Here is a 461,373-nt window from a genome sequence, read left to right on the forward strand (position 1 = left end):
CGAAACCGAACGCAATCCTGAAATCGGCCTGGCCTTCCTGAATGCAGGCCCGCGGCGAATGAAGGCAACGATGGCATCCTTCCTGGCGGCCATCGCGCCAAGCGGGGCGCTCGTGATCCCCGATCCGACGCTCGCAGCCGAGCAGTTCGCGGCGATGTGCAAGGGCTTCGGCGACGTCGAGCACCGCTTTGGCGCTCCACCCAGCGATAAGGCAACGCGGCAAAGGGTAGAGGCAGCCGTCGAAGCATTTTTGAAAATTTATGGCGGCGCCGCGTAATGCGGCCGACCGCTCGGTTCAAAATTGATCCTTGAGCATTTCACCGATTGAATTGTCGAAATGGCTTTCCATCGCGGCGCGCGCGCGCAGAGGGTCGCGCGCGGCAACCGCCTCGGCAACCTCGCGGTGCAGCGCCAGTGTCTCGTCGCGCTCCTCGCGCGTCGTGCGCCCGGCCCAGGCGCGGGGGATGGCGACCGCCATCAGTTGTTCGAACGAACGGACAATCTGCAGAAACAGCTGATTGCCGCTGGCAGCGGCGATCGTCTGGTGAAATCGCGTGTCCGCCGCCGTGCGCGCCGCCTCGTCATGCTCGACCGACAGCCCATGGGCGGCAGTCAGGATCGCCTGCGCCTGTTCCTCGCTGCGATGGATCGCGGCCAGTTCGGCGGTCCGCAGCTCCAACGTCCGGCGTACTTCCCACACATCGGCGAGCGACACCTGCGCCGTGTTGACCGCGTGCCCCATCGACGCCGCCATCACCGAGCCATCGATCGCCGCGACGCGCGGCTTGCGGCCATTGCCAACATCGACGAGCCGCAGCGCGGTGAGCGCACCGAACGCCTCGCGCATCACCGGACGGCTGACGCCCAGTTGGGTCGCAAAGCTCCCCTCACCCGGCAGCGTGTCGCCGACCTTAAGGTCATGGGCGCGAATATAGTCGCGCACCGCATCCACCGCCCGGTCGACCAGCGAACCGCGGCCAAGGTCGATCATTCCGCTCATGCCGCGACCCCCATCCGCCGCATCGCGGTCGGCGCCATGCCGAAGCGCCGCGAGAAAGCGCGCGTGAAGCTGGCGTTATTCAGATAGCCGCAGCGATAACCGATGCTGGCCACCGGCAGGTCGCTCGCCGCGAGCAACGTCCGCGCCTGCCGCAACCGCCGCTCGCTCAGCGCCTCGCCGACGCTGCAATGATAAAGTTCGCGAAAGCCGCGGGTCAGCTTGTCGCGATTGATCCCGCAACTGCGCGCTATATTGTCGATCGTCAGCTTTTCGTCCCAACGGGTGTCGACGATCCGCCGCGCCGCGGCGATCCGCGCGATGTCGCTTTCGGTCAACCCCGGCTGCCCGTCGACCGCCACCAGATCGCCCGCGATTAACGCCGCGAACAGCTGGCACAGCATTTCGATGCTACGCGCCAGCCGCAGCGTATCCGCCGCCGCCGCATCGCATTCGGGCGCCACGATCGACTGCCCCAACGCGCGCAAATCGGATGGCAGATACCAACGCCCGCCCGCTTCGGGCAACACACCAAACAGGCGGCGGCATGCGCCGCGCGACACCGCAAACACCAGCAAATGGCCTTCACTCTCCAGCTCGCGAAACGCCAGGGTGCTTACCACCGGTTCGCCGCTGCCGCCGAAACCGATCAGCAACGCATCGGGTGGCAGCAACAGGCGATCACACGATCCCGGACCGACGAACGTCGTCATTTCGGTCGAGACGATGACGCTGTGTTTGGTCGGCATGGCGCAAAACTCCCTTGCCATCCGCTATAGACCTATCTTACAGCTTTGGCAATTGCTGTATGATAGGTTCCGGCGCGCGCCGCATCGCGAGCAGGAAAGCCAGGAACGACAACGCGCTGACGATCACCCCGACCAGCGCCAGCGCTTCGGCCAGCATCGCCTCGCCGCCCATCAATCCGCTTACCTGCGTCACGATCCACGGCGCCAGCCCAAAGCCGATCAGCCCGGCGATCGCGATGAAGGCGCCGATGCACAGGCCGCGCAGTTCGTTGGGCAGCAGCACGGTCAGCGCAACCGACACGACCAGCCCGGTCACCGCACCGCACATTGACATCACGCCCAGCGCGATGGCCAGCCCGGCGATGTTTGGCATCAGCGGAAACAGCGCGGCAGGCACCCCAATCCCCGCAGCGACGACCGCCCCCAGCAGCAATCCGCCGCGACGCTGGCTACGCTGCCCGATGTCGGCCGAAATTCCGCCCAGCACCGCACCCGCGACGCCGGTGCCGAACATCAGTGCGCCCACCCAACTGGCGAATTGTTGTGGCTGAAGCCCGAAATCGCGCGACAACACCGGCGCGACCCACACCGTCGCGGCAACGTCGGCCATCACGACGGCAACCTGCCCCGCGAACAACGGCCCCAGAAAGGCGCGCCGCGCCCAAAGTTCGGCGGCGACGACACGGAACGGCGCGTCGGGACTTACCTCGACCTCGCGGCGTTCGGGTTCGCGCAGCAACACCAATGGCAGCAGGCACAGCGCGCTGATCGCCGCGAGCAGCACATGCGTGCCGCGCCACGGCGCCAGCTCAGCCAGCCAGCCGACCGCCGAAAAATCGGTCAGCCATCCGAACAGCCAGCCGGTGAGCGCAAAGCCGAGCGCTACCCCCAGCGCCTTGCCGAGGTTGACGATCAGCATCGCGCGGCCGCGCTGGTCGGGCGCGCAGAAATCGGCACACAGCGACAGCGCCGCGGTGAGCGATCCCGTCGCGCCGATGCCAACGAGCATCCGCGCCGCGGTCAGCAGCGTCGCGCTCGGTGCAAAAGCGGTCAACAAGGTGCCGAGCGTCCAGAGCAGCGCCAGTCCGATCGTCAGCCGCACGCGGCTCCGCCGATCGACCAAGATGCCGATCGGGATCGAAAACAGCACCATCGGCACCGCAGCGCCAAGCCCCTGTATCAGCGCCAGTACATCGTCGCTCAGCCCCAGTTCGGCCTTGGCGCTTTCCTGGATCGTGCCAAAGCTGCCCAGCGCGGTGAAGCCCATCGTCGTCACCAGCGCGAGCAACAGCAGCGGGACGAGCGTTGCGGGCGCCATCAGCCGCGTGTGGGGTGAAGCCAGCGGTTCGGCCTGTGTCGCCATCACAGCGTGAAAATCTTGCCGGGGTTGAGCAGGTTCTGCGGGTCGAGCGCACGTTTGATCAGCCGCATCTGCTCGACCGCATCGCCGAGCTCGGCCACGAGCCATTCCTGCTTGCCGATGCCGATGCCGTGCTCTCCCGTGCAGGTGCCGTCCATCGCGAGCGCGCGTTCGACGATCCGCGCGTTGACCGCCTCGACCTCTGCCAATTCTTCCGGGGCGCCCGGATCGATAGAGAAGATGACGTGAAAATTGCCGTCGCCGACATGGCCAAGGATCGTCGCAGGAACGCTCGACTTGTCGAGATCGACATGCGTTTCGGCAATACATTCGGCAAGGCGGCTGATCGGTACACACACGTCAGTCGCCCACCCGATCGCGCCCGCGCGCATATTGACCGCGGCATAATAGGCCTCATGCCGGGCGCGCCACAGCTTCGTTCGCTCCTCGGGCAAGTTCGACCAGTCGAACGCGCTGCCGCCATTGGCTTCGGCGAGCGCTTTCACTGTCTCAATCTGTTCGGCCACGTTCGCAGCGCTGCCGTGAAACTCGAAAAACAAAGTCGGCGCCTCGGGATAATTTAGCTTGGACCAACGGTTCACCGCGATCATCTGTTTGGTGTCGAGGATCTCCACCCGCGCCAGCGGCACCGCGCACTGAATCGACTGCACCACCGTGTCGACCGCGCCGCCCAGCGTGTCAAAGCTGCACACCGCCGCCGATATGGTATCGGGCACCGGATGCAACCGCAGCGTCACTTCGGTGATGATGCCCAGCGTCCCCTCGGACCCGACATAGAGCCGGGTCAGATCATAGCCCGCCGCCGATTTGCGCGCCCGCCGCGCGGTGCGGATCACCTTGCCTTGCGGCGTCACGATTTCGAGGCTGAGCACGGCATCCTTCATCGTGCCATAACGCACCGCGTTGGTGCCCGATGCGCGGGTCGACGCCATGCCGCCGATCGTCGCATTGGCGCCCGGATCGATCGGAAAGAACAGCCCTTGATCGCGCAGATGGACATTGAGTTCTTCGCGCCGCACGCCCGGCTGGACGACACAGTCGAAATCTTCGGCGTTCACCGCGACGACCTGATCCATCTGGCTCATGTCGAGCGAAATGCCGCCTTGGACCGCAAGCGCATTGCCCTCGATCGACGTCCCGGCGCCGAACGGCACAATCGGAATATCCGCGGCGGCACACAGTTCGACCAACGCAACGACATCGTCGGTCGAATGGGCAAAGACGACGGCGTCGGGCAGCACGGGAGCGAAATGGGACTCGCTCGATCCATGCTGCCCGAGCACCGCTTCGCCCCGCTGGAAACGGTCCCCAAACCGCGCCTCCAACGCCCCCACCAGGCTGGCGGGGAGCGGCTTGCGCTCCCCCGAATGCCCCGTCGTCCCCGCCATGGTCAAAACTTCAGGCTAGCGCGTACGCCATAACGGCGGCGATCCCCCGTGATACCCAGGTCGGAAGCCGGCAGGCCCGCGAGCTGCAGTGTCGTTTTTTCGATATAGCTTTCGAAATATTCGGTGTTGAACAGGTTGTTCGCGAACAACGCGATCTCGACCGGACCGGTGCGATAGGCGATCGATGCGTTGGTCAGCCAATAGCTGTCGAGGAAGGTCGGCGTCGTCTGGTTCAGCGTCGCGGCCAACCGCTTGCCCTTGCCGAACAACCCGGCGCTCAGCACGACTTCGTCGTCGCCGCCCATCTCGATCCGATAGTCGGTCGAAATATTGGCGAGCCAGTCGGGCTGGAACGTCAGCCGGTCGGACGATAGCTGGCGCCCCGTGGTGCCCACATAGTCGCTGTCGTCGGTGATCCGCGCGTGCATGTAGGTAAAGCCGCCGCGCACCGTCCAGGCGGGCACCGGCCGCACCATCGCTTCGAGTTCGACGCCATAGCTTTCGACGTCGCCCGTATTGAGATCGACCGTGACCAGCCCGCCGCCCGCCGCGGGGGCGATCGAGTTCAGCCCGATATAGTCCTTATAGTCATTGTAGAAGACGGCGCCTGACAGCATCAGGCGCGGTGTGGCGTATTTCGCGCCCGCCTCATATGTCCACGCAGAATCCCCGTTGTAGGTCCGCGTCGGCGCCGTCGGCGCGTTGAAACCACCGCCACGATAGCCGCGCGCGACCGACACATAGGTCATCAGATCGGGGCTCCATTTGCGCGACACCGTCAGCTTGGGCTGCCACTCGCTCGCTTTTAGTTTCGCGATCGGGAGGTTGGCTCCCGAAATCGCACTGCGCGACACCCGGTCCTCGCGATCGTAGCGCAGCCCTAGTGCGACTTCCCAATCGGAATTGGGTTTCCAGAACATGGTGCCGAACGCCGCATAGGTGTCGGCGACATTCTTCGACACCGTGTTGCGCACGATGCTGACCGGGCCAAGGATCGGATGAACCAGCGAGATCGTGTCGGTGACGTTCGCGCGCGTCGCCTCGTTGCTATAGAAAACCCCGACGAGCGTCGAAATCTGATCGGTCCATTCGCTGTCGAGCCGCGTTTCCAACGTCATCGTACGCAAGCTGTCGCGGCCGACCGTCCGCACCGTATTGGTCGGGCCGAAATCGCCGTCGTTGTCGGGTATGAAGCTGTTGCGCATGTCATAGGCGCCGATGACGCTCAACTTCGACCCGCCGCCCAGGTCGGCTTCGGCGCGGGCGTTGATACCGCGATATTTGTAAGAAACCTCGTTCAGCGTATTGAACTGGACATCGCGCCGATAATCGGTCGGCCCGCTGACGCGCGAATAGGGCGTGTTCACCCCGTCGACCCAGTCATAATAGCCTTTGATGGTCAGCGAAAAGCCTTCCGACGGGGTGAGGCGCAGCGTCGCGTTGATCGAATCGGTGTTGAAGCGGTTGGCGTCCTTGTTCAGCAGCGTGTTGGTCAGGAAGCCGTCCTGCTGGCGATGCGAGGCCGCGAGCCGAAAGCCCAGCACGTCGCCAGCGAGCGGCCCGCTCACCGCGCCCGACACCAGCCAGCTGTTGTCGGGGCCGGCATAGCTGGCATTGGCGCGCGCCTCGAACACATCGCTCGGCTGCCGGGTGATGACGTTGATCGCGCCGCCCAGCGTATTCTTGCCATAGAGGGTCCCCTGGGGGCCGCGCAGCACTTCGATGCGTTCGACATCAAGCAGCGGGTTGTTCAGATAGGCGGTGTTCGGCTGGTAAATGCCATCAATGAACAGGCCGACACCGGGCTGCACCGACTGCACCAGCGTCACCCCGACGCCGCGGATCGCGACAAAGGCGCGGCCCGAACCGTCGCTGTTGATGTTGAGACCCGGCGACAGCACCGCGGCCTCGCGTACCGAATTGATCCCGCGCGCGGTCAACGTGTCGCCGTCGATCGCGGTCACCGCGATGGGCACGTCGGACAGCGTTTCGTCGCGCTTGCGGGCGGTGACGACGATGATTTCTTCATCGTCCGCTTCGGCGGCGGCGGGACCGGCGGCATCCTGCGCATGGGCGGGCGTCGCAGCGAGCATGGTCGCCAGCACGGCGGTGGAAACGGCGAAATTCAGCTTGGTCATCGGACATCCCCAAATACGGCGGTCTGAGCCGCCCGTCGGAACCTATCTGACAGCTTTTCAACCTATATGAAAGGTCGTCGATTGTGCCGATCGGCAGACGGAATTTGCAGGGTGTCGTAATTGACGTTGCCCCCCGAAGTCTCTTCATTGCGAGCGCAGCGAAGCAATCCAGAGCGGTTTACGCGCACTCTGGATTGCTTCGCTGCGCTCGCAATGACGATGTTATTGAGGAGACGTCACCAGCAACTATAGCCACCGTCAGCCAGCACAACGCTCCCGGTCATCAAACTCGCCATATCCGACGCCAGGAACAGGATCACCGCCGCGACCTCCTCGGGCTCGCCCAGCCGCGCCATCGGCGTGCCGTCGATCCAGCGGCGATACATCTCGCCTTCCTTGTCGGCAAAAGCGTTGAGCGGCGTCGCGATATAGGTCGGCGCCACCGCATTCACCCGCACGCCGCGCCCCGCCCATTCGGCGGCAAGGCTTTTGGTCAGCTGATGCACCGCGGCCTTTGACGCGTTATAATAGCTTTGCGGCTGCGGCCGGTTGACGATGATGCCCGACATCGACCCGACATTGACGATGCTCCCCCGCCCCGCCGCCAGCATATGCCGTCCAAAGGCGCGCGCGCACCAGAAGCTGCCGTTCAAGTTCACATCGAGCACGTTCAGCCAATGATTGTCGGCGACGTCCTCCGCCGCCGTCTCGCTGCGCGCGATCCCGGCATTGTTGATCAGGATGTCAATGTGGCCGTCGCGGGCCAGCATCGCGGCGGCGGCGGCGTCGACCGCTGCGCTGTCGGTGACGTCGAGTTGCGCGGCAAACACGGCATAGCCCTTGGCCGCCAGCCCGGCGATCGCGCGATCGAGCGCGGCAGCATCGCGGTCGGCAATCGTGACCCGGGCGCCCGCTTCGGCGAGCGCCTCGGCCGCGGCAAGCCCGATCCCCCGTGCGCCGCCCGTGACAAAGGCGGTGCGCCCATCGACGCGCAGTCTCTCCAGATACATCGGCTTACTCGGGGACGAAGGCGGCAGCGGGCATCGCCGGTTCGTGAACGGCTTCGCCGCGCGTCATCTGATACACCATCCGGTCGGGGCCGAACTCGGGCCAGGGCATCGCTCCGCCGCGCGCAAATCCCGCCCACAGATGGTGGACATGTTCAGCCAGCGCCTGCGGCGGGTCCATCCCCGCCAGCCCCCGCGGCCCGGTGACGCTCGGCAAGGTCTTGAACACGAAGGGTAGCTCGATCCCGTGGCACGCCCCCAGGTCGCCGTCGCAGGCGGGCGAACGCCAGTCGAACTCGTACATCCATGTCCTGCCCTGATGCGCCGCGGCATATTGGCGTGCGGGCCAGCGGAACACCAAATCGTCCATCGCGCGCGTCATCGCATCGCCCGGCCGCACACCCTGCTGTTTGTAACCATAAGCCGTCAGCACCGCCTTTGCTTGCGGGTGCGATCGCCCGAGCAGCCAGCGCGCCAGCAATCCCCCGATCTTGCGGCGCACACCCGTCGGCACGAAATAGAGGTTCATCTCCTCGGCGTTGGAACCGATCACAATGTCCACATCGCGGCCCGCACCTTTGCGCAGCGCATCGACAGGCTTTTCGGGCAATATGTCGTCGCCATAAACCGGAATGAAGCGGCTGATCCCATAGACCGGGTCGCGCCCATGACCATCGCGCAGGTCTATGGCCCAAGGCTTCGCAACCTTGTCGATCGCGTCCATCGCGGCGGCGTGCGACAGGCCGCGGAAGCCATCAGCGTCAGGCGTAACGCGCAGGATTTTGGCGAGTTTCCTGACGAGCCGCTGTGCAACGCCGATCTCGCGCACCATCGCACCATGCCCGCTCTGGATGATCGCGCGGTGGAACAGGCCTGTCGCCAGCGGCGAGGTCACCAGATCGGCTATCGCCATCGCCCCTGCGCTCTCGCCGAACACGGTCACATTTGCGGGATCGCCGCCGAAGGCCGCGATATTGCGCTGCACCCACGCCAGCGCGAAAAGCATGTCGCGCAGTCCGAGGTTGGTCGGCACGCCCGGCACCGGCAGGAAGCCATCGATGCCCATGCGATAGTTGATGGCGACGCACACGACGCCCGACGCAGCGAAGGCTGTGCCGTCATGAACCACCGCGTCCTTGCAACCGCCGACAAAACCGCCGCCGTGGATAAACACCATGACCGGCGCCGCCTTGGAATCTTGCGGCGCCCAGATGTTGAGGCGGAGATAGTCACCGTCGGTGCCGTCGCTGCCATGACCGATGAGCGGCGAAGGGTCGATCGCAGGAAAAGGCCTGATCCGGTGCGGTGCCGCCGGACCCGGCTCATCCATGTCGCGCACGCCGTCCCAGTCGGCAGGCGGCTGCGGCAATTCGAACCGCCGTGGGGGGGCGGCATATGGAATACCAAGAAAGCGCACGACCGAGCCGTCGATGCGGCCGCGGATCGTCCCGCTTTCGATGGTGGCTAATCTGCTGTCTGGATCGTCGGTCATGGCGCCAGCGTATCACTTCGTTTGGCCCCGCGCCTACCATTGTCGATTTGCCCAGCGGATGAAGAAATGTGCCCGACCGGGTCGACTCCATCGGCCGTCGGCCGGTTGACGCGACCCCAAGCAGCAGGGCGACGGCTTTCGGCACATGGGGGCTCTTCCAATAGCTGCGCCGAGCTCGGCGTAGCCTTATCCGCGGTCCGGACACTATATTCCGGCACAGCGGACGGAGGCGTCAGTCACATGACTTGCAGCGAACTACGACTAGCTTGACCCAAACCGCGGACCGAGAAACGCGAGATTGCCAGGCGTACGACGCAGGATTCAAACCGGCGGCCGAGCGCTGTTGGCCTTAGCCATCAGCCCTCGCGATGAACGGCATATCCCACCAATTTGCGACAAGCGCGAATAGAGATTGCCGGCTGGAGTCGGTAAAATTCCGCTCCTGCCAACACGCCCACTTGCAAACCGCTTGATTGGGGTAAGCGCTGAATACTCAACCAACAGGTCGTGAGACGGTCTGGGCGTTTCAGAGGCGAGCTTTTCGGCATGTATCCGACCGTCCGACGGTGGGACGTGTTCAAATCCCGTGGGACGCTATGGGACGGCCTGGCAGGGGCAGTAGGACTCGAACCTACGACCCTCGGTTTTGGAGACCGATGCTCTACCAACTGAGCTATACCCCTAGGCCGGAGTGGGCCACTAGCCCGATTGGCAAGGCGGGGCAAGAGGGATCGCGGCTTGCACGCACCGGCCGTGCTGATATGCGCAAATTCGCATGACATCTGTCGCCGCCCCCTCGGCCGCCGCGCCGCAAAACTATCTGGGCGGCATCGCGCTGCGGCTGCTGGCGATGGCCAGCCTGTCGCTGATGTTCGTGGTCGTCAAATATGTCGATCGGTCGGGCATCCACATCGTCGAAAGCCTGTTCTGGCGCCAGGCGCTGGTCCTGCCCTTCCTGCTCCTGTGGGTGATGGCGACCGGCGGCTTCGCCTCCCTGAAAACCAACCGCATAGGCGCCCACACCCGGCGGATGCTGATGGGGTTGACCGGCATGGCGTGCAATTTCGGCGGCATGATCCTGCTACCAATGGCCGAGGCGACGACGATCAGCCTGTCGGTGCCGATCTTTGCGGTGATCTTTGCCGCGCTGCTGCTCGGCGAGGCGACCGGATGGCAAAGGTGGAGCGCGGTGGTCATCGGCTTTGTCGGCGTGCTGGTCGTGCTCGATCCCTTCACGAGCTTTGCGGGCGGGTTCGGCGGCGCGCACGGCCTTGGCACGCTAGTCGCGCTGGCGGGGGCGATCATGACCGCGCTGATCACCATTGCCGTGCGCGACCTCGGCCGCACCGAAAACGCCGCGACGATTGTGTTCTGGTTCAGCCTGCTGTCGATGATCCCCCTCGGCATCGCCCTGCCCTTTGTTTTCACCCCGCACAGCGGCAGCGAATGGCTGCTGCTGCTCGCGCTCGGATTTCTCGGCGCGGTCGTCCAGATGTCGCTGACCGGCGCGCTGCGCCTCGCCCCGGTCGCGGTCGTGATCCCGATGGATTATTCCAGCCTGCTGTGGGCGATCGCTGCTGGCTGGTGGTTTTTCGGCACCCTGCCCGCCGATACGACCTGGGTCGGCGCGCCACTGATCATCGCGTCGGGCCTGTTCATCGCCTGGCGCGAGCATCGCCGCCATATCGCCCGCCCCAAGGAGGTTGCCGCATGACGTTACCGATCCTCTACCACTGCCCCGACGCCCGCTCGCTGCGCTGTCTGTGGGCGGTCGAGGAGGCCGGGATCGATGTCGACCTGCGCGTCCTGAAATTCCCGCCGCGCGCGTTCGAGCCCGATTATCGCGCCGTGAACCCGCTGATGACGATCCCCGGCTGGGTCGAGGATGGGCGGCTGATGACCGAATCGGCCGCGATCTGCGAACGCATTGCCGAAGGAACGCCGCTGGAGGTGCGCCGCGACGAGGGCGATTATTGGGATTATCGAAACTGGCTGCACCGCAGTGACGCGACGCTGACATTTCCGCTGGCGATCATGATCCGTTACACGCGGGTAGAGCCTGAGGAGCGGCGGCTGGCGCAGGCGGTCGAGGACTACAAAGCCTTCTTTGGCGGTCGCGCCAAGAGCATTGAGACGACGCTAAGCGACGGGCGCGAATGGCTGGTCGCGGGGCGGTTCACGATTGCCGATATCGCGATCGGCTATGCAGCGTTTCTGGCAACGACGCTGGGGGCGGACGATGTGCTGGGCGAAGCCACCAAGGCGTGGCTGGCGCGGTGCGTGGCGCGCGAGGGGTTTGTGCGGGCGCGAGAGAGACAGAGGGGTTAGCGGCTCAAGTCTGGCGCGGCGTTCTTCATCGCGATGCCTTCGACTGGCTCTGGGACGGGCCTGATCGGGAATTGGGCCGACGCGGACCACGAGATGGTCCAAAGTTCAGAAAAGTTCAGCCTTGTGCGTGCCGCGATTTGGACCTCTTTCTGCGCCAGATAAAGGCGCCAAATGAAGGCTGGCACAGCCGGGTAATGTAGGAAAGGCCTTTTTGGAGGCGATGTCTGCTTTGGGGTGGGGAGCGGACGTTCCCCACCCTCGTCATTCCCGCGAAAGCGGGAACCCAGGGTGGGATCAGCCGACGCACGCCCTGGGTTCCCGCTTTCGCGGGAATGACGAAGTAAAAAACAGCGAACGTCCGCTCCCGGTCGCCAACCGCCGCTCAATTCACCATCCGCGCATACCCTGCCCAATATGGCGCGCGCAGATCCTTGCGCAAAATCTTGCCGCTGGCATTTCTTGGCAATGCATCGATTACATCGACGCTGCGCGGGCATTTGAACGGGGCGATGCGTTCGCGTGCCCAAGCGATGATGTCGGCCTCGTCGACCGTCATCCCGGGCTTGGCGACGCATACCGCCTTCACGCTTTCGCCCCATTTGTCGTCGGGGATGCCAAACACCGCGACCTCCTGCACCGCGGGGTGGCCAAAGATCGCGCTTTCGACCTCGGCGGGGTAGATGTTCTCGCCGCCCGAAATGATCATGTCCTTCATCCGGTCGTGGATGAACAGATAGCCATCCTCGTCGAGATAGCCCGCGTCGCCGGTGCGGATCCAGCCATCGGCGCTGACCGTCTTGGCGGTCGCATCGGGCAGGTTCCAATACCCCAGCATATTGTTCGACGACCGGGTGACGACCTCGCCCACTTCACCCACCGGCACCGCTCCGCCATCGGGGCCAAGGATCTTGATCTCGACCCCCGGCAACGGCTTGCCCGCCGAGCGCATCCGCGCATTGCCCGCCGGGTCATGATCCTCGGGCGGCAGCATCGAGATGGTGCCGGTGGTTTCGGTCATGCCATAGGCCTGAATGAACTGCGCCCCGAACATCTGGATGCACTGGCGCAGCAATTCGAGCGGGATCGGCGCGGCGCCGTAGAGGATATATTTGAGGCGGCTGTAATCGACCGTGGCGCAGCGCGGGTGCATCAGCAGGAATTGCAGCGCCGCGGGGACCATGAAAAAGCGCGTCACGCCATGCTGCTCGACCGCGTCGAACACCCCATCGGGGTTGAATTCGGCCAGGATGATGCCAGGCAGCCCGGCGGCGAGCGCCATGATGCCAAGGCCGGTGCCGCCGATATGCGCGCACGGCATCGCGACCAGCACCGCCTCGTCATCGTCCCATTTGGTGTAGGGCAGGTCGAGGTCGTTCGAATGTTTGCGGAGCGCGAACAGGTTGCGGTTCGACAGCACCGCGCCCTTCGGATTGCCGGTAGTGCCCGAGGTGTAGAGCTGGAGCACCGCATCATCGGTGCCCGACGGGGCGAAGGCGGTCCGCGCGGCGCCGTCGATCATCACCCGCGCCTCAGCCGCTCCGACAATGGTGGGGGCATGGTCGAGTTTGCCCGCCAGCTGCTCGGCCAGATTTTCGAATCCCGGCCCCGCGAACACCATCTTCGCCTGCGTGTCGTTGACGATGAACGCCCACTCGGTCGGCGACAGCCGCCAGCCGATCGGCGCCATGACGATCCCGGCGCGTGCGGCGCCGTAGAAGAGGATGAAATAGAGATCGCTGTTCTTGCCGATCCACGCGATCCGATCGCCCTTTTGCAGCCCTGCGGCAAATAGCGCCGAGGCGACTTTCGCGGTCGCATCGTCGAGTTCGGCATAGGTGTAAACACGGTCTTCCTCACGCAGCGCGACGCGGTCGGCGCGCTCGCTGGCCCAATGGGTCAGGAATTCGTCGAATGTGAAAAGATCCGAAACGTCGCGCGGCATGAACTCTCTCTCCTCGAATCGCATCTTTTGCGTGCAATTGGAGAAAGGCTAGCGGCTGTGGGCGGCAGGTAAAGCGCCTATCGACAACCCTGTCAGCAACGTCAGGTGCGGCGGAAGAGGAGCATAAGATTGTTCGCAGGCATTGCGCGGCGTTCGGCGAAGATCAGGCCCGCGGCAGCGGCTGCCACCTTGACGTCATCGATGTTACGCAGCCCCCACGCCGGATCGCGTGCGCGAAGGCTGGCGTCGAAAGCAATGTTGCTGTCCGCGGTCGGCACGTCGGGCTCGATATAAGGGCCGTAGAGGATCATCGGCGCCCCGCCCGGTAGCAGCCGCGCCGCGCCCGCCAGCAACCCCAGCGTCGCCGCCCACGGACTGATATGCACCATGTTGATGCACAGGATCGCGTCGGCGTGATCGATCGGCCAGCCGTCAGCGGACGCATCGAGCGCCAGCGGCGGCGCGATGTTCGGCAGCCCCGCTTCACCGCACCAGGCGGCGATCGAGACCAGCCCGGCCGGATCGGGATCGCTCGGTTGCCATTGCAGCGCCGGGAAAGTTGCGGCGAAATGGACGACATGCTCGCCCGACCCGCTCGCGACTTCCAGCACCGTCCCGGTCGCAGGCAACCATTCGGCGAGTACCGCCGCGATGGCATCACGGTTCCGCAGCGTCGCTGGGGCGTGACGCCTGTCGTCGCTGCCGCCGTCGTCGGGCATCCACGGCGGCGAGGAGCCCATCAGCCCTTGGCCTGCGCCCGCGCGCGGCGCTCCCGCACGATCAGCCACGCGAGCAGCCCCACCGGGCCGACCATCAGGGTCAGGAACAGGAAGGGGAATTGCACGACGCGGCTGAAGCCCTTTTGATCGGCGTCACGCGCGATCCACAGGCCGGTGAACAGGTCGAACGCCAGATAATGGACCCACCCCAAGGTCGCGCCGCCCGGGCTGTCGAACAGCTTCATCACCCCCGCCAGCGTCGTGAAGTCACCGCCGCCGGGACCACCCGGATCGATGCCGCCGCTGAGAAAGCCGACGATCATCACCGTATAGGCGAGGCAGAGCAGGAACACCCCGGCATAGAGGATTGCGGCAAGAATTTTCGGACCGCGCGGCAGGAAGGCGAGCGCGATCCAGCTGGCAAACGCCCAATAATTGGCGAGCAGAAATATCGTATCCCAGGTCATTTACAGTCTCCCCCCACCCGGCGCGCAATGACGGCCTTGACGCAATGCTAGATCAGTCCGCCCAGCCCGAACAGCAATAGCCCGCCAAGCAACGCGATCAACCCGGTCACCACGATCAGCATGGTCACCCGCGCCGCCGGGAAGCGCCGCGCGGCGACGAACACCAATGCCGTGCCGCAGCCGATCGCGATCAGCGGCGCGTAAAGGAACACCCAGTCGTAGCTGAATTCGCGGCGAACGCGGACCAGTTCCCACTGCTCGACGATCAGGCCATAGAGCGTGATCGCGGCGAGCCAGACGACGGCGAAAACGACCGCGAACAGCGCGCTGGCAGCGAGGCAACCGACGTCACCCCGCGGCGTGGCGCGGTTGCGGTCGTGGTTCAACTGCCGCCGATCTCGCTCAGCGACGGCGCACCGGGCGCCGCAGCGGGTTCGTTCCACGCCAGGATCGGCTTGCGTGCTGCCGCAGTCTCGTCCAGCCGGGCGCGCGGCGCGAAATGGGGGGCGGTTTTCAGTGCCGGGTCACCGTTCTTGGCGCGCATCGCGACGCTGCGCAGTGCGCCGATGAACTGGTCGAGCGCCGCCTTGCTTTCGGTCTCGGTCGGCTCGACGAGCATCGCGCCATGGACGACGAGCGGGAAATAGACGGTCATCGGATGATAACCCTCATCGATCAGCCCCTTGGCGATGTCGAGGGTCGAGAAGCCCTCGGCGAGGCCTTTGTCGCTGAACAGCGCCTCGTGCATGCACGGCCCCGATGCGGCGAACGGCGCGTCGAGCACGCCCTCCAGGCTGCGCAAAACATAATTGGCGTTGAGCACCGCATCCTCGGCCACCCGCTTCAGCCCGTCGGCGCCGTGGCTGAGGATATAGGTCAGCGCGCGGGTGAACATGCCCATCTGGCCGTGGAAGGCGGTCATGCGGCCAAAGGTCTGCGGATGATCCTCGCCTGCGCTTTCCTCTTCGATCAGCCGAAAGCCGCCCTCGTGCGGAGTGACGAAGGGCAGCGGCGCGAACGGCGCAAGGGCTTCGGACAGAACGACCGGCCCCGAGCCGGGGCCGCCGCCGCCGTGCGGGGTCGAAAAGGTTTTGTGCAGGTTGATATGCATCGCATCGACGCCAAGGTCGCCGGGGCGCACCCGGCCGACGATCGCGTTGAAATTGGCGCCGTCGCAATAGACATAACCGCCCGCGGCGTGGACCGCGTCCGAAATCGCCTTCATGTCGCGCTCGAACAGCCCACAGGTGTTGGGGTTGGTGATCATCACCCCCGCGACGTCGGGGCCAAGGCGCGCCTTGAGCGCTTCGAGGTTGACGCGGCCCGCCTCGGTTGCCGGAATATCCTCGACGGTAAAGCCCGCAAAGGCCGCGGTCGCGGGGTTGGTGCCGTGCGCGCTTTCGGGGACCAGAATGACACGGCGATCTTCGCCGCGCGCTTCCAGCGCCGCCTTGATGCAGAGGATGCCGCACAATTCGCCATGCGCGCCGGCCTTGGGCGACATTGCGACGCTGTGCATGCCGGTCAGTGTGATCAGCCATTCGGCGAGTTCGTGGATGACCGCATAGGCGCCCTGCACCGTTTCCTGCGGTTGCAGCGGGTGCGCGTCGGCGAAGCCGGACATGCGCGCGACCTTTTCATTGAGGCGCGGGTTATGCTTCATCGTGCAGCTGCCGAGCGGGAACAGCCCGAGGTCGATCGCGTAATTCTGCCGCGACAGGCGCGTGTAGTGGCGCACGGTTTCGGCTTCGCTCAGCCCGGGCAGGCCGATCGGCGCGGTGCGCGCGAGGCCGCTGAGATCGGCGGCGGGCGCGGCTTCGTCGAAATCGACGCCGGTGGTGGCGGTCGAGCCGATTTCGAAGATCAGCGCTTCCTCCAGCATCAGCGCGCGGTTGCCGGTGAAGGTGGCGCGGTCGTCGGCGCCGCCCGCAGCAGTCATTTCGGGGCGCCAGCCGGCGGGGTTGAGCGCGGTCATGCCAGAACCTCCTTCAGCGCCGTGGCAAAGGCGGAAATGTCCGCCTCGGTCACGGTTTCGGTGACGGCGACGACGAGGCCGTTCCCTAGCGCTGCGTTGTCGGGATAGAGGCGGCCGAGCGATACACCGCCCAGGACGCCCTTTTCGGCCAGCTGGTGGACGACGGGGCGGGCCTCGGTCGGCAGCAGCAGGGTGAATTCGTTGAAATAGCCGTCGTTCATCACCGACACGCCGGGGATCTTTGCCAGTTCGGCCGCGGCCGCTTTGGCGCGGCCGTGATTGATTGCCGCCAATTGCCGCAGCCCCGCCTCTCCAAGCAAGGTCATGTGAATACTGAAGGCCAAAGCACAGAGCCCTGAATTTGTACAGATATTGCTCGTCGCCTTTTCGCGGCGGATATGCTGCTCGCGGGTCGAGAGGGTCAGCACGAAGCCACGCTTGCCATTGGCATCTACCGTTTCGCCGCACAGGCGCCCCGGCATCTGGCGGACATATTTGGTCTTGCAGGCGAACAGGCCGACATACGGCCCGCCGAATTGCAATCCGACACCGAGCGACTGACCCTCACCGACCACAATGTCGGCGCCCATTTCGCCCGGCGCCTTGATCAGGCCAAGCGCGACGGGTTCGGTGACCACCGCGATCAGCAGCGCGCCCGCCGCCTGACAAGCCGTTGCGAGCATGGTCATGTCGTCGATGCGGCCGAGGATGTCGGGATATTGGACGACGACGCAGCTGGTGTTCTTGTCGATTGCGTCGGCCAGTTCCGCCCAATCGGTCCCCGCCGCAAGGCTCGGATCGCCATCAACGAGCATATCGCCGGTATATTTCGCCATCGTCCGCGCCACGCTGCGATAATGCGGGTGAAGGCCGGTCGACAACAGCGCCTTGCCGCGCTTGGTGATCCGCCGCGCCATCACGATCGCCTCCCAGCACGCGGTCGATCCATCGTACATCGACGCATTGGCGACGTCGGTGCCGAGCAACCGCGCGACCTGCGACTGGAATTCGAACAGCATCTGGAGCGTGCCCTGCGCGATTTCGGGCTGATACGGGGTATAGGCGGTCAAAAACTCGCCGCGCTGGATCAGATGGTCAACGCTGGCGGGGACGTGGTGGCGGTAGGCGCCCGCACCAAGGAAGAAGGGACCGTCGCCCGCCGCGCGATTGCGCCGCGACAGCGCCGCCATATGGCGCTCGACCGACAGCTCGCTGGCGTGCAGCGGTAGGTCGGCGATCGGGCCGTCGAGCCGCGCGTTGACAGGGACATCGGCAAACAGATCGTCGATCGTCGCTGCACCGATCGTCGCCAGCATCGCGCTGCGGTCGTCGGCCGTAAGGGGGAGGTAACGCATGAACTACTCCGCAGAAGAAGCTGGATTTTGGGAAAAAAGCTGGACGGTGTCGGCAAGGGTGCCGGAAAAGATCGCTGGTCCCGCGTGGGTGGTGCGAACCCACGGCGCCAGCCAGATGCGGTAACCAGCATCGCAAACGCGGCGGCAAAAGGCGTAATCGTCGGACAGCAATGCCTGGCTTTCGGGTTCGATATAGGGGCAGAAAAAGGCCGGAACGACCTCGCCAACGCCATGCGCCTGTCGCTCGGCTGGATCGGGGCGGAACACCAACTCGGGCATCGCCGCCGCCATACCTTCAAGCACTTCGCGGCGGATCAACATCATCGCGGTGCCGAGCCGGGTCAGCTCAACCAGATCGGTCATCCGGAAATTCTGGTCGGGATGAAGGAAATGCAGCGCAAAATCGCCGGCATAGCGCGCGAGATCGCCGGGATTGTGCTTCGCCATTCCTAACTCGACCGCGCGCGCGACATTGGCCCAATTGGTCATCCGCCGCGGATAAGCACCGCCCAGCACCCCGCATTCGGGGTGCGCCGCCATCGCCTCGATCAACGAAAACACATCATCGGCCGAAAAGTCGATGTCGGCATCGATGAACAGCAGATGCGTGCATTCGCTGGCCAGGAACATCGCGGCCAGCATGTTGCGGGCGCGAGTGATCGACGGCTGGTACAGGATGAATTCGAAGCGCACCGACACGCCCGCCGCCTGCGCCCGCAGCGCCAGCGCCAGCGCCGCGCGGACATAGGTGCCCTGCGCGCCTTCGTAGATGGGCGTCGCCACCATCAGGCGGCAATTGGCGAGGGCGGCGGTCGTGGCGATCGCATTGTCTCCAAAAAAGCCCCTCCCCTGAAGAGAGGGGTGCGATCGCTAAAGCGCGTCGCAGAAGGCTTTGTAGGCCTTGGCGTCCATCAACCCGTCGAGCTGACTTTTGTCGCTCAGCGCCAGGCGGAAGAACCAGCCTTCGCCTTCGGGGTCCGAATTGACCAGCGCCGGGTCTTCCTCCAGCTGGCTGTTGCCTTCAGTCACGGTACCATCGACGGGGGCATAGACGTCGCTCGCCGCCTTCACCGATTCGACCACCGCGGCGTCGCCGCCCTGGCTGAGCTCGGCGCCGGTATCGGGAACCTCGACGAACACGATGTCGCCCAGCTGGCCCTGCGCGAAATCGGTGATGCCGACCGTCGCGACGTCGCCGTCGACATCGATCCACTCATGCTCTTCGGTGTAATAACGCGGCATCGATCAAGCTCCTGTTTTACGAACATAATTATGCGGGACAAAAGGCATGGCGACGACGGTGCAGGCCACCCGCTTGCCGCGCACTTCGGCGGCGATTGCGGTGCCCGGCTCGGCATGGTCGCGCGGCACATAGCCCATGGCGATCGGCGCGCCGACGCTAGGGGCGAAGCCGCCCGACGTCACGACGCCAATTTCGGTGTTGCCGTCGAACAGCTTGGCGCCCTCGCGCACTGGCATTTTGCCATCGATCAGCAAGCCGACGCGCTTGCGCGGGCTGCCGTCGGCGAGATGCCCAAGGATGCGCGCCGCGCCGGGAAAACCGCCTTCCCCGCGGCGCCGTTTCTGGATCGCAAAGGACAGGTCGCCCTCGACAGGGTCGATCGCTGGATCGAGATCATGGCCATAGAGCGGCAATCCCGCCTCCAACCGCAGACTATCACGTGCGCCCAATCCGATAGGCTTCACCTCCGGCTCGCCGCACAGCAGATCGGCCACCGTCGCCGCGGCTTCGGCAGGGACCGAAATCTCGAACCCGTCTTCGCCGGTGTAGCCCGACCGGCTGATCGTCGCTGATACGCCGCCGATCTGAAACGCGCCGAAGCGCATGAATACCAGCGCCGAAAGCGGCCATTGGCCGGTCACGTGGCGACTCAGCGCCGCCTCGGCGCCGGGGCCCTGCAGCGCCAGCAGCGCCTGATCGTCGAGATGATTGATCACGATGTCGTCGGGCAGATGCTCGCGCAGATACGCGATGTCGTCCCATTTGGTGGCGCCGTTGACGACCAGATAGAGATATTCGGGCCAACGCGAGACCATCAGATCGTCAAGGACGCCGCCATCCTCGGCAAGCAGCAGCGAATAGCGCTGCATACCCAACTGCAGCGTCGACAGGTCGATCGGCAGCAGCGCCTCGACCGCTGCGTCGAGCGCCGCCTTGTCGCCGCCTTCGTGCGAGAGCAGCAACTGCCCCATATGGCTGACGTCGAACAGACCGGCGTTTTCGCGCACCCACAAATGTTCGGCCATGATGCCTTCGTACTGGATCGGCATCCAGTAGCCCGCGAATTCGACCATCCGGCCGCCCTTGGCGCGATGCCAGGCGTCGAGCGGCAGAACCTCGGTCGCTGCCTCGATTGCGGCGTCTTCGTCGAGCTGTTCGGTTTCGGTCATGTCAGTCTCCCGCGGTTGCACGGCGGATGCGCGGCGGGCTGCCGCACCTTTCGCCATGCCCCCTCTGTCACGGGAACCTGAGAGTTTTCCTCCATCACATGACGGAGTTACCCCTTCGGTGGTTCCAGCCGCCCCTGTTTCGGGTCGCCGGAACGCTTTCCAGAGTGTCCGTTCCAGCCTGCGCGGTCCTGCTGACCTGAGAGTTTCCGGGGCGGTTGCTCCTTCGGTGGTGAGGCGCCGGTTGCCCTGCCCTCACGCTCTCCCGCGCGGCCGGTCGAATCTCTTTAGGGGAGGCCCGACAGACGCCCGAGCCTTGGCGCTGCCCCTGGGCGGAGTCAATCGGCCAGCGCGCGGATTGCGTCGTTTTCGTGGATATGCACGCCAGAACCGCCCTCGCCCGCGAGCTTGACGATCGCAGCGGCAACCGTGGCGCCCTGAATCGAGCGATAGCGGCGGAAAGACCCGTGCAGCAAAGCATCGGCCAGCGGCGCCGCGATCGTCGCCAGCCCCTCGCCCAGCCGCGGCGGCCCGGACCGATCGCCAAGCAGCAGCCCGGGCCGCATAAGATCGAGCCGATCGAACCCGAGCGCGCGCAGCCCATCCTCGGTCTCGCCTTTGGTCCGCAGATAGAAATTGGCCGCCTTCGCTGACGCACCGACGGAGCTGACAACGATCATCTGCCGGGTGCCGCCCAAGCGGGCGCCGCGCGCCGTCGCCAGGATCAGATCATGGTCGACGGCGCGAAACGCTGCTTGCGACCCCGCCTGGCGGATCGTGGTGCCAAGGCAGCAGATGAGCACCGCGGGTTTTTCCGCCGCGATGATGTCCGGCCAGGCTTCGGGCGACACGACGCGTTCGGCGTGGTGCGGCGCCAGTCCGTCAACCGGGCGGCGGGTAACCACGGTGATACTATTGTCCCCGAACCCTTCAATCACCGCGCGCCCGATCAGCCCGGTCGCGCCGACGAGCAGCGCCTCAGACATGCGCCAGCGCGTCCGGTACTGCGGCACGCCCGAAAATGTCGGCATAACGGTCGATGGCAAAACGATCGGTCATCCCGGCAATATAGTCGCCGATATGGCGGATTGTCGCGGTCGTTTCGCCGGGCAGTCGCGCAGACCAATCCTCGCCCATCAGCCGTGGATCATCGGCGTAGGCGGAAAACAGACGCCCGACGATCTGGTTCGCGGCCTCGGCGGCGGCGACCTGTTCGGGATGATGATAAAGATTGGCGTACATGAAGCGTTTGAGGTCGCGCTCCTGCGCCGCCAGATCGGCCGAAAAGCCGCCGAGCGGGCGGCGCGCGGCGCGGACCTCGGCGACGCTGGTGACGCCCGTCGCCGCGACATTGGCCTGGGTCGCCGCAATGACATCGTTGACCATCACCCCGATCTGGTCGCGCACCAGTTCGCGCAGCAGACGGTCGCGCGGCGCGCCCAGGAAGCGTTCCTCGACGGCCCGGAAATTGGCGGCGACAAACGGTTGTTCCATCAGTTGATCGAGGTCGAGCAACCCGGCGCGCAGACCATCGTCAATGTCGTGATTGTCATAAGCGATGTCATCGGCGACCGCCGCAATCTGCGCCTCAAGGCTCGCATGACTGCCAAGGTCGAGGCAGAAATCACCGTCGATCGCGGCCAATGCCCAGCCGGGGTTCGCGACCGGGCCATTATGCTTGGCCAGCCCTTCCAGCGTTTCCCAGGTCAGGTTCAACCCGTCGAACCGCGGATAGGGACATTCGAGTTGCACCAGGGTGCGCAGCGTATGACCATTGTGGTCAAAGCCGCCATGGTCTGCCATCGCAACCTTCAGCGCATCCTCCCCTGCATGGCCGAACGGCGGATGGCCGATGTCGTGCGCGAGGCACAAGGCCTCGGTCAGATCCTCGTTCAGCCCCAGTGCCCGGGCGATACCGCGGCCGATCTGCGCGACCTCGATACTGTGGGTCAGTCGGACGCGGTAATGATCGCCATCGGGCGCCACGAACACCTGCGTCTTGTGGCGGAGGCGACGAAAGGCGATCGAGTGGATGATGCGGTCGCGGTCGCGCTGGAAATCGTCGCGCGGGCCGCGGACGACACGGCCCAGTTCGGCATAGCGGCGCCCACGGCTTCGCGCGGGATCGCTGGCGCACGCGGCCACGCTCACTTGATCGGATCGACGGCCTGGCCCGCCTCGCTGTTGAACAGGAAACCGTCGCCGCCCGCCTTTTTATAGCCGGTCAGCCAGTCCTGCGCCGCCTTGCGGTCCTTGAATGGTCCAACCAGCAAGCGGCGGGTCTTGCCCCATTCGGCGGTCGCGCCCGCCTTGCCCTTGAACAGATCGGGGCTCTTCTTGGCAAACTTGCCATAGTCGGTCGCGAGCGCGCGGGCGTTGGCGCCGGTCGCAACCTGCACCCAGATGCGCGGCGGATTGGCCTTTTTCTCGGCCGCTTCGGCTTTCGCCTTGATGTCGGCTTCGGCCTTGGCCTTGCCCGCGACGGCGTCCTTCTCGCGCTTCGCATCTTCGGCCGCGTCGGCGCGGCGCTTGTCGTCGAGCAATTTGGCGAGCGTGTCGGCGCCGATGGCGTTGTCAGGCTGGGCCAGTTCCTCTGGCGGAATTTCAATCGAACCGACAATGTCGGCCAGCGAAGCAAGTGGCGGCACCGCCGCCGCCGATCGGTCGGGGGCCACGTCGCGCCCGACGTCAGCGAGCGAAAAGCCCGGCCCCACGGGCTCCGCCGACGTCGTGGGACTCGGCCCCATAGGTGCGGCGACGGAATTTGTCGCCACCGCGGCAGGCGCCGCTTTGGCATCGACGAACACCGGCGCCGGCCCCGCGGCGGCGGGGAACGGATTTTGCGGTGTGGGACCGACCCTGACGATCGCCGGCGGCGGGCTGTCGGCGGCCGGGAACGGATTTTCCCGTGTCGGTCGGGGGGTGTTGGAGGCGGCCGTCGTTACCGGAGCGGCCGACGCACTCGGCGCCGCGTCAGCGGGCACCGAACGCCGGGAGGTCGGCGCCGGCGTCGGCGTCGGAGCCGGGGTGGCCGCCACAGACGCCGCGGGCGGGCGAGCGGCGCTGCCCGATGGGCGCCTGGATGTTGCGGCCGACGATGGCGTCGGCGACGGTGTGGCAGCCGCGACCTGCACCGGCTTGCGCCTGGCCGCGAGCTGGCCGTTCGGGAAGCGACCGAAATGCGCCGCGGCGGCCTGCTGCGCCGGATTGAGCCGGTCCATCTGGGTCAGATAGGGCAGAATATTCTGCGCCATGGCGGGCGGCATCGTCGCGTTGACGATCTCGCTCGCCTCGCCATCGCGGCCGTTCATCGCCAGAATCATCGCGCGCAACCGCCACGCGCCGCGATCCTGCGCCCGCAGCTGCGGCGTCAGCATCGCCACCGCGCGATCGGTTTCGCCGCTGATCCCCAGCGACAGCGCATAGCGGCGCGTGAGTTCGTCATTGGGGGCAATCGCCAGCGCCAGCTGATAATCGCGCTGCGCCGCGTCCTGTTGGCCCAGCAGATCGCGCGCCAGGCCGCGATCAGACAGGAACACCCGTTCGGGCGCCCCAAGCAGCTGTGCTTCGCCGAAATAATCGAGCGCGCGGGTCGGGTTCTCCATATGAACCATCGCCGACCCGAGCGCCGCCTTGACCGCACCGTCGCGCGGACTCGCCTGTTCGGCGCGGACCAGAAAACCCAGCGCAGCGCGATGATCGTCGAGTTCGATCGACGCCCGGCCCGCATCGAGCAACGCGCGCGGATCGCTGTTGTTCGCGGCGATGCGGGCCAGCGCCGACGACAGCAGGGTGCGCGCCGCAGTGCGCTTTTCCATCGCCGCCTTCGTCGCGGCATCGGGCGGCGTCACCTGCGCGTGGACAGGCGACAGCGCCGCCGTCCCCAGCAACAACGCACCGAGCGCACCGACACCGCGCCGCGCGCGCGCCGGCTTGCCCGTCATTTTCGCTTGCCGCATGGGCAAATCATCCCGATTTCCGGCCCGCCGTGCCCGGTGGGCGGCCGTTCGCTAGCCCCGTTACTGGTTGTTCTGACGCCCCAAGAAGCGCGGAATATCGACCCCGTCCTCCTTGTCGCCAGCGTCGGCGTCGGGCGCAGGCGCCCCGCGCGACAGGCGCGACATGCGTTCGAACAAGGTGCCGCCGCCGATCGAGCGCGCCGCAGTTTCCTCGCTCGCCGCGCCCTCGCCAGCCGGCGCCGCCTGATATCCGGCAACCGCCGCTTCGGGGGCATCGAGCACGAGCTCCTCCGACGTATCATCATAGCTCGCCGCGACCTGCGACAATTCCATCGGTTCTTCTTCGGCCGCAGGTGTCTCGACATCGCTCAGCGAGAAGCCAGGGGTGGGCTCATTGTCATCCGCCGCCGGCACGTCGGCGACGGGTTCTTCCTGAGCGACCGGCTCAAACGTTTCTTCGGCGACCGGTGCAGGCGTTGCCGCACGGGCCGGAGCAAAGGAGAAGCTGCGCGTCGCGGGCGAGGCCTGCGCCGCCATTTCGCCGTTGCTGTCGATCCCGGTGGCGACAACCGAGACGCGGATCTTGCCGTCGAGGCTGTCGTTGAACGCGCTGCCCCAGATGATGTTTGCGTCGGGATCGACCAGTTCGCGGATATGGTTCGCGGCCTCGTCGACTTCCATCAGGCGCATGTCCTCGCCGCCGGTGATCGAAATAATGACGCCCTTCGCGCCCGCCATTGAAACACCGTCGAGCAGCGGATTGGCAATCGCCTTTTGCGCGGCTTCGAGGGCGCGGCCGTCGCCTTCGGCTTCGCCGGTGCCCATCATCGCCTTGCCCATTTCGCGCATCACGCTGCGCACGTCGGCAAAGTCGAGGTTGATCAGGCCGGGCATGACCATCAGGTCGGTGATGCCGCGCACGCCCTGTTGCAGCACTTCATCCGCCATGGTGAAGGCTTCTTTGAACGTCGTGTTCGGGTTGGCGACCAGGAACAGATTCTGGTTCGGAATGACGATCAGCGTGTCGACATGATCCTGCAGCTCGGCAATGCCCGAGTCCGCCGAGCGCATGCGGCGCTGACCTTCGAAGGTGAAGGGCTTGGTCACCACGCCGACGGTCAGGATACCGCGATCGCGCGCGGCCTTGGCAATGACCGGCGCCGCCCCGGTGCCGGTGCCGCCGCCCATGCCCGCCGCAACGAAGCACATATGCGCGCCGTTCAGCGCCTCTTCGACCTGCGCGATGCTTTCCTCGGCAGCCGCGCGGCCAACCTCGGGCCGCGAACCCGCGCCCAGCCCCTGGGTGATCTGCGTCCCCAGCTGGATACGCCGTTCGGCGGGCGACGCGTTCAGCGCCTGCGCGTCGGTGTTGGCAACGATGAAGTCGACCCCCTCGACCCGCGCTGCAATCATGTTCGCGATGGCATTGCCGCCCGCTCCGCCGACGCCGATCACCGCGATGCGCGGCTTCAGTTCATCGACCTGCGGCGGGCCAATATTGATGCTCATCAAATAGTCTCCCTGCAGCGGCGGACAGGTGCCGCTTCCCCAACCTTGCGACCCAAACGAGCGGGTGTCCCGCCGCCCGGTTTTCTGATCCCGCATTGCACTATTGTGACGTGGGAATCACCCAAAAAATTAACCTTTTTTCGCGTTTCACCGCTAAAAACTGCTTTTTAACGCTGCCATCAACCGGTGGAGGATCGAAGTGCCCGCCGGACGATAGACATCCTGCGACATCATGGGGAGATCGCGCAGGTCGACGGGGTCCGACGCCGCGTAGAGGACCAGACCGGCGAGCGTCGCGAAAGCGGGGCCGCTGTGCGCATCGGGCAGACCGTGCAGCCCGCGCGGCCGTCCGACGCGCGCGGCACGGCCCAGCGCGCTCTGGGTATAGTCGGCAATGCCTTTCAGGTCGGCGCCGCCACCAACCAGCACCACTTGCCGCCCGATCGGGCCGACAAAATGCAGATCTTTGAGCGTCCTGCCGATCTCTCCCATCATCGCGTCGAGCCGCTGGCGGATCACCGCCACCAATTGTGCGCGGGTGATGCGCGGGGAATCGCCGGTGGTCGGCGCGCCCGGTTCCAGTTCGATAATCTCGTTATTGTCGCGCGGGCTGGCTGACGCCGAGCCATAAAAGCTCTGCAACCGCTGCGCCTGACTGCGGCGGATGCCAAAGGCCGAGGCGATGTCATCGGTGATGTCGCTGGCGCCAAAGGGCAGCGACGCCATTTCGACGAGCATCCCCCCGGCATAGAGCGAGACGGTCGTCACCGCGGCGCCGAGTTCGACCAGCGCGACGCCAAGGTCGCGTTCCTCGTCCGACAGACACGCAAGGCCCGCCGCGATCGGCGATGCGACCACCGCGTTAACGTCGAGATGCGCCTGCCGCACCGCTGCCTCGAGATTCCGCACCGGGGCGCCGTCGGCCATGATGATATGAATGTCCACGCCCAGCCGATCGGCGTGAAGCCCGATCGGGTTCTTGACCCCGGTCAGCCCGTCGAGCGTGTAGAGCGCGGGCTGCGCGTGCAGGATCATCCGGCCTTCGGGATCGATCCCGGCGCGGCCCGCGGCGAGCAGGTCGTCGATGTCTTCTTTTTCGATCCGGTGGCCGCCGAGTTCGCTTTCGATCGGCGCCACATCGCTGAGCAAGCCGCCAGCCGAAAAGCTGACCCACACATCGTCGATGTTCAGCCCCGCGATGCGCTCCGCCTGTTCGATCGCCTCGCGCACAATATGTTCGGTTTGCTCCATATCGGCGACATAGCCGCGCTGTACGCCGCGGCTTTCGCGCTGACCGGTGCCCAGCACATGGAGCTGGCCGTCGGCGGTCTGCCCCGCGATCAGCGCGCACACCTTCCACGACCCGACATCGAGCGCGGTGATGATCTTTTCGATGCGCGGCGGGGCCATGGCTATCCCTTCTCGGCCGCAGCGACGTCGGCGACCGCATCGACCGCGGCGCGCGCCTCGTCGAGCTTCGCGGGCGCCACCTGTCCTTCGTGCGGCAGGCGGAGGACAAAACGCGCGGGGTCGCGCATGTCAAAGCGCAATATGCCGCGCCCGAGCAGACGGTTGGCGCCGTCCATATGGGCAAATTTGGCGAGCGCCGCCTTGGCCTGACTCTCGCCCTCGGGCAGCGACAGCGTCTCGCCGCTGCGGAAACGCAGATCCCAGCGGCGGTTGCCGACCCATGTCGCCCCGGCGAGCAGTTCCTTGAGGCTGCTCGCTTCGGCCAGCAGCCGGTCCAGATCCTGCGAACGCTGGTTCGCCTTTGGGCCGATGACCAGCGGCAAATCGGGCATCGTAGCCACCGTGACCGGTTCGAGCACCACGCCCTTGTCGTCGATCAGCGACAGGCGATTATTATGCTGCCAGATCGCCGCCGGAGTCCGTTCGACGATGTCGACGACCAGCGTATCGGGCAACCGCCGCGACACGCGGGCATCCTTGATCCAGCCGTATTTCATCAGGTCACTGCGCACCCCGTCCAGATCGACCGCCGCCATCGAGCGGTCCTTCTGCGCGAGCGCGATGTCGTAGACCTTCAGCCGGTCGATGCGGTCGGCACCGACGACCTCGACCTTTTTGACCTGGAACCCGGCGCGGCCGACGGCTTGGGCATATTCCTCGTGGACCTTTGCCGTCACGCCGGTCGCGTGCGCCGCGATTCCGGCGACGGCGAACAGGCTGAGGCCGATCGTCCAGTTGGCGACCTTTTGCAACCGCTGCGGGCTGATCGGCAGGGCGTTGATGACCGCGTTGAGCCGCGACGTCTGTACCTTGCGCCGCTTCTTTGGCGCCCGCGCCGGGCGCCGTGGCGGCGAACTGCCGCGCTTGATCCGCGTGTTACTCATAACGCTTCCCCCACGATGCGTTCGACCAGTTCGGCATAATCCAGACCTACCGCGCGTGCCTGCTCAGGCACCAGGCTGAGCGGCGTCATCCCTGGCTGGGTGTTGACTTCGAGCAGGAAAATCCCCGCGAGCCCATGTTCGTCATCCCAACGAAAATCCGAGCGCGATGCGCCCTTGCAGCCGAGCAGGCGGTGCGATTGCAACGCCAGGTCCATCATCCGCTGTGCGACGTCGGCGGGGACATCGGCGGGGCAGACATGCTCGGTAAGGCCATCGGTATATTTGGCATCATAATCGTAGAAACCGGATTTGACGCGCAGTTCGGTGACCGCGAGTGCCCGGTCGCCAAGCACCGCGACGGTCAGTTCGCGGCCCTTGATAAAGGGTTCGGCGAGCAGGCGATCGAATTCCTGCCAGGGGCCGACGGCGCCGCGCGCGATCGGGTTGCCGTAATTGCTGTCGTCCTTGACGATCGCGACGCCGACTGACGATCCTTCGTTGACGGGTTTCAGCACATAGGGGCGCGGCAAAGGGTCGATGGAATAAAGGCTTTCGCTGTCGACCATGGTCCCCGTCGGCATCGGAATACCATGCGGCACCAGCGCCTGCTTCGTCAATTCCTTGTCGATCGCGATGACCGAGGTGACAAGGCCGCTGTGGGTGTATTTGAGCCCCATCAGGTCGAGCATTCCCTGCACGGTGCCGTCTTCGCCGGGGACGCCGTGGAGCGCGTTGAACACAACGTCGGGCTTCGCCTCGGCGAGTTTCTGAGCGACGTTCCGGTCCATGTCGATGCGGGTGACCTTATGGCCGCGGCTTTCGAGCGCGTCGGCGACGCCATTGCCACTCATCAGCGACACGTCGCGCTCGGCCGACCAACCGCCCATAAGGACGGCGACATGCAACGGACCCCGGCTCACTTCGCCACCCCCACGCGCTGAATCTCCCATTGCAGTTCGACGCCGCTCTTGTCCTTCACCCGGCGCCGCACTTCTTCACCCAGCGCCTCGATATCGGCGCTGGAGGCGTCGCCGGTGTTGATCAGGAAATTGGTGTGCTTCTCGCTGACCTGCGCGCCGCCGACCGCGAAGCCGCGGCATCCGGCTTCATCGACCAATTGCCAAGCCTTGTAGCCATCGGGGTTCTTGAAGGTCGAGCCGCCGGTTTTCGAGCGCAACGGCTGCGATGCTTCGCGACTGGCCGAGATGCGGTCCATTTCGGCCTGAATGGCGGCGGGTTCGCCGGGGTGGCCGCGGAAGGTCGCGCCGACGACGACCGCCCCGTCGGGCAATGCGCTGTGGCGATAAGTATAGCCGAGGTCGGCGAGTAACAGCGTCCGGCGTTCGCCCGAGCGCAGGACGATGTCGGCGTCGATCAAGATGTCCTTGACCTCGCCGCCATAGGCACCGCCGTTCATCCGGACGAATCCGCCGACGGTGCCGGGGATCGAGCGCAGGAACTCCATCCCGGCGATGCCCGCATCGCGCGCGGTCGAGGAGACGAGGATGCCCGATGCGCCGCCGCCGCAGCGCAGCGTCGTCGCGTCGATCGCTTCGACCTTGGCGAACGCCTTGCCGAGCCGGACGACGACGCCAGGAAAGCCGCCGTCGCGGACGATCAGGTTCGAACCAAGGCCGAGCGCCATGACCGGCGTCGCCGGATCAAGATCGCGCAGGAAATCGGTGAGATCGTCGGCGTCCTTGGGTTCGAACAACCAGTCGGCGGGGCCGCCCGACTTGAACCAGACGAGCGGCGCGAGCGGTGCCTTCGCGGTCAGTTTGCCGCGGACGGATGGGAGGGTTTCGGTGGCGGTCACCGCACTACCCCTCCCCGTTCGTGTCGAGCGAAGTCGAGACACCCCGAAGGCGCGCGCCAGCGAGAGGCATCTCGGCTTCGCTCGATGCGAACGGAAAATGGATGAAGGCAGAGTAGCTCTTCATCCGGCCGACTCCACCGCGCTGGCCAGACCTGCCGCCATCTTGGTGATATCGCCAGCGCCAAGGCAGATGATCATGTCGCCCGCGCCGAGATCGCCCCCGGCAATGTTCGATGCGATCGCGGATGCGAGCGCGTCGGCATCAGCGACGACATTCGCCTGACGGTGCCCGCGGTCGCGAAGCCCCGCGACCAGCGCATCGGACGATACCCCGTCGATCGGCGCCTCGCCCGCGGCATAGACGGGCAGCGCCAGCACGATGTCGGCGTCGTTAAACGCCTGCTGAAAATCGTCCATATGATCGCGCAGACGGGTGAAGCGGTGCGGCTGGACGACGCCGACAACGCGTCCTGCCCCCACACCTTCGCGCGCGGCCGACAAGACGGCGCGGATTTCGACCGGGTGGTGCGCATAGTCGTCGATCACGGTCACGACGCCGTCACCCGCCGCGATCTCACCGACCTTGGTAAAGCGGCGCTTGACCCCGGCAAAGCCGTTGAAGCCCGACACGATCTTGTCGTCGCTGACCCCCATGTGCAGCGCGACTGCAATCGCGGCGAGCGAGTTCTGGACATTGTGGCGGCCCGACATCGGCAGGTGGATGCCCTCGATCGTCCGGCTGCCCCCGTCACGGTCGCGCACCACGACGTCGAAGCGGTTGCCGTCGGGACCGGGCGTCACATTGGTGCCGCGCACGTCGGCTTGGGCCGAAAAGCCATAGGTCACGATACGGCGGTCGCGGATGCGCGGGATGATCGCCTGCACTTCGGGATGGTCAAGGCACAGCATCGCGGCGCCATAGAAAGGGACGTTCTCGATGAACTCGACGAAGGCGTCCTTGATCGCATCGAAGCTGCCATAATGGTCGAGATGTTCGGGATCGATGTTGGTGACGACCGCGATCGTGCCGTCGAGGCGCAGGAAGCTGCCGTCGCTTTCGTCGGCCTCGACCACCATCCAGTCGGACGCACCGAGGCGGGCGTTCGAGCCATAATTGTTGATGATGCCGCCGTTGATCACCGTCGGGTCGATCCCGCCCGCGTCGAGCAGCGCCGCGACGAGGCTGGTCGTCGTCGTCTTGCCGTGCGTTCCGGCAATCGCCACCGTGGATTTCAGCCGCATCAGCTCGGCGAGCATTTCGGCGCGGCGGACGAGCGGGATGCGCTGCGCCAGCGCCGCCTCGACCTCGGGATTGCCGCGCTTGACCGCGGTCGAGGTAACGACGACCGCAACGCCGTCGACATTCGCCGCGTCATGCCCGATCGCCACCTTGATCCCGCGTTTGCGCAACCCTTCGATGACATAGCCGTCGGCAATGTCGCTGCCCTGCACCTGATAGCCCAGATTGTGCATCACCTCGGCAATCCCCGACATGCCAATGCCGCCGATGCCGATGAAATGGATGATGCCGATGTCGGTCGCAACGCCGCGCATCATTCGCCTCCCATGCGCGCCGAAGCCATGCCGGTCGCTGCGGCGCGCTGGCCCGATGGTGCGCCGACGCGAATGACGTCCATCATCGGCGGCGCGGCGAGCGATTCGACGAGGTCGGCGAGGTCGCGCGTCGCATCGGGCAGGCCGCAGCTCGCGGCGCGCGCGGCGGCATTTTCCAGCGCGCCGGGTTCGAGCGCCATGCGCTGGATCTGCTTGGCGAGTTCGCTGGCGGTGAATTGCGGCTGTGGGATCGACCGCGCCCCGCCGGCCTGCACCATATCGACGACATTATAGGTCTGGTGATTGTCCATCGCGTGCGGATAGGGGACAAAGATCGCGGGCCGTCCGGCGCAGGCGAGCTCGGCCACGGTCGACGCCCCGGCGCGCGCGATCACGAGATGCGCCCAGCGCAACCGGTCGGGGAAATCGGAAATGTAAGTGGCACATTCGGCGGCGACGCCCAGCGCGGCATATTTGCCGCGCACTTCGTCCAGATCGGCCTCGCGGCACTGTTGCACGACTTGCAACCGGTCGAGCAATGCGCGCGGCAGCATCGCAATCGCGGCCGGAACGACATCGCTGAGCACCGTTGCGCCCAGGCTGCCGCCGACCACGAGCAGGCGGAAAATGCCGTCTTCGGACAAGGGCGGAAAGCCTTCCTCGCGGATCGCGATGATTTCGTCGCGCACGGGATTGCCCGTGATGTGCTTCTTCAGCTCGTGCCCCGCCGGATAGCGCTGGATATTGTGATACGCGACCGCGACCGCATCGACGCGCGGCGCCATCATCCGGTTGACGCGGCCCAGCACGGCATTTTGTTCGTGCAGAACGCGCGGCCGTTTCGTCGCGCCTGCGGCAAGCAGGCTGGGCAGCGAGGGATAGCCGCCGAAACCGACGACGACCGCCGGATCGAAGTCGCGGATCAGGTCGATGGCCATGCGCCGTCCCTTGCGGATTGACAGTGCCGCCTTGACCCAGCCGATGGGTCCGCCCGCCACGCGACCGGCGGGCAGGACATGCGTTTCCATCTCGGCGGGGGGGCCAGGGATCTTCAGGCCGCGATCGTCGCTGACCAGCGCGACGCGGTGACCGCGCGCGATCAATTCGCCCGCGAGGGCATAGGCGGGCAGCATATGGCCCCCCGTCCCACCAGCGGCGAGAAGGAAGTGGCGCGTTGCGGTCATGGTCGGGCAGTCATTTCTTGTTCCAGTTGCGGGTCATCGACACCCGCGCCGCATAGGGGTTTCGCCGGGTCAGCGACAAGAGCAAACCCATGCCGATCGACAGCGCGATGAACGACGATCCGCCATAGCTGATAAATGGCAAGGTCATGCCCTTCGAAGGGAAGATCTGGGTGTTCACCGCCATGTTGATCACCGCCTGGCCGCCGAACTGCGCGATCAGCGCCGCGACCGCGAGGATCAGGAAGCTGTCCTCTTCATCGAGCAGGCGCACCAGCACCCGCACGATGATCGCCAGATAGAGGATCGCAATCGCGATGCATGCGATCATCCCGAATTCTTCGCCGATCACCGAGAAGATATAGTCGGTGTGCGCTTCAGGCAGCTGAAACTTCGCCAGACCCGCCCCCGGCCCGGTGCCGATCAGCCCGCCGGCGGTCAGCGTCGCATGCGCCTTGTCGACCTGGAAGCTGTCGCCTTCGGCGAACAGCCAGATGTTGATGCGCTGCTGCGCCACCGGATAGAAGAAATAGGCAAGGATGATACCCACAACCCCGGTCGCGGCAAGCATCCCCATGATCCGCATCGACAGCCCGGCGACGAGCACCAGCACCAGCCAGGTCGCGGCAAAGATGACGGTCTGACCAAGGTCAGGCTGGCCCATCAGCAGGACGGCAATCACCCCGGTCAGAACAAAGCTGAGCGGGACCACCGGCAGGCTTTGGTCATGCAGGCGCAGCGACAGGATCCAGGCCAGCGACACAGCAAAGAAGGGTTTCAGAAACTCCGACGGCTGCAACCGGAACACGCCGCCGCCGATCCAGCGCTGCGCGCCGTTGACCGTCGTGCCGAGCAGCGGCACCAGGAACAGCAGGATCAGGAAGGTGATCGTGCCATAAATGGCGAACCGCCGCGCCTGAGCCTTGGGCAGCATCGACACCGCCAGCATCACCGGCACCCCGACGATCACCCACATCAGCTGGCGATAGAAATAATAGAGCGGGTCGAGCGACGCGGCGCTGGTCGACAATTTCTGCGCCGCCACCGGCGACGCCGCAGCGACCGCGACCAGCCCGATTGCAACCAGCATCGATACCAGCAGGAGCAGAACGCGGTCGATTTCCCAGAACCACAGCCCCAGCGGAGTGCGGTCGGCGCGGCTGAGACGCGGGCCCCGACGCTTGACGGTGCGCGTCGCCGCGATCACCGGCCTCTCAGTCGCGCTCTCCATATTGTCCATCCCCCCGCTCATGCCCCAAGCGCCGCAACAAGTCCGCGAAAAACATCGCCGCGCTGCTCATAATCCTTGAACTGATCGAACGAGGCACAAGCGGGCGATAGCAGGACGATGTCGCCGGGCCGCGCCGTCGCCGCCGCCTGCGCGACCGCCGTCGCCATATCGCCCGACCGTTCGACCGGGATCGCATTGTCGATCTCGGCGGCGAAACCCTCCATCGCATCGCCGATCAGATAGGCCTGCCTCACGTGCCCGAACCACGGACGGCACGCCGCCAGCCCGTCGCCCTTCGCCTGTCCCCCGGCAATCCAGTGCAAACGCTGGTCCGGCGCCGGCGGGAAGGCCGCCAGCGCCGGTGCAGCGGAAGCCGCGTTGGTCGCCTTGCTGTCATTGAACCAGCGGACGCCTGCGACTTCGCCGACCAATTCCATCCGATGCGGCAGCGATTTGTAGGTCGCGAGGCCGCGTTCGATCGCTTCGTCGTTCAGCCCCAGCACCCGGCACACCGCGATCGCGCAGACGGCGTTCTGCGCATTGTGCGGGCCTTGCAGCGCGGGCCAGCGCGCCTGGTCGACCGGGTCGATGTCCTTGCCCGACACGCGGTGCAGGCGGTGGTTGATCCGGCCCGCGATGATTTTCGACGGATCATCGTCGACCGCCACGATTGCGACCTGATCGCGGTGCTGGAGCGAAAAGAGCCGCGCCTTTGACGCCGCATAGCCGGTGAAACCGTCGTAGCGGTCGAGATGGTCGGGGCTGAGGTTGGTCAGCACCGCAACGTCGCACGCCAGGCTATGCGACAGGTCGATCTGGTAACTCGACAATTCGAGCACATAGACGCCGCTTTCGGGCAGCGGATCGCGCGACAGGATCGGCAGGCCGATATTGCCGCCCATCAGCGACGGCACCCCGGCGCTTTCCAGCATATGGTGGATCAGCGCGGTGACGGTCGACTTGCCGTTGGTCCCGGTAATCCCGACAACCTTGTGCGGCGGCATATCGCCCTGCGCTTCGGCGAAGAGTTCGACGTCGCCGATCACCGGTACATGCGCCTCTTTGGCGTGCGCCGCGATCGGGTGGCGATTGAGCGGCACGCCGGGCGACACGACGACTCCGGCAAAACCGATCAGGTCGATGTCGAGCGGATTGCCGATGTCGGCGCCGAGCGCCATCGCATCGTCGCGCGCTTCCTCGCGGTCGTCCCAGGCGGTGACCCCGGCGCCGCTGGCGACCAGGGCCTCGACCGTCGCAAGGCCCGAGCGCGCCAGCCCCAGCACCGCATAGCGGCGACCGGCAAAGGCGCGCGAGGTGATCACCGCAGTTTCAAGGTCGCGAGCCCCGCGAGCGCAAGAACAATCGACACGATCCAGAACCGGATGACGACGGTCGATTCGGGCCAGCCCAATTGTTCGAAATGATGGTGGATCGGCGCCATGCGGAACACCCGCTTGCCGGTGCGCTTGTACCAGAACACCTGGATGATCACCGACAGCGCCTCGACCACGAACAGCCCGCCAACCAGCACCAGCACCAGTTCATGCTGCGCCGTCACCGCGATCGTCGCGAGCGCGCCGCCGAGCGCCAGGCTGCCGGTATCGCCCATGAAGACGGCCGCGGGCGGCGCGTTGAACCACAGGAAGGCGAGGCAGGCGCCGATGATCGCCGCCGCAAACACCGCCAGCTCACCCGCCCCCGAGACATGCGGAATGCCCAGATATTCCGCGAATTTCACATTGCCGGTCAGATAGACGATGACGAGGAAGGTCAGGCTCGCGATGATCACCGGGAAGGTCGCGAGCCCGTCGAGCCCGTCGGTCAGGTTCACCGCATTGCCAAAGCCGACGATCAGCACCATCGCAAAGACATAATAGAGCGGCCCGAGTTCGATCACGACCCCGCTGAAAAACGGCAGATACAGGTCGGTGCCGGTGCGCGAGACAATCAGGAACACCGCCACCCCGGCGATCAGAAACTCGATCAGCAAGCGCACCCGCCCCGGAATCCCGCGGTGACTGGCCTTGGTCACCTTGTCGAGATCGTCGAGGAAACCGACCGCTGCGAACCCGCCGGTGACAAAAATGCACGCCCAGACAAAGCGGTTCGACAGGTCCATCCACAAGAGGGCGGAGATCATCAGCGAGATCAGGATCATCAGCCCGCCCATCGTCGGCGTACCCTTTTTGGCGAGATGGCTCTGCGGCCCGTCTTCGCGGATCGGCTGGCCCTTGCCCTGCCGCATCCGCAGCATCAGGATGAAACGCGGCCCGATCCACAGCCCGATGATCAGCGCGGTCGCGACCGCCGCGCCTGAGCGGAAGCTCAAATAGCGAATGAGGTTCAGAACCCCCGGAAAGCCCAGCCATTCCGCCAGCCAATATAACATCAATAGTCCCCGTTGGTCAGCGCGGTCACAATATGTGACAGCCCGACGCTGTTCGACCCCTTGACCAATACGGTGTCGCCGGGACGGATCACGTCGCCCAGCCGAGCGCTGGCGTCTGAGTGGGCGGCGACATGCTCGAAATCGATCCGGCCCTCAAGCGCTTTGGCGAGCGGCGCCATTTCTTCGCCGACAAGCAGGGCGAATTGCACCCCGGCTGCGACGAGCGGAGCGGCAAGACCGGCGTGATAGGCTTCGCCGTCCGCCCCAAGCTCTTTCATCGCTCCCAGAATCGCAATGCGGCGGTCACCGGATTCGCTGCCGAGCTGTTCGATGGTTACCGTCATCGACGCCGGATTGGCATTATAGCTTTCGTCGATCAGCAGGACATGGCCGCCGCCAAACGATATACGGTGGCGCGCGCCGCGCCCGGCAAGCCCGGCCATTTCAGCAAAGGCGAGCCCCGCCGCGGGCAGATCGCCGCCGACCGCCTTGACCGCTGCCAGCACCGCGAGCGCATTGGACACCCAATGCACCCCGGCCTGCGCGATGGTGAAGCAGAGCAGCGCATCCTGCACCTGCGCGGTGACAAGCGAACCGCCCTTGCCGTCCGACAGCCAGTCGACCGCGCGAACATCGGCATTGGCGCCTAGGCCGAAGCTGATGACATGCGCGGCGTGCTGCTCGGCCTTGGCGCGCAGCCCCGCATAATGCGGGCTGTCGAAGGGGACGATCGCGGTGCCGCCGGGTTCGAGCCCCTCGAAAATCTCGCCCTTCGCATCGGCGATCGCCTCTTCGCTGCCGAAAAATTCCATATGCGCGGGGGCGATGGTGGTCACGATCGCCACATGCGGGCGGACCATGCGGGTCAATTCGGCGAGTTCGCCCGCGTGGTTCATCCCCATTTCGAACACGCCGAAATCGGCGGTCGAGGGCATGCGCGCTAGGCTCAATGGGACGCCGACATGATTGTTGTAGCTTTTGACCGAACGGTGCGCCTTGCCGGGGCGGAAGCGGTCGAGCGCTGCGAACAGCGCCTCCTTGGTTCCGGTCTTGCCTGCCGATCCGGTCACTCCGATGATGCGGCCGTGGCTGCGCGCGCGCGATGCGGTGCCGAGCGCATTCAGCGCCGCGGTGCTGTCGGCGACGCGAATATGCGGGTGATCGATCTCGGATTCGCAGATGACCCCAGCCGCCCCTGCGGCAATCGCCTTGTCGATGAACTTGTGTCCGTCGGTCGCCTCACCGCGCATCGCGACGAACAGATCGCCGGTGGTGACTTCGCGCGAATCGAAGGCGACGCCGTGGACGGTAAAGTCTGTGCTCGCCTCGCCGCCGGTCGCGGCCACGATGGCGCGGGCGGTCCATAGCGGGGTCATGCCGCGCACTCGCGCGCGACCGCGACGTCGTCGAAGGGAATGACGCGCATATCGGCGCCCGCGCCGACGACCTGCCCCTGCTCATGCCCCTTGCCCGCGATGCAGACGATGTCGTCGGCGCACGCTTCGGCGATGGCGGCGGCAATCGCGGCGCGGCGGTCGCCGATGACCTGCGCGCCGGGCGCGCCGTCAGCGATCGCGGCGCGAATGACGGCGGGGTCTTCGCCGCGCGGATTGTCGTCCGTGATGATCAGCACGTCGGCTTTGGCAGCAGCGACCTTGCCCATTTCGGGGCGCTTCGCCTGATCGCGGTCGCCGCCGGCGCCGAACACCAGGATCAACCGTCCGCTGGCGTGCGGGCGCAGCGCATCGAGCGCCGCGGCGATCGCGTCGGGCGTGTGCGCATAATCGACATAGACCGGCGCGCCCGCTTTCGTGATCGCGGCGCGCTCAAGCCGCCCGCGCACCGGCTGGAGCCGTGCCAGATTGGCCAGCGTCTGCGCCGTATCGCCGCCGGTCGCGATGACCAGCCCCGCCGACACGAGCGCATTCGCGACCTGATAGGCGCCGATCAGCGGCAAATCGATTTTGTGGGTGACATCGCCCGCCGCGATGACGAGCGACTGGCCAAGTTGCGTCGGTTCGCGCGAAATCAGGCGCAGCGTGTCGCCGTGGGTCCCGACAGTTAGCCGCCGGACGCCGCGCGCCCTCACCGCATCGATCACTCGCGGCGAATATTCGTCGTCGGCCCACACGACCGCGGCGCCGTCCTGATCGACCACTTCGGTGAACAGGCGCAGCTTGGCGGCGAGATAGGCGTCCATCGTGCCGTGATAGTCGAGATGATCGTGGCTGAGATTGGTGAACGCCGCCGCCTTTACCGGCAGGCCTTCGGTGCGATATTGGTCGAGGCCATGGCTCGACGCCTCGAACGCGGCATGACCGACGCCCTCGACCGCCAGCCCCGACATATTGCTGAGGAACGTCACGATGTCGGGGGTCGTCAGCCCGGTTGAAGCGCTGTCGGTCGAGGTGGTGATGCCCAGCGTGCCGATCGACGCCGCGTTGAACCCCGCCATCCGCCACAACTGGCGCGTCATTTCGACGGTCGAGGTTTTGCCGTTGGTCCCCGTCACCGCGACACAGGTTGCCGGAAAACGGTGGAAGAAGCGCGCTGCGATATGGGCAAAGGCGCGGCGCGGATTGGCTTCGGCGATATGCACCGCGCCGTCGACCTGCGCTTCGGGCCGCGCGACGATCGCGATCGCTCCGGCCTCGATCGCGGCCGGAATGAAGTCCTCGCCGTTGAATTTTTCGCCGACGAAGGCGCCGAACACGGTTCCCGGCGCGATCTTGCGATGGTCGATGGCAAGGCCGGTGACGACCGGGTCGGTGCCCGCACCCCCTTGATCGCCCATCAACGCGGACAGGCGCATTATTCGCCTTCCCCGTTTCTCCACAGCAGCGGGGTGAGTTCGGAGACGTCGACATCGCGGCTTTCGTCGGGGAACACACCGAGCATCGGTCCGGCGCGCATCACAACCTTGCTGACCACCGGCGCCGCGGTCCAGCCCGCGGTGCGCTGGCCCGAACTATAGGCATTGCCCTTTGGCTCGTCGATCATCACCAGGACGACATAGCGTGGATTGTCCATCGGAAAAGCGGCGGCAAAGGTCGCGACGACCGAGCTGCGGCGATAGCCACCGGCGCCCGGCTTTTCGGCGCTGCCGGTCTTGCCACCGACGCGGAAGCCCGGCGCTTCGGCCTTTTTGCCGGTGCCGTCGGATACGATCAGGCGCAGCAACTGGCGCATCCGGGCGCTGGTTGCGGCCTTGAACACGCGGCGGCCCTTCGGCGGCGCCTGGTCACCCAGCTTGGTGATCGTCGCGGGGCGATAGATGCCGCCGTTAACCAGCGCGGCATAGGCACTGGCAAGATGCAGCGGGGTGACAGCGATGCCGTGGCCGTAGCCGGTCGTCATCGTGGTCAGCCGACCCCAATCCTTGGGCCACAGGGGAAAAGCGCGTTCTTTCAGGTCAATTTTCGGCCGCGTGTTGAAATCGAGCTTGCGGAACATCGCTTCCATATTCTCGCGACCCAATTCGTCCGAAATGCGCGCGGTGGTGATGTTCGAGCTGTGGATCAGCGTTTCGGGGACATTCAGCCAGCGGTTCGAGGGATGGCTGTCGCGGATGCGAAAGCCCGCGATCGCGAGCGGCGCCGTGGCGTCATACCGGCGCGCCATGCTGGTGACCGTTCCCGCATCGATCGCCGCGGCCACCGTCAGCGGCTTGAAGGTCGAACCGAGCTCGTAAAGATTGTGCGTCACCGCGTTGCGCCGCGCCGCCATATTCTCGGGCACCAGCTTGTTGGGGTTATAGGTCGGCAGCGAGGTCATTGCCGCAATTTCGCCGGTGTGGACATCGAGGATGATCCCGGCGCCGCCGATCGCCTCCAGATTGGCGACCGCAGAGCCAAGTTCGCTTTCGAGCACCCCCTGCACCCGCGCGTCGATCGACAGAGCCAGCGGCTCGCCGCGCGTTGCCTTGTCGATCAGGCGGCTGTCGAACGCCCCCTCGGCGCCGGTGACACCGTGCCCCGCGGCGTCGGTGAACCCCAGCACATGCGCGGCGAGGCTGAGCTGCGGATACAGCCGTTCCTTTTCGCGCGGAAAATCGAACCCGACGTCGCCGATCGCGTTCACCGCCGCGACCTGATCGGGCAGCGCGCGGCGGCGGATATAGGTCGGCCGCGCCCCGCTGACCTTGGTCAACAGCTCGGCGCGGGTCATGTCAGGGAAAATCTTGTGCAACTCGTCGGCCAGATATTGGCGGTTGTTGAGCAGCTTCTCTGGAACGACGCGGATCGAATAGCCGTCGATCGTCCGCGCCAGCGGAATGCCGTTGCGGTCGACGATGTCGGCACGCGCCGGCAGGAAGGCGGTCGAGGCCGATCCGTTGCGCGATGCGGTGTCGAACATCGCGAAGTAAATCAGCCGCATCGACACCAGAAAAAATGCCGCCATGAACAGCAGCATCAGAATCATCAGCCGCTGCTGCGCGGTCAGCAGGATTTGCTGCCGCACCCCGGCGGTACGTACTCGGGTCGGACGGACGACCAGCGTATTCATCGGCCGGACTTTCCTCCTGCGGCTTCGGCAGCGGCGGCGCGCTTCAGATCGGCGAGCGTCGATTCGGCGAGCAACTGGTCCTCGATCATCTTGAGCTGCTCGCGGCGGCGCGTCGGCGCCATTCGCGGCGCCGCATCGCTGCGGATCCCCGTCTCGGCCTGCGCCAGCACGACCGGCTTGGCCGCGGCGGGCTTGCTGGCGACCGGGCTTTCCTTGGGCGTCTCGATGACTGCGACCGGCGACACCATCGCCATCAGCACCGGCGCAACCTCGTTGGCGCCGCGAGCGCGCGGCAGGCGATCGAGCGACGCCAATTGGCGTTCATTTTCCAGATACTGATCGGCGCCGGGCGCCGAATACCCGAACGTGTCGGCATTCCATTGTTCGAGCTGGCGCATCGAAGCGCGCACCGCGAGTTCGGATTCCAGATAGCGGATATTGTCGCGGCTGCGCTCGATCTCTTTTTCGATGCGCGTCAGTTCGCTGCGCGTCGCCGCGACCTTCAGCGACACGGGATAGAGCATCATGGCGAAGATGAGCACGAGCAGGACCAGCCCGATGCCCTGAAGTTTGCGCGCCGCCATCAGCATGAGATCGCCTCCTTCATCGTGGATTGTCCCGGCCACGGCGGCGCTGCGGTGCGCACTGCGCTGCGCAGCGTTGCCGATCGGGCGCGCGGGTTGCGGGCCTCTTCGGCCTTGCCCGGACGCACCTTGCGTGCCGGAGTCTGGAATGACGGGGCGTGCGCGGCAGCCGCGGCGGCGGGGCGATGACGCGACCCGCCGGCGTCGCCGCCGCTGCGTTCGCGCAGAAAATTCTTCACGATGCGGTCTTCGGTGCTGTGAAAGCTGACCACCGCCAAACGGCCGCCCGGGCGGAGCAACCGTTCGGCGGCGGCCAGCCCCGCGACCAACTCGTCGAGTTCGGAATTTATGTGGATGCGGATCGCCTGAAAGCTCTTGGTCGACGGATCCTTGGGCGCACCCGGCGGGTGACGCAGCGCCTTGCGGATCACTGTCGCCAGTTCGCCGGTGCGGCTGAGCGGCCGCGCGGCGACGATCGCGCGCGCGACGCGGCGCGACTGGCGCTCGTCGCCATAATGGAACAGCACATCGGCGATCTCGGTCTCGTCGGCGCGGTTCAGCCAATCAGCAGCGCTTTCGCCGTCCTGCGCCATGCGCATGTCGAGCGGGCCGTCCTTCTGGAACGAAAAGCCGCGCTCACCCTGATCGAGCTGCATCGACGACACGCCGATGTCGAAGGTGATGCCGTCGACCGCGTCGATACCGCGCTCGGCGAGCAGCCGGTCGATTTCACCAAAGCGGCCATGAATCAGCACCAGCTTGCCGTCGGCCTCGGCGACCAGCGCCTGGCCGCCAGCAATCGCGTCGGGATCGCGATCGCAGGCGACAACATCAGCGCCCGCGGCGAGCATCGCGCGGGTGTAGCCCCCCGCACCAAAGGTCGCATCGACATGCCGTTCGCCCGGGGTGATGGCGAGCGCCGCGATCACTTCGTCGCGCAGTACCGGGGCATGGCGGGGGTCGTGGGACAGTTCGGGGGACAGCTCGCTCATTTGCGCCCCTTCCCTTTGGTGGCATCCCACGCCGCGGCGAGCCGCTGCAACACCGGGTCGGCGTCGGCACATTCGGCGAGGGTCGGCAGCCACCAGATTTCAAAGCGGCGTCCCGATCCGACAAAAGCGGTCGCACCGGCGTCGCCGACGCGGTCACGGTGGGTGAAGCCGGGCAGGAAGCGTCCGCTGTCGTCGAGCGCATAGGCGTCGGTGTAGCTGAAGCGTTTTTTGAACTCGGCATCTTCTTCGAAATCGAGATTGCGCGACCGGGCGGTTTCACGATCGCGCTCGATCTCGCCGTTCAGCCGGTCATATTGATCGTGGCCATAGGCGACGAGGCAGGGCAGCTTTTCGTGAAAGCCGACCCAAAGCACGCGCTGGCCGTCCGCAGTAAGGGGCACATTGTTGCGGAATTGAGAGGGGACGGCGATGCGTCCCTTGCCATCGATCGCGGCGAAGCTGGTTCCCGCATACTGGCCGGGCGTTACAATCGCCATCGCTCTGCCCCCGTATGCGCCACCGGGCAATACTTCCCTGACCCCGGAATCGCCTGATTCCAGCTGGTTCGGTGTCGGTGGAGATTGCCCCTCTCCGATTCCTGACTATCAACTATAGATCGGGGTGAAAAGGGGTAATTTGGGGTGAAATAGGGAATCTACTCCCTATTTGCCGCAAAAAGCCGCAATTGGTCGCCGAAATACCGTCGCAACGGTTCAGCGCAACCGCGCCGCGCCGTCCAACTGGGTCAAAATGGGTCGAAAAGGGCGCCTCAATCGGCGCGGGCGCGAATCCACAGCGGTTGCAGCATCGCGACTCCAGCGCCGGGCCATAGCTGCGACGCCAGCCATTCGATCGTGTCGGCCCGCCGCAGGTGGTCGGCGCCCGGCACCGGGGGCGACCAGAGGGGCGCAAACAACAGGTCGGCATCGCCCACCAGCCATGCCTCCCCCGCCCCGATCGGACAGCGCGCGACATGGCGGTCGGCGAAGGCGCGGCAGCTCTGCGGCAGCCGCGCGAACGCGCCCGCGCTCGACAGGCGCAACCGCGCCCCGCCGACATCTGCGACAAGCACGCCATCGTCATCGACCGGGGCAGCCGCCAGCGTCACCCCCCAATGATCGAGCAACGGGGTCAGCAGGCTGGTCACCGGCGGATTGCGCGGGTCGCCGAGCGGATGGCGCATTGGCCAGCCCGACAAGGCGTCGGCCAGCACCACCGCCTTACCGCCGCCGCGGACAAAGGCGTCGATCGCCACCAATTCCCGCGGCGCCAGCGCCCGCGGATGCGCGATCAGCAGCGCGCCGCCAGGCGGCGGGACATGATCGACCAGACTGTCGACCAGCGCCACCGGCCCCATGGCCTCCAGCCGGGCGAGGGCCGGGTCGTCCGGTGCCCCCTCAGCGATCATCGCGGCGATACCGCCGCCGCCCGACCAGCGTAGCGGCAGACCCGTCAGCATCGTGGCCGCTGGCGCCGCCGTCAATGCTACGGCGGGTCGGTAAAGGCTGGCGAGCAGGACATGCCCGGCCCCGAACCAACCGAACGTCAACGCCAGTCCGACACCCCAGCCAAGCACGGTCTTTCGCGGCCGCCATTGCAGCACCGCATCGGCGGCGAAGCCCGCGATTGCCGCGGCCCCGCCGATAAGTATCAGTTGAAGCCATGCCACCGATCCTGCGAGCACGGCTGCCAGCAGTGTTTGGGCAAGCAGAAGAATGATGAGAGTCACAACGAGTGTCCGGCGGCGCGACGCCGTCGCGGCATCGCGATGCCAGCCGGCCAGGATAAGCATCGGTAGCGCCAGGATCGGCAGCGCCAGCGCCGGGTCAATGCGGCCAAGCAGCGCCTGGCCGCCACCGATCCACGCCAGCAGCAGGGTTAGCGCGGCTGTCACGACAGCCTGCACCGCCGCGCGGCGCGACACCTTGGTCACGGGACGGATTTGCGTGCGCGCTGCAATTCGGGGTCGGGTTCCAGATCGGGAACGGTTGCGGGCGACGGTGCCGCCTGCGGCACCTTTACCTCGGTCGGGGCGTTTTCATCCTTTGACGATGGCGACACCGGCTGGACGCCCAATTCTTCCAGGGGAGCGCCGCTGCCCTGTGCTTCGCCGGGCATCTTGACCTCGGCCGTGGCGGCAGCGTCGCTTTCGACATTTTCGCGCGCGCGGTCGCCGATCAGCCCCGCCATGCCAACGAGCAACAGCACCGTCAGCACCCCGGCAATGCCGATCTGCAACCGCCGCATGGTGTCGTTGACCGGCGCGGGAACCGGGGCTTTGGCCGGGGCATTGCTGTCGATCCGCAAATCCCTCACGCCCCCGCCTCCTCGTGCACCGCCGCCAGACCTTTGCTTGCCAGCCACTCGGGGTTGTAAAGCGTCGACAGATAGCGAAACCCGCTGTCGCACAGGATCGTTGCGATGCGCTTGCCCGGCCCCAATTGCCGCGCCAGCGCCATCGCCCCGGCGACGTTGATGCCCGACGACAGCCCCAGGCACAGCCCTTCCTCGTCGAGCAGGCGGCGGACCACGGCTAGCCCTTCGGCATCCGAGATGCGGAATTGCGTATCGATCGGCGCGCCGTCGAGGTTGGCGGTGATGCGGTTCTGACCGATGCCTTCGGCGACGCTGGCGCCTTCGGCTTTCAACTCGCCGCACTGATAATAATTGTACAGCCCGGCGCCGTGGGGATCGGTCAGTGCGATGATGATATCCGGGTCGTGCGCCTTCAGGCCGAGCCCGGTCCCGGCGATCGTGCCGCCGGTCCCCGCGGCGCAGGTGAAGCCATGGATGCGGCCGCCCATCTGCCCCCAGATTTCCTCGGCGGTGCCCATCACATGCGATTTGCGGTTGGCGATATTGTCGAACTGGTTCGCCCAGACCGCATTGTCGGTTTCCTCGGCAATGCGGCGCGAGGTGTGGACGAAATGGCCGGGGTTGGCAAAGGGCGCGGGCGGCACCAGCACCAGCTCAGCGCCCAGCGCGCGAATCGTCGCCATCTTCTCGGCGCTCTGGTTGTCGGGCATGACGATGATCGTCCGATAGCCCAGCGCGTTGCCGACCAGCGCCAGCCCGATGCCGGTGTTGCCCGCCGTGCCTTCGACGATCGTGCCGCCGGGTTTCAGGCTGCCGTTCGCCTCCGCATCGCGGACGATATAGAGCGCGGCGCGATCCTTTACCGATCCGCCGGGGTTGGCATATTCGCACTTGCCCCAGATTTCGCAGCCGGTGGCTTCGCTCGGCCCCTTCAGCAACACCAGCGGGGTGTTGCCGATCAGGTCGAGGCTGTTTGCAGCAATAGTCATGTCGCTGATTTAGGGCGCCGCCCCCGGCCTCGCAAGTCAGCTTCGCTTGGCGCGGCAAAGATCACCCTTTGTCGACCAACCGCCATGTTGGTCCGACAAACGACGCTTCGGACGGCATGCAGGGCTTGTCATTGTGACAGTATATCATTACTGGACCCCGCTCAGGTCGTCATAGAACAGGACTCTCCCCTCATGCGTTTGCTTTGCTCCGCCGGTTTTACCTTTGCCATGCTCCTCGCCGCCCCGGCTTTCGCGCAGGACCGCGCTGCCGCGGGCAGCGACGACGACATCCACACCGGCGATCCGATCATCGTCACCGCGCCCTATGTCCGCAGCCTGGACATTCTGGGCAATGTGTCGGTGGTCGAGGGGGACGAGCTGGCGCGCGACATCCGCGGTCAGATCGGCGACACGCTGACCCGGCAGGCGGGCGTATCCGCAACCAGCTTTGCCCCCGGCGCGTCACGCCCGGTGCTGCGCGGCTTTTCGGGCGAGCGCGTCCGCGTGCTGACCGACGGGATCGGGTCGATCGACGTGTCGAACACGTCGGCCGACCATGCGGTGACCATCGATCCGCTGACCGTCGAGCGCATCGAAATCCTGCGCGGCCCGGCCGTGCTGCTGTTCGGCAGCCAGGCAATCGGCGGCGCGGTCAACCTGTTCGACCGCCGAATTCCAAGAAAAGTTCCTACCGATCATGTCCATATCGACGCGATCGGCGGCTATGCGACCGCCGCCGACGACCGCAACATCGGCAGCTCGATCGACGTCGCACTAACCCCGCAGATCGTCGCGCATCTCGACGGCAGCTGGCGCAAGACCGGCGATGCGCGCGCGGGCGGTTTCGTCTATGCGCCCGGCATCCGCGGCGATTTGCTGCATCTGGCCGAACATGAAGTCGAAGAAGGTCATCTCGACGAGGCCGCCGAACTGACCGCCGACGCCAACCGCCGCGGCAAGATCCCGAATACCGCGAGCGAGACCTGGACAGCGGCGGGCGGTCTGTCGCTGATCAACGACGGCGGCCAGCTGGGTATTTCGGTCAGCTATTTCGACAGCAATTATGGCGTCCCCTCGCGCCCGAACACCGCGCACGACCATGGCGGCGAAGAAGGCGAGGAAGAAGGCGGGCATGACCATGGCGAAGCCCCGGTCACCATCGGACTGAAGCAATGGCGCGCCGATGTGCGCGGCGAGGTCGAGATGGGCGACGGCTTTTTCGACAAGCTGCGCATCCGCGCCGGGTTCGCCGATTATGAACATACCGAGTTCGAGGGCGACGAGGTCGGCACTGTCTTTACCAACCAGGGCGTCGAGGGTCGGCTGGAGCTGGCGCAAAACGACCGCGGCGGCTGGCGCGGCGCCAGCGGTGTCCAGTACAGCCACCGCGATTTCAACGCGATCGGCGCCGAAGCCTTTGTGCCGCGCAACCTGACCGACCAGTTCGCGCTGTTCACCTTGCAGGAATGGACGCTGGGTTCGCTCGGCGTCGAGGCCGCGGCCCGCTATGAAACGACCGACGTCCGCGCCCCGGCACTCGGCATCTCGCGCAGTTTCGACACCTTCTCAGGCGCGCTTGGCGCAAATTACGACATCAGTGACAGCGCCAAGATCGGCCTGTCGGTCGCCCGCGCCGTCCGCGCGCCGTCGGCCGAGGAGCTGTTCTCGAACGGGCCGCATATCGCGACCCAGTCGTTCGAGGTTGGCGACGTCAACCTCAAGCGCGAAGCCAGCTGGGGCGCCGAAGCGTCGTTCAAGCTCAAGACCGACGCCTTCAGCCTCAGCCTGACCGGCTATTCCAACTGGTTCGACAATTTCATCTATTCCGAAGCCACCGGCGAGGAAGATGACGAACTGCCCGTCTTCCAATATTTCCAGCGCGACGCCCGCGTGTGGGGTTTCGAGGCCGAGGCGAGCGCCCGGCTGGCGCAGGTCGGCAGCTTTAATATCGTCGGCGACGTCGTGGCCGACATGACGCGCGCCAAGATCAAGGGCGGCGACCATGTCCCGCGCATCCCCGCGATGCGCGTGCTGGGCGGGCTTGAGGCGCAGGGCGAGCGCATCGACGCGCGCGCCGAGGTCGAATGGACCGACAATCAGAACCGCATCGCCGCGTTCGAAACACCGACCAAGGGCTTCACGCTGGTCAACGCGTCGATCAGCTGGCGGCCGCTGCCCGACACCAAAAATCTGACGCTGTCGCTCGCCGCCAACAACATCTTCGATGTCGAGGCGCGGCGGCACGCCAGCTTTACCAAGGATTATGTCCCGCTGACCGGCCGCGACATCCGCATCACCGCGCGCGCGAGTTTTTAAGATTATCGTCGCCCCCGCGCAGGCGGGGGCCGCTGGCAGGGTTGGATCAGACTTATGGCGGCCCCCGCCTGCGCGGGGCGATGGGCCCTAAAACGGCAATTGCTTGCGCTTGTTCCAGTAGATCGAGGTCGCCGCGGCATAGGCGCCGACCTTTTCCCACGCCGTCGTATCGACCGTTTCGATGTCGACGCCGCTGTCGATATAGGCCTGCACGATCTTCATGATCTGGTCTTCCGACATATCGCTCGACAGGTCGGGGTTGGCGCCTGCGGGGCCGAAGTCGAGCGCCTTGTCGACGATCGCCGACGACAGGTTTAGCTTGGCGATGTCGCCGACCAGCCACTCGCGCGAAATACGCGCGAGACTGTAGTCGAAATAAGCGGCCTTTTGGGCTTCGGCGATGCCATGTTTGGCAACACAGCCCTCGGTGACCGTCGAGAGCTGCTTGAACAGCGCATCGCGCGACGCATCGTCACCTGCGCCCGCCATCGACGCGCCGATCGACGCCTTCGTGTCAGCGGCAACCGCCGATACGACGCAATCGAACTTCTCGCCTTCCTGCGCCGCGGCGGCCGTCGGCAGCGCTGCCAGCGTCAGCGCAGCGCCCGCCATCAAACTCTTCAGCATCCAGATATTCCCTTCAACGTCGCCTTGCGATCCCTCAGGACAGCATGGCCATCCCGCCGTTCACATGCAACGTCTGACCGGTCACATATCCAGCCTCTTTCGACGCCAGATAGACGACCGCCGCGGCAATATCGCTGCCCTCGCCCATCCGGCCCGCCGGGATGCGCTGGTTCAGCGCGTCTTTTTGCGCGTCGGGCAGGTCGTCGGTCATCGCGGTGGCGATAAAGCCCGGCGCGACGCAGTTCGCGGTCACCCCGCGGCTGGCCAGTTCCTGCGCCAACGCCTTGGTCATTCCGGTGACCCCGGCCTTCGAAGCCGCGTAATTGGCCTGCCCCGGATTGCCGGTAGCGCCGACGACGCTGGTGATCGAGATGATGCGGCCGAACCGCGCCTTCATCATCGGCTTCGCCGCCGCACGCGCGAGGCGGAAATTGGCCTCAAGATTGATACGGATAACGTCCATCCACTCCTCGTCCTTCATCCGCATGATCAGATTGTCGCGCGTCACCCCGGCGTTGTTGACGAGGATGTCGAGCTTGCCGCCCAGCGCGTCGACCGCGGACGGCACCAGCGCATCGACCGCGGCGGCATCGCCCAGATTGCAAGGCAGAGCGACATGATCGCCGCCAAGCGTGTAGCGAAAGGCGTTCAGCTTATCGGCGTTGGACCCCGACACCGCAAGCCGGGCGCCCTGCGCCGCCAGCGCCTGTGCGATAGCTGAACCGATGCCGCCCGACGCGCCGGTGACGAGGGCGGTCATGCCGGTGAGATCAAACATTCGAATTCTCCTGATTTTTGTGATTAGAGCGTCTTGAGCAGCGCTTCGATATCGTCCATCGAAATCACGCTGGCGGTCTCGACCTCGCCCGACGCGCTGCGCTTCACCATCGGCGACAGCACCTTGCCGCCGAATTCGACAAAATGCGTCACGCCGATGCCTTCCATCGCGCCGACGCTTTCGCGCCAGCGGACGCGGCCGGTGATCTGCTGGACGAGCAGGTCGCGGATCGTGTCGGCGTCGCTCACCGGGCTGGCGGTGACGTTGGCGACCACGGGCACCAACGGGGCGGCGGGCGAGTTGACGCCGAGCGCTTCGGCCATCGCATCCGCCGCCGCCTGCATCAGCGGGCAATGGAACGGCGCCGACACGGGGAGCAGCACCCCGCGCTTGATGTCATAATCCTTGACCAGCGCGACCGCGCGCTCGACCGCGCCCTTGTGGCCCGAGATCACGACCTGCGACGGGTCATTGTCGTTGGCGACGGTGCAGACCTCGCCTTCGGCAGCCGCGTCGGCGAGTTTCTGCGCGGTGTCGATATCGGCGCCGAGCAACGCTGCCATCGCGCCGATGCCGACCGGCACCGCCGCCTGCATCGCCTGACCGCGCGTCTTCAGCAGCCGCGCGGTGGTCGCGAGGTCGAAGGCACCCGCGGCGCAGAGCGCGCTATATTCGCCCAGACTGTGGCCCGCGACATAATCGGCCTTGGCCGACAAGGTCACGCCGCCTTCCTTTTCCAGCACGCGCAACGTCGCGATCGCATTGGCCATGATCGCGGGCTGGGCATTTTCGGTGAGGGTCAGCTGATCCTCCGGCCCTTCGCTCATCAGCAGGAACAGCTTTTGCCCCAGCGCGTCATCGACCTCCTGAAACACCTCGCGCGCGACCGGCGAGGCGTCAGCGAGCGCCTTGCCCATGCCGACTGCCTGGCTGCCCTGACCCGGAAAGATGAATGCGCGCATATTGCGTCCCCTAGCGTGATTATGAATTGGGCCGCGCCTATTCCTTCACCCGGCGCGATGCAAGCCGAAGGGGACGACCTTGTTTTCGGCATCATGGCCGATGTCGGCGCGGCCCAGATAGGGGATGGCGCACCGCGTGCACCACTGCTGCGCGATCTCCTCGGCTTCCAGCCCGAACGGCCGGTCGTTTTCGCGAATGTCGCCGACCCGGCCGAGCCGCAGACCGGCCAGGCCGCGCGGGCCCAGATAGCTGGCGACATGAAAAAAGGCGCGGTCAAAGGCATAAAGATATTCGCTGACCTCTTCGACCAGCAGCACATGCCCCGACAAATCGGGCTCTAGCGGCGTACCGAGCAGCATCGACAGCGTCATCAGGTTGAATGCGGCATGGCGCGCGCCATGCTGCAAGCCCGCCTCGCAGGCGCCCGGATCGCGCGCGACCAGCCAGTCGAGCGCGCGCAATATCGCAGCGTCGCCGCCCTCGCGGCGAATATCGGCGACCATCGGTCCGTGCGCGACGTGATCGAAGCCGTCGCGATAGAGCGCGCCGAGCAGATTGCCCTGATCCGAATAGCCAAGGAACGCCTTGCGCCGCGCGACATCGGTCATCGCCGCGACTGCATCCTCGGCAATCCGGCACGCGCCATAGCCGCCGCGCGCGAACCAGATCGCGTCGATGTCCGGACGGTTTGCCATTTCCACGAGCGCGGCAAAGCGATGCCCGTCCTCGCCAGCAAAATGGCCGTGGGTGGCGAAACATTGCGGGTCGAAGACCAGCTCGACGTCGGGGTAGCCGAGGCTGGCGAGCGCGCGGACAGCTTCCGCATCGTCGGGCAATATGGGGGTCGAGGGAGCGACTATTCCGATGCGCATGGAGCGACCTTCAAATCCGTTCGTGTCGAGCGAAGTCGAGACACCCATCGTCACAGCGCCGGGCCGAGGGGCATCTCGACGTCGCTCGATGCGAACGGGGAAAGAGAGTGCCGCTCTGGTTGCAAACCCTTCGCCAAGGCCATAACGCCGCGCCATGGCGGAAAACAAATCCTATTTCTTCTGTGGCATCGGCGGGTCGGGCATGTTGCCGCTCGCCATGATTGTCGCGGCGCGCGGTGCCAGCGTTGCGGGGTCGGACCGCAGCCGCGACCAAGGACGCTCGCCCGGAAAATTCGCGTGGCTCGAAAGCCAGGGCATCGCATTTCACCCGCAGGATGGCAGCGGGCCGAAAGCGGGTCAGATCCTGATCGCATCGGCGGCGATCGAGGACAGCGTGCCGGACATCGCCGCCGCGAAGGCGCTCGGCCTCGCCCGCATGACCCGCGCCGATCTCAACGCCGCGCTGTTCAACGACGCGGCCCAAGCGATCGGCGTCGGCGGCACCAGCGGCAAGTCGACCGTCACCGGGATGATCGGCTGGATCCTCGAAAGCGCGGGGAAAAAACCGACGGTGATGAACGGCGCGGTGATGCGCAATTTCGCGAGCGAAGACCGGCCCTTTGCCAGCGCGCTGGTCGGCGGCAATGCCGTTTACGTCAGTGAAGTCGATGAAAGCGACGGCTCGATCGCGCTCTATCAGCCAGACGTCGCGGTGGTCACCAACATCAGCCTCGACCACAAGAGCCTCGACGAACTCCATGCACTGTTCGGCGATTTTGTCGGCAAGGCGCGGATTGCGGTGATCAACGCCGACGATCCCGAATCGGCGGCGCTGTTCAATGCCGACAACAATCTGCGGTTCGGGTTCGGCGACGGCGCGGCGCTGCGTGGCAGCGATTTTACGGCGCTGCCCGACGGCTGCCGCTTCAAGGTCGCTTTCCAGGCGACCACGCACGACGTGCGGTTGCGGATGCCGGGCCGCCACAATGCGATGAACGCACTCGCGGCGATCGCGGCGGCGCGCGCGATCAATATATCGGTGGCGGACTCGGTGGCCGCCCTTGTCGATTTCACCGGGCTGGCGCGCCGTTACGAAGTGCTGGGCCAGGCGGGCGGCGTGACGGTGATCGACGATTTTGCGCACAACCCCGACAAGGTTGCCGCGACGCTCGCCGCGGTCGCCGAACTGCCCGGCCGCGCCCTGCTGTTCTTTCAGCCACACGGTTACGGCCCGCTGCGCCAGATGGGCCGGGAACTCGCGGCCAGCTTTGCCGCCGGGATGCGGCCCGATGACAAGCTCTATGTTTGTGACCCCGTCTATTTCGGCGGCACCGTCGATCGCAGTATCGGCAGCGAGGCGCTGGTCGCCGCGATCGTTGCGAGCGGCGGCGATGCGGTGCACCTGACGACCCGCACCAATTGCGGCTCCGCAATGCTCGACGAAGCAAAGGCCGGCGACCGCATCCTGATCCTCGGCGCGCGCGACGACACGCTGACCGAATTTGGGCACGAATTGCTGGCGAAGCTCGCATAGTCCCTTCTTCCCTTGCGGAAGAAGGACATGGAGGCTTGTGAGCGCAGCGAACTAGCCGCAGTTGGATGAGGGGTTGCGAGCCACCGGCTCGCGCGGTCGCAGATCGACCGCAGACCCCTCACCCAGCTCCGGCTAGCCAGCAAGCTGGCAAGTCTGCGCCCCCCTCTCCCGCAAGGGGAGAGGGGCGGAAGAACCCTTGCTTTCCGCCGCCGAATCTATATAGGCGCGCTCCATTGGGGCGAGGCTCTTGGCCGTCGCCCCATTTGCTTTGCACCAATTTCGCATCGCAAGACGACAGCCGGAGGGGCCTGCGATTGGCGCAGGTCAGCGATCGGCCAAATCGAAGGAAGCGCATCATGCCGTTCTACGAGCATGTTTTTATCGCGCGTCAGGACCTGAGCCAGGCTCAGGTCGACGCGCTGGCGGAAACCGTCACCAACGTCATCACCGAATATAAGGGCGAGGTCCACAAGACCGAAACCTGGGGCCTGAAGCAGCTCGCCTACAAGATCCAGAAGAACCGCAAGGGTCATTATGTGATGCTGTCGGCCGAAGTGTCGGGCGAAGCGATCGCCGAGATCGAGCGTCAGGCGGCGATCAGCGAAGACATCATCCGCTGGATGACGATCAAGGTCGACGAACTTGAAAAAGGTCCGTCGGTTATGATGCGCAAGCAAGAACGTCGGGGCGGCCGCGGCGAACGTGGCGGTCGTGACCGCGACGGCGAAGAATAAGGATAACGAACATGGCACGACCCTTTTTCCGCCGCCGCAAGACCTGCCCCTTCACGGCGAAGGACGCACCGGTCATCGATTACAAGGACGTTCGCCTGCTCCAGGGTTACCTGTCGGAGCGCGGCAAGATTGTCCCGTCGCGGATCACCGCGGTGTCCGCCAAAAAGCAGCGTGAGCTGGCGAAAGCGATCAAACGCTCGCGCCACATCGGCCTGCTGCCCTACATTGTGAAGTAAGGAGGGCTGGTCTGATGGAAATCATTCTGCTCGAACGCATCGAGAAACTCGGCGGCATCGGCGATGTCGTCAACGTCAAGAACGGCTTTGCCCGCAATTACCTGTTGCCCAACAACAAGGCGCTGCGCGCGAACGACGCCAACCGCAAGCTGTTCGAAGCGAACCGCGGCAAGATCGAGGCTGACAACGCCGAACGTCGCGGCGAAGCCGAAGGCCGCGCCAAGGATATTGACGGCAAGCAGATCGTGCTGATCCGCCAGGCGTCGAACACTGGCCAGCTGTATGGTTCGGTTTCGGTCCGCGACATCGTCGATGCGCTGGCCGAAGACGGCGTCACCGGCCTCGGCAAGTCGATGGTTGAACTCGAACGCCCGATCAAGTCGCTCGGCCTGGTCGACGTCAAGGTCAAGCTGCACCCCGAAGTCATCGTGACGGTCGCAGTCAACGTCGCGCGTTCGCCCGACGAAGCCGAGATGCAGAAGCAGGGCATCGACGTTATCCAGGCCATGTTCGAGGAAGAACAGGCCGAAGCGGTTGCGACGGCGCTGGAACCCGACAGCGAAGACGAATTCGACGACGCGACGCCGCCGTCGGAACGCGCTGCCGACGCCAGCGACGAAGCGGCTGACGACGCCAAGGAAGACTAAGCCTCTTTTGGCGAACGCCTTTTGAAAGGGCCGCGTTTCCGAAAGGAAGCGCGGCCCTTTTCTGTGGCGGAGCGGCTGGTGCGATTGGCCGGTTTCGACCGGAAGTAGACGTTCCGGACCTTACAACTTCGTCATTCCCGCGAAAGCGGGAACCCAGGGTGGGGTTAGCCTACGCACGCTCTGGGTCCCCGCTTTCGCGGGGATGACGAATTTGGGGAATTGCAGCTTCCCACCCCAGAGCCGACGCCGCCCGAGCATGATCGCGTCTGGCCAACCCGGCTCGCCTTTCCTATGGCGCGGGGATGGCCGACGATCCGTTCCTGCACCGCTTTGCCGCCGACGCTGGCCTGTTGCCGCATATGGCAGACCTCGCGAACGACCGGCTGCTCGTTGCCCTGCTGACTGAAGCCGATTACCGCGCCGCCAGCTTTCTCGATCAGCGGCTGCTGACCGACCGCATCGGCCGCGAATGGTTGGCGTGGGACGCGCTGCCCGATCTGGGCGCTGCCGCGCCGCGGCCGCATTTCATCTTTCACATCGGCCATGTCGGCTCGACGCTGGTGTCCCGCCTGCTCGCCGATGTCGGCCATGGGTTGCCGCTGCGCGAGCCCATGCTGCTGCGCACGCTGGCGCAGGTCGCCGAGCGCCTGAACCAGCCCGAATCGCTGTGGTCACCCGATCGGTATCGCCAGCGGCTGGCGCAGACTCTTGGCTGGCTCGGCCGCGGCTTCGCGCCGGACCAGCACGCGATGGTCAAAGCGTCGAGCGTGATCACCGCGATCGCTGGCGATCTGACGGGTGCCGATGGTCGCGCGCTGTTCCTTTACGTCCCCCTCGCGCGGTACATCGAGACGATCCTGGCGGGCGAAGCGTCGCTCGCGGAAACACTGGCTCAGGCGCCCGCTCGCATGGCGCGGTTGGTGGCACAGCTTCCCGATTTCCCCGCCGCGCTGTGGCAATTGCCCCCCGTCACTCGCATCGCGATGAGCTGGCTGGCCGAAATGGCGACGGCGCAGCGCACCCTGCCGCCATCCGATCCTCGCCATCTGTGGATGGATTTCGAACGCCTGTTGGCCGACCCGGCCACCGCACTTGCCGCGCAGTGCCGCCATTTCGGGCTTCCGGTCGACCCCGCACGAATCGACGGCGCACTCGCCGGCCCGATCATGGGCCAATATTCCAAAGCGCCCGAACATGGGTACAGCCCCGATCTTCGCCGCGACCTGCAGGCACAGGCCGCCGCGGAGCACGCGCCCGCCATCGCCGAAGCCATCGCATGGGTTGAAGCCCTCGCCGCACGCTATACAAGCCTTGGCACCCTGCCGATCCACGGCGACCAGGAAAGCCGATAAATGTTCAAGATCGTTCAGCTCCTCGACGACGACGCGGTGCGCACATTGCGCGACATCGCCGCGAGCGGCCAATTCGTCGATGGACGGATCAGCAACCCCCATTCGGCAGTAAAGAACAACCTGCAATTGCACGACGCCGGCGCCTATGAGCGCTCGTCGAAAATCCTGCTCGACGCGATGGTTCAGAACCCCGATTTCATGGCGTTTTCCTTTCCGGCGCGGATCGCCCCGCCGCTGCTGACCCGCTATTCGCCGGGCATGCATTACGGGCTGCACCCCGATGCCGCCTATATCCCCCTGCCCGACGGCCAGCTGCGCACCGACGTCAGCTGCACTGTTTTTCTGAACGATCCTGCCGACTATGACGGCGGCGCGCTGCATGTGCAGTTGGGCAATGCCGACCTGCGCTTCAAGGAAGCGGCGGGGGTGGCGGTCGTCTATCCGTCGCACACGTTGCACGAGGTCGAGCCGGTGACGCGCGGCGAACGGCTGGTCGCGATCACCTTCATCCAGAGCCTGATCCCCGACGTCGCTCAACGCGGCCTGATGTACGACCTCAACGAAATCGCGGCGATCGAGGGTGGCCAGATGGATCCGGCCAATTTCACCCGGCTACAGGCGGTGCAATATCAGTTGCTCAGGATGTGGCGGCGCTGACCGCCAGCATTTTTTCGGCGAGGATCCACACCCATACGGCCAGCGTCAGCGCCCCGCCGGCAATCGTCGCGCGCACCGCGACCGACAACAGCTGCGCCTGGGCGTCGATCGAATAGGTAAAGGCGGCGAACAGCCGCTGGCGCAGCCCGTCCGCCTTGTCGAGCCTGTCGCTGTCAAACTCTTCGCCGAGCAGCAGGGCCCGCAAACACAGGAAACTGGACAGGATGAGCGGCAGGATGCCGACAATGCTGGCGATGGTCAGCCACGGCTGCGTGGCGGCGTCGAGACTGAGCGGCGCGCCGGGGCTGGCCGAAATCGGATGCGTCCCGATCGTGATTGCCAGCGCGTTGAATGCCAGCAAGCCGCCAATCCGCACCGACAGATCAAGGTCGCGATTTTCCAGAAATTCGAGATCGGCGATAAAGCCCGCATCGGGCGTCTCGCCGCGCATCTCCTGAAAGGCGCGCAGCCGGGCGCGGAACGAACGGTTCCGCCGCGACCGCCACCCCATCGTCAATAGCCCATCAGGCTAAGCACTTCCTTGCGGCTGCGCTGATCGTCGAGGAAGCAGCCGAGCAGGCGGCTCGTCACCATCCCGACCCCCGGCGTCCGCACGCCGCGCCCGGTCATGCACCCGTGCTGCGCGTCGATGACGACCGCCACGCCGTGCGGATGCAGATTGTCCCAGATGCAGCGCGCGACCTCGGCGGTCAGCCGTTCCTGCACCTGCAACCGCCGCGCATAGCCGTTGAGCACGCGCGCGAGCTTGGAAATGCCGACGACGCGGTCGCGCGGCATATAGGCGATCGACGCCTTGCCGGTGATCGGCGCCATATGATGTTCGCAGTGCGACTGGAACGGAATGTCCTTCAGCAACACCAGCTCGTCATAGCCGCCGACTTCTTCGAAAGTCCGCGCCAGATGGATCGCCGGATCATCGGCATAGCCGCTGCAATATTCCTTCCACGCGCGCGCGACGCGCTTGGGTGTATCGAGCAAGCCTTCGCGGGCCGGGTCGTCGCCGGCCCATTCGATCAGCGTCCGCACCGCATCCGCGACATGGTCGGGAACGACCACCTTGCCGTCCGGCCCCGTTTCAACTTTGCTGTCGCTCATCGCCCCACTTTCACTGTTGCTTTCTTGCCGCACATTTCGGTGCCAATGCGCCGATAAGCAAGGGCTGGACAACAACAAATCTGCCCGGCGCGCAAGTTTACGTTGCGGAAACTTGGCTTTTTGCTTTTTTACAATCGTGCCGTTTCGCGTCACTTTCCGGATCGAACAAGTGACTTGACGCTTGCGTCAACTAAGCGCACCTTTGAGTTGCATTACAGAACCCGCTCAAGCGGGTCGTGATCCGGAGAGGCCGGCGTTTTCCCCGACGCCGGTGGGAGAGGACGATGACCAGCACAGCTGGCAAGTGGGATACACCAGGGCATCTGGCCGTTTCGGTCCGGCGCCCTTTGCCATGTCTGGTCTTATCCCCTCCCCTTACCACAATTTAAATTTGGGCGGCCCCGCACCTGCGGGATCGAAAAAGGGAGGCTATAGATGAAGTTCAAGGCACTGATCGGAACGTCGATCCTTGCGATGGCGGTGGCGACACCGGCGTGGGCGCAGGACGCGGCGGATGAAGTGGAACGCGATGCGTTTGGCGGCGAAATCGTCGTCACGGCGCAGCGCCAGTCGGAACGACTGCAGGACGTGCCAATCGCGGTCAGCGCCTTTTCCGCCGAAGCCTTGGAAGCGCAGCAGATCGAAAATGCCAGCGACCTTCAACTCACCCTTCCGAATGTCACCTTCTCAAAGGGCAATTTCACCGGTTCGAGCTTTACCATTCGGGGTATCGGCGATCTGTGCGTCGGCTTCAGCTGCGACAGCGCGACCGCTATCCATGTCAACGGCAGCCCGCTATTCGGCACCCGCCTATTCGAAACCGAATATTTCGATCTGGAACGGATCGAGGTGCTGCGCGGCCCGCAAGGGACGCTGTTCGGTCGCAACGCCACCTCCGGCGTGGTCAACTTCGTCACCGCCAAACCCAAGCCCAGCCAGTTCGAAGCCAGCGCCGACGGCGAATATGGCAATTTCAACGCGTGGAAAGTCAAGGGGATGGTCAATGTCCCGCTGGGTGACACGCTCGCCTTTCGCGCCGCTGGATTCTATCTGAAGCGTGACGGCTACACGACAAATCTTTTCGACGACAGCAGCATCGATGGGCGCGAAATGTACGCGGTTCGTGGTTCCTTGCGTTGGGAGCCGACCCCGGACACGACGCTGGATCTGATGGGCTATTATTTCCGTGAAAAGGACGATCGCCTCCGCATCCAGAAACAGCTTTGCCAGCGCGATCCGACGGGCGTGCTCGGCTGCCTCAACAACCGCCGCGATTACGGCAAAACCAACGGCAACTCGACCTTCCCCAGCGTGCTGGGGTCGCGCGAAGTTTTCGCGCTCAACGGCATCCCGCCTGCCCTCGGCCTGGGGACCGGCAGTCTGTACGGCCCCGACAATAATTTCGGCTCAGTCGAACCCACCGACGTCCGCACGGTCAACACCGATTTTACGCCGGAATATTTCACCGACGAAATCCAGGCGCAGGCGCATCTGGAACATAATTTCGGCAACGTCAGCGTCGGCCTTACCGGCATTTACCAGCGGACGCGGGTCGATTCACGGCAGGACTATAACCTCGACGTCGTCAACCGCGCGTCGATCCAGCCTGGGCTGAACTCGCTTGCCTTCCTTGCCGCCAATGGCATCCCGACCGGACTGCCTGCGCCGGCACCAGCTTTCGTTCCCGGATCGGCCGCCTATTTTGCGCCAATCGCCGCTGCGCTGATTCCCGACGGTCCGAGCGGCAGGGTCTGCACCTCAAACACCAATCCTAACGGCCTCGGCGCATTTGGTGGCGACAGCATCTGCGGCACCAGTCCGCTCGCGTTCGACCGTTCGGTTGCGAAAAACGAGAGCTGGGCATCGGAAGCGATCATTGCCAGCGACTTCGATAGTCCGTTCAATTTCCTGCTCGGTGGCATTTATTCGGAATCGGTGACGACCGATGGCGACTATTATGTCAATGCCTTCCCGATCGACTATTTCGCTGCCCTGTTCGGCACATTCTCGGCTTTGGGCGCCGGCGCCCCCCCATCCTTTCTCGGCTCACCCTATTTCAAGAACCATGACGAGCGCTTCAAACTGACCTCCTACGGCATCTTCGGGGAAGCATATTTCGAGGCTAGCGATCGGCTGAAGCTGACCGTCGGCCTGCGATACAACAACGACAAAAAGCACGACATCTCGAACTCCACACTCGCCAACTTCCTTGTTCCCTATGGAACGACCGGCGACATCTTCAATTCGCCTTTCGCGGGCGGGTACGACGCCGATACGGGCGCAACCGGCCTGCCCGGACCGCAAAAATTCCGTGACCGGACCGTCAAATTTGACGAATTCACTGGACGCGCGGTGATCGATTTCAAGCTGACCGACGACAATCTTCTCTACGCATCCTATTCGCGGGGCTATAAATCGGGCGGCATCAACCCCGCGCTTCAGGTGATCATTCCCGGCGTAACCGAATCCTTCGATTCCGAAATCGTCGATTCCTTCGAAATCGGATCGAAGAACACGTTCGGCAACGGAGCACTGCAGCTCAACCTCACGGGCTTCTATTATAAATACAAAGGCCTGCAGCTGAGCCGCATCGTCGCCCGCACGTCGCTCAACGATAACATTGATGCCGACATCTATGGTTTCGAGGCCGAAGGCATCATCCGACCTGATCCCGACTGGCTGATCAACCTTGGCTTCAGCTATCTGCACACAAAGGTTACCGACGACACGCTGTTCATCAACCAGCGCGATCCGTCGGGCGGGCTGCCCAATTCGGTGATCATCAAGGATATTTCGCAAGCCTTCAACTGCGCCGTTGTCGCCAATGTCGGCGGACAGGCTACCGCGGACGGCTTCGTGACCGCAGTGAATAACGGCATCAACGCAACGCGGGGACTGACCGCCGCGAATGGCCTGCGCGGCCCGACAGCGTTCCCGTCGGATGCCAATTTGGGCGCCGCGACGGGGGCGTTCAGCAGTTGCGCCGCGCTCGAGACGGCGGCGGCCGGAACCGGCGGCGCGATCACCGTCTACGGCGGCGGCGTTCCGATCAGCATCAAGGGCAACAAGCTGCCGCAGGCTCCGAACGTCAAATTCTCGGCCGGTGTCCAGCATACTGTCAATTTCTCTGGCGGCATGTCGCTCGTCCCGCGCCTCGACCTCACGTACACCGGTGACAGCTATGGCAATATCTTCAACGGCCGGGTGAACAAGGTGAAGGGCTATGCCCAGGCGAACGCGCAAATCCAGCTGAATGGTGCCGACGACCGCTGGTATGTCCGCGCCTTTGTCCAGAATATCTTCGACAGCAACGCCACGACGGGCCTGTATCTGACCGATCAGTCTTCGGGTCTGTTCACAAACATTTTCACTCTCGATCCGCGCCGTTATGGCCTCGGTGCGGGCGTGAAGTTCTAAAGCCAAGGCGGCAACGCCAACAAGAAACCCCGGCCTCTCCATCGAGAGGCCGGGGTTTCTTTTGTCCGCTGGTCGGGTGGGCCAAGGCGTCGCCGCCCCGGCCCGCCGCGATCAGAATTTGAAGCGAACGGTGCCGCCATAGGTGCGCGGCTGGCTGGGATAGCCCGACACGCTGCCCGCCTGTGCCACCGCCGGGAAGATCGTCGTGAGATACTGCGCGTTGGTCAGGTTGCGTCCCCACACGCCGACGTCCAGACCGTTGGTCAGGCGGATCGTGAACGATGCGTTGAGCGAGTTGACCTCGCGCTGCAAACCCTCGACGACGCCCGCCGGGAAGCCGCTCAGCCCCTCGACGATCTGGACCGGGCTTTCGTAGGCATAGTCGACGTGCGCAATCGCTTTGGTCCCGCCCGCAAATTCATGCGTGTAGGTGGCGCCCATCGACATCGACAAGGCCGGGATGCCCGCGGGCGTGGTGCCCGAGATGTCGCCGAACGCCGAATTGACGAAGCTGTCATATTTGGCGTCGAGATAGGTCGCCGCCAGCGTCAGGTTGAGCCCGTCGACCGGCCGCACCGAACCATCGAACTCGATCCCGAACGTCGACTGCTTGCCGGCGTTGGCCAGCGCGAAGCCGGTGCCGGTAAAGACGTTCGACTGGAAGCCCTTGATCGACTGTTTGAACACCGCGATGTTCACCGCCGCGACGTCCCACTGGCCCTTCAGACCGAACTCGTAAACGGTCGATTCTTCGGGAGCCGCGAAGCGCGAACCCGTTGCAAGGTTCGGGGTGCGGAGGCCCGCCGCCGTGATCGCGGCGAGATCCGACGCCAACGGGCGGCTGTCGCGCGACAGGTTGACCGAGCTTGCCTTGAAACCGGTCGCATAGGTCGCATAGACATTGACCGTGTCGGTCACTTCATAAGCGGCACGGACGCTGTAAGAGAAATCGCCATCGTCGGTCTTGCCGTCCTCGACCGAATTCGGGACGTTCAGGAACGGCGGCAGGAACTGGAACGCGCGCAGACCGCCCAGCGGGTTCGCCGCGGGGTTGTTCTGATTGGCGGCCGCGAAAGCCAGGAACTGCTGGAAAATCGGCGCGGTCGCAGGGTTGGTTGCGAAAGCAGCGACGGCGGCCGGATTGTTCGGATTGACTCCCGCCTGTTGCAAGGCACCACCCAGCAGCAACTGGTTGCGGAACGGCGCATATTGCGGCGCATCGAGGTTGATACCCGAGAACACGTCGGTGCTGATCACATTCGTCGAGAAATTCTTGCGATCCTTGGTGTAGTTACCGCCGAGCGACAGCGTCAGGCGGTCGTTTACTTCGAAATCGACGGTGCCAAAGATCGAGAAGGCCTCGTCCTTCAGGCGATACGCTTCATCGAGCCCGTCTCCCGCACGGAAGAAGGTGCCGACATAGCGGGCCGGTGCACCTTCAAGCGTGCCAAAGGTGCCTTCGAGCAGCGCGACGTTCAGCGCGTTGCCGCTGGCGGCGCGGATCAACGCGTCGCCATAGGGGCGGAACTGGGTCCCGAAGCGGATGTCGTTCTTCTGCTTGATCTTCTCGTTGAAATAATAGCCGCCGAGCAGGAAGTTGATCGGGCCGTCAAAGTCCGACGTGATGCGCAGTTCCTGGGTGAAGGTATCGATCCCCAGATCCTGGCTGTTCTCACCGATCAGGTCGGCGCCGGTGAAATCCGAATCCTGGTTGGTCAGCGCCTTGACCTTGCGGTAGGCGGTGATCGACGTCAGCGCGAGGTTGCCCAGATCATAGTCGATCTGCCCCGAACCGCCGTAGTTTTCGATCTCGTTCGTCGACAGGAAATTGTTGTAGACGTCGAACGAGAAGGGGTTGTTGGCATCGACGCTGGGGCCGCCAGCGAGGGCGTTGGTGATCGCAACGGTCGGACCGGCGATGACATTGCCGGCGATGCAGCAATTTTCGTCGATCTTGTCATAATCGCCGATCAGGCGGATCGACAGCGCGTCGGTCGGTTCGAACAGCAACTGGCCGCGCACGCCCCAACGGTTGCGGTCGTTGACGTCGGTGTCGAGCTTCAGATCCTGGGCATAGCCGTCGCGGCGGTTGTAGCTGCCGCCGATCGAGAAGGCGACGGTTTCGCTGAGCGGGCCGGTGACGTCGCCCTTGACGGTGATCGCGTTGAAATTGCCATAGGTCGCCTCGACCGAACCGCCGAAATCATATTGCGGCTTTTGCGTGACGATGCTGATGACGCCCGCCGATGCGTTTTTGCCGAACAGCGTCGACTGCGGGCCGCGCAGCACTTCGATACGCTCGACATTGGGCAAGTCGCCGATCTGGGCGGCCGAGCGCGAACGATAGACGCCGTCGATGAACACGCCGACCGACGGTTCGATCCCGGCATTGTTGGCGCCGTTGCCGAAGCCGCGGATGATGAAATTGGTGTTGGCGCTCGACTGGAGCTGCGACACCCGCAGGCTGGGAACCGCCGTCTGCAGGTCGATGAGGTCGCGGATCTGCGATTCCTCAAGCTGCGCCGCCGAGGTTACCGAAACGGCGACGGGCGTATCCTGCAACGTCTGCGACCGCTTTGACGCGGTGACGATGATGTCATTGCCATAATCGGTGTCGTCGACCGCGACCGCGCTGTCGTCGGCGGGGGCGGCGTCCTGGGCGAAAGCGATGGCGGGGGTGGCGCTGGCGCACAGCATCGTGGCGCCCAGCAAAAGGTTGCGCAAAGTCATGATGTCTCTCTCTCCAATCCGGTGCAAGCGCGGCCTTTTGCCAAAGAGGGAGATGCCCCACCGGAACCGCCCGCTGTAATAAAACCCGCCGCCGCGTCAACGCGGCGCCGCGGTTTCCAGCCGATTTTCTCGCGATTTGTGACCGAAAAGCAACAGTTTGCACTGCAACAAAAAACGCGCTTGATGGTCTGAAAAAGGGCTGCGACGGCCCTATTTGATCTCGCGCCACGCGCCGGGCGCGAGGTCGCCCAGATCCCATGCCCCTATCCGCAACCGCACAAGCCGTAGCGTCGGATAGCCGACCGCGGCGGTCATCCGCCGCACCTGACGGTTGCGCCCTTCGGTGATGACGATCTCCAGCCAGCTGTCGGCGACACTCTTGCGATATCGCACCGGCGGATCGCGCGCCCACAGCGGCGGCGGCGCAATGCGCCGGGCCTCGGCGGGCCGGGTCGGGCCATCGTTCAGATCAACCCCGGATCGCAGCCGGTCGAGGCTCGCCGCATCGGGCTCACCCTCGACCTGAACCAGATAGGTTTTGGGCGTTTTGTGCCGCGGCGACGCGATGCGCGCCTGCAACGCGCCATCGTCGGTCAGGATCAGCAAGCCTTCGCTGTCGCGGTCGAGCCGCCCGGCGGGATAGACGTGCGGCACATCGATATAGTCGGACAGTGTCGCGCGCGCCTCGGGCTGGCTGCGATCGGTAAACTGAGACAGTACGCCATAGGGTTTGTTGAACAGGATGATGCGACCCACGGTTTTTCTCCCCGCCACGCCGCACCACGGGCGCGACCAATCCTGCCGATGCCTATCAGGAAAATGGTGCCCGGGGACGGGTTCGAACCGCCGACACTGCGATTTTCAATCGCATGCTCTACCAACTGAGCTACCCGGGCTGGGCCGCTGCGACCCGATGGCCGCGCTGGCGAGCGGCGGCTATAGGCAGGGCTTTGTGTCCTGTCCAGTGGCTTTGTGATGCCGGTTTTTCGGCGTCAGTCGTCGTCGAAACGGTCGTTATCGGCGGTGCCGTCGGGCGCTTGGGCGGCGGGCACGCGATAGTCCTCGCCGAACCAGTTCAGCAGGTCGCGGTCGCGGCAACCGCGGCTGCAAAAGGGTTTGAATTCCGCCTCGCGCGGCTTGCCGCAGAGGGGACAGCGCGGCGATCTACTGGGCATGCCCAATTCCTTTGCTGGCGGCGTCGGGGGTCAGCTGAACAGGACGGCCGGTGCGGTTTTGCAGGGCGGCAATCCACGCCGGATGGGCTGCAACATGATCGATCACCGCGGGCCGCACGGTCAGGGTCAACAGCCCCGTTCCCACCGCGCGCTCGGCCTGACGCAGCAGCAGCGCCGCGTCGGTGGAGATGGGATCAAGCACGACCTGTTCGATCAGCGACGGACGATCGCGGCGGCGGATAATCTGCATCAGCCCGAAGCCGTTGACCGCGGTGCGTTCATAGGGCTGCGGTAGCGCCGCATCGACCGCGGCGTCGATCGCATGGCGCCCGGCACGATCAGGCACCGAAGGAAAATCGATGCCAATCGACCCGCCGATGTCGCAGCAGCGGATCACCCCCGCCGCGGCCTTGGCGCCCGCCTTGGCCAGCGCCAGCGCGTCGCCGTCGCCATCGATGTCGATCAGCACCATCGCGGGCGTCGCATCGACCCACAGCGCGCCGCCATCGAACGGCCAGTGGCCGGTGCGGACATGGTCGATCAATTCGGACCAGCCGGCCTGCTCCAGCCGGTCGGGATCGGTCGAGCGCAGGTCGGTTACCGGCAGGCCGCTCGCGGCAATGCGGGTGTGCAGATCGGGGCCATCGCCGATCGCTGCGCCGACCTCGGCCAGCCGCGCCCGCGCCGGCTTGTCGCGGCCGCGCTCGCGCAGGCTCATGCGGGTGACCTCAACCGTCAGCGCGGCGCCGATCGACGTCGCGGGCGGCAATCCGGTCAGCGAGGCCATTGGCGCGCCGGGCCAGTCGAGCGCCACCAGCGGCGCCTTCCCGGCCTCGACCAGCCGCGCCGCAACAATCGCGCCGACCCGCGGCCCGGCGCCCTCGCGCTCGATCCGCGCTTCCAGGATTTCGTCGCCGTCGATCAGCGCCGCGCGCGCCTCGCCGATCCCGGCCTCATAGAGCCACTCAGCCAAGCGCGATGCCAGCGCTGGTCAGCAGCGTGCGCGTTTCAAACAACGGCAGGCCGACGACATTCGAATGGCTGCCCGACAGGAAGCGGACAAAAGATTCGGCGCGGCCCTGAATCGCATAACCACCCGCCTTGCCCATGCCCTCACCGCTTTCGACATACCAGTCGATCTCGGCGGCGCTCAGCACCTTGAACGCGACGACGGTGTCGGCGACGCGCACCCGCGGCTTGCCGTCGGTGCCGACGACGCACAGCCCCGAATAGACATGGTGGCGCCGCCCCGACAACAACGCCAGCATCCGGCGCAGATCGGCTTCGTCGGTGGGCTTTTCCAAAATGCGCCGCCCGATCGCAACGGTCGTGTCGCCCGCCAGCACCACCTCATGCGGCGCGCGGTCGACCGCCAGCGCCTTGCCCTTGGCGAGCCGCGCGACATAGTCGCGCGGCAGCTCGGCCTTCAGCGGCGTTTCGTCGATGTCAGGGGACGCGATACGCGCCGGAACCACGCCAATCCGCGCCAGCAACTCACGCCGCCGCGGCGATGTCGACGCGAGGACCAAAACCGGCATGGGCGCGGGATAATCCACCGCGCCGCTCACTTGAAGCGATAGGTGATCCGACCCTTGGTCAGGTCATAGGGGGTGAGTTCGACGAGCACTTCGTCGCCGACCAGCACACGGATGCGGTTCTTGCGCATCTTCCCGGCCGTGTGGCCCAGAATTTCGTGGTTGTTTTCCAGTTTGACGCGAAACATCGCGTTGGGCAGCAGTTCGACCACTTGGCCGCGCATTTCCAGAAGTTCTTCTTTCGCCATCAGTCCTCAAAGGGTTTCGCTATCAAAGGATGCGCGCCCATAGCCGCAAATTGCGGCAATGGAAAGCGGTCTGTCATTCGACGAACCGCAGCTTTCGCGCGATCCGCCAGGCCACCGTCTTGGCCCAGGCATAGCTTGGCCAACGCGGCGGCATCGCGGGATCGAGCCCCATACGCCGCAGCGCCGCATTGGCCGCATGCGCCTCCGCTTCGCGATAGCTCCATTCGCTGCGCCAGGTGATCGACAGCGAGATCGACGGCGCATCGCCATTGGCGACGAAATGCGGCGCCATCACCGGCATCAGCACCGCGTCGCCGGGGCCAAGCGGCACTTGCTGCGCGCCGTCTCGATAGACTTCGGCCCATGGCAGGTTGCGATGACCGCCAGTGTGGTACCGCTCATGTTCGCGGCGATGCGCAAAACGTTCGTCGCCCGACGGCCAGACGTTCATCACCTTGGTCCCGCGCAGTTGCAGCAGGATATTATGCTCGGGATCGAAGTGGAACGGCGTGATCGAACCCGGCGACGAGATGAAGATGAACCCCTGCGGCGTCAGCATCGCGCCGGTGCGCGGGTTCACCACCGGCTCGAGTTCGCCGAGCAGGTCCAGCAGGAGCGTGCGATAGGCGGGAACATTCTCGATATTCTTGAGCACCGCCCAGCTGCCATTCGTATCGATGGTGCGGATCGTCTCGCCGATCGACAGGCCGTTCGACGGCACGTCTTCGGGGCGGATGCCGATCGGCACATTGCCCGGATTATATTCGACCTCGCTCGCCGGCAGGCCTTCGCCAAGCTCTGCCAGCGCCTCGATCGACAGCAACGGATGGTCGGGCAGATGATGGTGGAGCAGCCCCGCCTGCTGCGGATACAGCGCCGCCATCGCCGCCAGCGTGGCGGGCGGAAAGACGGGCGCGGCGATCGGCTGGTGGGCAGTCATGTCGGGCTTTCTATCGCATTATCGGACGCGGGGGCACCCTTGCGGCGCCGCCAGAACCGTTCCGCCCGCGTCAGCATCGCGAACCGCAGCCGGTCGGCAGGGGCGGACAGCGCGGCGTTGACCCAGACCAGTGCGCGGCGCTCGCGCCAGACGCTGTCGATCATCGGATGGTCGGGCGCGGCGCAGCTGTCGACCCACGCTATCGCCGGATCGTCGAGCAGATCAAGATTGGCTTGTTGCAACAGCACGCCGGGTGAAAAGCGGGCATAATCCTCGTCGAATGCGGTCTTGAACGAAAAGCCGCCCGGCGGCGCGAGGAAGTTGATCAGCATCGCGAGCGGGTGCTCGTCCAGATCGAGCGCGCGCATGTCGAGCCGTCCCGCGTCGGCGGCGCCTCCGATGGTCGCGCGGAACCACGCCTGGGTATCGCTATGGCTCGCGAGCGCCGACCCGGCACGACCTTTCCAGCCGCGCGCCTCAACGTCGAGAAACGCATCGATCCACGGCTCAATCGCCTCGCCCGCCTGCCAGCGGCGAAACGTCACGGCACCCTGTTCGGCGAGCCGGTTCGCTTGCCGCCGCAGTTCCTTGCGCTTCTTCGCGCGCACCGCGGCGTCCCAATAATCCTCGGGCGACAGGTCGCTGGCGAGCAGCGCGCGTTCCTCGCGGTGAACGACCTCGGCCTCGCCCCCGCGCACCCGTGCGACATCGACCAGCGCGCGATGCAGCGGGCCGTTCTCGGTCAGGCGCGGCACATGCAGCAGCGTGCGCGCCCACTGCGCTGCATCGCACCAGCCGAGCAGGATCGACCAGAACAGGCTTTCGAAGCCAGCGCGCACCAGTGGGGCGCCATGGAAATGATTGGGATGCGCCCAGCCACTGACATGGCGCAGCGGCAGGCGGCCATAACGCGTCGCCAGCGCGATCGGTATGATCCCGATCACCGGCCCGTCGCTGCCATCGCGAACCATCACCAGTCGCGCCCTGCGTTCGGGATCAAGCAGGTGCAGCGCCGATTGCAGGCACCAGCGTTCGGCAAAGGGATTGGGCTCGCTGGCCTCCGCCGCCAGCCGGTCCCACGCCGCCGCCAGCTCGTCCGACAACGCCAGCGGGTCGACGACCCGGACGGTCAACGGGGCGGCGGGCGCGGCCTGGGCGGGAAAGGCGGGGTGCACCGTCATCGGGTGGAGGTTAGCAGGGAAGCGTTAAAATGGGGTGGCTGAAATTGCCGTCGCCCCCGCGCAGGCGGGGGCCGCAATCGGCCTATTCCTGCTTCGCGGCGTAAACCTACAGCGGCCCCCGCCTTCGCGGGGGCGACGAATCATCCTCAAATTCCGAACAATTTCGCGAGTGACTTTTCCAGCATGAAAAACTGCCAGATCAATCGGCCATGATCGCGCCGCCCCGACTGGTGCGCCGCGACGATGCGCTCGATTTCGGCCATGTCGAACCAGCCCGACCGCGCCAGCGTCGACGAGGTCGCCAGCCCCTTCGCCTGCTCGACCAGCGGCCCGCGGAACCACTGCGACACCGGCGTCACAAACCCCATCTTGGGCCGATACAGGATGTCATGCGGCAGATAGCGTTCCATCGCCTGCTTCATAATCGCCTTGCCGGTCGATCCCTTGACCCGCATCGACGCGGGCAGGCTCGCGGCGAATTCGATCAGCCGGTAATCGAGCAGCGGTTCGCGCGCCTCCAGGCTGACCGCCATGCTCATCCGGTCGGTCTTGGTCAGAATGTCGCCGGGCAGCCAGATCATCAGATCGGCATATTGGGCGCGGTCGAGCGGCTCGCGCGCCGGCGCGTCGGCCATCGCCCTCCAGTAGCGCGCCTCGGCGACATGATCGCCCAGCGCATGATGCGCCGCGTCGTTGAAAAGGCGCGAGCGTTGGGCGATGCCCGTCACCCCGACCGCCTCGGCATAACCCTCCGCCCCGCTTTTCGACAGGCTGGCGAGCGTCGCACGGGCGCGCAGCGGGCGCGGCGCCCAGTCCATTTGCGGCCACAGCTTCGCCAGCGGGCCGAGCACCCCGCGGCGCATAAATCCAGGGATCAGCCCGCGCAGCTTTTCTTCCTGATGCTGGAACACCAGTCGGCGATAGCCCGCAAACGCCTCGTCGGCGCCGTCGCCCGACAGCGCCACCGTCACCTCTTCGCGCGCCAGTTCGCACACGCGGTACGTCGGCAGCGCGCTGGCGTCGGCAAAGGGCTCGTCGAAATGGTCGGCGATTGTGTCGACCAGTCCGAAATCACCCGGCGATACAGTGCGGGTTCGGTGATCGGTCGCGAACCGCTCGGCGATCTGCTGGGCGTATGCGGTCTCGTCGAGCGCCGCCTGGTCGAAACCGATGGTGCAGGTCTTGACCGCCTTTGCGCTCGCCTCGGCCATCAAGGCAACGACCGAGCTGCTATCGACCCCGCCCGACAGAAAGGCGCCGAGCGGCACATCCGCGACCATCCGGTCGGTCACCGCGGCGCGCATCAGATGGACGAGATGCTCCGCCGCCTCGCCTTCGCTCGCCCGGATGCGCTTGGAAAAATCGGGCGCCCACCAGCGCGTCGGCGGCGGCACCGGCTTGCCGCGTTCGAGCAGCAAATAATTCCCCGCGGCCAGCTTCTCGACGCCCGCGACGATGCAATTGTCATCGGGGACATAACCGAAAGCCAAGAAGTCCTCGATGGCGGTGAGGTTCGCTTCTTGTCGCAAGAGCGGATTGCGGAGCAGCCCCTTCAGTTCCGACGCGAACGCTACCGACCCGTCCGACAGCCGCGCAAAGTGCAGCGGCTTCACTCCCAGCCGGTCGCGCGCCAGGAACAGGCAGCCGCGCTGATGGTCGTGGATTGCAAAAGCGAACATGCCGTTCAGCCGCGACAGACAATCCGGCCCCCATTGCCGCCACGCCGCGATGATCACCTCGGTATCGCCGCTGGTGCGGAACCGGTGGCCGCGATCCTCAAGTTCGGAACGCAACTCGCGGAAATTGTAGATTTCGCCGTTGTAGGTGAGCGTCACCGCCTCGTCGTCGCTCGCCATCGGCTGCGGGCTGCCCTCGACGTCGATGATCGACAGGCGCAAATGGCCCAGCCCGACGCCCGGCGCAGTCCATTCGCCCGCCCCGTCGGGCCCGCGATGCTGCATCGGCGACAGCATCGCGCGCAGCCGTGCCGGATCGACCGGCTTGGCCGTTTCCAGATGATAGATGCCCGCGATCCCACACATGGTCTTGGCGTTTAGCGGGTTTTCAAGGCGCGGTCAGCCATGGCCTTGGCTCCACCCGACGCGGAAACAAAATCGATGATCGCATCGCGCCCGCCCTGCCCCGCTTCGCTCGACACGATCAGCGACAAGGCGCGCGGGTCGCCGCCGAGCAGCCGCGCCTTCAGCCCCGCGAGCTTCGCGCGGCGCGGATCGCCGGTCACACCGCCGCCCACGACATACCAGGTCGCCGCATCGCGCAGCACCGGGCCGGGGTGCAGCAACCGTTCGGTCTTGGCGCCGTCGATGGCGGGCAGCGACGCGCTCCACGCCCACTGGCTGTCGAGGTCGATCGCGCCCTGCCCGAAAGCGACGATCTCGCGTCCCTCGGCTTGGCGCTCGTAGCCACCGATCGCCACCGCAACGCTGCGCCCCTTGGCATCGACAAAGTGCCGCAACAGTCGCTGGTCGGCGCCGTCGAAACGCGGCGTCCATGCCACGCTTTCGGCGGCTACCGGTTGCCATCCTGCGGGCGCCTCGACGACCATGGTGTCGGGCAACGGCACGCTGCGCCCGCCGATCAGCATCGCCCATCCCGCAAAGACCAGCGGGATCGCCAGCGCCGCGGGCAACACAGTCTTGGCCGATCCGGCGAAGCGCGGCGCGCCGTCCAGCCCCGTCACATCGACCGCGACATCGTTCGCGGGGCGGTCGAACCAGCGTCGCGCCACCAGCATCACGATCGCAATCACCAGCCCGAAGAAAATCCACCCATAAAAGATATGATCGATGCCGCCCGCCGCCTCGATCCCCCAGATTTCGGCAGCGACCATCGTGCCATAGGCGCGCAGCGCATTGGCGAAGATCGTCGTTGCCAGCGCCGCGGCGACGAAAACGATTCGCCGCGTCCAACTGCGGAAACACAGATGCGCCGCAAACACCGCATAGGCGAGCATCGCGATCAGGAAATTGACCCCCGAACATTCCTCGGCAACCTCGAAGAAGCCCGCAGGCGTCGTGATGAACACCCCTTCCATCTCGGCCGAAATGCCCGACAGCTGGAGCAGGACAACGCTGATATGCGCGGTAAAGGTCTGGAGCAGCGGCACCAGTTCCTCCCCGAACGGCACCAGCAGCAGCGCATAGCCCAGCGGAAACAACAATCCGCGCACCAGCTTTTCGCCCAAGGTCGCGGCGACCGCGCCCTGCAGCAGCAGCACCAGCCCAAGCTGGCGGAACAGCCCGACCCCCGCGGCCTCGCCGACCAGCCACACCAGCCCCGCCCCCGCCATCCAGACGAGCGCGGGCCACCAAAAGGCGGGGGTCAGCGGGCGCAGCAGATCGATCCGCTGCGACACCAGCCAGCCGATCATCGGTACCATGAGCAGGCAATGGGTAAAGGTCGAGCTGTGCCACCAGATGCCCGCCATATCGGCGGCATCGCGCCAGAAGATCACGAGGATCGCGGCCGACAGCAGCGTCAGTGCGCCCAAATGGCGTTGCCACAACGTCATGCGGATTGTCCCAGCAGGTCAGCGAGCGGCGCCAACCGCGCGTCCCAGCCATAGCGCGCGATCATCTGGGTCCGGGCCGCCAGCCCCATTCTGGCGGCGGCGGCGCGATCGTCGAATAGCGAACCCACCGCCGCGGCCATGCCCGCGGCATCGTCGGCGACCAGCAGATGCTCGCCTGCCGCCGCGTCAATTCCTTCGGCAGCCGCCGCACTGGCGACCACCGGGCGCGCCATCGCCATCGCCTCGAGCAATTTATTCTGCACCCCGCGCGCCAGCAGCAGCGGCGCGACCACCGCATCGGCAGCGGCGAGCCAGGGCCGCACATCGGGCACCTCGCCGGTGACGATCACTCCAGGCAGGCTCGCCAGCGCGCGCACCTCGTCGCTCGGCGCTCGCCCGACGATCGCAAAACGCACGTTTGCGTGCTGCTGGCGGATCAGCGGCAAGACCTCGACGGCGAACCAACGCACCGCGTCGATATTGGGGCGATAGTCCATCTGACCAGTGAACACCGCGAGCGGCCCGGAACCCGCATCGACCGGGTCGAAGGTCAGCGCCGGGTCGAACCGTGCAGTGTTGATGCCGTTTTCGACCGCATGCACCTTGTCTGCACCCAGCCCGCTGCGGCTGCGAAACAACGCTGCTTCCGCCTCGCTGACGAACAGGCTGGCGTCGACGCGCGACGCAATCTTTGCCTCATAGGCGCCGAGCACCCGCGCCTCGCGTGCATGCACCCAGTTTAGCGGCTGGCGCTTGTCCTGCTCGGCATAGGTGGCGAACTTCGCCGAATCGACATCAACAAAATCCATCAACACCGGGCCGCCGAAATCGCTCGGCAGATATTGCGCCATCTGGCCCGAGAAACCGACGATATGGGTGATGCCACCCGCGCGAACCAGCGCCTCGACATGGCGGGCCAACGCGGCGTTTTTAAACAGTCGGCTCGACACCGGCTCTCCGCGCAGGATCGCTTGGCCCAATGCCACCGGACGCGAGGCATTCCGCACTTCGATCGCTAAGCTCTTGCAAAACGGTGCCATCTTGCCATGCGCGATTGCGGCGTCATCGGCATTGTCGGCCAGCGCCGCAACATGCACCGGCGCCAGCTTCGCCAACGCCTCGAACATATGCCAGCTGCGAATCCGGTCGCCGCGGTCGGGCGGCCAGGGCGCGCGGTGCACGAGGAACAGGATTTCGGGCTTCACCCGGATCACCCCAATCCGCGCGCGATCAGCGGCCCGATCCGGTTCGCCGCCCACAGCGGCAGCTTTTTCCACAAATCGACCTGCAGCCGATATTTGGCGCTGTTCGGATTGGTATCGCGCGGCGTCTCTCCTTGCGCGAGCCAGCGCGCATAGACCAGCAGCTGCGGCTCGAACCCCCAATTCTTCTTGTAGCTATAGGGTCCGGTGCCGATCTTTGACCGCCCGAAGTCGAAGCGCGTGCAGCCCTTTGCCCGCGCATGGCGCATCAGCGCGAAATACATCAGTTCGTTGGCGCGCAGCCGCCGCGCGTCGGCGGTCCCGCCGCCCCAATAGGGCATCACCGTGCCGCGCCAATACAGGCTGAGCACGCTGGCGACAGGTTTGCCGTTCCGGCGCACCGTCAAAATGTCGGCGCCGTCGCCGAACGCATCGAGCACCGCATCGAACAGCTTCTTCGGAAAAACCGGCGTGCCCAGATTGCGGACGCTGGTCGCATAGATGCGGTAATGGTCGCGCCGTTCCGAGGCATCGCGCCCGGTGGTCACGGTCAAGCCGCCGTCGAGCACCTTGCGCACTTCGGCGCGCTGCTTGCGCGGGATCGCGAGCAGTTCGGCGTCGTCGTCACCGCAAAGATCGCGCGCAAAGCCCGCGTAAACATCCGCTTCGCGGCGCCAGCCGTCGCCATCGGGCTGCGGTCCGCCGCGCAGTTCGACCGAGGGCACCCCCAGCGACTTGGCCATCCCCGCGGCGCCATAGGCCAGCGTCGCCGCCACCGCCGGATTATCGGCCAATATGCCGCCATCGACAGCAAAGCCGCTGCCGACCAATGCCTGCCCGAATAGCGGCGAGCGGATATGGTGCAGCGGCAGCAACCCGGTCAGCGCCCCGCCCGCATCGCGTGCGGTCACCAAGTGGCAGCGATGCCCGGTCGCCGCGGTGATCGCCTCACACCACGCACGGCTGTGAAATGGGGTCGCCTGCGGATGCGCTGCGACATAGGCATCCCACGCCGCCGCATCGGACAGCGGCGCCCCGGAAAAATCCTGCGTCATAGGACGCGTCGGCGCATTCACGCCGCGGCGCGCCACGGCTCGGCGCGCTGTTGCTGCGCGGGCAGCAAGGCGTCGGCGCGCGTCCATTCGAAATCGGCGAGCAGTTTTTTCAGCTTGCCAGCCATGGCCGACAAGCCGCTGTAATGGCGAATTTTCGATTTGATTGGTGCATCGGCGACGCGCGGCTGGCCGGGGTCGATCTCCCACGGATGGAAATAGAGGATCGCCGGATGCCCCTCGGCATTCATTCGCGCGATCGCCCAGCGCGTGAAGCTATAGGGCAGCATCCGCATAAAGCCGCCGCCGCCCGCGGCCAGGGTCCGCCCGGCAAAGCGCGCAGTCGTCACCGGCCATTCGACGAGCTCGCTATCGGCCAGCGGTCGCCACGCATGGCGCGGGCTCTGCGGCCAGCCATAATGGTCGTGGACCACCGGCGCGACGCTCGACGAATAGGCGTAGCCCTGTTCGGCAAGGACGGCGTGCGCCCATGGCGTGCGCGTATCGACCGAAAAGCTCGGCGCGCGGTAGCCGCGTACCCCAACCCCACCCAGATCTTCCAGGATCGCCTGCGTCCTTTTGAGGTCCGCCGCAAATTCGTCGGCGGTCATGTTGAACACGCGTTTGTGGTCATAGCCATGGCTGGCCAGTTCATGCCCCGCGCCGACGATCCGCTTGATCAGCGCCGGATAGCGTTCGGCGACCCAGCCCAGCGTGAAAAAGGTGCCCTTGACGCCCGCATCGGCGAAAATTTGCAGCACCGCGTCGCAATTCGCCTCGACCCGGCACTCGAGCGTCGGCCAGTCGGCGCGGTCGATCGTGCGCTCAAAGGCGCCGACCTGGAACCAGTCCTCGACATCGACCGACAGGCCGTTCTGCATCTTTTCTCACCTTCATCGGCAGACTAACCGATTTCGCGGCGGCTGTCAGGCCGCCCAGGTCCGCGACGTCGCCGGGTTCGGGGCATTTTCGGGATCGCGCTCGACCCACTCGATCAGTAGATCGAGCACGCGGCGCAGCGCCGCATCCTGTTCGACCAGCCGCGTTTCGAGCGACGTGATCTGCGCCTCCAGCGCCGCCAGCTGTTCGGGATCAATCGCCAACGAGGCCGAAGCCTCAGACTTTGCTGCCGCCATGCGCTCCAAAATCTCGTCCGCGCTGGGATCGGGCGGCGTCAGCATGACGGCGTCCGCGGGATCGGCGGGGACGGCAAAAGGGCCGCGACCGTCGGCGGCCGGCTCAGCGGCGCGCTGCGGCCATTCGAGCGCAGTTTCGTTGGCGGGCGTCGGCGCGGCAAAGGGTGCGGACGTCGGGGCGACCGCAACCGCGGCGGCGGCCACGACATCATCCACCGGCAGCGGCGCCAGCGTCGATGCATCGATGCCGCGATCGGCCTCGATCTCGCCGACAACCGAGCGAACATTCTGCGCCGTGATCCGCGTCATCTGCTCGACTGCACCATAGAGCAGCAGGCGGCTGACCAGCACGTTGAGTTTGCGCGGCACGCCCTCACTATAGTCAAAGATTTCCTCGAACGCGTCGGGGCTGAAGCTGGGGTTGCCCGTCCAGCCGACCTTGCTCAGGCGGTGGAGGATATAGGGTTCGACCTCTTCGGGTTCCATCGGGTCGAGGTGGTGCGTCGCGATCACCCGCTGGCGCAATTGTTCCAGCGTCGGCGAATGGAACAGGGTCTGACGAAACTCGGGCTGGCCAAGCAGGAAAATTTGCAGCAACGAGTGGCCGCCGAGCTGGAAGTTCGACAACATCCGCAGCTCTTCGAGCGCCGAAATGGCAAGGTTCTGCCCTTCATCGACGATCAGCAGGGTGCGCTTCCCGGCGCGCGCCTGTTCGCGCAGATATTGCTCCATCGAGCGCAGCAATTCGGCCTTGCTTTGCCCTTCCCACTCCAGGCCGAACTGTTCGGCGACCAGGCGCAGCAGATCATCACCCTCGACCTGCGTCGACACCAGCTTGACCGCGGTCAGGCGGTTGGGGTCGATCGTGTTCATCAGATGGCCGACCAGCGTCGTTTTGCCCGCGCCGACGTCGCCGGTGATGACGATGAAGCCCTCACCCTGCGCGAGGCCATAGCCAAGGTAGGACATGGCCTTACGGTGCGTGCCGCTTTCGAAGTAGAAATGCGGGTCTGGCGTCAGCTGAAACGGACGCCCGGTGAAACCATAGAACTGATCGTACATCGCTTGTATTCCTGTTGCCCAAAGGGTCCCACACGTCAGAAGTTGTAACGAAGTCCCACCAAAGCTGAACCAATAAGCTGGCTGTTGAAGCCGTCCTGATCAAAGGCGTTGAGGCTGGCCGCCGCGGTGCCGGTCAGCCCGCGCCAGAAGCGCCGCGAATAGGCCGCCGACAGCCCGGCCGACTGGACATCCCCCGCGCCGGGCGCGCCATTGTCGAAATAATTGACATAGCCCGACAGGCTCAGGTCCGAATCGACGTCGAGCTGGCGCCCCGCCGACAGGAACAGATAATAGCTTTCGTCCTTGATCCCGTTCAGGCTGGCGATCGGCGACAGCAGCGGCGCGAGCAGCTTGCGCTGATCATATCCGATGCCAACGCCATAGCTCCAGCCCGCAAAGCGCGAGCCAATCGTCGCCTGTATCCCGCGGCTACGATATTGCGCCGAGGTCGCGTTGCCGAGCTGGTTGTTGAGGCACCCGCCGCCTTCCTGCCCGAATACGCACGGATTGATTGCGCCGCCGATCGGATTGCGGGTCGGGTCGAACTGCGTCGGCAATGCCGCCAATCCGCCCGACAAGCCGCGGCCCAGGCTCGACAGCCCGTCATAAACGCCAACCTGGATCGTCGTCGCATGGTCGGCGCGATAGGAAAAGCTGCCGGTATAGATGGTGTCGCCATAGCGGCGGCCAACCCTGGCGGTCGCTGAGGTGCGTCGGCTCGGCTGCCACATCACCCCGGCGTCCCAGATCAGCCCGTCGGTGTCGAACGACAGCTGGCGCGGGGTCGATTTGTCGGTGATGAAGCGGCCGTTGGCGTCGCGGAGCGGCACGCCGTTCGCATCGACCACCGGATCGCGCTGACCGATCTCGATGTCCTCATAGCCGACGCCGCCAAGCAGCGCGACGGTCGGCCCGATCGGCATCGTCACGTCGGCGCGGGCATATTTACCTTCGAACCTTTGGTCGAGCTGGCTCGCATCTTCGCGCTCGTAACCGCCCGAAAGCTGCCAGCCGAAGGGCAGGTCGCCCGGGCGCGCGCCGACGCTGGCCCACGCAACATGATTGGTCGAACTGTCGAAAATGTCCTGCGGCTGCGACCCCGGCGACAGGATCGCCGGTTCGTCGACATCGACCTTGGTGTAACCAAAGCGATAGCCTGCGCCGACATCCAGCCCGCCGATACGGCGCGTAAAGGTCGGTCCGGCATAGACCGAATAGAGGTTGGCGACGTTGCTGGCGTCACCGATGAACAGGCCGCTGTCGGCGCCCTGGTTATCGGCACGGGTGCGGGTCGCAAGCGCGCCGCCCTCCAGATTCAGGCCACGCGCAACCTCGATCCTGCCGCGGGCCAGCCCGCTGATCGTGTCGGAATCGCCGCTGTCACTGCCCCAGCCAAAGCGATGTTCGTAACGCACCGTCGCCGCCAGTTCGGCGCGGTTGGTGACGATCGCCGCATCAACGCCGACCGCGACATTGGTATAGGTCAGGACGTCGCCGCCATTTTTCAGGTCGGCGGTCAGCACCTGGCCGACCTCCAGATAGGGGCTGACATCGACCTGGCGCTGGCTGCGGCGCGCTTCGGCGCGCTTGGCCGACCGGCCCGGTTCGGATGCGGGGGCGCTGGCCGATGACGGTTCACCGCTGCCCGATCCCGGATCGCCCGAAAATTGGGCGTGCGCGCCCGTCGCGGTTCCGGCGAGCAGCAACGCGGCGAGCGCGCCTGCTGAACGGGAAATTGTGGTGGTGCGCATCACGCGCCTCCCTGTCCGTAATAGGTGCCAAAGCGGCGACCGCCCGGCGAATATTTCACTCCGTTGAGGAGCAGCTGGATATGCGGACACGCGCCCATTAGGCCGATCGCGTCGCGCAGCGCGGATTCGAGCGTTTCGTCGGCGCGCACGACCATGATCGTCTGGCCGACATGTCCGGCGAGTACCGCGGCGGGCGACGCCGCCAGCACCGGCGGGGAATCGATGATCAGGATGCGGCCCGGCGCGCCCTGTTCGAGCTGGGCGAGCAGCGTTTCGGTCCGCGCCGAAGCGAGCAGTTCGGTGTCGTGCATATGGCCGGTGCCCGCCGGCATCACCTTCAGCCCCGGAATATCGGTCTGGATCAGGCAATCGCCGAGCGGCAGGTGCGGATCGGCGAGCGCATCCATCAGCCCCGGACCATCGTCCAGCCCCAAGGCGGCAAGCACGCTCGGCTTGGCGATGTCGGCATCGATCAGCAGCACGTCATGGTCGGCCTCGACCGCCAGGCTGAGCGCGAGATTGACCGCGGAGAAGGTCTTGCCCTCGCCCGGATTGGCCGACGCGATCAGCACGCGGTGGCCGCGCGGCAGGATCGGACGATTGCCGACGCCGCCAAAATTGCGGATCAGCTCGCGCTTAACGATGCGATATTCTTCCGAAATGCCGGTGACCGGGGTGCCGGGCACGATCATTCCGCGCGACGCAAGCCGCGCCCGGTCGATCGTTCCCTGCCGCGTCGGCACCACCGCAGGCGCTGCCTTGGCAACATCCTTGCGCGGCGACGGTTTTGGCGTTGGTGCCGTTTCGACCTTGGGCGCCGCCTCGGCAACGGATTCCAGGATTTCGGGCGGCAGCACTTCGGCGACAGGCTCTGCCGCCGCCTTCTTCGCCTTTTTGGGCGGTTCGGGCGGCAGGTTCGATACGTCGATCGTCGGCGCATTGGCGGCGGGATCGAGGCCGAACATATCGGCCGCGCGTTCGAGGAGCGAGGGCGGGCGCTTGACTTTGCGTTGGTCGTTCATGTCATCGTCCCCCGTCACGCAACCATGCCGCGCTGGATGAATTCGGCGACCAGCAGCAGGGCGTAGAGCCCGACCAGCGCGCCGCCGCCACTCGCTAGCCAGACGAGCCGCTTGCGCCGTTCGACATGGCGTTCGGGGGTCACCACTTCGGTGATCGATCCGATCACCGGCAAGCCGCTGGCGCGCTCCAGCTTGCCCGCAGTCGCATAGCTGGTGCGGACCTGGCCAAGGCCAAAGGCGACGCCGATGCCGCCACCGATCCCGGCGAGCAGGACAAGGGTCAGGAACAGCGGCCGGTTGGGCGCCGCGGGGCTGGTCGGTTTCGACGGCGGATCGAGCAGCTCGATCTTGATTGCGTCGGTTTCGGTCTGCACGTCGCCGCGCATCCGCACCTGCTCACGCTGGCCGAGGAGCTTGTCATATTGCGCCTTGAACGCGGTATATTCGCCGTTGATCCGGTCATATTCGGCGGCGATGCCGGGGTTTTGAATCTGTTGGCTGGTGATTCGCGCGATGTCGCCGCTCAGCTGTGCCTTGCGGGCATTCAGCGCGCTCACCGTCGCCTGGCGCTCGGCGCGCATCGCGGCGAGCGAGGCATAGGCCGGGTTCTGCGAATTGCCGCCGCCACCACCGCCGGTGCCTTCGCGGTCCGCCATGGCTTTCAGCGACGCAATCTGGCTTTTCAGCGCGATGACGTCGGGATGCGCGTCGGTCAGCCCGCGCGCGCGCATCGACGACAGTTCATTCTGCGCCCCGGCGAGTTGCTGGCGCGCGACGCCGCCGCCGACGCTGCCCATCCCGGGGACATTGATCGTCGCGGGGGTCGAGGCAAGCTGGCCGTTGGCAGCGGCAAGCTGCGCCTGCGCCGCCACCAGCTGCGAATCGATCTGGCCGAGTTCGGCGCGCGCCGCTTCGACGCGCTGCGCCGGCGATCCGGCGCCGCCGGGGATCAGGCCGATGTTCTGCGCCTCGAACGCCGCACGGCGGGCTTCGACTTCGCGCAACGCCTTTTCGCGGTCGGCGATCTGCGAATCGAGGAATTTCAATCCTTCGCGGGCGTTCATCCGGCCGCCCCGCAGCTGATCGTCGCGGAACACCGTGATCAGGCTGTCGAGCACCCCCGACGCCAGCTTGGCATTGTCGGCATCTGACAGGCTGCCGACCGCTATGGCGGACGTTATTTCAAAGATATTATCCTGTTGCGGAACGACCTTGATGCTTTTTTGCAGCATCGCGACAGCGCCCGCCTTTTCGCGCTCGCCCGCGCCTGCGGGGAGCAGGCCGGTGGTCGCCGCGACCTTTTCCAGATTGCGCGCGCTGGTCAGCGTTTCGCGGATCTGGTCGATCTGCTGGCGCCCGCCATAGGAACCGCCCTGCGCGTCGTCGGGCAGGATTTCGTTGACGTCGACGAGCAACCGGGCGCGCGAGTCATAGCGGTTGGGGATCGACGCGATCGCCAGCCAGCCGAGGATGCAGATGCCCCACGCCACCGCCAGCACGAGCCACCGGCGCGTCCAGACGCTGTGCAGCGCCACCCGGAATTCGTCGTAAAGGCTGTTCATCGGTTGCAATCAATCCTTGGGAGATGGGTTTGCGGGCGGCCGGTCTGGGTCAGAACATGCTTTCGGGGATGATGATGACATCGCCGGGCTGCAACCGCACATTGGCCTTGATATCGCCGCGCTTGATCAGGTCGTTCAGCCGCAGGCCGAACTCCTGCTGCTTGCCACTGCCCTTGTCGAAACGGACGAGTCGTGCCTTGTTTCCAGCGGCATATTCGCCCAGCCCGCCGACTGCAATCATTGCGTCAAGCACGGTCATGTTGGCACGGAATGGAATCGATGCCGGTTTTTCGGTCGCGCCGACGACGCGCACCTGCTGCGAAAAGGTGCTGTTGAACGTCGTCACGATCACGCTGACGATCGGGTCGGTGATATATTGGCTGAGCTGGAGCTTGATGTCCTGTTGCAGCATCGTCGGGGTTTTGCCGACCGCGGGCATGTCGGTGATCAGCGGGGTGGTTATCCGCCCGTCGGGGCGCACCTGGACCTTGCCGCCGAGTTCGGGGTTGCGCCAGACAAAGATTTGCAGCTCGTCGAGCGGGCCGATGATATATTCCTCGCCCGGTCCCTCTTGATTTTGCACGAAATTCGCGCTGGGCAGCTGCGGCGCGCTGCCGCCGGTGCTCGCGCAACCGGTCAGCGCGGTCGCCGCGATGCCACAGACGAGCGCGGCGCGCGCGATGCGAAGCGAGGGGAACGAAGCCATAATCCATCAACCTTTCGTGCCGCCGCCAATCGCCGCGGCCCAATTCGCCGCGACGACAGACATTGCGTCAGCTTCGTCCTTGCGCGAAAAGGGTGAACATAGGGTTAGTCTTGCGGTAAGTTTGACTAGCACATCGTCAAACCTGTCCCGTTAAGGAACAGCTTTGGCGCTATCAGACGAGCATTTCGCGCGCCGGCCCCTGGCCCAGAAACGCCGCCGGGCTTGCGCTCGCGCCATAGGCGCCCGCCTGGAAGATCGCGATCAGATCGCCGACATCGGCGCGTGGCAACGCGACCTGATCGCCCAGCCGGTCGAGCGGAGTGCAAAGGCAGCCGACCACCGAAACGGTTTCGGTCGGCGCGTCGCCAAAGGCATGGGCGACTGCAATCGGATAGTTGCGGCGGATCACCGTCCCGAAATTGCCGCTCGCCGCCAGCTGGTGATGCAGCCCGCCGTCGGTGACCAGAAATGTCTCGCCATGGCTGGTCTTGCGGTCGACGACGCGGGTCAGATAGACGCCTGCCTCGGCGACCAGCCAGCGTCCCAATTCCATTGCAAAGCGGCTGTCCGCGAGCGCCGCATCGCGCCCGGCGAGCGTCTCGCCCAGCGCCGCCCCGACCGCCGCGGCGTCGACCGCGGTGTCGCCAGGAAAATAGGGAACCCCCATCCCGCCGCCCAGATTGACCAGCGGCGGGGTGGCGCCAATGTCATCGGCCAATCGCGCCGCCAACGCCACCGTCTGCGCCTGCGCATGGGCGATCGCACCGGCATCAAGCGCCTGCGACCCTGCGAAAATATGGAAACCCTGCCAGTCGGCACCCGCCGCGATCAGGCGCCGCACCAGCGCCGGAACCTCGGCGGCGTCGACCCCGAACGGCTTGGCGCCGCCGCCCATCTTCATCCCCGACCCTTTCAGGTCGAAGTCGGGATTGACCCGCACCGCCAAGCTGGGCGTGAGGCCAAGGCGGCTGGCGATCGACAGCGCTCGGTCGGCCTCTCCCGCCGATTCCAGGTTGAGCGTCGCGCCTGCGGTGATCGTCGCTTCCAGTTCGCGGTCGCGCTTGCCGGGCCCGGCGAAACTGATGTCGCCCGCCGCCATCCCGCTCGCCAGCGCCGCCTTGAGTTCGCCGCCCGAGGCGACATCGAACCCATCGACCAGCCGCGCCATAAAGGCGAGCAGCGGCGCATAGGGGTTCGCCTTCATCGCAAAATGGAGTTGCACCTCGGCGGGCATCGCGGCACGCCATGCTGCGACCCTCGCCGCCAACATTGCGCTGTCATAGACAAACAACGGCGTGTCGCCCGCCATATCGGCCAGCGTATCGGCGCGGTCGCCGCCGATCAGCAACATCCCGTCGTCATCGGCCGCATAGCCGGGCGGGATCGGGCCGTGCGGCTTCATGTCGCTACCGCCTGCGCCCAATCGGCGGCGATTGCCACCCGATCGAGCTTACCATTCGGATTGCGCGGCAGTTCGTTTCGCCATTCAACCACTTGCGGCTGCATGAAATTAGGCAGGTTCTGGCGCAGATAGGCGGCCAGCCCCGCCTCGTCGGCGACCCCGCCCTTGCCGCGCACAATCAGGATGATCGCCGCGCCGAGCCGCGGGTCGGGAACCCCGAACGCAACCGCTTCGTAAATCAGCCCCGACGCGACCGCGACATCCTCGACCTCGGTCGGGCTGAGGCGATTGCCCGCGGTCTTGATCATGGCGTCGTCGCGCCCGACGAAATAGAGCAGGTGATTGGCGTCGCGGCGCACGGTGTCGCCCGACCACACCGCCATGCCGCCATATTCGGAGGCACGCGGCGCCGGTTTGAACCGCTCCACTGTGCGCTCGGCGTCCTGCCAATAACCCTGCGCGACCAGCGGCCCGCAATGCACCAGCTCGCCCGGCTCCTCGTCGGCGGTAATCGTGCCGTCGGGTCGGCACACCAAAATCTCGGCATGGGGGATCGCGCGGCCCATCGAGGTCGGATGATCGGCCACGAACTTTGGTTCAAGATAGGTCGAGCGGAACGCTTCGGTCAGTCCGTACATCGGATAGATGTCGGCGTTCGGAAAGGTCGCCCGCATCGCGTCGATCAGCGACGGCGTCAGCGCCCCGCCGCTGTTGGTCAGGCGCTTCAGATGCACCGCCGCATCGGCAGGCCAGTCGCTCTCGACCAGTTGCACCCACAAGGGCGGCACCCCCGCCAGCGTCGTCGCCCGGTGCCGCGCCACCGCCTTCACAACGTCGCGCGGGGTCAGATAATCGAGCGGCGCCACCGCGGCGCCCGTATACCAGCTCGAAAGCAGCTGGTTCTGCCCATAATCGAAGCTCAGCGGCAGCACCGCCAGCACCCGGTCATCCGGCGACAGCTTCAGATAGGAAGCGACGCTTTCCGCACCCAGCCACAGATTCGCGTGACTGAGCATGACGCCCTTGGGCCGCCCGGTTGATCCACTGGTATATAGGATCGCCGCCAGTTCGTCCGGATCGGCGGCCGACGGCGACAGCTCCGGTCCGTCCGAATCGATCACCTCTTCGGCGACCTTCAAATCCTGCACCGCGCAACCCGCAGGCAATTCCTCGCCCAGCATCTCCGTCCGTGCCGCATTGGTAATCAGCAGCCGCGCCCTGCTGTCGGTCAGGATATGCGCAACCTGCGGCCCCTTGAGCAACGGATTGACCGGCACATGGATCAGCCCCGCGCGCGCCGCCGCCAGCGGCATCAGGCACGCCGCCCGCGTCTTTGCGCTCCAGCTCGCCACCCGCTCACCCGGCGCGCCAGCTTGGTCAAGCAGCCACGCCGCCAGCCGACCGACGCTGGCGTCAAGTTCAGCAAAGGTCAGCACCGCGTCACCGGTCAGCAGGGCAGCCGCATCCGGCGCGCCGCAGCGGGCGAGATGGTCGATCGGTCGCGAAGATGGCTTTTCGGGCGTGGTCATCGGCTGTTAGGGGTCAAGTGATAGAGGGCGACACCATGCAAGGGAACGGTGAACATCACGCTAATGATGAGCGGTTGCCGGTCGCGGCGCGCGCGGCGGGCTTTGCCTCGCCCTTCGATCGCGCCGCGTGGTTCGACTTGCTCGAAGCGCATGGCTTTGCCGGACAGGGCCGGATTGACGCGCGTGGTCACGCCGAGGGAGCAACTGCGTGGTTGCCGCTGCGTATCGAAAGGCCGGGCGATGTTGCGGGCCTGACCAACTGGTACAGCTTCGCCATCCGCCCGCTCTATACCGGCGACGGCGACCGCGGCTCCGCCTTGCAGGCGCTGTGTACCGATCTTCGCCGCACGACCACGCGCCTGACGCTATATCCGATCATTTCCCCCGATGACATCACGGACGTCCTTCGCTCCGCGGGCTGGTGGGTCAAGGTGACGCGCGCTGGCGACCGTCACTGGCTCGACCTTGGCGACACGGATCACGACGCCTGGTGGGCCAGCCGCCCCGGCGCGCTGCGCAGCACCGTCCAGCGCAAGGCGAAAAAGGGCATTGTCGACATTCAACTGCTCACCGCGTTCGACGATGGCAGCTGGGCCGCCTACGAACAGATTTATGCCGCGAGCTGGAAACCCGAAGAAGGCCGCCCCGCATTGCTCCGGGCTTTTGCCGAGGCCGAAGGCGCCCGCGGCACCTTGCGGATGGGGATCGCGCGCATCGACAGCATCCCCGTCGCGGCGCAGTTCTGGACCGTCGAGGACGGCACCGCGTTCATCCACAAGCTCGCGCATGTCGAGGACAGCCTGAAAGCCTCCCCCGGGACGTTGCTGTCGGCAGCTTTGTTCCGCCATGTCATCGACATCGACAAGGTAAAGCGTATCGATTTCGGCACCGGCAACGACGGCTACAAACGCGACTGGATGAACCGCCACGACCCGCTGTGGCGGATCGAGGCTTTCAATCCGTCGCGCCCCGCGGCATGGGGACCGGCATTCAAGGCCTTCGCCCGTTCCCTGTTGAGGAAAGAAACGTGACCGAACCCGATACCGTCGACGCCACCCTCCGCGCCCTGCTCGCCGATGTGCTCGGCCTCGGCGAAGACCGCGCCGCCGCGCTGACCGACGACAGCGGCCTGTTCGGCGCGCTCCCCGAGTTCGACTCGATGGCGGTCGCCACGGTGCTGACCGAGATGGAGGATCGGCTCGGGATCGTGATCGATGATGACGAGGTCGATGGTGAAATCTTTGAAACCTATGGTAATTTGCTCGCCTTCTCGTTGCGCAAGGTTGGCGAGTGATCGAAAAGGTCATCCCCACTACCCTGTTCCCCCGCGAAGGCGGGGGTCCATCTCCGGTCGGCACAATTTCGAACCGGCAGGTGATGGGTCCCCGCCTTCGCGGGGACACACGGCCTGCTTAAGCTATGGCTGAGTATTGTTTCCACCTCGAACCCACCGGCACCCCGCGTGCCACTGTGCTGTTCGTTCCGCCGTTGTTCGAGGAAGCCAACCGCACCCGCCGCACGCTGGTGCTGGCGATGCGCGCGCTCTCCGCAGACGGTTTCGCGTCCATGCTCCCCGATCTCCCTGGCCAGAACGAAAGCCTCGTTCCACTGGAACAGGTTAACCTCGCCACCTGGCAAACCGCACTCGCCGATACTGCCGCAGCCATCGACGGCCCGCTTATCATCGCGTCGCTCCGCGGCGGCGCGCTGATCGACCACCACGCGAAGGCCGCGGTCTGGTGGCGGCTCGCCGCGGTCGGCGGCGCGTCGCTGCTCCGCACCCTGATGCGCGCCCGCGTCGCCGCCGATCGCGAAGCCGGGCTGATCTCGTCGCCGGGCAGTCTGCAAGCCGAAGCCGCCACCGCGCCGCTGCTGCTCGCGGGCAACCGCCTTTCGCCAGCGATGATCGCGCAGCTGGGCAGCGCCGAAGCCCAACCCGTCCTCCCCCTCCGCACCGTCACTGTCGGCAGCGCCGCCGACGCCATCGCCGGAACCCCGCTCTGGCTGCGCGCAGAACCGGGTGAGGATAGCGTCATGGCCGAAGCAATCGCCACCGACATTACCGCCTGGAGCACAACATGCGGCATCAGCTGAGTTTCGATTGCGGGGGCGCCACCCTCGCCGCGACGCTCGACGAAGCGCCGAGCACCACCGGTCTGCTCATCGTGTCGGGTGGCAACGAAATCCGCAGCGGCGCGCATCGCGGCATGGCGATGCTGGCGCAGAGCATCGCCGAAGCCGGTCACCCCGTGTTCCGCTTCGACCGCCGCGGCATTGGCGACAGCGAGGGCGGCAATGGTGGCTACACGAGCAGCGGCCCCGACATCACTGCCGCCATCACCACCTTTCGCGCCGCCGCGCCGCAACTCTCCCGCATCATTGCCTTCGGCAATTGTGACGCCGCCAGCGCACTGCTGCTCCACCAGCCGCTCGCACTCGACCGCCTGGTCCTCGCCAATCCCTGGACCTACGAACGTGATGAAGCGGAAGCCGCCGAACCCGCGCTGCCCCCCGCGTCGGCGATCCGCGCCCGCTATCTGGCGCGGCTGACCGATCCGAAAAGCCTGCTCCGGCTGCTGAAAGGCGAAATCGATCTCAGGAAACTGGCGCGCGGCCTGTCCGCCCTCCGCCGCAAACCCGCCCCCGCCGTGCCTGACAGCCTGCCCGCCCGCCTCGACGCCGCGCTCGCCAAACTACCCTGCCGGGCGACGATCCTGCTCGCCATCGGCGACCGGACGGCGCAGGCGTTTATGGAGAATTGTCATCCGGGCGCGGTGCCGGTCGAACGGCTGGACAGCGCATCGCACAGCTTTGCGGGCGACGATGCGGAATGGCTGGCCCAGACGATTCTGAAAGCATTGGGCCGGGAAAGCGCTGGCTAGTTTGCATCATCCCGATGCGCCAGGAAGATCGCCGGATCGAGATCGATCCGCGTGATCTGCCGATCCTGAACCCCAAAGCCGATCCGCGCGACCGGTTCTTCGGTTTCGCCGTCGCGGCAGAGGAAGCTGCCGACAACATAATAGAGATCGCCCATGCTCGCGATTTCGCGAACCCCGTCGACCAGCGCCGCCTCGGTCATCGACACCAACGCGCACTGGCTGAAATAGGTCACGAATTCGCCATGCTCATAGGGAGAGCCCACGCCGACCACACCGACGCTGGCGTATCGGGAAACCATGGCGCCGACGTCCTGCCCCTGCCGCGCGCGGTCGACATAATCGCGCACGACGCGCACCGAACGGGCAGCGCTGTCCTCGGCCATCGCGGATGTCGGCGAAGCAATCAGCGCGAGGGCGCACCACAGATGCGCCATTGCATATCGCTTTGATCGCCGTCGGCTCATCCCGGTCGCTCCCCCTACGCTTCGACCAACGCCTTATATTCCGCCTCGGCCAGAAACCGCTCGGCATCCAGCGCCGCCATGCAGCCCATGCCCGCCGCGGTGACCGCCTGGCGGTACACCTTGTCGGTCACGTCACCCGCCGCGAACACGCCGGGAATGGTTGTCAGCGAAGTGCCTGGGCTAACCGCCAGATACCCGTCGCTATCCAGCGGCAGTTTGCCCTTGAACAACTCGGTCGACGGGCTGTGGCCGATCGCGACGAAGCCGCCATCGGTCGGCTCGTGGCTCGCCTCGCCGGTCACCGTGTCGATCAGATCGACCCCGACCAGCCCCGAAACGCCCTCGCCCGCCACAAAGCGGTCGACGCGCTTGTTCCATAGCACCTTGATCTTGGGGTTAGCGTGCAGGCGGTCCTGCAAAATCTTCTCCGCGCGCAGATGGTCGCGGCGGTGGATCAAGGTGACGTCGTCGCTGTGGTTGGTCAGGTACAGCGCCTCCTCGACCGCGGTGTTGCCGCCGCCGATCACCACGACCTTCTTGCCGCGATAGAAGAAGCCGTCGCACGTCGCGCACGCTGAAACGCCCTTGCCCCCTAGTTCCTGCTCGCCCGGCACGCCCAGCCATTTCGCCTGCGCGCCCGTGGCGATCACCAGTGTTTCGGCCATATAGACATCGCCGCCGTCGCCGGTGATCCTGAACGGGCGCTGCGACAGATCGACGTCGACGATGGTGTCCCAGATCATGCTGGTGCCGACATGCGTCGCCTGCGCGGTCATCTGTTCCATCAGCCACGGCCCCTGCACCACCTCGGCAAAGCCGGGGTAGTTTTCGACGTCGGTGGTGATCGTGAGCTGGCCGCCGGGCTGCAGCCCCTGCACGACGATCGGCTGCATCCCGGCGCGCGCCGCATAGATCGCGGCCGACAGGCCCGCGGGGCCAGAACCTAGGATGAGCATCTTGGTGTGGTGGGTGGTCGGCATGACGGTCTTTCTGATCCTGTGCGGACACGCACAGATGGGTGTTGCCAACCGCGCTAGCAAGGGTCACCTTCTACGCCAAGGGAAGACTGGCCGCGCCAAGGGGGAGTAGGGCAAATGGCAAGTTGGTGGGAACGTCATGGAGTGCCGCGGCTGATCAAATGCGCCTGTTCGCAGGGGCAGATCATGAAGGTGCGGAGCAAGGTCGTGCCGAACGCCAGCGGCGATGTGCTCGAACTGGGATGCGGTGGCGGCATCAACATGGCGTTTTATGACCCCGCGCGGATCGCCAGCTTTACGGGGCTTGATCCCTCACCCGAATTGCTGGCGATGAGCCGCGCCGCGGCACAGGCGCGCGGGATGGTGGCAGATATTCAGGGCGGGGTCGGCGAAGCGATGCCGTTCGGTGACGCGCGGTTCGACACGGTGGTCACCACCTTCACCCTCTGCTCGGTCGCCGATCAGGCTGCGGTGCTGAGCGAAATCCGCCGCGTGCTGAAGCCTGGCGGTACCGCGCTGTTCCTCGAACATGGCGCCGCGCCCGACGCCGGGGTCGCAAAATGGCAGCGGCGGATCGAGCCGATATGGAAACGGATTGGCGGCAATTGCCATCTCACCCGTCCGATCAGCGACGCCTATCAGGCGGCGGGTTTTGCCGTCGATCGGCAGGCCGCCGCCTATATGCCCCAAACCCCGCGCCCGTTCGGCTGGGTCGAATATGGCGCGGCGCATGCCGCCTGACACAGAGAGGTTTGCGAGATGATACGATTCTGGTTGATCACCCTCACCGCGCTGGTCCTGTTCGCGCCGACCGGGGCCGAAGCGCGCAAGGTCGCGCTGGTGATCGGCAACAGCGACTATGCCAACACCAGCCGCCTCGCCAACCCGGTCAACGACATCCGCATCATCGCCGCCTCGGCGCGTCAGGCCGGGTTTGACGATGTCACCGTCGCCGCCGACCTGTCGGTCAATGATTTCCAGAAAGCGATGCGCGATTTTCGCGCCAAGGCCGACGGCGCCGAGGTCGCGATGGTCTATTTTGCCGGGCACGGGATCGAGGCGCAGGGTAAGAACTGGCTGATCCCGACCGACGCGCAGCTGAAATCGGACCTCGACCTGCCCTATGAGGCGATCAACCTCGACCGCCTGATGGAATCGGTGTCGGGGGCGCAGATTCGCATGGTCGTGCTCGATTCGTGCCGCAACAATCCCTTCGGCCGCTCGTGGCGGTCGGGCACGCGTGCGGTGGTCAACGGGCTGGCGGGGGTCGAGGCTGACGATGTGCTCGTCATCTTTGCCGCCGCGCCGGGGCAGACCGCCGCCGACGGCACTGCGGGCAATTCGCCGTTCGCGACCTCGCTCGCCAAACGCCTGCCTCAGCCCGACGTGCCGGTCCAGCTGCTCGGCGGGCTGATCCGCGACGATGTTCTCGCGGCAACCGGCGGCAGCCAGCGGCCGTTCGTCAGCGCCAGCATCACCGGCACCCCGGTCTATCTGGTCCCGCGCGCAGCCGCGCCGACCGCGGTGCCCGCGGCATCGGGGGACCGCAGCGGGCTGGAAGAACTGCTGTGGAAGGGCGCGATGGCCGAAAACAGCGTCCGCGGCTTCAGCGCCTATCTCGCCGAATTTCCGGCGGGGAAATATGCCGGGCAAGCGGGCGGCAATATCAGCCGGTTGCTAAAAGGTCCGGGGGTCGTCGCAGCACCGGTGACGATGACCGCGATGGCTGCGCCCGCCGCCACGCCTCGCCCGGCGGCCCGCAGATTCACCCTGAGCAACGTCCGCGTCGAATGCGTCAAACTGACTGGGCGTCTCGGCCTCGGCCTGCCTGACCAGCTGTTCCTGCGCTTCAACACCGGGCAACGCTTCCCCGAGGGAAAGAGCGAGATTTACTCGATCAAGAAGGGCGAAAGCTGGGTCGTCGATCAGAGCTTCGATTTCGACCAGCCGGTGAGTCTCCAGCTGCGCGAATTCGACGACATCGGCGGCAGCGACAATATTGGGACGATCGATCTGGGGGACGCGGCAGGGACGTTTACGAAGACGTTGGACGGCGATGCGAGTGAATATCGGGTGACCTATATGCTGACGGTCAGGTAGCGACCGAACGCCAACCACACTGTCGTCATCCCCGACTTGATCCGGGATCCATACGCCGTCTCAGTGTAGGGCGGTGCAAGACCTCATGGACCCCGGATCAAGTCCGGGGTGACGAAGATATGAAAGCATCTCCCCAGCCCGACGCGGCCATCAAGCCGCTAATCCTTCTCGCCCACCTCGACCAGCCCATGGCCGACGCTCACCCGTTCGTCGAAGACGAAACAGCTGCCGTGCCAGCGGCTCTCTTCGGCGGGCACCTGTTCCAGATACGCCAAAATGCCGCCCTTCAGATGCACCACATTGTCGACGCCCTCGTGCCGCAGAAACGCGGTCGATTTTTCGCAGCGGATACCCCCGGTACAGAACATCGCCACCCGTTTGCCCGCAAAGCGTGTCGCATTGGCGCGCCACCAGTCGGGGAACTCGCCAAAGCTGTGGGTCGCGGGGTCGATCGCGCCATTGAAGCTGCCATAACCGACCTCGAACCCGTTGCGCGTGTCGATCAGCACCGTATCGGGATCATCGACCAGCGCGTTCCAGTCGGCGGGATCGACATAGGGCGCCGCATCGCGCGCCGGATCGAGCCCCGCGACCTTCAGCGTCACGATTTCCTTTTTGAGTCGCACCTTCAGCCGCTGAAATGGCATTTCGACGGCGGTGGAATATTTGACGTCGAGGTCGGCGCAGTCTGGCAGCGCGCGGATATGGTCCAGCACCGCGGCAATGCCATCGGCACTGCCCGCGATCGTCCCGTTGATGCCTTCGGCAGCAAGAAGCAACGTGCCCTTGACGCCGCGTTGGGCGCACAGGTCTATCAGCGGCTGGCGCAGCGCAGCGGGGTCGTCGAACGGCGCGAATTTATAAAGGGCGGCGACGGTGAGAGTCATGGCGGCTGCCCATAACGATTCGCGCCGCGCTTGTCGAAGCCGTGTCAACTTTTCCAGTCGTCATCCCGGCGAAGGCCGGGATGACGACTGGAAAGGAGCAGGCGCTCACCCGAACGGATCGCCCCGACCCGTCGCATAGTGCGCCATCGCCATCGTCGTCCATTGCGCGTTGACGCGGATGCAGCTGGGGAACACGCTCGCGTCGGTGACCAGCACATTGGTCGTTCCATGCACCCGGCAATCGAGATCGACGATGCCGTGCGCCGGATCTTCGTTGATCGCGTTGCCGCCGTGCGGGTGGCTGCTCGACAACGTCACATCATCCTGTTCGCGGATTGCGCTGGCGAAAAACGCATCGACGTCCATGTCGGGGGTCACCGTCTGCCCCTTGGCCAGCGCCGGATAACATTCGATCGCCCCCGCCGCGAAATGCACCTTGGTCAATGTTGACATCGCGTCGCGCAGCACCGGCAAATCGTCGGTGGCATCAAGCTGGAACTGCAATTTGTCGTTCACAACCCGCCCGCGCCGGTCGGCGGGGAACAGTATTCCCGCCGAATGGACGCGCCCGAAATTCTTCATCCGGCTGGCATGGTCGGCGAACCAACCGGGCATCAATGACGCCATCGACATCGGCGGCTGGAAATGGCTTTCGAGCAGATAGTCGCCGACATCGACATAGCTCGACATCTGATCCTCGTCCCACGCATCGCCGCCGACGCCATCGGGCATCAATGCGACCACCGGCGAGGCGACGTTGAGCGACACCTGATAGCCGGTGCCGTCGATGTCGCTGCGGTCGAGCAGTTTCGACGACGCGATGGTGCCGCCCGCAACGACGACCCCCACCCGCGCCCGCACCATCACCCGCACATCGCCGGGCAGGATCAGCACCACGGCTTCGGCCTCGCGCCGCCCGTCATAGGCGGTCTGCCAGACGATCCGTTCGGCCTTCGTATTCGGCAGGATGCGCGCGCCGTGGTCGCGGCACGCGGCGGGCAGATAGGTCTGCGCCACCCCCATGCGGCGGCCATAGGGGCAACCCGAATTGCAATAGCCGCAATAGGCGCAGGCGTTCGGCGTGTTCGGCGGCCCGAAATTCTTCGCGAACCAGTCGGTGATCGCGCGGGCATCGCGCGGTTTGCCCGACGCGGCGGCGTAGGATCGCCAGCCCTCGATCAAGTGCGGGCCATTATGCCTTCCGCTGCGCGGTTCGATGCGCGCGATGCCCAGCTTTGCCTGCACCGCGTCATAGCTCTCATGAAACGCAGCGGCGTCGATCGGCGCGCCGATGCTTGCCCATTTCGCCAGCACATCCTGCGCGTCGGGGTGCGTCCGTCCCGCTTCATTGACGCGCAGACAGATGCCGTTGTTGATCGTCGACGAACCGCCGACGCAGCGGCCTTGGAACACCACGAAATCGCGGTTGGTCGATGTCTGGAGCGCGCCATGCTTGTAGAGGTTGGCGATCATGTCGAGTTCGTGATGATGGATCTTGTGCGAGGGGAAAAACGGCCCCGCCTCGACGATCAGCACCTTATAGCCCTGCGCCGCGATATTGTGCGCCGCGACCGCGCCGCCCGCACCCGACCCGATCACCACGACATCATATTCATCGCCCAGGGTGGTGGCATCCAGGATATGCGCCGGGTCGATCTCGCGTCCGACGACCGGCTTGATCTCCACCTCGCCACTGCCGCGAACACGGTGCTTGGGCAGCTTGAAGCCGATCTGACGGTGCACCGGATTGGCGACATTCGCGTCCTGATCGCCGGGTTCCAGCCCCGGCTGCCAATGGCCGTAATAGCAGGCGTAAACGATACCACGCAGCCGCGCCATGTCCTGGAACAGATCGATCTGGCTGTCCTGCAACCGGTCCTTCAGCTTGGCGGCGCGCCCGGCGACATCATCCTCGGTGAAAAACGGCCCGCCCAGCACCAGTTCGGTCGCGGTCAGCGACAGCCGGATTTCGTCCAGCTTGGTCCCGCCGACTTTTTCGAACAGTTCGCTGATATTGGCGACCACTTGATCGGCGGTGATCGCCATGTCGGCCTCGAAAAACAGCGCCTCAGTCAGCGCCTTCAGAAATTTGCGTTGCCCCGAACTAAATGGTGCCGTCATCGCCCTGCCCCCTGCTTGCCCCGCTTGGCAATTTGCCGGGTTATAGAGGGTGATGGCAAGCCGTATTGTATCGAAACGGCGGCAATCGCCCGGCCCCTGTGGGCCAAAGTCTGGCTGCGACGTCTCAATCGGATCGCAATCATTTCGCGATACCAGCGGCCAATGGCGGTGCATCGACTATCGGGACTGGATATGTTGCGCGGCATCGCCGCGATCGTTGTGGCGTTCAACCACGCGGCCGATCTGGCGGGCGTGACCAGTTTGGTCAGCCGCAGCTATCTTGCCGTCGACTTCTTTTTCCTGCTCTCCGGATTTGTCATCGCGGCGACCTTTGAAGCCCGCATGTCCGCCATGGGGGTCGTAAGGTTTCTGCAAGCACGCTGGTTCCGGCTCTTGCCCATGATAGCGATCGGCGTCGCAATTTCGGCCGCTATCTATCTGGCATCGGGCGCCAACCCTTATCTGACGTTCGCATGCGCGGCCGTCGCTATGGCCTTTCTGCCGATGCCAAACGGCATATTCTACATGAACAACCCGATGTGGTCGGTTCATTTCGAGGTGGTTGCGAACGCGGCCCACACCCTGATCCTGCGCCGAATATCCGCGGCGGGGCTCGCGCTGATAGCCATGGCCTGTTTGGCGACCCTGATCCTGATGCACGGCTGGCAAGATTTGGATGTCGGCCAGGGCGACAACTATCTCTTGGGCATCCCACGCGTCCTGCTGTCCTATTCGATGGGCATCCTGCTATGGCGGATCAATGCTGCCAAGGCGCGGGGTCCAGCATGGCTGGCTTTCGTTTTGTTGCCACTTGCGATTTTGATCGCGTCGCAGCTGGGTTGGGCGGACTATATCGTCGTCTTGCTGCTGAATCCGATTATCCTGCTGTGCGGGTTGGGGTTCGACGAAGACAGCAGCTATCGGCCCCTTGCGAGTTTTATCGGGGCGTGGTCCTTCCCGCTCTATGCGCTCCATTGGCCGGTCCAGGACGCCCTGTTGCGGAGCGGCCAAAGCTGGCTTGCCGCTTTCGCATGGTCGATTGGTGTCTCGCTCGCCATCGGGCTGCTGCTCGATCAACGCGTCCGCGCAGCATCCTTGGCGCCCTTCGGAACGAGACTGGCGCTGCTTCGACGACGATCCTGAGATCAGGAGTCAGTCTGACCGGGCAGCGCGGCCCGCGCCCTATACCGCCGCCTTCTTCGCCTGCCGGAACTTGTGCAGCAACGGCTCGGTATAACCCGACGGCTGGGTCACCCCGTCAAAGATCAGCGCCCGCGCCGCCTGATACGCGATCCCGTCGGGAGTCAGCTTTTCGTACAGCGGATCGCCCGCATTCTGCCCGTCGACCTTCGCCGCCATCCGCGCCAGCGCGGCATCGACCTGTTCCGCCGAACACACGCCATGCAGCAACCAGTTCGCCAGCGCCTGCGACGCGATCCGCAATGTTGCGCGGTCTTCCATCAGGCCGACGTCGTCGATGTCGGGCACCTTCGAACAGCCGACGCCCTGATCGATCCAGCGCACGACATAGCCCAAAATGCCCTGGCAATTATTGTCGAGCTCGCGAGTGATTTCGGCCTCGCTCCAGTTGCGCCCGGTGGCGACCGGAATGTTCAGCAACCGGTCGAGCGACGGCACCGTCTCGCCCGCGATCTCCTGCTGCCGCGCGAACACATCGATTTGATGATAATGCAGCGCGTGCAACGTCGCCGCGGTCGGCGACGGCACCCATGCGGTGTTGGCGCCCGATTTGGGATGGCCGATCTTCGCCTCCAGCATCGCGCGCATCAGGTCGGGCATCGCCCACATGCCCTTGCCGATCTGCGCCTTGCCCGACAGCCCGCAGGCCAGCCCTATGCGGACGTTGCGGTCTTCGTAGGACGCGATCCAGTCCGACGCTTTCATCTCGCCCTTCGGGATCATCGGCCCCGCGCGCATGCTGGTGTGGATTTCATCGCCGGTGCGGTCGAGAAAGCCGGTGTTGATGAACACGATGCGGTCCTTCACCGCATGAATGCACGCGGCGAGATTGGCACTGGTGCGGCGCTCCTCGTCCATCACCCCGACCTTCATCGTATGGCGCGCGAGCCCCAGCATATCCTCCACCGCGTCGAATAACCGGTCGGTGAAGCCACATTCCTCGGGGCCATGCTGCTTGGGCTTGACGATATAGATGCTGCCTGCCCGGCTGTTGGCGAGGGTGCCAAGGCCTTTGAGGTCGTGGAGCGCGCAGAGCGCGGTGATCACCGCGTCGCACAGCCCCTCGGGCGCATCATTGTCGCCGGGCAGCTTGATCATCGGCGTCGTCATCAGATGCCCGACGTTGCGCACGAACATCACGCTGCGCCCATGGAGGACGAACGGATCGCCCGCCGGCGAGGTCCATTCGCGGTCGGTCTCCATCGCGCGCGTCACGGTTGCGCCGCCTTTGGCGAAACTTTCGGTCAGGTCGCCGCGCATCAGGCCCAGCCAGTTCGTGTAGCCGAGCACCTTGTCCTCGCCATCGACCGCGGCGACGCTGTCTTCCAGGTCAATGATCGTCGTCAGCGCGGCTTCGAGCACGACGTCGGCGATGCCCGCCGGGTCGGTCTTGCCGATCGCGCTCGACGAATCGATCACCAGTTCGATGTGCAATCCGTTGTGGCGGAGCAGGATGCCGCTAGGTTTGCAGCCGACCAATTGCGACGGATCGGCGAGCGACAGGTCCTCACCCCTCCAGTCGGCCCAGCTGCCCGACGCCAGCGGCACCGCGTCGTCGAGAAACGCCTTGGCGCGCGCGATCACCGCCGAGCCGCGGTCGGCGTCATAGCCACCCGGCTTCGCAGGCGGCGCGTCGAGCGCGTCGGTGCCGTACAGCGCATCATACAGGCTGCCCCAGCGGGCGTTGGCGGCGTTAAGCGCGAAACGGGCATTGAGCGCGGGCACGACCAGCTGCGGCCCCGCCATCGTTGCGATTTCGGGGTCGACATTCTGGGTGCCGACCGCGAAGGACGCGGGCTCGGGGACGAGATAGCCGATCTCGCGCAGGAAAGCCTGATAGGCCGCGGCATCATGCGTCTGGCCAGCCCGTGCTTCGTGCCAGGCATCGATCTTGGCCTGCAAATCCTCCCGCTTGGCGAGCAGCGCGGCGTTTTCGGGCGCAAATTTGCCGAGTAGTGCTGCGAAATCGGCCCAGAATTTGTCGGCGTCGAGTCCCGTGTCCGGCAGCGCGCGCTGCTCGATGAAATCGGCCAGTCGCGAATCGACGGACAAGCCTGCGCGGTCGAGAAATTCGGTCATGTAAGCACCCTCTGGTCGGCGCGACTGCGCCCGTGGACCCGGGGAGGAAAGGGCCGCCGCCCTATGCCGCGATTGGCCCAATATGGCAATGGCGGCGATTTCACGCATAGGATTTCAACGATCAAATTGCCTTTCGGGTCTTGCCGGGAACGTTCGCATGTGCATTATGCTGCAATGCACAATAAAAATGACCTCTTTCTCCCCAAGGTAGGATCATGAGCGAGACCCGACTAACCCTGATGGAAGCTATCGCGCGCAAGCGCGTGGTGACCGCGCAGTATAACGGCCAGTTGATGAAGCTGGCACCGCACCAGATGTTCGAACGCCGCGGCGACCTGTTCGTCAGCGCGCTCAACCTGGACAAGAGCTGGCGGTCCGACGACGAACGGCGGCTCGGTCATTTCAAGCTCGATGGGCTGGTCGAGCCGGCGCTGATCGACGCGGAGTTCGACCCCCTCCCTTCGTTCCAGGCCGCCCCGCCGCAAAGCGACGACACGCTGCTGCTCGCGGTCTGACCGCCGCGCCATAGCCGCCGGTCATGGTCGGCCGATGATTCGTCCCCGCCGGGGGTGGCAAGCATCGCGCCGCTCGCTATAGCCGTGCGATGACTTCGCTCACGGCTTCCGAAACCGCGACCCTCGAACGCGCCGCCGACGCGCCAATGCTGGCGCGGGTCGAGCAATGGGCCGCGGTCAACAGCGGAACCGGCAATCTGGCGGGGCTCAAAAATGTCGCGGGATTGCTCGCCGACGCCTTTGCGGCGCTACCGGGCGAGGTACGGCTGGTCGCTGCCGATCCGGTCGAAAGTGTCGATGCCGCGGGCCGCGTGAACAGCATCCAGCGCGGCGATCATCTGCATCTGCGCGTGCGGCCCGAGGCGCCGGTGCAACTGCTGCTGACCGGCCATATGGACACGGTGTTCGCCGCCGATCATCCGTTCCAGACCCTGACATGGCGCGAACCCGGCGTCCTCAACGGCCCCGGCACCGCCGACATGAAGGCGGGCATTTCGGTGATCCTCGCCGCGCTGACCGCGCTCGAAGCCTCGCCGCTGGCGGACCGCGTCGGCTATGACGTGATGATCAACAGCGACGAGGAAACCGGCAGCCAAGCCTCGGCGCGGCTGATCGCAGAACTTGCGAAGGGCAAGACCGCCGCCCTAACCTACGAACCCGCCCTGCCCGACGGCACCTTGGCGGGAGCGCGGCCGGGCAGCGGCAATTTCTCGGTCGTTGTCCACGGCCTGTCGGCGCACGCCGGACGCAACCCCGATGACGGGCGCAACGCGTTGCTTGCCGCCGCCGACTTGGCGTTGCGGCTTGGCGCGCTGAAATCGGACGTGCTCAAGGTCAATCCGGCCAAGATCGACGGCGGAGGGCCGAACAATGTCGTGCCCGACAGCGCGATCCTGCGCGTCAACATGCGGCCTTCGACCCCCGACGCGATGGTGGCGGCCGAAATCGCGCTGCGCGACGCCATTGCCGCGGTATCGCGCGACCACGACGTCCACTGCCACCTCCACGGCGGCTTCAACCGCCCGCCCAAGCCGCTCGATCCCGCCGCGACGCGGCTGTTCGAACTGGTGCGCGATTGCGGCGCCGCGCTCGGGCTGCCACCCATCAGCTGGAACGCGACAGGCGGCGTGTGCGACGGCAACAATATCGCCGCCTGCGGCATCCCGGTGGTCGATACGATGGGACCGCGCGGCGGCGCGATCCACTCGGCAGACGAATTTCTGATCGTCGACAGCCTCGCCGAACGGGCGCAGCTGTCGGCGCTCACGATGATACGCATAGCGGAACGGGGGACAGTGTGAATTACGTGATCCGGGCGGCCAAGCCGGGCGACTTGCAAAGCATTTACGAGATGGCGAAGCTGACCGGCGGCGGCTTTACCAACCTGCCCCCCGACAAAAAGGCCTTGCGCGCGAAGCTCGAGCGCACCGAAGCCTCGTTCGCCAGCGACAAGGAATATCCGTCGGACGAGCTGTATCTCCTCGTGCTCGAAGACCTCGACAGCGGCGAGGTGCGCGGCACCTGCCAGATTTTCGGACAGGTCGGTCAACGCTGGCCTTTCTACTCCTATCGCATCGGCACCGACAGCAAGCATAGCGAGCAGCTGGGCCGCACCTTTCAGGCGCAGATCCTGATGCTCAGCAACGACCTCAACGGGTCGAGCGAGGTCGGCGGATTGTTCCTGCACCCCGCGGCGCGCGCCGGCGGGCTCGGGCTGTTGCTCGCCCGTTCGCGCTACCTGTTCATCGCCCGCCATCGCGCGCGTTTCGGCGATCGCATCCTCGCCGAGCTGCGCGGGGTGATCGACGAGGCGGGCGGCTCGCCTTTCTGGGACGGGGTCGCGGGCAAGTTCTTTGGCATGAGCTTTCAGGAAGCCGACCAGTTCAACGCGGTGAACGGCAATCAGTTCATCGCCGACCTGATGCCCAAGCACCCAGTTTATATCGCGATGCTCAGCGACCATGCGCGCAGCGTCATCGGCGTCCCGCACCCCAGCGGCCGCGCCGCGATGCGGATGCTGGAGAATGAGAATTTCGCGTTCGAAAATTATGTCGATATCTTCGACGGCGGCCCGACGATGACCGCGCGCACCGACCAGGTCGCGAGCGTCGCGGGGGCGAAGCATGTCGAGGTTTCCGCAATTGCCGAAACGGGCGACGACGCGCTGGTCGCCACCGGCCGCCTCGCCGATTTCCGCTGCTGTTTCGGCAAGGTCGGGGACGGATCGACGCTGGATGCAGAGGCAGCGAAGCTGCTCGGGGTCAAGGCGGGCGACGAGATCAGCTGGATCGGCCGCTGATGCTCACCGAAATCAATTTCGACGGGATCATCGGCCCCAGCCATAATTATGCGGGGCTCAGCCGCGGCAACATCGCGTCGGCATCGAACGCGGGCGACGTGTCACAGCCGCGCGCCGCGGCGCTGCAGGGCATCGACAAGATGCGCCACAATCTGGCGCTCGGCCTGCCGCAGGGCTTCTTCATGCCGCTCGACCGCCCCGACGCGCCGTGGCTGGCAACGCTCGGCACGACGTTGGCCGATGCCGAGGGGCATTTGCGCGCGCAGGCGTGGTCGGCGTCTTCGATGTGGGCCGCCAATGCCGCGACGGTGTCCCCCGCCCCCGACAGCGCCGACGGCAAATGCCATCTGACCGTCGCCAACCTGGTCACCATGCCGCACCGCAGTCACGAATGGCCGGGGACGCTGGCACAGCTTCGCCTCGCCTTTGCCGATCCCGCCTTTGCCGTGCACGCGCCGGTCCCGGCCCCCTTCGGCGACGAAGGCGCGGCGAACCATATGCGGCTGTGCAACGGGCACGATGGCCCAGGCGTAGAAATCTTTGTCTATGGAGTCGGTGGCGGGCGTTTTCCGGCCCGCCAGCATCTCGATGCGTCCAAGGCGATTGCCCGCCACCACCGGCTCGACCCGGCGCGCACGCTGTTCATCCGCCAGTCGGATACCGCGATCCAAGGCGGTGCGTTCCATAACGACGTCGTCGCGGTGGCGAATGAGCATGTCCTGTTCACCCACGAAACCGCGTTCGAAGATCGCGAATCTGCACACGCCGAAATCCGCGCGGCGTTTCCCATGGTCGAGATCGTCGAGGTGCCGGCGAGCGCGGTGACGCTGCCCGACGCGATCAAATCCTATCTGTTCAACGCCCAACTCGTCAGCCTGCCTGAGGGCGGCATGGGACTGGTGCTGCCGACCGAGGCGCAGGCGATCCCCGCGGTGTGGGACTGGCTGCAGGCGCATGTCGCGGGCAACGGCCCGATCCGCCGCCTGCTGCCGGTCAACGTCCGCCAGTCGATGGCGAACGGCGGCGGCCCCGCCTGCCTCCGCCTGCGCGTCGTTGCCGACCCGGTGACGGTCGATCCGCGGTTCATGGCGGACGAGGTGAAGCTCGACCGGATCGCCGCGGTGGTCGCCCAGCATTGGCCCGAAGCGATCGCGCCGGGCGATTTGGCATCGGCGACGCTGGCGGGTGAGGTGCGGACTGCGCGGGGGGCTTTGTTGGAGGCGATGGGGCTGAGCGAGTTGGGGTGATGGTCGGTAGCTATCGAGAGCAGACCTAATGATCCTCCCCATCGACTTGCGATGGGGAGGTGGCAGCGCGAAGCGCTGACGGAGGGGTAATAACGCAGCGTTGCGGCCCCTCCACCCCTCGCTTCGCGAGCGGTCCCCCTCCCCATCGCAAGTCGATGGGGAGGATAAGTGACGTCAACTTCCCACCCCAAAGCCGACCCGCTCCTACACCCCCCTTCCCTGATCTGTCGGATTAACTTACAGTTTACCATAAGCCCCGCGCCGCAAATCGCCGTTTTGCGTCAGTGGCACGGCTCTTGCTGAGTAAACTGCGATGTTGAAAAAAATCGGACGCCTGTTCGTTATCAAGACCCGCTTTGAAGCGTGCCTGATCATTTATGCGCTGGCGGTCGGCGCCATGGCGCGCGGCAGCGCCTATCTGCACGAATATCCGGGCGTCGGCGGTCAGTTGTTGCTCGCCGCGTGCAGCGGCGCGGTGTTCCTGGCGGGCGCGAAGATTTTCGACTGTCTGCGCTATGAACAGGCGGCGGCCGCGGCGGCAAAACAGCCCGATTGACGCCTGCGGTCTTTCGAATGTCACCCGGATATGCCAAGGCCGGTGGCATGAGCAGGATCAGCGGCCGTCCCGTCATCAGCACCGAGCATGTCTATGGGCTGACGCTGCGCGTCGCGCGCTGGCGCGTTGGCTCGGTGGGTACGCCGCTGCTGTTCCTGAACGGGATCGGCGCCGACATCGGGGCAGCCGCGCCGCTGCTGGCGCAAATTCACGGGCGCGAAGTCTGGACGCTCGACATGCCGGGGGTCGGCGCTTCGCCCGATGCGCTGATCCCTTATGGCGCGCCGACCATCGCGGCGGTGGTCATGGAGATTGCCGACCGTTTTGGCCACAAACTGATCGACCTGGCGGGTTTCAGCTGGGGCGGCGCGCTGGCGCAGCAGATCGCAATCCAGTTTCCGGGACGGGTTCGCCGTTTGGTGCTGATGGCGACGACGCCGGTCATGGGTGCGCCAGGGATCGGCTGGACCGCCCTGTTCGATGACGACATGCAGGCGAGCGGGCTGAAAATCCAGACCGCGACCCCGCTTGGGATTGCGTATCAGACCGCGGCGATGGCGGGATGGACCAGCGCCGCCTATCTGCCGGGGTTGAAGAACCTGCCGACGCTGGTGCTGACGGGCGAGCGCGATGGCGTCATGCCCGCCTGCTATGGCCAGATGCTCGCCAGCCTGATCGACGGCGCGGTGCTGGAGGTGGTACCCGGATCGCACCTCTTCCCCTTCACCAACGCTGCCGCAATGGCGGCGCGAATCAGCGCGTTTCTGGATCAGCCGACCGCGTCGCGACAAGCCGCCGCTTGAGGAAATCGGCGATCGCCGCCGCCGTCGCGTCGGGGGCTTCCTCCATCGGCAGGTGACCGATACCATCCAGCAGCACGACCTCCGAACCCGGCATCCGTTCGTGAAAACTTTGCGCGGCGCTGGCGTTGATGATCCGGTCCTGCTTGCCGAACAGGATCAGCGTCGGCGCCTTAATCTCGCCGATCCGCGCCCCCATCGCCGGTTCGCGGTTCATCCGTGCGCGCAGCACCGTCGCCTCGCGATTGCCGGGAAAGCGCAGCAGCTCCCAATAACGGTCGATCATCGCCTCATCGACGATCGCCTGTTTCTCGACCGACCCGCGCAGCGATTGTTCGACCAGCGCGCGCGGGGTGATCTGGGTCGCGAGCCAGCGCCCGAACGGATATTTCAGGATACGAAAACCGACATTGGATTTGGGTGCTTTCTCTCCCTTGCGGAGCGGCATCCCCGCCGCGTCGAGCAAGAGCAGCGCATCGACGCGGTCCGGCTGTGCCAGCGCATAGCGCCACGCGACCCAGCCGCCCATCGAATTGCCGCCAAGGATGAAATGATCGAGACCCAGCTTCGCCGCAACAACGTCGACTGCCGCCGCCATCCCGTCGGCGCCATAATCCTTGTCGGGGGTGCCGCCGGTCAACCCATGGCCCGGCAGGTCGAGCGTGACGACGCGATAGTCGTCGCCCAGCCGCTGAACCAGCGGTTCCCACGTATGCAGGCTGCTGTTCGACCCGTGGAGCAGGATGATCGCGGGGCCGCTACGCTGACCCTGATCGCGATAATGGATGCGCTGTCCCGCTGGCCCGGCGACAAAGGCGCCGGCAGGTCCGCTATATTTCGCGATCATCGCGTCGCGATCAGTGTCCGAGGTGCGGAGCGCGAGGAAGATGGCGATGATCGCGACGAGCAGGGCGAGCGGGATGAGCACCCGCTTGCGCCGGAGCAGCGGGCGCCGCGGCGGCGGCGGCGGGTAGAAATCATCGTCGTCGATCGTCATCACACGCCCCCTCAAGGCCGCGGCGAACCTAACGTCCCGCTGCCGCGCGTCAATGCACGCTATTCGTGAATCGGACGGCGAAAGGTTTCGGGCAGGAAGAGCAGCCCGATGACAACGGTCAGCGCCGCTACGACGACCGGATACCACAGGCCGTAATAGATGTTGCCGGTCGCCGCGACCATCGCGAACGCCGTCGTCGGCAGGAAGCCGCCGAACCACCCATTGCCGATATGATAGGGCAAAGACATTGCGGTGTAGCGGATGCGGCTGGGGAACAGCTCGACCAGCAGCGCCGCGATCGGGCCATAGACCATCGTGACGAGCAGCACGAGGTAGAAGAGGATCGCGACGACAAGCGGTTTGTTGATCGCCGCGGGGTCGGCCTTGGCCGGATAGCCCGCGGCCGCGGTCGCGGCAGCCAGTTCCTTGCGAAAGGTTTCGGCGGCGGCGGCGCGATCCTCCTCGGCCAAGCGCCACGGTTCGGGGGCGATCAGCACGCGGTCACCGATCCACACGTCGGCGGCTTCACCGGTACGGTTGGGTCGGGTCACGCTGGTATAGCTGACCCCCGCCTTTGCCAGCGCCGATTTGGCGATGTCGCAGCCGGTGCTTTCGAACTTTTCCTTGCCGACCGGATCGAACTGGAAGGCGCAGGCGCCGGGGTCGGCGTTGACCCGCACTGCGGCGCTTATCTGCGCCTTGGCCATCGCCGGATTGGCAGCGGCGGTGAGCATCTGGAACGCCGGGAAATAGGTCAGCGCCGCCAGCGCGCAGCCGGCGAGGATGATCGGCTTGCGCCCGATCTTGTCGCTGAGCCAGCCGAACAGGATGAAAAACGGCGTGCCGAGCGCGAGTGCGATGGCGATCAGGATGTTCGCGGTCGCACCATCGACCTTCAGCGTCTTTTCGAGGAAGAACAGCGCATAGAATTGCCCCGAATACCACACCACCGCCTGCCCCGCGACCGCACCGAACAGCGCGACGATTACCCATTTCAAATTGCCCCAGCGGCCAAAGGCTTCGGTCAGCGGCGCCTTTGACGTCGTGCCCTCTTCCTTCATCTGCTTGAACACCGGGCTTTCTTCGAGCTGCATGCGGATCCACAGCGACACGCCGAGCAGGATGATCGAGATCAGGAACGGGATGCGCCAGCCCCAGTCGGCGAAGGCGTCCTCGCCGATCAGCGTCCGGATCGTGATCACGACGCCGAGCGCGGCAAACAGGCCGAGCGTCGCGGTAGTCTGGATGAAGCTGGTGAACAGCCCGCGTTTTCCCTCGGGCGCATGTTCGGCCACGTAGGTCGCGGCACCGCCATATTCGCCGCCGAGCGCCAGCCCCTGAAGCAGGCGCAGCACGACGAGCAGGATCGGCGCGGCAACTCCGATCGACGCATAGTTGGGCAGGATACCAACGAGGAAGGTCGACGCGCCCATCAGGCCCATGGTGACGAGGAAGGTGTTCTTGCGCCCGACAAGGTCGCCGATGCGCCCGAACACCAGCGCCCCGAACGGCCGCACCGCGAAACCCGCCGCAAAGGCGGCGAGCGCGAAGATGAAGCCGGTGGTTTCGTTGACGCCGGAGAAAAACTGCGCCGAGATGACCGTCGCGAGCAAGCCGTAGAGGTAGAAATCATACCATTCGAACACGGTGCCGAGCGACGAGGCCAAGATGACCTTGCGTTCGCTCTGGCGGGTGTCAATGAGTGATGTTCCCCCTGCGTCCGTCATCCGCTGCCCCTTCGTTTCTCTGACGAGGCGAAGAGTAGTCGGCGACCGCTTGGCGTCAATGGTTTCGGCCCGTCATTGCGAGCGAAGCGAAGCAATCCAGAGCGGCTTGCGCCCACTCTGGATTGCTTCGTCGCTACGCTCCTCGCAATGACGAGGGTTTGACTTACCCGACGCGGGTCACCGCGCCCTTGTGCGCGCCGACGCTTTTGTTGCGCGGGCGGAAGCGGCGCTTGCGCTGGCCTTCCGCGCCTTCACCGGCCGCACCATCGCGGCGCGGGCCACGTTCACCCTGCGGTTTGCCATTGCCGCGGCCGCGATTAGCCTCCTGACGCTGGCGGTTCGGGTCGCGGCCCTGGCTGCCGGTGTCGCGCGGGCCCGCAACGGGCTTGGGCAGATTGCGCACCAACTCGTTGAAATTCTCGGGCAGCGGCATCGGTTCAGACTTACTGCGCGTCACGCGCTCGATGTCGCGCATGTACGGCCGCTCATCGGGCGCGATGAAGCTGATCGCCTTGCCCTCGGCACCCGCACGCGCGGTGCGGCCGATGCGGTGGACATATTGTTCGGGCACGTTCGGGATTTCAAAGTTGATCACATGGCTGACGCCCGACACGTCGATGCCGCGCGCGGCAATGTCGGTCGCGACGAGCAGCTTGATGTCGCCCGAGCGGAAAGCCTGCAATGCGTGGGTGCGTTGCGACTGGCTCTTGTTGCCATGGATCGCCATCGCCTTGATCCCGGCGCCCGCCAAATGGCGCACGACGCGGTCGGCGCCATGCTTGGTACGGGTGAAGATCAGTGCGCGGTCGATATCCTCGCTGGCGATCACCGCATGGAGCAGCGCCTGCTTTTCCTTTTGTTCGACGAAGGTCGCATATTGGCTGATCTTTTCGACCGTGGTCGCCGCCGGTGTCACCGATACGGTCACCGGATCTTCAAGGAACTGTTCGGCCAGATGCGCGATTTCCTTCGGCATCGTCGCCGAGAAGAAGAGATTCTGGCGGCGCGACGGCAGCAGCTTGGCGACGCGGCGCAGCGAGTGGATAAAGCCCATGTCCATCATCTGGTCGGCTTCATCGAGGACGAAAATTTCGACATCGTCGAGGCGCAGCGCGCGCTGGTCGATCAGGTCGAGCAGGCGGCCCGGCGTGGCGACCAGGATGTCGACACCGCCCGACAGGTCGCGGATTTGTTTGTTGATCGGCACGCCGCCAAACACGGTCGACACCGACAGCTTGGTAAAGCGGCCATAGTCGCGGCAGCTCTGCGCGATCTGCGCCGCGAGTTCGCGCGTCGGCGCGAGGACGAGCATCCGGCAGCCGCGCGGGGTCGGACGGTGCGGATAGGTCAGCAGGTGGTGGATCGACGGCAGCGAGAAACCGGCGGTCTTGCCGGTGCCGGTCTGCGCGATCCCGCACAGGTCCCGGCCTTTCATCAGCGGCGGGATCGCCTGCGTCTGGATCGGGGTCGGGGTGGTGTAATCCTTGGCGGCAAGCGCGCGATTGATGTCGGCGTGCAGGCCAAAGTCGTTAAAAGTCGTCATAAATACTCACTATGGGCGACGCGCAGGCGCATCCGTTCGGATCGAACGGACGGCGCACGGGCCGCGGGTTCGAAACGACCCGCGTGAAAGGGTGCCTCTGGGGACAAAGCGCTGGTCCGGCTCGTCCCGCGCCTGAAATCGGGCGGGAAAATCACGCTGCCGGGTGTTGCGGCGGGGAAGCCCGCCATGCTGCGCTGCACAAGATATGGCATGGGTTGCGCGATATTGCAAGATAATTGCGCCGCTACCTATTCGCGTCCGCCCGCCGCTTGTCGAAGGGCTGATCTTTCTTCATGGGTTGCTCAAGAAAGGAGCGGTGCATCGACACGCTCGGCAAAAACGGATGAGGGGATAGCGCGTTGGCCGAAAAGATTATCGTCATCGACGAGGGCACCACTTCGACCCGGACGATGTTGTTCGCCGCCGACGGCACCCCGCTGGGGAGCGCGCAGCGCGAGATCCAGCAGCATTATCCCGCCGCTGGCTTGGTCGAACATAACGCCGCCGAAATCTGGGAGGCCACGCTAGCCTGCACCCGCGAGATGGTTGCGCAAGCGGGGGGCGCAGACCGGATTGCCGCGATCGGGATCACCAACCAGCGCGAAACCATTGTGTTCTGGGACCGCGCCACGGGCGAACCGCTGGCGCCGGCGATCGTCTGGCAGGACCGGCGCACCGCCGCCGATTGCGCGGCGCTGAAGGATGCGGGCCATGAAGCCGCGGTGCAGGCGACGACCGGCCTGCTGCTCGATCCCTATTTTTCGGGAAGCAAGATCGGTTGGGCGCTGAAACACTGGCCGCAGCTGCGCGAAGCGCGTGAGCGGCTGGCGGTCGGAACGATCGAATCCTATCTGATTTTCCGGCTGACCGGCGGGGTGCATGTCAGCGACGCGACCAATGCGTCGCGCACCTTGCTGATGAACATCAACGGTGCGAGCGGCTGGGACGCGGGGCTTTGCGATCTGCTCGGAGTGCCGATGCGTCTGTTGCCCGAAATCACCGGCTGCACGACCACCGTCGGCAAAGCCGATCCCGCACTGTTCGGAGGCGCGATCCCTATCTGCGGCATGGCGGGCGACCAGCAGGCGGCGACGATCGGGCAGGCGTGCCTGGCGCCCGGGCAGACCAAGGCGACGTTCGGCACCGGCGCCTTCATCCTGTCGGCAAGCGGCACAACGCGCCCGCGATCGAACAACCGCCTGCTCGCGACGGTGCTGGTGCAAGAGGGCGATGAGCGCTCCTACGCGCTTGAGGGATCGGTGTTTGTCGCTGGCAGTCTGATCAAATGGCTGCGCGACGGGCTTGGCCTGCTCGCCAATGCTGCCGAGAGCGAAGGATTGGCGCGGTCGATCGAGGATAATGGCGGGGTATATCTCGTCCCCGCACTCACCGGGCTTGGCGCGCCGCATTGGCGCCCCGACGCGCTGGCGGCGCTGTCGGGGCTCAGCTTTGCCAGCACCAAGGCGCATGTCGCGCGCGCCGCGCTGGAGGCGCAGGCGTATCAGGCGCACGACCTGAAATCGGCCTTTGCGGCGGATGGCGTCGATTGGGCTGACCTGCGGATCGACGGCGGCATGGCAGCGAACGACTGGATGGCGCAGGATCTGGCCGACATGCTGAACCTGACGGTCGAGCGCCCGGATTTCGTCGAGAGCACAGCATTAGGCGCCGCGATGCTCGCCGCGACCGGCGCGGGCCTGTATCCCGATCTGGCGAGCGCCGCCAAGGCGATGCGCGGCACCGCGACGCGATTTACCCCGGCGTTGGATGCCGACAAACGCAAAACGCGCCTTGCCGGGTGGCAAAGCGCGCTTGCAAAGGTTCTGAGCTGATCGCCGAAGCGATTAACGCTTGAGGGTGAGGCCACCGAAGCGCTTGTTGAACTTGGCAACCTGGCCCGCCGCGTCGAGCATGCGGCCATTGCCACCGGTCCACGCCGGGTGCGCGGTGGGGTCGATTTCGAGCGTCATCGTGTCGCCCTCTTTGCCCCAGGTCGAGCGCGTCTGATATTCGGTACCATCGGTCATCTTGACGGTGATCATGTGGTACGCGGGGTGAATGTCTTGTTTCATGTCTTTGGCTCCTGTGCCGCTGGTTACCGACCAGCGGTCGCGAGTCTGTGCGTCCGGGAACGCGAAGGTGCGGCCTTTAGTGGGCTATCAAGCGAAAAGCAACACCCTGCCCTCGTCATGCCGGGCTTGATCCGGCATCCATTGCTGCGGCGCTGCCATGGACCCCGGATCAAGTCCAGGGTGACGAAGAAAGAGGTGTGAGGTTTTAATCGCCCGGCGGGTCGGCGATCATTGCGGTGAACTGGCACTCGGCGGCGAGGACGCCGTCGAGCATCGCCTTGCCCTCGAAACGGCAGACGCTGCGCTTGGCCTGGATGATCGTCGCATGCAGGTCGAGCAGGCAGCCGGGTTCGACCGGCTTGCGGAATTTCGCGCCGTCGATCGCCATGAAATAGACGAGCTTGCCGGTGCCGGCGAGGCCCATCGATTCGATCGCCAGGACGCCGGCGGCCTGCGCCAGCGCCTCGACGATCAACACGCCCGGCATGATCGGCCGACCTGGGAAATGCCCTTGGAAAAAGGGCTCGTTCATCGTCACCGCCTTGACCGCGTGGATCGACGTGTCGGGCACGATCGACACGACGCGGTCGACCAGCAGCATCGGATAACGGTGCGGCAGCAGCGCCAGGATGCGGCGGATGTCCGCCGGCCCCATCGCCCCTGCCGCATTTTCCCCGTCAGCCATGGCGCTTAACGGGTCGTCGGCGCGGTGCCGGTCGGCGCCGGTGCGGCGGTGGTCGCGCCCGGCTGCGCCGCGCGGGCGGCGTCCATAAGCTGCTGGTTGCGCTGCTGAACGAGCTGGCCCGGCTGGTATCCGGCCGGCACGGCAATCGACACATTCGGTAGCAGGCGGTTGAGTTCGGTCACGACCGCATCGGTCAGATCGACGTTGTTCTCGCGCGCCAGCACCGCATCGGGATTGAGCAGCAGGTCGATCTTTTTCGCCGTCATCGCGGCGCGGATCGCTTCGTTCATGCGAACGCTGATCTGGTCTTCGACATAAGCAATGGCCAGCTCGACCGGGCGGCCGATCTGGCCGAGTTCGGCCTGTGCCGCCTGACGCTTGTCCTGAACCGCCTTGCCGGCGGCCTGCAACGCGGCCTGGTTCTGCGGCGTCTTTTTCGCCTCTTCATTATATTTGGCAATCAGGACGTTGATTTCGGCCTGCAGCGTCTGGCCGCGCGACTGCTGCTGGTCGATCTGCGCCTTGTAGGTGGTCTCGATCTGCTGCGACGCGACCGAAAAGGCATTCGAGCGTGCGGCGGCGACGCGAACGTCGGCGACCGCAACGGCTTTGGCCTGGGCGATCGCGGGGACGGCCATGATCGGCGAAACCGACAGCGTGGCGAGGGCAAGCGCCGACGCGGTGAGAATTTTCTTCATCAGAATTGAGTTCCTACGTTGAATGAGAAGCGTTTGGTATCATCACCCTCTTCTTTGCGAAGGGCGTAAGCGAAGTCGATCCGGAAGGGACCGAAAGGCGAGTTCCAGTTGACCCCGGCGCCGATCGACACGCGCGGCATCCAGGTGTCGCCAAAGAAGCGTTCCTCGAACGGCGGCAGCGCACTGAACCCGTTTGCCGTGTCACACGTCGTGTATTGATTGGTCGTGCCCGTCGTCAGCGAGGCAAAGACATCTTCGCCGGTCGATGCCTTGCGGCAGCGATACTTAATCAACCCTTCGCCTGCAACGCCCGGACGCGTGTCACGGAAATCCTCCAACGTCGTCAGCGTCGGACGCTTCACGCTGAACACCGAGCCAACATCGAGGAAAATCGACGGCCGCAGCCCCAGCTCCTTGGCCCCGGTCCCGAGCGGAATGTCGAGCTCGACGCGGCCCTGATAATAAGCGCGGCCGCCGAGTGCGTCATCGATCTGGGCGTCGCTGCTGGTATCGAGCACCGGCGCGGCGGGATTGGTCAGATCGACCGACGCATAGCGCACAACGCGCGGACCGATACCGCGGATGTCAAAACCACGCATCTGCGGTTCGCCCAGGAAGAAGCGGTCGGTCAGGCGGACCTTGTCGCTGGTCGGAGTGGGCGCGCTGCCAAACGGATAGATATAACCGCCCTCGGCCGAAAAATTGAGCACGAAGCGGCTGCCGAGATTGAAGTGCTTCGAGGCATTGGCGCGGGTGCGGACATATTTCACGCTGCCGCCAAGCCCGGCGAAATCCTGGCTGAGCGACAGCGACTGGCCGCGCGTCGGACGGATGCGGTTGTCGCGGTCGTCATAGGCGAGGGTATAGCCGACCAGCGAGGTCGTGCGCTTGCCAATTGCGTCGCACAGATAGCGACCGGCAACCAGCGGGTCGCACTCGTCGCCAAAGAAATAGGTGCCGCGGTCAAGCGTCACGTCGTCATAATTCAGACTGTAACGCGCGAAAAAGGACATGAATTCGGTGAGCGGCACACCGGCGTTGAGCTGAAAACCGGTCGTCACCTGCTCGAACGTCGTTTCGCGGTTGTTGTTGATGAAGTTGAACGAGTTCAGATCGCGGCGATAAATGCTGCCGCCGACCGAAATGTTGCGGTCGAACAGATAGGGTTCGGTAAAGCCGAGTTCGATCGACTTCGAATAGCTCGAATAATTGACCGACGCCTGCAGTTGCTGACCCAAGCCGCGGAAGTTGCGTTGGCGGATCGACGCCTGGAGCAGGAAATTCTCGATCGACGAGAACCCGGCCGACAGCGACAATTCGCCGGTCGGCTTTTCTTCGACATTGGTTTCCAGGATGATACGGTCGGGGGCGCTACCCTCCTTGCGCTCGATCTCCAGATTTTCCTGGAAATAGCCGAGGCTGTTCAGGCGGTTTTCGGTGCGCTTGATGCCAAAGCTGTTGAACGCATCGCCTTCATTCAGACGGAATTCGCGGCGCACAACCTTGTCGTGCGTCAGCGTGTTGCCATTGACGTCGATGCGCTCGACATAAGTGCGCGGGCTTTCGGCGACGTTGAAGGTGATTGCCATCGTCCGGTCTTCGGCATTGCGGCGGAATTCGGGGTTGATGTCGGCAAAGGCATAACCGAACAGCCCGGCGGTCTCGCTCAGGCTTTCGACCGTATCCTCGACCAGCTTTGCGTCATACCAGTCGTCGGTCTTCATCGGCAGCAGCGTCTTGAGCATTTCGGGCTGGAAATCGCGCAGCTCGCTCTTCACATCGACGGCGCCGAATTTGTAACGTTCGCCTTCTTCGACGACATAGGTGATGATGAAGTCTTGCTTGTTGCTCGTCAGCTCGGCCACGGCCGAAATGACGCGAAAGTCGGCGTAACCGTTCGCCAGGTAAAACAGGCGCAGCTTCTGCTGGTCATAGGCCAGGCGATCGGGATCGTAGCTGGTGTTCGACGACAGGATTGTCAGCAGACCCGATTCCTTGGTCGCCATCTCGTCCTTCAGGTCGCCGTCGCTGAATTTTTCGTTGCCGATGATGCTGATCTGGCGAACCTTCGACTTCGGCCCTTCGTTGATTTCGAACACCACATCGACGCGGTTCTGGTCGAGCGACACCATCTTCGGCTCGACCGTCGCAGCGAAGCGCCCCTGGCGCTTATAGAGTTCGATAATGCGGGCGACGTCGGCGCGGACTTTCGACCGGGTAAAAATCTGGCGCGGCGCCAGCTTGATCTCGGGCCGGATCTTGTCTTCCTTCAGGCGCTTGTTGCCCTCCAGGATGACGCGGTTGATCACCGGATTTTCGGCGACCTGAATCGTCAGCGCACCATTGTTGTCGGTGATCTGGAAATCCTTGAACAGCTCAGTCGCGGCCAGGTCCTTCAAGGCCTGGTCAAGGATCGAACGGTCATAGCGCTGACCGACGCGCAGACGCAGATACGACAAGATCGTCTGCGCCTCGAGCCGCTGGTTGCCCACGACCGTAATCGACTGGACCGTCGTCGCGACGGGAACCGCCTCGGGCGCGGGGGCCGGGACGCCCGGCGCGGGGACTGGCGGCGGCGCGACTTCCTGCGCCATCACCGGCGCTCCGAGCATCGTTCCTGCCAAAAGGAGGGCCGACAGCTGTGTCCGCGCCGAGAATTTGTGTGAAGCCACGCTGTTCATCCCGAAAAAATAACTCAAAAGCGCCAAACCTGCCTGACCGCAGGTTCGCGCGCACTCCCTGCCCCAGACTCGCTAGCCAATCAAGCGCGCGATCCCGTCCCACAGGCCCAATGAGCCCAAATCGTTGAAAGTCACGACCAGCATCAGGGTGACGACCGCTGCAAAGCCGAATCGGAACGCCCATTCCTGCACCCGGGGCGGGGCTGGACGCCGCCGGACCGCTTCATAGGCGTAGAATAGCAAATGACCACCATCAAGCATGGGCAATGGCAAGAGATTGATGAACCCCAGATTGATGGAAATCAGGGCGATGAAGAATATCAGCGACGCCAGTCCCAACGTCGCCGCCTGCCCCGAAATTTCGGCAATCTTGACCGGGCCGTTCATATCCTTGATCGACCGCCGCCCGGTCAGAAACTGGCCCAGCACCTCGCCCGTCTGGCGGACGATCTGCCAGGTCTGGTGAAGCCCAACCATCGGCGCTTCGAGCAGCGTCACCGGCTGCAATTGCGGCGGCGGCGGCGCCAGGCCGATGATCGCCCGCTCATAATCCTTGCCGAAGGGGTCTTTTTCTTTGACCAGCTTCGGCGTCAGCTCAACCATCCGCTCGCTGCCGCCACTGACCACGCGGACCTGCATCGCCTCGCCGGGACGGTGGGCCACGGCCATCGAAATATCGCCAAAGACCGCAATCGGTCGCCCATCAATTTCGACAATGCGGTCGCCGGTCTGCAGCCCCGCCGCCGCCGCCGCCGATCCCGCCGAAATGCCGCCGGCGACCGGCGGGGTCACCGGTTTGCCGCCCGCCCAAGCGAAACCGGCAAGAATCAGGATGGCGAACAGGAAATTGGTCACCGGCCCCGCGGCCACGATCAACGATCGTTTCCACACCGGCTGAGCCGGGAAGGTGTGCGATTTCTGCTCGGCTGGCAAAGTCTGCCATTCGGCGTCAGGCTGGCTCACAGCATCGCGGTCGCCCGCAAACTGGACATAGCCGCCCAGCGGCAACCAGCCGATCTTCCATTCGGTGCCGCGCTTGTCGGTCCAGCCCAGGACCTTGCGCCCGAACCCGATCGAGAAGGTGTCGGCCTTTACCCCGCACCAGCGCCCGACAATATAATGGCCATATTCGTGAACGAACACGAGCGGCCCCAGCACCAGCAGGAATGCAAGTACTGTAAAGGCAAAACCGGGGGTCTCAAGCATGTTCATATAGGTCCACAAAGCGCTGGGCGGCCGCGCGCGATGCGGCATCGACGCTGAATATGTCGTGAAGCGAGGACGGCGCAGCGGGCGCGTCGGCCTCGATCACGCGGCGCACCGTATCGATGATCGCCGGAAAGGATATGCGTCCCGCCAGGAAAGCGGCGACAGCCACCTCGTTCGCCGCATTAAGCTGCGCCGGGCGAGCGCCGCCCGCGGCGATCGCGGCGCGGCACAGCGCGGTTGCGGGAAAGCGCACCTCGTCGGGTGCCTCGAAGTCGAGCCGCGCGATGGTCGCCAGGTCGAGCGGCGCGCACGGCGTCGCCATCCGCTGGGGCCAGGCGAGCGCACTGGCGATCGGGATCCGCATGTCGGGCGAGCCGAGCTGTGCCAGGGTCGAGCAGTCGATATATTCGACCAGACTGTGGATCACCGATTGCGGATGGACCAAAATTTCGATGCGATCGAGCCCGACCGGGAACAGGTGATGCGCCTCGATCAGTTCAAGCCCTTTGTTCATCATCGTTGCCGAATCGACGCTGATCTTCGCGCCCATCGACCAGTTCGGGTGGGCGACCGCCTGCGCCGGGGTGACCCGCGCCATGTCGGCGGCGCTCATCGTGCGGAACGGCCCGCCGCTGGCGGTCAGGATGATCCGCCGCACCTGATCGATCCGGCCGCCCGCGAGGCATTGGAAAATCGCATTATGCTCGCTGTCGACAGGCAGGATGGTGGCGCCCGACGCGCGCGCGGCAGCGGTCATCAGCGCCCCCGCGGATACCAGGGATTCCTTGTTGGCAAGCGCCACATCGGTGCCCGCCGCCAGCGCGGCCATCGTTGGGGCCAGCCCCGCGGTGCCGACGATCGCGGCCATCACCAAGTCGGTTGGCCGCTGTGCCGCGGTGACAAGCGCATCGGTGCCTGCGGCGATTTCGATGCCCGTGCCTGCCAACGCATCCTGCAATTCACCATAGCGCGCTTCATCGGCGATGACTGCGACGTCGGGGCGAAATTCGCGCGCCAGCTTGGCCAGTTCGGCGACGCCACTGTTCGCGGTCAGGACGCTGACTTGCCAGCCTTCGCCGTCGCGGCGGACGAGATCGAGGGTCGATTGCCCGACCGATCCCGTCGCACCGAATAGCGAGAGGCGGCGCGTGGTCATGTCACACCCCCGCCCGGATCGTAATCTGCCCCGCGAACGCGAGCGCGCCGAGCAGCAGCGCCACCGGCAGCACCCCATCGACGCGGTCGAACAATCCGCCATGGCCCGGGATCAGCTTGCCCGAATCCTTGACCCCGGCGCGGCGCTTCATCCAGCTTTGCGCGAGGTCGCCCAGCTGCGCGAGCAGCCCCATGAACAGGCCGATCCACAGCGGCACCCCGATGATGCCGGCGCGGTCGCCGATCGTCGCGCTGGCGATCAGCGCCGCGATCATGCCGCCGATCAGCCCCGACCAGGTTTTCGACGGGCTGATCGTCGGCGCCAGCCGCGCCCCGCCAAAGGCGCGCCCCGCGAAATAGGCGCCGATGTCGGTCGCCCACACCATGCCGAACACCCATAGCGCCGCGGTCACGCCCAGCTGGTCGCGAATGAACCACAGCCCTGCCATCGCGCCGAGGGTGAGCAACGGGCCGAGAATGGTGAGCGCCGCCTTGGCCCCACTGCCGATCGTCATCGCGCGCACCAGCGCAAACCATTCGACCAGCATCAACGCGCCGCCGACGAGCAGTAGCAGGCCGAACGCGAGGCCGCCGAACCACAAGGCGGTGCCCGCGATCGCGAACAGGATGATGGCTGACCCGATGCGGGTCCAGAAGTCCGATTTGCCCGCCGCCATGCCTTATAGCCCCCCGTAACGACGATTGCGGCGCGCGAAGTGATCGAGCGCGGCTTTCAGGTCCGCCGGTTTGAAATCCGGCCACAAAATATCGGTGAAATAGAGTTCGGCATAGGCCGACTGCCACAGCAGGAAGTTCGACAGCCGCACCTCGCCCGAGGTGCGGATGAGCAGGTCGAGCGGCGGCATGTCGGCGGTGTCGAGGTGCGCCGCGATCGCGTCCTCGGTAATCGCGCCTTCGGCCGCAGCGGCGGCGGCGGCGCGGACCAGCTCGTCCTGCGCGCCATAGTTCAGCGCGACCGCCAGCGTCGTGCGCTTGTTGCCCGATGTGCGCTCCAGCGCATTTTCGATCAATGCAACGACGTCGGGCGCGAGCGCGCGCCAGTTGCCGATCACCTTCAGCTTCACGTCATTGGCGGCGAATTCATCGAGGTCGGACAGGATGAAGCGCTTCATCAGCCCCATCAGGTCGCTGACCTCTTCCTCGGGCCGCTTCCAGTTTTCAGAGGAAAAGGCGTAGAGCGTCATCGCCTCGATCCCGAGGTCGCCCGCCGCGCGGACGATCGTCCGCACCGCCTCGACCCCCGCCTTGTGACCGGCAACGCGCGGCAGCAGGCGTTTCTTCGCCCAGCGTCCGTTGCCGTCCATGATGATGGCGACATGGCGCGCGCCGTGAGTGGGGGCTGTCACGAAAAGACCTCAGAACCCGTTCGTGTCGAGCGAAGTCGAGACACGGGAAGTCGGGCGCGAACGCGGCGTGTCTCGACTTCGCTCGACACGAACGGAAGAGAGGTAAGCGCCGGAAAGCACTAGCCCAGGATTTCCTTTTCCTTCGCGGCCGCGGCGGCATCGAGTTCGGCGATCGTCGCGTCGGTCAGCTTTTGCACCTCGGTCTCGTGGCGCTTGCGCTCGTCCTCGCTGATTTCCTTCTTGTTCTCGTCGGCCTTCAGATTGTCCATCCCGTCGCGGCGGACGTTGCGCACCGCGACGCGCGCCTTTTCGGCATATTGGCCGGCCAGCTTCGACAGCTCCTTGCGGCGCTCCTGCGTCATTTCGGGGATCGGCAGGCGCAGCATCTGGCCGTCGACGATCGGGTTGAGACCAAGGCCCGCCGAGCGGATCGCCTTGTCGACCGGGCCGACGTTCGATTTGTCCCACACTTGCACCGACAGCATCCGCGCCTCGGGGGCACTCACCGAAGCGACCTGATTGAGCGGCATGTGGCTGCCATAAACTTCGACGGTCACCGGATCGAGCAGCGCGGTGTGCGCGCGGCCGGTCCGCAGGCCCGAAAGGTCGCTCTTCAGCGATTCGACCGCACCATGCATGCGGCGTTCCAGGTCAGCCTTGTCATATTTCGCCATCAGTCTTTCCTCTCTTAATTCTGGTCCGCGTCGGCAACGACGGTGGAAACGCCCTCGCCCGCCAGCACCCGCGCCAGATTACCCGCTTCGCGAATGTTGAACACGACGATCGGGATATGATTGTCGCGGCACAGCGCCACCGCGCTGGCGTCCATCACCTTCAGATTGTCGGCGAGCACGCGGTCGTAGCTGAGCGTGTCGTAACGGACCGCCGACTTATCCTTTTTGGGGTCGGCATTATACACGCCATCGACACTGGTGCCTTTCAGCAGCGCGTCGCATTTCATTTCGGCAGCCCGCAGCGCGGCGCCGCTGTCGGTGGTGAAATATGGTGCGCCGACGCCCGCGGCGAAGATCACCACCCGGCCCTTTTCGAGATGGCGTTCGGCGCGGCGGCGGATCACCGGTTCGCATACCTTGTCCATCTCGATCGCCGACTGGACGCGCGTTTCGACGCCCAGCTGTTCCAGCGCATTCTGCATCGCTAGCGCGTTCATCACCGTCGCCAGCATGCCCATATAATCGGCCTGCGCGCGGTCCATGCCCTTGGCGGCGCCCGCCATGCCGCGAAAGATGTTGCCGCCGCCAATGACCAGGCAGATTTCCAGCCCGCTGTCCTTGGCTTGCTTGACCTCGGCGGCCATGCTGGCGACGGTTTCGGGGTCGATGCCAAAGGGGGTCGCGCCCATCAGCGCCTCGCCCGACAGTTTCAGCAAGATGCGTTTCATGCCGGGCAGTGCCATGATCGGGGAAACCTCTTTGGGGGATTAGATACGCGAATGGCGCGCACCCTAGTGAAGGCGCGCGCCATTGCCAAGCGGACTGCCGCGTCGTTCAGGTCGCAACCCCCAAGTCGTCAACCCGGACTTGATCCGGGGTCCATGCGGCGAGGCCGGAGTGGATGCCGGATCAAGTCCGGCATGACGAGCATCGGGAATTGGCGCCGATCGAAACCGCAGCCCAATTCTTCGATTAAACGCCAGCGACCGCCGCGACTTCCGCCGCGAAATCGCTTTCTTCCTTCTCGATGCCTTCGCCGAGTTGGAAGCGGGTGAAGCCCTTGAGCGTGATCGTCGCGCCGACGTCCTTGCCGGCGGCGGCAACGACTTCGGCGACCGGGGTCTTGCCGTCCATCACGAACAGCTGCGACAGGAGCGCGTTTTCCTTGCGGAACTTCGCGATCGAACCGTCGACCATCTTCGACACGATATCGGCGGGCTTGCCCGACTGGGCAGCCTTTTCCTCGGCAATCGCGCGTTCGCGGGCGACCAGGTCGGCGTCGAGGTCGTCACCGTTCAGCGCCAGCGGGTTGGCGGCGGCGACGTGCATCGCCAACTGCTTGCCCAGCGGCTCCAGAACGTCGGCACCGGCGGTCGATTCGAGCGCGACGAGCACGCCAATCTTGCCCATGCCGGGGGCGGCGGCGTTGTGGACATAAGCGGTCACGACGCCCGAGTTCACCGACATGATCGCCGAGCGGCGCAGCGACTGGTTTTCACCGATCGTCGCGATGTTCTGGGTCAGCGCTTCGGCGACGGTGGCGCCCGACGGATAGGCGGCAGCGCCCAGCGCGTCGATGTCGGTGATGTTACCGGCCAGCGCCACATTGGTGACGTCGCGGACGAAGCCCTGGAACTGCTCGTTCTTGGCGACGAAGTCGGTCTCGCTGTTGACCTCGACCATCGCGCCGCGGGTGCCGTCGGTGGCAACACCGACCAGGCCTTCGGCGGCAACGCGGCCAGCCTTTTTGGCGGCGGCGGCGAGACCCTTGGTGCGCAGCCAGTCGATCGACGCTTCGATGTCGCCGCCATTTTCGGCGAGCGCCTTTTTGCAGTCCATCATGCCTGCGCCCGTGCGGTCGCGCAGTTCCTTGACGAGAGCGGCCGTAATTTCAGCCATGGGATATTCCTTTCCAAAGGGGCAGGCGCGTTGCGGCCTGCGGGACGCCCGCGCGCATGGCGGGGCGATAAGTCAAAGGGATGACAGGGACGGCGCGAAAATGTCGCGCCGTCCCGTCATGCCGCGAGCGGACTAGGCGTCGCTCTGACGTTCGGTTTCGGCAGCAGCTTCGGCCGGGACCTGTTCGTCCTCGGTCACCGGAGCAGCTTCGACAGCCGGAGCTGCTTCGGCAACCGGAGCAGCCGCTTCTTCGAGCACGGGTTCGGCAGTCGGTTCGACCGCTGCGCCCAGATCTTCGCCGCGGTTGGCGCGGGCCTGCTGGCCGCCACGCGTCGCCGCCTGGGCGATCGCATCGCAGTACAGGCGGATCGCACGTGCCGCGTCGTCGTTCGCCGGAACCGGGAACGCGATGCCGTCAGGCGACACGTTCGAATCGAGGATCGCGACGACGGGGATGCCAAGGACGTTGGCTTCCTTGATCGCCAGCTCTTCCTTGTTCGCATCGACCACGAACATCACGTCGGGAATGCCGCCCATGTCGCGGATGCCGCCGAGCGACATTTCCAGCTTGTCGCGTTCGCGGGTGCGGTTGAGCACTTCCTTCTTGGTCAGGCCCGAGGTGTCGCCCGAAAGCTGTTCCTCAAGGGTCTTGAGCCGCTTGATCGAACCCGAGATCGTCTTCCAGTTGGTGAGCATGCCGCCCAGCCAGCGGTGGTTGACGAAGTGCTGACCCGAGGCGCGCGCCGCATCGGCAATCGGACCCTGCGCCTGGCGCTTGGTCCCGACGAACAGCACCTTGCCACCCGACGCCGCCGACGAGGCGACGAATTCGAGGGCGCGCGCGAAAAGCGGCACGGTCTGCGAAAGGTCGAGAATGTGGATGCCGTTGCGCGCACCGAAAATATACGGCTTCATGCGCGGGTTCCAGCGGTGGGTCTGGTGGCCGAAGTGGGCGCCAGCCTCGATAAGATTCTGCATCGTGACGACAGGGGCCGCCATGGTCTTTCTCCTTCCGGTTGGTCCTCTGGAAAGCAAGAACCGGGTTCCGCAAGCGGATGGTCCCGGCACCGGTTTATGTGCGCTTTCCATGTGGAATGGGCGGCCCGTTAGCGGCGTTGACTGGCAAATGCAAGCGCCGAGCGGCGCTTTGGGACGAACCGTGCACGCGTCACCTTATTCGATCCGGCGACAATCTGACTCGGTTCGTCGCAAAACTGTTGAGAACAAATAGAGAACATGGAACAAAAAGCCCAGCGAAACCGTCCTTTGGTGAAAAGGTTTCGTTAACGAAAACCCGGAAGGACAGATCATGGTTCAGGTCGCAGCTGCACTCCTCTTCGCTCTCGCCGCCGGGCTCGGCATCACGGTGATCCTTGCCATGCTGAAATCGAACGAGATGGCGATTCTGTCGGCGTTGCTGGGCGAAGGCGCGTTTCCGGCCGACGCCGCTCCGCAGCCTGGGCCGGCGACCGTCATCAAGCTGCGCCCATCGGCGCCGCGCCGCCACATTGCGCGCGCCATTGTCGATCGCCCGATCAGTGCCCGCCCACAGTTCAGCCGCGCCGCCTGACCTTGGCATAGCTCGCCAGACCGAACGGCAACGTCGCGGCATAAATCGCGCAGACCGCAAGCAGCGTCAGCCACGGCGCGGTGACCAGCGCCGCGCCCAGCAATCCCACCCCGGCCAGAGCGAACAGCCGCCACGACCGGCGTAGCCGGATCGAGGCCCAGCTGTAGGTCGGGATTGCCGAGATCATTAACATCGCGACGCCGAGCGCCCAAGGCATCACGACATACCATTCGCGGAACAGCTCATTGCCAGTCGTCAGCCACAGATAGACGGGGACGAACGACAAGCCTGCACCCGCGGGCGCCGGAATACCGGTGTTGAAGCCTGCCGACTCGTGCGGCTGAAAATCGGCGTCCATGCGCGAATTGAAGCGCGCGAGGCGCAGCGCGCAGCAGACCGCCAGCGCCAGCGCCGCAGTCCAGCCGAACTTCGGCGCGTCCTGAAGCGACCACAGGAACAGGATCATCGCCGGGGCGACGCCGAACGCGATGACATCGGACAGCGAATCGAGCTCGGCGCCGAACTTGCTCTGGGCACGCAGCAGGCGGGCAATGCGGCCATCCATCCCGTCGAGCACCCCGGCAAAGATCACCGCCGCAATCGCCAGTTCGAATTGCCCGCCGATTGCAAAGCGCACTCCGGTCAGGCCGAAACATAGCGCCAGCACGGTAATCGCGTTGGGGGCAAAGGCGCGCAGGCTGATCCCGCCGATACGGCGCCCGGCAGCGTCGGGAATGATCTGCTGGTCTTCGCTCACCCTATTGCCCGATGCCGTCGATCATGTCGGCCTTGCCGATCCGCGCGATCACCGTTTCGCCCGCCAGCGTCCGCTGTCCCAGCAGCACCTGCGGTGTGGTCCCGGCGGGCAGATAGACATCGACGCGGCTGCCAAAACGGATCAGCCCGACGCGCTGGCCGGTGCTAAGCTCGTTGCCCATGGTGACGAACGGCATGATCCGCCGCGCCACCAGCCCGGCAATCTGGGTAAAGCCGATGCGGACGCCGTCGGCGCGCTCGACCACGAAATGTTGGCGCTCATTCTCCTCGCTCGCCTTGTCGAGGTCGGCGTTGAGGAATTTGCCGGGGATATACACCAGCTTTCGCAGCGCCCCGGCGACCGGGGTGCGGTTGATGTGGACGTCAAACACGCTCATGAAAATCGACACGCGCAGCATCGGCGCATCGCCCAGCCCGTCGGTCCCGGCAATTTCGGGCGGCGGCGACACTTCGGCGATCTGGGTGATAAGTCCATCGGCGGGCGCAATCACCAGATCGACAGAGGTTGGCGTGACGCGCACCGGGTCGCGGAAGAACGTGCCAACCCACAGGGTGATCCCGAACATCAGCCAGCCGACTATTTCCCAGCCGAGCAGCCAGAAACACAGCGTGATGATCGCGGCGATGAGCAGGAACTTGCGCCCCTCGGGATGGATCGATGGCCATTGCCATTTGATGCCGCCACCGGGGCGGTTGGAAGAGATGATGTTGGACATGGCCGTTCTTCTAGGGTGCACACCTATGACTGACAATGGATAAGGCACGCCCCGAGTTCCGTGCCGCGTCCACCAGCCCATTGATCAATCGCGCCGCTTTGCCTAAGGCCCGCTGCAACTCCGACTCCCCAAGGATAAAGGCGTACAGCATGGGCAAGATCAAGGTAGCCAACCCGGTCGTCGAACTCGACGGCGACGAAATGACCCGGATCATCTGGCAGTGGATCCGCGAACGGCTGATCCTTCCCTATCTCGACATCGACCTGCATTATTACGACCTCAGCATCGAAATGCGCGACCAGACCGACGACAAGATCACCGTCGATGCCGCCAATGCGATCGCGAAATATGGCGTCGGCGTGAAGTGCGCGACGATCACCCCCGACGAACAGCGGGTCGAGGAATTTGGCCTCAAGAAAATGTGGAAGTCGCCGAACGGCACGATCCGCAATATCCTGGGCGGCGTCGTGTTCCGCGAACCGATCGTGATGAAGAACGTCCCCCGCCTGGTCCCCGGCTGGACCGACCCGATCGTCGTCGGCCGTCACGCATTTGGTGACCAGTATAAGGCGACCGACTTCCGTGTCCCCGGCCCCGGCAAGCTGCGCCTGGTGTTCGAGGGTGAGGACGGCAAGGTCATCGACGAAGAGGTGTTCCTGTTCCCCTCGTCGGGCGTCGCGATGGCGATGTACAACCTGGACGATTCGATCCGCGACTTCGCGCGCGCCAGCCTGAACTATGGCCTCGCGCGTAAATGGCCGGTGTATCTGTCGACCAAGAACACAATCCTGAAGGCCTATGATGGCCGGTTCAAGGATCTGTTCGAAGAGGTGTTCAACGCCGAGTTCAAGGATCAGTTTGACGCCGCCGGCATCGTCTACGAACATCGCCTGATCGACGACATGGTCGCATCGGCGCTCAAGTGGAGCGGCAAGTTCGTCTGGGCTTGCAAGAATTACGACGGTGACGTCCAGTCGGACACCGTCGCGCAGGGCTTTGGCTCGCTCGGTTTGATGACCAGTGTACTGATGACCCCCGATGGCCAGACGGTCGAATCCGAAGCCGCACACGGCACCGTCACCCGCCATTACCGGATGCATCAGCAGGGCAAGGCGACATCGACCAATCCGATCGCGTCGATCTTTGCGTGGACCGGCGGCCTGAAGCACCGCGGCAAGCTCGACGGTAACGATGCGCTGATCAAATTCGCCGACGACCTGGAAAAGGTGTGCGTCGCGACGGTCGAAAGCGGCAAGATGACCAAGGATCTGGCGCTGCTGATCGGCCCCGACCAGAACTGGCTGACCACCGAAGGATTCTTTGAAGCGATCGTCGAGAATCTCGAAGCCAAGATGGGCGCATAAACAAGCAATCTGCTTGAGATAGCTATCTAGCCAATCGGGGCCGGCCTGCATAAGGTCGGCCCCTATGGTATCGGAAACAGAAACATCGGCTATCGGCAACGCGCTGGTGGTGCTGGGCGCCGCAGGTATCGTCATTCCGGCGTTTGCGCGCTTTCGCCTGCCCCCGGTCATCGGGTTCATCCTCGTCGGCCTGCTTGTCGGCCCGTCGGGATTGGGGTCGCTGACCGGGGAATATCCATGGCTGAAGCATGTCACGATCGGATCGACCGAAGACATCGCGCTGTTTGCCGAATTCGGCATCATCCTGCTGCTGTTCTCGATCGGCCTCGAACTGTCGTTCCGCCGTCTGTGGTCGCTCAGGAAACTGGTGTTCGGGGTTGGCGCCGCCGAACTGCTCTTGAGCGGCGCGATCCTGGGCGGCGGCCTGTGGCTGCTCGGCGGCCTGTCGACTCCCGCCGCCTTTGGTCTGGGCATCGCGCTGGCGCTGTCCTCGACCGCGCTGGTGCTGCCGATGGTCGGTACCAAGTCGGCGGTCGGCCGGGCCTCTTTCTCCATGCTGCTGTTCGAAGATCTGGCGATCGTCCCGATCATCTTCATCCTCGGCGCGTTCGCGCCCGATGTGGCGGGTGACAGCACCGAATTGCTGCTGACCACCCTGTGGCAGGGGGTGCTGGTCGTCGCGGTGCTGGCAGTCGCGGGCTGGTTCCTGCTGCCGCGCATTTTCGCGCAGGCGGCGCGCGCCAAGGATCCCGAACTGTTCCTCGCCGCCAGCCTGCTGGTGGTCATCGTCGCCGCGCTGGCCACCGCGACCGTCGGTCTGTCGCCGATCGTCGGCGCGCTGCTCGCCGGGCTGATGATTGCCGAGACCGAATATCATGGCGAGGTCGAGGCGATCACCGCGCCGTTCAAGGGGCTGGCGCTCGGGGTCTTCCTGATCAGCGTCGGCATGGGCCTGAACCTCAAGACGATCGCTGAACAATGGCCGATGCTGGTCGCGGCCGTGGTCGGGGTTGTCGCGGTCAAGGCGGTGGTGACCGCGCTGCTGCTGCGATTCTCGGGCGCGCGCCGCGGCACGGCTGCTGAAGTTGGCCTGCTGATGGCCAGCCCGTCGGAAACGACATTGATCGTCCTTACCGCCGCGCTGACCGCGGGACTAATCGACCCCGAAACCGCCAGTTTCTGGCAGCTGGTTACCGCCATCGGCCTCACCATCACGCCGCTGCTCGCGCGCGTCGGGCATGACATCTCGCGGCGGATCGAGATGCGGAGCGGCGACACTCCGGATGAGGACGTCGCCGCCGCGCGTACCGTGGTTGTCGGCTTTGGCCGCGTTGGGCGCACCGTGGCCGAACTGCTGCGCGACCATGGCCGCTCGTACATCGCCGTCGATGCCGACATCGACACCGTCGCGGCGGCGCGGCGCGACGGCTTTAAGGTGCGCTTCGCCGATGTCGCGCGGCCGGGCAGCCTCGACAAGCTGGGGATCGAAAGCGCCGACGCGATCGTGCTGACGATGGACGACCCGGTCCAGCAGTTGCGGATGACCAAGCAGATGCGGCTGAAGTATCCCGACCTGCCGATCATCAGCCGCGCCCGCGATGCCGACCATGCCGCGGCGCTCTATCAGGCGGGGGCGACCGACGCGGTGCCCGAGACGCTCGAAAGCTCGCTGCAACTGGCCGAAGCGGTGCTGATCGACCTGGGCGTCGCGATGGGACCGGTCATCGCATCGATCCACGACGTGCGCGCAAAGATGCGGCGCGACATCATGACCAAGGGCGATCTGGACCGCGAGCCGCGTATCCGCAAGGTGCGCCGCCCGGTCGCGGGCGACGAAACCGCTTAGCGGCCGCCTGTCGCCGGGGGCGCGGCTGCGGCGCCGAGCGCCGATGCATCGGCCAACGTCATCCCCTTGGGCAGGATCGCCAGCGACCATTGGCGCTGCGGCGTCAGATATTGCTGCGCCAGTCGCTGGACATCGGCGGCGGTGACCGCCGAAATATCGTCCTGCATCGACAGGGCTGCGGCGGTCACGCGCGGATCGCGCGTCGCACCTTCCAGCAGGAACATCCAATAGACGTTGCCCGTTGACGCCCGCGCCACCTGTTCGCGGATCGGCACCGCGTTGCGCGTCAGTTCGTCGGCACTGACCGGCTTCGCCACCAGATCGGCGGCGATGTCACGCGCGATGCCATAAAAACGGTCGAGATCCTTGGGCGCGAGCAGGCTGCCGACGAGCAGATAGCCGCCGCTGTCGAATCCGGTCGGCCAATGGCTATCGACCACCGGGCCATAGCTGGCGCCCTGCTCGGCGCGCAGGCGATCGAACAGCCGGTCGTTGAAGATCGCGGCCAGCACTTCCAGCCCGCGCGCGTCACGCGGATTGGTCAGGCCACCACCGGTCGGCCACGCGGTCATCGCTGCCGCCTGCCCCTGTTCACCGCTGTGGTAGGCGATGTCGGGCACCTTGGCGGGTTTGGCAAAATCGACGCGTTGGCCGCTCGCCGGCGCCAGCACCTTGCGCGGCGGCAATGCGCCGAGCGTGCTGGACAGAATCTGGCGATAATCGACCGATTCCAGATCACCGAAAATCTGCACCTCGATCGGCCCGCTGGCGAGCCGCGGTTCCCAGAAAGCGCGGAAAGCGGCGGGAGTCAGTGCCGCGATCTGCGCCTTGTCGGGCGCCGCCCAGCGCGCATCATTGCCGGTCAGCCACCCGCGCAGATTGCGGTCGAGCACCGCATTGGGAGTCGCGTCGTTGAGGTCGTAGCCGGTGAGATAGCCAATCCGCAGCCGCTCGATCGGCGCCGCATCCCAGCGCGGCTGCGCCAGCTTCGCCGCGATCAGCCGCATCTGGTCGGCGAGATCGGCGGGCTTGCTTTCCGCCGACAGTTCGAACGCATCGTCGTCGATCGCAAAATTGAGCTGAATCTGGCGCCCGTTGGTCAGCTGGTCGATCTCGTTCTGGCCCCACGGCCCGATGCCGCTGGCGACCAGCGCATAATCGCCGGTCCAGAGCAGGTTTGGCGCGTCGGCGGCGACGCTGCGATTGCCGGTGCCGAACCGGACGTTGACCCGTACCTTGCCCGGTTCGACCTTGTTGTTCGACACCAGCGCGGTGACGCCGTTCGCAAATTCGATCCGTTCGGCACGCAGGCCCAGCACGCTGCTGGTCGCGGTGATCGTGCCGGGGGTTCCAAAGGCGGGAAGCTGTTTGAAATCGGCCTGCACCGCAGCCAGCCGGTCATCGCGCGCGGTGACCGGCGCGTTCAGCGCCGCCAGAACCGCGCCATTGCCGCCCGCCGCGGTCGGCGTGGTCAGCACGGCGCGCGTCACCGGCGCGGCAAAAATCGCCTTGCTGATCTCCAGCATCACCTTGGGCGTCGCCGACGCACGGATTGCCTTGAACATATCAACCTGCCCCTGCGGGCTCGTCACCGTCTCGGCAATATCGACCGCCCGAACCATGTCGTCGGCCAGCCGGGCGCCGGGTTCGTTGCGGGCGTTTTCCAGTTCCTTGGCCAGAAAGGCTTCGATCTCGTTCGCCTCGCGGTCGATGTCGGCTTGTGACGGCGGGGTGGTCACCGCATCGGCGATGACGCCGCGCACATCGGCCAGCGCGGCTTTCCAATCGCTCAGCGGGACGATCGACGCCATGGTGACGTCGGCGCTGCGGCTGACATATTGCTGTTCGACGGTGGCGACCAGATAGCTTCCGCCGCTGCGCGCCCGATTTTCCAGCCGCCGGTTGACCAGTGCCTGGGCGATGAATTCCAGATAGAGCCGCCGGGTGTTTTCGACGGTATCGATGCGTTTCTGCCACGGGCGGACCATCGCCAGCGTCAGCGCGAGCGGCTGGTTCGCCTCGACGATTTCCAGCGCCGCGGGCGCCTTGGGATCGGGCTTGCCAAAATCGGGGGCGGGCGGATTCGGTCCGTTGCCCCGCCAGTCACCATAATATTTCGCTACCAGCCGCGCCAGTTCGGCGGGTTCGGCGTCGCCGACAATCACCACCACCGCCCGCTCGGGACGATACCAGCGATCGTGAAACGCGGTGACCGATGTCGCGCTGGCCTTGCCCAGCGACGCGGTGGTGCCGATCGGCGAGCGATCACCGAGCAGCTGGCCCGCGAACAGATGCGCGTTGGTCGCATCGCCAATCCGTTTCTGCGGACCGTCAGATTCGCGCAGTTCGGACATGACGACGCCCCGCTCCGCCGCAACCGCCAACTCCGAAATCCGCGGTTCGCGAACCATTCCCGACAGCAATTTCATGCTTTCATCAAGATTGGCAGGGGTCACGCTGGGCAGGTCGAGTTGATACACGGTCTGGGTCGGCGTGGTCTGCGCGTTCGAATCGCTGCCAAAAGTGACGCCGAACCGCTGCCAGATGCGCTTGGCTTCGCCGTCCGGGATATGTTCGGAACCGCGAAAGGTCAGATGTTCCAGCAGATGGGCATAGCCACGCTCCTGCTCGGTTTCGAACATCGATCCGACGTCCATCCGCACCCGGATCGACACCTGACCCGGCGGTACGCCATTGTTGCGCACCGCATAGCGCACGCCATTGGGCAGGACGCCGAATTGCCATGCGGTGTCGCGCGGAATGTCGCTGCCGACATACAGCCAGTCGCCATCGGCCACCTGCCGGCTGGCAGCGGTCTTTGCCGAACTGTCCTGGGCGCTGCCAGCGGTGGGCAGCAACAACAGCGCTGCGGCAGCGCTGGCGCAAAGAAGGGATCGGGAAAAACGAAGCGACATGCGCGCGGGGGAACTGGACATCGGGTCATCTTATCGCGTTCAAACCTTGCTGGCCACTGAACTATCGCGGCGCTTGTCCTGCCCGCAGCATCGGCTTAGCCAGATGGGATGACCCTGAAGCCCGCGCCTCCGCTCACCCGCCCGTCCGGCAGCCCACCCGCCGCCCCGATCGCGGCTCTGGTTCAAATGACCAGCGGCATCGATCCCGTCGCCAACCTTGCGGTAGTCGATCGCGCGATGGCTGCTGCCGCGGCGGCGGGGACAGCGATGGTGTTCCTGCCCGAAATGTCGCTGCTCCTCGATCGCGACCGCGCGCGATCGGCACCGCATATTGTCGGCGAAACCGAAAATCCCTGGACCGCCGCCTTTCAGGCGCTGGCGCAAAAGCACGCGCTATGGCTCCATACCGGGTCGATCCCGGTGCTGGCGGACGATGGTGCGCGGCGCGTCAACCGCAGCCACGTCATCGCCGCCGACGGCAGCATCCGCGCGACATATGACAAGGTGCATCTGTTCGACGTCACCCTTCCTTCTGGCGAGAATTGGACCGAATCATCGGCCTATGTGGGCGGCGACACGCTTGTCGTCGTTGATACCCCGCTCGGCCCACTGGGGCTGAGCATCTGTTATGATCTGCGGTTTCCCGAACTTTACGGCGCACTGGTCGATCGCGGCGCCGCGGTGATCGCAATCCCCGCCGCGTTCACCGTGTCGACCGGCGAAGCCCATTGGCATGTGCTGATGCGCGCCCGCGCGATCGAGAGCGCCTGCCATATCCTGGCGGCGGCGCAGGGCGGGGATCATCCGGATGGCCGATCGACCTACGGCCACAGCCTGGCTGTCGACCCTTGGGGCAAAGTCATCGCCGAAGCTGGGCCAGTCGGGGCAGCCGGCGGCAACGGTTATGAACTGGTCCTTGCGCCCATTGACGCGGCGGCGGTCAGCCGCGCCCGGCAAGCGATCCCGCTCGCACGATCGCGCGCGATGCGCGGCATCGCCCTCTGATCGCTCGACGCCGCGCGTTGGCGGGGCATCGCGGTCGGCGATTTTCGTCGGCGCCTACGCGTGTCCGACAATCATAAGCCTGAAACGAACAAAGGGCCCCGAGCGAAGCTCGGAGCCCTTTGGGGATATCTGGTCAGCCAGATCAGCCGGGGCTGGTCGGCGAGTCGTCGTTGTTGTCCGACGCGATGATGATGCCGCCGATGATGGCAGCCAGGGCGACGATAGCGATGATCCAGCTCGTGCTGCCTTCGAGCTCGCTCTGGCCGTCAACGGCCGAAGCTGCACGTGCTGCGGGAGCGGCCGACGCAGCAACCGGGGCTGCGATCATCGAGGTCGCTGCGAGGGAGATCGCAGCCTTCTTAAGCAGGTTCATCATATTCTCCGTCCACTGGATTAGTCTTGTCGAATCACACCAGGGGGCTCCCCGGTCTGCTTCTGCACGGCCCTCTTAGGCACAGCGTTCAGCAAATGCAACGACGATCTGCCCTAGTCCGCCAATTCTTACCAAATTGCTAAATATAGAGAAAGTTGTTGCAAAAAGGCCACTAGCCGCGGCGAACATGGTCAAAGGATTCGCTGGTTATCGGGTAGCCAAGATGGCCCGGAATGCACAAAAAGGCCTGCCCGTCGCGGTCTTCGATCCATGGCGTGATCAATTCGACCGGGAACGCGTCCGAATGCCGCGAAAAACCAGCGAAATCGGTGACTTGGGCAAGGCGTTCGAGGTTACGGCGAGTTGGGAAAATCACTGACACCTCGCCGCGGTCGGCCATCGCCAGCGCTTCGGCCGCGCTAGCCCAGAAAATATGGCTATGCTCCGCCTCTTCGACGGTCAGTTCATGGCTGTGCGGCGGCGCGGCGACGGCATAGAAGCGGGTGTCAAAGGTTCGGGCCTCTTTGAAATTGGGGCACCAGCGCGCGAACGGCACCAGGGATGCCAGCGCGATTCGATCTCCGCGCGCGGCAAGAATATCAGACAGCAGCGTGCCAGCCAGCAACGCCTGACGCACTTCGGCAACATCATCCTCAAGCAATGCTGGCCAACCAACCGCCAGCCCGGTTTCTTCCAGCGTCTCACGAAGCGCCGCCACCCGCGCCGCGCCGTCGGCCTCGGCCAAGTCGGGGGCGTGCTGGCGGGCGACCAGATAATCGTCGGGATCGACCCGGCCGCCGGGGAATACGACCGCGCCCGCCGCAAAGGCCATCGTCGTCGATCGCTTGACCATCAGGATCTCGTCGGCGCCACCCTTGTCCGACGGGCGCATGATGACCAGCGTCGCGGCGGGAATGGCGCCTTCCGGCAGAACCTCGGGCTGGGCGGACGGCGGAGCGGTATTGGTCATGCCGATGCGATAACCCTGCACCGCGCGCTTGTCATCCATATCATCCCGGTCATCTCGGCATTGCGGGCGCGCGGGCGTGGGTGCAAGAGGGGCGCTGACCGGATGGGGACAGTACGGGGAGCAGGATATTGGGAATCGTCGAGATTTTGGGCGTCGCGGGCAGCCTAAGCCTCCTCGCCGGGTGGCGGCTCTATCTTACCATCCTGGCCACCGGCACCGCCATGCATTTCGGCTGGTTGCCGCTGCCCGAACATCTGGCCGCACTGCAGGTGCTGGCCAATCCGTGGGTGCTGGGGGTCGCGGCGGTCGGCACCCTGGCCGAATTCCTCGCCGACAAGATCGCGTGGGTCGATTCCATCTGGGACATGATCCACAGCATCATCCGCCCGCTCGGCGGCGCGCTGCTCGCGCTGGCGCTGGTCGATGCATCCGATCCGACGTGGCAGGTGATCGCTTTCCTGCTCGGCGGCGGCGGCGCTTTGCTCAGCCACGGCGCCAAGGCGACGACGCGCGCCGTCGTCAACGCCAGCCCCGAACCGTTCAGCAATGCGGTGGTATCGACCGGCGAAGACGTTGCGACCGGTGGCCTGCTGGCGCTGGCGATCGCCTATCCGCCGCTGGCGATTGTCATCGCCATCGTCATGGCGATTGCCGCGGTAATCGTCATCATCGCGCTGCGCCGCCTGCTCCGCAATATCAAGGCGGGACTGAAGCGCGCGCTGGGCGACCAACCGGGAACAGACGCGCTGCCGCCCGGCTAGGGTCAGGCCGGGAGCAGCGCCTTCAGCGGGGTTTCGGTATCGGCGAGCTGCTCGGCCGTCGCCTCCAGCCCGGCCGTGACGATCATCCGGCCCTGGACATAATCCTTGGTCGCGTTGACGCAGTCGATCGCGATGACCTTGCCCGCTTTCAGATAGACGACGGAGAAGCTGCGCGTCGCCGGATCGCCGCGCAGCACAGCGCGGTCGTGGCCGGTCGACAGGCCCGCGGTCTGGAGCTTGAGGTCATATTGGTTCGACCAAAACCACGGAATCGCATGATAGGGCGCTTCGTCGCCGACGATGCCTTTTGCGACGACATTGGCCTGATCATTGGCATTCTGTACCGATTCCAGCCGGATCACGACGCCCTCGGCGAAGTCGTTTTCATGCGCGGCGCAGTCGCCGATCGCGTAGATGTCGGGCAGACTAGTCTTGCACAGCCGATCGACGAGCACACCGTTGCCGCCCGCGGCGCCCGCCGCGATCAGCGGGTCAACCGCGGGGGCGATGCCGATGCCGACAATCACCAGATCGGCGGCGATGACGTCGCCGTCCGCCAGCCGCACGCCGGTGACATGCCCCTCACCCTCGATCGCTTCGACCGCGACGCCCAGCCGCAGATCGACGCCGTGCTCGCGATGCTCGCGTTCGTAAAAGCGCGACAGCTCGGTCCCGGCGACCCGCGCCAGCACCCGGTCGAGCGCTTCGAGCAGCACCACCTTCTTGCCCGCCTTGCGCAGCACCGCGGCCGCCTCCAACCCGATATAACCGCCGCCGATCACGACGATCTGGCTGGCGGTTTCGGAGGCGGCCTTCATCGCATCGGCATCGGCGCGGGTCCGCACCCCCTGCACCCCCGGCAGGTTGCCGCCGGGGATCGGCAGCATGCGGGGGGAGCCCCCGGTCGCCCAGACCAGCTTGCCATAACCGATCGTCCCGCCGCTCTCGGTGGTGACATTGCGCGCGCCCGGATCGACCGCCACCACCCGCTGGCCGAGCAGCATCGTCACGTCACGCTCGTCCCAATATTTGGCGGGGCGCAGCTGGATGCGTTCGAATTCCTTTTCGCCCGCGAAATATTCCTTCGACAACGGGGGTCGTTCATACGGCAACTCGGGCTCGTCGCCAACGATCGCAATGCTGCCTTCGAACTTCTGCGTCCGCAGCATGATCGCGACCTGCGCCCCGCCATGCCCTGCGCCCACAATCACCACGTCGAAGTGCATCGCGTTCTCTCCCGCTGCCCGCAAGCGCGTCCCTTGCATGGCGGACAAGACGACACAAGCGGCGGTGGGCTGGTGGTGGGCAAAGAAAAACTTGGCGGCGCGAGTGGCGCGGTCGGTCAGTCGCGGCGGGCCAGGCGAGCGCGGATCGCCGCGGTATAGGTGCGCCCGACGCGCAATTCGGTGCCATCGCCGAGCACCGCGATCAGCGAATGAAACTGTCCGCTCTTCACGCGCTCGACCGCGTCGACGCGGACCATCGTGCTGCGATGGATCCGCAGAAACTGCTGCGCCGGCAACAGCCGTTCCAGGGTCGCAAGATTCTCGTTGTAAAGATAGCTCTGGCCGTCGGCATGGATGCGGACATAGTCGCGTTCGGCGCCGACGTGGCTGATGTTTTCGGGCTTGATGCGGATATATTCGCCGCTCGCCCGCACCCATAATTCGGCCATTTGTTGACGCGCGCCATTGCCTGTCGCGCGCAGATTGGCCACCACCTCTTCCAGTTCGCGGATGCGGTCGGCGCTGTTCGACTGATCGACCGCCGCGCGGGCGCGCTCCATCGCGGTCTGGAAGCGCCCGGTTTCGATCGGCTTGGTGACATAATCGACCGCCCGCGCGTCAAAGGCACGCAGCGCCTGATCATTGAATGCGGTCACGAACACCACTGCGGGCGCGGGATCGGGCAAATGGCGGAGCAGGTCGAATCCGCTCCCCCCCGGCATCCGGATGTCGAGCAGGATGATGTGGCAGATCGATGTCGCCAGCCACTCGATTGCCTGCGCGACATTGCCCGCCTGGCCGATCTCGCCGACCCATGGCAATTGCTGCGCCAGCCGCACGGCGCGGCGCCGCGCCAGCGGCTCGTCATCGACGACCAAAATCGCCAGACCGGGCATCAGACCGCCCACGGTAGCCGGATGTCGGCGCGAAACAGCGCCGGGGTCAATTTGGTTTCGAACGCGCTGGCGGCGCCAAATCGCGCCGACAGCCGCTCGGCGACATTGCGGAGTCCGATCCGGCTGCCGGGTCGCGATGCGCCTTCATCGATCGAACAAAGATCATTTTCGACTCGGATGCCCAACTGGTCGCCGTCGCGCCACGCCGTGATCCGGATGCCCACTTCGCCGGTGCACGGCTCGACCCCGTGCTTGACCGCATTTTCGACCAGCGGCTGAAGAATCAGGTTGGGAACCAGCGCGTATAAAGCGGCTTCTTCAACGTCGATCGTGAACCGCATCCGGTCGGGAAACCGCTCGCGCTCGATCTCGAGATAATCTTCCTGCAATTCCAGTTCGGCGGCCAGCGTCACGTCCTTCATCGGGTCGAGTTCGAGCGTCTGGCGCAGGAAAGCCGACAGCGACATCATCATCCGCTGCGCCCGCGCCGTCGCCCCCTCTTCGACCAGCCCCATCGCCGAATTGAGCGTGTTGAACAGGAAATGCGGATTGATCTGATAGCGCAGCGCGCGCATCTGCGCCGACAGCGCCTCTTCACGGGCCAGCGCCAGGCTGCGCTCGCGATCGCGGACGTCGAAGCTATAGATCATCGCAATGTAAAGGCATGACCAGCCGAAGAACATCGCGGTGCTGGAAATCATCGTGTACCCGAACGCGACATTGTCGAACATCCAGTTCACCGGCCGCGCCATCCACAAATAGATGAAGATGTCGAAGACGCTGTATATCCCGGCCGCCTGGATCGAGAAGGTAAAGGCGACCAGCACCTTGATGAAAATCGAGGCCGCGCGCAGACGGAACAACAGCGCGGTGACCACCAGCGTCAGTCCCGCCCCGAAAACGTTCAAGATCACCTTGCCGAACGCCGATGCGATCGGATCGGTGCCGACGATACCCCACAGCAAGCTGTCGGAAACGAGCACACAGAACCAGAACAGTGCCGCCAGCTCGACCGTCGTCGCGGTGATCGCCTTGCGTTCCTGCACCGCCGCCAGCGGCGGCAGGGCGAGGGGACGCGCGTCGTTCGGCGGCGGCGCACCCGATTTCGCCTTCCGCTCCTGAACGCTGGTCATCGCTGCCAAGCCATTGGTAGAAAACCCCGCCCGTTCATTGTGCCCGGCAAGCCAATCGCCGGTTTCCCCCTCATCTTGCGTTGGCATTGCGATAGCATCACCGCGCCATGAAACATATCGATCCATCATTCTATCCCGCACCCCATGCGGTGCTGCCCGGCTTTGACGACAACGAATGGACCGTCGTTCTGGTGACGATCTCGCGGGTTCAGGGCGAAGACGCCATCGAGCGGATCCGATCGGCGCTCCCCGAATCGGACATCGTCAACCTGTCGCAGCGCCATATTGAGCGGAATCTGCGTGACACGATGCCGCCCGCCCCATTTTCGCTCACCCATCGACAGCAGGAAATTCTGGATTATCTGCTGCACGGCATGTCCAACAAGGAAATCGGCCGCAAACTGGGTTTGTCGCATTTCACGGTACGCAATCATGTGTCGAACATCTTGCGTATACTGAACTTTCCCTGTCGCCGGGAAATGCGCCGCTCGCTGAGCACCCACCACGCCGCGCCAGCCTATCCCACCGCATTGGTCGCTTAGCCGCGCCGCGCCAGCGCGCGCTCGACAATCCCCGGATTTGCGCCGCCGACCAAACGGCCTTGCGCGCCGACCAAGGTCGACCGAGCCCGGCGCCCGATGGAGCGCGGAATTGCATAATGTCAGCCCCTGCATCGATGCCATCCTGAGGAAACTATCGACTTGGCGACCCTAACCGAGCGCGCCACCGAACCCAATGCGAGCCCGTGAACCGGTACATGACAGGGTCCATGATGCCGCGGCACCGGCAAGGTAGCCACCTTGCTTCGCCTCGTGCGCCGCCTGCCGTATCGCGCCCGTTCGGCGCGCCGTGCGGCCTATCGCGGTGCCGTTGCGCACCGCGGATCGTCTGGCGCCACAAAGGCCAGCCGTTCGATCAGCGCAAAGCCGACAGGCGCCTTGTTGCCGGCGGGGAAACGAATTTCCAAACGGCGGTTCCTGTCCTTGCCCAGTCCGATCAGCCAACTGCCATCCTCCCTGACTCCCGGCGGCGCATAGGGTGGCCCCACGCCGCGGCTGGGGTGAAAGGTCACACCGCTGCCCTGCAAAAATCCCGCTGGATGCTCGCGGGCGTCATCCGGGTTGGCTGGCTGCATCAGTTCGTCCGGCCCCGACAGCGTCACCACGACGTCGCCGCGCATCAGAAAGGTTTTTCCGACGCGCAGCGATTTCCAGGGCCGCTGCAAAAGCTCAGCGGCGTCAAACGCAAAACCAATGCCGCCCACGCAATGATAGCCAGGACCGGCGGTGGGCGCCGCGGGATAGAGGCCGGGGTAAAAGGGATCGTCGAGCGCATCTATAAAGGCGGCCGCGGCGCGCGTCGGCTTGCCGGCGGCGAACGCGGCTGGACGGATACAGGCCGGCGGATTGGCGGCGTCCGACCGGAAGCGTGACAGGATCGCCTTGTCGGCGTCGCTGCCATCAAAGGAAGGCGAGGCGATGATCAACATCGGTCGTAAGCTGTCCGAAGACGTCGACGCATATTGCGCCGGAATCGCATAGCGCACGTCGCCATCGCGAAAACCCTCACGCGCAAAAACGGCGTCGCCCGCCGCGCCCGGCGGCAATGCGCCCCGATACCGAAACGCCAGAGTCAGATTGCCCAGCCCGATGATGCCCTCTTTGGCGGCGTCATCCGGCGGGGCCAGCGAAGCAATCGGCAACAGCGCGGGTGTCGCCGCGACCACATAGTCGTCGTTGATGATGCGAAAGATAGTGCCAACGACATGCGCCGCCTCGTTCGGCCCCACCGCGATCGACACATCTCCTTCGCAAAGGGTCAGCGGCCCGTAAGCCCCATATTGCGGCGGCGGCAGAGGCGGCAGCGTGGCGTGTGCCGGGCCGCTGGATAACAGTCCAAGGGCCGCGAGGGACGGCAGGCATTTCGTTGCCGTCATGGTGCTTCCTGCTCGATCGCGATGCCCTTTCGCCGCAGCCACGATGCGACATCCTGCCGCCAGCGCAACGTTGCTGCATTCAACAGGCGGTCGGGGATCATGAACAGATAGGGCTGAAACGTCTGCCCCTGCGCGTTGCGCGCCGTCGGCGGCGCACCGGCTTCGAGCAGCGTCCAGACGTGCCGCGGTTCGTTGATCTGCGCCGCCACGTGCAACGGGGTGTTGCCCATGACATCGGCCTGCGCGACGCTAGCCCCCGCGGCCAGCAGCATGGCGAACTGCCGTTCGCGCTCGGCCAGCATCGCCGCCATCAAGGGCGTTCGCCCGCTGATGCGATTGCGGCTGTCGGGTTCCCAGCCGCGCGCCAGAAGCAATTTCAGATACGCCGGATTTTGCGCCATCGCGGCATGATGCAGGGCGGTATCGCCATCGGCGTCGGGCAACAGCGGGTCAGCTCCGGCGTCCAGCAACTTGGCGATCCGGCCGGCAGGCGCGCCGACCAGAATCTGCTGCGAAATACCCGCGGCGGCTTCCGTGGCGCCAGCCGAGCCGCTGGTGCCGGCAACGACGATCCACAGCCAGACCCCGAGCCATTGCAGCGCCAGCGCTGCGCGTCGCTTGTTCGATACCGCCATGCCGTCGGCATCCGCTGCGCGCCCGCAAAAGCAAAGGCCGGAAACGCACTGGTACGCCGCCTGCCCTGCCCCGCCACCGCGCCCCACTCTATTCCGTACACCGCGATCGCGCGGCTTGTCGCAACCGACAACCGGGCGGCAGTTACGTCGAAGCGGGAGTATCGTCGGATGGCGGGACGTCGTATCAACTACAGCTTGCTGGCCGGTCTCTGGCTTTTCGCGGCGGACGCGAGCAGCCCGTCGGCAGCGGCGCCCGCCCCTGACGATCGCTCGCCGGTTTTTCGCGAATGCGTCCGCGACAGCGGCGGAGTGACCACGGCGATGCGAGCCTGCATGGCGAGCGAGTATCGCCGGCTCGACAGGGCGCTGAACGCCGCCTATCGCGCCGCGCTACGCCGCTCGCCGGGCGACGCTGCGCGGGCGCGGCTGCGCGACGGACAGCGGGCCTGGCTGAAGGACCGCGACGCAATTTGCCGCGCCGAGGTCGAACGATCGGGCATGGCCGGCGGCACCGGCGGCTTGTTGATCGAGGACAGCTGCCGGCTCCGCCTGCTGTCCGAACGCACCCAATGGTTGGCCAGTCAGTCACGGGCGCAGTGACAGTAGTGCGCCGGCATGCGCTGGCGGCGCACCGGTGCGTCGCGCGCGTTGCCGCAGTGCCGCCGATGTGCTGATCAGGCATATGCAAATGACCTTTGTCCGATCCACGGCATCGGGCGGCCTGGTCCGCTTGGCGTTGCTGTTCGCCCGCATCGCCACGGCTGGCCTGTTCATGGCGCACGCCGCCGTGCGGATCATCAACGATACCATCCCGCAGTTTGGCCAGTTCATGGAGTCGCGGGGGTTTCCGGCCGGCGAAACGGTGGTGTGGGCGATCACGATCACCGAACTGATCTCCGGAACGCTGATCATTTTCGGCCGATTTGTGAACGTCGCAGCGGCGGCATTGCTGGCGATCGCGGTCGGCGGCATTGTCCTGATCCATCGCCACTTCGGCTGGTTTGTCGGCGAACACGGCTCCGGCGGTATCGAATATAGCGCCGCGCTGATCATTCTCTTGTTGATCATCATGGCCGATGATCACGATCGCCGTCGCGGCAGTGCCCCGCCACTTTCCTGACAACCGGATGCGCGGCAGGGCCGCGTGCAGGCCATGATGTGTTAGCTCAATCGGGCGGTTGCGCCGCGTCGGCGACTGCGCCAGTCTTAGCCACTGATTTCGCTTGCCACATTTTCCGCGCGGACCATGTCCGGGGTCATGGCAGGCTGCGTCAAGTCCGCCAAAGGGTCGCTTGGTGGCGAAGGGACTCGCAGCGATGCGAGTCCCTTCCTTTTTTCCCGAGAAAAGACGAACCAGTACGCCAAGACGCTGGCATCGATCGCCGCGTTGCGCGACGAAATCCCCGCTTCCGCCGACCAGCGCCGGATGCAGCGGAGTTTCAGCGCCCCATGCAAAGCGTCCCCGCCGAACGGATCTTGGTTGCCGACGATCATCCCGTGTTTCGCGACGGGATGTGCCGTCTGCTCGGCGGCGCCTTTCCACAAGCCGACATCGTCGAGGCGGGCAGCGTTGATGAAATCATGGCGCTCGCCAGCGGCGCCGCCACGCCCACCCTGTTCATCCTCGACCTGATGTTCCCCGGCATGGATCCCTCCGCTACCATCGCGACCCTTCGCGGCGAGTTTCCGACCTCTTCGCTGATCATCATCTCTATGTCCGACGACGCCGAAACCATTGGACGCGTCATGCGGCAGGGCGCCGACGGCTTTATCGGCAAGGCGATGCCATCGGACGCGATGCTGGCCGCAATCAAAGCGGTGCGCGGCGGTGATACGCTGGTGCTGGTGCCCGAAACGGCCGCGATCGCCGCGCCGCCACCGGCGCGTCAACGGGACCAGGCCTTCACACCGCGCCAGCGCGACGTCCTGTCGCAGCTGGCGATGGGCAAGACGAACAAGGAAATCGGGCGCCAGCTCGACATTTCGCCGTTCACGGTCCGCATCCATGTGTCGGCGTTGCTGCGGATATTGGGCGCCCAGACACGGTCGGAAGCGGCAGCAAAGGCCAACGCGCTAGGGCTGCAATAATCCCGGCTAACCGGTCGGCAACTGCCCCCGGCGGCCGCGCAAAGCAGCGATGGCCGATCGCAGTTCGGCGGGTTGCACCGGTTTTTTGAGGATCAGGACGCTGGGATCGGCAATGATCTCCTCGATCGCCAGTTCGTCGTGCCCGGTCATCACAATTGCCATCGGCGGCGGATTTTCCTGACGATGCAGCGCAATGCAATCGGCGCCCGTCATCCCGCCGCCGATGTCGAAATCGGTGACGATCAGGTCGCACCGCTGCGGGTGCGGCGGGACAATCGACCACGCCGCCACCTCGGCGCCCCAGGATCGCAGCAGGTGAGCCGTGGCATCGAGCACATCGATGTCATCCTCGACCAGCAGGACCTGCAAATCATGCAGCGGCACGGCATAGCTGGGGCCGCGATCGACCACCGGCGGCACCGCCGCCGCCGCGTTCAGCCCGTGGATCGCAACCGCGGTCCCATGTCCCGGTCGCGAGCGAATTTCCGCTGCCAGATCCATGAGCGCGCCAAGCCGCTGGACGATCGACAGCCCCAGCCCAACGCCTTGGGTATCGGCGCTGCCCAATTTGCGGACCTGGTAAAATTCGTCGAACAGCCGCGGCAGATGCTCCGCCGCTATGCCCGCCCCCTGATCGACGACCCAGATCGAGATGCGGTCGCCGCGCCGCCGGCACCCGATCAGGACGCGGCCGCGCGGCGCATATTTGATTGCGTTCGACACCAGGTTTTGCAGCATGGTCAGCAACAGCGCCTTGTCGGCAAGGACAACGCGGTCGGACCGGACGAAGCGCAAATCGACGCCCGCCCACCCGGCGCTCACCTGATTCTGCTGTTCGAGCAGGCGAAACATCTGGCGGATCGAAACCGGTTCAAGCGTCGGCGTCACGGCGCCGCTGTCCAGTGTCGAGATATCGAGCAGCGAGCGGAACAGCTCAGCGACGCCCTGCAACGATCGATCGATGCGATCGACGATGCCGCGCTGTTCGGGTGCGAGCCCGGTCTGAGTCAGGCTGTTGAGGAATAGCCCGATGGCATGCACCGGTTGCCGCAAATCGTGGCTAGCCTGGGCGAGGAAGCGGGACTTGGCGGTGTTCGCCTCCTCGGCATCCCGGCGCGCCTGCTCGATATGGCGCAGCAGCGTCTGAATATAGAAGGGCACGACCAGCGCGGTGAGCGAAAGGGTAAAGACCAGCACCGGATTGGCCCGCCAATAGGGCGTCAGCACCGTTATCACCGCCAGCGTGACCTGCACCATCGTTGCCGCGGCAATCATGTATCGCGATCCGAAGCGCAGGCCGTTACCCACCGTCACCCACATGATGATCGCATAGGTCGGCAGCATAGCCGCCGCGCCAGCGATGATGGCGAACGCAAGTCCCGCAAAATCATTGGCCATCCCGAAAATTCGGCGCGCCGGATAGTGCCCCGGATGACGGATGACCACATAGAGGAGCCCGACCGCCACCGGCGTGTAGCAGGCGAAATAGGTAAGCACGTCCAGAGCCCACGGCTGGACACGCCGCTCGGGCGACGTCATCACGCTCGCGACGATGGCGTAGCTCGACACCAGGACGAGTATCAACAGCCGTATCCACGCCTGCATCCGTTCGGAAACATCTTCGGCCGGCGTGCTTTTCACGCGGCGAAACAAAAGCCGCGCGGGGCCGTCCTTGTCGCCAGCGACAATCTCATTTCGCATAGCTGCACCCAGGTCCACAAGTTGCCGTCGGAGCGGCGCCCGCTCGCAGCGCGCGAGATAGACGGTCAATGCGCCGGGCGCGCAAGCATTCCGATGCACCATGACATTTTGCCGCACAGGTGAGCTAGGTCAGCGCCGCGCTCCCTTGGCTGTGCGACCGCCGCTACCACGCCTTGGCAATGGACCAAGGCTCCCCAGCGTTGGTGCCATGGCAAAAAGGGAAGCGGCGGCGCGATCCCCCGCGCGCCGCCGCTTCTTCCTTTTGTCCGGCATCGACCGCGGCAATTCCCCGCTGGGGTCAGAACGCCTGTTTGACGTTGATCAACACGCCCTGATCGGCCCCCGCACCGCTGTTGTCGCGATACGAATATTCGATGTCGACCGCGGTCCGATCGCCGATCATCATCTCGACCCCAAAGCCCATCAACAGGCGGCTGCGCGCATATCCGGTCAGCGGGACGCCGTTGAACGGCCCCGAGATCTGGTCGAAATAGGCCACCAGCGCCTCGCTGTCGCGTTCGATGTCGCGCTGATATTCCAGCCGCAGGCGCGGCAGGAAAAAGCCGTTCTCGACCGCAATCCGGTAGTCGAGCTTGGCCCCCGCGCCGATCGAAGTGAACGCCACGTCTTGGTCGCGGTAGGTCAGGTCGAACACCGAACCACTGTTTTCGGTATAGCCGTTGAGCTTGCCACGCTGCGCGTCGATCCGCGCATAGGGGGTAAAGCGCCAATCGCCGCTTTCGATGTCCGCGCCTGCCGATACCGACCCGAACCATTGGCGCCCACTGCGCGACGAATTGACCAGCGCGCCCGACAAGGTGACATAGCGGCGCAGGTCAAAATCGAGCCACTGATACCCCGCCAGCCAATCGACATAAAGACCACCGCCGAGCAGGTGACTGCCGTAAATCGCCAGCGTCTTGGCTTCGCCCTCGCTCTGCGACCCGTTGCGGCCGACATCGGTCGTCTCGCGGCCCAGGCCGACCCCGACCCCTGCGGCGAAAGATGGGCTGAAGCGATAGTCGGCGCCAAAAGTCACACCCTCCGATTCAAAGCGTTCGGACGGTCGGCCGGTCTGTTCGTCGCGGTCGCCCCAGCGGATCGCGCCCCCGGCCCAGACGGTGAGCGGAGCCTGCGCGCTGCCGCCCGTTCCGTCGGCATTGGCCGCTGTGTTCGCGCTGCCGTCTGCCGTCGCCGATCCGATCGCGCCGCCGCCGAGCAGCCCGCCCGCCATCGATCCGCCCGAGAGCGGACCGCCGTACGGATTGGAGCCAAATCCGCCCGGCTGGCGGTTCGCCCCGCCCGCGGCGTTGCCGCCCGCATTGGCGCAGACCGGGTTGGTCCATGCGGTGATGCTGTCGATACAAGGATCCGACCCGCTGATCCGCAGCGAATTGCTGAACCCGCCGCTACCGCCGCCGCGGCGCATCCCTTCCAGCCGTCGATTGAAATTGCCGACCTGGGTATCGACGAAGCGGCGGGCCGAATTGACCTGTGCCTGCACCAACCCGCGCACTTCGGGATCATTAGCCGGATTGGGCCGCGCAACGATCCGCAGTGTGTAATTGATCGTCGCGGTCGATGGCGTACCGCCGGTGCTGTCGGTCACGGTGACCGCAAAGGTCGCGTCACCCGATCCGGTCGGCGTCCCGGCAATGACCCCGGTTGCCGCATTGATCGTCAGGCCCGCGGGCAGCGCGCCAGCACTGACCGCAAAGCTGTAGGGCGCGATGCCCCCCGCGGCGGTGAGCCGCTGGCTATAGGCAACCCCCTGCGTCCCTGCAGGCAGCGCCGCCGGGGTGACTGTGATCGCCGAATTGGCGACGTTGAGCGTCAGGCTGGCGGTGCCCGCCTGGCCATTGGCGTCGGTGACGTTGACGGTGAAGGCAAAGGCACCCGTCGCCGTTGGCGTCCCCGCGACGACGCCGCCCGCCGACAGCGAGAGTCCCGCTGGCAGCGCGCCGCCGCTCAGCGCAAAGCGATAGGGTCCGACGCCGCCCGTGGCCGCCAGCGTCGCCGAATAGGCGGCGCCCGCGGTTGCGACCGGCAAATTGGTCGGTGTCACTGAAACCAGCGGCGCGGCAACGGTCAGGGTATAATTGCCCTGCACCGTGAACGGCGCCCCCGCCCCGGTCGATCCGGTGTCGGTCGCGGTCACCGCAAAGCTGAAAGTCCCCGATGCCGTCGGCGACCCGGAAAGCAGCCCGGTCGACGGATTGAGCGTGACACCCGCCGGCAAATTGCCGGTCAGGCTATAGCTGTAGGGGCCGACGCCGCCGGTGGCGGTGATCGCCTGGCTGTATGCCGCCGTATAACTGGCGGTGAAGCTGCCCGTCGCCGGGGTCAGCGCCAGCGCCGGAGCATTGACCGTCAAGGTGAAGGTCTGGCTGGTGTTGAACGGGCCGTTACCGGTCGAGGCATCGGTGCCCGACACTGCGAGCGCAAAGCTGCCCGCGCTGGTCGGGGTGCCCGACACGGTCACGCTGTTCGCGCTGCTGCCGCTGATCGCCAGTCCGGCGGGCAGGTTCGCGACCTGATAGCCCGCGAAAGGCTGCGCGCCGCCGCTGAAGGTGAAGGTCTGGCTATAGGCTGTCCCTGCCGTCGCGGTGAGCGGGCCGTCGGCCGCGATGGTGATCGCCGGATTGGCGACGGTGATCGTCACCGTCGCCGGTGCCGACGTCCCACCCGCATTGGTCGCGGTATAGGTGAAGCTGTCGCTCCCCGCGAAACCGGCATTGGGCGTGTAGGTCACACCGGTGCCGTTGGCGACCGCGGCGCCATTGGCGGGCGGTGTGGCGATCGCCACGCTCGCCGCCGCACCGCCGCTGATGGCAAGCGTGATCGGGTTGGCGGCGCTGCCATAGGCGACGGTCGCCAACACCGGATTGGCGATCGGCGCCGGCTGTTCGATCTGCACCGAATAACTTTGGGTCGCCGTATAAGGCCCGCTGCCGGTGCTGCTGTCGGTCGCGGTGACCGCGAAACTGAAGGCACCAAAGGCGGACGGCGTTCCCGACAGCACCCCGCTGGCCGACAGCGTCAGCCCGCCGGGCAGCGCGCCGCCAGTCACCGCGTAGCTGTAAGGTGCGGTGCCGCCGCTTGCCGGGTTCAGCGACGCATTATAGGCAAAGCCCACCTGCCCGCCAGCCAACGTCGTCGGCGGCAGCGACACCACCGCGGCGCCGATCGTCAGCGCATAGGCGCGGCTGCCGGTCTGGGCATTGGCATCGGTGGCGGTCAGGGTGAAATTATAGGTGCCGCCCGCAGTGGCGGTTCCGGCGATGGTCCCGCCACCCGACAGCGTCAGCCCCGGTGGCAGCACGCCTGCGGTGACCGCATAGCCATAGGCCGCGACTCCGCCCGATGCGGTGACGGTCTGGCTGTAGCTGGCACCGACGGTCCCATTCGCCAGGCTTTCCGGTGAAATCATGATGATCGGCGGGGGGACGTTGATCGTATAAGTCTGGGCAAGCGTGAACGGCGAACCCGCCCCCGTCGAACCGGTGTCGGTCGCAGTGATAGTCACCGGATAGTTGCCCGGCGCGGTCGGCGTGCCGCTGATGCTATTGCCGGTGAAATTCAGCCCTGCGGGCAACGTGCCGGTCAGCGCATAGGTGAACGGCCCGACCCCGCCGCTGGCGGTAAAGGCCTGCGTAAAGGGCGCGTTATAAGGCGCGGTCAGCGTCCCCGCCCCCGGGGTCATGGTCAGCGACGGTCCGGCGACAACCAGCGTGAACATCTGGCTGGTGTTGAACGGCCCGGCACCGGTCGATGCGTCGGTCGCCGATACGGTCAGCGCAAAGCTGCCCGCGCTGGTCGGCGTGCCGATGATTTCGACGGTGTTGGCGCCGCTGCTGCCCGCCTGCATCCCGGCGGGCAGGCCGGTCACCTGATAATTGGTGAACGGCTGGGTGCCACCATTGAAGGTGAAGGTTTCGCGGTAAGCGGCGCCGACCGTCGCGGTCAGCGGGCCGCCCGCGGTGATCGTGATCGCCGGGTTGGCAACGCTGATCGTGACCAGGGCCGGCGCGGATGCCGCGCCATTGTTGCTGGCGATATAGGTAAAGCTGTCGGGCCCGGAAAAGCCGGTATCGGGAATATAGCTGATCGTCATCCGGTCGACGATCGCGCGGCCGTTGGTCGGCGGCGTCACCACCGCGACCGAATTGGCGGTGCCGGTGATGCTGAGCGGGATCGGGGTCAGCCCGGCGCCGTAAGCGACGCTGGCGGTGACCGCACCGACCACAGGCGGGGTGTTGACGATATTGATCGAATAGCTTTGCTGGACAACCCCGGCGCCGCCCGGATTGCTGTCAGTAGCGGTGACGACAAAGCCAAAGAGATTTGCCGTCGTCGGGGTGCCGGTAATCGCCCCTGACGGCGACATCGTCAGGCCATAAGGCAACTCGCCCGAGGTAACGACATAGCTGTAGGGCGAGACGCCGCCGGTCGCGGTATTGATCTGCGCCGAATAGGCAATGTCGGTGGCACCATCGGGCAAGGTTGTCGCAGGCAGTACGAGCGCCGGAACGTCGACCGTCAACGTATAAGCGCGCGCGCCGCTATAGGGTCCGGGTGCCGCGGTCGCGTCAGATGCCGTAATCGTGAAGGTCCGCGGGCCGCCCAGCGTCGGCGTTCCCGACAGGGTGCCATCGGGCGCCAGCGCAAGCCCTGGTGGCAAGCTGCCCGACGTCACGGCAAAGCTGTAGGGCGCGATCGATCCGTCGGCGGTGATCGTCTGACTGTACGATATGCCAAAGGTCGCATTGGGCAGCGTGACCGGCGTCAGTTCGATGAACGGCGCGGCAATTGTCACGGTGTAAACGCGACTGGCCGAATAAGGTCCGGGCGCGCCGCTACTGTCGGTTGCGGTGATCGTGAAATTGGCGTTGCCCGCGGCGACCGGGGTGCCCGACAAGGTGCCGTTCGTAGCGAAGGTCAATCCGGCGGGCAGCGTCCCCGCGGTGACCGCATAGCTGTAAGGCGCGGCGCCGCCATCGGTGGTCAGGATGGCGCTATAGAAGTTTCCGACCGAGCCGTTGGGCAGGGTTTCGGGCAGGATCTCAAGCGGCACATCGTCGTTGACGATCGTGCCGATGCCGGTGCCTGTCCCAATCGCGGCATTGGTAACGCCGCTGAGCACGACAGTGAAATTCTCATCGGGTTCGGGCGCCGTATCGCTGTTGACCGTCACCGGCAGCGTCTTGCTGGTTTCGCCCGGTTGGAAGGTAAAGCCGCCATTGTTCACCGCGACATAATCGCTGCCCGCCGCGGCGGTGCCGTTGGCGGTGTTGACCCGGACTTCAACGCCCAAACCACTGGGCGCATCGAGGGTGATGACGAAATTGAGCGTCCGCGTCCCCAGGTTGCCCTCGACGATCGAAGGACTGCCGATCGATAGCGTCGGCGGCGTATCGTCATTGGTGATCGTTCCAGTTCCCTGTGATCCGTTGACGAACGCGCCGACCACATTGGAAATTGTCACGAAAAATTGTTCGTCGCCCTCATTGAGCAGATCGCCGTTGATCGCCACCGTGAAGGTCGCCGAGCTCGCGCCCGCCGGAATGACGACTCCGGTCTGGCTTTTGGCAACATAGTCCTGACCCGCCGTCGCAGAGCCGTTCGACGTCGCAATGTCGAACGTCACGCCGCCGGCCACGGCCGGGGCGGACAGCTGCACAGTGAAAACCGCGTCGATCGTCCCGCTGTTGCCTTCGGCCTGGGTGACCGCACCGACCGAGATGCTCGGCAGGTCGTCGTTCTGGATCGTCGCGGTCGCGCTGGCCGGTGCGCCGATGTTATAACCGGCCCCCAATGCCAGTTCGACGATCACCGTCTCGTCGGGTTCGATGCTGCCGTCGGGGTTGGGATCGACAAGGATCGTCTGACTGGTCGCACCCGCGGCGATGATGACGGGCGAGTTGATCGCGGCATAATCCGATCCATTGTCCGCCGTGCCGCTCAAATTGAAGTTGATGGGCAGCGGCACAAACGCCGCCGCGTCGAGCGTGACCGTATAGGTCAGCGTCCCTGCGCCGTCCTCAACCACCGTGGTCGGCGATACCGCTATCGTTGCCGTCGGCAAATCGTCGTTGGTGATCGTCCCGGTGGCCGACGCGGGAGCGCCGACGGCATATCCCGCGCCCGCCGCGACGGTCAGGATCACCGTTTCGTTGGCTTCGATGGCCGTATCGACGACCGGATCGATGGTGATCGTCGCGCTCGCCGCATTGGCTGCGATCGTGACGGTAGTGACACCGCCGCTGTAATCGCTACCGCTAGTGGCGGACCCCGTGGCGGCGATGTTCACGGTCAGCGGGCTAGCGCTCACGGCATCGCGCGTCACCGTGTAGACCAGATTGGCGCCACCGTCTTCGACGACGCTGGCGGGCGATACCGCAATCGACACGCCCGGCACGTTGACGATGTTGAATGTCATCGGGAACGTCTGGAAATAGGTTCCGGGGGTGCTTGCGTCGCGGACCCGCAACGTCACGGTCGAGCTGCCGAGTGTTGTCGGCGTTCCGGTAAGAACGCCGCTGGTCGAAAGCGACAGGCCTGCCGGCAACGGCTCAACCGGCGTCGTATAGGTGTGGGGGGCGACCCCACCGGTCGTCGACAGCGCAACGTTGACCGGCGCATTCTGGTTGAACGTGAATGACAGCGGCGTCGGAACGAGCGTCGGATTTATCGGAATGCCGGTGTAGGAACGGACGCCAAAAGCCCCGAGCGAATCCTGCACGCGAACGGAAAAGCTATAGGTGCCGCGCCGCGTCGGGGTTCCCGAAATCTGACCGGCGTTCGATAGCGTCAATCCGGTCGGCAGCGCCCCCGACGTGATCGTGAAATCATAGGGTCCGGCGCCGCCGGTCGCGGTCAGCGTCTGACTGAATGCATCCCCGACCGTCATCGCGTTCAAGGCCGCGGGTGCGATCGTCAGTGTGGGCGCCGCAACGGTCAGCGTGAATGGCTCCAGCTCGAAATAGCTTCCCGGGCCGGTGCTGGCATCGGTGACCCGCAGCGTGACGGGATAGCTACCAGTCGCGGCAGAGGTTGTGCCGCTGATGACACCGGTCGACGAGAGGGTGATTCCGGCCGGAAAACTGCCGGACTCCAGAAGATAACTATGCGGAGCAACGCCGCCATTCGCGGTCAGCGTCTGCGAAAAGGCGATGCCCTGTCCCGCCGTCGCCGTTGCCGGGGTGATCGAGAGGGTCGGATTGGCGACCGTTCCGGTGTAACCCTTGACGGCAAAATCACCCACCGAATCCTGCGACCGCACCGCAAATGTATAGGTTCCGCGCTGGGTCGGAGTTCCCGACAGCAGGCCGCCGGAACTCAGGGTCAACCCGGTCGGCAAGCTCCCGCTGCTGAGCGAATAGCTATAGGATCCGACGCCGCCGGTCGACGTCAACGCCTGCGAAAAGGGTGTCCCGGCGGTGAGCGCCGGCAATGATGCTGGCGATACGACGATCGCCGACGTCGGCGGCGTGATCGTGATGTTGACCTGGATGAGGTTGTTGGGCGGCGCATTGCCGTCGCGCACGACAAAAGTGTCGGTCGTTCCGCTGCTGCCATTGTGCGAATAGTTGATCGTCTGCGTCGGTCCGAAGGGACCGATCGTCGCGGTGCCGTGCGTCGGCGGTGTCGCCACGTTGCCGAGGCCAAAACCCGCGTGGCAGGCCGTGGCATCGATGCTGACCGTTCCGCCATAGGCCACAGTTGCGTTAAGAACCGGACACAGCGTCGATGTCTGCGCGCTCGCCGGATTGGGCAACGTTGCACCCAACACGATCAGCACCGCGATTGCCATCCACCGCACGATCGCCGCGCGCAAAACCGCCAATTCCATGATATTCCATTCCCCACGCCGCCCGCCGAATGGCACAAGCGCCCGCGGCGAACCCTAAGGGCGGGGATGCCCCATCACTAGAAAGGGAAATGTGCTAGCTCACATAAAACAAGGGGCCGAAGCACATCGAATCATGTCACTTTTGCGGTTAAGAGATGGCATCGAAAACCCTCTCGCCGCGGCGGGTGCCAAACCGCAGACACAGCAGCCCGGTCGCCGCTGGCGGCGCCGGATTTCGGAAGTCATGTCAAAAGGAAAATGGTGCCAGAAGAGGACTCGAACTCTTTGGATAAGATATTGATATAAAATCGATAAGCAGATTTGGTTTTCGATTTGGCCCATTTTCCGCCCCGTAAGATTTTGTGTTGGAATGGTTCGATTCCCAAGTCGGTACCTTTTGGCCGATTGCGGCCTGACAGCTTTTGACCGCCAATGCGCGGAAGCCGTCGATTACAGTCCGGCGGTACCTTCACTCCTCTCCGATCGGCACTACGTCCGTGAATCCGGCATTGCGCGACAGAGAGTCGATAAGCTGTTCCGAGCGACCCGCAAACAGCGTAGAACGCGCTGCGGACGCCGCATTACCGCAGATCAAATACGCGGTGCGCTTTACCCATCGAGCGCGGAAGAGTGCCAACGGCGAAGAGTTCTACAGTCACCGAAATGCCGATCAGCGCTTTGACCCGCTCCATCAGCAACCCAGCGTCACGGCGAACTTCATCCGTCGCAGCGCCTTCGCGCTGCTCAACTTGGACTGTGACGAGGTCCAGCCGGTCGGGACGGCGAATATCGATCTGAAAATGCGGCGAAAGTGCCGGGCAAGCGAGTATTTGCTCCTCAATCTGGGTCGGAAAGACATTTACGCCGCGAATAATGAGCATGTCGTCGGACCGGCCCGTAATCTTTGCCATGCGCCGCATACCGCGCGCTGTACCGGGCAACAAGCTAGTGAGGTCGCGGGTGCGATAGCGGATGATCGGCATCGCTTCCTTGGTTAGCGATGTAAAGACAAGCTCGCCCTCCTCACCCTCCGGCAGCACCGCCCCCGTGTCCGGATCGATAATTTCGGGATAGAAATGGTCCTCCCATATTGTCGGGCCGTCCTTGGTCTCGACGCATTCCTGCGCAACGCCCGGCCCCATCACTTCGGAAAGACCATAAATATCGACCGCGTCGATCGCAAATCTGTCCTCGATTTCCGCCCGCATCGCTTCGGTCCAGGGTTCTGCACCAAATATGCCAGTGCCAAGCGACGATTGGCGCGGGTCTATTCCCTGACGGCTGAATTCATCAAGGATCGCGAGCATATAGCTGGGCGTCACCATAATGATATCGGGACGGAAATCGGTAATCAGCTGAACCTGCTTTTCGGTCTGACCTCCTGACATCGGAATGACTGTGCATCCGAGCGCCTCCGCGCCATAATGGGCGCCGAGTCCGCCAGTGAACAGGCCATAGCCGTATGCGACATGGACCTTCATGCCGGATCGGCCGCCCGCTGCATAGATCGACCGCGCCACCACGTTGCTCCACGTCTCAATATCGCGGCGTGTGTATCCGACGACCGTCGGCTTGCCCGTCGTGCCCGAGGATGCGTGGATCCGGGCCAGGCGGTCCTGTGGCACCGAAAAAAAGCCGAAAGGATAGGCTTCGCGTAAATCCGCCTTAGTGGTGAAAGGAAAATGCCTTAGATCATCAAGCGTTTTCAAGTCATCGGGATGCGCTCCCGCAGCGTCGAACTTGGCGCGATAGCGGGGATTTCCGCTATAGGCGTGAGCCAGCGACCAACGCAGGCGTTCGAGTTGAAGCGCAGCCAGTTCGTCGCGCGATGCGGATTCGATCTGGTGAAGGCCCGGCGTCGTCAAGGCAGTTCCCTTTCAGGAGGCGAACGGCATCAAACCATGCCGTCTCCGCTCATTGGCTCACCAGTGGCTGGGCTTTTCGATATGGTCGGCGGCGCCCGCAGCGACAGCCAGATCATACATCAGCCGGGCATCGACTACCGCGGCGATCGTGCCATCTTCGTGGTATCCGCCAAGCGGCCCGTGGACGACCGCAAACATCACCATGCCATCTTCGTGCGTCTTTGGAATATGGCGAATGCCGGCACCTTCATACACATAGTCGCCGACGCGCCCGCGATCCTCATCATAGCTGAAACCGCCTTCGAGCAGAAAGCCCTCAACGGCGCCGAAGTGGCCGTGAATCGGCGCTTCGTTGGATGCCGACACCTTCAGCAACATCGAAAAGCCGCCGTTGACCGGGTTGATATTCAGCAGTTTAAACCAGGTACCCTCCATCACCCAGTCGGCCCATGGCAGTGCGGACGGATTAAAGAAGGCTGGACGATGTTGATGCGTCACCTCGACGGCGGTCTTCTCGCTCTTCGCGATGATTGCTGCTGTGCCCGACATGCCTGCTCTCCTCGAATTTCTGAATTTGTCGGGAAATTAGGTGGATGCAGGGCGGCATCCAATGACGAGGAACACTCAGGCCGGGGGCGGATCACTCCTGAGTGTTCCTCGTCATTGGGATTTGGCCCGCTTGCCCGCAAATTGGGAACGTAAAATGGGTAGGAGCGAGCGGAGCGTCATGGCGAACCGACTGGAAAACAAAATTGCGATCATCACCGGCGGCGCGTCCGGGATTGGACGCGCCACGGCCCAGCTTTTCGCCGCCGAAGGTGCGAAGGTCATGATCGCTGACACCGATTTCGCCGGTGCCAAAATAGCTGCCGAAGAGATCGGCGTAGCGGCGCTGTTTTGCCCGATCGACGTCAGCAAGGAAGATGATTGGGAGCAGTTGGTCGCCACGACCATAGATCATTTTGGCCGGATCGACATCGTCTGCAACATCGCCGGCATCGGTCGTGGAGGTTCAATCGAAGACATAACGCTGGACGATTGGAACAAGATGATCGCAGTCAACCTGACGGGAACGATGCTGGGATGCAAGCATGGCATTCGCGGTATCATGCGGTCGGGGGGGGCAGGCGCGATCGTCAACCTGTCTTCGCTGGGCGGCTTGGTCGGTTTTGCCGACATCGCCGGCTATTGCGCCAGTAAGGGCGGTGTCACCACGCTGACCAAATCAACCGCGCTATATTGTGCGGAGCGCGGTTACCCGATCCGTTGCCTATCGGTACACCCAACCTATGTGGACACCGAAATGCTCGATCCGGTTGTCGAAGCGGCGGGCGGCGATCGGGACACGCTGCTTGACGGAATGGCGCGACTGGTCCCGATGGGCCGCGTCGCGAAACCCGCCGACGTCGCTTATACGGTCCTGTTCGCCGCATCTGGCGAGGCCGCGATGGTCAGTGGGTCGCAGTTGATTGTCGATGGCGCGCAGTTGGCCGGACCACCGTCCGCGCATTTCCGGTAATCAAAGGACGCAATAGGGAGATAAAACGATGGCGGGACGTATCGACGGGAAGGTCGCTCTGGTTACGGGCGCGGCGCAGGGCTTGGGCCGTGCCATTGCAGCACGACTTGCCGAAGAAGGCGCGACGCTCATCATAACCGATATCAATGGAGGTGCGATCGAAAGCGCTGCCGCGGCCTTGGGTGTCCACGCCATGACGCAGGACGTCGCATCTGAACAGGGCTGGCAGGCCTTGGTCGCCGATGTTGAGGCGCGCTTTGGCGGCTTGCATATCCTGGTTAACAATGCCGGGATAGAAGGTGATCCGGCGGTGGCCAAGGATCCCGAAAACGCCCCGATCGAGGACTGGAACCGAATTTTCGAGGTCAATGGTGCCGGGGTGTTCCTCGCATGCAAATATGGCATTAGCGCCATCGCGCGATCGGGCGGCGGTTCGATCATCAACATGTCGTCGGTAGCCTCGATGGTTCCCACTCCCTTCATCACCGCCTACGGCGCAGCGAAAGCGGCGGTCGAGCATCTCAGCCGGTCGGTGGCGCTACACTGCGCACAGGCAGGGCAAGGCATCCGCTGCAATTCCGTGCATCCCGGCCAAGTTCGCACACCGATGCTCAACAAACTGTTCGAACGCATGGGCCGTGCCAACGGCGTCAGCGCCGATGCTTTTGCCGCGGAGTTTTTAAAGGGGATACCGATGGGCCGTTTTCAGGATCCAGTCGACATTGCCAATCTGGTCCTGTTCCTCGCGTCGGACGAATCCCGCTATGTAACCGGGCAGGCAATCGCCTGCGACGGCGGTTTCACCCTGGCGCATTGAAGTGATGATGACCGAACCACCACACTTCATCCCGGGCTTGATGCAGGACCGCCCGCTGCTCATCTCCTCGCTCATCGACTATGCTGCGGAATATCACGGTAGGCGCGAGATTGTGTCGCGAGCGGTCGAGGGCGGAATCCACCGCATAACCTATGCATCGGCGCGCGACCGCGCAATGAAGGTCGCCGCCGCGCTAAGGGACTATGGCATCCAGCCCGGCGACCGGATCGGCACGCTCGCTTGGAACACTCATCGTCATTTCGAACTCTTCTTTGGCATTTCCGGCATTGGCGCGATCTTGCACACGATCAACCCGCGGCTGTTTGAGGAACAGATTCATTATATTGTCCGTCACGGCGCCGACCGCATCCTGTTCGTCGATGCGGATTTCCTGCCGCTCGTCCGGCGATTATTACCCTATGCGACATCGGTCGAGGCCGTCATCGTTCTGGGTGAAGCAAGTGCCGAACAAAGCGAAGGGGTGGACAGGCTGGTCGATTATGAAGCGTGGACCGCGCAGCACCTGCCGATCCCCGACTGGCCAGCGTTCGACGAACGCGCCGCCAGCGCGCTTTGCTATACGTCCGGAACAACAGGCGATCCAAAGGGCGTACTCTACAGCCACCGCTCGACCATGTTGCATACCTTCGCCGCGGCTCAGAAAAGCGCGATGAATCTGGGCTGCGACGACACTATTATCGCCATCGCACCGATGTATCACGCCAATGCATGGGGCATGCCCTATCTTGCTGCCATGACGGGGGCGAAACTGGTAATGCCAGGGCCGCGCAATGATGCTCAGAATATCGTCGGCCTCATCAACGAAGAAGGTGCAACCTTTGCCTGCGGCGTACCGACGATATGGACCAATGTACTGGAGCATCTTCGGCAGACCGGCGAAACCATTCCCAGCCTTGATCGAACCACCATTGGCGGTTCCGCGGTTAGCCCAGCGATGATAGAGGCGCTCGCCGCGCATGGTGTGCGCACGCTCCACCTGTGGGGGATGACCGAGATGTCGCCGATGGGTGTCGTTGCAACCAAAACGCCCGATGTCGAGGCGATGCCAAAGGAAAAGCAGCGCCACCAGCTGACCAAGCAAGGCCGTGCCCAGTTCGGCGTCGAATTGAAGATCGTCGACGAGGACCACCGGGCGCTGCCGCATGATGGCACCACGGCGGGCGCCCTGTGGGTCCGGGGGCCATGGATCGCATCGGGCTATTACCGGCGCGAGCATGAGCCGTTGCTCGACGCCGACGGCTGGTTTCCTACTGGCGATATCGCGACCATCGACCCGCTGGGCTATATGCAGATTACCGACCGGGCGAAGGACATCATCAAATCTGGCGGCGAGTGGATCAGCTCGATCGAATTGGAAAACGCCGTCGTCGCGCACCCCGACGTCATGATTGCAGCCGTTATCGGTGTTCCGGACCTGCGTTGGGAAGAACGACCGCTGCTGATCGTCCAAGCCGTAGAGGGTAAGGCGCTGTCCGTCGATGCCATCCGGGAATTTCTGGCTAATCGCGTCGCACGCTGGTGGATTCCGGAACGCATCGAATTCGTCGCAGCGATGCCGCTTACGGCGACGGGCAAAATCAGGAAGACGGCGCTGCGCGAAATCTACGTCGCCGCAGCACCGAGTGAAAAGGATGAGACAGCATGACAGACTGGAGTTGGGGGCAATCGACCAACGCAATCATCCAGATGGCTTATATCGTGGAGGACATTCACGCCTCCATGCCCGTCTTTACGCGCGATCTGGGAATCGGCCCGTGGTTCGTCATCGAACATTTCCCGTTCCGTCGCCTGAGCTATCGTGGTGTCGAGACGACATGTGACCTGAGCCTTTGCCTCGGCGTGTCCGGGGGCATGATGTACGAATTGATCCAGCAGAATGACGACCAGCCCAGCGCCTACAGCGAATTGTACCACCGATCGGGTTGGGGGTTCCACCATTACGCAGTCGCCGCTCGCGCCGATGGATATGACGCGCTGGTTCAGCGCCATGTCGGCCAGGGCGCAGAGCTGGTGCTGGATGCCGAGGTCGGTGTCGGCGGCCGCGCTGCCTATGTAGATACCACGCCCGCGTTGATGGGCATGATCGAGCTCATCGAAATGACACCAGAGGTCGAACAAATGTTCCACATGATCCATCAGGCGGCGCAAAATTGGGACGGGAGCGATCCGATCCGTACACTGGGGTAGAATGATCGACGCAAAATCGCGTTGACGTGCGCAATTTCTCGAATAAACTGACCGCTCGGACAAAGAATTCGGCTGCAAGACCGAAACTGATCATGAGTCAGGAGAGATGTAGTGGCGCACACCGATTTTGCGGCGGATCCATCCGCGTCCATCTATGAGAAAATTTTATCGTGCGTCGGACCCGCGACAATGTGCGCCGATGTGCTGGAACCGGTCGCCGATGCGCTGGGCGCCGAGAGTGGCGTATATCTGCAATTCGTCTCTTCGCATTATGATCGTCATGGCATCGGAGCATCGCGCTATATTGGCGGTCGGCCGGATGCAGTCGATGCTTATGTCGATGGCCTCTACCGTATGGATCCGGTAATCCAGCCAGCGATTGACGCGCTTAGCCAGTTGGACAACCGGTCATGCAGCATCAGTTCGACGTCGTTCGAACAGCCTGAGTTTGACGATCTCTATGCTTCAGTCTTTTTGAAACCCTTCGACATCGGTCACGTCATGGCACTGGCGGTCCCGATGGAAACCGACTTCGACCTGCAATTGAACTGCCTTGGCTTTCACCGCCCTTATGGCGAAAGTCCTTTCCTTCCAGAGCAGGTCGCCTGGTTCAAACGGCTCGCGCCGGCACTGGTATCGGCACTGCAGACGATTGCTCGCTGCGAGACGTTGGAAATATCCCGCGCGCTGATCGGGATTTCGGGTCGCCAGGCAGGCACGGTCGGCTATCTGGTCCTGGACGAAGATTTGGTCGTTCGCAGCGCCAATGCGTCCGGCGTGGCACTGTTCGGGCTCGACCACCCCTCTAGCGATAATTTACTCGGCAACGTCAAAGAGTTACTACTTCGCGATCCACCCACCGATGGCGACAGCCGCGCCTTGATGCCGCACGACCGCGCGGTTCCGGTTTCCGAAATAGAAATTCGGGGATTTCGTTCGGGGGACGATTGCCAGCATTATTTGGTGACGGCCATGGGATCCCCCCTTCGCTTGTCACTGGACAGCGCCTGCCGGGCCTTTGGCTTTACCGAGCGCGAAAGCGAAGTGGCCCACCACATCGCCGAAGGCAAAGGCAATGTATCGCTGGCGCGGGAGCTTGGTATTTCTTTCCGGACAGTCGAGAACCATCTGCGCGCCGTTTATCGCAAGGCCTCGGTCGGAAGCCGCACCCAGTTGATTTCGCGCCTGCTCGAATTCGCTTGATCGCCCGTCCCGCGCCTACTCGCTATTCTGCAGCACTTTGCGCTTAATGCTACCACCGCCACCAGCTCGTCTTGACATGAGTGTTTCCCGCTATTTCGCTCCCGCGATCCCGGGACCATAGCCCCACTATAACAATAACCGGCGAGTGGCGCATGCGCCGCCTCTGGCCTTTGAGGGAGACTATGGATGTCCAATGGCGGACGATATATGAGCAAGGCGGCGATCATCGCGCTGGCCATCGGACTGGCACCGACCGTTGTGTTCGCACAGGAGGAGCCCGGCGGATCAGTTGCCGACGCAAACGACGGGCTGGACGATATCATCGTCACCGCCACCCGCCGCGAAGCCAATGTTCAAGATATTCCGATCGCGGTTACCGCGCTGTCGGGCAACCGGCTGATCGAAGCGGGTATCACTTCGTCAACCGACCTGGCCGCCCTTACACCCGGATTGCAGTTTACCGATCCTGGCGGTTCACCCGTTGCAGGGCTCATCTCGATCCGAGGCGTGTCCCAGAATGATTTCGCTGGCCATATCGAACCGGCCAATGCTTATTATATCGATGAGGTCTATCAGCCGTCTAACGCGACCAGCGTCCAGCAGCTTTATGATGTTTCGCGTGTCGAAGTTCTGAAAGGGCCGCAGGGCACATTATTTGGGCGTAACGCCACCGGCGGCTTGATCCATGTCATCTCGAACCAGCCGACCGACAGCCTGGATGGCTATGTTGATGTGACAATTGCCAGTTATGACCAATTCCGCGTCGAGGCGGCTCTTGGTGGCCCGCTCGGTGAGAATCTTACGGGTCGCATTGCCTTTTTCCGCGACAAGCACGGCGGATATATCCGCAATGATATTGGCCCCGATGTGAACGAAGACCACAGCATTGCCGGGCGCGTGCAGCTGAAGTTCGAGCCAACGTCGGACCTGAAAATCAACCTGTTCGCTGACATCTACAGGATCAGGCCTATCGTTGTGGGCGGCGCGCAGATCACCGGGGCCGCGCCCGATGCCAACGGGCTCGGCGTCCCTTTGCCGCCCGGCACGCCGACAGGCTTCGGCTACGTCGATGCCGATGGCGATCCCTATACCGGTTCGTTTGACGCAGAGGGCTTGCTGGACCGGCGGACATGGACGGTTGGGGGCAAGATCGCTTATTCCTTTGGAGACCTGACTCTCGCTTCGCTGACGAGCTATCAGGACCTGGATTCGGTCTATGTCGCCGACAATGATTATTCACCCTTCCCGATCGGGATTTTCCGGCAGAACTCCAAGGCCAAGCATTTCACGCAAGAGCTCCGCCTGCTAAAGGAAACGGGCGACTTCCGCTGGACTGCCGGTCTGTACTATCTGAACATAAGGGGCGATTATTTTCAGGGCTTTGAATTGCCGGCCTTCGCGTCCTATCCGCGCGCTAGTTACAGCGTCGATACCGAATCCTTCTCCGGATTTGTGCAGGGCGATTATGATCTGTCGTCACAGGTGTCGATCACCGCTGGCGTCCGCGTAACGCGGGACGAGAAGGATTATACCTATCTCGAAACCTGTGACGGGCCGCTTTGCGCGCTATTCATCGCGCCGGGCTCGCTCGCCGCCAATGGCCTGACGACCGACAAACATGGCGAAACCGACTGGTCCGGGAGGCTGTCGATCAACTGGAAACCGAACGACGACGTCTTGCTATATGCCAGCGCCAATCGCGGGTACAAGGCATTCAACTATAACGCCGGCTTCGTTGGGCAGGCGCCGATATCAGGTTTTCGATTCGATGGCGAAAATCTGATGGCTTATGAAATCGGAGCAAAGTTAGAGTTGTTCGACCGCCGCGTTCGTTTCAACAGCGCCGCCTTCTATTACGACTATTCTGATTATCAGGCTTTCGATCAGCGCGGATTCAACTTCACGCTCTTCAACACCAGCGCTACCATTTATGGCGCCGACTTCGAAGTCACGGTGAACCCCGGTGGCGGATTCCGGTTCAATGCCGGCCTGGCGCTTCTTGACACGAAGGTCGAGGACGTGCCGATCGGCGCGACGCTGGTCAGCCGCGATGCCCCACAAGCACCGGATTACACGCTCAACCTCGGCGCATCCAAAAAATTCGAAACTCCGATTGGTGGTCTGAATATCAGTATAGACGCTTCCTATAGCGATGAGTTCTATGCCCAGCTTACCAATGCGCCAGTCACGCTGATCCCAGGAGAATGGACGGTCAACGCACGGATCAGCCTGAAGACATTGAGCGACCATCTGGACATTGCATTGTTCGCCGACAATGTCTTCGATGTCGCGCGCAAGACCTTTTCGTTTGACGTGTCCGGCCCGCCGCTGGGCGGCGCGTATAACACCTACGCCCGTCCGCGATGGATCGGTGGCCAGATACGTTATAATTTCTGACGACCGGGAGCCCTTTTTCAGGAAGTTCGGGAACGACCTTTTTGGCCTGTGATAAGGTCGTTCACCATTTTAGAAATATCATCGTGAGACACCGGCCCAGTTGGATCGAACCAGGTATGCGTCCAGTTGATCATCCCGAATAAAAGCATTGTCTTAACCCGTGCCCGCGATCGGTTATCGGCCAGTTCCGGTTCACATTCGACCAACAGCTTCTGGACGGCATTGATGATCCGCCGCTGCTTTTTCACGATGGACGATCGCCGAGATTCCGGCAGGCTTTCCAGTTCGTTCAGCAGCACTTTCTGACGGCTCGCTGCGCCGACATAATGTTGCATGAAGCGGCGGATCAGTGCGGAGAGACTATCAGCCGCCGATAGGTCGTCCAGCACCACCGCGTCGACATCCGCAAGCAGCAGGTCGATGTGCGATTCCATGACAGCGAAGAGGATGTCTTCCTTCGAAGGGTAATAGTAATAGATCAGAGACTTTGAGTAGTCGCACGCTTTCGCCAGCTCAGAGATCGACGTCGCGTGGAAACCAGCACGCGCGAAAAGCTCCGCGGCCTTGTCAAGTACGGCTTCCTTGCGCTCTTCATAATCGGGGGCTTGGGTACGGGCCAAACTGCCTCTCCTGAACCGATGCGACGGTTTGATCCTTCGCGCACCTGCGGCTCAACGCATAGGCATGCCAACGGATCAGGATCAACCCCGTAAGATGGCCTCAGCCATCATAGTCCAATACGACGTCGTCGGTTTCAGGTATTGCCTGGCAGGTCAGCACATACCCCTGTGCCACCTCCGCAGCCGACAGCCCATAATTGGCCGCCATATGAACTCGCCCGGACAACAACCGCGCGCGGCATGTTGCGCACACGCCTGCCTTGCACGCAAAGGGCGCTGGAAGGCCGGCGGCCCGCGCGTTTTCCAGTATGCTGCCGTGGTCGGCGTCAAAGTCCAGCCTGCGGCGACGACCATCTATCATCACCTGCATCTTGCGCCCCGCCGCCTGCTTCTCGCGCTGACGCAGATGCGCGCTTTCTGCACCGCTCAGCCGTCCCGCGGTAAAGCGCTCGATCAAGATCTGATCGCGTCTCATGCCCGCCGCCGTTAGTCCCTGTTCCACCGCGTCCATCATCGGTCCTGGGCCGCAGACAAAAGCTGCGTCGGTCGACACGGGATCCATCAGCATTCGCACGATTTCGGGCATTTTTTCACCGTCCAGGCGCCCGTTATACAGAGCAATTTCCCCTTCTTCATCGTCGAAGAAATGGTGGATACTAAGTCGCTCGAGATAGCGGTCCTTCAACGCCGCAATCTGTTCAAGAAACATGACCGACCCGGAAGATCGGTTTGCATAGAAGAGCACGAAGCGGCTCTCCGCCTCCACCGCTAGCGCCGTTTTCATCAACGAAAGCACCGGCGTGATGCCCGATCCAGCGGCGTAAGCTGCATAATGTCGCGCCCGCGCCGGATCAAATGCCCAGGTGAAGCTGCCATGCGGGGGCATAACGTCGATCTGGTCGCCGACGGCCACATGGCTATTGGCCCAGCTGGAGAACAGCCCACCGCTGACCTGTTTGATCGCGACGCGCAATTCGCCCTCGTGCGGCGCGACACACACCGAATAGTTTCGACGAACTTCTTCCCCGTCGACGAAGGCGCGCAACGTCAAATGCTGCCCGGGACGGAAGGAAAATATATCGCCCAGCGCGTCGGGGACACCAAAGCAGATCGAGAGAGCATCCTCAGTTTCGCGGCGAACGTCCGTAACCTTGAGCGAGTGAAAACCGGCAGTCACATCATCATCCTCAATGGCATTTGAAACGGTCGAAAGGCTCGAGGCAGGTATGACATCGCCACAATGCCTTGCAGGGCGTCGATCCAAAGCGGCTAACCTCTCGGGTTTCGGTGGAGCCGCATTGCGGACAGACAACAAGCGCCGCGGCGCCCGGCGTTGGTGCGCTGGCGGCAGACGGCGGCGGCGCGATACCATAGGCATTCAGCTTGTGACGTCCCGCCTCGGTGATCCAGTCCGTCGTCCACGGCGGCGACAAGGTTGTCTCCACCGCGACATGGCAGAACCCTCCATCGTCTAGCGCCTCGCGGATCGATGCCGCAATCTCCAGCGTCGCGGGACAGCCGGTATAGGTCGGCGTGACAAGCACCGCCGGATTTTCCGCGCGCACACCACGCACGATTCCCAGATCGACGATCGAAACCACCGGGATTTCGGGATCGGGCACAGCAGCGAGTAGCGCCAGCACGCGTTCTTGCTCCTGTGCATTGAGGATGATTGTGCTCATGCCTACCAGCTGGCACCGGGGTAGGTGCGCGGCAAATGCTGCATCGTTGCAATTAGATGGCCCAGATGTTCGCTATGGTGACCGCGCCGCCCGCCCTTTACCCCGCGCGGGTATTCCGGCGGAGGAAGCGTAGCCTCAGTGAGAACCGCCTCGACTTGCTGGTCGAAAGCGGCGCGCATGGCTGCACGGTCGACGGCGATGCCCGCGGCGATCAGCGACTGCTCGATCGGATCGATATCGAACAGTTCTTCGACAAAGCGCCAATGCCAGTCGAGCCCCTCCATCATGCGCGCACGGCTTTCATCCGTACCGTCACCGAGCCGGATTACCCATTCGGCGGCGAGGTCGGCATGATAGCGGACCTCTTTCACCGCCTTGGCCGCAATGTCAGCGATCCGGCTTTCGCTCGAGCCGGTCAGCATTTCGAGCAACGACATCTGCGCGGTCGAGAAGAGGAACTGCCGCGCCATCGTTTGCGCAAAATCCCCGTTCGGCTGTTCGACCATCAGGCAATTTCGAAAGGCCAGCACATCGCGGTGGAACGCCAGCCGGTCGCCGTCGCGCCCCTTGCCCTCCACTTGCCCCGCCAGATCGAGCAGCAACGTTGCCTGTCCGATCAAGTCCAGCCCGACGTTGGCAAGGCTGAGGTCGACCTCCAGCGTCGGCGCATGCCCGCACCATTCGGTCAACCGTTGGCCGAGGATCAGGCTGTCATCGCCCAAGCGCAGCAGATAGTCGAAGAGCGGCTGACGCAAGGCCGCGTCCATCGATACAGTGGTGGACATCAGATATGCTGCACGACATCGGGAATGTTGTAAAAAGTCGGGTGCCGATAAATCTTGCCTTCGGCGGGCTCGAAGAACTCGCCTGCCTGCGCAGGATCCGACGCGACAATATCGCTCGATTTGACAACCCAGAGGCTGATCCCTTCCAGCCGCCGGGTATAGGTGTCGCGCGCATGGCGAAGCGCTAGCGCACCATCGGGGGCATGAACCGATCCGACGTGACGGTGTCCCAGCCCGCCCTTTGTCCGAACAAAAACCTCCCAGAGTGGCCAGTCACCGCTCATCGATACGATCCTTCTCTTTTCCCGAATTCATCTGTGCGATCAGGCCGCAGCGCGGATACGATTTTTCGCTGAATAGGCGTCGGCAGCCGCTCGAACCCAGGCACCTTCGTTCCACGCCTGACGGCGCGCCTTCAATCGTTCCGTTGCGGTCGGCCCTTCGCCGCGCACGGCCGCATAAAATTCATCCCAGTCAATGGCGCCGAAATCATAATGCCGCCTCTCTTCGTTCCAACGTAGGTCCGGATCGGGAATCTTCAGGCCAAGATATTCCGCCTGCGGGACGGAGACATCAACAAACTTCTGGCGCAGGTCGTCATTGCTGTCGCGCTTGATGCGCCAACGGAACCCCTGTTCCGAATTGGGAGAATCGGCGTCGGGTGGGCCAAACATCATCAGCGACGGCCACCACCAGCGGTCCAGCGCATCCTGCGCCATTGCCCGCTGCTCGGCGGTACCATTGGCCATGACCATCATGATCTCATAGCCCTGCCGCTGGTGAAAGCTCTCTTCTTTGCAGACGCGGACCATCGCCCGGGCATAAGGGCCATAGCTCGTTCGTTGGAGCGGCACCTGGTTCATGATAGCCGCACCGTCGACCAGCCAGCCGATTGCGCCGATGTCGGCCCAGGTCTGCGTCGGATAATTAAAGATCGTGCTGTATTTCGCGCGGCCACTATGCAGCGCGTCGATCATGTCTTCGCGGCTGGCGCCCAAAGTTTCGGCGGCGCAATAGAGATACAGGCCGTGGCCGCCTTCGTCTTGGACCTTGGCCAGCAACACCGCCTTGCGCCGCAGCGAGGGCGCTCGCGTCAGCCAATTGCCCTCGGGCAACATGCCGACGACTTCGGAATGAGCATGCTGCGAAATCTGACGTACCAATGTCCGCCGATAGGCATCGGGCATCCAGTCCTTCGGCTCGATAAATTCATCAGCCGCCACTCGCGCTTCGAACGCGGCAATCAGCACGGGGTCCTCTGCGACGGCTATCGTCGGCGTCGCGGCTCTCCGGTCGCCTTGGTCCTTCAACTCAGTTGTGTACATCGGCGGATTCCCTTTCTGAGGCGCCAGTGATAAAATTATTCGACCGCCCGGTCAATTAATTTTATCACTGGCGGTTGCATCGAAATGCTCTTGCCAATAATTGTTCGACCGGTCATTCTATATATATGGGAGACGCCATCGTGTATGAAACCATCTTATTCGATATCACGGACGGCTGTGCGCGGCTGACGTTCAATCGGCCGGACCGGTTGAATAGCTTCACGGCGCAGATGCATAGCGAAGTTGCCGACGCGCTAAACAATCTCGAGCACTCGGGGGCCCGTGCACTGCTACTGACCGGCGCCGGACGGGGCTTTTGCGCCGGTCAGGATCTCGGCGACCGGTCGGTATCGCCAAGCGATGCCCCCGTCGACCTCGGCGATTCGGTCGAGCGTTTCTATAATCCCTTGATACGACGCCTGACGTCAATCGACATACCGGTCATCTGCGCGGTGAACGGCGTGGCAGCCGGCGCCGGCGCGAATATTGCGTTCGCTGCCGACATCGTATTCGCGGCGCGGAGCGCAAAATTCATCATGTCCTTTGCTGCGATTGGGCTGATCCCCGATTCGGGGGGCACCTGGATTCTGCCGCGCGCAATCGGACTGCCCCGCGCACTTGGCATGGCGTTGACCGGCGATGCCGTGTCGGCCGAAAGGGCTGAACATTGGGGTCTGATCTGGAAATGCGTCGACGACGATGCCTTGGCCGATGAAGCCGGTGCACTGGCCCGACGTCTTGCCGCCGGGCCGACGTTGGGGCTTGCCGCAACCAAGCGCGCGCTACGCAATTCCAGCCTTAAGTCGCTCGACGATGAACTCGACGAAGAGCGCGATTCGATGCGCCTTTTGGGAGGCAGCGCCGACTACGCCGAAGGGGTCGCGGCCTTCCTCGAAAAACGTCGCCCTATCTACATCGGCTCCTGAGCCCAATTGAACTTTACCGCGTTGGAGAAAGAGATGGCTGTCCGCCACGTTGAGAATTTCGTCGAAAGTCGCTGGGTCGGCCCAGCCGGACCGCGGCATGTCATCCGCAGTGCGATCACCGGAGACGCTGTGGCGGAGTGTAGTAGCGACGAACTGGATTTCGGCGCGATCGCCCGCCACGGCCGCCAGACCGGCGGCAATAGTCTGCGGGCGATGAGTTTTCACCAGCGTGCAGCAATGCTCAAAGGCCTTGCGCAGGCAATAATCGCGCGCAAGGAAGAGCTCTACACGCTGGCATTCGACACCGGGGCTACCCGCAATGACAACGCCATCGACATCGAAGGCGGCGCAGGCACCTTCTTCGCTTATGCTTCGCTTGGGCGCCGCGAATTGCCCGACGGTAAACTGCTGATCGATGGCGAGGCCGCCCGACTCGGTAAAACGGGCGCTTTCATTGGCCAGCATGTCTATTCGCCGCTTCAGGGGGTAGCGCTGCTGATCAACGCCTATAATTTCCCGGTCTGGGGAATGATGGAAAAGCTGGCACCCTGCTTCCTCGCCGGGGTTCCTGCGATCGTGAAGCCGGCGCAGCAGACCGTCTATGTTGCCGAACATGCGGTTCGCATCATGATCGAAAGCGGGCTGGTGCCGAACGGGGCGCTGCAACTCGTATCGGGTTCCGCCGGCGACCTGATCGATCATTTGTCGGGGCAGGATGCCGTCGCCTTTACCGGCTCGGCAACGACGGCCCAGAAATTACAGTTGCACCCGGTCATCGCGCGCGAAGCGGTACGCTTCACCGCCGAGCGCGATTCGTTGAACGCATCGATTCTCGGTCACGATGCTGCGCCGGGGACACCTGAATTCGACTTGTTCGTCAAAGAAGCAGCCAAGGAAATGACAGTAAAGGCAGGACAGAAATGCACTGCCATTCGCCGCGCGATGGTACCGGCCGCGCTGATTGACGATGTCGAAAAGGCCTTGGCGGTGCGCCTGGCCGCTGTCACCGTCGGCGACCCCCGAGTGGACGGAGTGCGCATGGGCGCGCTCGTCAGCCGCGAACAACGCGACGATGTACGCGCAAAAGTCGCGGCGCTGTCTGCGCGTTCAACGATCGCTTTTGGCGATCCCGACAGCGTAGCGTTGCAGGGCGTCGGACTCGACGAAGGCGCGTTTTTCTCGCCGCTGCTAATGCGGTGTGACGATCCATGGGATCATGAGGCGGTACACGCCCTCGAGGCGTTTGGTCCGGTATCGACCCTGATGCCTTATCGCGACATCGATGACGCGGTGGCGTTGGCGAACCATGGCCAAGGCAGCCTTGCTTTGTCCGTTTTTACTCATGATACCGACATCGCGCAGCACTTGGTACTCGGCGCGGGCTCCTATCATGGCCGTATGGTCCTCATCGATCGCGACTGCGCCGGGGAGTCGACGGGCCACGGGTCTCCCTTGCCTCTGATGGTTCACGGCGGCCCTGGCCGGGCCGGCGGTGGTGAGGAACTGGGCGGCATTCGTGGCGTCAAGCATTTCATGCAGCGGAGCGCTCTCCAAGGCGGCCCGACGATGCTGAGCAAACTGGTCGGTCAACAACTCCCCGGGGCGGCAACGGTTGAAGGGGACCGCCACCCCTTCCGCTTGCGGTTCGGCGAACTGGAACCCGGGTACAGCATGACTACAACATCGCGCACCGTAACGCTCGACGATATTGAACATTTCGCCCATTTCACCGGCGACACATTCTATGCCCATATGGATGAGGAAGCCGCTCGGGCAAGCCCGATCTTTGGTGGCCGCGTCGCCCACGGCTATCTCATCCTGTCCTTTGCTGCAGGGCTGTTCGTCGACCCCGCCCCTGGGCCGGTCCTTGCCAACTATGGCCTGGAGGAGCTGCGCTTCGTCAAGCCGGTCAAGCCCGGCGACAGCATGAAGGCGACGCTGACAGTGAAATCCAAGACTGCAAAATCTGCGGAGATGGGAGAAGTTCGCTGGAATGTGCGCATTACCGATGCAGCAGACGAACTGCTCGCCACCTATGACCTACTGACGATGAATGCGGTTTGATCCGTGTTGGAGAATGATGATGAAAAAGCTGATTGCTCTATACCTCATGCCCGATGACGAAGACGCTTTCATGGACCATTACCGATCGGTGCACATGCCACTGGTCAACCATATCCCGGGTCTCGTTCGCACCGAGCTTACGCGCATTGACCGTACTTTGATGGGCGAAGATGGCGCCTACCTTTTAGCCGAAATGGTCTTTGTTGACGAGGATGCTTTCCGTCAGGCGATGCGAAGCCCTGAAAATGCCGCGGCCGGCGCGGACATCGCCAAATTTGCCAAAGGCCGCGTGACCGTGATGACTGGAACGGCCTTTGAGTGCTGACCGAAAGCAGGATAAACAGCGCCTTGCTGCTTCGCTGGCGATTGCCCCAGAATATTGCGCGGCATGCCACGTCGCTCCACTTTCCTCTTAAGGTTGGACTGATGTCCGTTTTGGGGCCGCGCCGCGGCTTTCCTAACGGTCTAAATCGGGCGCGAAACCGACCGCAGCCTGCGTGGCATCGAACGGCTGCTCTCGGGATCGGGGTCATCGGGGTAGGAATGGCCGACATTGGGCGTATTCTGTTGAAAAACTCCCAGCGGTGATTTGGTGCGCAACATCTGAAACGATGGCCTCGACGAAGCGCAACGAATATACACTGCGTCGCGTCCGATTGAATCATTGTTGCGTCAGATCTGCGATGAGGTGAGCGCGCCTGAGTTTTTCAACAGAATAGGGCGCTAAGCCGCCGCTCGCTGGAGTGCTCCAAGTTATGCGATCATACTCGCGCCATCCGTAGCTATTTCCCCATCTTCACGAGCTTGCCGCCCAGTCGCGTTAGCCATCTTCCGCTATTCGACATTCGCAAAAGCTCATTCGGGATTTCCAGCTTGTCGGCAACACCCGCCGCATGGGCCAAGGACACAATCTCCGTTTCCCATGTGCGAAACCACGCCGCCTTCTCATCCGCCAGATCATAACCGTCGTAGATGCGCATCAAGGGATGTTTGACATGGTTCAGCATCGCTTCCGCGGTCTCGTGGTCGACGCCCAGGCGCTTGGTATTGCTCCGGGCGGTTCTGCGAAAATCGTGGGGCGTAAACCGTTCGATTGGCCGTCCCGCATATCCGCTCATTCGCGCAAGAACGCGGTCGCGCGCAGGATACCATCCCGTCTTTCGCGGACCGTCCACTTTTTGCGCGGGGAACACCCATTCAGACGAACCGGCCATCAGTGCTGCAGCCCAAGGCCCAAGTGACACTTGATGTGGCCGGGAATTCTTCGATCTTACCGCAGGGATCGTCCAAATACCGTCCCGGATTTCTTCACGTTTCGCGCAAATGACTTCCGAAATTCGAGCGGCTGTCAGCAGCCAAAGCAGCATGCCGCGACGCAGATCTCGTGGCTCTTCTGCCACGGCCCGTAGGAACCAGCCCAATTCTTCGATGCTTAATTGTCGTTCACGCGACGGTTCGGGAAAACGAATATCTCCCAACCTTCGGGACGGATCGAGAGCAAGCCCCACCTCTAACCCCCTAAGACCGGACGCCCATCCAAAGAATGTCTTCAACTCAGCCGCAAGGCGGTTCGCCCGAACCTTGGCGGTCGTTCCCTTTTGGAGCACGAGAGCGACCAGCTCTCGCTCGGTAATGTTGTGAATAACCCTGTGCCCTATGAAAGGGGCGATATCTCTATCATATACTGCGCGTTTGTCGGCAATCGTTCGGGGTCTATTGAGACGTTTGGCGCGCGTCGCGCGGCCTTCGAGCACGGCTTGCATGTGTAACGCGTGCGCCGTCGCCACAGTCATCCGGAACTGCATAGTGTCGCGGCGAAGGAACTGGCGCGGCTCTTCTCCGCGTTCGACATAGTAGTTCAGCTTCGACGCCCAAGCTCTGGCTTCTTCCAAGTTATATGCCGGAAAGCTGCCGAGGGTGAGCTTCACTACCGTTGGCGAACAGCTTACGCGCCGATGATATTTCCATTTCTTTTTCCCGCTTGGCAAAACCGCGAGGCTCAATCCTGGAACTAAAGCATCCAGCACATGGCCATCGGTCAACGTGGCGATCGTCGATTGATTAAGAGCAGGCTGCATAGCGGATTACGATCTCCAGAAATCGGGTTCCGCTAAAGAAACTCACGTTATCTGGCGATGCGCAACAGGTGTCTAACCCTGTCCAAGTCTGTCTACTTCTGACTAGGCTCCGAGCCTGAAGAACCGCGGCCCCGGACTGATGATTCAAGAAAAAAAGAGCCAGTGGGCCGAAGTTTTGGCGATTCGCACAGCGGCATCAAAAGCCGCTGCCCCAAATCCCTAAAAACTGAGCTGTTTTCAACAATATAAATGCGCGTGGATCGGCAAAATGTCCCACCAAAACAACGGTTTTGTTACGATAATTTATTTATTTTTCAATATCTTACGGCACTTGAAGAAAGCGTTCGGCAATCCAATTCTTCATTTTACGAAAGGGCCCTGCAGCGAAGGTGAGTACGCATGATCTCTCAACCCATCGACCGAATACTCCGTATCCGCGCGGTGCTTGATCGTACCGGTCTCAGCCGGGCCACCTTGTATCGCAAGGTCAAGGACGGCTCATTTCCAGCGCAGGTGAAAATCGCGGAACGATGCTGCGGCTGGCGTGAGTCCGCTATCGTCGAATGGCAACGCGATCCTGGTGCTTATAGGGCTGCGTAAGTTCGGCGCGATCCCGAAGCCGATCAAGATAGTCGCTCCACCATTGGTGCATGGCGACACGCTCCTCCCAATAGCGGCCCCGATTGTAGATACCGCGGATCACGTTGGGATCGGCATGCGCAAGAGACCGCTCGATCGCATCGGGACTCCACTGGCCGCTCTCATTGAGAAGCGATGACGCGGTCGTTCTGAGTCCGTGCGCTGTCACCTCACCGACCGCATAACCCATTCGGCGAAAGGCCTGATTGACCGTATTCTCGCTCATCGGCCGTCTCGACGTATGAAATGCCGGGAAGACAAACCCGTCCGGGCCCGTCAGCGGATATAGCTGCTCAAGGTATCCGAGGACCTGACGCGAAAGCGGAACCGCATGCGGCCGCCGCATCTTCATCCGCTCGGCCGGGACAGTCCAGACCGCTTTGTCACGACCAACCTCACACCAGAGCGCCTGCCTCAACTCGCCCGGCCTCAGCATGACGTCAGGCGATATCTGGCAAGCGAGGCGGGTGATGGCGTTTCCCGAATAGGCGTCGATCGAACGAAGCAGTTCGCCGACGGCCTCGGGTTCGACGATCGCGGGGTGGTGCATTGCGCGAGGAGCAATCAACGCGCCGCGGAGCACCGAAGTCGGATCCACCTCCCCTCTCCCCGTCGCGACGGCGTATCGGAAAACCCGGCTCGCAAAGGATCGGCAACGCCGGGCTGTCTCATGCTTCCCTCGAGCGTCCAGCTTCTTGAGCGCGCCCAACACCTCAATCGGCTTTATATCGGCGACAGGCATTTTCGAGATCGGCTTCAATTGCTCTAGAAGCCAGTTGGCTTTCACCGTCGTCGTTTCGGCCCGGCCGTCCGCCACCATTTTCTCGATATACTCCTTGGCGATATCGCCGAAGCTATTCGAAGCACTGAACGCGGCCGCAAGCTTTGCCCGCTTCCGCTCCAATATGGGATCCGCACCGCCCGCGATCTGCCGCTGGATGTCGTCGCGTTTCTGGCGGGCATCGGCCAGACCAACCAACGGATAGGATCCGAGCGCGATGCGCTTGTCCTTGCCGTGCAGAAGGTAGAGATAGCGCCAGAGTTTTGATCCGGTCGGACTGACTTCGAGGAAAAGGCCGCGATCATCGGAGACCTTGTAGATCTTATCCCGCGCCTTGAGTGTCCGGATTTTCACATCGCTGAGAGCCATCGCCATTCCTTCGCAAAAAGAGGCGATTCTCGCGGGAAGATTCCGATCCCTGGGCCAGAATTTTCAGCCAGGTCGGGGTGGCCCATTTTTATGGCCCATAATCGATGAGATTATGTAAAATCTTCTGGGACGCCGCGAGACATCACCAAGAAGAAAATGGCAGATTTCCGTTGATTTTTCAAGCTTTTTGGGACCCCCTGAGAGGGGTCCCTGGTGCCCAGAAGAGGACTCGAACCTCCACGACCTTGCGATCGCCAGCACCTGAAGCTGGTGCGTCTACCAATTCCGCCATCTGGGCACGGGGTAGGAGCGGGCGCTTAGCGGGGGGGCTGGCGGCTTGTCAACCGCGGCGCGCGGGTCACGGCACATTTTATCGCAAAGGTGCTGGTTTCAGGCCATCGGGCCGTCGTCGCCCCTTGCTCCCTCCCCCGCTTCGCGGCATGGGGAAGCCATTGGCCGCACGCTGCGCCACCCACACAGAATCGATCACAGGCGGATGCAATGCAGAAACTCGACGGGCAATTGATCACGGTGCTGGGCGGCGGCGGCTTCGTCGGTCGTTATGTCGTACAGCGCCTGCTGGCGCGCGGCGCCCGCGTCCGTATCGCGCAGCGCAGCCCGCGTGCCGCGACCTTCCTGAAACCGCTCGGCGGGCTGGGCCAGACGCAGTTCGTCGCCGCCGATGTCCGCGACCCGTCCAGCATCACACGCGCGGTGCAGGGCAGCGATGCGGTGATCAATCTGGTCGGCGCCTTCGCCGATATGCAGGCGGTGCAGGCCGACGGCGCCGCGCATGTCGCTGCCGCCGCCAAGGCCGCGGGGGTCGCCACGCTCGTCCATATGTCGGCGATCGGCGCCGATCAGGGCAGCCTGTCGGCCTATGGTCGCAGCAAGGGCGATGGCGAGGCCGCGGTGCGCGCCGCCTTCCCGGCCGCGACGATTCTGCGCCCCTCGATCGTCTTTGGCCGCGAGGACCAGTTCATCAATCGCTTTGCGGCGATGATCCGTATGGCGCCGGTGATCCCGGTCGTGGCGCCGAATTCCAAGTTCCAGCCGGTCTATGTCGGCGACGTCGCCGACGCCGTCGTCGCCGCGCTGAGCGATGCAGCCGCGGGTCAGACGTTCGAGTTGGGCGGGCCGCAGGTGCTGACGATGGGCGAATTGCAGCGGTGGATCGCAGCTGCGATCGGGCGGTCGCCGCTGTTCGTCGACGTCCCCGATTTTGTCGCGGGAGCGCTCGCGTCAGGGCTCGGCTGGGCGCCCGGTGCGCCGATCACCAAGGACCAGTGGCTGATGTTGCAGAACGACAATGTCGTTGGTGCGGGCGCCGACGGTCTGGCCGCGCTCGGGGTTACGCCGACCTCGCTCGCCGCGGTCGCCGACGACTGGCTGGTGCAATATCGCCGCCATGGTCGCTTCGCGGTGCAGAAGCCCGCTTGATATCCACGCCTCCAGGCCACGGCCTGCCCCGCCCGATCGCCATGGTCGCGGGGGTGATTGACCCCAGGACATTCCATGCACGACCTTGCGACCATCATCCTGCTCGGCATCATCGAAGGGCTGACCGAATTTCTGCCGGTGTCGTCGACAGGCCACCTGATCCTCGCCGCCGAACTGCTCGGCTTTACCGGCGAAGGGTCGGCGGCGTTCAAGATTTCGATCCAGCTGGGCGCGATCCTCGCAGTGCTGGTCGCGTATCGCCAGCGGTTCTGGAACGTCGGCCTGGGGTTGCTGCGACAGGATCGCGATTCGATCCTGTTCACCCGCAACATCCTGATCGGCTTTCTACCTGCAATGCTGATCGGCGCCGTCGCCTATGACGCGATCCGCGCCCTGCTCCAGTCGCCAACGACGGTCGCGGTGGCATTGATCGTCGGCGGCGTCGTCATTCTGGCGATCGAGCGCATGGTCAAGGTGGTGAAGGTCGAGAGCGTCGAGGCGATGCCGCTGCGGACCGCGATCATCATCGGCATCATCCAGTGCATCGCGATGATCCCGGGGGTCAGCCGGTCGGGCGCGACGATTATGGGGGCGCTGTTGATGGGGGTCGAACGCAAGACCGCTGCCGAATTCAGTTTCTTTTTGGCCGTCCCGACGATGATGGGCGCCACCGCCTATTCGCTGTGGAAAGACCGCGATATACTGGTGATCGATGATTTGACCGCGATCGCGATCGGGCTGGGCGTCGCGTTCATCGTGGCGCTGGCGGTGGTCAAAGCACTGGTCGCGATCGTCGGTCGCTTCGGCTTTGCGCCCTTTGCCTGGTATCGAATCATCCTGGGATCGGTCGCGCTGATCTGGCTGAGCCTGAGATAGGGCCGATATTTTACTAGTCGCGAAAGATAATTACGCAACGTTCAGATTTTACCTGCTGTCAGGCAGATTTTAGGTCATCTATGCTGACCTAAACGTCATTTCGCTCGTGACAGCGCCCGCCACGCCATGCATCTGCCCCGCTCAGAAGGGGAATTTGCATGGCTGCCGATCGCATGCTTCAATTTGTGGAGCGCGAACAATCCTATCCCGACAAGCGGTCCGCCGAAGACCGCGCGCAGGATTTTCGCGAAATCGCCGAGCGTTATGCCGCGCCCGACGCCGACGCGCAGGCGGCGCGCTGCTCGCAATGCGGCGTGCCCTATTGCTCGGTGCATTGCCCGCTGCACAATCATATCCCGGACTGGCTGCGCCTGACCGCCGAAGGCCGCCTGCGCGAGGCCTATGAACTCAGCAACGCCACGTCGACGATGCCCGAGATCTGCGGCCGCATCTGCCCGCAGGATCGCCTGTGCGAAGGCAATTGCGTAATCGAATTTTCGGGTCATGGCGCTGTGACGATCGGCAGCGTGGAGAAGTACATCACCGACACCGCTTGGGCCGAAGGCTGGGTCGAACCGCTGCACCCCGGCGCCGCGACCGGCCAGTCGGTCGGCATCATCGGCGCCGGTCCTGCGGGGCTGACCGCCGCCGAATATCTGCGCGTCGCGGGGCACGAGGTGCATGTTTACGACCGTCACGACCGCGCTGGCGGGTTGCTGACCTATGGCATCCCGGGCTTCAAGCTGGAAAAGGATGTCGTGACGCGCCGCATCGACCGGCTCGCCGCTGGCGGTATCCATTTCCATCTGGGGTTCGAGGTCGGCGCCGACGCGACGCTCGACGCGCTGCGCCAGAAACATGATGCGCTGCTGATCGCCACCGGCGTGTACAAGGCACGCGAGATCAATGTCCCCGGCAACGAAGCCGAGGGCGTCATCGCCGCGCTCGACTATCTGGTCGCGTCGAACCGCAAGGGTTTCGGCGACGCGGTTCCCGCGTTCGATGATGGCCGCCTCAATGCCGAGGGCAAACATGTCGTCGTCATCGGCGGCGGCGACACGGCGATGGATTGCGTCCGCACCGCGGTGCGGCAGGGCGCGAAGTCGGTCAAATGCCTCTATCGCCGCGACCGCGAAAATATGCCCGGCTCGCTGCGCGAAGTGTCGAATGCCGAAGAGGAAGGCGTCGAATTCGTCTGGCTGTCGGCCCCCGCCAGCTTCACCGCCGACAAGCATATCAAGGAAGTCGCGGTTGCGGGCATGCGGCTGGGCGCCCCCGACGCCAGCGGTCGCCGCAGCCCCGAGGTCGACCCCGGCCGCACCTTTGATCTGCCCGCCGACATGGTGATCAAGGCGCTGGGTTTTGATCCTGAGGAACTGCCGAACCTGTTCGGCGCCCCCGACCTCAGCGTCACGCGCTGGGGCACGCTGCGCGTCGATCACCAGACGATGATGACCAGCCTGCCCGGCGTTTTCGCCGCGGGCGACATCGTCCGCGGCGCCAGCCTGGTGGTGTGGGGCATCCGCGATGGCCGCGATGTCAGCGACCAGATGGCAAAGTGGTTGAAAGCCAAAGCGAAAAGCGAAAAGAAGGCAGCATGACCAACAGGGGAAGGAAATTCATGATGTCGAAGTTCAAAATGCTGCTGCTCGCCGGTGCCGCAGCCTTGGCGCCCGCCACCGCCCTTGCCGCGCCCACCGAAGCCCCGCTGGCCGAGGTCGTGGCGCCCGCCGACGATGCACCGACCGAGTATAGCAGCGAAGCCGCAATGGCCGATGCCAAGGCCAAGATGCAGAAGGAAATCGATCAGGTGATCGCGCTGATCGAGAAAATCTATGGCACCGACAAATTGCCGCCGGTCGCTCCGGCGCAGCTCGCGCTGGCGCAGCAGACAACCGGCGCGCTGGTGCCGCCGGGCAGCCTCGAAAAGATGCTCGACAATCTCTATGGCAAGCTGTTCAAGGGCATCTTGGGCGAGATGGGCGGCATGTCCGACCTGATGCTGTCGATCAAGACCGGGGTCGAAAGCGAAAAAATCGCGTTGCTCGACGAACCGAGCAAGACCGCGATCGCCGACCTGCTCGATCCCTATCGCCAGCAGCGCGAAGATCAGGTGATGAAGGTCATCAAGCCGCTGATCAGCGAGGCGCTGCGCGATCTGGAGGCGCCGATGCGCAACGGCATGGCGCAGGCCTATGCCCGCAAATTCACCGCGCCGCAGCTGAATGACATGAACAGCTTCTTCGCGACCCCTGCGGGTCAGGCCTACACCTCCGAATGGATGGCGCTGCAGGCCGATCCGCAGGTGATGCTTGCGATGATCAAGGCGGTGCCGCCGATGGTGTCGAAATTCATGGACCGCGCGCCGACGATCGAAAAGGACATGAAAGAGCTGCCCAAGGAAAAGCAGCTCAGCGACCTAAGCGAAGCGGAACTATCCAAGCTCGCCAAGCTGATGAAGGTCGACGTGAAGGTGCTGAAAGAACAGCGCGATATGTGGGCCGGTGAGGGAATGGAAGCGACCGAGTCCGCGGCAGTCGACGCTGCAGCGAGCGCGGCGGACTATGGCGATCCGGGGGATGCTGCCGCCGAAGCGGCAGAAGCTGCCGCTGATGCCGCCGAAGCCGCTGCCGATGCTGCCGCCGAACCGATCGACCCCGCCTATGATCGCAGCAACTGGTCCGATGCCGATCGCCAGCGTGTCGAGAATCTCGAAGCTGCTTATGAAAATGCGTCGATCGCCGCCGCCGAGGCGGCCGAGGAAGCAGCAGCCAACGCACGGAAGAAGCTGCCGGATTGAGGACAGCCGTCATCCCGGCGAAGGCCGGGATGACGATCAGGGAAACAAAGATGACAACCCACTACCCCACCCCCGAACACGCGCGGCTTGCCGAGCAGGGCATGTATCGCCCCGACCTCGAATCCGATGCCTGCGGCGTTGGCATGGTCGCGGCGACCGATGGCAAGGCGTCGCGCCGCGTTGTCGAGGCGGCAATCGAAGCGTTGCGAGCCGTCTGGCACCGCGGCGCCGTCGATGCCGACGGCAAGACGGGGGATGGCGCGGGCATCCATGTCGACCTGCCGGTCCGTTTCTTCGACGATGCGATCGCCGCGTCGGGGCACAAGGTTCGCCCGAACCGCCTCGCCGTCGGCATGGTGTTCCTACCGCGAACCGATCTGGGCGCGCAGGAAGAGTGCCGCACGATCGTCGAGGCCGAGATCATCGACGCGGGTTTCACCATCTATGGCTGGCGCCAGGTGCCGGTCGATGTGTCGGTGATCGGCGACAAGGCGCAGCGCACCCGCCCCGAGATCGAGCAGATCATGATCGCCGGACCGCTGCCCGACGAACAGTCGCTCGCCGAGTTCGAAAAGCAGCTTTATCTGGTCCGCCGCCGGATCGAGAAAAAGGTGATCGCAGCGCAGATCGCCGACTTCTACGTGTGCAGCCTGTCGTGCCGCTCGATCATCTACAAGGGGCTGTTTCTTGCGGAGAGCCTCGCCGATTTTTATCCCGACCTCACCAGCAAGCTGTTCGAAAGCCGCGTCGCGATTTTCCACCAACGCTATTCGACCAACACCTTTCCGCAATGGTGGCTGGCGCAGCCGTTCCGCTGTCTCGCGCATAATGGCGAAATCAACACGATCCGTGGCAACAAGAACTGGATGAAAAGCCACGAGATCAAGATGGCGAGCCTCGCGTTCGGCGAGCATTCGGAAGACATCAAGCCGGTGATCCCGGCGGGCGCATCGGACACCGCCGCGCTCGACGCGGTGTTCGAAACGCTGTGCCGCGCCGGGCGCGATGCGCCGACCGCGAAGCTGATCCTGGTTCCCGAGGCTTGGGTGAACGAACCCGAAATGCCCGACGCGCACAAGGCGATGTACAATTATCTCGCCAGCGTCATGGAGCCGTGGGACGGCCCCGCCGCGCTCGCGATGACCGACGGCCGCTGGGCGGTTGCGGGCATGGACCGCAACGCGCTGCGCCCGCTGCGCTACACGCTGACCGCCGACAATCTGCTCGTCGTCGGCTCCGAAAGCGGCATGGTGCTGCTGCCCGAGGCGAGCATCCGCAAGAAGGGCCGCCTTGGCCCCGGCCAGATGATCGCCGTCGATCTGGAGGAAGGCGTCCTTTACGAAGACCGCGCGATCAAGGACAAGATCGCGGGCGCGCATGATTATGGCGCGCGGGTCAAAGGCTTTCGCACGATGGCCGACCTGCCCAAGGGCGGCAAGTCGAGCCTGCCGACCTTTGAACGTACTGAGCTGCTGCGCCGTCAGGTCGCGGCCGGACTGACCATGGAGGATATGGAGCTGATCCTGTCGCCGATGGTCGAGGATGCCAAGGAAGCCATCGGATCGATGGGCGACGACACCCCACTCGCGGTCATCTCCGACAAACCGCGCCACGTCGCCCAATTCTTCCGCCAGAATTTCAGTCAGGTCACCAACCCGCCGATCGACAGCTTGCGCGAACGGCATGTGATGAGCCTGAAGACGCGTTTCGCCAACCTGGCCAACATTCTCGATGAACGCGGGCAGAGCGACCATGTCCTCGTCATCGACAGCCCGGTGCTGGTCGGCGACGATTGGGACCGGCTGCGCGCCTATTTCGGCGACGCGGTCGCCGACATCGATTGCACGTTCAAGGTCGGCGGCGACGCCGCGACGCTGCGCGAAGCGATCGCCCGCGTCCGGCGTGAGGCGGAGGACGCCGTGCGCGCAGGACGCAGCGAGCTGTTCCTGACCGATCAGGCGATCGGCGAGGACCGCGTGGGCATGGCGATGGTGCTGGCCGCCGCCGCGGTCCACACGCATCTCGTCCGCAAGGGGCTGCGCAGCTACGCCTCGATCAACGTCCGCTCGGCCGAAGTCCTCGACACCCACGCTTTTGCGGTGCTGATCGGGGTCGGCGCGACGACGGTCCATGCCTATCTGGCAGAGGCGGCGATCGTCGATCGCTGGTCGCGCGGGCTGTTCGGCGGCGAATTGGCGCTGGGCGATTGTCTGCTGCGCTTTCGCAAGGCGATCGACGACGGGCTGCTCAAGATCCTCGCCAAGATGGGGATCGCAGTGATCTCCAGCTATCGCGGCGGCTATAATTTCGAAGCTGTCGGGCTCAGTCGCGCGCTCGTCAACGACCTGTTCCCCGGGATGCCCGCCAAGATTTCGGGCGAAGGCTATCAATCGCTGTTTATCAACGCGACCGAGAAGCATGAGGCGGCGTTCGACAAGCGCGCTACCACCCTGCCGATCGGCGGCTTCTATCGCCAGCGCGCGGGCGGCGAAACGCACGCCTATTCGGCGCAGCTGATGCATCTTCTGCAAACCGCGGTCGCGACCGACAGCTATTCGACCTATCTGCAATTCTCGCGCGGGGTCGCCGACCTGCCGCCCGTCTACCTGCGCGATCTGATGGAATTCAACTATCCGCAGCAGGGCGTTCTGCTCGACGGGGTCGAGGCGATCACCGAAATCCGCAAGCGCTTCGTCACCCCCGGCATGTCGCTGGGCGCGCTGTCGCCCGAAGCGCATGAAACGCTGGCGATCGCGATGAACCGTATCGGCGCCAAGGCGGTGTCGGGCGAAGGCGGTGAAGCCAGCGAGCGCTATCAGCCCTATGCCAATGGCGACAACGCGAACAGCAACATCAAGCAGATCGCATCGGGGCGCTTCGGGGTCACCGCCGAATATCTGGGCGCCTGCGACGAGATCGAGATCAAGGTCGCGCAGGGCGCCAAGCCCGGCGAGGGCGGCCAGCTTCCGGGCTTCAAGGTCACCGAGTTCATCGCCCGCCTGCGCCATGCGACGCCGGGGGTGACGCTGATCAGCCCGCCGCCGCACCACGACATCTATTCGATCGAGGATCTGGCGCAGCTCATCTATGACCTCAAGCAGATCAACCCGAAGGCGCGGGTTTGCGTCAAACTGGTGTCGAGCGCAGGCATCGGCACCGTCGCGGCGGGCGTGGCTAAAGCGCACGCCGATGTGATCCTCGTCGCCGGCAACACCGGCGGCACTGGCGCTTCACCCCAGACCAGCGTCAAATACGCCGGTACCCCGTGGGAAATGGGGCTGTCCGAGGTCAACCAGGTGCTGACCCTCAACGGTCTGCGCCACCGCATTCGCCTGCGCACCGACGGCGGGCTCAAGACCGGCCGCGACATCGTCATCGCCGCCATATTGGGCGCCGAGGAATATGGCATCGGGACGCTCAGCCTCGTTGCGATGGGCTGCATCATGGTGCGCCAGTGCCACAGCAACACCTGCCCCGTTGGCGTCTGCACGCAGGACGAAAAGCTGCGCGCGAAGTTCACTGGATCGCCCGAAAAAGTCATCAATCTGATGACCTTCATCGCCGAAGAAGTGCGCGAAATCCTCGCCAAGCTCGGCTGCCGCAGCCTCGACGAAGTGATCGGCCGCACCGAACTGCTGCGCCAGGTCAGCCGCGGCGCCGAGCATCTCGACGATCTCGACCTCAACCCGATCCTGGCCAAGGTCGATGCCCCCGACAACCAGCGCCGCTCGCACGGGCTGCTGCGTAACCCGGTCCCCGACAGCCTTGACGCGCAGATATTGAGCGACGCCAAGCCTTTGTTCGAGCGCGGCGAGCGGATGCAGCTGACCTACAACGTCCGCAACACGCATCGCGCCGTCGGCACCCGCTTGTCGGCCGAGGTCACCGCGAAGTTCGGTATGAACGGCCTCGCCGACAACCATGTCCAGATCCGCCTGCGCGGTACGGCGGGCCAGTCCTTAGGCGCTTTCCTGTGCAGCGGCATCACGCTGGAAGTGTTCGGCGACGCCAATGACTATGTTGGCAAAGGCCTGTCGGGTGGCCGCATCGTCGTGCGCCCGACCGTGTCGAGCCCGCTGGTCAGCCAGCACAACAGCATCATCGGCAACACCGTCCTCTATGGCGCGACCTCCGGCACGTTGCTCGCGGCGGGTCAGGCGGGCGAGCGTTTCGCGGTCCGCAATTCGGGCGCACAGGTTGTCGTCGAGGGCTGCGGCGCCAACGGCTGCGAATATATGACCGGCGGCACCGCGGTGATCCTCGGGCCGGTCGGCTCGAACTTCGGTGCCGGAATGACCGGCGGCATGGGCTTCATCCTCGACATCGACGGCCTGTTCGAACGCCGCGCCAATCCCGAATCGATCGTCTGGCAACGCATCGACAGCGCGCACTGGGAAGCGGTGCTGAAGGATCTGGTCGAAGATCATGCCAAGGCGACCGGCAGCAAATGGTCGAGCGAAATCCTGGCCGACTGGGATCGCTGGCGGGACCAGTTCTGGCAGGTGTGCCCGAAGGAAATGCTGTCGCGTTTGGCGCATCCGCTCAGCGATTCCGAGGCAGAGGTGGTCGCGGCGGAGTAAAGATCGTCGCCCCCGCGAAGGCGGGGGCCGCTGGCAACATTAAGCTGCAATGTCGTGACAAGCCGACGGCGGCTCCCGCCTTAGCGGGGGCGACGGTTTATCGTATCGCCTGCTCGCCCCACCGCACCAACGCCGGCCGTTCAGCCCGGCGAAAGCGTCATGTCGCTATCAACGCGGCTTTGCTGATCCTCGCGTCCTTTGAAAGGATGAAAGCCATGACCCGCCCGACGCCCCGTTTCGCCCTGCTGGCCCTTCCCCTCCTCGCGCTCGCCGCACCGCTTCCGGCCGCCGCAGCCGACAACGAAACGCGCGATGCCGTCGCGACGCTGAACGATCCGGTGGCGCAGGATCGCATGGCCGATACGATCACCGCGATTGTCGGCGCGCTGATGCAGATGCCAGTCGGTCCGCTGGCCGAGGCGGTCGCGCGCGTCGATCCCGAATCCGATGCGGCCTATATCCCGCACGACGCCACGCTCGGCGAGGTTGCGGGCCGCGACCCCGATTATGCCGATCGCATGGGCGCCGACGTGCGCGCGACGACGCGAATGGCGGGACAGGCTGCGTCGGCGCTGGCGGTCTATGCGCCGGTGCTCAAGGACATGGCGCGCGATATGGCCGCGCAATGGGAACGCGAACGCGAAGCGGCGCGCCGCTGACGCCCCCTTTTTTCGTCATCCCGGCGAAGGCCGGGATCCCGTCGTCGCGTTCCTACGAGTGGGTGAGATCCCGGCCTTCGCCGGGATGACGAAACTAAGGATAAGTCCAGCATCGGGCGTTGCGCGCGGCGCCCCGCTGCCGCTATGCCGGGATCATGTGGCAACTCTATCAATTCCCGCTCTGTCCCTTTTCGCGCAAGGTTCGCCTGTTGCTGGGCGAAAAAGGCGTCGGTTATGAATTGGTGCGCGAATCGCCGTGGGAACGCCGCGACGAGTTTATCGACCTGAACCCCGCCGGGCGCACCCCGGTGATGGTCGATCAGGCGCGCGGCCAGGTGCTGATGGACAGCATGGCGATCGCCGAATATTTCGAGGAAACCGTCGAAGGCAAGGCGATGATCAACGGCACGGCGGCTAACCGCGCCGAAATCCGCCGTCTGACGTCGTGGTTCGACCATGATTTCTATTATGAAGTCACCGGCCCCCTGCTGTTCGAACGGATGCAGAAACGCATCGTCCACCGCCAGCCCCCCGATGGCGGCGCGCTGCGCGAAGCTATGAAGGCGGCGAACAACCATCTCGACTATGTCGATTACCTGATCGACCACCGCACCTGGCTTGCCGGCGCGACGATGAGCCTCGCCGACCTGACCGCCGCGGCGCATATCTCCGTCGCTGATTATCTCGGCGGCATCGACTGGACCGGGCATGAGCAAACCAAGGGCTGGTATTCGGGGCTGAAATCGCGGCCTTCCTTCCGCCCCCTATTGGCAGAGCGCATGGAGATCGTGACGCCGCCGAAATATTATGAAGACGTCGACTTTTGATGCGCCACGGAATGCGAAGCGTTCCGAAGCGTCAACCCCCGCGAAGGCGGGGGTTGCTGGCAGTCTTGTCCGGCATCGCTGCGTAAACCGCTATCGGCCCCCGCCTTCGCGGGGACGACGAGTGTTCAACACCCCTTATACTTCCAATTCCGGTCCTTGCCTTCGGCCACCTGCGCGACGATCGTCTCAATGCGCTTGACCCGCGTCTCCTCGCGCTTCGCCTCCACCACCCATTCGATGTAATCGCGGCGCTTGCCGGGGGAGAAGGCGTCCCAATGGCCCTGCGCTGCCGCATTGGCCCGAAGCGCCGCGCCCAGATCGTCCGGGAGTTCAAGCGCGGTCTTGGGCTTGGGCGCCGGGCGCTTGGGCTTGCCCTCGGCGCACAGTGCCGCGGCTTTGCCTATCCATGCCGCCATCTGCTTGTCCGACGGCAAATCGGCAAGCGACGTCAGCCGCCCCATGCTGCCCATCGCGCCGGTGTCGCGCGGCGATCCGGTGACCTCCTCGTCGCGCCAGAAGCCGAAGGTCGCATGACCCTTGAACGCCGCCATGCCCGCGAGATTCTGGCCGCCGAGCACAAAATGCGGCACGCCCCATTTCAGCGTTTCTTCGCAGCCCGGCGCATATTTGTGCAGCAGTTCGCGCAAATGGGTCAGGATCGGCTGGGCGAAGGCTTGCCGCTTCGGGATATAATCGTCGACGCGCGGGTCACGCGTCATCCCGCGTGCCGCGCGGCGACCAGATAATTGAGCGCCTCGCTGCCGCCGAGCTTGAAACCCTTGGCGGGCGATGGCGACAGGCCGGTTCGGTCGATGACCGCGAGCCCCGCTCCTTCGAGCAGCTTGGTCAGCTCCTCGGGCTTCAGAAACTGCTCCCAGTCGTGAGTCCCGCGCGGCACCGCGCCGACGCGTTCAGCGGCCTCGACCAGCAGCAGCTTGGACAGCATCGTGCGGTTGGGCGTCGACAGGATCATCAACCCGCCCGGCGCCAGCCGTGCCGCGAGTTCGCCGACGAACGCCGCGGGATCGGTGACATGCTCGACGACTTCCATCGACGTGACGAGGTCGAAAAACCCCTCCCCGTTCGTGTCGAGCGAAGTCGAGACACCCCGAAGGTCAGCGCTCCCCAAGCGTGTCTCGACTTCGCTCGACACAAACGGAATTGGTAGGTCAGCCAACTCCCCAGCGAAGTAGCTGATATCCAACCCCTGCCCTGCCGCATGCGCGCGCGCAGCGGCGATATTCTCCGGCGCCGCATCAACCCCGGTTACCCTCGCCCCCATTCGCGCGAGCGGCTCAGCAAGCAGCCCCGCGCCGCACCCGACGTCAAGCGCGCTGCGCCCCGCCAGCGCATAACGCTCGCGCGCATCGATATGCCAATGCGCGTCGATCTGGTCGCGGATATAGGCAAGGCGCACCGGGTTCAGCTTGTGCAGCATTGCCGAAGACCCATGCGGATCCCACCAGTCGGCGGCGAGCGCGCCGAAATGCGCGGCTTCGTGCGGATTGATCGTGGCGCTGCTCATGCCCCGCGATGTGGCACTCCCCCTCGCCCCATGCAAGAAATTCTATCCGCTCCGACGCCCGCTCCCCTTGCCTTCGCGCGCCCCCTTCCGTAACAGCCGAGCGCCGCAGATTTGTTCGAATGTTGCGGCGGAAACCAGTTTCTTGAAAGCGGGGCGAGATGGCGCGGATCGTGATGAAATTCGGGGGCACGTCGATGGCGGGCACCGAGCGGATTCGCACCGTGGCGAAACTTGTCGCGCGCGAAGTCGCCAATGGCAATCAGGTCGCCGTCGTCGTCTCGGCAATGGCGGGCGAAACCGATCGGCTGGTCAATTTCTGCCGCGAAGCCAACCCGCGCTATGACCCCGCCGAATATGACGTCGTCGTCGCCGCGGGCGAGCAGATTACCTCGGGGCTGCTCGCGCTGACCTTGCAGGCGATGGGAACCCCGGCGCGCAGCTGGCTCGGCTGGCAGCTCCCGATCCGTACCGAGGAAGCGCACGCCCGCGCGCGCATCGCCGACATCGACACCGGCGCATTGGGCGCCGCGATGGCGCGCGGCGAGGTGGCCGTGATCCCGGGCTTTCAAGGCCTGATGGACGACGGCCGCGTCTCGACGCTCGGCCGCGGCGGTTCCGACACCAGTGCGGTTGCGGTCGCCGCAGCGCTCAAGGCCGACCGCTGCGACATCTACACCGACGTCGACGGCGTCTATACCACCGACCCGCGTATCGTCGCCCGCGCGCGCAAGCTCGACTATGTCACCTATGAAGAAATGCTCGAACTCGCGAGCGTCGGCGCGAAAGTGCTCCAGACGCGCTCGGTCGGGCTCGCGATGAAAGAGGGCGTGCGCGTGCAGGTGCTCTCCAGCTTCGTCGAGGGCGACGAAGCGCCCAAGCAAGGTACGATGATCGTCAGCGACGAGGAAATAGAGGAACATCAGATGGAACGGCAGCTGATCACCGGCATCGCCCACGACAAGAATGAGGCAAAGGTCATCGTCACCCGCGTCCCCGACCGGCCCGGCGGCGTCGCCAACATCTTTGGTCCGCTTGCTGCGGCGGGGATCAATGTCGACATGATCATCCAGAACGTCGGCCGCGACAAGGGCGAAACCGACGTGACCTTCACCGTGCCGCAGACCGACCTCTTGCGCTCGATCGACCTGCTCGAAGCCGCGAAGGAAAAGATCGGGTTCAACCGCATCATCAGCGACGACAAGGTCGCCAAGATCAGCGTCGTCGGCGTTGGCATGAAAAGCCACGCGGGGGTCGCCAGCACCATGTTCCGCGCGCTGGCCGACCGCGGCATCAACATCCAGGCGATCTCGACCAGCGAGATCAAGGTCAGCGTGCTGATCGACGAGGATGAAACCGAACTCGCGGTGCGCGTGCTGCACACCGCTTATGGGCTCGACGCCGATTAGGCTCCGAACCCGGGGTTGCAGCCCTGAACAATTCGGCGTCCGCCCGGAAACGCGGGGTGGGCCCAGCCCACCCCGGGCCTCTTACAGTCCATCCAGACCTTTGCTGACCAGGATATTCACCGCCACGCGGCGGTTCTGGGCCTTGCCTTCGGGGGTCGTATTGTCCGCTGCCGGATCGGCTTCGGACATCCCGGTGGGGGTCAGCATCCGGTAAGGTTTCCAGCCGCACGCCTGTTGCAGGTGATTGACGACGCGGCCGGCGCGCTTTTCGCTCAAGACCTGATTGACTTCCTCGCTGCCCGTGGAATCGGTATAGCCAACGACCAGCAGCAGGGCGTTATCCATCCCCTCGGCCTGATTGGCCGCGGTACACAGATCCGCCTTGGCCTGTTCGGACAGCACCGCCATGCCCGTGTCGAAATTCACGTTGGTCGTGCTTTTGACATTATATTGATCGATGTCGCCGACGCGGCCACGCAGCGCCTCGGTCGCCGCGGTCTGTTCGGCAAAGCGCTGGTCAGTGCCGGTAGCAATCATCGACGCGGTTCGCAGGTCTTTGCTCTTCAGATCGACCTGGCTCGCGACCAGGCCGCCGTCCCACTGCAAGGTCTCGACAGTGACCGGCAGACCATTGAGCAGCGAGCCCGCCGCCAGCTTGTCGGTGCTGAGGCCGAGGAACCCGCCCTTGGACTTGATCTTGGTGTAATCGGCGATGGCGATCGGCGTGGTATTGCCGTCGGCTGTCCGCACCTGCATCCGGCCGTCGCTGCGTGCGGCGATGATGCCTTCGACCTTCGGACCCTTGGTCATCTGGTCGGGCGACGGCAGCGTGCCATAAACGGTCGCCATCACATCACCGTCCGCGGCCTCCGGCGGAGACTCCTGCGACTGGGCGGCAAGGCTGACGGGCGCTGCCGCGGCCAGCATGGCGAGCGCCAACAATATTTTGGGATTCTTTGAAACGGTACGCATGGACCCTCTCCTTCAATGAGCCGCCCCCGCGAGTTCGATTCGCCCCTTCTGGTAACTCGCTGCGCCCCGCAAGCCGCGACGGCCATTTGCGCGGACAATTCGAGCAGATTGTGCGGCGAACCGATGCTGGCGGCACTGGGCGCATCCGGTTTTCCGGCCTCCGCCGCCATCCGACGACGGGCGCAGACGCGATGTGATGACCCGAAAAGCGGTGCACGGGCTGCCGCGCCTATGGCTCAAAAAAGACCCGCCCCCAGGCCCATGTCCCCGGGGGCGGATCCGCGACCCGTCGTCTGTTCAGCTGATACCGATCAGGCGAGGTCGAAACGGTCGGCGTTCATCACCTTGGTCCACGCCTTGACGAAGTCCTTGACGAACTTCTCTTCATGGCCGGTTTCGGCATAGACTTCGGCGACCGCGCGCAGCTCCGAATTGGACCCGAACACCAGGTCGGCGCGGGTGGCGCGCCAGGTTTCGCCGCCGCCCTTGCGGTCGGTGGCGACATATTCCTGATCATCCGACCCATCGACCGCCTTCCAGACATTGGTCATGTCGAGCAGGTTGACGAAGAAGTCGTTGGTGAGCTGACCCGAACGCTTGGTGAAGTGGCCATGACCGCGTTCGCCGTGGTTCGCACCCAGCACGCGCAGCCCGCCGACCAGCACGGTCATTTCGGGCACCGACAGGCCGAGCAGCGAGGCGCGGTCGAGCATCATTTCCTCGGTCTTCACCGCCAGCTTCTTTTTGCCCAGATAGTTGCGGAAGGCATCGGCTTCGGGTTCCATCACGTCGAAGCTCTCGGCGTCGGTCTGTTCGGCACTCGCATCGCCGCGGCCGCCGGTGAACGGCACCGCAACGTTAAATCCAGCGTCCTTGATCGCCTTTTCCAGCCCGACCACACCGCCCAGCACGATGGCGTCGGCAATCGACAGATTGCCGCGCAGGCCGTCGAGCGTGCCCAGCACCTTCGCCAGCATCGCGGGTTCGTTGACGTCCCAGTCCTTCTGCGGCGCCAGACGCAGGCGCGCGCCATTGGCGCCGCCGCGATGGTCCGACTTGCGATAGGTGCTGGCCGACGCCCAAGCGGTCTTGACCAACTGGCTGACGGTCAGCCCGCTGCCCGCAATCGCCGCCTTCACCGCCGCAACGTCGGCATCCGAAGGCATGGTGCCCGCCGGGATCGGATCCTGCCAAATCAGGTCTTCGGCCGGAACTTCGGGGCCGAGATAGCGGACCTTCGGCCCCATGTCGCGGTGGCAAAGCTTGAACCAGGCGCGTGCAAAGGCATCCTTGAACGCTTCATGGTCGTTGCGGAACTTCTCGCTGACCTTGCGGAACTCGGGATCCATCTTGAGCGCCATATCGGCGGTGGTCATCATCGTCGGAACCTTGACGTTCGGATCCCACGCCGCGGGGGCCATATCCTCCGGCTTCTGGTTGATCGGCTGCCACTGCTGCGCGCCCGCCGGCGAGTGGACGAGCTCATAATCATAATCGAGCAGCAGGCGGAAATAATTCTCCGACCACTCGGTCGGCGTATTGACCCACGACCCTTCGATGCCGCTGGTCACGCTGTGCTCGCCGATGCCGCCGCTCTCGTGGCTGCTGACCCAGCCAAAGCCCTGCGCCGCCAGGTCGCCGCCTGATGGCGCGGCGCCGAGCAGCGAGGCGTCGCCATTGCCGTGCGCCTTGCCGAACGTATGCCCACCGGCGGTCAGCGCGACGGTTTCCTCATGGTTCATCGCCATGCGCTCGAAGGTTTCCTTCATGTCGCGCGCCGACAGCAAAGGATCGGGATTGCCGCCCGGACCTTCGGGATTGACGTAGATCAGCCCCATCTGGATCGCCGCCAGCGGTCCCTCGATCGCATCCAGCCCTTTGTCGGGATCGATACGGGTCTGAACGCCTTCGTTCACCCATTTGTCTTCGCTGCCCCAATAGATGTCGCGCTCGGGTTCGAACACGTCGGCACGGCCACCGCCGAAACCGAACACCGGGCCGCCCATGCTTTCGATCGCGACATTGCCGGTCAGGATGAACAGATCGGCCCAGCTGATCTTGTTGCCATATTTCTGCTTGATCGGCCACAGCAGGCGGCGCGCCTTGTCGAGGTTACCGTTGTCGGGCCAGCTGTCGAGCGGCGCAAAACGCTGCTGCCCGCTGTTGGCGCCGCCGCGCCCGTCAGCGGTGCGATAGGTGCCCGCGGCGTGCCACGCCATGCGGATGAAGAACGGGCCATAATGGCCATAGTCGGCTGGCCACCAAGGTTGGCTGTCGGTCATCAGCGCGGTCAGGTCGGCCTTGAGCGCCGCATAGTCGAGCAGCGCGAACGCCTTGCTGTAATCGAAATCGTCGCCCAGCGGGTTCGACGAGCCGTTGGGATTGAGGATTTCGGTCGCCAGCATGTCGGGCCACCAATCCTTGTTGGTGCGGCCAAGCAGGGCGCGGACGCCGCCCGGCTGGTGAACCGGGCAGCCGCTACCGATGGGGGTCTGGTCGTTCATGCAGTCTCTCCTTTTGGGGTTCTCGTTGGATCGGGTTGGAAAGCAGGGTGGCGATGCAGGATGACCGGCGCATGACGCGGGAGCGACCGGAGGGGCGCCGCGCGTGCTTCGGTGAAGGCCGGTCGCGAGTCGATTGGGTCATCCTTTCGCCTTGAATGGAAAGGATAGGCTGCACCCGTCCATCGACATAACCGAATATGCTGAATTCAGTCATTGAACGAACCGATTACAGCGGCGCAGGTTGCCGCAACGAAATGACACTGGTCGCGCCGCCGCCACGCCCCAGCGAAATGGCGCGGTCGGCGCGCAACATTGCGCCGCGCCAACGGGTTAGCCCCATGTCACCCACATCATGGCGTGACGACATGGAGAGAAAAAGTGGCTAACCAGAACCCCAATGAGCAGCAGCAGCGCGACGAAGAACAGCGTCGCAAGCAGCAGCAACAGCAGGATGGCGGCCAGGATCGCCAGCAGGGCGGTCAGCGGCCCGATCAGGATAACGAAAAGCCGCAGCAGCGCTGATCACAGGCTGCATGAAAAAGGGGGCGTTCCATGCGGAACGCCCCCTTCTCTGTATCCAGCGAATGGGCCGGATCAGAAGCTGAATTTCACCGTTCCGCCCCACGTCCGCGCATCACCCGCGGTTCCGGCGATCAACCCGGTGTTGCCGGGGGCGACCTGGAGCAGTTCAATATAATCGACATCAAAGGCGTTGCGGACCCACCCAAAGACGTCAAAGCCCTCGGCGCGAAAACCGGCGCGGACGTTGGTCAGCGCATAGCCTTTGACATTGGTATAGATCGACGGCGATGCGTTCGAATTCCACTCCGAACGATAATTGCCGTCGACGCCCAGATAGACCTGCCCGTCCTTGGCCAGCAGTGTGGCCGGGACATTGGTTTCGGCGCCATAGGAAAAAGCCCATTTCGACACGCCGGGCAACCGCTGCCCGGAAATGTCGCACTGGCGCGGGCTGAGCGCGCCAGCGACGCCAGGCTGCGAATAATTGGGCGCCGCGCCCACCGGCTGGAGCGTCCCACCCGACAATTCGGGCGGGCACGGCGCGTTGGTGAACCGCTTGTATTTGGCATCGGTATAGGCGCCGTTGGCATAAGCGGTAAGGCGATCGCTGGCGACGATCTTCAGGTCCGCCTCGATCCCCTGTGATTTCACCTTTTCCGCATTGGCGAGATAGCCGCGCACCGTGCCGAACTGACCGCCGTTCACCGTCGCCTGAAAATTCTTGATCTCGGTGCGAAACGCCGACAGGTTGAAGGTCGCGCGGCGATCGAAGAACTGGGTCTTGAGCCCAACCTCGAAATGGTCGATGGCTTCGGGCTTCACCGTGCTGGCGTCGAAATTGACTGTGTTGTCGGCGTTCAGTGGCAGGCCGTTCTGGTTGATGCCCAGCGTCTTGAAGCTCTTGGCATAGGTCGCGTAAGCCAGCACGTCGGGCGCCACCTTGTAATTCACGTTGAAGTCGTAGGTGAAGTTCCAGGCGCTGTCCGACGGTGCGCTTTGTTGCGGCTGATAGACGCCGCACTGCGCCGCCAGCACCGACCCGGCGGCGGGCGCCGGGGTGCAGGAAATGACATTGCCCGCGCCGTTGGTCACGATCCGCTGATAAAAGCCCGACTTCTTGTCGTAATTGACTCGCGCGCCCGGCTGGAGCGTCAGCGCATCGGTCACCTTCCAACTCAGCTGACCGAACAACGCTGCGCTGGTGCTTTTGAGATATTGGGTGTTGGTGGCGGTCAAACCGTTGAGGATGGTCGGATCGGCCGCCTGCGCGCCGGTCAGGCTCCAGCGGCTGGCGTCGGCGCCCTGCTGCTCGGTGCCCTGGGTATCGATCCGCTGCTTGAAGCCGAACAGGCCGAGGACGAAGACGACATCGTCACCTACGTAATTATAGCGGAATTCCTGGCTATACTGGTCCTGCTGCGACGGGTTCTGCGACCTTGAGACGATCGACAGACCGGTGAAGTCGCGATCATTCTCGGGCTTCCAGTCCCAGAAGCGCCAGGCGGTGATCGACGTAAAGGTGCCGGGACCAACGTCCCACTTCACCCGCGCCGAAACCCCGCCGATCTTGTTCCCCGCATTCAGGCTGGCGTCGATGTCGGTCAGCCTGTCGAACACATTGCGGCTGGGAACCGCGTAGGGCCGCGTCGGATTGGCGGCATTATAGGCTGCCACCAGCCCATCATATTGGCGCGCCAGCGCGCGCTGCGTCCGGCCGACGCGGACCAGCGAGGTGCCAAAGCCTTCGGGATCCTGCTTGCTATAGTCGCCCGACAGCGTGATGCTCAGATCGTCGCTGGGCTGGAACAACAGCTGACCGCGCAGGCCCAGATTGTCCTGCTCGTTGATCCAGCGGTCGCTCGTGACGTTAAAGATCGTCCCGCGCCGACTGGTCGCCGCGATAGCAAGGCGCGCCGCGACGGTGTCCGACAGCGGACCCGACACCGCGGCCTTGGCCTGCCGGTAATTGAGATTGCCGACGCTCATCTCGGCCCGGCCTTCGAAATCGAACGTCGGCTGGTTGGTCGTGATGTTGATCGCGCCCGCCGTGGTGTTCTTGCCATAAAGCGTGCCCTGCGGCCCGCGCAGCACTTCGACCTGGTCGACGTCGAGGAAATCGAAGGTCGCGGCGGCGACGCGCGAATTATAGACGTCATCGACATAGATGCCGACGCCCTGTTCGAACCCGTCGCTCGTCAGCCCGAACGGCACGCCAAGGCCGCGGATGTTGACCGAGGTGTTGCGCGGGTTCGATGTATAGACCTGCAACGTCGGCGCGAGCTGCTGGAGCTTCACGACGTTGAAATTGCCCGTCGCCTCGATCGAATCGCCGCGGATTACCGAAATCGCGACCGGGACTTCCTGCGCCGTTTCCTGGCGGCGGCGGGCAGTGACGATGATGATGTCGCCGCGGCTGACGTCGTCGTCGACTTGGGCGGCCGCATCGGCGGCAACGCTGTCCTCGGCTTTGGCTGCCGTCGCTTCCTCTGCCGCAGCGGCGGGTGTGGCGCCCAGGACGAGCAGGAACGATAGGGTGAGTGATGATGCCTGCACGCGGCGGCGGACAGACGGATATTTTGCGGTCATGACAATTTCCTGTTGCAAAGAAAATTGCCACATCCGGTGGACCGGTCTGCGGCAGGATGAGGGGAGAGTCCTTCTTGGGAGCGGTAAGAATCAGTTCGGGTAGCGGTGCCGTTCGGTCACATCGACCTGCACCAGCCGCCCTTCGTGGACGGTCAGCTGGATCGCGCCAAACTTCAGTTTGTCGAGGGCGTCGAGCACCGTCTGAATGGCGCGCGGCGGCTGATCGGACGCGTCTTTGCCGGTCTCCTCGCCAGTGTTCATGGTAATTCCTTTCCCGGGTGGATTCGTCGCCCGAGCATATGCCAAGCGTTTTAGTTGACAATGATTGATTTGCTTTCTGCGCCGAAAGGTTCGGTTGCCGCGCCAAATGGATTCCGCGATGCGACGGGCTGCGGCGCGCACCGACGCCAGGGATTGCGCGCGAGTCCCAGTGCTGGCAAAGGCAGCCTCAATGAGCAAAATGAACGAACTGATGGCGCGCGGGACCGACCTTCTCGGCAGCGACTACGCCATATTGTGCGGCGCGATGAGCTGGGTTTCCGAACGCCATCTGGTCAGCGCGATCAGCAACGCTGGCGGGTTCGGGGTGATCGCGTGCGGCGCGATGACCCCCGAACTGCTCGATGCCGAAATTACCGCGACCAAAGCGCTCGCGACCCGCAATTTCGGGGTCAATTTGATCACGATGCACCCGCAGTTGATCGAGCTGATCGACGTCTGTGCAAAGCATGGCGTCGGCCATGTCGTGCTCGCGGGCGGCCTGCCGCCCAAGGGCAGCCTTGAGGCGATCAAGGCGTCGGGAGCGAAAGTGATCTGCTTTGCCCCGACCCTCGCGATGGGCAAGAAGCTGGTGCGCTCGGGCGTCGATGCGTTGGTGATCGAGGGGATGGAGGCCGGCGGCCATATCGGCCCGGTATCGACCAGCGTGCTGGCACAGGAAATCCTGCCGACGCTGGCAGAGGAAGTGCCGATCTTTGTTGCCGGGGGCATCGGCCGCGGCGAAGCGATCGCGGCCTATCTGGAAATGGGCGCCTCGGGCGTCCAGCTCGGCACCCGCTTTGTCTGCGCCACCGAAAGCATCGCGCACCCCAATTTCAAAAAGGCGTTCATGCGCGCGTCGGCGCGCGAAGCCGTCGCCAGCGTCCAGATCGACCCGCGCCTGCCGGTCATCCCGGTCCGCGCGCTGAAAAATGCCGGGACAGAAGCGTTTACCGTCAAGCAGCGCGAGGTCGCCAACAAGCTCGATCAGGGCGAGGTCGACATGATGCAGGCGCAGCTGGAGATCGAGCATTATTGGGCCGGCGCACTGCGCCGCGCGGTCATCGATGGCGACGTCGAAAATGGTTCGTTAATGGCAGGGCAATCTGTCGGTATGGTATCCGAAGAAGAGAGCGTGGCCGTAATCGTCGCGTCTCTCGTGCAACAGGCCGAAGCCGCGTTGCACGCTCGGGGTTGACGCCGCATGGTATCGCGGTTGGGGAGTGGAATATGAACGTGTCGCGCAAGATCATCGTCGTCGGCCTGTTGGCGAGCGTCGCTGCTTGTACCAAGGCGCCGCCCCCGCCCCCACCGCCGCCGCCGCCGGCGCCCGTTGTGATCATCGTGCCGCCGCGCCCCCTGCCCCCCGGCAATGCCGCGGTCACCCAGATTCTGCCCGGACGAGGCATCGACGGCCGGTTTGTCACCGCGAACAGCAATGTGACCGGCGACCGCGCCTTTTGGCAGCTCAAGATCGGTTTGAACGTCGCCGCCATCGGTTGCCGCGGCCTCGAAGAAACCACGCTTGTTTCGGCGTATAACAATATCATCAAGGCGCATGGCAAAGTGATCCGGTCGACCGAAAAGGCGGTAATCACCCAGCTTGGCAAGGAAAACAAAAACAGCGGCGTCGCCGCGCGCGACCGCCTGTCGACGCAGCTGTTCAACTATTTCGCCCAGCCCCCCGCGCAGCGCGCCTTTTGCGCCCGCGCCAACGAAATCGCCCAGCTGGTATCGTCGACGCCGACCGCGCAGATCGTCGAGCAGGCGCCCGCCCATCTGACGCGGCTCGACCAGCCGTTTCATGATTTTTACGAGGCCTATGCGCGCTATCAGTCCGACGTGGTTGCCTGGGACGCCAAATATGCGCCGCCGCCGCCGATCATGAGCGCGCCGCTTGCGCCCACCGGAGCGCCGGTGCAGCCTACCGGATCATCGACTGGAATTTAGCGCCGCGCAGCCGGGGGAGTTTTGTTGCATCCGTGCAACGCTGAGCCGGTCATTTTGCGTCCCATTTATCCGTTCATCGCATTTTGGTGCCCGGCCCTGACGGCTGGATGACGTCATGCCACCGAACGCGACCGATGGCGCACACTACATCGCCGAAAAAAGCGATGCTTTTCCATCTTTGCCAGACCAAGACGCGCGATCCCGCGTCGTCAACCAAAGGCTGCGGCAAAGCCTTACCCCGCAGTTCATGATGAATTTCCGGCAACCTTTCGACTCCCTTTTTCGCCTTAGTCTCCCTGTTGCCGGGACCGCCCGGCATTGCTCAGGGGAGCATTGGGGGAATTGGGAACATGACCAGATGGATCGGACTCGCTGCCGCGTGTGCGGCGGCGCTGGCTGCTGCACCCGCAGCGGCACAATATGGCCTGCAGGAACCGGAGGCACCGGGGTTTGCGGCGCCGAACCTGCGTCTGCCGCCGCGCGACGCGCGCGGCGAATTTGCGACGCCCAACCGGGAACTGACCGGTCACGACGCGTTCTGGAACCTGCGGATCGCACTCAACGTCGCGGCGATCGGCTGCCGCCATCCGGGCTCGTTGCAACTCGTCGCCGACTATAACGGCATAATCGCCCGTCATGGCGGGCTGATCCGTTCCGCGGAGACCGCGGTGATCGCGCGGCTGGGGCGCGCCACCGGCAGCAATGGCATCGCCGCGCGCGACCGCACATCGACGAAGCTGTTCAACTATTTCGCGCAGCCGCCGGCGCAAAAGCAATTCTGCCGCGTCGCCGGTTCGATCGCGCAGCAGGTGCACGGCCTGGACAGCGCCGCCGCAATGACGATGGCCCCTGCGATGCTGGCCCAGATCGACCAACCCTTCGTCGATTTCTATGACGCCTATGCGCGCTACCAAGTCGAACTCGCCGCCTATCGCACCCAGCGCGGCCACCAGCCGCGGACCGACGCGGGGATCCAGATGGCCGCCGCCAAGCCATAGCAAATCGGCCTTAAGCGAAATTAACTTGGGGTCATAGCAAGGATGCCAAGCATCTGTTAGCAGGGCGGAGCGATGACCAATGCTCCGCCCCCTCCTTCGACCGCGGCCCAGTCGGCGCGGACCATCCTGACCCGCTTGCACGAGGTGATGGCGTCGCGCGCGAACGCGCAGGGCAAGCTCAATCAGGTCGTCGGGATTATCGGCGAATGCCTCGATAGCGAGGTTTGCTCGATCTATCTGCTACGCGACGGCGCGCTCGAACTTTATGCGACGCGCGGCCTGAAACAGGAAGCAGTCCACGTCACCCGGTTGGGACTTGGCGAAGGGCTGGTCGGGATGATCGCCGACCAGATCGAAACGCTCAACCTGGACGAAGCCGCGGCGCACCCCGACTTTTCCTACCGTCCCGAAACCGGCGAAGAATTGTTCCACAGCTTTGCCGGGGTGCCGATCATCCGGCGCGAGCGCGCCGTCGGCGTCCTCTGCGTCCAGCACGCCGACCCGCGGCGCTATGCCGACATCGAGATCGAGACGCTGCAAACCGTCGCCATGGTACTATCCGAACTGATCACCAACGCCGACCTGGTCGATACCGCGGCGCGCACCGACGCCGCCGCCGCCGATCAGTCGGCGCAGCGGCTGGCCGGGCAGAAACTGGTCGATGGCATGGGCGCCGGGGTCGCAGTGTTCCACCAGCCGCGCATCACCATCGAACATACCGTCGCCGACGATACCGAGGCCGAGCGGCACCGCGTCTATGCCGCGTTCGACAAGATGCGCGAGCAGATCGACCGCATGGCGAGCCAAGCCGATTTCGGGGTCGGCGGCGAGCATGAGGAGGTCATCGAGACCTACAAGATGTTCGCCTATGACGAGGGCTGGTCGCGGCGGATCAACGAGGCGATCGACAGCGGCCTGACCGCCGAGGCGGCGATCGAGCGCGTCCAGCAGCGCACCCGTATGCGGATGCGGCAGATCGACGACGCTCTGCTGCGCGACCGGATGCACGATCTGGAGGATTTGTCGAACCGGCTGATCCGGATCGTGTCCGGTCAGATGGGGACCGCGGCGCAAATGGGTCTGCGCCAGGATTCGATCCTGATCGCCCGCAATCTCGGCCCCGCCGAACTGCTCGAATATGACCGCCGTCGCCTGAAAGGCGTGGTGCTGGAAGAAGGGTCGCTGACCGCCCATGTCATCATCGTCGCGCGCGCCATGGGGGTTCCGGTTCTCGGCCGTGTCAGCGACGTGCGCGCCTCGATCCGCGAAGGCGATCTGCTACTGCTCGATGCCGCAGCGGGGACGCTGCACGTCCGCCCGACGCAGGCGGTGCAGGACGCTTTCGACGCCAAGCTGGAGATTTCGCAAAAGCGCCGAGCCAATCTGGCGGCGCTGCGCGATCTGCCCGCGGTCACCAAGGACGGGGTGCCGATCGAACTGATGATCAACGCCGGACTGCGCGAAGACATCGCCGCGCTCGACCTCACCGGCGCGCGCGGGATCGGGCTGTTCCGCACCGAGTTCCAGTTTCTGGTGTCGGCGACGCTGCCGTCGCGCGACCGCCAGCAGCGCCTGTACCGCGACGTGCTCGATGCGGCAGGCGACCGGCCAGTGATCTTTCGCACCGTCGATATCGGCGGCGACAAGGCGCTGCCCTATATGAATGTCGGCGACGGCGCGCAGGAAGAAAATCCCGCGATGGGCTGGCGTGCGCTGCGCCTCGCGCTCGAACGCGAAGGGCTGCTCAAGGTGCAGGCGCGCGCGCTGATGGAGGCCGCCGCCGGCCGCACGCTCAACGTCATGTTCCCGATGGTATCCGAACCCTGGGAATATGCCGCTGCGCGCGACCTGTTCGTCGGGCAACGGGCATGGCTGGCGCAGCACAATAAGAAGCTGCCGGTCGCGATCCGCTATGGCGCCATGCTCGAAGTGCCGGGGCTGCTCGAAACGCTCGACCTGATGCTGCCACACCTCGATTTCCTGTCGGTCGGGACCAACGACCTGACCCAGTTCCTGTTCGCCGCCGATCGCGCCCACCCGCGCCTCGCCGAACGCTATGACTGGCTGTCCCCGATCGTCATGCGTTATCTGGCCCGCGTCGTACGGACGGTGGCGGGGACCAAGGTCGCGCTGGGCGTGTGCGGCGAAATGGGCGGGCGCCCGCTGGAGGCAATGGCGCTGCTTGGCGTCGGCATCGAACGCCTGTCAATCACCCCCGCCGGGGTCGGCCCGGTGAAAGCGATGATCCGCTCGCTCGACCTTGGCGCGCTGCGCGCCGACATGCCCGCTATCCTCGGCCAGCCCGCATCGAATCCGCGCGGTCAGTATCAGGCGTGGGCTGAGGCGCATCAGGTCGATCTGGGCGATTGACGCAGACGGCAATTGCGTTTGCAACAATGTTTATGTTATGTTCTCGTTCTTGGGACAGGGAGAACAAGCATGAGTGATTCGACGCCTCGCGCCAGCGGCCAATGTCACTGCGGCGCAATCCGCTATTCAATGTCGACGGCGGTGCAGCATCATGCGCTGTGCCATTGCAGCGACTGCCGCCGCCACGCCGGCGCGCCGATGGTCGGGTGGGCGCTGGTTAATCAGGACGAAATCGAAATCACCGGCACGCCCAAAATCTATGCATCGTCCGAACATGGTCGCCGCCATTTCTGCGGCGAATGCGGCACCGGTTTATTCTATACCAGCGAAGCGATTTTTCCGGGTCAGATTGATGTGCAGTCGGCAACCCTCGACGATCCCAGCCTGATCCCGGCGCAGGTGCAGATTCAGACCGCCGAACGCATCGGCTGGATGGAGAATCTCGGCAGCATGCCTGCGTTCGAACGCTACCCGCCGTTTGAATAATTCACGCGCGGCCGTTCATTCGCCGCTCCGGCTCCGGCGCTGTTCGTCCCACCAGGCGATGCGTTCGGCGATCCGCTTTTCGAAGCCACGATCGGTCGGCTGATAATAGATGTGGGCGCCCATGCCATCGGGCCAATAGTCGGCGCCCGAAAAGCCGTCGGGGGCGTCATGGTCATAGGCATAACCCGCCCCATAACCCAGATCCTTCATCAGCTTGGTCGGGGCATTGAGGATATTCGCGGGCGGGGCCAGCGATCCAGTGTCGCGCGCCGACGCAAAAGCCGCCTTTTGTGCCGCATAGGCCGCGTTCGATTTGGGCGCGGTGGCGAGATACAGACACGCCTGCACGATCGCCAGTTCGCCCTCGGGCGAGCCCAGAAACTGATAGGCATCCTTTGCGGCCAGGCATTGCACCAGCGCCTGCGGATCGGCCAGACCGATGTCCTCGCTGGCAAAGCGCACCAACCGCCGCAGCACATAGAGCGGCTCTTCGCCCGCCACCAGCATCCGCGCGAGATAATAGAGCGACGCCTGCGGATCGGACCCGCGCAGCGCCTTGTGCAGCGCCGAAATCAGATTGTAGTGACCGTCGCGATCCTTGTCATAGACCGGCATCCGGCGATGCAGAAACTGCGAGAGCTCGGCAGGGTCGAGCGGATCGGGAATCGCGGCCGCGAACAATGTTTCGACTTGGTTGAGCAGGAAGCGTCCGTCGCCGTCAGCGCTCGCGACCAACGCCACCTTCGCATCGTCGGTGACCGGGAGGTTGCGCCCGATGTCGGCCTCGGCGCGCGCAACGAGCATCGCCAGCGCGTCCTCGCCCAACCGGTGCAGCACCAGCACCTGCGCCCGCGACAGCAGCGCCGCGTTCAAGGCAAAGCTGGGGTTCTCGGTCGTCGCGCCGACCAGCACCACCGTGCCACGCTCGACATAGGGCAGGAACCCATCCTGCTGGGCGCGATTGAAACGGTGGATTTCGTCAACGAACAGCAACGTTCGTTTGCCCGCTGCCGCCATTTTTTCGGCATCGGCAAAGGCTTGCCGAAGGTCGGCAACCCCCGAGAAGACCGCCGACAGCGCCGAAAAGCGCATCCCCACCGCCTCGGCGAGCAGCCGCGCGATTGTTGTCTTGCCGGTCCCCGGCGGCCCCCACAGGATGATCGACGACAATTGCCCCGCCGCCACCATCCGCCCGATCGTGCCTTCGGGTCCGGTCAGATGCTCCTGCCCGACAACGTCCGCCAGCGCGCGGGGGCGCAGGCGCTCGGCGAGCGGGACTGGGCCGGTCGCGGCGCCCTCGCGCTGCACCGGTGCGTCCCCGCCGAACAAGTCATCGGCCATCGGACGCTCAGCCCCCGCGCCGCTGTTTCTGGCGGATCAGGCGCAGATAGGTGTCGGCGACCGCCTGGTTGATCGCGTCCCATTGATAGGCGCCACTCTCCAGCACCGCCGCGGCGCCATGGTCGGCGCGGAGTTGAACATCGCGGCAATAGCGCTGCAAATGATCGGCAAAGCCGGTGATCGAACCCGGCGGAACAAGATAGCCGGTCTGGCCATGCTTGACGATGCTGGCGCTGCCCGTGGCGCGCGCCGCGACGACCGGTAGCCCGCATGCCATCGCCTCAAGCGTGACATTGCCAAAAGTTTCGGTGACCGACGGGTTGAAGAAAATGTCGCACGACGCCAGCGCATGCGCCAGATCCTCGCCGCCCTGAAATCCGATGAAGCTGGCGTTCGGCAGCCTTGATTCGAACCATTCGCCCGCTGGTCCTTCGCCGATCACGACCACCCGGTGCGGTACCCCGCGCCGCGCCAGCACGTCGATGGCGTCGGCAAAGACGTCGAGTCCCTTTTCCATCACCAGCCGCCCGAGGAAGGCGATTGCGGGCACATCGTCTTCGATGCCGAGCGAGCGGCGCCAATCGGCGTCGCGGCGCCCCGGGTTGAAAATCCCCTGCTCGACGCCGCGGGTCCAGATACCGATGTCGTAATTCATCCGCTGGTCGCGCAACACCTGGGCGAAACTTTCCGACGGTGCGATCAGCGCGTCGCACTTGCGATAGAGCTTACGCAACCATGCGACTACGATCGGTTCCAGGAACGACAGGTTGTAATAGCGAAAATAGGTTTCAAAGCGCGTGTGGACCGAACAGGCAACCGGCAACCGTCGCCGCCGCGCCCACGCCGCCGCCTGCCGCGAGACACGATCGGGGCTGGAAATGTGGACGACATTTGGCGCGAAGGCAGAAATATCCTGCCGCACCCGCGATGAGAAGGTCACCGGGATACGATATTCGCTGCGGCCGGGAATCGCGAACGACGGTACGCTGACCAAGTCGCCGGTCGGTGCGAAATCGGGATTGGCGACGGTTGGCGAATAGACGCGCACGGCGGCGCCATGCGCCAACAGATAGCCGACCAGGCGGTTCAGCGCCTTGTTCGCGCCGTCGGTGGTCATGTTGTAATTGCCGCTGAACAGGGCGATACGCAGGTCGGAGACGTCCATCGCGCCTGCGCTAACCCCCTCGCCGCGCAAACGCAACGTCGCCGTCAGGCCATGATGCTGTATGGCTCGCCGGGTTTTGTGCGGCACATGCGCTTTGACACGCGTGTCTCCTCACCCTCGACGATAGCGATGTCGGTGATCGACAGGCATTTGCTGCCATTGGGTTCGGTGTTGAGCGCGGTGATCGTCGACGACCCTGCCACGCCTTCGCGCGTCGGGCTCGTCCAATTTGCGGTTGCGCCGACCTCTTCTTTCTTGGTGACCGCGACGGTCGCCTCCGCGGCTACCTTCTGCTCTTTTTCATCAAGCTGGCACGCGATCTCAGCGACGAGCACCGCGCCGAACAGTCCCGACACCGCGGTGCCGATGCCTTTCAGCCCGACCGCGTTGCCGGCCACCCCGCCGATCAGTCCGCCGAGCGCACCGCCACGCTTGCGCGCACGTTTGCATTTGGCGTCGGGACTGGCGCTATCGGCGCGCCTGGCCTCATCGTCCTTTTTCTTCGCAGGCTTGTCGGCGCCTTCCGTTTGCTGAGCTACCGAAACCGGGGCCGGATAACCGTTGCAGCCGGTGTTGAAGCAGAAGCGGTCAGCCAGATAGGCGCGATCGGTCTGATATTGCGCCTCGACGCCGCGATAGGCGGCAAGGTTGGCCCCTTCGGGATTGGAGGCCGCATGTTCGGCCATTACCGATTGGAAGAAGCGATCCTGCGTTGCGGCTGAGTAACGTTTATTGGCGCCAACCTGGGTCGAATAGAGTGACGACAAGGCATCCTGATAGGCGATCATCGCTTGGCGATAGGGCAGCATTGTCTGGCGATAATAGGTGTCGATCGCGACAGTGCAGCGGTTGATCGCCTCGGCCCGATCGAACGGCGACTTTTTCTTGCGATAATCTTCGCGGCAGCCCGGATAGCTGTCGGTATCGAGCGTCGGCCGGTTCGGCAGCGCGGGCAGCGCGGGTTCGGCAACGACCGGCGGGACATAGGCCTTGTCGCTTTCGCTCTGGCCCGGTGTCCCCTGCCCCGCGGCGGCGACCGCGCTGCCGGACAATAATAACCCGACGACGACGAGCGCCGAATTGTGCCGCAACCTGGTCCGCATATCCTGTTCCCCCACCCCTGATTTCAAAGGCTAGGCCGGAATAACTGGCCCCACAAGCTCGGTCAGTGACGCCGATCATACCGTGACGCCGCCATGCCGCGATATTGTTTTGGCACCTGCAGTGGATTAGAGACGAACGGAATGGGGAGGGGTGACATGCGCAGCTGGATCAAATCGGTCACCGCGCTCGCCGCGCTGCTGGCATGCACCGCCGCGGCGGCGCCGGCTGGCATGGACCCTGACAATCCGACCTGCCCGGCGACACCCAATTGGTCCGATTACAAGATGATGGTGCTGACGCCGTTCAAGCGCAGTGGCGAACTGGTGCTGCTCGCCGAAGGGCGCGTCGACAGCGGGCTTCCGGCACGGCTGGAAAAAGTCCTGACCGACAATCCGTCAATCAGCGAGATTTGGATCCGCTCGCCCGGCGGCGATGCCCGCGCCGGTAACGCCGCGGGCCTGCTGATCCGCAAATTCAGCAAAGAGCGGCAGATGGTGACCCGCATCCCGTCGGGGTGGACCTGTTTCAGCGCGTGCAATTTCGTCTTCATGGGCGGCCGCGCCCGCACCATCGACCCCGGCGGTCATTTCATGGTCCATATGTTCACGATGACCGGCGACAAGGATGCGATCCAGTCGAGCGTCGCGCTGGGCACCGAATCGACCACCGAGCTGATCAGCGATGTCGAACGCGAAGCGGCGCTGATGGCGACCGAGGACAATGACCTGCTGATCCGCCTCGATGTCTCGCGCGACCTGCTGTCCGACATCATGTATCGGCAAAAGGCGGTCGCGACCGGCAGCGACCGTTCGACCCGCCGCTGTCTGACCCGGAAAGAAGCGCTGCGCTACAATGTGATCAATATCGACGATTAGGTAGCGGCCTAATCCCCCGTTTCGGACGGCGCCTCCAGATCAACGACGACCGGCGGATGCAGGCGCAGGCGATGGACGCGGCGTTCGTCGGCCTCGGTCACCTCGATCCGCCAGCCGCTGGGATGCAGCAAAATCTCGCCGACCTGCGGCACATGGCCTGCGAGAACCGCGGCGAGGCCGCCCAGCGTATCGACATCTTCCTCGACCTCGGCCAGCCGCGGATCGATCGCTTCGCCGACATCGTCGAGTTCGGCGCGCGCATCGGCGTCCCAGCAGCCACCTTCGCCGGGCGCGAACAAGGCGGTTGGCTCGTCGTCATGCTCGTCCTCGATCTCGCCGACGATTTCCTCGACCAGATCCTCGATCGTCAACAGGCCTTCGGTGCCCGAATATTCGTCGATCACGATCGCCAGATGGGTGCGCTTGGCGCGCATTTCGGCGAGCAGATCGAGCACCCCCATCGATTGCGGGACATAGAGCGGCTGGCGGATCAGGTCGATCAGCGGCGGCGGCGGGCGGCCCTCGGCCAACACCGCGAACACATCCTTGACGTGGATCATCCCGACCACTTCATCCAGGTTTCCGCGGTACACGGGCAGACGACTGTGCCCTGCCTCGGCGAATTGGGCGACGATCTCGGCAAAGCTGGCGCTTTCGGGGATGGCGATGATGTCGGCGCGCGGCACCGCGACATCGTCAACCGTCTGTTCGCCGAAATGGAGCAGGTTGCGCAGCATCTTGCGCTCGATCGGCGACAGGTCGCCAACGATATTGCTGCCGCGCCGTTCCTGCCCTTCTTCCTCGGCCTCGTCGATGACCTCTTCGATCTGTTCGCGCAGCGACGGTTCCTTGTCGCCGCCGAACAGCAATGTCCGGAGCCCGGCCAGCAGGCCGGTTCTACTGTCCTCTTCCGATCGGGTCGAAGATCCCTGGTCGTCGGGCATGATGTGGCGCTTTTCCCTGTTAGTCGAGCTCTGCATATGGATTGCCGATGCCCAGCGATGCAAGCGCTTTCACCTCGAGCGCCTCCATCGCCGCGGCACTCGCATCGTCCATATGGTCGTAACCGACGAGATGCAGCGTGCCATGAACGATCAGATGGGTGGCATGGTCGGTCAATGTGATCCGCTTTTCATCCGCCTCGCGCGCGCAAGTTTCGCGCGCCAGCACGATGTCGCCGAGCAATATCTCGCTGTCATCGCTGTTCGCCAGCCCTTCGAGAAGGTCGTCCTGAACCTGCGGAAAAGACAGCACGTTGGTCGGCTTGTCCTTGCCCCGAAAATCGCGGTTGAGCGCCTGCACCTCGGCATCGTCGGTCAGCCGCACCGCGACCTCGACCAGCGGCGCGGCATCGGCGAGCATCGCATACGGCGTCAGCGCGAGCGCCGCAGCAACCGCGTCGCCGGCCCGCACCTCCCAATCGAGCGCATCGGGCCAGGGTGTCGCGGCGTGGGCTTCGACGCTCAGCATGAACAACGCCCGATATTAAAAACGGCAGAAAACTGCGCAACTTCACTGGCAAATCGCGTTTTTCGGATGGCGGGTGCGGCGCGCAGGAGTTCGATGCTGATCATGGAGCGACGCTAGTGCCGCGGCGCGATGTAGGACAGCGAAAATGTTTCGGACAGCCCGGCCTGGGGTGGGGAGCGGACATTCGCCCCTATCGTCGCCCCCGCGGCGGCGGGGGCCGTAAGCAGCCTTTTCCTGCGTCGCTGCATAAACTGCCCGCGGCCGCCGCCTTCGCGAGGACGACGAAAAGTTTCGGTCGTCAACCGCCGTCCCGTTCAATGCATATGGCTTAACTTGTCGGGATTGCGGACGACATAGATGGCGGCGACCTTGCCGTCGGCGATCTCCAGCGCCGTCGTTTGCAGTTGGCCGTCCGCCTCGCGGGTGACAAAGCCCGGTAGGCCATTGATCAGTCCGGTGCGAACCAGTGTCGAGCCATATTTGCCGAACAGCACGGCGAGGCTGCGGTGCAATTTCAGCACCGTCGCCAGCCCCAGCACCGGTCGGTCGACAGCGGGCCGCTTGCCGCCGCCATCGGACCACAGGCCGACATCGGCGGCGAGCAATGCGCCGAGTGCGGCCATGTCGCCGCTGCGCGAGGCGGCGAAGAAGGCATCGGCGATCTGGAGTCCCTGCGCCTTTTCGAGCTTGTAGCGCGGGCGCGCGTCGCGGACATGGGTGCGGGCGCGCGCCGCGAGCTGGCGCGTTGCGGCAGGATCGCGGTCGATCGTCGCCGCGACCTCGTCGAAGCCGACGCCGAAAACGTCGTGGAGCAGGAAAGCGGCGCGTTCGAGCGGCGACAGGCGTTCGAGCGCCAGCATCAGCGGCAAGGTGACGTCGTCCTCCTCTTCCTCCTCGACCAGCGGATCAGGAAGCCACGGGCCGATATAGGTCTCGCGGCTGCGCCGGGCCGACTTGATCTGGTCGAGGCAGAGCCGGGTCACAGTGCGGCGCAGGAACGCCGCGGGCTCGCGCACCGCGGCCCGGTCGGTGCCGAGCCAGCGGATGAAGGCATCCTGCACCACATCCTCGGCATCGGCGACCGAGCCGAGCATGCGGTAGGCAACGCGGGTGAGCAGCGGACGCAGCGGGTCGAAACTGTCCGCCGCGTCCGCCGCGTCATGGGAACCCGTCCGGGTCATCAGGCCGCCTTGGCCGCCGGCTGTTCAAACCACAGGTCGAAACCGACCGCGAGGCGGTTCCAGCCATTGATGATGTTGATCATCAGCGTCAGCTTCACCTGTTCCTCCGGCGTAAAATGCGCTTCGAGCCCGTCTTTGGCCGCCCGTTGTGTGTGGCCTTCGGACAGACGGGTCAAGGCGTCGGTCCATGCCAGCGCAGCGCGTTCGCGCGGGGTATAGACGGGCGCTTCGTGCCATGCCGCAAGCAGATAAAGGCGCTGCTCGGTCTCGCCTTTGGTGCGGGCTTCGGTAGTGTGCATGTTGATGCAATTGGCGCAGGCGTTGAGCAGCGAAGCGCGGATTTTCACCAGCTCGATCAGGCTCGGCTCCAGGCTGTCCTGCACCGCAAGGCTGACGCCCATCCACTGTTTCATCAGCTGCGGCGCGGCGGCGAAGGGGTCGGTTACGACGGTCATATTCTGTCTCCTTTGGTTGGGTTGTACCGACATGACGAGACAGGATCGGCGGATGTGACATGGCATGTAAAATAGTCTCGCGCCGGATTGAAAATCGGCTAGCCTGCCCACCTCGACAATGATGAGGAGGGGTCCGATCATGAAATTTCTCGATGGTTTTGGCGAACAGGCCTATGCGCTGCTGCGTATCGTCGCAGGCCTGTTGTTTCTGGCGCATGGGGTGCAGAAATTCTTTAATTTCCCCGTCGCTTTTCCCTATCCGCTGAACCCGATGTTGCAGGCTGCGGGGGCGATCGAGCTGATCGCGGGCGCATTGATCGTCATCGGCCTGTTCACCCGCCCCGCCGCGTTTATCGCCAGTGGCATGTCGGCGGTCGGCTATTGGGTCGCGCACGGGATGCAAAGCCCCTTCCCGATCGTCAACGGCGGCGAAACGATCGCGCTCTACTGCTTCCTTTTCCTGTTCATCGCGACGCGCGGGGCTGGGATTTGGAGCGTGGACGGGGCGAGGAAATAGCAGCGCAGTAAGCGGTTGATGGCGGTTTTCGACCAGAAGTAGACGTTCCGGATCCTACAACTTCGTCGTTCCCGCGAAAGCGGGAACCCAGGGTGGGGTTAGCTTACGCACGCTCTGGTCCCCGCTTTCGCGGGGATGACGAAGTTGTGGAATGGCAGCTTCCTACCCCAAAGCCGACATCGCGTTGCACCGCCATAAAACTGGGGCGACCGCTGCGGCCGCCCCGGTTGCAGGCTTCACATCGTGAAGATGTCACAGCTTGCGCGTATTCGCCTCGATCAGCTTCTTCGCCTCGGCGATCGCCTTGGCGGTGGTCAGTTTTTTGTCCTGCACCTCGTCGGCCATTTCGAGCAGGCGCCCGCTGATCACGGTGCCGGTCTGCGCTTCCTCGTTGATCGCAATGCCGCCCTTGGTCGCGGCAACGCGGTCCCATTCGGCGCGCACCGCGGCCCAATAGTCCTTGGTCGCGGCCCAATAATCGTCGGCGGCTTTCACATCATATTGGTCATATTTGATATAGGTGTTGAGGACATATTCCTGGACGATCGGCACCAGCTTGCCGTCCTTCGTCCCCATCTTGGTATTATCCTGCCAATGGACCCAGCCATCGGGGCTGGGCTGGTGGCGGTTGATCGACAGATAGCGGTCGTACACCGGATTACGCACGGCATCGCGGCGCGCGAGCGGGCGCCACGTCCAGCTTGAGCGCCAGCGGCGAACACCGCCCTGCGTTTCGAACTGACCCCATCCGCCATAACGCGGGCTGTCATCAACCTGATACACCGTCTGCGACCAGCGGCCGGTCCGCATCCGTTCGGGGACATCTTCCCACGTCCACGCATTGCGGTCCGAATAGACCAGCACTTTCGCGGGCTCATATTCCCAGTCCTGCCGCCAATGCTTGATGATCATGCTCTTGTCGTCATCGCCGGTGATGACCAGCATATGCTGCAGGCTGATCTTGCGGCCGGTGTCCTCGATCACGCGGACGACCTCGTTGCCGCCCGAGCGTTTGGGTTCGAGCACTTCGTAGGTCGGATCCCAGCGTGTCGATTCCTGCATGTTAAAGCTGACGCGGTAATTGCCCGCCATCGCCAATATGTCGGCGCGGTCCTGTTCAAAACTGGCCGCGGCGGCATCGGCGGCGATCGGCGGGTGGGCGAAGGCGGCGACGGGCAGCCCGGCGGTGAGCAACAACAGCCCGGCGGCGATCTTGCGATAGGATTTCATCATGCAGTCCTTCTGTCTGTTGTTAGAAACGGAAGCTGAGCGATACGCTCGCGTTGCGGCCGGGCTGGGTATAGGCGTCGGCGCTCGCCGGAACGGTCGGCGCCGTCGCGGTGCCGCCCATCGCGAGCCCGCGAACATCGCTCCACCAGCTGTATTTCTTGTCGAGGATGTTAAAGACCCCGGCGCGCAGCGTCAGCCCGTCGGTGATCCGCGCAAAGGCGGTCGCGTCGAGGATGGTGAACCCGTCGGGGCGGAAACATTCGGGGGTGCACAGGCCGTTGGCGCGCGATGCCTCCTTGCGCGCGGCGTGGGTCATGATGATCTGACCGCCGAAGCGCCCCTGCGCCTCGCGATACCCCACCCCGGCGACGAGCTTGAGCGGATCGATCGACGACAGCGGCGAACGGACGCCGTCGGGGTCGATGATGTCACCCTTGGCATAGGATAGGGCGAGCGTCGCATACAGGCCGGACGACGCTCGCCCCTCGAACCGCGCCTCGGCTCCTTTGACCCGGACGCGATCGAGATTCACGAATTGAAAGAGGATCGGATTGGCGATCGTCCCGACCCCGCCAACCTGCTCCTGGCTAATGAAGTCCTTGTAGCGCGCCGAAAAGGCGGTCAGGTCAAGGCTGACTGCGTCGCTGGAAAAGCGCGCGCCACCTTCGAAACTTTCGCTGCGCTCGGGTCCAAGATCGGGGTTGGGCAGCGTCCGATAGGCCGAGAAGGGCGAGGTCAGGTTTTCGAAGAACTGGTTGACCTGCCCTGGTTCGGGCGCCTTGAACCCGGTCGCATAATTGGCGAACAGCCTCACTTCGTTGGTGATTTTCCATACCGCCCCGAACTTCGGTGACAGCCGCGAACCGTCCTGCTTGGCACCACGAAAGGTCGGCAGCAGCGGGTCGTTGTCGGGCGACAAATCATACCAGTCGAAGCGTAGCGCCGGATAGAGCAGAAGGCGCCCGCCCGCGACCGCGATCTCGTCGCCGACAAACAGCCCGGCGCGGGTGAAATCGGTGCTGGGGAAAGCGCGCGTCGGATAGGTTTCGCCGGCAGGCGGCACGGTGCCGCCGCGCAGGCCGCGCTGGCGCGTCTGGCTGATGTCGCCGCCGAACACGAGGCGGTGGGTAATCGCGCCGGTGGCAAAATCGGCGCGCGCGTCGGCCGAGGCGCCGAAGACGCGGTTTTCGAAGGTGTTGAGGCGGGTGCGGTCGGGAAGCGGGGTGCGATCTTCCTCGGTATATTGGCGATCCTCGCCGTCCTGCCAATAGAGTGCGACGCGGGCGAAATCGATCGCCCCCTCGCCTTCCCAGCTCCAGTCGAGCGACACGCGCTTGCGTTCCCCGGTGTCGAAACCCTCCAGGCGATCGACCGAGGCGCTGCGCCCCGACAGACCGTTGGTGTAGAGGCGCGTGTCGAGATATTCGCCGGTCAGGCGCAGCTTGTGGCCGCTGGCGGGATCATAGACGATGCGCGCCAGCGCGGCGTCCGACCGACCATCCTGAGGGTTGGCCAATGTGCGCGTCGCGCCGATGCCGCCCGCGGTGCCAAGACTGCCCTGATTTTCGAGCTCCTTGTAGTCGCGGCGGGTATAGGCGGCCATCGCCGACCAGTCGCCGCTGCGCCCCGCAAGGATCGCGGTTTCGCTGAACTCTTCGTCGGCGCTGCTGTAGCTCGCACGGACAAGGCCGCCGATATTCTTTCCTTCTGCGAGGAAGTCCGACGGGTCGGAGGTGATGAAGCTGACCGCACCCGCCAGCCCGTCGCTGCCATAGAGCGCCGACGACGGGCCGCGCAGGATCTCGACCGATTTGACGAGGCCGAGGTCGACATAGTCGCCGCGCCCCGACGCCTGGGCGCCAAAGCTGAAGCCATCGGGGACGCGCACGCCATCGACCTGGATCAGGACGCGGTTGCCGCCGATGCCGCGGATGTTGAAACTGTCGTTGCCCGCACGGCCGGTCGCACCGAGCGCGGCGCCGAAGCGCGCAGGCTGGCGCTGGACGCTGACTCCCGGTTCGAAGCGGACGAGGTCGCGGATGTCGGTGACCAGCTCGTCGGCGATCTGCTCATCGCTTTTCACGGTGACGGTGACCGGAATGTCTTCAGCCTTCACCGCGGTGCGCGTCGCGGTGACAACGATCTGGTTCTTGCGCGCTGCCCAATAGTCGCCGTCATTGTCCTGCGCCAAAGCCGGGGTCGCGGCGGCGGCGAGCGCGAGGCCCAGCGCAGTGCCTGCGGCAAGGCGGACGGCCGGCGGCGAACGGTGTTCGGTCAAATTTCTTCCCCTGATTGATTGCGACTGACTCGCAATAGCGGTGCTCTAGGCGCGGGAAATCAGGGCGTCAATATGCTATTGCGAATCATTCTTGAATAATGGCAGGCGAAGCAGCAGCATATTGGGGTCATCGACCGACACTGGCGAGAGGCCGCCCTCTCCACCATCGTCACCCCGAGCGTGGTTCAGGGTCCATGACCTGCTGTTTCGTTCAACTCGGCGTGAGACGAGAGTCCGGGCCGTGGATGCTGAAACAAGTTCAGCAGGGCGGACTTGTGAAGCGGCGGCGCAACCCGTTCCGTTCATGCTTTGCCTATCGGAATCGAGGGACTGAAAGCGACCAATTGCGGATGTTCCGCATTTCTTGACTTCGTCATCCCCGCGAAAGCGGGGACCCAGAGCGTGCGTCGGCGGGCCTGTCCCTGGGTTCCCGCTTTCGCGGGAATGACGAGGGTGGGGTATGGCAGCCCCCCACCCCAAAGCGGACGCCGCCTTCAAATAGGTCTTTCCTACATTGTTCGGCCGTGCCAGCTTCTATCAGGCTCTTTCAAATGCTGGACAAAAGCGGCGCCGCCTGGCTTGCGGTGGGTGCGTCACGTCGGGCGTGCCGGGCGCATCCAATTGCCCGGCAAAGTCCAAATCGCGGCGCGCACAGGGCTGAACTTTCCTGAACTTTGGATCATGGGGCGGCCCGAAGCCGGAGTATGCTGCGAAACCCAAGGCGCGCCCCACCGCGAAACCGGCGTCGGTCGCGTTAAGCCCCCGGCCCCTCATACGCATCGACGATCCGCCCGACGATCGGGTGGCGGACGACGTCGGCGCTGGTGAAGTAGCTGACGTTGATGCCCTCCACCCCTTCCAGGCGGCTGACCGCGTCGGCCAGACCCGATGATGCGGGAATCGGCAGATCGACCTGTTTCGGGTCGCCGCAGATGACCATCCGGCTGTTCATGCCAAAGCGGGTCAGGAACATCTTCATCTGCGGGATCGTCGTGTTCTGCGCCTCGTCGAGGATGATGAAGGCATCGGCCAGCGTCCGCCCGCGCATGAAGGCGAGCGGCGCGATTTCGATTTCGCCGCTCGCGATGCGGCGCTCGACCTGTTCGGCGGGCAGGCAGTCGTGGAGCGCGTCGTAGAGCGGGCGCAGATACGGATCGACCTTTTCCTTCATGTCGCCGGGCAGGAAGCCGAGCTTCTCGCCCGCTTCGACCGCGGGGCGCGACAGGATCAGGCGCTGGACGCTGCCGGTGATCAACTGCGCCACTGCCTGCGCGACCGCGAGATAGGTCTTGCCGGTCCCCGCCGGGCCAAGGGCGAAGATGATGTCCTCGCGGGCCAGCGCCTTCATATAGGGCACCTGCGACGGGGCGCGCGGCACGATCGTTTTCTTGCGCGTGCGGATCATCACCGTCGGCGCTTCGTCCTTGTCATGGCGAATGATGCCGTCGAGGGTCGGCTGCGCCGACATCGCGATGACGCCATCCACCATCCCGGCGTCGACCTCCTGCCCCTGTTCGATGCGGTTATAGAGGTCGACCAGCACGTCGCGAGCGCGCGCTGCGGCTTCGGCCTCACCCTCGATCTGCACGCGGTTGCCGCGCGCCGAAATATAGACGCCGAGGCGGTTTTCGATGCCGACCAGATTGCGGTCGAACTCGCCGAACAAAATGCCCAACAGCTGCGTGCGCTCAAACTCCGCAGTCAGTCGGACGCGGTCGCCGGGTTCGGCGGGGGTCGAAGCAGTCAGCGGGCGTTTCGTCATATGGGCAAGGCTCCTTCGATCGAGAACATGACTGTAGTCGCGCCAAGGCGGGAGTCCATAACTTGCGGGGTCGTAATTCGACGGAAGGAGGCATAGTGTGTCTTCGTGGAGACAGCGTCCGCCGGTCGCACTAGGCGACCTCTTCCATCAGGGCTTCGGCGGCGACGCTGTTGGCACCCGCCGATACGATCCGCACATCAATCATGTCGCCGATCGCCAGCCCCGGCGCGATCACATGCGCCGATTGCAGCCACGGCGTCTTGCCAATCAGCTGGCCGTCCAATTTGCCCTTGCGTTCCAGGAGCAGCCGCGTTGTGCGACCGACGCTCGCTTCATTGAACGCTTGCTGCTGTTCGTTGAGTAGCGCCTGCAACCGCTGGAGGCGATCGTGCATCACCTCGTCCGCAATCTGGTCGTCCATCGTCGCGGCGGGGGTGCCGGGGCGACGCGAATATTTGAAGCTGTAGGCCATCGCGTAGCGCGTCTGGTGGATCAGATCGAGCGTCGCCTGGAAATCCGCCTCGGTCTCGCCGGGGAAGCCGACGATGAAGTCGCCCGAGATCGCGATGTCGGGGCGCACCGCGCGGACGCGTTCGATGACGCGCAAATAGCTGTCGGTGGTGTGACTGCGGTTCATCGCGGCAAGGATGCGGTCGCTACCCGCCTGCACCGGCAGGTGGAGGAAGGGCATCAGCTTGGCGACCTCGCCATGCGCGGCGATCAACCCGTCGGTCATGTCGTTAGGGTGGCTGGTGGTGTAGCGGATGCGTTCGAGACCATCCTCACGCGCCAGCTCGCGGATCAGGCCGTCGAGGCCGATGCTGCGGCCCTTGTCGTCTTCACCGTCCCACGCGTTGACGTTCTGGCCGAGCAGGGTGATTTCGCGCGCGCCGCCCGCGATCAGAGCCCGCGCCTCGGCGATCAGGTCGGCGAAGGGTCGGCTGATTTCGGCACCGCGGGTATAGGGGACGACGCAGTAGGTGCAGAATTTGTCGCACCCTTCCTGCACGGTCAGGAAGGCTGAGGGACGCTGGCCCGCGGCGCGACCCGGCAGCGCGCCGAACTTGCTCATCGCCGGCATGTCGAGGTCGACCGCCTTCTCGCCCTTGGCCGCGCGCGCGATCAATTCGGGCAGACGATGATAGGCCTGCGGACCGACGACGACGTCGACGCTCGGCGCGCGGCGCGCAATTTCGGCGCCCTCGGCCTGCGCGACGCAGCCTGCGACAGCGATCGTCGGGGTGCTGCCATCGGCGCGTTTCAACCGGCCAATGTCCGAATAGACTTTCTCGGCCGCCTTCTCGCGGATGTGGCACGTGTTGAGTACGACGAGGTCGGCGTCGGCGCCGTCGGCGGCGGCGACATAGCCTTCAGCGCCCAGCATCTCGGCCATGCGGTCGCCGTCATAGACGTTCATCTGGCAACCGAAGGATTTGACGTGAAAGGTTTTGGCAGGCTTGGGGGAGTCGGAGGTCATCGGCGCGCTATAGGCGATGCCGCGGCGCTGCGGAAGCCGCCACGATTTCGGCGGCGATCGCGGCGCGAGCCGCCTCGTTGATTGCCTTGCGATCCTGCTCGGCCTGGTCGGGCAAGGGATCGAGATAATGGATGGTCAGCGGGATCACCCGTTTGCGCGCGAGCAGTCGCTTGAAATTGCCCAGCCCCGATTCGGGGTCGAGCCAGGCAATGTCGCTCGCCTGCGGCCCATAATCGAGGAACACCGGCTGAACGCGCAAGTTCGGCGGGGTCGGAATGATCGCCTGAAACAGTGAGGCGCGGAACGGCAGCAGGCCGTCGCCGGGACCGGTCGTCCCCTCGGGAAACAGCGTCACCGGGCGTCCGCGCGCGAGGGCGTCGCGCAGGCTGTTCGCCTGACTGTGAATATCGCGCTTCGCTTCGCGCTGGACATAGATGGTGCTGTTCTGATCGGCGAGCCAGCCGACGAGCGGCGTCGTCTTCACCTCCGCCTTCGACACGAAGGCAGACCGCGCCGCGCCACCAAGCGCAAGAATGTCGAGCCAGCTGACGTGGTTCGACACGAACAGCACGTCACGGCGCAACCGGGTGCCGGTGGTGCGGATACGCAGCCCGGCAATCCAGCCAACCGCGTTGAGGAACGCCATGACCATCGGCGATGGCCGCCCGACGGCGCGATACAGGAGATGCGGCACGATCAGGAACAGCAGCGCCAGCACCATCAGGGTCAGGCGGGCGATCGTGCGCCAGGTAACCCGATCGGGTCTAGTCGCGCTTGCGATCGAGGGCGACACCATACAACTCCATGCGATGATCGACGAGGCGGAAGCCCAGTCGTTCGGCGATCACCTTTTGCAACGCCTCCAGCTCGGGATCGACGAATTCGATCACCTTGCCCGTTTCGACGTCGATCAGATGATCGTGATGCGCCTCGGGCGCGGCTTCGTAGCGCGAGCGGCCGTCGCCGAAATCGTGACGATCGAGGATGCCCGCCTCTTCGAACAGGCGCACGGTGCGATAGACGGTAGCGATCGAAATGCCGCTGTCGACCTTTGATGCGCGCTCATACAGCGTCTCGACGTCGGGATGGTCCTCGGAATCCGAGATCACCCGCGCGATGATGCGGCGCTGCTCGGTAATGCGGAGCCCCTTTTCGTGGCACAGGGCTTCAAGATCGATGGTACCGGACATGCTCGCCTTTCCTGCAAGATGCAGCCGCGTCTTTGTTATCATAACTGTATAGGGTCGCACCCGCGATAGGACAAGGGCGGCACCCGGTGGCGCCGCCCCATCCTGTTACTCCCCAGGGCCGAAGCCAAAGGCGTCAGGCCTTCGCCTTGCGCTTGCGCCCGCCGCCGCGGCCCTTGGTGCCGAGGCCGATTTCCTTGGCCAGCGCGCGGCGCTTTTCGGCATAGTTCGGGGCGACCATCGGATAGTCGGCGGGCAGGCCCCATTTGGCGCGATAGTCGTCGGGGGTCATGCCATAATGCGTCATCAAATGGCGGCGCAGCATCTTCAACTTCTTGCCATCTTCGAGACAGGTGATGAAGTCGGGCTTGACCGAGGTGCGGATCGACACGGCGGGGACCAGCTTTTCCTCGATGACGGGCGCGCCGCCCAGCCCCGACAGCGCGGCATGGACATTGTTGATGAGCAGCGAAAGATCGGAAATGGCGACGCTGTTGTTGCTGACGTGCGCGGCGACAATGTCGGCGGTCAGGGTAACCAGCATCTCATTGGTATCGGCTTGATCGGACATGAGACTGTTCCTTATTATTTTTACCCAGAAGATTGGTCGGCGAATATTGCAATATTTGTCCCGCCGCGCGGATTACTGCCACTTTCGGGACAATTCTGCAATGACCGATCAGTCTGCGCCTGTCGCAATCCTGGACTGCCGCATGGTAATAGCATCGCGCATCACGCCATCATTACCGCGATAATAAGCAGAACGCCGACCAACTTCCGAAAATCCGACGCGTGCATACAGGTGAATCGCATCATTGTCGGCGCGCATTTCAAGGAAATACTCATCGGCGCCTTGGGCGTTGGCCCAAAGCTGCCAGTCCTGGATCAATGCCCGGCCGATCCCGCGGCCGCGCCAAGCGGGGTCGACGGCCAGCAGCAAGAGTTCACTTTCGGGTCCGGCGATGCGCGACGCCGAAAATCCGCACGGCTGGTCGCCGTCCCAGGCGATGCAAACGCGCGCCGAGGGCAAGGCGAACAGGGTGAGCAACTGCGCCCCGCTCCACGCCTCGCCATAGGTCGGCGCGAATGCGGCATCCATCACGCGCATGACCGCGGCCAGGTCGCCGACGCGGGCGGTGGCAAGGCGAATGTCGCCCATCATGCCGGCGCCATCGGTTTGGCGTCAGGGGCGCGGCCATAGATCGGGCTGGGTTGGTCAATCAGCGCCCCGGGCGGCAGCCGCAGAAATGCGCGCGCGTCGGGCAGCACCGTCAGCGACTGGCCGTTGCCGCGGCGCGCGACAAAGGAATCGGCGCGGTTGCCGACGACCAAAGCGTCATCCAATGCGACGGCATCGTCGGGCACCAGCGAGCGGACCGCGGCGCGGGGCATCAGGTCGGCGGCGAACGGCTGCACGAACCATTGGCCATGTCCGCCCTCCATCACGACCAGCGCGCCGTCCGCTGCGGCGATCGCATCCGCGGCGGTCGCAGCAACGAGGGCAGGAGTCGAAAAGCCGCGGACCGGCACTTGCCAGCCGAGCCCCAAGCCGCGTGCCGCGGCGACGCCGATCCGTACCCCGGCAAAGCTGCCCGGGCCGCAACCGACGACGATGACGTCGGCTTTGCCACCACCTGCCAATTCGGCAATCAGCGGCACCAACCGTTCGGCATGGCCGCGCCCGATCACTTGATGGCGATAATCGACCACCGCGCCAGCATCGATCAACGCCACCGAGCAGGCCTCGCTTGCCGAATCGATCACCAGATAGCGCATGGAAGGCCGGAAATCTGGCTCAGGCGAGACGGTTGAAGCGGTCGAAGTCGGGGCGCGGGCTGCGCTCGAAAATCGTCGACGGATCGCCATAGCCCAGCGTCGAAATGAAGTTGCTCTTCACGCTGGGCTGATCGGCAAAAAACGCCGCGTCAACCGCGTCATTGTTGAACCCAGACATCGCGCCGGTGTCGAGCCCAAGCGCGCGGGCAGCGAGGATGAAATAAGCGCCTTGCAGGCTGGAGTTGCGGAACGCCGTCGCCTTGGCCAGCTCGTCATTGCCGACAAACCAGCTGCGCGCGTCGGCGTGTGGGAACAGGTCGGGCAGATTTTCGTAAAATTCCAGATCCATGCCGATGATCGCGGTGACCGGCGCGCTCAGGATTTTGGTCGCATTGGCGGGCATCGCCAGCGCCGCGAGCTTTTGCTTTGCGGCGTCCGACGTGCACCAGATGATCCGGGCCGGCAGGCAGTTGGCGCTGGTCGGGCCGAACTTCATCAGATCCCAGATCGCGTGCAGCTGCGCCTCCGCCACCGGCGTATCGTGATAGCCGTTATAGGTGCGCGCGGTGCGAAACAGCTGGTCGAGGGCGCTGTCGGATAGCGGCTCGCTCATCGGGGCATTCTCCTGAAACGTGAAAGGTCAGACAGCGTGAACCGCCGTTACCTCGGGAACATAATGTTTCAAGAGCGATTCGATGCCATTTTTCAGCGTCGCGGTCGAGGACGGGCAACCGGCGCAGGCGCCCTGCATCTTCAGATACACATTGCCCTTGTCGAAGCCGCGATAGACGATGTCGCCGCCGTCATTGGCCACCGCGGGACGAACGCGCGTTTCGATCAGGTCCTTGATCTGGTCGATGATGTCGGCATCGGCGGGATCGTCGGCAAAGCCGGCCTCGTCCTCGGGCGGCACCGCAAAGCCCGCGCTCGCGGCGTTGAACAGCGGCACGCCCGCCAGAAAATGGTCCATCAATATGCCGAGCACATCGGGCTTGAGGTCGCTCCAGCCGACGCCGGGCGCCGCGGTGACCGACACGAAGTCGCGGCCAAAAAACACCCCGGTCACGTCGCCGAGCGAAAACAGCGCGCTGGCCAGCGGCGATGCCTCAGCTTCTTCGGGGCTGGCAAAGTCGCGGGTTCCCGCCTCCATCACCGCACGGCCGGGGAGGAATTTGAGCGTCGCCGGATTGGGCGTCGATTCGGTTTCGATCAGCATGGGGTGCATGTGGGGCGGGCCAACGCTTTGTGCAAGCTGCCAGCGCGCGCTAAAGCCCGCCGATGCGCCGCTTTGCCCACTTTGCCGCTATCGACTGGTCGGGCGCCCGCGGGCCGCGCCAGCGCGGCATCGCCTTGGCCGTGGCCAGCGGCACCGGCGCGGCTGAACTGGTGCGCCCCGGCCATATCTGGTCGCGCGCCGACACCCTGGCATGGTTGCAGGATGTCGCAAGATCGCGCGCCGACATGCTGATCGGCTTCGATTTTTCCGCCGCCTTCGCCTTTGCCGATCGCGGCGGCTATTTTCCCGAATGGGACGCCAGCCCGGCCGACATCACCCGCTTATGGGCACTCGTCGAACGGCTGGCGGCCAGCGATCCGTATTATGAGATCGGCGGATTTCTGGCGCACCCCGAAGCGCGGCGGCATTTCCGCCACGCGAAGGGCGACGTCGGTGACCTCTTCGTGCCGGGCACGGGACGGCTGCGGATTGTCGAACAGCACCAGCGCGCCACGAAACAGGCCGCGAGCGTCAGCAATTTCAATCTGGTCGGCGCGGCGCAGGTCGGCAAGGCCAGCCTGGCCGGGATGCGCCTGCTCCACCGCCTCCACCCGTCGCTGCCGCTGTGGCCGCTCGATCCGGTGCCCGCCTCCGGTCCGCTGCTCGTCGAAATCTACACCGGCGTCGCGGCGCGCGCCGCTGGGATGTCGGCGGGGCGCAGCAAGATCCGCGATGGCGCGGTGCTCGATGCCGCGCTGGCGGTTCTGGGGTCGCCGCCTGCACGCATGACCGGTCCGATGAGCGACCATAGCTGCGACGCCCTGCTGACCGCCGCGTGGCTGCGCGCGGTTGCGGGCGATGCGGCGCCATGGTCGCCCGCGCTGCTGACCCCCGCACTCGCGCACACCGAAGGCTGGACCTTTGGCATAATTTGAAGCAAGGAGCGCCGGTCGCCGGCTTAGCTCAGTTGGTAGAGCAACCGCCTTGTAAGCGGTAGGTCGTCAGTTCGAGTCTGACAGTCGGCACCATATCGTCTCGCCGTTCTTGCACCGCAAAGCGCGCCGCGGCCCAGATTATTACCGTCGGAACCGCGGCACCCTTCGCCGACAATCACTGGCCACCTTTATAGATTTTGCCGTCTTTCATGATGACATCGAAACGCCCCGCCGGGTCGCCGAGCAGGTCGATCTGGACGAGCGGGTTGCCATCGACGAGGAGCAGGTCGGCAAGCGCGCCTTCCTCGACGACACCGAGTCGCCCCTTGTACGGCGACCGCGGACCCGACAGCGCGAGCAATTGCGCATTGTCGTGAGTCACCAGCTTCAGGATTTCGGCCGGGGTGAACCAGCGTTTCAACCGGACCAGATAGTCGTTCTGCTCTGCGTTCAGGGCCGGATCGAACAGGAAGTCGGTGCCCCAGGCGAGCTTTACGCCCAGCTTTTTCGCGTTCTGCCAAAGCGCCGCGTTGTTGGCGAGTATCTCGCGCCGTTTCTCGCGGCGGGCGGGATCGACATTGGGACTGTCGTCGGACAGCGTCTGGGTCGAAAGCCAGACGCCCTTGACGGCCATCACCCGCAGCGTCGCCTCGTCAAGCAGATGGCCATGCTCGACGCATTTCACCCCCGCATCGATCGCGCGGCGGATGGCGCGCGGGGTATAGGCATGAACCATCACATAGCTGTTCCAGTCCTCTGCGGCATCGACGGCGGCCTTCATTTCATCGAACGTATATTGCGTGACGTCGATCGGATCATATTCGGACGAGGTGCCGCCGCCGGCCATCAACTTGATCTGGCTCGCACCGAACCGCAGATTTTCGCGCGTCGCGGTCAGCACTTCGCTCGTCCCGTCGGCGATGAAATTGGCACCGAACAGTTCGGACCGCGACACCCCGCCGCCGAATTTCCGCGACCGCTCGCTGGGCAACCGGAAATCGCCATGGCCGCTGGTCTGCGAAATCACCGCGCCCGACGGCCAGACGCGCGGACCGCCCAGCTCGCCCGCATCGATCCGGCGTTTCAGGGCGAATATCGGTCCCCCGGCGTCGCGGACCGCCGTAAATCCGCGCAGCAGCATGTCGTTAGCCTGGGCCGCTGCCGCCGCCTCGGCCGTTGCGGGGGTCAGACCGGGCGACATCATTTGCGGCATCGTCAGAGCGCCAAAGGTCAGATGGACATGCATGTCGATCAGGCCCGGCATCAGCGTGCGGCCGCCGCCTTCGATGATCGTTGCGCCGCTGCGCGGCGTGACATCGCCGCCGATCTTGGCAACCCTGCCCTGCGCGATCAGTACATCGGTGGGCGGACCCAGCTTTCCCTGAACCACGTCAAGGACGCGGACGTTCCGGAACAGCGTTTCGGGCGGCGCGGCTTCCGCGGCCGGTGCGGCCGATCCCGGCGTGGCGAGCGACACCATCAGGAGGATCGCGGCAAGTCGGCATCGCTGAACCACAGATCGTTTCATCATCTGTCCCCTGTTAGCGTTGATATGGCCGTCCTGCGTTGGCTACGTGGGGACGGACCGCGTCTCAAAAACCGATGGTAGCGCCAAACAGCGGCCCGGCCAGCGCGGCAGTCGTCCGCACCCGGCCACTCTTGTAATCGACATAAAGATAGCGATAGCCGCCCGTGATCCAGATATCCCGGGCGATTTTGAAATTGGCGGTCGCGACCGCCTGCCCGGTAACCTCCGACGCGGCGCCGAAACCGCCGATGTCGCCATAGACGAGCAGCGAAAAGCGCGGCGACGGCTTGATATTGAGGCGCGCCCCGAAAACGGGGTCGACGAAGCTGGCCTTGGCACTTGTCGACAGACCCAGCGCCGGGACCGCCGCCTTCGGCCGGATCCACCAGGCCCGCCCGCCGACGAGAACATCGAGCGATGCGCCTGTTTGTTCGACCGCGCGATACCCGACGAGCGCGGTCGCCGAAGTCTGGCGCAGGCTGCCCTCGGCCGGCAAGACGGGCAGTGCCGGATTGCCGGTTGGAACAAGCCCGCCGCGCGAGGCGGACGAGTGGGTAAGGTCAGCCACGACGACCAGTCGATCATGCTTGATCAGACCGCTGATGAAGAAAGCGGCATCGACGTCCTCGATCAGCTCGCCAAAGCTCTTGTCGATCGTCACCGTCGGCGCGCCGGGACCGGGACGAAACGTGCCGCCAAACCCCGAAGCCCAGACATAGGTTGTAACCTGCACGGTCGTGCCGCCATCGTCTGGCTGGGATGCGTCTGGCTGGAACGAGTCTGGCGGGAATGCGCCGGACGCGGATGCATCCGGTCGGGATTGCGCCAGCGCCGGGACGGCCAGCAACAAAGACGCCATTATCATTATCGCGCCCGCATCCGCGCGCCCGGATCGCTCCGCCATCAGTCTTGCCCCTGCCAACTCGATCGCCGCGATGATCCAAACCAGGTCGGGCGGCTTGCGAAACGCCAAAGGATTGACGCGTCGCGGCTCTGGGCCCGAAATCGCCTTTCAAGACAAGCGGCGGCAATCTTGAACTGCGTCAAATGTTTATTGCGATACCATGCTTATCAACCGAAATTATATCAACAAAACAATTAAATAAGGTGAATAGGGCCGCAACTGTTTAAAGAGAAAATCTGTTCGATGGAACTGATATTGCATGATCGCCGATCGAAGGCTGTTCGGTTCGGGACAGCGTATCGGCAGTATTCACATGCGACACAACAGCCGCTTCGCCAGATTGCGTCATGTGATAACAATGACGAAAACGGCGCGTTCAGCGTGCAAATTGCCGACCGGATGCCGATCCTTGCAACATACCCCTTGCGGAGATGATGGGTTCGCTCGCGCGGTTGCAGCCGTGCCTGTAAAGTTGATCGCTGTCGCGAAACGGCTTGGTGCCCCTTCCCGCCTGGACCGTGTGGCAAAGTTTTTTAAAGTTAATTTATTGGCTTTTGTCCCCCATTTGGGTGACATGGCGCGATAGTGGGGCACGATTAAGCAAGTAGCGAACGCAATGGGGCAGCGTACGGAACCGGACTGGGACGAGATTTTCATGCAGGCGGCGCTGCAGCCCGACAGCTGGCTGGAGGCGCTGGACGCGCTCGCCAGCCATACCGGATCGGGGCACGGCCAATTGATTGGCGTCGGCGGTGCGCGCGAAATTCCGTTCAATATCGTGACCAATTTCGGCACCGACCTGATCGATCATTTCGCCGCTAGCGGCTGGGGGTCGGAAACGCATAATTTCCGTGTCGCGGCGTCGAACCGGCATATCGAACGCGGTTTTTACGATCCCATCCTGCACGAAGATCATTATGACCGGGTGATCCCCGAACTGGCATCGACCGATTATCGCGACTGGTGCGAGGAGATCGGGATTCCGTTCGGGTGCCAGACCAATTTGGTGATCGACAATTTCGGCATCGTCGGGCTCGCCACGTTGCGCGATCGCAAGGATGGGCGGACGACCGCGGCGCAGCGCAAGATCTTTGCTCATGGCGCCAAGGCGGCGCGGCGCGCGGTGCGGTTGCAGGAAAAGATGGAAGGCGAGCAGGCCAAACTGCTCGCCGGCGCCTTCGACGCGATCCAGGTCAGCGCGTTCATCATCGACGTCCGCGGTCAATTGCTCGCCCACAGCATCGGTGCCGACGCGATGCTCCATGCGGGCGACGTGCGCTTGGCGGGTCGGTCGATCGATGCGGCGGGGTCGCCGTTCACGCTGCGCCAAGCGGTTCAGGCGCTGATTGCCGATGACGGCCTCGACCACGTGCAGACGCGGATCGCGACGGCGGAGGATCGACCGCCGCTGGTGATCGAAGGCTTTTGCCTGCCCGAGCGTGAATGGTCGCTCGGCAAACTGCCGCACGCCATTCTGATCGCCAACGGCCCGCGGCGCGACCGGGCCGGGGTGGCGCAGTATCTGGCCGCAATCTATCGCCTCAGTCCCGCCGAGGCCGATATTGCGGTGCGCCTGTTCGAAGGCAAACCGCGGCCGCAGATCGCCGCCGAACGCGGCGTCACCGCCGAAACCCTGCGCGGTCAGATCAAGCAAATCTATCTGAAATGCAGCGTCGACGGCGAAGCGGCGCTGATGCGGCTGCTGGCACCGATCCTCGGTTGAGTATCCCCCGGCAGGGGGATGACCGCTTCCAATGTCCCAAATAAAGGTCCGTTTGCAAGGACTAAGGGGGGCCATCCCTTCGACTGCATCGCGCCGGTTGATCCGGTCACCCGCGATGCGTCGAAGGGGTCGGGCTCAGGAAATTCCTGTCATTCTACGCGACCCAGGATGACAGGGCGAGGGTCCTCGCCAGTGAATTGCTGTGTGCGACCTGGAAGAGCCCCGCCGAATTTCGGCGGGGCTCTTTTCCGGTCACCCTTCGCGACCGACCAGCGCGGGTGCGTGCTGCGCCGCCGCCGCGGACCCAGTAATGCGGTGATAGTCCTGCACGATCTGCGCCAGCGCCGACAGCGCCAGCGTTGCGGGATCGCGGGTGGCGGGGATCAACCCGACCGCGGTTTGCAGCCTGGCTCGCCGGTGCTGGGGCACGCCCGCCGCGGCCAGCGCGCCCAGGCGGTCCCGCTGCGTCCGCGGATTGCCGATCGCACCGATGTAAAAGCTGGCGGCCGCGAGCGCGTGGGGGAGCAACACCTCTTCCCAGTCGCGGTCGTGAAAGAGCGACAGGATCGCCGTCCAGTCGTCGGTGGCAAGCGGCGGCAGCTGGGTGCGCGTGGTCAGCGCGACCGTCTCACAGCCCGCGGCGGCGAGCTCGGCCAACGCCCGGTCGTCGGGCGAAAGCGCGCAGACGTCGGCGCCGAACGCCCGCGCGAGCCGCGCCAGCGCCATCAGCTCTTCGCCCTGCCCCATCATGACGACCCGCAACTCCGGTGGATAACCGAGGACAAACCCGTCATCCTGCCAGCCAGTGCCGACTATCGGGCTTGGCCCCGCCTCCACGCCCGCTTTCGACAGGCGAAGCGTCGCCGGTTGGCGCCGGTCATGCTGCACCAGCGCGCGCTTGATCGCGGCGCGGTCGGGATGCGGGTTGAACAACAGGTCGATGCCGCTGCCGCACGGCAATTTGATGTCGAGATAGGGCGAACCGGCGCCGAACCGGACCAGCCGGGCAGCGCCGTCGGCCAAGGTTTCGATTGCCTCGGCGACGACCGCCGCCTCGATACAGCCGCCCGAAAAGGAGCCGATGTGACGGCCATCGGCGGCCACCGCCATCTGCGCGCCGAGCGCGCGCGGCGACGATCCGTCGATCGCGGTGAGGGTCACCAGCGCCGCGCCGACGCCTTCGTCGATCCGGGCCAGGGCAAAGCGCAAGATGTCGCCGGGGGCGGTTGCTATCATCGCCGTTCTGGGGTGAGGATGCCCGGTCCATCGGGGATCGGGGAAAAAGAGGGAGCGACGGCCATGATCGACGCCTGCGACATCGCCGCCATCCTGCTGGCCGCCGGCCAATCGCGGCGGTTCGGTGCCAGCGACAAGCTGGTCACGCCGCTCGCGGGCGAAGCGTTGGCGCTGCATGCGGCGCGGCGGATCGTCGAACTGGCGCCGGGACGCCGGATCGCGGTTTGTCCCGACACCGATGGGGCGCTGGCGCGGCAGCTGGCGGCGCTCGGCTTTGACATCATCGCCAATCCCGACCGCGACCACGGCCTGTCCCATTCGCTGGCGCTCGGCATCGCGGCGGCGGCGCAGGGACATGAGGCGGCGGCGCTGATTTGCCTGGCGGACATGCCGTTCGTCAGCACCTGCCATCTGCACAGGCTCATGGCGCGCTTCGATGCCGACGATGCGCCCATCGTTGCGTCGAGCAACGGGACGGCGGCGATGCCCCCGGCGCTGTTTGCGCGGTCGCACTTCGACCGGCTGCGCGCGAGCGAAGGCGACCGGGGCGGCAAGGCACTGCTGGCCGGTGCCGCGCTGATACCGGCCAGCCCCGATGAACTGGCGGACATCGACCGGCCGGAAGATTTGCGAGGCTGAACATCATTGCTCGATCGGCGCGCGATCATGCAATCTCCGGCAATTTATCGAGCAATTTGTCGAGGGTGATCGGATAATTGCGGATGCGGATGCCGGTCGCGTTATAGACCGCGTTGGCAACCGCCGCCGCGACGCCGCAAATCCCCAGCTCGCCGACGCCCTTCGCCTTCATCGGCGACGTCGTCGGATCGGTTTCGTCGAGGAAGATCACATCCTGATGCGGGATGTCGGCATGGACCGGAACCTCGTAACCGGCGAGGTCGTGGTTGACGAAAAAGCCGAAGCGCTTATCGACCGCGAGTTCCTCCATCAGCGCCGACCCCGCCCCCATCGTCATCGCGCCGATCACCTGGCTGCGCGCCGCTTTGGGATTGAGGATACGGCCTGCGGCGCACACCGCCAGCATCCGGCGGATACGGATTTCGCCGGTCGCGGCATGGACGCCTACCTCGACGAAATGGGCGCCGAAGGTCGACTGCTGATATTTTTCAGCGAGGTCGCCATAGTCCATCTGGTCCTCGGCGACGAGTTCACCGTCTTTGGCCGCATCACCAAGCGCCACGCTGCGTCGGCCCGCCTTGACCTTGCCGCCCGCAAACACCGCATCGGCGGCATTCATGCCGAGCTTTTGCGCCACCGCTTCGCGCAGCTTGACGCAGGCAGCATAAACCCCGGCGGTCGAACTGTTGGCGCCCCACTGCCCGCCGGATCCGGCCGACACGGGAAAGGCCGAATCGCCCAGCTTCACCACCACTTTGTCGAGCGGGAGGCCCATCATTTCGGCCGCCGTCTGCGCGATGATCGTGTAGCTGCCGGTGCCGATGTCGGTCATGTCGGTTTCGACCGTCACCACACCCGATGCGTCGAGCCGGACGCGCGCCGCCGACGGTGCGTTCATATTGTTGCGGAACGCCGCAGCGACCCCCATGCCGACCAGCCATTGCCCGTCGCGCGTCGCGGCGGGTTTCGTGCCGCGCTTCGCCCAGCCGAATTTGTCGGCGCCGATTGTGAGACATTCGTTGAGCTGGCGCTGCGAAAAGGGGCGGCTCGGCTTTTCGGGATCAACCTGGGTGTCGTTGAGAACCCGGAACTGGATCGGATCGATTCCCAGCTTTTCCGCCAGCTCATCCATCGCGACCTCAAGCGCCATCAGCCCGGGCGCTTCGCCGGGCGCGCGCATGGCATTGCCTTCGGGCAAATCGAGCACCGCCAGCCGCATCGCGGTCATCCGGTTCTCACCCGCATACATCAGACGCGTTTGCGCGACGGCGGTTTCGGGGCCGCCGCCGGGCAGGTCACCCGACCAGCTCTCGTGACCGATCGCCGTGATCTTGCCATCCGCCGTGGCACCAATGCGGATCCGCTGGATCGTCGCCGGGCGATGGGTGGTGTTGTTGATCATCAACGGCCGCTGCAGCGCAACCTTGACCGGACGATTGGCGGCTTTGGCGCCCAGCGCGGCAAGCAGCACATCAGCGCGGTTGAACAATTTGCCGCCGAAACCGCCGCCGATATAGGGCGAGTCGAACCGGATATTTTCCTTGGGGATACCGAGCGTCTTCGCCATGTCGCCGACCGACCAGGCGATCATCTGGTTCGACGTCCACAGCGTCAGCTTGTCGCCTTCCCATGCTGCAATCGATGCATGCGGCTCCATCATCGCGTGGCTGTGATCGGGGGTGGTGTAGCGCGCATCGAGCTGGACCGGCGCAGCGGCAAACGCGCCGGCAAAATCCCCGACAGCGCTGTCGGGTTCGGTGCCGAACACCGCTGGCGGCTTGACCGCGCCGTCGAGCGCGGCGGCCAACTCAAAAGCGCCCTTGCCGCGCGCATATTCGACGCGGACGAGTGCCGCGGCGGCGCGCGCCTGTTCAAACGTTTCGGCCACCACCAGCGCGATCGCCTGATGATAATGATCGACCGCCGGGCCGCCGAGCAGCTTCGCGGTGTTAAAGTTGCCCTTGCCCAGCTTGCCCGCATTGGCCGCGGTGACGATCGCCAGCACCCCCGGCGCGGCCTTTGCCGCATCGAGGTTCATCGACGAAATCCGTCCCTTGGCGATCGCCGATCCGACGACATAGCCATAGGCCTGGTTCGCCGCGACATCGTGCCGTTCATAGGCATAGGGGGCGAGGCCGGTCGTCTTGAGCGGACCGTCGATGCGGTTGGTGGGTTTGCCGATGACCTTCAGCTGGTCGATCGGGTTGGTCGTCGCGGGGGTATCGAACTTCATGGCTCAGCCCCTTGCTTGTGCCAGCACCCCGGCGAGCGTGCGCTCGACCAAGGGCAGTTTATAGGCGTTTTCGTGGCTCGGCTTGGCGCCGGCGAGCAGTTTGGCGGTGACCGCCTTGGCACCGCGCGGCAGTTCGGCATCCGCCGCTTCGACCCGCCAGGGTTTGTAACCGACTCCGCCGAGCGCGACGCGCCCCGACCCGTCTTTCTGGACGATCGCCGCGACCGAAATCAGCGCGAAGGCATAGGACGCGCGGTCGCGAACCTTTTGATAGATATGGGTGCCGCCGACCGGTTTCGGCAGCGTGACCGCGGTGATCAGCTCGCCGGGCGCTAGAACAGTATCGAGGTGCGGCGTCGTGCCCGGGGCGCGGTAGAAATCGGCGACCGGGACCGAACGCGTCTTGCCCGCTACGTCGACCGTCTCGACCCACGCGTCGAGCGCGCGCATCGCGACTACCATATCGCTCGGATGCGTCGCAATGCACGCATCGCTGCCGCCGACCACGGCATGCAACCGACTGAACCCGCCGATCGCCGCGCAGCCGCTGCCCGGCTTGCGTTTGTTGCACGGCATGTTGGGGTCGTAGAAATAGGGGCAGCGCGTGCGTTGCAGCAGATTGCCCGCCGTCGTCGCCTTGTTGCGGAGCTGACCCGACGCTCCCGCGACCAGCGCCCGCGACAACAGGCCATAGTCGCGCCGCACCCGCGCATCGGCGGCCAGATCGGTGTTGCGGACCATCGCCCCGATACGCAGCCCGCCATCGTCGGTCGGCTCGATCTTGGCGAGCGCGAGACGGCTGACGTCGATCAGATGCGACGGGGTCTCGATCTCCAGCTTCATGAGGTCGAGCAAATTGGTGCCGCCCGCGATAAAGCGCGCGCCCTTTGTCTTCGCAAAGGCGGCGGTCGCGGCAGCAGGCGTTTCGACCCGCTCATAGGTGAAGCTCTTCATGCCTTCACTCCCGCCACGTCGGTCATTGCGTCGATGATGTTCGAATAGGCACCGCAGCGGCAGATATTGCCGCTCATCCGTTCGCGCAGTTCGCTCGCGGTAACCTTCGGCGCTTTGGTCAGGTCGGCGGTGACATGACTGGGTATGCCTGCCTTGATCTCGTCGAGCACCGCGACCGCCGAACAAATCTGGCCGGGGGTGCAATAACCGCATTGATAGCCGTCATGTTCGACGAACGCATCCTGCATCGGGTGCATCTTGTCGGGTGTGCCCAGCCCCTCGATCGTGGTGATCGTGTCGCCGTCGTGCATCACCGCCAGCGTCAGGCAGCTATTGATCCGCCGCCCATCGACGATGACGGTGCACGCGCCGCACTGGCCATGATCGCAGCCTTTCTTTGTGCCGGTCAGGTGGAGATGTTCGCGCAGCACGTCGAGCAGCGACGTCCGTGTGTCGAGTTCGAGCGCGTGCGGCGTCCCGTTCACTTCAAACGCGACCTTGGAGGTCGGCGGCGACGCGGCCGCGGCCTTGCCAGGCGCCGCAGTGGCGCGCGTTGGCACGACGGTCACCGCCGCCACCGAAGCGCCGCCCGCGAGCACGCCGCGCCGCGAAAAATCAAGATCCCCTGGCGTTGGCATCGGATGTCCTCGATTCTGTTTCTGATTGCCGTCGGGCGGGCGCCCTACGGGAAGGTCAGGCAGTCAATGCCGCGCGAGCCTTATGGTTTGCCGCGTCGGCGCAGAAGCTTTCGGATTCGGCAATCAGATTAACATACCGATCGGTCAGCTACCAGCCGAACCCGCCGGAACCGCGGCAAGTTCCCCGCGCGCCTGACGAAACACCTCGATGCTGCCCCAGATTGCCAGCGTCGCCATGATCGCCGCCACCACAAGGTCGGGCCAGCTTTGCCCCGTGCCGAACACTCCGAGCGCGGCGCCCATCACCGCGACATTGCCGATCGCGTCGTTGCGCGAGCATATCCATACCGAGCGCATGTTCGCGTCGCCGGTGCGATAGCGATAAAGCATCAAGGCAACCGCAACATTGGCCGCGAGTGCGAGCGCGCCGATCAGCCCCATCGTTTCGGCATGCGGCGCCGATCCGCTGATGAACCCCCACACCGCCGAACCCAGGACCCACAGGCCGAAAGCAAGCATCGTCACCGCCTTCACCTGGGCGGCGCGGGCGCGCCATGCGAGCGCCATGCCGGCGACGCCCAAGCTGATCGCATAATTGGCAGCGTCGCCAAGGAAGTCGAGCGCGTCGGCCTGCAGCGCGCGCGAATCCGCGGCGACCCCCGCGACGATCTCGACCCCGAACATCGCCGCGTTGATGACCAGCGCCGCCCACAGGATACGCCGCCAGCGCGGGTCGTTGATCGCGGTCTTGCCGCTGGCACCGGCACAGCAATGATCGGACAAGGTCGAGGCTCCTTCCTGCGTCGAACCGGTTTGCGCAGAAAAGCCTGCTTGGTTCGGCGAGTCGAGACCCTATATGCACCCTGTAGCAACTACAGGGTCAAGTGATGAAAATCGGCGAACTGTCGCGGGCGACCGGGACCAATATCGAAACCATCCGCTATTATGAGCGCATCGGACTGTTACCCGAGCCGCATCGCACCGCCGCGAACTATCGCAGCTATGGCGATCCGCACCGCGCGCGGCTGACATTCGTGCGCCATTCGCGCGACCTGGGCTTCACGATCGAGGAAATCCGCTCGCTGCTCGACCTGTCGGATGATCCCGGGCGCGATTGCAGCGAGGCTGACCGGATTGCGAGCCGCCATCTGGCTCAGGTCGAGGACAAGATCGCGCAGCTCACGCTGCTTCGCGACGAACTGACCCGCATCGTCGGGCGCTGCCGCGGCGGGGTCGCCGCCGATTGCCGGGTGATCGAGGCGCTGGGCGATCATGCTGGGTGTGCGGGGGCGCACTGACCTCCATCCCCGTTCGTCATTCCCGCGAAAGCGGGAACCCAGCGGACCAGCATATCGTCCACAAACCCTGGCTTGCGCGCTCGGACGTCGCAACTGGGTTCCCGCTTTCGCCGGAATGACGAGGAGTGTGACGATTTGAAGGAAAGGTGGGACGATTCTGTTGCCCGGCTCGTCCCCAGCCGCTGGTATCCGATTCTGTTGCCCGGTTCGGTCCGAACCGCGTTCTATTTGTCTAACCTTAGGCCGTGAGGCTTATCGGTTAGGCAGCCAGAGCGAGTGCTTCGTTATCGTTAGCACCTATTGGTTTTGAGCCTTGAACGGGTTACTCAGCCCGGGCAAAAATATCGTCTTTGAACACACGTCGATCCTGGTTCGGCCCCGTCAGAAGCCCGCTTTTCCTTGGCGGATCGGCGGGTTTGTGGTGGAGCCGCCGGGTACTGCCCCCGGGTCCGCTGTATCTATTCCACGACACCATTTATCACCATAGTCGGCCGAAACCGACATGACCTATATAGGATGCTGGAACGCCTTTGGAAAGGGCCGCCACCCATTTCTACCCCGATCGTCATTCCGGCGAAGCATGTCCTGAGCGCCTGCAAGGCAGTCGAAGGGACCGGGATGACGGAATGGGCTATTTCTTACGCAATTCGTCGCGGATTTCGGTCAGGAGCTCGATCTCGGTCGGGCCGACGGGCGCTTCCTCCGCTGGCTTCATGAACTTGCTCGCCTGCCGCACCAGCAGGAACACCACGAACGCGAGCAGGACGAAATTGATCACTGCGGTCACGAAACTGCCCAGCGCCATGACGTTGGCGCCGCTCGCCTTGGCCGCCGCCAGCGTCATGCCTGTGGTCACCTTCTCGCCGCCCGACAGGATCAGATATTTGTTGGTGAAATCGACCCCGCCACCGGTGATAAAGCCGATAAAGGGCATCAGCACATCGTCGGTCAGCGACTTGACGATCGTCCCGAACGCCGCGCCGATGATGACGCCGACCGCCAGCCCCATCACATTGCCCTGATTGAGAAACGCCTTGAAATCCTTGATCATGTTTTCGCCCCTTGTTGGCCGGTCAATTGCAAGTTTCAGACTGCATGACACGATTATCGGCGTCAATGATTGCGGGGCGACCGGCGTCTTACTATATTAAAGCAGTTGGCGCGGCGCCGTGCCGCGCGGAGGGAGTGCCTGACCGATGACTTTCCGTTCCACCCGTTGGTTGATTGTGCCCGTCGCCGCGATGACCCTGGCCGCATGCGGCATCAACAGCGTTCCCACCAAGGAAGAAGCCGCCAAGGCGAAATGGGCGAATGTCGAGGCCGCGTACCAGCGCCGCGCCGACCTGATCCCCAACCTCGTCGAAACCGCCAAGGGCGCCTCGCAAATCGAGCAATCGACGCTGCAAGGCGTGATTCAGGCGCGCGCGTCGGCGACCCAGGTGAAACTGAGCACTGACGATCTGGAAGATCCCGCGAAGGTGCAGGCGTTCCAGCAGGCGCAAGGCAATGTGTCGAGCGCGCTCGGCCGCCTGCTCGTCACCGTCGAGGCCTATCCCGACCTGAAAAGCCAGGCGCGCTTTGCCGACCTGATGACCCAGCTTGAGGGCACCGAAAATCGCATCAACGTGTCAGTCCAGGACTATAATGGCGCGGTGCAGGATTATAATACGACGATCCGCACCTTCCCCGACATCATCGGCGCCAAGATCGTCCATGGCGCCAAGCCGATGACGCCGTATCGCGCGGTGACGCCGAACGCCAATCAGGCGCCGAAGGTCGATTTCGGGCAGTAAAGTGGGCTTGGCCGCCCTGCTTCGTCCGTTCGCAACGGCAGCCCTGACCGGGCTGCTGTGGCTGACCGCTGCCCCCGCCGCCGCGCAAACGTTCCCCAAGCTGGCGGGCAATCCCGTTGTCGATCAGGCCGACATCATCCCGGCAGGCGAGGAAGCGGCGCTGAATACGCAGCTGCTAGAGCTGGAGCAAAAGACCGGGCACCAGCTGGTGGTCGCGACGGTCAGCGATCTCGAAGGCCGCGACGTCGCCGATTACGGCTATCGGCTGGGCCGCGAGTGGCAGATCGGCGATGCCGAGAAAGATGACGGGGTCGTCTTTCTGATCGCGCCGAACGAGCGGCGGATGCACATTGCGGTCGGGCTGGGGCTCGAACCGGTGCTGACCGATGCGATGTCGGGGCGGATCATCCGCGACACCATTACCCCGCGGTTCAAGGCGAACGACTATCCCGGCGGCATCCAGGCCGGGGTCAACGCGATTGCCGAGCAGATCCAGCTGCCGCCCGAGGAAGCCGCAGCGCGCGCACAGGCCGCAGCGGCGCAGGAACGCGACCGCGCCGACGATGGCGACATCGGCGGGCTGATCTTTGTCGCTTTCATCATCTTTTTCTTCTTCATTCTGCCCATGCTGGCGCGGATCGGGCGGCGCGGCAAAAAGCGGCGCAAGGGCCGCCCATGGGATGCGCCGATCATCATCTGGGGCAGCGACGACTGGGGCGGCGGCAGCGGCGGCGGCTCATCATGGGGCGGCGGTAGCTGGGGCGGCGGCGGGGGCGGCGGCTTTGGCGGCTTTTCGGGCGGCGGCGGTTCGTTCGGCGGCGGCGGCGCCTCCGGCGGCTGGTAGGGGACAAGATCGTGCCAAAGAAAATCAGCCATGTCAGCGCCGCCGACCATGACATCGTCACCGTCGCGGTTGCTGCGGCGGAGGCGCATACCAGCGGCGAAATCGTCACCGTCGTCGCGGCGCAGTCGAACGACTATGACGATGTCGCGCTGGTGTGGGCCAGCGTCATCGCCTTCATCGCGATGTCGGCAATCGCGCTGTTCCCCGAGTTTTATCGCGGGCTTTACGACCGGCTGACCGGCGGCTGGGGCTATGAGCTGACCGCCAATCAATGGCTTGGCACGGTGATTGCGGTCGGCGTGCTCAAATGGATCGCCACTTGGCTGATCCTGCTGTGGCGGCCGCTGCGGCTGGCGCTGACCCCGCGTGCGATCAAGGCGCAGCGGGTGCGCGCCCGCGCCGTCGACCTGTTCAAGGTCGGGACCGAAGCCAAGACATTGGGCCGCACCGGTGTGCTGCTGTACCTCAGCCTGAAAGAACATCGCGCCGACATCGTCGCCGACGAGGCGATTGCCGCAAAAGTGTCGGCCGACGTGTGGGGCGATGCGATGGCGGCGCTGATCGAGCGGGTTCGTGCAGGTCAGCCCGGCGCGGGCATGGCGGCGGCGGTGACGCAGATGGGGGCTGTTTTGGCCGAACATTTTCCGCGCGGCAGCGAGAATCCGAATGAATTGCCCGACCGGTTGATCGAAATCTAGTTCCCCCGTCACTGCGAGCGTGGCGAAGCAATCCAGGGCGACCTTGCACAGCTCTGGATTGCTTCGCTACGCTCGCAATGACGATGGAAGGAACAATCATGACCCGCCCCTCCCCCGAAACCCCGATTGAAACCCGTTGGGAGGGCCGCTTCATCACGGTGAAACAGCAAGGAACATGGGAATATGTTTCCCGCTCGCGCGGCATCCATGCCGCGGTGATCCTGGCAATCGACAATGCCGCGGATGGCCGTCACGTCATATTGGTCGAGCAATATCGCGTGCCGCTCAAAGTAAATTGCCTCGAACTACCCGCGGGGCTGGTCGGCGACGACAGCGCGGGCGAAGCTGTCGAGGTGGCGGCGACCCGCGAGTTAGAGGAAGAAACCGGCTATCGCGCCGCGCATTGGCGGGTGGTTGGCGAATTTTTCAGCTCGCCGGGAATGGTCAGCGAAAGTTTCACGCTGCTGGCGGCGACGGAGTTGAGCAAGATCGGTGACGGTGGCGGCGTCGATAGCGAGGACATCATTGTCCACCGCGTGCCGCTGGACGGTATTGCCGATTTTGTCACGGCGAAACGGGCCGAAGGGTGCGGGATCGACGTGCGGGTGGCGATGTTGCTGGCGGGTGGGTTGTTGGCCAGTTAGCTGATTTCGGCCGATTTCGGACCTTTCCTGCATCGTCATCCCGGACTTGATCCGGGATCCAGGACGACAGCGCGGAGTTGGATCCCGGATCAAGTCCGGGATGACGAAAGAAAGGAACCCCTCCTAATTGCCACAATCCCATCGGGAACCAGCATCTAACGCGCCCCGAACCGCCAGCGCAGCAACGGCCGCGCGAGCAACAGTCCCGCCAGAAACCCGCCGACATGCGCCCAGATCGCGATTGCGCCGAACCCGCCGCCGCCCGCAAAACCGATCAGCAGTTGCACCGCGATCCACGCGGCCGCAAGCCACAGCGCGCGCACCCAATGCGCCGGGATCGGCCCGATCGCGGGCGCCTGCGAACGGCTGAAAATCAAGGCAAACACGGCGATCACCGCAGAGATCGCGCCGCTGGCGCCGATCATCGGCACCGCCGACTGTGGGTCAGCCAGGAATTGTGCGAACGCGCCGGCATAGGCACCCGCAAGCAGCAGAACTGCCATCGCCTTTGCCCCCAGCGGCGCCTCCAGCTGCCGCCCGATGAACAGCAGCACGATGATGTTGAAGACGAGGTGCAGCACGCCCCCGTGCAGGAAGGCCGACGTCAGCGGGGTGAGGAAAAACGGCACCATCGTCCCCGGCGGGACGATGAGGTCCGCCGCGAACCGCGCCGGGATGAAGCCCGCGCGGACGATCGCGTCGATATGGAACCCGGTAATCCACAACAGGACAAAGACGATAACGCAGACGAACGCATAGCCCGTCACCAACGGTGCATCCTGCGGCTTCATCGGCTTATCGCGTCCCGCCGCGTGCCATCAGATGAATTCGATTTTCTTCACCAGATAATATTTGTCGCCCGCGGGCACGGTGACCTCGATCTCGTCCTCGACGCGGCGGCCGATCAGCGCGCGGCCGAGCGGCGAATTATAGCTGATCTTGCCGTCCTTGGCGTCGGCTTCGGCCTGGCCGACGATCTGGTATGTCACCGGCTTGTCGTCCTCGTCGGCGAGGGTCACGGTCGCACCGAACACGATGCGGTCGCCGGTCAGCGTCGTCGGATCGATCACCTGCGCGCGCGACAATTTGTCCTCGAGGTCGCCGATCGTCGCTTCGACCTGGCCCTGGCGTTCCTTCGCGGCGTGATATTCGGCATTTTCCGAAAGGTCGCCGTGGGCGCGCGCTTCCTCGATCGCATCGACGATCAGCGGTCGCTCGGCCTTGAGCGCGCTGAGCTGCGTGCTCAGCTTCTCATAGCCTTCTGCCAGCATCGGCACCTTTTCAACGCTTGCCATTATCCTGTTGTCCTTCGTCAATAATCCAGCGCCAGCGAAACTTCGCCGGGCGGCTGCGCCGCTGTTCCGTCAATGTCGGGGGGTGGAGCGGTTCCTCAATAATAGTCTTGAAGCGGCTTTACTTCAAGAGAGTGCGCGCGCAGCGCGCCGATCGCATAGGTAGCGGCCTCGCTGCCTGCTGCGGTCGTATAATAAGCGACATCGGCCGCCAGCGCCGACGCGCGGATCGACTGCGAATCCTGCAAACTCTGCCACCCCTCGGTGGTGTTGAAGATCAGCTGGACATCGCCGTCCTTGATCCGATCGACGATATGCGGGCGGCCTTCGGCGACCTTGTTGACGCGCTCGACCGCGATACCCTGCGCGTCGAGATAGTCAGCGGTGCCGCCGGTCGCGATCACCCGCCAGCCCCAGGCGCGCAGCTGGCGCACCGATTCGACGATCCGCGGCTTGTCGCTGTCCTTGACCGACACGAACAACCGCCCGTCAGTCGGCAGGCGATCGCCCGCCCCCAGCTGTGCCTTGGCGAACGCCAGGTTGAAATTGCTGTCGATTCCCATGACTTCGCCGGTGGATTTCATTTCGGGCGACAGCACCGGGTCGGTGCCGGGGAAGCGCGCGAAGGGGAACACCGCCTCCTTCACCGCGACATGCGCGATGTCGCGGTTGATCTTGGGCAGGTCGGTCAGCTTTTCGCCCGCCATCACCCGCGCCGCGATCTTGGCGATCGGCGACCCGACCGCCTTGGCCACGAACGGCACGGTCCGGCTGGCGCGCGGATTGACCTCGATCAGGTAGACCTCATCACCCTTCACCGCGAACTGGATGTTCATCAGCCCGCGCACTTCGAGCGCGCGCGCCAGCAATTCCGTCTGGCGCTCGATCTCTGCGATGGTTGCGGCGGGCAAGCTGTACGGCGGGATCGAGCAGGCGCTGTCGCCCGAATGGACCCCGGCTTCCTCGATATGCTGGAGCACGCCCGCGACGACGACATCGGTGCCGTCGCACAGCGCATCGACATCGACCTCGATCGCGTCGCGCAGGTAGCGGTCGATCAGCACCGGCGAGTCGCCCGACACCTGCACCGCGGTCTCGATATAATTTTCGAGCTGCGCCTGATCGTCGACGATTTCCATCGCGCGGCCGCCAAGCACATAGGACGGACGGGTCAGCACCGGGTAACCGATGCGCGTCGCAACCGCGATCGCCTCTTCGCGGCTGCGCGCGATACCGTTTTCGGGCTGTTTCAGCTTTAGCTTGTTGACCAGCGCCGCGAACCGCTCGCGGTCTTCGGCCAGGTCGATCGCGTCGGGTGAGGTGCCCAGGATCGGGATGCCCGCGTCGGACAGCGCCTGCGCCAGCTTGAGCGGGGTTTGGCCGCCGAACTGGACGATAACGCCGACCAGCGTGCCGTTCGACTGTTCGACGTGGAGGATTTCGAGCACATCCTCGGCGGTCAGCGGCTCAAAATACAGGCGGTCCGACGTATCATAATCGGTGCTCACCGTTTCCGGGTTGCAGTTGATCATGATCGTCTCGTAACCCGCCTCTTCCAATGCGAAGCAGGCGTGGCAGCAGCAATAATCGAACTCGATCCCCTGCCCGATGCGGTTCGGACCGCCGCCGAGGATAACCACTTTCTTGCGGTCCGACGGCTTCGCCTCGCACTCGGGCTCGCCAAAGGTTGGGGCTTCATAGGTCGAATAAAGATAGGGCGTCTGCGCCTGAAATTCGGCGGCGCAGGTGTCGATCGTCTTGAACACCGGGCGCACGCCGAGTTTGTGGCGCAGCTGGCGTACCTCCATTTCGGTGACGCCGCCGGTCATCGCCTTGACCGCTTCGTGGATCAGCCCGCGGCCGCTGGCCGTCGCGCGGCGGGTGCCGGGTTGCAGGTTTGCAGATTGCAACGCGAGATAGGCCAGGCGCTTGTCCGAAAAGCCCATCGCCTTCAACTTGCGGAGTCCCGCGGCATCGCGCGGCAAGCCGTCGCGGCACACCTGCTTTTCGGCTTCGACGATTTCCTCGATGCGTTCGAGGAACCACATATCATAACCCGCAATGCGGTTGATTTCCGACAGCGGCAGCCCCTCGCGGATCGCCTGCGCCGCGTTGAGCAAGCGGTCGGGTGTCGCCTTGGCCAGCTCACTACGCAGCTGGTCATGCGTCGCGCCCTTCAAATGGTCGACGAAATTGAAGCCCGACAGCCCCGTCTCCAGCCCGCGCAGCGCCTTTTGCAAGCTCTCATGGATTGTGCGGCCGATCGCCATCACTTCGCCGACCGATTTCATCGCGGTCGACAGGATCGGCTCGGCGCCCTTGAATTTCTCGAACGCAAAGCGCGGGATTTTGGTGACGACATAATCGATCGTCGGTTCGAACGACGCCGGGGTCACCCCGGTGATGTCGTTCATGATCTCGTCGAGCGTATAGCCGACCGCGAGCTTTGCCGCGACCTTGGCAATCGGGAAACCCGTCGCCTTCGACGCCAGCGCCGACGAGCGCGACACGCGCGGGTTCATCTCGATCACGATCAGGCGGCCGTCCTTGGGATTGACCGCGAACTGGACGTTCGACCCGCCCGTTTCGACCCCGATCTCGCGCAGCACCGCGATGCTCGCGTTGCGCATGATCTGATATTCCTTGTCGGTCAGCGTGAGCGCGGGCGCGACGGTGATCGAATCGCCGGTATGCACGCCCATCGGATCGACATTTTCGATCGAACAGATGATGATGCAATTGTCCTTGCGGTCGCGCACCACCTCCATCTCATATTCTTTCCAGCCGAGGAGCGATTCCTCGATCAGGACTTCGGTGGTCGGCGAGGCGATCAGGCCGCCGCGGACGATATGCTCGAACTCCTCGCGGTTATACGCGATGCCGCCGCCGGTGCCGCCCATCGTGAAGCTGGGGCGGATGATCGAGGGCAGCCCGGTGCGTTCGAGCACCGCGAATGCCTCGTCGAGCGTATGCGCGATGCCCGATCGCGCGCTTTCCAGCCCGATCTTGTCCATCGCGTCGCGAAACTTGATCCGGTCCTCGGCCTTGTCGATCGCCTCGGCATCGGCGCCGATCATCTCGACGCCATATTTGGTCAAGGTGCCATCGTTGAACAGCGCCAGCGCGGTGTTGAGCGCGGTCTGCCCGCCCATCGTCGGCAGCACCGCATCAGGGCGCTCCTTCGCGATGATCTTCGCGACGATCTCGGGCGTGATCGGCTCGACATAAGTGGCGTCGGCCAACTCGGGATCGGTCATGATCGTCGCCGGGTTGGAGTTGACGAGGACGATCCGGTAACCCTCCTCCTTCAGCGCCTTGATCGCCTGCGTCCCCGAATAGTCGAACTCGCACGCCTGACCGATAACGATCGGGCCGGCGCCGATGACGAGGATGGATTGGATGTCGGTTCTTTTGGGCATTATTTTTGTTCTTCTCTTGGATGCATCTCGTTGCCGACGAAACCGAGTTTTATATGATTTGCAAACTCGGGTTTCTTCAGCTCGCGCATGACACAATCGAGGCGCTCATATTTTTCATCAACTGCCGGTTGAAATTTAACATAGTTATCAGCGCCGAGCGTCAGGGTGCCCGGCGTCACTCGACATTGTTTCTCGACCCGCGCCAACGCCGAACCTATTGTTTCGGCTTCGCCATCACGCGTGTCAGGCGAGCAACCCATCAGCTGCATCGCCACGGCGACCGCAAAGATGGGGCGAACACTCACTTCAACCCACCCACAAACTTCTCGAACAGATAGAAGCTGTCTTGCGGCCCCGGGCTCGCCTCCGGATGATACTGCACCGAAAACGCATTTTTCCCCGTGATCGCGATGCCGCAGTTCGATCCGTCGAACAGGCTCTTGTGCGTCTCGACCACGCCGCCGGGCAGCGTCGAGGCATCGACCGCAAAGCCGTGGTTCATGCTGGTAATTTCGACCACGCCGTCGGCGAAGTCGCCGCCGACGCGCTGCACCGGGTGGTTCGCGCCGCGGTGACCCTGATGCATCTTCACGGTCTTCGCCCCCGCGGCGAGCGCGAGCAGCTGGTGGCCGAGGCAGATGCCGAAGATCGGGACGTTGCGGTCGAGCAGCCCCTTGATCACCGGCACCGCATAGTCGCCCGTCGCCGCGGGATCGCCGGGGCCGTTCGACAGGAACACCCCCGCCGGACGCAGCGCGACGATCTCTTCAAGGCTCGTCTTCGCAGGCACCACAGTGACGCGCGCGCCGGCCTTCACCAGGTTGCGGAAGATATTGTCCTTGGCGCCATAATCGACGGCGACGACGTGGGGTTTCTGCGCCGCCCCCTGATTTCCGTGCGCTGCCCCGTGATTTCCGTTCGTGTCGAGCGAAGTCGAGACACCCTGCGTTCGCTCACTGCCGATGGGCATCTCGACTTCGCTCGATGCGAACGGATGTTGGTAGCCTTTACCGAGAACCCACGTCCCCACATCCCAGCTACCCTGCCGCTCGCGGGTCACGGTCTTGGCGAGGTCCATGCCCTCCAGCCCCGGCCAGCCCTGCGCCAGCATCAGCAGCCTATCGAGGTCGAACTTGCCCTCGGCATTGTGCGCCACCACCCCGGTCGGCGCGCCGCCGTCGCGGATGCGGCGGGTCAGCGCGCGGGTGTCGATGCCCGCCAGCCCGATCAGGCCTTGCGTGGCCATCCATTCGGGCAAGGTCTGCACGCTGCGGAAATTGCTCGGCAGCGTCGGCAATTCGCGCGTGACGCAGCCGATCGCGGCGCGCTTGTCGCGTTCCATATCCTCGGGGTTCGCGCCGACATTGCCGATGTGCGGAAAGGTGAAGGTGATGATCTGGCCCGCATAGCTCGGGTCGGTCAGGATTTCCTGATAGCCGGTCATCGCGGTGTTGAAACAAATCTCGCCCACCCCCGCACCGCTCGCGCCATAACCGACGCCCCACAGGACGGTGCCATCGGCAAGAACGAGGACGCCGGTCGCGCCATCAGGCTGGCTTGCGGGCGCGGCAGAGGGGTTGGCAGGTGCCATTCAACATGCTCCGGACGGGGGGCTAAACGGCCGATCAACTAGGCAGCAAAAAAGTGATTCACAAGCTATCGAATTTGGAATCTTGGCGCTAGAGAGGGCCTTTCCGAAATTTGCAGCGCATGGGGACACGTATGATTCGTGATGACATCAAGGCTGCGCAGGTCGCCGCGATGAAAGCCGGCGACAAGGCGCGGCTCGGCACCATCCGGCTGATGCTGGCCAAGATCAAGGACAAGGACATCGAACTGCGCACCGGCACCGCGCCGGCCGACGACGATGTGCTGGTGACTGATGTGCTGCAGAAAATGGTCAAGCAGCGCCGCGAATCGATCTCGATGTACGAACAGGGCGGGCGACAGGAGCTGGCCGACATCGAGGCGGCCGAGGTTGTCGTGATCGAGGATTTCCTGCCCGCGCAGTTGAGCGACGATGAAGCACAGGCGGCGATCAAGGCGATTGCGGCGGAGCTGGGCGCGGAAAGCCTGAAGGACATGGGCAAGGTGATGGCGGCGGTGAAGGAACGTCATGGGTCCGAGCTGGATATGAGCAAGGCGAGCGGGTGGGTTAAGGCGGCGTTGAGCTGAGTTTAGCGCCAAAACGCTCCCCTTTCCGTTCGTCCCGAGCGAAGTCGAGGGATGTTTGGCGCCGCGCCAACGTGTCTCGACTTCGCTCGACACGAACGGGTATGGGGAGCAATGGCGTTCTGGACCTACATTCTGCTCTGTGCTGACGGCCGCTATTACACAGGACACACCGATCATCTGGAACGCCGCATCGCCCAGCATCAACATGGCGGATTTTGCGATTTCACCTCGCGGCGGCGGCCCGTGACCCTGGTCTGGTCGCAGGATTTTGCGACGCGGGTCGAGGCGTTGGAAACTGAACGCCGGATCAAATCATGGTCGCGCGCGAAAAAGGAGGGGCTGATCCGCGGCGACTGGCAAATGGTCAGCCATTTCGCCAAGCCACCTCACGAACGCCCGGACCTCACAGTGTCTTTTGAGGAACACACCCCCTCCCCGTTCGTCCCGAGCGAAGTCGAGGGACGTGAAGCCGGGCGCCAACGTGTCTCGACTTCGCTCGACACAAACGGAGGTGAGAGTTTGGCTTCCCTGCCCAAGGATGAGGGGGCAGTTAAATGACCCTCACCCCCCAATGGCTGGACGAACTTCGCTCGCGCGTCACGCTGTCGACCCTCATCGGTCGCACGGTAAAGGTCACCCGCGCCGGCCGCGAATATAAGGCGTGCTGCCCCTTCCATAACGAAAAGACGCCCAGCTTCACCATCAACGACGAGAAGGGCTTCTATCACTGCTTCGGTTGCAGCGCCCACGGCGATGCGATCCGCTGGATGACCGATCAGCGCGGGCTGTCGTTCATGGACGCGGTCAAGGAGCTGGCCGCCGAAGCGGGGATGGAGGTTCCCGCCGCCGACCCGCGCGCCGCGCAAAAAGCCGAGGAGCAAGCGAGTCTGCGCGATGTCGTGCAGGGCGCCGCCGACTGGTTCACCCAGCAGTTGGGTAGCAGCAACGGCGCCCCGGCGCGCGATTATCTGGCCAAACGCGGCATTTCGGAAGCGACGCGCAAGGCCTTCGGCTTCGGCCTTGCCCCCGACAGCCGCAGCGCATTGAAAGAGGCGCTCAAGAAATTCCCGACCGCAATGCTGGTCGAATCCGGCATGCTGATCGCGGTCGAGGAGAAAGAGCCCTACGACCGCTTCCGCGGCCGCCTGATGATCCCGATCCGCGACGCGCGCGGGCGGGTGATCGCGTTTGGCGGGCGCATCCTGGGCGATGGCGAGCCCAAATATCTGAACTCGCCCGACACGCCTTTGTTCGACAAGGGACGCACGCTTTATAATCTCGACAAAGCGAGCCCGGCGTCGCGGCAGACGAACCGGATCATCGTCGTCGAAGGCTATATGGACGTCATCGCGCTGGCCGAGGCGGGAATCGCCGACGCGGTTGCGCCGCTCGGCACGGCATTGACCGAGGCGCAGCTGGGACTGATCTGGCGGATGGTGCCGGTCCCGGTGCTGTGTTTCGACGGCGATGCGGCGGGACAGAAAGCAGCGATGCGCGCCGCGATGCGCGCGCTGCCGCTGCTCCGCCCCGGCTTCAGCCTCGCCTTTGCGGTGATGCCGCCGGGGCAGGATCCCGACGACATCGTCCGCGCCCGCGGCGCCGACGGGTTCACCGCGCTGCTCGACGAAGCGCAGCCGCTGGTCGAGCGCCTGTGGGCGCATGAAGTCGCCGCCGGACCACTCGCGACCCCCGAGGAGCGCGCCGCGCTCAAGACCCGGCTGCTTGCCCACGCCGACGCAATCGAGGACGCCGATGTCCGCCACCATTATCGCGAGGCGTTTCGAGAACGGCTCGACACATTGTTCGCGCGGCAGCGCCCCGAGCGCGCGCCGCGCGTTCCCTGGGCACCACAACCACAGCGCGGCGGCTTTGGCGGAGCGGGGCGCCGCTTTGGCCCCGACCCGCGCTTGCAGCCGCCGGTCGATGAGGCCCGATCGATCGGGCAGGTCGGGATCGGCAGCCATTATGCCGCGGCGCTGATCGGCGGCCTGCTGCGTTATCCCGCAGCCCTGCGCCGCAACGACGAGGCGCTGACCCGGCTCGCGGTGACCGATTCCAGTGACGCCGAACTGCTCGGCGCTATGCTTGACATCGCCGGAGGCCAAGAAGGGCTTGATTGCGAGGGGTTGCTTGCCATATTGGAGCCAATGAAAGTGTATAATAGGGCGATGACATTGCTCAGAGCCGACGGGATGCACTTCTCGTTCAATCGCAGGCTTGACGGCGAAGATGTTGATGCGGCGCGGGAAACCGCGCTGCGCGACCTGGAAGAATATATCGGGGTGCTGGTCACCCAGCCTGAAATCCGCGCCCGGCTGGCTCAGGCGACCGAGGATTTCCAGCGCACGATGGACGACGAAGGATTTGCCCGGCAGCAAAAGCTGTCGGCAATGGACAAAGAATTGACCCGCCGCCTCGCTGCGCTGTCCGACAGCAGCCAAGGCTGACCCACCGATTGCCCCTTTGGCAGGAACAAATATGGCCACCAAGAACACCGCCGCCGACACCGATACCGACACCGACGGCCCGCTGATCGACCTCAACGAGGCTGACGTCAAAAAGCTGATCGCGCGCGGCAAGAAGCGCGGGTATTTGACCTATGACGAGCTGAATGCGGCGCTGCCGCAGGACGAAATGTCGTCCGAGCAGATCGAGGACATCATGTCGGCGATCTCCGACATGGGCATCAACATCGTCGAAAGCGACGAGGATGTGCAGGAAGAGGCCGACGCCGAACCCGACGACGAAGTCGATGTCAGCGCCGGCACCGGTTCAGTGTCGAACCCGGCGATCGAAAAGAAAAAGGAAACGGTCGATCGCACCGACGATCCCGTTCGCATGTACCTGCGCGAAATGGGCGCGGTCGAGCTGCTCAGCCGCGAAGGCGAAATCGCGATCGCGAAACGCATCGAGGCGGGGCGCGACACGATGATTCTGGGGCTGTGCGAAAGCCCGCTGACTTTCAACGCGATCATCGACTGGTCGACCGCGCTCAACAATGGCGACATGCAGCTGCGCGAGATCGTCGATCTGGAAGCGATGCTGTCGAAAGACCCGGCGCCCGAAAATCTGGAAGAAGAAGGCGCCGAGGATGACGGCGAGATCAGCGAAAAGACCGCCGGCGTCTCGTTCAAGGACGAGGACGAGGTCGAGGAAGAGCCCGCCGCCGACGCCGACGACGAGGACGGCGAAGGATCGTCGGGCAAGCGCGAGACCTTCGAAGAGGATGAGGAAGACAACACGCTCAGCCTCGCCGCGATGGAAGAGCTGCTCAAGCCCGACGCGCTCGAGAAATTCGCCAACATCACCAAGAGTTTCAAGGCGTTCTCGAAGCTGCAGGACGCCCGCCTCGAATCGCTTTCGGGCGGCGAGGAATTTCCGGCGGCATCGGAAAAGAAATATCACAAGCTGCGCGAAGACTTGACCGCGCAGGTCGAGGGTGTGCAGTTTCACAACACCAAGATCGAATATCTGGTCGACCAGCTCTACAGCTACAACCGCCGCCTGACCGCACTCGGCGGCCAGATGCTGCGCCTGGCCGAGCGGCACAAGGTGCCGCGCAAGGCGTTTCTCGACAATTATGTCGGGCGCGAGCTGGAAGAAAACTGGATCGACGGCGTCGGCAAGATCGACAAGAAATGGGCGGCCTTTGCCGAGAATGAAGCCGGTGCAGTCGACCGCATCCGCATCGAGATTTCGGAAATCGCCCAAGCCGCGGGCATGAGCCTGACCGAATTCCGCCGCGTCGTGAACATGGTGCAAAAGGGCGAGCGCGAAGCGCGTATCGCCAAGAAGGAAATGGTCGAGGCCAACCTGCGGCTCGTGATCTCGATCGCCAAGAAATACACGAACCGCGGCCTGCAATTCCTCGACCTGATTCAGGAAGGCAATATCGGCCTGATGAAGGCGGTCGATAAGTTCGAGTATCGCCGCGGCTACAAGTTCAGCACCTATGCGACCTGGTGGATCCGCCAGGCGATCACCCGCTCGATCGCCGATCAGGCACGCACGATCCGCATCCCGGTGCATATGATCGAGACGATCAACAAGCTCGTCCGGTGCAGCCGCCAGTTCCTCCACGAAAGCGGCCGCGAGCCGACCCCGGAGGAAATGGCCGAGCGACTGTCGATGCCGCTCGAAAAGGTCCGCAAGGTGATGAAGATCGCCAAGGAGCCGATCAGCCTCGAAACGCCGATCGGCGACGAGGAAGATTCGCATCTGGGCGATTTCATCGAGGACAAGAATGCGGTCATCCCGGTCGACGCCGCGGTGCAGTCGAACCTCAAGGAAACGGTTACGCGCGTGTTGGCATCGCTCACGCCGCGCGAGGAGCGCGTGCTCCGCATGCGCTTCGGGATCGGGATGAACACCGACCACACGCTCGAGGAAGTCGGCCAGCAGTTCAGCGTGACCCGCGAACGTATCCGCCAGATCGAAGCGAAGGCGCTCCGCAAGCTGAAGCACCCGTCGCGGTCGCGCAAGATGCGGTCGTTCCTCGACCAGTAACGTTGGTCGAAAGCGAGGATTTCAAGGGCGGCCCGGCAACGGGCCGCCCTTTTCTTGTGGTGCCTTTGGGGTAGAAAGTGGACTATCCGCCACCCTCGTCATTCCCGCGAAAACGGGAACCCAGAGCGGGCATCGGCTGATCCCACCCTGGGTTCCCGCTTTCGCGGGAATGACGAAGTAAAAAAACGGATCGTCGGTTATCGGTCCTTTCCCGCCATTCGTGATCCCGGCCCGCCGCCCTTGCACGGATCACGTGCAGAATGCTCTCTGGCGAAGTCTTGTATCAATGCTGCACCGCACAAATATTTCGCCCGTTCCTCTTTAATTCTTCATATTTGAACGCCAAGTAGCTCGCGTCATCGGATACGACGCGCTTCATCAGCGGTTCAGGCACGGCCCACCAAATGGCATTTATTCCCATTCGATGGGAATGTATTCGCAATCCAAAGCTGGCGGTAGATCATGGCGGACCCCCAAAAGCTCGGAAATTCGGGCGGCTGCGGAAATTGGCACGGCCTTTGCGAAGCACCCTGCATCGGCGCGAGGCAGAGCTCGCAGCCCAAGAGAAAGACAAGACGATGGAAAACGAAACCACCAACCTCTTCCGCCGCCGCGACACCTTTTTCGGGATTTGCGAGGCCGTTGGCCAGGATTTTGGCTTTAATCCGCTGTGGCTGCGCTTGGCCTTCGTCGCGCCGCTGTTCTTCTTTCCGGTTCAGACCTTCATCGGCTATTTCGCCCTCGGCGGTATCGTGCTGGCCTCGCGCCTGCTGTTCCCCGTCCGCACCGGTGCCGCCGCCGCGCCTACGTTGATCGCGGTCGAGGGCGCTGCACCGACCACCGAAAAAGCCGACGAGTTCGCACTCGCGGCCTGAGCGGATCCGGCCGGGCGCTTCCCTCTCCCTTTGCGCCCAGCCCAGCCGCGCAGATGGCGTCCTGCGGACGTCATCGACGGGACCGGCAAGCCTTCCCCGGGGCTTGCCGGTCCCTTTGCTTTGTCCCTCGGTGAAACAGCAAAAGTGAAAATCAAGCGGCGCCCATAAACGCGACGTTTACGACGTTGCCCTATGGCTGATCGTTGATATTCCATCGGCTTGGGCTCCGCGGCCCGCGCCACAGGCGAGGAACATGCGTTGAGCCAGTCGACCCAGCCCCTGCTGCAGCCGCGCGGCGTCGCCGAAATGCTCGATTCGCTGGTCGCCAGCGACGGCACGGGCGCGCACCCGCACGTCCGTGCCGGGGCGCTGTCGAGCGGCCCGGACGCAATGCGCAATCTGGCCGATGCCGTCCATTTCCTGTGCCTTCTCCACGGCCGTCACCCCGGCGTCATCGACAATGCGGCGCGCAAGGCGGTCGATCCCGCGTCGCGCCGATGGATGGACGAAGCCGCCGCCGCCTTTGTCCAGGAACGCGCCTTCCTGACCAAGATCGCCTCCGCCGTCGGCCCGGTGCCGAGCACGCAGGGGCAGGCGCAATGCGAAGCCGCGGTCGCCGCACAGCGCAAGGCGATCGACATGCTGGCCGAATCGGACCGCCACGGCTGCGCCGTCGGCGCCGCGATCGCGCTGACGCTCGACTGGCGGACGATCCGCGTCCTGCTCGACATCAGCGCCCACCGGCTCGACATGACCCCGCCGACCTGCAACCTGCCTGATTTGCGCGATACCGCGCGGCTGGCCGGGACGGTGGCGGGCAGCCCTGCGGTCGAACGCGCGATGGTGTTCGGCGCCCAGCAGCTGATCGCCCAGCACAGCGGACTGTGGGATCTGATGGCGGCGCGCGCGGCGAGCCGGGCGACTTCCTAAATCCCCCTCCGCTTGCGGGAGGGGCGGCGAGACTTGCGGACTTGGCTGCCAGTCGCATCGGGGTGGGCCGACCTACGTCAGCTGCTCGCTTTGCTCGCCCCCCAAACCCTCCCGCAAGCGGGAGGGGAGAAGAAGCGTTGGCTTGCACCCTCCCCCTCCCCTCGCTATGCCCGCCGTGATTGACGTTCACGTTAAGGGAAAGACGAGCCCATGCGTTTTGATGGAACCAGCGCCTATATCGCCACCGACGACCTGAAAGTGGCGGTCAACGCCGCGACGCTGCTGCGCCGCCCCTTGCTGGTGAAGGGCGAACCCGGCACCGGCAAGACCGTGCTGGCCGAGGAAATCGCCAAGGCGTTCGACGCGCCGCTGATCACCTGGAACATCAAATCGACGACCAAGGCGCAGCAAGGCCTGTATGAATATGATGCGGTGGCGCGGCTGCGCGACGGCCAACTTGGCGAAGAACGCGTCCACGACATCCGTAACTACATCCGCAAGGGCAAATTGTGGGAGGCGTTCACCTCGCCCAAGCTGCCCGTCCTGCTGATCGACGAGATCGACAAGGCCGACATCGAATTTCCGAACGACCTGCTCCAGGAACTCGATCGCATGGCGTTCCATGTGTACGAGACCGACGAGACGGTGACCGCCAAGGAACGCCCGATCGTCGTCATCACCTCGAACAACGAAAAAGAACTGCCCGACGCCTTCCTGCGCCGCTGTTTCTTCCACTATATCAAATTCCCCGACCGCGACACGATGCACGCGATCGTCGACGTGCATTTCCCCGGTATTCAGAAGACGCTGGTCAGCCGCGCGATGGACATTTTCTACGAAGTCCGCGACGTGCCGGGCTTGAAGAAAAAGCCGTCGACCAGCGAGCTGATCGACTGGTTGAAACTGCTGCTCAACGAAGACATGCCGCTCGAAGTCCTGCAGAACCGCGACGTCGGCAAGGCGATCCCGCCGCTCCACGGCGCGCTGCTCAAGAATGAGCAGGATGTGATGCTGTTCGAAAAGCTGGCATTCATGGCGCGGCGCCAGGGAAGCTGAACCCCGGCTTCAATCCCACCTCCGTTTGTGTCGAGCGAAGTCGAGACCCGCGAACGCAGCGCCAGACGTATCTCGACTTCGCTCGATGCGAACGGACGTGGGCGGATAAGTCGGAAGGCCCGTTAAAGCTGGTACGCGACCTCGACATCGCCCCAGCGGCGGCCATTGATCACCACCGGCGTATAGACGTTACGCACCGTGACATAATTGGTGCCGTCGCCTTCCTGCCGATAGACCGCCATGAAAAACGCCGCATTGCTGCGCTTTGCCGCCTTGTCGGTGTCGTCGAACAGCATGCGGCCGTTGCGGCAATAGGCGGTGTCGTGTGCGACGTCCCCGGTCGGGGCGCGCGAACATTCGGTGATGTGGGTGGGCAGGAACCCGTTCATGTCGCCCGCCGACGACATCTTCACCTCGGGATGGCTGGCGACGACATGGTCGAACAAGGGACGCCAATTGGCATCGGCCCAATCGCACAAGCTGGTGCGGAACCGTTCGGGGTTCGACCCCGGCACCCGGACATAATTGGTGTCGAACAATTGCTCCATCGTCAGGTCGCCGTTCGCGATCGCGCGTTCGGCCAGCGCGACGAATTTGTCGCGCACCTTGGCGGCGAGATCGACGACCGCCGAATCCTGCGGGCTGACCCCGGCCGAGATGACGGCGTTGAACATCCGGTTCGACACATGCTCCATCGACAGGATCGAGGTGCGGGTGCCCTCCAGCGTCGCACGATTGTCGCGGACCGATCCGACGACCCGGTCGACCGCCTCGCGGACTTTGGCGCCATTGGCATGAACCATCGCGCTTGACTGCGCGATGCGGTCACTCTGGTCGTCCAGCAATGCCACCAGATGCGTCGCATCGTGCAGCGCGTCGGTGATCGTTTCGAACTGCGCTTCGGCGCGGCTCGATTGTTCGACCCCGGCCTGAATTTCAGCGACCAGCCCGCCCGCCTCGGCGGCCAAGCTGCCTATGCTGCGGCGGATTTCGTCTGTGGCGCCGCGGGTGTTCTGCGCCAGCTTCTTCACCTCGGCAGCAACAACGGCAAAGGTGCGACCCGCATCGCCGGCACGCTCGGCCTCGATCGCGGCGTTCAGCGCAAGCATGTTGGTGGTCTTGGCGATCGTCTCGATCGACTGGCTGACCTGTTGCACCTGTTCCATCACCGCGGCGAAATTGGTCACGTGCGTGCCGAGCCGCGCGACGAGGTCGATGACCGAGCGAAATTCGGTGACCGCGGCGTTGACGCGCTCGGCCCCGGTGTCGAGCTGTTCGCAGGCGCGCGCCGACAGCAATTTCGCCTCGTCGGTCGAATCGGCGATCTGGCGCTGGTCGGCCTCGAGGCTGACAACAAAGTCCTCCAGTCGGCCGAGTTCGTCGATCTGGCGGTCCATCTGATCGGTCGACCGCTTGATGCGCCCCGCCGCCTCGCTGCACCCCACCGCCAGTTCGCCGCAGTCGCTGGCGACCGACTGGTCGAGCACCGGTCCTGCCGGATTGATCGGATCATATTTCATGCGCGCGCCCACCTAGAGATAATCGACGGGTCATGCCGGATAATGGTTAACGGTGGGTCAATGGGGGGGGGGGGGGGTGGCGTCGAGTTTTATACCGTCCTCTATTTCCGTTCGTGTCGAGCGAAGTCGAGACACCCCGACGTCATGCCCTGCTGATGGGTGTCTCGACTTCGCTCGACACGAACGGGTTTCAAAGGACGGCTTGCCCACTATCGGTCGCTATCGGATATGGTGTCCAAGCACCTAGCCACCCAACCTTCCGTTTACGTAAAGGGATTGCACGGCCGGTCGCGACACGTTACCCCTCCCCCATGTTTTTCGGCTTTCTCGACGAGCTTCGCGCCGCGGGTATTCCCGCCAGCCTGAAAGAGCATCTGATGCTGCTGGAGGCGCTCGACCGCGAGGTGATCGACCGCAGCCCCGAGCAATTCTATTACCTCAGTCGCGCGATCTATGTGAAAGACGAAGGCCTGCTCGACCGCTTTGACCAGGTGTTCAACAAGGTCTTCAAGGGCATTATTTCCGACTATGGCCAGAACCCGGTCGACGTCCCCGCCGACTGGCTGAAAGCGGTTGCCGAGAAATTTCTGACCCCCGAGGAAATGGCGGCGATCGAGTCGCTCGGCGACTGGGACAAGATCATGGAGACGCTGAAAGAGCGGCTCGAAGAACAGCAGAAGCGCCATGAGGGCGGCAGCAAATGGATCGGCACCGGCGGCACGTCGCCCTTCGGCAACTCGGGCTACAACCCCGAAGGCGTGCGGATCGGCGGCGAGAGCAAGCACAAGCGCGCGCTGAAGGTCTGGGAAAAGCGCGAATTTGCCAATCTCGACAACACCAAGGAACTCGGCACCCGCAACATCAAGATCGCGCTCCGCCGTTTGCGCAAATTCGCGCGCGAGGGCGCGGCGGACGAGCTCGACATCCCGGGCACGATCGACGGCACGGCGAGGCAGGGCTGGCTCGACATCAAGATGCGCCCCGAACGGCGCAACGCGGTCAAGCTGCTGCTCTTCCTCGATGTCGGCGGGTCGATGGATCCGTTCATCAAGCTGTGCGAGGAATTGTTCAGCGCCGCGACGACCGAATTCAAGAATCTCGAATTTTTCTACTTTCACAACTGCCCTTACGAAGGGGTGTGGAAGGACAACAAGCGCCGCTGGTCCGAACGCCATCAGATGTGGGACATCCTCCACAAATATGGTCATGATTACAAAGTGATTTTCGTCGGCGACGCCTCGATGAGCGCCTATGAAATCACCCACCCGGGCGGCAGCGTCGAACATTTCAACGAGGAATCGGGCGCGGTGTGGCTCGGCCGGATCACCAAAGTCTATCCCGCCGCGGTGTGGCTAAACCCGGTGCCGGAGGCGCATTGGGGCTACACCCAGTCGGTGAAGCTGATCAAACAGCTGATGAACGACCGCATGTATCCGCTGAGCCTCGCCGGGCTGGACGATGCGATGCGCGAGTTGACGCGCAAGCATTGATTCCCGCCATCCGTCATCCCGGCGAAGGCCGGGATCTCGTCCTCGCATCCTGACGAACGGGCGAGATCCCGGCCTTCGCCGGGATGACGATTTCTTTGGTAGCAATCTTGAACCGATCCCCTAATCCCGTTCGTGTCGAGCGAAGTCGAGACACCCCGACGCCGTGCGTGACCGATGGGCGTCTCGACTTCACTCGACACGAACGGATTTCATAAGTTCCGCTAGGCGCCTCATGATTGACCTCCCCCTCGTCACCATCCTGCTGCTCACCGGCTTCATCAACCTGATCGGGGCGCTCGCTTATGCCGCACGGATCGCGGGGGTACGCACCCGGCGGATTGCGATGTCGTTCGCGCTGTTCAACATCCTCGTGCTGTTTTCGCGCACCTCGAACAGCTTCCTCGGCCCGTTCCTGGCCAAACGGATCGAGACGCGGCTGCATGACGGCAGCGGCGCGTCGCTGTTCATCGACATGCAGCTGGTGCTGGCTGCGGCCAGCGTGGCGACCTTGCTCGGTATCCTGCTCGTGCCCACCGGGCAGCGGATGTTTGCCGCCGCGATCGGCTGGTATCAGACCAACCGATCGACGACGAAGCTGGCCGTGAAGGCAATGAGCCCGAGCGGACTGCGCACACTGCGCCGCTCGCTCACGCTTCCCGGCCTCGCGCATCTCAAGAGCTGGAAGATGCCCAAGGGGATCAGCTGGGGCGTCCTGATCGCCAATTGCCTCGCGCAATCCTTGCTCGCCGTCGGCGTCGTCGCGTCGCTTTACGCCGGTTATCTCGCGCCTGAGTTTCGCGTCACCGCGTCACAACTGTCGGCGCTGATCAACGGTTTTGCGACGATCCTGCTGTTTGCCTTCATCGACCCGCAATTGTCGGTGATGACCGACGATGCAGTCGAGGGCAAAGTCGAAGAGGCGGAGTTCCGCCGCGCGATCACGCTGATTTCGCTCAGCCGGCTGGCGGGCACAGTGCTGGCGCAGGCCTTGCTGCTGCCCGCCGCAACGCTGATCGCGTGGGTCGCCGTCTATGTCTGATGCGCTGCGCGGTCAGTCGCGCTTTCATGCTGTGCGAATACGGCTGGAAAAGATGGCGATCACCCCGGGGCCGCGCGGCTGGTTTCTCGAATTCCTTGTCTTCGGTTTCAAGCAGGGCTGGGCGTGCCTGTTCGGCGGGCTGATGCTCGCGCTGCTGCTCGGTACGCATCTGTTTTGGCCCGACGATGCGCCGCTGCACCGCTATGACGCGATCACCATCGGTGCGGTGCTGATCCAGCTCGGCATGCTGGCGTTCCGGCTCGAAACGCCCAAGGAAGCGCTGGTCATCCTGATCTTTCATATCGTCGGCACGGTGATGGAATTGTTCAAAACCGCGGCGGGGTCGTGGCAATATCCCGAGGCGAGCCTGCTCCACATCGGCGCGGTGCCTTTGTTCTCGGGCTTCATGTACGCCGCTGTCGGCAGCTATATCGCGCGCGTCTGGCGCATCTTCGACTTTCGCTACACGGGTTATCCGCCCGCGTGGACCAGCTATGCGCTGGCCGCCGCAATCTACGTCAATTTCTTCGCGCATCACTGGCTGTACGACATCCGCTGGTTCCTGTTCGCGGCGACCGCGCTGCTGTTCTGGCGCTGTCAGGTGTGGTTCCGCCCGCTCCACGTCCACCGCCGCATGCCGCTGCTGATCGGCTGGGGACTGGTTGCGCTGTTCATCTGGTTCGCCGAGAATATCGGGACGTTTGCGCGGGCGTGGACCTATCCCAGCCAGGATGACGGTTGGCACATGGTGGGGCTGGAAAAGCTGGGCAGCTGGTATCTGCTGATGATCATCTCGTTCGTGCTGGTGAGTCTGGTGCAGCGGCCGAGGGGACTGGACGACGCCGACTGACCGTCGCCCCCGCAAAGGCGGGGGCGACGTTCTAACCGAACGGTTTGTCAATCGACGGCGGCGGTTCGCTGAACCATTTCGGCCCGCGGTCGGTCATGTAGAAACAATCTTCGAGCCGGATCCCGAACTCACCCGGAATATAGATGCCGGGTTCGTTCGAGAAGCACATCCCGGGCGCCAGTTTTGTCGTTTCGCCGCGGACCAGATTGACCGGCTCATGCCCGTCGAGCCCGATGCCGTGGCCGGTGCGGTGCGAGGTGCCGGGGAGCTTATAGTCCGGTCCCCACCCGAGCCCCGCATAATAGGCGCGCACCGCGTCGTCGACCTGGCCCGCCGGCGTCCCGAGTTTCGCCGCGGCAAAGGCGACATCCTGTCCCTTGCGCATCTGATCCCACACCTGCCGCTGCCGCGCGCTCGCTTTGCCGTAAACGAAGGTCCGCGAGATGTCGGATTGGTAGCCATGGACAGTCGCGCCGCAGTCCATCAGCACGACCTCGCCGTCCTTCACCGCCTGCGGCTTGCCGCTACCGTGCGGATAGGCGCTCGCCTCGCCGAGCAGGATCAGTTCGAACTCGCTGCGCCCGCCCAGCGCGGTGGTGGCGGCGGCCATGATCGCGCCGATCTGGTCGGGCGTCATCCCCGCCTCGATCCGCGGCGCGGTGTGGCGATAGGCGGCCAGCGTGATGTCGGACGCGATCTGCATCAGGGCGATTTCGGGGGGCGATTTGTGCATCCGGCACCCGCGCACGACCGGGGCGCCGTTGACGACGGTCGCCTGCGGCATCGCTTTTTCCAGCCCGTCGACCGCGAAATAGCGCACCGTTTCCTCGACGCCGATCTTGCCTTTCGTCAGTCCGCGCTTGCCCAGCCATGCCGCGACCGCGGCGAGCGGATTGTCATCCTCGTTCCACGTCAGCACGTCGGCGGCAACGGCCAGGCTTTCGCGCACCGATGGTTCTTCGAAAAAGGGCGTGACGACCGCCAGCTCGCCCTCGCGCGTCAGCACCGCAGCGGTCAGCCGCTCGCTGCGCGACCAGCGCACGCCGGTGAAATAGATCAGGCTCGACCCCGGCTCGATCAGCAGCGCGTCCATGTCGTTCGCGCGCAGCAAATGGGTCGCCTTGGCAAGCCGCGCCACCCGCTCCGCCTTGCCGATCGGAACCGCCTTGGCCGCCAGATTAGGCAGGCTTGCGGTATCGGCCGCCCATGCCGAGCGCGGCAGCGTTGCCGCCAGCCCGCCGAGCGCCGCGGTGCCGAGAAATTGCCGTCGCTGGATCAATGCCACTCTCCCCAAATCCTTCGCCCAACCTCTAATCCGTTCGTGCTGAGCTTGTCGAAGCACCGTTTTTCACTTCACCGTTGAAAGGAAAGGACGGTCCTTCGACAAGCTCAGGACGAACGGAGTTGTGGGGTGGTCGTCAATACATCAGCAAATCGGCAATCTCGTCCCGCCACGCCGCCTCGTCCGGCAAGGCCAGCGCGTCGAGGTCACCCGCCGCCGCCCCGGCATCGTCGACCCACAGCCGCAGGTCGGGACCGCCGTTGATCACGTCGATCGCGAGAACATCGTCGGTATATTCATATTTGAAATCTTTGCCGCGCCAGATCGGATAATCGGGGTAGAGCGAGCGGATCGCCTTGAACCCCAGCGCCTGCACGCGCCAAGGCTGGAACGCGGTATCGTCGTACCACGGCCCTTCGGCATGGATATGGACGCCGTTACATAGTTGCCCGACATGCTTGTGAAAGGTCGGCTGGAACCAGATGTCGCGCAGCTTGCATCCCGCCAGCCAGTGCGGCGCCACCCGGTGCATTTCGGCGATCACTGCCTTGGCGTCGATGTCGGGCGCGCCAAAAAGTTCGAGCGGGCGGGTCGTGCCGCGGCCTTCGCTCAGCGTCGCGCCCTCGACCATCACCGTCCCGGCATAGGCGCGTGCCATGTTGACGTTGGCGGCATTGGGGCTGGGGTTGATCCACACGCGACCCTCCGGCCAGCCATAGCCGGGGGCCGACGTGGGAGCCCACCCTTCCATTTCGATCACCCGATACTCGACGTCGAGACCGAAGTGGCGGATGAACCAATGCCCCATCTCGCCCATCGTGAGCCCGTGACGCATGACCATCGGCCCGGCGCCGACGAAACTCTCCCAGCCGGGGCGGAGCAAGGTGCCCTCGACCGGGCGCCCCGCCGGATTTGGACGATCGAGCACCCAAACCGCCTTGCCATGCTGCGCCGCAGCTTCGAGCATGTAGAGCAAGGTGGTGACATAGGTGTAGATGCGGCAGCCCAGATCTTGCAGGTCAATCAGGACGACGTCAAAGGTGTGCATCGACTGGCCGGTGGGACGGCGCACCTCGCCATAGAGGCTGAAGCACGGAACGCCGTGGACCGGGTCGGTGAAGTCGGGCGACTCCATCATGTTATCTTGCAGGTCGCCGCGCACCCCGTGCTGCGGCCCGAACACCGCGGTGACATTCACCCCCGCCGCGACGAGCGCGTCGAGGCTGTGGGTCATGTCGGCGGTGACCGATGCGGGATGCGCGAGCAGCGCGACGCGCTGCCCCTCTAGCGGCTTGCGCAGCGCGGGGTCGGCGAGCAGGCGATCGATACCATATGTCATCGTCATGCTGCGCCCGGTGCCGCAAGCGTCAGCGCAAAGCAATCGGGATGATGGAAATCGGGCTGGCCGGGCGGATGCGTGAGCGCCCAATAGCTTTTGGTGCCGTCCAGCTCCTCGATGACCGCGGATAGCGCGAGCTTCGATCCGGCATCGGGGAAAATTCCCGGTTCAACGCGCAGCGCATATTGATCTTCGCCGCGCTCGGCCATCATCTCCCAAGGCGCCAGTTCATCGGGGCGCAGCAGCGAGCGATAATCGTCGAACTGATAACAGGCCCAGCGGCCATCGGGGGCATAGTTGAACTCGGTATAGTCGGGCTGCCCCTCCTCGGTCAGGAATGCCTCGAAACAGGTGCTCTGCCACAACCCGTCGGTCGCGCTGTCGGCGATGACAAGCTGACCGTCGCCTGGCGGCAAAACGATGTCGCCCACCGCTCCCTCGACAATATAGCGCAGTGCAAAGCCGTCATCGAACGACAGCATCACCTCGACCGCAACCGACCGGACAGTTTTTGCCGGGGTGTTGGGGTGGCAGACCAGCGATTTGCGAATGCTATCCAAAACCCCAACCCCATGCTAAGCGCGCCCCGCTTGAAAAGAAGGCGCTATGACGAACCACAAATCCGACCTGCTGCGCGTCCTCGACGAACGAGGCTATATCCACCAGATGACCGACGCGGAAGGGCTCGATGCGCTGGCCGCCAAACAGGTCGTCCCCGGATATATCGGTTTCGACGCAACCGCGCCCAGCCTTCACGTCGGCAGCCTGGTCCAGATCATGATGCTGCGCCGCCTGCAACAGACGGGGCACAAGCCGATCGTGCTGATGGGCGGCGGGACGACGCGGATCGGCGACCCCACCGGGCGCGACGAGAGCCGCAAGATGCTGTCGGATCAGACGATCGCCGACAATATCGCGTCGATCTTCAGTATTTTTCAGCAGTATCTGACCTTCGGCGACGGCCCGACTGATGCGGTGATGGTCAACAATCACGATTGGCTGGGGCAGCTTGGTTACATCGAGCTGCTGCAAGAAGTCGGCACCCATTTCACGATCAACCGGATGATGACGTTCGATTCGGTGAAATTGCGGCTCGAACGCGAACAGCCGATGACCTTCCTCGAATTCAACTACATGATCCTGCAGGGCTATGATTTCCGCCATTTGTCGAAGGACATGGGGGTGCGGCTCCAAATGGGCGGGTCGGACCAGTGGGGCAATATCGTCAACGGGATGGAGCTTGGCCGCCGGATGGACGGCGCCGACCTGTACGGCCTGACGACTCCCCTGCTGACCACCGCGGCGGGCGCCAAAATGGGCAAAACCGCCGCCGGAGCGGTGTGGCTTAATCCCGCCCAACTGTCCCATTTTGAATACTGGCAGTTCTGGCGCAATTGCGACGACCGCGACGTCGGCAAATTCCTGAAGCTGTTCACCGACCTGCCGCTGGACGAGATCGCACGGCTGGAAGCGCTGGGCGGCGCGGAGATCAACGAGGCCAAGAAGGTGCTGGCGAACGAGGCCACCGCGCTGTGCCGCGGCGATGGGGCGGCGCGCACGGCTTCGGACACCGCCGCGCAAACCTTTGAAAAGGGACAGATTGGCGGCGATCTGCCGCAGGCGGTTGCGCCCGCCGAGGGGATGAGCGTCGTCGATGCGCTGCGCGAACTGGGCTTCGCCGCGTCCAACAAGGAGGCGCGGCGCAAGCTCGACGAGGGCGCGGTGAAGGTCGACGGCGTCATCATTCGCGACCCGCATCACCTGATTGTGCCCGGCGCCGACCCCGTGCCGCTAAGCCTCGGAGCGAAAAAACATGGCCTTGTGACGCGCTAAGGCGCAGAAACGCATTTACCCAATCTTCAGCAATCGAGTGGATCGTCATGCCCAAACCACAAAGGTCCACAAAAATGCGCAAGATCGACACCAGCAAGGCCCATTATGTCGGGCTCGACCAGCGGATTGCTCCGCGTAGCGACGTCTATGTCCGCCTGCCCTTCGTCATGCCCGACGGGCGGCAGGAAATGTGCACCTGCGTCAATATCAGTGCCGACGGCATGCTGATGCGTTTCGAGCGCGGGCTGGAGATTGGCGATCTGGTCGTGTTCCGCATGCCGATCATCGGCCGCACCGCCGCGAAGGTCGTGTGGTCGCTGGGCGGCAAGACCGGTGTCCAGTTCGACAAGTCGATCGCGGTCGAAGATTATCTGCCGATGATCCGCGCCATGGGCGCGCGAGCGGACATCAACTAACCGCTAACCCCTAAACTCCGTTCGCCCTGAGCTTGTCGAAGGGCTGTTCTTTCTTTCGGCGTCGGAAGAAGGAAGAACGGTGCTTCGACAAGCTCAGCACAAACGGAGATTGGTGGGGCGATCCGCGCTTAGCCACTCCTGAGCAGCGGCACCGCCGCGTCGCGTTCGAACAGATAGAGGCAGTGGCGCACTGCTTCGCCGCGCGCGCCGTCCATCCCGCCGTCGCGCTCGACGAACAGCTGCGCATCGTCGTGCGCCACGGGTAACAGGCGCACCAGCTGTTCGGGACTCGCCAGCCCGTAATCGGCATCCCCCGACTGCTTCAGACCGAGCAGTTCGCCGCCGCCGCGCAGCTCCAGATCCTTCTCGGCAATCACGAAGCCATCGTTGGTCTCGCGCATCAAGGCCAGCCGCTCGCGAGCAGTTTCGGAGAGGTTTTGCGAACGCAGCAGCAGGCACACCGATTTGGCGGCGCCGCGCCCGACCCGCCCGCGCAGCTGGTGCAGCTGCGCCAGCCCGAAACGGTCGGCATGTTCGACGATCATCAGGCTGGCGGCGGGGACATCGACCCCGACCTCAATCACCGTCGTCGCCACCAGCACGCCGATTTGGCCTGCCTGAAACCGCGCCATGACGTCATCCTTGTCCGGCCCCTTCATCCGCCCATGGACCAGCCCGACGCGATCGGCGCCGAGCCGCTCGCGCAGCAGCGCGGCGCGGTCTTCGGCGGCGGCGAGCTCGCTCATCTCGCTTTCGGCCACCAGCGGGCAGACCCAATAGGCCTGCGCCCCGGTCGCCAGATGCCGCTCCAGCCCGCCGATCACCTCGTCGAGCCGGTCGACCGACACGACGCGGGTGTCCACCGGGGTGCGCCCCGGCGGCATTTCGTCGATCCGCGACACATCCATCTCGCCGTGATTGGCGAGTTGCAGCGTGCGCGGGATCGGAGTCGCGGTCATCACCAGCAAATGCGGCGGGCGCGCCGCTTTCTGGGTGAGCATCAGCCGCTGCGCGACGCCGAACCGGTGCTGTTCGTCGACCACCACCAGCGTCAGATCGCGATACGCCACCGCGTCCTGAAAAATCGCATGGGTGCCGACGAGGATGTCGATACTGCCGTCGGCCAGCCCCATCAGCGTCGATTCGCGCACCCGGCCCTTATCGCGCCCGGTCAGGATCGCGATGTTCACCGGCAAGCCTGCGAGCATCGCTTGCAGGGTCGCGAAATGCTGGCGCGCCAAAATCTCGGTCGGCGCGAGCAGCGCCGCCTGCGTCCCCGCCTCGACCGCCGCCAGCATCGCGCGCAGCGCGACTAGCGTCTTGCCCGATCCGACGTCGCCTTGCAGCATCCGCAACATCGGCGTCTCGCGCCCCATGTCGGCGGCAATCTCGCGCCCCACCCGCTCCTGCGCGCCGGTCAGCCCGAAGGGTAGGCGCAGCGCGTCGATCAGTCGCCCGTCGCCGACCACCGGGCGTCCCTTGCGTTTGCGTAGCCCTTCGCGGATCAGCATTAGCGCGACCTGGCTGGCAAAAATCTCGTCATAGGCAAGCCGGTCGTGCGCCGCGGCGTCGTGCGGGCTGGCATGGGCGCGCGTCAACGCCTCGCGCCAGGCGGGCCAACTCCGTGTCGTCAACAGCGACCCGTCGATCCATTCGGCGAGTTCGGGCCGCCGTTCGAGAGCGATTTCGACCAGTTGCGACAGCCGCGCGTTGGTCAGGCCTTCAGTCAGCGGATAGACCGCCTCGCTCGTTGCAATCGCCTCGGCACTGTCGGGCTCGGCAACATGGTCGGGATGGACGATCTGGCGCATCTCGCCATAGGCATCGAGCCGTCCCGACACCTGTCGCGCCTCGCCCAGCGGAAACAGCTTTTTCGCGAGCCCCGCGGTGCGCCCGAAATAGACGAGCCGGACATGGTCGCCCGCAGTGTCGAACGCCTCGACCCCGAAAGGCGCGCGGGGGCTGCGACCTGAACGATACTCCTGTGCGGTCAGCGTCACGATGATCTGCTGTCCCACCTGCGCCTGATCGAGCCGGTCGATCGGATAGCGCTGCACCAGTCCGGTCGGCAGGTGAAACAGCACATCGACGACGCGCTCCAGCCCCAGCCGCGCCAGCGGCTTGGCCAGCTGCGGCCCGACACCTTTCAGGTCGGTGAGCGCGGCAAAGAGCGGATTGAGGATTTCGGGTCGCATAGCTAGGGCGGGTCTAACGCCGACCGCGCAAAGTTGCACCCCCTCTCCCCTTGCGGGAGAGGGCAGCGAGACTTACGAGCTTGCTCGTTAGTCGCAGCGGGTGAGGGGTTGCGCTTGCAAAGCAAGCGCGCGCTCGCCATGCGAGCGCTCACCCTCATCCAACTTCGCCTAGCCGCAAAGCGGCAAGGCTCCGTATCCTTCTCCCGTCAAGGGAGAAGGGAAAGAGAAACAGATGACCGACCGCCTCAAACGCCTGAAGTTCCGCGCCTGGCACCGCGGCACACGCGAGGCCGACTATATGATCGGCGGCTTTTTCGACCGCTATGCCGCGACATGGAGCGAGGACGACATCGCCTGGTATGAAATCGTCGTCGAGGAAGACGACGTCGACATCATGGCGTGGGCGCTCGGCACCGGCCAGCCGCCCGCGCATCTGAACCGCCCAGCGATGATCGCCGAAATGCGCCGGCTGGACTATATCCCGCTGCCATGACGATGCCCGCCGCTGATATTTTCGCCGCCATCGCGTCGGCAACCGCGCCGCTGACGCTGGCGCGCGCCGCCGACGGCTTCCTGCCGCTGCTGCTCGCCGATCTGGCGCGCGCCAGCGACAAGCGGCTCGTTTATGTCGCCACCGACGATGCCGCGATGCAGGCGATTGCCGACGCCGCGCCCTTTTTTGCCCCCGACCTCATCGTCCACCGCTTCCCGGCGTGGGACTGCCTGCCCTATGACCGCGCGGGGCCGTCGATGCGGGTCAGCGCCGATCGGCTGGCGACGCTTTCGGCGCTGCAACAGCCCGCGAAACGCGGCGAGCTGCTCCTGACCACCGTCGCCGCGATCACGCAGCGCACGCTCACCCCGTTCCGCATCCGCCAGCTCGCGACGACGCTCGCCGCCGGGCAGCGGATCGACCGAGACGCGCTCGCCGAACTGCTTGTCGCGAACGGCTTCAGCCGCGTCGACACCGTCGCCGATCAGGGCGAATTTGCAGTGCGCGGCGGCATCCTCGACCTGTTTCCGGCCGGGGAAGAAAACGGGCTGCGCGTCGACTTCTTTGGCGACGAAATCGAGAGCATCCGCCGCTTCGACCCCGCCGACCAGCGCAGCCTTGGTCCCGCCAAGGCGCTGCAACTGCTCCCGGCGAGCGAGACGCTACTCGACGAGGCGACGATCAAGCGCTTTCGTTCGGCCTATCGCGAGATGTTCGGCGCGCAGGCCACCGGCGACCCGCTGTATCAGGCGGTCAGCGAAGGACGGCGCCAGGCGGGCATGGACCATTGGCTGCCTTTGTTCGAAGAACGGCTGGCGACGCTGTTCGACCATATCGACCCCGCCGCCCCGGTGCTGCGCGGCCACCGCAGCGAAGCCACCGCCGAGACGCGCTTCGCGGCAATCGCCGATTATCATGCGAACCGCGTCGCCGCCGAAAAGGAATCGACCGGCAGCTATCGCCCGCTCGCACCCGAGACGCTGTATCTGACAGAGACCGAGTGGGCGAGCGCAACGACAAGTCGCCCGATCCATATCATCACCCCGTTCGACGTCGCGCCGTCGCCGACCGTCATCGATCTCGAAACCTTTGCTTCGCGCGATTTCACCCCCGAACGTGCTGCCGATCTCAACATTTATGACAAGGTCGCCGATCATCTGAGCGACGAACGTCGCAAGGGACGGCGCACGATCATCGCCAGCTATTCGGTCGGCGCGCGCGATCGTCTGTCGGGGTTGCTGCGCGAGCATGGGGTGACGGGACTGGTACAGGCCGAGACCTGGCAGGAGGCATTGGGCGCTTCTTCTCCCCTCGCGCTTGCGGGAGGGGTCGGGGGTGGGCCGAATTCTGCACCGGCATCCGATGCCTCGCCCACCCCTAACCCCTCCCGCAAGCGCGAGGGGGACCAAGTCGCCCTTATCGTCCTCCCGCTCGACCACGGTTTCGCCTCCGACGCGATCAGCCTGCTCACCGAACAGGACATCCTTGGCGAGCGGCTCGTCCGCCGCCAGAAGCGCCGCAAGAGCGCCGATGCCTTCCTGGCCGAACTCGCGACGCTCAGCGTCGGCGACATGGTCGTCCATCTCGACCACGGCATCGGGCGGTACGAGGGGCTGACCTCGATCCCGGTGGGCAACAGCCCGCACGACTGCGTCGCGCTCACTTACGCGGGCGGCGACAAACTGTACGTTCCGGTCGAAAATCTCGACGTGCTGTCGCGCTATGGCGGCGAGAGCGACGGCGTTGCGCTCGATCGGCTCGGCGGCGAGGCGTGGCAGCGGCGCAAGGCGCGGATGAAGGAACGGATCCGCGAGATCGCGGGCGAACTGCTCGCGACCGCGGCGCAGCGCGCGCTGCGTTCGGGCGAATTGCTGGCGCAAGATGCCGCCTATCCCGCCTTTGCCGATCGCTTCCCCTATCAGGAAACCGACGATCAGGACCGCGCAATCGGCGATGTGCTCGCCGACATGGCGTCGGGCAAACCGATGGACCGACTGGTGTGCGGCGACGTCGGGTTCGGCAAGACCGAGGTAGCGCTGCGCGCCGCGTTCGTCGCCGCGATGGCGGGGGTGCAGGTCGCACTTGTCTGTCCGACCACTTTGCTCGCGCGCCAGCATTTCACCAATTTTGTCGAGCGTTTCAAAGGCTTCCCGGTCAACATCGGCCGCCTGTCGCGGCTGGTCCCCGCGGGTGAAGCGCAAAAGACCCGCGACGGACTGGCCAGCGGTCAGATCGACATCGTCGTCGGCACCCATGCGGTGATCGCCAAGGCGGTCGAATTCAAGAACCTCGGCCTCGTCATCGTCGACGAGGAACAGCGCTTCGGGGTCGTCCACAAGGAGCGGTTGAAGCAGCTCAAGGCCGACGTCCATGTGCTTACGCTGACCGCGACGCCGATCCCGCGCACGCTGCAAATGGCGATGTCGGGGCTGCGAGAGCTCAGCGTGATCCAGACGCCGCCGGTCGACCGCCTCGCGGTGCGCACCTATGTGGCGCCGTGGGATGCGGTTGTCCTGCGTGAAGCGTTGCTGCGCGAACATGACCGCGGCGGGCAGAGCTTTTTCGTCGTGCCGCGGATCAAGGATCTGCCCGACATCGAGGAATTTTTGCGCACCCGGGTGCCCGAAGTCAAATATGTCGTCGCGCACGGCCAGATGACCCCGACCGAAGTCGAGGACCGGATGAGCGCCTTTTACGATCGCAAATATGATGTGCTGCTGTCGACGACGATCGTCGAATCGGGGCTGGATATTCCGAGCGCCAACACGTTGATCATCCACCGCGCCGACCGCTTCGGCCTTGCCCAGCTGTACCAGCTGCGCGGCCGCGTCGGGCGGGCGAAAACGCGCGCCTATGCCTATCTCACCACCCCCGAACATGGCGCGATCACCGACACCGCCGAAAAGCGGCTCAAGCTGCTCGGCGATCTCGACACGCTGGGCGCCGGGTTCCAGCTCGCCAGCCACGACCTCGACATTCGCGGCGCGGGCAACCTCGTCGGCGACGAGCAGTCGGGCCATATCCGCGAGGTCGGGTTCGAACTCTATCAGTCGATGCTGGAAGAGGCGATCCTGATGGCGAAGGCCGAAGGCGCGGGCAAATTGCCGCCGCGCGAAGCCCTGTCGCCGACGATCACCGTCGACGCGCCGATTTTGATCCCGGAGGACTATGTCCCCGACTTGCCGCTGCGCATGGCGCTCTATCGCCGCCTCAACGATGCCGGAGATCGCGCGGCGCTCGATGCCTTTGCCGCCGAGATGATCGACCGCTTCGGACCCTTGCCGCCCGAGACCGCGAACCTCGTCCAGCTGATGGAGATCAAGGCCAATGCCAAGCTGGCAGGCATCGCCAAGCTCGACGTCGGGACCAAGGGCGCGCTGGTCAGCTTCCACAGCGACCAGTTCGCTAACGTCCCCGGCCTGATCGCCTATGTCGAGCGGCTGAAAGGCCGCGCCCGCATCCGTCCCGACAACAAGCTGTCGGTCAGCGGCGACTGGGTGAGCACCGGCGCGCGGTTGAACGGCGCGCTGCAATTGTCGAAGGGGCTGGGAAAGCTGGCGCGGCAGGTGGGTTAAAGCAGACAACTAAACCCGTTCGCCCCGAGCTTGTCGAAGGGCTGCTCTTTCTTTGCAACGTCGAAAGGAAGAACGGTGCTTCGACAAGCTCAGCACAAACGGATTTGGTTCAACCGACCTCCATCAACCCCAGCAACTGCTCCGCCGGCACCGGCCCCGACTTCAAAAACCCCTGCCACGTCGCGACCCCCAGTTCGGACAATCGCGCTAGCTGGCGTTCATTCTCGATGCCCTCGGCCACCACCAGCAGCCCCAGCGCGCGCGCCAGGTCGACGATCGCACGCACCACGATGCGGTCGCGGTCGCTGCCGTCGATGGTGCGGGTGAAACCGCTGTCGATCTTGAGATAATCGATCGGCAGCCGCGCCAGCAGCGACAGGCTGGAATAGCCGGTGCCGAAATCGTCGATCGCGATCGCGCAGCCGAGCGCGCGGATTTGCGCAAGCTGTTCGGCGGCGCTCGCCGGGTCGCTCAGCATCGCCTGTTCGGTGAGTTCCAGCGTCAGCCGGTCGGGATCGACCTTGGCCGCTTTCGCCATCGCGGCAAACCGGCCCGCAAATTCGGGATCGCCCAGGTCGGCCGCGGTGATGTTGAGCGACACGCGCAGTTTCGCCAGCGACCGCGGCCAGCTTGCCATTTCGGCAAGCGCGACGCGGTGGGCATGTTCGGTCAGCTCGCATTCGAGCCGCGCGGCGCGCGCCGCGGTGACCAGCGGCCCGGCGCCGAGCAGGCCCAATTCGGGGTGCTGCCAGCGCAGCAACGCCTCGACCCCGATCATTTCGCCGGTGCCGACGTCATATTGCGGCTGGTAATGAATCACGACCTCGTTGCCCGACAAGGCGGCATGGACCATCACCCCGTCGCGCGCCGACGCGGGTCGGGCCAGTTGGTCACCCGCGTTGCGAAGCTGGGCGGCAACCGATTCGTCACGCGTAATCAGCGCCGCGGCAATGCGGATCGCCAGTCGGCCGTTGGGATCGCCGACAATCGGTTCGGCCAGCGCGACGTGCAGCGCGCGTTCCTGCGCCCGCAGCGCACCCAGCGACAGCGGCGTCGAGGGCACGATCAGAAATCGCGGTCCGTCGAGCCGGTCGACGCACGATCCCTGGCCGAATTCGTCGCTGGCGAAATTTTCCAGCCGCCGCCCGATTTCGTCCAGCACGGCGTCGCCGGTTGCGGTGCCGGCGCTGTTGTTGATCCGCGCCATCTGGTCGACCTGGACCAGAATGACGCCGGCGTCGGCGTCGTGGCGCGCGTGCAAGCCTTCAAGTTTTCGGACGCAGGCGGAAAGAGATTCGGAAAGGCGATTCATGGCGTCCCTCTAGCAGGCTTTGCTTGCCAAGTTCCTGCCTTTTGCATCACAAGGGACGCGTGGCTGCCACATTTTCCCAATCCGCCGCGCCCGCGGCACCACTGATCGACGGACATGGCCGCCGGATCAGTTACTTGCGCCTTTCGGTCACCGACCGCTGCGATCTGCGCTGCCGCTATTGCATGGCCGAAGACATGATTTTTCTGCCCAAGTCGGCGGTGCTCAGCATCGAAGAGATGGGTGAGCTGGCCGAACGCTTCGTTGCGCGCGGCATCCGCCGCATCCGCCTGACCGGCGGCGAGCCGCTGGTGCGGCGCGGTATCGACACGCTGGCGATGCGGCTGGGGACGATGATCGGCAACGGCCTCGAAGAGCTGACCCTGACCACCAACGCGATGCGGCTGGCCGAATATGCGCCGATACTGGCGGCGGCGGGCGTCCGGCGCATCAACGTCAGCCTCGATACGCTCGATGCCGCGGCGTTTCGCCACATCACCCGCGTCGGCGATGTCGCGATCGCGCTCGGCGGGATCGCCGCCGCCCGCGCCGCCGGGCTGGCGGTGAAGATCAACATGGTCGCGCTCGCTGGGCTCAACGAAGACCAGTTGCTGCCGATGCTCGATTATTGCGCGGCGACCGGCTGCGACCTCACCCTCATTGAAACCATGCCGCTAGGCGAGGTCGAGGCCGACCGGAGCGACCATTATATCCCGCTCCACCATTTCATCGCGCCGCTGCGCGAGACGCACGCGCTGTACCCCGTCGATAAACGCACCGGCGGCCCGGCGCGCTATTTCGCGGTCGAGGACAGCCCGGTCACACTGGGCCTGATCACCCCGCTGTCGGACAATTTCTGCGCGACGTGCAATCGCATCCGGCTGACCGTCGAGGGCCGCGTCTATATGTGCCTTGGTCAGGACGATCACGTCGACCTGCGCGCGGCGCTGCGCGAAGCCGGCGATGTCGATGGGTTGATTGATCTGGCATTGGCTGGCAAACCCCGCGCGCATGACTTTCATATCGAACGAAAGTCCACACCGGCGGTCGCGCGTCATATGAGTGCAACGGGCGGCTGACACGCTGCCCTTTGAGGGGTTCTTATGCATCGCAAAATCGCGCTGGTGGCGTCGAACGCGCCCGCCGCCATGGAGGCCGAGGCCGAACTGCGCCCGCTCTATGATTTCGTCGATCTGAACGAAGCCGATTTGCTGATCGCGCTCGGCGGCGACGGGTTTCTGCTGCACATGCTGCACCAGTTGCTCGACCAGCGGCGCAGTATGCCGGTTTTCGGGATGAATCGCGGCACCATCGGCTTTCTGATGAACGAATTTCGCATCGAAGGGTTGATCGATCGGCTCGCGGCGGCGCGGCCCTTTTTGATCCATCCTTTGAGCGGCGACATCACGACGATCAGCGGTGAGCGCCATATCCTGCCCGCGATCAACGAAATCTCGCTGCTCCGCGAGACACGCCAGGCGGCCAAGCTGGAAGTGATCATCAACGAAAAGACGATGCTGGAGGAACTCGCCTGCGACGGCGTGCTGGTGTCGACCCCCGCCGGATCGACCGCCTATAACCTCAGCGCCAATGGCCCGATCCTGCCGCTCGAATCGGAAATGCTGGCGTTGACCCCGATCAGCCCGTTCCGCCCGCGGCGCTGGCGCGGCGCGCTGGTCCCCGAATCGACCAGCATCCGCTTCAACGTGCGCGAGGCCGCGAAGCGCCCGGTCAGCGCGGTCGCCGACCAGCGCGAAATCCGCGATGTAAAGACCGTGCTGGTCACCACCGACCGCAGCCGACCGCTGACTTTGCTGTTCGATCCCGACCAAGGGCTGGACGAACGCATCGCGATGGAACAATTTATCGTCTGACCAGACGAATTCGCGCCAAAATCCGCTTGATAAAGTTGGCGGCGCGCGGCAAAGGGGCCGCCTTGCCCGCGTCAGCGGGGTGTTCCTCGGTAGCTCAGCGGTAGAGCAATCGACTGTTAATCGATCGGTCGTAGGTTCGAATCCTACCCGGGGAGCCATTCTTTTCCACATATGCACGCGATGCCACGGCGCGACTTTCGGCGGCATTTTTGGCGATCGCCGACAGCCCCGGCTGATCGGTTCGCGCCCATTGCGGCTGCCGACATCGGTTGCGCCGGCCGCGCCCGCTTTGCGGCCCGCTGACGCGGTTCAGGTCGGATCGAGAAAGCCGTTGAGCCCGTAACGCTGGTGCGGGCCGACGATATATTGTTCGAGCACGCCGACCCCACCTGGTCGCCGCAGGTTGCGCGAACGACTTGCTGGACGTGCATATATTGCGGCGCGTTGACGTCGATCTTGTTGATGTCCCAGCTTTCCAGCGTGTGGGCCTCCTCACACTTGTAAAAGCCATGCCCCCACTCGGGGTGGTTATATCCCGTTCCATACATGTGATAGCGCAGCAGGGGTTCGAGAACGAAGGTCTCCTTGCGGCCGTCCCTGTACACGGTGTCGATTTCGGCGCGGCTGATCAGGCGGCTGCCCCTGGCAAATTCCAGTCGGTGGTCGGCGCACAGCGCCGCCTCGACATCGCCCTCGTCGAGCACATCGAAATCGCTCTTGATCGGCCAGGTTCTGAAAACCTGCGCGAACTCCTTGCACCGCTTGCTGTCGACATATTCGTGCTGCCCCCAGTGGGTGCAGCGATCTTGCCAGTGGATCGGCGCCCACAGCCAGAAAAATTGTTCAGGAATGTCGCGCGAAATGCCTTTTTCGGTCTCGCCGGTCCAGCGCCAGCCCCAGCTGCGATCCTTGGTGCCGAACGTGGTTGCAGGGTTGATCTCCTGCCGCTTGCCATCGACTTCGATCCACCCTTCCCAGCGACCGAACTGGCTGAAACGCTTCATCTGGGCAACGGTGCGGACGCCTTGTTTCATGTAGTCGGCGGGTTCCTCGTGCGCCACGGTGTTGGCGTGAAAGGTCAGGTCACAGGCAAAACCCGTGTTGTTCTTTTCCACCGTGACGCGCACGATCCGCATCGGCTCGACGATCTCGTGCCGCATGGGGCCGGCATACAGGTCGGTGCGGTCGCCGCGCAGGCGGCGCGAGGCGCGAAAGCTGTGCTGGGTGCCGTCCTTGCGGACGACCGATACCGCACCGTCCATCACCTCGCGGTTGGGATAGGCGGCAAAGGCGATGCCAATGTAGAATTCACCGTCGAAATCATAGCCGTTGTACCAATAGCGGGCGTACATGTTGCGCTCGCTCGACGCCATGTAGGACAGGGGTTCCGCGGTCTGATGGACCGGATAATCATCGAACGGGATCAGCATCTTCGTCTCCAGCAACAATGCAAGGCACGCGTCGGCACTGGGCGACCGTCCACCGCATGCCATGCTAACCGCTGAATGGCGGGGGCATAGTGACGGAAACCCGTAACGCTTGCCCCGGATTTGGCCCTATGCGCGCAACCACTCAGCGCGCCGCCAGCTTGTCATAGACAAGACGGAATCCGACATTGCTGGCGCCAAGGCCGGGGTCGCGACCCTGACGCGAGGCGGGGCGGTAGCGCTGGCAATAATTGGGGGCGCATAAATAGCTGCCGCCCTTGACCGTTCGCGACGGCATGCCGGGGTTGAACGGGTCATAGGCGTTGTTCTGGTTCGGCCCCCTGGGGTTGTCCCGGTCGGCGGGATCGTGCCCCGGTCGAAAATAATCGGCGGTCACTTCCCACAAATTGCCGACCATGTCGTACAAACCGTTGGCGTTGGGCTGGTAACAGCCGACCGGCGACACGCCCTTGAACCCGTCGGTCCCGGCGTTGTAGTTCGGAAAGGCGCCTTGCCAGCTGTTCGCCTCGGCCGGCTGGACATTTTTCGACGGTTGCCCGGCGCTTGCGGCATATTCCCACTCGGCCTCGGTCGGCAGGCGCCCGCCGGCCCATGTGGCATAGGCGATCATATCGTCCCAGGCGAGGTGAACGACCGGCTCGTTCGCGACCGGATCGGCGCCGGTCGGACCATAGGGTTTTCGCCAATTGGCGCCGGGGACATAGGTCCACCAATCCGAATAGTTGTTCGACGGAAAATCGGGCGGCGTGAATACCGCCGATCCCGGCTTCAGCATGTCCGGCGCGATCTGATCGACCGGCACCTGAAACTGTTTGGGGTCGACCGGCTTTTCAGCGACCGTGACATGGTTTGTCGCGTTCACAAATTTCGCGAACTGGCGGTTGGTCACCTCGTGCGGATCGATCCAAAAGCCCGCAACGGTGGTTTCGCGCACCGGCCCCTCTTCGGCATAGACGTCGTCCTCGCCCATCTGGAACGTGCCACCGGTGAGTTTTATCGGCGCGTCGGCGATCGGGGGGCAAATCCGGGGCGATGCCGCCGAGACCTGTTTGGCCGACGGCGCCGCGCCGTCACGGCAGGCGGCGATCGTGATCGCCACCGAGGCACTGGCGGTCAAAACCAAAAGCGCCCGCCGCATCACCCTCTCTCGCCGACCATTCGGCGTCCAACGCCGATGCGGCGCTCTGCACAAGATGATGGCGCTCTGGGCATACGGCCTCCCCAATTCCCTGGCGGTTCCATAACCCGATTGGGCGCCGCGATGGAAGATGTCCGGTGACGCCGATTCAGCTTGGCGTGCCGCGCTTTGCCGTCCTAAGGCTCGACGGACGATCAGGGAGAGCAAGTGCCGATGTCCGACGTCCAGCCGCAAAGCTATCCCGAGATCCGCGACGCGGTGCGCCGCCTGTGTGCGGGATTTCCGGGCGAATATTGGCAGCGGCTCGACCGCGACCGCATCTATCCGACCGAATTTGTCCGCACCCTGACCGAAGCGGGGTTTCTGTCGGTGCTGATCCCCGAAGAGTTTGGCGGGTCGGGGCTGGGACTGGGCGCGGCAACCGCGGTGCTGGAGGAAATCCATCGTTCGGGCTGCAACGGCGGCGCCTGTCATGCCCAGATGTACACGATGGGGACACTGTTGAAACATGGGTCGTCGGCGCAGAAGGCGACGTATCTGCCCGCGATCGCTAGCGGTAACCTACGGTTGCAGGCGTTTGGGGTGACCGAACCCACCGCAGGGACCGACACCACCCGCATCCGCACCTTCGCCAAACGGGTCGGCGACGATTATGTCGTCAACGGCCAGAAAATCTGGATCAGCCGTGCCGAACATTCGGACCTGATGATTCTGCTATGCCGCACCACGCCGCGCGAAGACTGCGCCAAAGCGTCCGACGGGATGAGCGTGCTGCTGGTCGACATGCGCGACGCGGTGGGCAACGGACTGACCGTCCGCCCCGTCCGCACCATGCTGAACCATGCGACGACCGAGCTGTTCTTCGACGACCTGAAAGTCCCCGCCGCCAATCTGATCGGCGAGGAGGGCAAGGGCTTTCGCTATATCCTGTCGGGGATGAACGCCGAACGCATCCTGATCGCGTCGGAATGCATCGGCGACGGCCGCTTCTTCATCGACCGGGCCACCGCCTATGCGAAGGAACGCGAAGTGTTCGGGCGGCCGATCGGCGAAAATCAGGGCGTCCAGTTTCCGATCGCGCGCGCCCATGTCCAGCTCGCCGCGGCCGCCGAGATGGTCGACAAGGCGGCGCGGCTGTTCGACGCCGGACAGGATGGCGGGACCGAGGCGAACATGGCCAAGATGCTGGCGTCCGAGGCCAGCTGGTATGCCGCCGATATGTGCGTGCAAACGCATGGCGGTTTTGGTTTTGCCGAGGAATATGACATCGAACGCAAGTTCCGCGAGACGCGGCTCTATCAGGTCGCGCCGATCAGCACCAATTTGATCCTGAGCCATGTCGCGACCCACGCGCTTGGCCTGCCCAAAAGTTTCTGAGGCCAGCATGGAGGATTTTTCCGCCTGGATCGGTCGCAGCGAGACGCGCTACGACATAGCGACCGCAGCGCCGCAAGTCGGCCTCGCCGCGCTGCTCGACCATGACACAGCGCCGCCCGAGACCGTCCCGCCGCTCGGCCACTGGCTCTATTTCCTGCCGTGCGCGCGCCAATCAGCGATCGGCGACGACGGCCACCCGCGCCGCGACGATGACGGCTTGCTGCCCCCCGTTCCGCTTCCCCGGCGGATGTGGGCCGGCGGACGTGTCGAGTTCCTCGCCCCGATCGCGGTCGGCGCGGCGCTGACCCGCGTCACCACGATCGCCGCGATCCGCGCCAAGTGCGGCGCCAGTGGCGACCTGCTGTTCGTGACCTTGCAGCACGACATTGCCGCCGATGGCACTCCGGCCATCCGCGAGGAACAGGATCTGGTGTATCGCGCGCCCGCGGCCGCACTCGCTCCAGCAGTTTCCCCCACACCAGTGGAGCCCGAACCCGCCGACGCGGTCCGCCGCGTGACGTCCGATCCGGTGCTGCTGTTCCGCTATTCGGCGCTGACCTTCAACGCCCACCGCATCCATTACGACCGCGATTATGCCCGAAATGTCGAGGGCTATTCCGGGCTGGTCGTGCAGGGACCGCTGATCGCAACGCTGCTGATCGATCATGCGCGGCGCGAAATGCCCGGCCTGACGCCCGCGCGCTTCAGCTTTCGCGCCGAAGCCCCGTTGATCGATGGCGCACCCTTTGACCTTTGCTTGACCCGGCAGGGTGGCGGCGCCCGTTTATGGACGCGCGACGCCAGCGGACGACCGACGATGCAGGCCGAGGTGGTGCCATAAACAACCGAGAGAACAAGATGGTGCGCCACCCAGTCTGGAGCGAGCCCGTCTCCGCCTGAAATTCCCTGTTTTTAGGGAATTAACAGGGAAATCATCAATTTTCGGCACCCCTCTGCGCCACTTCTTCGCCCAGAAACCGACGCAAAACCGCGATATTCAGTTCGTCGGTGATGAAAATTCCCTAAAAAATAACAGGGAATTCTTCTCGCGATAACAGGGAAGATAATTGCGGCGAACAGGGAACCCGCCGCGCAATAACAGAGAATGGCACTGTCATATTAGGGATGGATTCTTCCGATGGTGACGGCGGTCGGCGCGGCGCGGCGCGGTAGCTCGTGAAGGCTCGCGGCAATATACTTTGACCGTCCTGCCCGGCGTCCGGCCTGACAACCACAAAATTGCGGTAGACCGTGCATTTCGAGCGATATTGTTCTGTTTAATGTCCTTTTAATGTTCTGCTTTGTTCCCATGTTCGATCTGGGCAAATCATCGGGACAGCGGCGAAGATCGGGACAGCAAGACCCTGTCCACTGCCCTTGTCCCTGCCACCGTGGGTTATTGCCAGCCACCGGTCGAACACCGGTTTCAGAAGGGGCAGTCCGGTAATCCGAGAGGTCGACCGAAGAAGTCCCGCCAGTCCAAGCCTTCTTTCAATCCATCCCACCAGCCGACCGATGGCCTTGTGCTGGAGGAGGCGTATCGGCTGGTATCCATCCGCGAGGGCGATCGGATGATCGAACTCCCGGCGATCCAGGCATCGACGCGCGCGCTGGCCATATCGGCGATGAAAGGAAGTCGGCTCGCCCAGAAGCAGCTCGCCGACATGGTGCGCGCCATCGAAGCGAAGCGGCACGAAGGCCAGTTGCAGCTTCTCGACACCATGATCGAGTACAAGAAGCGGTGGACCGCCGAGCTGAAACGCCGGCGGCAGTTCAACATCGACGAGCCGGATCCTGTACCCCATCCCGACCACGTCATCCTCAACCTTCGCAAGGGTACGGTCGATATCGAAGGCCCTGCCGACGAGCAGGAGAAGGAGTTCTGGGATCACCGGTTCGCGCGCATGGACGACGCGCAGGAAAGCGTCACGTATTTTGCAGGCAAATATCGACGGTGCCGCGACGACCGTCTAAAGGCGCAATATCTGGAGGAGTGGCACTTCGAGCAGCGCATGTTCGATCTGCTCAACGACAGCTTGCCAGAACGCCACAAGCGCAGACTGACCGACCGCTCATACGCCGAAGGCGCATCGCGTCAGGGCAAGACGCTTGAGGAGTTCCGCAGGAACAAGGCCATGCACAAGGATTTTGTCGGCGATTGACGCATCGGCTACAGACGAAACGTGGTCTACGGCGGTTCGTGGCCGTTAGAAGACAGTCCGCTTTCGGGAACGTACCGCGCAAATGCCGTCGTTGTTATTGTGGCTCTCGAGATATTCCTTAAAGCAGGCTTCTGCGCAATTGTGGTCTGGAATTGTCTGTTCGAACAGTCGCGTCCGTATCGAACCCTCGAGGCGCTACTGCAGAACCCCTTTGTCGTGCAGCAACCGGATCTCATCGGCTGCCACGGCCCAGCTCATCAAACTCTCGGAAATATCGCACTTCGAGACCGCGGGGCTCGGTGTCCGGCTCGGTGACCGCGCGAACCGCGGAGCGGGCGCTGGTTGCAGTGACGGACCAGAATGCGCATGAACGTGTCGCGCCAGATTTGCCGGATGGTCGGCGGCCTCATGAAAGGTGAGAACAGGGGAGACGCAGGCGTCCAGTTCATCGAAAATTGCGCGCCACTCGCGCTGTGGTCGCGACCGGAATAACGGCTCGATCTGGGCTATGCGATCGGGCCAGACGGCAGGATTGAGATAGTCGTCAAAATGCTGCGGTTCGAGCCCAAGCCCCACCAAAAACGCATCATGGAATTCACGTTCGAGTGCGCCGACGGCCATGTGCCTTCCATCGGCGGTTGCATAGCAGCGGTAGAAATAGGCGCTGCCATCGAGCAGATTTTCGCAGCGACCCCGATTCCACAAGCCCATCTGCATCCAGCCCGCCATCTGGGTTAGCAAGACCGAAATGCCATCGATCATCGCGACGTCAATAACCTGACCCTGTCCCGATCGCTGCCGTTCGAGCAGCGCGGCGAGCACGCCCATAGCAAGAAATGTCCCGCCGCCGCCAAAATTGCCGACAAGATTGAGGGGCGGGGTTGGCGGCGTGTCGCTTGGCCCCATCGGAAACAGCGCACCAGTTAGCGCGAGATAATTGATGTCGTGTCCCGCGCGCGACGCCAACGGGCCGGTTTGTCCCCAGCCGCTCATGCGCGCGTAAATCAATCGCTGATTCGCTTCGCAGAGCGAATCTGGTCCCAGTCCGAGCCGCTCCATCACACCCGGTCGATAGCCTTCAATGACGACGTCGGCCCGCGTCGCCAAATCGCGGACCAGCGCTAATCCCGCAGGCGCCTTCAGATCGATCGCAACCGAGGGGCGGTTGCGATAGAGAAAATCATACTGCGGATCGCCGCCCAACGGGCGCGCCGCACCGAACCGCTCGATCCGCAGGACGTCGGCGCCGAGGTCGGCGAGCAGCATCGCGCCGAACGGGGTTGGACCGAGCCCGGAAAATTCAAGAATGCGAATGTCTGCGATGGGCGGTTCCACGCCACTTTCCCGCTCGTTCATATTGACTTGGCTCCCGTCCACCAACTGCGAGCAGGTGGTATATTCCCATCAGTTGAAAAATATACTAGCCAGTATCTGCTTGTCCTGTCACTATCTGATTCACGAGTTCGGCACAGACTGGACGATCAGAGGAGAGTGAGACGATGGCTGAGATCACCCAAAGCGAATTGCGCTTTACCCGCACCGAACGCGTGACAATGGGCGTCCCGACCGCGGAGGCGATCGCTGACGAGGCAGGTCAAATGGGATGCAAAAAGGTGTTTCTGCTCGCTTCGTCGAGCCTGCGGGAAAATACCGATGAAATCCAGAAGATCGAAGCGGGTCTAGGCGCCCGTCACGGCGGCACCCATAGCGGCATCGCGCCGCACGCGCCGCGCGCCGATGTGCTGAAAGCCGCCGATGCCGCACGCGCCGTCGGTGCCGACCTGATTGTCTCCGTTGGCGGCGGTTCAGCGACCGACGCGGCCAAGATCGTCGCGCTGTTAATCAAACATGATGTACGAAGCGTTGAGGGGTTCGAGCCCTTGCGGACTTATGTCACCGACGCGGGCGAAGTGATCAACCCGATCACCGTCGGCCCTGACATTCCTGTCATCTGCGTTCCGACTACGTTGTCGGGCGGAGAGTTCAACGCGCTGTCGGGCGCCACCGACGAGGTGACCCAGCACAAGCAGGGCTATGAGCACCGCAACATGGCGCCGGTCATGGTCGTGCTCGATCCATCGATCACGCGCCACACGCCCGAATGGCTCTGGCTCTCCACCGGCGTTCGTTCGGTTGATCATGCGGTCGAGACCTTGTCATCGTACAAGTCGAATGATTTCGCCGACGGACTGGCCGAAAGCGCACTGCGGTTGCTGGTCGAAGGCCTGCCGCGCGTCAAAGCCGATCCCGGCGATCTCGAGGCGCGACTGAAATGCCAGATCGGTGCCTGGCAGTCGATGATCAGCATCATTGGCGGCGTGCCGATGGGGGCGAGTCACGCGATCGGCCACATCCTGGGCGGCACCTGCGACGTCCCGCATGGCTACACGTCGTGCGTCATGTCGCCATATGTGCTGGCGTGGAACGCCGAGCACGACGCCAGCCGCCAGGCGCGCACACTGGCCGTACTTGGTGGCGAGCACGCGAGCGCTTCGGTCGCACTCGACGCGTTTATCTCCGGGCTGGGCATGCCGCGCCGACTGAGCGACGTCGGCGTCGATGCATCGCGCTTTCAGCAGGTTGCCGAATACACGCTGCTCGACATCTGGGGCCGCACCAACCCCCGACCCGTTACCTCTGCCGCCGACATTCTCGAAATCCTGCGCCGAGCTGCCTGACGACACGATCGACCATGGCCATAGCGACCGCAGATAAAGGAACGACCATGCCGAACGCCGCAAGATCGCGAGATTTTCAGGACCCGCGTATTCCCAACCGCGACGAATGCGTGCTGCGCTACCTGCTCGACCGCTGGGCAGTCGAGCGCCCGGACAAGGCGCATGTTGTATTTGCCGACGGGTCGGAATGGAGCTTCGCGGACATCCACGCCCGCGTGCGCGAAAAAGCCGCCGGACTGCGCCAACTGGGCGTCCGGCAGGGTGAACATGTCGCGGTGTGGCTGCCCAATGGGCCTGACGCGCTGATCGCTTTTTATGCCATCAACTATCTCGGAGCCGTCTTTGTACCCTTCAACACGGCATACCGTGGTGGATTGCTCGAGCATGTGTTGGCGAACTCCTCCGCTCGGACCTTGCTCGTCCATCCCGACCTGATCCCGCGTCTTGGGGATGTCGATCTCGCCGGTCTTGAACTGTTGGTTGTCACGACCGCAAACGCGGTGGCGGAAACGCCGCTCGCGTCGGTGCGGTTCGATGACGTGATCGGCGATCCATCTGATGAATTGCCGCTGGAACGCCCGATCGAGCCTTGGGATATTCAGTCGATCATCTACACCTCGGGGACGACTGGCCCGTCGAAAGGCGTTCTGTCCTCCTATCTCCACATGTTCTCGAACGCCGGGCCGGAAAGCTGGCCAATGGTCGGCGAGGACGACCGCTATATGTGCGTTGCGCCGATCTTTCATATCGGCGGCATGGGGCCACCCTTTGTCATGCTGGCACGCGGCGCTTCGGTCGCGATGATCGACAATTTTTCGACTGAGGAATTCTGGTTGATCGCCAAACGCACCGGCGCAACGGTCGTCTTTCTGCTGGGGGTCATGGCGACCTTCCTCCTCAAAGCGCCGCCGTCGCCGAAGGACCGCGATCACGGGGTACAAAAAGCATTCATGGTCCCGCTGACCGGCGATGCGCCCGCCCTTGCCGAACGCTTCGGCATCGACATCTACACGATCTTCAACATGACCGAAATTTCGTCGCCCGTCGTGTCGGAGGCCAACCCGGCCAAGATCGGCACCTGCGGCCGCGTCAGGCCCGGCGTCGATGTCCGGCTGGTCGACAGCAATGATTGCGAAGTCGCGGTCGGCGAAATCGGCGAGATGCTGGTTCGCACCGACCGGCCGTGGGCGATGAACAGCGGCTATAACGCCAATCCCGAAGCAACCGCAGCGGCGTGGCGCAACGGATGGTTCCATACCGGCGACGCCTTTCGCCGCGATGCCGACGGCTATTATTATTTCGTCGATCGGGTGAAGGATGCGATCCGCAGGCGGGGCGAGAATATCTCGTCGTTCGAAGTCGAAGCCGATGTCTGCCGCCATCCCGACGTGCGCGAAGCGGCCGCCATCGCGGTGCCGAGCGAATACTCGGAAGATGAGGTGATGGTGGTCGTCGCGCCGGTTCCGGGCCGGTCGATCGACTGCCGCGCGCTGGCCGAATTCCTGATCGAAACCATGCCCTATTTCATGGTGCCACGTTATTTCCGGGTGTTGGACGAGCTCCCCAAGACGCCGTCGGCCAAGGTTTTGAAGACCGACCTGCGGCGCGAGGGCGTGACAGACGACACATGGGATCGCGAGGCCGCGGGCCTGCGGGTCCGCCGCGAATCTTTTGCTCCATGATCCGAATGTTTAATGCGACAGGCTCGGGCCGCCAACGCCGCCATTCCGACGCTGAGATAACTTCGCTCTCCCTTTTCTTCGCTTGCGCCAGGATATTTTTGACATGACCCACACGCTTGACCGGCCGATAGCTGCTGACCAGGTCGACTGGCAACTTCTGGCCTCGGGGATTGAGCAGGGAAATATCCCTGCCCTTCTGATGCTGCTTCACCAAATGACCGGCGAAGCAAAATGGATCAAGGAGCCCTTTCTGCCGAAACGGGCGCCGGGACTCGATGACAATGATAGCGGTCAGCTGCCCGAGGATATCCAGCGGACGATACGAGACCACGCGCGTCAGGCGATCGAAGACTGGTTGAACGGCAAGCCGCTTGCCCTGCCCCAGCCCGACAACGCCCATCTGGCCAGGATGCTGAGCGTCGCGATGACCGAGCATGTGCCCGAGGAATATGGCGATATTGTTGCTGCCGGCATGATGCCAGCGCCGCCCAAACGCGACATTCCTCCGCTGCTCAATACGAAATCGGCGATTGTCATAGGCGCCGGAATCTCGGGCATCTGCGCCGGGATCGAGCTTCAACGTCTGGGCATCGACTATGTCATCTTCGAGAAGAACGAAGATTTCGGCGGCACCTGGTTCGAGAATCGCTATCCCGGATGCGGCGTCGATACCCCCTCGCTGACCTACACATTCTCGTGCCGCCCGAACGACTGGTCGAAATATTTCCCGCTACGCGACGAAATCGAAGATTATCTGCTCGATACGGCCCGTGAATATGGGCTCCCCGCCCGTGCCCAGTTCAATTCGAAAGTCGAATCGGCACGCTGGATCGACGACGCCGATCAATGGGAAGTCAAGGTATCGAAGCCCGACGGCTCGATCGCCACGCACCGCGCCGACTATCTTTTCAGCGCCGTCGGTATTCTGAACATCCCGCAATATCCTAAAATCGAAGGCCTTGATTCCTTTGCTGGCCACGTGATCCACACCAGTCGCTGGCCCAAGGATGCGGATCTGTTCGGCAAGCGCATCGCCGTGATCGGCAATGGAGCGTCGGGCATGCAGGTCGCCCCCGCGGTCGCCGACGAGGCCAGCGCGCTCACCCTGTTTGCACGGTCCAAACAATGGGCGGCGCCTTTCCCGCAATTCCGCAAGGACGTTCCCGATGGTGTGCGTTACCTGATGCGGGCCGTGCCGCTTTACCGGGCTTGGCTGGAACAGCGCCTGTCCTGGACCTTCAACGATCGCGTCCATGGCACCCTGCGCCGCGATCCCGACTGGCCGCATCCCGAGCGAGCGGTGAACGAGATCAACGACGGCCATCGCCGCCATTTTACCCGCTATGTTCACGAACAGCTGGCCGATCGCCCCGAACTGATCGACGACGTGCTGCCCGACTATCCGCCCTTCGCCAAAAGGATGCTGCTCGACAATGGCTGGTACCGGACGCTCCGCAAGCCGAACGTCCGGCTGATCTCAGAACATCTGGCGCGCGTCGACGGCAACCGGCTGATCTCGTCATCGGGGATCGAGGTCGAGGCCGATGTCATCATTCTTGCCACGGGATTCCAGACCACGCGGGTGCTGGGCTCTTATGAGGTCGTTGGCCGCAACGGGCAGGTGCTGCGCGATCTGTGGGGCGAGGATGACGCCGCAGCCTATCTCGGCACCCTCGTCCCGGGCTTTCCGAATCTGTTCATCCTGCTCGGACCGAACGTCGGTTCTGGTCACGGCGGCAGCATGATCCGCAATATCGAAAATCAGATGCATTTTGCCGGCGAGGTCGTGCTGGCGAGCGCCGCCCGCGGCGCCGACACCGTCGAGGTGAAAGAGGACGTCTATCAGGATTATCGCCGCCAGATCGACGCCGCGCACGAGAAACTTGTGTGGACCCACCCGGGCACCGAAAACTGGTACCGCAATGCGAAAGGCCGCGTGATAGCGATCACGCCATGGCGCAACGATGCCTTCTGGCGCATGACGCGTTCGCCGAATGCTGACGATCTGGCGTTCGGCAAAACTGCCAGCGACCGCCAGCCGCTCGCCGAGGCCGGTTGAGCGGAAGCGGGTTGGATCAGATGAAAGCCTTTCAGGGACATCGCCTGGGTGCGGTTGAGGACTTCGCGCTCGAAGAACGATCGCCAGGCGCACCGGGTGCGGGCGAAATCCTCCTGCGCGTCGAGGCGACATCATTGGGCTTTGTCGATGCGCTGGTGATGCGTGGTCTCTATCAGGCACAGCCGCCCCTTCCTTTCACGCCAGGCGGTGAAATCGTCGGTCGCATCGAATCGCTCGGCGCGGGCGTGACGGGTTTTGTGCCGGGCCAGCGCATCGCAAGCTGGCAATTCGGCGGCGGCCTCGCCGAGCAGGCGATCGTCCACGCGGCAAGCAGCGTCGCAGTTCCGGACGCCCTCGACGCGCCGACGGGTTCGGCAATGATCCTCGATTTTTTGACGGCGTACTATGGCCTCTTCGATCGTGGTCATTATCAAGCGAGCCAGTCACTGCTCGTCACCGGCGCCTCGGGCGGCGTCGGATCGGCGGCGGTGCAACTCGCGCATGCTTGCGGTGGCGTCGTCATTGGGCTCGCGTCGGGCGAGGCCAAGATGCACCACGTCGCGGCGCTCGGCGCGGACCTGGTGCTCGACTATCGCGACCCCGACTGGCGCAGGCAGCTGAAGGTCCGATACCCCGCGGGGGTCGATCGGGTCTTTGACCCGGTGGGCGGTCCGTTGTTCGAGGCCTGCTTCCGCTCGCTCGCTAAGCACGGCCGCCACCTAGTGGTAGGCTTTGCGTCGGGCGACGGCATTCCGCGGCTTCCTGCAAATCTCCCGCTGTTGAAGTCGGGCGAGCTCGCGGGGGTCGATGCCCGCTATCTTGGCGAAAGCGATCCCGCGCGGGTGCGGGCCATATTGGGAATCATCTTCCGCCTTGCCGAACGCGGCCGGATCCGATCGGTGGTCGATCAGATTTTCCCGCTCGCCGAAGCACCGGCGGCGTTCCGCGCGCTCGGCTCGGGCGCGCGCATCGGAAAGATTGTCGTCACGCCCTGAGGCGTCACCATCGGGCGGGAAGCGTGCTCATGCCGCGAAACAAAAATCCGTCGCGCCAGGCCGGTGCATCGGTATCGACCGTCAGTCCCGGTAACCGCGTCGCCAGCTGCTGAAACGCGACCCGCCCTTCCAGCCGCGCCAGTTCGGCGCCGACGCAGAAATGGATACCGCCACCAAAGCTGAGATGTCGGGACGCATTGTCGCGCCCGATATCGAAGCCGTCGGGATTGTCGAACACGCGCGAATCCCGATTTCCGGCGCCGATCAGCGTCAGTATCTTTTGGCCCTTCGCGATGGCCTGTCCCCGAACCTGCGTCGCGCGCAGCGCGGTGCGATAGGTGGCGATAAGCGAGCTTTCGTAGCGCAGCACCTCATCGACCGTTCCGGCAGCATAAGCCGCCGGATCGCCGATCAGGCGTTGCCACTGATCGGGAAAGCGGCTGAAGCTGAGTAGGCCGTTGCCGATCATATGTGCGGTTGTCTCGAATCCGGCGCCGAACAATCCGATCGCGACGGTCACCAGCTCGTCGTGCGACAGCGCATCCTCCGCCCCGCCCGCCTGGACGAGCGCGGTCGCGAGATCGTCTTGCGGCGCCGCCTTGCGCTCGTCGAACAGCGCCTCAAAGAAATTCTGCAACACCGCAATCTGCGTGTTCGCTGTTGTCAGCTCGGCATCGGTCAACGCACGCGCTTCGAAAACGATGAAACTTTGCGCAATGGCATCGATGACCGCCGGCAGCCGATCGTCGTCGGGATCGATCCCCAGCATATCGCACATCACGCGCACCGGCAGTTCATATGCAAACCGCGCAATCAGGTCGCCGTGCCCGTCGCCCGCAAAGCCGTCGATCAACCGGTCGGTGATCTCGCGAATTCGCGGCTCCATAGCGCGCACGCGCCGGGCGGTCAGCGCTCCGGTCACCAACCCGCGCACCCGCGTATGGTGCGGCGGATCCTGCATCAGGAACACCTCGGACAACCACTTATAACCGCGCTGCCCCATCACGTCGAAATAAGGGCCGTAGAAAAGCCGGATGTTTTCGACGAAATCACCCTGACCGAAATCGTCGCGGTTCATCAGGACGGCGCGAACATCCTCATGGCGGCTCACCACCCAATAGCCCAGATCGGAGCGATGGATCGGATCGTCCTCGCGCAATCGGGCAAACGCGATGTACGGATCGGCCTTCAGCAAAACGTCGTCGGGAGAAAAAGAAGGCACGCTGACATCGGTCACGGATCGTCTCCCTGAAAACTAGCGGTAGCGCGGCACGAATGTCCCGTCGTCACCGCGTTCGACAAACACCGAATGCGGGGCGCCGAAATGCGCCGGCACAATGCGCGCCCCCTTGGCGCTCGCGCGTTCGAGAATGCGACGCCTTGTGTCGGCGGCCACGGCACGATCTTCGCAATAGACGCTGTTCCAGTCGGGGCGGGTAATCTGCATCGGGTGATGTAATATGTCGCCGGTAAACAGCGCTGTTTCGCCGTCGTTCTCGACCTCCAACACCATATGCCCCGGCGTGTGTCCTGGCGAGTTCCACGCGGTCATGCCCGGCGCGATCGTGGCGCCATCGTCGATCAGTTCGGCCAGCCCGGCGTCGATCACCGGCTGTACGCTATCCTCGAACACGTTTGCGTTCACCCCGGCACCGGCAAGGGTCGCGTAAAGCGTCTTGGCCGGGTTCCACGCCTCTTCGTCGGCCCGCGGAAAATAGTATCGCGCCTTGGGAAACGTCGGCTGCCAGCCCCCATCGCGCCATTCGGTGTTCCATCCCACATGATCAATGTGCAGATGGGTGCAAAACACCTTGTCGATATCGCCCGGCCCGAACCCCGCAGCCGCAAGACCGTCCAGAAACCGGGTCGTCAGTTGCCCGAAGATCGGGATGCCGGGGCGGTCCTTGTCATTGCCCGCCCCGGTATCGACGATGATTCGCTCGCTGCCGGTGTCAATCAGCCAGCTTTGCAGATAGCCGTAGATCAGCCCGTCGCGAAAGAAGGCGGGCTCGAAATCGCCCGCCTGCTGGTCGAACGCAGCTTCCTCATACTCCGCGAAGAGTGCTTCGGGCGGGCTGAAGCCGCCTTGCCACTCTTCCAGGCGATAGACCCGGTGGCGACCGATAGTGAAGGCTGCGTCCATGATGCGATCCTCCGATCAGAAATCGACCCCAAGCGTGACGCCATAGGTCCGCGGCGGCCGCAACGATCCAACCGACACGAAGCTGTAAAGCGGCGCAGCAATGATCGTGTTCGCCAGCGCATATTTATCGGTCAGATTCTTGCCCCATAGCGCCAACGACCAGCGCTCGTCGGGCGAACGATAGGTGATGCTCGCATTGACCAGCGCAAAGGCCTCCTGCCGGGCGTCATTATTGTTGAACTCGGTAAAGAATACCTCGTCCTGCAGGTTGATATCGGCCGACACGTCGAGGAAGCCGGAATTGCCGAGATTGAAACGCTGATCGACAAACGCTGCAACCGTATATTTGGGCGCGTTCGACAACCGGTTGCCCGAAAGATCGACCAGCCCCGGGTCAGTCGCACACGTTGGATATTGCGGCCGACTGGCATTGCCCGCGGCATAATAACCGTTGCAGAAATCCTTGTATTTGGCGTTGAGATAGGTGCCATAGACGCGGATCGTCGTGTTGTCTGCGGGGCGGAAGGTTGCCTCGAGCTCGACGCCATAGTTACGCGCCGACGCCGCGTTGATCGTCTCGACGATGCTGTTGGCATTGACGAAACCGACCTGCAGATTTGTATAGTCGTAATAGAAGACCGCACCCGACAAACCAAATTTTCGGTCGGCGGTTTCCCCGCGGAAACCGGCTTCATAGCTCCACACATATTCGGGATCGATGACCGAATTGATGCTGCCGATATTCACGACGCCCGATTTGAAACCGCGCGTCACCTTGCCATAGAATAAGGTACCGCCAGGGGTGCGATATTCGATCGCGAACTTGGGCGTGATCGCATTCCAGCTGCCGGTCTTGTCGGTCGGAATATCGAGTCCCTGCGCCTCGAAGGTGAAACGCCCTACGCCGCTGCGCTTTTCCCAGTTGTAACGCGCGCCGGCGGTGATCGTGAGGTCGGGCAGGATTTCTAAAGCCGCCTCGAGATAGGCGCCGGCGGCTTTGGTCTTCACGGTGCCGCGCTGGAGATAATTGCCATTGTCGAACAGATTGGCGGGCAGATTGGTGCCGAGCACGATGTTGAAATAGGATGCCAGATTGACCGTGGGAACACGCACTTCGCCGAACAGCTTTTCCTCGAAATAGGTCGCGCCGCCGAGCAGCGACAGGCTGCCGACATTATAGTTGAAATTTACTTCTTGGCTGAACGACTCGCTGTTTTCGGTGTAATCGTTCCGGCCAAAGGCATTGAAATCGCTGACGTCGAGGTCGTCGCGGTTGAAGCGTTTGAACTTGCGATAGGCGGTGGTCGAGATCAGCGAGAAGTCGCCTGAATCCCACGTCAATATGCCCTGGATGCTCGACCCGTTGCGCTTGTTGATCGCGTCTTCATCCGAATAGATGTTTCGCAGATCGGGCTTCTCGCCGCGCGCCGCATAATAATCGAAAATCGTGTCGCCGCCGAGCAGCGAGGATGCGAGTCCTGCTTCGGGCACCACGGTCGGGCCGAAATAGTGGAACGCGTAATTGTTATCATCTTCCTTGAAGTGATCGGCGACGATCAGCAGTTCTAGGTCGGGTGACAGGTTGGCGAGCAGCGAGCCGCGGATGGCATAGGCGTCGCGATCGTCGATCGGATTGCCGGTGAACAAATTGGCGCCATAGCCGTCACGCTTTTCATATTTTCCCGCAATGCGGAACATCAGATTTTCGCCAGCGATCGGCCCGCCGAGCGCCGCTTCAAGCGTGCGCGCGTCATAATTGCCATAAGTTGCGCGGGCGAAGCCTTCGAATTCGGGGGTCGGCCGCGCGGTCACGATATTGATCACGCCGCCGGTCGCACCGCGGCCATAGGTCGTCCCCTGCGGCCCGCGCAGAACTTCAATTTGCTGGATGTCATAAAATCCGCTGAGTTGCGCGGCGGGGCGGCTGATGATCGCGCCATTCTGAAGAAAGGCGACGGCGCCGTCGGCTCCCAGATCGATGCTGGTGAGGCCGATGCCGCGGATGAAGGTGCGGTTGACGCCGAACTGGTCACCGACGGAGACGTTGGGCACCGCGGCGGCGAGATCGCCGGCGTCCTCGATGCCGCCGGCCCCCACATCGTCTGCACCCAGAACCGAAATCGACGCTCCGGTGTCTTCCAGCGACTTGCCCGATTTGGTCGCGGTCACGATGATCGTGCCGTCATCATTGCCGTCGGCGACAGCATCCGGGCTGGCGTCTTGCGCCAATGCAGGAGACGCGACAGCGAACGAGCCCATGGCCGTGGCCAAAAGCAAATGCTTGATCTTCGAATTCATAATCTCTCTCCCTGATATACCGGGTGTATAATTTTCTACCGGTCAGTAATCTAATGTCTGGTCAAGCTAGTCGGGCGATCCTGCCCGTTCATCATTTGCCTTCACTCATACCTTTTGAAGCTATTCCGCGCCCGCCAGCCGCAGCGCGGCCTGGACAAGATATTCGATCACTTCTTCAGCAGTTCGCTGGCCGCTGGATGAATACCAGGTCGGAATCCAGCTGATCAGCCCGCCGATCCACACCGCGATGAACGGGTCGATGTCTTCGCGAAATTCGCCGCTGGCGACACCTTCGCGGATCATTTCGCCGATCTGATGGTCGAAACTGTGCCGCAGGCGCAAAATGCGCGTATAATCGTCGGCGCTAAGATGCTTCATTTCGCGCTGATAAACGACGACATATTCCTGCCGATCGATCACGATCTGTCCGACCTTGCGTACCACTTCGGCGAGCCGCGCCCGGTGGCTGTCATGCTCATGCGCCAGGACATCTTCCAGCACCGCCAGCGCCTCGCTGATCCCGACCTCGCAGATCGCAGAGAGGATCGCCTCCTTGTTCTTGAAATAGGAGTAGAGGAAGGGCTTGGTGACGCTGAGCTCGCTAGCGACATTGTCGAGCGTGCAGCTGCTGTAGCCGCGCTCGTAAAAAAGATGGCTCGCTGCCTCGACGATACGGTTGACCTTGAAGGCAACGAACTCGGACTTGAGGGAAGCGCCGGAGACGCGCGGGCGGATCAGGGAATCACTGGACACGGCGACGGTCATAGCATCGACCCAAGGCAGCCGGATAGTGACACCAAAACCTCCCTCCGCGGCGCCATTCTATCGATGGCGGCCCGCTGGAAGGGTATGCCGCAAAAGATATATACCTGCTAGTAGTTTTTACATGAGGCTGGTAACTTTAGCGTTGCTGCCACAAGGATGTCGAGAAACGCGGCCTGTTTTGCGCTTTTGAACCGGTCAAAAAGCGATAAGGTACCGACTGGCAGAAGTGGACGAAAGACCGGCACACGCAAATATGCGTCGGCGATTGAGCGGAGAGACGGGACAATGGGACATTATGGTGATCTGCAGACGCAGATCTATCAGGACGGCCTGCGCGGGGTACTTCCCGATTATCCTGTCGATTTTGCAACGCTGGAAAAGCGCGCTGAAAATGCGCTTTCGCCCTCACTGCTGAATTATGTGCAGGGCGGCTGCGGCGACGAACATACCCAGCGCTCGAATGCGAGCGCCTTTCACCATTGGGGCATGGTCCCCCGCATGCTGGTCGATTGCACGTCGCGCGACCTGTCGGTCGACCTTTTGGGAATGACCCTGCCCTCTCCGATCTTTATGGCGCCCATCGGCGTCAATGGGGAGATCACCCAGGACCAGCGCGGCGACATTGCTGCGGCGGAGGCGTCCGCAATGACCGGCGTCCCCTTTTGCGCTTCGACATTGTCGAACAGTCCGCTGGAAGAGGTGGCGAATGCGACGGGATCCGTCCCGGCGTTTTTCCAGCTCTACACTCCCAAGAATCCGGACTTGGCCGAGAGCCTGATCCGCCGTGCCGAGGCGGCCGACTACAAGGCGCTGGTCATCACGCTCGACACATGGGTCACGGGATGGCGCCCCCGCGATCTCAATGCGTCGAATTTTCCCCAGCTACGCGGCAAGGTGCTTGAGAATTATTTTTCAGATCCGGTCTTCCGGGCAATGCTGGCGCGTCCGCCGGAAGAGGATATCGCCGCCGCCGTTCAAGCCTGGGCGACGACATTCGGCAAGGTACTGACCTGGAGCGACATCGAATGGTTCAGATCAATCACCCGATTGCCCATCATTTTAAAGGGCATTTGCCACCCCGACGACGCTCTCCGAGCAGCTGACCATGGGGTTGACGCAATATATTGCTCGAACCACGGCGGGCGCCAGGCAAATGGCGGGATTGCTGCGATAGATATGCTCTCGGACGTCGTGAAGGCTGCCGGCGAAATGCCAACCTTGTTCGACAGCGGCGTCCGTTCGGGCAGCGACGTGATCAAGGCGCTAGCACTGGGGGCCAAGGCGGTCGGCATCGGGCGTCCTTACGCCTACGGCCTCGCAATCGGCGGGGCAAAGGGTGCGGCGCACGTGCTCCGGTCAATCCTCGCTGAAGCGGACTTGCTGATGGCTGTAAATGGCTATCCGACAGTTGAAGCATTGGTCGAGGAGGGCGCATCCCGAATCTAGCCCTCATCGGGAATTGGCCGATTGCAGTCCGTCCGCATTCGGTTTAAAATTTCGCAAAGCGGCCATTAAATGGCCGATACGGTCGTCAGAAAGAAACAAGCTAGTAGATTTGTGCGCTGCAGCGTAAAGACGCGACAATGAGGATCGCGATTATCGATACGAGCACGACGCGCGCTGCCATCATTTCGGATGGTCTACGCGAGGCTGGTCTCGACGATCTGGTGCTTATCGATCCAGCGGGCGCGGTCGTGGCGCAAATCGAGGTTGCGAAGCCCGAAGTTATATTGGTCAATCTCGAAAACCCGAGCCGCGATCTGCTTGAGGATTTCTTCGCCATGTCGCGGGCGCTCTCCCGACCGATCGCGATGTTCGTCGACCAGAGTGATGCCGAAGCGACCGGTGCCGCCATCGATGCAGGCGTGTCGGCCTATGTCGTAGATGGGCTGTCGAAACAACGGATCAAGCCTGTCATCGACCTCGCGATCCGGCGATTTCAGGCCTTTTCGCGGCTGCAACGCGAGCTCGACGAGGCCAAAAATGCGCTGGTCGAACGCGCGACGATCGATCGTGCCAAGACGATATTGATGAGACGACGAGCGATCGATGAACCCGCCGCCTATGCGCTGCTGCGAAAACAGTCGATGAGCACCAACCGCCGTATATCCGAGATTGCCGAGGCGATCGTCACGAGCGACGCGCTCTTGGGAGGCATGGAATGAGCGCCGAGACCTTCCGTATCGGCTTCCTGCCGCTCGTCGACGCAGCACTGCCGATCCTCGCGCACGAGCTGGGCTTTGCCGCACGCGAAGGCATCAGTATCGAGCTGGTGCGCGACATGACCTGGGCAACGGTGCGCGACCGCCTGCTCTATGGTCACACCGACGCCGCGCATATGATAGCACCGCTGGCGATCGCGACTGCGCTTGGCCGTGATCGTCCGGCGGTACCGATGGCGGTGCCGTTCGTGCTCGGCCTCAACGGCAACGCCGTGACCTTTTCCACCCAGCTTGCACAGGATGTCGGGCTGGGCGAGACGCTGGGCGATCCCGCCATCATTGGAGCGGCGCTGCTGCGCGTCGCCACGGCGCGTAAAATTGCAGGGAAGCCGCTGCGCTTCGGCGTCGTCCATCGCTATTCGAGCCATAATTATATGTTGCGATACTGGCTCGCGGGGGTGGGCATCCGCCCCGATACCCATGTCGAGATCGTAGTTACGAGCCCGCCATTTGCCGCCGATGCGCTGGCGGCGGGCGAGATCGACGGCATCTGCGTTGGTGAGCCGTGGAACTCGATCGCGGTGGAGCGGGGCGTCGGCCAAATCGCACTCGCGACCGCGCAAATCTGGCGGCGCGGCGTCGAAAAGGTGCTCGCGGTGCGGGAAGCCGTTGCCGAGGACCGGCGCGATGCGGTCGAAGCACTGCTGCGCGCACTCCACGCCGCCGCCGCCCATTTCGTCGAACCCGTCACGGCGGAGGAAAGCGCACAGATTCTTGCGCGGCCCGAATATCTGGGTGCTCCGCACGATGCGGTGTTGCGCGCCATCACCGATCGCATCCGCCTCGTCCCCGGCGGCGAACCGATCCACTATCCCGACTTTATGTTCCAGCATCGCGAAGCAGCGAACTTCCCGTGGCGCAGCCAGGCCGCGTGGCTCTATTCGCAGATGCTCCGCTGGGACCGGGTCGCCTATTCGGCCGCCGATGCCGCAACCGCCGCAGCGGTGTTCCGCCCCGACATTTATCGTGCCGCGCTGGCGGGGTCGGGTGCGCCGCTGCCGGGGGCAAGCTCTAAGCTCGAAGGCGGCATCGGCATGCCCATGGGCGCGGGCTCGGTCCAGGGCCGACTTGTCCTCGGCAGCGACCGCTTTTTCGATGGCCGCGCGTTCGATCCCGACGATATTCAGGGCTATCTTTCGGATCTTCCTTAGTTTTTGCTTTTTGCTGCACCTGCGAAATAACCGCTTGCGGTCACGCCGCGAATCAGGCAGCTTAAGTGCACTCGGCAAGGCTGCCGGGGCAGGATAAAGCGGCTACGGCTCCAATGACGGGGCCGGTCCGCGCGGCAGGCGGGAAGCCTTTTCCCGTAATCCAACAGGCAATGAAGCCGTCAGGATGCGCCCGCGTGGCCGCCGTCCTGGCGGCTTTTTTATTGCCCGTCACAAAAGGGGACGGACGATGACGACTGCAACCTCCGGTGCTTTGGCACCCAAATCGAGTTTCTGGTCCAGCGGGCACTGGCCGACGCTGGTCGCCGCCTTTCTCTATTTTGACCTCGCCTTCATGGTGTGGGTCGTCCTGGGGCCGCTGGCGCCCGCGATCTCGGCCGATCTTGGCCTCAGCCCGGCGCAAAAGGGGTTGATGGTCGCGGTGCCGACGCTGACCGGGGCGCTGCTGCGCGTGGTCAACGGCCTGCTCGTCGACCGGATCGGACCGAAGCGTGCCGGTGCGATCAGCCAGGTGATCGTCATCGCCGGGCTGTTCATCGCGTGGTTGATGGGAGTCACCAGCTTCACCGGTACCCTCGCGCTCGGCGTCGTGCTTGGTTTCGCAGGGGCCAGCTTTGCGATCGCCCTCCCCCTCGCCAGCCGCTGGTATCCGCCCGAGCATCAGGGCAAGGCGATGGGGCTCGCCGGCATGGGCAATTCGGGCACCGTGCTCGCTGCACTGTTTGCTCCGGGACTCGCGGTCATGTTCGGCTGGAACGCAGTGCTCGGTCTCGCCTGCATCCCGCTCACCATCGTCTTCTTCCTCTATCTGTTCATGGCGAAGGACGCGCCGAACGCGCCTGCGCCCAAAAAGCTCGCGCATTATTTCGAGCCGCTGAAGACCGCGGATGCATGGTGGCTGATGGCCTTTTATTCGGTGACCTTCGGCGGTTTCGTCGGGCTGGCCGCATCGCTGCCGATCTATTTCACCGACCAGTTCCACCTGACCCCGGTAATGGCGGGCTATTGCACGGCGGCGTGCGTCTTTGCAGGGTCGCTGGTGCGCCCGATGGGCGGCGCACTCGCCGACCGGATCGGCGGGGTGAAGGCGCTGATGATGGTGTTCGTCGTCGCCGCGCTGGCGCTCGCCGGGGTGCCGCAGGCGGGTAGCCTGCCCGCCGCGCTCGGCCTGTTCGTGATCGCGATGCTCGCGCTCGGCACCGGCAACGGGTCGGTGTTCCAGCTTGTACCGCAGCGTTTTTCGGCCGAGATCGGCGTGATGACCGGGCTGGTCGGCATGGCGGGCGGGGTCGGCGGTTTCTACCTCGCCTCCTCGCTCGGCTTCGCCAAGCAGTGGAGCGGCAGCTTCGCCCCCGGCTTCTATATCTTCGCGGGGCTCGCGGTTGCGGCGCTGATCGCGCTGATGTTCGTGAAGGGCCAATGGCGCGCAACTTGGGGTGCGGCCGAAGGTGTGCGGATCTAGCCATGACCCGCACCTTCATTCTCTTGCTGGCGCTCGCGCCGGCCGGGGTCGCGCACGCCGAGGAGGTTGCGCTGGCGCCACTCGGCGAAGCCCGCCTCCGCCATGAAACAGTCGATCAGGACGGCCTACCCGAAGACGCCTCCGCCCTCACGCTGCGCGTCCGCGCCGGGGTCGAGGCGAAGGCGGGGCGCTGGTCGGCGCTGGTCGAGGGTCAGGGCAATCTCGGGGTCGTCGACGATTATTTCGACGGATTGCAGGGCGTGGCGACGCGGCCACTGATCGCCGATCCCGAGAACATCGCCCTCGCCCGCGCGCAGGTCCGTTATGCGTCGCCCGCTTTTGCCGTGACCGCCGGGCGCCAGCGGCTCGGTTTCGACGACGAGCGTTTCGTCGGCTCGGTCGGCTTTCGCCAGAACGGCCAGAGCTTCGACGCCGTGCGCGCCGAAATCACCCCGGCCAAGGGGGTAAAGGCCGAGGTCGCCTATGCGTGGAGCGTTCGCACCATCTGGGGCATCGACGGTGCGGGGGCGCGGCAGCGGGCGGTTTCGGGGGACAATCTCTTCGCCAACCTCAGCGCCCGAACCCCCGCCGGCAAGGTGGCAGTCTTTGCCTATATGGTCGATCAGGACGAAGCGGCGATGCAGGCGTTCCGGCTGTCGAGCCAGAGCTATGGCGTGCGGCTCGATGGCAGTCAGCCGCTCGGCAAGGCGAAGGTCGCCTGGCAGCTCTCATATGCACGCCAATCCGACTGGCACCGCAACCCCAATGACTATGCCGCCGATTATTGGCTCGCCGACGTGGCGGTCGATTTCGGCGGCCCCCGGGTCGGCGTCGGGTATGAAATACTCGGCGCCGACGACGGAGCGGCGCTCACCAGCTTCCAGACCCCGCTCGCGACCGGGTTCAAGTTCCAGGGCTGGGCCGACAAATTCCTGATCACCCCGCCCGACGGCGTGCGCGACCTTTATGCGAGCGCAGGCTGGGGTTGGAAGACGGCGGGGCTGCTCAAAGGCGTGACATTGCAGGCCGTCTATCACGACTATCGCAGCGACCGCACCAGCCGCTCCTATGGCGACGAGATCGACCTGCTGGCGAGCGCCAAGCTCGGCAAGGTCACCGCCTCGGCGCGCTACGCCCATTACGAAGCCGACGGCTTCGCCACCGACACCGACAAATTTTGGCTCCAACTGGACTGGACGCTCTGATGGAACATCGCCCCCTCAAACCCGATGCCGACACGCGCCAGCATCTCGTCGTGATCGGCAACGGTATGGCCGGATGCCGCGCCGTCGAGGAATTGCTTGCGCGCGATCCGAACCGTTACCGCGTGACGATTTTTGGCGCCGAACCGCGGGTCAATTACAACCGCATCATGCTCTCCCCCGTGCTCGCGGGAGAAAAGAGCTTCGACGACATCGTGATCAACGATGCCGGCTGGTATGCGGACAATGGCATTGCGCTCGTCGCGGGCGACCCTGTCGCGCGGATCGACCGCGCGGCCAAGACCGTGACGACGCGCGGCGGCGTCACCGAAAGCTATGACCGGCTGTTGATCGCGACCGGGTCCGACCCGTTCATCATTCCGGTGCCCGGCAAGGATCTGCCCGGCGTGATTGCTTTTCGCGATATGGACGATGTCGATACCATGCTCGCTGCCGCCGACGCTGGCGGCGATGCGGTGGTGATCGGCGGCGGCCTGCTGGGGCTGGAGGCCGCGCATGGCCTGTCGCTGCGCGGGATGAAAGTCACGGTGCTGCACCTGATGCCGACGCTGATGGAGCGGCAGCTCGACGAAGCGGCGGGCTGGCTGCTCAAGCAGGCCTTGGAAGCCCGCGGTCAGACGATCCTGACCGGCGCCGACACCGCCGAGATCGTCGGCGACGGCAAGGTTGAGGGGGTGAAGCTGAAGGATGGGACACTGATCCCCGCCAGCCTTGTCGTCATGGCGGTCGGCATCCGCCCGTCGGTCGCCCTCGCCCGCGACGCGGGCCTCGCGGTCGGGCGCGGCATCCAGGTCGACGACCATATGGTCACCAGCGATCCCGCCGTGCTCGCGGTCGGCGAATGCGTCGAGCATGACGGGCAGGTTTACGGCCTCGTCGCGCCGCTGTGGGACATGTGCCGCAGCCTCGCCGACGGGCTGGTCGAAAAACCGACAGGCTATCGCGGCTCGGTGACCTCGACCAAGCTCAAGGTGTCGGGAATCGATGTGTTTTCGGCGGGCGATTTTTCGGGCGGCGACGGGTGCGAGGACATCGTCCTGCGCGACGCCAGCCGCGGCGTGTACAAGCGCGTGATCGTCAAGGACGACCGCATCGTCGGTGCGGTGCTTTATGGCGATACCGCCGACGGCAGCTGGTATTTCGATCTTCTCAAGAAGCAGGAAGACGTCTCCGACCTTCGCGACCTGTTGATCTTCGGCCAGGCCTTCGCCTCGGGAGGGGGCGCGGCGGACCCTAAGGCGGCCGTTGCAGCGCTCTCGGACGATGCCGAGATTTGCGGCTGCAACGGCGTTACCAAGGGTCAGGTCATATCGTGCATCGCGAAAGGCGCGCATAGCCTCGACGCGGTGCGAGGCACCTGCAAGGCGTCGGCGAGTTGCGGATCATGCACGGGCCTCGTAGAAAATCTGCTCGCGCTGACGCTTGGCGACGATGTGCAGAGCGGGCCGAGAACAATGTGCAAATGCACGAGCTTTGGTCACGACGATGTTCGCCGTGAGATTGTCGCGCAGGCGATGCGCTCGATCCCCGAAGTCATGCACAAGCTGCACTGGACCACGCCCGACGGCTGTTCCTCTTGCCGCCCCGCGCTAAACTATTATCTGCTTTGCGCGCTCCCCGGTGAGTACGTTGACGACCAACAGAGCCGCTTCGTCAACGAGCGCATGCACGCCAACATCCAGAAGGACGGCACTTACTCCGTCGTCCCGCGCATGTGGGGCGGGCTCACCAACCCGACCGAGCTGCGCGCGATCGCCGACGTCGTCGAGAAATATAACGCCCCAATGGTCAAGGTGACCGGGGGCCAGCGGCTCGACATCTTCGGGATCAAGAAAGAGGATTTGCCGGCGGTCTGGGCCGATCTCAATGCCGCCGGGATGGTCTCGGGCCACGCCTATGGCAAGGCGCTGCGCACCGTGAAGACCTGCGTCGGGTCCGAATGGTGCCGCTTCGGCACGCAAGATTCGACCGGGCTCGGCGTCAAGGTCGAACGGATGAGCTGGGGCAGCTGGATGCCGCACAAGTTCAAGATCGCCGTGTCGGGTTGCCCGCGCAACTGCGCCGAGGCGACGATCAAGGATTTCGGAATCGTGTGCGTCGATAGCGGATATGAGCTGCACGTCGGCGGCAATGGCGGCATCCATGTGCGCGCCACCGACCTGCTCTGCAAGGTCGCGACCGAGCATGAGGCGATGGACCATTGTGCCGCCTTCATCCAGCTCTACCGCGAAGAAGCCCACTATCTGGAACGCACCGCGCCTTGGATCGAGCGCGTCGGGGTCGATTATGTGAAGGCGCGCATTGTCGATGACGAGGTCGGCCGCGAGGCGCTGCGCGCCCGCTTCCTCTATTCGCAAAGCTTCAGTCAGGACGATCCCTGGGCACAGCGCGCCGAGGGCGCCGAAGCCGAACATCATGCGCCGCTGGCGCGCTTTACCCCGCAGAAAGAACCGGCATGAACGCTCCCGAATGGCTCGATATCGGCTGGGTCGATCAAATCCCAGTGCGCGGCAGCCGCACGGTGCAGGTCGAGGGCGGCGACGACATTGCGGTGTTCCGCACCGCCGAGGGCAAGGTGTTCGCGCTGCGCGACCGCTGCCCGCACAAACATGGGCGCCTGAGCCAGGGTATCGTCCACGGCGGCGCGGTCGCCTGCCCCTTGCACAATTGGCGGATCAGCCTGTCCACGGGCGAGGCGCTGGGCGATGACAAGGGCTGCACCCCGACGGTGCCGGTGAAGATCGACGGCGGGCGGGTGCTGATCTGCCGTGCAAGCACGTTGAAGGCGGCGGCGTGACGGCAGCGGCAGTCCGCACCACCTGCGCCTATTGCGGTGTCGGCTGCGGCATTCGCGCCACGGTGACGGGCGAGCGGACGGTCGAGATCGCGGGCGACCCCGATCATCCGGCGAACCGCGGGCGCCTCTGCTCGAAAGGCACGCACCTTGGCGAAACGGTCGGGCTCGAAGGACGCCTGCTCGCGCCCATGATCGGCAACAAGTGCGCGACCTGGGACAAGGCGCTCGACCTAGTCGCCAAGCGGTTCAAGGAGACGATCGCGCGCCATGGCCCCGGAAGCGTCGCCTTCTACGTCTCGGGCCAGCTGCTCACCGAAGATTATTATGTCGCGAACAAGCTGATGAAGGGGTTCATCGGCACCGCGAACGTCGACACCAATTCGCGCCTCTGCATGTCGAGCGCGGTCGCGGGGCATATGCGTGCCTTCGGCGAGGATGTCGTGCCCGCGACCTATGACGACCTCGACGCCGCCGACCTCTTCGTCCTCGTCGGGTCGAACACCGCCTGGTGCCACCCGATCGTCTATCAGCGCATACGAGCGCGCTGCGAGGCGGGCGCGAAGCTGGTCGTCATCGACCCGCGCCGCACCGAAACCGCCGAGGAAGCCGACCTGCACCTCGCGATCCGGCCCGGCAGCGACGTCGCGCTGATGAACGGGCTGCTCCGGCATTGCCGCGAGGCGGGGATCGTCGACGAGGCGTATCTGGCCGCGCATGTCGCGGTTCCGCACGAATTCTGGGACCAGCTTGGAGAGGGGAGCGATCTGTGGTCGGTGGCAAAGACGTGCGACGTCGATGCCGCCGACCTCAGGCGCTTCCATGAACTGTTCGCCGCCCATCCGCGCACCGTCACCCTGTTCAGCCAGGGGATCAACCAGTCGACGTCGGGGACCGACCAGGTCAACGCAATCCTGAACATCCACCTCGCGACGGGACGCATAGGCAAGCCCGGTGCCGCCCCCTTTTCGATCACCGGCCAGCCCAATGCGATGGGCGGGCGCGAGGTCGGCGGGCTCGCTTCGACGCTCGCCGCGCATATGGACTTCGGACAAGAAAACCGCGATCGCGTCCAGCGCTTCTGGGCCGCGCCAACGATGGCCGAAAAGCCGGGACTGAAGGCCGTCGATATGTTCCGCGCCATCGGCGAAGGCCGGATCAAGGCGCTGTGGGTGATGGCGACCAACCCCGCGGTGTCGATGCCCGACGCAAACCGTGTGCGCGAGGCGCTGGGCGCCTGCCCCTTCGTCGTGGTCAGCGACGTCATGGAAAAGACCGATACCGGCGCCTTCGCGCACGTCCGCCTGCCCGCCGCCGCCTGGGGCGAAAAGGACGGCACCGTGACGAACAGCGACCGAACGATCAGCCGCCAGCGCGCGCTGTTTTCGCTGCCCGGCGCAGCCATGCCCGACTGGTGGATCGTCAAGGAGGTCGCGCGGCGCATGGGCTGGAAAAACGCCTTCGCCTATGACCGCCCCGCCGACATCTGGCGCGAGCATTGCCACCTGTCGAATTACGACAATGACGGCGCGCGCCTCTTCGCCCTGCCCGGCGCGGCGCAGGGCGGCAACGCCGCCTATGACGCGATGGAGCCCTTTCGCTGGGGCGGCGATCGTCCGTTCGCCGATGGGCGTTTTTCGACCGGCGACCGCCGCGCGCGGCTGGTCACCGTCGTGCAGAAGGCGCTGCCCGAACCGCTCGCCAAATGGCCGCTCACGCTCAACACCGGGCGCTACCGCGATCAGTGGCATAGCATGACGCGCACCGGCCTCGCCCCCAAGCTCGCGCGCCACCGCGAGGAACCGCTGGTCGAGGTCCACCCCGCCGACGGCGCGCGGCTCGGCCTGACCGACGGCGGCCTCGCGCGCGTCGAAACGCCGCAGGGCGACAGCCTCTATCGCGTCGCCTTTCATCCCGGTCAGCGCATCGGCGAATTGTTCGTGCCGATCCACTGGACCGACCGGACGTCGAGCGGGGGGCGCACCGGCCTGTTGTCGCGTCCGCTTGTCGATCCCGTGTCGGGCCAGCCCGGTTTCAAGCGGACCCCCGCCGCTATTGCGCCGGTCGCGCCGCACTGGCGCGGCTTTCTGCTGCTGGCCCGCCAACTTTCGCAAACCCCGCGATGCCTGTGGGCGACGCGTGTCGCCGTGCCATCGGGCGTGATGTGGGAGCTGGCGGGCAATAACGATCTCAAGGCGATCGAGGCGCTGTTGCCGAAAGGCGAGCGCATCGAGGCGCAGGATACCGCGCGTGGGACGCGCCGCATTGCCGTCGTCGCGAACGGACACCTGGCTGGCGCGCTCTTCGTCACGGCCAGCGGCGAACTGCCGCCGCGCGACTGGCTGATCGCGCAGCTGAGCGCCCCCAAGGTTGCGCCCACCTTGCTCGCCGGACGCGCGCCGGGCGTGCAAGCCGATCGCGGTCCGATCATTTGTGCCTGCTTCGATGTCGGCCTGAAAACGATCGCTGCCGCAATCCGCGATCAGAGCCTGGCCGACGTCGCGGCGATTGGCGCCGCGCTGGGCGCCGGCACCAACTGCGGATCGTGCCGCCCAGCCCTTGCACGCATCCTGACCGACGAGAAAAGCGATGCAGCCTGACGATTTTGCGCCCGGCACCGTCTGGCTGGTCGGCGCCGGACCGGGCGATCCCGAACTGCTCACGATGAAGGCGGTGCGCCTGATCGAATGTGCCGACATCGTGCTCTACGATGCCCTCGTCGGCGACGGTGTGCTCGCGCTGATCCCCGCCACGACCGAGGCGGTCAGCGTCGGGAAGCGGTCTGGACGCCACTCGAAAGATCAACGCACGATCGACGCAATGCTGATCGATGCAGCGGCGGCAGGCAAGCGCGTCGTGCGCCTGAAGGGCGGAGATCCCTCGATCTTTGGCCGATCGACCGAGGAGCTGACCGCGCTGCGCGACGCCGGATTCGCCGTCCGCATCTGCCCCGGCGTGACGACGGCCTGCGCCGCTGCGGCGTCCGCCGGCATCTCGCTCACCCTGCGGGGCGTGGCCCGCGATGTCCGCTTCGTCACCGCGCACAGCAAGCGCGGCGCGGCGCTCGACATCGACTGGAACTCGCTCGCGCATGGCGGATCGACCCTTGCCTTCTACATGGGGCGCGAAGCCGCGGGAGAGATCATGCGGGGCTTGATGCGGGCGGGTATGCCGGCCGATATGCCTGTGATGATCGCGTGCAACGTCAGCGAGCCCGGCGAACATAGGCTGGCGACGCGCCTGAACCTGGTCGAACTCGCGACAAAATCATTCGCTGCCGACGCGCCGACATTGATTCTGATCGGTGCCGCAGTGATGCCGGCCGAAGTCGTACCCGCCATATTGGAGAATCGCGAACGGTCACCTGGATGGCCAAGCATTCCCAAATGATCGGCGCGACACCTTGCGCCGCTTCGGTTAGCTTCGAAGGCGCGCAGCCGACCATCACCGCCCATGCCAAACCGCTCGGCCGCGAGACGGCGCGCTCGACGCCAGCGACCGGCTTTGCCGATATAGAGCTCTGATTTCTTGGCCGCTAGCTGACTGACAGCTTTTGGCGGTCAAATAAAGAGAGCGGACGTTCCGCAGCAATCCGGAGCGCTCGCTCTCTAGCATGTCGAGCATTGATCGTTAGACTTCGATCCCTTCCGCCAACGTCAGGGCATCTTCCACATCAACGCCGAGGTATCGCACCGTGTTTTCGATTTTGGTGTGGCCCAGAAGAATTTGTACGGCGCGCAAATTCCCAGTCGCCTTGTAGATAATCGACGCCTTCGTTCTCCGGAGCGAATGTGTTCCATAGTCCTCGCTTCGTAGGCCGACCGCGGTAACCCAATCATCAACAAGCCGCGCATATTGCCGCGTGCTCATATGGGCAGAGTGGTCGATACGGCTGAGGAACGCATAGTCCTCGATCGCTCCGCCACGCCGCTCGAGCCATGCCAAGAGGCTTCCGCGCGCGTCCGACATTATTTCGAATTGAACTGGTCGGCCCGTCTTCTGCTGAACTACGATTGCCCGCGTTCGCAACTCTCCACCTGTCACCAGATCGCCGATCTTGATCTTCACCAGATCACAGCCCCGCAGTTTGCTGTCGATCGCAAGATCGAACAGCGCCCGGTCTCGAAGTCGGTGCTCGCGATCAAGATGAAAGCGAGTGGCCCAAATCTGACGTGGTTTCAGTGGGCGCTTTGTTCCAACCTTCCTGCCGGCATTCCACGCCGGACGTGGTATCGAATAGTCAAATTCAGACCTTCCCATGATCGTTCTCCTGTGGCCATGATGGCCTTCCAAGGAACGCTCGAGTGCGCGGGTGGGCGGTCGTCGCCGGACCGAATGGCCATCATCGGCTAAATAAAAAGGTCCTGTAAGGGCGATCTGCTTAGGTCAGATCTTGCCGTCAATGATTCGAACTGAGGTCGGCGAAAATGCGCGCTGACGGCTTGATCCGCCGCTTCTTTCCCAAACCCTCGACGGCGACCAGACCGAAGCGCTGACCGTAGCCGAGCATCCATTCGAAATTGTCGAGCAGCGACCAGTAGAAATAGCCGCGCACGTCAGCGCCGACGTCGATGGCTCGGCGGACGCCGGCAAGCGCGCTCGCAATGAAAGCCGCGCGGCGCTCGTCATCTTCGCCGACATAGCCATTTTCCGTGACGACCATCGGCACCGCCCAACGGCTCGCCACCCATTCGCACACCGCTCCGATCGCCTCGGGCCGGTCCTCCCAGCCCATGGTGGTGGCGATCCCGCCCTGGGCCACCCCCACACTGCCATCGGCGCGGCTGGTCACGCGCGAATAGGTCTGGACGCCAACGAAATCATCTTCCTCGGCAGCGTCGAGAAACGGCGCATAATAGGTTTCGCGCCGCGCATCGCGATAGGCTTCGCCGCCGGGCTCGGCATCTTCTTCGGATAAGGCCAGCGTCATCCCAACCGCGAGGCCGGAACGTTCGGCACGGATCGCCGCCCGCGCGGCGCGATGCGCGGCCAGACCGTTGCCGAAGATCGCGTCTTCGGGACTGTGCAGGAAGAAGGCGTCGAGAGGTGCGCCGAGCGCGCGTTCGGCGGCGGCGCGTTGCTCCGCGCTGGCGCGGGCGCGGAAATAGGGTGCGGCGATCGCAGGCAGATTGAGTTCGTTGATCGTGCAGACGAGCGCGAGGCCGTCGAGCGCTCGGACCGTTCGCGCCGCCTGTTCGGCAAAGCGCTCGGGAAATTCGCTCGATGTCAGTCCGCCGCGCGCCGCCATCCAGCGCGGCTGGGTGAAATGATGCAGCGTTACCGCCGGCGCGATCCCGCGTGCTAGGCAGCTATCCGCGACCCGCCGGTAATGATCGAGCGCGGCCTGCGACACGAACCCCGGTTCGGGCTCGACCCGTGCCCACTCGACCGAAAAGCGATACGCGTTGAAGCCAAGGTCGGCGGCAATGCCGATATCCTCGGCGTAGCGGTGATAATGGTCGGCGGCGTCGCCAGAGGGTTCGAGAAACAGCGATGGCTTGGCATGTTCGAGCGCCCAGCAATCCGAATGGACGTTGCTGCCCTCGACTTGGTGCGCCGCGGTCGCGGCGCCCCACAGAAATTGCGACGGGAGGCGGCTCATGCGCCGACGTCGCGGCTGGAGAAATTAAAGATATAGGCGCGGCGCGGCCGATCCGTCGTCCGGTTGCCCGAGGTGAAATGCGGCGTGCCATAATTATGGACTGTCGCTCCGCCCGCCTTGAGCGGGCATGCGACAATCTTATCAAAATCCAGCCGTGTTTCGGGATCGCGGATCGCAAGCAGCCGCTGGCTGTAATCGGCGTCGCCACCCGCGATATAATGATCGAGCAGCGGCGCGTTATGGACACCGGGGATGAAATGCATGCAGCCATTCTCTTCGTCGACATCGTCGAGCGCGACCCAGAATTGCACATATTCGTCCGACGGAACGGGCGTTCCCGCGGGGGTTAACGGCATCTGTGCATAGCTGTAATCCTGGTGCCAGGGCGTCGTCGCGAGCTGGCCGGGCTCCTTGTAGATCAACATGTCGAACACCGGCTTGGGATCGGTGACGCCAAGAAGTTCGCGCGCCATGTCGCGCGCCGCGTCGAGCGCCGGATTGGCGCGAAAGATGGGATGATAGGCCGAGGGAATCATGATCTGCCGTGTCGTCATGCCCAGCGGATTGTCGGTCGCGCTACAGTCGATCTCGCCGCGCAGCATCGCATCATAGACGCCCGCCAACGCCGCGACCGTTTCAGCGCCGACAAGCTGCGGAATGACCAGAAACCCATCGCGCCGGAAGCGCTCGACGTCGATCCGCTGCATCTTTTTCCTCGATCCCGATGCCGCGGCGCAATGCCAAGGCTCGCGAGTCAGAATAAATTGAACCATTGACAAAATGCAAGATTAGATCGAATTTGAACTCAATTAAAAAATATCGATAAATTGGTGGGAGAGCGATTATGCGGAAGGTGCGGAGAAATCTCGCGTGTACGGTGGCGATGCCGTTCGGGCTGCTCGCGCTGGCGCCGGTTTCCGTCGCAGCGCGGGGCCCAGCCGAAGTCAGCGAGAACGACAACGACAGGGCGGTCATCATCGTGACCGCGCAAAGGCGCGCCGAGGACGTGCAGGATGTGCCGATCACCGTGTCGGTGGCCACGCAAGACCAGCTGGACATCCAGAATATCACCACCACCACCGATCTTGTCCGCGCGGTACCGGCGCTGACCGCGACCGATCAGGGGGTTTTCCAGGTACGCGGGATCGGAACGCGCGGTTTCGGACGGTCCGCCGAGCAATCGGTCTCGGTGGTGATGGATGGTGTTGTCCTTGGCCGCGGGCTGACCAACGCGCTGTACGATGTCGAAACCGTCGAAGTCCTGTCGGGACCGCAGGGCACGCTGTTCGGCAAGAACTCCAACGCGGGGCTTATCAACGTCACGACCAAGGCGCCTAAGCTGGGCCAAACCGAGTTCATTGGCCACCTTAATATCGGCAATCGCGATTACATCCACGGCTATGCAATCGCGAACCTGCCGCTTGGCGACACGGCGGCGCTGCGCATCAGCTATCGGCACACCCGCACCGGGAAGGTCGTTTACAACGAGTTTTACGACGAATGGGACCGCAACACCGACGACGGCGTGCGCGCCCGGTTCCGGTGGCAACCGAGCGACCGGCTCACCATCGACCTATCCGCCGATTATCAGCGTCTGGCGAGCAACGGCGTCAACGGATCGGCCGATTTCGCTGGCGTCGGTGTTCAGGTCGAAGCGCCACGCGGATCTGCGCTCGAAGCCACGCTGGCCGCGTGCGGCATCGTCGCCAGCCCGAAAAACAACAAGACGTGTGGCGACAGCCTGCGCGTCGCAGGCATCGACGAGGGTGACACCTATGGCCGCGAAAATTATGGCGGATCGCTCGCGATCGACTGGGAGCTCGCCGAGGGGCTGACACTCACCTCGATCACCGCCCTGCGCAAGACTCGCAAGGGCGAATTTGGTATCGATGCCGACCTTGCGGGCGATTTCGCCGATACCGTTCCCGCGAACCTGCTCGACCGCAACCTCATCCCCTACACCTCCAAAACCTGGAGCCAGGAGCTCCGCATTGCCTCATCGACGGACAATCCGGTGAGCTTCGTTGCGGGGGTCTATTATGCGAGAACTGACACGCTGGACGTGATCGATCAAAGCGGTACGCTCGGTTTCAATCTTGGCGGACTGGAGTTCCGCCGCAATCCCACCTTCATCATCGACCAGCGCGATTATGCCGCTTTTGGACAGGTGGATTGGCGCATCACGCCCGCACTCAAACTCTTCATCGGCGGGCGGGTGACGCATAACGACCTGGAAGACTTCAGCTTCAACTCGTTCGATCGTTCGGTCACCGCCGGCGGTCCCTATATCTACACCGGCGACACCGGGTTCTTCTCGGTGCTTCCGGTCAATAGCTGCACGCTTGCCGGCGGCCTTCCATTCGCCGAGCTCCCTGCGGCTCAGCAGATTCCGTGTCCGGCTGGCACCAGCCTTACAGAGCCAGCCCGGGTCAAGAAAACCGGCTTTAGCGGAACGGCCGGGGTCACGTATGAGCTGAGCCCAGATACCATGCTCTTCGCGCGCTACGCCCGCGGCTACAAAGGGCCGTTCCTCAATGAATCGGTAACCTACACACCCACCCTCGCGCGTCAGCCGCTGAAGGTGAATCCGGAATATGTCGACTCCGTCGACGTCGGCATCAAGACGCGGCTGTTCAATCGCTTCGCTTTCAACCTCAGCGCCTTTTATAGCAAGTTCGACGGGTATCAGACGACGATCTTTGTGCCGCCGGTGCCGCCGCAGGTGGTCATCAACTTCATTCAGGGCAACGCCGACGGCACCACCACCAAGGGGGTCGAGGCTTCGTTCTATGGCGATCTGACGTCGAACCTGACGCTGTCGGGAGGTATCATCTACAATGAAGCAAGCTACGGCAAAGACTTCCGGGTGCCTTGCACGACCGATCCGAGCGGCGTTTGCGCGCCGCTGAAGCAGCTGCCCTTTGCGCCGCGATGGAAGGCGACATTCGCCGGCGAGTATAAGCGCGAGATTGCCAGGAACATCGAAGGCTTTGCCCAATTCGACCTCGATTTTTCGGACAAGTATAGTTACGGATCGAGCCCCGGCAACCCGACGTCGCCGTCGCGATTTCTGATGGGATTGCGCGGCGGATTGCGCTTCAGCGAAGGCCGCTTTGGCCTCGCCGCCTTTTGCCGCAACTGCCTCGACAAACGCTATCCGATCACCACGACATTCGACGGGTTCGCGGGCTTCAACGGCGCGTTCACTCCGGCCGTTCCCGGTGGCCCTGCCCCCACCGGCGGCGCGTTCGTCCAGTTCCTCACGGCGGATTCGTATCGCGTGTGGGGCGTGACCCTTGATGCCAGTTTTTGACCCTCGATGACGTTTTTCAGCCCCGCCAACACCCACGACGGCAGCACGGCGCCGCCGCGGCTGCTGGCCGGCATCAGTTTCCTGACGCCGGCCGAATTGCCCGACTGGTCCGCAGGTCCGCGGGGTGATCGCGCCGCCATCTATGCGGCGGTCAAGGCGGCGGGTTATGAGGCGATCCAGACGCTCGAACCGCAAGCCGCGATCGACGCGGGGCTGATTCCGACCGGGCTGATGCGCATCTTCGACGATGTCGAGCAGATGGCCGAGGCGGCAATGAAATGGTCCGACGCCGGCTGCGACTGCTCGACGGTTCAACTCGGCACGGGGCTGGAGAGCGATGCCGAGATGCGGCGCCTTACCGAGGCGATGCTCAATATTTCATCGCAGCTGGCTCACCCTATTTATCTTGAAACCCACCGCGCCACGATGACGCAGGATATCCGCCGCACGCTCGACCTGATCGACGACTTCCCCGAATTGCGCTTCAACGGCGATTTCGGCCATTGGTATATTGGCCACGAGCTGACCTATGGCGATATGGATATGAAGTTCGAGGCGATGCGCCCGGTGTTCGAACGCACGCGCTTTATGCACCTTCGCTTGTCGTCAAACGCCTTTGGCCAGCTCACCGCGAGCGACCCGGCCGAGGTGCGGCACCTCGATTATTACCGCCGCATTTGGACCGCGAGTTTCGAGGGCTTCCTGCGCGACGCGAAGCCCGGCGACTATTTCGCAGTGCATCCCGAACTGTTGCCCGCGCGCGCCTTCTATCCGAAGATGGTGCGGGGACCCGATGGCGAATGGCGCGAGGAGAGCGACCGCTGGACCGAATCCGCCTTTCTGATCGACGTCGCGCGGCAATGTTTCGCCGAGGCCGACGCTGCACTTTGCGCCGCATGATGCGGGCGGCATTGGCGCTGATGTTGACCGCTCTCACAACGCAGCCTCTGCTCGCACGATCGCTCGCCGGCGAGCCTGTAGTCGTCGAAGCGCCCGCCGGGACGCTGGAAGGCCGCGCGAAGGACGGTGTCGAAGGCTTTGCAGGCATACCCTATGTCGCCCCGCCGGTCGGCGAACAGCGCTGGCGCCCGCCCGCCCCCGCGCCCGTCTGGTCCGGCGTCCGGCCCGCCGCCGCCTTCGGCGCCGACTGCCCGCAGGTCCGATTCGACGGCGATGCCACCCCGTCGAACCAGCCGACGAGTGAGGATTGCCTGTTCCTCAACATCTGGCGCCCGGCAAAGGCGCGTAAGCTGCCGGTGATGGTCTATATCCATGGCGGCGCCTTTGTTGCCGGATCGGCGGCATCGCCGACGGTCGACGGCGCGAACCTCGCGCGCCGCGGCGTGGTGGTCGTCAATTTCAACTATCGGCTGGGACGGTTCGGATTTTTCGCGCATCCCGCGCTGACCGTCGAAGCGCGCGGAAATCCCGACGCCAATTTCGCCTTCCTCGACATGATCGCCGCACTCCAATGGGTACAAACCAATGCCGAGGCTTTCGGCGGCGATCCCGGCAATGTCACCATCTTCGGCGAATCCGCGGGCGGCGCGGCGGTCGATTTCCTGATGTCGTCGCCGCTGGCGCAGGGTCTGTTCCGCAAGGCGATCGTGATGTCGGGCGCCAATCGCGAGCCTTATGCGCGGCGGGCGAGCGACCGCCCCGCGCGCATATCGGCCGAGAAAGCCGGCCTCGCCTTCGCCGTCAAGGCAGGGCTCGCCGATCCCGATGCGGCGGCGCTGCGCGCTCTGTCCGCCGACGCGGTGCAGGGCCAGCTTGCCTTCTGGGATCTGCAAGCCGACCGCTTCACCGGCCCGGTGATCGACGGCAAGAGCGTGCTCGCCGACCCGGTCGAGCGTTTCGCAGCGGGTACGGTGCCGAAAATCCCCTTCCTGATCGGGTCGACGGGTGCCGAACTCAGCGAAGAACCGTTCGCGCCTGTGATGATCGACTATCTCAAAAGCCAGAATGATGCCGCGGCCCTCGCCGAACTGACGAAAGCCTATGGCGATCCGCTACCCGCCAAACTGGTCGACCATTATTACTTCACCGAGGCCGCGCGCGGCTTTGCCAGGATGATGCAGGCGCGGGGCGCCCCTGCCTGGCTCTATGTCTTCGACCATGTCGCCGAATCCGACCACGGCAAGCGCAAGGGCGCCGCCCACGCCTCCGAACTTGCCTATCTGTTCGGCAATCTGTCCGCGACCGCTGGCGCATCGGACCGCGCGGCATCGAAGTTGATGGGCGATTACTGGACCAATTTCGCAAAGCACGGCCATCCGAACGGTCGCGACTTGCCCGACTGGCCGCAGCTCGGCCGCTTCGACAATCTGCTGCTGATCCGGGACGGATCGGCGACGGTCGCGCAGCAACGCGACGCCGACGGCCTTGATGCAATCGAACGCGCCGCGACCATCCGCCGCGCCAGGGAGAAAAGCGCCCCATGACCCAGCACCGGCTGAGCACCGCCAAGAAGATCGGCTTCACGCTCGGCGACTATGCCAGCAACATCTATTGGCAGAGCGTCTCGATCTTCCTGCTCTTCTTCTACACCGACGCGGTCGGCATCCCCGCTGGAACCGCGGGCCTCATCTATATGGTCGCCTCGATCATCGACGCGCTGCAGGATCCGTTCATGGGGTCGATCGCCGATCGCACGCGCAGCCGGTGGGGGCGCTATCGGCCTTATATTCTCTTCGGGTGCGTGCCGCTCGGCCTGTCCTTCGTGTTACTCTATTGGCGCCCGCCCTTTTTCGAGGGGACGGCGCTGGTGCTGTGGATGCTGTTCACCCATGTTGTCTTCCGAACCGCCTATACCGTCGTCACCATCCCCTACACCTCGCTCAACGCGCGGCTGACCGACAATAGCGACGAACGGTCGACAATCGCCGGCTGGCGGATGATCTTCGGTGTGCTGGCGGCGCTCACCATCATCTATTTCACCTTCCCGCTGGTCACGCGCTTCGGCGGCAGCAGCGCGACGACCGGCTTTACCTGGGCGGCGGCGGCCTTTGCTGTGATCGCGACGGCGATCTATCCGATCGTCTTTTGCATCACCAAGGAACCGCCCGAGACCGACGCGAACGAAACGAAGCTCGACATCCGCGGATACTGGCGCGCGCTCGCGCCCAACACCGCCTTCTGGGCGCTGATCGCCGCGACCGTTGCCGCCTTCGTCTGCTCGGTCGCGCTCGGCAAATCGGTGCTCTATTATTTCAAATATGTGCTGGAAGACGAACCCGCGTCGCGTACCGCGCTGATCGGTATGTCGGCGGCAGGACTGGTGGCAATTCCGATGTGGGTGTGGATCACCAAATATATCGGCAAACGCAACGCCTGGTTCACGGGGACCGCGATCGGCATGGTGCTGCTGACGATCTTCGCAGTCTTCGATTTCAACACGCCGCTGATGATGACGATCTGGCTGCTCGTCTGGAGCCTCGGCACGCTTGGCCTTGCGCTCACCTTCTGGTCGATGCTGCCCGACACCGTCGAATATGGCGAATGGAAGACCGGACAGCGCACCGAGAGCTTCATCTTCGGCCTGTTCCAGTTCTTCCTGAAGGTCGCTCTGGGGGTTGGCGCGGGGGTGTTCGGCTGGCTGCTCGAACGCGCCGGCTATGTTGCCAATGCGCAGCAGACGCCCGAAACAATCGCCGGGATCAAGGACATCATGATCTGGCTGCCCGGCCTCGGCTTCGTCCTCGGCGGGATCGCGATGCTCTTCTATCCGATCCGCAAGGGCACCCACGAAGCGATCGTGGAGGAATTGGCGCACAAACGCGGCGCGGGAAACACCGCGCCCACCGCAGCAGAATGAGATCGTCCCTAAAATAGATCTAAAAATGACTTTATTGGCATAATTAGATATTTTATAGCGACTCCCAGAGGAGAGCGTCATGGATGCCGAAACGCGGCTGAAAGCCTGGAACGAGCAGGGATTTTTCGTGATGCGCGGTCTCATCGACCCGGCGCAGGCGAAGGCGGTCGAGGACGAGGTCATCGCTCGCATCCGCGCCTATCCACCCGAGCAACATCCGGGCGAGGCGATCTATCAGGCGGGTCCCGACTATGCGATTTTTCCCGAGAAGGAGCCGAGCCCCACTGCGGCGAACCCCGAGGACCGCATCGCCAAGGTCTTCAACTGCCACACCGAGGGCATGACGCGACATATCGCCGAGAGCGATGCGGTGGCCAACATCGTCGAAGGCCTTCTCGGACCCGATATCGACTGTTTCCAAAGCCAGTTCATCTTCAAGAACCCTGGCGTCATCGGCCAGCCTTGGCATCAGGACAGCTATTATTTCCGCTTCGACCGCCAACCGCAGGTCGGCGTGTGGCTCGCGCTCAGCCGCGCGACACGCGAAAACGGCTGCCTGTGGGTGCTGCCGGGATCGCACAGGGGGCCGATCCACGACCATGTTCCCGACCGCCGCCCCGCCGCGAACCGCGCCTATACCGAGATCGTCAGCGAAGACGACAGCGCGCGCGAGCCTGCACTGATGGAACCCGGTGACATGCTCTTCTTCCACAGCTTTTTGATGCACATGTCGACCGACAATGTCGCCAACGAGCGCCGCGCCGCGATGGTTTATCATTATGGCCGCACCGGCACTCTGCCGATCAACGACGAGGCCGCCGCCTCGCTCGCTCCCGTCAACCGCTGGATCCCGATCCGCCGCAAGAAGGTCGAGGCTGCATGAACGCCCCCTATCGCATCCATCCGCAGAACAAGGATTTCACCTGGACCGACGCACCCGACACGGGGCTGCGTCGCGTGACTCCAGAGCAGAAGAAGCAGTTCGACGAGCAAGGCTATTTCATCCTGCGCGGCGCCTTCACCGATGCCGAGCTCGATACCGTCGAGGCCGCGATCGATCCGCTCGAGCACCAGCATGAGCTTGCGATCCGCGCCAAGGAGGAAGGGCGCGAGGGTATATCGTCGGCCGATGCGATCACCTTCACCGGCCATATCGTCAAGAAATCGCCGATCCTGAAATCATTCGCCGCACATGAGGTGATTGCCGAGGTGTGCCACGACCTGATCGGCCCCGACGTGCGGCTCTATTGGGACCAGTCGGTGTACAAGAAATCGGGAAAGCCGCAGGAATTTCCCTGGCACCAAGACAATGGCTACACCTTCATCGAGCCGCAGCAATATCTCACCTTCTGGATTCCGCTCGTCGACGTCGATGTCGAGAATGGCTGCCCGTGGATCGCGCCAGGGCTGCACAAGCTCGGCACGCTCGATCATTGGGTGACCCCGATCGGCCTCAAATGCCTCAATGAAGCCGAGAATGCGGTGCCCGCACCCGCCAGCCGCGGCGATATCATCATCTTCTCCTCGCTCGCCCCGCACCGCACCGGCCCCAACCTGAAAGAAGGGACGGTGCGCAAGGCCTATATCCTGCAATATGCCCCCGATGGCGCCGAAGCGTGGACGAAGGAGGGCGAGCGCGTGCCGCAGACCGACCCCGATCGCCAGTTCCCGATCCTGACCAACGGAAAGCGGCCATGACCCCCGATCAGCTCGCGGCCTATGCCGACGCATTTCGGCGGGATGGCTTCGTCCATGTCCCCGGCGTGATTCCGGCAGACGATCTCGCCGTCTATGCCGCCGCGGTCGACGATGCGGTTGCGACGCGCAAGGCGGGCGACACGCGGACCTTGGACGAGAAATCGCCCTATGAACAAAGCTTCCTCCAGTGCCAATATATCTGGGAGGATTTTCCGGGCGTCCGCCCCCTCACCTTCCACCCAGCGGTCGGCGAAGTCACCGCGGCGCTGCTCGGCGCGAAGCGCGTGCGGCTGTGGCACGATCAGGCGCTCTACAAGGAAGCCGGCGGGCGCGAGACCGAGGCGCATCAGGACCAGCCCTATTGGCCGATCGTCGAGCGCGATACCGCCACCGCGTGGATCCCGCTGATGAAGGTCGACGCCGCCATGGGCTGCATGGGCTATGTCCCCGGCTCGCACCGCGGCGACGCCGAATATGTCGACATCTTCGGGACGCCGGGCGATGGCAAACGGCTGGTCGACAAATATGCGGACACGCCGCCGGTATTCGTCGAATGCGAACCCGGCGACGTGATCTTTCACAATGGCTATACGACCCATATGGCGAAGGCGAACCGATCCGATCAGACGCGGCGCGTCTATACCGCGATCTATTTCGCCGACGGGTCGCATCGCGGTGGGCCGCGTCCCCACCCGTCGGTCGACCGTGATGCGATTGCCGATGGCGCCGTGATCGACGGCCGCGCGACACCAATCACCTGGCCGCTGGAGGGGGGCCGTATTCCCGAACCCGAACCGTGGCCCGAAGCGACCGGTCTCGAGTGGCGCGAGCGCGCCGAGCGGCTCGGCATCATCCCGAAGCGCGCGTGACGAAGCTGCCGATCCGCCAGCAAGGCGCGCATTTCGTCGACGCGCATGGCGGGCAGGTGATGCTCCGCGGGGTCAATCTGGGCGGCGACTGCAAGGTGCCGCCGGGGCAAGGCACCGACGTCTACAGCGACTTCGCCGATCATCGCACGGTCTCCTTCGTCGGCCGCCCCTTCCCGCTCGCCGAGGCCGACGCTCACCTGGGCCGCATCGCGCATTGGGGTTTCAATACGCTGCGGCTGCTAACGACGTGGGAGGCGGTCGAGCACGCCGGACCGGGCCTCTACGACGAGGCTTATCTCGACTATTTCGCCGAAGTCGCGCGCAAGGCGGGCGAGCATGGTCTCAGCCTCTTCGTCGATTTCCACCAAGACGTGTGGAGCCGCATGTCGGGCGGCGATGGCGCGCCGGGATGGACGTTCGAGGCGGTAGGGCTCGACTTCACCAAATTCAATGCCGCCGGCGCCGCGCATGTCATGCAGGCGCGCTACGATTATGCCTCGCCCGAAAAGCTGCAGGCCGCCTATCCGCAGATGAGCTGGGGATCGAACTATCGACTGCCGGCGAACGGCATCATGTGGACGCTATTTTGGGCCGGTCGGACGGTCACGCCCGACTTCCTGATCGACGGCATCAACGTGCAGGATTATCTGCAGGATCATTATCTGGGTGCGATGAGCCAGGTCGCACGACGGCTCGCTAACATGCCGCATGTCATCGGCTTCGACACATTGAATGAACCGAGCCTCGGCTGGGTCGGTCAGCCGATCGCCTATCGCCATCTCGCGCCGTCGGACGCCAACCCCGAACGGCCGCGCATCGGACCCGCACTCGCGCCGCTCGATGCCATTGCAATGGCGCGCGGATTGCCTGTCGAGGTCCCTGTTCTAACGCGCGACGTGGCGGGTGCGGCGGTGCCGACGACGACTAAGGTCTTCAACCCAAATGGCGTGTCGATCTGGCGGGAGGGCGTTCCCTGCCCCTTTGAAACCGCAGGCCGCTACCGAATTGAGGACGGCGTCGCGGTTGCAACAGGGGACGACATCCTCGCCGCGATCGATCCCACCGACGACGTCTATCGCCCCTTCTTTCACCAGGTAGCGGAAACCATCCGCGCGCATCAGCCCGGCTGGTCGATCTTTGCCGAAATGGATGTCTTTGCGCATCTGGCGGGCCGCCGTTTCCCCACCGACCTACCCCACCGCACCGTCAATGCGAGCCATTGGTACGATATGGGAATGCTCTACCTCAAACGCTTCGATCCCACGAACCACCGCGACGCGGCGACCGGCCGCGCCGAAACCTCGCTCGACGCCATCAGCGCGCGCTACCAGCGACAACTTGGCGGTTTCGCCTTGGAAAGCACAGCCTTTCCGGGCGGGGGAGCGCCGACGCTGATCGGCGAATTCGGAATTCCCTATGACCTCGACGATGGCGATGCCTATGACCGCTGGGCCGCGGGCGAACGCGATGTCTGGGAGCAACATGAGGCCGCTCTAACCTCGATGTACGACGCAATGGACGCGCTCGGCCTCCATTCGACCCAGTGGAATTATACCGCGTCGAACCGCAACGATCTGCGCATCGGTGACGGCTGGAACCAGGAGGACCTGTCGATCTGGTCCACCGATCAGCGCCTCGGCACCGGCGAGCCCGGCGACGGTGGCCGCGCCGTTGCGGGCTTCAGCCGCCCCTATGTCCGGCGCGCGCAGGGACGCATCTGCAACGTCGGCTTCAACCGCGTCACACGCCGCTTCGCAGCGGAAATCGATGTCGACGGCAGCATCGGCGGCGCGACCGAAATCTATGTGCCGCTAGTCCATTATCCGGACGGCTTCGTTCTGCGCTGCGAGGGAATACCGGCCGACATCGATCTCGACCAAGCCGGTCAGCGCGCGCGCATCCGCGCGACAGTCGGCGGAGCCATGTCAGTAGAGATTCTTCCCGCGGTGTGATCAATCGGCGTGCTTGCGCCCGCGCTTCGCGGTCAAACTGCTACGCAGCCGCTCCTTGATGGCATTACGCACCGGCTGACTGGCCGCGAAATAATCGTCGATCACCGCAACCGCCCTGCCCTTGTCACGCGCAACCAGCGCGTCGACGATCGCGCGATGCATGCCAAGCACCTCGCCGTCGGCGCTACGACGCCCCTCGCTCGGCTCGGCGAACAGGTTGACATATCGCTCCAGCCGGAAACCGATGTCGCCGAGAAGCTGCATGAGCAGCGGCGAGCGGCAGCCCGACACGAGCGCGCCGTGAAACTCCCAATAAGCTCGCTGCCACTGCTCGCGCGCTTCGGGTTCGCCATCAGGCTCGACGACCTTTGCCTTAGACGCGCGGTGGAGCTGGACGACGACGCGCTCTTCCCATTCATCGTCGGCAAGGTCGATCGCCATCTCGATCGCCAGCTTATAGAGTCGCTGATAGACCGCCAGCACATCGTCATAGTCGGCGAGCGAGACCGGTGCGACGCGATAGCCCTTCTGATGCTCGTGAACGACGAGGCCGCTTTCGGACATCAGCAGAATAGCTTCGCGGATCGGGCTGTGCCCGACGCCATAGAATTGGACGAGATGCTCGACCTTCAACCGTTCATGCGGTTCAAAAACACCGCGCACGATATCACGCCGCAACCAGAATGCCGCTGCCTTCGAAGGATTCTGCACCGGATCAAATGGACCCGATACATCTTTATCCGAAAAGGTAGAAATCGATGGAATATTGGTCGTCACGACAACATTCCATAAGCGCAATCCAATCGATGTCCAGCGCCGCAAGGCCATTCAAGATGGGGTTCTGGCCGATTGCGGACATTCCGCAATTGGGTGCTATTTGGGTAATAGCTGCCGCCTTTTTTGGGCTTCCAGCGCGACAAATTGCGACGCGCCCATGTTAAAGCAAAACACACGATTGTCGTAACCTTGGAGTATGATTTAGCGAACGCGACAACAGGCAGTGCCGGTTCGCTCCGGCGAATATAACTCACTCAATAGAATCTAAGGACATCGAGGTCGTTGCAGACCAACGGGGAATCGCATCGCCGATGGCCGTGGCGCGGATAATCTCAAGCGGGTCGCTGCTAACGGCGATCGCGATAAAGAACCGACAGCAAATTTGCTCTAGCTTCCGACGGGCGTGCGCATGTTGAGCATCAATGTACCGACCAGGATCAGGCCAATCGCGGAAAGCGCCCACGCGTCGAGCTTTTGACCATAGACGACCCAAGCGATCGCCGTGACGAGTACAATCCCAATCCCGCACCAGATCGCATAAGCGACGCCGACTGGTATGGTGCGGAGCGCCATGGACAGGCAATAGAAGGCGAGGCCGTATCCGACGATGACGACCACCGAAGGAAGGGGGCGCGTGAAGCCGTCCGCCATTTTGAGGAAAGAGGTCGCCAGGACTTCGCAGATTATCGCGAGCGCCAACCAGCCGGGGCCGCCGAGCGATATCAAAGCGCCGACTTTCGCAAGAAATATGCCCGATGTCCGATATTGAGCCTCATTCAGCGTCTGATGACATGGGCAACGCCGCGGTACAATCGCTTGCAGGTCGAGCCGCTTCGCGGAGGCCCAGCATCAACAGTGCAGCGCCGCCCACCAGCGCAGCGCTGACCGTCAGCGCGAGATCATAATCGCCATTGGCGTCACGCATCAGCCCCAGTGCAAAGGGACTCAGACCATAGCCAAGCGCGAAGACGCTATATTGCCACCCATAGATTGCGCCATATTGCCGCTGCCCGAAGTGGAGCGCGGTCAGATAGGCGAGCAAGTCGATTTCGGCGCCCGCCGCCATCCCAAGCAATATGGCCGCGACGGCGCCCATCGCGAGCCCATCGAGGAGCAGAAGGCCGATCCCCAGTGCGGCAAGCGCGAGCACGGCGAGCGAGACGAGTGCAGCCGGATAGCGGTCGAGGAGCAGGCCAATGCCGAGCCTGCCTACGACGCTCGACAGTCCGACGAGGGAGGCCGTGCCGGCCGCCGCCAAGGGGCCGGCGCCGAGATCGCGGAAGAGCGGCACAAGATGAACAACGACCCCGCCCAGTCCGGCGGCCATCGCAAAGGAGATGACGGTGAGCAGCCAGAACCGCCCGGTCTTTCGCGCCGCGGCGGCGGTCATGCCGGCCATGGGCGCGGCGGTCGCTGGCGCCTTTCGCCCTTGCGGCACGCTTCGGAAGCCGAACCAGACGATCGGCGCGGTGGCGATCGCTATTCCGGCAAGCGCCAGATAGGCCGCGCGCCAACCGGCCGTTTCGGTCACCATTGTCACCAGCTGCGGAACCCAGAAGCCCGCCAGCCCCGCGCCCGTGAGCGCAATCCCGAGTGCCAGTCCGCGCTGTCGTTCGAATGCCGCAGCAATGGGCCGGATGAGAACGATCGGCGTGGACCCTACCCCGAGCAATGCAATCACGGCGTAAAGCGCCCAGAACAGTTCGATGCTGCCGGCTGTCGCGACAAGCAGGATCACGCCCAACGCATAAGCGACCAGACTGGTCGCACCGACATTCGCTGCGCCGTAGCGGTCGCATAGCCGACCTGCGGTGGCGCCCGAGACGAAGACCGCAAGCGTCATCAGCGTCACCGCGAGCGATATGTCGCCGCGGCTCCAGCCGAACTCGGCCTGCAACGACGGAATGAAACTGCCGAGGCTGTAGAAGAGCGTCGCGGTCATTCCGGCCGACAGTCCGATTGCGGCGCTGGCAAGCAGGAAGGATTTGCCGCCGAACTCGCCCGGCAGGCTCATGGGACAGCCGAAAACCCGTAAACCGCCTGGACCACCGCGTCGCTCAGCTGATTGTCGGCCCCCGCCTCCTCGATCGTCCGCACCGCATCGAGCCCGCGCAGCCCGACCGGCGTGGGCTTGCCATTCGCGACCATCACATGGCGTTCGTCGAGCAGATAAGCAGCGGCGGGCAGCGTTTCCGCGATGGCGACCGCACTTGCGCGATCGGGCCAGATGCCGTGGACCAGCGATCCGAAAACCCGGCCGCCGGTGTCGGTCTGGTTCCAGCCCGACGGATCGCCGCCCGTCAAATCATAGGCGGCCAGGTAGAGCGGCGCATCGCCGAGCGTTGCGACGAGTGTGCCGAAATCGGTGCCCGCCTCGACGACAAGGAACATCACCTGCCCCGCCGCGGTGTCGTTGTCGACAAGCGTCCGCGAAGCGCCCTCGGCCAGGTTGTAGAGGAGTGCGCGGCGGAAGACATTCTGCTCGTCGCGGTGGATATGCTGGGTCACCTCGCTGTGGATGAGGCCGGCCCGGTCCTCCTCCGAGCGATAGGTCACGATCGCGATCCCCTCGAAGGGATCGGAGGCCGCATCGAGCGGGGTCACGTGATACTGCGTATAGCTGTCGAACCCCGGAATCCTTGCTGCCATCACTCCATGGACGTCGCGCCAGTAACGGGTGAAGAGCGAGCGGCTGATATCGGTGCGCCGCTCGATCAGCGCAACAGTGCTTATGCCGACCATAAAGCGCCCTCGACCGGGATAATCGCTCCCGAGACATAGGATCCCGCCGCCGACGCAAGGTACACGACAGTCCCGCCGATATCGGCTTCGCTCCCGAGTCGGCCGGCCGGAATTCCCTCTATCATCTGCTCCTTCAGTCCCGGCACGGCGGTAAAGAACCCGTCGGTCATGTCGCTCGGGAAAAAGCCGGGCGCGATCGCGTTCACGTTGATCCCTTTACGGGTCAGGTCCGATGCCAGTGCGCGCGTGAGCTGATGCAGCCCGCCCTTGGCCGCGCTGTAGGCATAGGCACTGCTGCTCTTCGCCCAGAGCGCCGCGATCGAACCAATGTTGATCACGCGGGCCGGATCGCCGTCGCGAGAAGCCGCTGTCAACTGCGGAAGCAGACCCTGCACAAGAAAGAAAGGCGTGCGTAGGTTGACGGCCAGTTCGCGATCCCATTGCTCGGGGGTGATTTCGTCGATCGCTGCCGCCGTGAAGGTGCCGGCATTGTTGACCAGAATATGCACCTCGGAGGCCAAGCTGGCCACATCTGCCGCCGCCCCTGCGACGCCTTCGCTGGTCGCGAGATCATGCCCTAGCAACTGGCACTTGCCCTTGCCGTTGAGCGACTCAGCAAACGCCAGATTCTCCGGGCCCGCACGAGCAATGATCAGCACCCGCGCGCCGGCCGCGACGAGCGATCGGCTGATCATCGCACCGACACCCTTGGCGCCCCCGGTGACCACGGCGGTCTTGCCAGCAAGGTCGAAGAGGCCGGTCATGCCGCGGATACCGGCTTTGCCACATTGATAGTCTGCAGCGCGAGATAGGGGTAGAGGCCTTCGACCCCTCCCTCGACGCCGAAGCCCGACTGCTTGTTGGCGGGAAAGGGCACTTGCGGATCGAGCGCGCAATGCTGGTTGACCCAGACACTGCCACTCTCGAGCCGCGCGGCGACCTTCGCCGCCGCCTCGACATCGCTGCCCCACACTGATCCACCGAGCGCGAAGGGCGACGCATTGGCACGCGCCACGGCATCGTCGACATCGCTGTAGCGGATGATCGGCAAGATCGGGCCGAACGGCTCCTCGTCGACGATCGCCGCTCCGTCCGATACGTCGCGGACCACGGTCAGCGGTACGAAATAGCCTGCACCATCCGCGGCATCCCCGCCGGCGATGATCTTCCCCGCCGCCTTGGCCTCGCCAAGATAATGCAGCACCTTTTCATACTGGGCCTTGTTCTGCACGGGCCCGAACTCGGCGCTTGCATCGCTGCCCGGCGCGACCTTTGCGCCGCGGGCCAGGGCTGCAATTGCGTCGCACATCTCGTCATAGATGCTGTCGTGGACATAGAGCCGCTTGATGACGGCGCATACTTGCCCGGAATTGAAGAAGGCGAAGGCGAAAACCGCCGGTGCGACGGCGGCGATGTCGGCGTCGGGCAACACGATGGCGGCGTCGTTTCCGCCAAGCTCCAGCGTCACACGCTTCAACGTCGTCGCCGCCGCCGCCATGATTTTGCGCCCGGTTTCGGTCGATCCGGTGAAGCTGATCTTGGCAACATCCTCATGCGCAACAAGCAGCGCGCCCGCATCATTTCCGCCCGACAGGATGTTGACGACGCCCGCCGGCACGACCTCCGCCCAGAGTTCGCCGAGGCGAAGCGTCGTGAGCGGCGTTGTCGGCGCTGTCTTGACAACGATCGTGTTTCCGGCGGCGAGCGCCGGTCCGATCTTGCTGCAGGCGATATAGATTGGAGCGTTCCAGGGGACGATCGCGCCAACGACACCGAGCGACTTTCGGTGAAGCTCGACCCGCCGGGTGTCGTCCTCGACGATCAGTTCGGGCTCGACCTCGAGGCCGGCATAATAGCCAATATAGCTGGTTGCGAGATGGAGGATTTCGAACTGCGCGAGCCCCATCGGCCGACCCGTTTCCCGGACCAGCAACGCGCAAAGCTCATCTGCATTTTCCGCGATTTTCGCGGCCATCGCGCGAAGGACATCGCCGCGAGCCGATGGCGCAAGCTCGCGCCAGGCGGGATAGGCCGCCTTCGCGGCCGCCACGGCGCTGTCAACGTCGGCCGCATCCGCGTCGGGAACCTGGGTGAAAGCGGCGCCGGTGCAGGGATCGACGACGTCGAGCATCCGGCTCCCCTGCACAAGTTCTCCGCCAATCAGCATCCGGACCATGTCACTCTCCTCAATCTCAGGCGGTCAGAGCCACCCGATTATCATCATTGTTCGTTTCGGGAGCCGCTGCCGCGTTGCGGAACCGCTCAACAACGCTTGTCTCAAGTCCGCGTACGCGATCGATCGACGCCTCTTTCACATGGCCATACCCACGAATCTGGGCGGGCAGACTGGCCGCCTCGACCGCAAATTTGTGATTGGCCGCGGTAAGCGACCCAGCCATGTCCCGCAGCCGTGTTTCATATTCGTCGATCAGCGCGCGCTCCATCTTGCGCTCGGCGGTGTAGCCGAAAGGATCGAACGCGGTGCCGCGCAGCCTTTTGCCCTTGGCGAGCAGCGGAAACAGCGTGCCGACCCACGGACCGAACTCGCGTTTCAGCAAATGGCCGGTCTGGGGATCGCGCTTCGAGAAAATCGGCGGCGCGAGATTGTAGCGCAGCTTCGCGCCATCCTCGAAAGAGGCCGCGAGCTCTTGCCGGAACGCGGGGTCGGCATGCAGGCGCGCGACCTCATACTCATCCTTATAGGCCATGAGCTTGGCAAAATTGCGCGCGACCATGACCGCGAGCGACGTGCTGCCGGGCAGGATCCGCTGCTCGGTGGCCGCGACGTCGTCAACCAGCGCGCGGTAGCGCGCGGCATAGGCCGCGTCCTGATAGGCCGTGAGCAAGCGCGTGCGGTGCTCGATGATATCGCCCAGATCGGTGAGCGGCTTGAACTCGGGTGCGGTCCGTGTCGCGGCGGCCGCCTCGTCGACCTTGGCCGGGTCGATGACGAGGAGGCGTCCGAGCGCAAACGCCGACTGGTTGAAGGCAGTCGCGACGCCATTGATCTCGACCGCGCGCGCGATCGACGCCGGCGACACGGGAAGCAAGCCGAGCTGCGACGCATAGCCCAGCATGAAGAGATTGGCGGCGATCGTATCGCCGAACAGCGCCAGCCCCAGGCCCGTCGCGTCGACGCCGTGCAGCGCGGCCGACAGCTTCTGCAGCCGCCCGACGATCAGACTCTGGTCGAGCACGAGGTCGGGGTTGCGCTGGAAAGCCGGCGTCGGCGTGATGCGCGCATTGACGACGGTCGTCGTTCGCGCGTTCGACAGGGTGACCACCGGCTCCTTGGCCAGCGCCGCGACGGCATCGAAAGCGAGCGCGAGATCGGCTTCGCCGGTGCCGAGCTTCTGCGCCGCAAGGTCGCCCACCGCCGCGGCGATACGCACATGGCTGTAAACTGCGCCATTCTTCTGGCTGAGCCCCGTCATGTCGAACACCGAGCAGGCAAGCCCTTCGAGATGAGCGGCCATCCCGAGCAGCGCACCGATCGTCACGACCCCGGTGCCGCCGATTCCGGAAACCATGATGTTGAACGCGCCGTCCGCGAGCGCAGCCAGCGGAGGTTCGGGAAGATCGGTCTGCGCTTCGCCAGCGAGCGCCGAGACCTTGGGCTTGCGCGGTTCGGCATCGAGCACGGTGATGAAGCTCGGGCAGAAGCCTTTGACGCAGCTATAATCCTTGTTGCAATTCGACTGGTCGATCTGGCGCTTGCGGCCAAGCTCGGTTTCCTTCGGCCAGACGCTGACGCAATTCGACTGAACCGAACAATCGCCGCAGCCTTCGCACACAGCGCTGTTGATGAACATGCGCTTCGCCGGATCGGGAAATTTACCGCGCTTGCGGCGGCGTCGCTTTTCGGCGGCGCAGGTCTGCTCATAGACGATAACGGTGACGCCCTTCACCTCGCGAAGCTCGCGCTGCAGCGCATCGAGCTCGTCACGGTGATGAACGGTCACGCCGTCGCCGAGGCCGCTGTTCGCGTCGTAGAGATCGGGGCGGTCGGTGACGACGATGCAGCGCTCGACACCTTCGGCGAGCACCTGCCGCGTGACGTCGCCGGGGGTCAGCGGACCATCGACCGGCTGCCCGCCGGTCATTGCGACCGCATCGTTGAACAGGATCTTGTACGTCATGTTGACCTTGGCCGCGACCGCGCCGCGGATCGCCAGCAGGCCCGAATGATAATAGGTGCCGTCGCCGATATTCTGGAAGATGTGCGGTGTCTTGGTGAAATAAGCGAGGCTGTACCAATGCGCCCCCTCGCCGCCCATCTGGGTGTTGGGCAGCATCTCGGGACCCGAATACATCGCCATCGCATGACATCCGATCCCGCCGCCGGCGAGGCTGCCGTCGGGAAAGCGGGTGCTACTATTGTGCGGGCAGCCCGAGCAGAAATAGGGTGCGCGCACCGCGTCGCCGGGCTTCTGACTCGCAACCTTGGTCATCGCGGTCCGAAGCGCAGCAACACGCTCGGCGATCGCGGGCGGCTCGCTTCCGAGCCGCCGCAGTCGCTCGGCGATGACGAGCGCCAGCTGGAGCGGATCGAGCTGTTCGTCGCTCGGGATCATGAACGCGCCCGTCTCGTCGCTCTTGCCGACGATCGCCGGCGCGCCGGGCCGGCCATAGAGGATCGCCTTCGCTTGCGCCTCGGTCAGCCCGTCTTTTTCCTCAATGAACAGGAGTTCGGCCTGACCAGCGGCGAATTCGGCGAGCCCCTCGCGCTCGACGGGATACATGCAGCCGAGCTGGTAGAGCGAAATGCCGAGCGCTGCCGCATCCACATCGTCGAGGCCGAGCAGCTTCAGCGCCTGCCGCGCATCCTGGACCGCCTTGCCGGTCGCGACAATCCCCAGCTTGCGCATGCCCGTATCGATGAGCACCCGGTCAATGCCGTTCGCGCGAACGAATTTCTCGACGAGCGGCCAGCGGAAGCGCTTGGCCACGATCTCCGACTGGACGCGGTCGAGATGGGTCGGGAAATTGTGAAAGCCATTGGCGGGTGCGGCGCCGCGTTCGGGCAGCACCGGACCATTGTCGGGGCGCGGCAGCTCGACGGTCATCGTCTGCTCGAGCACCTCGTTGCACATCTTGAAACCGGTGAAGAGCCCGGTGTAGCGCGACATCGCCCAGCCCAGCAGGCCGAATTCGAGCACGTCCTGAACATCTGAAGGCGCGAGGATAGGCATGCCCGCGTGCATCAGGGCCACTTCGCTTTGGTGCGCGACCGTCGAGGACTTCCCACTATGGTCGTCACCGGCCACGATCAGCACGCCTCCATTGGGGTGGGAGCCCGCCATATTGCCATGCTTGAACGGGTCGCCCGATCGGTCGACGCCTGGGCCTTTGCCGTACCAGAGCGCGAAGACGCCATCCTTGGTCGCATCGGGGATGCCGGCAAGCATTTGCGTTCCCCATACCGCGGTCGCCGCGAGATCCTCGTTAACGCCGGGCTGGAACATGACGTCCATGCTCTCGAGAAGATCCTTGGCCCGCCACAGCTCCAGATCGTAGCTGCCGAGCGGCGAGCCGCGATAACCCGAGATGAAGCCGCCGGTGTCGAGGCCGGCGCGCGTGTCCCGTTCCTTCTGGAGCATCGGCAGGCGCACGAGGGCGTGCGTGCCGGTCATCAGCACGGTGCCCTCGTCGATCGTATATTTGTCGGTCAGTTTGACGTCACGCATGGGAAAAGGGCCTTTGTGTTTCATCCGGGCGATAGGCGGCGCCATGGTCCGCCAGATACGCTCTGAAACTTGTTTCGAACTCGGCGATGACGACGCAGCTGCTCGGACGCGCACGCATCGCGGCCAGCCAATCGTCGAGCCCGCCGATCTCTTCGATGATCGAGCGACCATATATGAAGCGCGTCACACGGTCGGCGATGTCGAGGTTATAATAAGCGAACAGATCGGCCTGCCCGGGGCGATGCCCGAGAATAAATGGCCTGGGTACGAGAAGCTGCGACAGGGCAGCCGTCGCGCGATCGAGCATCGCTCGCACCGCCAGCTCGGTCGAAGGCAGGTTCGCACCGCCCATGAATACGCCGGCGAAAAGCTGACGCACCTGCGCCTCAACATATAGCTGGATGATATTGATCGTCTGCCGCGCCCGAGCGCGCGCAAACGGCGGTTCCGGTCGGAGCGGCAAATCGGGAAATGCGTCGTCCAGATAGTCGAGGATCGCGACGGTCTCGCTGAGACGCCCCTCCCCTGTCTCCAGCACCGGGATCTTGCCGAGCGGGCTTATCGCAAGGAACTCCGCCTCCTGCGAGGAGCGCGTAGGAACGAACTCGAACGGCACGTCCTTCTCCAGGAGCGCGGCTCGCACGATGTTCACATAATTGCTCACCGGATAGCCGAGGAGGCGCACGCCGGTCATGGATGCAGGTCCAGGACCTTGCCGGGGTTGAGGATATTGCCGGGGTCGAGAAGACGTTTGATTTCTGCCATCAGGCCGCGCTCAGCCTCCGACCGCGAGACGTCGAGCCACGGCTTTTTCTCAAGACCGATCCCGTGTTCGGCCGAGATCGATCCGCTGATCGGGCGCAACGGCTCGTAAACGCACGCCTCGACGCCGTGCCGGTCGCCTTCGCCGCCCGCGCCGATCGCGATATGGAGATTGCCGTCGCCCATATGGCCGAGGAAGGCGATCTTGCCAGCTGGCCAGCGATTTTTAAGCATCGCGGTTACCGCCGCGATATAGTCCTGCATATCGCCGACCGGAAGCGAGACATCGAAGGCATAGAAGGGCTGGAACTCGCGCACGACATGCTCGAGATCCTCGCGGATTTCCCAAATCTGCTGGCGCTGCGCTTCCGAGCGGGCGAGGACCGCATCGTCAAAATAGCCGCGTTCGCCCGCTTCACCAAGAACGGTCTCGAACAGCTCGGTGTCGCGCTCCTGTTGCGATCCGAGCATCTCGATGATGGCGTAATAGGGCTGATCGGAGGGAAGCGGCGGTGCATGTTTGCCGGCGCCGGTGTTGACCCGGTAGAAGCTGTTGTCGATGAGCTCGAACGCGCTCAATAGCCCTCCGAAGCTCTGGTCGACGAATCTCAGCAGATTGACCATCTGGTCGAAATCCGAAGCGCAGACGATGGCGGTGTTCGAGCTCGACGGGCGCTCACGAAGGCGAAGCACGAGTCGCGTGATGACGCCAAGCGTGCCCTCGGAGCCGATAAAGAGCTGCTTCAGATCATAGCCCGTGTTGTTCTTGATCATCTGGTTGAGCGACGAGATGATCCGGCCGTCGGCAAGCACTGCTTCGACGCCAAGCACCTGCTCGCGCATCATCCCGTAGCGGATAACGCGCATGCCGCCGGCATTGGTCGATGCATTTCCACCGAGCTGGCACGACCCGCGCCCGCCGAGATCGAGCGGAAAGGTCAGACCGTGCCCCTCTAACGCAGTCTCCAGCGTGTCGAGGACGACGCCGGCCTGGACCGTCGCGGTGCGATTGACGGGGTCGATGGCTTCAATCTCCGCCATGCGTTCCATGGAGAGAATGATTTCGCCCGGCTTCGTCTGGGTCGCCCGGACCCAGCCCGACATGCCGCCTTGCACTACGACCGGCTGACCCGCGTCATTGCAGGCCTTGAGGATCGCGGCGACTTCGGAGGTCGTTCGCGGCCGAAGGATTGCGTCCGCTTCGATCCGGTCCATGAAATATCCGGGATAGCGCGACGAGACGGCATCGCCAGTCAGCACGCCACCTTCGCCAACGATGGCGCGCAGCGTGTCCAGCAGCCGGAGATCGGCTCGCAAGGCGGGTGCCGCTTCGTTCACAAGGTCACCAACACGTCGTCGCCATCGACCCGCGCCGGGAAGCGTTGGAGCACGATCGAATCATCCTCGCCGCAAAGCCCCGTGTTCAGATCGAAGGTCCAGCCATGCCATGGACAAGTGAGAATGCATTTCTCCACCTCGCCCTCGTGAAGCGGCCCCTCGGCGTGGGGACATTGCCCTTGGGTCGCCACGACCTTCCCTTCGCAAAGAAAAAGCGCGACTTCGACGCCTTCGATCTCGGTCAACACCGGCTCGCCAGCTTCCAGTGCCGCGAGCGAGCCCGCGCGATGTTCGGTCCCGCTCATCGGGCCTTGAACCGGACCGGAAGGGTTTTCGGACCCCGCGCGAAATAGCTGTCCATCCACTGTACGTCATCGCTGATCGGCAGCAGTTCCTCGAACCGTTCGAGAAGAATCTGGAGTGCGGCTCGCGCCTCCATTCGCGACAGGAAAGAGCCGAGACAGAAGTGCGGCCCCTGCCCAAACGACATGATTTCCTTGGGATTGCGATCCCATCGGAAGCGCTCCGACTCGTCGAACTTGCGCTCGTCATGGTTGGCTGAACCAAGCAGGGGCAGAACCAGGGAGCCCTTGGGGATCATGGTTCCGGCAAGCTCCGTATCGCACATCGTGTGCCGGAACAGCATCTGGACGGGCCCGTCGAAGCGGAGGACTTCCTCGAGCACCGTCGGGATTCGCGCGGGGTCGTCGCGCACCGCCGCCAGCGCATCGGGGTTACGCTTGAAATGCGCAAAGGTGATGCCAAGCAGATTCGTCGTCGTCTCGACGCCGCCGATGAGCAGCAGGATCGCGAGATTGAGCACCTCGCTCCGCGTCAAGCGCTCGCCATTGACCTCGGCCTGGATGAAACCGCTGATCAAGTCGTCGCGCGGCTCTGCGACGCGCTGGTCGTAGATATCCTCGAAATAGGCGCGGATCGCCTTCGAACTACGCTCGATTTCGGCGAGGCGTCCTGGACCATAGGCCGCCCGATTGCCAGCCGACAGAAGATCATCGACCCAATGTTTGAAGTCCACCCGTCGCGCAAGGTCAACGCCGATGACATCGGCAACGACCGAGACCGGAAAAAGCGCCGAAAATTCCCAGACGAAATCGAACTCGCCCGAGGATCCATGCTTCTCGAAGATGGCGTCGATCAGCTCGTTCGCCACCGACACGATCTTTCCCTGGAGCGCGCCGACCCGGCTCGGCACGAAAGCACTGTTGGCAAGCTTGCGAATGCGCATATGGCCGGGCGGGTCGAGCGAGATCATCGGCGCCACTTCTGGAACGGGATCATATTCGCCGAGAAGTGCAGGCCAGAACTGCGACGACGAGAAGGTCTTGCCGTCCTTGAGGACCGCGGTGACGTCGTCCCACCGCGACACCGCAAATCCCTGCATCGTGTCCAGCCAGTGGACCGGCGCCTCGGCGCGGAGCTGGGCATAATGCGGATAGGGGTTCGAGGTGATCGCGGGATCGAGCGGATTATAAGTGATCGCCGACTTTTCGATCGTGGCAGTGTCGCTCATTGCGCAGCCTCCGTGGCGGGAACCGCACCGAGCTGCTGAAACACCGGTATCGCATCCCAGATGCTGCGCTCTAGGATGATCTTGCCCTGCTCGTTCCAACCCATCACGGTGACCCCGCGGGTCTTGGTGATCTTGCCGGCGGCGGGAATGCCGAGAAAGTCGCCGGCGTGCTTCGTCTCCCAGGTCCATTGAAAGGAGCCCAACCGCGCGTCGCCGACATAGTCGAACACATCGAACTTGTTGTAGCTCGCCGCGGGATCCTCGATAATGAAGCCTTCGAAGAAGCTGCGCAGCGCGGCGAGATCGCCGTTGATCTGCAGGTCGAAGTTGACGTCCTCGAACTGGATGCCGGGATCATAGAGCGTCATCAGCTCGTCGGTGCCGTCGGCGAACAGGCCGATCCAATACTGCGCCCATTTGAGATTCATTTTCTCTCTCCAATAGCAGCCCGATATATTTCGGGTCCCTCGACTGTCTTCGTTGCGGTCGGACCATGCAAGGCCTCGGCCTATCGAAGCGGCTTTGTGGGACCAGCCTAAGCGTGCAGAATTTGCCCCGCTATATCCGCGCGGAACAGCGCGTGCCTTTTCGTGCCAAAAATACCGGCCTCAAAGACGTGGATTGGCGATGGTGCAACGCACAAAAGCCAAAAATGAGACTTTCCGAACCGAATCATTTGTCCCGCTGGGGCAATCGCTGTCACGCACGGGCATTTCAATGGAGAGGCATTGCTGGTCTTTAGAACCGCAGTGGTAGACCATCGCCGGGGCAGAAACTCCGGACACAAGATGGAACCGTCGGGAGAGGGATTGATATGCTAAAGACCATATTTCTGCGCGCATCTTCGGCCGCGGCCTTGGCCGCTCCATTCATTTGTTCCCCTGCGATGGCGCAGACCGCTCCCGCAGCGGAAAGCAGCAGCACTGGGGTCGAAGAAATCATCGTGACCGCAACGAAGCGGGACGAAAATCTCGTGCAGGTGCCGATCTCGGTCAGCGTCGTTACCGAGGCGGCGATCGCGGAGCGCGGGATCACCCGCCCGGCCGATTTCCTCGGCGCTACCCCCAACGTCACTTTCATTGAGGACAATGCGGGCGAGGCCTATATCAATATCCGCGGCCAGACGTCGGTCCGCAACTCGGATCCCAACGTGGCGATTGTCATCGATGGCGTGACCCTGTCCAGCGTCAAGCCGTTCAACCAGGACCTTTTCGGCATCCAGCAAATCGAAGTCCTGAAGGGACCGCAGAGCGCCCTTTACGGACGCAATGCCGCTGCGGGCGCGATCGTCGTGACGACGAAGAAGCCGGGTGACGAATTCGAAGGCAATGTCGTCGCGGCCTATGGCAATTTCGACACCAAACGCATCAGCTCAACCCTTAGCGGTCCTATCAGCGAAAATCTCGGTTTCACCGTCGCTGGCTCCTTCCGCGACACCGACGGACCGTTCACCAACATCGTCACCGGCGAAAAGGTCCAGCGGTTCACAAGCTACAATGGCCGCGGACGCCTTCTCTATGACAATGACAATGGCCTCACGATCGATTTCAAAGTCGGTGGACACAAGTCCAAAGGCGGCGGCAGCGCCTATAACGCCCAGATTGCCGGCACCGGTATCGGCGGCCTTCCCGCCAATCCTCCGGTCCTCGACGCCAACTTCGCCGACATGGACTTTATCTCGAATGTCCGCGGGGTCTTCCGCGAGAACTTCGTCGATGCGACGCTCAAGATCGACTATGACTTCGATTGGGCGACCTTCACCTCGATTTCGGGTTTCAACCGCCTCAACCAATATTTCGCAAGCGATTCACCGCCCTATGTCCCCGACAGCGGAACAGCGGGAGCAAACGTCCAGCAATATACCTATCTCGACAAGAATTACTCGCAAGAGGTCCGTTTGACCTCGGCGTCGGACGGTCGGTTCCGCTGGCAGGTTGGATTCTACTACCTGCGCTTCACACGCAACCAAACGAGCAAGATCAGCATCGACAGCGACGGGATGTTGCCCGAGGACCCGCGGGTTATCGATCCCGTCGGATCGACCCGCCCGACCGTGTCGTTCAGCAACCCGCTGTATCGCACGACGAGCTATGCGCCCTTTGCCAGCCTGCAGTTCGACGTGACCGACCAGCTCCACTTCAATCTCGCGGGCCGCTACGACACTGAAAAGCGTTCAATCGCCGAGGCCGCGTCGTCGGCGATCAACCCGCTCACCGGCGTGAGCTACAACAATTGCATCGCGCTCACCGGCCAGACGATCGACCAGTGCAACGCGACGCGCACCTTCAAGCAGTTCGAACCGAAAGCGAGCGTCTCTTATGATATCTCGCGTGACGCAAGCGTCTATGCGAGCTTCGGCAAGGGCTTCAAATCGGGCGGCTTTAACCCGATCGGGTCGCGGCAGGCGCTGATAGCTGCGGCGCAGGCGGCCGGGCTTCCCGCAAGTTCGGTCTATGTTCAGGACGGCTTCGACAAGGAGGTCTCGACCTCTTACGAGATCGGCGCAAAGGCGCGGCTTTTCGATCGCCGTCTCGCGATCAACGCTGCCGTGTTCAAGACCGACATCTCGGGCGCCCAGCAGTTCGAATTCTACCCGACCGTCGGCCTCCAGACGACGATCGGCATCGACAAGGTCAAGCTGAAGGGCTTCGATATCGACTTCGACCTTCAACTCCCGACCGGCACCCGTCTGTTCGGCGGCTATGGCTACACCCACGGCCGTGTCAGCAATTTTGCCGGCAACCCGGCCTTTAACGGCAACGTCGCGCCGGGCGCGTTCAAATCGACGCTGTCACTCGGCGCGAGCCAGACAATCGAACTTGGCGACGACCTCAAGCTCGTCCCAAGGGTCGAGTTCAACCATTTCGGATCGATCTGGTGGGACGTCGCCAACACGCCCGGCACCCGGCGGAAGCCGCTCAGCCTTCTCAAGGCCCGGCTCTCCCTCAAGAGCGGCGACCGCTGGGAAATCTCCGCCTTTGGCGATAATCTGACCAACGAGAAATATTTCCAGGAAGTCGTGCCGCTGCTCGGTTTCTTCACGGTCAACTACCGAGGTCCGACCCGTTCCTACGGCGTCGAAGCCCGCCTGAATTTCTGACCAAGGCGGCGCGCCGGAGTCCGCCCGCGCGCCGCCGACCCGGAACCGATATCATGACCCAAAAAACGATCGATAAGGATCGTCCGACGTCGGACTGGATTACGGCTCTGAGCCAACGCTTTCCGGTCGAGCGTGAAATCGATCGGGTGCTCCGACGCAAACTTGAGATGCGCGCAGGTCCACCCTTTTCCGGGGCCAGCCTCGATGAGCTGGTTGCGGGTGTGAACGCGCTCATCGCCGCGCACCATCAAGGCTCCTTCTCGATCGCCGAAGCGCATTGGCTGACCGGCGGTGCCTCGAAGCTGCAGATGGCCTTCACGCTGGACTGGACGCCGCCCCACGGCTCGCCGTCACGCACGAAGCTCGTCCTGAGAATGGAGCCTGCGGCCTCGGTTTGCGAAACGAGCCGCCTTCGCGAGCATCAGATGCTGAAGATGTTCGAGGGTCGTGTCCCGGTCCCCAAACCCTATTGGGTCGATCCGACTGGCAAGTTTCTCCCCTATCCCGCGCTGGTTTACGGATTCAGCGAAGGCGTGACCAAGCCAACGCTATCTGTAAGCAATGTAACGGGGCTCGGCACCAATCTCGGGGCGGATCTGCGCTCCCGCCTGGCGCCACAATTCCTGTCGCAGATCGCGGCGATCCACCTCGCCCCCGTCGACGACCCGGCCCTCACCGCGTTCGACATTCCCGATGCCCCCACGCGCGCCGCCGAGTGGGCGCTCAACTGGTGGGAGCGTGTGTGGGAGGAGGACGCCGGCGAGGAGGTTCCGCTGATGCGACTCGCTGCCGCATGGATGCGCTGCAATCTCCCGGAGACCGACCGCCTGTCGGTCGTGCACGCGGACTTTCGGACGGGCAATTTCCTGTTCGACGAGAAGGAAGGGAAGATCACCGCCTGGCTCGACTGGGAGCTCGCGCACATAGGCGATCGCCACGAGGACCTCGCCTGGTCGATGAGCCCCGCCTTCGGCCATTATGCCGAAGAAGGCGGGGGTTTTCTGACCTGCGGCCTGTTGTCCGAGAGCGAATTCCTCACCCGTTACGAGGAGGCGTCCGGCCTGCCTATTGTTCCCGCAACGCTTCATTTCTACCGCATTCTTGCGGCTTATAAGGCGATCGTAATCGTGCTGGGTGCAGGTTATCGAAATGCGCGCAACGGCAAGTCGCACCAGGATGTGCTGCTCGTCTGGCTCATGGGCCTTGCCTATCCGCTGCTCGAAGAGCTGCGCTCCAGGCTCGAGGAGGTCTGCTGATGCAGATTCGAACCGAACTCGCATTGCAGGCGGTGCTCAAATCACTGACCGAGGTGATCGCTCCGGCCATCGATCGCGGCGACAAGATGGCGCAGGAGCAGATCGGTCTGGTTGTCGGCCTTTTGACCCTCATCTCCACCAGACTGCCGGTCGCCTTCGCGTATGATTGCGATGAACTGGCCCGGCTGATCGAGCTTGCGAAACAGATCGCGCCCGCTGCCGGGTCGGACGAACTTGAGGCAGCTGTCGAGCGGGGCGCCGGAATATGGCAGCGCGCGCTAGTCTCTCCCGCGGACCTGACCGCGGCGATCAAGGACCTTCGTGGCGTAATCGGCAATGCCGCCAGTACATTGCCCGCGCGCACCGACGCGGCGGCAAGAGCCGCAACGCGTGCGGTGCTCCAGGCTGCATCCGAGCAGCTGCTTCGCGAGCGAAGCTGGGTCCTGATGCAGGGTTGGGAGAGCGAGCCTGCCACCGTGCCCGATCTGGAGGGTCTGCTCGCTCCGTCAGCCGGGCGGTGGCCAACCGCATGATCGAGGCGAAGGATGCCGAGTTCCACATCGTCCCGGATGAGCATCGCGAAACCTGGGCCGAGACCAATTATTTCCCCTTCTGGCTCCCGGAAGCGGGCCTGTCGGGCGCTGTCTACAATGTGTTCCGCCCCGGTCTTGGCGTCTGTCTTAGCGACATCACGATATTCGATCATTGCGCGTCGCACTGGGAGGGCCTCGCCTACACCGATAATCAGCAGCATATCCCCTGCCCCTCGAGCCTCGCCCGTTACTCGCTCCGGAACGGCGTGACCGTCGAGGCGATGAACGCACCGCAGGACTATCAGGTCGACTATGTCGGCATCGACGACACCGAGTTTCATTTCCGATTCCGCGGCCTGATGCGGCCGCAGGATTTCAACGATCCCCAGCAGGACCCTCTGGCGCAAGGAAAAGGGTCTGCCGGTGCGTGGGACAAGGCATTCGATGGCCATTTCGACATGACGGGCCGGGTTGAAGGCGAACTCAAGCTTCGCGGCGTCACGCATCGCATTTCATGCCTCTCGACAATGGATCACAGCTGGGGTCCGCGCGCCGAGCGGAACAACGGCAGCGCGGTGTTCATTCAGGCGCATTTCGGCGACGATCTGTCGGTAAACGCGCTGATGATGCTCGATCCCGCCGACATGACACGCTTCGGTCCCGTCCTTCATGGCTATGTCATGCGAGACGGCGAGGTCCGTGCCCTCGTCAAGGGCGAGGGTCGAAGCGAACGCACCGGCCCGCGACCCGATCGGTTCAGCCTGACGGTCGAGGACGAAGATGGCGCGCGTCTCGCACTTGCAGGCCATTTCGAGACTTGGGCTCCCTGGGCGCCCTATGCCAGTGTGCTCTACTATCAGGGCATGGCCAGGTGGGAGCATGAAGACCGGATCGGCACCGGCGCGTTTCAGGAAGTCATCAGCCGGGCGGCGATCGCGCGCCTGGGTCTCGCGCGATAAGGAGAATGTCATGAATCTCGAATGGGAACAAAATTGGCTCGAGCTTTTCGATAACCGGCTCGAAGAGCTGATGGCCAATTATCCCGAACGGTTCGAATATGAAGACATGAATTTCGGCGTCCGGATCGACAATGATCGCGAAGCGCTGCGGCGCTGGTTCAAGACCTTCGAAAATGCCGACCCCAATGCGTCGCGCCATATCTTCAACGCCGCCCGCTACCATGGCGACGAACGAGGCGGATGCCTCGAATGGACTTGGGAGATCGAACACCGGACCGATTTTCTGGGGCTTCCGGCGGCGGGAAAGAAGACTTTCGTTCGCGGAATGACGATCCACGCTTTCGAGGACGGCAAGATCACGCTTGAACGAAGCCTCTGGGATACGGCGGCCCTCATGCGGCAGCTCGGATTGCAGGCGCCGCAAGAACTGGAATTTTCCTGATGTTCGCGCTGGATGGAAAAGCCGCGATCGTCACCGGCGGCGGTTCGGGGATCGGAGCGTCCATCGCACAGCGCCTGCAGCGCGCGGGGGCTCGGGTCCTGATCGCGGACATTCACGATCATCAGGCCGACGCACACGCATGGGGCTGCGAATTCCGTCAGACCGATTGCTCGAACCCGGATGAAGTGACTGCGCTCTGCGCGGACGCGCTGACCCGGTTCGGCAAGCTCGACATTCTCGTCAACAATGCAGGCATCGCACAGGGCGCCTTGCTTGCCGATTCCGACCCCGCCCGTTCCGAGCGTTTCTGGCGGCTTCACATCCTCGGCGTCCAGACTGGCATTCGCGAAGCCGCGCGCCGGATGAGTGCCGGCGGCGCGATCGTCAACATTTCCTCGATCACCGCGGTCCGCGGCTTCGTGCAGTGGGGCGAATATGCCGCGACAAAGGCCGGCATCATATCGCTGACGCAGACTGCCGCGGTCGAATATGGTCCCGCGGGCATCCGGGTGAACTGTGTCGCGCCGGGCATCATCGATACCCCGCTTGCGATGAACGAAGCGCCGGACATGGTCGCCCGCAATGCCAATGTGTTCACGCTGCTTGGCCGCATCGGCCGGCCCGAGGAGCTGGCAGCGGCCGTCCATTTCATGGTCAGCGACGACGCCAGCTATATCACCGGGCAGACACTGCTCGTCGATGGCGGTTGGAGTGCCGGCCCCTCGATCAAGGGCATCGAACTCGCGCTCTCGACGAGCGATTAGTCGAGCAGATCGTTATCGGTCCCGAGGCGCGGGCGGCCGTCGCGCCATTCGCTCGGCCGCTGGCCGGTCCAGCGGACGAACGCGCGAGAGAAAGCGCTGCTGCTCGAGAAACCGAGGAGGTAGGCGATTTTTTCCATCGTGAGGTCGTTGCGGCGCAGATAATCGAAGGCGAGCTTCTCGCGGAGGCGGTCGAGCAATTCCTGGAAGGTCGTATTCTCGTCGCGAAGACGGCGGAGCAATGTCCGCTCGGTCATGCCGAGAAGCTTTGCCGTTTCCTGTTTGCTCGGCTCACCATTCGGCAATTGCCCGACAAGCGCATCGCGCACTTTGGTCGAGAAGCGGCTAGCAAATCGATAGGCCAGATGCCGCGCCGCCATTTCGTCGAGCAGCATCGCCAGTTCCTCATTCGCTGAAGGGACTGGCTGTTCGAGGTCGCGGCCGCGAAATAGGATGCTGTTTTCCTTTTGCCCATAACGAATCGGGCAACGGAAAATCTGGACATAGTCGCTTTCGTCCTGCGGTTTACGGTGCCGGAATCTGACTTCGAGCGGAACGACCGGCGCACTCTGGATCCACTCGCATAACATCAGGAAGCCCGCGAGCATGGTGTCGATCGTTTGATAGATCGGCTGGCGGCCGCCGGTGTGAAGATCGACCTTCAGGAGATAATCGTCACCGACCTTGGCAAAATCGACAGCGGCCGCGTCCGAGATGAGGCGCGCCGAATGGGCGAAGCGCTCCGCGGCTCGCTTGAGCGTGGCGCTACAGGACATCGCATATCCGACCACATGGAACGTCGAAGGCCGAATATGACGAGCGACCTTCAGTCCGAAATTGCTATCCTCCGTCGCCTCCACTGCCGCAATCCAGAGACTGGTGACTTGCTCCTGCGAATAGCGATGTTCGAGGTCACCCAATTTATCCGGTGTCATTCCGATCCCGCGCAGCAATTCCGCATGATCGACACCCGCATCCCCCAATGCCTGCACGATTGCGAATACCCACGCGGAAAGGCCCGTCTGCACGATTCGAATTCCCTCGACGTTCAAGTCTGTGGAAAGCGATCTCCCACATCTCCTCCCGCATAAGTTCTAGCTGGAATGCCCGATAAGAGAAGAGCCTCTTCCAGCAGGCCGCGACCGGTACTCTCAAAATATGATGAGGCAACCGGTAATGGCCGTTTGCGGTCAGACAGCTTCTGGCGGAAAAATTTGAGAAGCGGCCGTACTCGCCATGCCTGGACGGTGATCTCAATGCGGCTCGACGGTTTCATTCCACTGATCGATGAAGCGCTTTCGATTGCGACTATCGAGATTGGCGAGCGGCGCCGGGCCGGCTCGGATTGCACGAATATTACTACCTGAAAGTTCGGGATGGGGTTGCGGCACGTCGCTTCGGATTGGCGACATTCCGCGCTCTGAAATCAATCGCTGACCGTGCGACGACAGCAGAAAGTTCAGGAGGCGTTCCGCCGCTATCGGGTGCCTTGCGCGCCGTGCGATGATGGCGACACGGGACATCATCAGCGTGTATTCAGCCGGCACGATAACGCCAAATGCCGGATCGTCCCGCGCGCGCTGGAAGGCATAGGAACCGATGATATTGTAAGCAATGGCCAGCTTGCCAGAACTCACATCACGGATTATGTCGCGGGTCGAAGTATAAAGCTTGGGCTTATGGCGTCCGATCGTCGAAACGAGATCCCAGTTTTCATGATCGATACGCAGATCCTGATTGATGAGTAGCATACCGGTTGAACTGGCTTCCGGATCGTAGATACCTGTCCGTCCATATAATTTACCGGAATTTTCTCGGACAAAGGAAGCCAGCCCTCGTCGGCTGGTGGGGATTTCTCCTCTATCGAACAGGTTCCGATTTTAACCGATCACGATGGGCTCGACGGCCACCGCAAAGGCTCGGTTGTTCCAGCTTCCCATATTGGCAGTGGTCGGGCGAAACATGCGTGCGTGGCCGTCGTTTGCTAGCTTGCGCTGGAGGTCCATCGCGGAATTGATACGAATATCCGCCGATTGTCCGCCTGCTGCGTCTTCCAAAAGATATTTGCCTCGGACATCGGCCGCACGCATCGAATGATGCTCGACGGTGATGTCGGGGTTCGCCTTTTCGAACGCATCCAATACGTCGCCGAAGAAAGGTTCGTCGGTGCTGCTGTAGACGATGACACGCGCCTCTTCGCGCGACAGTTCTTCATCCGATCTGCTCGGCTATGGGCTCGGCCCCCTGTTCATCGGCCTCGTCAGCGATTTCATTTTCCACGCGCAAGCGGCGGACATGGGAGGCGCGCATCCGGTCAGAGCAGTCTGTGAGGGAGGCGCGCGCGCGGCTTTGTCGCAGGCCGATCAGGGAACTTGCGCTATCATCCACCCGCTTAGTCTGAAGCAGGCGATGCTCATCGCCGCGTCATTCTATATCATCAGCGGCCTATGTTTCTTGCTGACCTGCCGCTGGCTCAACCGCGACATGGTGGCAAGATGAGCAATCCTACACCTGTAACCCGCGGCGATGGCTGAATCGTGGGCGAACTGACCGCTGGCGTTATCACACAGGGGAAGAAGGAACTTAGCTATTTGTCTGATCGGCCGACGTGTCCTGTGGAAGCCCCGCGGCATCCGAGCCGGTCTCACAAGAGAATCCTTCTGTGCCGATCCCGTAACAGGTCATGGAGATCGAGCCCATCGCGTAGCCCCGTACAATTGGGTTCGTCACCTCGCCGCCCTGTGCGGCGAGACCGGCAAGATATAGCAATGGGATGAAATGGTCAGGGGTCGGCACCGCCGCCTGATAATCCGGGTGCTCTCCGAGGCGCAGCACATCGCTCGGGTTGTCGGCAAGCTGCTGCACGACCGCATCGTCAAACCGCTTCGCCCAATCATAGGCTGCATTGGGCATGCTTGGCTGCAGGCGGCCAAGATTGTGAACGACATTCCCGCTAGCCAGTATCATGATTCCCTGCTTGCGCAGCGACGCTAGGCGCGCGCCGAGATCGAAGTGGTACTCCGGCGGTTTCAGAGCGTTAATCGAAAGCTGTACGACTGGCACGTCAGCTTTTGGGTAGAGATGAGCTAACACGCTCCATGCACCGTGGTCGAGACCCCATTGATCGAAATCAAGCCCGCACCGTGTCGGTTTGACGGCCTCGACGATCTCATTGGCAACGGTCAGTGCGCCCACTGCCGGGTAATCAAATGCGAACAACTCCCGCGGAAATCCGTAAAAGTCGTGAATCGTCCGAGGCCGCGCCATGGCAGTCACCGCCGTTATGCCCAGGTACCAATGGGCGGAAACGACCAAGACGGCGCGAGGCTTGGGGAATTGCGTCCCCATCGTTCGCCACGCACGAGTGAAACCGTTGTGCTCCAAGGTGTTCATGGGACTACCATGGCCGATGAACAAGGCCGGGGTTTCAGCCACGCCTCCAGCCTTTTGGATCAAGCCTTAAATTCCCTGACGACGGTAAATCTCGTCATCTCGAAAAGAGTCGGGTCGAGCACTGCGTTGAAGGGTGCGGACGCTGGGTCGTTGGGGAAGGCGTCCATCGAACTCTGCGCGGCTTCGGCAGTTTCCCAGTCCACGAGCACCGTCCACTCGCCTTCGTCGCTTCGAAGAAGCGTGCGCTTTTTGAAACCGTCACGATCTTTCATATACGCGCGCTCAAAGCCATCTGTGGCAGCAAGGAATACCGCTTCCGTCACGCCGGGTGCGGGCCGGAGCCGCACAATCTCTACAACACCCATCGTTGACCTCCCTTACATCCCGTTGTCCACTATGGAGGAGCCTGTCGCGCGCGGGAGGCTCGGCCTCATCAGAACTTGCCGTTGGCGTTCTTCCACTCGTCACGCGGGGCGATCGTCTCGATCGTGTCCCAATGCTCGGCGATATGGCCGTCCTCGATGCGGAACAAATCATAAAAGGATGTATGATGTCCCGCAAAGTCGCCTTCGCTCACGACAAGGACGAAACTGCCTTCGCCAAGCACCCGATGGATGCGGTCATATTTCATCGACACGCCAGCTTCGGCCATGGCCGCCAAGGCGCCTCCGAGACCCGTAAGATTGTCTGCAATCTGCGGGTTGTGCTGGATGTACGCGTCGCCTGCAAAATAGCTGGCGAGGTTGTCGAGCCTGCCTTTGACGAGAATGTCATCGACGAACCGGCGAGCAAGCGCCTTGTTATCGTCCGTCCGTTCCAAATCGGTGGCCTCGGTCGGGCCGTCGATCATCGTGCGCCCGCTCGGATTCGGGCCCGCCGTGGTCTGTAGATTGTCCCAATGCTCAACGATTTTTCCGTCTTCAAACCGAAAGATGTCGAAGCCGATTTTCGGGCCGAAGAAATCATAATCGGTATGGGCGATGACGAAGTCGCCGTCCTCGAATACGCGCATGGTGCTCACCCGCGCCGAGTCCTCGGGAAGTTGCGCCAAGACTTGTCCGAAACCGGCGAGTCCATCGGCGACGCCAAGGTTGTGCTGAATATATTTGTCCGGGTTGATAACCGCGACCGGTTCCGCCGCTCCCGTCTCGATAGACTTAAGAAGCTCAATCACCTGTGCTTTTCTACCGCTCATTCAAAGTCTCCAATTGAGGCTTGACCAGTAAAAATTCCTTACCCCTAGGACAAGGTAACAGCATTCGCTGGCGTTGGCCTGCTGAGAGGATTTCAGACACCGCGATCGTCGCGGACCGGGTTGGTCAAGGTGCCGATTTCGCCGATCGACACGATCACCATGTCGCCGTTTCGCATGTATAGCGCCGGCTCGCGCTTGTCGCCGACGCCGCCCGGGGTTCCGGTCGCGATCACATCGCCCGGCGACAGCAGCGTGAAGGTCGAGCAATATTCGATCACGGTCGCGATATCCCAGATCAGGTCCGATATGGGCTGATCCTGGACGAGCTGGCCGTTGAGCCGGGTCTGCACACGCTGGCCCGCGATATCCGCGATTTCGTCGGGCGTGACGAGCGCGGGTCCGAAGGCGCCCGTTCCGGGCCAGTTCTTGCCGGGGATGAACTGGATATTGTGCCGTTGCCAATCCCGAACCGAAGCATCGTTGAAGATCGAATAGCCCGCGATATGGGCAAGCGCCTCGGCCTTCGGGATGCGCCGCCCGCCCTTGCCGATAACGATCGCCAGTTCGCCTTCATAGTCGAGCCGATCGCTTTCCGCCGGCCGCAGGATCGGCGCGCCGTCGGCAATGAGCGTGTCGGCCCAGCGCGTGAAGATTGCCGGATGCGACTTTTGCTCGCGGCCCGTCTCCTTGACGTGCGTGGCATAGTTGAGCCCGACGCAGAGTATCTTGCCCGGGTTGGGGATGACTGGAAGCAGCTCGACAGTTTCGAGCGGCACGACATCGCCGGCCGTGAGACCCGCGAGATCACCGCGCGCGATCGCCGCCTTGAGGTCGGCGGGCGCGCCGGGAACCGATCCGAGATCGACTATGCCGGTCCCTTCGAGCCGACCATAACTCGCCGAGCCATCGCCTCGCACATAGCTGACATAACGCATGATTCCGGTGACTCCTTCAAATGTCCAATTGTGCGTGGCTCACAGGGCGCCCAGCGGCGATGCGTCCCAGTCCCGTCGAAAACGGAACCTTTGTTCGGCGGCGCGCAAGCCCGCCAGATCCTTGCCCGACATGCCCCACTGGTCGATGCGGCCCTCGGGCCAGGTCCAATCCTCGGGAGCGCCGACACGGTAGTCTTCCGGGATATGCGCGACCGCGGTAGAAAATTCGACCACCGGGCCGAAGGGTGCGATAAAATAGGCAAAGACATTATCGCCCGGACCATGGCGCCCCGGCCCCCAGGATGGCGCCATCCCATGATCGCGGAGCCGCCCGATCCCGCGCATCACCGCATCCACGTCGGACATTTCGAAAGCGACATGGTTGAGCGACGAGAAGCCCGCCCGCGCGAAGGCAGTGCTATGGTGGCTCCTGTTGCAGCGCACGAAGACCATGCCTTTGGTCCGGTCCGACACGCGAAAGCCTAGGACTTCCTCGACGGCACGTCCTGACGCTTCGGCATCTTGCGAATTGAACACGACATGGGTGAGTTTCACAGGAAGGTCGCGCCCTTTGATCGGCTCAGCATCGGTAGCGCCCGCGAGGAAGCGAAATATCTCGCCTTCGGGAAGCTCGACCTCGATGCCGCTGCCGCCGCCCGGATCGCTCGACCGCACGGCCCGCGCCGGCCAGCCGGTCGCGGCAACCCGTCCTGCGAGCCCAGCGAGTTCGTCCGTCTCGCACACAAAAGTCGTTGAGCGCACATGCTCGACCTCCGCCTCGTGCAGCGCGACAAGATAGGGAAAGCCGCCCGAGCCGCGCAGATAGAGGCTGCCGTTCTGGCCTTCCGTCGGCGCCATGCCCCAGATGTCCGCAAGGAAGGCGGCAGCCGAACCGGGGTCGGGCAAAGCGAGTTCGATGCTGCGAAGCTTCATGTCAGGCCTCCTGGCTTGTTGCGATTGCGGCGACGCCAGCCAGCGCGCAGGCTTCGTCGCAATCCCCGGTGTCGCCGCTGATCCCGATTGCCCCGCGAATCTCGCCGCCTTCGCCGTGAATCAGGACACCGCCGGGCGAAAAGGCGATCGCGCCGCCGACCGCGGCCGATACGCTCTGAAAGAAGACGGGATTATCGTTCGCCCGTCCAGCGAGCGTGCGCGTGTCGGCGCCCATTCCGATGGCGCCAAGCGCCTTCGCGCGCGCGATGTCGAACCGAAATAGGCTCGCGCCATCCTGCCGTGCGAAAGCGACCGGATGTCCGCCCGCATCGAGGACGACGACCGCAAGCGGCTTCGCGCCCTTACTCACCCCATGGTCGAGCGCGGCATCAAGCGCGGTGCGTGCTTCGTTGAGGTTAAGACTGTTCATGCTGCGATCTTGTGCATCTGCATTGCCTGTTCCATCGCCTCGATCAGCGGCGTCGCCACCCCTTCGCACGATCCAAATACATAATGGTCGGGTCTCACCAAAACGGCATCGACACCATGGAGGTCGAGCCAGTTCAAAAGCGCCCCGCCGTCGGCGATTTGCGAGACATCGCAGACGGTGACGCCCGAATGACCGCCACCTCCTGGATCTTTGCGCACGAACAGGCGCCAACCGCCCCCGGTCAGATCGTCGAGCTTCTTTTCGCCCACCTGCGGCTGAATGAACCGCTGCCCGGCGCCCGGCGATCCGGCCAGGATCACGCCGGCACCGATGGCCGGGATCAGGTCTGCTGCCGTTTCGGAGACGCCGCTTGCCGCGCGCTCGCGCAACTGGGCGTCGCGGCGTTCGGCCTCTTCGGGATCAAGCATGCAGATATAGCGGCCCGCCTCGACGGCGGCGCCAATCACAGCACGGACGTGGCTGTCGCGCTCGATCTGATAGGTATCGAGAAGCGCGGGGCCTGCCCCATCCTTCGCGACGGCCGCCATTTTCCAGGCGAGGTTCGCAACGTCGCGCAGGCCGTGACACATGCCTTGCCCGAAAAAGGGCGGCGTCTGGTGCGCGGCGTCGCCGGCAAGAAAGATGTTGCCGACTTTCCACTGCTCGGCGACGAGCCCGTGAAAGCGATAGGTCGCGGCGCGCACGATCCTATGCGGAACATCTTTCATCCACGCGCCGACAAGCTCGCTGACGCGCGCGGGGTCCATCATCTCGGCGTCATCCTCGCCGGGAAGGAGCATGAACTCCCAGCGCCGGTGGTTGCCGCGGCCCGGAACGATCGTCGCGGGCCGCCGCGGATCGCACATCATCACCGAAAGGCTCTGGAGATCGGCCTCGGAGGGAACGCCGGTGATCGCGGGGAAGCTGACCGGCCCTTCGACTTCGGCATCGACCACCAGCCAGGGTTCCTCGAACGCGAGATCGTCGAGCGCGACCCCAAGCACCTTGCGAACCTCGCTACGCGCGCCATCGCAGCCGATGACCCAGCGGACATCGGCTTCGCGCGCCATGCCGCCCTGCCGATAGCCAAGGCGGACACGCCCCTGCTCTTGCCGGGCGGCCTCGAAGACCGCGCCGAGTTCGAGGTGGACCGCGGGTATCCGGCCCATCGCCGCGCGCAAATAGCCCTCGAGTTCAGGCTGATAGAAGAAATAGTCGTTCGCCCAGCCAAAGGGTTTCGGGCGGCCATATGTGCCCATGTAGCGAATGACGCCGCCATCGGCGCCGACATGAAGATGGCCGTCGGTCGCACGCATGTGGGGGGCGACGTCGTCGACGACACCTGCCGACTGGAAAAGCCGCATCATCTCATGGTCGATATGGACAGCGCGCGGAAGCGGATTGAGATCGGTTTCACGCTCGAGCACGAGAACCGGGAGGCCCGCGCGTCCGAGAAGCAGCGCGGCGAGCGCGCCGACCGGTCCGCAGCCGACGATAGCAACGTCGAAGCGTTCGGGAGGGGATTGGGACAAAGTCACGCCTGTTGGTTTCTTGCCAGTATCCAAAGGTAGGCCGGTACGCCGGCCGAAAGATATGCCCTGCGGCCGCACGTCGCGGCCGCAGGAAGGGGGAGGATCAGAAATTCACCCGGACCGTGCCGCCAATGTAACGCGAGGCGTCCTTCGACGTGAAGAACAGGATGTTGTCAGGGTTCGCCGCGTTAGTCAGCATATTGTCCCGCTGCTTGCCGGACACATAACGCTTGTCGGTCAGATTGCGGATGAAGAAGCTGAGCTGATATTTGTCGTCGGCCGTCTTGACGCCGACCGACAGGTCCGCCGTCGCATAGCCCTTCTGGTCGAGTTCCTGATCCTGATTGAGATCGAACAGCACGCGGCTCTGAATATTGCCGTTGACCTGAATAAAGCCGACCAGCGACGAGCTGAGATTGTCTTCGTAGCGGATGCTGGCATTCGCTTTCCAGTCCGGCGAGTTTGGGAGCGACCCGTCGCGAATGTCCTGAACCCGCGACCCGCCCAGAATATAGCAGGTGTTAACCGGCGGCGTCGCCCCTGGGGCCACCGTAACCGCGCCGTTTTGTGTTGCGAGCTGACACGGAAGCCCGTCGGAGTCGAAGCGCGCCTTCATATAAGTGACACCGCCGGCGAAGGTTAGCTGCTCGATCGGCCGGTAGCTGAACTCCATCTCAACCCCCTTCGTGACGGCTGAGCCGGCGTTGGTCGGGATCGACAGCGGCGCGCCATTGACCTGCTGCGTCGCCTGGACCTGAAGATTGTCATATTTGGCGTGGAAGGCCGCAATACCGAAGGTCAGCCGGTTGTCGAGCGCCTGCCCCTTGAAGCCGACCTCCCAAGCCTTGACCGTTTCCGGCTCGACCGGCGGTTGCGCCGCGAAATCAGCCGAGAATTCGACGTCCCAGCCAACACCCTTATAGCCGCGCGACCAGCTGGCATATACCTGCGCATGGCGGCTGAATTTGTACTGCAGGCCAAGCTTGCCCGAGAAATCACCGTCCGAGACCGATTGCCCACCCGTCGAGCCGCCGAGCAGCGGCGCATCGCCTGCGAATGGCGCCGTCGCGCTGCGGGTGCCGACATAGGAGTTTTTCTCGTGCTGCAGGCGGAAACCGCCAAGCGCCGAGAAACGTTCGGTGACGTTCACCTGAACTTGCCCGAAAAGCGCGATATTCTCCGTCTCCATGCTCGCCGTGCTGCCCGACGACTGGTAGGTCGGATTGGGGCAGGCCGCGCCGAAGGCGATCGACGTATCGGGGGTGCAGCCACCGACACGGCGCTGGAAATTGCGACCCAGGTCAAGCTTATAATACATTGCGCCGACGGTATATTCCAACAGGCCACCCGTTGGAGAGGCGAGGCGAAGTTCCTCGCTGAACTGTTCGACATCGACGCCGCCGCCGTTGATCCCGAAAAATCCGAAGCCGAACGGCACGCGGACCGGCGCCGCGACATTATACCCGTCGACATCGACGTTGTTGTCGAAGTTCCACTCGCGCCATGCGGTAATCGATGTCAGCGTGTGGTCGCCCAGCTCAAGATTTCCCTCGACCGACACGCCGCCAGTGCGGACATCCGCGAAAGTGTCGGTGGTCGTATTGACCGTGCGATTGTTGATCGAACCCAGGGCAGGATCGCGCAGTTGTACCAGCAGCGGGTTCGTGGTCTGGAATGGCAAGGGTTGGCAGCAGGTGCTGTCCGACTTCCTGTAGTCGCCCGTCACCATCAGATCGAAGCCCGGTGCGACGTCGATGGCAACCTTGGCGCGAAGACCGAAATCTTCGGTTCCGAACACATCTTCGTCGCGGAATGCGTTGCGGGCCCAGCCCTCATCCTTGGTATAGAAACCGGTGAGGCGCGCGCGAACGCTGTCGCTCAACGGTCCGGACACCGTGCCGCGCAGGCGATATTCGCCCATTTCGGCCACGGTCGCTTCGGCTTTACCTTCAAAGGTTGCGGACGGCGCCTGGGTCACCACGTTGATGACGCCCGCGGTCGCGTTTTTGCCGAACAACGTGCCTTGCGGGCCGCGCAGGACTTCCACGCGCTCCACGTCGATCAGGTCGGTGAAGCCCTGCCCCTGACGCGCCATCACGACGCCATCGACAACGAAGGACACCGAGGATTCGATACCGGCGGAGAACAGCACAGTGCCGATACCGCGGACGCGTACATTGTTGTTGAGCGGGCTGGTATTCTGGGTGAAGGTCAGCGAAGGCGCGACGCCGGCAAGGCCGCTTGCGCCATTGATGTTGGCATTCGCAAGCTGATCGCCGCCGATCGAGGTGACGGCGACGGGCACGTCCTGTAAGCGTTCGCTGCGCTTCTGTGCGGTCACGATGATCTCGTTGCTGTCCACGACGTCACCCTCAGCCTCTTGGGCGAGGGTGGGTACGCCATGAGCGAGCAACGCAATTGCAGCGCAGCTGCCGAACAAGCGAGTGAAATTGGCCGATGAGCGCATGGAAGGTCCCCTCCTGGACTGATTGATTCCTGCCAGTCGCTTGGTGCGACCGTGCATTTGGCGGGACAATAGTGCGGATCGGCTTGTCATCGGTCAAATGATAGTGATTGGCAACATACTAAAGAATTCTGATAACTGGCTATTTGGACCGGACGCCGCGATATGACATCAATACACTGATTTTAAGTATAAAATTGACTTGTTATCAAGGGATGCGGCCTTCAAGCATTTGCGCCGATGCTTCGAGCGCCGCAACGATCGCATCGCCGAGGGGCGGGAATTTCGACCCGGCGCGGCGCTTGTAACCGATGTAGCGCTTCCCGCCGTCTTCAAGACGCGCGACCGTCATGTCGCCTCTCGAAATGCTGGAGAACTGGATGGGCGAGACAATGGTGACCCGGTCCGACCGCTCGAGCAGCGTCTCCTGGAGCGGCAGCGAATTGGCGAGGATGAGGTTTCGCGGCCATGGGACGCCCTTGGTCATAAAGAGCGCCTCGACATGCTGCCGGTAGGTGCTCCCTTCGTGCGGCAGGATCCAGGGCTCGTCGGCGAGTTCGCCGAGCGCAACCTCGGACCGGCTGAAAAAGGGCGACCGACTCCCGATGCCGACCAGAAAAGGATCCACGAGCAAGCGGTGCTCGACGATATCCTGGCTCCCGGTGAACATCTCCTCGACAGGTCCGACGATGAGGTCGAGCGCGCCCGAGCGCAATCGCGGCATCAGTGCTTCGTCGAGCCCTTCGATTACCTCGACATGCAGCGGTCCCGACCCGACGCCCGCCTCGGCAAGAGCGAGCGGCACCAGAACCGGTAGCACGCTTGGCGTTGCGCCGATTTTGAATGGGCCCGACACCCCGTTCGCATGATTGCGCACCTCGGCAGCGGCATCCTCGAGCAGCAACTGCATATTGGCGCCGCGGCGCGCCAGTATCTCGCCTTGCGGCGTCAGCGTCGAACCACGGCGCGTGCGGTCGAGAACCCGGACGCCCAGTCGGCGCTCGAGCAGTGCGATATTGTTCGATAGCGTCGGCTGCGACTGTCCGAGTTCGACCGCAGCCTTGCTGAATGAACCGGTTCGCGCGATCGCAAGCAGGCACAGGAGCAGATCGGAGCTAACAGTCATCAGAAATATTCCCCAGCTTGCAAAGAGTGATAATTTGACTTTACCTCTCACCCTTTGTCAACTTGACCCCGAACACTGGCATCTTAGCGGATGCGAGGATCGCGCCAGATCGATGACCCAAGAAGAATGCGGCGGAAAGCCGTCTGGGTCGCAAAGGGAGAGGCCAATTGTCCGATACTGGCGTTAACGCCGAAACCGAAACGCGCGGCGCGCCTTTCGGACGCTTTCATGTCCGCCTTGCCCTCATTCTTGGCGCGGTCCTGTTTGTCGACGGTTACGACCTTTTCAACGCGGCCTATGTCGCGCCCTACATACGCAAGGAATGGGGGCTGAGCGATCCGCAGATCGGCGTGATGCTGTCGCTCGGCATCTTCGGCCTCGCGATCGGCGCGCTTCTTCAGGCGCCGATCGTCAATCGCTTCGGCCTTCGCAAGGCTACAGCGGCGGGCGTGCTGGTGCTTGGCGCGGCCAGCTTCCTTCTGGCGACGACCGCGCATGACTTTGTGACCTTCTGCCTGTTTCGCGTCCTGCTCGGAATCAGTCTTGGCATGCTGTCGCCGCTGGCCTTCGTCTATGTGAACCAATGGGCGCCGGCGCAGCGCGCCAACCTGTTTGCGACGATCGCCTTCACCCTGCCCTTTTCGCTCGGCGGGATAGCCGCCGGCCTTGCGGGCCTCGCCATCGCGCCGCAATTCGGGTGGCGCGGTCTCTACATGCTCGCGGCGCTGCTTGCGCTTCCGATCGGGCTGCTTTGCCTCTTCACTTTACCCGAATCGGCATCGCGCCTCATTCGCCTTGACCGCCTCGACGACCTGCGGCGCCAGCTGGCCGCTTTGCGGCCCGAACGCAGCGCCATCTATGCTGCGGCGACCAGCTTCACCGAGAGCGCAGACGTTGCGACAGACCGCCCGCGCTTTGGTCAGTTGCTGCGTCCGCCGTTCCGGCGACGGACGATCGGAATCTGGACCGCCAGCGCACTCAGCCTCCTGTGCCTTCATGGACTGTCGGGATGGCTCCCTTCGATCCTCATATCCCAGGGCGCGGCCATTTCCTCGGCGTTCGGCTATGGGGTCCTGCTAATGTCGATGCAGATCGTCGGCGGCGGCGCGTTCGGCTGGGCGTCGGACATATTCGGCCGTCCGCGCGTGATGGCGATGGGCTTCATCGGCGGCGCGGCGGCGCTGCTCGGCCTTTCGCAACTCGTCGGAACCTCCTTCACCTTCGTGGCGGTCGCGGCGGCCGGCTTCTTCATCTTCGGGACACAGGCGGTGATGAACAATTTCACCGCCATGTCCTACCCGCCGTCGCTGCGCAGCACCGGAACCGGGGCCGCGGTCGCGTTCAGTCGCATCGGCGGCGTCGCGGGTCCACTCGTCATCGGGTGGGCGCAGGGGGCCTATGGCGAGATCTGGTTTACGCTCGCCATTCTCGCGGCGGCGCAGATCGCCGCCAGTTTCATCATCGCCGGCTTCGCGCGCGCGCGGCCGGTCCCGCAGGAACAGACCGCATGAACCCCGTAACGCTTCTCCTCTCCATCGCCGGCAGCCTCCTTGGCGCCGTGCCGGCAAGCGAAGCCGTGCAGCAACCTGAGATCGGAAGCCGCGCGAAGGGTGTCGTGGTCGCCGATGGCCTGCGGTTCCACGATCTCGACGGCAATGGCGCGCTGACGCCTTACGAGGATTGGCGCCTCCCGGCTGAGCGCCGCGCACAGGACTTGATCGGACGCATGACGCTGGAGGAAAAGGCCGGCCTTCTCCTTCACGGCACCCCGCCGACCGGTGACGGCGGCCTGCGCAGTACTTGGGATATTGCCAAGCTGGCGCCCGTCGTCGAAGATCGCAAAATCCGCTTCTTCATCCATCGGGTCAGCGGCGATCCGTCCGAGCTAGCGCGGAAAGCCAATGCGGCTCAGGAACTCGGTGAGCGGTCGCGGCTCGGCATCCCGCTGGTCATCAGTTCCGACCCCCGCAACCATGTTGTGTCAAGCTTTGGGCTGACGGTCGATGCGGGGCGCGGGGCGCTGTGGCCCGAACCGACCGGTCTCGCCGCGATCGGCGACGCCAGCTTGGTAAAGCGCTTCGCGGAGACAACCGCGGCCGAATATCGCGCGATGGGTATCCGCATGGCGCTTTCGCCGATGGCGGACCTCGCGTCCGAACCGCGCTGGCCGCGCGTCAACGGCACGTTCGGCGACGATCCCGCCAAGGTCGCGGCGCTCGTTGGCGCCTATGTCGAAGGGATGCAGGGGGGCAGTGGCGGCGTGGGGACGACGAGCGTTGCAACAGTGGTCAAACATTGGGTGGGTTATGGCGCCGCCGAGAAAGGGTATGACGGTCACAATCCTTATGGACAGCGCCTCATCTTCCCGACCGGCGACCTCGAACCGCATGTCGTGCCGTTCCGTGCGGCCTTCCGTGCCCGTGCCGCTGGCGTTATGCCAACTTATGGCATCTTTTCCCCGGCGGTAAAAATCGCGGGCAGACCCGCCGAACAGGTAGCGGGCGGTTTCAACAAGGGCCTGCTGACCGATCTGCTCCGCAAGGAAAACAGCTTCGACGGCATTGTGCTGACCGATTGGAAAATTACCGACGATTGCCCGAAGGAATGTCAGGAGGGCACGCTCGATCACGAAAAGGTCGGTATGCCGTGGGGCGTCGAGCATCTCAGCAAGCCCGAACGGTTCGCCAAGGCGCTCGATGCGGGCGTCGATCAGTTCGGCGGGGTCATGGATCTCGACATTCTCGTCGGGCTCGTCCGCGACGGCCGCGTGCCCGAGAGCCGGATCGACCTGTCGGCGCAGCGGCTGCTCGCGCTCATGTTCCGCCTCGGTATCTTCGAAAATGCCTATGTCGATGCCGATCGCGCGGCGATGCTGGTCGGCAATCCCGAGGTCCGGGCGCTCGGCGCCGACGCGCAGCGCCGGTCGCTGACGCTACTCAAAAATGGCGGCAACCTGCTTCCGCTGCGTGACGGACAGCCGAAAAAAGTCTGGCTGTGGAAACTATCCGAAACGGCGGCAAGGGCAGCGGGGTTCGAGCCCGTGGCCGATCCGGCAGACGCCGACATCGCGATCCTGCGGCTCGCGACGCCCTATACGCAGCGGAGCAATTTCTTCTTCGGATCGCGGCATCATGAAGGCTCGACGGCTTTCGTCGAAGGCAATGCCGATCTTGCGGCGCTGCAGCGCGCCGCCGCCGCTGGAAAGCCGGTGATCACCAGCGTCTATCTCGACCGACCTGCGATCCTTGGCCCCGTTCTTCGCCAATCGGATGCCCTCTTCGGCGATTACGGGATCGAAGACAGCGCGCTCTTCGATGTCATCAGCGGCAAAGCGAAGCCCGAAGGAAAGCTGCCCTTTGAACTCCCCTCCACCGAACGTGCCGTAGAACGCCAGCGACCAGATCTGCCCTCTGACAGCAAGAAACCGCAGTTTCGTAGCGGCTTCGGCCTACGCTACCGCTAAACCGTCGATCCATGATGACCGATCGAACGACGGCTATTGATACCCTCTAATGATATCGGGAATGGCCGGGATGAGGCGCGCATCTGTAGCCATCCGGGTAGCGATCGAATGACCGCTTTCAGGCACCGCGTGATCATGGCCGGAACGACCGAAATGAGGCGCCAAGCCGACATTCCACTGGACTACGCGCGAACATCGAGCATTGGTCGGGGGCGCCGCCGAACGCGACAATTGCATCGGCGATATCCTCGACTGGACGACCAGCGGGGCTCTGGGTGGTGGGACCGGCATGGTGCCGGAATCCCATCGAGGAGACCACCCATGACAACGAGACGCAAATCGCAGCCGGCGAACGCATCGGCCAATGTAGCAGATGCGCCAGCAGCCTCGGGCGCACGTCGCTCACCGACCAAAATCGAACAGCTGCTAGCGATGCTCAAGACGCCGGACGGCGTCAGCATCGAAGAGCTGAGCAACAGCTTCGGCTGGTTGCAGCATACGACGCGCGCGGCGCTCACCGGCCTGCGCAAAAAGGGTCACGCAGTTGTATGCGGCAAGCAGGTTAGCGTCACGGTCTATCGGATCGGCGAATGACCGCCAAGATCAGCATTGCATCGGTCGAGGCCATCGCTGACATGAGCGCAGAACAGATAGTTGCGGAATGGGAGCGTGCGCACGGCGTACCCGCTCCCGTCATCGCACCAAGCCTGCTCGCCCGCGATCTCGCGCACTGCGTGCAGGTCGCGTTGGCAGGCGGTATCGACAAGCGTCTTGAGCGCCGCCTTCTGGAGCTTGCGGCCTCAGTCGGCGGGGATAGCGCCACGCTGGTCGGCTGTCGCAAAAGCCTTGGCCACGGCACACAGATCCTGCGCGAGTGGGGTGGTCAAACCCATCGCGTGACCGTCGAAGCCGAAGGCCGCTATCGCTACGACGGTCAGACCTGGAGTTCGCTTTCCGCGATTGCCCGCGCGATCACCGGCGCACGCTGGTCGGGACCGCGCTTCTTCGGAACGCGCTCGTGAAGAAGCTGCGCTGCGCCATTTTCACCCGCAAGTCGACCGAGGAAGGGCTCGACATAGGCCTCGCAGGCCTCGACGCCCAGCGTGAGGCCTGCGACGCTTATGTGACCAGCCAGAAGGCCGAAGGCTGGGTACTGGTTCCTACCGCCTATGACGATGGCGGGTTCTCGGGCGGCACCATGGACCGCCCGGCCCTCGCACGCTTGCTCGGCGATGTGCGCGCGGGGAAGGTCGACGTGATCGTCGTCTACAAGGTCGACCGCCTTACCCGCGCCCTGTCGGACTTCGCGCGGATCGTCGATGTGCTCGATGCGGCGGGCGCCTCGTTTGTCAGCGTGACCCAGGCGTTTAACACGACCACCAGCATGGGGCGGCTGACCCTCAACGTCCTGCTGTCGTTCGCGCAGTTCGAGCGCGAGGTCATAGCCGAGCGCGTGCGCGACAAGGTGGCCCAGTCCAAGGCTCGCGGTATCTGGATGGGCGGCAATGTGCCGCTCGGCTATGATGTGCAGGACCGCAAGCTGCTCGCAAACCCGACCGAAGCCGCCACCGTCGCGCATATTTTCAGGTCCTATCTGGACGAGCCATCGGTTCGAGCACTGAAGGAGACGCTCGACACGCAGGGCGTCCGCACCAAGATACAGCAGGGAAAAACCGGAGCGCGCGGCGGCGTGTCATTCTCGCGCGGCGCTCTCTACCGGCTGCTGTCGAACCCGATCTACATCGGCAAGCTGCGCCACAAGGATAAGCTGCACGAAGGCCAGCACGACGGCATTATTCCGCTGGACCTGTGGGGTGCGGTCCAGGCGAAGCTCAGGGCCTCTGCCGCCGAACGAGGCAATGCAACAACAGGCGGCGGTACCGCCCTGCTCACCGGCATGATCCATGATGCAGCCGGTCGGCCGATGTCGCCCTCGTTCACGGTGAAGGAGGGTCGACGTTACCATTATTATGTGTCGAGCATCAGCAAGGACATTGATCGCGGTCTCACGGGTTCATCGGCGGCACCGGTCGCCCGCGTACCTGCACGGCGTCTCGAAGCCGCAGTGCGCGAAGCGCTACGGGCGCTTCTTGTGGACGAGGCACAACTTGCCCGTCTGTGCGGTGATGGCGATACCGTCACGACGCGGCGACGACTGGCGACCGCGGCAGAATTTGCACGGCACTTCGGACCGCATGCAATAGATGGCGCGCACTCGCTGCTCACCCGCCTAAACTTCTCCCTCATCATCCATCGTGATCGGGTGGAAGCCAGCGTTGCCCACTCCGCGCTGCTCGCAGCGCTGGATCACGACGTCGGCACATTAGCAGGTAACGACCACCGTATTGCGCTGATGGTCAGCACCAACATCACGCACCGCAAGCGCGGCGCTCGGCTGGTGATCGCCGGGAACGCGCCCGCCGAAAAGACACCTGATCCGAACCTCGTCGCACTAATTACCAAGGGTCATCGAGGTCGCGCCGCTTTGTTCTCGAGCACCGCCCCTCGCGGCAACCGCCACATCGAGCGGTTGGCACGCCTCGCTTATCTCGCACCCGACATCACATCTGCGATCCTCGACGGCACGCAGCCCGCGACGCTGACCAGCCGAGGTCTGCTTAAGCTCCCTGGCCTCCCGCTCGGATGGACCAAGCAGCGGGAAATGCTCGGATTTGAATGATCTGTGGTCACTGTGGTGGCCACAAAAAACGCCGGCGGAGACGCGGCACCGTTTGGACATAATCTCGGGCTCTCGCGTCGCGGTCTCTGACCACAATTAGAATCCACTTGCGAGAAGCCCGCGGAACTGCGCCGGTTAAGCCTTCAATTTCCAATATATATGAATTATATCAGTCACTTAGATGTGCGTGGTGCACCCGGCGGGATTCGAACCCACGGCCCCCAGATTAGGAATCTGATGCTCTATCCTGCTGAGCTACGGGTGCGCCGCGGTTCGTGTAGCGGCGCGAGGCGGCGAGCGTCAATCGCCAGGTCAATTAACCGCATCGGGCGGGACGATCGGCACCAGCAGCGGCATCGCTGCAATCCCGTCATCGCGCAGCGCCTGCGCCTCCCCCGGCGAGGCCTGGCCGTGGATCAGGTCATGGGCGGCGCGGCCTTCGTGCATTGCGCGCGCCGCGTCGGCAAAATCGCGCCCTACCCAGCGCGATTGCGGCAGCATCTCCGCCTGCTTGGCGGCAATTTCGGCGACCACTCGGCGGACCAGTTCAGTGGACACGTCGCCCGCTGGCGCAGGCTGTTCCGGCATCGTCGGCGCCGTGACGACCTGCTGGTTTGACTTGGCACCGATCCGCGGCGCCATCACCGCTTTGCGGACGTCGCTGTCCCCGCACACCGGGCAGCCGATCAGCCCGCGCGTCTGTTGATCGGCGAAACTGTCGCTGCTCGCAAACCAGGCTTCGAAACGATGATCTCCGGCGGCGCAACAAAGGTCGAAAACGATCAAGGTCAGCCCAAACTCAAGCTAGGCCCAGCAGCGGGTCGAGCCCGCCGCGCGCCTCGAGCGCCGCCATGTCGTCGCTGCCGCCGATATGCTGTCCGTCGATGAAGATCTGCGGCACGGTGCGCGCGCCGCCGGCGCGTTCGACCATCGCGTCGAACCCGGCGCGGTCCATCGTCACGTCGATTTCCTGATATTCGGCGCCCTTGCGATCGAGCAGCGCCTTGGCGCGCGAACAATAGGGGCAGAGGAATTTGGTAAATACTTCGATCTTGGCCATGGCCTATCCTGTCATCATCTGATCCGACATATCGGAATCCAACGAAGCAAAGTCAAATATGTTGCTCGTCATCAGCGCCTCGGGAACGACGCGCGCCCAGGTGAGCGCCGACACCCGCGCCGCGCCGCTGCGCCGCAGGACCTTTGCCGCCGCGCGCAGGGTTGCGCCGCTGGCGTGGACGTCGTCGATCAGCACGACGTGCCGCGCTGCCACCCGCGCCCGGGCATCGCCCGCGAGCGCAAACGCCCCGGCGACGATCCGCTCGCGCTCGCGCCGTCCCTTGCCGCGCAGCGATGCGGTCGATTTGACCCGGAGCAGCAGGTGGTGATCACGCGGCGCGCCGGTGACGCGCGCCAGTTCGTCGACGACCAGCGCCGCCTGGTTGAAACCGCGCGACCACAGCCGCCAACGGTGTAGCGGCACGGGCACCAGCAGGATGTCGGCGGCGTCGCCAAGCGCGGTCAGTTGCCGCGCCATCAGCCGCGCCATCAACCGCGCGTGCCCGGTCCGCCGCCCATATTTCAGCCGCAGCGCTACGGTGCGCGCCACCGGGCCATAAGCCACCGCGGCCGGCGCGCCGTCGAAGGGCGGCAGGCTGGCAAGACAGGCGCCGCACGCGATCGGTCCGCCGGGCAGCGCCGTCGGCAACGGGATCGAACAGTGCGCGCAGGCGGGTCCGTCGAGGAATTCGAGCGACGTCCAGCACGCCAGGCAGAATTGCCGGTCTGCGCCGACGATGACGCCGCAGCCGGGGCAGCGCGGCGGCAGCGCATAATCAACGACCGCGCGGCCGACGGTTCGCAAGCCGCGGAACCATGCTCCGGGCGATACGCACTTTTCTTCGACATCCCCGGTCGCCGTGGCCATCCGCCGCTTGTGAAGCATCGCCGGGGGCGGCACAAGCGGCGCATGTCGCAGCCGCCCCGCCAGTTATTTTCCCCCGCCCGCCACCGCGCTCAGCGCGATCGGCTCGCGCACCTGCCCGCGTCGGCCAACTTCCTCGCGCCGATCATCGCCGACACCTTGCTCGACCGGCTCGCGATGGTGACGCGCGACTTTTCGCGCACGCTGCTCATCGGCGCGCACGACCGGGCGTTGATCGATCATTTGCGCGGCACTGGCAGCGCGCTGACGATCATCGAGGGGGGTCGCCAGTTGGCGGCGGCAATTGGCGCGCTGGCGGTCGAGGCCGACGCGATCGACCTGCCCTTGGCCAGTTTCGACCTGATCGTCTGGCCCGGCGGGCTCGAAAGCGTCAACGACGTCCCCGGCGCGCTGCTGCGCCTGCGCGCACTCCTTGCGCCTGACGGTCTGTTGCTCGGTGCATTCGTCGGCGACGGCAGCCTGCCGCGGCTGCGCCGCGCGGTGATGACCGACGGGGTGCGTCCGATCGCGCGGCTGCACCCCCAGATCGACCTCGCGGCAATGGGCAATCTGCTCCAGCGCGTCGGTTTCACCCTGCCCGTTGTCGATGTCGAGGCGTTGACGGTGCGCTACGGCGACTGGTTGGCGCTGGTTCGCGACCTGCGCGCGACCGGGCTTGCGAGCCGCCTGAGCCCTGCCCCGCCGCCGCTGACCCGCGCAGAAGTGGCGGAAATCGCCGCGGCCTTTGCGGCGCAGGCCGATCCCGACGGCCGCATCGCCGAAAGTCTGCGCCTCGTCCATTTCAGCGGCTGGGCGCCGCATCCGGATCAGCCGCAGCCCGCGCGGCGCGGCAGCGGCACGGCGTCGCTGAGCGACGCGCTCCAGCGGAAAGGCTAAACCAGCGCCTCCAGCAACCCGATCAGCGGCTTGTCGGCGGGCGGCATGGCCAAGCCGTGCAGTTCGACCGGACGCACCCAACGCAGCGCGCTGGCATGTTGGGCGACCGGCGTGCCGCGCCATTTGCGGCAGACATAGAGCAGCAAGAGCAAATGCCGCTCGCCCAGCATGTCGCTGGCGAAACAGGCAGGGGCGAGGCATGCTTGATCGACATCGATCGCCAGTTCCTCGCCGAGTTCGCGGATCAGCGCCTCCTCCGGGGTTTCACCCGGTTCGATCTTGCCGCCCGGAAACTCCCACAATCCCGCCATCGACAATCCGTCGGGGCGTTGCTGAACCAGCAGCCGGCCATCGCGATCAACCAGCGCCGCCGCGACGACGACAAGCCCTGTTTTTGGCGGTTTTCCGGGGTTTGACACGGACAAATTGTTAACCTTCCTATGCGACTATGGCTATCCTCGGGGAACATTATGCCAGTCAGGGGTGGAACAATGGGCAACATTTACAGGCTGATGCGGTCGACCAGGGCCGCCACAGCCGTCGAATATGGGCTGATACTCGCCCTGATCTTTCTCGCGGGCGTAACCGCGATCGGCGGCACCGCAAATTCCACCACCAAGATGTGGAACAATGTTTCGAATGCATCGACCAGCGTAATGTAGCCGGATCACCGTCCGATTTTGGCACAAGGCCTGGAAAGCCTTTAAGATTTTCAAAACCATATCGCTCTACACCGAACGCTGTCGGCACGGACCAGCGTGTCTACGGGATAGCGAGATCGGGAACCAGTCATGACATTCATCAAGAAATTCGTTCGGAGTACGAAGGCCGCGACCGCCATTGAATATGGCTTGATCGCTGCCCTGATTGCCGTTGCGGGCATCACGGCCATGGGCGCCGTCGGCAACAGCGTCAGCAACACGTTCAAAAAGGTCAACAACAACCTGAACACCGCGCCGTAACGATCGGCACCAGATCAAAAGCGGGCGGTGGAAACACCGCCCCTTTTTTTGTCTCGAAGCAGCCTGGTCAGCGGAGACCGCCCCGCAAGGTCCAGGCGATGACGGCAGAAACCTCCTGTTCAATTTTGGGACTGGCAGACCCGTTTACGCCAATCCCACCATTAAGATTTTCAAAACCTATTCGTCCTAAACCAGCCAGTGTTGACCCAGACCAGACCGTCAACAGGGTAAGTGAAATCAGGAGACCAGTCATGAAGTTCATCAAAAAGTTCGTCCGCGATACCAAAGCTGCGACCGCCATCGAATACGGCCTCATCGCCGCTCTGATCGCCGTCGCCGGCATCACCGCAATGGGTGCAGTTGGTAACAGCGTCAGCAACACCTTCAACAAGGTGAACACCAACCTGAACACCGCACCGTAATTACACGGTCGCAAAAAAAGAAAGGGGCGGTGGAAACACCGCCCCTTTTTTTGCCTGCTTACCGGTCAACGGCTCGCGTAGACGACGATTTTGACCTTTTGCCCCGGGGTCAACCGGCTCGACGCGGTCAGGCGGTTGAGCACCTGGAACCGTTCGGCCTGATAATTGCTGTACGCCATGCGCCGCGCCAGGCTGGCCATCGTATCGCCGCGCCCCACCGTCACCACGTCGATCCGCCGCGGCTTGATCGCCGCCGCTTCCGCCGCGCTGAGGCGCCGGACGCTGTTGAACATCGAATTGAACGTTCCCGTCCCGCCCGCCTTGGTCAGCGTAACGAAGTGGAACGCGCTGCTGCGCGAAAATTCATAGGCAAAAACCGTCACATCGACCTGCCCGGATTGGCTGGCGACGCGCGCGGTCGAATAGGAGGCGGGGACGCCGTTCACCGTGGTGCGCTGCACTGCGCTGGGGCTGATCGCAGTGTTTCCCGCGACCGATTTGAACGCCGCGGCGATGTAGGCGTTCATGTCGCCGCTGTACGGACCCGTCGTAAACTGCGCCTGCCCGCCATTGCCGCTGACCGTCACCGCGGTCGTACCATTCTGCATCCCGTAACCGTTGGGCACCGCGAATCGCAGCCTGAGGTCGGGGTGCAGGAATTGATTGCCTTCAACGACGCCCTGCGCCGGATCGTCGCCGTACAGAACATTGTCGATCGCGGCCAGAAAGGCGTCGGCATTGCGCGTCCCGCCGGTGCCGCCGACGCGGCTCGCCAGCGTCTGGGCGTTGCGGACGCGCGAGGCGGGATCGGGATGGGTGCTCGCCCATGCGGGCAGCGAGCGCGCATCGCCGCCCGACAATCGCGCGTCGAGGTTGGTCTGGTTGGCGAGGCTGGCCAGCATCGTCGACAGCGCCAGCGGGTCATAACCCGCGCTCCGCAGATATTGCACGCCTAGCTGGTCGGCCTGGAGTTCCTGACTGCGCGAGAAGCCCAGGGTCGCGAGCTGCGCGACCTGCATCGCATTATTCTGGAGCAGCCCGCCAAGCCCGCCGAGCACGCCTCCGCTGTCGCCGATCGCGCCGCCGAGCACCGCGCCAAGGACGCCGAGAATCTGGTTGCGCGTCGCTGCCGACTGGCGTTTCTTGCTGTGCTGGGCGGCGACATGGCCGACCTCGTGGCCCAGAACGCCGGCGAGTTCGGCTTCGTCGTTCATCAGCGCCATCAACTGGCGGGTGACATAGACATAGCCGCCGGGGATCGCGAAGGCGTTGTTCACCGGCGAATTGAGCAGCGTGACGGTAAAATCGTTGCGCGCGTTCGACAGCCCCGATTGCAGCGCGATATTCTGGCCGACGCGAACGACATAGGCCGTTTGTGGGCCGCTATACGCGCCGCCGAATTCGGCCATCAGCTGCGGATGCGCCTCGTCGCCCTGCTTGCGTTCGGACGGCGAGATATTGGTCGCGGTCTTGATCGCTTTCAGCTGCGCGTCGGCGGGACCGGTCAAGGCCAGGCTTCCAAGCGCCGCGGTCGCCGCCAGCTTGATTGCCAAGCCATTTTTCTTTGTTCGGGTCATCGGTTCACCTCCCACATGCTGCGCCTTCGTCCGGGAATATCCCTTCTGCGCGGCTAAGCAAGCCGCGCCTGAACGACGGCTTGCCAGCCTCTTGTCGGTGAACGCAAATCGCCGCGATCGGGTTCCGCGATTGCGGGCGGTCAGGCGCGCGGGGTCAGGCGCGTCCCATGGCGAGGAACTTCTCCTCGCGCGCCGCCAGGATCGCATCGCGCGGCAAGCCCGACAGGCTGTCCAGCTCCTGCGCGATCGCGTCGCCCAGCGCGGCGATGGCAGCATCGGGGTCGCGGTGCGCGCCGCCGACGGGTTCGGGGACGATGCGGTCGATGATCTTGAGCCCCAGCAAATCCTGCGCCGACATCTTCATCGCCGCGGCGGCATCGGCGGCCTTGTCGGACGTCCGCCACAGGATCGACGCGCAGCCTTCGGGCGAAATCACCGAATAGACCGCATGCTCGAACATCAGCACGCGGTTCGCCGCCGCCAGCGCGATCGCGCCGCCCGAACCGCCCTCGCCGACGATCGCCGCGACCATCGGCACACCCAGCGCCAGACATTGCTCGGTCGAGCGGGCAATCGCCTCGGCTTGACCGCGCTCCTCGGCCTGGATGCCGGGAAAGGCGCCCGAGGTATCGACCAGCGTCACCACCGGCAGGCCGAAGCGGTCGGCGAGCTGCATCAGGCGGATCGCCTTGCGATAGCCCTCGGGCTTCGCCATCCCGAAATTATGCTTCATCCGCGACGGAATATCGTCGCCCTTTTCATGGCCGATGACCATGACGCGGCGGCCGCGAAAGCGCGCCAGCCCGCCCAAAATCGCCTGATCGTCGCCAAAATTGCGGTCGCCGGCCAGCGGCATCCAGTCATCGAACAGCTCGGCGACATAATGTTTGAAATGCGGGCGGTCGGGATGGCGCGCGACCTGGGTCTTTTGCCACGGGGTCAGCTTCGCATAGATGTCGCGCAGCAATTTCGAGGATTTATCCTCCAGACGCGCGATGTCACTGTCGATATTGAGCGTGGGGTCGTCCCCCATTTCGCGCAGTTCGGCAATCTGCCGATCGAGCGCGGCGACCTGTTTTTCGAAGTCCAGAAAGGCTGTCATCGTCGGACCGCTAAGCCGATGGCGCCGCAACGTCAACGTCTGCCGACGCCGGCCCGACGTCCATTCGCGCCAGCGGGTGCCGCTGGTTGACCAGTTCGACCAGGCGGCGGCTATCGACATGGGTATAGATTTCGGTCGTCGCGATGTCGGCGTGCCCCAGCATCAGCTGCAAGGCGCGCAGATCGGCCCCGCCTTCGAGCAGATGGGTAGCAAAGGCGTGGCGGAGCACATGCGGGCTGACCGCGGTCGGGTCGATCCCGGTCCGCCCCGCCAATTCGCGCAGCATCTGGAATAGCCGGACCCGCGACACATGGCTCTTACCCGACGGGAACAGCCAGAGCGACCGGTCGGCGAGCAGCGGCAGCCAGCGATCGAGCGCGCCGCGGGCGCGATCCGACAGCGGCACCAGCCGTTCCTTGTCGCCTTTTCCCCGCACGATCAGATATTCGCGCTCCCCCGCCATCGCGCGGCGCGGCAGCGACACCAGTTCGCTGGCGCGTAGCCCCGACCCGTAGAGTAGTTCGAGCAGCACCAGCATGCGGATCGCGGCGGCAGGCGGCGTATCACCCGCAGCTTCCTCTTCGGCCTGCGCGAACAATCGCTCGACATGCTCGTGGGTCAGGATGCGCGGCAGCGGGCGGCGTGTCGATGGGCGCGCAATGTCGAGCGCCGGGTTGTCGGCGCGATCGCCCTCATCGAGCAGAAAGGCAAAAAACTGGCGCAGCGCCGACAGCTTGCGCGCCGCGCTGCTCGCCGCAAGCGATTGATAATCGGCCATCAATTGGCGCAACGCCGCCACGTCGGCATCGGCGAGCGGGCCTGTGACCAACTCCGCCGCCTGCGCCAGATCGCGGCGATAGGCGGCAAGCGTGTTGCGCGAAGCACCGCGTTCGGCCGCCATCATCTCGAGAAAGCGGTCGATCGCCGCTGCATCGGTCACCAGCCGTTCCTCGCCCAACCGGATAAAAGCAAAAGCCGTTCGTCCTGAGGAGTGGGCTGAGCCTGTCGAAGCCCCGTCTCGAAGGACATATGCCCAGGTCCTTCGAGACGCCAGTTCGACAAGCTCAATGGCTCCTCAGGACGAATGGCTGATAATGCGAAGCATAGCGTCAAACACGCACCAGCGCTTCGGCGGCGATCATCCGCGCCTCGGAAGCCAGTCCCACCTCACGCAGCGCGCGGACGATATGATAGAGATGATAGGGCGGCACTTTCGACCATTCGCCTTGCATCCCCGTCGCCGCGAGCAAGGCGACCATGCCCGGTTCGCGGCGCTCGGCGGCGGCCATGATCGCGCGCGACCAACGCGTCTGCTTGCCCAGATCGACCTCGAGGTCGTTTGCTGCCGACGCGGCGGCGTCCGCGTCGATCCGCCCCAGCCCGGCCAGCCCGGCAAGCAGGAATTTCGACCGCAGCATATCGGCGCTATCGTCGCTGCCCGAAAACTGTTCGATGGTGCCCGCGGTGGTGCCGGTCAACGGCCGCGGCGACCCGACCGCCAGCACACCCCACGCCCGGCTGCCCACCGTGACCGTTGGCACCCAGGCGATGGCATTGTCGTCAAAACCGCCCGCCAGCATCGATCCCAGCAGCTGCCACGGGTCGTCGCCAACCTCGGTGCGGACCGGCAGTGCTGCGGCGGCCCGCGCGGTCGATACCATTGCGGCATAACGCTGCACCGGGGTCGTGCCGGCGGCCCAGATCCCCTGCATCGCGGTATAGCGATCGGCGCCGCGCGCCGAACCGAATGCGGCGCGAAGCTGATCGGTTTGCGCCGCCAAAGCCTCGGCGGGTTCTTCCTCGCTTGCCGCGGCGCTCAGCAACGACACATAGGCTTCGCTCGACAGCACGCCGCGCGCCGACGCTTCGGGCGCCGCGGCAACGCGGCTCGCCATGTCGGTCATCGGCGCCAGCACCGTCCAGCCCTTGATATTGGCGGGCGCCGCGGTCCGCAGCGCTTCGGGAACCGGAACGGCGGTCGCGGTCGCCATGCCAAACCGCCAGCTGGTCAGCCGGTCGATATTGTCCCATTCGATCGTCGTCGAGCGGCGGCCGCTGCCCGTCGCGCCCAGCACGCGTTCGGCGAGCAATATGTCGAAGTTTGAAATCCGGCCGCTCGACCGCACCCGGCTGATCGCCCAGCCCGCCGGCCCCGCCTCGCCTGCCAGCCCCGAACAGATCGCCGCCGACAGCCGCCACGCCTGTTCGTCGCCATGGGCAAGGCCCGCGGGAACATAAGCGCACATGCCCGCCGGATCGGCATTGGCCAGATAGGTCTGCTGCGCCGCCGCGACCAGTCGCGGGCTGGCGCGGTCGTAATCGACCGCCTGAATGATCCAGCGCGCCGCAATCGATTCGCCCATTCGCAGCAGCAGCGACGCGCGCTCGGCGGCGAGATCGGCGCCATTGATCGTGTCGGGCGTATCGATGGCCGATACGAGCGCGCGGCGGAGCAATATCTGCCCCCAGCGCGAGGCGAACTGGCCATTGGTCCGCCGCATGATCGCCGCGGCATATTGACCGCGCACCCCAAAAGCATCGGGAGCGAGCCCGCCGGTTTCGGGGGTCAATGGCCCGATGCGGGTGAGCAGCCGCCGTGCACCGGGCGGCAGGTCATATTTCAGCGTGCCGGGCGCGACCTCTTCACCATCCTCAACTTCTTCGTCGGTCGCGTCGGTGGGCCCCCCGGCGGTATGGGCGGCGCCGACCGTTGCGGTCACCGGCGGCGGGACCGTGCCGTTTTTCGGCGTCGCGGTGGGTGTGGGGCTTTGCGACGGCGTTGGCGTCGGGCGCGGCGCCGGGGTTTCCGGTGAATTGCCAAAACCTTCGGGCAGCAGCGACTCCTGCGCGATTGCAGGCAGCACCAGCGCGGCGGCGAGCGCGGTGCCCGACAGGCCCAGGGTTAGCGTCAGCAGTTTTTTCGTCATTGCGCTGCGCTTTCGGCAATCTTGTCGGCCACGTCTACCCCAATCCTTCGCGCCCGTTCGGCCGCGCCGTCGTCCATCGCCGAAAACCGTTGTTCCGCGCGTCCCGGGCGGTATAGCCGCGCGCACCATGTCGCGAAACCCGAAAAGCCCGGCGCCAAACAGCGCGAGCGCGATCCCTACCGCGATCCGCGACCGCTCGATCGTGCTCGTCGGCCTGATGGGATCGGGGAAATCAACCGTTGGTCGCCGCCTGGCGGCCCGGCTCGGGATGCGCTTCGCCGACGCCGATGACGAAATCGAACGCGCCGCCGACATGACGATCTCCGATATTTTCGAACGCTTTGGCGAAGCGCATTTCCGCGACGGTGAGCGCCGCGTCATCGCCCGCCTGCTCGCCGAAAGGCCGATGGTGCTCGCGACCGGCGGCGGCGCCTTTATCAACGCCGAAACCCGCGCACTGATCCTGCAGAGCAGCCTATGCGTCTGGCTCGACGCCGATATTCCCACGCTCGTCGAACGCGTTGGGCGGCGCAGTCACCGTCCGCTGCTCAAGAATCGCGACCCCGGCGCGGTGCTGCGCGAGTTGGCGGCGGTGCGCAACCCGATCTATGCCGAGGCGCATCTGCGCGTCAGTTCGGCGAGCACCCCGCACGACCAGACGGTGCGCGCGATCCTGGACGCCCTGTCAAAGTGGGAAGAACCGCAATGGAACAGCTGACCGTCGACCTTGGCGCCCGCAGCTATCCGATCCTGATCGAGAACGGCCTGATCCGCGGCATCGGCGAGCATGTCGCACCGCTGCTGAAACGCCCGCGGACGATGATCGTCACCGACGCGCATGTTGCCGACCATTATCTGGTCCCGCTCGGCACGTCGCTGGCAATGGCCAATATCTCTTTTTCCTCCTTCGTCCTCGAACCCAGCGAAGCCACCAAAAGCTGGGCCGGGCTCGCACGGCTGACCGAATGGCTGATTGGCGAAGGGATCGAGCGCAGCGATCATGTCATCGCGCTGGGCGGCGGGGTGATCGGCGATCTCGTCGGCTTTGCGTGCAGCATCGTCAAGCGCGGCTGCCACTTCATTCAGGTGCCGACCACCCTGCTGGCGCAGGTCGACAGCAGCGTCGGCGGCAAGACCGCGATCAACGTAGCGGCGGGCAAGAACATGATCGGCGCGTTCCACCAGCCCGCGCTGGTGGTCATCGACCCGGCGACGCTCGACACGTTGCCGCGCCGCGATCTCGCCGCGGGCTATGCCGAAGTGGTCAAATATGGCCTGATCGACGATGCCGAATTCTTCGCCTGGTGCGAAACGCATGGCGCGGCGCTGCTCGCCGGCGACAGCGCAGCCCGCGCCCATGCGATTGCCCATAGCGTCACCGCCAAGGCGCGCATCGTCGCCGCCGACGAACGCGAGACGCAGGACATTCGGGCGCTGCTCAACCTGGGCCACAGCTTCGGCCATGCGCTCGAGGCCGAGACCGGCTATTCGGACAGGCTGCTGCACGGCGAAGCGGTGGCCGCGGGCATGGCGCTGGCGCACCGCTTTTCGGCCGCGCAAGGCCTTTGCTCGCGTTCCGACGCCGAGCGTGTTGCTGCGCATCTCGCCGCCGTGGGCCTGCCGCACGATCTGGCGAGCGCCGGGGTCGGCGCCGACGGGGCGACGCTGGCGGGCCATATGGCGCACGACAAAAAGGTCCGCGGCGGCAAGCTGCCGCTGATCGTGACCCGCGGCATCGGGCAGAGTTTTGTTACCGACGAATTCGGGCTGGATGCGGTGGCGGCGTTTCTGGACGGCGAGCGGGTGCGCTAGACGCCAGCCGCCGCCTCGCCCTCTTCCTTAGCCAGCTTTGCCGCGCGCCGCCGTTCGCGCAGCGTTTCCAGCACGCTTGCCGCCTGCCGTCCGCCGCCCGCGATAAAGCGGTGGTCCATCCCCGCGGTCAGATCGCCTTCGCTGATCTGGGCGTGCAGGCGCTCGGCATCGAGGTGGCGCAGCGCCTGTTCGACATCGGCGATCTCGTCGGCGCCGACGTCAATCTGTTGCAGCGCCAGCAGCCCCAGCGCGATCGAGCTTTCAAAGGTTTCGCGCACCGCACCATCGACCCCGACGCCGTCGATCGCCATCAGCTGGCGGCGGTCGAACACCCGGGTCAGGATCTTGGCCTTGGGAAACGCCGCGACGATCGGCGCCAGCACCGCCGCATCGAAGCTTCGGTCGTCGGTGCAAAAAATGATCAGTCGGGCATGTTCGGCGTCGGCGCGGCGCAGGACATCAACCTTCAACCCGTCGCCATAATAGACCTTGGTATTGAAACGCCCCGATGTCTCGATCTGGCTGGCCTTTTTGTCGATCAGCGTCACGGAACAATCGACCGCGTGCAGCATCTGCGTCACGATCTGCCCGAACCGGCCAAAGCCGACCACGATCGCCGACCCGCGCGGCGCATGTTCGGGATCGTCAAGATCGGCTTCGACGCTTTCGGGGGCAAATTCCAGGTTGCGCGCGAACAGCATCAGGAACGGGGTCGAAATCATCGACAACGTCACGACGGCGCTGAACAGGCTGGCCGCCTCGGGCGCGATCAGCTGCGCTTCGGTTGCCTGCGTGAACAGCAGAAAGCCGAATTCGCCGCCCTGGCTGAGCAGCAGCCCCAGCCCCAGCGCGACGCTCCACGGTTTGCCGAACAGGCGAACGATGACGGTCAGCACCGCGACCTTGACCGCGACCAGCCCGGCGGCGAGCGCCACGACGCGCAGCGGATCGTCGCGAATGACATTGAGGTCGAGCACCATGCCGACCGCGAGGAAGAACAGCCCGAGCAGGACGAGGCGGAAGGGTTCGACATCGGCCTCGATCTCGTGCCGATAGGGCGAATCGGCGAGCATCACCCCGGCGATGAACGCGCCCAGTGCGGTCGACAGGTGCAGGCTGTGCATGAACGCGGCGCTGGCGAGCACGACGAGCAGGCCGACGACCACGAACAATTCGCGCTCGCCATAACGCCCGATGATCCGCAGCAGCGGGTTGACGACAAAGCGTCCGGCGAGGACGAGGACGACGATCGCCCACACCGTGAAAAATGCCATCTCCCACCCCGGCGGCGCCGACGGATCGGCGGGCGCGCGCGACAAAGCGGCGACGATCGTGATCATCGGCACGATCGCCAGATCCTGGAACAAAAGGATCGAAAACGCCTTTTCGCCGAACGGCGAATTGATCCGGCCCGAACTTTTCAGGCTGGGCAGCACCTGCGCGGTCGACGAAAGCGCGAGCGGCAGCCCGAGCGCCAGCGCCGCCTGCCAGCTGAAGCCCAGGGTCAGGAAAATTAACCCGGACAGGATCAGCCCGGTCACCACGACCTGCGCCAGACCCAGCCCGAAGATCGCGCGGCGCATGTCCCACAGGCGGCGTGGATGCAGTTCGAGCCCGACGAGGAACAGCAGGAAGGCAATGCCGATTTCGGCAAAGGCGAGCTTCGATTCGCCGCCGCCGACCAGCCCCAGGCCATAGGGGCCGACCAGCGACCCGGCGATCAGATAGCCGAGCACGGCGCCCAGCCCGAGACGGCGGAACAGCAGCACGAACAAGGTCGCCACGCCGAGGAGGATCGCGCCCTCGAACAGCGCCGTATCGGTCGCCTGTTCCGCCGCGACTTCGGTCGCGGCCGCGGTGATCGTCAGCAGGCTCACACCCGCGCACCCTGTTTTTCGAGCGCCAGGATCGCGGCGTCGAACGGCAGCAGGATGGCGCCCTGCCGCGCCGGATAGTCGCGCGCCGGGGCGAGCAAGTCGAACCCCGGCCAGTCGGGCGCGTCGCCGGTGCCTCCGAACCAGCCCGCGATCGCATCGCGCACGCCGCGTATTTCGCCCAGACCCTGTCCCGTCACATGCCGCGCGAGCAACGTCGCGGCGGCCTGTCCCAGCGCGCAGGCCTCGACATGCATGCCGATCCCCGTCACCCGTCCCGCGTCATCGGCGTCAAGGTCGAGCAGGATCCGGCTGCCACACAGCGGCGCGCGCGCGGTCGCGTGATAGCGCGCGTCGGGATTGGGCAGATGTTCGGCCGTCGCGACCGCCAGCGCCAAAATGTCGCGGTTATACAGCGGCGCACTCATGGCGTTGCCGCCTCGGCCGCACGCGCTTCGGCGCGGCGCTCGGCGATCACCTTGCTCAGCGCCTGGCTGGTCGCATTGAGCGCCGGATATGTGCGGCTGTCGGTCATCCACGCCGGGCGCTGTGCGTTGCCGTAACCGATGTCGTAAAGCAGCGTCAGCCCCATGAAACCGAGCGCCGCGATCATCAGGCCTTTGACCGCGCCGAACCCCGCGCCCAGTCCGCGGTCGAAGCCGCCGACCAGCGACGCGCGGCTGCGCTTTCCCATCGCGCGCGACCCCCATTTGGCAAAGGCGAACACCCCGCCGAACAGCAAGACGAACGCCAGCATCGCCGCGCCGCCACCGCTGCCGACCCACCCGGTGAGCAGGTCGGTGACTATGGCGTGAAAGAACCGCACCGCCGCGATCGCCAATATCCAGGCGAGCAACGTCGTCACTTCCTGCACCAGGCCGCGCGAAAAACCGAGCACCGCACTGCCGCCGACGAGCGTCAGCACAAGAATATCCAGAGCTGTCAGACTTGCCATTTCCGCCCGCGATAATCTCTCATTTGGTTCAGACCCAAATCCGTTCGTCCTGAGGAGCCATTGAGCGAAGTCGAAATGGCGTCTCGAAGGACACCAGCGCAACGCAAAGTCCTTCGAGACGGGCTCTTCGACAGGCTCAGAGCCCTCCTCAGGACGAACGGCGTTGAAAGGCCCGACCTAATCGCGACCGAGCATCAGGTCAACGAGTTCGCCGAGCCGTTCGAAACCGGTCACCGAAATCCCGCCGACCGGCTTCATCCCCTTTGGCCCCCAGCCGCGCGAAAAACCCAGCTTTGCCGCCTCGCGCAGCCGCAGCCCGTCGTGCGACACCTGCCGCACCTCGCCCGACAGCGACAATTCGCCGAACACGATCGCATCGGCCGGCACCGGCCGCTCGCTGAACGCCGAAATCAGCGCCGCGGCAACCGCCAGATCGGCGGCGGGGTCAGTCAAACGGTAACCGCCCGCAATGTTGAGATAGACTTCGGCGGCACCCATCTGGAGCCCACAGCGCGCCTCCAGCACCGCGAGGACCATCGCCAGCCGCCCGCTGTCCCAGCCGACCACTGCGCGCCGCGGCGTCGCCCCGCTCGCCAGCCGCACGGTCAGCGCCTGCACCTCGACCAGCACCGGGCGGGTGCCCTCCAGTGCGGGAAACACCACCGATCCCGGCACATCGCGGCTGCGGTCGGTCAGGAACAGGCTCGACGGGTTGCTCACTTCGCCCAGCCCGTCCTCGCCCATCGCGAACACCCCGATCTCGTCGGTGCCGCCAAAGCGGTTCTTCACTGCACGCAGGATGCGATATTGATGGCTGCGCTCGCCTTCGAACGCCAGCACGGTGTCGACCATATGTTCCAGCACCCGCGGCCCCGCGATCGTCCCGTCCTTGGTGACATGCCCGACCAGCACGATCGCGGCGTCGCTGTCCTTGGCATAGCGGATCAGTTCCTGCGCGCTGGCGCGGACCTGGCTGACCGTCCCCGGGGCGCTGTCGATCAGGTCGCTGTGCATCGTCTGGATCGAATCGATGACGACAAAATCGGCAGTCTGCCGATCGAGCGTCGCCAAGATGTCGCGCACCGACGTCGCGCTGGCGAGCGCCACCGGCGCATCGCCGAGCCCCAGCCGCTGCGCGCGCAGCCGCACCTGCGCCGCCGCTTCCTCGCCGCTGATATAGACGACCGACTTGCCCGCCTGCGCCAGCCGCCCCGCCGCCTGCAACAACAAGGTCGACTTGCCGATCCCCGGATCGCCGCCGATCAAGGTCGCCGACCCCGCAACAAAGCCACCGCCGAGTGCGCGGTCGAATTCCGCGATGCCGCACAGCATCCGGTCGGGCATCTTGCTTTCGGCATTCAGCGTTTCGAGCGCGATCGTGCGCCCGCCCTTGCTCAGGTCATGCTTGGCCGAAAAGACCGTCTCGCCCGCTTCCTCGACCAGCGTGTTCCACTCGCCGCAATCGGCACATTGCCCCTGCCAGCGATAGGTGGCGGAGCCGCAATTCTGGCAGACATATTGGCGTTTCGCTTTGGCCATGATTGGCGCATAATCGGAACAAACGTGGAACGCTAGTCCTTTTCCATGACCGCCAGCCCCTTCTCCATTCTCGTCACCCCGGACTTGATCCGGGGTCCATGCAACACCGCTGCTATAGATGCCGGATCAAGTCCGGCATGACGAAGAAAGGCAGCGACGGTTCAGTTTTCGCAGCCATTGCTCTAGGGCATTCAGCAACCCCCGAATCGCCCTTCCGACAGAAAGCCAATCCGATGAAATTCTTCGCCGACACCGCCGAAATCGCCGACATTCAGGAACTCGCCGCGACCGGCCTGCTCGACGGGGTCACCACCAACCCGTCGCTGATCGCCAAGTCGGGGCGCGATTTCAAGGAAGTGACCCGCGAAATCTGCGCGCTGACGACCGGCCCGGTGTCGGCGGAGGTCGTCGCGCTCGATCACGATACGATGATGCAGGAGGCAGAGATTCTCCGCAAAATTGCCGACAATGTCTGCATCAAGGTGCCGCTGACGATCGACGGGCTGAAAACTTGCAAGGCGCTGACCAGCGATGGCACGATGGTCAATGTCACGCTCTGCTTTTCGGCGGCGCAAGCTTTGCTGGCCGCAAAGGCGGGCGCGACCTTTGTCTCGCCGTTCGTTGGCCGTCACGACGACAATGGCTTCGACGGGATGCAGCTCATATCCGACATCCGGCTGATCTACGACAACTATGGCTATGAGACCGAAATCCTCGTCGCCAGCGTGCGCCACGGCATCCACGTGCTCGAGGCCGCAAAGATCGGCGCCGACGTGATGACCGCGCCCCCGTCGGTGATCAAGGGGCTGTTCAAGCACATCCTGACCGAAAAGGGCATCGAAGGCTTCCTGGCGGATTGGGCGAAAACCGGTCAGTCGATCTGATTGATCCTCCCCATTTGCGGGGAGGTGGCAGCGCGCAGCGCTGACGGAGGGGGTCGGCGTCCTTGCGCGACGCCGCTTTATGCAGCCCGCCCCCTCCGCCACCTTCGGTGGTCGCCCTCCCCGTTCCGGGGAGGATTACAGTTGACGTAAACGTCAACCAACCGCGATACTCCTGCCAAAGGGAGAGATTCGCGATGACCGACACCACCATCTTAACCGAACGCCGCGGGCACTTGTTGATCATCACGATCAACCGGCCCGAGGCGCGTAACGCGGTCAATGCCGCGGTCCATATCGGCATCGGCAACGCGCTCGAAACCGCTGAAACCGACCCCGAAATCCGCGCGGTCGTGATCACCGGCGCGGGCGACAAGAGCTTTTGCGCCGGCGCCGATCTGGTCGCCCTGTCGCGCGGCGAAAGTCTTTATCCCGACGATCCGGCGCAACAGGCTTGGGGATTCGCCGGCATGGTGTCGCACCCGATCTCGAAGCCGATCATCGCCGCGGTCAACGGCTTCGCGTTCGGCGGTGGCTGCGAGATCGCGCTGATGAGCGACATCATCATCGCGGCCGATCACGCGCAATTCGGGCTGCCCGAAGTCAAGGTCGGACTGTTCGCCGCAGCGGGCGGCGCGTTCCGTCTTGCCCAGCAACTGCCGCGCAAGCTGGCGATGGAATATATGCTGACCGGCGACCCGATCCCTGCCGCGCGCGCCGCCGAATTCGGCCTCGTCAACCATGTGGTGCCGCTCGCCGACCTGCTGCCCACCGCGATCGCGCTGGCCGAGAGGATCGCCGCCAACGCGCCGCTGTCGGTGCAGGCGTCGAAGCGCGTCGCACTTGGCATCCAGGACGGGCGGATTGCTGCGGACGCGCCCTATTGGGAGCACAACACGATCGAACGCAGCGCCTTGATGCGCAGCGAGGACGCCCGCGAAGGCCCGCGCGCCTTCGCCGAAAAGCGCAAGCCCGAATGGAAAGCGCGCTAAAATGACGACGACTATAAGTCCCCAATTTCCGTTCGCATCGAGCGAAGTCGAGATGCCCATCGGCTTGGCGCTTGCCTGCGAGGTGTCTCGACTTCGCTCGACACGAACGGAGAATTGGAATGACTGACCCCGAGCGTATTCCCGTCATCATCGGGGTCGGACAGGTCAATGACCGACCCGCCGATCCCGATCAGGGGCTGGATTCGCTTGGGCTGATGGTCGCGGCGCTCAAGGTCGCCGCCGATGACGCTGGCGTATCGCTCGCCGATCTCGACAGCCTCGCGATCGTCGATCAGATCAGCTTCCACCACCTCGGCAAGCTGTGCGAACCCCTCGCCGCCGCCATCGGCGCGAAGCCCGCGATCAACTATCAATCCGCCGCGCCGCACGGCGACACGCCGGTGCGCCTGCTCAACGAGGCTGCCAACCGGATCGGCGCGGGCGAGATAAAACTGGCGGCGGTGGTCGGCGGCGAGGCGCTGCGCACCGCCGCGGGGCGTGCCGCCAAGGCGGCGAGCGGCGAGGACAAAAGCTATAATGCGATCCGCAAGGTCGCGACGCGGCGCGAACCCAACTACGCTCAGTTTCACGGTCTTGCAGCACCGGTCGATGTCTATCCGCTCTATGAAAACGCGACCCGAGCCGCGTGGGGGCAAAGCCTGTCCGCCGCGCAGGCCGAGAGCGCCGGAATATGGTCACGCTTTTCCGAAGTTGCGGCGGCGAACGACGGGGCGTGGATCCGCAAGCCTGCAACCCCCGACGACATATTGACCATCGACGAACGCAACCGCCCGATCGCCTTCCCCTATTCGAAGCTGATGGTCGCCAATTCGTCGGTTAACCAGGGCGCGGGCTTCATCGTCGCCAGCCTGGCCGAAGCCTGGCGCCGCGGCATTCCGGAGGACCGCCTGATTTACGTTGGCATGGGCGCCGCGGCAAAAGAGCCCGCGAGCATCCTCCACCGCGACCGTTATGACGGCAGCGTCAGCATGGAAACCAGCATCCGCCGCACCCTCGCGCTCAACGGCATGACCGCGCAGGATTTCGACCATGTCGAACTGTACAGCTGCTTTCCCTGCGTGCCCAAAATGGCGCGGCGCATCCTGGACTGGCCGGTTGATCGCCCCGCCACCGTGTTTGGCGGGCTGACCTTTGGCGGCGGCCCGATCGCCAATTATATGAGCCACGCGATCGTCTCGATGGTCGGCAAATTGCGCGGCGAGGGTCGCACTGGCTTCCTGTTCGCCAATGGCGGGTTCGCCACCGACAATCATTGCATCGTGCTGGGCAAAGACCCGATCGCCGCCGCCAGTTTCCCACAGGATTTCGACTATCAGGCCGAAGCCGAAGCAAAACGCGGCACAGTTCCAGACCTGATCGAAGACTATGCCGGACCCGCGACGATCGAAAGCTACACGGTCTTTTACGGCCGCGACGGCAGCCCGAAAGCCGGGGTCGTCGTGGCGCGCACCCCCGATGGCGAGCGCACCCTGGCGCATGTCGATGTCGCCGACGCCGCGATGCTGGCGTTCCTGACCGACGGCACCGCCGAACCGGTCGGCACCGCAGGCAGGATTGCGGCGCTGGAGGACGGATTCGGCTGGCGCGCCACCTGAGGTGCACCAGTCAATCATGCCGCTAAACTTCGGACCGGATCGATGATATTCTCCCGCGAAATGGGGGAGTTGAAACGATGCGAGGTTTTCTACTGGCAGGCGTAATGGCGGTCCTCACCGGCTGCGCGGCGACGGCGGGGCAGGTCGCGACCAAGGCCGCCCATATCCCTGCATTCGAAGACCGGTCGCTCGACGCCGTCACCGAAAAGGAACTTGTCCGTTATGCGGGCGAAGGCGAATTCCGCCGCTATCTCAAGACGCTGGAACGCCTCAAGGACCGCCGCGAACAAGCGAGTGCGAGCGCCGGGGGGCAGATCGTCGTCGCCGCGTTCACGCAGGACGAGCCGCCGGTCTGCGACGATCCCGAGCTCTGTCCCGCCGAGGACAGCAGCGACAGCGTCGTCGTGACCGGCAGCAAAGTTTCGGCCCCCACGTCGATCACCAATGTCCAGACCGCAGGGGTTGACGAGGGCGACATCGTCAAGCAGATCGGCGACTATCTGCTCGTGCTGCAGGATGGCCGCATCTTTGCGATCAACGTGAAAACGATGCAGCTCACCGACCGCGCCGATGTCTATCGCCGCATGCCCGCGGGTCACGTCAAGAAGCATCGGTGGGAGGATGATTTCGAGGGCGCCGACTGGTATGACGAGATGCTGGTCCAGGGCGACCATGTCATCATCACCGCCTACAGCTACGACGACAGCGCGACCGAAATGTCGATCTTCAAGCTCGATCAGGCGAGCGGTAAGGTGAAAAGCGAGGGCGTCTTCCTGATCACCTCCGACGATTATTACGACGTGGACAATTATGCGACGCGCATCGTCGGCGACCGGCTGGTCGTCTACACCCCCTATTCGCTCGAACAATTCGAAAAGCTGGACGACCGCCCCGTCTTGCGGCGCTGGCTGCCCGCGGCCGAGCGCAAGACGCGGCAGGCCGACGGCGCGCAATTGCTCGACGTCCGTTCGATCTACAAGCCGCTGCTGCGCACCGACGATCCCACCATTCACGCGATTTCGGTGTGCCCGCTCGGCGATTTCGACCGCAAGCGCCGCCTCGATTGCCGCACCACCGGCTTTGTCGGCCCGCGCGGCGCCGAAATGTTCGTGTCGCCCGAAACCATTTATCTGTGGAACGCGGCGGCACGCGATGTCGATATGTGGCGCCTGCCCGACTGCGTGAAAGACCTGGGCTATGACAAGCCCTACCCCGCGCTGCCGCGCGCCGATCGGCGCGATGTCGTTCCGGGCGCGCTCTATCGCCTGCCGATCCGCGAGCGCGACGCCAGCGTGGTGGGCGTGTCGGGCTTTCCCTATGACCATCTGTCGATGGACGAGCGCGATGGCGAATTTCGCGCGCTGGTCGATTGGCGCACCTTCCGCTGCGACGGCTCCTATCGCGCGCCCGCCGAAAACAGCTTCCTGAAAATCCGCACCAGCGCCTTCGCCACGATTTTCGAACCCGTCGCCGACGGCGATTTCACGCCGCTACCCACGACCGGGAAAGCGATCGTCGAAAACCGCTTCGCCGACGACTGGCTGGTCTTCGGCGGCCGCGACAGCTGGCGCGGCTATCCACCCGACGAGGACGAAGCACCGCAGTCGAGCAAGGCCGTCGCGGTTCCCGTCAAACGTCCCCGCGATGCGGTGGTGATCGACATTCCGCACAATGTTGTGCGCACCGAACGGGTAGGCAATGACATCATCGTCAACGGCTATCGCGATGACAAGGGGCTGAACCTGACCCTGATCGGGCTCGGCAAGGACGCGCGCATCCTGTCGACCACCTTCCTGTCGCGGCGTTACGAAAGCGAAGGCCGCAGCCACGCGTTCAACAGCGTCGTCGATGCAGACGGCAATGGCATTATCGGGGTGCCGACGGTCAAGGGCCGTGAGGAATCGGGGCGCTGGTGGTGGCGATCCGACACCTCGGACCTCAGCTTCCTGACCAAATCGCCCATCGGCAAGCTCACCGACGCAGGCGCGCTGATCGCCACTGCGGCGGACGATGTCGAAACCCACCCCGATTACGAGTGCGAAGTGTCGTGCATCGACTGGTATGGCAATTCGCGCCCGGTGTTCCTTGCCGGGCGCATCTTTGGCCTGATGGGTACCAGCTTGGTCGAGGCGCGCATCGACGCGGGGCGGATCAAGGAAGTCGCGCGCATCGACCTGACGACGCCATTGCCGCGTTAGCGCTGTGCTTTGGCGTTTATTCCGGTAAAACTCCGTTCGTCCTGAGGAAGGGCTGAGCGAAGTCGAAGACCCGTCTCGAAGCCTGTCCTGAGCGCCTGCAGGGCAGTCGAAGGGGACCGAGCGCCCCGCCAAGTCCTTCGAGACGCCATTTCGACAAGCTCAATGGCTCCTCAGGACGAACGGTCTTAATCAGGAAAGTCTGCCAGCCAGAGCCTAGTCGATGGCGAACGAAACGCCTTGCGCCAGCGGCAGGGCGTCCGAATAATTGATCGTGTTGGTCGCGCGCCGCATATATTGGCGCCACGCATCCGACCCGCTCTCGCGCCCGCCGCCGGTTTCCTTTTCGCCTCCGAATGCGCCGCCGATTTCGGCGCCGCTAGTGCCCAGGTTGACGTTGGCGATGCCGCAATCGCTGGCGACCAGAAACCGCTCGGCCTCGCGCATGTCGGTGGTGAAGATCGCCGACGACAGCCCGGCCGCGACATCGTTGTGCAGTTCGATCACGGCATCCAGATCATGATAGCGCATGACATACAGGATCGGCGCGAATGTCTCGTCGAGCACAGGGCCGACCTGCCCCGGCATTTCGACCAGCGTCGGCTTCACATAGAAACTTGCCCCTTCGCCGACGCGCTCGCCGCCATGAACCATGCCGCCCGCCTGGCGCGCCGCGGTCAGCGCCTCCTGCATCATCTCATAAGCCGCGCGGTCGATCAGCGGCCCGACGAGCCTGTCGCCCTCCAGCGGATTGCCGACGCCGACGCTCGCGTAAGCTGTCTTCAGCTTGGCCACGAACCCGTCGTAGATGCTGTCGTGCAGGAATAATCGCCGCGTCGTCGTGCAGCGCTGCCCCGCGGTCCCGATCGCGCCGAACGCGACCCCACGCAGCGCGAGGTCGAGGTCGGCCGACGGTGCGACGATCACGCCGTTGTTGCCGCCAAGCTCCAGGATCGCGCGCGCGAACCGCGCCGCCAGCCGCGGCGCGACCGCGCGGCCCATCCGCGTCGAACCCGTCGCCGACACCAGCGCGACACGGGCGTCATCGACCAGCGCCTCGCCCGCTTCGCGTCCGCCGATCAGCAGCGGCGCCAGACCGGGTGGGGCATCGCCGAAGCGCGCCACCGCCCGCTCGAAAATCGCCTGCGTCGCGAGCGCGGTGAGCGGCGTTTTTTCCGACGGCTTCCACACCACGCTGTTGCCGCAAACGAGCGCGAGCGCGGCATTCCAGGCCCACACCGCAACGGGGAAATTGAACGCCGAGATTACCCCGACGACGCCCAGCGGGTGCCAGACCTCCATCATCCGGTGCCCCGGCCGTTCGGTCGCGATCGTCAGGCCATAGAGCTGGCGCGACAGCCCGACGGCGAAGTCACAGATGTCGATCATCTCCTGCACCTCGCCGGCCCCCTCCGACGGAATCTTGCCCGCCTCGATCGTGACCAGTTTCGCCAGATCATCCTTGGCCGCGCGCAGCTCGTCGCCCCACAAACGCACGAGTTCGCCGCGCCGCGGGGCGGGGACATTGCGCCAGGCGCGATAGGCAGCGGTTGCGGTGTCGAGGGCCTCATCGATCGCGCGCGCGTCCGCGGTGATCAGCCGCGCCATCCGTTCGCCGGTGATCGGCGTGAACGACGACATCTCGCCCTCGGTCCAAAGTCGGCGATCGACGCCCAGCTTTTCCATAAGCCGCCCGACCTCATCCCCAATATCAACCATGGATTTTCCTTTCGCGCCGCTGTGCGGCCCGCGCATAGTCGCTCCTCCCCATTCGTGTCGAGCGAAGTCGAGACACGCCCACGGCGCCAGACGCATCTCGACTTCGCTCGATGCGAACGGTTAAGAGAGGGCAATAGAGGAGAAAAGCCCTTGTCCGACCTACCCCCCTCCGAACCCTTGGTCCCCGTCCCCGCCGACGCCGCGGCTAACACGCATTGCACCGCCGCCGACTATGACCGGCTCTATGCGCAGAGCATCGCGGACCCCGACGCCTTCTGGGCCGAACAGGCGAAGCGGCTCGACTGGATGACCTCGCCGATCAGGATCGCCAACTGGTCCTACGATCCGGTGTCGATCAAATGGTATGAGGACGGCGTCCTCAATCTTTGTCACAATGCCGTCGATCGCCATGTCGCCGCCGGACATGGCAGCCGCACCGCAATCATCTTCGAACCCGACGCACCCGACGGCGAGACACGCACGATCAGCTATGCGGCGCTGCTCGCCGATGTCGTCCGCTTTGCGAACACGCTGAAGAAACTGGGCGTCCAAAAGGGCGACCGTGTTACCATTTACATGCCGATGATCCCCGAGGGCGCAGTGGCGATGCTCGCCTGCGCGCGCATCGGCGCGGTGCACAGCGTCGTCTTCGGCGGCTTTTCGCCCGAGGCAATCCACGGCCGCATCGAGGATTGCGCCAGTGACTGGGTGATCTGTGCCGACGAAGGGCGGCGCGGCGGCAAGACGGTACCGCTCAAAGCCAATGTCGATACCGCGCTGGAGCGGATCGACGTCAAAGCCGTGCTCGTCATCGCGCACACCGGCGGCGATGTTGCGATGAAGGAAGGCCGCGACCATTGGTACGATGCGCTGTCCGCCGATGTCGGCGACTCCTGCCCGTGCGAGCCGATGAATGCCGAGGACCCGCTCTTCATCCTCTACACCTCGGGCTCGACCGGCAAACCCAAGGGCGTCCTCCACACCGTCGGCGGCTATTCGGTGTGGACCGCCAGCACCTTCTACTATGGCTTTGATTATCGCCTTGGCGAGATTTTCTGGTGCACCGCCGACATCGGCTGGGTCACCGGGCACAGCTATGTTGTTTACGGGCCGCTGCAAAACGGCGCGACGACCCTGATGTTCGAGGGCGTACCCAATTACCCCGACCATGACCGGTTCTGGCAGGTGGTCGACAAGCATCGGGTCAACATTCTCTACACCGCGCCAACCGCAATCCGCGCGCTGATGCGCGAGGGCGCAGACTATGTGACGCGCCATGATCTGAGCTCGCTCCGCCTGCTCGGCAGCGTCGGCGAACCGATCAATCCCGAGGCGTGGCGCTGGTATAGCGACACCGTCGGAAAGGGGCGCGTCCCCGTGATCGACACCTGGTGGCAGACCGAGACCGGCGGCATCATGATCACCACCCTGCCCGGCGCGCATCCGATGCAGCCGGGCAGCGCGGGTCGTCCCTTCTTCGGCATCCGCCCGCAGCTGGTCGATGCCGAAGGCGGCGTGCTGGTCGACGAGCAGACCGGCGGCGCGGCCGAGGGGAACCTCTGCATCACCCACAGCTGGCCGGGTCAGGCGCGGACGATCTATGGCGATCATCAGCGCTTCGCGGACACCTATTTTTCGACCTATCGCGGCAAATATTTCACCGGCGACGGCTGCCGCCGCGACGGCGACGGTTACTGGCGGATCACCGGCCGCGTCGACGACGTCATCAATGTGTCGGGCCACCGCATGGGCACCGCCGAGGTCGAAAGCGCGCTTGTGCTGCACCCGGATGTCGCCGAGGCCGCCGTCGTCGGCTTCCCGCACGACATCAAGGGCCAGGGCATCTACGCCTATGTGACGCTCAACGCCGGGGTCGAAGCATCGGCGGAAGTCGAAGCGGCACTGAAACAACAGGTCCGCAAGGAAATCGGGCCGATCGCGACCCCCGACCATATCCACCTGACCCCCGGCCTGCCCAAGACGCGGTCGGGCAAAATCATGCGGAGGATTTTACGCAAGATCGCCGAGAATGACTTCGGGTCACTAGGCGATACCTCGACGCTCGCCGATCCGAGCCTGGTCGACGGGTTGATCGACGGTCGGAAGAGCCGCTGAAAAATGCCGACCTAATCCGTTCGCATCGAGCGAAGTCGAGATGCCCGTCGGTCGTGCGCGCCTTCGGGGTGTCTCGACTTCGACCAGAGGTCGAAGTTTATCCTGAGCGCCTGCCAAGGCAGTCGAAGGGCTCGACACGAACGGGAAGGGATCGTTGTTCGCTTCCTAAAAATGAAAGTCGGGCAATTCCGCCAGCGCAATCCCCAGCGCCTCGGCCCAGCCATCGGCGACGCTTTCGAAATAGGGGTCATTGCGTTCAAAGCGTCGTTCGCGCACGGCGACGAAATCGTCGCGCTCGTGGATTTTCAGGTCGATCGGCAAATCGACCCCGGCGTTGGCGCGGATCGTCGAATCGAACGACACGCAGAGCAGCTTGACCGCATCCTCGAACGACATCGCGGGATCATAGGACCGCACGATGATCGGGCGACCATATTTCGTCTCGCCGATCTGAAAAAACGGATTGTCCTCGCCCGCCTCGATGAAATTGCCCTCGGGATAGATCATGAACAGCCGCGGTTCGGCGCCCTTGATCTGGCCACCGATGATCAGCGAGGCGCGAAACGGCGATGCCGCCGCCGGGCCTTCGGCATTATGGCGCATCACGATCTGGCGCAGCGTTTCGCCGACGATCGTCGCGATCTGGAACATCGACGGCGCTTCCAGGATCGACGGGTGGCGGTCTTCGGGCGCCTTGGTGCGCTCGTCGAGCAGACTGACCACCGCCTGCGTCGTCGCCAGATTGCCCGCCGACATCAGGGTGATGACGCGCTCGCCCGGCACATGCCAGCTCCGCATCTTGCGGACCTGTGCGATGTCGTCGACACCGGCATTGGTGCGGGTGTCCGACATGAACACCAGCCCCTTGTTCAAACGCATCCCCACGCAATAAGTCATCGAATCCTATATCCCCGCCCCGGATATTCCCGATTGTCCCGGCCCGCTTATTGCTGGACCTGCAATTGAACAACCAGATTTTCCTGCGCCGCACCATAACGCATCCCGCGAACCGGCGCGGCATCGCGATAATCGAGCCCGGTGGCGACGCGAATATAACGCTGATCGGGCGAATGGCCGTTGCTGACGTCGAACCCGATCCAGCCGATATGGTCGAAATGCGCCTCCGCCCAGGCATGGGTTGCGTCCTGCTGGGTGCGGTCGTTCATCATCAGATAACCCGACACATAGCGCGCCGGATGCCCCAGATGGCGCATCGCCGCGATGAAGATATGCGCGTGATCCTGACACACCCCGCCTTCGCTGCCGAGCGCCTGTTCGGCAGTCGTTTCGGCATTGGTGACGCCGATCCGATACGCCAGCCGCTGAATGATCAGCGCCGACAGCGCGTGGGCGCGTTCGATGTCATTGGCATGGTCGCGGCCCAGCTGCGCGGTCAGCGCCCGCACTTGCCGACCCACGCGGGTCAACGGAGTCGGGCGCAGAAAGGTCCACAGCGGCATCGCGCCGCGATGCGCGCCGATCACCCCGTCCCATGTTTCGAGCTCGACCGTGCCGTGGCAACGGATCGTCAGTTCGGTCACCCCACCATCGATGGCAATCAGATCGACACCGTTGCCATGATGATCGGTGTAATGCAGCTGCTGGGCGCCGCCCTCGATGTCGATCGCCCAATCGACGATATGCTGTTGCCCCGGCCGGTCCTTGGGCGTGAGCTTGAGTTGCTGCAGCGCATATTTGACCGGCGCATCATAGTGATAACGGGTGATATGTTCGACGCGAAGTTTCATTCGACAAACCGATAGTCGCGCTCGACCTGCCGCGCGAGCGCGGCGGTGTCGCGGAGGAAACCCGTGACAAACTGATGCAGACCGCCGTCGAAGATCGACTGGATCGGGGCATCGAGCTTGTCGTGGACCAGCGTATGCGCCATCTGCCACGCGTCGGTCTCGTCGCCATAATGGCGCTGTAGCTGGGCCAGGTGATTTTCCATCCGTTCGCTGCAAAAGGCCAGGCTGCGCGGCATCTGGCGATAGAGGATCAGGAACTCGGCGATCTTCAGCGCGCTGATTTCTGCCCCGTACAGCCAGCGATAGGCGCGGTGCGCCGACACCGATCGCAGGATCGTTTCCCACTGCACATTGTCGATCGAGGTGCCGATATGCGCAACCGACGGAAGCAGCAGATAATATTTGACGTCGAGGATGCGCGCGGTGTTGTCGGCGCGCTCCAGAAAGGTGCCGAGCTGCGCGAAATGATAGCCGTCGTTGCGGAGCATCGTGCCGTTGAGCGCCCCGCGCACCTGCGCGCTTTGCTGGCGGATCGTTGTCAGCACGTCGGGCAGATCGTCCTCGCGCACCTGGCGTTTGAGCAGCGCGGTCAGCGTCATCCAGCTGGTGTTCACGGCCTCCCAGGTCTCGCGGGTCAGCGCGGTGCGCGCGGTGCGCGCATTGTCGCGCGCCTGCCGGATTACCGACAAGATGCTCGACGGATTGGCGGGATCGCGGAGCAGAAAATCGATCACCCGCGCCGAGCTGTAATCGCCATGCGCGACCTTGAACGCCGGATTGACCCCCGCGGTCACCAGCACCGATTTCCATTCGGCGGCGGCGGTCTGTGACCGGGTCAGCGCAATGCGGAACCCGGCGTCGATCAGGCGCGCGTTATTCTCGCTGCGCTCAAGGTAGCGCGCCATCCAGAAGAGGCTGCCTGCGGTCTTGCCCAGCATCAGTCTTCCAACACCCACGTATCCTTCGTCCCGCCGCCCTGACTCGAATTCACCACCAGCGAACCCTTGGTCATCGCGACGCGGGTCAGCCCGCCGGGGGTGATCGTGATCCCCTGCGGCGACATCAGCACGAACGGGCGCAGGTCGACATGGCGCGGCGCCAGCCCCTTTTTGGTGAAGATCGGTACGGTCGACAGCGACAGCGTCGGCTGGGCGATATAGTTGCTGGGGTTGGCTTCCAGCTTGGCCCGGAATGCCGCCAGCTCCTTCTTGCTCGCCGCGGGGCCGACGAGCATCCCATATCCGCCCGATCCGTGGACTTCCTTGACCACCAGTTCGGGCAAGCGGTCGAGCACTTCGCGCAGATGCTCCGGGTCCGAGCAGCGCCAGGTCGGGACGTTAGGCAGCAACGCCTTCTCGCCGGTATAAAATTCGATGATGTCGGGCATGTAGCTATACAGCGCCTTGTCATCGGCAATACCGGTGCCGGGCGCATTGGCGATGGTGATGCCGCCGGCGCGATAGACGTCCCAGATCCCCGGCACCCCGAGCATCGAGTCGGGACGAAAGTTCAGCGGATCGAGGAAATCGTCATCGACGCGGCGATAGAGGACGTCGATCGCCTTATATCCCTGCGTCGTGCGCATCGCGACGCGGCCATCGACGACGCGCAGGTCGTGCCCCTCGACCAGCTCGGCGCCCATATGGTCGGCGAGGTAGCTATGCTCGTAATAGGCGCTGTTGTGGATGCCCGGGGTCAGCACCGCGACGGTCGGCGTCCCGCCGCACGCCGGCGGCGCGCAGGCGGCAAGCGATTTCAGCAGGTTGATCGGATAATCGCTGACCTCGCGTACCGGCACCTTCGCGAACAGTTCCGGAAACATCTGGAGCATCGTTTCGCGATTTTCGAGCATGTAGGACACGCCCGACGGGGTGCGCGCATTATCCTCGAGCACGTAAAATTCGTTGGCGCCGGTGCGCACGATGTCGGTGCCGCTGATATGCGTATAGATGCCACCGGGCGGATCGAGGCCCATCATCATCGGCAGAAATGCGACATTGCCGGCAATCAGCGACGTCGGCACTCGCCCCGCGCGCAAAATCTCCTGCCGGTGATAAATGTCGTAGAGAAAGGCGTTGAGCGCGCGGACGCGCTGTTCGATACCGCGCGACAGGCGGCGCCATTCGCTGGCCGAGATGATGCGCGGCACAACGTCGAACGGGATCAGCCGCTCGTCACCGTCGACGGCGCCATAGACGTTGAAGGTGATCCCGGTGGTGCGGAACAGCGCTTCGGCCTGCACCGCCTTGTGCTGGATGCGCGCGACATCCTCGGCCTCGAACCACCCGCAATATTCGCGATAGGGCGACCGGGTTTCGCCCTCATGGCTGTTCATTTCATCAAAAAAGGAAATGCGTCTGCCCTTTCCACGCAACATGCCGCCCGTTACCGCGCCCGACATTTTTGGTCGGCGCGGTGCATCCTGTTCCAGCTGCTGCGTCGCCCACCGGCTACGCGGCCATTGGGCTTATCCGCCGGATGCTAGCACCGCCGCGCCGGAAGGCAAGAGCGCAAGAAAGCCTTAGAAACCAAACAGCAGCCGGACCGCGACAAAGCCGACGAGCAGCGCGGAGAGCCGCCGGATGAGCGTCGCCGGGCCGCTCTTGACCGCCAGCTGCGTCCCGATCGCACCGCCGATCAACACCGCGATCAGCAGCGGCCAATGGCTCGCGACCGCGTGGAGCATCGCGTCGCCCTTGCCTTTGATCAGCTGGCCGGTCAGCCCGAACAGGCTGTTGATCAGGATGAACAGGCTGGCGGTCGCCGCCACCGACCGTTCCTCGGCCCAGCGGATCAGGTGCAGGATCGGCGCGAGGAAGATGCCCCCGCCAATGCCGACGACCCCGGCCAGATAGCCGAGCGCCGCGGCGATCGGCAGAAGCAGCGTGGCGGGCAACCGGACTGGTCTGGTCGTCTGCGGCTGGATCAACAGCGCCAGCGCCGAGGCGAGCAGCGATCCACCGAGCAAGGTGACGAGCACCCCCTGCTTGACCGGGGTCAGCCCGCCCAGAAAGGCCAGCGGTGCGGCGACCGCGACCAGCGGCAGCGCCTTCGCCCAGGGCAGCACCCCGGCCCGCGCAAAGCGGATCGTCCCGCCGCTGACGACGATGACGTTGCACGCCAAGCTGATCGCCGGGACCAGCCCGACAGCGACGCCGCCGAGCAGCAACAGCGCGGTATAGGTCGACCCGCCACCGAACCCGACCGCGGCATAGAGTAGCGCGGTCAGGCCAAAGAGCGCGGCGAGTCCGGCCATCGCGTCTGCGCCGTATCAGATCGCGCCGTGGCAATGCTTATATTTGCGGCCCGAACCGCACGGGCATGGCGCGTTGCGGCTGATCTCCAGCGAGGCGTAGGGGTTCTCGCCCTCTGGCATGTCTGGACGCGGGATCTGCATCGGCGGCAGCGTGTTGGCGATCACGCCCAGACCGCCGCTATCGATGTCGGCGCTGTTGTCTTCACCGGTGAACGGATCGATGTGCGTGGTCAGGAAATCGGGCAGGTCGGGGAGCGGCATCGGCTCGGGCTCGTCAAAGCGCAAGTCGATCCGTGCGACGGTGCGCGTCACGTCCTCGCGGATGTTCGACAACATGCGTTCGAACAGCGCAAAGGCTTCCTGCTTATATTCGTTGATCGGCTGCTTCTGCGCATAGGCGCGCAGGAAGACGACCTGTCGCAGCGCGTCGAGCGTCGCGAGATGCTCTTTCCAATGATGATCAAGCGTCTGGAGCAGCACCGATTTTTCGATGCCTTTCCAGGTGTCGGCGTCGACCAGCGCCGCTTTTTCAGCGGCGACCGCATCGGCCTGCGCCTGGATGCGCTCTTCAAAGATTTCGGCGTCGACCGCGTCTTCCTGCATCCAGTCGTCGATCGGAGGATTGAGATCGAGGATGTTCGACACCCGCTCCTTCATCTGGTCGATATCCCATTGTTCGGGATAGCTGCCCGGCGGGCAGGCATCGGCGATGATCGCATTGACGGTTTCGGCGCGCATCGCGACCATGACCTCGTCGACGGTCTCGCTGTCGATGATTTCGCCACGCTGTTCGTAGATGACCTTGCGCTGGTCGTTCATGACGTTGTCATACTCGACGACCTGCTTGCGAATATCGTAATTGCGCGCTTCGACCTTTTTCTGCGCGGTCTCGATCGCCTTCGACAGCCATTTCGACCCGATCGCTTCGCCATCCTCCAGATTCTTGTTCATCATCTTTGAAAACAGCGTGTCGGGGCCAAAGATGCGGAGGAGATCGTCGTCGAGGCAGAGGTAGAATTTCGACAGGCCGGGGTCACCCTGGCGCCCCGAACGGCCGCGCAGCTGGTTGTCGATACGGCGGCTTTCGTGGCGTTCGGTGGCGAGCACAAATAGCCCGCCGGCTGCCTTCACCGCCTCACGCTCGGCCGCGACTTCTTCGTGGATGCGCGCGATGGCGGCTTCGCGCTCGGCGCCTTCGGGAACATCGTTCAGCTCGTCGTTGATGCGAAATTCTTCGTTGCCGCCCAGTTTGATGTCGGTGCCGCGGCCGGCCATGTTGGTCGCGATGGTGACCGCACCGGTGCGCCCGGCCTGCGCGACGATATGCGCCTCATTTTCGTGAAAACGCGCATTCAGGATGCTGTGCGCGACGCCCTCCTCTTTCAGGTAGGACGACAGCAATTCGGACTTTTCGATCGACACGGTGCCGACCAGCACTGGCTGGCCGCGCTCGTTCGCGGCGCGGATCGTCTTGGCAATGGCGCCGAACTTGTCGGCGATATTCTTGTAAAACTCGTCCTCGTCGTCGACGCGCGCGATCGGACGGTTGGTCGGGATGTTGACGACATTCATCTTGTAGATGTCGAAAAATTCGGCGGCCTCGGTCGCCGCGGTGCCGGTCATCCCCGACAATTTGGGATACATGCGAAAATAATTCTGGAAGGTGATCGACGCCAGCGTCTGGTTCTCGGGCTCGATCTGGACGCCTTCCTTGGCCTCGACCGCCTGGTGCAGGCCGTCGGACCAGCGGCGCCCGTCCATCATGCGGCCGGTGAATTCGTCGATGATCACGACCTTGCCGTCCTTGACGATATAGTCGGTGTCGATGCGGAACATCTGGATCGCTTTGAGCGCCTGATTGACGTGATGGACGACTTGGGTGTTTTCGATGTCGTACAAATTGTTGCCCTGGAGCAGCCCGGCCTCTTCCAGCAGGCGCTCGACATGCTCGGTGCCATCTTCGGTCAGGTTGATCGACTTGGACTTTTCGTCCTTTTCATAATCCTCTTCGGTCAGATTGAGGACGACCTCGTTGACGCGGATATATAGTTCGGACTTGTCATCGGTCGGGCCGGAGATGATCAGCGGGGTGCGCGCTTCGTCGATCAAAATCGAATCGACTTCATCGACGATCGCGAAATTGAAGGTGCGATGGACCATCTGCTGGCGATCGAACTTCATGTTATCGCGCAGATAATCGAACCCCAGCTCGTTGTTCGTCGCATAGGTGATGTCGCTGCCATAGGCTTCCCGGCGCTGCATTTCGTTGAGGTTGGGGACGATGATCCCGGTGGTCAGCCCCAGAAAGCCATAGACCTGCCCCATCCATTCGGCGTCGCGGCGGGCGAGATAGTCGTTGACGGTGACGACATGCACGCCCTTGCCTTCCAGCGCGTTGAGGTAGGCGGCCAGCGTCGCGACCAACGTCTTGCCTTCGCCGGTGCCCATTTCGGCGATCTCGCCGCGGTGCATGACGATGCCGCCGATCATCTGGACGTCGAAATGGCGCATCCCGAGAGTGCGGACCGCGGCTTCGCGCACCGTCGCAAAGGCTTCGGGCAAAATGTCGTCGAGCGTTTCGCCGGCTTCCAGCCGGGCACGGAATTTCGGCGTCTGCGCTTGCAGCGTTGCATCGTCAAACGCCTGCATCGTCGGTTCAAAGGCGTTGATCTTGTCGACGATCTTGCGGATCGAGGCGACATAGCGATCGTTGGACGAGCCGAACAGGCTCTTGGCAAGGCCAGAAAACATACGAGATTCCTTGGAATATTAAGTGGAAAGGCGGCGTGCGGGCCGCGAAAATATATGAAAAGCCCCAAGGCGGAGCGGCGCCTGAAAAACAGGACGCTAAATCGCCGCTCTATTCGAGCGCGCGGTCGCTGCCGGTGAGCAGGCCGGGCAGATGCGGCGGCGGCGCTTTGCGCGGTTTGCGGCCCGTGTCGCCGCCGGTGGTGCGCCGGGTCGGCGTCGTCGCAGTCGGGCGGCGTTCGCTATCGCTGACTTCGGCCTGCCCCGCGGTTTCGGCGAGCAGGACAAGCGCGCCCATCGCCGCCGGTGTGGCAGGCGCGGCAACGGCCCGGTCGGCGGTCGCCAGGCCGGTCAACAATGCCAAAAGGGTCAGCAATAACCGCAAGAATCGCCCCTGTTACGCTTCGGAACGACGAATATTGCGCCCCGTTCCCTGAACATAGGGTGAAAGCGGGGCTGCGTCTAGAGGGTGGGAGGCGTCAAGCGGAACGATCAGATCGTCGCGCCGAGGCATTTCCGGACCGCCTTCTATTCCCGTTTGTGTCGAGCGAAGTCGAGACACCCTTCGGCAGCGCAGAACTTCGGGGTGTCTCGACTTCGCTCGACACAAACGGGATTTATAGGACGGCTTGTCCGAAATCCGTCGCTAACCGCCATCTCCCAACGCCGGATTCAACCCTTTCACCTCAATCAGAAAACTCTTCGGCTTCTTGAACAATTTGCTCTTGCGATTGACCGTCAGCCCGACAATCTCGGCCAGCTCCATCACAAAATGCACGCAATTGCGTTTGTTCAAACTGTAACTCGGCTGCTCGCGGTCGCGCCATTCGGCGACCTTCGCCATGACCAGGGCATAGGTCGCATCGTTGATTATGACGTCGAACTGGCGGTCGCTTTTGGCGATATAGTCGGGCTCGGACGATTCCACCTTGCCCTTCACCGACCCGAACAGGATCGCGGGACTGACTGCCGTCGCGGTAAAGCCGTAATTGGCGTCGACCGCCTCGCCAGTCGCATCGACCTTGCCCTTCATCACGATGAAAGCGTGCGGAAAGCGGTCGCCGAAATCATGGCTGTAGAAGCTCACCACCACCTCGGCGCGCGCCGGAGCGGTGAGGCCCGCGCACAGCATCAGCAGCGACAGGAGGATCAGGCGGAGGCCGCGGGTCATCGCCGCTCTCTTAGCCAGCGACCCGCCGTCTTGCCAAGCCGTCATTGCCGCTTGACCGACACGTCAACTTGGCATCTGGTCGCACTGACAAGAATGTCAGGAGGGAGCCTATGGCACGCAAAGCGATCTTCATCACCGGCGGTGGATCGGGCATCGGCCGCGCCGTCGCGCGCCATTTTGCCGGCCAAGGCTGGTTCGTCGGGATCGCCGACGTCAACCGCGCCGGGATCGACGAAACCGCGACGCTGCTGCCCGATGGCGCGTCGTCGCGGCACGTCATGGACGTGCGCGACCGCGACCAGTGGGCCGCCGCGCTCGATGCCTTTGCCAAGGACAGCGGCGGTCGGCTCGACGTGCTGTTCAACAACGCCGGGATCGGCACCGGCGGCCAGTTTGCCGACATGTCGCCGGCGGAGGCCGACCGCCTGATCGCGATCAATTTCGGCGGTGTCGTCAACGGCATCTACGCCGCGCTGCCGATGCTGCGCGCGACGCCGGGATCGACGATCCTCAACACCGGATCGGCGTCGGGATTCTATGGCGTCGCGGGGCTGGCGATCTATTCGGCGACGAAGTTCGCGGTGCGCGGATTGACCGAGGCGCTCGAAATCGAGTTCGCCAAACACGGCATCAAGGTCCGCTCGCTGATGCCGGGCTTCATCGACACGCCGCTGCTCGACCAGGTCAGCGCCGACAGCAACGAACCGGCGCGCGACCGCCTGTCGCAAAGCGGGTTCGAGATCGTCCCGGTCGAACGCGTCGCCGAGGCGGCGTGGGACGCAGTGCACGGCGACAAGGTTCATGTCACGGTCGGCAAAATGGCGAAACGGCTGGCGCGCCTGGCGCGCTGGTTCCCCGGGCTGATCATGCGCCAGTCGAAGAAGATCGACGGGCTGGACGCGGCGGGGCATTAGGTGCCGCGGCCTCGAAGGTCAGCTTTGGGGTGGGGAGCGGACATACCCCACCCTCGTCACCCCGGACTTGATCCGGGGTCCATGAGGCCATGCGCCGCCCGCTGCTGAGAGGGCGCATGGATCCCGGATCAAGTCCGGGATGACGAAAGTTTATGTCCGCTACCGGCCGCTTCCCGCCATTCCGACGTCAGGCGAAAAACTATTTCTTCGCCGCCCCGCATTGCACCGACCCATTGCCGATGTTGCGCACTGTGCATACCGGCTTCCCCAGCACGACGGTCTTGCCAACCCCGCGCGCGGTCACCGCAGCCGTCTTGACCGCGCGCATCCGCTGGTCGCCCGCGCCTTCGCCATCAAAGGTCAGCATATCGACCGCCAATGCCCCCGCGTCGAACAGCCCGGCGCCCGACACGGTCATCTGCGCCTGTTTCGCGGTGCCGCCCAGCGTCATCGTGCCGTTGCCGATCATCACGACCGACAATCGGTCGGTCGCGATCGCGCCGACCGACAGCGTACCGGGGCCGCGCAGGCCGACCGTCACGCGATTGCCCTTCAACCGGTCGATCCGCAGCGATCCCGCGCCGCCCATCGTCGCCGAGCGCAAATTCGCGGCGTTTATGCGGATCGTCACGGCACCGCGCGGCGCCTTGCGATCTGCGTCGCCAGCGAACTGGCGCTGGCCGATTACCAGACGCCCGTCGCGCGCTTCGACGGTCAGCCGGTCGAGCGCGTCCTGCGGCCCGGTCGCAACCGCCCCAACCGGCGCGCGCGTCGTCACCTCGATCACATAATCGGCATTGACCTCGATCGCCTCGAAGCTGGTCAGGCCAAAACGCTTCTCGGCCGCCGATGCGGGAGGAGCGGCAAGCAGGGCGACGGCCGCCAACGCGGCGCTGCGAATAGCAAAAGTCATGGTGCCGCCTTACCGCGTCGCGGCAGGCGGCACCAGCCCCTTGTCATTTGCAGGTGACCGAACCCGATCCCATCTGGCGCGACGAACATTTCGCGCCGCCACCCAGCGTCACGTCACCCGACCCCATGATGCTGACATCGGCGGCGCCGGTCGCCTGCGCCTCGACATTGCCCGACCCGGTGACCGACACTTCAAGCGTCTCGGCGACCAAGCCGTCGGCGTCGATGTCGCCCGATCCGGTCACGCTATATTCGCCCGCGCCGACCGTCCCGCCGCCGATTTCGATGTCGCCCGAACCCGACACGCTGACGTCGGCGCGCTTGCCGGTCAGCTTGGCGATCTTGAGGTCGCCCGACCCGGTGACCGCGGCCTCGACCGCGTCGCCTTCGACGCTGTCGGCGTCGATCGTTGCCGACCCGGTCAGGCGCACGCCGGTGAGGCGCGGCATGGTGATGGTGATTTCGACGTCGTCGTCGTCGCGGTCCGAAAAGCTGAAGCCTTCGCGTTTGCGCCCGATCGACAGCGTCGGGCCGTCGACCGCGATCTCCAGCCGGTCAAGGATCGCCTGCGGGCCCTTGGCGCTGATCGAAAACGCATCGCCCTGGCGAATGGTGACATCGTCGGGGCCGGCGACCTTGACCTCGGTAAAGCCGGTCAGCGCGTAGGCTTTGGTGGCGGCTGGACCGGGATCGGCAGACCCTGTCGCCTCGCCCTTGCCCGACTGGTCACCGTCCTTGCGGTCGGCGCCGTTACAGGCAGAGACCGTCATCGCCAGGGCCAGCGGCAAAACCGCCATCGTCCAGTTACGCATCGCAATTCTCCTTTGTGTATTGCTTGTATAACACACAACGGAGAGGCTGTCCAGCGATCCTACCAGCGCAGCAGCGGCGCCAGCAGCACCCGGCCCGCTATCCCCGACAGCGCGACCGCCAGCCCGTGCCACAGCGCAATATGGATCATGTCGTTTGATGCACAGTGCAGCGCCACGATCGTCGCCCCGGCGGCGCCCGCCGCGATGCCGATCACCCATCCGGCGCGGGTCGGCGACGTCGGCGCCCCGGCTTTCAGCCACGCGAACAGTGCCGCGGCGACGCCAAGCCCCGCAAATACGCCCTGCATCAGGCAATGCAGGCCATTTTCGGGGTGCGCCGCCGCCATCGCCGCATGGCCGTCGTCCATCGCCATCACCAGCGCCGATAACGGCAGGGCGAGCGCCGCGAGCCCCGCCCAGCGCCAGCCGTTATAATCGCGGCCAACCCCCGGCAATCCCATCCGCAGCGCGCTCCAAGCCGCGGCGACACCCAGGGCGACGATCAGCCAGAAGGCGAGCAACGGCAGCGGCGGCATCATCGCGCCCTCGGCCAGATCGTGCCGAGGGCCACCGAATAGCAGCAGTAAAGCGGCGCCAGCGAGCCATCCACCGGCAACCCATAGCGATCCGCGTGCCACCCGGCGCGGGCGCACCGGTTCCAGCTCTTCGGTCAGGCCGTCGATCAGGCTGTCGATCGATGCTTCGGTCATGTCATTCGCTTTCAATCAATTGCGCGAGCTTTTTCAGCCCGCGGTGGATATTCACTTTCACCAGCGCCTCGCTCTGCCCGCAAATCTGCGATGCTTCGGCGATCGAGGCGCCCTCGATCTTGACCAGCGTGATCGCCTGCGCCTGTCCCGCGGGAAGGAACGCCAGCATGCGGTCGAGGCTGAGGCGCGCATGGACGACCTCGTCCTCGGCCCCGACCGCCGCGTCGCCCTCGCCCAGTTCGACCTCGTCGCGCTGGCGGCGCAACAGGTCGATCCAGCGATAGCGCGCGATTGCTGCCAGCCAGGGAAGAAACGGACGGCTGTTATCCCAGGTGGCCAGTTTACGATGCATCGACACCAACGTGTCCTGGACCAGATCGTCGATCTGATGCGGCGCGATGCGGCGCGCGAAATAGCGCGCCAGCCATCGGCGGCTGTCGTTCAGCAGCGCGCGATAGGCGGCGCGGTCGCCGCGCTGCGATGCCGCCATCAACCGCGCCAGCGAAGGTTCGTCGATGCTCATCTGCGCCGCAGTCTAGCAATGATTGCATCAAGCGAGAACAGCCCGCCGCCGCGCACGATCAGGATCGCCGCCAGCGCAGCCCACAGCGAATGGACCGGCCACCAGGCGTCGGGAAACACGAAGATCTGGATCACCAGTGTCATCACCAGCAGTGCGCCCGCCGACAACCGCGTCGCCAAACCCAGCAGCAGCAGGATCGGAAACAGATGTTCGGCATAGGTGGTCAGCGGCACCGCGATAACGGGGTCGAGCGGCAGACCGGAGAACTCCGATGCAAACAGATCATATTGGGCCGGGTCGATCTGCAACAAACCGCCCTCGGCCACCTTGGTGCGGCCCGACCGCCAGAACACTCCGGCCAGCGCGATGCGGACCAGCAGCAGCGCCGCCGCTTCGGGAATGCGCCCCGCCGCCAGCGCCACCGCGCGATCATAATATGCAGCGATCTTCATCTCTCAAACCCTCTCGAATGCCCCAGCGGCGATCAGCGCCGCGATGGCAGCACCACCTTCGGGATGGTGTTCGACGAGATGCGCGATGAGGTTACCGAGCGGCGATATTTCGCGCGCCAGATCGAGCACCGCGGCGTCGGCGGCATCGATCGCCAGCACCCGCACATCGGCATCGGGCCGCACCACGAGCAGCGCGCGCGCGCCGGGCGAAAAGCGCGGATCGACCAGCGGCGCGGCGGCGCGTGACAGCGTCACGGTGCGGACCGCCGGGTGACGCCGCACCGCCAGCGCCAACAGACCCGCTCCGCTCAGCCCGTCGAGATCGGCAAGCGCCAGTGCGGCGGCATCGGCGGCATGATAGCTTTCCAGCCACGCCCATTCGGCACGCGCCAGATCGGCGGCGACCGGATCGGCGAGCCAGTCGGGAAAGCCCGCCCCGATCTGTGCCAGCAACCGGCGCTGTGCGCCGCCGACATCGATGAAGGCGCGGGACACGCGGTTGAACTCGGCGGCACCCAGATGGTCGCGGGTGCGCGGAAATGTGTCCTCGAGCGCGATCAGCCGCGCGTGCGAGATGGTGTTGGCATGGACCCGCAGTCCGCGCAGCACCGCAGCACTATCGCCCGCGAACACATCCGCAGGCAGATGGTCGGGGCCGCGCAGCAACGTCGCGGTGATCGCCGCCTGGTCCTCAAGCATCGACCGCCTCGTGGGCGAGCAGCGCGTCGGCCTTGGTCACCTCGGCCATCAGCGTCGCATGGTCCGGAACATCGCTGTCCCATTCGATCAGCACCGGTTTCGGACCGGAGCCGCGCAGGAACGCCGTGAGCAGATCCCAGCAGCTGTCACGCACCGCCGACCCATGGTCGTCGATCGCGATCGCGCCGCCCATGTCGTCATCCTTACGGCTATGCCCCGCGACATGGACTTCGCCGACCAGCACCGGATCGAAAGCGGCGAGCCATGACGCCGGATCGCGTCCCAGGTTGAACGCCGAAACCTCGACATTGTTGATGTCGAGCAACAGTCCGCACCCGCTGCGGCGGCACAGTTCATGGAGGAAATCGACCTCGTCCCAGTCGTCCTTGGCATAAGCGAGGTAGCGCGAAGGATTTTCGATCAATATCGCGCGGCCCAGCCGGTCCTGCACCCGGCCCACCTCGCGCACAAAATGGTCGAGCGCGGCATGGCTGTATGGGATCGGCAGCAGGTCGGGGAATTTGTCGTCGGGGCCGTTGCTCCAGCTCAGATGATCGGACACCATCGCGGGTTCGTATCGCGCACATAGCGCCGCCAAGGCTTCCAACTCGGCGCAATCGACCCCGGTCGCCGACCCCAGCGACAGGCCGACCGAATGAAAACTCAGCGGCATATGCGCCGCCATCGCAGTCAGCCAGCGATGGGGAGGCCCGCCTGCGCCGAAGTAATTTTGGGGATGAACTTCGACCCAGGCGGGCGGGGCACCCCGCTCCGCCGCCGCCAGCACGTCGGCATAATGTTCGGGTTTCAACCCGAAGCCGGCGCGCTGCGGCAAGTCGCGGAGCGGGCGGGGGGGCACTTGCCTCAGCTCTTTTTGGCGACCGGCTTGGCATTGCCCTTGTGCGCGGCCAGCGTGCCGCCCATCTTGACGCAGCTGCCCTTGTCGACATTTTTCCAGGCGTTGCCCTGATAATCGACCGTCGAGGTGCCGGCGCAGCTGGTGCCCGGACCGGCGGCGCAGTCATTCTTGCCCTTCAGCGACACGCCATAGCATTTTTCCTTGGCGCCATCGGCGGCGACGGCGGGGACAGCCACCGCACCGGCGGCCATGGCGAGGACGGCGGAGGCGGCGAGCGACAGTTTCAGGTTATTCGACATGATGGATACTCCCTTGGAAATGAGTGATGCGGGGGATGGCATCGACAAGGGTTTCGCGGGGTCGCGCGCAAAGGTTACGCATCGCACCAGCCGCCGCGCCATTTTGTCGCCACCTTCGGCGCGCAGGGGCGGCTTTTGCGATTAGGGCCGGAAAGCAGATCATGAGCGTAGCGTTTCGCCGCGAAGGCGACGACGAGCATAAGGAACCCGAATTCGAGCTGCCCATCGCGGTCGGCCCGAACTGGGTCACGCCGCGCGGCTTGCGGCTGCTCGGCGAAGCGGTCGCGCGGATCGAGGCCGAGATCGCGGCAACCGGCGACGACGAAGCGCGCAAGAAATTGCAGCGCCGCCTGCGCTATTTCCACACCCGCCAAGCGACCGCTGACGTCCAGGCGTCGCCCGCGCACGGCAGCGTCGGCATCGGCAGCCGTGTCACCTATCGGCTGAACAAGGCGGAGAAGACGATCACCATCGTTGGCGGCGACGAAGCCGATCCGGCGCGTGGCTCGATCGCCTTTTCGGCCCCGCTCGCCCGCGCGCTGATGGGCGCCGAGGTTGGCGAGAACGTCGAATATCAGGACCGCGAGGATGCCATCACGATCGTGGCGGTCGAAACCGATCCGGAGACGCAGGCATGAAAGACAAGTTCGAACGCCACAAACAGCCGTGGACCCCCGCCGAAATCGACAAGCTGCACACGCTGGCCAAAAAGGGCATGGCGTTGAAAGCCATCGCCAAGGCGCTGACGCGCAGCGAGGAATCGGTGAAGGTGCGCGCCAAGGCCGACGGACTGTCGATCGCCAAGCTGCACTGACACGCTCATGTCCGCGAATGAATTTGACGTCATCATATTGGGCGCCGGCGCGGCAGGGCTGATGTGCGCCGCGATCGCGGGGCAACGCGGGCGGCGCGTCTTGCTGCTCGACCATGCCGATCAGGTGGGCAAGAAGATCCTGATTTCGGGCGGCGGGCGCTGCAACTTCACCAATGTGAACGCCGCGCCCGATCGCTTCCTGTCGGCCAACCCGCATTTCGCCAAATCGGCGCTGGCGCGCTACACCCCCGCCGACTTCATCGCGCTCGTCGACCGCCATGGCATCGCCTATCACGAGAAAACGCTGGGCCAGCTGTTCTGCGACGGGTCGGCGAAACAGATCGTCGCGATGCTGCTGGCGGAGTGCGCCAAGGGCGGCATCGATGTCCGCACCGGTCAGCCGGTCGGCGCGGTCACCCACGCCGACGGCAAATTCGCGGTGCGGTTCGGTGATCAGCAATTTGCGGCCACCAGTTTGGTCATCGCCACCGGCGGACCGTCGATCCCGCAAATGGGCGCAACCGGCTTCGCATATGACCTCGCGCGCCAGTTCGGCCTCAAGGTCGTCGAACCGCGCCCGGCGCTAGTCCCGCTGACGCTGGGCGGCGATGATGTGCTGTTCCGCGAACTGTCGGGTATAGCCGCGCCGGTCGAGGCGCGCGCGGGCAAGGCGGCGTTTCGCGAGGCGGCGCTCTTCACGCACCGCGGCCTGTCCGGCCCGGCGATTTTGCAGGTCAGCAGCTATTGGCGGCATGGCGAACCGGTGACGATCGACCTGTTGCCCGATGCGCCAGACGGCTGGCTGCTCGACGCCAAGCGGAGCCGCCCGCGCGCCACGCTGCGCGCCGCGCTTGGCGCGATGCTCCCCGACCGGCTCGCCGAAACCCTCGCCGAGCGCCTCGCGCTGCCCGGCGAACTCGCAGCGCAAACCGACCGCAAGCTCGCCGAAGCCGAGTCGCAGCTTGCCCGCTGGATTTTCCGCCCCAACGGCACCGAAGGTTTCGCGAAAGCCGAGGTCACCGTCGGCGGAATTTCGACCGCCAACCTGTCATCGCAAACAATGATGGCCAAAACCGTTCCAAACCTCTATGCGGTCGGCGAGGCCGTAGATGTCACAGGGTGGTTAGGCGGCTATAATTTTCAATGGGCCTGGGCTAGCGGACACGCTGCCGGACAGGTGATTTAAGCCCATTGAGCCCCTTCTGTCGGCCTGCCACCGCACCGGTGGCCGCCTCTATTATTGAGATAAAAATGCCTTTCGAAAATCTTTCCCCCGTCCTTTCGGACGCCCTTGTCGCGCGCGGCTATGAGGCACTCACCCCCGTCCAGACGCAAGTCACCGAATCGGAAGCCAAGGGCCGCGATCTGCTCGTCTCCGCCCAGACCGGCTCGGGCAAGACCGTCGCCTTCGGCCTCGCGATGGCCGACGAACTGATCGAGGATGGCCGCCTTCCCTTTGCGACCTCGCCGCTCGCGCTGATCATCGCGCCGACCCGCGAACTCGCGCTGCAGGTCAGCCGCGAACTTAGCTGGCTCTATGCCAAGGCCGGGGCGCGCATCGCGACCTGCGTTGGCGGCATGGACGCCAGCAAGGAACGCCGCGCACTCGGCCAGGGCGTGCAGATCGTCGTCGGCACTCCGGGGCGCCTGCGCGATCACCTCGAACGCGGCGCGCTCGACCTCACTGCGCTCCGCGTCGCGGTGCTCGACGAAGCCGACGAAATGCTCGACATGGGCTTTCGCGACGACCTTGAGGAAATCCTCGACGGCACCCCCGCGACGCGCCGCACGCTTTTGTTCTCGGCGACGCTGCCGAAACCGATCGTCCAGCTCGCCAAACGGTATCAGCAGGATGCACTGCGTATCTCGACCGTCGGTGAGGACCGCGGCCATGGCGACATCGCCTATCAGGCGGTGACCGTCGCGCCCGCCGACATCGAGGGCGCGGTGGTCAACCTGCTGCGCCTGCACGACGCCGAGACCGCGATGCTGTTCTGCGCGACGCGCGACAATGTCCGCCGTCTTCACGCCAGCCTGGTCGAGCGCGGTTTCGCCGCCGTCGCGCTGTCGGGCGAGCACAGCCAGAATGAGCGCAACGCCGCGCTGCAGGCGCTCCGCGACCGCCGCGCCAAGGTGTGCGTTGCGACCGACGTCGCCGCCCGCGGCATCGATCTGCCGACGCTCAGCCTGGTCATCCACGTCGAAATTCCCCGCGACGCCGAAGCCCTCCAGCACCGTTCGGGCCGCACCGGGCGTGCGGGCAAAAAGGGCACCGCGGTCATCATCGTCCCCTATCCCCGCCGCCGCCGCGTTGACGGCATGCTGCGCGGCGCGCGGATCGAGGCCGAGTGGATGGACGCCCCGACCGCCGCCGACGTGCGCAAGCGCGATCAGGAACGGCTGATGGAAAAATTGCTCACCACCGTCGAGCATGAACCCGAGGATATCGAACTCGCGCAGCGCCTGATGGCCGAGCGCACCCCCGAGAATATCGCCGCCTCGCTGGTTCAGATGCACCGGGCGCTGATGCCGCCGCCCGAAGACCTGATCGACAACAGCGCCCGTGGCCGCGAATCCGGCGGACGCCCCGAGCGCGGCGAACGCTTCGAACGGCCCGACCGCGGCAGTGCCGACCACCGCGAAGGGTTCGAGGACAGCGTCTGGTTCCGTCTGAACATCGGGCGCCACCAAAATGCCGACCCGCGCTGGATCCTGCCCCTGCTGTGCCGCCGCGGCCACGTCAGCAAGAACGAGATCGGCGCGATCCGCATCGGTCCCAAGGAAACGATGTTCAATATCCCGCGCGCGATCGCCGATCGCTTTGCCGAGGCGGTGGTACGCAGCGCCAATGAAGATGGCGAGGACGACAGCGGCGTGGCGATCACCCCCGCCCCCGACGGCCCGACCTATCCGCCGCGCCGCGATAAGGGCGGGCATGGCGGCGGCCATTCGGGCGACCGTGCGCCCCGCGCTACGCTGGGGCGTGCACCCGGCGGCGACCGCGCAGGTCCGCGCGGGCCGCGTGGCCCCGGCGGCCCGGGCGGCAACGACCGCTACAAACCCAAGCCCTTCGGCCAGCGCAGCCCGCGCCGCCCGAAATAACGTCTCGCCATTGCAAGCGCAGCGAAGCAATCCAGAGCGGTTTACGCCAGCTTTGGATTGCTTCGCTGCGCTCGCAATGACGTGCGACATGGTCGAACCACCCTTGCGCCTCCCGCTTGGCCAGCCCAGATGGACCGGACAGTAGGAGCGCGCGCCATGAAAGCCATCACCGCCTTCATCGAAAGCCAGGGTGGACCCGAGGTCATCGACTGGCGCGAGGTCACGCTGGACAAGCCCGGCCCCGGCCAGGTGCTGCTCCGCCAGACGGCGATCGGGCTGAATTACATCGACATCTATCACCGCGACGGCACCTATCCGGTACAACTGCCCGGCGGGCTCGGCCTCGAAGCCGCCGGGGAAGTAATCGCGGTTGGCGAGGGCGTCCACGGGTTCCGGCCCGGCGACCGCGCCGCGACCTTTGGCCCCGAACGCACCGCCTATGCCAGCGCGAGGTTGGTCACCGCGGCGTCGCTGTTCAAGCTCCCTCCCGCGATCGACGACGACACCGCTGCGGCGGCGCTGCTCAAGGCCTGCACGGTCGAAATGCTGGTCGAACGTTGCGCCAAGGTCGAGGCGGGTTGGCCGGTGCTGGTCCATGCCGCGGCAGGCGGGGTCGGCCTGATCCTGACCCAATGGCTGAAAGCGATCGGCGCGACGGTGATCGGCACCGTCAGCACCGAGACAAAGGCGCAAGCGGCGCGCGAGGCGGGCGCCGACCATGTGCTGATGTACAAAAGCGATGACGTCGCCGCGCACGTCCGCGAAATCACCGACGGTCAGGGCGTTCCGGTGACGTTCGACGGTATCGGCATGGCGACATGGGACGTATCGTTGAAAGCCACCGCGCGGCGCGGGCTGATCGTCAGCTATGGCAATGCGGGTGGACCGGTGACCGGGGTGAATTTGGGCGTGCTCGCGCAGCACGGCTCGCAGTTCGTGACCCGACCGACCTTGTTCGACTATTACCTCCATGCCGGCGAGCGCGCTGCGGGCGCGGCGCGGGTGTTCGAGATGATCGAAAGCGGCGCGGTGAGGATTACCGTCGGCCAGCGTTACGGGTTGCAGGATGCGGCAAGGGCGCATGCCGATCTGGAAGCGGGACGGACGACCGGGTCGACGTTGCTGATTCCCTAGACTTTAGCACGTGACCCCAGTTCCCGTTCGTGTCGAGCGAAGTCGAGACACCCGTCGTCGGCTCATGTCTTCACGGCATCTCGACTTCGCTCGATGCGAACGGAAATTAATAACTTAGGCGTTTAGCCTCTCCGCATGCCATCCCACATGCTCGGCCAGAAAGGTCGAGATGAAATAATAGCTGTGGTCATAGCCCGGCTGCATCCGGATCTCGGCCTTCTGCCCCGCCAATTCGCATGCTTCGACCAGCAAATGCGTTTTCAACTGCTCGGCCAGGAAATTGTCGGCTTCCCCCTGATCGACCAGCAAATCGGCGACCCGCGACCCGCCCGCGATCAGCGCACACGCGTCATACGCCGCCCACGCTTCACGATCGGCGCCCAGATAATTGCCGAGCGCCTTTTCGCCCCACGCACATTGCAGCGGCGCGACAATCGGCGAAAAGGCCGACACCGACCTGAAGCGATCAGGCGTTCGCAGCGCCACGGTCAGTGCGCCATGGCCGCCCATCGAATGGCCGGTAATCCCCTGCCGCGTCATGTCGGCCGCAGCAAACTCGCGCAGGATCAGCGATGGCAGTTCGTCCTCGATATAGGATCGCATCCGGTAATGCGCCGCCCAAGGTTCCTCGGTCGCATCGACATAAAATCCCGCACCTAGCCCGAAATCCCAAGCACCTTCGGGATCGTCAGGAACGCCGTCTCCGCGCGGGCTGGTGTCGGGGGCGACGAAAATCACGCCATGCTGCGCGCAGGCAGCGCGATATTCGCCCTTTTCCATCACATTGGCGTGGGTGCAGGTCAGCCCCGACAGATACCAGAGCACCGGCAGCTTGGCGCCGGGTTCATGGTCGGGGACAAAGACCGCGAAACTCATGTCAGTGCCCGTGGTGGTGCTGGCGTGCTTGTACACGGCCTGCGTCCCGCCATGGCTGCGAACGGTCGATAGCGTCTCTAAAGTCATGAATTGTCCTGAACGGGGATGGCGGCGATCAGCGGATCATGCCCCCAATGGCGCAGCAGGTCCAGTATCGCCCCGCCCGCCAGTGCCAGCGTTGCGGTGTTGCGCAGCGGGTGGACGCCCACGCGATCAGCGGCGGCCAACGCGGCGTCGAGGATGACGGTGATGCTGCCCGGCGGCGCATTGATCGCCGCCAGCGGCGTCACCGATCCCGGCGCGACGCTCAGTAAACGCGCCATGTCATCGGCCTTGCCAAAGCTCACCCGCTTGCTGCCGATCGCGGCGGGCAGCGCCTTCAGGTCGACGCGCGCCGCCGACGGCACGGTGACCAGCCAGAAAGCGCCGTCCTTATCCTTCAGAAACAGGTTCTTGGTATGCGCGCCCGGGATCGCGGCATTAACCTCTTCGCTCTCGGCGACGGTGAACACCGCGTCATGCTCGTGCGCGGCGAACGGAATTCCCAGCGCCTTCAGGTCCGCCAGCAGTCCCGCTTCGCCGCGCATGATCTATCGGTCGTTTACAGGCGCTTCAGTGCACACAGCTTGTTGCCGTCGGGGTCGCGCAGATAAGCGAGGTAGAGCTGACCAAAGCCGCCTTGGCGGATGCCCGGCGGGTCTTCGATGCTGGTGCCGCCCGCGGCAACGCCGGCGTCGTGCCACGCATTGGCCTGCGCCTCGTCGTCCATCGCGAAACCGATCGTGCAGCCATTGCCCGCGGTCGCCGGCTGGCCGTCGATCGGCGGCGTTACCAGGAACAGCCCGCCATTGTGCATATAGATCAGACGGCCCTTGTCGTCCTGGATCCCCGGCTTGCCGCCAATCGCCTGAAAGGTCGCATCATAGAATGTCTTGGCTTTGGCCACGTCGTTCGTGCCGACCATATTGTGACTGTACATCGCTCTCTCCTTTTTTCGTTGCGAATCGATACCGATCTTGTGCCAGCCTTGTCAGCGGAAAACCACCGTCTTGCGGCCGTCGATCAGCACGCGTTGTTCGGCGACCCAGCGCACCGCTTTCGCCAGCACCTGCGCCTCGACGTCGCGGCCGATGCGGATCAGATCCTCGACGCTGTCGCGGTGATCGACACGCTCGACCGCCTGTTCGATGATCGGGCCTTCGTCGAGGTCGCTGGTCACGAAATGCGCCGTCGCGCCGATCAGCTTGACCCCGCGCTCCTGCGCGCGGTGATAGGGTTTGGCGCCCTTGAACCCGGGCAGGAAGCTGTGGTGGATATTGATGCAGCGCCCCGCGAGTTTCCCCGACATATCCTGCGACAACACCTGCATATAGCGCGCCAGCACCAGATAGTCGGCGCCGCTGCGCGCCATCAGGTCGAGGATGCGTTCTTCCTGTTCGGCGCGATTGGCGTCGCTGACCGGGAAATGGTGGAACGGCACCCCATGCCATTCGCTCAGCCGCCGCTGATGTTCATGGTTCGACACGACCGCCACGATATCGATCGCCAGATTGCCGGTCGACCAGCGGTGGAGCAGGTCATTGAGGCAATGGCTGCCCTGCGACACCGCGATGACAAAGCGCGGTTTGGCGGCGCTGTCGCTGATCCGCGCGTCCATCGCGAAACGCTCGACGATCGGCACGAACGCCGCCTGTACGCCCGCCAGCCCCTCGGGGAAGCGCGGCCCGGCGCCGCGAAAGGCGACACGCATGAAGAAACGCCCCGAATCGAGGTCGGCATATTGCTGGCTGTCGAGGATGAAGCCGTCGCGCTCCGCGAGCAGTCCGGTGACGGCAGCCACGATGCCGACCGCGTCGACGCAGCTGAAGGTCAGGACATATGGTCCAGTCAAATCGTCACTCCCTCTTGAACGGAAGGATCATCCTCAAAGCCCGCTCGTGCTGAGCCTGTCGAAGCACCGTTCTTCCCCTCGCCGCCGCATGAAGGAAGAACGGCCCTTCGACAAGCTCAGGGCGAACGGATCATAAGTATTAGATCAGAAGACGACGACGCTGCGGATGCTTTCCCCCGCATGCATCAAATCGAACCCCTTGTTGATCTCCTCGAGCCCCATGACATGGGTGATCATCGGGTCGATCTCGATCTTGCCGGTCATGTACATGTCGACGATCTTCGGCACGTCGGTGCGGCCCTTGGCGCCGCCGAACGCGGTGCCGCGCCAGTTGCGCCCGGTGACAAGCTGGAACGGCCGCGTCGCGATTTCCTTGCCCGCCTCGGCGACGCCGATGATGATCGACGTGCCCCAGCCGCGGTGACAGGCTTCCAATGCGGTGCGCATCACTTCGGTGTTGCCCGTGGCATCGAAGGTATAGTCGGCGCCGCCGTCGGTCAGCTGGACGATCGCGGCAACCGTGTCTTCGCGGCTCATGCCTTTGGTGTTGAGGAAGTCGGTCATCCCGAACTTGCGGCCCCATTCCTCGCGATCGGGATTGATGTCGACGCCGATGATCTGCTTCGCCCCCGCGAGGCGCGCGCCCTGGATTACGTTGAGCCCGATACCGCCGAGGCCGAAGACGACGACATTGTCGCCGACCTGCACCTTGGCAGTGTGAATCACTGCCCCAACCCCCGTGGTTACGCCGCAGCCGATGTAACAGCTCGACTGGAACGGCGCGTCTTCGCGAATTTTCGCGACCGCGATCTCGGGCAATACGGTGAAGTTCGAGAAGGTCGAGCAGCCCATATAATGGAAGATCGGCTGACCCTTGTAGCTGAACCGCGTCGTGCCGTCGGGCATCAACCCCTTTCCTTGGGTAGCGCGGATCGCGGTGCACAGGTTGGTCTTGCCCGACAGGCAGCTTTTGCACTGGCGGCATTCGGGGGTGTAGAGCGGGATCACATGGTCGCCGGGGGCGACGCTGGTCACACCCGCGCCGACTTCGCGCACCACGCCCGCGCCCTCATGCCCCAGCACGCTCGGAAATATGCCCTCGCTGTCGAAACCGTCGAGCGTATAGGCATCGGTGTGGCAGATGCCCGTCGCCATGATCTCGACCAGCACCTCGCCCGCCTTCGGGCCTTCGAGGTCGAGTTCGACGATTTCGAGCGGCTTCTTCGCTTCGAACGCAACGGCGGCACGGGTCTTCATGGGCGGGTCTCCTTCTCGGGCGCTCCCAATCAGGCAAATGGGGCGGCAATGCAAGATGCTCCCGATCCTCCCTGTCGCGCAGCGATGGGGAGGTGGCAGCGCGAAGCGCTGACGGAGGGGCAATAACGCAACGTCGCCGCCCCTCCACCACGCCCTGCGGGCGCGGTCCCCCTCCCCATGGCTTCGCCACAGGGAGGATTGGCTCAGTGCTTCGCCCTAAAGCCACAAAAGCCCCGCATGCGCGCATCGATTTTGTGTCCTTTGTGGCTTTAGCGGCTAGGGCGTCGGTCCTTAAGGAGACAAAAGATACGGACGCATCGCGCAAAACTGTCTCCTTTGTCGCCTTAAGACAGGCGCGAATATCGGCGAAATCAAAGAGCCGGACCGCAGGCTGGCACAGCGAAATAATGTAGGAAAGCCCGATCTGCCGACACGCTCCCCTATTTCGTAACCCTCGAACGAGACACGTGGCTCGTTCGACTTGATCCGGGGTCCATGACTTCAGCGCCGCCGTGGATCCCGGATCAAGTCCGGGATGACGATGACGGAACCGTGGTGATCAACACTCCACCACACTAACCGCCAGCCCGCCCTTCGATGTTTCCTTATATTTATCGCGCATGTCGCGCCCGGTTTGCAGCATCGTCGCGATCACCGTGTCGAGGCTCACCACATGCGTGCCGTCGCCGATCATCGCGATGCGGCTGGCGTCGATCGCCTTGATCGATCCCATCGCATTGCGCTCGATGCACGGAATCTGCACCAGCCCGCCGATCGGGTCGCAGGTGAGGCCGAGGTTGTGCTCCATGCCGATCTCGGCGGCGTTTTCGACCTGCGCGTTGGTGCCGCCGAGCGCGGCGGTCAGCCCCGCCGCAGCCATCGAACAGGCGACCCCGACCTCGCCCTGGCAGCCCACTTCGGCGCCCGAGATGCTGGCGTTGCGTTTATACAAAGCGCCGACCGCGCCCGCGGCGAGCAGGAAGGTGCGGACCCCCGCGTCGTCGCCGCGATAGCCGCGCCGGTAGAAACGGATCACCGCGGGGATGATCCCCGCCGCGCCATTAGTGGGCGCGGTGACGACCTTGCCGCCCGCGGCGTTCTCTTCGTTCACCGCCATCGCCCACAGGTTGATCCAATCCATCATCGCGAGCGGATCGGTCAGATTCTGTTCGTGGCGATTGCGGATGTCGGCGGCGATCTGCGGCGCGCGGCGCTTGACCTTGAGCCCGCCGGGCAGGATCCCAGTGCTGCAACAGCCCGCGTCGATCGACGCATCCATCGCGCCCGCAATCGCGTCGAGCCCGGCGTTCACTTCGTCGAGGCTGCGGTGGACGAGTTCGTTTTCGAGCATCATCTCAGCAAAGCTCTTGCCCGATGCCGCGCCCATGCTGAGCAGGTCGGCGCCCGAGGTGAAGGCGAAGGGCAGTTCAACCTCATCCTCGGCGCCGCGGCTGTTGCGTCCCGCCTCGTCCTCGTCGACGACGAAGCCGCCGCCGATCGAGAAATACATCCGCTTGGCGAGGATCTCGCCGTCGGCGTCGCGCGCGGTGAAGCTCATCGCATTGCTGTGGAACGGCTGGCGCTGGCGCATCTGGAAATGCAGGTCGCGGGCGGGCTGGAAGCGAACGCGCTGACGCCCGAGCAGATAGAGGAAGCCTTCGCTGGTCGCGCGGTCCCAATGCGCCTTGATCGCGCCGAGGCTGGTGCTCGCGGGAATCTCGCCCGCCAGACCTGCAACGATTGCCGTGTCGGCGGCGTGGCCCTTGCCGGTCAGCGCGAGCGATCCGTACAGATCGGCTTCGACATGTACCGTCCGATCGAAGAGATTTTTCTCGTCAAGCCAGACGGTGAAACGGCGGGCCGCCACCATCGGGCCAACAGTGTGCGAGCTAGAGGGGCCGACACCGATTTTGAAGAGTTCAAAGAGGCTGATCGTCATGGCGGCGCTATAGGGGCGGCGGCGTCGTGACGATAGATACCCGTTCAAATTTCGTTACGGCATTGGGGGTATCCTCCCTGTCGCGCAGCGATGGGGAGGTGGCAGCGCGAAGCGCTGACGGAGGGGCTTTGGCGCCACGTCGCCGCCCCTCCACCATCGCCTGCGGCGACGGTCCCCCTCCCCACGGCTACGCCGCAGGGAGGATATTCAGGTCAGGCCGGATAGGTCCAAGTCGCCTCGCGGGCGAAATTCTCCGCCGCGAAATCCCAGTTGAGCAGCTCATCCACCACTGCATCGACATAAGCGGGGCGCAGATTCTTGCGGTCGATATAATAGGCATGTTCCCACACATCGATGACGACCAGCGGCTTGATGCCGAGGGTCAGCTCGGTACCCGCGTCATGCGTATCGGTCACCGACAGCGTGCCGTCGCGCGACACCAGCCAGGCCCAGCCCGATGCGAAATGGTTGACCGCGGTTTCCTTGAGCTTCTTTTTCAGATCGTCGAGCGACCCGAAATCGCGGGTGATCGCGGCGAGCAGGTCGCCTTCGGGGGCGGTTTTTTCAGGGCTCAGGCTGTGCCAGTAAAAGGCGTGGTTCCATGACTGGGCGGCGTTGTTGAACAATCCCTTGTTGCCCGCGCCCTCGGCATGATGGACGATTTCCTCTAGCGGCTTGTCAGCCAGCTCGGTGCCGGTGATCGCCGCGTTGACCTTGTCGACATAAGCCTTGTGATGCTTGCCATGATGCGTCGCCAGCGTATCGGCCGAAATATGCGGCTCCAGCGCATCCTGAGCGTAGGGCAGGGGTGGATGGGCGATCGTCATGGCAGTCTCCATTGTTTTTTCAGAGGGGATGAGGGGTTAAACTCGGTATCGCGGGAGCGGGTTGCAAGGCTGAGATGGTGAATTTTCTCGGTCTAATCGATCAATTGACCATCTTCGCCACTTTGAGCCGACCTATTCATTTTCGTCATCCCGGACTTGATCCGGGATCGATTGCGGCGCTGGAAGAATGGATCCCGGATCAAGTCCGGGATGACGAGACAGGCAAGCTACGTCACCATTGCCAACAATGCCGCGATGCGATCCGCCTCCTCGGCGGGCTTGTCGCGGCGGATGCGCGAGATGCGAGGGAAGCGCATCGCCAACCCCGACTTGTGGCGCTTCGAAGCGTGAATCGAATCGAAAGCCACCTCCAGCACCAGCGATTTTTCCACTTCGCGCACCGGGCCGAAGCGGTTCAGCGTGTTGTCGCGCACGAATTTGTCGAGCCACTTCAATTCCTCGTCGGTGAACCCCGAATAGGCTTTGCCGACGGGCAACAATTCACCGTCGTCGCTCCAGCACCCGAAGGTGTAGTCCGAATAGAAGCTGGCGCGCCGCCCATTGCCGCGTTGGGCATACATCATCACGCAATCGGCGGTCAGCGGGTCGCGCTTCCACTTATACCACAGCCCGGCCCGGCGGCCCGCGACATAGGGCGCATCGCGGCGCTTGAGCATCACCCCCTCGATCGCCGCATCGCGCGCACCCGCGCGGCGGGTCGCAAGGTCGTCGAAATCCTTGGCGTCGATCACTTGCGACAGGTCGAAATGGCTATCGGCGAGGTGCGGTACGAACGTCTCCAACTGCCGCCGCCGTTCGGTCCAAGGCAGAAGGCGCAGATCGTTGCCGTCAACCGCAAGCAGGTCATAAACACGCACGAACGCTGGGGATTCAGCGAGCATTTTCTTCGACACCGTCTTGCGCCCGAGCCGCTGTTGCAGCGCATTGAAACTCGCCGCCTCTCCCCCCTGAGCATCGCCGCGGACGAGCAGTTCGCCGTCGATAACCGCGTCCTGATCGAACGCCGCGACCAGCTCGGGGAAGGCCGCGCTGATCTCTTCGCCGCCGCGGCTGTAGATGCGCGTCTCGCTGCCACCCCGCACGATCTGGACCCGGATGCCGTCCCATTTCCACTCGGCGGCATAGTCGGCGAGATCGACGGTGCCATCCTCCAGCGGATGAGCGAGCATGAAGGGGCGGAAGAAGGCGACATCGGCGAGGTCGGGCCGCTCCGCCCTGCCCTCGCCCCACGCCAACAGCGGCGCATAGGGCGGCGGTATTGCGTGCCACAGCTCCTCGACATCGTCGACAGGCACGTCGAACGCCTGCGCGAACGCCTGTTTCGCCAGCCGCGCCGACACCCCGACGCGCATCCCGCCAAGCGCCAGCTTGAGCAGCGCATAACGCCCGTCGACATCGAGCCGGTCGAGCAGGTCCGCGAGGATCGCGGGGGCGGTGGCGCGGGTGGCAGCGGATAGGGCGTCAACCGCTTCGGATATGGTCAACGAATTCCGCTCGTCCTGAGCAGCCCCTGAGCTTGTCGAAGGGGCATCTCGAAGGACAGCTGCAGGTGGTTCGAGACGCGCCGTCGCCGGGCTCAGTCGCTCCTCACCACGAACGGATGGGGGGTCCGGCCACAACAACGCTGCGGTCTCCGCCGTGTCCCCCACAAAATGGCGCGACAGCCGGAACAGTTCCTCATCCACCCGCGTCGCCAGCAACGCCCGCACCATCGCCGATTTCACCGCCGGAAAGTCCAGACTTTCGGTCAGTGCCGCAATCGCCCAGCCGCGGTCGGGATCGGGGGTATGCTTCAGATAATCGGCGATCAACGCCAGCTTCGAATTGCGCGACCGCGTGTAGATCAGCCGGTCGATCAGGGCGGCAAAGGCTTTCACGCTTCCTCCTCCAGATCGCGGCCGACCAGATGCAGCGCGCGCGCCTTGCGCTGATGCAATTCGCACCAGCGCAGCAAGCCGTCCTCGCTGCCGTGGGTGATCCACGTCTCTTTCGGGTTCACCTCGGTGATCGTCGTGGTCAGTTCGTCCCAGTCGGCATGATCCGAAATCACCAGCGGCAGTTCGACCATTCGCTGCCGCGCGCGTTGGCGCACGCGCATCCAGCCCGACGCCATTGCGGTCACCGGATCGGGCAGCCGCCGCGACCAGCGATCGTTGAGCGCCGACGGCGGCGCGACGATGATCTGCCCCGCCATCTCGGCCTTGTCGGTCTCGCTGACCAGTTTGAGCTCGCCCAGATCGACGCCATGCGCGGCATAGAGCGCGCACATTTTTTCCATAGCGCCGTGAATATAGATCGGCGCATCCCATCCCGCGGCGCGCAGCTCCGCCATCACCCGCTGCGCCTTGCCCAGCGCATAGGCACCAACGAGCACGCAACGACCCGGTTCGGCGCGAACCGCGCCGATCAGCTTGGCGATCTCGTCTGACGTGGGAGGGTGGCGGAATACCGGCAGCCCGAAAGTGGCCTCGGTGATGAAGATGTCGCACGGCACGACCTCGAACGGGGCGCAGGTCGGGTCCGGGCGGCGCTTGTAGTCGCCGGTGATGACAATCCGTTCGCCCGCATATTCCATCAAGATCTGCGCGCTGCCTAGAACATGCCCGGCGGGATGGAAGCTGAAGCGCACCCCGCCGCGTTCGAAACCGTCGCCATAGGGAAAGGCCTGATTATGGCTCGCCGCGACATCGACGCCGTAGCGCAGCGCCATGATCGCCAGCGTTTCGGGGGTCGCGAACACCGCGCCATGGCCGCTGCGCGCGTGGTCGGCGTGGCCGTGGGTGACGGCGGCGCGTTTGACGGGGCGCGACGGGTCGATCCACAGATCGGCAGGCTTCACATACAGCCCGTGCGGATGCGGTTCGAGCCAGGGCTTTGGTTTGGCCATCAGGCGCCGAGCTTTCGGGCCCGCGCCAAGTCGGCGACGAACGCCGCGCGCTCTTCGGCGGCGCGCGCCCGGTCGGGTAACCGCAGCAGAAAGGAGGGATGGATCGTCGCGATCAATTTTGTGCCTCCGGCGAGTTCGTGGACAGCGCCGCGCATCGACGCGATGCTTGCCGACTTGCCCGTCACCCCGCGCAGCGCGCTGCCGCCCAGCGTGACGATCAGGTCGGGCTGCACCACGGCGCGTTCCTTGTCGAGCCACCAGCGGCAGATGTCGATCTCGCCCGCCGTCGGATTCTGGTGGAGCCGCCGCTTGCCACGCGGTTCGAATTTGAAATGCTTGACCGCGTTCGTGAGGAACAGGCGCTGCCGATCAAGACCAGCCTCGGCCAGCGCCTCGTTCAAGACCTGCCCGGCGGGGCCAATAAAGGGTCGCCCTTCCAGATCCTCGCGGTCGCCCGGCTGCTCGCCGACCAGCATGATGCGCGCCGCCAACGGTCCTTCGCCCGTTACCGCCTGCGTCGCGTTGCAATGCAGCGGGCAGCGCGTGCAGTCACCGACCGCGCGAGCGAGGTCATCCAGCGAGTCGATGTCGTCGGTCAGGGCCAGGGCTTCGGGCATGCGGGTTCGCCATTTTCCGGTTTGCGGGTTCGCAAGCGAAACGGCGGTCTGACGCATCCGTTCCACCCGCGCCCCGGCGCCTGCAAGCAGCGGCGCGATATCCTGCGCCTCGGGCAGGTTCTTCCAATATTTCTTTGGCATTTCGGCGCGCATCGCGTCGATCTTCACCCGCGCGGGGTTGAAGATCGCGCCATAATAAGTCCGCCACTGATCCTCGACGACATCTGCGGCGGGCACCTCGTCCTTTGTCCCGCCTGCGCCATAGGTCAGCGTTTCATCATGCCAGATCGCCCGCGCGTCGGGGGTAAAGATCGCCCAGTCCATCCCATAAAAACGCCGCCGAAAGAAGGGCGCGGTCAGCCTCAGGATATAGTGATCAGGCTCGAACCAAGCGGCAAAGGATTCGCGCCCCGCATTATCCTCGCCCAGGCGTCGGAAGCGCACGAACGCGTGCATCTTGTGAATGTCGCGGCGGATCGCCTTGTCTGTATTGCCGAGCCAGTCGATATCGGGATCGGTTCGCCGCCCCAGCAGCTGCCGGTCGCGCAGCGCGCGCCACATGATGCGATAGAGCCGTGCGGGTACCCCGGTATCGCGGTGGCAGATCACCCGGTCGGCCATCGCGAGCAGTTCGCGCGGCAGCGACACAGCGCCCGCCGACGCAGGCGGTGCGTCGTCGCCGAACAGCGACGCTCCTTCATCGGCCCCGCGCCAGCTGACATCCTCGGGCGCCACACCAGCCGCGAGCAGCCCGCGCGCCGCATCGCGCCATTCGGCGAAATCGCCGGGCCGGGCGAGCACGACCTCCCTCATAGCGCCAGCGACAATTGCTCCGCGGGCGGGGCGAAGCGCGCGCGCAGGCTGGCGCTGTCGGTGAGCGAACCCGGCCGCCAGTCGGGCGTGACGATGAACGGAAGGACTTTCTTCACCGACGCGGTCAGCTTTGCCAGGTCGCCGATTCGCAGCTTGCCGGTCCGCCGCACCGCGACGATACGGTCGACGGCGCGCGTCCCCAGCCCCGGCACGCGCAGCAACAGCTCGCGCGGGGCGCGGTTGATATCGACCGGAAACATGTCGCGCCGCATCAGCGCCCAGGCGAGCTTGGGATCGATCGCCAGATCGAGCATCCCCGCCTGCGCGCCCTCCATGATTTCGGCGCGCTGAAAGCCATAGAAGCGCAGCAGCCAGTCGGCCTGATACAGTCGATGTTCGCGCATCAGCGGCGGTCGCACCGGCGGTAGATCGCTGCTCGCATCGGGGATCGGGCTGTAGGCCGAATAATAGACGCGGCGGAGGCGATAGCCCGAATAAAGGTTGGTGGCGGTCGCCAATATGTCGTCGTCGCGCGACGCATCCGCCCCGACGATCATCTGGGTCGATTGCCCAGCGGGCGCAAAGCGCGGTGCCTTGGCTTTTTTGAGCAGCCGCCCTTTCGCCGCTTCGATCGCATCGTCGGCGCCGACCCGCACCGACGCCATCGTCTTGCGGATCGTTGCGGGTTTTTTCTCGGGCGCAAAGCTCGACAATCCGGCCTCGGTTGGCAGTTCGACGTTCGTCGACAACCGATCGGCATAGCGCCCCGCCAGTGCGATCAACTCGGGCGCCGCTCCGGCGATCGTTTTCAGATGGATGTACCCGCCAAAGCGATGTTCTTCGCGCAATATCCGCGCGACCTCGACCAATTGCTCCATCGTATAATCTTCGGACCGAATGATCCCCGACGACAGAAACAGCCCTTCGATATAATTGCGCTTGTAGAAATCCAGAGTCAGCCGGACGACTTCCTGCGGATTGAAGCGTGCGCGCGGCACGTTGCTCGATGCGCGATTGATGCAAAAGCGGCAGTCGTAAATGCAGAAATTGGTCAGCAGGATTTTGAGCAGCGAGATGCAACGCCCGTCGGGGGCGTAGCTGTGACAAATGCCCATGCCCTCAGTCGATCCGATCCCCTTGGTGCCGGTCGAGTCACGCTTCACCGTGCCCGACGACGCGCACGATGCATCATATTTCGCGGCATCGGCCAAAATGCCGAGCTTTTCCAGAATCATCTTTTCCGCCATCGCCCTGTTGTAGCACAGGAACATAGAGCGAACAAATCATCCGGGCGCGGTCAGGCGTCGCGCCACCGCGCTGGCAAGGTGATGTCGAGCTTCAGGCCTGTCGGCTCCCAATGACGCTCGATCGTGCCGCCCAGATTGTTGCGAACGCTGCGCTCCATCAGCAATGTGCCAAAGCTGGTCTTTTCGGGCGGACCGATCGGCCCGTCATTGCCGCTTTCGGTCCAGGTCAGCCGGAACAGCCGCGGCTGTTGCCCTTCGGGATCTTGCGTCCACTGGATGTCGACGTCGCCGCTCGCGCCCGACAGCGCGCCATGCTTGACCGCGTTGGTCGCCAGTTCGTTGAACACCAGTGCCATTGCGACCAGTGCATTTTCCGGCAGCAGCAAATCGGGGCCGGACCAGCGGATGCGCGGAAACGCCGCTTCGACCTCGCGCAGCAACGCGTGCATCGACCCGGTCATGAAATTGGCGCCGAGCAGGACATTCTGGGCGCGGTTGAGCGCGTCGAGCCGCCCCGTGATCCGCTCGACGTAGTCGTCTACGTCAGTCGCCGCATGGCGGGTCAGCGAGATGATCGCGCTGACCGTCGCGAACAGGTTACGCATCCGGTGATGCAATTCGCGCATCAACAAATTGGCATTTTCCTGGCGGCTTTTCTGTTCGGTGATGTCGATGCTGATCCCGGTCAGGATGGCGTCGTTCGACCGCACGTCCCAGTCAGCGCGCACCGCGATCCACCGCACCCCGCGTTCGGGGTGCTGGATGCGATATTCGGTGGCATAGTGGGAGCCGTTGGCGACCGATCCGCCCAGCACGATGCGGACGCCATCGCGGTCTTCCGGAAGCAGCCGTTCGTAAAAGCCGTCAATATCGGCCAGCGCGGTTTCGAAATCGGCGCCCCACAGCTCGGCGACGGCGCCGTCCCATTGGATCGCGCCCGTCCGGGCGTCGTAACGCCAAGTCGCGATGCCTGAAAAATCGAGCGCCCGCTCCAGCGTTTGTCGGGCGTCGTCGCGTTGGGCGACAATCCGCCGCAGGTCCGCCTCGGCCATGATGATCGCGGCAAAATCCTCAAGGCGCGCCAGTTCGCGCTCGACCAGCACCGGTCGCTCCTTACGATCGATGACGCACAAGGTGCCCAGGATCGTTCCGTTATAGGCGCGCAGCGGCACCCCGGCGTAAAAACGGATGAACGGATCGCCGGTGACCAGGGGATTGTCCCGGAACCGCTCGTCACCCAGCACGTCAACGACAACCACCGGCTTGTCCTCGGCGATCACATATTGGCAAAAACTGATGTCGCGCGGCGTTTCGGGGACATCGAGACCATAGGATGATTTGAACCACTGGCGGCAATCGTCAACCAGTGAAACCAGCGCAATCGGCGCGTCGTAAAGGTCGGCGACCATTTTCGTCACCCGGTCGAACGCTTCCTCGGGACCGGTATCGAGGATGCGATATTCGCGCAGCGTGTCCAGACGCAGACGTTCGGCCTGTTCCGGCTCCAAAACCACCCCATCGATCAAGTGTCGCCCCTCGCTTCCTCGTGCCGCTTGGGGCCGCTCTGCCATGAATATGGTCCCTAAAAAAGTATGCTTGCCGCGAAATAAGGAAAGCGGTGTAATTCCACTGGCTTACGTATCGGCCGGTGACTTCCCGGATGACTCTACGCACCGCAACGTGACAAGTTGCAGTGCCGCCGCGCACAGGTCACCGCAATTTTCCGCCCGATTTTGATGCGCTGATGCGGAACTGATATCTGGGGACGCGCGTATCACGCGCTTGAGCGGGAGGAATTTTGCATGAGCTTGGGTGACGAAATTCGCGGACATTTGCCGTTTCTGCGACGCTACGCGCGCGCGCTGACCGGCAGCCAGCAGCATGGTGACAATTTTGTCCACACGACGCTGGAAGTCATTGTCGCCGCTCCCGACGAATTCAGCGCCGGCAACGGCACTCGCATCGACCTGTACCGCAATTTCCACCGCATCTGGGAAAGCGCCTATATCGATGATGGCGAAGGCGATGACGAGGGCGAGGACCCGTTCGTGCGCGCCGCCAATCAGCGGCTGGCGCAAATGACCCCGCTCGGCCGGCAAATCCTGTTGCTCACAGCGCTGGAAGGTTTTTCGGTCGGCGAAGCGGCCACGATCACCGGCACGGACGGTCCGACGGTCGAAACCTTGCTGGCCGATGCGGTGGGCGAGCTCGATCGCGAAACGCGCACGTCGGTGCTGATCATCGAGGATGAACCGCTGATCGCCATGGAACTCGAACAGATCGTCCGCGCGCTTGGGCACAGGGTCGCCGGGGTTGCCGCGACCCATGCCGACGCGGTGGCGGCGTTCGAGGCAACCGATGCCGGGCTGGTGCTGGCCGACATCCAACTCGCCGACGGATCGTCAGGTATCGACGCGGTTCAGGACATCTTGGCGATCGCGCCGGTGCCGGCGATCTTCATCACCGCGTTCCCCGAACGGCTGCTGACCGGCGGGCGGGTTGAACCGACCTTCCTGATTTCCAAACCCTTCCGCGAAAATACCGTGCGCGCCGCGATCAGCCAGAGCCTGTTGTTCACCCCGCAGCTCGCGGCCTAGACGGTTTAATCCCGCCCCGGTCCGTTCGCGGTCAGATGATCGACGTCGTCCATGATCGACCGGAACACGTCGCTCGATGCCAGTTCGTCGGTGCTGCGCAGCGGCATCGTGCCGCTTTCAAGCAGCGTCTGCAGCGCGGTGCGCGCGCGCGACACGCGGCTTTTCATCGTCCCGACCGCGCAGCCGCAAATCGCTGCGCCTTCCTCATAGGATAATTGCCCGGCGCCGATCAGCACCAGCGCCTCGCGCTGATCGACGGGCAACATCAACAGCGCGCGCTGGACGTCCGCAAGATGCAGACTGTCGTCCTGGTCGTCCGGCGCAACCAGCAGGCGTTCGGCGGCCAGCTCGTCATATTCGGCGGTAAATTTCTTGCGCCGCATCTGCGACAGGAAACAGTTGCGCAGGATGACGAACGCCCAGCTTTTCATGCTGGCCGGCCCCGGCACATATTGTGCCCGCGCCTTCCACGCCTTCAGCATCGTTTCCTGCACCAGATCGTCGGCCAGGTCGGCGTTGCCGCACAGGCTGCGGCCAAAGGCGCGCAGATGCGGCAACATCGCCGCCAGTTCGCGCTTGAAGCTGGCGTCGTCGAGCGGTTGGGGGTCGAGCGGTGGAGGCGTCAGGGTATTGATAAATAGGCCTTAGTTTTGGCAGTCACAGTCGCGAAGCGGTTCAGGCTTAGCGCCTTGCTCTCGCGATGCAAACCCGAACCGGCGAGCGCATCGAAAAAGCCCGAAGCGCCGGTCAATCGGCAGCGTCCTGCGTCGACCGACCGCGGCGCCCCAGCGCGATGAAATTTTCCATCATCAACGCATCTTGCGGGTCCAGTCGCCCGCTGCTCGCCAAGCGCGCAAGATTGTCGTCATGGCCGCGAAAATTCGGGTCATAGAGCATCGTCCATTCGGCAAAGGCGCGCTCTTCGATCGTCCGGCGCCGAACCTCGATCATCCCGCTATGCCGCGGATCGCCGCGGATCGTGTCGAGACAAGCATCGACCTTATCAGCCGGACCTTCGAGCAATTGGAGGAAGTTATGACCGTTAAAGATCAGCGCGCCGGTCAGCGCGTCGCGCTGATTGTTGCGGCGGGCCTCGACCAACAGCGCGGCGATGTCCTGTTCGCCGATCAACGGATCGGCAACGCTAATATAGATGACGGAAAGCAAGCGGCGTTCTCCAGCCTTTCCCATGCGGGAAAGGCGCAATTCAACCCCTCGCCGCAAGCCTGGTCGCTTACGCGGTGCCACGATTAGGGCCGTTGTGGCATCTTGGCAACGCTTTCGTCGCAAAAAACGCACTAGTCGGGAACTCGCGGCGCTTTTCGTCGTTGCTTCGGCATGGCTACGCAAGGCAACAACAGGACGAACGGCAAGGGCACCCCGCCCCCGGGGACCGATGCGCCTATTCGCAAGCAGGGCAGCTTTCCCGGCACGGACAGCGACGAGTGGCATCGCACGCTGACCGGCCGCCAAGCACCTGAACCGGTGAGCGCGAAGCTGCGGATGATTTACGGCAACATTGTCGCCGAACAGCTTCCCGACAATATGCTCGACCTGTTGTCGCAACTCGATCAAAAAAGTTCGAAACAATAATGGCCGACTCCGCTGCTGCGGCGCCCGGCGGCGACAGCCTGTCCGACGCCGAATTCAAGGTGTTGCTGGCTGGCGTGATCCCCCACCTTCGCGCCTATGGCCGCAGCCTGTCGGGCAGCCCCGACCTTGCCGATGACCTGACCCAAGACACGATGGTCAAGGCTTGGGCATCGCGCGAGCGGTTCGAACGCGGCACATCGATCAAGGCGTGGACCTTCGTCATCCTGCGCAACACCTTTCTGTCGCAGATGCGCCGCAACAAATTCGTCGGCGAATATGACGAAACTGCGGTCGAACGGACGATGTCGACCCGCGCCAGCCAGGAAGACAGCGGCGAAATGGCCGACCTGCAGCGCGGGCTGATGGAATTGCCGCAGGATCAGCGCGAGGCGCTGATCCTGGTGGGCGCTGGTGGCATGTCCTATGAAGAAGCCGCGAGCATTTGCGACTGCGCGCTGGGCACCATGAAAAGCCGCGTGTCGCGCGCCCGTGCCGCGCTCGAAGAGATTATGAACAGCGGTCAGTTCTCGCAAAAGCGCGCCGATGCCCCGCCGGCCAGCGAAGCGGTCGATGCGATCATGGACAGCGTCGAGATCATCACCGCGCGGCGTGAGGCGGCCAACCGCTAAGCAACACCAAGCCCTCTCGACTTTGCCGCGCCGCCGCGCCAGATTGGCGCATTCCTTCCTCTCCCAGCAAAGCGAGCCGCCTCCATGAAATCCCTGCCGTTCATCGCCCTCACCATGGCGCTCGCCGCCGGCGCCTGCTCGGCGAGCACCGCGTCAAGCCAGCCTGCCGATCCCGCCAAGCTCGACGCATCAGGCGAACAGCCCGCCACCCCGGTCGCCGACGCGCCGTTCACGGTTCAGGATGTCGCCAGCTTCAACGAACCCTGGGCGATGGCCTTCGTCCCCGGCACCCGCGCCGCGCTGATCACCGAGAAATCAGGCAAGCTGAAGCTGTGGCAAGAGAACGGCCCGACGCTCGACGTCGCGGGCGTCCCGACGGTCGCTTATGGCGGCCAAGGCGGCTTCGGCGACGTCATCGTCGCCCCCGATTTCGCGACCAGCGGCACCGTTTACTTGAGCTGGATCGAACCCGGTGAAGGCGGCACCTTTGGCGCGGTAGTCGGCATGGCAAAGCTGGTGCAGGGCGCCGCGCCGCGGCTGGAGGGTCTGAAAACGATCTGGACCCAGTCGCCCAAGGTCAGCGGCAAAGGCCATTATTCGCACCGCCTGACCTTTTCGCCGGACGGCAAATATCTGTTCATCGGATCGGGCGAACGGCAGAAGTTCGACCCGGCACAGGACATGCAGGCCAATCTGGGCAAGATCGTGCGCCTGAACCCTGACGGCAGCGTGCCCGCCGACAATCCGTTCGCGGCGCAAGGCGGCGTCACCGCGCAGATCTGGTCGCTCGGCCACCGCAACATCCTCGGCCTGACCTTCGACGGCGCGGGGCAGCTGTGGAACCAGGAAATGGGGCCGAAGGGCGGCGACGAGGTCAATCTGGTCGCGGCCAAGGCCAATTACGGCTATCCGATCGTGTCGAACGGCGATCATTATGACGGCAAGGATATTCCCGACCACCCGACCCGCCCCGAGTTTGCGGCGCCGAAATTGTGGTGGAACCCCGCGATCTCGCCGGGCGGTCTCGCCTGGTACAATGGTGATCTGTATCCCGGCTGGAAGAACAGCCTGTTGATGGGCGCGCTGTCGGGCGAAGGGCTGATCCGCATGGGGATCAGCGGCGACAAGCTGACCAAATCCGACCGCTGGGATTTCGGCACCCGCATCCGCGAGGTCGAGGTGCGCGATGACGGCACGGTGTGGCTGCTGATCGACGGCGAGGATGGCAAGCTGGTCAAGCTGGTTCCGAAGCGGTGAAACAAACTCATCCGCTCGTCCTGAGGAGGGGCTGAGCGAAGTCAAAGCTCCGTCTCGAAGGACCAAGTGCCGCGCCCGGTCCATCGAGACGCCATTTCGACAGGCTCAATGGCTCCTCAGGGCGAGCGGAACAGGTATAAGCCTTCCATGATCCGCAACTTTCTCACCCGGCGTGCCGAATGGCCTGCGCGTATTGCCGATCCCGACGCGCCGCCGTCGCTGGGCCTGCTGTGGCGCGAGGTGACGGGGTTGATGCGCGCGCTGTTGGGCCGCATTCGCGCGATGCCGCCCGAACCCAATCCCGACAGCGACCACCCGCCGGTAATGGTGCTGCCGGGGTTCCTGTCGGGCGACTGGGCGACCAAGGCGCTGCGCGCCGATCTGCGCCGCGCCGGATTTCGCTGCTACGCCTGGGGGCTCGGCTTCAACCGCGGCGCCACCCCCGACATCATCGAACGTATCGACAGCCGGGTGCAATGGATCATCGACCGCACCGGCCACGCCCCGGCCCTTGTCGGCTGGAGTTTGGGCGGCATTTACGCGCGCGAATATGCCAAGCACCATCCGACCAAGGTAGCGCGGGTCGTAACGCTCGGCTCGCCCTTTTCGGGCAGCCGCCGCGCCAACCGCGCCTGGCGGCTCTATCATCTGGTTGCGCGCCATCCGGTCGATAATCCGCCGATCGACTTTCACCCCGCGCCGCGCCCCGAAATGCCGACCTTTGCCCTGTGGTCGGCCTATGACGGCGTGATCGCGGTGGGCAGCGCGCGCGGACTGCCGCACGAAAGCGACCGCCAGGTCGAGGTCGACTGCGGCCATATGGGCTTTGCCTATGCTCCGACGTCGGTCGCGGCGATCGTCAAGGCCTTGCAAGAGGAAGTGGCCTGACGCGTTAAAGCACTCGGTGCATCACCAGCGCATCGACAAGGCCCAGGGCCGGATGGTCAAAGGCATCAGGCAGGCGACCGACGATGTCGAACCCCAGCGACTGCCACAATCCGACCGCGCGCGCATTACTGCTGACCACGAAATTGAACTGCATCGCGCGAAAGCCACGCGCCCGGCCATGGTCGATCGAATGGAGGCACATCGCGCGCGCGACGCCGCGTCCGGTGGCCGCAGCGCCCGTCATGTAACCGGCATTGCACACATGGCAACCGCCGCCCGCCTGGTTCGCGCGAAGATAATACGTGCCCAGGACGATGCCATCGCTCTCGGCGACGAACACCGCCTTGTCGGCGCCCAGCCAATAAGCGAGCGCAGCGTCCTCGCTCATATCACGATCCAGGGCATAGGTTTCGCCCGCGCGGATCGTCGGTTCGATGATCGCCCAGATAGCAGCGGCGTCGGCGGAGGTGACGGGTCGGATCAGCATCGCCGACGCCTATGCCCGAGCGGATCGGCTGGCAACAACCCTAAGCCAGGCACGCCTCCGCAATGGCGCCACATGGCGTGATTGCGGGCATAACACTCGACCGAAACGACTTGCCTCTCATCAATATACAATATATTGCGCAATATATTGTATATCTCCATGACAGTAAGGAATGATGTTCATATGAGGAAATTCGGATCGGTCGCGATCGTCGCGGCGGCGTGGCTTTTCTGTGTCGGCGCGACCGGCGAGGCGCCACTCACCGCCGCTGAGCGGCAACAGGTGGTCGACCAGCTGGGTCAGACGTTGGAGGCCAATTATGTCTTTGCCGACAAGGCGAAAACTCTCGCGGCAACGCTGCGCGCCCATCTCGACAAGGGCGATTACGACGGCGCGCAGGACAAGGGCGCGCTGGCGCAGGCGTTGACCAAAGACCTGGTCGCGGCCAGCAACGATCTGCATTTTTTCGTCGGGGTCGATCCCGCCTTTGCCGCCGACTATGCCGCCCGCAAAGATCCTGCGCGCGCCGCTGCCTTGCGCGAGAGCGACCGGCAGGCCGAACGGGCGAAAAATTTCGGCTTCACCGATCTGCGCCGCCTGGAAGGCAACATTGCCTATGTCGGAATGTCGCATTTCGCCGATCCCGAACTTGGCTACGACGCCGCCGCCGCGGCGATGCGCTTCATCGAAAACAGCGATGCCGTCATCTATGACATGCGGTACAACAATGGCGGTCACCTCGAGATGGCGCAGCTGCTGGCGAGCCAGTTGTTTCGCGGCGACAAGGATCAGGAGCTGTTCGATTATTATTACAGCGACGATGGCCGCCGCGTCGCGCGCGGCCAATGGGTGCTCCCCGCCCTGCCCGCCAAACGCCTGACCGGCAAGCCGGTCTACGTCCTGACCTCGTCGACCAGCTTTTCGGCCGCCGAATGGTTTGCCTATTCGCTCCGCAAGCTCGGCCGCGCGACAGTAATCGGCGAACGCACCGCGGGCGGGGCGCATCCGGTCGATCGCAAGCCGGTGGGCAGTGATTTTTTCGTGCAGGTGCCGATCGGCCAGATCCACGACCCGGTCGACCGCGGCGATTTTGAAGGACAGGGTGTCACCCCCGATCATGCCGTCGCATCGGCCGAGGCGCTGACCGTCGCCCACCGGCTGGCGCTGGCCGATCTCGCCAAAGCGGATCCGGCGAAACAGGCCGACGCCGACTGGTTCGCGCCCGCGCTCGCCGCGCGCGCCCGGCCGGTGCCAGTCGTGCCCGCGGACCTGAAGGCTATCGCCGGGCGCTATGACGGCCGCCGCATCGATATCGTCGGCGGTAAGCCGCTCTACACCTGGCGCGAACGGTTTCGCGTCACCCTCGAACCGCTCGGCAACGATCTTTTTGCTGTCGAGGGTGTCAGCGATTTCCGCTTCCGCATTGTGCGCAAGGCGGGCAAAGTCGCCGCGCTCGAACGCATCGACCGCGACGGAACGACAACAAACTATGCCCGCGACTGACGCCTCAACCGGTCTCGACGATATCTCCTTCCTCGGACGGCTCAGCGAAATGTTGAGCCAGATGATCGAGGACCAGACGCGCGACCTGTTCGATGCGGCGGGCATCGTCGTCCCGGTAAAATCCTGTTCGCTGCTGACCGCGCTGCGGCAGGCGGGCGAGGCGTCGCCCGCGCAGCTCGCGCGAACGCTGGGCCAATCGCACCAGCTGGTGATCCAGAAATGCCCGGCGCTGGTCCGCCTGGGGCTGGTAACCCAGCATCCCGACCCGGCCGACGCCCGCCGCAAGCTGCTTCGCCTGACCGACAAGGGCCGCGTGCAACTGGCCATGGTCGATGCGTATAGCGAGAATATTACCGGCGTTTACCAACGCCTCTTCGAAGAGACCGGCGATGTGCATGCGATGATATTGAAAACCTTGCAGGCGCTCAAATCGCGACCGCTTCGTGAGCGTATCCCGCCGACCCCGCGCTAATCCAGAAACGGCGCCACCACCGCGGCGGTCACCCGCAGCGGCCGCCCGCTCGCCTTGTCGAGCAGGGCCCACACCGTCCGCGCCCGGACATGGACTTTGCCATCAGCGCCGGTGAATTCCATGAAGCGGTCGAACTTGGCGCCCTGCGACTGGTCGGCGACCCAGGTCCGCGCGGTCACCGTTTCGCCGGGACCGAGCGCCCGTAGATAATCGATCTCATGCCGCACGACGACCCAGATATAGGCGTCCTTGTGCGATTGCGGCGCCGCGGCCTCCCAATGACCGGTCGCGACCTGCTGGATCCACTGCACCCAGACAGCATTGTTGACATGGCCCAGCTCGTCGATGCTGTCGGGGGTTGCGGTGAGCGAGAGGGTGAAGGATTTCATCGCCCGACCATAGCAACCCCCTCCCGCTTTCGGGAGGGGCAATTAAGCCAGCTCCACCGTCGTCACCATATAGCCCGCATCGCGCAGCGAGGCGACCAGGCTGTCGAGATGTTCGCGGTCGCGCGCTTCGCATTCGATGTCGGTGATCAAACCCTTGGCGGGCAAGGTGGTAAAGATACGCTGGTGATAGATTTCGATGATGTTCACCTGTTTTTCGTCGAACAGCTTCATCACCTTGAACAGCGCGCCGGGGCGGTCCTGCAACCGGATCCGCAGCCGCGCGATACGCCCCGACCGCGCCAGATCGCGCAACAGCACATTGGCGAGCAGGCGGGTGTCGATATTGCCCCCGCACAGTACCAAGCCCACTTTCCGCCCGGCAAATTCCTCGGGATGCGCGAGCAGCGCAGCGAGGCCAGCGGCACCCGCCCCCTCGACCACCGTCTTTTCGATCTGGAGCAGCAGGCTGACCGCGCGCTCCAGATGGCGTTCGGCGACGAGCACGATGTCGTCGTTGAGCTCGGCAACGCGCAGCCTTGTATAGTCGCCCGGTTCCTTGACCGCGATCCCCTCGGCCAGCGTATCGCCCTCGCACGCCATGTCGACGCCGTTCAGCTTGGCATACATCGATGGATAGAGTTCGGCCTGCACCCCGATCAGGCGGATGTCGGCATTGATCCCGCGCGCTGCGGTCCCCATGCCGGTGAACAGCCCGCCGCCGCCGATCGGGATGATCAGCGTATCGATCTCCGGCACATCTTCGAGCATTTCGAGCGCCACCGTCCCCTGCCCCGCGGCGATATGCGGATGATCGAAGGGATGAACAAAGGTCAGCCCGCGCTCGACTTCCAGCTCGCGGGCATGGGCATAGGCATCGTCATATTTCTCGCCGAACAGGACGATTTCGGCGCCATGGCTGGCGGTCTGATATACTTTCACCTGCGGCGTGGTTTTCGGCATCACGATCGTCACCGGCACGCCCAGCCGCTTGCCATGATAGGCCAGCCCCTGTGCATGATTACCCGCCGACGCGGCAATGACGCCGCGGGCGCGGGCCACGGGGTCCATCAGCAACAGCGCGTTGAGCGCGCCGCGTTCTTTATACGCCGCGGTGAATTGCAGATTTTCGAACTTCAGCCACACTTCGGCGCCGACCATTTCGGACAGCGTCTGCGAATGCAGCGTCGGGGTGCGCACGATCGCCCCGTTAATTCGCCCCGCCGCCGCGCGCACTTCGTCGAGGGTGATCGCCGGTAAATCGGCAGCGGACAGGGTGGGTGCGGTCGTGCTCATGATGCCGCTGGCCCTAGCCTATCTGGCGCACCGCGCAAACCATGGTTATGGACCGATGGATGAGCCAGGAAAAATTGCGGATCAGTTTCATCGGCACCGGCGTCATGGGCGGACCGATGGCGGGACACCTCGCCCGCGCAGGCCATGACCTCACCGTCTACAACCGCACCCGCGCCAAGGCCGACGCCTGGGTGGCGGCGCATGGCGGCGCCGCGGCAGCGACCCCGGCCGAGGCCGCAAAAGACGCCGATGTCGTGCTGACCTGCGTCGGCAACGACGATGATCTGGCGCAGGTGACCCTAGGCCGCGACGGCGCGTTCCGGGCGATGCGGCGGGGCGCGCTGTTCGTCGACCACACCACCGTGTCGGCGCGCATCGCCCGCCAGCTGTCGGTCGAGGCCGAGGGGCCGGGCATCCTGTGCCTCGATGCCCCGGTGTCGGGCGGCGAAGCGGGGGCGCAGAACGGCACGCTGTCGATCATGTGCGGCGGCACTCCCGCAGCCTTCGCCGCCGCCGAGCCGGTGATGCAGGCCTATGCCGCGCGCATGGTTCATATCGGCGGCCCCGGCGCCGGCCAGACGACCAAGATGGTCAACCAGATCGCGATCGCCGGGGTGTTGCAAGGCCTGTCCGAAGCGTTGCGCTTTGCCCAGGCATCGCGGCTCGACACCGACAAGGTATTCGAAGCGGTGTCGGGCGGCGCCGCGGCCAGCTGGCAGATGCTCAACCGCTGGGACACAATGGCGAAGGACGAATTCGATTTCGGTTTTGCGGTCGACTGGATGCGCAAGGATCTGGGCCTCGCGCTCGACGAAGCGCGGTCGAACGGCGCGACGATCCCGGTCGCTGCCATCGTCGATCAATTCTACGCCGATGTCCAAAAGGCCGGAAACGGCCGCCGCGACACCAGCTCGCTCATAACAAGGTTGCCGAAATGAACCGCCTCCTCCTGACTGCACTGGCGCTCACCCTCACCGCCCCCGCGCACGCCGATACGCTCGTCGACAATGTCAACGGCATCACCCTCGACAAGGACGGCAAGCTCGTCCGCTTCACCGGGCTGGTCATCGACAGCCAGGGCAAGGTCAAGCAACTGCTCGATCGCAAGGACAAGCGTCCCGAACGCCCCGATTTCAAACAGGACGGCCAGGGCAAGACCCTGATCCCCGGGCTGATCGACGCGCACGGCCATGTCATGGGGCTGGGCTTCCAACTGATGCTGCTCGACCTGTCGGAAACCAATTCGCTGGCCGAGGCGCAGGCCGCGATCCGCAAATATGCCGCCGACAACCCCGAAATGCCGTGGATCATCGGCCGCGGCTGGAATCAGGAAAAATGGGGCTTGGGCCGCTTTCCCACCGCTGCCGACCTTGACGCCGCGGTGCCAAACCGCCCCGTTTGGCTCGAACGCGTTGATGGCCACGCGGGGTGGGCCAATAGCGCCGCGATGACCGCCGCGAAAGTCACCGCCGCCAGCAAATCGCCCGAGGGCGGGCGCATCGAAATGGCGGGCGGGCAGCCAAGCGGCGTGTTTGTCGATGCCGCGATGAGCCTGATCGACAGCGCGAAACCCAAACCGCTCGCCCGCGACCTCGACCGGGCGCTTTATCTGGCGCAGCAGAAATTGCTTGCCCAGGGGGTCACGGCGATCGCCGACATGGGGACGACCATCCTCGACTGGCAGGCATTTCGCCGCGCCGGCGACAAGAAACAGCTGGCGGTCCGCATCCTCAGCTATGGCGGCGACATCGACAATATGGCGATCATCGCCGGGTCCGAACCGACCCCGTGGCTGTATGACGACCGGCTGCGGATGGTCGGGGTCAAACTCTATCTCGACGGCGCATTGGGCTCGCGCGGCGCCTGGCTGAAGGCGCCCTATAGCGACGCTGCCGGGCAGAAAGGCCTGCCGCTGCTTACCCCCGCCCAGCTCCGCAACAAGATGGTCCGCGCGTCGATGGACAAGTTCCAGGTCGCGATCCACGCGATCGGCGACGCCGCCAACGCCGAGGCTTTGGACGCCATCACCGACCTCACCGCCGACCTGCCGGGCGAACGCCGCTGGCGGATCGAACATGCGCAGGTGATCGATCCCACCGACATCCCGCGCTTCGCCAGCCTGAAAGTCATCGCGTCGATGCAGCCGGTCCATCAGACCAGCGACCGGCTGATGGCCGAAGCGCGGCTTGGCCCCGACCGCTTGAAGGGCGCCTATGCGTGGCGCAGCCTGCAAACCGCCGGGGTCCGCCTTGCCTTCGGCTCCGACGTGCCGGTCGAAAGCGCCGATCCGTTTGCCGGGCTGGCCGCCGCAATCTCTCGCACCGATGCCGCGGGTCAGCCGTTCGGCGGCTGGCGCCCCGAGGAAGCGGTGAACCGCGAAGCCGCGCTCGACGGCTTCACCCGCACCGCGGCGTACGCAGGCTTTGCCGAGGATCGCATCGGTACGCTGATGCCGGGGATGCGCGCCGACTTCCTGATCGTCGACGCCGACCCGATGCTGGCCAGCCCCGACGAGATCCGCCGCATGACCCCGCTCGAAACCTGGATCGGCGGCTATCGCTATTACAAGAAAAGCGAGGGCGCGACCGTTGGGCGCTGACACGCCGTCTCGTCGCGCGATGCTGACCGGTCTCGCCGCGCTGCCCGTCGCGGCGGCGGCGGCGGCGGCCGAGCGCAAGTCAAAGAAGCGCAAACCCGCCAAGCCCAAGGTCCAGCATGTCGATGTCGCGATCATCGGCGCCGGGGTGTTTGGCGCATGGACCGCGTGGCATCTGCTGCGCGCGGGCAAGTCGGTGCGGCTGTTCGACGCCTATGGCGCCGGTCACGCCCGCGCCTCGTCGGGCGGCGAAAGCCGCGTCATCCGCATGGGCTATGGCGCCGACACCATCTATTCGGAAATGGCCCGCGAATCCCTGCCCTATTGGCAGGCGCTCTCCGACACCGCCAGCGCGCCGATCTTTCACAACACCGGCGTCCTCTGGTTCGGGCCGTCGGGCGACAGCTACACCGCGCAGTCGCTGGCATGGCTGCAAGCCAACCGCGTTGGGCACGAACATGGCGACGTCACCTGGCTTCAGAACAAATATCGTCAGATCCAATTCTACCAAGGCGAGACCGGCATCCTCGAAACCGAATGTGGCGCGCTGATCGCGGGCCGCGGGGTGCAGGAGGTGATCGCCGACGCCCAGATCGCGGTCGAGCGCGTCGTCATGCCCGCACCGCTGCTATCGAAACGGATCAAGCGTCACAGCCTGCCCGACGGCGGCACCGCCGACCATCTGGTCTATGCCGCCGGCCCGTGGCTCGCCGAACTTTTTCCGCAGCAGCTGATGAACAAGATCGTCGCGACGCGGCAGGAGGTTTATCATTTCGGCGCCCCACAGGGTGATACCCGCTTTGCCCCGCCCGAACTGCCGGTGTGGGCCGACAACAGCAACAACGGCATCTTTTACGGCATCCCCGATCTCGAGGGCGCCGGGTTCAAGATCGCGATCGACCGGCATGGTCCGACGATCGATCCCGACACGATGGAACGGCAATTGACGCCGGAGGGGATCGCCGAGGCGCGCGCTTATATTGCCCGCCGCTTCCCCGGCCTCGTCAACGCCCCACTGATCGGCGGGCGCGTCTGCCAATATGAGAATAGCTCGAACGGCGATTATCTGATCGATCGCTTTCCGGGGCAGGAGCGCGTGTGGCTGGTCGGCGGCGGATCGGGGCACGGGTTCAAAAATGGCCCCGCGGTCGGCAAGCGCGTCGCGGCGCATATTCTGGATGCAAAGCTGGCGGTAGAGCCGCGCTTCAGCTTTGCGACCAAGGGGACGGTGGCCGCGCGGACGGTGTTTTGACGCACACACACCGTTCGTCCTGAGGAGCCATTGAGCTTGTCGAAATGGCGTCTCGAAGGACCCGGCGCAGCGTTCGGTCCTTCGAGACGGGCCTTCGCCAAGGCTCAGTCCCTCCTCAGGACGAACGGGTGAAATCGATGATCGAGTTCTAGACGGGGCCAGCATGAAACTCACCGACTGCCACAATATCGACGATTTCCGCGCCCTCGCGCGGCGCCGCCTGCCGTGGCCGGTGTTCGACTATATCGACGGCGCTGCGGACGACGAAGTCACGCGCCGCCGCAATCGCGCCGCCTTCGACGACTGCGACCTGATCCCCCGCGTCCTCGCCGGGGTCGAAAGCGTCGATATGAAAACGACGCTGTTCGGACGCGAGATGGCGATGCCGCTGTTCCTCTCGCCGACCGCGCTCCAGCGCCTGTTCCACTGGCAGGGCGAACGCGCCGTCCTGCGCGCCGCCGCGAACGCCGGCACGATGGCAGGCATCTCCAGCCTCGCGACGATCAGCCTAGCTGAAGCAGGCGCCCTCACCGACGGCCCCAAGCTGTTCCAGCTCTATGTCCACAAGGACGAAGGGCTGAACCGCGCGATGCTCGAAGCCGCGCGCGCCGCGAATTTCGATGCCGTTGCGCTCACCGTGGACACGATCGTCGGCGGCAACCGCGAACGCTGCCTGCGCTCGGGCTTCACCTCGCCGCCGCGCTTCACGTCGGGCAATATGCTGAGCTATGCCGCCAAGCCCGGCTGGGGACTCAACTATGTCCTCCGCGAAAAATTCAGCCTGCCCAATCTCGCGACCCACGTTTCGGAAGGATCGAGCGTCCCCAAATCGGTCGCCGACTATTTCACCTCGATGCTCGACCAGAGCCTCGATTGGAACCGCGCCGCGGCGATCCGCAAACAATGGGACGGCCCCTTTTGCCTGAAGGGCATCGCCGCAGTCGAGGATGCGAGACGAGCCGCCGACATCGGCGCCACCGCGATCATGGTGTCGAACCATGGCGGGCGGCAACTCGACGGCAGCATTTCGCCGTTCGATGCACTCGCCGAGATCGTCGATGCGGTCGGCGACAAGATCGAGGTCATCTGCGACGGCGGCATCACGCGCGGCACCCATGTGCTCAAAGCGCTGTCGGTCGGCGCCAAGGCCTGTTCGGGCGGCCGCCTCTATCTATATGCACTTGCCGCGGCGGGCGAGGATGGCGTCGCCCGCGCGATCGCGCTGCTCCGCGCCGAGATGGAACGCGGGATGAAATTGATGGGGGCCAAGACCCTGTCGGATCTTGGCCCCCACAATCTGCGCTGGCGGTAACTCCACCCTCTTTCGTCATCCCCGCGAACGCGGGGACCCAGTTCCGGCGTCGCGTCTGCAATCAACGTCGAGCTGGGTTCCCGCTTTCGCGGGAATAACGACGGGAGATATCACGCCACCGCCACCTCATCCTTCTTGCCCAGCCCGCTCCAGTCGATGCTGCGCGTCATGTACATCACCCCGGCGAGGGCGAAGAACATCAGCACCGAACCGATCAGCAACGAATAAGCCTCGAGGTTCAGCAGCACATAGAGCAGCGCATAAAGCCCGATCAGCATCGCCGCCAGGAACCGCGCGCGCTTCCAGCTTTTCAGCACCGCGGCGCTGTAAAAGGCCAGCAAGCCGATGATCGCCGCCGATGCCAGCATATAGGCAAAGGTGAAGCCGATCACTTCGGCAAAGGCGAGCAGCAGCACGAAGAACAGCACCAAGGCGATACCAGTCAGCAGATACTCCGCCGGCGCGACCCGGGCGCCCGCGATGATGTCGAACATCAGAAAGGCGACAAACGTAAAGCCGATAAACAGAAAGCCATATTTGATCGCGCGATCGACCTGGCTGTACAGGTCAACAGGTTCGATCAGGCTGATCGCCACCGCCTTGGCGACGCCGCCTGCTGTGTTGTCCTCGACGTTGGGCACCGTCGATGCTTCGATGATGACGGGTTCCAGATATTCGGGGCCGCCGCGCGCGCCGTAATTCGTCGTCACCGGCGGCGACAGGTCACCGGTCAACACCTGTGCCTGCCCCAGCGCCAGGTTGGGAATGGCGTAGGTCGCGGCAAAGCCGCTTTCCGTCACGCTGCGTTTGGCGGGCAGGAAATCGCCGCCAAAGCTCGGGTTCGGCCAGCTCGATTTGACCGTCCAGCGGGTATCGACGCCGCGAGGGATCAGCTTGAAATCGCCCAGCCCGCGCACCCCGATCTTGTAATCGACCTTCAGCGGTGCTGCCGCCGTCCAGTCGACAAAGGCGAAGGTGCCCGAATTGCCGGTCGACAGCAGCCCCTTGCCCGGCTGCAATGCCAACGGGGTGCCGTTCACCGCGACGCTATTGCCATCGACCAGCCCGCGCGCATCGCTGACCCCCAGCCGTACCTCGGCACGGTCGAGCATCAGCGCCTCGCGCGCGACGCCAAAGCGCGCGATGTCGGCGGGCAGGACAAAATCGGCGCTGCCCGAAATCTGGCTTTCGTAAACGACGGTCTCGTAAATTGCCTTCTTCCGCCGTTCGGGCTTGATCGTGACATCGGCCTGGTTTGCTTGTGGCGACAGATAGAGGTTGCGGATCGTATTGACCGTCCGCGTCACATCCTTGCCATTTTCGGTGACCGTCGTCGTTTCGGTGGCCCGATAAGGAATGACGATCACCGGCCCGGCAATCGTCTGCTGGCCGCCCCAACCCTGCCCGATCGACGCCTGCGCGGTTTGCGCCTGCTGCTGGCGATCCCATAGCAGGCCATAGATCATCAACAGCGGGACCATCAGCGCCACCGCGATCAGCACCGCGATGACCAGTTTGGCGCCGGGGCTGCGCTCGCTGCGCGCCGGGGGATCGCGGGGCGGGATGGGAGGCACCGAGACGCTTTGCGAGGCTTGCGACGCTTGAGGCATGGGGGATATGCTCCGGCAATTTCAACTCGTCGATGAAATTGCACGGTTCGACGACAGGGTCAAGCGCGTTGCGAGGAAGCCCGGAGGCGGATCGCGCGCACGAAAAAGGGGGCGGCCTCCCCCGAAGCCGCCCCCTTCGCGCGTGGTCGCTGACCCGCTAGGCGATCAGAAAGAAACGCCCAGCGTAAAGACCACGGTTGGATCGAACAGGGTATCGACGGCCTTGATGCCAGACTTTTTGATGTCGGTATCGATATATTGGACCGTGAAGGTCGCCGGACCGGCGGCAAAGGATGCGCCGAGCGACCAGTCAAGATAATTGCCGTTCGGCGCCAGCGCGCCAAGCGAGCCGTCGGTATAGCCCAGTCCGGCGGTCAGCGTCACCGGCGTGTCGGCGATGCCATAGCCCAGACCCAGGTTCAGATAGAGATTGTCGTTGCTGCCAAGCGAATTCTGGTCGGGCGCGTAAGCCACCAGGCCGGTGGCCGACACCGGGCCGATGTCGTGCGACAGCTTGCCGATGATTTCCACATAGTCGCTCGGACCGGCGAAGTCCTGATTGCCCGGATAGACATAATAGGTCGCGCCGATGTCGACGGTGGTGCCGGGCGCGATCTCGGTCGCGAACCCGCCGTAAAGGTCGAGCTCGAACTTGCCATAGAGCGGGCTGTCAGGAAGCGACGAGCCCCAGGCGCCAACATAAAAGCCGCTTTCGTGGCTGACCGTCAGCGTCGGCTGCACCGCGACCTTTTCATTCGACAGCGAAATGCCGCGGAACCGATAATCCGACGTGACCGAAATGCCGCCCGAAAGCGAGAACGGGCCGCTGGCTTCTTCTTCCTGAGCGAAAGCGGGCGTCGACAGCGCCGACGCGGCGAGCAGCATGCCGAAACACGCTTTGGTAAGAAACTTCATGGGTGATCCCCCTAGAGAAAAAAACGGATCGTCCCGGCCTGCCGTGCGCGTCCACGCCTCGTTTTCGGGCCTGTGACGACGAACGCGTTCAAAATTGCCGATTTTGTTGCAATGCACAAACGAAAATTGCGCGAACGGCGGATTCAGCGCCAGAGTGTGACTTTCGCGCAACAGCGGCGCGCGCCATGCCGGGCTTTGCCATTCGTCGTTCGGACCGCTAAAGAGCGGCGCACCCTCCCCTTTCGATCGAGCCCGAAACCATGAGCGATCACAACCCCGGCCTGCGTCCCTGGCGCGACATCGCGCGGCGCACCAGCCGCCAGATCATGGTCGGCACCGTCCCGGTCGGCGGCGGCGCGCCGATCAGCGTCCAGACGATGACCAACACGCTGACCAGCGACCCGGTGGCAACGATCGACCAGATCCGCCGCTGCGAGGAAGCGGGCGCCGACCTGATCCGGGTGTCGTGCCCGGACACCGAATCGACCGCATCCTTGGCCAAGATTGTTCGCGCCGCGCGCATCCCGATCATCGCCGACATCCATTTCCACTATAAGCGCGCTCTGGAAGCCGCCGACGCGGGCGCCGCCTGCTTGCGGATCAACCCCGGCAACATCGGCAGCAGCGAACGCGTCGGCGAGGTCGTCCGCGCCGCCAAGGCAAACGGCTGCGCGATCCGCATCGGTGTCAACGCCGGCAGCCTGGAGAAAGACCTGCTGGAAAAATATGGCGAACCCTGCCCCGAGGCGCTCGTCGAAAGCGCGCTCGACCATATCAAGCTGCTGCAGGACCATGATTTCCACGAGTATAAGGTTGCGGTAAAGGCCAGCGACGTCTTTCTCGCGGTCGCCGCATACGCGCAGCTCGCCGACGCGGTCGACTGCCCGCTGCACCTCGGCATTACCGAAGCGGGCGGGCTGATCGGCGGCACGGTGAAGAGCGCGCTCGGCATCGGCAACCTGCTGTGGGCGGGCATCGGCGACACGATCCGCGTGTCGCTCTCGGCCGAGCCCGAAGAGGAAGTGCGCGTCGGTTACGAAATCCTGAAAAGCCTCGGCCTCCGAACCCGCGGTGTCCGCGTCGTGTCCTGCCCAAGCTGCGCGCGCCAGGGCTTCGACGTCATCCGCACCGTGCAAGCGCTTGAAGAAGCGCTCGGCCACATCAAGACCCCGATGTCGCTCTCGGTCCTCGGCTGCGTCGTCAACGGCCCCGGCGAAGCGCGCGAGACCGACATCGGCATCACCGGCGGCGGCAATGGCAAGCATATGGTCTATCTGTCGGGGATCACCGATCACCATGTCGCCGACGCCGACATGATCGCGCATGTCGTCAGGCTGGTCGAAGCCAAAGCGGCCGAGATCGAGGCGGGCAGTTCGGTGAGCATGGACACGCTGCACGGCAAGGCGGCGTAGCGCGGGCAAGCGCCGCAACGTCGGCTTTGGGGCTGGAAGCGGCCACCCCCCCTGTCATCCCGGACTTGATACGGGGTCCATAAGGCCTTGCACCGCCCGGTCCTGAGAGGGCCGATGGGTCCTGGATCAAGTCCGGGATGACGGTAATGTGGGTCCGCACCCAGCCGAAATTTGACAGCGCATTGCTTGCCAGACAGAGCGTCGGCATGACCGTCACCATCCGCCCCGCCACCCCCGCCGACCAGCCGCTGATCGCGCAGTTCATCCGCGACCTCGCCGCTTATGAAAAGCTCACCGACGAAGTGCGCTTCGACGATGCGACGCTCGGCGAAAAACTGTTCGGTGCGCGCCCCTATGCCGAAGTGGTGATCGGCGAGATCGACGGCGCGCCGCAAGGCTTCGCGCTGTTCTTCCACAATTTCTCGACCTTCGAAGGGCGCCCCGGCATCTACCTGGAAGACCTGTTCGTCCGCCCCGCGGCGCGCGGATCGGGGCTCGGCAAGGCGCTACTCGCCCATCTGGCGCAGCTGTGCGTCACGCGTGATTGCGCGCGGCTCGAATGGAGCGTGCTCGACTGGAACGACCCCGCGATCGGCTTTTACCAAAGCCTGGGCGCCAGGCTGATGGACGAATGGACCGTGATGCGCGTCGACGGCGCGGCGCTGACGGGGCTCGCCGCCACCGACTGACCCGCCGCTGCGAATATCACGGTTGCCGATACCCCTTCTGGTCGTTTGCTACGCCGCGCCGATCATGCTTTTCTGCTGCCGGGCCGCACCGGGTTCGCGCGATTGCGAACGAGTCGTCCTTCCCTGATGGGAGCGCACGACAACAGGGGAAATGCCATGCACAACAAGTTGCTTGCCGCTGCGGCGGCCCTTTTCGTTTTGACCGCCACGCCGATCGCCAGCGCCCAGATGCCGACCTGGTCGGCGGAGCAGACCGAAGCGTGGAAAGTGGTCCAGCAAAGCTGGGCCGACGACGTTGCACAAAACGGCAAATGGCCCGCCAACTATGCCGATCCGCAGATGGTCGTGTGGTCGGCCGAATTCGCCGCGCCGCGCGGCAAGGATTCGGCGGTCCGCTGGACCAAATTCGGCACGACGCAGGGCAAGGTCATCCAATATGAGCTGAGCCCGCAGTCGATCTCGCTCAGCGGCGACACCGCAGTCGTCACCTATGCGCTGACCATCGTCACCCAGCGCGGCACCGACAAGCCCGACTGGGGCAAGGAAGGAATCGCCGAGACGCTGGTGCGCAGCGGCACCGGCTGGAAATTCCTGTCGTCGGTCAGCTTTTCACTGGAAGATTGAGCACAAGCGGCGGCTCCCCCACCCGGACGGAGCCGCCGCCTGCTTTCGCATCAGCGTTTGCGCGCGAACCAGACCAGAAAAATGCCGACGACCGCCAGCACAACGCCGTTGCGCGTCCAGGTCGTGTCGCCAAGCATGAAGCTGCTCGCCGGCCAGCGTATGATGTCGAGCCCCTGCAACGCCCACAGCCCGCCAACCAATATCATCGCGACCCCGACGATCGCGAGAACGCCCTTTAATGCACCCATGATGATCTCCCCCCTATATGCGCTGCAATCCGATCAACGGCCGCAGCCAGCCGATGCTGCGCCCGATCGCATAGAAAATCCAGCATCCCGTCACCGTCGCGGCAATCAGGATCAGGAACGACGGCAGCGCCGCGACCCGCCCTTGCAGCAGATACCAGCCGACGACGACAATGATCGTCTGGTGGATGATGTAGAACGGGAACACCGCCTCGGCGAGCATCGCGCGCCGCGGATGGTCGCGGTTCCAATAGGCATCGGCGATCCCGATCAACGCGACGATGATCAGCCAGCCATTGATATGCCGCGCGACATGATAGGGCAGGAAAACCCAGTCGGGCGCCACCGTATCGCCCGGCCAGCTCCCCTCGATCCAGGCAATGGGAAGGAAGGTCAGCAACCCGACGACCAGCGCCGCCTTCCACCAGCGCGCCACCGCCGCGAACAGCACGGGCCGCACCCGCAGTAGCCAGCCGATCCCGAAAGCGGCCAGATAATGGAGATGCGACGGCCCGTCGTCGAACAGCGCGTGGGTCTCGTCATGGTCCGGAAAGGCAACATAGATTGCGATCCACCACAGCGCGGGCAACGCCAACAGCCGCCAGCCGTCCAGCAACCGCGCCGCGCCATCGGCAACCCGCGCCCGCGCGCCTGCGGGGACGAGCACCATCAGCAACGCCGCCAGCATCGTATAGACCCACAGGTAAACGACGAACCACAGATGCTGCCACGTCGGCAGCGCGATGCCGTCGATGAACTGGAAACCGAAATAGTCGTGGAGCCAGAAATGCAGGAAACCGTGCGGGTAACCATGCTGGCCGACCAGTTCGATCCACGGCTGCGGCGGAATGACGACGATCACCGCGAAGATCAACGGGATCAGCAGCCGCGCGCTGCGCGACCTGGCAAAGGCGCCGCTGCCGCCCAGTTTCGCGAACAGCGCCGCGCTCGCATAGCCAGACACCAGGAACAGCAGCGCCAGCCGCCAGCTGTTCGTCGCCAGCATCGGAATCGCCACCCAATCGAGTGGCTCGGCAATTTCGACGTGCCATTCCCACGGCACGAAATACATGCCGATGTGATAGAGGATCAGCAGCGCGAACGCCCCGATGCGCAGCCAGTCCATGCCGTAATGGCGATGTGTGGTCATCGGGTCCGTTCCCCATCCCGTCATTGCGAGCGCAGCGAAGCAATCCAGAGCGGTTTACGCAACTCTGGATTGCTTCGCTGCGCTCGCAATGACGAAATTACCGGAGCACCCGCCATGCCAATTCGGCAAACTCGCACAGCAACGGCCGCGTGTCGCGCGGGTCGATAATATCCTCGACCCCGAATTTCTCGGCGGTGCGAAACGGCGACCGCACCCGGTTCAATCGTTCGCGGATCGCTTCCAGATGCGCCGCAGGATCCGCGGCGGCCTCCAGCTCGCTTTTGTACGCCACCTCGACCCCGCCCTCGATCGGCAGGCTGCCCCAGTCGCCCGACGGCCAGGCGAAGCGATATTGATACCGCTCGGCGTTCGACATCGCACTGCCCGCGATCCCGTACGCGCGCCGCACCACCACCGACGCCAGCGGCACCGTCGCGCGGTAGATCGCGTTCATCGCCTGCACCCCGTAACGGATCGTCCCTGTCCGCTCGGCCTCGCCGCCGATCATGAAACCCGGGTTATCCACCAAATGGACGATCGGCAGGCGGAACTGGTCGGCCAGCTTGACGAAGCGCTCGGCCTTTTCGCTCGTCTTCGCGTCCCATGATCCGCCGAGATAGGACGGATCGCTCGCCAGCACCGCGACCGGATAGCCGTCGAGCCGCGCGAACGCCGTGATGACGGCCCGCCCCCACCGCGCGCCCATCTCGAAAAAGCTGCCCTTGTCGAACACGGCATCGGCAATGCGGCGCATCGCATAGACCTGTTTCGCCTCGCGCGGCACCGCCGACAGCAAGCTCTCCTCCCGGCGGTCCACCGGATCGCTGCACGCGGTTCGCGACGCCCGATCATGGATCGACGACGGCAGGTACGACAGGAAACGCCGCGCCGCTGCAAAGGCCTCGGCCTCGCTCGCCACCTCGTCGTCGACAACCCCGTTGCGTGTATGCACGTCGGTCCCGCCCAGCTCCTCGCGGTCCAGCGTATCGCCGATCGCCGCCGCGACCGCCGGTCCCGCCGCGAACAGCTGCGACAGCCCGCGCACCATGATGCTGTAATGGCTCGCGACGACCCGCGCCGCGCCCAGACCCGCGGTCGGCCCCAGCGCGAGCGCCACCACCGGCACCGTGTCGAGGTTGGCGATAATCTCACCCCACCCCGGCACATGGGGAATATAGGTATAGCCCATATCCTCGAGCGTCTTGACCGACCCGCCGCCGCCGGTGCCGTCGATCATGCGGATCAGTGGCAGGCGATATTCATGCGCCATCGCCTCGCACTGCACGAATTTGCGGTGCAGCGCCGCGTCGGCCGAACCGCCGCGCACCGTGAAGTCGTCGGCCGACGCGACCACCGGCCGCCCGTCGATATTGGCGCGCCCGAAAATGAAATTGCTCGCCGCCAGATCTTCCAGCTCGCCATCCGGCCCATAGGTGCCGCGCCCCGCAATTTTGCCGATCTCGCGAAAGCTGCCGGGATCGACGATCGCATCCAGCCGCGCCCGCGCGTCCATCTTGCCGCGCCCATGCTGGCGCGCGACCTTTTCCTTGCCGCCCATCTTCTCGGCCATCGCCCGGCGCGCCGCGAGTTCTTCGGTCTCTTTTTTCCAGCTCATGGGGCGAAAGCTATCTGACGTTGACGGAAACGTCATGCAAAACCTATCGTCGATCGATGACGCGCCACATTGCCTTTTCGCTTGCCGCTGCCCTGCTCGCGCTTTCGCCCGTATCGGCCAGCGAACCCCGCACGATCCCTGGCGTCGAGGACGCTTACAAGAGCGACGCCTTCGACCCCGCGCCGATGGCCGCGATCGACGCGGCGCTCGCCGCCGCGAAGCAGTCGGGCAAGCGCGTGTTGCTGGTGATGGGCACCGGCGGCTGCCACGACAGCGCCTGGTTCGCCAACCTGATCGCCACCGACCGCTTCGCGCCCGTCCGCGACCGCTACGAAATCGTCTACGCCGACATCGGCATGCCGCACGTGCGCGGGCTTGGTCGCAATCCTGAAGTCGCCAAACGCTTCAACTTCAAGATCAAGGGCACGCCCACCGTCGCCGTGCTCGACGCGAACGGGAGCGTGCTCAACCGCAAGGCCGCACCGAAATGGCGCAACGCCGCCAGCCGCGGTGACGATGAGATCTATGCAGAACTGATGGGGGAAATTTGATGGCCGACAGGAACCTCGCGGGCCGCACCGCGCTCGTCACCGGCGCGTCGCGCGGGATCGGGCGCGGCATCGCGATCGGGTTGGCCGAGGCGGGCGCCGACGTCGCGGTCAACTACACCCGCGGCGAACAGGAAGCCGCTGAAACCGTCGCCGCGATCGAGGCGCTGGGCCGCCGCGCCAAGGCCTATCAGGCCTCGGTCACCGACGAGGCCGCCTGCGCCGCGATGGTCGCCGCGGTCGAAGCCGATTTCGGACCCATGTCGATCCTGATCAACAACGCCGGCATCGCGAGCCGCGGCCGGTCGGTCGCAGACACCAGCCCCGAAGAAGTCGACAAATTGTTCGCCGTCCATGCCGGTGGCCCCCACCGCCTGAGCCGCCTCGCGCTCCCGCAACTGCGCAGCCACGCCCGCAGCGACATCATCGTCATCTCCAGCATCGCGACCTACACCCACTCGCCCAATGGCGCGCCCTACACGATGGCCAAGGCCGCGGGCGAAGCGCTCGCTTATGCCTTGGCCAAGGAGGAACTCGCCAACGGCGTCCGCGTCAACATCGTCGCCCCCGCGCTGACCGTCAGCGACATGGGCGAAAAACTGTCGCGCGCCATCACCGGCCAGGACGACATCCAGCATCTCGCCGCCAAAATGCCCTTTGGCCGCGTCGCCGTCCCCGCCGATGTCGCCGCCGCAGTGGTGTGGTTCGTCAGCGATGCGAACAGCTATTGCTCGGGGCAAAAGCTCAACATCGACGGCGCGGGGATGGCGACGTTTCGGTGAAAATCCCCTCTCCCCTTGGGGGAGAGGGTTGCGCAGACTTACGAGCTTGCTCGTTAGTCAAAGCTGGGTGAGGGCCAGCCAACCTCGCCGATACCCGCAACGCCGCTACCCTCATCCAACTCCGCCTAACCGCTTCGCGGTAAGGCTCCATATCCTTCTCCCCCAAGGGGAGAAGGCAAGGTACAGCCCCATTCATGCGCCCCGATTCGCCCTCCCCCGTCATCCCGTTCCTGATCGCCTGCGCGGGCATCGCGACCTTTTCGGCGATGGATGTGCTGATGAAGGGGCTGTCGATCGACATCGGCGCGTATAACGCAGTGCTGTGGCGGACCGGCGCCGGGACGATCCTTAGCGGCGCGCTTTATTTCGCCTCGCGCCCTGCGATGCCCAACCGCGCAACGCTCCGCATCCACGCCGTCCGCTCGCTGTTTGTTGCAGGTATGGCAGTCAGCTTTTTCTGGGCGCTGGCGCGGCTGCCGATGGCGGAGGCGATCGCGATCGCCTTTATCGCACCGCTCGTCGCCCTCTATATGGCGGCGATCTTCCTTGGCGAACGCATCGGCCCGCGCTCGATCCTCGCCTCGCTGCTCGGCCTGGCCGGGGTGATCGTGATCGTCGGCGGCAAGCTGGGGCGCGGCGACTATGCGCCCGAGGCATTGTGGGCGGTCGCCGCGGTGGTCGGCTCGGCGCTGCTATACGCCTATAACCTCATTCTCGCGCGGCGGCAGGCCAAGATGGCCGAACCGATGGAGATCGCCTTTTTCCAGAACGGCTTCGTCGCGCTGATCCTCGCGCTCGGCGCGCCGTGGTGGCTGGCGGTTCCCGGCGGCGAGCAGGCACTGCCGATCATCGGCGCCGCTATGCTCGCGGTTACCTCGCTGCTCCTGCTCAGCTGGGCCTATGCCCGCGCCGAGACGCAGATTCTGGCGACCACCGAATATAGCGGCTTTCTCTGGGCGATCTTGTTCGGGTGGATGTTCTTCGCCGAAGCAGTGACCTGGCCGACGATCGCCGGGGCGGTGCTGATCGTCCTGGGGTGCCTGATCGTGGCGCGCAAGGTGCCGCACGATGATCCGGTCGAACCGGCGGCGGCTTGACCCCCTCCCCTCCCGCTTGCGGGAGGGGCAGCGAGACTTGCGAGCTTTGCTCGCTAGTCGCAGCGCGGTGGGCATTGCCGCGCCGCCGCTTGCCCACCCCCGACCCCTCCCGCTTGCGGGAGGGGATAAGCTAAACCGCGGCGCGCGAAAGCCGATCGTTGATCGCCACACCCAACCCCTCAGCCGGAATGCTCGCCACCGCAATTTTCGGCTGACCACTCGCCGCCCCCGCATGCAGCGCATCGAAAAGCCGCGCCGCAGCCTCGGTCAGATCGCCCGCTTCGCTCAGGCTGTAATCGCCCCGAACCGCGCCAAACCCGATCCCGAACTCGTCATCCGCAAAATCCACCGCGCCCAGCCGCACCGGCTTGCCCGGTGCATAATGGCTCGCCAGCATCCCCGGCGCGACGACCTCTGATCCCGTCACCCCGATCACCGGCAACCCGCTCGCCATGCCGAGCATTTGAGCCGTCACCGGCCCCGGTCGCAGCACCTCGACCACTCCTTCCTTCACCCGCGCAATCGTCGATTCCACCCCAGCCAAGCAGGGACCATCATCGATCACCAGCGCGATCCGGCCGTCGAGCGTCGCCAGCACATGGTCCGCTTTCGTCGGGCTCACTCCGCCGCTGGCATTGGCGCTGGGCGCGGCAAGCGGCGCGCACGTCGCCGCCAGCAAAGCCTGCATCGCGCGATGCCCCGGCACCCGCAGCGCAATCGTGCCCAGCCCCGCCGTCGCGATGCTTGCCACCGGGCAATCGGCGCTGCGCGGCACCACCAATGTCAGCGGCCCCGGCCAGAATTGCGCCGCCAGCGCGCGCTCGGCGGCGCCGAACACCCCCAGCCGCTCGGCCGCCGCCAAGTCCGGCACATGCACAATCAGCGGATTGAAATCGGGCCGCCCCTTCGCCGCATAGATGCGCGCCACCGCGTCGGCGTTGCGCGCATCGGCGGCGAGGCCATAGACCGTCTCGGTCGGCACCGCGACCGGCTGCCCCGCGCCAACCAGCGCCGCGGCGCGCGCTATCGCATCCGTGTTAAACGCCAAGACCTCGGTCGCCATGCTGTCGTTCGTTTGACCCTTCGCCATGCCGCGCTATAGCCGCGCGCAATACAGAATCGCCAGCAAAAGCGGGGACGAAATGACCTACACGCCGCCGACCACCGAACAGCTTTTCGTTCTTGATCATATTGCTCGCATCGACGCGATGGCGGCGCACGACAAATTCGCTGCCGCGACCCCCGACATGGTCGAAGCGATTGTCAACGGAATCGGCGAGTTCGCGGCCGAGGTCTATGCCCCGCTCAACCGCGTCGGCGACGTCCACAATCCCAAATGGGAGGACGGCAAGGTCACCATGCCCCCCGGCTTCAAGGACGCCTATCAGGCGTTCGTCGACGCCGGCTGGGGCAGCATCGACGGGCCGGAGGAATATGGCGGGCAAGGCCTGCCCTTCACGCTGGCGGCCGTGATCATCGAGGCGCTCGGCACCGCCGACATGGGCTTTACCCTGTGCAACATCCTGACCCCCGGCGCGATCCACGCGCTGATGGCCTATGGGACCGAAGAACAGCGCCAGACCTGGCTGCCGAACCTCGTTTCGGGGGCGTGGAACGGCACGATGAACCTGACCGAGCCCGCCGCGGGCAGCGACGTCGGCGCGCTGCGCGCGACCGCCGAACTGGTTACCGAGGGCGAGCATGCCGGGCTCTACAAGATCAAGGGCCAAAAGATTTTCATCACCTTTGGCGAGCATGACCTCACCGACAATATCGTCCACCTCGTCCTCGCGCGCACCCCCGGCGCGCCCGAGGGGACGCGCGGCATTTCGCTGTTCCTCGTCCCCAAATACCGCCTCGACGCCGACGGCAAACCTGCGCATTCGAACGGCGTCCGCTGCGCGTCGATCGAGCACAAGCTGGGCATCCACGGCTCGCCGACCGCGGTGATGATTTATGGCGAGGACGAGGATTGCCTTGGCGAGATCGTCGGCGCCGAAATGGGCGGGATGCGCGCGATGTTCGTGATGATGAACGCGGCGCGCCTGCTCGTCGGTTGTCAGGGCGTCCAGATCGCCGAACGCGCGACGCAGCAGGCGCAGCGCTTCGCCGCCGAGCGGGTCCAGTCGGCGCTCGCGGGCGGCACCGACCGCACCCCCGTCACCATCGACCAGCACCCTGATGTGCGCCGGATGCTATGGCGGATGCGCGCCCAGACCGAGGCGGCGCGCGCGCTGACCTATTACGCGGCGGCGCAGACCGATTTCGGCAAATTGGGCGACGAGGCGGCGGCGCAGCGCGCCGAAATCCTGATCCCGCTGGTCAAGGCGCACGCCACCGACATCGGCTGCGAAGTCGCCAGCCTGGGCATCCAGGTTCATGGCGGCATGGGCTTCATCGAGGAAACCGGCGCCGCCCAGCATTATCGCGACGCGCGCATCGCGCCGATCTACGAAGGCACCAACGGCATCCAGGCCGCCGATCTCGTCGGCCGCAAGCTCGGCATGGCGGGCGGCGATCTGGTCCGCGAATTGATCGACGACATCGCGGAAGGCGCGGCGGATTTCGCCGAGCTTCAGCAACTCGCCCACGCCTGCCGCGCGGTAACCGATTGGATGACCGGCGCAAACACCGCCGATCGGCTCGCGGGCAGCTACCCCTATCTCACCATGCTCGCCACCGCGACGTGCGGCTGGTTGATGGCGCTCCAATATATCGCCGCGAAAGCTGCGCTCGATGAAGGCAGCGGCGACCGGATCTTTCTCGAAGCCAAGCTCGCCTCGACGCATTTTTACCTGGCACAAATCGTCCCCGCGGCGATCGGTCTGGCGCCGTCGGCGCTGGCCGGCGACGCCGTGCTGGCGCCGCTCCCGAAACTTGCGTGAAACCGCAGGATTCAAGCCGATTAGCGCGCATCAGCGCCAGCAAGAATTTGTTCATGATTAACGCGATGATAACCATCTGACACTAGGCACGACCGGCAATTGCTGGAGACGTGCGTGCCCATTCCGGTCAAAAATCTGGTCATCAGCTGGCGGACGATCGGCCTTGCGCTGCTGCTCAGCTTGATCGTCGGTATCAGCGGCGCGGGCGAATTGCCGGACCGTTTTGCCGCGATGGCGACTAGTCGCATTGCTGCTCGTGCAGTGTCGGGTGACACGGTCGTCGTCGCGCTCGACGACAAGACGCTGCAAGCCATCGGCAATCAGGATTTCGACAGCACCCAGCACATGCAACTGGTGCGCGCCATCAACGCTTCTCCGGCAAAACGCCTGTTTGTGGACTTTTCTTACGAACGTCGGACCAAGGACCGGGATTTTCCGAAACTTGCCGCGGCGGTGCGCCAGATGGGCAATCGCATCATCCTCGCCGTTCCGTCTGCCAACTTTCAGGGAACGACGGCCACCGCCACGCAATGGCCCGATGCTCGTTTTGGTCGGGAGGCCAAACGCGGCTTCATCGGCTTGGAGTATGAGTTCTGGCAGGTATGGAAAGTGCCGCTGGCGGTAAAAGCCGAAGGCCGCATCCTGCCCAGCTTTGCAGCACTGCTGGCCGACCGCCCGCTCGATGCCCCCGGCCAATTCGCCCTCGATCTATCCTACGATCCGGATACGATCACGCAATATAGCGCGATCGACGTCATGACGGGCAAGCTGGATCCAGCACTGCTGCGCGGCAAGGATGTGATCTTTGCGTCGGCGTCGGCGACCTTGCCCGACCAGCATTATCTGCCCGGCCATGACAAGGTCCACGGCGCCTATATCCACCTCATCGCGGGTGAGGCACTCAAACGCGGCCAGCCGGTCGATATCGGCTGGCTTCCGGCGCTCGCGGTGTCGTTCATCGTCATGCTTTTGGCGCTGGCGCGGCGCAACGGCCGCTGGCACGGCGTCGTGGCGCTGGGCCTTACCGCTGCGTTGCTCGCAATTAAGGTGGTGGCCAGCCTGTCGCTGGTCACGGTCCAGATCGGCGCCGCATGTTTTCTAATCGCGGCGATCAGCGCCAACGTTGCACGCACCCGCCGCCGGTCCTCGGCGCAGCGCGAAAACCCCCTTTCGGGCCTGCCCAATTTCGAAGCGTTGCGCACCCAGGCGTCGTTCGGCAGCGCGACGGTCGTCGCCGCGAAGGTCGTCAATTTCGAAGACCTCGCCGCCTTCATCCCCGGCGATGGCATCGGCAAGCTGGTCGAACAGGTCACCCGCCGCCTGCAACTCGCATCACAGGGCACCACCCTGCACCATGATCTCGACGGCACCTTCGCCTGGCTCGTCCCTTATTATCAGCACAGTCAGATCGAGGGGCAGCTGGCGGGGCTCGCCGCGCTGTTCAACGCGCCGCTGACCATCGGCGAATTGCGCGTCGATGTCGCCATTGCCTTCGGGGTCAATGACGAGTTCGAGGGATCGAACGCCCAGCGGCTGGCGGCCGCGCTGGTCGCCGCCGAACGCGCGATCCGCACCCGCGCGCTGTGGACCAAATATGTCCCGCGGCAAAAGGACGATGCCGGCTGGCAACTCTCGTTCCACTCGCAGCTCGAGGACGCACTCACCGGCGGCGACATCTGGGTCGCGTTCCAGCCGCAATATGAAATTTCGACCGGCAAGCTGGTCGGGGTCGAGGCGCTGGCGCGCTGGACCCACCCGACGCGCGGTCCGATTCCGCCGGACGAATTCATCGTCCAGGCCGAAAAGAGTCAGGACATCTACCGCCTCACCCTGTTCGTCATGGATCAGGCGATCCGGTCGGCGGCCCAGCTGCACGAACGCGGCCAGCGGATCAACATGTCGGTCAACCTGTCCGCGACGCTGCTCGACCATAGCGATCTGGTCGGAACGATCCGCGTCATGCTGACCGCGCATCATCTGCCGCCCGAAATCCTGACGATCGAGATCACCGAAACCGCCCAGATCGAAAACAGCCGCCAAGCCCGCCAGACGCTGGCGCAGCTGCGCCGCACCGGCATCCGCCTGTCGATCGACGATTATGGCACCGGCCAGTCGAACCTGGAATATCTGACCGAGATCGAGGCTGACGAGATCAAAATCGACAAGCGATTCGTGATGACGATGCGCGATTCGCAGCGGAACCTGGAAGTCGTTAAGTCGACCATTGACCTAGCACATCGTCTGGGGGCGGTTGCGGTCGCCGAAGGCATTGAAGATGCTGAAACCATGACCCTTCTCGGCCAACTTGGCTGCGATGTTGGCCAAGGCTATCACCTTGGCAAGCCACAGTTATTTTCCGAACTTGCGACTACGCTCGCGTCCCCGCCGCAAAACCGCACCGCATAACGGCCAGATTGGCAGCGATGCTATGGTTAAGACTCGATTTACCTTACCAAAGATGGTATATGCTTCGTTAACTGTTCTTCGTGGGCAGTGCCGACAGGAGATATCTTATGGGTTGGTTTTGGCGATGGATGGGCGGCGGCGGCTCCGGTAACGGCGGCGCATCGGCCTAATCTGAATATCAGATAGAAAAGGGTCTCGGACATGTCCGGGGCCCTTTTTCTTTGCCTGCTATTTGCCTGCCTGGGGTTTCACACCGCATTGCGGATCGGGCGCGCTCATCGGGCAGAAAGGCCATGGCGCGGACAGCGTCGTCGCCGTCCTTCGCACTTAAAAAAATTGCCCACGCGGTCGGCCATCCTCGATCGCGCGCGCTATCCCGCGGAAACGCTGGCGCGGCCGCTCGCCAGCGGGCATTCGCCGCGACGAGACGAATCAAATTATCGACGAACCGAGTCTCTAATCCGTCATTTACCGTCTTGCATCGTCGCGCCGACGTGGCACTATAGATGGTGGGTAGACCACGGGGGCACCCCAAGAAATAGTGTTTGGCCAAAAATGGCGGATTTCCGTCGCCCACGGCATGTGGGCACGGGAAAGTGCTTTGTGCGGCCAAAATAAGTGCCCCCCGGGTCGGTTTAGATGCTAAGACCGGGGCTTCGTCCCGAGTCGAACAAGACAGGAACAAACGCGCCAGCTGCGCGTTCAAATCGGGGGCGATTGTGATGGATTTTCGGGAAACGGAACGGGTGGAGACGAGCGACGTGGCGACGATGGAACTGACGAAAAACGAAGCGCCGGTCGCAAACGAATCGGTCGCCGATTCGGCTCCGGCCGCCAAGCTCAATGATAGCGGCGAAGCGAAAGTCCACGCGCGCCGATTCGACGTCGTCACCGACCGCAGCCGCGACGCGCTCCTCACCGACTTCGGCAAGGAAACGCTAGAGGACCGCTATCTTCTGCCCGGCGAATCATACCAGGATCTCTTCGCGCGCGTCGCGTCGGCCTATGCCGACGATCAGGAGCATGCCCAGCGGCTCTATGATTATATCAGCCGCCTGTGGTTCATGCCCGCGACCCCCGTGCTATCGAACGGCGGCACCGGCCGCGGCCTGCCGATCAGCTGCTACCTCAACTCGGTCCCCGACAGCCTTGAGGGCATTGTCGAGACGTGGAACGAGAATGTCTGGCTCGCCAGCCGCGGCGGCGGCATCGGCACCTATTGGGGCAGCGTGCGCGGCATCGGCGAACCCGTCGGCCTCAACGGCAAGACCAGCGGCATCATCCCCTTCGTCCGCGTGATGGACAGCCTGACCCTCGCAATCTCGCAGGGCAGCCTGCGCCGCGGCTCGGCCGCCTGCTATCTCGACATCAGCCACCCGGAGATTGAGGAGTTCCTCGAAATCCGCAAACCCTCGGGCGACTTCAACCGCAAGGCATTGAACCTCCACCACGGCGTACTGATCACCGACGAGTTCATGGAAGCGGTCCGCGACGGCCGCGAATTCAACCTCCGCTCGCCCAAGGACCAGAGCGTCCGCGGCGCCGTCGACGCGCGCAGCCTGTTCCAGAAGCTCGTCGAAACGCGCCTCGCGACCGGCGAGCCCTACATCATCTTCATCGACCAGGTGAACCGCATGATGCCGAAGCATCACCGCGACCTGGGGCTGAAGGTCACCACCTCGAACCTGTGCAGCGAGATCACCCTCCCCACCGGCCGCGACCATCTCGGCAACGATCGCACCGCAGTCTGCTGCCTCTCGTCGCTCAACCTCGAAACCTGGGACGAGTGGAACGGTGACAAGATGTTCATCGAGGATGTCATGCGCATGCTCGACAATGTCCTTCAGGACTATATCGACCGCGCCCCGCCCGAAATGGCGCGCGCCAAATACAGCGCCAGCCGCGAACGCTCGGTCGGCCTTGGCGTCATGGGCTTCCACAGCTTCCTCCAGGCGCGCGGCCTGCCGTTCGAGGGCGCGATGGCGAAATCGTCGAACCTGCGCGTCTTCAAGCATATCCGCGCCCAGGTCGATCAGGCGTCAATGCTGCTCGCCAAGGAACGCGGCCCCTGCCCCGACGCCGCCGATCAGGGCGTGATGGAACGCTTCAGCTGCAAGATGGCGATCGCGCCGACCGCGTCGATCAGCATCATCTGCGGCGGCACCAGCGCGTGCATCGAGCCGATCCCGGCGAACATCTACACCCACAAGACGCTCTCGGGCAGCTTCTCGATCCGCAACCCGCACCTCGAAGCCCTCCTCGTCGACAAGGCGAAGAACAGCGACAATATCTGGAACTCGATCCTCGAAAAGGGCGGCAGCGTCCAGCACCTCGACTTCCTGACGCAGGACGAGAAGGACTGCTACAAGACCAGCTTCGAGATCGACCAGCGCTGGCTGCTCGAACTCGCCGCCGATCGCACGCCCTATATCGACCAGGCCGCGTCGCTGAACCTGTTCATCCCGGCGGACGTCGAGAAATGGGATCTGCTGATGCTCCATTATCGCGCGTGGGAACTCGGCATCAAATCGCTCTATTACCTCCGCTCGAAATCGGTCCAGCGCGCCGGCTTCGCGGGCGGGGTCGAGGCCGACAACACCGCCGAAGCGCCGGTGTATCAGCTGGAGAGCACCGATTACGACGAGTGTCTGGCCTGTCAGTGAGGACCAGCCGATGAACAAGAACGCCGGCTGCACGCTCGCCGCCATTGGGGCCACAGTCGTTTTTCTGCTGGTCGTGCTGATCGGATACCCGCAGTACCGCGTCTATTCGCAGCGCCTGTCGGGCGAAGCCGCGCTGGCCGAGGCGCAATCGTCGCGGCAGGTCGCAATCCTTGAGGCGCGCGCCAAAAAGGAAAGCGCCATCTCGCTGGCCGAGGCCGAGGTCATCCGCGCCAAGGGAGCGGCCGAAGCCAATCAGATTTTGCAGAACAGCCTCGGCGGCCCCGAAGGCTATCTGCGCTACCTGCAAATTCAGGCGCTCGAATCGTCGCGCGCCTCGCTGATCTATGTTCCGACCGAGGGCGGCCTTCCCGTTACCGAAGCCCGCCGCCTCGCACCGCAATAACCGCTACACCCAAGGAAGCCCGCCATGCCGTTGTTAGAAGCCCGCAACACCTACAAGCCCTTCGAATACCCCTGGGCGTTCGATTTCTGGAAGCGCCAGCAGCAGATCCACTGGGTTCCCGAGGAAGTGCCGCTGGGCGAGGATTGCCGCGACTGGGCGCAAAAGATCAGCGACCATGAACGCAATCTGCTCACCCAGATTTTCCGCTTCTTCACCCAGGCCGATATCGAGGTGCAGGATTGCTACCACGACAAATATGGCCGCGTGTTCAAGCCGACCGAAATCAAGATGATGCTGACCGCGTTCAGCAACATGGAAACCGTGCACATCGCGGCGTACAGCCACCTGCTCGACACCATCGGCATGCCCGAAAGCGAATATGGCATGTTCCTCGAATATGACGAGATGCGCGCCAAGCATGATTATATGCAGCAGTTCGGCGTCGACAATGACGAGGATATCGCGCGCACCCTCGCGATGTTCGGCGGCTTTACCGAGGGGCTCCAGCTCTTCGCCAGCTTCGCGATGCTGATGAACTTCCCGCGCTTCAACAAGATGAAGGGCATGGGCCAGATCGTCAGCTGGTCGATCCGCGACGAAAGCCTGCATTGCGAAGGCATCATCAAGCTGTTCCACACCTTCACCAAGGAACGCGACTGCCTGACCAAGGCGGTGAAGGAAGACATCATCGACACCTGCCAGAAAACGGTGCGGCTCGAGGATGCGTTCATCGACCTGGCGTTCGAACAGGGGCCAGTCCCCGGCATGACGCCCAAGGAAATCAAGCGCTACATCCGCTACATCGCCGACTGGCGCCTCGGCCAGCTGGGGTTCCAGCCGATCTACATGATCGACGAACACCCCCTCCCCTGGCTCGCCCCGCTGCTCAACGGCGTCGAGCACGCCAACTTCTTCGAAACGCGCGCCACCGAATACAGCAAGGGCGCGACCCGCGGCGAGTGGAACAATGTCTGGTCCAGCTTCGACAACCGCAAGAAGGCCAAGGCGAATGACGACACCGCCCCGGTGATCACCGCCGAAACCGACGGCGAAGACATGTTCGCCAAGGCGGGGATCGCCGCCGAGTAAACGCCCATCACAACCCCTCCCGCTTGCGGGAGGGGCACGAGACTTGGTGGCTATGCCACCTAAGTCGCAGCGGGGAGGGCAACAACACCACCCCACGCCCCAGAACAAGAAGTCAGAAGAAAACCCAATGACCGAAGAGAAAAAACCTAAACTCCTCATCCTCAGCCAGCCGCAGCGTTCGACGCTCGAAGGCCTGTCGAACCGCCGCCCCCAACTCCCCACCGACCCGATCCGCGACGAACTCGTCACGCTGGGTCTGGTCGTCAAGCAGGGCGCCAAATGGGCCCTGACCCCGCAGGGCAAGAAGGTACTGGCGGCGAGCTCGAACCGCCGCAATGCGGGCGGGTTTTCGGTTTGATTAGATTGACGACGTAAAAATCTTTCGCGTCATAACACCGACAAGAATGAGGGGTGACGTCTGACGATGAGGCCGATGCACCGACCCAGTGTAACTCGACGCATAAAGTCGCGTTCCGAGGCAGGAGATCTGCTCCAATCACCCGTTACGTTCTCGAAGATTAACATTTCAGACGCAGTTTCCGCAGCTTGCCAGCTAGCTTTGTTGCTGTTGGCGATATGGGGAATATTTTTTTCTGAAACCGGAGACCGGCTGATAAATGCGCTCCGGGCGGACATCGTAGATGCCAAAGGGGAACTATCAGTTGTTCGAGGACAACGTGTATCAGCCGAAAATCAACTAGCGGATCAGCAAAAGGAAATTTTTTCCAATCAGGCATCTTTGCTAGAAAGCAGCGTACAACTTGCGCTTTTAGAACAGCAGAAAATTCAGGTCTTTCGCGAACTAGAAGTATCGAATTTGGCCTTAAAAGATGAAAAAATGAAAGCTTCCATCATGAAGGCTTCATTGGATGTTACGATACCAACCAGGAAGAGACTAACTTGTTCAAGCACGCTCTCGCATGCTGAAAGAATGTCGACCATAATTAGCCTGATGGGAATTTTGTCAAATTATAGATATGAAAGGTTTCTTATAGAGACAAGCTCTAACGATGACAAAACTTGGTCAGACACCCTGCACAGATTTAAGCAATGGTCGTCCTCAAGCAACCGCGACAATACGTATATAAAATCGGCTGATAGTCGAGTTGAAACTGACATGGAAACTCAGTCAGAATTCAACGGATACGCCGAGGAAACACGACGTTATATGCGCAACAAGATCATTCCCGCTGGAAAAAAACTTGAAATAGAGACCCATTTTCCTTTTAGGGAATCAAGCAAAAATTACCAAAACATTGAAAAATACAATCCTTGGACTTCCATATCAAATACAATATCGAGAGATGAGCTAGCTCAGATTGACCCATCATACAAAAAGTGGATATCCAATTTGGAGAATATATTTCAAGATGAAAAGTTCTCTTTAGATTTTGATTTCCCGATTGAAACTCCCTCCGATCTAAGCAGGTCAGACATTATGTTGATCGGCTCGAGAATGGAATCTTGGCTATATGCTTCTGATAGAATTATTGAAAAATCTAAACCTGTTTGTGGCTAATTAGGTTAGCAGTTTAAGCTTAGCATGACGACCCGAACAGCAGCCTCCAGTCCGGCCCAATCTTCGCCACCCTGGACTTGATCCGGGGTCCATCGCCGCCCTAGCCTCCACCCCATGCACGCCGACTTCCAGCCCTGCGCCTATATCATGGCCAGCGCCCGCCACGGCACGCTCTACACCGGCGTCACCTCGCACCTGATCCAGCGCATCGTCCACCACCGCGACGGCAGCTTCGACGGCTTCACCAAACGCTATGGCGTCAAAACGCTCGTCTGGTTCGAACTCGCCGGGACGATGCACGCCGCGATCACGCGCGAGAAGCAGATCAAGAATTGGCAGCGCAAGTGGAAGATCGACCTGATCGAGGCGGCTAACCCGGACTGGCGCGACTTGGCGGAGGAATTGGGGTTGCCGCCGTTGGGTGGGTGACGTCCGCAACCGCACCTACCCGCGTCATCCCGCACCTCCCCCTCATTCGTCATGCCGGACTTGATCCGGCATCCATGCCAGCGGCGCCGAATGGACCCCGGATCAAGTCCGGGGTGACGAAAGAGGGGCGGCGCTTCTTTTCTTCGCGCCTGCGCGTGAAACCCAATCCTTGCCGCCCCACACCCGCCCAAATCCTATTTCGCACACCCCACCCCAAAAACCCCTGTCCTACATTATTCCCATGTGCTCCAAACTGACAGATGAGCCACATCGCCCCCATCCCCGCGCCCGACGCGGCCCTCGCCCCCACTCCCGAAACCTCCCCCGCGCTCGACGCGCACGGCCACGACCCCGCCGCTTATAACTGGGTGCCAGTGCTGAAGAAACGCCGCAAGGATGGCTGGTCGCCCGACAAGCAGCGCGCCTTTGTCGAGGCGCTGGCCGACAGCGGCTCGGTCGCCACCGCGGCGCAGCGCGTCGGCATGTCCGAATCCTCCGCTTATCGCCTGCGCCGGTCGCCCGGTGCCGAGGCATTCGATCGCGCCTGGTCCGCCGCGATCGATGCGGCGGCGAAGAAACTGCTCGACGCCGCGTTCGAACGTGCGCTCGTGGGCAGCGACGAGCCGGTGTTCGACCGCGACGGCAACCGCGTCGGCCGCCGCCTGCGGCAAAGCGACCGCTTGCTGATGTTCCTGATCCGCGCCTATGGCCCCGACCGCTTCCGTGAGGGCGCCGCGGCGCATGTCGCCGCCACGACCCCGGTCGCCGAAGCGCTGGTCCACCTCCACCCCGAACCGCCCGCCGCGCCCGCCGCGCTGATGGCGCCCGACGATCTCGCGGTGGCGCTCGAGGTTGCCGATCTGTGCGACGGCGATCTGCCGCGCTGGTATCGCGACGATGCGGACACGGCGCTCGTACCCCCCGCCACCCCGCCCGTGGTGGCGGCGTGGGATGAGGCTGAACTTCGCTGAACTTTGACCAGCGCGCCGCGCCGTCGGGCTGAACTTTGCTGAACTTTGGGGCGCACCCGGCCTAATTCAGCACCGATCCGCTGGGAAACCCGCGCAATCCCGCGACCGCAAACATCACCCCGCCGCGCACCGCCTCGGGCGCGTCCTCGAGCAAATACAGCTTCACCAGCTCGCGCGTCACCTCGCTGTCGTCGTCGACGACCAGCCGCAGCGACGCGATGCCCAGTTCGCTGCGCGCGATCACCACGTCGCGGATCAGCGGCAACGGCCAGCTTTCGCGCGCGCCGCGGTACAGCCGCGCGCCGTCGTGCCAGATAAAGGCGTCGCGCCGCCGCCAGGCGCGGTGAAAGGCGGCAAAGCCCAGCACCGCCAGCAGGATGCCGGCGCTCACCAGCAGGTTGCCGAACAGGATCGCGCGCAGCATCGCCGCCGCGCCGTCGCTCCAAACCGGCACCGCCTGCCACGCGATCAGCGCCGCGGCGGCCAGCGCGCACAGCAATTGCCCGGCGAGCAGCGGCTTTGCCTTCAGCCGCCCGATCACGATCATCCTGTGGTTCTGCCCCGCCATCGCCGCGCCTATAGGCACAGCGGCGGCGCGGCGCCAGTCGCGATCGCAGCGCCGCCTATCGGCAGCGCGGATGGGTGCCGATGTCGCGGATGTCGTAAACGCGTCCGTCGGCGACCGTCATCTGGACGCACTGGCGGCTCGCGCGGCGGTTCCACACGCTATACGCGGTGTTGCCCGATTTGAAGCTGTCGACATTGCTGAACCCGCGGCTGCGCATCGCTTCGTCGGCGCTCGACGCGCGCGCGCCATTGAGGTCCATAAACTGTCCGACCTCGGCATAACCGCCGCCACCATAGTGATGGCCCAGGTTCGAACTGCGCTCGTTCACGCCGGCCTGATACCCGCTCGAATAGGCGTCGGACCGGCCATAATTATGGTAGGGCGCATTATACAGGCCGTCGCGGTAACCGCGGTCGAACTCGCCCGTCCCCTGCTGGTCATAGTCCTTGTCCTTGTGGTGCTTCTTGCTCGCGAGCGCCGCGATCAGGGCGATCCCGGCGACCGCCGCGACCGCGGCACCGGCATTGTCGCCGCCGCCACCTTGGTTGCAATCGGACCGCGACGCGGTCTCGACCGACTGGTACCGGCCGTCCCACGTCACGACATGCGCGCACTGCTTGTTGTCGCGGTTCCACCAATAGCTATGCTTGCGGTCGCCGTCGTTGTGCGTTTCGATATGCGTATAGCCGCGCATTTCCAGCTGTGTTTCGCCGCCGGCACCACGCGCGCCGACCAGGTCCTGCAACCCCGGCACCTGTTTCGCCAGCACCGGCGTCGCCAGCATCGACGCCGCCACCAGCGCCGCGATGGACTTCATCGAAAAATGCTTCAAGTTCTTTCCCCTGCTGCATTGTCACATGGGGGATGGCGCGGCGATTTTCGCCTGTCGCGCAGCCCGGACGACCCGATCGGCGACGCCGCCCGGCGCCAGTCCGATTACGGCATGCTTATAGCGCACGACGCGGCTGGAGTCTTGGGCGCCGTGCAAATTGCCGACGCGACGGCGGGGTCAGTTGCTGGCCGTTCCCGGGAACGCGGGCCCGACGGTAACGTCAATCGCGGTCTCGGCGCCCGTCGGGATCACCGTTCGCCCGAACCACACATAACGCGCGGTTGGCTGGACCAGGTCGCGGTCGTATCGCGCGGTCACCGGCGCGGCGTCATAACCCATCCAGATCAGCGTCGCGGGCAGGATCTGGCTTGCCGAATGGCCGTGACGCCGCGCCGCGGCATAGCGCGCCGCGAGCGGATCGGACAGGAACGCCAGCAACGGCACCCGAAACTCGTCGGCCACCGCCTCGCGGCTGCAATGCGGCAGCGCCCCGGGGGTCAGGTTCTGGCCATGATCCGACGTATAGACGATCGCAACGTCGCCGCGATCGACCCCGGCGAGCAACCGCGCGAAAAACGCCCGCTTCGACCAGCGCAGCGCGGCGTCATATTGCACCGCGACCGGCGCATCCGCCGCCACCGCGCCCTTCGGATAATGGTCGCGATACTGGAAATGCACCCCGCGCAGCACCGCATAGGTAAAGCTCTTGCCGCCGCGCTTCAGCTGCGCGTTCAGCACTTCGGCGATCTTCAGGTCGGTGTCGATGCCGCCGACCATCGAACGATAATCATCGATCAATGCGCGTTCGGGCGGCAGCAACAGATTCTGCGGCGCCCCCGCGGTCTGTCCGTCGATCAGCGTCGTGCGGTAACCGGCGCGCTTGGCATAGCCCCAGATCGACGGCGTCGCGCGCAGATCACTCGCCGCCGACACGCGCCGCACATTGACCCCCGACCGCAGCGCGACCTGCGCCGGGGCGCTGCAATGTCCCAGCGCTGCGGCGACGCCAAAGTCGTTGTGCGGCACCTGGGCCAGAGTCGGTGCGATCAGCCGCTGGAACGGGTCCGCAGCGACGCTCTCGTCGATCACCCAGACGATATGCCGCGGGGCTGGCGCGCCGGGATCGCGCGCCACGGCGACCGCGGCGCGCGGCGGCGGCGACGGCGCGGTCAGCAGATCCCAGCCCAGTCCATACAGGCTGCGCTCGGCGGCTTCGGGAAATGCTGCGCTGTGACGATAGATCGGGCTCGGCGCGATCAGCAGGATCAGCAGCGCCGCCGCAATCCCCTTGCTCCACGGCAGCGGCGGCCCTTGCCGCGCCACCGCACGCGCCGCAACGAAAAACGCCAGCGCTGCGGCGACCTGCGCGCCAACGAACAGGAATTCGCTGCCGAATTCGCCCGCCGCGTTGCCCAGCTGGCGCAGCTCGGCGATCATCCATGCCAGCGACCCGCCGTCGACCAGTTCTGGAACGATCTGGCTATACCCGATGTTGATCAGGATCGATGCGCCCGCCAGCGCGATCAGCACCGCGCCCCAGCGGCGCGGCATCAGAATCAGCGCCGCGCAGAAGATAGCGGCCTGGAACGCCATGAACAGCAGGGCGGTCATCGCGCCCGCGCCATCGCCCGCCGCGTATCGATACAAGATGCCGTGGGTCAGCTGGAACCGGTTCGCGATGCCATAACCGATCGCGAACAACAGCAGCGCGGCCGCCAATTGCCCCAGCCCGGCGCGTCCGCCGCGCGATCCCCCGTCCGCTCGCCCCATCATCGCGCCAGCCTAGCCGCAACGCCTTGGGAAATCACCAATCACCGTAATCATCAATCGTCAAACGATCGCGGCGGGCATGAAATTGGCCCGCGGCGAGGGGGCAGACGCGGGCCAGTTTCAGCGTCGGGGCGCCCGATTGCGCCGCCGCCCTCTGTTATCTCAATCAGCTATTACGGGCGGGTATCTCCTGCCGCGCTATTCAGCCTCTTCGAACAGGTCGACCGCGGTGGCACCGGTCGCCGACAGGCGGATCGTGTCACCCTCGACCGCAGCAACCAGCCCGGCGGGCAGATAATGATGCTTGCCGTCCCCGCTGTCGCCTTTGGTCAGCTTGATGCGTTCGCCGTCGAGATGATCGACAGTGCCGACATGGACGCCGTCGGCGCCGATGACATCCATATGTTCCTTGATCGCGCTATGGTCATGCTCAGCCATCGTCATTCTCCTTGCCATGCTGCGGACGGGGGTCCGCCGGGGCCGTGCTGCGGAGGGGGGCCGCGAGGGGCACCCACATCATACGCCGGATCGGGGCGTTCGATCCAGCGCCACTCGATCATCTCCGACGAGCCGCCCGAAAGCCGCGCCCGCTTCCGCGTGCCGAACCATGCGCTCGCTAAGACGCGCCGCGCGGTTCGTCGTCTTCAATGCCGCCAGGGCCAAGTTCGCCGTCCTCGTCGTCGTCGCTACGTTCGCCGCGATAGGCGTCCATATCGATCCGGCCCGATCGTTCCATCTGGTTCATATGATCGACCAGATCCTGCACATCGTCACTCGCTTCGCCTGAGCCGACCTTGGTGCTGTCGGCCAGCGGGCGCTCGTGCCGCGCCGCGGCGGCGACGGTTTGCGCCTGGGCGTCCTCGTCATCCTGCTCGCGGTTGGTCGCTTCGGGGGCTTCGGTATCGGGCTTGCGCGGGCTATCGGTCATGATCGGCTCCTTGAAAGAGGGACGATCGAAAACGCCCCGCCGCCCCGACATGTTCCATGGCCGACCCGGCCAACCGCTAAGCCGTGGCGGCCGCCAGCACCTTGTTTTCAATGACGCGAATAAACACCTCAGGATCCTGCGCCCCCGGCACCAGCATCCGCCCGCCGAGGATGAAGGCAGGCACGCCGGTAATGTCCTGGTCGGCCCAATACGCCTCTTCGGTGCGCACCATCTCGCCAAACTCGCCCGATGCCAGGATCGCCGCGGCGCGCCCTGGGTCGAGGCCGACCGACGCAGCGACATCGGTCAACACGGCATGATCGCTGACATCGCGGTTGTCGGTGAAATGCGCCGCGAACAGCGCGAGCTTGAGCGCCGTCTGGACCCCGGTCGCGGCCGCTTGCTCGGCGTCCTCCAACGCTCCCGCCCAAGTCAGCAGCCGGTGCGCGTCGAAACTGTTCCGCATCCGGAAACCGGGACCGCTGTTGAATGTAAAGCCCAGATCGGCGGCGACCGCTGCCATCCTGCCGCTATTCGCGCGGCTCTGTTCGGCGGTGATGCCATATTTGCGCATGACATGCTCCGCCGCATCCTCACCCTCGGGCGGCATGGCGGGGTTAAGTTCGAACGGATGCCACTGGACGCGGAAATCGAGGCGACCGTCGAAATGGGCCATCGCCGTCTCGAACTTCAGCCAGCCGATGATGCACCATGGGCACATCACGTCGGACACAATATCGACGCTCAGCCGCGGCACGCTTGGTTCGGTCAATGAAAGCCTCCTTGCCCGCGCTCAATCGGTCGACCGGCGATCCTTGCCCGTCCGCCGGTCGGCGGTGCGACGGTCGGGGCCCTTATATCCGGGATCATCGGCGACGCGGCGATCGGTCGATCGCCGGTCCGAGCGTGCCCGCTTGTCATCTTCGGCTGCCATACACCCCCCTCACGGGAAAAGACGCGACCCAGTGCGCAGTAGCTCACAAAATGACTGGAAAGACAATAAGGGTGCCGCGTCTGGCGCCAGAACCTGGGCCTTTGGCGCCGCGTTATCCGACAATATGGTCAGGGCCGCCGGCACTTGTCACCGGCTCAAGCACGGCCGAAGGCCGCGACAGCGCCCACCAGCTGGCGAGCATCAGCACGACGGTCAACGCCTCGGCAATCATGCCTTGGATGATGGCCCAATTGGTCGGGTCGCCCAAGCCGATGCCGATCAGCCGACCCGCAAGTGCGGTGCCAAACAGTGCGGCCGGGACCAGCAGTGCGCGGGTCCACGACGGCAAAAGCGCGCCAATCGCAGCGGCGCCGGACGCGACCAGGAAAAAGGCCGACAGGTCCGCGCGCAGCGTATTGATCGCAACCCCAGTGATCGCAAATTTGAACGTTTCGGAATAACTCGCCGGATCAAGCAGCCCACGCAGACCGACGATCGCGAAAAAGGCAGCCCACAACAGCACTGCACCGCGCCATACCCAATTGGTCATCATCGTCTCCCCATGGTTAAGTTTCACGCTGAACCAACAGGCAGAAATGTCAATGGTTGCACCCATTTATGCTGTGTCGGCGGCAAATGTCTGTTCAATCCAGCCGCCACCAAGCACCCGGCTTGCGTCCGCGGCGTCGTACAGCACCGCCGCCTGCCCAGGCGCAACGCCATATTCCGGCGCCGCGAAGATCAGCCGCTCGCCCGCCACGCGTGCCGCCACCGGCCGCGCCATGCTTCGCACCTTGGCCAGCACCTCGCGGCCATCGACCGCGCCCAGCCAGTTCGCTTCGCCCAACCGCGCCCCCGCCACCGCCAGCGCGCGGCGCGGCCCGACGATCACCTGCTTGGCGACGGCGTCGAGGCGCACGACATACAACGGCTCGGCCTGACCGCCGATCTCGATCCCGCGGCGCTGGCCGACGGTGTAGTGAATCAATCCCTTGTGCGCCCCCAGCACCGTGCCGTCGACATGGACAATCTCACCCTGATCGTCGGCTTCGGGACGCAGCTTGCGGACGAGCGTCGCATAATCGCCATCGGGAACGAAGCAGATGTCCTGGCTGTCGGGTTTCGCCGCGACGCCCAGCCCCAGGTCGCGCGCGATCTCGCGCACCACGCTCTTTTCCAGGCCGCCCAAGGGAAAGCGCAGAAAATCGAGCTGTTCCTGCGTCGTCGCGAACAGAAAATAGCTTTGATCGCGCGCCGGATCGACCGCGCGGTGCAGCTCGGCGCCGGTCGGCCCGATCATGCGCCGGACATAATGGCCGGTTGCCAGGCAATCGGCGCCCAGTTCCTTGGCCAACGCAAACAGGTCGGTGAATTTGACTCCCATATTACAACGCACGCAGGGAATCGGCGTCCGACCGTTCAGATACTCGTCGGCAAACTGATCGATCACTGTGTCGCGAAAGCGGCTTTCATGGTCATAGACATGATGCGCGAAGCCGAGCCGATCGGCGACTGCACGCGCGTCCTTTATGTCCTGCCCGGCGCAGCACGCGCCGACGCGCTTCGCCTTGGCACCATGATCGTAAAGTTGCAGCGTCACGCCGATCACTTCGGCGCCTGATTGCGCCGCCAGCGCAGCGACCACGCTCGAATCGACTCCGCCCGACATCGCGACGACGATTCGCCGATCCTTGAGCGGCGCGGCGAGCTGAAAGTCGACTTGGGCAAGCCCGGCAGGAGAAATCATCGTCGTCATGATCGGCGCCATCTAGGGACGCAGCGGCAAAAATACCAGCTTTTCCGCCATAACTGTCAAGATATTGACGGGGATTAAGGTTCGCTAACAAGCCATGAAATGAGCATTTACGTGACCTTAGGCGGTCTGCGCTAGACCGGCAGCATGAATGTCTCCCCGACCGAATTTCCGCGCCTGGCCGGTGCGGCCAGACTGTCGAAGCCCGGCTTTGATATCGTCTTGGCCGTATCCAGCGCGCGCCAAGCGGCGCAGCCGACCGTTCGTTTGCTGCGTGCGCAAACGACTCGCCACGTGCACGCGGCAACGCTTAACGCGTTGCAGCGGATGTTGAGCGGAATGCGCCGCGCGCCGGAACAAAATGCACCGCGCGTCGTTCGTTTCTTCGCCCTGTCGGACGATACGAACGCCCTGCCCGAAACTATGAACAGCCTGTTTACCAGAGGATTTCAGCCGATGTTGAACCCCTCTGATGTAGAGAAGAATGCGTCGGACAAATCCCCCCCCGACGTCGAAACCATGGAATGAATATGATCGAGAATCAGAAAATCCGGCCGGCACAGGTCATTGGCCCCTTGGGCGAGCCGCTGACGATCGACTCGCTGCCGCCGCCGTCGACGACCCGCTGGGTCGTGCGCCGCAAGGCCGAAGTCGTCGCTGCGGTCAACGGCGGTCTATTGACCGTCGATGAAGTGTGCGAACGTTATGGGCTGACCCTCGAGGAATTTGCCGGCTGGCAGCGATCGATCGATCGCAGCGGCATGCCGGGGCTGCGTGTCACGCGCATCCAGCACTATCGCGATCTGTATGAGCGCCAACAACGCTTTTGATCGTCGTCGGACCGGGATCATTGAAAAAGGGCGCCCTAGGCGCCCTTTTTTATGTCGCACGCGCCATCGGCCTGTCGGAATCGCAAGACTTTTTGCGCTTTGGCATTTTTGTTGCAACCCTATTGTTCACCCCGCGTTAAGCCCCGGAGTCAACTTTGGGAGTCACTCGATATGCGTAAAATGTTCGTTACCCTCGCCGCCACCTCTGCTCTCGCTCTTGGCGCTTGCCAGAGCCCGGCCGCCGACAAGGTCGAAGATCAGGCCGAAGCACAGGCCGAAGTCATCGACGAACAGGCCGATGCCATGCCCGAGGGCCCGGCGAAGGAAGCCATGGAAAACAAGGCCGACGTCGTCGAGGAAATGGGTGAAGAAAAGGCCAATGCCATGGACGACAATGGCGAGATCGCCCCGTCGGAAACCGGCGTTGGTGATACGCAGACGAAATAAGCGCTGCCTTCCCTAACAGGCAGAGCGAAGGGCGCCGGAACCAGATTCCGGCGCCCTTTCTCATGCTTGAATTTTTCTCCGCGATCCAGGGTCGAAAGTGACGCGCGTCACCACAATATCATTTGGCCTGCGATAAGGGGGCTGCGTGGACGGAAACGCTTCGGCGCTCGCCCGCAGCCTACCTTCCCGCCGCCGGTAGCGACCCCCGGCGGCGGGAGGGACTAGACCATGCTCGTCGGTCCGCCTTCAAGCGCGCGCAACACATCCTGAACCCCCGGCGCATCGGCGTCGGCCCGCAGTGCGGAGATTCCCGCCGCGACGTCGAGTCGATATTCGGCAACCCCTGCCGACTCTCCGGTCCATGCCGCATCAAGCGACTTCACCAACCGCTTCGCAGCGGCGTTCTCCGACAAGATATGAACGTCGAGCACCGCCAGCCCGGCGGCCAAACAGTTAACCAGCAAGGCCGCGGTCATCATCCGCGCCAGCCCTTGCCCCTGAAATTCGTCGACGACGGCAACCGAAAACTCGCCTACGGGCCCGCCGCCGCGATACCGCACGGCATGAACGGCGCCGATCGCCGGCTGCCCTTCGCACTGGGTGCAGATCGCGCCCCAGGCGATGTGGTCGTGGCCATCGACGTCGACCAGCCGCTCGATCACCGCATCCGGTAGCACCGGGACGGGCGAGAAAAACCGCAGATACCGCGACTCCGCCGACAATTTGGCAATTCCGTCGCGCAGCAATTGCTCATCGTCGGGCGTGATCGTGCGCAGGCACACCACGGTCCCATCGTTCAGCGCGCTATGCACGGCGATGTCCTCGATCGCCTTCGCCAGCGTCACCGGTTCCTGTCTTGGCGCCTGCCCGTCCGTCGTGGTCATCACGGCCTCCCAGCCCGGCGACGATAAGCGCCGCGAACGCCGCTGGCAAATCAAGCCGACGCGGCGCCGGACGATCGGTGAGATGTTGAAAGCGGTTGCGGTTGTAAACTTGTAAGATCGGTCCGTTCAAACAGCGTCCGAGAGGTAGCCGATTTCGTGATCCACACGCCGATCGACAGCATGATCGAACAGGCTCCCGTGCTGGAGACGCTCGGCGCGCGGCTGGCGCGGCTGCGCCGGACGCAGGGGTTAAGCAAGACCGACGTCGCCGACCGGCTGGGGATCAGCGTCACCGCGATCTGCCACTGGGAACAGGACCGGTCGCGGCCAAAACCGGCGCGGTTGCAAGCCTTGTCGCAGCTGTTCGGCCTGTCTGCCACCGATCTGCTGAGCCCCGCGGGCACACCGAACAGCCCTAATCTTGCCGACCTGGTCGCGCGTACCCGCGCCGAAATCGCCCGCGTCGCCGGAACCAACCCGTCGAAGGTGCGGATCGTTATCGAGATGTAGGCATCCCCAGCGCCGCCAGGATAGCCGTGCGCTGTTTCGCCCAACTCACACTGTCCGGCGCAATCAGTTCGACATGCCCCTCACCCCGTGTCACCTCCATCGGCACCGTCACGCCGCGGGCGGCCATCGCGGCGCCATAGGCAGCGCCGGTCGCGGGCGGGGTGATGCGGTCGCGGTCGTTGTTGAACTGCATCTCGCGACCGCTGCCCAGCGGCATTTCCGGCGGCGAAGTGCGGGCAAAGTCGCCGCGCGCCATTGCGGCAGGCGCGTCAGCGCCGCAGGCATGGCCGGTGCTGGCAGCCCCGGCGCGCAGATCGGGAAGGCCGCCCTGGCTGACCGCCAGGTCGATCCGGATCGGGTCGGCGCCCCGGAGCGGATCGTCCGCCGCCAGCGCCGGACGCCGCGCCAGCCACAGCGCCAGATGCCCGCCGGCACTATGTCCGATCGCGATCCGCAGCCCGTCGGTCTTCAGCCCGTGCTTTGCGCCCTCCGCGACAAACAAGTCGGCGGCGCGCGCCACGTCGTCATAGGTTCCCGGCATCCCGCCGCCGCGATCGACGCCGCGATATTCGATGTTCCAAACCCCGACGCCATGCGACCGCAGGTCGCCCGCGATCCAGTTCATGATGTCGCGCTCGGCCACGGAAGTCTGCCAGCAGCCGCCGTGGATCATGATCACCGCGGGGTGCGGGCCAGCGCCCTTTGGCACCCAGACATCGACCAGCTGCAACGCATCCTCGCCATAGCGGATCGTCGCATCGGGCGCCGGTTTGGCGCGGGTCAGCAGGTCGGGCCATGTCATGATCGGCTTGTCGCGCACCGCCCGCTCTCCCTTCACCGGTCCGACTGTGGCCGGAGCGCAGGCGGCGAGCAGCAGCGCCAGCCCGGCAACCGCGCTTTTGCCAAGCCCGATCAGGCGTCGTCGCCCATCCGCAGCGCGGCGATGAACGCCTCCTGCGGGATGTTGACGTTGCCATATTCGCGCATCCGCTTTTTGCCCTCTTTCTGCTTTTCGAGCAGCTTCTTCTTGCGGGTCGCGTCGCCGCCATAGCATTTGGCGGTGACGTCCTTGCGCAGCGCGGCGATGGTTTCGCGGGCGATCACCTTGCCGCCGATCGCGGCCTGGATCGGGATCTTGAACATGTGGCGCGGGATCAGGTCTTTCAGCCGCTCGCACATGCCGCGCCCGCGGCTTTCGGCGGTGCCGCGGTGGACGATCATCGACAGCGCGTCGACCGGCTCGTTGTTCACCAGGATGCTCATTTTGACGAGGTCGCCGGGGCGGTGGCCGATCTGGTGATAGTCGAACGACGCGTAGCCACGAGAAATGCTCTTCAAGCGGTCGTAGAAATCGAACACGACTTCGTTGAGCGGCAGTTCATAGGTGATCTGGGCGCGGCCGCCGACGTAGGTCAGGTTCTTCTGCACCCCGCGGCGGTCCTGGCACAGCTTCAGGATCGAGCCGAGATATTCGTCGGGGACGTAAATCACCGCCTCGATCCACGGTTCCTGAATCTCGTCGATGCGGTTGGGGTCGGGCATGTCGGCGGGGTTGTGGAGCTCGATCTCCTTCGCCGCCTCGTTCTTGGTATGACCGAGCTTCAGCTTATAGACCACCGACGGCGCGGTGGTGATCAGGTCGAGGTCATATTCGCGGGTCAGCCGCTCCTGGATGATCTCGAGGTGGAGCAGGCCGAGGAAGCCGCAGCGGAAGCCGAAACCGAGCGCCGCGCTGCTCTCCATCTCGAAGCTGAACGACGCGTCGTTGAGGCGCAGCTTCTGGATGCTCTCGCGCAATTTCTCGAAGTCGTTGGCGTCGGTCGGGAACATGCCGCAGAACACGACCGGCTGGACTTCCTTGAACCCCGGCAGCGCCGCCGCCGCGGGGCGCTTGGCATCGGTTACGGTATCGCCGACGCGCGCCTGTGCGACGTCCTTGATCTGCGCGGTGATGAAGCCGATTTCGCCGGGGCCAAGCTCGGCGAGCTGCTCGATCTTGGGCGTGAAGCAACCGACGCGGTCGATCAGGTGGGTGGTGCCTGCCTGCATGAACTTGATCTGCTGGCCTTTTTTCAGCACCCCGTCGATGACGCGGATCAGGATGACGACGCCGAGATAGGGGTCGTACCAGCTGTCGACGAGCATCGCGGTCAGCGGCGCGTTGGCGTCGCCCTTGGGCGGCGGGATGCGGGTGACGATCGCCTCCAGCGCTTCCTCGATCCCGATCCCCGATTTGGCCGAGGCGAGCACGGCGTTGTCGGCGGGCAGCCCGATGATATCCTCGATCTCGGCCTTCACCTTGTCGACGTCCGCGGCGGGCAGGTCGATCTTGTTGATCACCGGCACGATTTCATGGTCGTGCTCGATCGACTGATAGACGTTGGCCAGCGTCTGCGCCTCGACCCCCTGCGCCGCGTCGACGACCAGCAGCGCGCCCTCGCACGCCGCCAGCGACCGCGACACTTCATAGGCGAAGTCGACATGGCCCGGGGTGTCCATCAGGTTGAGCTCATAGGTCTCGCCATCATGGGCTTTATATTTCAGGCGCACCGTCTGCGCCTTGATGGTGATCCCGCGCTCTTTTTCGATGTCCATATTGTCGAGCACCTGCGCCGACATTTCGCGCGCGGTCAGCCCGCCGGTGAACTGGATCAACCGGTCGGCGAGCGTCGATTTGCCATGATCGATATGCGCGATGATGGAGAAGTTACGGATGTGGGACATGGGCGTGGTCATGCGGGCGCGTTAGCAGGGGAAATGCGCGCTGTCAGCAGGGAGCGGACCGGTCGGCAGGGCGGCGCGCGGAAGTTGTCAAACTTGTCACCGCATCGACGCCGGAAACAAGGGGTTAGCGGCCAGCCATGGGCGAAGATCGCCAAGGTTGCCCAGCGCGGCGGGGGCATGAAACATCGCAAAGGTCGCGCGCGGCCGCGATGTTTGGCGCGCGGGGAAGCAGCGGGGCCGGACGAGTCAAAGAGCCAGAGCGTGAGGGTGGCATGGCGGAATAATGTAGGAAAGGGGTTTTGGGGGCAGCGCTATGGGGCGTGCCGGAATGGCCGGACGACGTCGCTAAATGCCGCCTGACTTTTCCAGTCGGTGGGGTCGAAGAAGGGCGCGCCCTCCACGCGGTGGGTTGAAACATAGAAATCGGGCAGCTTCGCCTGCTTGCCGATCGCATCCAGAAACACCTGCTTCCATGCGTCGCCTGCGGCCAGATGGGTGCCCTTGGGTTCGACAAAAATCTGCACCATCTTGGCAGACCCATCGCGGTCGCGTTCGAGGAACAGCAGGAAGTCGGGTTCGAACCCCGCGCCGTCGTCAAAGGCGTAAAGCTTGACCGCCTTTTCATTGCGGATGAGGCGGATTTCGCCAAAGTCGGCGCGCAAACGGTCGATCTGTTTGGCGATCGAAAGGATCAGTTCCATCTCGGCCGAGGTGCCGAAAAAATCATCGTGCGCGAACCAGTCGAGGGTCGCTAGGTCGATGCCCTCGTTGCGCGTCCAATCTTTCCATTGCGTGCGGTAGGTGCCGCCGACGGTCAGCGTCACGTCCGCGATGCTTTTGTTCACCCGATGCGGGGTGAAATCGCGCGTTCCGATGTGATCAAAACTGCTGACCGCAATCTGGCTGGCAATCGCGTCGAGCGCGCCGCGTGCCAGAGTTAGTCGCGCGGTGACGTCGAGCGAAGCCAGCGCGGCCTTCGGCCCTGAAACTTCAAGCCGCACGCCGCCCAGAAAATCGACGCCCGAAACAAATGCGGCGCGGCTCGCCAGTTTGGGGAAATGGCGCCGCAGGTTGGCGAAGTGGAAAAAGGGATCGGCGTCGAGCGCATGGCGGATCACGCCGGGTCCAAGATCGGCGAACGCAAGCGTCCGCTGCGCGATGCGGTCACCGGCGCGGCTGCTGTCATCGCCGTCAAAGGCGCTGCCCTCGCTGGTCCGCCCGCTATGGCCGAGCGAGAGCTGGATCAGCCGGGGAACCTGATAATCGTCGAGTTTGAAAATCGTCTTGCGGTCATTTTTCTGGCGGCTGTTGGCGAACAGCAGCCCGGATTTGAAGAAGTCGGTCTGGCGAAAGCTGTCCTTTACCTTCACCGTCGCTTTGCGCGTGTCGGCGTCGATCAGCCCCGATTCGACCAGCGCCTTCTTAATGTCGCCGACATAGGCGGGGTCGTGGGTGCAATGATAATGGAGCTGTTCGATCGCGCGCAGCGGATGATCCTCGTCGGCGTCATATTTGCGCTGCTCACGGGGTTCTTCGGGCAGATCGGACGCCACGAACGGCCAGTAGCGGGCGCCGCGCCCGATCAACTGCGCTTCCTGATTGGTCGTGCTGTTCGTCCCCTGATCGTACAGGCGGACGATGTCGAAGAGGTTCAGGACGTCCCAGCCCTCGTTGAGTTTATCGACGGCGAAGATACAGCGTACCTCGTTGTCATGATCCTCCAGACTGTTGAGTTCGATCTGCTGACGCGCGAGGTCTTCGGGCTTGTTGACGTTGCGGACTTTTGTCGGGGCAAAGTCGAGGCGGATTTCGCGCGCGAAGTCGTCGACCGAAATCCCGCCGCCCGCGCGGGTCACGTGGCGCAGCGCATCGCCAACGGTGTCACCAGCGGGAAGCGCCGACATCATCGCGGTCAGCCGGTCGCCATCGAGCGTTTCGATCAGCGCATGAAACGCCGCCTCATTGTCGGCGGAATCGGCCACCCGCCGCGATTTCATCATCACCACGGGTTTCAGCGACAGGCCATATTCGCCCGCCAGCTTACGGCGATACTGGCTGAGCACTACCGCCTGCAACATGCGTTGATCCAGCGAAATATCGGCGCGGCGCAGTTCGATTTCTTTCGAATAGCGATCGGCACGAAACTGGCGCAGCGAATAGTCGTAGAGAATCTTGTCGTGATATTTGGCGGCGATTGCGGCGTGGCCCAGGTTGGCGGTGGCGGTAAATTCCAGCAGCAGATTGTCCGGACTGGCGCGAAAGACGGCATCGACCGTGCTTTCCCAGCTCGCCTCCAGCTTCAACTCCTCGCCCTTTTTGGTATCGGCATTCAGGTGGTGCGCCTCGTCCGAGATCAGCACGACCTTTCGTCCGGCGAAGTCCTCGACCGAAACGCCGTTTTCGCGCGGATTGACCATCCGGCTGTGTAGCCCCTGAATGGTGGTGAAGTGGATGTTGATGCTGTCGGCGTCGGCTTCGTCGAAATTGCTGACCTCGCGGACCGTGACCGGCCTGCCGTCGAACCGCAGCGGATCGGCGAACAGATATTTGGACGACGTTGCGGCGAGGAAATTGGCCTTTGTCTTTTCGATAATCTGGGTCGAATTGACGAAGAACAGGAAGTTGCGATGACCGCGGGTGTACAGATCGAGGATCAGCGCCGCCATGATCACCGTCTTGCCGCTGCCGGTCGCCATATGAAACAGCAGGTGGGCGGGTTTCGGCCGTTGAGGATATTTGTCCATGTAGAACGCGAAGCGTTCCAGCGCTGTTGTCTGGTAGGGACGCAGTGTGATCGTCGGCGCAATGTTGGCCGCTACATGATCGGGAAGATCGGCATTCAGCGCACCATATTTGGCGAGCGCATCGAATTCCTGGGCAAGCGATTGGCCATTCACGATGTTGTTTACGCCGCCTTCAAGGTAACGAAGGGCAAGGACGTCGCCTCCAGCGTCGTCAGGTCGAGCTGTTCGGAGGCGCGATCGAT

The 461,373-nt window shown here is 64.2% G+C and carries 418 protein-coding genes, 6 tRNA genes, 1 other RNA gene and 2 riboswitches (2 of these 427 running past the window's edge); of the genes, 170 read left to right on the forward strand and 255 right to left on the reverse strand.

Going from position 1 to position 461,373, the window contains the following annotated elements; genetic code table 11:
- Window positions 1-277, forward strand: partial view of a TetR/AcrR family transcriptional regulator gene (locus J2X44_RS13095; protein ID WP_310084782.1) — the end only. Its footprint begins 353 nt before the window's first position; the window shows 277 of its 630 coding nt (coding positions 354-630); the start codon falls outside the window, past its left edge; the stop codon is at window positions 275-277.
- 18 nt (window positions 278-295) lie between these two features.
- Here J2X44_RS13095 and J2X44_RS13100 read toward each other — a convergent pair whose 3' ends face one another.
- The 8 genes from J2X44_RS13100 to J2X44_RS13135 form a co-directional block, all read right to left on the reverse strand.
- Window positions 296-1,000, reverse strand: coding sequence for a FadR/GntR family transcriptional regulator (locus J2X44_RS13100; protein ID WP_310084784.1), 705 nt, complete (start codon window positions 998-1,000; stop codon window positions 296-298).
- Complete coding sequence (locus J2X44_RS13105; RefSeq protein WP_310084786.1) at window positions 997-1,746, reverse strand: AraC family transcriptional regulator; 750 nt, start codon at window positions 1,744-1,746, stop codon at window positions 997-999. Before J2X44_RS13105 ends, J2X44_RS13100 begins: the two co-directional genes overlap by 4 nt.
- Window positions 1,747-1,783: 37 nt before the next feature.
- Window positions 1,784-3,109 carry an MFS transporter gene (locus J2X44_RS13110; protein ID WP_310084789.1) on the reverse strand — a complete coding sequence of 442 codons (1,326 nt, stop codon included), beginning with the start codon at window positions 3,107-3,109 and terminating at the stop codon, window positions 1,784-1,786.
- Complete coding sequence (locus J2X44_RS13115) at window positions 3,109-4,515, reverse strand: FAD-linked oxidase C-terminal domain-containing protein (protein ID WP_310084790.1); 1,407 nt, start codon at window positions 4,513-4,515, stop codon at window positions 3,109-3,111. The genes J2X44_RS13110 and J2X44_RS13115 overlap by 1 nt, the downstream gene beginning before the upstream one ends.
- A 2-nt stretch (window positions 4,516-4,517) precedes the next feature.
- Window positions 4,518-6,653 (reverse strand): TonB-dependent receptor, encoded by a 2,136-nt coding sequence (locus J2X44_RS13120; RefSeq protein ID WP_310084793.1) that lies wholly within the window; start codon window positions 6,651-6,653, stop codon window positions 4,518-4,520.
- Between the two features lie 236 nt (window positions 6,654-6,889).
- Window positions 6,890-7,663: an SDR family oxidoreductase gene (locus J2X44_RS13125; RefSeq protein ID WP_310084795.1), complete on the reverse strand. Its 774-nt coding sequence runs from the start codon at window positions 7,661-7,663 to the stop codon at window positions 6,890-6,892.
- A gap of 4 nt (window positions 7,664-7,667) precedes the next feature.
- The gene (locus tag J2X44_RS13130; RefSeq protein ID WP_310084798.1) at window positions 7,668-9,152 is read right to left on the reverse strand and encodes a carboxylesterase family protein; all 1,485 of its coding nucleotides are present in this window, start codon (window positions 9,150-9,152) and stop codon (window positions 7,668-7,670) included.
- A gap of 607 nt (window positions 9,153-9,759) precedes the next feature.
- Window positions 9,760-9,835 (reverse strand) — tRNA-Trp (locus J2X44_RS13135).
- Between the two features lie 92 nt (window positions 9,836-9,927).
- On the opposite strand from J2X44_RS13135, the gene J2X44_RS13140 reads away from it, so the two are divergent.
- The gene (locus J2X44_RS13140; RefSeq protein WP_310084800.1) at window positions 9,928-10,866 is read left to right on the forward strand and encodes a DMT family transporter; all 939 of its coding nucleotides are present in this window, start codon (window positions 9,928-9,930) and stop codon (window positions 10,864-10,866) included.
- A complete protein-coding gene (locus J2X44_RS13145) occupies window positions 10,863-11,480 on the forward strand; it encodes a glutathione S-transferase (protein WP_310084803.1) in 618 nt (205 codons plus the stop codon). Before J2X44_RS13140 ends, J2X44_RS13145 begins: the two co-directional genes overlap by 4 nt.
- 382 nt (window positions 11,481-11,862) lie before the next feature.
- Here J2X44_RS13145 and J2X44_RS13150 read toward each other — a convergent pair whose 3' ends face one another.
- From J2X44_RS13150 to J2X44_RS13300, 31 genes are all read right to left on the reverse strand, one after another.
- Entirely contained in the window at window positions 11,863-13,422 is a 1,560-nt protein-coding gene (locus tag J2X44_RS13150; protein WP_310084806.1) for a fatty acid--CoA ligase, read from the reverse strand.
- Window positions 13,423-13,523: 101 nt separating this feature from the next.
- A complete protein-coding gene (locus tag J2X44_RS13155) occupies window positions 13,524-14,162 on the reverse strand; it encodes a DUF938 domain-containing protein (protein WP_310087046.1) in 639 nt (212 codons plus the stop codon).
- Window positions 14,162-14,608, reverse strand: a complete 447-nt coding sequence (locus J2X44_RS13160) for an ABA4-like family protein (RefSeq protein ID WP_310084809.1) — start codon at window positions 14,606-14,608, stop codon at window positions 14,162-14,164. The genes J2X44_RS13155 and J2X44_RS13160 overlap by 1 nt, the downstream gene beginning before the upstream one ends.
- Window positions 14,609-14,655: 47 nt before the next feature.
- The gene (locus tag J2X44_RS13165; RefSeq protein WP_310084811.1) at window positions 14,656-14,994 is read right to left on the reverse strand and encodes a hypothetical protein; all 339 of its coding nucleotides are present in this window, start codon (window positions 14,992-14,994) and stop codon (window positions 14,656-14,658) included.
- Window positions 14,991-16,547, reverse strand: coding sequence for an aminomethyl-transferring glycine dehydrogenase subunit GcvPB (gcvPB, locus tag J2X44_RS13170; RefSeq protein WP_310087048.1), 1,557 nt, complete (start codon window positions 16,545-16,547; stop codon window positions 14,991-14,993). The genes J2X44_RS13165 and gcvPB overlap by 4 nt, the downstream gene beginning before the upstream one ends.
- A 32-nt stretch (window positions 16,548-16,579) precedes the next feature.
- The gene (gene gcvPA / locus J2X44_RS13175; RefSeq protein WP_310084813.1) at window positions 16,580-17,938 is read right to left on the reverse strand and encodes an aminomethyl-transferring glycine dehydrogenase subunit GcvPA; all 1,359 of its coding nucleotides are present in this window, start codon (window positions 17,936-17,938) and stop codon (window positions 16,580-16,582) included.
- 3 nt (window positions 17,939-17,941) lie between these two features.
- On the reverse strand, window positions 17,942-18,724 hold the full coding sequence (locus J2X44_RS13180) for a glycosyltransferase (protein WP_310084816.1): 783 nt from the start codon (window positions 18,722-18,724) through the stop codon (window positions 17,942-17,944).
- 84 nt (window positions 18,725-18,808) lie between these two features.
- On the reverse strand, window positions 18,809-19,180 hold the full coding sequence (gene gcvH, locus J2X44_RS13185) for a glycine cleavage system protein GcvH (RefSeq protein ID WP_293703093.1): 372 nt from the start codon (window positions 19,178-19,180) through the stop codon (window positions 18,809-18,811).
- A gap of 3 nt (window positions 19,181-19,183) precedes the next feature.
- Entirely contained in the window at window positions 19,184-20,350 is a 1,167-nt protein-coding gene (gene gcvT / locus J2X44_RS13190; protein ID WP_310084818.1) for a glycine cleavage system aminomethyltransferase GcvT, read from the reverse strand.
- Window positions 20,351-20,404: 54 nt separating this feature from the next.
- A riboswitch (glycine riboswitch) is annotated at window positions 20,405-20,523 on the reverse strand.
- Window positions 20,524-20,625: riboswitch (glycine riboswitch) on the reverse strand.
- 60 nt (window positions 20,626-20,685) lie between these two features.
- A complete protein-coding gene (locus J2X44_RS13195) occupies window positions 20,686-21,378 on the reverse strand; it encodes an NAD-dependent dehydratase (RefSeq protein ID WP_310084820.1) in 693 nt (230 codons plus the stop codon).
- The gene (locus tag J2X44_RS13200; RefSeq protein ID WP_310084823.1) at window positions 21,326-22,498 is read right to left on the reverse strand and encodes a deoxyguanosinetriphosphate triphosphohydrolase; all 1,173 of its coding nucleotides are present in this window, start codon (window positions 22,496-22,498) and stop codon (window positions 21,326-21,328) included. The genes J2X44_RS13195 and J2X44_RS13200 overlap by 53 nt, the downstream gene beginning before the upstream one ends.
- Window positions 22,495-24,291: an SPOR domain-containing protein gene (locus J2X44_RS13205; protein ID WP_310084827.1), complete on the reverse strand. Its 1,797-nt coding sequence runs from the start codon at window positions 24,289-24,291 to the stop codon at window positions 22,495-22,497. Before J2X44_RS13205 ends, J2X44_RS13200 begins: the two co-directional genes overlap by 4 nt.
- Window positions 24,292-24,366: 75 nt before the next feature.
- Window positions 24,367-25,815: a cell division protein FtsZ gene (gene ftsZ, locus J2X44_RS13210; RefSeq protein WP_310084829.1), complete on the reverse strand. Its 1,449-nt coding sequence runs from the start codon at window positions 25,813-25,815 to the stop codon at window positions 24,367-24,369.
- Window positions 25,816-25,968: 153 nt separating this feature from the next.
- Window positions 25,969-27,225 (reverse strand): cell division protein FtsA, encoded by a 1,257-nt coding sequence (gene ftsA / locus J2X44_RS13215; RefSeq protein ID WP_310084831.1) that lies wholly within the window; start codon window positions 27,223-27,225, stop codon window positions 25,969-25,971.
- Window positions 27,226-27,227: 2 nt separating this feature from the next.
- On the reverse strand, window positions 27,228-28,169 hold the full coding sequence (locus J2X44_RS13220; protein ID WP_310084833.1) for a cell division protein FtsQ/DivIB: 942 nt from the start codon (window positions 28,167-28,169) through the stop codon (window positions 27,228-27,230).
- Window positions 28,166-29,089 carry a D-alanine--D-alanine ligase gene (locus tag J2X44_RS13225; RefSeq protein ID WP_310084835.1) on the reverse strand — a complete coding sequence of 308 codons (924 nt, stop codon included), beginning with the start codon at window positions 29,087-29,089 and terminating at the stop codon, window positions 28,166-28,168. The genes J2X44_RS13220 and J2X44_RS13225 overlap by 4 nt, the downstream gene beginning before the upstream one ends.
- Window positions 29,086-29,985, reverse strand: a complete 900-nt coding sequence (gene murB / locus J2X44_RS13230; protein WP_310084837.1) for a UDP-N-acetylmuramate dehydrogenase — start codon at window positions 29,983-29,985, stop codon at window positions 29,086-29,088. The genes J2X44_RS13225 and murB overlap by 4 nt, the downstream gene beginning before the upstream one ends.
- Before the next feature lie 120 nt (window positions 29,986-30,105).
- Window positions 30,106-31,539 carry a UDP-N-acetylmuramate--L-alanine ligase gene (gene murC / locus J2X44_RS13235; RefSeq protein ID WP_310084840.1) on the reverse strand — a complete coding sequence of 478 codons (1,434 nt, stop codon included), beginning with the start codon at window positions 31,537-31,539 and terminating at the stop codon, window positions 30,106-30,108.
- Window positions 31,539-32,723: an undecaprenyldiphospho-muramoylpentapeptide beta-N-acetylglucosaminyltransferase gene (gene murG, locus J2X44_RS13240; RefSeq protein WP_310084842.1), complete on the reverse strand. Its 1,185-nt coding sequence runs from the start codon at window positions 32,721-32,723 to the stop codon at window positions 31,539-31,541. The genes murC and murG overlap by 1 nt, the downstream gene beginning before the upstream one ends.
- Window positions 32,724-32,733: 10 nt before the next feature.
- Window positions 32,734-33,972: a putative peptidoglycan glycosyltransferase FtsW gene (locus J2X44_RS13245; protein ID WP_310084845.1), complete on the reverse strand. Its 1,239-nt coding sequence runs from the start codon at window positions 33,970-33,972 to the stop codon at window positions 32,734-32,736.
- Complete coding sequence (gene murD, locus J2X44_RS13250; protein ID WP_310084848.1) at window positions 33,969-35,273, reverse strand: UDP-N-acetylmuramoyl-L-alanine--D-glutamate ligase; 1,305 nt, start codon at window positions 35,271-35,273, stop codon at window positions 33,969-33,971. The genes J2X44_RS13245 and murD overlap by 4 nt, the downstream gene beginning before the upstream one ends.
- Window positions 35,270-36,340, reverse strand: a complete 1,071-nt coding sequence (gene mraY, locus J2X44_RS13255; RefSeq protein WP_310084851.1) for a phospho-N-acetylmuramoyl-pentapeptide-transferase — start codon at window positions 36,338-36,340, stop codon at window positions 35,270-35,272. The genes murD and mraY overlap by 4 nt, the downstream gene beginning before the upstream one ends.
- Window positions 36,340-37,716 carry a UDP-N-acetylmuramoyl-tripeptide--D-alanyl-D-alanine ligase gene (gene murF / locus J2X44_RS13260; RefSeq protein WP_310084853.1) on the reverse strand — a complete coding sequence of 459 codons (1,377 nt, stop codon included), beginning with the start codon at window positions 37,714-37,716 and terminating at the stop codon, window positions 36,340-36,342. Before murF ends, mraY begins: the two co-directional genes overlap by 1 nt.
- Window positions 37,713-39,152 (reverse strand): UDP-N-acetylmuramoyl-L-alanyl-D-glutamate--2,6-diaminopimelate ligase, encoded by a 1,440-nt coding sequence (locus J2X44_RS13265; RefSeq protein ID WP_310084855.1) that lies wholly within the window; start codon window positions 39,150-39,152, stop codon window positions 37,713-37,715. The genes murF and J2X44_RS13265 overlap by 4 nt, the downstream gene beginning before the upstream one ends.
- On the reverse strand, window positions 39,152-40,846 hold the full coding sequence (locus J2X44_RS13270) for a penicillin-binding protein 2 (RefSeq protein ID WP_310084858.1): 1,695 nt from the start codon (window positions 40,844-40,846) through the stop codon (window positions 39,152-39,154). Before J2X44_RS13270 ends, J2X44_RS13265 begins: the two co-directional genes overlap by 1 nt.
- Window positions 40,843-41,430, reverse strand: coding sequence for a hypothetical protein (locus J2X44_RS13275; RefSeq protein ID WP_310249308.1), 588 nt, complete (start codon window positions 41,428-41,430; stop codon window positions 40,843-40,845). Before J2X44_RS13275 ends, J2X44_RS13270 begins: the two co-directional genes overlap by 4 nt.
- Window positions 41,430-42,422 (reverse strand): 16S rRNA (cytosine(1402)-N(4))-methyltransferase RsmH, encoded by a 993-nt coding sequence (rsmH, locus tag J2X44_RS13280; RefSeq protein WP_310084864.1) that lies wholly within the window; start codon window positions 42,420-42,422, stop codon window positions 41,430-41,432. Before rsmH ends, J2X44_RS13275 begins: the two co-directional genes overlap by 1 nt.
- The gene (locus tag J2X44_RS13285) at window positions 42,419-42,919 is read right to left on the reverse strand and encodes a division/cell wall cluster transcriptional repressor MraZ (RefSeq protein WP_310084869.1); all 501 of its coding nucleotides are present in this window, start codon (window positions 42,917-42,919) and stop codon (window positions 42,419-42,421) included. Before J2X44_RS13285 ends, rsmH begins: the two co-directional genes overlap by 4 nt.
- A gap of 272 nt (window positions 42,920-43,191) precedes the next feature.
- A complete protein-coding gene (locus tag J2X44_RS13290; RefSeq protein ID WP_310084871.1) occupies window positions 43,192-44,355 on the reverse strand; it encodes a hypothetical protein in 1,164 nt (387 codons plus the stop codon).
- Window positions 44,352-44,738 carry a hypothetical protein gene (locus J2X44_RS13295; RefSeq protein WP_310084874.1) on the reverse strand — a complete coding sequence of 129 codons (387 nt, stop codon included), beginning with the start codon at window positions 44,736-44,738 and terminating at the stop codon, window positions 44,352-44,354. The genes J2X44_RS13290 and J2X44_RS13295 overlap by 4 nt, the downstream gene beginning before the upstream one ends.
- On the reverse strand, window positions 44,735-45,727 hold the full coding sequence (locus tag J2X44_RS13300; protein WP_310084877.1) for a cysteine synthase A: 993 nt from the start codon (window positions 45,725-45,727) through the stop codon (window positions 44,735-44,737). Before J2X44_RS13300 ends, J2X44_RS13295 begins: the two co-directional genes overlap by 4 nt.
- Before the next feature lie 192 nt (window positions 45,728-45,919).
- Here J2X44_RS13300 and J2X44_RS13305 point away from each other — a divergent pair, with 192 nt between their 5' ends.
- A complete protein-coding gene (locus J2X44_RS13305; RefSeq protein ID WP_310084879.1) occupies window positions 45,920-48,043 on the forward strand; it encodes a TonB-dependent receptor in 2,124 nt (707 codons plus the stop codon).
- An 87-nt stretch (window positions 48,044-48,130) separates the two neighbouring features.
- Here J2X44_RS13305 and J2X44_RS13310 read toward each other — a convergent pair whose 3' ends face one another.
- The 4 genes from J2X44_RS13310 to J2X44_RS13325 are packed head-to-tail and all read right to left on the reverse strand — an operon-like array spanning window position 48,131 to window position 51,283.
- Window positions 48,131-48,670, reverse strand: coding sequence for a hypothetical protein (locus tag J2X44_RS13310; RefSeq protein ID WP_310084882.1), 540 nt, complete (start codon window positions 48,668-48,670; stop codon window positions 48,131-48,133).
- A 34-nt stretch (window positions 48,671-48,704) separates the two neighbouring features.
- Window positions 48,705-49,448 (reverse strand): 3-oxoacyl-[acyl-carrier-protein] reductase, encoded by a 744-nt coding sequence (gene fabG / locus J2X44_RS13315; RefSeq protein WP_310084885.1) that lies wholly within the window; start codon window positions 49,446-49,448, stop codon window positions 48,705-48,707.
- A gap of 23 nt (window positions 49,449-49,471) precedes the next feature.
- Window positions 49,472-50,410: an ACP S-malonyltransferase gene (gene fabD / locus J2X44_RS13320; RefSeq protein ID WP_310084887.1), complete on the reverse strand. Its 939-nt coding sequence runs from the start codon at window positions 50,408-50,410 to the stop codon at window positions 49,472-49,474.
- A 45-nt stretch (window positions 50,411-50,455) separates the two neighbouring features.
- Complete coding sequence (locus J2X44_RS13325; RefSeq protein ID WP_310084890.1) at window positions 50,456-51,283, reverse strand: LD-carboxypeptidase; 828 nt, start codon at window positions 51,281-51,283, stop codon at window positions 50,456-50,458.
- A gap of 154 nt (window positions 51,284-51,437) precedes the next feature.
- Here J2X44_RS13325 and J2X44_RS13330 point away from each other — a divergent pair, with 154 nt between their 5' ends.
- From J2X44_RS13330 to J2X44_RS13355, 6 genes are all read left to right on the forward strand, one after another.
- Window positions 51,438-52,817, forward strand: a complete 1,380-nt coding sequence (locus J2X44_RS13330) for a Mur ligase family protein (protein WP_310084891.1) — start codon at window positions 51,438-51,440, stop codon at window positions 52,815-52,817.
- 356 nt (window positions 52,818-53,173) lie between these two features.
- A complete protein-coding gene (rpsF, locus tag J2X44_RS13335; RefSeq protein WP_310084893.1) occupies window positions 53,174-53,551 on the forward strand; it encodes a 30S ribosomal protein S6 in 378 nt (125 codons plus the stop codon).
- Window positions 53,552-53,562: 11 nt separating this feature from the next.
- Entirely contained in the window at window positions 53,563-53,787 is a 225-nt protein-coding gene (rpsR, locus tag J2X44_RS13340; RefSeq protein WP_088440322.1) for a 30S ribosomal protein S18, read from the forward strand.
- A gap of 14 nt (window positions 53,788-53,801) precedes the next feature.
- Complete coding sequence (gene rplI / locus J2X44_RS13345) at window positions 53,802-54,434, forward strand: 50S ribosomal protein L9 (RefSeq protein WP_310084898.1); 633 nt, start codon at window positions 53,802-53,804, stop codon at window positions 54,432-54,434.
- A 302-nt stretch (window positions 54,435-54,736) separates the two neighbouring features.
- Entirely contained in the window at window positions 54,737-55,786 is a 1,050-nt protein-coding gene (locus J2X44_RS13350) for a hypothetical protein (RefSeq protein ID WP_310084900.1), read from the forward strand.
- Window positions 55,787-56,443, forward strand: coding sequence for a Fe2+-dependent dioxygenase (locus J2X44_RS13355; RefSeq protein ID WP_310084903.1), 657 nt, complete (start codon window positions 55,787-55,789; stop codon window positions 56,441-56,443).
- On the opposite strand, the gene J2X44_RS13360 is transcribed toward J2X44_RS13355, so the two are convergent.
- Window positions 56,424-56,954, reverse strand: a complete 531-nt coding sequence (locus J2X44_RS13360; RefSeq protein WP_310084906.1) for a hypothetical protein — start codon at window positions 56,952-56,954, stop codon at window positions 56,424-56,426. The two genes, J2X44_RS13355 and J2X44_RS13360, sit on opposite strands and share 20 nt — an antisense overlap.
- A gap of 2 nt (window positions 56,955-56,956) precedes the next feature.
- Window positions 56,957-57,559 carry a GTP cyclohydrolase I FolE gene (gene folE / locus J2X44_RS13365; protein WP_310084908.1) on the reverse strand — a complete coding sequence of 201 codons (603 nt, stop codon included), beginning with the start codon at window positions 57,557-57,559 and terminating at the stop codon, window positions 56,957-56,959.
- Between the two features lie 435 nt (window positions 57,560-57,994).
- On the opposite strand from folE, the gene J2X44_RS13370 reads away from it, so the two are divergent.
- Window positions 57,995-60,976 carry a TonB-dependent receptor domain-containing protein gene (locus J2X44_RS13370; protein WP_310084911.1) on the forward strand — a complete coding sequence of 994 codons (2,982 nt, stop codon included), beginning with the start codon at window positions 57,995-57,997 and terminating at the stop codon, window positions 60,974-60,976.
- Between the two features lie 111 nt (window positions 60,977-61,087).
- On the opposite strand, the gene J2X44_RS13375 is transcribed toward J2X44_RS13370, so the two are convergent.
- The 21 genes from J2X44_RS13375 to J2X44_RS13475 all read right to left on the reverse strand — a co-directional run bounded on the left by J2X44_RS13375 (window position 61,088) and on the right by J2X44_RS13475 (window position 84,741).
- Window positions 61,088-63,706, reverse strand: a complete 2,619-nt coding sequence (locus tag J2X44_RS13375; protein ID WP_310084914.1) for a TonB-dependent receptor domain-containing protein — start codon at window positions 63,704-63,706, stop codon at window positions 61,088-61,090.
- A gap of 210 nt (window positions 63,707-63,916) precedes the next feature.
- A complete protein-coding gene (locus tag J2X44_RS13380) occupies window positions 63,917-64,462 on the reverse strand; it encodes a pseudouridine synthase (RefSeq protein ID WP_310084916.1) in 546 nt (181 codons plus the stop codon).
- A gap of 64 nt (window positions 64,463-64,526) precedes the next feature.
- Window positions 64,527-64,602, reverse strand: a tRNA-Phe gene (locus J2X44_RS13385).
- A 96-nt stretch (window positions 64,603-64,698) separates the two neighbouring features.
- The gene (locus J2X44_RS13390) at window positions 64,699-64,881 is read right to left on the reverse strand and encodes a DNA gyrase inhibitor YacG (protein ID WP_310084919.1); all 183 of its coding nucleotides are present in this window, start codon (window positions 64,879-64,881) and stop codon (window positions 64,699-64,701) included.
- Window positions 64,871-65,854, reverse strand: coding sequence for a ribonuclease (locus tag J2X44_RS13395; RefSeq protein WP_310084922.1), 984 nt, complete (start codon window positions 65,852-65,854; stop codon window positions 64,871-64,873). Before J2X44_RS13395 ends, J2X44_RS13390 begins: the two co-directional genes overlap by 11 nt.
- Window positions 65,847-66,419 (reverse strand): Maf family protein, encoded by a 573-nt coding sequence (locus J2X44_RS13400; protein WP_310084924.1) that lies wholly within the window; start codon window positions 66,417-66,419, stop codon window positions 65,847-65,849. Before J2X44_RS13400 ends, J2X44_RS13395 begins: the two co-directional genes overlap by 8 nt.
- Before the next feature lie 26 nt (window positions 66,420-66,445).
- On the reverse strand, window positions 66,446-66,664 hold the full coding sequence (infA, locus tag J2X44_RS13405; RefSeq protein ID WP_120216844.1) for a translation initiation factor IF-1: 219 nt from the start codon (window positions 66,662-66,664) through the stop codon (window positions 66,446-66,448).
- Window positions 66,665-66,737: 73 nt separating this feature from the next.
- Entirely contained in the window at window positions 66,738-67,604 is an 867-nt protein-coding gene (locus J2X44_RS13410) for a cupin-like domain-containing protein (protein ID WP_310084928.1), read from the reverse strand.
- Complete coding sequence (locus J2X44_RS13415) at window positions 67,601-68,785, reverse strand: GNAT family N-acetyltransferase (protein WP_310249311.1); 1,185 nt, start codon at window positions 68,783-68,785, stop codon at window positions 67,601-67,603. Before J2X44_RS13415 ends, J2X44_RS13410 begins: the two co-directional genes overlap by 4 nt.
- Before the next feature lie 146 nt (window positions 68,786-68,931).
- A complete protein-coding gene (locus tag J2X44_RS13420; protein ID WP_310084933.1) occupies window positions 68,932-70,827 on the reverse strand; it encodes an XrtA/PEP-CTERM system amidotransferase in 1,896 nt (631 codons plus the stop codon).
- 11 nt (window positions 70,828-70,838) lie between these two features.
- Window positions 70,839-72,317: an exosortase A gene (gene xrtA, locus J2X44_RS13425; protein ID WP_310084936.1), complete on the reverse strand. Its 1,479-nt coding sequence runs from the start codon at window positions 72,315-72,317 to the stop codon at window positions 70,839-70,841.
- The gene (locus J2X44_RS13430) at window positions 72,314-73,522 is read right to left on the reverse strand and encodes a TIGR03087 family PEP-CTERM/XrtA system glycosyltransferase (protein WP_310084938.1); all 1,209 of its coding nucleotides are present in this window, start codon (window positions 73,520-73,522) and stop codon (window positions 72,314-72,316) included. The genes xrtA and J2X44_RS13430 overlap by 4 nt, the downstream gene beginning before the upstream one ends.
- A gap of 5 nt (window positions 73,523-73,527) precedes the next feature.
- Window positions 73,528-74,574: a FemAB family XrtA/PEP-CTERM system-associated protein gene (locus tag J2X44_RS13435; protein ID WP_310084940.1), complete on the reverse strand. Its 1,047-nt coding sequence runs from the start codon at window positions 74,572-74,574 to the stop codon at window positions 73,528-73,530.
- A gap of 17 nt (window positions 74,575-74,591) precedes the next feature.
- Window positions 74,592-75,452: an XrtA system polysaccharide deacetylase gene (locus tag J2X44_RS13440; protein ID WP_310084943.1), complete on the reverse strand. Its 861-nt coding sequence runs from the start codon at window positions 75,450-75,452 to the stop codon at window positions 74,592-74,594.
- Between the two features lie 45 nt (window positions 75,453-75,497).
- On the reverse strand, window positions 75,498-76,769 hold the full coding sequence (locus J2X44_RS13445) for an XrtA/PEP-CTERM system-associated ATPase (RefSeq protein WP_310084946.1): 1,272 nt from the start codon (window positions 76,767-76,769) through the stop codon (window positions 75,498-75,500).
- A gap of 35 nt (window positions 76,770-76,804) precedes the next feature.
- Window positions 76,805-78,520 (reverse strand): hypothetical protein, encoded by a 1,716-nt coding sequence (locus J2X44_RS13450; protein WP_310084949.1) that lies wholly within the window; start codon window positions 78,518-78,520, stop codon window positions 76,805-76,807.
- Window positions 78,520-79,542, reverse strand: a complete 1,023-nt coding sequence (locus tag J2X44_RS13455; protein WP_310084952.1) for a P-loop NTPase — start codon at window positions 79,540-79,542, stop codon at window positions 78,520-78,522. The genes J2X44_RS13450 and J2X44_RS13455 overlap by 1 nt, the downstream gene beginning before the upstream one ends.
- 14 nt (window positions 79,543-79,556) lie before the next feature.
- The gene (locus J2X44_RS13460) at window positions 79,557-81,104 is read right to left on the reverse strand and encodes an XrtA system polysaccharide chain length determinant (protein ID WP_310084955.1); all 1,548 of its coding nucleotides are present in this window, start codon (window positions 81,102-81,104) and stop codon (window positions 79,557-79,559) included.
- 49 nt (window positions 81,105-81,153) lie between these two features.
- On the reverse strand, window positions 81,154-81,810 hold the full coding sequence (locus J2X44_RS13465; RefSeq protein WP_310084957.1) for an XrtA/PEP-CTERM system exopolysaccharide export protein: 657 nt from the start codon (window positions 81,808-81,810) through the stop codon (window positions 81,154-81,156).
- A 172-nt stretch (window positions 81,811-81,982) separates the two neighbouring features.
- Window positions 81,983-83,212, reverse strand: coding sequence for a pyridoxal-dependent decarboxylase, exosortase A system-associated (locus J2X44_RS13470; protein WP_310084960.1), 1,230 nt, complete (start codon window positions 83,210-83,212; stop codon window positions 81,983-81,985).
- On the reverse strand, window positions 83,209-84,741 hold the full coding sequence (locus tag J2X44_RS13475; protein WP_310084963.1) for an acyl-CoA ligase (AMP-forming), exosortase A system-associated: 1,533 nt from the start codon (window positions 84,739-84,741) through the stop codon (window positions 83,209-83,211). The genes J2X44_RS13470 and J2X44_RS13475 overlap by 4 nt, the downstream gene beginning before the upstream one ends.
- Before the next feature lie 35 nt (window positions 84,742-84,776).
- Between J2X44_RS13475 and J2X44_RS13480 the strand changes: the two genes are divergently transcribed.
- From J2X44_RS13480 to J2X44_RS13495, 4 genes are all read left to right on the forward strand, one after another.
- Complete coding sequence (locus J2X44_RS13480) at window positions 84,777-85,772, forward strand: GNAT family N-acetyltransferase (protein ID WP_310084966.1); 996 nt, start codon at window positions 84,777-84,779, stop codon at window positions 85,770-85,772.
- Complete coding sequence (locus J2X44_RS13485; RefSeq protein ID WP_310084969.1) at window positions 85,769-86,035, forward strand: acyl carrier protein; 267 nt, start codon at window positions 85,769-85,771, stop codon at window positions 86,033-86,035. Before J2X44_RS13480 ends, J2X44_RS13485 begins: the two co-directional genes overlap by 4 nt.
- A 125-nt stretch (window positions 86,036-86,160) precedes the next feature.
- A complete protein-coding gene (locus J2X44_RS13490; RefSeq protein ID WP_310084972.1) occupies window positions 86,161-86,835 on the forward strand; it encodes a hypothetical protein in 675 nt (224 codons plus the stop codon).
- Window positions 86,820-87,623, forward strand: coding sequence for a hydrolase 1, exosortase A system-associated (locus J2X44_RS13495; protein WP_310084976.1), 804 nt, complete (start codon window positions 86,820-86,822; stop codon window positions 87,621-87,623). Before J2X44_RS13490 ends, J2X44_RS13495 begins: the two co-directional genes overlap by 16 nt.
- On the opposite strand, the gene J2X44_RS13500 is transcribed toward J2X44_RS13495, so the two are convergent.
- Window positions 87,620-88,057 carry a hypothetical protein gene (locus J2X44_RS13500; protein WP_310084978.1) on the reverse strand — a complete coding sequence of 146 codons (438 nt, stop codon included), beginning with the start codon at window positions 88,055-88,057 and terminating at the stop codon, window positions 87,620-87,622. The genes J2X44_RS13495 and J2X44_RS13500 overlap by 4 nt on opposite strands.
- Window positions 88,058-88,101: 44 nt before the next feature.
- Entirely contained in the window at window positions 88,102-89,067 is a 966-nt protein-coding gene (gene trxB / locus J2X44_RS13505; protein WP_310084980.1) for a thioredoxin-disulfide reductase, read from the reverse strand.
- A 114-nt stretch (window positions 89,068-89,181) separates the two neighbouring features.
- On the opposite strand from trxB, the gene J2X44_RS13510 reads away from it, so the two are divergent.
- Window positions 89,182-89,805 (forward strand): class I SAM-dependent methyltransferase, encoded by a 624-nt coding sequence (locus tag J2X44_RS13510; protein ID WP_310084983.1) that lies wholly within the window; start codon window positions 89,182-89,184, stop codon window positions 89,803-89,805.
- Between the two features lie 18 nt (window positions 89,806-89,823).
- Window positions 89,824-91,164 carry a caspase family protein gene (locus tag J2X44_RS13515; RefSeq protein ID WP_310084985.1) on the forward strand — a complete coding sequence of 447 codons (1,341 nt, stop codon included), beginning with the start codon at window positions 89,824-89,826 and terminating at the stop codon, window positions 91,162-91,164.
- A gap of 158 nt (window positions 91,165-91,322) precedes the next feature.
- On the opposite strand, the gene J2X44_RS13520 is transcribed toward J2X44_RS13515, so the two are convergent.
- Entirely contained in the window at window positions 91,323-92,051 is a 729-nt protein-coding gene (locus J2X44_RS13520; protein WP_310084988.1) for a rhodanese-related sulfurtransferase, read from the reverse strand.
- 105 nt (window positions 92,052-92,156) lie between these two features.
- Window positions 92,157-94,172 carry a GMC family oxidoreductase N-terminal domain-containing protein gene (locus J2X44_RS13525; RefSeq protein ID WP_310084990.1) on the reverse strand — a complete coding sequence of 672 codons (2,016 nt, stop codon included), beginning with the start codon at window positions 94,170-94,172 and terminating at the stop codon, window positions 92,157-92,159.
- Window positions 94,173-94,187: 15 nt separating this feature from the next.
- On the opposite strand from J2X44_RS13525, the gene J2X44_RS13530 reads away from it, so the two are divergent.
- The gene (locus J2X44_RS13530) at window positions 94,188-95,315 is read left to right on the forward strand and encodes an acyltransferase (RefSeq protein WP_310084992.1); all 1,128 of its coding nucleotides are present in this window, start codon (window positions 94,188-94,190) and stop codon (window positions 95,313-95,315) included.
- A gap of 39 nt (window positions 95,316-95,354) precedes the next feature.
- Here the strand turns inward: J2X44_RS13530 and J2X44_RS13535 are convergent, their stop codons facing one another.
- On the reverse strand, window positions 95,355-97,451 hold the full coding sequence (locus tag J2X44_RS13535; protein WP_310084994.1) for a malate synthase G: 2,097 nt from the start codon (window positions 97,449-97,451) through the stop codon (window positions 95,355-95,357).
- 215 nt (window positions 97,452-97,666) lie between these two features.
- Here J2X44_RS13535 and J2X44_RS13540 point away from each other — a divergent pair, with 215 nt between their 5' ends.
- The 6 genes from J2X44_RS13540 (at window position 97,667) to J2X44_RS13565 (ending at window position 102,871) form a co-directional block, all read left to right on the forward strand.
- A complete protein-coding gene (locus tag J2X44_RS13540; RefSeq protein ID WP_310084996.1) occupies window positions 97,667-97,966 on the forward strand; it encodes a hypothetical protein in 300 nt (99 codons plus the stop codon).
- 89 nt (window positions 97,967-98,055) lie between these two features.
- Complete coding sequence (locus J2X44_RS13545; protein WP_310084998.1) at window positions 98,056-99,267, forward strand: hydrolase; 1,212 nt, start codon at window positions 98,056-98,058, stop codon at window positions 99,265-99,267.
- Window positions 99,264-100,265, forward strand: a complete 1,002-nt coding sequence (locus J2X44_RS13550; RefSeq protein ID WP_310085002.1) for an arginine N-succinyltransferase — start codon at window positions 99,264-99,266, stop codon at window positions 100,263-100,265. Before J2X44_RS13545 ends, J2X44_RS13550 begins: the two co-directional genes overlap by 4 nt.
- Window positions 100,262-101,512: an N-succinylarginine dihydrolase gene (locus J2X44_RS13555; RefSeq protein ID WP_310087050.1), complete on the forward strand. Its 1,251-nt coding sequence runs from the start codon at window positions 100,262-100,264 to the stop codon at window positions 101,510-101,512. Before J2X44_RS13550 ends, J2X44_RS13555 begins: the two co-directional genes overlap by 4 nt.
- A 313-nt stretch (window positions 101,513-101,825) precedes the next feature.
- On the forward strand, window positions 101,826-102,068 hold the full coding sequence (locus J2X44_RS13560; RefSeq protein WP_310085005.1) for a hypothetical protein: 243 nt from the start codon (window positions 101,826-101,828) through the stop codon (window positions 102,066-102,068).
- A gap of 47 nt (window positions 102,069-102,115) precedes the next feature.
- Window positions 102,116-102,871 (forward strand): alpha/beta hydrolase, encoded by a 756-nt coding sequence (locus J2X44_RS13565; RefSeq protein ID WP_310085007.1) that lies wholly within the window; start codon window positions 102,116-102,118, stop codon window positions 102,869-102,871.
- On the opposite strand, the gene J2X44_RS13570 is transcribed toward J2X44_RS13565, so the two are convergent.
- The 3 genes from J2X44_RS13570 to J2X44_RS13580 form a co-directional block, all read right to left on the reverse strand.
- Window positions 102,822-103,865, reverse strand: coding sequence for an alpha/beta hydrolase (locus J2X44_RS13570; RefSeq protein ID WP_310085010.1), 1,044 nt, complete (start codon window positions 103,863-103,865; stop codon window positions 102,822-102,824). The genes J2X44_RS13565 and J2X44_RS13570 overlap by 50 nt on opposite strands.
- Before the next feature lie 59 nt (window positions 103,866-103,924).
- Window positions 103,925-105,592, reverse strand: coding sequence for an MFS transporter (locus J2X44_RS13575; RefSeq protein WP_310085014.1), 1,668 nt, complete (start codon window positions 105,590-105,592; stop codon window positions 103,925-103,927).
- 163 nt (window positions 105,593-105,755) lie between these two features.
- Window positions 105,756-107,135 carry a DEAD/DEAH box helicase gene (locus J2X44_RS13580; RefSeq protein ID WP_310085016.1) on the reverse strand — a complete coding sequence of 460 codons (1,380 nt, stop codon included), beginning with the start codon at window positions 107,133-107,135 and terminating at the stop codon, window positions 105,756-105,758.
- Window positions 107,136-107,494: 359 nt separating this feature from the next.
- Between J2X44_RS13580 and J2X44_RS13585 the strand changes: the two genes are divergently transcribed.
- A complete protein-coding gene (locus J2X44_RS13585) occupies window positions 107,495-108,967 on the forward strand; it encodes a glycerol kinase (protein ID WP_310085017.1) in 1,473 nt (490 codons plus the stop codon).
- 12 nt (window positions 108,968-108,979) lie between these two features.
- Here the strand turns inward: J2X44_RS13585 and rpmE are convergent, their stop codons facing one another.
- The 12 genes from rpmE to rpsB form a co-directional block, all read right to left on the reverse strand.
- On the reverse strand, window positions 108,980-109,207 hold the full coding sequence (gene rpmE, locus J2X44_RS13590; RefSeq protein ID WP_088439403.1) for a 50S ribosomal protein L31: 228 nt from the start codon (window positions 109,205-109,207) through the stop codon (window positions 108,980-108,982).
- Window positions 109,208-109,412: 205 nt separating this feature from the next.
- The gene (gene fabZ, locus J2X44_RS13595) at window positions 109,413-109,892 is read right to left on the reverse strand and encodes a 3-hydroxyacyl-ACP dehydratase FabZ (RefSeq protein WP_310085022.1); all 480 of its coding nucleotides are present in this window, start codon (window positions 109,890-109,892) and stop codon (window positions 109,413-109,415) included.
- Between the two features lie 5 nt (window positions 109,893-109,897).
- On the reverse strand, window positions 109,898-110,590 hold the full coding sequence (locus J2X44_RS13600) for an OmpH family outer membrane protein (RefSeq protein ID WP_310085025.1): 693 nt from the start codon (window positions 110,588-110,590) through the stop codon (window positions 109,898-109,900).
- Window positions 110,590-113,271: an outer membrane protein assembly factor BamA gene (gene bamA, locus J2X44_RS13605; protein ID WP_310085028.1), complete on the reverse strand. Its 2,682-nt coding sequence runs from the start codon at window positions 113,269-113,271 to the stop codon at window positions 110,590-110,592. The genes J2X44_RS13600 and bamA overlap by 1 nt, the downstream gene beginning before the upstream one ends.
- Window positions 113,272-113,343: 72 nt before the next feature.
- Entirely contained in the window at window positions 113,344-114,477 is a 1,134-nt protein-coding gene (gene rseP, locus J2X44_RS13610) for an RIP metalloprotease RseP (protein WP_310087052.1), read from the reverse strand.
- On the reverse strand, window positions 114,470-115,636 hold the full coding sequence (locus tag J2X44_RS13615) for a 1-deoxy-D-xylulose-5-phosphate reductoisomerase (protein WP_310085031.1): 1,167 nt from the start codon (window positions 115,634-115,636) through the stop codon (window positions 114,470-114,472). Before J2X44_RS13615 ends, rseP begins: the two co-directional genes overlap by 8 nt.
- 1 nt (window position 115,637) lies before the next feature.
- Window positions 115,638-116,312: a phosphatidate cytidylyltransferase gene (locus J2X44_RS13620; protein ID WP_310085034.1), complete on the reverse strand. Its 675-nt coding sequence runs from the start codon at window positions 116,310-116,312 to the stop codon at window positions 115,638-115,640.
- 3 nt (window positions 116,313-116,315) lie between these two features.
- Window positions 116,316-117,002, reverse strand: a complete 687-nt coding sequence (gene uppS / locus J2X44_RS13625; protein WP_310085037.1) for a polyprenyl diphosphate synthase — start codon at window positions 117,000-117,002, stop codon at window positions 116,316-116,318.
- Window positions 117,003-117,121: 119 nt separating this feature from the next.
- Window positions 117,122-117,676, reverse strand: a complete 555-nt coding sequence (gene frr / locus J2X44_RS13630; RefSeq protein ID WP_310085039.1) for a ribosome recycling factor — start codon at window positions 117,674-117,676, stop codon at window positions 117,122-117,124.
- Window positions 117,677-117,690: 14 nt separating this feature from the next.
- Entirely contained in the window at window positions 117,691-118,419 is a 729-nt protein-coding gene (gene pyrH / locus J2X44_RS13635; RefSeq protein ID WP_310085042.1) for a UMP kinase, read from the reverse strand.
- Between the two features lie 229 nt (window positions 118,420-118,648).
- Window positions 118,649-119,575 carry a translation elongation factor Ts gene (gene tsf, locus J2X44_RS13640; protein ID WP_310085045.1) on the reverse strand — a complete coding sequence of 309 codons (927 nt, stop codon included), beginning with the start codon at window positions 119,573-119,575 and terminating at the stop codon, window positions 118,649-118,651.
- 132 nt (window positions 119,576-119,707) lie between these two features.
- Complete coding sequence (gene rpsB / locus J2X44_RS13645) at window positions 119,708-120,574, reverse strand: 30S ribosomal protein S2 (protein ID WP_310085048.1); 867 nt, start codon at window positions 120,572-120,574, stop codon at window positions 119,708-119,710.
- A gap of 310 nt (window positions 120,575-120,884) precedes the next feature.
- Here rpsB and J2X44_RS13650 point away from each other — a divergent pair, with 310 nt between their 5' ends.
- On the forward strand, window positions 120,885-121,145 hold the full coding sequence (locus J2X44_RS13650) for a hypothetical protein (RefSeq protein ID WP_310085051.1): 261 nt from the start codon (window positions 120,885-120,887) through the stop codon (window positions 121,143-121,145).
- On the opposite strand, the gene J2X44_RS13655 is transcribed toward J2X44_RS13650, so the two are convergent.
- Both J2X44_RS13655 and J2X44_RS13660 read right to left on the reverse strand, forming a co-directional pair.
- Window positions 121,129-121,902 (reverse strand): phosphatidylcholine/phosphatidylserine synthase, encoded by a 774-nt coding sequence (locus tag J2X44_RS13655; protein WP_310085053.1) that lies wholly within the window; start codon window positions 121,900-121,902, stop codon window positions 121,129-121,131. The two genes, J2X44_RS13650 and J2X44_RS13655, sit on opposite strands and share 17 nt — an antisense overlap.
- Window position 121,903: 1 nt before the next feature.
- On the reverse strand, window positions 121,904-122,638 hold the full coding sequence (locus J2X44_RS13660; protein WP_310085055.1) for a phosphatidylserine decarboxylase: 735 nt from the start codon (window positions 122,636-122,638) through the stop codon (window positions 121,904-121,906).
- A gap of 149 nt (window positions 122,639-122,787) precedes the next feature.
- Between J2X44_RS13660 and J2X44_RS13665 the strand changes: the two genes are divergently transcribed.
- Together J2X44_RS13665 and J2X44_RS13670 are read left to right on the forward strand one after the other, a co-directional pair.
- Window positions 122,788-124,002 (forward strand): NADP-dependent isocitrate dehydrogenase, encoded by a 1,215-nt coding sequence (locus tag J2X44_RS13665; RefSeq protein WP_310085058.1) that lies wholly within the window; start codon window positions 122,788-122,790, stop codon window positions 124,000-124,002.
- A gap of 64 nt (window positions 124,003-124,066) precedes the next feature.
- Window positions 124,067-125,848 (forward strand): cation:proton antiporter, encoded by a 1,782-nt coding sequence (locus tag J2X44_RS13670; protein ID WP_310085060.1) that lies wholly within the window; start codon window positions 124,067-124,069, stop codon window positions 125,846-125,848.
- Here the strand turns inward: J2X44_RS13670 and J2X44_RS13675 are convergent.
- A complete protein-coding gene (locus J2X44_RS13675; protein WP_310085064.1) occupies window positions 125,845-128,784 on the reverse strand; it encodes an insulinase family protein in 2,940 nt (979 codons plus the stop codon). The genes J2X44_RS13670 and J2X44_RS13675 overlap by 4 nt on opposite strands.
- A gap of 87 nt (window positions 128,785-128,871) precedes the next feature.
- Between J2X44_RS13675 and J2X44_RS13680 the strand changes: the two genes are divergently transcribed.
- Window positions 128,872-129,768, forward strand: coding sequence for a carbon-nitrogen hydrolase family protein (locus J2X44_RS13680; RefSeq protein WP_310085067.1), 897 nt, complete (start codon window positions 128,872-128,874; stop codon window positions 129,766-129,768).
- Between the two features lie 142 nt (window positions 129,769-129,910).
- Here J2X44_RS13680 and J2X44_RS13685 read toward each other — a convergent pair whose 3' ends face one another.
- Window positions 129,911-130,144, reverse strand: a complete 234-nt coding sequence (locus J2X44_RS13685) for a hypothetical protein (RefSeq protein WP_310085070.1) — start codon at window positions 130,142-130,144, stop codon at window positions 129,911-129,913.
- Window positions 130,145-130,313: 169 nt separating this feature from the next.
- Window positions 130,314-131,111 carry an NUDIX domain-containing protein gene (locus J2X44_RS13690; RefSeq protein ID WP_310085073.1) on the reverse strand — a complete coding sequence of 266 codons (798 nt, stop codon included), beginning with the start codon at window positions 131,109-131,111 and terminating at the stop codon, window positions 130,314-130,316.
- A gap of 128 nt (window positions 131,112-131,239) precedes the next feature.
- Between J2X44_RS13690 and J2X44_RS13695 the strand changes: the two genes are divergently transcribed.
- Complete coding sequence (locus tag J2X44_RS13695; protein WP_310085076.1) at window positions 131,240-131,872, forward strand: DUF4126 domain-containing protein; 633 nt, start codon at window positions 131,240-131,242, stop codon at window positions 131,870-131,872.
- A gap of 2 nt (window positions 131,873-131,874) precedes the next feature.
- Here the strand turns inward: J2X44_RS13695 and J2X44_RS13700 are convergent, their stop codons facing one another.
- The 3 genes from J2X44_RS13700 to J2X44_RS13710 all read right to left on the reverse strand — a co-directional run bounded on the left by J2X44_RS13700 (window position 131,875) and on the right by J2X44_RS13710 (window position 135,127).
- Entirely contained in the window at window positions 131,875-133,098 is a 1,224-nt protein-coding gene (locus J2X44_RS13700) for an FAD-dependent oxidoreductase (protein ID WP_310085077.1), read from the reverse strand.
- 116 nt (window positions 133,099-133,214) lie between these two features.
- Window positions 133,215-133,994 carry a LytTR family DNA-binding domain-containing protein gene (locus J2X44_RS13705; protein WP_310249314.1) on the reverse strand — a complete coding sequence of 260 codons (780 nt, stop codon included), beginning with the start codon at window positions 133,992-133,994 and terminating at the stop codon, window positions 133,215-133,217.
- A complete protein-coding gene (locus J2X44_RS13710) occupies window positions 133,994-135,127 on the reverse strand; it encodes a histidine kinase (RefSeq protein WP_310085083.1) in 1,134 nt (377 codons plus the stop codon). Before J2X44_RS13710 ends, J2X44_RS13705 begins: the two co-directional genes overlap by 1 nt.
- 107 nt (window positions 135,128-135,234) lie before the next feature.
- Here J2X44_RS13710 and J2X44_RS13715 point away from each other — a divergent pair, with 107 nt between their 5' ends.
- Window positions 135,235-135,669 carry a LuxR C-terminal-related transcriptional regulator gene (locus J2X44_RS13715; RefSeq protein ID WP_310085084.1) on the forward strand — a complete coding sequence of 145 codons (435 nt, stop codon included), beginning with the start codon at window positions 135,235-135,237 and terminating at the stop codon, window positions 135,667-135,669.
- A 314-nt stretch (window positions 135,670-135,983) separates the two neighbouring features.
- Here J2X44_RS13715 and J2X44_RS13720 read toward each other — a convergent pair whose 3' ends face one another.
- On the reverse strand, window positions 135,984-137,063 hold the full coding sequence (locus J2X44_RS13720) for a hypothetical protein (RefSeq protein ID WP_310085087.1): 1,080 nt from the start codon (window positions 137,061-137,063) through the stop codon (window positions 135,984-135,986).
- The gene (locus J2X44_RS13725; RefSeq protein WP_310085090.1) at window positions 137,060-137,698 is read right to left on the reverse strand and encodes an ankyrin repeat domain-containing protein; all 639 of its coding nucleotides are present in this window, start codon (window positions 137,696-137,698) and stop codon (window positions 137,060-137,062) included. Before J2X44_RS13725 ends, J2X44_RS13720 begins: the two co-directional genes overlap by 4 nt.
- Window positions 137,699-137,866: 168 nt before the next feature.
- On the opposite strand from J2X44_RS13725, the gene J2X44_RS13730 reads away from it, so the two are divergent.
- The 3 genes from J2X44_RS13730 to J2X44_RS13740 all read left to right on the forward strand — a co-directional run bounded on the left by J2X44_RS13730 (window position 137,867) and on the right by J2X44_RS13740 (window position 139,786).
- Window positions 137,867-138,298, forward strand: a complete 432-nt coding sequence (locus J2X44_RS13730; RefSeq protein WP_310085093.1) for a lysozyme inhibitor LprI family protein — start codon at window positions 137,867-137,869, stop codon at window positions 138,296-138,298.
- Window positions 138,299-138,428: 130 nt separating this feature from the next.
- Entirely contained in the window at window positions 138,429-138,818 is a 390-nt protein-coding gene (locus tag J2X44_RS13735) for a DoxX family protein (protein ID WP_310085096.1), read from the forward strand.
- A gap of 329 nt (window positions 138,819-139,147) precedes the next feature.
- Window positions 139,148-139,786, forward strand: coding sequence for a response regulator transcription factor (locus tag J2X44_RS13740; RefSeq protein ID WP_310085099.1), 639 nt, complete (start codon window positions 139,148-139,150; stop codon window positions 139,784-139,786).
- A 6-nt stretch (window positions 139,787-139,792) separates the two neighbouring features.
- Here the strand turns inward: J2X44_RS13740 and J2X44_RS13745 are convergent, their stop codons facing one another.
- From J2X44_RS13745 to J2X44_RS13760, 4 genes are all read right to left on the reverse strand, one after another.
- Window positions 139,793-141,427, reverse strand: a complete 1,635-nt coding sequence (locus tag J2X44_RS13745; protein WP_310085102.1) for an ATP-binding protein — start codon at window positions 141,425-141,427, stop codon at window positions 139,793-139,795.
- 358 nt (window positions 141,428-141,785) lie between these two features.
- Entirely contained in the window at window positions 141,786-149,339 is a 7,554-nt protein-coding gene (locus J2X44_RS13750) for a putative Ig domain-containing protein (RefSeq protein ID WP_310085104.1), read from the reverse strand.
- 581 nt (window positions 149,340-149,920) lie between these two features.
- Entirely contained in the window at window positions 149,921-151,204 is a 1,284-nt protein-coding gene (gene paaK, locus J2X44_RS13755; protein ID WP_310085107.1) for a phenylacetate--CoA ligase PaaK, read from the reverse strand.
- A 57-nt stretch (window positions 151,205-151,261) separates the two neighbouring features.
- Entirely contained in the window at window positions 151,262-151,753 is a 492-nt protein-coding gene (locus J2X44_RS13760; RefSeq protein ID WP_310085110.1) for a 2,4'-dihydroxyacetophenone dioxygenase family protein, read from the reverse strand.
- A 40-nt stretch (window positions 151,754-151,793) separates the two neighbouring features.
- Between J2X44_RS13760 and J2X44_RS13765 the strand changes: the two genes are divergently transcribed.
- The 6 genes from J2X44_RS13765 (at window position 151,794) to J2X44_RS13790 (ending at window position 159,348) form a co-directional block, all read left to right on the forward strand.
- Window positions 151,794-152,723, forward strand: coding sequence for an SDR family oxidoreductase (locus J2X44_RS13765; protein ID WP_310085113.1), 930 nt, complete (start codon window positions 151,794-151,796; stop codon window positions 152,721-152,723).
- A 28-nt stretch (window positions 152,724-152,751) separates the two neighbouring features.
- A complete protein-coding gene (locus J2X44_RS13770) occupies window positions 152,752-153,540 on the forward strand; it encodes a glucose 1-dehydrogenase (protein WP_310085115.1) in 789 nt (262 codons plus the stop codon).
- A gap of 40 nt (window positions 153,541-153,580) precedes the next feature.
- On the forward strand, window positions 153,581-155,206 hold the full coding sequence (locus tag J2X44_RS13775) for a long-chain fatty acid--CoA ligase (RefSeq protein WP_310087054.1): 1,626 nt from the start codon (window positions 153,581-153,583) through the stop codon (window positions 155,204-155,206).
- A complete protein-coding gene (locus J2X44_RS13780; protein ID WP_310085118.1) occupies window positions 155,203-155,748 on the forward strand; it encodes a VOC family protein in 546 nt (181 codons plus the stop codon). Before J2X44_RS13775 ends, J2X44_RS13780 begins: the two co-directional genes overlap by 4 nt.
- Window positions 155,749-155,859: 111 nt before the next feature.
- A complete protein-coding gene (locus J2X44_RS13785) occupies window positions 155,860-156,951 on the forward strand; it encodes a helix-turn-helix transcriptional regulator (RefSeq protein ID WP_310085120.1) in 1,092 nt (363 codons plus the stop codon).
- A gap of 207 nt (window positions 156,952-157,158) precedes the next feature.
- Entirely contained in the window at window positions 157,159-159,348 is a 2,190-nt protein-coding gene (locus tag J2X44_RS13790) for a TonB-dependent receptor (RefSeq protein ID WP_310085122.1), read from the forward strand.
- Window positions 159,349-159,365: 17 nt separating this feature from the next.
- Here the strand turns inward: J2X44_RS13790 and J2X44_RS13795 are convergent, their stop codons facing one another.
- The 6 genes from J2X44_RS13795 to paaA form a co-directional block, all read right to left on the reverse strand.
- Window positions 159,366-159,968 carry a TetR/AcrR family transcriptional regulator gene (locus J2X44_RS13795; RefSeq protein WP_310085124.1) on the reverse strand — a complete coding sequence of 201 codons (603 nt, stop codon included), beginning with the start codon at window positions 159,966-159,968 and terminating at the stop codon, window positions 159,366-159,368.
- A gap of 100 nt (window positions 159,969-160,068) precedes the next feature.
- The gene (gene paaE, locus J2X44_RS13800; RefSeq protein ID WP_310085127.1) at window positions 160,069-161,145 is read right to left on the reverse strand and encodes a 1,2-phenylacetyl-CoA epoxidase subunit PaaE; all 1,077 of its coding nucleotides are present in this window, start codon (window positions 161,143-161,145) and stop codon (window positions 160,069-160,071) included.
- A gap of 10 nt (window positions 161,146-161,155) precedes the next feature.
- Window positions 161,156-161,650 carry a 1,2-phenylacetyl-CoA epoxidase subunit PaaD gene (gene paaD, locus J2X44_RS13805; RefSeq protein WP_310085130.1) on the reverse strand — a complete coding sequence of 165 codons (495 nt, stop codon included), beginning with the start codon at window positions 161,648-161,650 and terminating at the stop codon, window positions 161,156-161,158.
- A gap of 2 nt (window positions 161,651-161,652) precedes the next feature.
- Window positions 161,653-162,435 (reverse strand): 1,2-phenylacetyl-CoA epoxidase subunit PaaC, encoded by a 783-nt coding sequence (paaC, locus tag J2X44_RS13810; protein WP_310085133.1) that lies wholly within the window; start codon window positions 162,433-162,435, stop codon window positions 161,653-161,655.
- On the reverse strand, window positions 162,435-162,719 hold the full coding sequence (gene paaB, locus J2X44_RS13815) for a 1,2-phenylacetyl-CoA epoxidase subunit PaaB (protein ID WP_310085135.1): 285 nt from the start codon (window positions 162,717-162,719) through the stop codon (window positions 162,435-162,437). The genes paaC and paaB overlap by 1 nt, the downstream gene beginning before the upstream one ends.
- A gap of 39 nt (window positions 162,720-162,758) precedes the next feature.
- Window positions 162,759-163,760 carry a 1,2-phenylacetyl-CoA epoxidase subunit PaaA gene (gene paaA / locus J2X44_RS13820; RefSeq protein WP_310085138.1) on the reverse strand — a complete coding sequence of 334 codons (1,002 nt, stop codon included), beginning with the start codon at window positions 163,758-163,760 and terminating at the stop codon, window positions 162,759-162,761.
- 125 nt (window positions 163,761-163,885) lie between these two features.
- Here paaA and paaG point away from each other — a divergent pair, with 125 nt between their 5' ends.
- From paaG to J2X44_RS13835, 3 genes are read left to right on the forward strand one after another with little or no spacing between them, the layout of a single operon-like run.
- Window positions 163,886-164,686 (forward strand): 2-(1,2-epoxy-1,2-dihydrophenyl)acetyl-CoA isomerase PaaG, encoded by an 801-nt coding sequence (gene paaG, locus J2X44_RS13825; RefSeq protein ID WP_310085142.1) that lies wholly within the window; start codon window positions 163,886-163,888, stop codon window positions 164,684-164,686.
- A gap of 33 nt (window positions 164,687-164,719) precedes the next feature.
- Window positions 164,720-166,750: a phenylacetic acid degradation bifunctional protein PaaZ gene (gene paaZ, locus J2X44_RS13830; protein ID WP_310085145.1), complete on the forward strand. Its 2,031-nt coding sequence runs from the start codon at window positions 164,720-164,722 to the stop codon at window positions 166,748-166,750.
- A 19-nt stretch (window positions 166,751-166,769) separates the two neighbouring features.
- Window positions 166,770-167,075 carry an EthD family reductase gene (locus J2X44_RS13835; protein WP_310085148.1) on the forward strand — a complete coding sequence of 102 codons (306 nt, stop codon included), beginning with the start codon at window positions 166,770-166,772 and terminating at the stop codon, window positions 167,073-167,075.
- Between the two features lie 457 nt (window positions 167,076-167,532).
- Here J2X44_RS13835 and J2X44_RS13840 read toward each other — a convergent pair whose 3' ends face one another.
- Window positions 167,533-168,828 carry an integrase arm-type DNA-binding domain-containing protein gene (locus J2X44_RS13840; protein WP_310085150.1) on the reverse strand — a complete coding sequence of 432 codons (1,296 nt, stop codon included), beginning with the start codon at window positions 168,826-168,828 and terminating at the stop codon, window positions 167,533-167,535.
- A gap of 399 nt (window positions 168,829-169,227) precedes the next feature.
- Between J2X44_RS13840 and J2X44_RS13845 the strand changes: the two genes are divergently transcribed.
- Window positions 169,228-169,428: an AlpA family phage regulatory protein gene (locus J2X44_RS13845; protein WP_310085153.1), complete on the forward strand. Its 201-nt coding sequence runs from the start codon at window positions 169,228-169,230 to the stop codon at window positions 169,426-169,428.
- Here J2X44_RS13845 and J2X44_RS13850 read toward each other — a convergent pair.
- Window positions 169,382-170,617 carry a phage integrase central domain-containing protein gene (locus J2X44_RS13850; RefSeq protein ID WP_310085155.1) on the reverse strand — a complete coding sequence of 412 codons (1,236 nt, stop codon included), beginning with the start codon at window positions 170,615-170,617 and terminating at the stop codon, window positions 169,382-169,384. The two genes, J2X44_RS13845 and J2X44_RS13850, sit on opposite strands and share 47 nt — an antisense overlap.
- Before the next feature lie 211 nt (window positions 170,618-170,828).
- A tRNA-Leu gene (locus J2X44_RS13855) sits at window positions 170,829-170,915 on the reverse strand.
- 203 nt (window positions 170,916-171,118) lie between these two features.
- Here J2X44_RS13855 and J2X44_RS13860 point away from each other — a divergent pair.
- The 7 genes from J2X44_RS13860 to J2X44_RS13890 all read left to right on the forward strand — a co-directional run bounded on the left by J2X44_RS13860 (window position 171,119) and on the right by J2X44_RS13890 (window position 181,799).
- Window positions 171,119-172,057: a complex I NDUFA9 subunit family protein gene (locus J2X44_RS13860; protein ID WP_310085157.1), complete on the forward strand. Its 939-nt coding sequence runs from the start codon at window positions 171,119-171,121 to the stop codon at window positions 172,055-172,057.
- A 75-nt stretch (window positions 172,058-172,132) separates the two neighbouring features.
- Window positions 172,133-172,933 carry an undecaprenyl-diphosphate phosphatase gene (locus tag J2X44_RS13865; RefSeq protein ID WP_310085160.1) on the forward strand — a complete coding sequence of 267 codons (801 nt, stop codon included), beginning with the start codon at window positions 172,133-172,135 and terminating at the stop codon, window positions 172,931-172,933.
- A gap of 158 nt (window positions 172,934-173,091) precedes the next feature.
- Window positions 173,092-174,534: an NAD(P)-dependent oxidoreductase gene (locus tag J2X44_RS13870; protein WP_310085162.1), complete on the forward strand. Its 1,443-nt coding sequence runs from the start codon at window positions 173,092-173,094 to the stop codon at window positions 174,532-174,534.
- Between the two features lie 23 nt (window positions 174,535-174,557).
- The gene (locus J2X44_RS13875) at window positions 174,558-175,733 is read left to right on the forward strand and encodes a DUF2059 domain-containing protein (RefSeq protein ID WP_310085165.1); all 1,176 of its coding nucleotides are present in this window, start codon (window positions 174,558-174,560) and stop codon (window positions 175,731-175,733) included.
- A gap of 50 nt (window positions 175,734-175,783) precedes the next feature.
- The gene (gltB, locus tag J2X44_RS13880; RefSeq protein WP_310085168.1) at window positions 175,784-180,313 is read left to right on the forward strand and encodes a glutamate synthase large subunit; all 4,530 of its coding nucleotides are present in this window, start codon (window positions 175,784-175,786) and stop codon (window positions 180,311-180,313) included.
- A 215-nt stretch (window positions 180,314-180,528) separates the two neighbouring features.
- Window positions 180,529-180,972, forward strand: coding sequence for a hypothetical protein (locus J2X44_RS13885; RefSeq protein ID WP_310085170.1), 444 nt, complete (start codon window positions 180,529-180,531; stop codon window positions 180,970-180,972).
- A gap of 155 nt (window positions 180,973-181,127) precedes the next feature.
- On the forward strand, window positions 181,128-181,799 hold the full coding sequence (locus tag J2X44_RS13890; protein WP_058537165.1) for a glutathione S-transferase family protein: 672 nt from the start codon (window positions 181,128-181,130) through the stop codon (window positions 181,797-181,799).
- A gap of 125 nt (window positions 181,800-181,924) precedes the next feature.
- Here J2X44_RS13890 and J2X44_RS13895 read toward each other — a convergent pair whose 3' ends face one another.
- Together J2X44_RS13895 and ubiG are read right to left on the reverse strand one after the other, a co-directional pair.
- Window positions 181,925-182,518, reverse strand: coding sequence for a YdeI/OmpD-associated family protein (locus J2X44_RS13895; protein WP_310085173.1), 594 nt, complete (start codon window positions 182,516-182,518; stop codon window positions 181,925-181,927).
- Window positions 182,515-183,324, reverse strand: a complete 810-nt coding sequence (gene ubiG, locus J2X44_RS13900; RefSeq protein ID WP_310085176.1) for a bifunctional 2-polyprenyl-6-hydroxyphenol methylase/3-demethylubiquinol 3-O-methyltransferase UbiG — start codon at window positions 183,322-183,324, stop codon at window positions 182,515-182,517. Before ubiG ends, J2X44_RS13895 begins: the two co-directional genes overlap by 4 nt.
- 158 nt (window positions 183,325-183,482) lie before the next feature.
- On the opposite strand from ubiG, the gene J2X44_RS13905 reads away from it, so the two are divergent.
- Complete coding sequence (locus J2X44_RS13905; protein WP_310085179.1) at window positions 183,483-184,730, forward strand: aspartate kinase; 1,248 nt, start codon at window positions 183,483-183,485, stop codon at window positions 184,728-184,730.
- Window positions 184,731-184,811: 81 nt separating this feature from the next.
- Here the strand turns inward: J2X44_RS13905 and J2X44_RS13910 are convergent, their stop codons facing one another.
- From J2X44_RS13910 to J2X44_RS13920, 3 genes are all read right to left on the reverse strand, one after another.
- Window positions 184,812-185,702 carry an OmpA family protein gene (locus tag J2X44_RS13910; RefSeq protein WP_310085182.1) on the reverse strand — a complete coding sequence of 297 codons (891 nt, stop codon included), beginning with the start codon at window positions 185,700-185,702 and terminating at the stop codon, window positions 184,812-184,814.
- Window positions 185,703-186,013: 311 nt separating this feature from the next.
- Window positions 186,014-188,206, reverse strand: a complete 2,193-nt coding sequence (gene katG / locus J2X44_RS13915) for a catalase/peroxidase HPI (RefSeq protein ID WP_310085184.1) — start codon at window positions 188,204-188,206, stop codon at window positions 186,014-186,016.
- A gap of 226 nt (window positions 188,207-188,432) precedes the next feature.
- A complete protein-coding gene (locus J2X44_RS13920; protein ID WP_310249318.1) occupies window positions 188,433-188,573 on the reverse strand; it encodes a hypothetical protein in 141 nt (46 codons plus the stop codon).
- An 11-nt stretch (window positions 188,574-188,584) separates the two neighbouring features.
- On the opposite strand from J2X44_RS13920, the gene J2X44_RS13925 reads away from it, so the two are divergent.
- Complete coding sequence (locus J2X44_RS13925) at window positions 188,585-188,728, forward strand: hypothetical protein (protein ID WP_310085187.1); 144 nt, start codon at window positions 188,585-188,587, stop codon at window positions 188,726-188,728.
- 72 nt (window positions 188,729-188,800) lie between these two features.
- Here the strand turns inward: J2X44_RS13925 and J2X44_RS13930 are convergent, their stop codons facing one another.
- The gene (locus J2X44_RS13930) at window positions 188,801-191,314 is read right to left on the reverse strand and encodes a TonB-dependent receptor domain-containing protein (protein WP_310085189.1); all 2,514 of its coding nucleotides are present in this window, start codon (window positions 191,312-191,314) and stop codon (window positions 188,801-188,803) included.
- A gap of 90 nt (window positions 191,315-191,404) precedes the next feature.
- Complete coding sequence (locus J2X44_RS13935; protein WP_310085192.1) at window positions 191,405-191,575, reverse strand: YezD family protein; 171 nt, start codon at window positions 191,573-191,575, stop codon at window positions 191,405-191,407.
- 190 nt (window positions 191,576-191,765) lie between these two features.
- Here J2X44_RS13935 and J2X44_RS13940 point away from each other — a divergent pair, with 190 nt between their 5' ends.
- The 5 genes from J2X44_RS13940 to J2X44_RS13960 all read left to right on the forward strand — a co-directional run bounded on the left by J2X44_RS13940 (window position 191,766) and on the right by J2X44_RS13960 (window position 197,376).
- On the forward strand, window positions 191,766-192,770 hold the full coding sequence (locus tag J2X44_RS13940; protein ID WP_310085195.1) for a nitronate monooxygenase: 1,005 nt from the start codon (window positions 191,766-191,768) through the stop codon (window positions 192,768-192,770).
- A 32-nt stretch (window positions 192,771-192,802) separates the two neighbouring features.
- Window positions 192,803-193,522: a hypothetical protein gene (locus J2X44_RS13945; RefSeq protein ID WP_310085197.1), complete on the forward strand. Its 720-nt coding sequence runs from the start codon at window positions 192,803-192,805 to the stop codon at window positions 193,520-193,522.
- A 350-nt stretch (window positions 193,523-193,872) separates the two neighbouring features.
- Window positions 193,873-194,520 (forward strand): hypothetical protein, encoded by a 648-nt coding sequence (locus J2X44_RS13950; protein WP_310085200.1) that lies wholly within the window; start codon window positions 193,873-193,875, stop codon window positions 194,518-194,520.
- 72 nt (window positions 194,521-194,592) lie between these two features.
- Window positions 194,593-196,890 (forward strand): phosphoenolpyruvate--protein phosphotransferase, encoded by a 2,298-nt coding sequence (gene ptsP, locus J2X44_RS13955; RefSeq protein WP_310085204.1) that lies wholly within the window; start codon window positions 194,593-194,595, stop codon window positions 196,888-196,890.
- 69 nt (window positions 196,891-196,959) lie between these two features.
- Window positions 196,960-197,376: a GFA family protein gene (locus J2X44_RS13960; RefSeq protein WP_310085207.1), complete on the forward strand. Its 417-nt coding sequence runs from the start codon at window positions 196,960-196,962 to the stop codon at window positions 197,374-197,376.
- 15 nt (window positions 197,377-197,391) lie between these two features.
- Here the strand turns inward: J2X44_RS13960 and J2X44_RS13965 are convergent, their stop codons facing one another.
- The 3 genes from J2X44_RS13965 to J2X44_RS13975 are packed head-to-tail and all read right to left on the reverse strand — an operon-like array spanning window position 197,392 to window position 200,985.
- Window positions 197,392-198,717, reverse strand: coding sequence for a replication-associated recombination protein A (locus J2X44_RS13965; RefSeq protein WP_310085210.1), 1,326 nt, complete (start codon window positions 198,715-198,717; stop codon window positions 197,392-197,394).
- Between the two features lie 7 nt (window positions 198,718-198,724).
- Window positions 198,725-199,882, reverse strand: coding sequence for a glycosyltransferase family 1 protein (locus J2X44_RS13970; RefSeq protein ID WP_310085213.1), 1,158 nt, complete (start codon window positions 199,880-199,882; stop codon window positions 198,725-198,727).
- A 44-nt stretch (window positions 199,883-199,926) separates the two neighbouring features.
- Window positions 199,927-200,985, reverse strand: coding sequence for a hypothetical protein (locus J2X44_RS13975; protein ID WP_310085216.1), 1,059 nt, complete (start codon window positions 200,983-200,985; stop codon window positions 199,927-199,929).
- A 156-nt stretch (window positions 200,986-201,141) separates the two neighbouring features.
- Between J2X44_RS13975 and J2X44_RS13980 the strand changes: the two genes are divergently transcribed.
- On the forward strand, window positions 201,142-201,861 hold the full coding sequence (locus J2X44_RS13980; protein ID WP_310085220.1) for a hypothetical protein: 720 nt from the start codon (window positions 201,142-201,144) through the stop codon (window positions 201,859-201,861).
- Between the two features lie 8 nt (window positions 201,862-201,869).
- Here the strand turns inward: J2X44_RS13980 and J2X44_RS13985 are convergent, their stop codons facing one another.
- From J2X44_RS13985 to J2X44_RS14000, 4 genes are all read right to left on the reverse strand, one after another.
- A complete protein-coding gene (locus J2X44_RS13985; protein ID WP_310085223.1) occupies window positions 201,870-202,805 on the reverse strand; it encodes a hemolysin family protein in 936 nt (311 codons plus the stop codon).
- A 19-nt stretch (window positions 202,806-202,824) separates the two neighbouring features.
- Window positions 202,825-203,331 carry an rRNA maturation RNase YbeY gene (ybeY, locus tag J2X44_RS13990; RefSeq protein WP_310085226.1) on the reverse strand — a complete coding sequence of 169 codons (507 nt, stop codon included), beginning with the start codon at window positions 203,329-203,331 and terminating at the stop codon, window positions 202,825-202,827.
- A 314-nt stretch (window positions 203,332-203,645) separates the two neighbouring features.
- Window positions 203,646-204,512 (reverse strand): sigma-70 family RNA polymerase sigma factor, encoded by an 867-nt coding sequence (locus J2X44_RS13995; RefSeq protein ID WP_310085229.1) that lies wholly within the window; start codon window positions 204,510-204,512, stop codon window positions 203,646-203,648.
- A complete protein-coding gene (locus J2X44_RS14000; RefSeq protein WP_310085232.1) occupies window positions 204,512-204,967 on the reverse strand; it encodes a carboxymuconolactone decarboxylase family protein in 456 nt (151 codons plus the stop codon). Before J2X44_RS14000 ends, J2X44_RS13995 begins: the two co-directional genes overlap by 1 nt.
- A 139-nt stretch (window positions 204,968-205,106) precedes the next feature.
- Here J2X44_RS14000 and J2X44_RS14005 point away from each other — a divergent pair, with 139 nt between their 5' ends.
- Window positions 205,107-205,484 (forward strand): DoxX family protein, encoded by a 378-nt coding sequence (locus J2X44_RS14005; RefSeq protein ID WP_310085235.1) that lies wholly within the window; start codon window positions 205,107-205,109, stop codon window positions 205,482-205,484.
- A gap of 252 nt (window positions 205,485-205,736) precedes the next feature.
- Here the strand turns inward: J2X44_RS14005 and J2X44_RS14010 are convergent, their stop codons facing one another.
- From J2X44_RS14010 to J2X44_RS14060, 11 genes are all read right to left on the reverse strand, one after another.
- On the reverse strand, window positions 205,737-206,714 hold the full coding sequence (locus tag J2X44_RS14010) for a DUF6607 family protein (protein ID WP_310085237.1): 978 nt from the start codon (window positions 206,712-206,714) through the stop codon (window positions 205,737-205,739).
- A 22-nt stretch (window positions 206,715-206,736) separates the two neighbouring features.
- On the reverse strand, window positions 206,737-208,992 hold the full coding sequence (locus J2X44_RS14015) for a TonB-dependent hemoglobin/transferrin/lactoferrin family receptor (protein WP_310085240.1): 2,256 nt from the start codon (window positions 208,990-208,992) through the stop codon (window positions 206,737-206,739).
- A gap of 754 nt (window positions 208,993-209,746) precedes the next feature.
- A complete protein-coding gene (locus J2X44_RS14020) occupies window positions 209,747-210,754 on the reverse strand; it encodes a PhoH family protein (protein WP_310085243.1) in 1,008 nt (335 codons plus the stop codon).
- A gap of 130 nt (window positions 210,755-210,884) precedes the next feature.
- Window positions 210,885-212,231, reverse strand: coding sequence for a tRNA (N6-isopentenyl adenosine(37)-C2)-methylthiotransferase MiaB (gene miaB, locus J2X44_RS14025; protein WP_310085245.1), 1,347 nt, complete (start codon window positions 212,229-212,231; stop codon window positions 210,885-210,887).
- Window positions 212,232-212,238: 7 nt separating this feature from the next.
- On the reverse strand, window positions 212,239-213,024 hold the full coding sequence (locus J2X44_RS14030; protein WP_310249321.1) for a lysophospholipid acyltransferase family protein: 786 nt from the start codon (window positions 213,022-213,024) through the stop codon (window positions 212,239-212,241).
- A complete protein-coding gene (locus J2X44_RS14035; protein ID WP_077147848.1) occupies window positions 212,996-213,421 on the reverse strand; it encodes a Fur family transcriptional regulator in 426 nt (141 codons plus the stop codon). The genes J2X44_RS14030 and J2X44_RS14035 overlap by 29 nt, the downstream gene beginning before the upstream one ends.
- A 133-nt stretch (window positions 213,422-213,554) precedes the next feature.
- Complete coding sequence (locus tag J2X44_RS14040) at window positions 213,555-213,989, reverse strand: MucR family transcriptional regulator (protein WP_310085251.1); 435 nt, start codon at window positions 213,987-213,989, stop codon at window positions 213,555-213,557.
- A 108-nt stretch (window positions 213,990-214,097) separates the two neighbouring features.
- A complete protein-coding gene (locus J2X44_RS14045) occupies window positions 214,098-214,580 on the reverse strand; it encodes a GNAT family N-acetyltransferase (protein ID WP_310085254.1) in 483 nt (160 codons plus the stop codon).
- A complete protein-coding gene (gene tsaB, locus J2X44_RS14050; RefSeq protein WP_310085257.1) occupies window positions 214,577-215,194 on the reverse strand; it encodes a tRNA (adenosine(37)-N6)-threonylcarbamoyltransferase complex dimerization subunit type 1 TsaB in 618 nt (205 codons plus the stop codon). The genes J2X44_RS14045 and tsaB overlap by 4 nt, the downstream gene beginning before the upstream one ends.
- Window positions 215,195-215,213: 19 nt before the next feature.
- The gene (locus tag J2X44_RS14055; protein ID WP_310085260.1) at window positions 215,214-215,807 is read right to left on the reverse strand and encodes a malonic semialdehyde reductase; all 594 of its coding nucleotides are present in this window, start codon (window positions 215,805-215,807) and stop codon (window positions 215,214-215,216) included.
- Window positions 215,808-215,834: 27 nt separating this feature from the next.
- Complete coding sequence (locus J2X44_RS14060) at window positions 215,835-216,410, reverse strand: NifU family protein (RefSeq protein ID WP_310085265.1); 576 nt, start codon at window positions 216,408-216,410, stop codon at window positions 215,835-215,837.
- A gap of 62 nt (window positions 216,411-216,472) precedes the next feature.
- On the opposite strand from J2X44_RS14060, the gene J2X44_RS14065 reads away from it, so the two are divergent.
- Both J2X44_RS14065 and J2X44_RS14070 read left to right on the forward strand, forming a co-directional pair.
- Window positions 216,473-217,345 (forward strand): hypothetical protein, encoded by an 873-nt coding sequence (locus J2X44_RS14065; RefSeq protein WP_310085268.1) that lies wholly within the window; start codon window positions 216,473-216,475, stop codon window positions 217,343-217,345.
- Between the two features lie 17 nt (window positions 217,346-217,362).
- Window positions 217,363-217,438: transfer RNA gene (locus J2X44_RS14070), tRNA-Thr, on the forward strand.
- 82 nt (window positions 217,439-217,520) lie between these two features.
- Here the strand turns inward: J2X44_RS14070 and J2X44_RS14075 are convergent.
- Both J2X44_RS14075 and J2X44_RS14080 read right to left on the reverse strand, forming a co-directional pair.
- Complete coding sequence (locus J2X44_RS14075; protein WP_310085270.1) at window positions 217,521-218,873, reverse strand: amidohydrolase family protein; 1,353 nt, start codon at window positions 218,871-218,873, stop codon at window positions 217,521-217,523.
- Between the two features lie 64 nt (window positions 218,874-218,937).
- Window positions 218,938-219,606, reverse strand: a complete 669-nt coding sequence (locus tag J2X44_RS14080; protein ID WP_310085272.1) for a hypothetical protein — start codon at window positions 219,604-219,606, stop codon at window positions 218,938-218,940.
- Between the two features lie 787 nt (window positions 219,607-220,393).
- Here J2X44_RS14080 and J2X44_RS14085 point away from each other — a divergent pair.
- Window positions 220,394-221,500: a helix-turn-helix transcriptional regulator gene (locus tag J2X44_RS14085; RefSeq protein ID WP_310085277.1), complete on the forward strand. Its 1,107-nt coding sequence runs from the start codon at window positions 220,394-220,396 to the stop codon at window positions 221,498-221,500.
- Window positions 221,501-221,752: 252 nt separating this feature from the next.
- Here J2X44_RS14085 and J2X44_RS14090 read toward each other — a convergent pair whose 3' ends face one another.
- Window positions 221,753-222,736, reverse strand: coding sequence for an XdhC family protein (locus J2X44_RS14090; protein ID WP_310085279.1), 984 nt, complete (start codon window positions 222,734-222,736; stop codon window positions 221,753-221,755).
- Between the two features lie 63 nt (window positions 222,737-222,799).
- Here J2X44_RS14090 and J2X44_RS14095 point away from each other — a divergent pair, with 63 nt between their 5' ends.
- Window positions 222,800-223,375 (forward strand): nucleotidyltransferase family protein, encoded by a 576-nt coding sequence (locus tag J2X44_RS14095; RefSeq protein ID WP_310085281.1) that lies wholly within the window; start codon window positions 222,800-222,802, stop codon window positions 223,373-223,375.
- Window positions 223,376-223,400: 25 nt separating this feature from the next.
- Here J2X44_RS14095 and paoC read toward each other — a convergent pair whose 3' ends face one another.
- From paoC to J2X44_RS14115, 4 genes are all read right to left on the reverse strand, one after another.
- A complete protein-coding gene (gene paoC, locus J2X44_RS14100) occupies window positions 223,401-225,608 on the reverse strand; it encodes an aldehyde oxidoreductase molybdenum-binding subunit PaoC (protein WP_310085283.1) in 2,208 nt (735 codons plus the stop codon).
- A 3-nt stretch (window positions 225,609-225,611) separates the two neighbouring features.
- Window positions 225,612-226,562: a xanthine dehydrogenase family protein subunit M gene (locus J2X44_RS14105; protein WP_310085286.1), complete on the reverse strand. Its 951-nt coding sequence runs from the start codon at window positions 226,560-226,562 to the stop codon at window positions 225,612-225,614.
- Window positions 226,559-227,200 (reverse strand): aldehyde dehydrogenase iron-sulfur subunit PaoA, encoded by a 642-nt coding sequence (paoA, locus tag J2X44_RS14110; RefSeq protein WP_310085288.1) that lies wholly within the window; start codon window positions 227,198-227,200, stop codon window positions 226,559-226,561. Before paoA ends, J2X44_RS14105 begins: the two co-directional genes overlap by 4 nt.
- A 144-nt stretch (window positions 227,201-227,344) precedes the next feature.
- Window positions 227,345-227,983 carry a cation transporter gene (locus J2X44_RS14115; RefSeq protein WP_310085291.1) on the reverse strand — a complete coding sequence of 213 codons (639 nt, stop codon included), beginning with the start codon at window positions 227,981-227,983 and terminating at the stop codon, window positions 227,345-227,347.
- Window positions 227,984-228,087: 104 nt separating this feature from the next.
- Between J2X44_RS14115 and J2X44_RS14120 the strand changes: the two genes are divergently transcribed.
- Complete coding sequence (locus tag J2X44_RS14120) at window positions 228,088-228,498, forward strand: helix-turn-helix domain-containing protein (protein WP_310085294.1); 411 nt, start codon at window positions 228,088-228,090, stop codon at window positions 228,496-228,498.
- Between the two features lie 184 nt (window positions 228,499-228,682).
- Here the strand turns inward: J2X44_RS14120 and ssrA are convergent.
- Together ssrA and mscL are read right to left on the reverse strand one after the other, a co-directional pair.
- Window positions 228,683-229,039: a transfer-messenger RNA gene (gene ssrA, locus J2X44_RS14125) on the reverse strand.
- Window positions 229,040-229,129: 90 nt separating this feature from the next.
- The gene (gene mscL, locus J2X44_RS14130) at window positions 229,130-229,549 is read right to left on the reverse strand and encodes a large conductance mechanosensitive channel protein MscL (RefSeq protein WP_310085296.1); all 420 of its coding nucleotides are present in this window, start codon (window positions 229,547-229,549) and stop codon (window positions 229,130-229,132) included.
- Between the two features lie 145 nt (window positions 229,550-229,694).
- Between mscL and J2X44_RS14135 the strand changes: the two genes are divergently transcribed.
- The 4 genes from J2X44_RS14135 to J2X44_RS14150 all read left to right on the forward strand — a co-directional run bounded on the left by J2X44_RS14135 (window position 229,695) and on the right by J2X44_RS14150 (window position 232,477).
- The gene (locus J2X44_RS14135) at window positions 229,695-230,291 is read left to right on the forward strand and encodes a LemA family protein (RefSeq protein WP_310085299.1); all 597 of its coding nucleotides are present in this window, start codon (window positions 229,695-229,697) and stop codon (window positions 230,289-230,291) included.
- A gap of 1 nt (window position 230,292) precedes the next feature.
- Window positions 230,293-231,135: a TPM domain-containing protein gene (locus J2X44_RS14140; protein WP_310085301.1), complete on the forward strand. Its 843-nt coding sequence runs from the start codon at window positions 230,293-230,295 to the stop codon at window positions 231,133-231,135.
- An 11-nt stretch (window positions 231,136-231,146) separates the two neighbouring features.
- Window positions 231,147-231,833 carry a hypothetical protein gene (locus J2X44_RS14145; RefSeq protein ID WP_310085304.1) on the forward strand — a complete coding sequence of 229 codons (687 nt, stop codon included), beginning with the start codon at window positions 231,147-231,149 and terminating at the stop codon, window positions 231,831-231,833.
- Between the two features lie 98 nt (window positions 231,834-231,931).
- Window positions 231,932-232,477 carry an NUDIX hydrolase gene (locus J2X44_RS14150; RefSeq protein WP_310085307.1) on the forward strand — a complete coding sequence of 182 codons (546 nt, stop codon included), beginning with the start codon at window positions 231,932-231,934 and terminating at the stop codon, window positions 232,475-232,477.
- Between the two features lie 155 nt (window positions 232,478-232,632).
- Here J2X44_RS14150 and J2X44_RS14155 read toward each other — a convergent pair whose 3' ends face one another.
- The 5 genes from J2X44_RS14155 to carA form a co-directional block, all read right to left on the reverse strand.
- Window positions 232,633-233,268, reverse strand: coding sequence for a rhomboid family intramembrane serine protease (locus tag J2X44_RS14155; RefSeq protein WP_310085310.1), 636 nt, complete (start codon window positions 233,266-233,268; stop codon window positions 232,633-232,635).
- Window positions 233,269-233,295: 27 nt separating this feature from the next.
- Window positions 233,296-233,772 carry a transcription elongation factor GreA gene (gene greA / locus J2X44_RS14160; protein WP_310085313.1) on the reverse strand — a complete coding sequence of 159 codons (477 nt, stop codon included), beginning with the start codon at window positions 233,770-233,772 and terminating at the stop codon, window positions 233,296-233,298.
- Between the two features lie 95 nt (window positions 233,773-233,867).
- Entirely contained in the window at window positions 233,868-237,188 is a 3,321-nt protein-coding gene (gene carB / locus J2X44_RS14165; RefSeq protein ID WP_310085316.1) for a carbamoyl-phosphate synthase large subunit, read from the reverse strand.
- Entirely contained in the window at window positions 237,188-237,463 is a 276-nt protein-coding gene (locus tag J2X44_RS14170; RefSeq protein WP_310085318.1) for a hypothetical protein, read from the reverse strand. The genes carB and J2X44_RS14170 overlap by 1 nt, the downstream gene beginning before the upstream one ends.
- Window positions 237,464-237,489: 26 nt before the next feature.
- The gene (gene carA, locus J2X44_RS14175; RefSeq protein ID WP_310085321.1) at window positions 237,490-238,779 is read right to left on the reverse strand and encodes a glutamine-hydrolyzing carbamoyl-phosphate synthase small subunit; all 1,290 of its coding nucleotides are present in this window, start codon (window positions 238,777-238,779) and stop codon (window positions 237,490-237,492) included.
- A gap of 131 nt (window positions 238,780-238,910) precedes the next feature.
- On the opposite strand from carA, the gene J2X44_RS14180 reads away from it, so the two are divergent.
- The 7 genes from J2X44_RS14180 (at window position 238,911) to J2X44_RS14210 (ending at window position 246,730) form a co-directional block, all read left to right on the forward strand.
- The gene (locus tag J2X44_RS14180; RefSeq protein WP_310085324.1) at window positions 238,911-239,363 is read left to right on the forward strand and encodes a GatB/YqeY domain-containing protein; all 453 of its coding nucleotides are present in this window, start codon (window positions 238,911-238,913) and stop codon (window positions 239,361-239,363) included.
- Window positions 239,364-239,474: 111 nt separating this feature from the next.
- A complete protein-coding gene (locus J2X44_RS14185) occupies window positions 239,475-239,921 on the forward strand; it encodes a GIY-YIG nuclease family protein (RefSeq protein ID WP_310085327.1) in 447 nt (148 codons plus the stop codon).
- Window positions 239,918-241,810, forward strand: coding sequence for a DNA primase (dnaG, locus tag J2X44_RS14190; protein WP_310085329.1), 1,893 nt, complete (start codon window positions 239,918-239,920; stop codon window positions 241,808-241,810). Before J2X44_RS14185 ends, dnaG begins: the two co-directional genes overlap by 4 nt.
- A gap of 31 nt (window positions 241,811-241,841) precedes the next feature.
- Complete coding sequence (gene rpoD / locus J2X44_RS14195; protein WP_310085330.1) at window positions 241,842-243,869, forward strand: RNA polymerase sigma factor RpoD; 2,028 nt, start codon at window positions 241,842-241,844, stop codon at window positions 243,867-243,869.
- Between the two features lie 578 nt (window positions 243,870-244,447).
- On the forward strand, window positions 244,448-244,744 hold the full coding sequence (locus tag J2X44_RS14200) for a PspC domain-containing protein (protein ID WP_310085333.1): 297 nt from the start codon (window positions 244,448-244,450) through the stop codon (window positions 244,742-244,744).
- Window positions 244,745-245,002: 258 nt separating this feature from the next.
- Complete coding sequence (locus J2X44_RS14205) at window positions 245,003-245,674, forward strand: DUF6975 family protein (protein WP_405053374.1); 672 nt, start codon at window positions 245,003-245,005, stop codon at window positions 245,672-245,674.
- A gap of 210 nt (window positions 245,675-245,884) precedes the next feature.
- Window positions 245,885-246,730 carry a MoxR family ATPase gene (locus J2X44_RS14210; RefSeq protein ID WP_137752167.1) on the forward strand — a complete coding sequence of 282 codons (846 nt, stop codon included), beginning with the start codon at window positions 245,885-245,887 and terminating at the stop codon, window positions 246,728-246,730.
- A gap of 122 nt (window positions 246,731-246,852) precedes the next feature.
- On the opposite strand, the gene J2X44_RS14215 is transcribed toward J2X44_RS14210, so the two are convergent.
- A complete protein-coding gene (locus tag J2X44_RS14215) occupies window positions 246,853-248,250 on the reverse strand; it encodes a methyl-accepting chemotaxis protein (protein WP_310085337.1) in 1,398 nt (465 codons plus the stop codon).
- A 311-nt stretch (window positions 248,251-248,561) separates the two neighbouring features.
- Here J2X44_RS14215 and J2X44_RS14220 point away from each other — a divergent pair, with 311 nt between their 5' ends.
- From J2X44_RS14220 to J2X44_RS14230, 3 genes are all read left to right on the forward strand, one after another.
- The gene (locus tag J2X44_RS14220) at window positions 248,562-249,740 is read left to right on the forward strand and encodes a VWA domain-containing protein (protein WP_310085339.1); all 1,179 of its coding nucleotides are present in this window, start codon (window positions 248,562-248,564) and stop codon (window positions 249,738-249,740) included.
- Between the two features lie 232 nt (window positions 249,741-249,972).
- On the forward strand, window positions 249,973-250,779 hold the full coding sequence (locus tag J2X44_RS14225; protein WP_310085342.1) for a lipid II flippase Amj family protein: 807 nt from the start codon (window positions 249,973-249,975) through the stop codon (window positions 250,777-250,779).
- Window positions 250,772-251,629 carry a DUF817 domain-containing protein gene (locus J2X44_RS14230; RefSeq protein ID WP_310085347.1) on the forward strand — a complete coding sequence of 286 codons (858 nt, stop codon included), beginning with the start codon at window positions 250,772-250,774 and terminating at the stop codon, window positions 251,627-251,629. The genes J2X44_RS14225 and J2X44_RS14230 overlap by 8 nt, the downstream gene beginning before the upstream one ends.
- 31 nt (window positions 251,630-251,660) lie before the next feature.
- On the opposite strand, the gene J2X44_RS14235 is transcribed toward J2X44_RS14230, so the two are convergent.
- The 3 genes from J2X44_RS14235 to J2X44_RS14245 all read right to left on the reverse strand — a co-directional run bounded on the left by J2X44_RS14235 (window position 251,661) and on the right by J2X44_RS14245 (window position 254,810).
- Entirely contained in the window at window positions 251,661-252,905 is a 1,245-nt protein-coding gene (locus J2X44_RS14235) for a Xaa-Pro peptidase family protein (RefSeq protein ID WP_310087066.1), read from the reverse strand.
- Window positions 252,906-253,047: 142 nt separating this feature from the next.
- A complete protein-coding gene (locus J2X44_RS14240; RefSeq protein WP_310087068.1) occupies window positions 253,048-254,250 on the reverse strand; it encodes a DUF1343 domain-containing protein in 1,203 nt (400 codons plus the stop codon).
- 2 nt (window positions 254,251-254,252) lie between these two features.
- A complete protein-coding gene (locus tag J2X44_RS14245) occupies window positions 254,253-254,810 on the reverse strand; it encodes a DOMON-like domain-containing protein (RefSeq protein WP_310085349.1) in 558 nt (185 codons plus the stop codon).
- 46 nt (window positions 254,811-254,856) lie between these two features.
- On the opposite strand from J2X44_RS14245, the gene tyrS reads away from it, so the two are divergent.
- Both tyrS and J2X44_RS14255 read left to right on the forward strand, forming a co-directional pair.
- Window positions 254,857-256,083 (forward strand): tyrosine--tRNA ligase, encoded by a 1,227-nt coding sequence (tyrS, locus tag J2X44_RS14250; protein WP_310085352.1) that lies wholly within the window; start codon window positions 254,857-254,859, stop codon window positions 256,081-256,083.
- A 74-nt stretch (window positions 256,084-256,157) separates the two neighbouring features.
- Window positions 256,158-256,499 (forward strand): PilZ domain-containing protein, encoded by a 342-nt coding sequence (locus J2X44_RS14255; protein ID WP_310085354.1) that lies wholly within the window; start codon window positions 256,158-256,160, stop codon window positions 256,497-256,499.
- Between the two features lie 128 nt (window positions 256,500-256,627).
- On the opposite strand, the gene recG is transcribed toward J2X44_RS14255, so the two are convergent.
- On the reverse strand, window positions 256,628-258,694 hold the full coding sequence (recG, locus tag J2X44_RS14260; protein WP_310085357.1) for an ATP-dependent DNA helicase RecG: 2,067 nt from the start codon (window positions 258,692-258,694) through the stop codon (window positions 256,628-256,630).
- A gap of 232 nt (window positions 258,695-258,926) precedes the next feature.
- Between recG and J2X44_RS14265 the strand changes: the two genes are divergently transcribed.
- Both J2X44_RS14265 and mfd read left to right on the forward strand, forming a co-directional pair.
- Window positions 258,927-259,187 (forward strand): succinate dehydrogenase assembly factor 2, encoded by a 261-nt coding sequence (locus J2X44_RS14265; protein ID WP_310085359.1) that lies wholly within the window; start codon window positions 258,927-258,929, stop codon window positions 259,185-259,187.
- On the forward strand, window positions 259,184-262,762 hold the full coding sequence (mfd, locus tag J2X44_RS14270) for a transcription-repair coupling factor (protein WP_310085362.1): 3,579 nt from the start codon (window positions 259,184-259,186) through the stop codon (window positions 262,760-262,762). The genes J2X44_RS14265 and mfd overlap by 4 nt, the downstream gene beginning before the upstream one ends.
- Window positions 262,763-262,871: 109 nt before the next feature.
- Here the strand turns inward: mfd and J2X44_RS14275 are convergent, their stop codons facing one another.
- A complete protein-coding gene (locus J2X44_RS14275) occupies window positions 262,872-264,023 on the reverse strand; it encodes a GGDEF domain-containing phosphodiesterase (RefSeq protein ID WP_310085364.1) in 1,152 nt (383 codons plus the stop codon).
- A 110-nt stretch (window positions 264,024-264,133) separates the two neighbouring features.
- Here J2X44_RS14275 and moaA point away from each other — a divergent pair, with 110 nt between their 5' ends.
- From moaA to J2X44_RS14290, 3 genes are all read left to right on the forward strand, one after another.
- Window positions 264,134-265,150: a GTP 3',8-cyclase MoaA gene (gene moaA, locus J2X44_RS14280; RefSeq protein ID WP_310085365.1), complete on the forward strand. Its 1,017-nt coding sequence runs from the start codon at window positions 264,134-264,136 to the stop codon at window positions 265,148-265,150.
- Window positions 265,151-265,174: 24 nt separating this feature from the next.
- Window positions 265,175-265,945 (forward strand): NAD kinase, encoded by a 771-nt coding sequence (locus tag J2X44_RS14285; protein WP_310085367.1) that lies wholly within the window; start codon window positions 265,175-265,177, stop codon window positions 265,943-265,945.
- A gap of 83 nt (window positions 265,946-266,028) precedes the next feature.
- A tRNA-Asn gene (locus J2X44_RS14290) sits at window positions 266,029-266,103 on the forward strand.
- Here the strand turns inward: J2X44_RS14290 and J2X44_RS14295 are convergent.
- Window positions 266,089-267,375, reverse strand: coding sequence for a hypothetical protein (locus J2X44_RS14295; protein WP_310085369.1), 1,287 nt, complete (start codon window positions 267,373-267,375; stop codon window positions 266,089-266,091). The genes J2X44_RS14290 and J2X44_RS14295 overlap by 15 nt on opposite strands.
- A gap of 142 nt (window positions 267,376-267,517) precedes the next feature.
- The gene (locus tag J2X44_RS14300) at window positions 267,518-268,531 is read right to left on the reverse strand and encodes a formylglycine-generating enzyme family protein (protein WP_310085370.1); all 1,014 of its coding nucleotides are present in this window, start codon (window positions 268,529-268,531) and stop codon (window positions 267,518-267,520) included.
- A 213-nt stretch (window positions 268,532-268,744) separates the two neighbouring features.
- Here J2X44_RS14300 and J2X44_RS14305 point away from each other — a divergent pair, with 213 nt between their 5' ends.
- The 3 genes from J2X44_RS14305 (at window position 268,745) to J2X44_RS14315 (ending at window position 272,070) form a co-directional block, all read left to right on the forward strand.
- Window positions 268,745-269,908, forward strand: coding sequence for an acyl-CoA dehydrogenase family protein (locus J2X44_RS14305; protein WP_310087070.1), 1,164 nt, complete (start codon window positions 268,745-268,747; stop codon window positions 269,906-269,908).
- Window positions 269,909-269,915: 7 nt separating this feature from the next.
- Entirely contained in the window at window positions 269,916-270,749 is an 834-nt protein-coding gene (locus tag J2X44_RS14310; protein WP_310085373.1) for a MaoC family dehydratase N-terminal domain-containing protein, read from the forward strand.
- A 550-nt stretch (window positions 270,750-271,299) separates the two neighbouring features.
- Window positions 271,300-272,070, forward strand: a complete 771-nt coding sequence (locus tag J2X44_RS14315) for a DUF5681 domain-containing protein (RefSeq protein ID WP_310085376.1) — start codon at window positions 271,300-271,302, stop codon at window positions 272,068-272,070.
- A 195-nt stretch (window positions 272,071-272,265) separates the two neighbouring features.
- Here J2X44_RS14315 and J2X44_RS14320 read toward each other — a convergent pair whose 3' ends face one another.
- The gene (locus J2X44_RS14320) at window positions 272,266-273,426 is read right to left on the reverse strand and encodes a CaiB/BaiF CoA-transferase family protein (RefSeq protein ID WP_310085378.1); all 1,161 of its coding nucleotides are present in this window, start codon (window positions 273,424-273,426) and stop codon (window positions 272,266-272,268) included.
- Window positions 273,427-273,569: 143 nt separating this feature from the next.
- Between J2X44_RS14320 and J2X44_RS14325 the strand changes: the two genes are divergently transcribed.
- The 4 genes from J2X44_RS14325 (at window position 273,570) to J2X44_RS14340 (ending at window position 279,484) form a co-directional block, all read left to right on the forward strand.
- A complete protein-coding gene (locus tag J2X44_RS14325; protein ID WP_310085381.1) occupies window positions 273,570-274,748 on the forward strand; it encodes an iron-containing alcohol dehydrogenase in 1,179 nt (392 codons plus the stop codon).
- 47 nt (window positions 274,749-274,795) lie between these two features.
- On the forward strand, window positions 274,796-276,430 hold the full coding sequence (locus J2X44_RS14330) for an AMP-binding protein (protein ID WP_310085384.1): 1,635 nt from the start codon (window positions 274,796-274,798) through the stop codon (window positions 276,428-276,430).
- A 103-nt stretch (window positions 276,431-276,533) separates the two neighbouring features.
- Entirely contained in the window at window positions 276,534-278,489 is a 1,956-nt protein-coding gene (locus J2X44_RS14335; protein WP_310085387.1) for an NAD(P)/FAD-dependent oxidoreductase, read from the forward strand.
- A gap of 20 nt (window positions 278,490-278,509) precedes the next feature.
- The gene (locus J2X44_RS14340; RefSeq protein WP_310085390.1) at window positions 278,510-279,484 is read left to right on the forward strand and encodes an NADPH:quinone oxidoreductase family protein; all 975 of its coding nucleotides are present in this window, start codon (window positions 278,510-278,512) and stop codon (window positions 279,482-279,484) included.
- A 4-nt stretch (window positions 279,485-279,488) separates the two neighbouring features.
- Here J2X44_RS14340 and J2X44_RS14345 read toward each other — a convergent pair whose 3' ends face one another.
- From J2X44_RS14345 to J2X44_RS14360, 4 genes are all read right to left on the reverse strand, one after another.
- The gene (locus J2X44_RS14345; RefSeq protein ID WP_310085392.1) at window positions 279,489-280,721 is read right to left on the reverse strand and encodes a cytochrome P450; all 1,233 of its coding nucleotides are present in this window, start codon (window positions 280,719-280,721) and stop codon (window positions 279,489-279,491) included.
- A gap of 18 nt (window positions 280,722-280,739) precedes the next feature.
- Window positions 280,740-281,627 carry an MBL fold metallo-hydrolase gene (locus tag J2X44_RS14350; RefSeq protein WP_310085393.1) on the reverse strand — a complete coding sequence of 296 codons (888 nt, stop codon included), beginning with the start codon at window positions 281,625-281,627 and terminating at the stop codon, window positions 280,740-280,742.
- 15 nt (window positions 281,628-281,642) lie between these two features.
- Window positions 281,643-283,886: a TonB-dependent receptor gene (locus tag J2X44_RS14355; RefSeq protein WP_310249325.1), complete on the reverse strand. Its 2,244-nt coding sequence runs from the start codon at window positions 283,884-283,886 to the stop codon at window positions 281,643-281,645.
- A 159-nt stretch (window positions 283,887-284,045) separates the two neighbouring features.
- Complete coding sequence (locus tag J2X44_RS14360; RefSeq protein ID WP_310085398.1) at window positions 284,046-284,678, reverse strand: TetR/AcrR family transcriptional regulator; 633 nt, start codon at window positions 284,676-284,678, stop codon at window positions 284,046-284,048.
- 297 nt (window positions 284,679-284,975) lie between these two features.
- On the opposite strand from J2X44_RS14360, the gene J2X44_RS14365 reads away from it, so the two are divergent.
- The 10 genes from J2X44_RS14365 to J2X44_RS14410 all read left to right on the forward strand — a co-directional run bounded on the left by J2X44_RS14365 (window position 284,976) and on the right by J2X44_RS14410 (window position 297,084).
- Complete coding sequence (locus tag J2X44_RS14365) at window positions 284,976-286,136, forward strand: alpha-hydroxy-acid oxidizing protein (RefSeq protein ID WP_310085399.1); 1,161 nt, start codon at window positions 284,976-284,978, stop codon at window positions 286,134-286,136.
- A 137-nt stretch (window positions 286,137-286,273) separates the two neighbouring features.
- On the forward strand, window positions 286,274-286,855 hold the full coding sequence (locus J2X44_RS14370) for an ANTAR domain-containing protein (protein ID WP_310085402.1): 582 nt from the start codon (window positions 286,274-286,276) through the stop codon (window positions 286,853-286,855).
- The gene (locus J2X44_RS14375) at window positions 286,852-288,063 is read left to right on the forward strand and encodes a CmpA/NrtA family ABC transporter substrate-binding protein (RefSeq protein ID WP_310085404.1); all 1,212 of its coding nucleotides are present in this window, start codon (window positions 286,852-286,854) and stop codon (window positions 288,061-288,063) included. Before J2X44_RS14370 ends, J2X44_RS14375 begins: the two co-directional genes overlap by 4 nt.
- A gap of 247 nt (window positions 288,064-288,310) precedes the next feature.
- The gene (locus J2X44_RS14380; RefSeq protein WP_310085407.1) at window positions 288,311-289,543 is read left to right on the forward strand and encodes a nitrate/nitrite transporter; all 1,233 of its coding nucleotides are present in this window, start codon (window positions 288,311-288,313) and stop codon (window positions 289,541-289,543) included.
- 2 nt (window positions 289,544-289,545) lie between these two features.
- On the forward strand, window positions 289,546-290,748 hold the full coding sequence (locus J2X44_RS14385) for a hypothetical protein (RefSeq protein WP_310085410.1): 1,203 nt from the start codon (window positions 289,546-289,548) through the stop codon (window positions 290,746-290,748).
- Window positions 290,748-293,225: a nitrite reductase large subunit NirB gene (gene nirB, locus J2X44_RS14390; RefSeq protein ID WP_310085412.1), complete on the forward strand. Its 2,478-nt coding sequence runs from the start codon at window positions 290,748-290,750 to the stop codon at window positions 293,223-293,225. Before J2X44_RS14385 ends, nirB begins: the two co-directional genes overlap by 1 nt.
- Window positions 293,222-293,563 (forward strand): nitrite reductase small subunit NirD, encoded by a 342-nt coding sequence (gene nirD / locus J2X44_RS14395; RefSeq protein ID WP_310085415.1) that lies wholly within the window; start codon window positions 293,222-293,224, stop codon window positions 293,561-293,563. The genes nirB and nirD overlap by 4 nt, the downstream gene beginning before the upstream one ends.
- On the forward strand, window positions 293,560-296,160 hold the full coding sequence (locus tag J2X44_RS14400) for a molybdopterin-dependent oxidoreductase (RefSeq protein ID WP_310085419.1): 2,601 nt from the start codon (window positions 293,560-293,562) through the stop codon (window positions 296,158-296,160). The genes nirD and J2X44_RS14400 overlap by 4 nt, the downstream gene beginning before the upstream one ends.
- Complete coding sequence (gene cobA, locus J2X44_RS14405; protein ID WP_310085423.1) at window positions 296,150-296,950, forward strand: uroporphyrinogen-III C-methyltransferase; 801 nt, start codon at window positions 296,150-296,152, stop codon at window positions 296,948-296,950. Before J2X44_RS14400 ends, cobA begins: the two co-directional genes overlap by 11 nt.
- Entirely contained in the window at window positions 296,947-297,084 is a 138-nt protein-coding gene (locus tag J2X44_RS14410; protein ID WP_310085426.1) for a hypothetical protein, read from the forward strand. The genes cobA and J2X44_RS14410 overlap by 4 nt, the downstream gene beginning before the upstream one ends.
- Window positions 297,085-297,190: 106 nt before the next feature.
- On the opposite strand, the gene J2X44_RS14415 is transcribed toward J2X44_RS14410, so the two are convergent.
- The 3 genes from J2X44_RS14415 to J2X44_RS14425 form a co-directional block, all read right to left on the reverse strand.
- Entirely contained in the window at window positions 297,191-297,820 is a 630-nt protein-coding gene (locus J2X44_RS14415) for a tyrosine-type recombinase/integrase (protein ID WP_310085429.1), read from the reverse strand.
- Window positions 297,821-297,959: 139 nt separating this feature from the next.
- A complete protein-coding gene (locus J2X44_RS14420; RefSeq protein ID WP_310085434.1) occupies window positions 297,960-299,162 on the reverse strand; it encodes a family 1 glycosylhydrolase in 1,203 nt (400 codons plus the stop codon).
- Window positions 299,159-299,869 carry a phytanoyl-CoA dioxygenase family protein gene (locus tag J2X44_RS14425; RefSeq protein ID WP_310085437.1) on the reverse strand — a complete coding sequence of 237 codons (711 nt, stop codon included), beginning with the start codon at window positions 299,867-299,869 and terminating at the stop codon, window positions 299,159-299,161. Before J2X44_RS14425 ends, J2X44_RS14420 begins: the two co-directional genes overlap by 4 nt.
- A gap of 137 nt (window positions 299,870-300,006) precedes the next feature.
- Here J2X44_RS14425 and J2X44_RS14430 point away from each other — a divergent pair, with 137 nt between their 5' ends.
- The 8 genes from J2X44_RS14430 (at window position 300,007) to J2X44_RS14465 (ending at window position 310,811) form a co-directional block, all read left to right on the forward strand.
- Window positions 300,007-302,475: a TonB-dependent receptor domain-containing protein gene (locus J2X44_RS14430; RefSeq protein WP_310085440.1), complete on the forward strand. Its 2,469-nt coding sequence runs from the start codon at window positions 300,007-300,009 to the stop codon at window positions 302,473-302,475.
- 6 nt (window positions 302,476-302,481) lie between these two features.
- On the forward strand, window positions 302,482-303,375 hold the full coding sequence (locus tag J2X44_RS14435; protein ID WP_310085444.1) for a hypothetical protein: 894 nt from the start codon (window positions 302,482-302,484) through the stop codon (window positions 303,373-303,375).
- 23 nt (window positions 303,376-303,398) lie between these two features.
- On the forward strand, window positions 303,399-304,919 hold the full coding sequence (locus tag J2X44_RS14440) for a carboxylesterase family protein (protein ID WP_310085447.1): 1,521 nt from the start codon (window positions 303,399-303,401) through the stop codon (window positions 304,917-304,919).
- Window positions 304,916-306,292 carry an MFS transporter gene (locus J2X44_RS14445; protein WP_310085449.1) on the forward strand — a complete coding sequence of 459 codons (1,377 nt, stop codon included), beginning with the start codon at window positions 304,916-304,918 and terminating at the stop codon, window positions 306,290-306,292. The genes J2X44_RS14440 and J2X44_RS14445 overlap by 4 nt, the downstream gene beginning before the upstream one ends.
- A gap of 79 nt (window positions 306,293-306,371) precedes the next feature.
- Complete coding sequence (locus J2X44_RS14450) at window positions 306,372-307,175, forward strand: phytanoyl-CoA dioxygenase family protein (RefSeq protein ID WP_310085452.1); 804 nt, start codon at window positions 306,372-306,374, stop codon at window positions 307,173-307,175.
- Window positions 307,172-307,990: a phytanoyl-CoA dioxygenase family protein gene (locus J2X44_RS14455; protein ID WP_310085455.1), complete on the forward strand. Its 819-nt coding sequence runs from the start codon at window positions 307,172-307,174 to the stop codon at window positions 307,988-307,990. The genes J2X44_RS14450 and J2X44_RS14455 overlap by 4 nt, the downstream gene beginning before the upstream one ends.
- Window positions 307,987-308,859 carry a phytanoyl-CoA dioxygenase family protein gene (locus tag J2X44_RS14460; protein ID WP_310085457.1) on the forward strand — a complete coding sequence of 291 codons (873 nt, stop codon included), beginning with the start codon at window positions 307,987-307,989 and terminating at the stop codon, window positions 308,857-308,859. Before J2X44_RS14455 ends, J2X44_RS14460 begins: the two co-directional genes overlap by 4 nt.
- Window positions 308,856-310,811: a cellulase family glycosylhydrolase gene (locus J2X44_RS14465; protein ID WP_310085460.1), complete on the forward strand. Its 1,956-nt coding sequence runs from the start codon at window positions 308,856-308,858 to the stop codon at window positions 310,809-310,811. Before J2X44_RS14460 ends, J2X44_RS14465 begins: the two co-directional genes overlap by 4 nt.
- On the opposite strand, the gene J2X44_RS14470 is transcribed toward J2X44_RS14465, so the two are convergent.
- The 12 genes from J2X44_RS14470 to J2X44_RS14525 form a co-directional block, all read right to left on the reverse strand.
- Window positions 310,812-311,639, reverse strand: a complete 828-nt coding sequence (locus tag J2X44_RS14470; protein WP_310085463.1) for an FCD domain-containing protein — start codon at window positions 311,637-311,639, stop codon at window positions 310,812-310,814.
- Window positions 311,640-311,975: 336 nt separating this feature from the next.
- Window positions 311,976-312,311 carry a multidrug efflux SMR transporter gene (locus J2X44_RS14475; protein WP_310087072.1) on the reverse strand — a complete coding sequence of 112 codons (336 nt, stop codon included), beginning with the start codon at window positions 312,309-312,311 and terminating at the stop codon, window positions 311,976-311,978.
- A gap of 49 nt (window positions 312,312-312,360) precedes the next feature.
- Window positions 312,361-313,602, reverse strand: a complete 1,242-nt coding sequence (locus J2X44_RS14480) for an MFS transporter (RefSeq protein WP_310085466.1) — start codon at window positions 313,600-313,602, stop codon at window positions 312,361-312,363.
- Window positions 313,599-314,330 (reverse strand): EthD domain-containing protein, encoded by a 732-nt coding sequence (locus J2X44_RS14485; protein WP_310085469.1) that lies wholly within the window; start codon window positions 314,328-314,330, stop codon window positions 313,599-313,601. Before J2X44_RS14485 ends, J2X44_RS14480 begins: the two co-directional genes overlap by 4 nt.
- Window positions 314,318-315,094 (reverse strand): SDR family oxidoreductase, encoded by a 777-nt coding sequence (locus J2X44_RS14490; RefSeq protein WP_310085471.1) that lies wholly within the window; start codon window positions 315,092-315,094, stop codon window positions 314,318-314,320. Before J2X44_RS14490 ends, J2X44_RS14485 begins: the two co-directional genes overlap by 13 nt.
- Complete coding sequence (locus tag J2X44_RS14495; protein WP_310085474.1) at window positions 315,091-316,506, reverse strand: aldehyde dehydrogenase family protein; 1,416 nt, start codon at window positions 316,504-316,506, stop codon at window positions 315,091-315,093. The genes J2X44_RS14490 and J2X44_RS14495 overlap by 4 nt, the downstream gene beginning before the upstream one ends.
- Before the next feature lie 16 nt (window positions 316,507-316,522).
- Complete coding sequence (locus J2X44_RS14500) at window positions 316,523-320,017, reverse strand: indolepyruvate ferredoxin oxidoreductase family protein (RefSeq protein ID WP_310085477.1); 3,495 nt, start codon at window positions 320,015-320,017, stop codon at window positions 316,523-316,525.
- Window positions 320,010-320,711 carry a glutathione S-transferase family protein gene (locus tag J2X44_RS14505; protein ID WP_310085480.1) on the reverse strand — a complete coding sequence of 234 codons (702 nt, stop codon included), beginning with the start codon at window positions 320,709-320,711 and terminating at the stop codon, window positions 320,010-320,012. Before J2X44_RS14505 ends, J2X44_RS14500 begins: the two co-directional genes overlap by 8 nt.
- On the reverse strand, window positions 320,708-322,096 hold the full coding sequence (locus tag J2X44_RS14510; RefSeq protein ID WP_310085483.1) for an FAD-binding oxidoreductase: 1,389 nt from the start codon (window positions 322,094-322,096) through the stop codon (window positions 320,708-320,710). Before J2X44_RS14510 ends, J2X44_RS14505 begins: the two co-directional genes overlap by 4 nt.
- A gap of 17 nt (window positions 322,097-322,113) precedes the next feature.
- Complete coding sequence (locus tag J2X44_RS14515) at window positions 322,114-322,422, reverse strand: Rieske (2Fe-2S) protein (protein WP_310085485.1); 309 nt, start codon at window positions 322,420-322,422, stop codon at window positions 322,114-322,116.
- The gene (locus J2X44_RS14520; RefSeq protein WP_310085488.1) at window positions 322,419-323,648 is read right to left on the reverse strand and encodes a cytochrome P450; all 1,230 of its coding nucleotides are present in this window, start codon (window positions 323,646-323,648) and stop codon (window positions 322,419-322,421) included. Before J2X44_RS14520 ends, J2X44_RS14515 begins: the two co-directional genes overlap by 4 nt.
- A complete protein-coding gene (locus J2X44_RS14525; RefSeq protein ID WP_310085491.1) occupies window positions 323,645-324,076 on the reverse strand; it encodes an ester cyclase in 432 nt (143 codons plus the stop codon). The genes J2X44_RS14520 and J2X44_RS14525 overlap by 4 nt, the downstream gene beginning before the upstream one ends.
- 458 nt (window positions 324,077-324,534) lie before the next feature.
- On the opposite strand from J2X44_RS14525, the gene J2X44_RS14530 reads away from it, so the two are divergent.
- Genes J2X44_RS14530 through J2X44_RS14555 form a run of 6 tightly spaced genes read left to right on the forward strand, consistent with a single transcriptional unit; the run spans window position 324,535 to window position 330,702 of the window.
- The gene (locus J2X44_RS14530) at window positions 324,535-326,748 is read left to right on the forward strand and encodes a TonB-dependent receptor (protein ID WP_310085493.1); all 2,214 of its coding nucleotides are present in this window, start codon (window positions 324,535-324,537) and stop codon (window positions 326,746-326,748) included.
- A 53-nt stretch (window positions 326,749-326,801) separates the two neighbouring features.
- Window positions 326,802-328,004: a phosphotransferase family protein gene (locus J2X44_RS14535; RefSeq protein WP_310085496.1), complete on the forward strand. Its 1,203-nt coding sequence runs from the start codon at window positions 326,802-326,804 to the stop codon at window positions 328,002-328,004.
- Entirely contained in the window at window positions 328,004-328,537 is a 534-nt protein-coding gene (locus J2X44_RS14540; RefSeq protein WP_310085499.1) for a hypothetical protein, read from the forward strand. The genes J2X44_RS14535 and J2X44_RS14540 overlap by 1 nt, the downstream gene beginning before the upstream one ends.
- The gene (locus J2X44_RS14545) at window positions 328,534-329,496 is read left to right on the forward strand and encodes a hypothetical protein (protein ID WP_310085502.1); all 963 of its coding nucleotides are present in this window, start codon (window positions 328,534-328,536) and stop codon (window positions 329,494-329,496) included. The genes J2X44_RS14540 and J2X44_RS14545 overlap by 4 nt, the downstream gene beginning before the upstream one ends.
- A gap of 10 nt (window positions 329,497-329,506) precedes the next feature.
- Window positions 329,507-329,938 carry an ester cyclase gene (locus tag J2X44_RS14550; RefSeq protein ID WP_310085505.1) on the forward strand — a complete coding sequence of 144 codons (432 nt, stop codon included), beginning with the start codon at window positions 329,507-329,509 and terminating at the stop codon, window positions 329,936-329,938.
- On the forward strand, window positions 329,938-330,702 hold the full coding sequence (locus J2X44_RS14555) for an SDR family oxidoreductase (RefSeq protein WP_310085508.1): 765 nt from the start codon (window positions 329,938-329,940) through the stop codon (window positions 330,700-330,702). The genes J2X44_RS14550 and J2X44_RS14555 overlap by 1 nt, the downstream gene beginning before the upstream one ends.
- Here J2X44_RS14555 and J2X44_RS14560 read toward each other — a convergent pair.
- From J2X44_RS14560 to J2X44_RS14570, 3 genes are all read right to left on the reverse strand, one after another.
- Complete coding sequence (locus tag J2X44_RS14560; protein WP_310085510.1) at window positions 330,699-331,751, reverse strand: AraC family transcriptional regulator; 1,053 nt, start codon at window positions 331,749-331,751, stop codon at window positions 330,699-330,701. The two genes, J2X44_RS14555 and J2X44_RS14560, sit on opposite strands and share 4 nt — an antisense overlap.
- A gap of 201 nt (window positions 331,752-331,952) precedes the next feature.
- Window positions 331,953-332,570 (reverse strand): ABC transporter substrate-binding protein, encoded by a 618-nt coding sequence (locus J2X44_RS14565; protein WP_310087074.1) that lies wholly within the window; start codon window positions 332,568-332,570, stop codon window positions 331,953-331,955.
- Between the two features lie 9 nt (window positions 332,571-332,579).
- On the reverse strand, window positions 332,580-332,840 hold the full coding sequence (locus J2X44_RS14570) for a hypothetical protein (RefSeq protein WP_310085513.1): 261 nt from the start codon (window positions 332,838-332,840) through the stop codon (window positions 332,580-332,582).
- Window positions 332,841-332,880: 40 nt separating this feature from the next.
- Here J2X44_RS14570 and J2X44_RS14575 point away from each other — a divergent pair, with 40 nt between their 5' ends.
- The gene (locus J2X44_RS14575; protein WP_310085514.1) at window positions 332,881-333,198 is read left to right on the forward strand and encodes a hypothetical protein; all 318 of its coding nucleotides are present in this window, start codon (window positions 332,881-332,883) and stop codon (window positions 333,196-333,198) included.
- Between the two features lie 84 nt (window positions 333,199-333,282).
- Here the strand turns inward: J2X44_RS14575 and ygiD are convergent, their stop codons facing one another.
- The 9 genes from ygiD to J2X44_RS14620 all read right to left on the reverse strand — a co-directional run bounded on the left by ygiD (window position 333,283) and on the right by J2X44_RS14620 (window position 342,707).
- Entirely contained in the window at window positions 333,283-334,134 is an 852-nt protein-coding gene (gene ygiD / locus J2X44_RS14580; RefSeq protein WP_310085517.1) for a 4,5-DOPA dioxygenase extradiol, read from the reverse strand.
- Window positions 334,135-334,151: 17 nt separating this feature from the next.
- A complete protein-coding gene (locus tag J2X44_RS14585; RefSeq protein WP_310085520.1) occupies window positions 334,152-334,457 on the reverse strand; it encodes a hypothetical protein in 306 nt (101 codons plus the stop codon).
- Between the two features lie 68 nt (window positions 334,458-334,525).
- Window positions 334,526-335,287: a nuclear transport factor 2 family protein gene (locus J2X44_RS14590; protein WP_310085523.1), complete on the reverse strand. Its 762-nt coding sequence runs from the start codon at window positions 335,285-335,287 to the stop codon at window positions 334,526-334,528.
- A gap of 92 nt (window positions 335,288-335,379) precedes the next feature.
- On the reverse strand, window positions 335,380-336,222 hold the full coding sequence (locus J2X44_RS14595; RefSeq protein ID WP_310085526.1) for a fumarylacetoacetate hydrolase family protein: 843 nt from the start codon (window positions 336,220-336,222) through the stop codon (window positions 335,380-335,382).
- A 39-nt stretch (window positions 336,223-336,261) separates the two neighbouring features.
- Window positions 336,262-337,155: a VOC family protein gene (locus tag J2X44_RS14600; RefSeq protein ID WP_310085529.1), complete on the reverse strand. Its 894-nt coding sequence runs from the start codon at window positions 337,153-337,155 to the stop codon at window positions 336,262-336,264.
- Window position 337,156: 1 nt separating this feature from the next.
- The gene (locus J2X44_RS14605) at window positions 337,157-337,585 is read right to left on the reverse strand and encodes a heme-binding protein (protein ID WP_310085531.1); all 429 of its coding nucleotides are present in this window, start codon (window positions 337,583-337,585) and stop codon (window positions 337,157-337,159) included.
- Window positions 337,582-339,117: a bifunctional 3-(3-hydroxy-phenyl)propionate/3-hydroxycinnamic acid hydroxylase gene (locus J2X44_RS14610; protein ID WP_310085533.1), complete on the reverse strand. Its 1,536-nt coding sequence runs from the start codon at window positions 339,115-339,117 to the stop codon at window positions 337,582-337,584. The genes J2X44_RS14605 and J2X44_RS14610 overlap by 4 nt, the downstream gene beginning before the upstream one ends.
- Window positions 339,118-339,220: 103 nt before the next feature.
- The gene (locus J2X44_RS14615; RefSeq protein WP_310085536.1) at window positions 339,221-341,584 is read right to left on the reverse strand and encodes a TonB-dependent receptor; all 2,364 of its coding nucleotides are present in this window, start codon (window positions 341,582-341,584) and stop codon (window positions 339,221-339,223) included.
- A 205-nt stretch (window positions 341,585-341,789) separates the two neighbouring features.
- A complete protein-coding gene (locus J2X44_RS14620) occupies window positions 341,790-342,707 on the reverse strand; it encodes a LysR family transcriptional regulator (protein ID WP_310085538.1) in 918 nt (305 codons plus the stop codon).
- Window positions 342,708-342,874: 167 nt separating this feature from the next.
- Here J2X44_RS14620 and J2X44_RS14625 point away from each other — a divergent pair, with 167 nt between their 5' ends.
- From J2X44_RS14625 to J2X44_RS14645, 5 genes are all read left to right on the forward strand, one after another.
- Window positions 342,875-344,218: an MFS transporter gene (locus J2X44_RS14625; RefSeq protein ID WP_310085544.1), complete on the forward strand. Its 1,344-nt coding sequence runs from the start codon at window positions 342,875-342,877 to the stop codon at window positions 344,216-344,218.
- A complete protein-coding gene (locus J2X44_RS14630; protein ID WP_310085546.1) occupies window positions 344,215-346,170 on the forward strand; it encodes a glycoside hydrolase family 3 N-terminal domain-containing protein in 1,956 nt (651 codons plus the stop codon). The genes J2X44_RS14625 and J2X44_RS14630 overlap by 4 nt, the downstream gene beginning before the upstream one ends.
- Before the next feature lie 321 nt (window positions 346,171-346,491).
- Window positions 346,492-346,764, forward strand: a complete 273-nt coding sequence (locus J2X44_RS14635) for a DUF3489 domain-containing protein (RefSeq protein WP_310085549.1) — start codon at window positions 346,492-346,494, stop codon at window positions 346,762-346,764.
- Window positions 346,761-347,192: a DUF2924 domain-containing protein gene (locus J2X44_RS14640; protein ID WP_310085553.1), complete on the forward strand. Its 432-nt coding sequence runs from the start codon at window positions 346,761-346,763 to the stop codon at window positions 347,190-347,192. The genes J2X44_RS14635 and J2X44_RS14640 overlap by 4 nt, the downstream gene beginning before the upstream one ends.
- Entirely contained in the window at window positions 347,189-348,850 is a 1,662-nt protein-coding gene (locus tag J2X44_RS14645; RefSeq protein WP_310085557.1) for a recombinase family protein, read from the forward strand. The genes J2X44_RS14640 and J2X44_RS14645 overlap by 4 nt, the downstream gene beginning before the upstream one ends.
- 188 nt (window positions 348,851-349,038) lie before the next feature.
- On the opposite strand, the gene J2X44_RS14650 is transcribed toward J2X44_RS14645, so the two are convergent.
- From J2X44_RS14650 to J2X44_RS14665, 4 genes are all read right to left on the reverse strand, one after another.
- Window positions 349,039-349,115, reverse strand: a tRNA-Arg gene (locus J2X44_RS14650).
- 47 nt (window positions 349,116-349,162) lie between these two features.
- The gene (locus J2X44_RS14655; RefSeq protein ID WP_310085559.1) at window positions 349,163-349,636 is read right to left on the reverse strand and encodes a DUF1178 family protein; all 474 of its coding nucleotides are present in this window, start codon (window positions 349,634-349,636) and stop codon (window positions 349,163-349,165) included.
- 13 nt (window positions 349,637-349,649) lie between these two features.
- Window positions 349,650-349,910: a glutaredoxin 3 gene (gene grxC / locus J2X44_RS14660; protein WP_310085562.1), complete on the reverse strand. Its 261-nt coding sequence runs from the start codon at window positions 349,908-349,910 to the stop codon at window positions 349,650-349,652.
- Between the two features lie 3 nt (window positions 349,911-349,913).
- On the reverse strand, window positions 349,914-350,777 hold the full coding sequence (locus J2X44_RS14665; protein WP_310085565.1) for a ComF family protein: 864 nt from the start codon (window positions 350,775-350,777) through the stop codon (window positions 349,914-349,916).
- Between the two features lie 42 nt (window positions 350,778-350,819).
- Between J2X44_RS14665 and J2X44_RS14670 the strand changes: the two genes are divergently transcribed.
- A complete protein-coding gene (locus J2X44_RS14670; protein WP_310085567.1) occupies window positions 350,820-351,671 on the forward strand; it encodes a methyltransferase domain-containing protein in 852 nt (283 codons plus the stop codon).
- Here J2X44_RS14670 and J2X44_RS14675 read toward each other — a convergent pair.
- Window positions 351,668-352,096 carry a (deoxy)nucleoside triphosphate pyrophosphohydrolase gene (locus tag J2X44_RS14675; RefSeq protein ID WP_310085571.1) on the reverse strand — a complete coding sequence of 143 codons (429 nt, stop codon included), beginning with the start codon at window positions 352,094-352,096 and terminating at the stop codon, window positions 351,668-351,670. The two genes, J2X44_RS14670 and J2X44_RS14675, sit on opposite strands and share 4 nt — an antisense overlap.
- An 87-nt stretch (window positions 352,097-352,183) precedes the next feature.
- On the opposite strand from J2X44_RS14675, the gene J2X44_RS14680 reads away from it, so the two are divergent.
- The 3 genes from J2X44_RS14680 to J2X44_RS14690 all read left to right on the forward strand — a co-directional run bounded on the left by J2X44_RS14680 (window position 352,184) and on the right by J2X44_RS14690 (window position 353,055).
- Complete coding sequence (locus J2X44_RS14680) at window positions 352,184-352,333, forward strand: Flp family type IVb pilin (protein ID WP_310085574.1); 150 nt, start codon at window positions 352,184-352,186, stop codon at window positions 352,331-352,333.
- 129 nt (window positions 352,334-352,462) lie between these two features.
- A complete protein-coding gene (locus J2X44_RS14685) occupies window positions 352,463-352,633 on the forward strand; it encodes a Flp family type IVb pilin (protein WP_310085576.1) in 171 nt (56 codons plus the stop codon).
- A 251-nt stretch (window positions 352,634-352,884) separates the two neighbouring features.
- Window positions 352,885-353,055 (forward strand): Flp family type IVb pilin, encoded by a 171-nt coding sequence (locus J2X44_RS14690; protein WP_137752146.1) that lies wholly within the window; start codon window positions 352,885-352,887, stop codon window positions 353,053-353,055.
- 65 nt (window positions 353,056-353,120) lie between these two features.
- On the opposite strand, the gene J2X44_RS14695 is transcribed toward J2X44_RS14690, so the two are convergent.
- From J2X44_RS14695 to J2X44_RS14710, 4 genes are all read right to left on the reverse strand, one after another.
- On the reverse strand, window positions 353,121-354,632 hold the full coding sequence (locus J2X44_RS14695; protein ID WP_405053375.1) for a M48 family metalloprotease: 1,512 nt from the start codon (window positions 354,630-354,632) through the stop codon (window positions 353,121-353,123).
- 154 nt (window positions 354,633-354,786) lie between these two features.
- A complete protein-coding gene (locus J2X44_RS14700) occupies window positions 354,787-355,734 on the reverse strand; it encodes an acetyl-CoA carboxylase carboxyltransferase subunit alpha (protein ID WP_310085580.1) in 948 nt (315 codons plus the stop codon).
- A 10-nt stretch (window positions 355,735-355,744) separates the two neighbouring features.
- Entirely contained in the window at window positions 355,745-356,677 is a 933-nt protein-coding gene (locus J2X44_RS14705) for a tyrosine recombinase (RefSeq protein WP_310087079.1), read from the reverse strand.
- A 166-nt stretch (window positions 356,678-356,843) separates the two neighbouring features.
- Window positions 356,844-358,661 (reverse strand): hypothetical protein, encoded by a 1,818-nt coding sequence (locus J2X44_RS14710; RefSeq protein ID WP_310085581.1) that lies wholly within the window; start codon window positions 358,659-358,661, stop codon window positions 356,844-356,846.
- 127 nt (window positions 358,662-358,788) lie between these two features.
- On the opposite strand from J2X44_RS14710, the gene J2X44_RS14715 reads away from it, so the two are divergent.
- Complete coding sequence (locus J2X44_RS14715; protein ID WP_310085584.1) at window positions 358,789-359,379, forward strand: shikimate kinase; 591 nt, start codon at window positions 358,789-358,791, stop codon at window positions 359,377-359,379.
- Window positions 359,367-360,473: a 3-dehydroquinate synthase gene (aroB, locus tag J2X44_RS14720; RefSeq protein WP_310249328.1), complete on the forward strand. Its 1,107-nt coding sequence runs from the start codon at window positions 359,367-359,369 to the stop codon at window positions 360,471-360,473. The genes J2X44_RS14715 and aroB overlap by 13 nt, the downstream gene beginning before the upstream one ends.
- Here the strand turns inward: aroB and J2X44_RS14725 are convergent.
- The 4 genes from J2X44_RS14725 to radA form a co-directional block, all read right to left on the reverse strand.
- Entirely contained in the window at window positions 360,470-362,350 is a 1,881-nt protein-coding gene (locus J2X44_RS14725; protein ID WP_310085589.1) for a cation:proton antiporter, read from the reverse strand. The two genes, aroB and J2X44_RS14725, sit on opposite strands and share 4 nt — an antisense overlap.
- Entirely contained in the window at window positions 362,347-362,775 is a 429-nt protein-coding gene (locus J2X44_RS14730; protein WP_310085593.1) for an iron-sulfur cluster assembly scaffold protein, read from the reverse strand. The genes J2X44_RS14725 and J2X44_RS14730 overlap by 4 nt, the downstream gene beginning before the upstream one ends.
- Window positions 362,772-363,302, reverse strand: coding sequence for a CvpA family protein (locus J2X44_RS14735; RefSeq protein WP_310085596.1), 531 nt, complete (start codon window positions 363,300-363,302; stop codon window positions 362,772-362,774). The genes J2X44_RS14730 and J2X44_RS14735 overlap by 4 nt, the downstream gene beginning before the upstream one ends.
- Window positions 363,303-363,479: 177 nt before the next feature.
- Window positions 363,480-364,841 (reverse strand): DNA repair protein RadA, encoded by a 1,362-nt coding sequence (gene radA / locus J2X44_RS14740; RefSeq protein WP_310085599.1) that lies wholly within the window; start codon window positions 364,839-364,841, stop codon window positions 363,480-363,482.
- A 233-nt stretch (window positions 364,842-365,074) separates the two neighbouring features.
- On the opposite strand from radA, the gene fsa reads away from it, so the two are divergent.
- From fsa to J2X44_RS14760, 4 genes are all read left to right on the forward strand, one after another.
- Window positions 365,075-365,725: a fructose-6-phosphate aldolase gene (gene fsa / locus J2X44_RS14745; protein WP_194953603.1), complete on the forward strand. Its 651-nt coding sequence runs from the start codon at window positions 365,075-365,077 to the stop codon at window positions 365,723-365,725.
- A gap of 194 nt (window positions 365,726-365,919) precedes the next feature.
- Entirely contained in the window at window positions 365,920-366,714 is a 795-nt protein-coding gene (locus J2X44_RS14750) for a crotonase/enoyl-CoA hydratase family protein (RefSeq protein WP_310085602.1), read from the forward strand.
- 119 nt (window positions 366,715-366,833) lie between these two features.
- Window positions 366,834-368,330, forward strand: a complete 1,497-nt coding sequence (locus tag J2X44_RS14755) for an acetyl-CoA acetyltransferase (protein WP_310085605.1) — start codon at window positions 366,834-366,836, stop codon at window positions 368,328-368,330.
- Window positions 368,331-368,434: 104 nt separating this feature from the next.
- Complete coding sequence (locus tag J2X44_RS14760) at window positions 368,435-370,528, forward strand: beta-propeller domain-containing protein (protein ID WP_310085607.1); 2,094 nt, start codon at window positions 368,435-368,437, stop codon at window positions 370,526-370,528.
- Between the two features lie 213 nt (window positions 370,529-370,741).
- On the opposite strand, the gene J2X44_RS14765 is transcribed toward J2X44_RS14760, so the two are convergent.
- Window positions 370,742-372,244: an aldehyde dehydrogenase family protein gene (locus J2X44_RS14765; protein ID WP_310085609.1), complete on the reverse strand. Its 1,503-nt coding sequence runs from the start codon at window positions 372,242-372,244 to the stop codon at window positions 370,742-370,744.
- 150 nt (window positions 372,245-372,394) lie between these two features.
- On the opposite strand from J2X44_RS14765, the gene acs reads away from it, so the two are divergent.
- On the forward strand, window positions 372,395-374,359 hold the full coding sequence (gene acs / locus J2X44_RS14770; RefSeq protein WP_310085612.1) for an acetate--CoA ligase: 1,965 nt from the start codon (window positions 372,395-372,397) through the stop codon (window positions 374,357-374,359).
- Window positions 374,360-374,524: 165 nt separating this feature from the next.
- On the opposite strand, the gene J2X44_RS14775 is transcribed toward acs, so the two are convergent.
- The 8 genes from J2X44_RS14775 to J2X44_RS14810 all read right to left on the reverse strand — a co-directional run bounded on the left by J2X44_RS14775 (window position 374,525) and on the right by J2X44_RS14810 (window position 383,282).
- Window positions 374,525-375,256 (reverse strand): peptidase, encoded by a 732-nt coding sequence (locus J2X44_RS14775; protein WP_310085615.1) that lies wholly within the window; start codon window positions 375,254-375,256, stop codon window positions 374,525-374,527.
- Between the two features lie 47 nt (window positions 375,257-375,303).
- Entirely contained in the window at window positions 375,304-376,107 is an 804-nt protein-coding gene (locus tag J2X44_RS14780) for a transglutaminase family protein (RefSeq protein WP_310085616.1), read from the reverse strand.
- The gene (locus J2X44_RS14785) at window positions 376,104-377,045 is read right to left on the reverse strand and encodes an alpha-E domain-containing protein (RefSeq protein WP_310085618.1); all 942 of its coding nucleotides are present in this window, start codon (window positions 377,043-377,045) and stop codon (window positions 376,104-376,106) included. The genes J2X44_RS14780 and J2X44_RS14785 overlap by 4 nt, the downstream gene beginning before the upstream one ends.
- A complete protein-coding gene (locus J2X44_RS14790; protein ID WP_310085620.1) occupies window positions 377,045-378,442 on the reverse strand; it encodes a circularly permuted type 2 ATP-grasp protein in 1,398 nt (465 codons plus the stop codon). The genes J2X44_RS14785 and J2X44_RS14790 overlap by 1 nt, the downstream gene beginning before the upstream one ends.
- Before the next feature lie 186 nt (window positions 378,443-378,628).
- On the reverse strand, window positions 378,629-379,363 hold the full coding sequence (locus J2X44_RS14795; RefSeq protein WP_310085622.1) for a sulfite exporter TauE/SafE family protein: 735 nt from the start codon (window positions 379,361-379,363) through the stop codon (window positions 378,629-378,631).
- A gap of 15 nt (window positions 379,364-379,378) precedes the next feature.
- The gene (secA, locus tag J2X44_RS14800; protein ID WP_310085624.1) at window positions 379,379-382,114 is read right to left on the reverse strand and encodes a preprotein translocase subunit SecA; all 2,736 of its coding nucleotides are present in this window, start codon (window positions 382,112-382,114) and stop codon (window positions 379,379-379,381) included.
- Window positions 382,115-382,223: 109 nt separating this feature from the next.
- Window positions 382,224-382,466, reverse strand: coding sequence for a hypothetical protein (locus tag J2X44_RS14805; protein WP_310249331.1), 243 nt, complete (start codon window positions 382,464-382,466; stop codon window positions 382,224-382,226).
- A 291-nt stretch (window positions 382,467-382,757) separates the two neighbouring features.
- Window positions 382,758-383,282, reverse strand: a complete 525-nt coding sequence (locus J2X44_RS14810; protein WP_310085628.1) for a hypothetical protein — start codon at window positions 383,280-383,282, stop codon at window positions 382,758-382,760.
- A 110-nt stretch (window positions 383,283-383,392) separates the two neighbouring features.
- On the opposite strand from J2X44_RS14810, the gene J2X44_RS14815 reads away from it, so the two are divergent.
- Window positions 383,393-384,196 carry an SDR family oxidoreductase gene (locus J2X44_RS14815; RefSeq protein WP_310085630.1) on the forward strand — a complete coding sequence of 268 codons (804 nt, stop codon included), beginning with the start codon at window positions 383,393-383,395 and terminating at the stop codon, window positions 384,194-384,196.
- Between the two features lie 199 nt (window positions 384,197-384,395).
- Here J2X44_RS14815 and J2X44_RS14820 read toward each other — a convergent pair whose 3' ends face one another.
- From J2X44_RS14820 to J2X44_RS14855, 8 genes are read right to left on the reverse strand one after another with little or no spacing between them, the layout of a single operon-like run.
- Window positions 384,396-385,109 carry a head GIN domain-containing protein gene (locus tag J2X44_RS14820; protein ID WP_310085632.1) on the reverse strand — a complete coding sequence of 238 codons (714 nt, stop codon included), beginning with the start codon at window positions 385,107-385,109 and terminating at the stop codon, window positions 384,396-384,398.
- A gap of 43 nt (window positions 385,110-385,152) precedes the next feature.
- Window positions 385,153-385,920, reverse strand: a complete 768-nt coding sequence (locus tag J2X44_RS14825) for a head GIN domain-containing protein (RefSeq protein WP_310085634.1) — start codon at window positions 385,918-385,920, stop codon at window positions 385,153-385,155.
- A gap of 59 nt (window positions 385,921-385,979) precedes the next feature.
- A complete protein-coding gene (locus J2X44_RS14830; RefSeq protein WP_310085636.1) occupies window positions 385,980-386,630 on the reverse strand; it encodes a DUF1109 domain-containing protein in 651 nt (216 codons plus the stop codon).
- 1 nt (window position 386,631) lies between these two features.
- Window positions 386,632-387,153 (reverse strand): sigma-70 family RNA polymerase sigma factor, encoded by a 522-nt coding sequence (locus J2X44_RS14835; RefSeq protein ID WP_310085639.1) that lies wholly within the window; start codon window positions 387,151-387,153, stop codon window positions 386,632-386,634.
- The gene (locus J2X44_RS14840) at window positions 387,150-387,605 is read right to left on the reverse strand and encodes a DoxX family protein (RefSeq protein WP_310085641.1); all 456 of its coding nucleotides are present in this window, start codon (window positions 387,603-387,605) and stop codon (window positions 387,150-387,152) included. The genes J2X44_RS14835 and J2X44_RS14840 overlap by 4 nt, the downstream gene beginning before the upstream one ends.
- A gap of 3 nt (window positions 387,606-387,608) precedes the next feature.
- Window positions 387,609-388,304, reverse strand: coding sequence for a DNA-binding domain-containing protein (locus tag J2X44_RS14845; protein ID WP_310085644.1), 696 nt, complete (start codon window positions 388,302-388,304; stop codon window positions 387,609-387,611).
- A complete protein-coding gene (locus tag J2X44_RS14850) occupies window positions 388,297-389,163 on the reverse strand; it encodes a DUF692 domain-containing protein (RefSeq protein ID WP_310085646.1) in 867 nt (288 codons plus the stop codon). Before J2X44_RS14850 ends, J2X44_RS14845 begins: the two co-directional genes overlap by 8 nt.
- A 5-nt stretch (window positions 389,164-389,168) precedes the next feature.
- Window positions 389,169-389,462, reverse strand: a complete 294-nt coding sequence (locus J2X44_RS14855; protein WP_310085649.1) for a DUF2282 domain-containing protein — start codon at window positions 389,460-389,462, stop codon at window positions 389,169-389,171.
- Window positions 389,463-389,623: 161 nt separating this feature from the next.
- On the opposite strand from J2X44_RS14855, the gene J2X44_RS14860 reads away from it, so the two are divergent.
- The 5 genes from J2X44_RS14860 (at window position 389,624) to J2X44_RS14880 (ending at window position 394,512) form a co-directional block, all read left to right on the forward strand.
- Window positions 389,624-390,100, forward strand: a complete 477-nt coding sequence (locus tag J2X44_RS14860; protein ID WP_310085652.1) for a GreA/GreB family elongation factor — start codon at window positions 389,624-389,626, stop codon at window positions 390,098-390,100.
- Window positions 390,097-390,276: a hypothetical protein gene (locus J2X44_RS14865; RefSeq protein ID WP_062177561.1), complete on the forward strand. Its 180-nt coding sequence runs from the start codon at window positions 390,097-390,099 to the stop codon at window positions 390,274-390,276. The genes J2X44_RS14860 and J2X44_RS14865 overlap by 4 nt, the downstream gene beginning before the upstream one ends.
- 7 nt (window positions 390,277-390,283) lie before the next feature.
- On the forward strand, window positions 390,284-391,462 hold the full coding sequence (locus tag J2X44_RS14870; RefSeq protein WP_310085657.1) for an NAD(P)/FAD-dependent oxidoreductase: 1,179 nt from the start codon (window positions 390,284-390,286) through the stop codon (window positions 391,460-391,462).
- 65 nt (window positions 391,463-391,527) lie between these two features.
- Window positions 391,528-393,378: a DEAD/DEAH box helicase gene (locus J2X44_RS14875; protein ID WP_310085659.1), complete on the forward strand. Its 1,851-nt coding sequence runs from the start codon at window positions 391,528-391,530 to the stop codon at window positions 393,376-393,378.
- Window positions 393,379-393,534: 156 nt separating this feature from the next.
- Window positions 393,535-394,512, forward strand: a complete 978-nt coding sequence (locus J2X44_RS14880; RefSeq protein WP_310085662.1) for a quinone oxidoreductase — start codon at window positions 393,535-393,537, stop codon at window positions 394,510-394,512.
- A 114-nt stretch (window positions 394,513-394,626) separates the two neighbouring features.
- Here the strand turns inward: J2X44_RS14880 and fghA are convergent, their stop codons facing one another.
- The 12 genes from fghA to J2X44_RS14940 all read right to left on the reverse strand — a co-directional run bounded on the left by fghA (window position 394,627) and on the right by J2X44_RS14940 (window position 408,413).
- Window positions 394,627-395,475, reverse strand: coding sequence for an S-formylglutathione hydrolase (gene fghA / locus J2X44_RS14885; protein ID WP_310085665.1), 849 nt, complete (start codon window positions 395,473-395,475; stop codon window positions 394,627-394,629).
- Window positions 395,472-395,975 carry a prolyl-tRNA synthetase associated domain-containing protein gene (locus tag J2X44_RS14890; RefSeq protein WP_310085666.1) on the reverse strand — a complete coding sequence of 168 codons (504 nt, stop codon included), beginning with the start codon at window positions 395,973-395,975 and terminating at the stop codon, window positions 395,472-395,474. The genes fghA and J2X44_RS14890 overlap by 4 nt, the downstream gene beginning before the upstream one ends.
- Window positions 395,976-395,989: 14 nt before the next feature.
- Entirely contained in the window at window positions 395,990-396,367 is a 378-nt protein-coding gene (locus tag J2X44_RS14895; RefSeq protein WP_310085668.1) for a VOC family protein, read from the reverse strand.
- A 51-nt stretch (window positions 396,368-396,418) separates the two neighbouring features.
- Window positions 396,419-397,279, reverse strand: a complete 861-nt coding sequence (purU, locus tag J2X44_RS14900; protein ID WP_310085672.1) for a formyltetrahydrofolate deformylase — start codon at window positions 397,277-397,279, stop codon at window positions 396,419-396,421.
- 144 nt (window positions 397,280-397,423) lie between these two features.
- Window positions 397,424-398,536, reverse strand: coding sequence for an S-(hydroxymethyl)glutathione dehydrogenase/class III alcohol dehydrogenase (locus J2X44_RS14905; RefSeq protein WP_310085674.1), 1,113 nt, complete (start codon window positions 398,534-398,536; stop codon window positions 397,424-397,426).
- Window positions 398,537-399,095: 559 nt separating this feature from the next.
- Window positions 399,096-400,475: an L-serine ammonia-lyase gene (locus tag J2X44_RS14910; protein ID WP_310085677.1), complete on the reverse strand. Its 1,380-nt coding sequence runs from the start codon at window positions 400,473-400,475 to the stop codon at window positions 399,096-399,098.
- A gap of 212 nt (window positions 400,476-400,687) precedes the next feature.
- Entirely contained in the window at window positions 400,688-401,302 is a 615-nt protein-coding gene (locus tag J2X44_RS14915; RefSeq protein WP_310085680.1) for a superoxide dismutase, read from the reverse strand.
- Window positions 401,303-401,529: 227 nt separating this feature from the next.
- Complete coding sequence (locus tag J2X44_RS14920) at window positions 401,530-403,200, reverse strand: cisplatin damage response ATP-dependent DNA ligase (protein WP_310085682.1); 1,671 nt, start codon at window positions 403,198-403,200, stop codon at window positions 401,530-401,532.
- Entirely contained in the window at window positions 403,197-404,210 is a 1,014-nt protein-coding gene (locus tag J2X44_RS14925) for a ligase-associated DNA damage response exonuclease (RefSeq protein ID WP_310085684.1), read from the reverse strand. Before J2X44_RS14925 ends, J2X44_RS14920 begins: the two co-directional genes overlap by 4 nt.
- Complete coding sequence (locus tag J2X44_RS14930) at window positions 404,210-405,640, reverse strand: UdgX family uracil-DNA binding protein (RefSeq protein WP_310085687.1); 1,431 nt, start codon at window positions 405,638-405,640, stop codon at window positions 404,210-404,212. Before J2X44_RS14930 ends, J2X44_RS14925 begins: the two co-directional genes overlap by 1 nt.
- Window positions 405,637-406,887 (reverse strand): putative DNA modification/repair radical SAM protein, encoded by a 1,251-nt coding sequence (locus tag J2X44_RS14935; protein WP_310085690.1) that lies wholly within the window; start codon window positions 406,885-406,887, stop codon window positions 405,637-405,639. The genes J2X44_RS14930 and J2X44_RS14935 overlap by 4 nt, the downstream gene beginning before the upstream one ends.
- A gap of 50 nt (window positions 406,888-406,937) precedes the next feature.
- Window positions 406,938-408,413: a GAF domain-containing protein gene (locus J2X44_RS14940; protein ID WP_310085694.1), complete on the reverse strand. Its 1,476-nt coding sequence runs from the start codon at window positions 408,411-408,413 to the stop codon at window positions 406,938-406,940.
- 276 nt (window positions 408,414-408,689) lie between these two features.
- Here J2X44_RS14940 and J2X44_RS14945 point away from each other — a divergent pair, with 276 nt between their 5' ends.
- A complete protein-coding gene (locus J2X44_RS14945; protein ID WP_310085697.1) occupies window positions 408,690-409,484 on the forward strand; it encodes a response regulator in 795 nt (264 codons plus the stop codon).
- 5 nt (window positions 409,485-409,489) lie between these two features.
- On the opposite strand, the gene J2X44_RS14950 is transcribed toward J2X44_RS14945, so the two are convergent.
- Both J2X44_RS14950 and J2X44_RS14955 read right to left on the reverse strand, forming a co-directional pair.
- Window positions 409,490-410,044, reverse strand: coding sequence for a sigma-70 family RNA polymerase sigma factor (locus tag J2X44_RS14950; RefSeq protein WP_310085699.1), 555 nt, complete (start codon window positions 410,042-410,044; stop codon window positions 409,490-409,492).
- Between the two features lie 187 nt (window positions 410,045-410,231).
- Window positions 410,232-410,675: a BLUF domain-containing protein gene (locus J2X44_RS14955; RefSeq protein ID WP_310085703.1), complete on the reverse strand. Its 444-nt coding sequence runs from the start codon at window positions 410,673-410,675 to the stop codon at window positions 410,232-410,234.
- 147 nt (window positions 410,676-410,822) lie between these two features.
- On the opposite strand from J2X44_RS14955, the gene J2X44_RS14960 reads away from it, so the two are divergent.
- The 4 genes from J2X44_RS14960 (at window position 410,823) to J2X44_RS14975 (ending at window position 413,851) form a co-directional block, all read left to right on the forward strand.
- Window positions 410,823-411,077, forward strand: a complete 255-nt coding sequence (locus tag J2X44_RS14960; protein WP_310085706.1) for a NepR family anti-sigma factor — start codon at window positions 410,823-410,825, stop codon at window positions 411,075-411,077.
- Window positions 411,077-411,706, forward strand: a complete 630-nt coding sequence (locus J2X44_RS14965; RefSeq protein ID WP_310085708.1) for a sigma-70 family RNA polymerase sigma factor — start codon at window positions 411,077-411,079, stop codon at window positions 411,704-411,706. The genes J2X44_RS14960 and J2X44_RS14965 overlap by 1 nt, the downstream gene beginning before the upstream one ends.
- 84 nt (window positions 411,707-411,790) lie before the next feature.
- Window positions 411,791-412,963, forward strand: coding sequence for a PQQ-dependent sugar dehydrogenase (locus J2X44_RS14970; protein ID WP_310085711.1), 1,173 nt, complete (start codon window positions 411,791-411,793; stop codon window positions 412,961-412,963).
- A gap of 147 nt (window positions 412,964-413,110) precedes the next feature.
- Window positions 413,111-413,851: an alpha/beta fold hydrolase gene (locus J2X44_RS14975; protein WP_310085713.1), complete on the forward strand. Its 741-nt coding sequence runs from the start codon at window positions 413,111-413,113 to the stop codon at window positions 413,849-413,851.
- Window positions 413,852-413,855: 4 nt separating this feature from the next.
- Here J2X44_RS14975 and J2X44_RS14980 read toward each other — a convergent pair whose 3' ends face one another.
- A complete protein-coding gene (locus J2X44_RS14980; protein ID WP_310085715.1) occupies window positions 413,856-414,338 on the reverse strand; it encodes a GNAT family N-acetyltransferase in 483 nt (160 codons plus the stop codon).
- Window positions 414,339-414,521: 183 nt separating this feature from the next.
- Between J2X44_RS14980 and J2X44_RS14985 the strand changes: the two genes are divergently transcribed.
- Window positions 414,522-415,841, forward strand: a complete 1,320-nt coding sequence (locus tag J2X44_RS14985; RefSeq protein ID WP_310085717.1) for a S41 family peptidase — start codon at window positions 414,522-414,524, stop codon at window positions 415,839-415,841.
- The gene (locus J2X44_RS14990; protein WP_310085720.1) at window positions 415,828-416,313 is read left to right on the forward strand and encodes a MarR family winged helix-turn-helix transcriptional regulator; all 486 of its coding nucleotides are present in this window, start codon (window positions 415,828-415,830) and stop codon (window positions 416,311-416,313) included. The genes J2X44_RS14985 and J2X44_RS14990 overlap by 14 nt, the downstream gene beginning before the upstream one ends.
- Here the strand turns inward: J2X44_RS14990 and J2X44_RS14995 are convergent.
- Window positions 416,310-416,702, reverse strand: a complete 393-nt coding sequence (locus tag J2X44_RS14995) for an acyl-CoA thioesterase (protein ID WP_310085722.1) — start codon at window positions 416,700-416,702, stop codon at window positions 416,310-416,312. The genes J2X44_RS14990 and J2X44_RS14995 overlap by 4 nt on opposite strands.
- Before the next feature lie 42 nt (window positions 416,703-416,744).
- A complete protein-coding gene (locus tag J2X44_RS15000; RefSeq protein WP_310085724.1) occupies window positions 416,745-417,995 on the reverse strand; it encodes a threonine ammonia-lyase in 1,251 nt (416 codons plus the stop codon).
- Window positions 417,996-418,054: 59 nt separating this feature from the next.
- Here J2X44_RS15000 and J2X44_RS15005 point away from each other — a divergent pair, with 59 nt between their 5' ends.
- The 4 genes from J2X44_RS15005 (at window position 418,055) to J2X44_RS15020 (ending at window position 423,155) form a co-directional block, all read left to right on the forward strand.
- Complete coding sequence (locus J2X44_RS15005) at window positions 418,055-418,933, forward strand: NAD(P)-dependent oxidoreductase (RefSeq protein ID WP_310085726.1); 879 nt, start codon at window positions 418,055-418,057, stop codon at window positions 418,931-418,933.
- Complete coding sequence (locus J2X44_RS15010; RefSeq protein WP_310085728.1) at window positions 418,930-420,594, forward strand: amidohydrolase family protein; 1,665 nt, start codon at window positions 418,930-418,932, stop codon at window positions 420,592-420,594. Before J2X44_RS15005 ends, J2X44_RS15010 begins: the two co-directional genes overlap by 4 nt.
- A gap of 19 nt (window positions 420,595-420,613) precedes the next feature.
- Window positions 420,614-421,843, forward strand: a complete 1,230-nt coding sequence (locus J2X44_RS15015) for an FAD-dependent oxidoreductase (RefSeq protein ID WP_310085731.1) — start codon at window positions 420,614-420,616, stop codon at window positions 421,841-421,843.
- Window positions 421,844-422,006: 163 nt separating this feature from the next.
- A complete protein-coding gene (locus J2X44_RS15020) occupies window positions 422,007-423,155 on the forward strand; it encodes an alpha-hydroxy acid oxidase (RefSeq protein ID WP_310085734.1) in 1,149 nt (382 codons plus the stop codon).
- A gap of 110 nt (window positions 423,156-423,265) precedes the next feature.
- Here J2X44_RS15020 and creD read toward each other — a convergent pair whose 3' ends face one another.
- Together creD and J2X44_RS15030 are read right to left on the reverse strand one after the other, a co-directional pair.
- Complete coding sequence (gene creD / locus J2X44_RS15025; protein WP_310085737.1) at window positions 423,266-424,729, reverse strand: cell envelope integrity protein CreD; 1,464 nt, start codon at window positions 424,727-424,729, stop codon at window positions 423,266-423,268.
- Window positions 424,730-424,930: 201 nt separating this feature from the next.
- The gene (locus tag J2X44_RS15030; protein WP_310085740.1) at window positions 424,931-425,680 is read right to left on the reverse strand and encodes a TorF family putative porin; all 750 of its coding nucleotides are present in this window, start codon (window positions 425,678-425,680) and stop codon (window positions 424,931-424,933) included.
- A gap of 260 nt (window positions 425,681-425,940) precedes the next feature.
- On the opposite strand from J2X44_RS15030, the gene ispG reads away from it, so the two are divergent.
- The 3 genes from ispG (at window position 425,941) to J2X44_RS15045 (ending at window position 428,405) form a co-directional block, all read left to right on the forward strand.
- Window positions 425,941-427,092, forward strand: a complete 1,152-nt coding sequence (gene ispG / locus J2X44_RS15035) for a flavodoxin-dependent (E)-4-hydroxy-3-methylbut-2-enyl-diphosphate synthase (RefSeq protein WP_310085742.1) — start codon at window positions 425,941-425,943, stop codon at window positions 427,090-427,092.
- A gap of 206 nt (window positions 427,093-427,298) precedes the next feature.
- Window positions 427,299-427,781 (forward strand): GNAT family N-acetyltransferase, encoded by a 483-nt coding sequence (locus J2X44_RS15040; protein WP_310085745.1) that lies wholly within the window; start codon window positions 427,299-427,301, stop codon window positions 427,779-427,781.
- Window positions 427,782-427,937: 156 nt separating this feature from the next.
- Entirely contained in the window at window positions 427,938-428,405 is a 468-nt protein-coding gene (locus tag J2X44_RS15045) for a nuclear transport factor 2 family protein (RefSeq protein ID WP_310085747.1), read from the forward strand.
- A 50-nt stretch (window positions 428,406-428,455) separates the two neighbouring features.
- On the opposite strand, the gene J2X44_RS15050 is transcribed toward J2X44_RS15045, so the two are convergent.
- The 3 genes from J2X44_RS15050 to J2X44_RS15060 form a co-directional block, all read right to left on the reverse strand.
- On the reverse strand, window positions 428,456-428,653 hold the full coding sequence (locus J2X44_RS15050) for a hypothetical protein (protein WP_310085749.1): 198 nt from the start codon (window positions 428,651-428,653) through the stop codon (window positions 428,456-428,458).
- 13 nt (window positions 428,654-428,666) lie between these two features.
- Entirely contained in the window at window positions 428,667-429,800 is a 1,134-nt protein-coding gene (locus J2X44_RS15055) for an acyltransferase family protein (protein ID WP_310085752.1), read from the reverse strand.
- A gap of 97 nt (window positions 429,801-429,897) precedes the next feature.
- Window positions 429,898-431,415: a carboxyl transferase domain-containing protein gene (locus J2X44_RS15060; RefSeq protein ID WP_310085753.1), complete on the reverse strand. Its 1,518-nt coding sequence runs from the start codon at window positions 431,413-431,415 to the stop codon at window positions 429,898-429,900.
- A 56-nt stretch (window positions 431,416-431,471) separates the two neighbouring features.
- Here J2X44_RS15060 and J2X44_RS15065 point away from each other — a divergent pair, with 56 nt between their 5' ends.
- The 3 genes from J2X44_RS15065 to J2X44_RS15075 all read left to right on the forward strand — a co-directional run bounded on the left by J2X44_RS15065 (window position 431,472) and on the right by J2X44_RS15075 (window position 433,842).
- Window positions 431,472-431,966 (forward strand): thioredoxin family protein, encoded by a 495-nt coding sequence (locus J2X44_RS15065; protein ID WP_310085755.1) that lies wholly within the window; start codon window positions 431,472-431,474, stop codon window positions 431,964-431,966.
- Complete coding sequence (locus J2X44_RS15070) at window positions 431,966-432,745, forward strand: SDR family oxidoreductase (RefSeq protein WP_310085757.1); 780 nt, start codon at window positions 431,966-431,968, stop codon at window positions 432,743-432,745. Before J2X44_RS15065 ends, J2X44_RS15070 begins: the two co-directional genes overlap by 1 nt.
- A gap of 194 nt (window positions 432,746-432,939) precedes the next feature.
- Entirely contained in the window at window positions 432,940-433,842 is a 903-nt protein-coding gene (locus J2X44_RS15075; RefSeq protein WP_310085760.1) for a DMT family transporter, read from the forward strand.
- Window positions 433,843-433,972: 130 nt separating this feature from the next.
- Here J2X44_RS15075 and J2X44_RS15080 read toward each other — a convergent pair whose 3' ends face one another.
- Window positions 433,973-434,932 carry an L-threonylcarbamoyladenylate synthase gene (locus J2X44_RS15080; RefSeq protein WP_310085764.1) on the reverse strand — a complete coding sequence of 320 codons (960 nt, stop codon included), beginning with the start codon at window positions 434,930-434,932 and terminating at the stop codon, window positions 433,973-433,975.
- A 52-nt stretch (window positions 434,933-434,984) separates the two neighbouring features.
- Between J2X44_RS15080 and J2X44_RS15085 the strand changes: the two genes are divergently transcribed.
- The 9 genes from J2X44_RS15085 (at window position 434,985) to J2X44_RS15125 (ending at window position 446,207) form a co-directional block, all read left to right on the forward strand.
- Entirely contained in the window at window positions 434,985-436,727 is a 1,743-nt protein-coding gene (locus J2X44_RS15085; RefSeq protein WP_310085767.1) for an acyl-CoA dehydrogenase, read from the forward strand.
- A 114-nt stretch (window positions 436,728-436,841) separates the two neighbouring features.
- Complete coding sequence (locus J2X44_RS15090) at window positions 436,842-439,133, forward strand: EAL domain-containing protein (RefSeq protein ID WP_310085770.1); 2,292 nt, start codon at window positions 436,842-436,844, stop codon at window positions 439,131-439,133.
- 722 nt (window positions 439,134-439,855) lie between these two features.
- The gene (locus J2X44_RS15095; RefSeq protein WP_310085772.1) at window positions 439,856-441,796 is read left to right on the forward strand and encodes a ribonucleoside-diphosphate reductase subunit alpha; all 1,941 of its coding nucleotides are present in this window, start codon (window positions 439,856-439,858) and stop codon (window positions 441,794-441,796) included.
- A gap of 10 nt (window positions 441,797-441,806) precedes the next feature.
- A complete protein-coding gene (locus J2X44_RS15100) occupies window positions 441,807-442,199 on the forward strand; it encodes a membrane protease subunit (protein WP_310085774.1) in 393 nt (130 codons plus the stop codon).
- 24 nt (window positions 442,200-442,223) lie between these two features.
- A complete protein-coding gene (locus J2X44_RS15105) occupies window positions 442,224-443,288 on the forward strand; it encodes a ribonucleotide-diphosphate reductase subunit beta (RefSeq protein ID WP_310085777.1) in 1,065 nt (354 codons plus the stop codon).
- A 127-nt stretch (window positions 443,289-443,415) separates the two neighbouring features.
- Window positions 443,416-443,646, forward strand: a complete 231-nt coding sequence (locus J2X44_RS15110; RefSeq protein WP_310085779.1) for a hypothetical protein — start codon at window positions 443,416-443,418, stop codon at window positions 443,644-443,646.
- A gap of 210 nt (window positions 443,647-443,856) precedes the next feature.
- Complete coding sequence (locus tag J2X44_RS15115) at window positions 443,857-444,807, forward strand: hypothetical protein (RefSeq protein WP_310249333.1); 951 nt, start codon at window positions 443,857-443,859, stop codon at window positions 444,805-444,807.
- 114 nt (window positions 444,808-444,921) lie between these two features.
- Window positions 444,922-445,236, forward strand: coding sequence for a GIY-YIG nuclease family protein (locus J2X44_RS15120; RefSeq protein ID WP_310085784.1), 315 nt, complete (start codon window positions 444,922-444,924; stop codon window positions 445,234-445,236).
- Between the two features lie 260 nt (window positions 445,237-445,496).
- Complete coding sequence (locus J2X44_RS15125; RefSeq protein WP_310085786.1) at window positions 445,497-446,207, forward strand: hypothetical protein; 711 nt, start codon at window positions 445,497-445,499, stop codon at window positions 446,205-446,207.
- Window positions 446,208-446,268: 61 nt separating this feature from the next.
- On the opposite strand, the gene J2X44_RS15130 is transcribed toward J2X44_RS15125, so the two are convergent.
- The 9 genes from J2X44_RS15130 to mnmA all read right to left on the reverse strand — a co-directional run bounded on the left by J2X44_RS15130 (window position 446,269) and on the right by mnmA (window position 452,995).
- Window positions 446,269-446,775, reverse strand: a complete 507-nt coding sequence (locus J2X44_RS15130; protein WP_310085790.1) for a hypothetical protein — start codon at window positions 446,773-446,775, stop codon at window positions 446,269-446,271.
- A gap of 55 nt (window positions 446,776-446,830) precedes the next feature.
- Window positions 446,831-447,592 (reverse strand): hypothetical protein, encoded by a 762-nt coding sequence (locus J2X44_RS15135; protein ID WP_310085792.1) that lies wholly within the window; start codon window positions 447,590-447,592, stop codon window positions 446,831-446,833.
- Window positions 447,593-447,784: 192 nt separating this feature from the next.
- The gene (locus J2X44_RS15140; RefSeq protein ID WP_310085795.1) at window positions 447,785-449,380 is read right to left on the reverse strand and encodes a sulfatase-like hydrolase/transferase; all 1,596 of its coding nucleotides are present in this window, start codon (window positions 449,378-449,380) and stop codon (window positions 447,785-447,787) included.
- Window positions 449,381-449,575: 195 nt separating this feature from the next.
- Window positions 449,576-449,815: a DUF2171 domain-containing protein gene (locus J2X44_RS15145; RefSeq protein WP_310085797.1), complete on the reverse strand. Its 240-nt coding sequence runs from the start codon at window positions 449,813-449,815 to the stop codon at window positions 449,576-449,578.
- Window positions 449,816-449,993: 178 nt separating this feature from the next.
- Window positions 449,994-450,305, reverse strand: a complete 312-nt coding sequence (locus J2X44_RS15150; RefSeq protein WP_310085798.1) for a hypothetical protein — start codon at window positions 450,303-450,305, stop codon at window positions 449,994-449,996.
- A gap of 76 nt (window positions 450,306-450,381) precedes the next feature.
- Window positions 450,382-451,077, reverse strand: coding sequence for a DsbA family oxidoreductase (locus J2X44_RS15155; RefSeq protein ID WP_310085800.1), 696 nt, complete (start codon window positions 451,075-451,077; stop codon window positions 450,382-450,384).
- 21 nt (window positions 451,078-451,098) lie between these two features.
- Complete coding sequence (locus J2X44_RS15160; RefSeq protein WP_310085802.1) at window positions 451,099-451,239, reverse strand: hypothetical protein; 141 nt, start codon at window positions 451,237-451,239, stop codon at window positions 451,099-451,101.
- A gap of 112 nt (window positions 451,240-451,351) precedes the next feature.
- Entirely contained in the window at window positions 451,352-451,789 is a 438-nt protein-coding gene (locus tag J2X44_RS15165; RefSeq protein WP_310085804.1) for a hypothetical protein, read from the reverse strand.
- A 66-nt stretch (window positions 451,790-451,855) separates the two neighbouring features.
- Window positions 451,856-452,995, reverse strand: coding sequence for a tRNA 2-thiouridine(34) synthase MnmA (mnmA, locus tag J2X44_RS15170; RefSeq protein WP_405053376.1), 1,140 nt, complete (start codon window positions 452,993-452,995; stop codon window positions 451,856-451,858).
- Window positions 452,996-453,139: 144 nt separating this feature from the next.
- On the opposite strand from mnmA, the gene J2X44_RS15175 reads away from it, so the two are divergent.
- The 3 genes from J2X44_RS15175 (at window position 453,140) to J2X44_RS15185 (ending at window position 454,269) form a co-directional block, all read left to right on the forward strand.
- Complete coding sequence (locus J2X44_RS15175) at window positions 453,140-453,520, forward strand: hypothetical protein (protein WP_310085809.1); 381 nt, start codon at window positions 453,140-453,142, stop codon at window positions 453,518-453,520.
- Between the two features lie 2 nt (window positions 453,521-453,522).
- Window positions 453,523-453,822, forward strand: coding sequence for a DUF1153 domain-containing protein (locus tag J2X44_RS15180; RefSeq protein WP_137754368.1), 300 nt, complete (start codon window positions 453,523-453,525; stop codon window positions 453,820-453,822).
- Between the two features lie 171 nt (window positions 453,823-453,993).
- Window positions 453,994-454,269, forward strand: a complete 276-nt coding sequence (locus J2X44_RS15185; RefSeq protein WP_310085814.1) for a hypothetical protein — start codon at window positions 453,994-453,996, stop codon at window positions 454,267-454,269.
- A 221-nt stretch (window positions 454,270-454,490) separates the two neighbouring features.
- Here the strand turns inward: J2X44_RS15185 and J2X44_RS15190 are convergent, their stop codons facing one another.
- Window positions 454,491-455,153: a GNAT family N-acetyltransferase gene (locus J2X44_RS15190; RefSeq protein WP_310085817.1), complete on the reverse strand. Its 663-nt coding sequence runs from the start codon at window positions 455,151-455,153 to the stop codon at window positions 454,491-454,493.
- Window positions 455,154-455,309: 156 nt separating this feature from the next.
- On the opposite strand from J2X44_RS15190, the gene J2X44_RS15195 reads away from it, so the two are divergent.
- The gene (locus tag J2X44_RS15195) at window positions 455,310-455,663 is read left to right on the forward strand and encodes a helix-turn-helix transcriptional regulator (protein WP_310085819.1); all 354 of its coding nucleotides are present in this window, start codon (window positions 455,310-455,312) and stop codon (window positions 455,661-455,663) included.
- On the opposite strand, the gene J2X44_RS15200 is transcribed toward J2X44_RS15195, so the two are convergent.
- The 4 genes from J2X44_RS15200 to J2X44_RS15215 form a co-directional block, all read right to left on the reverse strand.
- Window positions 455,650-456,483, reverse strand: coding sequence for an alpha/beta hydrolase (locus tag J2X44_RS15200; RefSeq protein ID WP_310085822.1), 834 nt, complete (start codon window positions 456,481-456,483; stop codon window positions 455,650-455,652). The genes J2X44_RS15195 and J2X44_RS15200 overlap by 14 nt on opposite strands.
- Window positions 456,484-456,575: 92 nt before the next feature.
- Window positions 456,576-458,399 carry a translation elongation factor 4 gene (gene lepA / locus J2X44_RS15205; protein WP_310085825.1) on the reverse strand — a complete coding sequence of 608 codons (1,824 nt, stop codon included), beginning with the start codon at window positions 458,397-458,399 and terminating at the stop codon, window positions 456,576-456,578.
- 299 nt (window positions 458,400-458,698) lie between these two features.
- Window positions 458,699-461,284 carry a DEAD/DEAH box helicase family protein gene (locus J2X44_RS15210; protein WP_310085827.1) on the reverse strand — a complete coding sequence of 862 codons (2,586 nt, stop codon included), beginning with the start codon at window positions 461,282-461,284 and terminating at the stop codon, window positions 458,699-458,701.
- 8 nt (window positions 461,285-461,292) lie between these two features.
- Window positions 461,293-461,373, reverse strand: the end of a protein-coding gene (locus J2X44_RS15215) for a DUF2283 domain-containing protein (RefSeq protein ID WP_310085829.1). Its footprint extends 135 nt past the window's final position; the window shows 81 of its 216 coding nt (coding positions 136-216); its start codon lies beyond the right edge, outside the window; it ends in the stop codon at window positions 461,293-461,295.

Source organism: Sphingopyxis sp. BE259, from assembly GCF_031457495.1.
GTDB lineage: Bacteria > Pseudomonadota > Alphaproteobacteria > Sphingomonadales > Sphingomonadaceae > Sphingopyxis.

Coding starts and splice junctions, on each gene's coding strand:
- paaC (WP_310085133.1), bottom strand. CDS start 162,435: ATGTCCACCACTGTATCGATGGACGCGGCCTTGCGTCAGCCGCTCTTC.
- J2X44_RS14925 (WP_310085684.1), bottom strand. CDS start 404,210: ATGGCCAAACCAAAGCCCTGGCTCGAACCGCATCCGCACGGGCTGTAT.
- J2X44_RS15130 (WP_310085790.1), bottom strand. CDS start 446,775: ATGGCGGGGCAGAACCACAGGATGATCGTGATCGGGCGGCTGAAGGCA.
- J2X44_RS13145 (WP_310084803.1), top strand. CDS start 10,863: ATGACGTTACCGATCCTCTACCACTGCCCCGACGCCCGCTCGCTGCGC.
- J2X44_RS14300 (WP_310085370.1), bottom strand. CDS start 268,531: ATGCGGCGGGCGCTTTTGGTTTTGACCGCCAGTGCCTCGGTGGCGATC.
- J2X44_RS13325 (WP_310084890.1), bottom strand. CDS start 51,283: ATGCGCATCGGAATAGTCGCTCCCTCGACCCCCATATTGCCCGACGAT.
- J2X44_RS14495 (WP_310085474.1), bottom strand. CDS start 316,506: ATGGTCCGGATGCTGATTGGCGGAGAACTTGTGCAGGGGAGCCGGATG.
- J2X44_RS13980 (WP_310085220.1), top strand. CDS start 201,142: ATGCGCAGCTGGATCAAATCGGTCACCGCGCTCGCCGCGCTGCTGGCA.
- J2X44_RS14500 (WP_310085477.1), bottom strand. CDS start 320,017: ATGCGTGACGTCAAACTGACCGACAAATATACGATCGACGAGGGCACC.
- trxB (WP_310084980.1), bottom strand. CDS start 89,067: ATGCCGACCACCCACCACACCAAGATGCTCATCCTAGGTTCTGGCCCC.
- J2X44_RS13180 (WP_310084816.1), bottom strand. CDS start 18,724: ATGGTGGCGACGCCCATCTACGAAGGCGCGCAGGGCACCTATGTCCGC.
- murF (WP_310084853.1), bottom strand. CDS start 37,716: ATGACCCCGCTATGGACCGCCCGCGCCATCGTGGCCGCGACCGGCGGC.
- J2X44_RS14150 (WP_310085307.1), top strand. CDS start 231,932: ATGACCCGCCCCTCCCCCGAAACCCCGATTGAAACCCGTTGGGAGGGC.
- J2X44_RS15085 (WP_310085767.1), top strand. CDS start 434,985: ATGACCTACACGCCGCCGACCACCGAACAGCTTTTCGTTCTTGATCAT.
- pyrH (WP_310085042.1), bottom strand. CDS start 118,419: ATGGCACTGCCCGGCATGAAACGCATCTTGCTGAAACTGTCGGGCGAG.
- J2X44_RS13410 (WP_310084928.1), bottom strand. CDS start 67,604: ATGACTGCCCACCAGCCGATCGCCGCGCCCGTCTTTCCGCCCGCCACG.
- J2X44_RS13150 (WP_310084806.1), bottom strand. CDS start 13,422: ATGCCGCGCGACGTTTCGGATCTTTTCACATTCGACGAATTCCTGACC.
- J2X44_RS13875 (WP_310085165.1), top strand. CDS start 174,558: ATGTCGAAGTTCAAAATGCTGCTGCTCGCCGGTGCCGCAGCCTTGGCG.
- J2X44_RS14505 (WP_310085480.1), bottom strand. CDS start 320,711: ATGACCGGCGTGCGCCTCCTCGGCTATCCGGTGAGCAATTATGTGAAC.
- J2X44_RS15110 (WP_310085779.1), top strand. CDS start 443,416: ATGACCGAAGAGAAAAAACCTAAACTCCTCATCCTCAGCCAGCCGCAG.
- J2X44_RS15015 (WP_310085731.1), top strand. CDS start 420,614: ATGCTGACCGGTCTCGCCGCGCTGCCCGTCGCGGCGGCGGCGGCGGCG.
- fghA (WP_310085665.1), bottom strand. CDS start 395,475: ATGACTTTAGAGACGCTATCGACCGTTCGCAGCCATGGCGGGACGCAG.
- J2X44_RS13850 (WP_310085155.1), bottom strand. CDS start 170,617: ATGGCTCTCAGCGATGTGAAAATCCGGACACTCAAGGCGCGGGATAAG.
- J2X44_RS14210 (WP_137752167.1), top strand. CDS start 245,885: ATGCGTTTTGATGGAACCAGCGCCTATATCGCCACCGACGACCTGAAA.
- J2X44_RS14530 (WP_310085493.1), top strand. CDS start 324,535: ATGGCGCAGACCGCTCCCGCAGCGGAAAGCAGCAGCACTGGGGTCGAA.
- rpoD (WP_310085330.1), top strand. CDS start 241,842: ATGGCCACCAAGAACACCGCCGCCGACACCGATACCGACACCGACGGC.
- J2X44_RS15040 (WP_310085745.1), top strand. CDS start 427,299: ATGACCGTCACCATCCGCCCCGCCACCCCCGCCGACCAGCCGCTGATC.
- J2X44_RS13775 (WP_310087054.1), top strand. CDS start 153,581: ATGCAGGACCGCCCGCTGCTCATCTCCTCGCTCATCGACTATGCTGCG.
- mscL (WP_310085296.1), bottom strand. CDS start 229,549: ATGATCAAGGATTTCAAGGCGTTTCTCAATCAGGGCAATGTGATGGGG.
- J2X44_RS13160 (WP_310084809.1), bottom strand. CDS start 14,608: ATGACCTGGGATACGATATTTCTGCTCGCCAATTATTGGGCGTTTGCC.
- J2X44_RS13730 (WP_310085093.1), top strand. CDS start 137,867: ATGGCGGGACGTCGTATCAACTACAGCTTGCTGGCCGGTCTCTGGCTT.
- J2X44_RS13725 (WP_310085090.1), bottom strand. CDS start 137,698: ATGGCGGTATCGAACAAGCGACGCGCAGCGCTGGCGCTGCAATGGCTC.
- J2X44_RS13140 (WP_310084800.1), top strand. CDS start 9,928: ATGACATCTGTCGCCGCCCCCTCGGCCGCCGCGCCGCAAAACTATCTG.
- J2X44_RS13545 (WP_310084998.1), top strand. CDS start 98,056: ATGACTTCGCTCACGGCTTCCGAAACCGCGACCCTCGAACGCGCCGCC.
- J2X44_RS14615 (WP_310085536.1), bottom strand. CDS start 341,584: ATGCGCTCATCGGCCAATTTCACTCGCTTGTTCGGCAGCTGCGCTGCA.
- J2X44_RS13970 (WP_310085213.1), bottom strand. CDS start 199,882: ATGGACGTCTCCGACCTGCGTATCGCCCTGTTCAGCGGCAATTACAAC.
- J2X44_RS13490 (WP_310084972.1), top strand. CDS start 86,161: ATGGCTGAGTATTGTTTCCACCTCGAACCCACCGGCACCCCGCGTGCC.
- J2X44_RS14955 (WP_310085703.1), bottom strand. CDS start 410,675: ATGGGAAAGGCTGGAGAACGCCGCTTGCTTTCCGTCATCTATATTAGC.
- ptsP (WP_310085204.1), top strand. CDS start 194,593: ATGACCAATGCTCCGCCCCCTCCTTCGACCGCGGCCCAGTCGGCGCGG.
- J2X44_RS13890 (WP_058537165.1), top strand. CDS start 181,128: ATGTGGCAACTCTATCAATTCCCGCTCTGTCCCTTTTCGCGCAAGGTT.
- murC (WP_310084840.1), bottom strand. CDS start 31,539: ATGCGCGGCGTTGCGACCGACATCGGCATCATCCATTTCATCGGCATC.
- J2X44_RS14105 (WP_310085286.1), bottom strand. CDS start 226,562: ATGAAGAGCTTCACCTATGAGCGGGTCGAAACGCCTGCTGCCGCGACC.
- J2X44_RS13920 (WP_310249318.1), bottom strand. CDS start 188,573: ATGTCGTCACGCCATGATGTGGGTGACATGGGGCTAACCCGTTGGCGC.
- tsaB (WP_310085257.1), bottom strand. CDS start 215,194: ATGCGCTATCTGGTGATCGATTCGGCAAGCGAGGCCTGCTCGGTGGCG.
- miaB (WP_310085245.1), bottom strand. CDS start 212,231: ATGACCTCCGACTCCCCCAAGCCTGCCAAAACCTTTCACGTCAAATCC.
- J2X44_RS13265 (WP_310084855.1), bottom strand. CDS start 39,152: ATGCGCCTGTCCGCGTTGATGGGCGATCAAGGGGGTGCGGGCACCGAC.
- J2X44_RS14350 (WP_310085393.1), bottom strand. CDS start 281,627: ATGGACGCAGCCTTCACTATCGGTCGCCACCGGGTCTATCGCCTGGAA.
- J2X44_RS13675 (WP_310085064.1), bottom strand. CDS start 128,784: ATGTCCAGTTCCCCCGCGCGCATGTCGCTTCGTTTTTCCCGATCCCTT.
- J2X44_RS13465 (WP_310084957.1), bottom strand. CDS start 81,810: ATGGCTTCGTTCCCCTCGCTTCGCATCGCGCGCGCCGCGCTCGTCTGT.
- J2X44_RS14200 (WP_310085333.1), top strand. CDS start 244,448: ATGGAAAACGAAACCACCAACCTCTTCCGCCGCCGCGACACCTTTTTC.
- J2X44_RS14095 (WP_310085281.1), top strand. CDS start 222,800: ATGATCGACGCCTGCGACATCGCCGCCATCCTGCTGGCCGCCGGCCAA.
- J2X44_RS15030 (WP_310085740.1), bottom strand. CDS start 425,680: ATGAAGTTTCTTACCAAAGCGTGTTTCGGCATGCTGCTCGCCGCGTCG.
- J2X44_RS13125 (WP_310084795.1), bottom strand. CDS start 7,663: ATGTATCTGGAGAGACTGCGCGTCGATGGGCGCACCGCCTTTGTCACG.
- gltB (WP_310085168.1), top strand. CDS start 175,784: ATGACAACCCACTACCCCACCCCCGAACACGCGCGGCTTGCCGAGCAG.
- J2X44_RS15075 (WP_310085760.1), top strand. CDS start 432,940: ATGCGCCCCGATTCGCCCTCCCCCGTCATCCCGTTCCTGATCGCCTGC.
- J2X44_RS15000 (WP_310085724.1), bottom strand. CDS start 417,995: ATGAGCACGACCGCACCCACCCTGTCCGCTGCCGATTTACCGGCGATC.
- J2X44_RS14430 (WP_310085440.1), top strand. CDS start 300,007: ATGCGGAAGGTGCGGAGAAATCTCGCGTGTACGGTGGCGATGCCGTTC.
- J2X44_RS13600 (WP_310085025.1), bottom strand. CDS start 110,590: ATGAAGAAAATTCTCACCGCGTCGGCGCTTGCCCTCGCCACGCTGTCG.
- J2X44_RS13500 (WP_310084978.1), bottom strand. CDS start 88,057: ATGGCGCATCTGTGGTGCGCCCTCGCGCTGATTGCTTCGCCGACATCC.
- paaG (WP_310085142.1), top strand. CDS start 163,886: ATGGGAGACGCCATCGTGTATGAAACCATCTTATTCGATATCACGGAC.
- J2X44_RS15180 (WP_137754368.1), top strand. CDS start 453,523: ATGATCGAGAATCAGAAAATCCGGCCGGCACAGGTCATTGGCCCCTTG.
- J2X44_RS13355 (WP_310084903.1), top strand. CDS start 55,787: ATGTTCAAGATCGTTCAGCTCCTCGACGACGACGCGGTGCGCACATTG.
- folE (WP_310084908.1), bottom strand. CDS start 57,559: ATGAGCGACAGCAAAGTTGAAACGGGGCCGGACGGCAAGGTGGTCGTT.
- J2X44_RS15045 (WP_310085747.1), top strand. CDS start 427,938: ATGCACAACAAGTTGCTTGCCGCTGCGGCGGCCCTTTTCGTTTTGACC.
- J2X44_RS13245 (WP_310084845.1), bottom strand. CDS start 33,972: ATGAGCGGGGGGATGGACAATATGGAGAGCGCGACTGAGAGGCCGGTG.
- J2X44_RS14590 (WP_310085523.1), bottom strand. CDS start 335,287: ATGAGCGGTAGAAAAGCACAGGTGATTGAGCTTCTTAAGTCTATCGAG.
- tsf (WP_310085045.1), bottom strand. CDS start 119,575: ATGGCTGAAATTACGGCCGCTCTCGTCAAGGAACTGCGCGACCGCACG.
- mraY (WP_310084851.1), bottom strand. CDS start 36,340: ATGTTATATTGGCTGGCGGAATGGCTGGGCTTTCCGGGGGTTCTGAAC.
- bamA (WP_310085028.1), bottom strand. CDS start 113,271: ATGAACAGCGTGGCTTCACACAAATTCTCGGCGCGGACACAGCTGTCG.
- J2X44_RS15150 (WP_310085798.1), bottom strand. CDS start 450,305: ATGACCGATAGCCCGCGCAAGCCCGATACCGAAGCCCCCGAAGCGACC.
- J2X44_RS14135 (WP_310085299.1), top strand. CDS start 229,695: ATGACTTTCCGTTCCACCCGTTGGTTGATTGTGCCCGTCGCCGCGATG.
- J2X44_RS14120 (WP_310085294.1), top strand. CDS start 228,088: ATGAAAATCGGCGAACTGTCGCGGGCGACCGGGACCAATATCGAAACC.
- J2X44_RS14240 (WP_310087068.1), bottom strand. CDS start 254,250: ATGACATATGGTATCGATCGCCTGCTCGCCGACCCCGCGCTGCGCAAG.
- J2X44_RS14385 (WP_310085410.1), top strand. CDS start 289,546: ATGACCCGCACCTTCATTCTCTTGCTGGCGCTCGCGCCGGCCGGGGTC.
- J2X44_RS14730 (WP_310085593.1), bottom strand. CDS start 362,775: ATGAGTGCGCCGCTGTATAACCGCGACATTTTGGCGCTGGCGGTCGCG.
- J2X44_RS14455 (WP_310085455.1), top strand. CDS start 307,172: ATGAACGCCCCCTATCGCATCCATCCGCAGAACAAGGATTTCACCTGG.
- J2X44_RS13105 (WP_310084786.1), bottom strand. CDS start 1,746: ATGCCGACCAAACACAGCGTCATCGTCTCGACCGAAATGACGACGTTC.
- J2X44_RS13615 (WP_310085031.1), bottom strand. CDS start 115,636: ATGACCACGCGCCGCCTCTCGCTATTCGGTGCGACGGGATCGGTCGGG.
- J2X44_RS14340 (WP_310085390.1), top strand. CDS start 278,510: ATGAAAGCCTTTCAGGGACATCGCCTGGGTGCGGTTGAGGACTTCGCG.
- J2X44_RS13195 (WP_310084820.1), bottom strand. CDS start 21,378: ATGCCGACATTTTCGGGCGTGCCGCAGTACCGGACGCGCTGGCGCATG.
- J2X44_RS14415 (WP_310085429.1), bottom strand. CDS start 297,820: ATGGGAAGGTCTGAATTTGACTATTCGATACCACGTCCGGCGTGGAAT.
- lepA (WP_310085825.1), bottom strand. CDS start 458,399: ATGACCACGCCCATGTCCCACATCCGTAACTTCTCCATCATCGCGCAT.
- J2X44_RS13840 (WP_310085150.1), bottom strand. CDS start 168,828: ATGCAGCCTGCTCTTAATCAATCGACGATCGCCACGTTGACCGATGGC.
- J2X44_RS14750 (WP_310085602.1), top strand. CDS start 365,920: ATGACCGACACCACCATCTTAACCGAACGCCGCGGGCACTTGTTGATC.
- J2X44_RS14755 (WP_310085605.1), top strand. CDS start 366,834: ATGACTGACCCCGAGCGTATTCCCGTCATCATCGGGGTCGGACAGGTC.
- J2X44_RS14775 (WP_310085615.1), bottom strand. CDS start 375,256: ATGACTTATTGCGTGGGGATGCGTTTGAACAAGGGGCTGGTGTTCATG.
- J2X44_RS13995 (WP_310085229.1), bottom strand. CDS start 204,512: ATGACCCGGACGGGTTCCCATGACGCGGCGGACGCGGCGGACAGTTTC.
- J2X44_RS13835 (WP_310085148.1), top strand. CDS start 166,770: ATGAAAAAGCTGATTGCTCTATACCTCATGCCCGATGACGAAGACGCT.
- J2X44_RS13950 (WP_310085200.1), top strand. CDS start 193,873: ATGACCAGATGGATCGGACTCGCTGCCGCGTGTGCGGCGGCGCTGGCT.
- J2X44_RS14040 (WP_310085251.1), bottom strand. CDS start 213,989: ATGTCCGATCAAGCCGATACCAATGAGATGCTGGTTACCCTGACCGCC.
- J2X44_RS14215 (WP_310085337.1), bottom strand. CDS start 248,250: ATGAAATATGATCCGATCAATCCGGCAGGACCGGTGCTCGACCAGTCG.
- J2X44_RS13720 (WP_310085087.1), bottom strand. CDS start 137,063: ATGACGGCAACGAAATGCCTGCCGTCCCTCGCGGCCCTTGGACTGTTA.
- J2X44_RS14910 (WP_310085677.1), bottom strand. CDS start 400,475: ATGACGATCAGCCTCTTTGAACTCTTCAAAATCGGTGTCGGCCCCTCT.
- paaB (WP_310085135.1), bottom strand. CDS start 162,719: ATGAGCGGTGACTGGCCACTCTGGGAGGTTTTTGTTCGGACAAAGGGC.
- paaA (WP_310085138.1), bottom strand. CDS start 163,760: ATGTACACAACTGAGTTGAAGGACCAAGGCGACCGGAGAGCCGCGACG.
- J2X44_RS14085 (WP_310085277.1), top strand. CDS start 220,394: ATGGGGCAGCGTACGGAACCGGACTGGGACGAGATTTTCATGCAGGCG.
- ispG (WP_310085742.1), top strand. CDS start 425,941: ATGAGCGATCACAACCCCGGCCTGCGTCCCTGGCGCGACATCGCGCGG.
- xrtA (WP_310084936.1), bottom strand. CDS start 72,317: ATGACGTTGTGGCAACGCCATTTGGGCGCACTGACGCTGCTGTCGGCC.
- J2X44_RS13750 (WP_310085104.1), bottom strand. CDS start 149,339: ATGGAATTGGCGGTTTTGCGCGCGGCGATCGTGCGGTGGATGGCAATC.
- J2X44_RS13790 (WP_310085122.1), top strand. CDS start 157,159: ATGAGCAAGGCGGCGATCATCGCGCTGGCCATCGGACTGGCACCGACC.
- J2X44_RS13905 (WP_310085179.1), top strand. CDS start 183,483: ATGGCGCGGATCGTGATGAAATTCGGGGGCACGTCGATGGCGGGCACC.
- J2X44_RS14835 (WP_310085639.1), bottom strand. CDS start 387,153: ATGAGCATCGACGAACCTTCGCTGGCGCGGTTGATGGCGGCATCGCAG.
- frr (WP_310085039.1), bottom strand. CDS start 117,676: ATGGCGAAATATGACAAGGCTGACCTGGAACGCCGCATGCATGGTGCG.
- murG (WP_310084842.1), bottom strand. CDS start 32,723: ATGACCGCAACGCGCCACTTCCTTCTCGCCGCTGGTGGGACGGGGGGC.
- J2X44_RS13520 (WP_310084988.1), bottom strand. CDS start 92,051: ATGACTCTCACCGTCGCCGCCCTTTATAAATTCGCGCCGTTCGACGAC.
- J2X44_RS14895 (WP_310085668.1), bottom strand. CDS start 396,367: ATGTACAGTCACAATATGGTCGGCACGAACGACGTGGCCAAAGCCAAG.
- secA (WP_310085624.1), bottom strand. CDS start 382,114: ATGTTTTCTGGCCTTGCCAAGAGCCTGTTCGGCTCGTCCAACGATCGC.
- ftsA (WP_310084831.1), bottom strand. CDS start 27,225: ATGGCCCCGCCGCGCATCGAAAAGATCATCACCGCGCTCGATGTCGGG.
- J2X44_RS14700 (WP_310085580.1), bottom strand. CDS start 355,734: ATGACAGCCTTTCTGGACTTCGAAAAACAGGTCGCCGCGCTCGATCGG.
- J2X44_RS13710 (WP_310085083.1), bottom strand. CDS start 135,127: ATGACCAGCGTTCAGGAGCGGAAGGCGAAATCGGGTGCGCCGCCGCCG.
- J2X44_RS13100 (WP_310084784.1), bottom strand. CDS start 1,000: ATGAGCGGAATGATCGACCTTGGCCGCGGTTCGCTGGTCGACCGGGCG.
- J2X44_RS14535 (WP_310085496.1), top strand. CDS start 326,802: ATGACCCAAAAAACGATCGATAAGGATCGTCCGACGTCGGACTGGATT.
- carB (WP_310085316.1), bottom strand. CDS start 237,188: ATGCCCAAAAGAACCGACATCCAATCCATCCTCGTCATCGGCGCCGGC.
- J2X44_RS13870 (WP_310085162.1), top strand. CDS start 173,092: ATGGCTGCCGATCGCATGCTTCAATTTGTGGAGCGCGAACAATCCTAT.
- J2X44_RS14735 (WP_310085596.1), bottom strand. CDS start 363,302: ATGGCAAGTCTGACAGCTCTGGATATTCTTGTGCTGACGCTCGTCGGC.
- J2X44_RS13540 (WP_310084996.1), top strand. CDS start 97,667: ATGAGCGAGACCCGACTAACCCTGATGGAAGCTATCGCGCGCAAGCGC.
- J2X44_RS13885 (WP_310085170.1), top strand. CDS start 180,529: ATGACCCGCCCGACGCCCCGTTTCGCCCTGCTGGCCCTTCCCCTCCTC.
- J2X44_RS13680 (WP_310085067.1), top strand. CDS start 128,872: ATGACCCTGAAGCCCGCGCCTCCGCTCACCCGCCCGTCCGGCAGCCCA.
- radA (WP_310085599.1), bottom strand. CDS start 364,841: ATGGCCAAAGCGAAACGCCAATATGTCTGCCAGAATTGCGGCTCCGCC.
- J2X44_RS15190 (WP_310085817.1), bottom strand. CDS start 455,153: ATGACCACGACGGACGGGCAGGCGCCAAGACAGGAACCGGTGACGCTG.
- J2X44_RS13620 (WP_310085034.1), bottom strand. CDS start 116,312: ATGGCGGCGGGCAAATCGGACTTCTGGACCCGCATCGGGTCAGCCATC.
- J2X44_RS14680 (WP_310085574.1), top strand. CDS start 352,184: ATGCGGTCGACCAGGGCCGCCACAGCCGTCGAATATGGGCTGATACTC.
- ybeY (WP_310085226.1), bottom strand. CDS start 203,331: ATGCTGAGCGTCGAAGCCCACGCCGCGACACCCTGGCCCGATGCGCTC.
- J2X44_RS13860 (WP_310085157.1), top strand. CDS start 171,119: ATGCAGAAACTCGACGGGCAATTGATCACGGTGCTGGGCGGCGGCGGC.
- J2X44_RS15055 (WP_310085752.1), bottom strand. CDS start 429,800: ATGACCACACATCGCCATTACGGCATGGACTGGCTGCGCATCGGGGCG.
- J2X44_RS13370 (WP_310084911.1), top strand. CDS start 57,995: ATGAAGTTCAAGGCACTGATCGGAACGTCGATCCTTGCGATGGCGGTG.
- J2X44_RS14990 (WP_310085720.1), top strand. CDS start 415,828: ATGCCCGCGACTGACGCCTCAACCGGTCTCGACGATATCTCCTTCCTC.
- J2X44_RS14155 (WP_310085310.1), bottom strand. CDS start 233,268: ATGAAGCCGCAGGATGCACCGTTGGTGACGGGCTATGCGTTCGTCTGC.
- J2X44_RS14330 (WP_310085384.1), top strand. CDS start 274,796: ATGCCGAACGCCGCAAGATCGCGAGATTTTCAGGACCCGCGTATTCCC.
- J2X44_RS14060 (WP_310085265.1), bottom strand. CDS start 216,410: ATGCTGATCGAAACCGAATCGACGCCCAATCCGGCGACGCTCAAATTC.
- fabZ (WP_310085022.1), bottom strand. CDS start 109,892: ATGGCTGACGGGGAAAATGCGGCAGGGGCGATGGGGCCGGCGGACATC.
- J2X44_RS13330 (WP_310084891.1), top strand. CDS start 51,438: ATGGCGGAAAACAAATCCTATTTCTTCTGTGGCATCGGCGGGTCGGGC.
- J2X44_RS13940 (WP_310085195.1), top strand. CDS start 191,766: ATGAGCAAAATGAACGAACTGATGGCGCGCGGGACCGACCTTCTCGGC.
- J2X44_RS13715 (WP_310085084.1), top strand. CDS start 135,235: ATGAAACATATCGATCCATCATTCTATCCCGCACCCCATGCGGTGCTG.
- J2X44_RS14335 (WP_310085387.1), top strand. CDS start 276,534: ATGACCCACACGCTTGACCGGCCGATAGCTGCTGACCAGGTCGACTGG.
- gcvPB (WP_310087048.1), bottom strand. CDS start 16,547: ATGACTGCTGCGGGCGGCGCCGACGACCGCGCCACCTTCACCGGCAAC.
- J2X44_RS14320 (WP_310085378.1), bottom strand. CDS start 273,426: ATGAACGAGCGGGAAAGTGGCGTGGAACCGCCCATCGCAGACATTCGC.
- J2X44_RS14370 (WP_310085402.1), top strand. CDS start 286,274: ATGAGGATCGCGATTATCGATACGAGCACGACGCGCGCTGCCATCATT.
- J2X44_RS14715 (WP_310085584.1), top strand. CDS start 358,789: ATGTCGCGAAACCCGAAAAGCCCGGCGCCAAACAGCGCGAGCGCGATC.
- J2X44_RS14890 (WP_310085666.1), bottom strand. CDS start 395,975: ATGCGCGGCGAAGCGGGACTGCTGGCGGACCTGAAGGCGCTGGGAATT.
- J2X44_RS13205 (WP_310084827.1), bottom strand. CDS start 24,291: ATGACGGGCAAGCCGGCGCGCGCGCGGCGCGGTGTCGGTGCGCTCGGT.
- J2X44_RS15005 (WP_310085726.1), top strand. CDS start 418,055: ATGAGCCAGGAAAAATTGCGGATCAGTTTCATCGGCACCGGCGTCATG.
- J2X44_RS14670 (WP_310085567.1), top strand. CDS start 350,820: ATGTCGCAGCCGCCCCGCCAGTTATTTTCCCCCGCCCGCCACCGCGCT.
- J2X44_RS14490 (WP_310085471.1), bottom strand. CDS start 315,094: ATGACCGGCCTCTTCGACCTTGCTGGCAAGACCGCCGTGGTCACCGGG.
- J2X44_RS14380 (WP_310085407.1), top strand. CDS start 288,311: ATGACGACTGCAACCTCCGGTGCTTTGGCACCCAAATCGAGTTTCTGG.
- J2X44_RS13665 (WP_310085058.1), top strand. CDS start 122,788: ATGGGCAAGATCAAGGTAGCCAACCCGGTCGTCGAACTCGACGGCGAC.
- J2X44_RS13305 (WP_310084879.1), top strand. CDS start 45,920: ATGCGTTTGCTTTGCTCCGCCGGTTTTACCTTTGCCATGCTCCTCGCC.
- J2X44_RS14045 (WP_310085254.1), bottom strand. CDS start 214,580: ATGATGGGCGACATTCGCCTTGCCACCGCCCGCGTCGGCGACCTGGCC.
- J2X44_RS13575 (WP_310085014.1), bottom strand. CDS start 105,592: ATGACGGACGCAGGGGGAACATCACTCATTGACACCCGCCAGAGCGAA.
- J2X44_RS15060 (WP_310085753.1), bottom strand. CDS start 431,415: ATGAGCTGGAAAAAAGAGACCGAAGAACTCGCGGCGCGCCGGGCGATG.
- J2X44_RS14485 (WP_310085469.1), bottom strand. CDS start 314,330: ATGGTCGGCATAAGCACTGTTGCGCTGATCGAGCGGCGCACCGATATC.
- J2X44_RS15165 (WP_310085804.1), bottom strand. CDS start 451,789: ATGACCAATTGGGTATGGCGCGGTGCAGTGCTGTTGTGGGCTGCCTTT.
- J2X44_RS13115 (WP_310084790.1), bottom strand. CDS start 4,515: ATGGCGGGGACGACGGGGCATTCGGGGGAGCGCAAGCCGCTCCCCGCC.
- J2X44_RS14620 (WP_310085538.1), bottom strand. CDS start 342,707: ATGACTGTTAGCTCCGATCTGCTCCTGTGCCTGCTTGCGATCGCGCGA.
- J2X44_RS14305 (WP_310087070.1), top strand. CDS start 268,745: ATGTCCGACGTCCAGCCGCAAAGCTATCCCGAGATCCGCGACGCGGTG.
- J2X44_RS15100 (WP_310085774.1), top strand. CDS start 441,807: ATGAACAAGAACGCCGGCTGCACGCTCGCCGCCATTGGGGCCACAGTC.
- J2X44_RS15140 (WP_310085795.1), bottom strand. CDS start 449,380: ATGATGGGGCGAGCGGACGGGGGATCGCGCGGCGGACGCGCCGGGCTG.
- J2X44_RS13435 (WP_310084940.1), bottom strand. CDS start 74,574: ATGACGCAGGATTTTTCCGGGGCGCCGCTGTCCGATGCGGCGGCGTGG.
- gcvPA (WP_310084813.1), bottom strand. CDS start 17,938: ATGCGTTACCTCCCCCTTACGGCCGACGACCGCAGCGCGATGCTGGCG.
- J2X44_RS13510 (WP_310084983.1), top strand. CDS start 89,182: ATGGCAAGTTGGTGGGAACGTCATGGAGTGCCGCGGCTGATCAAATGC.
- J2X44_RS14355 (WP_310249325.1), bottom strand. CDS start 283,886: ATGGGCTCGTTCGCTGTCGCGTCTCCTGCATTGGCGCAAGACGCCAGC.
- recG (WP_310085357.1), bottom strand. CDS start 258,694: ATGCGACCCGAAATCCTCAATCCGCTCTTTGCCGCGCTCACCGACCTG.
- J2X44_RS14435 (WP_310085444.1), top strand. CDS start 302,482: ATGACGTTTTTCAGCCCCGCCAACACCCACGACGGCAGCACGGCGCCG.
- J2X44_RS13910 (WP_310085182.1), bottom strand. CDS start 185,702: ATGCGTACCGTTTCAAAGAATCCCAAAATATTGTTGGCGCTCGCCATG.
- J2X44_RS15175 (WP_310085809.1), top strand. CDS start 453,140: ATGAATGTCTCCCCGACCGAATTTCCGCGCCTGGCCGGTGCGGCCAGA.
- J2X44_RS14325 (WP_310085381.1), top strand. CDS start 273,570: ATGGCTGAGATCACCCAAAGCGAATTGCGCTTTACCCGCACCGAACGC.
- J2X44_RS14555 (WP_310085508.1), top strand. CDS start 329,938: ATGTTCGCGCTGGATGGAAAAGCCGCGATCGTCACCGGCGGCGGTTCG.
- J2X44_RS14640 (WP_310085553.1), top strand. CDS start 346,761: ATGACCGCCAAGATCAGCATTGCATCGGTCGAGGCCATCGCTGACATG.
- J2X44_RS15095 (WP_310085772.1), top strand. CDS start 439,856: ATGGATTTTCGGGAAACGGAACGGGTGGAGACGAGCGACGTGGCGACG.
- J2X44_RS13570 (WP_310085010.1), bottom strand. CDS start 103,865: ATGACGATCGACGACGATGATTTCTACCCGCCGCCGCCGCCGCGGCGC.
- tyrS (WP_310085352.1), top strand. CDS start 254,857: ATGACGAACCACAAATCCGACCTGCTGCGCGTCCTCGACGAACGAGGC.
- J2X44_RS15135 (WP_310085792.1), bottom strand. CDS start 447,592: ATGAAGTCCATCGCGGCGCTGGTGGCGGCGTCGATGCTGGCGACGCCG.
- J2X44_RS14870 (WP_310085657.1), top strand. CDS start 390,284: ATGTCCGCGAATGAATTTGACGTCATCATATTGGGCGCCGGCGCGGCA.
- rsmH (WP_310084864.1), bottom strand. CDS start 42,422: ATGAGCGAGCTGTCCCCCGAACTGTCCCACGACCCCCGCCATGCCCCG.
- rpsF (WP_310084893.1), top strand. CDS start 53,174: ATGCCGTTCTACGAGCATGTTTTTATCGCGCGTCAGGACCTGAGCCAG.
- J2X44_RS13975 (WP_310085216.1), bottom strand. CDS start 200,985: ATGCGGACCAGGTTGCGGCACAATTCGGCGCTCGTCGTCGTCGGGTTA.
- J2X44_RS14480 (WP_310085466.1), bottom strand. CDS start 313,602: ATGAGCCTGCCGGGCGAGTTCGGCGGCAAATCCTTCCTGCTTGCCAGC.
- J2X44_RS14220 (WP_310085339.1), top strand. CDS start 248,562: ATGTTTTTCGGCTTTCTCGACGAGCTTCGCGCCGCGGGTATTCCCGCC.
- J2X44_RS13120 (WP_310084793.1), bottom strand. CDS start 6,653: ATGACCAAGCTGAATTTCGCCGTTTCCACCGCCGTGCTGGCGACCATG.
- katG (WP_310085184.1), bottom strand. CDS start 188,206: ATGAACGACCAGACCCCCATCGGTAGCGGCTGCCCGGTTCACCAGCCG.
- J2X44_RS14810 (WP_310085628.1), bottom strand. CDS start 383,282: ATGACCCGCGGCCTCCGCCTGATCCTCCTGTCGCTGCTGATGCTGTGC.
- J2X44_RS14295 (WP_310085369.1), bottom strand. CDS start 267,375: ATGCTGATCCCGTTCGATGATTATCCGGTCCATCAGACCGCGGAACCC.
- rpsR (WP_088440322.1), top strand. CDS start 53,563: ATGGCACGACCCTTTTTCCGCCGCCGCAAGACCTGCCCCTTCACGGCG.
- J2X44_RS14005 (WP_310085235.1), top strand. CDS start 205,107: ATGAAATTTCTCGATGGTTTTGGCGAACAGGCCTATGCGCTGCTGCGT.
- J2X44_RS14585 (WP_310085520.1), bottom strand. CDS start 334,457: ATGGGTGTTGTAGAGATTGTGCGGCTCCGGCCCGCACCCGGCGTGACG.
- mnmA (WP_405053376.1), bottom strand. CDS start 452,995: ATGACGACGATGATTTCTCCTGCCGGGCTTGCCCAAGTCGACTTTCAG.
- rpsB (WP_310085048.1), bottom strand. CDS start 120,574: ATGGCGGCCCCTGTCGTCACGATGCAGAATCTTATCGAGGCTGGCGCC.
- J2X44_RS13690 (WP_310085073.1), bottom strand. CDS start 131,111: ATGACCAATACCGCTCCGCCGTCCGCCCAGCCCGAGGTTCTGCCGGAA.
- J2X44_RS14950 (WP_310085699.1), bottom strand. CDS start 410,044: ATGTTGCCGCATCTGCGCGCCTTTGGCCGCAGCCTGTGCGGCAACGCC.
- J2X44_RS14935 (WP_310085690.1), bottom strand. CDS start 406,887: ATGGCGGAAAAGATGATTCTGGAAAAGCTCGGCATTTTGGCCGATGCC.
- ubiG (WP_310085176.1), bottom strand. CDS start 183,324: ATGAGCAGCGCCACGATCAATCCGCACGAAGCCGCGCATTTCGGCGCG.
- J2X44_RS14635 (WP_310085549.1), top strand. CDS start 346,492: ATGACAACGAGACGCAAATCGCAGCCGGCGAACGCATCGGCCAATGTA.
- J2X44_RS14630 (WP_310085546.1), top strand. CDS start 344,215: ATGAACCCCGTAACGCTTCTCCTCTCCATCGCCGGCAGCCTCCTTGGC.
- nirB (WP_310085412.1), top strand. CDS start 290,748: ATGGAACATCGCCCCCTCAAACCCGATGCCGACACGCGCCAGCATCTC.
- rseP (WP_310087052.1), bottom strand. CDS start 114,477: ATGCTTGAGACCCCCGGTTTTGCCTTTACAGTACTTGCATTCCTGCTG.
- J2X44_RS13705 (WP_310249314.1), bottom strand. CDS start 133,994: ATGCCCGGTCTGGCGATTTTGGTCGTCGATGACGAGCCGCTGGCGCGG.
- rpmE (WP_088439403.1), bottom strand. CDS start 109,207: ATGAAACAAGACATTCACCCCGCGTACCACATGATCACCGTCAAGATG.
- J2X44_RS14875 (WP_310085659.1), top strand. CDS start 391,528: ATGCCTTTCGAAAATCTTTCCCCCGTCCTTTCGGACGCCCTTGTCGCG.
- J2X44_RS14865 (WP_062177561.1), top strand. CDS start 390,097: ATGAAAGACAAGTTCGAACGCCACAAACAGCCGTGGACCCCCGCCGAA.
- J2X44_RS14830 (WP_310085636.1), bottom strand. CDS start 386,630: ATGACCGAAGCATCGATCGACAGCCTGATCGACGGCCTGACCGAAGAG.
- J2X44_RS13155 (WP_310087046.1), bottom strand. CDS start 14,162: ATGGGCTCCTCGCCGCCGTGGATGCCCGACGACGGCGGCAGCGACGAC.
- J2X44_RS14525 (WP_310085491.1), bottom strand. CDS start 324,076: ATGAATCTCAAATGGGCGCAGTATTGGATCGGCCTGTTCGCCGACGGC.
- J2X44_RS14075 (WP_310085270.1), bottom strand. CDS start 218,873: ATGAAACGATCTGTGGTTCAGCGATGCCGACTTGCCGCGATCCTCCTG.
- J2X44_RS14545 (WP_310085502.1), top strand. CDS start 328,534: ATGATCGAGGCGAAGGATGCCGAGTTCCACATCGTCCCGGATGAGCAT.
- J2X44_RS13935 (WP_310085192.1), bottom strand. CDS start 191,575: ATGAACACTGGCGAGGAGACCGGCAAAGACGCGTCCGATCAGCCGCCG.
- J2X44_RS14605 (WP_310085531.1), bottom strand. CDS start 337,585: ATGAACAGTCTTAACCTCAACGAAGCACGCACCGCGCTTGATGCCGCG.
- rplI (WP_310084898.1), top strand. CDS start 53,802: ATGGAAATCATTCTGCTCGAACGCATCGAGAAACTCGGCGGCATCGGC.
- J2X44_RS14515 (WP_310085485.1), bottom strand. CDS start 322,422: ATGAGCGGGACCGAACATCGCGCGGGCTCGCTCGCGGCACTGGAAGCT.
- J2X44_RS14600 (WP_310085529.1), bottom strand. CDS start 337,155: ATGAAGCTTCGCAGCATCGAACTCGCTTTGCCCGACCCCGGTTCGGCT.
- J2X44_RS13495 (WP_310084976.1), top strand. CDS start 86,820: ATGCGGCATCAGCTGAGTTTCGATTGCGGGGGCGCCACCCTCGCCGCG.
- cobA (WP_310085423.1), top strand. CDS start 296,150: ATGCAGCCTGACGATTTTGCGCCCGGCACCGTCTGGCTGGTCGGCGCC.
- paoA (WP_310085288.1), bottom strand. CDS start 227,200: ATGCCAACGCCAGGGGATCTTGATTTTTCGCGGCGCGGCGTGCTCGCG.
- paaZ (WP_310085145.1), top strand. CDS start 164,720: ATGGCTGTCCGCCACGTTGAGAATTTCGTCGAAAGTCGCTGGGTCGGC.
- J2X44_RS13300 (WP_310084877.1), bottom strand. CDS start 45,727: ATGACTATTGCTGCAAACAGCCTCGACCTGATCGGCAACACCCCGCTG.
- J2X44_RS14855 (WP_310085649.1), bottom strand. CDS start 389,462: ATGTCGAATAACCTGAAACTGTCGCTCGCCGCCTCCGCCGTCCTCGCC.
- J2X44_RS14450 (WP_310085452.1), top strand. CDS start 306,372: ATGGATGCCGAAACGCGGCTGAAAGCCTGGAACGAGCAGGGATTTTTC.
- J2X44_RS14995 (WP_310085722.1), bottom strand. CDS start 416,702: ATGAAATCCTTCACCCTCTCGCTCACCGCAACCCCCGACAGCATCGAC.
- J2X44_RS14845 (WP_310085644.1), bottom strand. CDS start 388,304: ATGCTTGAGGACCAGGCGGCGATCACCGCGACGTTGCTGCGCGGCCCC.
- J2X44_RS14575 (WP_310085514.1), top strand. CDS start 332,881: ATGACACGCGCCTCTTCGCGCGACAGTTCTTCATCCGATCTGCTCGGC.
- J2X44_RS14915 (WP_310085680.1), bottom strand. CDS start 401,302: ATGACGATCGCCCATCCACCCCTGCCCTACGCTCAGGATGCGCTGGAG.
- fabG (WP_310084885.1), bottom strand. CDS start 49,448: ATGTTTGATCTCACCGGCATGACCGCCCTCGTCACCGGCGCGTCGGGC.
- J2X44_RS14880 (WP_310085662.1), top strand. CDS start 393,535: ATGAAAGCCATCACCGCCTTCATCGAAAGCCAGGGTGGACCCGAGGTC.
- J2X44_RS13420 (WP_310084933.1), bottom strand. CDS start 70,827: ATGTGTGGGATCGCGGGCATCTATCATCTGGAAACGGCCAAGCCGGTC.
- J2X44_RS13770 (WP_310085115.1), top strand. CDS start 152,752: ATGGCGGGACGTATCGACGGGAAGGTCGCTCTGGTTACGGGCGCGGCG.
- J2X44_RS13670 (WP_310085060.1), top strand. CDS start 124,067: ATGGTATCGGAAACAGAAACATCGGCTATCGGCAACGCGCTGGTGGTG.
- J2X44_RS14230 (WP_310085347.1), top strand. CDS start 250,772: ATGTCTGATGCGCTGCGCGGTCAGTCGCGCTTTCATGCTGTGCGAATA.
- J2X44_RS13445 (WP_310084946.1), bottom strand. CDS start 76,769: ATGTACGATCAGTTCTATGGTTTCACCGGGCGTCCGTTTCAGCTGACG.
- J2X44_RS14310 (WP_310085373.1), top strand. CDS start 269,916: ATGGAGGATTTTTCCGCCTGGATCGGTCGCAGCGAGACGCGCTACGAC.
- J2X44_RS13460 (WP_310084955.1), bottom strand. CDS start 81,104: ATGAACAGCCTTTACGACGAATTCCGGGTGGCGCTGCACAGCGTCTGG.
- J2X44_RS15185 (WP_310085814.1), top strand. CDS start 453,994: ATGCGTAAAATGTTCGTTACCCTCGCCGCCACCTCTGCTCTCGCTCTT.
- J2X44_RS13350 (WP_310084900.1), top strand. CDS start 54,737: ATGGCCGACGATCCGTTCCTGCACCGCTTTGCCGCCGACGCTGGCCTG.
- J2X44_RS14265 (WP_310085359.1), top strand. CDS start 258,927: ATGACCGACCGCCTCAAACGCCTGAAGTTCCGCGCCTGGCACCGCGGC.
- J2X44_RS14055 (WP_310085260.1), bottom strand. CDS start 215,807: ATGAGCGAGCCGCTATCCGACAGCGCCCTCGACCAGCTGTTTCGCACC.
- J2X44_RS14425 (WP_310085437.1), bottom strand. CDS start 299,869: ATGCAGCGGATCGACGTCGAGCGCTTCCGGCGCGATGGGTTTCTGGTC.
- J2X44_RS14520 (WP_310085488.1), bottom strand. CDS start 323,648: ATGAGCGACACTGCCACGATCGAAAAGTCGGCGATCACTTATAATCCG.
- paaD (WP_310085130.1), bottom strand. CDS start 161,650: ATGAGCACAATCATCCTCAATGCACAGGAGCAAGAACGCGTGCTGGCG.
- J2X44_RS13945 (WP_310085197.1), top strand. CDS start 192,803: ATGAACGTGTCGCGCAAGATCATCGTCGTCGGCCTGTTGGCGAGCGTC.
- J2X44_RS15160 (WP_310085802.1), bottom strand. CDS start 451,239: ATGGCAGCCGAAGATGACAAGCGGGCACGCTCGGACCGGCGATCGACC.
- J2X44_RS15105 (WP_310085777.1), top strand. CDS start 442,224: ATGCCGTTGTTAGAAGCCCGCAACACCTACAAGCCCTTCGAATACCCC.
- J2X44_RS15065 (WP_310085755.1), top strand. CDS start 431,472: ATGACGCGCCACATTGCCTTTTCGCTTGCCGCTGCCCTGCTCGCGCTT.
- J2X44_RS13740 (WP_310085099.1), top strand. CDS start 139,148: ATGCAAAGCGTCCCCGCCGAACGGATCTTGGTTGCCGACGATCATCCC.
- J2X44_RS13450 (WP_310084949.1), bottom strand. CDS start 78,520: ATGCGCACCACCACAATTTCCCGTTCAGCAGGCGCGCTCGCCGCGTTG.
- J2X44_RS13360 (WP_310084906.1), bottom strand. CDS start 56,954: ATGGGGTGGCGGTCGCGGCGGAACCGTTCGTTCCGCGCCCGGCTGCGC.
- J2X44_RS15125 (WP_310085786.1), top strand. CDS start 445,497: ATGAGCCACATCGCCCCCATCCCCGCGCCCGACGCGGCCCTCGCCCCC.
- fabD (WP_310084887.1), bottom strand. CDS start 50,410: ATGCGCGCATTCATCTTTCCGGGTCAGGGCAGCCAGGCAGTCGGCATG.
- J2X44_RS13560 (WP_310085005.1), top strand. CDS start 101,826: ATGTTGAAAAAAATCGGACGCCTGTTCGTTATCAAGACCCGCTTTGAA.
- J2X44_RS14970 (WP_310085711.1), top strand. CDS start 411,791: ATGAAATCCCTGCCGTTCATCGCCCTCACCATGGCGCTCGCCGCCGGC.
- J2X44_RS13535 (WP_310084994.1), bottom strand. CDS start 97,451: ATGACCGAATTTCTCGACCGCGCAGGCTTGTCCGTCGATTCGCGACTG.
- J2X44_RS14790 (WP_310085620.1), bottom strand. CDS start 378,442: ATGAACAGCCATGAGGGCGAAACCCGGTCGCCCTATCGCGAATATTGC.
- J2X44_RS14765 (WP_310085609.1), bottom strand. CDS start 372,244: ATGGTTGATATTGGGGATGAGGTCGGGCGGCTTATGGAAAAGCTGGGC.
- J2X44_RS13415 (WP_310249311.1), bottom strand. CDS start 68,785: ATGACGGTGCACCCCGCCTTTCCCGCCCAGGCCGCGCCCGCCGCCCCG.
- gcvH (WP_293703093.1), bottom strand. CDS start 19,180: ATGCCGCGTTATTACACCGAAGAGCATGAGTGGATCGATGTCGACGGC.
- J2X44_RS13440 (WP_310084943.1), bottom strand. CDS start 75,452: ATGCAGAACGGCCTGTCGGTCGATGTCGAGGACTGGTTCCAGGTCGGC.
- J2X44_RS15120 (WP_310085784.1), top strand. CDS start 444,922: ATGCACGCCGACTTCCAGCCCTGCGCCTATATCATGGCCAGCGCCCGC.
- J2X44_RS13895 (WP_310085173.1), bottom strand. CDS start 182,518: ATGACGCGTGACCCGCGCGTCGACGATTATATCCCGAAGCGGCAAGCC.
- ftsZ (WP_310084829.1), bottom strand. CDS start 25,815: ATGAGCATCAATATTGGCCCGCCGCAGGTCGATGAACTGAAGCCGCGC.
- J2X44_RS13685 (WP_310085070.1), bottom strand. CDS start 130,144: ATGATGAACCTGCTTAAGAAGGCTGCGATCTCCCTCGCAGCGACCTCG.
- J2X44_RS14020 (WP_310085243.1), bottom strand. CDS start 210,754: ATGACGAAACGCCCGCTGACTGCTTCGACCCCCGCCGAACCCGGCGAC.
- J2X44_RS14685 (WP_310085576.1), top strand. CDS start 352,463: ATGACATTCATCAAGAAATTCGTTCGGAGTACGAAGGCCGCGACCGCC.
- J2X44_RS14000 (WP_310085232.1), bottom strand. CDS start 204,967: ATGACCGTCGTAACCGACCCCTTCGCCGCCGCGCCGCAGCTGATGAAA.
- J2X44_RS13960 (WP_310085207.1), top strand. CDS start 196,960: ATGAGTGATTCGACGCCTCGCGCCAGCGGCCAATGTCACTGCGGCGCA.
- J2X44_RS14090 (WP_310085279.1), bottom strand. CDS start 222,736: ATGATAGCAACCGCCCCCGGCGACATCTTGCGCTTTGCCCTGGCCCGG.
- J2X44_RS13375 (WP_310084914.1), bottom strand. CDS start 63,706: ATGACTTTGCGCAACCTTTTGCTGGGCGCCACGATGCTGTGCGCCAGC.
- paoC (WP_310085283.1), bottom strand. CDS start 225,608: ATGAAGTTCGATACCCCCGCGACGACCAACCCGATCGACCAGCTGAAG.
- J2X44_RS13780 (WP_310085118.1), top strand. CDS start 155,203: ATGACAGACTGGAGTTGGGGGCAATCGACCAACGCAATCATCCAGATG.
- J2X44_RS13930 (WP_310085189.1), bottom strand. CDS start 191,314: ATGACCGCAAAATATCCGTCTGTCCGCCGCCGCGTGCAGGCATCATCA.
- J2X44_RS13845 (WP_310085153.1), top strand. CDS start 169,228: ATGATCTCTCAACCCATCGACCGAATACTCCGTATCCGCGCGGTGCTT.
- J2X44_RS14665 (WP_310085565.1), bottom strand. CDS start 350,777: ATGGCCACGGCGACCGGGGATGTCGAAGAAAAGTGCGTATCGCCCGGA.
- J2X44_RS13475 (WP_310084963.1), bottom strand. CDS start 84,741: ATGACCACGCCCGAAAAGCCATCTTCGCGACCGATCGACCATCTCGCC.
- nirD (WP_310085415.1), top strand. CDS start 293,222: ATGAACGCTCCCGAATGGCTCGATATCGGCTGGGTCGATCAAATCCCA.
- J2X44_RS13700 (WP_310085077.1), bottom strand. CDS start 133,098: ATGCACTTCGACGTGGTGATTGTGGGCGCAGGGCATGGCGGGGCGCAG.
- J2X44_RS14035 (WP_077147848.1), bottom strand. CDS start 213,421: ATGTCCGGTACCATCGATCTTGAAGCCCTGTGCCACGAAAAGGGGCTC.
- infA (WP_120216844.1), bottom strand. CDS start 66,664: ATGGCGAAAGAAGAACTTCTGGAAATGCGCGGCCAAGTGGTCGAACTG.
- J2X44_RS13400 (WP_310084924.1), bottom strand. CDS start 66,419: ATGCCGGTTTTGGTCCTCGCGTCGACATCGCCGCGGCGGCGTGAGTTG.
- J2X44_RS14975 (WP_310085713.1), top strand. CDS start 413,111: ATGATCCGCAACTTTCTCACCCGGCGTGCCGAATGGCCTGCGCGTATT.
- J2X44_RS13455 (WP_310084952.1), bottom strand. CDS start 79,542: ATGAACGACCAACGCAAAGTCAAGCGCCCGCCCTCGCTCCTCGAACGC.
- J2X44_RS14965 (WP_310085708.1), top strand. CDS start 411,077: ATGGCCGACTCCGCTGCTGCGGCGCCCGGCGGCGACAGCCTGTCCGAC.
- J2X44_RS14695 (WP_405053375.1), bottom strand. CDS start 354,632: ATGACCCGAACAAAGAAAAATGGCTTGGCAATCAAGCTGGCGGCGACC.
- J2X44_RS13660 (WP_310085055.1), bottom strand. CDS start 122,638: ATGTCCAACATCATCTCTTCCAACCGCCCCGGTGGCGGCATCAAATGG.
- J2X44_RS13650 (WP_310085051.1), top strand. CDS start 120,885: ATGGTTCAGGTCGCAGCTGCACTCCTCTTCGCTCTCGCCGCCGGGCTC.
- J2X44_RS13310 (WP_310084882.1), bottom strand. CDS start 48,670: ATGCTGAAGAGTTTGATGGCGGGCGCTGCGCTGACGCTGGCAGCGCTG.
- grxC (WP_310085562.1), bottom strand. CDS start 349,910: ATGGCCAAGATCGAAGTATTTACCAAATTCCTCTGCCCCTATTGTTCG.
- J2X44_RS14980 (WP_310085715.1), bottom strand. CDS start 414,338: ATGCTGATCCGACCCGTCACCTCCGCCGACGCCGCTGCTATCTGGGCG.
- J2X44_RS15050 (WP_310085749.1), bottom strand. CDS start 428,653: ATGGGTGCATTAAAGGGCGTTCTCGCGATCGTCGGGGTCGCGATGATA.
- J2X44_RS14690 (WP_137752146.1), top strand. CDS start 352,885: ATGAAGTTCATCAAAAAGTTCGTCCGCGATACCAAAGCTGCGACCGCC.
- J2X44_RS14375 (WP_310085404.1), top strand. CDS start 286,852: ATGAGCGCCGAGACCTTCCGTATCGGCTTCCTGCCGCTCGTCGACGCA.
- J2X44_RS14960 (WP_310085706.1), top strand. CDS start 410,823: ATGGCTACGCAAGGCAACAACAGGACGAACGGCAAGGGCACCCCGCCC.
- J2X44_RS15145 (WP_310085797.1), bottom strand. CDS start 449,815: ATGGCTGAGCATGACCATAGCGCGATCAAGGAACATATGGATGTCATC.
- J2X44_RS13480 (WP_310084966.1), top strand. CDS start 84,777: ATGCAAGGGAACGGTGAACATCACGCTAATGATGAGCGGTTGCCGGTC.
- J2X44_RS13525 (WP_310084990.1), bottom strand. CDS start 94,172: ATGACGGCACCATTTAGTTCGGGGCAACGCAAATTTCTGAAGGCGCTG.
- J2X44_RS13470 (WP_310084960.1), bottom strand. CDS start 83,212: ATGAAGCCGCACGGCCCGATCCCGCCCGGCTATGCGGCCGATGACGAC.
- J2X44_RS14285 (WP_310085367.1), top strand. CDS start 265,175: ATGCATCGCAAAATCGCGCTGGTGGCGTCGAACGCGCCCGCCGCCATG.
- J2X44_RS14820 (WP_310085632.1), bottom strand. CDS start 385,109: ATGACTTTTGCTATTCGCAGCGCCGCGTTGGCGGCCGTCGCCCTGCTT.
- J2X44_RS14010 (WP_310085237.1), bottom strand. CDS start 206,714: ATGAAATCCTATCGCAAGATCGCCGCCGGGCTGTTGTTGCTCACCGCC.
- J2X44_RS14540 (WP_310085499.1), top strand. CDS start 328,004: ATGCAGATTCGAACCGAACTCGCATTGCAGGCGGTGCTCAAATCACTG.
- J2X44_RS14825 (WP_310085634.1), bottom strand. CDS start 385,920: ATGCGTAACTGGACGATGGCGGTTTTGCCGCTGGCCCTGGCGATGACG.
- J2X44_RS13865 (WP_310085160.1), top strand. CDS start 172,133: ATGCACGACCTTGCGACCATCATCCTGCTCGGCATCATCGAAGGGCTG.
- J2X44_RS14780 (WP_310085616.1), bottom strand. CDS start 376,107: ATGAAACTTCGCGTCGAACATATCACCCGTTATCACTATGATGCGCCG.
- J2X44_RS13285 (WP_310084869.1), bottom strand. CDS start 42,919: ATGGCGATTGTAACGCCCGGCCAGTATGCGGGAACCAGCTTCGCCGCG.
- J2X44_RS13760 (WP_310085110.1), bottom strand. CDS start 151,753: ATGTCGGGCACAGCAGCAATCATCGCGAAGAGCGAGAAGACCGCCGTC.
- greA (WP_310085313.1), bottom strand. CDS start 233,772: ATGGCAAGCGTTGAAAAGGTGCCGATGCTGGCAGAAGGCTATGAGAAG.
- J2X44_RS14180 (WP_310085324.1), top strand. CDS start 238,911: ATGATTCGTGATGACATCAAGGCTGCGCAGGTCGCCGCGATGAAAGCC.
- J2X44_RS14185 (WP_310085327.1), top strand. CDS start 239,475: ATGGCGTTCTGGACCTACATTCTGCTCTGTGCTGACGGCCGCTATTAC.
- J2X44_RS13390 (WP_310084919.1), bottom strand. CDS start 64,881: ATGCCCAGTAGATCGCCGCGCTGTCCCCTCTGCGGCAAGCCGCGCGAG.
- J2X44_RS14815 (WP_310085630.1), top strand. CDS start 383,393: ATGGCACGCAAAGCGATCTTCATCACCGGCGGTGGATCGGGCATCGGC.
- J2X44_RS14905 (WP_310085674.1), bottom strand. CDS start 398,536: ATGAAGACCCGTGCCGCCGTTGCGTTCGAAGCGAAGAAGCCGCTCGAA.
- J2X44_RS13275 (WP_310249308.1), bottom strand. CDS start 41,430: ATGGCGGCGCGCAAACTTCAGGGCATCGGGCTGGTCCTGCTCGTGCTC.
- J2X44_RS15010 (WP_310085728.1), top strand. CDS start 418,930: ATGAACCGCCTCCTCCTGACTGCACTGGCGCTCACCCTCACCGCCCCC.
- J2X44_RS15080 (WP_310085764.1), bottom strand. CDS start 434,932: ATGGCGAAGGGTCAAACGAACGACAGCATGGCGACCGAGGTCTTGGCG.
- J2X44_RS15070 (WP_310085757.1), top strand. CDS start 431,966: ATGGCCGACAGGAACCTCGCGGGCCGCACCGCGCTCGTCACCGGCGCG.
- mfd (WP_310085362.1), top strand. CDS start 259,184: ATGACGATGCCCGCCGCTGATATTTTCGCCGCCATCGCGTCGGCAACC.
- J2X44_RS14595 (WP_310085526.1), bottom strand. CDS start 336,222: ATGCGTTATGTCAGCTATGTGCGAGGCGATGGCTCGGCGAGTTATGGT.
- J2X44_RS14255 (WP_310085354.1), top strand. CDS start 256,158: ATGCGCAAGATCGACACCAGCAAGGCCCATTATGTCGGGCTCGACCAG.
- carA (WP_310085321.1), bottom strand. CDS start 238,779: ATGGCACCTGCCAACCCCTCTGCCGCGCCCGCAAGCCAGCCTGATGGC.
- J2X44_RS13270 (WP_310084858.1), bottom strand. CDS start 40,846: ATGAATACGCTGGTCGTCCGTCCGACCCGAGTACGTACCGCCGGGGTG.
- J2X44_RS14550 (WP_310085505.1), top strand. CDS start 329,507: ATGAATCTCGAATGGGAACAAAATTGGCTCGAGCTTTTCGATAACCGG.
- aroB (WP_310249328.1), top strand. CDS start 359,367: ATGGAACAGCTGACCGTCGACCTTGGCGCCCGCAGCTATCCGATCCTG.
- J2X44_RS14840 (WP_310085641.1), bottom strand. CDS start 387,605: ATGAAGATCGCTGCATATTATGATCGCGCGGTGGCGCTGGCGGCGGGG.
- J2X44_RS13565 (WP_310085007.1), top strand. CDS start 102,116: ATGAGCAGGATCAGCGGCCGTCCCGTCATCAGCACCGAGCATGTCTAT.
- J2X44_RS14710 (WP_310085581.1), bottom strand. CDS start 358,661: ATGACGAAAAAACTGCTGACGCTAACCCTGGGCCTGTCGGGCACCGCG.
- J2X44_RS14795 (WP_310085622.1), bottom strand. CDS start 379,363: ATGGCCGGACTCGCCGCGCTCTTTGGCCTGACCGCGCTACTCTATGCC.
- J2X44_RS14930 (WP_310085687.1), bottom strand. CDS start 405,640: ATGAGGGAGGTCGTGCTCGCCCGGCCCGGCGATTTCGCCGAATGGCGC.
- J2X44_RS14785 (WP_310085618.1), bottom strand. CDS start 377,045: ATGCTGGGCAAGACCGCAGGCAGCCTCTTCTGGATGGCGCGCTACCTT.
- J2X44_RS14410 (WP_310085426.1), top strand. CDS start 296,947: ATGATCGGCGCGACACCTTGCGCCGCTTCGGTTAGCTTCGAAGGCGCG.
- J2X44_RS15020 (WP_310085734.1), top strand. CDS start 422,007: ATGAAACTCACCGACTGCCACAATATCGACGATTTCCGCGCCCTCGCG.
- J2X44_RS14760 (WP_310085607.1), top strand. CDS start 368,435: ATGGCGGTCCTCACCGGCTGCGCGGCGACGGCGGGGCAGGTCGCGACC.
- J2X44_RS13130 (WP_310084798.1), bottom strand. CDS start 9,152: ATGACCGACGATCCAGACAGCAGATTAGCCACCATCGAAAGCGGGACG.
- J2X44_RS14860 (WP_310085652.1), top strand. CDS start 389,624: ATGAGCGTAGCGTTTCGCCGCGAAGGCGACGACGAGCATAAGGAACCC.
- dnaG (WP_310085329.1), top strand. CDS start 239,918: ATGACCCTCACCCCCCAATGGCTGGACGAACTTCGCTCGCGCGTCACG.
- J2X44_RS13985 (WP_310085223.1), bottom strand. CDS start 202,805: ATGCCCGACGACCAGGGATCTTCGACCCGATCGGAAGAGGACAGTAGA.
- J2X44_RS14985 (WP_310085717.1), top strand. CDS start 414,522: ATGAGGAAATTCGGATCGGTCGCGATCGTCGCGGCGGCGTGGCTTTTC.
- J2X44_RS14420 (WP_310085434.1), bottom strand. CDS start 299,162: ATGAGCCGCCTCCCGTCGCAATTTCTGTGGGGCGCCGCGACCGCGGCG.
- J2X44_RS14365 (WP_310085399.1), top strand. CDS start 284,976: ATGGGACATTATGGTGATCTGCAGACGCAGATCTATCAGGACGGCCTG.
- J2X44_RS13965 (WP_310085210.1), bottom strand. CDS start 198,717: ATGGCCGATGACTTGTTCGGCGGGGACGCACCGGTGCAGCGCGAGGGC.
- J2X44_RS13580 (WP_310085016.1), bottom strand. CDS start 107,135: ATGACGACTTTTAACGACTTTGGCCTGCACGCCGACATCAATCGCGCG.
- fsa (WP_194953603.1), top strand. CDS start 365,075: ATGAAATTCTTCGCCGACACCGCCGAAATCGCCGACATTCAGGAACTC.
- J2X44_RS14945 (WP_310085697.1), top strand. CDS start 408,690: ATGAGCTTGGGTGACGAAATTCGCGGACATTTGCCGTTTCTGCGACGC.
- J2X44_RS14445 (WP_310085449.1), top strand. CDS start 304,916: ATGACCCAGCACCGGCTGAGCACCGCCAAGAAGATCGGCTTCACGCTC.
- J2X44_RS13515 (WP_310084985.1), top strand. CDS start 89,824: ATGATACGATTCTGGTTGATCACCCTCACCGCGCTGGTCCTGTTCGCG.
- J2X44_RS14225 (WP_310085342.1), top strand. CDS start 249,973: ATGATTGACCTCCCCCTCGTCACCATCCTGCTGCTCACCGGCTTCATC.
- J2X44_RS14470 (WP_310085463.1), bottom strand. CDS start 311,639: ATGGCCTTGCGGCGCTGGACATCGATTGGATTGCGCTTATGGAATGTT.
- J2X44_RS14065 (WP_310085268.1), top strand. CDS start 216,473: ATGCGCCGCTTTGCCCACTTTGCCGCTATCGACTGGTCGGGCGCCCGC.
- gcvT (WP_310084818.1), bottom strand. CDS start 20,350: ATGACCGAAACCGAACAGCTCGACGAAGACGCCGCAATCGAGGCAGCG.
- J2X44_RS14460 (WP_310085457.1), top strand. CDS start 307,987: ATGACCCCCGATCAGCTCGCGGCCTATGCCGACGCATTTCGGCGGGAT.
- J2X44_RS13110 (WP_310084789.1), bottom strand. CDS start 3,109: ATGGCGACACAGGCCGAACCGCTGGCTTCACCCCACACGCGGCTGATG.
- J2X44_RS13220 (WP_310084833.1), bottom strand. CDS start 28,169: ATGAGTAACACGCGGATCAAGCGCGGCAGTTCGCCGCCACGGCGCCCG.